The sequence below is a fragment of the Bradyrhizobium sp. CB3481 genome (assembly GCF_029714305.1).
Taxonomy (GTDB): domain Bacteria; phylum Pseudomonadota; class Alphaproteobacteria; order Rhizobiales; family Xanthobacteraceae; genus Bradyrhizobium.
Window position 1 is genome coordinate 1575505 of the sequence record NZ_CP121647.1, and the last position, 453861, is coordinate 2029365.

A 453861-nucleotide genomic window follows, 5' to 3' on the forward strand; every position below is an offset into this window, starting at 1 on the left:
TGATCGTGTGCTGGGTGTTCTACACCGTGATGACCAATGCCGGCGCCGAACGCCCGGTCAAGCAGGGAGGCGCCTGATGCATTCGATTCCCGGACGGCGCCTGATCATCTCAGCGTTCCTGATCTTCCTGCTGCTGCCGATCTACTGGCTCGTCAACATGAGCTTCAAGACCAACAACGAGATCGTCACCACGATGACGCTGTGGCCGCACCAGCCGACGCTGGAGAACTACATGCGCATCTTTACCGACGAGAGCTGGTATTCCGGCTACATCAACTCGCTGAAATACGTGATCATCAATACCGTGATCTCGATCGCTGTGGCGCTGCCTGCCGCTTACGGCTTCTCGCGCTATCGCTTCCTCGGCGACAAGCATCTGTTCTTCTGGCTGCTGTCGAACCGAATGGCGCCGGCCGCGGTGTTCGCGCTGCCGTTCTTCAATCTCTATTCGGCGATCAATCTGTTCGATACGCCCTGGGCGGTCGCGCTGGCGCACTGCATCTTCAACGTGCCGCTGGCGGTGTGGATCCTCGAAGGCTTCGTCTCCGGCGTGCCGCGCGAGATCGATGAGACCGCGTTTCTCGATGGCTATTCGTTCCCGCGCTTCTTCGTCAAAATCCTGGTGCCGCTGATCGCGAGTGGCATCGGCGTAGCTGCGTTCTTCTGCTTCATGTTCTCCTGGGTCGAGCTGTTGCTGGCGCGCACGCTGACCTCGGTTAACGCCAAGCCGATCTCGGCGATCATGACGCGCACGGTCTCCGCCGCCGGTATGGATTGGGGCCTGCTCGCGGCTGCCGGCGTGCTCACCATCATCCCCGGCGCGCTGGTGATCTGGTTCGTCCGTAACTACATCGCGCGCGGCTTTGCGCTGGGCAGAGTGTAGGGGGCTTCTCATGGAAAACATCGCATGGATGGCCTGGACGCTGCCGACCGCGATCTTCTTCGTGATGCTGGCGCTGACGCTCGGCGTGATGACGTGGCTCGCCGCCGCCTATCCCGAGGCCGAGCGCGTCGGCGTGCTGCGCATTCCGACCACGCGCGGCGACCGGCTGTTCATTTCGCTGGTGCTGTCAGCGGTCATCCATTTGCTGTGGATTGCCTTTGTCGGCACCGATCCGATTCTGACGCTGCCGATCGGGGAGGGCGTTGAAATATCGAGCCTGTGGCTCGCAACCCTGATTTCGCTTGTCTCAGCCGTTGCGATTTTCCGCACCGTCTAGGAAGCGAAAAAAGAGCAGATCCGGGATCAACCCGGGCCTGGATATGTGTTTGTCGCTGCAACCGGAGGATCCAACATGCGACGCTTGAGAGAGAGAAACGGTCCGTTGACCAAGGAGAGCTTTCTGACGATGACCAGCGCCGCCGCGCTGATCGCCGCTTCCGTGACCATTGCCGCGCCCGCACGTGCGGACGACGCCGTCAACCAGCGCTGGATCGACAGCGAATTCCAGCCCTCGACGCTGTCGAAGGCGGACCAGTTGAAGGAGCTGCAGTGGTTCGAAAAGGCCGCCGCCCCCTTCAAGGGCATGGAAATCAATGTCGTGTCGGAAACCATCACGACGCATGAATATGAATCGCGCACACTGGCAAAGGCCTTCACCGAGATCACCGGGATCAAGGTCAAGCATGACCTGATCCAGGAAGGCGACGTCGTCGAGAAGCTGCAGACCCAGATGCAGTCCGGCAAGAACGTCTATGACGGCTGGATCAACGATTCCGACCTGATCGGCACCCACTTCCGCTACGGCCAGACCGTGATCCTGTCGGACTACATGACCGGCGAGGGCAAGGACGTCACCAACCCGCAGCTCGACGTCGACGACTTCATCGGCAAGTCGTTCACAACCGGTCCGGACAAGAAGCTCTATCAGCTTCCCGACCAGCAGTTCGCGAACCTCTACTGGTTCCGCTACGACTGGTTCTCCAATCCGGAGTACAAGGCCAAGTTCAAGGCCAAGTACGGCTATGAGCTCGGCGTACCCGTGAACTGGTCGGCGTATGAAGACATCGCCGAATTCTTCACCAACGACATCAAGGAGATCAACGGCGTCAAGGTCTATGGCCACATGGACTATGGCAAGAAGGATCCCTCGCTCGGCTGGCGGTTCACCGACGCCTGGCTGTCGATGGCCGGCAACGGCGACAAGGGCATCCCGAACGGCCTGCCGGTCGACGAATGGGGCATCCGCATGGAAGGCTGCCGTCCGGTCGGCTCCTCGGTCGAGCGCGGCGGCGACACCAACGGCCCGGCCGCGGTCTACGCCATCACCAAATATCTCGACTGGTTGAAGAAATATGCCCCGCCGCAGGCCCAGGGCATGACCTTCTCCGAAGCAGGCCCGGTGCCGGCGCAGGGTAACATCGCCCAGCAGATCTTCTGGTACACCGCCTTCACCGCCGACATGGTGAAGCCCGGCATCGCGGTCGTGAACGCGGATGGCACGCCGAAGTGGCGCATGGCGCCGTCGCCGCACGGCTCGTACTGGAAAGAGGGCATGAAGCTCGGCTACCAGGACGCCGGCTCGGCGACGCTTCTGAAGTCGACCCCGGCCGATCGCCGCAAGGCGGCCTGGCTCTATCTGCAGTTCATCAACTCCAAGACGGTGTCTCTGAAGAAGAGCCATGTCGGCCTCACCTTCGTGCGTGAATCCGACATCTGGGACAAGTCCTTCACCGAGCGTGCGCCGAAGCTCGGCGGGCTGATCGAGTTCTACCGCTCGCCCGCGCGCGTGCAGTGGACCCCGACCGGCAATAACGTGCCTGACTATCCGAAGCTCGCGCAGCTGTGGTGGCAGAACATCGGCGATGCGTCGTCCGGTTCGAAGACGCCGCAACAGGCGATGGACGCGCTGGCCGCAGCCCAGGACTCCGTGCTCGAGCGTCTTGAGAAGTCCGGCGTGCAGAAAGAGTGCGGGCCGAAGCTGAACAAGAAAGAGACGGCCGAGTTCTGGTTTGCCAAGTCGGCAAAGGACGGCAACATCGCGCCGGCGCGCAAGCTGGCGAACGAGAAGCCGAAGGGCGAGACCGTCGACTACGACACGCTGGTGAAGTCGTGGCCCGCCACGCCGCCGAAGCGCGCCGAGGCGAAGTGAGCCTCGTAAACTGCGAGTGATGCAAACAACCGAAGGCCGGGAGTGATCCCGGCCTTTTCTTTTCCGCCGTCGAGCCATTACTCCCGTTGTCATCGTCCGCGAAAGCAGACGATCCAGTACGCCGCGCTCTCTCGCTCTTTTCACCAAAGCCGGTGTTTACTGGATGCCCCGCCTTCGCGGGGCATGACGATGGTGCGGAGGCGCGCCCTCACTCCGCCGCCTGCGCGGCTGCGAGCGTTGGGTAATCCGTATAGCCCTTGGCGCCGCCGCCGTAGAACGTGGTCTTGTCCCACTCGTTCAGCGGCGCGCCCTGCTTCAACCGTTCGACCAAGTCCGGATTGGAGATGAACGGCTTTCCGAACGCGATCAAATCCGCCGCGCCGGCCTCCAGCACTTTGGTCGCGAGATCGAAATCGTAGCCGTTATTGGCGACATAGGCACCGCCAAAGCGCTTGCGCAAGCTTGCATAGTCGAACGGCGCGTTGTCGCGCGGGCCGCCGGTGGCGCCCTCGACGACGTGGAGATAGGTCAGCTTCAGTGCGCTGAGGCCGTCGACGATATGGTCGAACAGCGGCTGTGGGTTCGAGTCGGACACATCATTGGACGGCGTCACCGGCGAGATGCGGATGCCGGTGCGCTCAGGGCCGGCGACACCTGCCACCGCCCTGGAAACTTCCAGCATCAGTTTGGCGCGGTTCTCGATGGAGCCACCGTAAGCATCGGTGCGCCTGTTGGTGCCGTCCTTGGCGAACTGGTCGAGCAGGTAGCCGTTGGCGCCGTGGATTTCGACGCCGTCGAAGCCGGCAGCCAGCGCATTCTCGGTGCCGCGTTTGTAATCGTCGATGATATCAGGGATCTCCGAAAGCTCCAGCGCACGCGGCTCGGAGATGTCGGTGAAGGTGCCGTTCACAAAAGTCTTGCCCTTGGCGCGGATTGCGCTTGGCGCCACCGGCTTGCCGCCGCCGGGCTGCAGGGAGGTGTGCGAGACGCGGCCGACATGCCAGATCTGGATGAAGATGCGCCCGCCTTTTTCATGCACGCGGTCGGTGATCTTGCGCCAGGCTTCGACCTGCTCCTTCGAATAGATGCCGGGCGTATCCTGATAGCCTTGGCCCTGCTGCGACACTTGGCTGGCCTCGGTGATCAAGAGGCCGGCCGAGGCGCGCTGGCCGTAATAATCGACCGCGAGCGGGCTCGGCACCATGCCGGGAGGCACCGCGCGATTACGGGTCAGCGGCGCCATCACGAGGCGGTTCGGCAGGGTGATCGGGCCGAGCTTGAAGGGCTCGAACAGTTTGGTCTGGCTCATGTCTGATGGGTCCGGGGTGAATGACTGATAGGGAAGAGTTGGGCATTGCAGCTATTTGCGCAATGGCCGAGCCATTCGGCTTGCGCAGACGAGCTGCGCAGGCGCCGGTCTTTGTGATGGTATCGCGGGTGCCGCCCGAACGCTGGCGCAGAATGACCCACTCGAAATCGGGAGCGGCGCAGCGAGGGCCTTCTCCCGTCGGCCGCCCTGGCGCTGCAATCGAACTTCCGGATGCCCGGCCGGCGGCGGGGCGCCCGACCGATCGGCCAACGAGCCGGCGCGATCACATCGCCGCGAACGCGCCTTTCTCACCCTTGTCTTGCGCCTGCGCCGCCGCTTCCATTCGCCGGTTGTCCAGCTCGGCAGCCAGCCCGACGACATCTACCTGCATCAGCTCGAACGTCAGGCATTCGCAGCCGATCGAGCGAAACACCTGGCTGGCGGCCTTCTGGACGTTGTTGCCGAAGGTCTGGTGGTCCATCTGGATATCGAGCCGCGACTTGCGGCTGCACATCGCCTTCACCACCGATTGCAGGCGCATGCAGACTTCGTTGCGGTAGTTCTGCGTGCTCTCGAACGAGGCGCGCGGATCGACGATCTGGGTGCGCACGACATAGACGAGGTTGAGCGCGAAGCGGTCGGCCGAGACGGTGCCCTGGGTGAACTTGAACACCTCGGGCCGCATGTCGATCCGCGCCAGCTGCCGGCTGCCGGCCGGGATGCGGTGGCGGCCGGGGCCAAGGGCCTTTTCGAAGCGGCCGCCGCGGTACAGCAGCACGTTCTCGAACTCGTGGACAGTGATGCGGTCGAACCCGACCAGCGCCATAAAACCTTTCCGCAGCAGGGTCGAAATCCAGGCCCACGCGCCGGCGATCACGGCAATGACGATCAAAGCAAAGGCTATCGACCCCAGAGTTTCACCCACGTTATTTCTTCCCCGCCACGGACTTTATCTTTGTTGCAGCGCCGCGATCTCAGCTCTCATTTCTTGGTGTTTCGTGCGTCGAAAATAAGTCAGCCCACGTTCAAGTAGAACGTGTGAACAAAAAATAGTTGGAGTGTGACTTGTCATTTGAATTCCGAATAGGCGCATCGTGACGTCGGATTGAGCGGGGAGGGGCATAGCCGGGGCCTATGATGGCTCATCGGAAGCGTGTTCCAGTTCTCCATTGTCGTCGCCCGGCTCGACCGGGCGATCCAGTACGCCGAGGCGTCTCGGTCGATCACGACCGTCTCTGGAATACTGGATCGTCCGCCTCCGCGGACGATGACAACGGGGTGCAAGTTGTACTCGCCGTTTAGTTGTGCGCGGGAATGTCGGTGCCATCCGTCCCGTACTGCCGGATCTTGTTGCGCATCGTGCGCACCGAAAGCCCGAGCAGCCGCGCGGCGTGGGTGCGATTGCCGTGGCAACTCGCCAGCGTCTGCAGCACGAGCTCGCGCTCGATCGCCTCGACGGTGGAGCCGATCAATAGCGGTACGATCTCGTGGGGTGAGCGGTGAGAATCCGACAGCGGAATCTCCGGCATGGGGACACAGTCCACGCCAAGGTAAAGGTCACTATACTCCCGGGGCATCTACACCTCCCGATCGACGCCTGCTCCGGAACGCGGAGCAGAAACATCAGGAATCACATCGCCTCCAGCCGAAGGGGAGCGTGGCCGCGAATGGTTAACAGAAGGTTAATAAGCACGGAAAAGTTTTGATAGCGATCCGACACATCCAAAGGTATATGTTGAACAGCAGGCAGATAACGGCGTAGGCGCTGCGTCCGCTGGCGCGCTCGGTCGCTGCTTGATCAGTTTTTCATCCGCATGGGCGTAGCGACATTCGGCTGCTTACCCGGATGTCGCTACGCTCATCCGCGTTATCGGCTATGCTAACGCACCGGCTGCTTGGCCCGCTCTTCAGCCGCCACCGCCCGCGCCGGCTTGCCCGAGCGCACCATCAAAAACGTCCCCGATCCCATCATCCCCGGCAGCTTCCATCGCCCATCAATCTCCGTCACGTCCGCATTCACCGTGCCCTCATAGGACACGGTGCCATACCCGTGGCCGGGCGGCTCGTAGCGCTTGATGAACGAGACGGCGCTGCCGGATCGGTGACCGGCAATCGAGGCGTTATGGGTGCTCACCGGACAGCCCGGCACCGTGCAGGGCTGGGTGATGTTTCCCGCGAGCGCGCCACCGGATTCGATGAGCGTCGCGAGAAACGTGACCATGCCGACATGCCGCTGAACGAAGGTGCCGTCCCAGACACCGGTGAGGCTGTCGGTCATCGGACCTGAACGCGTGCGCTTTCGTCACAACACCCGATTGCTCTCCTTCACCTTCTCCGCGTCGAGATACACGCTCGATCCCATCTCCTTGAATTTTTGCGACATCGCCGCCATGCCATCCTCGATGGTGCCGCTCACCGACATGCCAACGCTCGCCGGATCGTTCAGCGTCGCCGCGTAATCCCGTACGTCCTGCGTGATCTTCATCGAGCAGAACTTTGGGCCGCACATCGAGCAGAAATGCGCGACCTTGTGGGCTTCCTTCGGCAGCGTCTCGTCGTGGAAGAGACGCGCGGTGTCCGGATCGAGGCCGAGGTTGAACTGGTCGGTCCAGCGGAAGTCGAAGCGCGCGCGGGAGAGCGCGTCGTCGCGGAGCTGGGCGGCCGGGTGGCCCTTGGCGAGGTCCGACGCGTGGGCGGCGATCTTGTAGGTAATGACGCCGGTCTTCACGTCGTTGCGGTCGGGCAGGCCGAGATGCTCCTTCGGCGTGACGTAGCAGAGCATGGCGCAGCCGAACCAGCCGATCATCGCGGCGCCAATGCCTGACGTGATGTGGTCGTAGCCCGGCGCGATGTCGGTGGTCAGCGGCCCCAGCGTATAGAATGGGGCTTCGCCGCATTCCTTGAGCTGCTTGTCCATGTTGATCTTGATCTTGTGCATCGGCACGTGGCCGGGGCCCTCGATCATCACCTGGCAGCCCTTGTCCCACGCGATCTTGGTCAGCTCGCCGAGCGTCTCCAGTTCGGCAAACTGCGCGCGGTCGTTGGCGTCCGCGATCGAGCCGGGACGCAGGCCATCGCCGAGCGAGAACGAGACGTCATACTTGCGCATGAGGTCGCAGATCTCGTCGAAGTGGGTATAGAGGAAGCTCTCCTTGTGATGCGCCAGGCACCACTTCGCCATGATCGAGCCGCCGCGTGAGACGATGCCGGTGACGCGGTTGGCGGTCAGGTGGATGTAGGGCAGGCGGACGCCGGCGTGGATCGTAAAATAATCGACGCCCTGTTCGCACTGCTCGATCAGCGTGTCCTTGTAGAGCTCCCAGGTCAGCTTGACGGGATCGCCTTCGCACTTTTCCAGCGCTTGATAGATCGGCACGGTGCCGATCGGCACCGGCGAGTTGCGCAAGATCCATTCGCGCGTGGTGTGGATGTTGCGCCCCGTGGAGAGGTCCATCACGGTGTCGGCGCCCCAGCGGATCGCCCACACCATCTTGTCGACTTCCTCTTCCACAGAAGAAGTAACCGCGGAGTTGCCGATATTGGCGTTGATCTTCGTGAGGAAGTTGCGGCCGATGATCATCGGCTCGAGTTCGGCGTGGTTGATGTTGGATGGGATGATGGCGCGGCCGCGCGCGATCTCCGAGCGGACGAACTCCGGCGTGATGAAGGCGGGGACGGATGCGCCAAAACTTTCGCCGTCGGCGAGTGCGGCCTCAGCGCGCTCGAGCTGCTGCTTGCGGCCGAGGTTCTCGCGCTCGGCGACGTAGATCATCTCCTTGGTGATGATGCCGGCGCGGGCGAATTCGAGCTGGGTGATCTTGTGGCCATCGAGGCCGCGAATCGGCTTGTGATGGGCGGTAAAAGCCTTCGCGGCGTGCGAGGCGCCGACATTGCCGTTGTCCTCCGGCTTGATCTCGCGGCCTTCATATTCCTCAACGCCGCCGCGCTCCTTCACCCAGGCGAGGCGATTGCGCGGCAGGCCGGCGTTGACGTCGATGGTGACGGTCGGATCGGTGTAGGGACCGGAGGTGTCGTAGACCGGCAGGTTCGGCTCGCCCGCGGCTTCCGAGAGGATGACCTCGCGCAAGGGCACGCGCAGGTCGGGCGCGGCGTCGGGCGTGGCGAAGATCTTTCGCGACGAGGCGAGGGGGCCGGTGGTGACGGCAGGGAGCGTGGTGTCGGGATTGGAGCGAATGTTCATACTGTATCCTCCGTTTTTATGGGCGTCGTTCCGGACGGGCCGCGAAACGGACCGATCCGGAACCTCGAGGTTATTGAGCGAGATTCCGGGTTCGCGCTTGCGCGCGCCCCGGAATGACGCCGGTGGAAATTTCTATCGTCATTGCTTCTTCCGTCATTGCGAGCGCAGCGAAGCAATCCATTGCGCCGCAAGCGGAGAGATGGATTGCTTCGTCGCTTGCGCTCCTCGCAATGACGGGGAGAGAACTGTTCATCACGCCGCCTCCGCGCATCCGCCCAGCCACTGCCGCACCCGCGCGTCGGGGTCGGCGTTCTGGGTGACGTCGCTGACGACGGCGATGGAGTCGGCGCCGGCGGCGTAGATTTCGGCTGACTGTTCGAACTTGATACCGCCGATCGCAACCAGCGGGATGTCGCCGATGCGCTTCTTCCATTCTGATATTTTTGGGATGCCCTGCGGGGCGAAGCGCATCGCCTTCAGCGTGGTCGGGAAGATCGGGCCGAGCGCGATGTAATCGGGTTTGGCGGCAAGCGCGGTCGCGAGCTCCTCGTCATCATGGGTGGAAATGCCGAGGCTCAATCCGGCTTTGCGGATTTCAGCGAGGTCGGCGCCAACGAGGTCTTCCTGGCCGAGATGCAGGTGCTTGGCGCCGGCGACGATCGCCGCGCGCCAGTAATCATTGACCACGAGTTTGGCGTCGGTGCCTTTGATGGCGTCAAGCGCGTCGGTGACGATCTGCAGCGACTGCGCGTCATCGAGGTCCTTGGCGCGGAGCTGGATCGTGCCGGCGCCAAGCCGCGCCAGCCGCTTCACCCAGGCGACGCTGTCGACCACGGGATAAAATCTGTCAGGATACGGCATGCCAGAACGGGGTCCCGATCACAGGGGTTGAGGGCGAGGCGAAGTCGCGGGCGTCCATCAGGCCCGCCTCGTAGGCGGTGCGGCCGGCTTCGACGCCGAGGCGGAAGGCTTTGGCCATCGCAACGGGATCGGCGGCTTTGGCGACCGCCGTGTTGAGCAGCACGGCGTCGTAGCCGAGTTCGAGCGCCTGCGCCGCATGCGAGGGCGCACCGAGGCCGGCATCGACCACCAGCGTGATATCGGGCAGCCGCTCGCGCATCAGCTTTAGCGCGTCGCGGTTGGTGATGCCTTTGGCACTTCCAATCGGCGCGGCCCAGGGCATCACGACCTTGCAGCCGGCATCGACCAGCCGCATCGCGACCGACAGGTCCTCGGTGCAATAGGGGAACACCTCAAAGCCATCCTGGATCAAAATGCCGGCGGCTTCGACCAGGCCGACGACATCCGGCTGCAGCGTATCGTTGTCGGCGATCACCTCCAGCTTGATCCATGGCGTTCCGAACAGTTCGCGCGCCAGCTTGGCCGTCGTCACCGCCTCACGCACGCTGCGGCAGCCGGCGGTGTTCGGCAGCACGGTGACGCCGAGCTCGCGGATCAGCGACCAGAACGCGTCCCCGGTCTTGCCGCCGGCCGCCTCGCGCCGCAGCGACACGGTGACGATATTGGCCCCCGACGCCCGGATCGCATCCTGCATGATCGCCGGCGAGGGATAGAGCGCCGTGCCGATCAGCAGGCGGGAGGAGAAGGTCTTGCCGTAGAAGTTCAGCATTGCGTTTGTGTCCCGTTCTCGTCGCCCCACACACAAGCCGTCATCCCCGCGAAGGCGGGGATCCAGTACGCCGGGAAGCCAGAGTTCAAGCCGAGAAGCCGCGGCGTACTGGGTCGCCCGGTCAAGCCGGGCGATGACGGCGGAGTATGTAGCATGTGCACTGGCACAATCACCCTCCCTGCCGCGGCGTGATGATCTCGATTTCGTCGCCGGCCTTTAGCGGCGTCTCGGCCCAGCGGCTTTTCGGCACCACGTCGTAATTCAGCGCGATCGCGAAATGCGTGCCCTCGTAGTCGAGCTCGGTGAGCAGCGCATCGACGCGCTCGGCGGTGATATCCCGTGCTTCGCCGTTGACGGTCACACGCATCGCATCACCTCATTGTCGATCGCGCCGCGCTGCACGTAGGCGAGCGTCAACTCCGCGAGCGCCGGCGCCAGCAGGAAGCCGTGGCGGTAGAGCCCGTTGACGGTGATCTTGTTTTTCCCAATCGTGATCCGCGGCAAATTGTCAGGGAACGCAGGACGAAGGCCTGAGCCGAACTCGACGATGCGCGCCTCGGCGAACGCCGGGTGCACGGCATAGGCGGCGCCCAATAGCTCCAGCGCGGAGCGGACGCTGACGCCGGTATCCTCGGCCTCGATCGAGGTCGCACCCAGCATGAACCTGCCGTCGCCGCGCGGGATCACATAGAGCGGCCAGCGCGGATGGATCAGCCGCACCGGACGCGCCAGCTCGACCTCGGATGTCTCGATGATGATCATCTCGCCCTTGACGCCGCGCAGCTCCGGTTGCTCGTCGCGTGCGGAAAGCCCGCGGCAGTCGATCACGATGCCGTCGAGGTCTTCGGCATTCGTATCGCAGTCGAACTTGATGGTGCCGCCGGCGGCCTTGATGCGCGCGTGCAGCTCGGGCAGCACCTTGCGCGGCTCGACATGGGCCTCCTCGGCATAGAACAGCGCGTCACGGAAACGGCCTTCCAGCGAGGGTTCGAGATCGCTCAAGCCGCGCGCGTCGAGCCTGCTGTGGCCGGTGGTCAGCTTGGCAAAGCGCTCGAAATCAGCGCGGTCGCGGGCGTGGGCCACCACCAGCGAGCCGTTGAACGGGGTGTCGGGAAAAAGCTTGCGCCAGAGATCGAGCGAGTGCAGGCCAAGCCGGCCGATCACAGGCTCGGAGGTCTCGGCCTCGCAATAGGGCGCCAGCATGCCGCCGGCCCAATGGCTGGTGGAGAGCGTCATATCGGCGTCACTGCGCTCGTACAGGGTGACGGCGTGGCCGGCCTCGGCGAACAACAGCGCCTGCCAAGCGCCGGCAATGCCCGCGCCGATGATGGAAACGGGGGAATCCCCGCGTAGATCTGACTTCTGGTACATCCCTGTCCCTTCGCCGGCATGACCCGGATCAGGTTCAAAGGGTCACCGCGGTCCCGGCTTTCACCCTGTTGAGGCGATTGCCCAAGCGTGCGGTATCTCAGCTCCTCATCGGAGCACCCCTCGGAACAGGGCTAATGTAGGCAGATAGGCCGGCGTGTCAACGCGGGTCGGCGGGGAACTGCACTGCATTCGTGCCCCGGACTCAGCGCGCGGCGCGCAGCGATACGCTGCAGAGCCGGGCGTCCAGACCGGCCGGCAACCGGCAAATGGGTCCCGGTCCTGCGGAGCAGCGCGAAGGCGCGCAGCACCGCGTCCGGGACACGAGATTAGCTATTTCGCTGTCTGTAGCGCGTTCGCATCGACGGGCGTTCGAGCCGGCGCGGCGACAATTTTCGGCGACGCACCGCTCGCCAGCACCGGTGCGATCTGCAGCGGCCGGTCCTGCAGCTTGTCCTGCCGCTGGCGCTTTGCGGCGTAATAATACCCGCTCGCATAATAACGCATGGCGCGGCCGTGGTCGCCATTGGCGGCACGATAGGCGCCGGCGAGATATTTGATGCCCCAGGCGAGATTGGTGTTGGGATCACGCAGGCCGGCGGCGTCGCCGGTGTAGCCGAGGCCGCGCGCGGTCGGCAGTTTGATCTGCATCAAGCCGATGGTGCCGCCACGGCCGACGAGGCCAGCGTGATACTTGCTCTCGCGCACGATCACACGGTGCACCAGGGCTTCCGGCACGTTGTTGGCCTGCGCATGGGTTGCGACCATGCTTTCATATTGCGCGCGGCTCTGCGCGCTGGCGTCAGATGCGACGAACAGCGCGCCGCCAGCGGCGAGCCAGACGAACTTTGCAAAACTTTTCATAAAAACGATCTCGGCGGATGGACGCGTGGGAACGGTTGGTTCCTGCGGTTAGTTCCACCAGCGGGCCAAGATGTGGCAAAAAACGGACGACATCGCGGCGAAGGCCTGCCCTGCGCGAGCGCGTTAACGAATGCAATGGACGGCGCCGCTGAGATTGTGTGTGCGATGCATCGCGTCTGCGGACGAGAATCTGCGTCACGCGGAAGAATCTGCGTCACGCGGACGCGCAAGAATGTCGTGCAAAAGTCGCAGTCAAGGTGTAAAGAAGACGGCGCGACAAATTCCAGTTCTTTTCGACAGCCAATCTGTCTCATTCAACGAAATTTTAAAAAAGCGAGACGTCATTTACGACGTCCGAAGTCTAGGGAGATGCGTAATGGCTCGACTCGATTCCAGCTATCTGCCTCGCGGCAATCCCTGTGCACAGTGCGGCAAGCCGATCCCAAGGCCTGATTGGGTCGAGAGCAGCCAGGGCCGGACATCCTTCCTCTGGTTCTGCCGCGCCTGCGACTACCGCTTCGAAGCGATCGCGATCTACGAGGAAGCCGATCCCGACGCGCTCGCCGCCTGACGCGATGATCTAGGCTACGCGAGCGATCAGCGCGACCTGCACGGCATCTTCAAGAACGCCATCTTCAGGACTGCCTTCTTCAGGACCGCCTTGCAAATGGCGTGGCCGTTGCGCGACCTCAAGCAGCAGCACTCGGCGCTGTGATCGATATCGGAATAGATGTCTTCGCCTGACCGCTTTGCGGAGCTCCGGCTGCAGTCCTCCCTGAAAGGGAAGGGTAGCTGTCTTATTTCCGGCGGAACAGGTGACGCAGTGCAGCGTTGGTTCCCATTCACGTGTGGGAGGGACCGATGGCAGCAGAGGTCATGGCCAAGCCCCATCCGCTGATCGCGAGCGACCGTGTCGAAGGGACCGCGGTGCGCCGGCCGAACGGGGACATGATTGGCCACATCGAACGGCTGATGATCGACAAGGTCACCGGCAAAGTTTCCTATGCAATCCTGAGTTTTGGCGGCTTTCTCGGCATCGGCGCCAATCTGATTCCGTTGCCGTGGGGACGTCTGCGCTACAGCACGAAGTTCGAGGCCTATGAGCTCGATATCGGCGATGAAGAGCTGAAGCGCGCGCCGTCATTCCGCGCCGACAAGGATTTCGATTGGGGCGATCGCGCGAAGGAAGCCGAACTGCATCGCTATTACGGCATGCCGCCCTATTGGGGCGGCTTTTGACCGCAGCCGGGGCGGGTGTTCCGTACGGAACGCAGGGAACACTTGTTGAAGTGCCGGGTTTCCCTCATGGCGTTTCTGAACTGAGGAGAACCGATATGTTGACCAAATATGCCGTGGCCGGCCTCGCGGCTTCCGCGATGCTGGTGAGTGTCGCGTTCGCGCAAAGTCCTTCGGCAACGACCGACCGCGCCACCACCGCCGCGCCTGCAGCGGCGTCCGATACATCATCGTTCAAGGGTAACTGGCGGACCTCGAAGCTGGTCGGCCTCAACGTGTACAACGACAGCAATGAAAGCCTTGGATCGATCAACGACCTGTTGACCGACAAGAGCGGCAACATCAAAGCCGTGGTGATCGGCGTCGGCGGCTTCCTCGGCGTCGGCGAGCATCTGGTTGCCGTGCCGATGGATAAGGTGAAATTCATCGATGAGCCGGTGGCCTATACCAGCGCCTCGAGCCAGCCCGCGACCGGCGGCGCACGGCCTGCGACGGGCACGAGCACGACCACGACGGGTGCTGCAACCGCGCCGGCGGCGCCTGCCAAGAAGAACCCCTGGTATCCTGATCACGCCGTGTTCAGCGCGACCAAAGATCAGCTGAAGGCGATGCCGGAGTTCAAGTATTCGACCGAGTGAGGCTGACCGCCTTCAGGTCATGCGTATCCAAGAATGGCCGGACGGCATCACGCCGTCCGGCCATTTTCTTTGGCGGAGGCCGATCCTCGCAATGATGCAGCGCTCCCTATCGGTGCGCCCATCGCGATGTTAGGTTGCAGGCGGCAGGAGCACCTGCCTCCTGCCTTGAACCCTCAGCAAGCAACCCCTGTATCAACGGGAGGACGACATGGCTGACAGCGTCTACAAGGTCATCGAGGTGATCGGCACCAGCTCGGAATCCTGGGAGAAGGCCGCGGCCGGTGCGGTCAGCCGCGCGGGCGAGTCCTTGCGCGATTTGCGCGTCGCTGAAGTCGTCAAGCTCGATCTGCAACTGGACGGGAGCGGCAAGGTCGAAGCCTACCGCGCCAAGCTGAGCCTGTCGTTCAAGTTCGAAGGGTCATAGCGGCGGCAGCGCGGCATCCCGGGCCGTCATTGCGAGGAGCGAAGCGACGAAGCAATCCACTCTTTCCCCACTGGGATAGATGGATTGCTTCGCTTCGCTCGCAATGACGGGGAAAGAGCGTACCAGCGCTCCCTTAAAGCGCCGGCAGCGCAGTCACGGTGACATTGATCGCGCCTTCGGCTTCGGCGATCACGCGCAGCGTCTTTGAATCGAAAGCGATGCCGGCGAGCTGCAATTTCGTGATCTCGGCCGAGACACGCAGGCCGTCCTCGTTCTTCTGGAAGTCGGCGATCACTGCGGCGATCTTCTTTTGCGCATTGCCGGCGAATGGCTTGAGGTCGATCGTGGCCTTTTCCGCTAGCGTCTTCTGCAGATGCGGGATTGCCGCGCGCGCGGCGGCCCCGAGCAGCCCGAAAGCGGCTTCGGACTCGACCGCGAGCTCGATGTCGCCGAGCCGCAGCGTCTGCTCGGCCTGATCGAGCACCGGCTTGCCCCAGATGTGCACATTGGCCTCGCCGCCGAGGCCGAAGAAACTCGTCTTCTCCTTGGCGCTAACTAGCAGCGAGATCAGCAGGCGGTTGCCGGATGCGGCGACGCTGGCGCGCTTGACCGTGACGTCGACCGCGCCCGAGCCGTCTTCAGGAAAGGTCTTTCCGGCGAACTGGGCCTCCACGATCCTGGTGATCTCGGTAAAGGGCATGTCGATGGGCACGCCGATCGCGACCCGTCCTGGCATCGGCGGCACGATGGCGATGGTGGCGGGAAACGGGCAGGACGGTTTTGTCTCGGCAGGCGTGATCCGGGTTTCCGCCTCGATGCCGAGCGTCAGTATCAGGTTCGCGGCATCGACGCGCGGCTGGGCGGCGATCGCCCGCGTCGGGCGCAGTTCCAGCCACAGCGTCGGCATCGTCGAGCCTGATGTCGTGCCCTGCAGCGGGATCGAGCGGCAGGCTTTTGCCCATTGCGTCCGCGCGTTGCGCTCGAAGGTCGGATCGTTCTTCATGCGCGCCTGCACCAGCGCGATCTGCTCGGCGACGTTCTGATCGATCAGCGGCTTGACCTGCGCCGGCACGTTGACGCGCGCGCCCGCCATCGTGAGGCTGGTGTCGCCGAGATTGACCTGGCCGGCGAGGTTCGGCTCGATGCGCCAGTTCGTGGCGATCCGCGGCTTTGAGGTGATGACGACATTGCCCTTGATCTCGGCGCTGGCGTTCAGGTTCTTGATGTTCACGCTGCCGATCTGCTTGGCGACATTGCCGCCGAGCAGGCCGCCGATCGCATCACCGACCGCGCCGGTCGCCTTGGCCGACAGCGAGCCCGTGACGTTCAGCGTGCCGGTCAGCGGCGTCGCGAGCGACAGCGCATCCTGCGCACCGGTCGCGCTGATCGGCCCGCGCGCGGCGGTCCAGCCGATGTCGGCGTTCTGCAGGATCTGCGAGATCGGATTGTCGGCCTTGCCGGCGAAGTTGCGCGGCGCGCCGCGATCGGCGGCATCGCGGATCGCCGACAGCGCGACCGCGATCGGCGCCATCACCGTGGAGGCACGCGCCGCCGGCGGCAGCGGCGGCAGTTCAGCGAGCGGCGGCGGCCGGTTCGTAGCGCGCGGCGCCACGACGTCCATCACCTTCAGACTGACGGCAAACGAGACGACAAGGACCGCAAGCGCGATCGCCACCGTTTTGAGATGCACCCGCCGACGCATCGTCTCCCGGACCCCACTGTAACGCCCCGTCGCATTTTACAGGGAAGGCGAGAGTCGCGCCAGTGCCGCAGGTTCCGACCGGCGTGCCGGGATCGCAACCGCGACCCCCGTCGGACCGGCGGTGCCGCACGCTGTCTCTGCGCCGGCCTGGAGCCAAGTCCTGGATGGACCGCTCGCTGCCGAAGGCCGTCCGAAGAGAGGCACGCAACGAATGGCGCGGTCGGCTTCGCGGCTTCATTGCGGTAGCAGGCCGAAAGCCTCGCCCGCGATTGACTCCATAATCTGTACTGACTACTATAAAAAATGTAGTAAGAGGGAGTTTTCGATGTCAGCAGTCCCGTATGCTGCTCGTCCGGCCGACGCCCGCCGGTTTTGGCTCGGCTTTGCCGCCTATCTTCTTCCATCGTTTCCAATCGCCTTCGTCTGGCATCTCGTCCTGTTCGAGCAGAAATATCATGCGCTTCAGATCTATCGCGACGAGCCGGTAATCGTTTTCGGGCTAGGTTCAATGATCATACAGGGGGCGATCTTCTCGTGGTTGTTCCCGCGCGTCATGCGGGGCAGCGGATCGATCCTGAAGGACGGCCTCGTGTATGGTCTCGGCGCGGGCCTGTTGTCATGGTCGTTCACGACGCTCGCCGTCGCAGCCAAGAATGTGATGGTTTCCGTTCCGGACTACGTGCTGCTGGAAACCGCGTTCACGATCCTGCAGTTCGCTGTCGTCGGTCCGTTAATCGCACTCGCCTACCGAAGATGATGCGGAGGAGCCAATCCCAGAGGCATGACTAACCTTCACTATCCGCAATTCTGTGCGCTTGCCCGCGCGGCGGAGATCGTCGGCGAGCGTTGGACTCTTCTGATTATCCGGGAGCTGCTTCTCGGGCCGAAGCGATTTGGCGATCTGCTTGATCATCTCGATGGCATGAGTCCCACCTTGTTGACGGTGCGCCTTGCCACGCTGATCGACTGCAACGTGGTGCGTCGAACCGCCTTGCCGCCGCCGGCCAACGCGCAAGTGTACGAACTGACGGAGATCGGTCGGGAAGTGCAGCCCGCGATCCGGGAATTGATCCGCTGGGGCGGGCGCTTCCTGTTCCCGCCGGTGCCGGGCGACACGTTCGAATCAGATTGGGTGATGCTTGGCCTTGATGCCATCGCGAAGCGTTCGCCGGTGCCGGAAATCAACGTCGGCGTCGTGGTTACCCATGGCAAGAAATCGGCAGGCTTCACCGTCGCGGGAGGCGGCTCGGGCACGTCGATAAGGCGAGGCATCACAGATTGCAGGGGGACATTGGAAGCCCCGTTCGACGCGGTGCTGCAGATCGTTGCGACGAGCGTATCCGTTCAAGATGCGATCGAGGCGAAGCGCGCCAGGGTCAGCGGCTCCGTCGCGGCGGTTCGCAAGCTTCCGCTTCTGTTCGACCTTGCCGAACGTCGCCGCGCAGCGCCCGCGGCAAACCGAGAGGGGTGACCGGGGCTCGGACGAAATCACCGCAGCCGAAGTTCGATGAGTGCCTATCGCGAAAGGAGCCGCGCATGAAGAAGTTTGTCCTGCTGCACTATGGATTTGAAAAGCCCACCCCGGAAATCATGACCGCTTGGGGCAAATGGTTTGAGTCAAACAAGCCGAACATCGTGGACATGGGCGGCTTCGGCCACGGTCGAGAAATCTCGAAGCAAGGCACCAGGGAGCTTCCGCTCGGCCCGGACTCCATTACCGGTTTCATGACCGTCAACGCTGCAAGTTTCGACGACGCGGAGAAGATGGCGCAAGGCAATCCCTTCATCTCGAGCATTCGCATCTACGAAGTAAGGTCCGCCTGATGCAAGCGACCGCATCGCCTGACATCACACGGCCGGTTCACAATGCCACACCTGCAAAAGCGGCCTCGGCCGTGCCGAAGCCGCTTGCAATGTGTAAACCGGCTCGCGCTTAGCGGATGGTGCGGCCGAGGTCGGCGCGGCGATCGGTCATCGGCAGCACGATCACCTTGGTGCCGACGCTGACCCGCGAATAGAGGTCGATGACGTCTTCATTGGTGAGGCGCAGGCAGCCGGAGGAAACGCGGGTGCCGATGGTCTCCGGCGCGTTGGTGCCGTGGATGCGGTAGATGGTGCCGCCGAGATACATGGCGCGGGCGCCGAGCGGGTTGCCGGGGCCGCCGGTCATGTGGCGCGGCAGGTAGGGCTGGCGCGCGATCATTTCCGGGGGCGGCGTCCAGTCCGGCCATTCCGCCTTGCGGGTGATCGTCTGGGTGCCCGACCAGGTGAAGCCGTCGCGGCCGATGCCGATGCCGTAGCGCATCGCCTGGCCATTGCCGAGCACGAGATAGAGGTAGGTGTTCGGCGTATCGATGATGATCGTGCCGGGCGCCTCGCGGCCATAGTAGTTCACGACCTGGCGGCGCAAGCGGGCCGGCAATTCAAAATGCTCTTCCTCCTCCCGGGGCGCGACTGCGGCCGGCGGCGGGGCGGCTTCAAGTTGCGGCTGAGGCAGGAAGAACGGAAACAGCGGCAGCGGGGCCGCCGTCGCGGGTGCGGAATAGGCGGCAGCGCCCATCGCGAAAGCCCCGACGGCGGCGACGGCAAAGCGGATCTTCTGTCGAAATGAATTAAACATCGGTCGTCCCCTGTTCTACGCCCAGTCGCGCCGTTATTCGGCGCATCGTTGGGCAAAGCTCTACAGGTGAACCGTTTCAGGACATTTGCACGAAATCGCCAAAATGGTTTCGTCGCGTTAGGGGATTGTTTCGTTAAGGTTTCGTTGATCGGGCGGGTGTGACTGGCGCCTCCTCGCAAAAGGCGTACGGCCGGCCCGCCACTCGGTGGGGGCGTGCGGCGGCAATTTGCTTGCGACCTCAGGGGCTTCATGGGTTTGTAGGAACGGTCACAATCAATCGGCGTTGGACTGATAATCCAGCGATGAGCGAGGCTGCCATGACGAGACCAGCTATCTTACTTAGTGCCGTTCTTGGCACTTCTGCCTTGATATTCCTAATGGTGCCCGCCGGTCCGGCAGCGGCGCAGCACGTCATTACCAATCCGGGCTGGTGCGCCCAGTTCTATCCGAATGCGAATTGCCAAAACTACGGGCCCGGAAATCCCTATACGAGCTATGGTTGGCGGCGGGGATACCGCGCATATGGCTATGCAGGCGATCGTCACCATTGGAGTCATCGTTACCACCGCCGCCATTGGCGCTGACGCCAACTGCGCCGAGGACTCCGCAGGACTGTCTCGATTGGTCCGGCCTATCCGACATGGCTGACTTGCGGCGGTACCGCCGCTGGCCGCGCGCCAGCCTACAAAGAGGTGGGCGGCTGCTTTTAATGGTGCTCCTTCGACAAGTCGATCGCTTGTCTGTTTAGGCTTGCATTTTGGTTCACTGCGAGCCGGCGTTGTGGCCAAGGTCGTTGGAAGGCTACTCGCTCCAGCGTGGCTGTTCGCCTTGTGGAGACACGCCCGCTAGCGCCGGCGCGCCCGGACTCTGGGGCGTCGACTTCCAGGTTCTGTCGGCCAGGTGCAGGATCACAAATAGAACTCCGCCCGCAAGGCAGACGATCGCTACCCAAGCATGTCGCCTGCGAGCATGGCGGGCCTTAGCTGCATCCCAGAAGCGCATCACAGTTGCATCGCTTTGATTGCGACCTGAAGACCAAACTCCGTATCTTGTTGGCTGGTTCCCTGGCCGCTTGCGCTGCCGCTCGGGGCGGTGCGCGAGCCGAGGGCATTCGATCAAACCGTCCGCGCTATTGCTGAACTTTTTTGCGGTTAAGGGTCTCGATGCTCGTCGTTATGAACGGGAAAAAGCGGCAATAAATAGGAACTGCCTCAGCCCTCGATTGTTTGTCCGCGGCGTCCAGCGCGCGTCAGAGGGGGATCAAATGAAAAAACAATCAACCCCGGCCAACAAGGCAGGTTCGCGAGTAGACCTTTATCTGCTGATGAACGAGGTCTTTGCTCTACGCGACAAGGCGAGAGCAATCGAGGCGAGGGCCAAAGCCGAGAAGAACGGCCGACATAATCCAAACCGCGGGCGCAAGGAGCCGGCGCGCAGCCGTTCGACGGCCGTGGATACTCTTCGATGAGGGCGCTGTTCGGACTAGCTGCTCCAGCCTATCTTCGGTGGCGGGTTGCAGGCACGAAAACAGACGATCCATCCAACTTGTGCAAGACAGCCGACATCGATTTCGCGGCGCTGGTAAACGGTCGAACAGGCGTTGTCGTTGCCTCACCGGCAGGTCCGGCTCGCACCAAGCTTCGACACCCGATGAAGCGGTACATGGTCGTGCTTGCCTATGGGCTTGTCGCATGTGCGGGAATGGCAGCATGGGTCTATTTTCTTGCCCTGGCGGTGCTCAGAGCTGTCGGGTGGCTGCTTAGTTGAAAGATGGCCTCCGCCTGCGAATTTGCACGACTATGGCGTGATTTGATCGAGCTCCCCCGTGCCGCAACAATCGGGCTCCTGCTACGAGCCGGAAGGAATTCGACGTTCACCCATTCAGCGGTATGGACTGCAAGTTAGTCAACTAGACTACTTACTCAGATGGCGGCCATTGAGCAAAGTCCGAGCACGGCATTCGTACTCGTCAGCTAACTCTCTAAGTCTGCTGGCAGCGCGCTCGTGGTTCGTTTCATCGGCGAGTGCACGACAATAAGCAGCATGATGTCCACCCGAAAACAACAAGGTTCGTTCATCAGAGTCGCAGTGTTCAACTAAAGTATGCCGGGAAAATTCGGCAACAAAAGTAGGCGCAGACTGTTGAGGATAGCATCGGGGACTTGCGCAAGGGAGTTTGCTGCATGGATCGCTCTCTTTACTCCCTCGCGACAGACCAAGCGTGGGCCATCTACCTGGCTCGAAATAGTGCGGTAGCTCCGGCGGATGAGCGCGGCTGCACGTTGGAGCGCTTTATACGTGGGCGTTGGCAGGCCGGCGAAGCCGACCTCGATGAACTGACGTGCGCCGGATTGTCGTTTCTGTCGCGGCTTGACATTCTGCCGGAGCGCTGGTGAGCGTCCGGCGACTCTCCTGGCAATTGTTGCATGCGATCGTAACGCACAGCTCGCGGCCCGACCTTATCTTGGCTGCGTTGTCGTTCTGCGTCGCCGGCTGGATAATTTGCGGGCTGAGAGCGGCGCTGGCGTCCTAGAGTGAGCGGCTCAGATGCCTCTAGTCGCAAAAGCAGATGCAGGTCCTCGCGATGCCTAGCTTGCCTCTCGGCCCCTCGTGGCCCGCTCACCTCATCAGGTAGTTGGTCGAGATGCTGCGCCAGGCGGCCGAACATTTCACGCTTGGTCTTGTCGGTAGCTAGGTCCCGGACCAAGCGCACATTCGGCTGCGTCCTTCCGCAGCTTCTCGATATGTTTTGATGATCTTTCATTGGTGTGCGCTTCGTTGTCCAACAAGAACGTGCCACGGCGCACCAGACCAGCGGACTAACAAATGTTAGGCCGAGGATGGAATGCCTCTTGTTAACCTTTCGCTTTCATTGAAATGCCGCAAGCGGAGTACTGAGCACGGCCCCGCCCGGGGCTTGGGGGCGTGGTGAGGCGGGCGCCGTGCCGAGCCAACCGATACGCTCACTGAGTCGGCCCGGCCAAATGAAACCAGAATGTCCGAAACGTGGCGGGCCGTTAAGCCAGGCACGAAACTCAGGCGCAGCTCGGTCCAGAGGTGAAAGTGATCCTCTGCCTGATTAACAATTGTTAGGTTTGGACCGAAGCTCTAAGGGTGAATGATCTTGCTGCCGTGAGGACGAGAACCACATCGATCTCGAATACGGTTAGCTAACCGACGCGCACTCGCGGCGTCTCGGCCGCACCAGCACTGGCCAGCACTGTGCGGCGGTCGGCAACGGCGTGATGAAATTGCTCGAGCGCGAGGGCGATCACCGAGAGGTCGCTTTCCTCGACGGTGCCGTCGTCATAGCCTTCGAACGCTTCGCGCAGCATGTCATCGGCTGCGCCCTGCATTTGTGTGAGTTCGTCCGGCGTTGCGGCCGTCCTTGCCCTGGAAATCAACTCCAGCAGATTGTCGCGGTGGGCGACGTATTGCTCGCGCTCGTCCCTGTTCCAGTAATGTCTGAACCAGGCGCCGGCCGATCCAAGGCCCGAAACGATCAGCACCGCGAACCAGAGGTAGTCGGTGTATTTTTCGAGGAACGTGCGCTCGTTGCCGTCGATATAGGCGGCGGCGCCCGCATGCGCCGGCAGCGCCGCGTCCTTGTCGGTGTCGGGCTTTTCGATCTGCGATGCCGTCGGCATTTCCCGCGCCAGCTGCTGGCGGTTGGTGAAGAGCTGGCGGGCGAAGGCCGCGACCACCGTATCCGACAGGGATTTCTGCGCGATGATCAGATGGTTCACGGCCACCGTGTCGACCTTGTCTTCCGGCCGCTGCGGCGAGGAGCCGAAGATGCTGGCGGGAATTTCCTCGGATTCATAGATCGGGTTCTTCTTCGCGATCGCGTCGGCAACTTCGACCGGGAGGAACTTCGGCTCGCCGCGTGCGGTCGCCGTCGCGGCGATCGCATCCACCGTGATCTTGCTCTTGAGCGGACCGACCGCCATGAAGGCGTCGACCGACTGGTCCTTCGCCATGTCGCCGATCTGGTTGGTCGCGAACTGGCTGATCGTGACCTTGTCGGGATTGACGCCGGATTCTTTCAGGATCGCGCGGAGCAGCGTGGCATTGGCCTGCGTCCGTCCGATCACGCCGACGCGGTGGCCGGCGAGTTCGTCGAGGCTCTTGATCTTCGCCGTCGGCTGCTTCTTCGAGCCCTTGGCGGGACGTCCGGAGGGCGCCCACAGTACGACGACGTTCTTGCGCAGGATCGCGACCGACTCGGCATTGGTCGGCAGGTTCAGGTCGCCGCGCGCGACCGCAAGGTCGGCCTTGCCGGCGGTGAACGCGGCAATGCTCTCCGAAGTTCCTTCAGTTGTGACCAGCGACAGCCGCACCGCGCTGCCTTCGCGCGCAAAGGTCTGCGCCATGAGCTGAACCAGTTTCTGGTCCTCGCTGCCGGCCGGCCCCACCGCAATCCGCAGCGTGGTCGGCCGCAGAACGTAGTACAGCGTGCCGGCCGCGATGCCGAACGCGAGCATACCGGCTGCGAGGATCAGCAGCGCGTAGCTCTTCTGCTTTCGCCGCCGGCGGGTTCGCGCGGAATTGTCGTTCAGGTTTGACATCTTACTGTCACGTTACACGAAAAGCATGGAGATGGGTTTAAAAAACAACCTTACAGAACGATGACGTCATACGCCTGAAATATCCATGTCCCAACGTCCGATTTGAGAATCGTTAACTTCGGATTCGGGCCATGAAGATCTTGATTGCGACGGATGCGTGGCATCCGCAGGTGAACGGCGTCGTGCGTACGCTGACCTCGCTTTCGCGCAGTGCAGCGGCGCTCGGCGCCGACATCAGCTTCCTTAACCCGGAGGGATTCCCTTCGCTGCCATTGCCGACCTATCCAGGCCTGCGCATCGCGCTGCCGACGCCGGGCGAGATCGCGCGGCGGATCGAGGCGGCGGCGCCCGACGCCATTCACATTGCGACCGAGGGGCCGATCGGCTGGATGGTGCGTGCCTATTGCCGCCGCCGCAAGCTGGCGTTTACGACGTCCTATACGACACGCTTTCCGGAATATGTCGCCGTCCGCACCGGGCTTCCCTTGAGCATCGGCTATGCGGTGATGCGGCACTTTCACGCGGCGTCTTCCACGGTCATGGTCGCGACCGACTCGCTGCGGCAAGAGCTTGCCGCGCGCGGTTTCCGCAGGCTTGGCTTCTGGACGCGCGGCGTCGATACCGAGCTGTTCAACCCGCATAACCCCGCCGTGCTCGACCTGCCGCGGCCGATCTTCATGACCATGGGCCGCGTTGCGGTGGAGAAAAATATCGAGGCGTTTCTGTCGCTCGACCTGCCGGGATCGAAAGTGGTGGTCGGCGACGGGCCGCAGCGGGCGCAGCTCGAAGCGCAATATCCGGATGTGGTCTTCCTCGGCGAGAAGAAGGGCGCGGACCTCACCACGCATCTCGCCGCCGCCGATGTCTTCGTGTTCCCAAGCCTGACCGACACGTTCGGCGTGGTGCAGCTCGAGGCCCTGGCATGCGGAACGCCGGTTGCCGCGTTCCCGGTCACCGGCCCGAAGGACGTCATCGCTGACCATCCGATCGGCGCGCTGGATACCGACCTCGGCGCAGCGTGCTTGCGCGCGCTGCATATGTCGCGCGAGGCGTGCCGAAACTTTGCGCTGGCGCGCTCCTGGGAAAACAGCGCGCGGCAGTTCATCGGCAACCTGACGGCGCTGCAGCCGAGCCGCACGCTGCGGCCGGTGCTCGGGGCAACAGCGACAGGCACCGTGCAGGGCTGAGCGCAAAAAGGCTGCGCTCAGGAAAGTTCAATCGCAACAACCGTGATGTGCGTGAGACGAGAAGGCAGAACCAACCATGGCAGATATCATCAAGCTTGACGGCGCAAGGCCGCTCGATTTCGACCGCGAAACGGTTGAGCAGGCCTATGACCGCTGGGCGCCGGTCTACGACCTCGTGTTCGGAGGCGTGTTTTCGAAGGGCCGCAAGGCGGCGATTGCGGCGACCAACAAAATCGGCGGGCGGGTGCTCGAGGTCGGCGTCGGCACCGGCATCTCGCTGCCGCTCTATGCGCCGCATTTGCGCATCTTCGGCACGGACATTTCGGAAGCGATGCTGCAGAAGGCCAAGAAGCGCGTCGACGAATTCAGCCTGAAGAACGTCGAAGGGCTCGCGGTGATGGACGCCGAGAACCTCGAATTCCCGGACGATTCTTTCGACGTCGTGATGGCGCAGTATGTCGTCACCGCGGTGCCGAACCCGGAAAAGGCGCTCGACGAATTCGCCCGCGTGCTGCGGCCGGGCGGCGAACTGATCATCCTGACCCGCGTCAGCGCCGACGCCGGCATGCGCCGCTTCATCGAGCAGCGGCTGCAGCCGGTGGTTCGTCCGCTCGGTTTCCGCACCGCCGAGTTCGCCTGGTCGCGCTACGCAGCGTGGCTGGCCGGTGCGCGCGGCATGGAGCTGGCGGAGCGCCGCCTGATTCCGCCGCTCGGTCATTTCTCCCTGGTGCGTTTCCGCAAAGCCGACGTCGCCGCGGCAGCCTGACGCGTAGGTGTTGTCACTTGCGTCATCGCGTCACTGCGAACAGTCACATGTCAACTTCATGATGTCACATGCCGGACATCGAATCCCGATAAACCGTCAAACAGGAAAGAATGAGGGGGTAGAGAATGATTAAGGAATTCCTACAGGAACTGAAGACGCAGCGCTGGGACGACCATCGCTACTATCACCACAGCCGCATCAACCAGTCGCTGCACTTCGTCAGCGCGCTGAGCTTCCTGTTCGCCTATGTGATGCTGTTCTTCGATCCCGTCGTGTCGGCGCTGGTCGGCTGGCTGGTCTCGATGACGACGCGCCAGGCTGGCCACTTCTTCTTCGAGCCGAAGGGCTATGACCACGTCAACCAGGCGACCCACGAGCACAAGGAAGATATCAAGGTCGGCTATAATTTGCAGCGCAAGGTCGTGCTGATGACGATCTGGGCGCTGTCGCCGGTGGTGCTGTATTTCACCCCGACGCTGTTCGGGCTGGTCGAGCCCTGGGCGACCACCGCCGACTTCATGCGGCAGGTCGCCAAGGTGTGGCTGGCGGTCGGCATCGGCGGATTGCTGTTCCGCACCGTCCACCTGTTCTTCATCCGCGACGTCGAGACCGGCCTCGTCTGGATGACCAAGATCCTCACCGATCCCTTCAGCGACCTGAAGCTGTACTACAAGGCGCCGCTGTACCTGATGAAGGGCGAATTGATCGATCCGGGCCTCGAGAAGCACGTCAAGCCGGCGTGATGCCGGGTTTGATCAAACGACGCCGTCATGGCCGGGCTCGTCCCGGCCATCCACGTCTTATCTGCTGCCGGCTTCCCCACGTTGCCTCCTTCGTCATCGCGAGGAGCGAAGCGACGAAGCAATCCATCTATCCCCGTGCGGAGATGTGGATTGCCTCGCTTCGCTCGCAATGACGGTCTCACAACTGGTGCTTAAGACGTGGATGGCCGGGACAAGCCCGGCCATGACGAGTAGCCTCAGCGGCCCAACCGCTTCCGCAACATCTCTTTCAATATCCGCCGCTTGATATTCTTGTTGGTCAGCGCAGCATCATGCCACCACCAGCCATCGTGCTTCATCTTCTCGGCCGCTGCGACGAAGCGGTCGGCGACCTCGTTGAAGTCGGCGTCGGTGTAGTTGAGGCTGAAGATGAAACGTCCGGTGCCGACCCAGCTCAAGGCCAGCCCCTCGGCGCGCAAATAGTATTGAAGCATCCAGTTGTAGCGGGAGGGTTCGGTATACTGCACCATCCAGATCGAGGAGAGATTACTGACGCGGACGGGCAGGTCGCCGGTGGCCAGCCGCTCGTTCAACGCGGCGGCGCGACCGTTCCAGGTCTCGTCGAGCCCATTGTAAACCGCATTGAAGTTCGGGCTGGCGAGTCGGCTCAAAAATTCGTCCATCGCCGTCATCACGTAGGGATGCGAATTGAAGGTGCCGCGGGCGAAGCAGACGTCGGCGGGGCGATCGTCGCGGAAGCGCCGCATCAGGTCCCTGCGGCCGCAGACCACGCCGACGGGCAGGCCGCCGGCGAGGCTCTTGCCATAGGTCACCATGTCGGCGCGGACGCCGAAATATTCCTGCGCGCCGCGGGCGGCAAGCCGGAAGCCGACGAAGACTTCGTCGAAGATCAGGACGATGCCGCGCTCGGTACATACCTCGCGCAGCTTTTTCAGCCATTCCGTATAGGCCACACGATCGAACGCGCCCTTGCGCGAACTGTCGACCAGCGCGGAATCGCCGGGCGCGTTGGCGTTCGGATGCAGCGCCTGCAAGGGATTGACCAGCACGCAGGCAATGTCCTTGCGCGTGCGCAGCACATGCAGCGTGCGCTCGGACATATCGGCCAGCGTATAGGTCTCGTGCGGCGATACGGGATTGCCGACGCCGGGCTGCACGTCGCCCCACCAGCCGTGATAGGCACCGGCGAAACGAACCAGATGCGAACGCTTGGTGTGGTAGCGCGCCAGCCGCACCGCCTGCATCACGGCTTCGGTGCCGGACATGTGGAACGAGACTTCGTCGAGGCCGGAGATTTCGCAGAGTCGCCGCACATTCTCGTTGATGACGGGATGGTAGGGGCCGAGCACGGGGCCAAGCGCACGGGCGCGCTTTTCGGCTTCCGTGATGCACTCCTTGTAGAAGTCGTTGCCGAAGATGTTGACGCCGTAGGAGCCAGTCAGGTCGTAGAACACATTGCCGTCGACATCGGTGACGGTGACGCCGGCGGAAGACTCCATGAAGGTGCCGGTGCCGAGATTTTCGCGAACAAGCCGGCTGTACTGGAACGGCACCCGGTAGGATTCGGTGAACTGCAGATCGGAGATATGCTCGGCGGCCTCCGCCGTCATCTGCCGGCCCTTGGCGTAGCGCTCTTCGAACAGGCAGGCGAGGCGGAAGAAGGCGTCCTGCCGCTGCATGGCGATGTCAGGGGGCGCGCCGTCGGAGGCAAAGAAGCCGGCGATATCGAACTCATAATGCGGTACCAGCCGCGCCACCATTTTGGACATTTTGGAATGTCCAGTCAGCGAGCGGTGCTTGGCGCGCGACAGCGCGAGCCGCGCCTGCAATTTGGGGAAGACGGCCGCGGCGCTTGCGACTGCGGCGGCGGACAGCGAAAGAATCGGAAGGGACGAATCCATGTCTGAAGCGCTAGCCAATCCTGCTGACAGATTGATGACAATGCGGCGACTGATCGCCCGCTTGACGCAGCAGGAGAACCTCAATTTCCTGTTGACCAACCGCATTCCGCGGGCGGCGCTGACCCGCTTCATGGGCTGGTTCAGCAAGATCGAAAACCCGCTGGTGCGTCATTTCTCGATTTTGTGCTGGCGGCTGTTTTCCGATCTCGATCTGTCGGAGGCGAAGAAGACCGAATTCAAGAGCCTGCACGATTGCTTTACGCGCGAGCTGCGCCCCGGGCTGCGGCCGTTCGATCCGGATCCGAATGTCGTCAGCAGCCCGAGCGACGGCATCATCGGCGCGCACGGCCGCATCGCCGATACCGAGCTGTTTCAGATCAAGGGTGCGCCTTATTCGCTGCTCGACCTGCTCGGCGATCCCGCGATGGTGGACCAGCACCGCAACGGACGCTTCCTGACACTGCGGCTGACGTCGAGCATGTATCACCGCTTCCACGCGCCGTATGATGCCACGATCAAGAAGGTGACGTTCATCCATGGCGATGTCTGGAACGTCAATCCGATCGCGCTGAAGCGGGTGGAGCGTTTGTTCTGCAAGAACGAACGGGCCGTGCTGCAGGCGCGGCTGACGTCAGGCGAAGCGCTGACGCTGGTGCCGGTCGCCGCCATCCTGGTCGCCGGCATCCGCCTGCATTTTCTCGATGTTACGCTCAACGCGCAGAGCAGGGGACCAGTCGACTTCCCCTGCCTTGCGCGGGTCAAGAAAGGCGACGAGCTCGGCTGGTTCGAGCACGGCTCGACCATCATCGTGCTGGCGCCGGAGAGTTTCGAATTCGCCGACAATGTCGTGGAAGGCGGGCGCATCCGTGCGGGTGAGCCGCTGCTGCGAAGACCCTGATTCTTTTTCTCGATCTGAGAAGCGCTTGTCTCTATATGCTTGCAGGCTCGAAGCAATGCGGGAAGAGCGATGGCGCGAACGACCGTCCTGGCGGCAGGAGGTATTGTGCTGCGACGGGAGGAGCCGCCGCTGGTCGCGGTCGTGCGCCTGCGTAAACACAACGAATGGGCTCTGCCCAAGGGCAAGCTCGAACGCGGCGAGACGCCGCGCGCCGCTGCGATACGCGAGGTGATGGAAGAGACCGGGCACGACGTTGCCGTGCACGAATTTCTCGGCACGCTGGTCTATGATGTCAGGGACGGCTCCAAGGTCGTGCATTACTGGCGCATGGAAGCGGCGGAGGCACCGACGCGCGAATTGATGCGCGACGTCAAGGCGGTGGACTGGCTGCCACTCGACAAGGCCGTCGACCGGCTGTCGCGCGGCTATGAGCGCGCATTTCTGGAACAGGTCGGACCGATCGCACTGGCCGCGGCGAATGGTGGAGGAACGACGTTGCCAGACGCGGTGCAGCCTGTCGTCCATCAGCACAAAGCCGACCGAACGGGCTTTTGGCAAAACCTGCTTCGACTATTTCGCTAGTCTCGTGTCCCGGGCGCGATGCAGCGCCATAAGCGCGTTTACGCGCGTCTTCGACAGGCTATGGCGCTGCTTCGCAGAACCGGGACCCATATGCGCGCGGCGCGATGGGCCCCGGCTCTGCGGCGCATCACTTCGTGCTGCGCCGCGTCCGGGGCACGAGATAAGTCGCTACCGCTGATCTCTCGGCAAGGGCTTGCCGCGCTGTGGAGCAGGTACAACGCGCCGCGGCGCGGGCACCGCCGGACGTTGCACGGATGGCGCGCCCTGAACGGCGGGCGGGCGCTGCAATCCGGGCGCGCCGTAGCGGTTCGGCAATCCGGGCCGTGCCGGCGGTGCGCTCTGCTGTGCCGGCACGCTGGGCTGAGGCGGCAGATCGGTTCGCGGCGGCTGGCCTGCGCGCGGCGGCAATCCGTTCTGTGCCGGCACGCTTGGCCGCTGCGGCTGTCCGGCACGCGGCGGCAGGCCGGGTTGGCTGGGCGAGCCCGGCAGTTGCTGGCCCTGGCGGTTCGGCGCGGCCGGCGGTTGCGGCTGGCCGGGCCGGTTCAACTGGCCCGGCGCTTGCGGCTGGCCGGGACGATTGAGCTGACCCGGCTGCTGCTGTCCCGGATTCTGTCCCTGCCGGTTCGGCGCGGCCGGCAGTGGCGGCTGACCGGGTTGTCCCGGCAGGCCGTTCTGGCGCGGCTGGCCCGGACGGTTCGGCTGACCAGGCGGTTGTCCGGGCCTGTTCTGTCCGGGCAGCCCGTTCTGGCGCGGCTGTCCAGGCTGCAGCTGCCGGATCGGTCGGTTCGGATTGACGAAATTGGGATTGGCGCGGCGGAATTCCCGCTGCTGGAATACGACCTGCCGGCCGAGATTCTGCGTCGAGTGAAGCTGGCGCACAAAACCCTGGTCGCGCAGCACCACCGCTTGCGGGATCGCCAGCGGCACCGCCGCAAAGCGCGCGCCGCCCGCGCCAGGGCGGATGGTAAAGCCGCTCGCGCCCTGAGTCAGAAAGCCGAGCTGGGCGCCGGCGCGGTCGTTGACCTCGATGCGGCCGACCCTGCCGTCGGCGTCCGGATAGAGCTTGACCGCGACGTTTCTCGGATTGTTGGCGCTCGCGCCTTCGGGCACTTCGACGAGGCCGGTGGTGCCGCGGATGCCGAGCGTTGCCGTCGGGGTCGTGATCTTCATGTCGCCGGTCTTGGCGACGGAGGCGGCGACGAAAGCCGCGGTGCCCTTGGCGACATCGAAGATCGCGGCGTTGCTCTTGCCGCCGTCCTCATAGACGTAATTGTCGATGGCGATCTTGGTGTTGGCCTTGAGGTTGAAGGTGGTGTTGTCGATGAAGGTGATGCCGAGCGCCGCGTTGGCGCCGGTCTGCACCACGTCGTTGAGATAGATGTCGTCCTTCACCTTGAGCGGGGTCGTCGTGTCGTTGCGGATCACGCTGGCACTGCCGGTCACGGTCGCGACGTTGCCGATCGGCTCTTCCGGCGCCTGGGCGTCGGCGGCCGGCGCGTTTGCGTCGGGCGCCGGCGTGGCAGGCTGCGCAGGATCGGCCTGTGCCTGCGCCAGTTGCGTCTGCTCGAAGGGGCCTGCGAAAACTTGCCCCGCACCGATCGGCACGCCGCAGAAGAGCAGCACCAGCGCGAGGCAAAGTCGGCGCAACATCGAGCTATTTCCGTTTGCGGAGGGACGGCAGGAGGCGGGAATCCGATTTCAGCGCCGCCAGGCTGAATGCAGGATGAATGCGGCATTTGTTGTCATTGCCTGCAACAAACGATCAGGCGCCACGCCCGGGATGCGGGTATGGCGCTTTCACACCACGCGGCGGAGATTTGTTTCGTCGCCTTGCCGGGCATCGGCTATAATCTGATTCTGGCGCGGTCCACGCCTCCCCCCTCCGTCGGGTAAGCATCGTTCATGCGGGGCCATTCACCCATCGAACCAACTGTTCGGGCACCAAGCATAAGGAGGGGTTGCGACATCGCTCGCAAATAGGAGGTTCTTGTCATGAAGCTGTCTGCGCCCGTTTATCACCTGAAGCGCAAGGCCAAACTTCTCTCCCGTGCAGAAAATATCCCGCTGCACCAAGCGCTCGACCGCATTGCCAGGCAACACGGTTTTGCCGGCTGGAGCCTGCTCGCTGCCAAAATGAGTGCCGCCGTGCCCGCCGAAAAGTTGTTTGCGCGGCTGGCTCCCGGCGATCTGCTGCTGGTCGGCGCGCGCCCCGGGCAGGGTAAGACTCTGATGAGCCTCGAGCTCGCTGTGCAAGCCATGAAGGCCGGTAGCCGCGGCGTGTTCTTCACGCTGGAGTATACGGAGAAGGATATTCTGGATCGCTTCCGGGCGATCGGTGCGGAGCGGGCGGATTTCGCCGGTCTGTTCGAGTTCGATAGCTCTGATGCACTGAGCTCGGATTACATCGTCGAACGGCTCGCCACAGCGCCGCGCGGCACCCTGGTGGTTGTGGACTATCTGCAACTGCTCGATCAGAAGCGCGCGAATCCGGAATTGATGATTCAGGTGCAGGCGCTGCAGTCGTTTGCACGCGATCGAGGGCTGATCTTCGTCTTCATCTCCCAGATCGATCGCTCCTACGATCCGTCGAAGAAGCCGTGCCCCGATCTGGAGGACGTCAGATTGCCGAATCCTCTGGATCTGAGCCTGTTCAGCAAAACATGTTTCCTGAACAACGGCGCGATTCATTTCCGGGCGGCAAGCTAGTTGACGGGACACAAAAAAGAGGCCCCGTGGGTTCTCATCACGGGGCCAAGGCTCGGGAGAAAGAAGGCTCGGGAGGAAAGAGGTCTCGGGAGAAACCTCTCGGAGAAATCGTTAGCTCACGCGCTTCCAGGTCTGGCCGCCGCAGAACATGCCGCCGAAGGCGCAGCCCTGGACCTTGAGCGTGTTGGTGCTCTTCAGTGCGATCGTCGAGTCGTAGTTGCGGCCGCTGCTGGGATCATGAATCCGGCCGGTCCATTTGCTGCCCTGCGGCTTCATGTTGATCAGGATGCGTTCGCCGGTGTTGACGGAAAAGCCACACAGATTGGCGCCGCATTCCTCGATGCGAACATTGCCCTTGTTGTCTTCGGTCGACCAGACGCCGAGGGGCGAGTTCGGGTCGGACGCGGCGGCAACCGGGGCCGGCTGCGGCGCGGGCGCCGGCGTGGCGGCGACGGGAGCGGGCGGTGCCGGCGGAGCGGGTGCTGCGACTTCGCTCTGCGTCGGCGTTGCGGCCGCGACCGTCGAGGGCGCCGGGGCTGCTGCGGCGGGGGCGGGCGGCTGCGGCGCGGTCGCCTGGACGGGAGCCGGCGCGGGCGCCGCCGGCTTTGCCGGCGCGGCTGCGACCGCGTCATCGTCATCCTTGTTCTTCGAACCGATGCCCTTGAGGTCGACATTGCCGATCGTGCCGTTGTAGCCGGGCGCGGTGACCTTGACGCAGGACAGGGCGTTGCAATTGCGCGGCGCTTCAATGCGGATGCGCTCGCCATTGACCTGGAATGTGATTCCGCCGGCGTGCGCCGAAGTGGTGGCCATCAACAATGCGGCGAGGATGTAGAGCTTATTCATGAGAACCTCCCGAGCGGCTTTAGGCGTTGAAGTTGAGCGGACCCTACGCAGACGCGCCGTCGCCTTCCGTGATGTACGTCACGCGAGGACGTAAGCACCGGCGGCTGATCCGTTCGGTGATTCAAATCACATCCAGCCGTGGTTCCCCGCCGCTAGCCTGCCGCATCACCTGGGCGGGAGAGCTTCGATGAAACGACTTGGTTTTCTCGCCGTGATGATCGCGCTGACGACTTCGGCTGATGCCCGCTCGTTTTCGTTCCGCGTCGGCAGCCACCAGGTGCACATCGAACGCCAGAGACATTGCCCTCGGTGTCGTGCACCTCGATGTCGATCTCCAGAAGTCTGGACTGGCGCCGCAACCGCTTCGATGAAGATCGCACCGGGGGCACAGCATTGAGGCCCGTGCCGCCTGCGCCGCAAACGGTCTTGCCGGCCACGCCTCCAACGCCTCCCGCACCGCCGGCGACCACGGCGCCGGCCAAGACCATCGTCACCGCGCCACCGCCGCCCGCCGTCTACACGCCGGCTGCTTCGGCAAGCGAGATCGTTGCGCCGCCGCCGGCTCCGCGCGCGCAGCAGGTTGCCGTTCCCGCGCCGCTGCCATCGCCGGAAGCGAAGCCGGCCGAGGCCGCGCGGCCTGCGCCAGAGGTCGAGCAGGTCCTGCATCAAGCCGAGGAAGAGCCGCAGGATTCGCCGATCGGCGACTGGCTGACCGAAGGCAAGGGCACGGTGCGCATCGCCAAATGCGGCCCTTCGCTGTGCGGCTATGTGCTGACGTCATCGAACGAGAAGGGCGAGGCGATCTTGATCAACATGAAGCCGAAGAAAGAGCGGCAATGGAGCGGCAGCGTCTACAGCCAGGACAGCGGCGAGACGTATTACGGCACGATGGCGATGAAAGGGATCGACACGCTGCGCGTCGAAGCCTGTGTGCTCGGCCGTTTCTATTGCTCCGGCAACAACTGGAGCCGCATCACGCGCCGCGCCGACAATCTCGTGACGTCGTGGCGGCCGGCCGGCGAACAGCGGGCGTTAGCCGCCCACGAAAACGCCCGGTGGCCGGGCCACCGGGCGTCTTGACGTCCCTGTCCGGACGCTAGAACACGCCGAGCACAATCGCGCCGACGAAGGCGAATGCAACATACGCGGCTACAACGCCAAGCCTGCTGACGAGAGGACTTACGAAATCCATTAGGACAGCTCCCTAGGGTTCACGTCGTGCCCGCGACTAACTTCGAAGTTAACAAAGCGTTCCCGGCCCAAAAAGTCAGCGTTACTGTCCATCCGGCCGCTCTCCACAGCTGCCGGCTCAGAAAACATGGTAAAAAAATCGTAAAATCAACATGTTGAAGAGTCTTTAAATAAATTTAGTCGAACCTGCGCGCGATGACGCGCGGAGTTCGTTTGTATCTCGTCGGCTCCTTCGTCCTCGTCTCGCTAGCGGGTTGTGGCCGCGGATTTTTTCAGTCCGCCGAGCGCGAACCGTGGCGTGCCGAGGCCGAACTCGCTTGCCTGAAGTCCGGCGCGGTCAGGGAAAGCCCGGAAGTGGTCCGTATCGACCCGATCTCCGGTCCCGGCGTGTGCGGTGCGGAATATCCGCTGAAGGTCGCTGCGCTCGGCGAAAACACCACCAGTTTCGGCTTTGCCGACGAAAGCCTGCGGCCGCCCGGCAATATCGGCAATCAGCCGCGCTGGCCGATCAACCGTGCGCCGGCAGCAGCGCCGCCGCAGGGGAACTATCCGAGCACGTATTCAGGCAATTCTTCGGGAGCCTATCAGGCGCCAAGCCAGCCGAACTATGCCGCGCCGTCGAACGGTCCGATCTCGCTGTCGGCGCCGGGCATCGCCGCCCCGCAGGAAGACGACGTCGATCTGCCCCCCGAAAGCGCGCCGGCGTCGCGCAACGGCGGCTATATGGCGTCACCGCCGCGTGACCGGTATCCCGCGCCACCTTCCGCGCCGTATGCGCAGCCAGGCTATTCGCCTTCGCCGGCCGCGCCGCGGCTCGGGCCCGCCCAGGGCAACCCGGTCAGCGCCTTCGGGCAGGTCTCGATGAAGCCCGCGGCGACGCTGGCATGCCCGATCGTCTCCGCGCTCGACCGCTGGCTCACGGATTCCGTGCAGCCGGCGGCGATGCGCTGGTTCGGCATGCGTGTCGTCGAGATCAAGCAGATCTCCGCCTATTCCTGCCGCGGCATGAACGGCAATCCGCATGCGCATATTTCCGAGCACGCGTTCGGCAATGCGCTCGACATCGCCGCCTTCACGCTCGCCGACGGACGGCGCATCACGGTAAAGGGCGGCTGGCGCGGCATGCCGGAAGAGCAGGGTTTTCTGCGCGACGTTCAGGCCACCGCCTGCCAGCAGTTCAACACCGTGCTGGCACCGGGCTCCAATTCGCATCATGAGGACCACATTCACGTCGACCTGATGCGCCGTGCCTCCCGCCGCACCATCTGCCAGCCGGCCGCGGTATCGGGCGAGCAGGTCGCCGCGCGCGCCCAGCGTAACCCGTACGGGTCACGCGATCCCTATTCCACAGGATCGCTCAGCAACAAGAAATCGATCTCGCGCTGGTTCGGCGGCGGCCGCAGCAAGGTCAACGAGGAAGACGAGTTCGAGGATCATTGAAGCGGTTCAGGCGCACGCGACCGAACTGCGTCAGATGCGCCCTCAAAATGTTGATCGAATTTCCGATCGGTTGCTTTCGACCCGGTATTGTTGCAACCAGTTCATAGGCGACGCACATGCTTGCCGAAAAATTCTTTCTGCTCCTGGAAACGATCAAGAGCCACATCAATCCTGACAGAAGCCCTCGCGTGGTAAGTACCTCGCGCCACATCCCGGTCAAACTGCCCGAGGGCAAGTAGCAAGGGCGATTGACTTCGGCGGGAATAGCCGGAGGGGCGATCCGTCGTCCTGATCAATGCCCCGTCATTTTCATTGCCGAATTGACTGCGATGGAAAGTCCTGCCGCAGCCGGCAAGATTTTCCGGCGCGCATCATTGTTCGACAAGAAGGACGTCAGTCTTATCAATCATTTCCCTTTGGCATGACGCTTGCTTGCACCTTGGGTGCGAGGAAATGGTGCGTGCATGATTACCAGTATTGCCAATGCAGCCGGGAGCTACATCCGCTCCACGCCCACAAATCCATCGAGAACGACTTTTACACCAGCCGACGCCTTGCCTGCAGCCGGTGCGGATGCAGGCACGCCGGCGGAAAATGCAAAGTCGGGAATTCCTGTTTCAACCCTGAAGGCGCTCGACGCCTCCGGACTGAAGATCATCTCGGTCAAGGACAATCCCGAGCTTCGCGACCTGATGGCAACGAATTGGCTAAGGATGCAGGCCGACGAAGCGACCTTTGCGGCCAGCGTGCCCGACAACGCGCCGCAAAATACCTACGCAACGGTCAAGGTCAAAGGGAAGATCGTTGCGACCCTTTATAACGGCGGCTCTGTCGCGATGACGAATGAAGCCGCGGCAAAGACCGGTGATCTGCAGGACCCTTGCAGCCCGAACGGCGGTCCTGACTTGGCGCAGTGGCGCGCGGAACGTATCGCAAAGGCTGTCGGCGGCACGATCGAGAAAGCGCCCACCGCGATTGCGCAGTCTGAATGGACGCCGCGTCAGTCGACTTCGACCAACTATTCCCGCGCGCAATTGGATGCGGCCTTCGACGCGATGATGGCGGAACAGCAGAAAGCCGCCGCGCAGCAGTCTGCGGGCTATCCGGGTCGGCCCGGCCCTTCAGGTAGCCAAGCCGACTTCAGCGCTTGAGCCTGGCAAATCCGGGGCGGGGGCAGATCACTCTCTCTGGGGAATAGAAGGAGCAGCGCTGCGCCGTTCCCTCCATTTCTATATGTGGTGCGCAACGGGCTTGCTTCAAGACCCCCGTCTTCCCGTACAACCGCCAGCCCAAATCACAACCAGGGAGTCACGGGATGGATGTGTTGAGGTCGAGCGGGCATGCGGTGGTGATTGCCGGTGGAGGTCCGACGGGGCTGATGCTGGCGGGCGAATTGGCGCTTGCGGGCGTCGACGTCGCGATTGTCGAGCGGCGGGCGAGCCAGGAGCTGATCGGCGCGCGCTCGGGCGGGCTGCACGCGCGCACCATTGAGGTATTCGATCAGCGCGGGATTGCCGATCGATTCCTTGCGGCGGGACAGGTGGCGCAGGTCGCTGGGTTTGCGGGGATGCGGCTCGACATCAGCGACTTCCCGACGCGGCACCCTTACGGGCTCGCGCTCTGGCAGGCTCACATCGAGCGCATCCTCGCCGCTTGGGTCGGCGAGCTCGCCGTGACGATCCATCGCGGACGCGAGGTGACCGGCTTCACGCAGGACGAGGAGGGTGTTGACATCGCGCTGTCCGATGGCCAGTCGCTGCGCGCGCAATTTCTGGTCGGATGCGATGGCGGGCGCAGCCTGATCCGCAAATGTGCCGGCATCGAATTTCCGGGATCGGATCCGACGACGAGCAATTTGATCGCCGAGGTCCAACTGGCGGAGGAGCCTGCCGAATGGGGCATGCGCCGCGACGCGGTCGGCGTTCATGGCCTCAGCAAATTGGAGGATGGCGCGGGCGTGCGTGTCCTCGTGACCGAACGGCACGCCGGGCACACGAGCGAACCCACTTTGCGCGATCTCAGCGAGGCGCTGATCGCGGTATACGGAAGCGATTACGGGGTCCACAGTCCCGCGTCGCTGTCGCGATTCACCGATATGGTCAGGCAGGCCGCGGCGTACCGCAAGCGACGGGTGCTGCTCGCCGGCGATGCCGCGCATGTGCATCCGCCGGATGGCGGACAGGGCCTGCAGACCGGCGTGCAGGATGCGGTGAATCTCGGCTGGAAGCTGGCCCAGGTGATCAAGGGGGTATCGCCGGACGGCCTCCTGGACAGCTACCATGCCGAGCGCCATCCGGTCGGCGCCCGCGTGCTGCGCAATACGATGGCGCAAGTCGCGCTTCGCAGGATGGATGACCGAACGAAGGCGCTGCGCGAGACGATGTCGGAGCTGCTCGACATGGACGAGCCGCGCCGGCGCTTCGCCGCCATGATGTCCGGGCTGGATATTCGTTACGATCTTGGCGAAGGGCATCCGCTGCTCGGGCACCGCATGCCTGACCTTGATCTCGTCACCGCCAAGGGCGCGCTGCGGACATTTGCGCTGTTGCATGACGCAAGGCCTGTGCTGCTCAACTTCGGTGAGCGAGGCAGGCTCGGCATCACGCCATGGACGGATCGGGTTCAGCTTGTTGACGCCGAATATCATGGCGCATGGGAGCTTCCCGCGATCGGCGCCGTCACGGCGCCTGCTGCCGTCCTGATCCGGCCCGACGGCTACGTGGCGTGGGTGGGCGACAAAACCCGCCAAGGTCTCGCCGAGGCGCTAACCAAATGGTTCGGACCGCCGATGATGTAGCGAGCGTAGGGCGGATTAGCGAAGCGTCATCCGCCATCTCGGGGCGGCGGATTACGCCTTCGGCTAATCCGCCCTACGAACACTTGCCAGTCGCTCCAGTAGATCGTGCGCGACGCCCTTCAACAGATCGAGCTTGTAGCCGGTCATCGGCAGCGGGCTTGCGCCTGATACAGCTTGCTCCGCCGCATCGGCGATCGCAGCCGCCGTGGCTTTCCTGTCCTGCAATGCCGTCTCCACCACCGCAAGCCGCAGCGGCACCGGCGCGATGCCGCCGGCGGCGAGGCGGACGAACTGGAACGCGCCGTCCTTGATCACCGCACGGGCGCAGATCTCGACCAGCGGCCATTCCGCATAGGTGCGGCTGATCGCTCGCTTGTAGAGCGCGCGCTCGCCTTGCAGCGGTGCGGGCAGTTCGATGCTCTTGATCATCTCGCCAGGCTGCAGCGCGTTGTCGGCCGCGCCGTTGGAGCCGTCGCCGAAGAGGTCGGCGATCGCCAGCGAGGTCCGGCGGTCGGTGGTCACCCTCGCGTCATAGGCCAGCAGCGCAGCGGCCATCGTCGAGGGATGCGGCGCGACGCAGGGGCCGAGGTCGAAGACCACATGATAGAGATGATTGCCCGATCGCGCCGGACAGTCGGAGCCGCCTTTCTTCAGGCAGGCGATATGCGGATTGCGAAAATACCAGCAGCGCGAACGCTGCGCGAGATTGCCGCCGAGCGTGGCGAGGTGCCGGATCTGCGGCGTCGCCAGGCCCTGCGCAGATGCCGCAATGCCCGGATAGGCGGCGGCGACGAGCGGATCGGCGGCGATGGCGGCAATGGTGGTGAAGGCGCCAAGACGCAAGCTGCCATCGGTAGCCCAGTGCATCCCCATCATGTCGGGCGCGGCCGCTATGTCGATCAGCGGCCCGGTCGAGACGCCGCTGCGGCGGCGCTCGGAAAGATCGGTGCCGGCGGCGCGGAATTCGCTTGCGGTGGCGGTCATGGCTATCGGTGTCATGCGGCGGCCCTCCCTCTGAGCGCGGCGACGAGACGGTCGGGACGGATCGGCAGTTCCGTCAACCTGATGCCGATGGCGTTGTGAATCGCATTCGCAATGGCCGGCGAGGTCGGCACCGTCGCGACCTCGCCGATGCCGACGCTGCCGCCGAGCACGTGATCGAAGCCGTCCTGGTCGAAATGCACCGATATCTCCGGAGTGTCTGCAATTCCCGGAATCCGATAATCCTCCATGCCGCCGCTAAGCACGTCGCCGGTGCGGGAATCGACCTCGCGCGCTTCATAAAGGGCGTAGCCGATACCCTGGATGACCGCGCCGGCCGCCTGGCTGTGTGCCAGGGCGGGCGCCACGACCTTGCCCACCGCAATGCCGGTGTGCACGTTGACCACCCGGACATGGCCGAGCCAGGTATCGACTTCGACCTCGACGACCTGCACCGAGCTCGGCACGCCGGCGCCGATCGCGAGGTTGGAGAAGCGGCGCATCATCCAGCCGAAGATCATGCCCATGAAGCCGGCCTGCTTGAGCGGCGACACAATTCCCGGTGCGGTCTTTTTCGAATCTTCCGGCCGCACACTCGACACCGAGAGGTCGGGCGATGCCGCGAGCATGTCGCGCCATGGTGCGTTGGAGCCGGGGACCGGCTGGCGTTTTGCATTCTGCTGGATCGCGGTCTTGAGCTGCTCGATCGCAAGCAGCATCGGCGGGATGATCGATGCCGTGACGCGGCTGCCGCCCGAGCCGGGTCCCTCCGGCAATTTTGAATCGCCGATCCGAACGTCGATCTCGTGCGGCTCCAGGCCGAATTCGCGCGCGACCGTATTGGCGATCACGGTGCGGGTGCCGGTGCCGATGTCCTGCGTCGCGGTGCTGACGACGAGATGTCCGCCCTTGACTGCTACTTCGACCTTCGAGCCCGGCTGCCACAGATAAAGCCAATAGCCGGTGGCGACGCCGATGCCGCGGCGATAGCGGCCGCTCTGCGCGGCGATCGGCTTGCGGCCACGCCAGATGTCCAGGCTCAGCGCCCAATCGTAGAGCCGCTGGCGGTTGGGATCGGGATCCCAGCGCTTGCGCAGCGCGATCGGATCGAGGTTCATGCGAACCGCCGCCTCGTCGATCGCCTGCTCCAGCGCAAACGCCATCGGCGGGCCGCCGGGTCCGCGGAACGGCGCGCCCGCCGGCAGATTGCTGATGACGTCGAAATCGATGAGCTCCTTGGCTTCCGCCGGATAGATCAGGCGGGCCAGCGCGGCGATGGTGGAGTTGGTCGCAGCGCCCGTGTCGCCATAGGCGGTGAACGACAGCGCTTTCAGTTCGCCCTGCTCGGACGGCAGCAGCGCGATCTTGATCTCCGCCGCCGGACGATAGCCGGTGACGGAAAGCTCCTCGTGCCGGTCATAGGCCACCCGGACTGGCGCCCTGGCCTCGCGCGCGAGCTCGATCGCGGTGATGGTCTCCGCACCGAGCGAAGCCTTCGAGCCAAAACCGCCGCCGACATGGTCGGCAATCACGCGCACCTTGTCGTGGCCGAGCTTGTAGCGCTTGGCGATCAGCTCCATCAGATGAAACACCGCCTGCGTCGAGACATGCACGGTGAGCCGGTCGCCGTCGAAACGCGCGACCGCGGCGTGCGGCTCGAGGCAGGAATGCTGCTGCGTGGCGGTACGGAAGGTGCCTTCCACCAGCAGCGGATCGTTCGCCGCGCGGGCATCCGCGACCCAACTCCGCACCTTCCTGGGCTTTTTGGAAAAGGCCGCGGTCGGGCCGCGGAGGTTGCCCTTCCAAGGCGCCGGCGAGCCGCCGCCTTCGGAGACATTGCCGGCCTTCTTGCGCGCGGATTTTTCGAACACGACCGGCGCATCAGGTCTGCGGGCGTCATCGAGCCCGATCACTGCGGGCAGACGTTCGCCGGTCAGTTTGATGGCGGCGATCGCGGCGAGCGCGGTCTTGCGGTCCTTGGCAGCGACGGCGGCGATTGGTTCGCCGACGTAGCGGACGATGCGGTCGTCGCCGAGCAGCGAAATCGCGGCGCTGACGCCCGACATCGCGCGCGCCGGCGCGAGATCGAGCTCCGTGACGCGCGCATGCGCAAACGGCGAGCGCAAGATCACGCCTTCGAGCTGGCCGTCGTGGTGGATGTCGACGGTGTACTTCGCTGCTCCCGTCACCTTGTCGCGCGCTTCCATGCGCGGGGGCAGGATGTCGTTGCCGTCGAAGCGCCCGGCGCAGGCATCCGCCACGGCGCGGAAGATGCCGTCATAGGCGCCGCAGCGGCACAGATGGCCTGATAATGCCGCGCCGATTTCCTCGCGCGACGGCACCGCCGTTCCTTTTGCAGCGCGCCAGCGGTCGTGAAACGCTGCGGCCTCGACGATGAAGCCCGGCGTGCAGAAGCCGCATTGCAGCGCGTCGTGCGCCATGAAGGCCTTCTGCACCGGGTGCAGTTTCGCCGCCCCGATGCCTTCGACCGTGGTCACGTTCCTGTTCGCGGCCGACTGGGCCGGCATCAGGCAGCTCACAGCGGGCTCGCCGTCGACCAGCACGGTGCAGGCGCCGCAGACGCCGGCGCCGCAGACGAGCTTGGTGCCGGTCAGATCCAGTGCGTCGCGCACGACGTCGACCAGAAGCGCATCGGGATCGTCGGGGAGGGAAGCTGGCTTGCCGTTGATCGTCATGGTGCTCATCTGCGATCTCCAGGTTTGCGGGCGGATTTCTTGACCGGCTTTGGCTTGGCGGCGCGCGGTTTCGCAGGCGCAATGGCGCCGGCGATCAGCGTGCGCAGCATGATTTCGAGATCCCTCAGGAAGGCGCCGGGCGGCTGCAATGCGGGATAGGCGGACTTGGTGCCGTTGACCGCCATCTCGACGCATCGCGCGAGCTCGCGCGGCGTCATGCCGTCGCGCAAAGCAAGGCCCTGCTTGCGGCAGACCCGAACGATCGTTGCGGTGAGCTGATCCGCATAGAGCCCGGTATATTTCTGGTAGAGGTCGCGCGCCTGCACGAGATGCTCGGAAAACAGCTCCTCGACATGGGGCGAGCCGTCGAGCGACGCAGCCATCTGTCCGAGCTTGGCGGAGACCGAGGCGACCAGAATATCGGCAAGGCTGCCGCCGGCCTTTTCCGCGTCCAATGCGGCGGCGACTTCAGCGGCAAGCGCCTCCTCATGCAGCCGCTCGATGACCGCGCGGAACAGCGCCTCCTTGGATTTGAAGTGATGGTAGAGCGCCTGTCGCGTCAGCCCGGCGGCGTCAGCGGCCTGCTCGATCGAGGAGCGCCGGAAGCCGTGCCGGCGGAATACCAGCATGGCGGCATCGAGTATGCGGGTACGTGGGTCCATTTGACGAATTTTACAAAACAGGAAAAAATGTCAAGTCGACAGCGGGGCGCACCAGCGCCAGCTTCTTTTAACCAGCGACCTATAAGCTGCATCGCGAAATCGGCGGTGATCGAAGAAGTTAGCCATGAAAACCGAAAATCGCTTCGCCTTGCTCCTGCTGGTCGGTCTCGCGATCGTGATCGCGGGCATCATGGTCGAAACATACTGGGACTGTCGCCTGCACCGTCGGCTTTCGATGCGGGAATGTATTCCGCCGATCGGCGGCGGCTCGAGCGGCATCACAACCGGCCCAATACTTCGATAGGCCGAGCGAGCCAGTCACTAGCTTTCGCGGTGCGCCAGACAACCGTAGCGTCCGCTTCCGTCGGCGCCTTCGATGTGTGTCTTAAAGAACCATCCCATCGAAGGCGCGTTCAACAGCGCATCGCGCGCGTCCTGCGGCACATCGCAATACTGCTGATAGACCGCGTGGCGCTGCACCAGCATGCGGCGGCTTTCGCTGTCGTAGCAGACCCGGCTGATGACGCTGCTGCGGGTGACGTCCTGGCAGCTGAACGGCGCGAGGTCGATCGGGCCGCGGTCCTTCACCTCGACAATCTCGGCTGCTTCCCAAGGCGAGGTGAAGAGCAGGGCGAGGATGAAGGAGAAGCGGGTCATCTGGTGTCAGCGTCGCTCACTGCACTTGCCCCGGACGCGGCGCACCGCGAAGTGGTGCGCCGCAGAGCCGGGGCCCACGATCTGTCGCGCGATGGGTCCCGGTTCTGCGACGCAGCGCTTGCGCGCTGCATCGCGCCCGGGACAAGATTCCCCAAGATCAACCGACCTGTCCAATCCGTCGGCGTAGCAATTCGTACTGTGTCATAGACGTGTCGGCGAGCGCTTCCTGCCGGTTGCTCGGCAGGTCGTCATATCCGATCGGACTGTCGAACTGGCGCATGGTGAAATCGATGCGTCGGCCGTCGATCTGGTTGTAGAAATGCCAGGCGCCGGCGACGTCGGTCTTGAGGATATCGCCGCCGAGTTTGTCCTGCACGACCAGCGCCGTCACCGAGCATTGTCCCGCCGCGGGATTGTCGGGTCGCCACTTCCCACCTGTCTCCGCCGACCAGGCCTCGCGCAGCCTGTCATGGAGATCGATCAGCAATGGGCAGCCCGCCGTCATCTAACGCCTCCGCGCCTATGGCCTGCGCCGTGTGACGCGGTTCTAGCAGATTGCTTACATTCACTCCATGGCACGCGAAGGTGACACGCGCTGCACGAAGCAGCGGCCAACTAACCGGGATGCAGGTAGAGCGCAATCAGAAGGATGATCGGCAGGGGAACGCCGGCCAGCCAAAAAAGCACGCTCTTTAAATTAAAGGATGTCATCCCGGTCTCCCGCCGAAGCCAACCGATTGCCGTGATGTTTGTTCCCTGGGCGACCTCCTTCCTGTTGACGCCCTTGCGAAGCGCGAGGTGTTGAGCTTCGTGCCGGCGGACTTCTCTTCGTTGAGGTTCCACGCGTGACCGCAACCGTCGCTTGGTGTGTCTGGATTAATTCCAATTTTAAATTCGGCGCCGATGATCGCGACAGATCTGCTTGGAGAAATACTAATTCTAAACGCGCGGTTGATGCGCCGCTGTATCCCTCATGCACTTCATCGCTGTGGTCACGCTTGTTAGTGGTCCCGCGCGAAGCGATGAGGACTGTAAATGACTGCAAGTTTGAAGACCGCGCGATGGCTCGGCGTCGCGCTGCCGATGTTTGCCGCGATGATCGATATGACACCGGCACAAGCACAATCATCCGCGAGAGAATTGCCGGCCGTCGTCGTCGATCAGCCCTCACGCCCGCAGGCCGTGCGGTCGCGGCCTGCACCGAAGCGGCAGGCCGCGACGGCGGCAAGCCGCCGCGCCGCCCAGCGCGCACAGACGAACCCGGATGCCGCGGCCGCCGCAGGCGCGCGCGCCGAGACGGCCACCGGTCCGGTGCGCGGCTATCTCGCCGGTCAGAGCGGCACCGGCACCAAGACCGACACGCCGCTGCGCGAGACGCCGCAATCGATCACGGTGGTTACCGCCGATCGCGTCACCGACCAGGGCGCGCTCACCATGCAGGAATCGCTGCGCTATGTGCCCGGCGTGTTCGCGGATGCCTATGGCCCGGATTCGCGCGGCGACTATCCGCGCATCCGCGGCCAGGACCCGAATATCTATCTCGACGGCACGCGCGTGGTGAACACGTTCCAGTTCAACGAATGGCGGCCCGATCCCTATACGCTCGAGCGCATCGAGGTGCTGCGCGGTCCAGCGTCGGTGCTCTACGGCGACACCTCGACGGCCGGCCTGCTCAACCTGGTCTCGAAGCGTCCGCAGGCCGAGAGCTTTAACGAGATCGGTGTGCAGTTCGGCAGCTTCAACCGCAAGCAGGTGCAGCTCGATTCGACCGGCAAGCTGACCAAGGATGGTGAGTGGCTGTACCGCTTCATCGGCATCTTCCGCGACAGCGCCACCCAGACCGACTTCGTGCCTGACGATCGCATCGTGCTGGCGCCGTCACTGACCTGGCGGCCGACCAACAACACCAGTTGGACCGTGCTCGGCACCTATCAGAAGGACAACACCGGCTCGTCCACGGCCTTCCTGCCGCATGAAGGCACGCTGTATCCGGGACCCAACGGCTTGATCCCCGTCAACCGATTTGCCAGCGATCCGAATTTCGAGAAGTACCAGACCGAGACCGGCGCGTTCTCCAGCCTGTTCGAGCACAGTTTCAACAATGCCGTGAAGGTCCGGCAGAACCTTCGTTTCGCGCATGTCGAAGGCATTTACCGGTCGGCCTATCCGAACGTCTACTACGATCCGGCTACTTTAGATCCGTCTGTCACGCCAAATCCGAATTTTCCGTTTCTCGATCCGTCGCGGCGCACCGTGCAGCGCTTCATCTTCAGCCGCGAAACCAGCAAGGACAGTCTGACCTCCGACACCAACGTCGAACTGAAATTCGGCACCGGGCCGGTGCTCCACAAGGCGCTGGTCGGCCTCGACTACCGCGCCCTCAAGGAACGCGCGTTATCCGGCTCCGGCTATGACGACAGGCCGTTCGACCTCTACGCGCCGGTCTATACGTCGCTAACCCCGCCGGTGCTTTCGCCCGAGGCTGGCCTGCGGCAGAGCCAGCTCGGGCTCTATGCGCAGGACCAGATGCGGCTCGGGCCGTGGCTGGCCGTCCTCGGCGTCCGCGAGGATTTTGTCAGCAGCAATGTACAGGGATCGCCGAGCGAGAATAGCAAGGCGACCACCGGCCGCGCGGGATTGATGTACGAATTGCCGTTTGGGCTGACGCATTACGTCACCTATGCAACTTCGTTCACGCCGGTCTTCGGATCCACCTGCGTCGGCGGCCCCTGCAAGGCGCAAGAGGGCGAAATGGTGGAGCTGGGATTCAAGTATAATCCGTTTCCAGGCACGGCGATCAACGGTGCGATCTTCGACACCACCGAGAAGAATCGGCTGGCGAGCGATCCCGGCGGCTCCGTGTTTTCGGTGCAGACCGGCCAGGTGCGCATTCGTGGCGCCGAGCTCGAAGTGATCACCCGCGTCACGCCGGCTCTCGATCTGATCGGCGCCTATTCCTATCTCGATGCCAGGGTGCAAAACGGCGACAACGCGGGCAAGCACGTTGAAACCGTTCCCGATCATCAGGCCTCGTTATGGGCGAAGTACCGTCTCACCGTGGTCCGCCTGCCGGGTGTCACCGTCGGCGCCGGCGTGCGTTATATCGGCGAGTCCTGGGACGGCATCGATAAGCTCCGCACGCCTGACTACACGCTGTTCGATGCGATGGTCCGGTACGAAACCGGGCCGTGGCGATTTCAGGTCAACGCCAGCAACCTCGCCGACAAGCGCCACGTCACCACATGCCTGTCGCGCGGCGACTGCTTCTTCGGCATCGGCCGCACCGTGCTGGGGAGCGCGACGTATCGCTTCTAGTTCGAGTATGATGAAATTAGGTTGGACTGCGACCACGAAGAAGATGCGCTCCCTCTCCCGCTTGCGGGGGAGGGCTGGGGTGGGGGTGTCTCCACGGAGAGACTGCCCAAGAGGAGAGAGCCCCCACCCGGCGCTTCGCGCCGACCTCCCCCGCAAGCGGGAGAGGTGCAGCACCGTCTGCGGCCAAATCGACCTAACCAAAAATCATCATGCTTTTTGGTCAGATCGAGCGACAGGTGGGAACGGCGAGGCCGCTTCTATTGCGGCTTCGCCCGATACGTACCCAGAAATATCCGCGTCGCGCTGTCGACCACGCGCGCGATGCGCTCCGCCGACGGAGCGGGCTCGGCCTGGAACACGAACGGCAGAAACAGCGTCGCCTGACACATCTGCATGAACTGCGCGGCGGCAAGGGTGCAATCGTCGATATCAAGGTCGTCCGGCCCGATGCGGGCCTGCAGATAGTCGGCAAGCCGGTCGATGTTCTTCGCCAGCACGTTCTCGTAGAACCGCCGTCCGACCTCCGGCATCCGTTCGGCGATCGCCATCACCGTGCGGATCGAGGAGCCGCCGCCTGGCCGGCACATCGAGCCGATATAGGCCCGGCCGAATTCCCGCAGCGTGGTTTCGACGTCGCGCTTGGGATCGAGGTTGTAGGCGATCTTGCCCTTTTCGAGCGCCTCGTCCTCAACGATGGCCTCGAACAGGCGGCTCTTGTCGGCGAAGTAGACGTAGAGTGTGCCCTTGGAGACGCCGGCGGCGCGGGCGATCTCGTTCATGCTGGCCCCATCGAAGCCCAGATCCATGAACACCTCGCGCGCGCCGTCCAAAATCTGGCGGCGCTTCGAACTGTCCTCCTCGCCGAAGGGATGAAGCGTATTTGATGTCGATGCAACCATTGGTTTATCTTCTCGCGAAAGAATTCAACCCGAGGTGAAGGCTGGCTTTCCGTTTCGCTTTATGGTCGGTACCATGAAAAGGTAGGTTGACCGAACCGTTCGGTCAATGCTACATTTTGTCTCGATCGGGCCCTGTGGCAGGCTTTAGGCTGCGCGGACGCCGCGACATTGGATGGGGAGGCCGATAATGGCCGCAGCGAGAGACCAGGCCGCGCGCATCGTTCGCGCCGGACCCGACACAGCGGAGGATGCCGACATTTCGGCCCAGCCGCACGCTGGCGTTGCGGAAGAATTGAAGCGTCGACCTGCGGAAGCGCCAGGCGCGCCGGCCGAAGCACTCCCCGGCGCCACGCCCGCGCCGGCGGCCAAGCCGGGCAAGCGCAAATTCGTCATGATCGGCGTGCTCGGCCTGTTGGCGCTCGCGGCCATCGGCTACGGCGTCTACTTCGTTCTCGTCGGCCGCTTCTACGTCTCGACCGACGATGCCTATGTCCGCTCCAACAACACGATGCTCGGGGCGCGGGTGGCCGGCCATGTCGCGGCTATCCTGCCGCGCGACAATGCCGTGGTCCGCGCCGGCGATGTGATCTTCAGGATCGACGACGGCGACTACAAGATCGCGGTAGATGCCGCGCGCAGCAGGATCGCGACCCAGCAGGCGACTATCGATCGCATCGGCCGCCAGGTCACCGCGCTCGAAAGCGCCGTTGAACAAACGAGAGCACAGCTCACCTCTGCAGAAGCCGCGCTGAAGCGCGCCGATCTCGATTTCGAACGGCAGCAGGCGCTGAGCACCAAGGGCTTTGCCTCGCGCGCCACCTTTGAGGTTTCCGAAGCCAGCCGCGACCAGGGAGCTGCCGCGGTGCGGTCGGCACAGGCGGCCTACGATGCCGCACGCGACAATGTCGAAGTGACGAAGGCGCAGCAGACCGAGGCGCGCGCGCAGCTCGCGGAACTGCAGACCCAGCTCGCCAAGGCCGAGCGCGATCTCGCCTTCACCCAGGTGCGCGCGCCGATCGACGGCACCTTCTCCAATCGACTGGTCAATTCAGGCGATTTCATCCAGGCCGGGCAGCGGCTCGCTAATATCGTGCCGCTCGACGACGTCTTTATCGACGCCAATTACAAGGAAACCCAGCTCAAGCGCATCCGTCCCGGCCAGCCGGTGAAGATCTCGGTCGACGCCTACGGCCACCGCAAGTTCGCTGGAATCGTCGACAGCATTTCGCCGGCCGCGGGCTCGGTGTTCACGCTGTTGCCGCCGGATAACGCTACCGGCAATTTCACCAAGATCGTGCAGCGGCTGCCGGTGCGCATCCGCGTGCCGAAGGACGTCGCACGGCAGAACCTGCTGCGCGCCGGCATGTCGGTCTATACCACCGTCGACACCCGCGAGGGCGCCGCCGACGCCGACAGCGAGGCCGATCTCGATGCGCCGGGGACGGTTCAGCCGAAGTAATTTTTCCAAAGCCCCGGCGTCGGTCCGGAGCTTGTCCGCGAGTTGACCATGGCTGACGCCACCACCGCATCGCCTTCGATGAATGCAGCGGCCGCTGATCATGTCCCGCCGCGGCGGCTGTTCACGTTTCTCATCATGGTGTTCGGCATGTTCATGTCGATCCTGGACATCCAGGTCGTCTCGGCATCGCTGCAGCAGATCCAGGCCGGCCTTTCCGCCAGTTCCAGCGAAGTCTCGTGGGTGCAGACCTCCTATCTGATCGCCGAGGTGATCGCTATCCCGCTGTCCGGCTTCCTGTCGCGCGCGTTCGGCACGCGGCTGCTGTTTGCGATTTCCGCCTCCGGCTTCACCGTCGCGAGCTTCTTTTGCGGCTTTGCCTCGACCATCGAGCAGATGATTTTGTGGCGCGCGATCCAAGGATTTTTGGGTGCCGGCATGATCCCGACCGTGTTCGCATCCGCCTATACGGTGTTTCCGCGTTCCAAGTTTCATATCGTCGGTCCGATCATCGGCCTGGTCGCGACGCTGGCGCCGACCATCGGCCCGACGGTCGGCGGCTTAATCACCGACTTGATGTCGTGGCACTGGCTGTTCTTCATCAACATCGTGCCCGGCATCGGCATCACCATCGGCGTGCTGGCGCTGTGCGATTTCGACCGGCCCAATTTCGCGCTGCTCGAGCATTTCGACTGGTGGGGCCTCGCTTTCATGGCCGGCTTCCTCGGCACGCTCGAATATGTGCTGGAGGAGGGGCCGCAGTCGCAATGGCTGGAAGACACCTCGGTGGCGGTCTGCGCGGCGATCTGCGGGGTCTCGGGAATCGCGTTTTTCTGGCGCGTGCTCACCGCGCGCGAGCCGATCGTCGACATCAGGACCTTCACCGACCGCAATTTCGGCGTCGGCTGCCTGATCTCGTTCTGCGTCGGCATCGGGCTTTACGGTCTCACCTATATGTATCCGCGCTATCTTGCCGAAGTGCGCGGCTACAGCCCGCTGATGATCGGCGAGACCATGTTCGTCTCCGGGGTCGCCATGTTCCTGACCGCGCCGCTCGTCGGCCGGCTGATGGCGAAATACGACATGCGTTACCTGATCGCGATCGGGCTCGTGCTGTTCGCGCTCGGCTCCTACCAGATGACGTGGATCACCAAGGAATATGACTTCTACGAATTGCTTGTGCCGCAGATCCTGCGCGGCGCCGGCATGATGCTGGCGATGGTGCCGACCAACACGATCGCGCTCGGCACGCTGGCGCCGGAGCGGGTGAAGAATGCCTCCGGCCTATTCAACCTGACGCGCAATCTCGGCGGCGCGGTCGGCCTTGCCGTCATCAACCAGGTGCTGAACGAGCGCACCGACCTGCACATCTCGCGCCTGCACGACCGCGTTACCTGGGGCAACGCGACAGCGGTCGAAACGCTCAACATGTTCACCCAACGCCTGCAGGGCATGGGCGATTCCGCGTTGATGGCGATGAAGCAATTGTCGCAGATCGTGCACCGGCAAGCGGTGGTGATGGGCTATGGCGATGCCTTCTTCATGCTGACCGTGTTCTATATCGGCCTGAGCCTGCTCGTGCTGGTGCTGAAGAAGCCGTCCGCAGCGGTGCTGGGCGGCGACGCGCATTAGTTCAACGATCCCAACCGATCGCTTTCAAACCGATCTGCCCGGCTCAGTCAGGCCCATGCTCCTCGTCAAGAGGTCGTAGACATGGCGCGTCAGCGGTGCGATGGCGTCGCGACGAATCCAGAAAAAGTACGTGACGTCGGGGAGCGGAGGCAGCCTGTCAGCCTCGCCCAGCACCCTGAATTCCGGCCCAAGCAACTCCACGCCACGTGCCGTAATGCCCAACCCGGCGCGCAGCGCGGCCTTGATGCCCACCAGGTTCGGCGCAACGTAGTTGGTGTGCCACGGCACGCGCGATTGCTCCATCGCGGACAGCGCCAGACGACGGAAAATGCTTGGCTCATCGGCCAGCACCAGAGGAACCGGCTGGTCGGAGTTGTGCACATAGTCGGCTGCACAGAGCCAGACCGTGGGGGAACGGCGGATGACCATCCCTTCGAGCGTCTGGTCGAAACGGCTGGAGATCGTCAGATCGATCTCGCCGGCGTGGATGGCTTCCATCAGGAACGGGCTGCGGTCGACCCGAATCTCCATCTTGATGCGCGGCATCGAGCGGACGACATGGGTGAGGATGGTCGGCAGGATCGAATCGGCGACATCATGCGGCGAACCGATCCGGACGATGCCTTCGAATTGCGCGCCGGTCATCGTGCGTACCGCCTCGTCATTGATGACGAGCATTTGCCGCGCGTAGCGCATCAGCATTTCGCCCTGGTGAGTAAGCACCTTGTTGCGGCCGCGCTTTTCGAACAGGGGCAGGTTGAGGAGATATTCCAGCCGTTGCATCTGCTGGGTGATGGCCGACTGGGTCCGCAAGAGCGCTTCGGCGGCGCCTGCGAACGTGCCGTGCTGGTCGATAGCAACCAGCGTCCGCAGAAGGTCGAGATCAAGATTAATCATTAGCTGCTCTAATGTATCAAGATGCCGTTCTAATTTGTGTACGGGCAGGGCCCCTCATATTCTCTTGCAGAACATACGGCGAAATGAGGGGAAATCGAAATGGATATCACTCACCCCAATGGTGCTCAGATATCTAGTGCCATCGAAAACATTAAGAAAATCATGGGTGAAGCCCCGCTCAAGCGCGACCGGCTGGAGCAGGCCCTGAAGCTCGTCATGGAGCTTGCTGCTCACCGGGATTGGTGGAGCGCCGACCGTTTTGCACCGCCCACGGCAGAGGAACAGCAGGCGCGTTACCTTATCGCCCAAGACGACGACATGACCAACGCGCTCTATCTGAACGTCATGCGACCGGGGAAGAAGATCCCGCCCCACAATCACACGACATGGGCGTGCATTGCCGCGGTCGAGGGGACCGAGCACAACTATCTGTACGAGCGCCTGGACGACGGCACCGAGCAGGGCGTTGGCCGCCTCGGCGAGCCGAAGGAGGTCATTGTCGAGCCCGGCAACGGCGTCGCGCTCATGCCGGACGATATCCACTCCGTGGTGATCGAGGGCGACGCGATCATTCGTCATCTCCACATGTACGGGCGCGCGCTCGAGACCCTGGACCAGCGCCTGGTCTTCGACCGCGAATCGGGGACGTGCTCGGTCATGAAGATCGGGGTCCAGACCCGGACATAAATGGATGTCGGATCAGTCGCTCAAGCCCTCGACCCGCCTGCTGCGCGCCGGGCGTCCCCATCTTGGTTGGGTGAACACACCGGTCACGCGTGCCAGTACCTACGTGTTCGACAGCGTCGCCAACTGGCGCGAGACGCGGTTGAACCGCGAGTCGCGACGCATGGTCTCCTACGGCGCGCGTGGAACTGACAGCACCCATGCCCTCGAAGATGCGCTGGTGGAGCTGGAGGGTGGGCATCGCGCGCAGCTGTTTCCGACCGGTCATGCCGCGATCGCCACGCTGTTGCTGGGACTGCTGTCGCCGGGTGACCATGTGGTGGTGACCGACGCCGTCTACGAGCCGGTTCGGCGATTCTGTTCGCAGCATCTCGCCCGGTTCGGGGTCGTGGTTGAATACTTCCTGCCTGACGGCAGCGATCTCGCCGACAGGCTGCGGCCGGAAACCCGGCTGATCTATACCGAGTGCCCCGGTTCTCTCGCCTTCGAGATGATGGACCTGCCGGCCGCGGCAAGGCTTGCCCGGCGACATGGCTGCCTGCTGGCGGTCGACAATACCTGGGGATCGGGCCTGCTGTACCGCCCACTGGCTCTTGGCGCAGATATCTCGGTTCTTGCGGCGACGAAATATCTCAGCGGGCATGCCGACGTCATGATGGGCGCGATCGTCAGCACCGAGCGCGCATGGGAAGCGATCCAGCGCGCGTCGGTCGGTCTCGGTCAGACCGTGGGCGCGGACGACGCCTATCTCGTCCTTCGCGGTATGCGCTCACTGATTCCGCGCATCGAGATGCACGCGCGCCATGCGATGCAGGTCGCCGGCTGGCTGGAGGCGCAGCCAGGTGTCGCGCGCGTCCTGTGTCCGGCGCTGCCCGGAGATCCCGGGCATCGGCTCTGGCAGCGCGATTGCCATGGCACCAACGGACTGCTGTCGGTCGAGTTCGAGCCGGGAATTCCCGCGAAAGCAGTGGAGGCGGCGATCGACCGACTGCAGCTTTTCGGCATCGGCGCTTCGTGGGGCGGCTTCGAGAGTCTCGCTTTGCCCGTCGACATGGCCGCCGCGCGCTCGGTCGCCGACTGGTCGGGGCACGGCCCCATCATGCGGCTGCATGTGGGCCTCGAAGATCCCGGCGATCTTGTCGCCGACCTCCGTCAGGCCTTCTCGGCGTTGGCGCCGTAACCCGTTTCCGGCCTGCGCGCCGCCCGGCCGCCGTCGCCGTCCCGTTATCCCTCGCTGCTGAAGACCCATGCCAGACCAGTCCGACCAAACAATCCATCCTGTTGAAGCCCTTGTCCTCAAGGAATGGCTCGGCGACGGACGCGAGATCGCGCTGCTCGACGTGCGCGAGCATGGCCAATATGGCGAAGCGCACCTCTTCTTCGCCGTCAACGTTCCGTTCAGCCGGCTGGAAGACGAGATCGCCCGGCTGGTCCCGCGCCTGTCGGCGAGAATTGTCGTCTACGACGACGGGGACGGCATCGCCGAAGGGGCCGCCGTTGCCCTCAAGCAGATGCGATACAGCGATGTGTACCGGCTGGCGGGCGGCGCGCCAGCCTGGCGCGCAGCGGGTCTTTCCCTGTTCGCGGGTGTGAACGTGCCCAGCAAGACCTTTGGCGAGTTGGCCGAGCACTTCTTCGCGACGCCCCGCATTGGCGCGCGCGATCTTGCCGCCCGGCTCGCTGGGAAGGACGACATCATCGTGCTCGATGGGCGTCCGTTCACCGAATACCGCAAGATGAACATCCCCGGAGCGACCTGTTGCCCGAACGGCGAACTGGCATTGCGCGTGCGCGAATTGGTGCCGAGCGACGCGACGACGATCGTGGTGAATTGCGCCGGCCGGACCCGGAGCATCATCGGCGCGCAAACGCTGATCAATCTCGGCATCCCGAACCCCGTCCTTGCGCTCGAGAACGGCACGCAAGGCTGGTATCTCGATGATCTCGCGCTGGAGCACGGCGCAGACCGGCGGCATGCCATTGCGCCGGCCTCGGCGGAGATCGCGGCCTTGCGGGAGCGGGCGGAGACGCTCGCCGGAAGAACGGGCGTGCGCATGGTGGACGCCGCGACGGCGCAGCAATGGCTTGCTGATACCCAGCGCACCACCTTCCTGTGCGATGTTCGCACGCCGGAAGAATTTGCCGAGAGGTCCTTGCCCGGCGCGCAGCATACGCCCGGCGGCCAGTTGATACAGGCGACCGATCACTATGTCGGCGTGCAGGGCGCGCGGCTCATTCTGTTCGATGGGGAGGGCGTGCGCGCGCCGGTGGTCGCGAGCTGGCTCGTTCAAATGGGCTGGGAGGCCGTCGTTCTCAGGGAAGGCATCGAGGCGCGGGTGCGGGCAGGCTCTGCGGTCCCGCCGCCTCCGGCCGGACTGGCCACGCTTCCGGTTGCCGATCTCGCGCGGGCGTTGGCGCGAGGACGGGTGCAGCTGGTGGATATCCGTGCCAGCACGACATTCCGCGCAGGGCACCTCGAGAAGGCGCGCTGGTCGATCCGCCCGCGTCTCGATCGCCTGGGCCTTCGCGCCGATGAGCCGGTCATTCTCGTGGCGGACGAGCCCGGCGTTGCGGCGCTCGCGGCTGCGACCCTGCGCGAGCAGGGACTGCGCGAGGTGCGCATCCACATCGGCACACCGGAAGCGTGGCGCCAGGCCGGCCTGACGGTGGTTGCGACGCCGGACGCCCCTGCCGATTCCGAATGCATCGATTTTCTGTTCTTCGTGCACGACCGCCACGACGGCAACAAGGACGCGGCGCGACGGTACCTCGCCTGGGAAACCAATCTCATCAGTCAGGTCGATCGGCAGGAGCGCGCACGATTTGTCTTTCACGCCAATGCCCTGAAACCCGGAGAACAGGACCATGCCTAGCGTAAAGCCCCTGACCTGCGTTGCCATTGGAGTGCTGATGGCGATCGGCGCGCTGACCATCAGTCATTCGGCCCGTGCCGACAGGCTGGGAGATATCAAGGCCCGCGGAACGTTGATCTGCGGAACGCAGAGTTCCAGCGTGCCGTACGCCTACCAGGACCCCAACACGCGCGCCTTCGTCGGATACGACGTGGACATCTGCAAGGCGCTGGCGAAAGGGCTGGGCGTCGCGCTCGAGCATCGTCCCTTGTCCACGGAAGCGCGCATTCCCGAACTCAAGCTCGGCCGGGTGGACGTCGTCGCGGGATCCATGGCCTATCTTCCCGAGCGCGCGGCGCAGGTCGATTTCAGCCTCCAGTACCTGCAGGGCAAGATCAAGGTTCTCGTGCGCGAGAGTTCGGGCATCAACACATTCGCCGACCTTAAGGACAAGCGCGTGTGCGCTTCGAAGGGGTCCAGTTCGGCGGCGATCGCGGAGCGCGCCTTGAGCAGCAGCCGCGTGATGACCTTTCAGGATGTTGCCGCCTGCAACCTCGCGCTCCAGAGCGGCAAGGTTGAGGCCTTCACCGCCGGCGAACTGGTGCTCAAGCGCTTTTTCGTCGATTCCAGGAAGTCGAGTGATCCCTATCGTCTGCTGGAGGAAGCAACCGCCATTGAACGTATCGGCATCGTGGCCGACAAGGGCAACTCCGGTCTGTTGGCCGCTGTGAACGATGTCCTGCGCAAAATGGATGCCGATGGCGAGCTGGATACGATTTTCGATCAATGGATGGGGAAGAACTCCATCTACGGCCTGACTCGGAGTTTCAAGGTAGAGCCGGTCGACCAGGCGATGTAGGGCCGGCGGGGCATGGTGTTCGACTGGACCTTCCTGACCGGCGCTGGTGTAGCGACCAAGCTGTTCTCCGGGGTCGTCACGACCCTGCAGCTTTTTGCAGCGGCGTGGATCGGCGGCCTCGCCGTCGCGCTCGTGATCGTGGCGTTGCGAGCGATCTCTTTCGCGCCGCTCGGCTGGTTCATGCGGCTGTTCGTCGAATATCACCGCAACGTGCCGACCGTGGTGCAGATCATGGTCTGGTATTTCGGCGTTCCGGAAATTCTGCCCGCGCCGGTCCAATTGTGGGTGAACCGGAGCCAGTCGGAGTTCGTCTTCGCGGCGGTGGCGCTGTCGCTCAACGTCAGCGCCTACTATTCTGAGGACATCCGTTCCGGGCTGCGGGCCATCCCGCACACCCAGATCGAGGCTGCGAGGGCGATCGGGCTCTCCGCGTTCGCCGCCATGCGCTACGTGAGCATCCCGCAGGCGCTTCGCATCGCCGTGCCGCCGCTGCTCAATCGCACGCTGATCCTTTTCAAGGATACGAGTTTGGCGATGGTGATCGGGGTGGCGGACCTGACCTACCAGGTCAAGGCGATCGAGAACCTGACCTTCCGCTCGTTCGAGGTGTTCGCCGTCGCGACGTTCGTCTATCTCACATTCTCTCTGGCGATCATGGGAGCTGGTGCCTGGTTCGGCAAACGCTTCCCGCCCGGCTTCAAGAGTTGACCGTGATCGAGATCATCCGGCATCACGGCACGCTTCTGCTGGTCGGCTCATGGCCCAACGGGCCGCTGGGCGGGATTGCCGTGACGCTTTTGCTTGCCGCCCTCGGCATGATCCTATCCTTCCCCATCGCGATCCTGATCGGGCTGGCGCGCATCGGCGAGTGGCGCTGGTCCCGCTATGCGGCGACCGCCTGGGTTTACGCTTTTCGCGGCATTCCCCTCGTGATGATTATCTTCTGGGCCTATTTCGTGCTGCCGCGGGTCACGGGTGTGGCGGTGCCGGCCTTCGCGACCGCCCTGAGCGCAATCGTCGTCTACGAGTCGGCCTTCCTTGGCGAAATCGTGCGCGCGGGATTGCAGGGGCTGCCTCCCGGCCAACTCGAAGCGGCGCGGTCGATCGGGCTGAGCTACCGGCTCGCGATGTGGCACGTCATGCTGCCGCAGGCCCTGGCCAACATGCTGCCGTCGCTGGTCAACCAGTTTGTTTCGACGATCAAGGCGACGTCGATCGTGTACATCATAGGGGTTCAGGAAGTCACCTTCGCGGCCCAGCAGATCAACAGCTTCGAACCGGACAAGGCGCTGCAAACCTTCGTGGTTCTGGCCTGCTTCTACTTCACGGTCTGCTATCTGATCTCGGCGCTCGCGCAGTATCTGGAACGCCGCCTGCGGAGCAGGCGCCAGTGGCGGACCCCACCAACTCCGACCGGCCAGGAAGCAACGTGATGCGAGACACGATGATCGAACTTGACGGTGTGCAGAAATGGTACGGCAATTACCACGCGCTCCGCAGCGTGTCCGGTGCCGTCGCCAATGGCGAGGTTGTCGTCGTGTGCGGCCCCTCCGGGTCGGGAAAATCCACCATGATCCGCACCATCAACCGCCTTGAAGCCATCCAGGGCGGGACGATCAGTATCGGCGGACGCGATGTCTACACCGGATACAAGGACATCAACCGGCTTCGTGCGGGCATCGGGTTCGTGTTCCAGCAGTTCAACCTGTTTCCGCACATGTCGGTCCGCGAAAACGTCATGCTGTCGCCGATCAAGGTGGCCGGCATGGCGCATCGGGAAGCCGCCGAACTCGCGGATTCGCTGCTGGCCAAGGTCGGGCTCTCGCACAAGGCGGGTGCGATGCCGGGCAATCTGTCGGGCGGCCAGCAGCAGCGCGTCGCGATTGCGTGCGCGTTGGCGCAGCGTCCGCCGGTGATCCTGTTCGACGAACCGACCAGTGCGCTCGATCCGGAGATGGTCGGAGAAGTGCTTGCCACCATGAAGCAGCTCGCCCAGGAAGGCATGACGATGATGATCGTGACCCACGAGATGGGTTTTGCGCGAGAGGTGGCGGACCACATTTGGTTCATGGACGAGGGGCGCATCGTCGAGCAATCGACGCCGGGAAAATTCTTCACCCGGCCCGATCACCCGCGCGCGCAAAAGTTTCTGGCCGACATCCTGCCGCCGGGCGGGCGGCTGCCGGCCTGACCGGGCGGGACATTCCCAGCCGGTCCGCGCGCGCTGGAAAACGCGTTGGCGCAACGACAACACACGCTCACGCTGTTGTTGCAAACCATCTGCGACGCATTTATAAGCAACACATTGTCGCTCGAGCCGGGGAGATTTGCATGACTTCCATGTATTCGCAGATCGCGTCCTCGCGTTCGATGCTCGTGGTGGGTTTTCGATCGCGTCCTTGAGCGCGAGCTCCACCGGTTACGATCGGGCCTGATGCCCCGATCTCTAAGCTTCCCAACGACTTAACGTTATTTTTGACGACGCTTGCGTCTCGTATTCGAGGCCGCCCGCGCGTCACTTCAGATGGAGCCGGCGTGTGCGATAGGCGCTGCCGGATGACGCCATGACCGTTCATAAGGAAAAGGGTCCCGCGGCGATACGCGTGGTGATCCCGTTCGTGTTCCGCCACTGGCTGCAACAGCCTGGCCGCGCCGTGGTCGTCGCCGGCGGCCTGCTCGGCGCGACCGCCGCTGACCTGTTCATGCCGGTTTTCTCCGGCCATCTGGTCGATGCGTTGACGCGCGGCACCGCCGATCCCGCCGCCCGCCATGCTGCGTTCGTCGCCTTTGGCTCGATCGTCGCGCTCGGCCTCACCTCGATGATCCTGCGGCTGACCGGCCTGCAGGCGATCGTGCCGTTCACGCTGAAGACGATGTCGGACGTGTCGCGCGATGCGTTCGCACGCGTGCAGCGCTTCTCGACCGACTGGCACGCCAACTCGTTTGCCGGCTCGACGGTGCGCAAGATCACGCGCGGCATGTGGGCGCTCGACCTGCTCAACGACACCATCCTGATGGCGCTGCTTCCCGCCATATTGGTGCTGGTTGGCTCGATGATCCTGCTCGGCCTGCACTGGCCGGCATTGGGCGTGGTCATCGCGGTCGGCACCGTGATCTATGTCTCGATGACGATGGCGTTCTCGGTGAACTACATCGCGCCAGCCGCGCGCATCTCCAACGCCTGGGACACCAAGGTCGGCGGCACGCTGGCGGACGCGCTGACTTGCAACGCGGTGGTGAAATCCTTCGGCGCGGAAGCGCGCGAAGATGCGCGGCTGGCCGGCGTGATCGGCCGATGGCGCACGCGCGTGCGGCGGACGTGGTATCGCTACAACTACACCTCGACGGCGCAGCTCGCGGTGCTGCTGTGCTTCCGCACGTCGGTGATTGGTGGTGCGATCCTGCTCTGGATCGCCGGCCGCGCCACGCCGGGCGACGTCACCTATGTGTTGACCAGCTACTACATCATCCACGCCTACTTGCGTGACGTCGGCATGCACATCAATAACCTGCAGCGCTCGGTCAACGACATGGAGGAGCTGGTCGCGATCCACGGCGAGCCGATCGGCATTGCCGACGCGGTCGATGCGACGCCGATCGACATCCAGGGCGGCCGCATCGTGTTCGACGACGTGACGTTCCATTATGGCGGCCATCGCGAACCGCTGTATGACGGCCTGTCGGTGGAGATCCGCGCCGGCGAGCGGGTCGGCCTGGTCGGCCGTTCCGGCTCTGGCAAGACCACCTTCGTCAAGCTGGTGCAGCGGCTCTATGACATCAGTGGCGGAAAGATCCTGATCGACGGTCAGGATATCGCCGAGGCGACGCAGCACTCGCTGCGCACCCAGATCGCGATCGTGCAGCAGGAGCCGATCCTGTTTCACCGTACGCTGGCGGAGAACATCGCCTATGGCCGGCCCGGCGCCAGCATGGAGGCGATCGAGCAGGCGGCACGGCTCGCCAATGCGCACGATTTCATCCTGCGGCTGCCGAAGGGTTACGGCACGCTGGTCGGCGAACGCGGCGTCAAACTGTCGGGCGGCGAGCGGCAGCGCGTCGCGCTGGCGCGCGCCTTCCTGGCGGATGCGCCGGTCCTGATCCTGGACGAGGCAACCTCGAGCCTCGATTCGGAATCGGAAGGCCTGATCCAGCAGGCGATGGAGCGGCTGATGAAGGGCCGCACCTCGATCGTGATCGCGCACCGCCTGTCGACGGTGCGCAGCCTCGACCGCATCCTGGTGTTCGACCGCGGCGAGATCGTCGAGCAGGGCACGCATGCCGCACTGACCGCGCGCCCCGGCGGCATCTATCGCGGGTTGTTCGAGTTGCAGGCCACCGAGTTCATCTCGGCGGCGGAATGAATTGTGGCGCGTGGCTGACGGATGCTCCGGACAGCTACGCGGCAGAAATGGAATTTGACAATGAAAGACCTGACGCGCGGCTCCATTGCGGGCCACATCCTGAGCATGGCGCCGCCGATCGTCGCCGGCATGGTCACCATCATGATCTGCCAGCTGGTCGACCTGTATTTCGTTGCGGGCCTCGGCGACGCGGCCGTCGCGGGCGTGGCCGCGGCGGGCAATGCCGGATTCCTGATCAACGGATTGATGCAGGTGCTGGGCGTCGGCACGGTTGCGCTGATGGCGCACGCCGTCGGGCGCAAGGATCGCGCCGACGCCAACCTCGTCTTCAACCAATCGGTCGTGCTGTCGGTGTTGTGCGGCTTGCTAACCCTGGCCGCGGGATCCGTGCTGGCGCGGTTTTACATGCGCGCCGTCGCTGCCGATGCGGCCACGGTCGAAGCGGGCACGACATATCTGTTGTGGTTCATGCCGGCGCTGGCGCTGCAATTCACGACGCAGGTGATGGGGGCCGCGCTACGGGCCACCGGCATCGTGCGGCCGACCATGCTGGTGCAGGCGCTTGCCGTCATCCTCAACATCGCGCTGGCGCCGGTGCTTATCGCCGGCTGGGGCACGGGCCATGCGTTCGGCGTTGCCGGCGCGGGCCTGGCAAGCTCGATCGCTATCCTGGCCGCCGTGCTGATGCTGCTCGCGTATTTCCACAAGTTCGAGCGCTATGTCCGCTTCGATCCCGCGCAGTGGCGTCCGCAGTTCCGGCAATGGATGCGCATCCTCAATGTCGGCCTTCCGGCCGGCGGCGAGTTTGCGATCATCTTCGCGTGGATGGGCGTGGTCTACTATGTGCTCCGCGATTTCGGCGCGGCGGCCCAGGCCGGGTTCGGCATCGGGACGCGGGTGCTCGGCCTGATCCAGATGCCAGCGCTGGCGGTTGCACTGGCAGCCGGGCCGATCGCCGGCCAGAATTTCGGCGCCGGCGATGGCCGCCGGGTGCGCGAAACAGTTGTGAAGGCGGCGTTGATTGCCACCGCCATCATGATCGGATTCATGATCCTGGCGCAGTGCTGGCCGGGCGTGTTGCTCGCGGGCTTCTCGAAGGACCGGGATGCCATGGCGGTTGCCATGCAGTTCCTGCAGTTCGTGTCGCTCAATCTGGTGGCGCAGGGGCTGATCTTCACGTGCCACAGCATGTTTCAGGGCCTTGGCAACACCCGCCCGGTGCTGCTCAGCTCCGGCACCCGCCTGCTTACCTATGCGGTGCCGGTGATCTGGCTCTCGAGCCGGCCGGGCTTTGCGATCGAGCAGGTCTGGTATCTGTCGATCGCCACCACCACGCTGCAGGCGTGCCTCGCGCTGTTTCTGCTGCGCCGCGAACTCAGGAAGCGGCTGGCGACACAGGAGCGCGAGGTTGCTCCGCCGCGCGTTGGGGCCGGCCAGCAAGCGGCTTCGCGCGCGTCCATCGCGGCCGTATCTCGGCCGCAAGGGTGAGGTCGCGGCCATTGTTGCGGACCCGATCGATGTCGGAATATCCTTCCGCTATCGGGAGGGCCCGTAGCGATGCGCTGGTTTCACAGGGATCGGCCGCCGGACGTCTGGGAAACCGGCGTCGAGCCCGAGGGCGATATCGGGACGGCACAGCGCATCCGCGAGATCTGCGCCGCGGCCGCTGTTATCGTCGAGAAGATGGCGACGCTGCGCGGCCGCAACGCGGAAGCCGAGAAGGCCGCTGAAAGCGAGCGCTATCAGGCGGCGATCAAATGCGCGCTCGAGCTCGCCAAGAAGATTTCCGATGACGCCATGCGCGATGTCTCGGTCAGCCAGATCATCCGGCTCTGCGTGAAGGCGGGTCATTTGAAGACCGCGAGGGTGCTGCTTCGCGCCATCCAGTCGGACAGGATCAGGGACGAGCTGGTCGCGGAAAGCCCGTCTCTAATCGATCAGGATGCGGCAAGCTGAGGCGGCTCGCGATCGCGTTGCGGCACGGAGGGCGCGGGCCCACTGCGCGTGCGCGTCGAGACCGCGACCGTCACCACGACGGCGGCGGCGAACAGCAGGATCTGCAGCGTAATCGTCTCGCCGTTGAAGAAGGCGGCGAGGGCGAAAGTGACGAAGGGCTGCAGGAGCTGCACCTGCGAAACCCGCGCGATGCCGCCCATCGCCAGCCCCGCGTTCCAGGCGAAGAAGCCGATCCATTGCGAGAACAGCGCGACATAGAGCAGGCCGAGCCAGGATTTCAGCGCGATCTGGCCCGCATCGTGCGGCATGGTCAGCATGGCGGCGGGAATCGAGAGCGGCAGGCCGATGACGAGGATCCAGCTGATGACCTCCCAGCCCGGCAAGTGTGACGTCAGCCGGCCGGAGAACGCATAGCCGATCGCCGAGACGGCAACGGCGGCAAACAGCAGGAGGTCGCCGGCGGAAAATGCGCCGCCGCCTTCCCTTAACGAAAACGCGATCACCAGCGCCGCGCCGGCGAGCGAGGCGATCCAGAACAGCGGCCTCGGCCGCTCATGGGTGATGGCCACTGCAACGAGGGCGGTGGCGATCGGCAGCACCCCGAGCACGACGCCGCCATGCGAGGCATCCACCCGCTGCATGCCCATCGACATCAAGAGCGGAAACAGGACGGCGACGCAGAGCATCGCAATGACCAGTTGCGGCCACAGTGCGCGGGGCGGCAGCGGGCGGCGCAGCACGAGTAGCAGGACCAGCGAGCATACCCCGGCGATCGCGGTGCGCAGCGCGGTCAGTGCAATCGGATCAATTTCGGCGACCGCAATCCGCGTCGCCGGCAGCGTGCCGCCGAAGATCATCATGCCGACAAAGCCGAGCAGCAGCCCGAACCGTTCGCGCGACGAATGAGAGCTCATGATGCGACTTGGTTAGCCGCTTTGCGGATCAGCGTACAGCAATCTACTCGGAGCACATGGCGGCTATGCGCGCCTACCTCGGAGCAATGCTGCTCCACACCAATCCGACGCCCGACAGAAACAGCAGCGCCAGCACGACATCGTAGAAGTTGCGGTCGTTCAGCGCGTGATAGGTCCGCATGCCGAGGCGGGCGCCGATCAGGGTGCCGGGCAACGCCAGCATCGCCAGCCAGAGAACCTCCAGTCTAACGAAGCCGCTGGCGGATTGCAGGATGAGTGCGGCGCCGAGCACGCTGCCATTGAAGATCTGGAAGACGCCGCGGCGCTGGTCCTTGGTCCAGCCGCGTATGCTGGCCCACAGCGTCGGCAGCGGGCCCGACAGGCCGGCGAGACCGCCGAGAATGCCGCCGGCAAATCCGACGCAGGCGTCGGCGATGCGGCCGCCGAAGCGGAACGCCATCGGCTTCTGGATGAAATAGAGGGCGGTCGGAAACACCAGCAGCATGACGCCGACGCTGAGCTTGAAGACTTGCGGATCGGCGCGGGCCACCAGCAGCGCCCCGATCGGCATGCCGGCGAGGCCGCCGGCCACAAATGGGAGCGCCAGTTTGAAGTCCATCACCTTCCACATCGAGGGCAGCGTCGAGATCTGCGAGCTGACCGAACAGATCAGCACCAGCGGCACGGCAATAGGCGGCGGCAGGATGTAGAGCCAGATGCCCAGCGCCATCAGCGCGGTGCCAAAACCGGCAAGGCCTGAGACAAAACCGCCGGCGAGCGCGCCGGCCAGCAGGATGGCGTAGGTGGTTACGTCCACTCTTTTGTTTCTCCCCGTTGGTTCGGGGAATTTCTCCCCGTCATTCCGGGGCGATGCGCAGCATCGAACCCGGAATCTCGAGATTCCGGGTTCGCATCTTCGATGCGCCCCGGAATGACGACGTTAGATTTGCGCAAACGTTTACACGACCGAGCCGGTAGGTACTATCGCAATCAATGCCTTTAACAAGAACCTGGGGAAACGGCCCGATGAACATAACCTCTCCAAAAACCTTTCTCGTCTGTCACGGTGCGTGGTCCGCCGGCTGGGCCTGGAAGAAGATGCATCCGCTGATGCAGGCGGCCGGGCATCGCCTGATGACGCCGAGCTACACCGGCCTCGGCGAGCGGTCGCATCTGGCGCACCCGGCCATCAACCTCGATACGCATATCGAGGACATGCTGAACGTCATCAAGTACGAGGACCTGCGCGACATCGTGCTGATCGGGCACAGCTATGGCGGCATGGTTGCGACCGGCGTCGCCGACCGCGCCCGCGACAAGGTCAGGCAGCTGATCTATATCGACGCCTTCGTGCCTGAGGATGGCCAGTCGCTGCTCGATCTCAACGAGGCGGCGCAGGCGCGGATGCGGGAGCTTGCAAAGACCGGCGACGGCTGGCGCGTGCCGCCGAACCCGACGCCGCCCGATACCTCGCCGGCCGACGTCGAATGGCTCAGCGCACGGCGCGTCGACATGCCGATCAAATGCTTCGAGACCAAGCTAAAACTGCAGGGCGGACCGCTGACGCTGCCGCGCAGCTACATCTACGCCACGCGGATCACACCCGCTGATACCTTCGGCCGCTTCGCGAAAATGACGAAGGGCGATCCCGCCTGGGGCTATTACGAGATCGACGCCAGTCATTCGCCCAACGTCACGGCGCCGGAGGCGCTGATGGCGCTGTTGCAGAAGATAGCCGCGTAGCGGATTGACTCTCCGCCCTGCGCCCAACAAGCTGAAGAACCGGCGGCCGGCGAGGACCGCGGAGGGGACAGGGCATGGCGGCCAGAACGGCGGCAGTCATCGAGAAATGGTCGACCGGCCTGGTCGAGCCGGAACGGCGCCTGGACTATTGGATCGGCGCCGTCTGCGAATGCTTTCTCGAAATGGACATCACGACGCCGGTCCGCGCCGGCTTCGATTGCTCCATCGCGCGCGGGCAGCTCGACACCATCGGCATCAACCGCGTCCAAGGCTCCGCGCAGCACGTCTACCGCCGAAAGGCGAGCCTGTCGCGCAGCACGTCGAACTACTATTACCTTCTGTGCAAGACCGACCACGACTGGACGGTGATGCAGAACGGACATGCGTCGCGCCTGCAGCCGCGCGATCTCGTGCTGCTGGATTCCCGGCGCTGCTACGAGTTCAACTTTCCGCTGACCGCCAACACGCTGTCGGTAGAGCTGCCGATCGCCTGGGTCGAATCCTGGATCACCGATCCTGACCGGCGCCTTGGCCAGCGCATCGATGGACGCGCCGGCTGGGGGGCGGCGCTCAGTGCATTCGCGTGCCAACTGACGCCGCAACTGGCGATCGAGCGGCCGTTGCCGGCGCAGGTGCTGACCGACCAGCTCGGATCGCTGCTGGCGCTGGCATTCGGAAGCGAAATTCCGGCGACACCTTCTGAGTCGCGCGATGCGGTAGGACTCCTGGACCAGATCGGCCGCGTCATTCGCCTGCGTTACGCCGAGCCCGGGCTGACGGCGGTGATCGTTGCCGATCATCTGCGCATCTCGGAGCGCACCTTGCACCGCTGCCTCAACAAGGCCGGCCTGACGTTCAGCGGCCTGCTCAACGATTGCCGCATGGCGGCCGCGCGGCGGATGTTGAGCGAGCCGCGCTTTGATCGCATCGGGATCGGCGGGGTTGGATTGCGCGTCGGCTTTTCCGACCCGTCGCACTTCATCCGGCAATGCCGAAAGTATCTCGGCATGACGCCGGCCGCATTTCGCCGGCAGCGCTAAGGCCTTATTGCCCCTGGCGCAATTCGGCGATGGCCGTGGCCGGATCCGGCCATCGGCGACGAAATACCGTCTCTATCAAGGTCCGGTCATCAACATCGGAGGGGACGGAAATGGCAGATACTTACGTACTGGTGCATGGCGCGTGGCACACCGGCGCCGAGATGGAGGCGGTGGCCGGGCATCTGCGAAACAGCGGCCATGTCGTGCACTGCCCGACGGTTGCCGGCAACAATCGGGATGACGACCGCGCCGCGACAGGCCTCGCGCAGGCGGTCGCATCTGTTGTCAGCTACATCGAAAAGAGCGATCTGCGCGACATCAGGCTGGTCGGCCACTCCTATGGCGGCATGGTGATCTCCGGCGTCGCCGACCGTCTCACCGAGAGGATCAGGCGCCTCGTCTACGTCAACGCCTTCGTGCCGCTGGATGGGCAATGCCTCAACGACATGGTGCCGCCGCATTATGTCGGCCTGTTCGATGCGGTCGCCGCCGCCAACAACAACGCCGTGATGCTGCCGTTCGAAATCTGGCGCGATGCCTTCATCAACGACGCCGACCTCGAACTGGCAAAGTCCGCCTACGCCAAACTCAACCCGCATCCCTACAAGACCTTCACCGACAAGATCGCGCTGAAGCGTCCGCTGGCGGAGCTGCCGGTCGGCAAATCCTATGTCAATTGCCGGCAGGATATCGCGCTGCCGCACAGCCTGCCCTGGCATCCGCGGCTGTCGGAGCGGCTCGGCCTATTCCGCCTGGTCGAATGCGACGGCAGCCACGAAATGTTCTTCAGCAATCCGCCGCGGCTGGCGCAGGCGATTGCCGAGGCAGGGCGGGATTGAATCGCGCGGGTGCCACAAATGGTGAGGGGTCCGGCGTATTGGCGCCGAACCCCTCATTTCAGCGAGACGCGCCTTCTTCGAAAACGCGTTCGCATCCGATATCAGCCGGCCTGTAAGCCGGGTTCTGTAGGGCACCATCCTTGCGAATGGTACGTGACGGCCATTCCTCTGGGACCATGCTTGCGTATGGCCTCGAGCAACCTACCCGGACGGCGGGCCTGACATCGCCCTGCGGTGTTATCGCTTTTCGCGAACTAACCGCGTTGCCGTCCCTATTCGGTTTTGCTCCCGGTGGGGTTTGCCATGCCGTCTCCGTCGCCGGAAACGCGGTGCGCTCTTACCGCACCTTTTCACCCTTACCCTCCGAAGCCGAAGCGAAGGAGGGCGGTTCGTTCTCTGTGGCACTTTCCCTGGGGTTGCCCCCGCCGGACGTTATCCGGCACCGCATGTCGATGGAGCCCGGACTTTCCTCTCCCGCAGCCTTTCGACCGTAGCAGGAGCGGCCGTCCGGCCGACTGACGCCATACGAATGAGGGCTTCGATGGCGCGCGTCAAGCGAAAGCGTGGTTAATCGGGTTCCGCGAGCAACTTTGACAGGGCCGGGATCGCGGCGTTTGATGCTTGCCGATAACAGCGAGTTGATACGCCATGAACATTCCTGCCGCTCTCGGTGAAGCATTGCTGCGAAGCGCCTCCGACGCGATCGTCGCCACCGATCGCGAAGGATGCATCACGTTCTGGAATCCCGGCGCGGCGCGGATCTTCGGCTTCACGGCCGAAGAGGCGGCAGGCCAGCCGCTCGACATCATCATTCCCGAGAATTTGCGTGCCCGGCACTGGGAGGGATTTCGCCACACGATGGCGACGGGAACGAGCCGCTATGGCCACGGCGATTTGCTGTCGGTGCCTGCGCTGACCAAGGACGCACGCCGTATCTCGGTCGAGTTCACCATCGTGCTGCTGCACGACGACCGGCAGGAAGTTGCGGGCACAGTGGCCGTCATGCGCGATGTGACGAAGCGGTTCGAGGAGGTGCGGGAATTGCGGCGGCGGCTCGCCGAGGCGGGCGGAAAGCACTGATGGCGCCTGCGTCGGGCTTCCGGCATGCTTCGCCGCCAAAAAAATAATTCTTCCGGCAGTGTCGTTTTGCGGAAGGTCCGTTCGACCTGATGTCGGCGATCCAGCCGATCAAGAGGAGAGTTTGCGATGCAGTATCTGTTGCTGATCTACCGGAGTGATGCGGAATACGGCCGCATGACCGCGGACGACCGCAAGAAGCTGACGGCGGAATATGGCGCGTTCACCCAATCCATCATCCAGAGTGGCCATTTCAAGGCCGGTGACGGCTTGCAGCCAACAACGACGGCAACCACCGTGCGGGTCCGTGACGGCAAGATCCTGACGACCGACGGTCCGTTCGCGGAGACGCGAGAGCAACTCGGCGGCTATTATCTGATCGAGGCTAAGGATCTCGATACCGCACTGGGCATTGCGGCGAGGATTCCCACCGCCAAGATGGGGTCGATCGAGGTCAGGCCGATCATGATCTATGACTGAGGGCACGGACGTCATTCCGGGGCGTCCGAAGGACGAACCCGGAATCTCGAGATTCTCAGGGGCGCAAGCGCGCCCCGTAGTTCGATGCTTCGCATCGCCCCGGAATGACAGCGCTGAGATCGCATGACACCACGCGAGATCGAAAAGATATTCCGCGACGAGGCGGGGCGGGCGCTGTCCACGCTGATCCGCATCGTCGGCGATTTCGATCTGGCCGAGGATGCCTTACAGGATGCGGTGGCGGCGGCGCTGGAGCGTTGGCCCGCCGCCGGCCTGCCTGCCAATCCGCGGGCCTGGCTGGTCAATGTCGGTCGCAACAAGGCGATCGATCGCGTCAGGCGCAACATCTCTTTTCGTGGCAAACAGGAGGCATTGACGCATGAGCTGCTGCTCAATGCGTCAGTGCCGAGCGACGATGACGAGGGCGTGCTCGACGACGACGTGCTGCGATTGATCTTCACCTGCTGCCATCCCTCCTTTGCAACTGAGGTACAGGTGGCGCTGACGCTGCGTACCGTGTGCGGGCTGACGGCTGCCGAGGTCGCGCGCGCTTTTCTCACCAGCGAAGACGCGATGGCGCAGCGCCTGTTGCGGGCCAAGCAAAAGATCCGTCTGGCCGGCATTCCCTATGAGGTTCCGGAACGCGAGGCGCTGGAGCCGCGGCTCAGCGGCGTGCTTGCGGTGATCTATCTCGTGTTCACTGAGGGTTATGCGGCGACCTCGGGTGAAGACCTGATGCGGCCTGATCTGGCGCGCGAGGCAATCCGACTGGCGCGATTGCTTGATGGGCTGCTGCCTAGACGCAGCGAGATCAAGGGCCTGCTCGCCCTGATGCTGCTGCACGATTCGCGCCGCGCCGGCCGCGAGACCGCGGGCGGCGACATCGTGCTGCTGGAAGAGCAGGACCGGACGCTGTGGGACCATGCGCAGATTTCGGAAGGATTGCTTCTCGTGGAGGAGGCGCTGCGGATGCCGGGACGGCCGCAATCCTATGCGGTGCAGGCGGCGATAGCGGCGCTGCATGCGCGTGCCCCGAGTTATGAGGATACCGACTGGCGGCAGATCGCCGGCCTATACGAGGTGCTGCTGCGGATCAGCCCGTCACCGGTGATCGAGCTCAACCATGCGGCTGTTGTCTCGATGGTCGACGGGCCGGCGCGGGCGCTGGATCTCGTCAACGCGCTGGAAGCGCGCGGCGGGCTGAAGGGCTATGACTTGCTGCCGGCGGTGCGGGCCGACCTGCTACGCCGGCTCGGCCGTCACGATGCCGCGCGCGAGGCGTATATGAAGGCGACGGCGGCGACGCAGCTGGAGCCGCTAAGGCGGCTCTATGCGCGAAGAATGGCGGAGATGGATGCGTGACTGGCTCAGCCGTCATTGCGAGGAGCGAAGCGACGAAGCAATCCATTTCTCCGCTCGGGGAAAAAAGATGGATTGCTTCGCTTCGCTCGCAATGACAGTCGAGAGCGCTCGCGAACAACTACCTCGCCGCCACCGTCGTTTTCGCATCCGCCGGCAGGCTCGTCAGCAATGCGTGCAGCGTAGAGATGGTCGACATATCCGCGATGCCGTCGACACGCGCCGGGCGGAAATGGCGCTGGAACGCGGTGACCACTTCCATGGTCGGTCCGTCGTACTTGCCATGGGTCGGGATGCTGTAGCCGTATTTGGCGAGCGCCGCCTGCAGGCCGGCGACGTCGTCGCTGATGCTGCCGAGCTTGAGCGTTTCGCCGCGCACGATCGGCGCCGGCTGCACCCAATGGCCGACGCCGGAATTCGCAAGCAAGTGCCACGGGAACTTTTCACCGGGATCCTTCTTGCGCGCCGGCGCAACGTCGGAATGCGCGAGCACGCGATGCGCTGATATCTTGCGGCGGAGCATGATGCCGCGGCACAGCGCGGTCACGGCGGCGATCTGCCGCGACGGGAAATCCGGATAGCCCCAGTCGTGGCCGCGATTGATGATCTCGACGCCGATCGAGCAGGAATTGATGTCTTCCTCGCCGGCCCACGAGGATACGCCGGCGTGCCAGGCGCGCTTGGCTTCCGGCACGGACTGCACGATGCGGCCGTCCTCCAGCACGATGTAATGCGCCGAGACGTCGGTGCCGGGGGTGCAGAGCTGGGCGATCGCGCCTTCCACATCCGGCATGCCGGTGTAGTGCAGCAGGATCATGTCGGCGGCGCGTCCGTTATTCCGGTCGCCAAAGTTCGGCGACGGGATGACGTCGGACGCGATCGAGGAATCCGGGATAAAGGTCTTCATATCGGCGTTGGCCCTGGGCACGGGAAGGGCGCGTTGACGCCTCGAATCAATACCAGCAGAGGTGAACGAACCAGTAGTCATTTTTTAATCTCAAACGGGGCGGCAGCACGGCAATATCGTGTTCACAAGGACAGTTTCCCTTACTATTCATTTGCTTCGCGGCCGCGCAATGCGGCGGCCGGACTCCTCCTCCGGTTTTTTGATCAACTGTGGACGAGGCGCATCACCATTTTTGGGCGCCTCAAAAGCGCGCAAAAGCTGCGGCGGACCATCAACGCTTTCTTAACGCTAAATGCGGTTACTAAGTAATGAAGAGCCGAACCGGGTTTGGGGACGGCCGAGGCCCTCTTTCGCGCTCGAAATGCCATGGCAACCCAGCAAATTCCGTCTGGAAACGAGCGGGCGCGAGGCCGGGTCGGAAGCGGCAATCGTGCCGGGTCGTGGCCTCTCGGCCGGACACGCCCGGCGAAGCGCAGAGATTTGAGGCGCAATGGGCCGGTTCGCGTGCAGTTTAGTACCTATCAGCGACGCGAAAGCGCCGGGGGACGGCGCATGAGCCCGGTTGCGCCACGCCACATCTCGGTGCTTGGCCGCGAGGCGGTCGAGATGCTTAGCCCCAGGGACGGGGGCGTCTATGTCGACGCGACCTTCGGTGCCGGCGGATACAGCCGGGCGATCCTGGCCATCGCGGGAACCCGGGTGATCGGCATCGACCGCGACCGGTCGGCAATTGCGGGCGGGTTCGACCTGGTCGATCAGTCCGACGGGCGGCTGACCCTGGTCGAGGACCGGTTTTCCAACCTCGCGGAGGTCTGCGCGGCGCAGGGCGAAGCAGAGGTCGACGGTGTCGTGATGGACGTCGGCGTCTCCTCGATGCAGCTCGATCAGGCCGAACGCGGCTTCTCGTTCCGCCTGGGCGGCCCGCTCGACATGCGGATGGGCCATGATGGCCCGACCGCCGCGGATGTCGTGGCAAAGGCTTCCGAGGCCGATCTCGCCAACATCATCTATATCTTCGGCGAAGAGCGGCATTCCCGCGCCGTCGCGCGGGCCATCGTGGCGGCGCGGAAAGAGGCGCCGATCGCGACGACGCAGGCGCTCGCCGATCTCGTCGCCAGGGTGGTGCGTGCCAAGCCGAACGACATTCACCCCGCGACGCGCACGTTCCAGGCCTTGCGAATCTTCGTCAACGCCGAGCTCGACGAACTGCATCTGGCGCTCATCGCGGCCGAGCGCGTGCTGAAGCCCGGCGGGCGCCTGGTGGTCGTGTCTTTCCATTCGCTGGAAGACCGCATCGTCAAGGATTTCTTCAACGCGCGCGGCAAGACCGGCGGCGGCTCACGGCATCTTCCGGAAATTGCACAGGTCGCGCCGAGCTTTCAGATCCTGACCAAGCGTCCGGTCACTCCGGGTGAGGCGGAGGTGGCGGCCAATCCGCGCGCGCGTTCGGCCAAGCTGCGCGCGGCCGAGCGGACCGCCGCGCCGGCGCATGCGGCAGATCGACTGCCGGCCTGGCCGGTCCTCGCCGACGTGATGAGGGGAGGCTGATCATGCGGATCATCCACTTCCTCGTCATCGGCGTATTGGTGTTTGCGGCAGCCTACGTCTACCGGATCAAGATGGAATCGACCTCGCGTGTCGAACGCGTGCTGCGGCTCAACGCCGAGATCCGCGAGCAGCGCGACGCCATCGCGGCGCTGCGCGCAGAATGGGCCAAGCTCGACGCGCCGCTGCGGCTGCAGGGGCTCGCCGAGCGTCATCTCAAGCTGCAGCCGCTCACAGCTTCGCAGTACGACCAGCTGAAGAATCTGCCGGAGCGGCCGCCGGCCTTTGCGCGGCCCGGCGCGCCCGATCCGATCGGCGCCATGATCAACACCATCGAAGCCGCCGCCGAGGCGCCGCCCACCACCGGATCGGTGCCAGCGTCGGGAGATCAGCAATGACCGGCCGGGCACTTGCGAGGACCAGAAAGCACGCGGAACCGTGGCGGCAGAGGCTGATCCGCAGCCTGCTCTACGGGCGCAATGTCGACCGCGTCGCCAAGGCGCGGGCGCGCGTCGGGTTGGCGATCCTTTTGTTCGCGACGATCTATGTGGTGCTGGCCGGACGCCTTGTCATGTTCGCGGTCGGCGCCGACAGCCACGGCGCGCGCCGCACCGCTTCGCAGGACGCGATTGCGACCGCGCGGCCTGATATCGTCGACCGCAACGGCGAGGTGCTCGCCACCGATGTCAAGGCGCCGAGCCTGTTCGGCGAGCCGCGCCGCATCATCGACAAGGACGAGGCGATCGAACTTCTGACAGCCGCGCTGCCGGATCTCGACACGGCGGAAGCGCGCACGCGCCTGTCCTCACGCAAGGGCTTTGTCTGGCTGAAGCGCGAGATCACGCCGAAACAGCAGCACGACATTCACAAGCTCGGCATTCCCGGCATCGGCTTCCTGCGCGAGAACAAGCGGGTCTATCCGACCGGCGCTGCGGTCGCGCATCTGATCGGCCTCGTCAACATCGACAACCAGGGCATCGCCGGGATGGAAAAATGGCTGGACAGTAACGGTCTGGCCGATCTGCACCGCGCGGGCTTCGCGACGGACCGTCTGCAGAAGCCGGTGGAGCTGTCGATCGACCTGCGCGTCGAGCACGCGCTGCGCGACGAATTGCTGAAGGCGAAGGAAAAATACAAGGCCAAGGCGGCTTCCGGCCTCGTCTCCAACGTCCGCACCGGCGAGATCGTCGCGCTGGTCTCGCTGCCGGATTTCGATCCCAACAATCCGAAGGAAGCGCACGACCCCGACCGCATCAACCGCCTGACCACGGGCGTGTTCGAAATGGGCTCGACCTTCAAGGCGCTGACGCTGGCGATGGCGCTGGATTCCGGCAAGGCCAACCTCAACTCGCTCTATGACGGGCGCGGCGCGCTGAGGTTCGGCAAGTTCACCATTCACGATACCCATCCGGTCGGCCGCAACATCACGCTGTCCGAAGTGTTCACCTTCTCCTCGAACGTCGGCGCGGCCAAGATCGCGCTGTCGCAGGGCGTCGAGGCGCACAAGGCGTTCCTGAAGAAGCTCGGCCAGATGGACCGGCTGCGCACCGAGTTGCCGGAAAGCGCTTCCCCGATCGTGCCGAAGCGCTGGACCGAGCTCAACACCATCACGGCCTCGTTCGGCCACGGCATCGCGGTGGCGCCGCTGCAGGCGGTGATGGGCATCAACGCCTGCATCAATGGCGGCTACCTGATTCCGCCGACCTTCCTGAAGCGGTCGGAGGAGGAGGCGCGGGCGATCGCCAAGAAGGTGCTGCGCACCGAAACCTCGGACAAGATGCGCTATTTGATGCGGCTGAACGCCGAAGTCGGAACCGCCAAGAAGGCCGACGTGAAGGGCTACTATATCGGCGGCAAGACCGGCACCTCGGAAAAGGTGGTCAACGGCCGCTATTCCAAGAAGCAGGTGCTCAACTCCTTCACGGCGATCATTCCGGCCGACAATCCGCAATACCAGCTTCTGGTCATGCTGGACGAGCCGAAGTCGCTGCCGGAAACCCATGGCTTCATCACCTCGGGCTGGAACGCGGTGCCGACCGGCGGCAAGGTGATTGCCCGCATCGCCCCGCTGCTCGGCGTCGAGCCGCGCTTCGACCTGCCGACGTCGGACCGCCTTATTCTTGCGGCATCGAGGACAACCCAGTAAGGCGTATGACGAGCATGATCCGGAAAAGTGGAGACCGGTTTTCCGACAAGATCATGCTCCCAATATAGAGGCGCCGAGCTGCGCCGGGCCGGACTGGAGCAAGATGAAACTTCGCGATCTCTTCAGCGATGACGCTGCGGTCGAGCCGCAGGCGGCCGCGCTCGATGTGACAGGCCTTAGCTTCGACAGCCGCGCGGTGAAGCCGGGCGACCTGTTCTTCGCACTCGCCGGCTCCAAGACCGACGGTTCCCGCTTCATCGACGCCGCGATCAAATCAGGCGCGGTTGCGGTAGCGGGCGACCGCGCTCCGGCCGACTGCCGCGTGCCCTTCGTCGTCACGCCAAATCCGCGCCGCGCACTGGCGCTGGCGGCGGCGCGGTTCTATCCGCGGCAGCCCACGACCATTGCCGCTGTCACCGGGACCAGCGGCAAGACGTCGGTAGCGGCGTTTACGCGCCAGATTTGGGAGCGGCTCGGTCACATCTCCGCCAGCATCGGCACCATCGGTCTCGTTTCGCCAAAGCGCACCGTCTACGGCTCGCTCACCACACCGGACCCGATCGCGCTGCATAAGCAGCTCGACGAGATCACGGGCGACGGCGTCACGCATCTGGCGTTTGAGGCTTCCTCGCACGGGCTCGACCAGTTCCGCCTCGATGGCGTGCGCGTCGCCGCCGGCGGCTTCACCAACCTGTCGCGCGATCACATGGATTACCATCCGGATGAGGCGCATTACCTGGCCGCCAAGCTGCGGCTGTTCCGCGACCTCGTTCCGCCCGGCGGCGCGGCGGTGATCTCGGCCAATCACGCCTGCTCGGAGCAGGTGATCGAGGCGGCGCGATCGCGGGGCTTGCGGATCATTGCTGTTGGCCGCAATGCGGATGGCGACGGGGAGGGCATCCGCCTCGTCGGCGCCAGCGTCGAAGGGTTTGCGCAGAACCTCGCGCTGGAGACCCGTGGCCGCAACTACACGGTCAAGCTGCCGCTGGTCGGCGAGTTCCAGATCGAGAATTCGCTCGTCGCCGCGGGGCTGGCGATCGGCACCGGCAGCGAGCCTGACGCCGTCTTCGCGGCCCTCGAACATCTCGAAGGCGCCAAGGGGCGGCTGGAGCGCGTCGGCGAACATAACGGCGCGCCTGTTTTCGTCGACTACGCGCACAAGCCGGATGCGTTGGCCAAGGCGCTGCAGGCGCTGCGGCCTTATGCGAAGCGCAAGCTCGTCGTGATCTTCGGCGCAGGCGGCGACCGCGACGCCGGCAAACGGCCGATCATGGGCGCCATCGCCGCCGAGAATGCCGATCACGTCATCGTCACCGACGACAATCCGCGCAGCGAAGATCCGCAAGCGATCCGCGCCGCCATTCTGGCCGCGGCCAAGGGCGCGAGTGAGATCGGCGACCGCGCGGAAGCGATCAGGCGGGCAATCGCGGCGCTGCAGCCCGGCGATGCGCTGCTGATCGCCGGCAAGGGACACGAGACCGGGCAGATCGTCGGCGACAAGGTGCTCCCGTTCAGCGATCATGAGGCGGTGGCGGCCGCGCTGGCAGCGAGGACGAAATGAGCGCGACGGCATTATGGACGATTACCGAAGTCGCGCGTGCGCTCGGAATATCCGGCGACTTTCCGGACACGCCGATCGATTTCGTCACCCAGGACAGCCGGCTGGTGAAGCCGGGCAGCCTGTTCGTGGCGCTCCGCGGCACGCCGAGCGGCGGCTTCATTTCAAGCTTCGCCAGCGCGCGCGACGGCTGGGAATTCGCTGACAGGGCGGAGGCGGCCGGCGCGGTGGCGATGATCGTTCCGCATCGGATTGCCGGCGTGAATGTTCCGCAACTGGTGGTCAAGGATACGCTGATCGACGGCCTGTGGGGTCTGGCGCGCGCCGCGCGCGCGCGGTTCAAAGGCCCGGTGATCGGGCTCACCGGCAGCGCCGGCAAGACCAGCACCAAGGAATTCCTCGCCGCTTATCCGAACGCCTATGCCAGCCCAAGCAGCTTCAACAATTTCTGGGGCGTGCCGCTGACGCTGTGCAATGCCAGCCCGCGCGCAAGCGTGTGGGTCGTCGAGATGGGCATGAACCAGACCGGCGAGATCGCGCGGCTCAGCGAACTCACCAAGCCGACGGTGGCATTGGTCGTGAACGTGCAGCCGGTACATCTGGAAAAGCTCGGCAGCCTGGAAGCGATCCGCCGCGAGAAGGTGAGCATCGCGCAGGGCCTGCCAAAAGACGGCGTGCTGGTACTGCCTGAAGACGTCGCGGCGCCGGAATGGAACGGCAAGGTCGTTCGTTTCGGCGATAGCTCAAAGGTGCGGGCGCTCAGGCACACGGCCGAGGGCGAGAGCTGGAACGTCGCCGTCGAGGTGAACGGCAGCGGAATCAAATTCGGCCTGACGCCCGGCGCGCCGCATCGGCTGCAGAACGCGCTGGCCGCGCTGGCCTCGATCCATGCCGCCGGGCTCGATCCGGCAGCGCTGGCCAAAGAGCTGAGCCATGTCGGCATCATGACCGGCCGCGGCGTCGAGCAGGCGGCGGGCGGCGTCACGGTGATCGACGACAGTTTCAACGGCAACCCGGCCAGCATGGTGGCCGCGCTCGGCAGCCTGAAGGCGCGGCCGGTGAAATCCGGCCGGCGTATCGCCATTCTCGGCGACATGCTGGAATTGGGCGCTGACGCGCCCGCCTATCACGAGAAGCTCGCGAAAGACCTGCCTGATATCGACGGCATCTACTGCGTCGGCCCGCTGATGCGGCACCTATATAATCTTGTTCCCGCCGAGCGGGCGCTCGGCTGGCACGACGACCCGGCGACGCTCGACCCCCAACAAATCGCCGCATTGCTGCGCGAGGGGGACGTGGTGGTGGTCAAGGGCAGCAAAAAGATGTTCTGGGTGAACAAGTTTGTGCCCCGCCTGCTGGCCGCGCTGGAGCCAAAGGCGTAGACTGGCTGCATCAGGCGGCCGATGTCTCCGCGAGACGTGATTCGTCAATACCCCAGCCATGACCAAGATTCGCTTGGTTTGAGGATGAAAACGATTATCAAGTCGTTGCCAAAGCGCTTACCGCCAAAGACGGCGCAACCAAGCCGCGTGACAGGGCTTTTTGAATGTTTTACTGGCTGATCGAGCTTTCCAACACCGTTCCCGGTTTTGGCATCTTCCGCGGCGTCTTCAACGTGTTTCGCTACATCACCTTCCGCACCGGCGGGGCGATGGTGACGGGCGCGCTGTTCGTGTTCCTGTTCGGACCCTGGATCATCGACCATTTGCGCCTGCGGCAGGGCAAGGGCCAGCCGATCCGCACCGACGGCCCGGCATCGCATCTGATCTCCAAGAAGGGCACGCCGACGATGGGCGGGCTGATGATCCTCTCCGGCCTCGTCGTCTCGACGTTGCTGTGGGCCAATCCGCTCAACCCTTATGTCTGGATCGTGCTGGCGGTGACGCTCGGCTTCGGCTTTGTCGGCTTCTACGACGACTATCTGAAGGTGACGAAGCAGAGCCACAGCGGCTTCGCCGGCAAGCTGCGGCTTTTGATCGAAGGGATTATCGCGCTTGCCGCCTGCTACGCGCTGGTGCGGCTCGGCCGCGACGCGACATCCACCTCGCTGGCGGTTCCTTTCCTGAAGGACGTGGTGATCAATTTCGGCTGGTTCTTCGTGATCTTCGGCGCCTTCGTCATCGTCGGCGCCGGCAATGCGGTGAACCTGACCGACGGTCTCGACGGCCTTGCCATCGTGCCAGTCATGATCGCCGCCGCCAGCTTCGGCATGATCTCGTATCTGACCGGCAACGCGGTGTTCTCCGATTACCTGCAGATCCGCTATGTCGCCGGCACCGGCGAACTCGCGGTGCTCTGCGGCGCGGTGCTCGGCGCCGGCCTTGGCTTTCTCTGGTTCAACGCGCCGCCGGCCTCGATCTTCATGGGCGATACCGGATCGCTCGCGCTCGGCGGAATGCTGGGGGCGACGGCGGTGGCGGTCAAGCACGAGATCGTGCTCGCTGTGATCGGCGGCCTGTTCGTGCTCGAAGCCGTCTCCGTGATCGTGCAGGTGACGTCGTTCAAGCTGACGGGAAAACGCGTGTTCCGCATGGCGCCGCTGCACCATCATTTCGAGCAGAAGGGCTGGACCGAGCCGCAGATCGTGATCCGCTTCTGGATCATCTCGGTGATGCTGGCGCTCGCCGGCCTCTCCACGCTGAAGCTGCGGTGAGCCGCGCGCGATGATCCCCGTCACCTCATTCGCCGGCAAGACGGTCGCCGTGTTCGGCCTCGGCGGTTCCGGCCTTGCGAGCTGCCACGCGCTCAAGGCTGGCGGGGCGGAGGTCATCGCAGGCGACGACAGCGCCGACAACGTCGCCAAGGCGGCGCAGGCCGGCTTCACCACCGCCGATCTGCGCAACGTTTCGTGGACGAATTTCTCCGCGCTGATCCTCACCCCCGGCGCGCCGCTGACGCATCCGGCGCCGCATTGGTCGGCGCTGATGGCCCGCCAGGCCGGCTGCGAGGTGATCGGCGACATCGAGTTGTTCTGCCGCGAGCGCCGCCGCCACGCCCCTAGCGCGCCGTTCGTCGCCATCACCGGCACCAACGGCAAGTCGACCACCACGGCGCTGATCGCACACCTGATGAAGGTTGCCGGCTACGACGCCCAGATGGGCGGCAATATCGGCACCGCGATTTTGTCGCTGGAGCCGCCGAGAATGGGGCGCGTGCATGTGGTGGAAATGTCGTCCTACCAGATCGACCTTGCACCTTCGCTCGATCCGTCCGTTGGCATTCTCCTCAACGTCAGCGAGGACCATATCGATCGCCACGGCACGCTGGAAAACTATGCCGCCGTGAAGGCGCGGCTGGTCGCAGGCGTGCAGCCGCAGGGCACGTCGATTGTCGGCGTCGATGACGGTTGGTGCCGCAACATTGCCGACCGGCTCGACCAGGCCGGCAAACGCGTGGTGCGGATTTCCGTGAAGAATCCGCTGCCCGACGGTGTCTATGTCGAGCGCGAGACCATCGTGCAGGCCTCCGGCGGTGCGCGCCGCGAGATCGCAAGGCTTGGCGGCATCGGTTCGCTGCGCGGCCTGCATAACGCGCAGAACGCGGCCTGCGCCGCGGCCTGCGCGCTCGCGATGGGCATTTCGACAGACACTCTGCAAAATGGCCTGCGCAGCTTTCCCGGTCTCGCGCACCGCATGGAGCAGGTCGGCCGCCGCGGCAACGTGCTGTTCGTCAACGACTCCAAGGGCACCAATGCGGACGCCGCCGCGCACGCGCTGTCGTCCTTTGCCGATATCTTCTGGATTGCCGGCGGCAAGCCGAAGCAGGGGGGCATCACCAGCCTCAGTGAATATTTCCCGCGGATCCGGAAAGCCTATCTGATCGGCGAGGCCGCGCCGGAATTTGCCGGCACGCTGGGCGAGCGCGTGCCGCATGAAATTTCGCAGACGCTCGATGTGGCTGTCGCGAATGCCGCGCGCGATGCCGAAGCCTCGGGGCTGATCGATCCTGTCGTCCTGCTCTCGCCCGCCTGCGCCTCGTTCGACCAGTACCGCAACTTTGAGATTCGCGGGGCCGCGTTCCGCGATCTCGTGACGGCGATGCCCGGCGTGAAGCCGGTGGTGTGAGCTCGTCGTGTCCCGGACGCGTTTGCGGCATGTAATGCCGCTACGCAGAGCCGGGACCTATGGCGGCATGGGCCCCGGCCTGGCAGCGCATCGCTTCGCGCTGCGCTGCATCGGGGGCACGAGTTCGTAGGATGGGTAGAGCGCAGCGAAACCCATCGTTGCGGCAAAAAATGATGGGTTTCGCTTCGCTCTACCCATCCTACACCCTGCTTATTTTGAAGGCGTCGCAATGGCAATTCGTGCGTGCTCGCACCGCTGCATCAGCTTCGTGCTTTCCGTCCTTTCGGCAGCCTGCGCTCTTCCTGCTGCTATGCACGCCGCATCGCCCGACAAGGTGACGCTCACCGGCTCGACAATTACGTGGAGCACGGTCAAATATGCGACGGATGCGGAGAACGGCTTCGTCGACGGGTCGCTGGACAAGAGCACCATCGTCGATCGCACGTTCAAGACCCACGTGCTTGAGAACCGCTATCTGAAGGTGACGCTCGTCCCCGAATTCGGCGGCCGTATTCTTTCCATCATCTACAAGCCGACCGGGCACGAGCAGCTCTATCACACGGAAGTCGGCGTGCCCTACGGCATGAAGGCCGGCAATTTCTATTACGATTGGCTGATGGTCTATGGCGGCATCTTCCCGACCTTTCCAGATCCCGAGCACGGTAGGGCATGGCTGAAGCCGTGGGATTTCAAGGTACTGAAAGAGAGTGCCGAAGAAGTGACGGTGTCGATGTCGATCAAGGATGATTTCGCCTATCCCGCGGCACCCGCGCAGTTTCTCAAGGGGCCTACGGGCATCGAAGCGACTTACTATGTCACGCTGAAGGCCGATCGCGCTGCGCTCGATACCCGCGTGGTGCTGAGAAATCCGCAATCCAAATCGGTCGACTACGAATACTGGACGTGTACGACGCTCGCGCCGGGATCAGACCCGAACAATCCCAAAACGACCGGCGGCGCCGAAATCATTGCGCCGATTGAGGCCTACACCACGCCCGCCTGGTCGGCCAATCTTTCCGCAGGCGATGAGAGCCTAGGCTCAGGCAAGAGCCGCTTCGAGAAACTACGCTACTTCAAGAACTGGCCGACGATGGGCATCGCGTATGCCGCGCCCGATATGCAGGGCAGGAATTTCTGGGGCGTGATCAACCACGACAGCGAAGAGGGGATCATCCGCATCGCCGACAACGCGATCACTCGGGGGCTAAAGATGTGGACGTGGGGATTTCCGTCGTTCACGAACGAAACCGACGCGCGCAAGGACCCGACCGAGGCGCAGCCTTACGTCGAATTATGGGCGGGCGTATCGGACCAGTTCTTCCACCGCGCCACGCTTCCGGCGCAAGGCGAAGTATCCGTTACGGAGACCTACAGCCCGACCGTGGGCATGAGTAGCGTGACGCATGCGAATGAGAACATCCTTGTTAATCTCTCGGCCACGTCGTCCGATGTGAACCTCCAGTTCTTCAACATCGAGCCGGCCACGCCGTTGCGCGTAACGCTAAAACGCGGCGTTGCGATATTGTTCGATGACGCCGTGAAGGCGGATCCGAAAAACGGAAATCGCATTTCCACGGCGATGCCGGCCAGCACCAGTGGCGAACAGGTGCGGTTGACGATCACGACCACAGATGGACGAGAGCTGATCGCGGCCGATGCAAAGATGAAATAATGAGTATCGCTTCGCTCCAGCCATCCACAGACTGTCGTCACCCGACCCAGTATTCCAGAGACGGCAGCGATAGATCCAATAGGCCACGGCGTACTGGATACCCGCCTTCGCGGGTATGACGACCTGTTGTGAGACGCGACCGCACGCTATTTCGAAAGTTACCCATCCCATTAACCCCCCATAAACCATCCTGCGCCACCAATGGGTGCTACCTCTGCCATTTGGGAACGCCCATGCTCCACCGTGACCAACGCACGCCATTTTCGGATTGGTGGTGGACCGTGGACAAGCTGCTGCTTGGCGCGATCCTGGCGCTGATGCTGGGCGGCGTCATCCTGTCATTGGCGGCGAGCCCGCCGGTGGCGACGCGGATCGGGCTTGATCCGTTCCACTTCTTCAGCCGGCACATGCTGTTCCTGCTGCCGTCGATCCTCGTTTTGATCGGGGTATCGTTCCTGTCGCCGAAGCAGATCCGCCGTCTGGCGCTGCTGGCTTTCGTCGCGAGCGTCATCCTGATCGTGGCGACGCTTGTCTTCGGCGCGGAGGTGAAGGGCTCGCGGCGCTGGATCACGCTGCTTGGCGTCAACATCCAGGCCTCCGAATCCGCAAAGCCCGCCTTTGTCGTGATGGCGGCGTGGCTGTTTGCGGAATCGACCAGGCGGCCGGAAATGCCGGCGACCTCGATGGCGATGGCGCTGCTCCTGATGCTGGTGTCGCTGCTGGTGATGGAGCCGGATTTCGGCCAGACCATGCTGATCCTGACGGTGTGGGGGGCGTTGTTCTTCATCGCCGGCATGCGGATGGTCTGGGTGGCCGGCCTGGCCGGTGCGGCGGCTGCCGGTCTGTTCAGCGCCTATCTGTTCGTTCCGCACGTCGCCGGCCGCATCAAACGCTTCATGAATCCGGCCTCCGGCGACACCTTTCAGGTCGACATGGCGATGGAAGCGTTCTGGAACGGCGGCTGGTTTGGCCTTGGCCCCGGCGAAGGAATTGCAAAACGCAGCCTGCCGGACAGCCATACCGATTTCGTGTTTGCGGTCGCCGCGGAAGAGTTCGGCATCATCCTCTGCCTGGCCCTGGTTGTGCTGTTCGCCTTCATCGTGCTGCGCACGCTGACGCGCGCCTACGCCAGTGAGGACATGTTCGCGCGCTTTGCGGCGTCGGGGCTTGCCATTTTGTTCGGCGTGCAAGCCGCCATCAACATGGCGGTCAACCTGCAACTCATCCCCGCCAAAGGCATGACGCTGCCGTTCATCTCCTATGGCGGCTCGTCGATCATCTCGCTCGCCTATGGCGTCGGCATGATGCTGGCGCTGACGCGGCAGCGCCCGCGCACCGAAGTGGAATCGATGAACGAGGCGGTTGTCGCGCGCGGTTACGCTTGACGCAAAGCTATCTACTTCGTCATTGCGAGCCAACGGGTCGCGCGAATGCGCGCCCGATGACAGGCTCCGCGAAGCAATCCATGCCTCGACCCGGGGATAGATGGATTGCTTCGTCGCTGCGCTCCTCGCAATGACGGCGGATTGCCTGTAAAAGCCCCCCATGGACAACGTACCTCTCATTCTACTCGCCGCCGGCGGCACCGGCGGTCATCTGTTTCCCGCCGAAGCGCTCGGCGTCGAGCTGATCAAGCGCGGCCTGCGCGTGCGGCTGGCGACCGATGCCCGCGCGCTGCGCTACAGTGGTCTCTTCACCAGAGACAATATCGACGTGGTGCCGAGCGAAACCGTGCGCGGGCGCAATCCGTTATCGCTGGCGCGCACCGTCATCACACTCGGCTATGGAACGGGTATCGCGATCAATCTGGTGCGGCGGCTGAAGCCCGCGGCCGTGGTCGGCTTTGGCGGTTATCCGACCCTGCCGCCGCTGATGGCGGCAAGGCTGCTCGGCGTCCCCAGCATCATCCATGATGCCAACGCCGTGCTCGGCCGCGCCAACCGTTTTCTTGCCGGCCGCGTCAATGTGATCGCGACCTCGCTGCCCGGTGTGCTCGACCGCGATCCTGCGCTCGCGGGAAAGGCGACGACGGTCGGCACGCCGATGCGGCCCGCGATCCTCGCCGCTGCCGCGACACCCTTTGCCTCGCCCGAACCGAACGGGCCGCTGCGCCTGCTCGTGGTCGGCGGCAGCCAAGGCGCACGGGTGATGAGCGATATCGTGCCGCCGGCTATCGAACGGCTCGAGCCGGTGCTGTGGAGCCGCCTCGTCCTGACCCAGCAGGTGCGCGAGGAGGACATGGCGCGGGTTCGCGCGGTCTATGACCGGCTCAAGGTCAAGGCCGAACTCGCGCCGTTCTTTTCCGATCTGCCGGCGCGGCTGGCGTCCAGCCATCTCGTGGTTTCGCGCTCCGGCGCCGGCACGGTGGCGGAACTTGCCGCGATCGGCCGGCCCTCGATCCTGGTGCCGCTGCCCGGCGCCATCGACCAGGACCAGTTCGCCAATGCCGGCGTGCTGGCCAAGGTCAACGGCGCCTTGCGGATCCCGCAAGGCGAATTCACGCCGGACCGGCTGGCGGCGGAAATCTCCGCCTTTGCCGCCGAACCGGCGCGGCTGACTGCCATGGCGGAGGCCGCCCGCCAGGTCGGCCGGCTCGACGCCGCCGAGCGGCTGGCCGATCTGGTGCTGAAAACGGCCGGAATCTAGGCGGTTGCCCGCAAAATTGCCCCTTGTCATGCCCCGCGAAAGCGGGGCATCCAGTACTCAGCGCAGCTGATTTGAGCCTCGGCTTCGCGGAATACTGGATCGCTTCGCCCACAAGGCGGGCGACGACAAGGAACCATTCATGAGACTGCCGCGCGAGATCGGACCCATTCACTTCGTCGGGATCGGCGGTATCGGCATGAGTGGCATCGCCGAGGTGCTGGTCAATCTTGGCTACACCGTGCACGGCTCGGACGCCTCCGAAAGCGGCAATGTCGCGCGTCTCAGGGAGAGGGGCGTCAAGGTCTCGGTCGGCCACAAAGCCGAGAACGTCGACGGCGCCGACGTCGTCGTGGTCTCGACCGCAATCAAGCGCGACAATCCGGAACTGATGGCCGCCCGCGCCCAGCGCATCCCGGTGGTGCGCCGCGCCGAAATGCTGGCCGAACTGATGCGGCTGAAAAGCTGCGTCGCGATTGCCGGCACCCACGGCAAGACCACGACGACCACGATGGTCGCGACATTGCTCGACGCCGGCGGGCTCGACCCCACCGTGATCAATGGCGGCATCATCAACGCCTACGGCTCTAATGCGCGGCTCGGGGCCGGCGACTGGATGGTGGTGGAGGCCGACGAGAGCGACGGCACGTTCCTGAAGCTGCCGTCCGACGTCGTGATTGTCACCAATATCGACCCTGAACATCTCGACCACTTCAAGACGTTCGAGGCGATCCAGGAAGCCTTCCGCAATTTCGTCGAGAACGTTCCGTTCTACGGCTTTGCGGTGATGTGCACCGATCATCCCGTGGTGCAGACGCTGGTCGGCAAGATCGAGGATCGCCGCATCGTCACCTATGGCGAAAATCCGCAGGCCGATGTCCGACTCGTCGACCTGACGCCGATGGGTGGGGGCTCGAAGTTCAAAGTCGTGTTCCGCAACCGCAAGACCGACGCCACCCACGAGATATCAGATATCATGCTGCCGATGCCCGGCCGGCACAATGCGTTGAACGCGACGGCGGCGATTGCGGTGGCGCATGAGCTCGGCATGTCTGACGACGCGATCCGCAACGCGATCGCCGGTTTCGGCGGCGTCAAGCGGCGCTTCACCCGCACCGGCGAATGGAATGGCGTCACCGTGATCGACGATTACGGTCACCACCCGGTCGAGATCGCCGCTGTTCTTAAAGCGGCGCGTGAATCCACCAACGGCAAGGTCATCGCCGTGGTGCAGCCGCACCGCTTCACCCGCCTGCAATCGCTGTTCGAGGAATTCTGCACCTGCTTCAACGATGCCGATGCGGTCGTTGTTGCGGAAGTCTATCCGGCCGGCGAGGCGCCAATCGAAGGCATCGACCGCGACCATTTCGTCACCGGCCTGCGCGCCCATGGCCACCGCGAGGTGATCCCGCTTCCGGGCGCTGCGGACCTCGCCAGGATCGTCCACGGCATCGCCGGCTCCGGCGATCTCGTCGTCTGCCTAGGGGCCGGCAACATCACGCAATGGGCCTACGCGCTGCCCGGCGAATTGAAGGCGTTGGATTAGCAGTGGCATTCCCCGACATCACCCCCGACCTCAAAGCCGCGATGCCGGGGCTGCGCGGGCGTCTGCTGGCGAATCAGTCGCTCGCCGAGCTGACCTGGTTTCGCGTCGGCGGGCCGGCGCAGGTGCTGTTCACGCCGGCGGATGAGGACGATCTGGCCTATTTCCTAAAGCATCTTCCGAACGAGCTGCCGGTCTATGTCGTCGGCGTCGGCTCCAACCTGATCGTGCGCGACGGCGGCCTGCCCGGCGTGGTGATCCGCCTGGCGCCGCGGGCGTTCGGTGAGACCTCCGCTTCCGGCGATATCGTCAGCGCAGGCGCGGCCGCACTGGACAAGCGGGTGGCGGAGACCGCGGCCGCGGCCGGCATCGGTGGCATGGAATTCTTCTTCGGCATTCCCGGCACCATCGGCGGCGCGCTACGGATGAACGCCGGCGCCAACGGACGTGAGACCAAGGACGTGCTGGTCGAAGCAACGGGCATCGGCCGCGACGGTACGAAACATGTCTTTGGCAATGCCGACATGAAATTCGTGTACCGCAACAGCGGCGTCGACCCCTCTGTTATCTTCACTTCCGCGCGGTTTCGCGGTGCGGCGACCGATGCCGAAACCATCCGCGCGCGGATGAACGAGGTGCAAACTCACCGCGAAACCGCTCAACCGATTCGTGAAAAGACCGGCGGCTCGACCTTCAAGAATCCACCCGGCAACAGCGCCTGGAAGCTGATCGACGCCGCCGGTTGCCGTGGGCTTCAGGTCGGTGGGGCGCAGGTCTCGGAAATGCACTGCAATTTCCTCATCAATACCGGCAACGCCACGGGGCATGATATTGAAACGCTGGGCGAAACCGTGCGCGAGCGGGTTAAAGCGAATTCTGGCATAGAGCTGCATTGGGAAATCAAGCGGATCGGAATTCCGGTCTGATTGTCGTTCCGGGGCGATGCGAAGCATTGAACTATGATGTGCTATTGCACATCGGAGAACCTCGAGATTCCGGGTTCGCTTCGCGCCCCGGAATGACGGATAGGTAGAGGCTGATGCGAACGACCATTCTCTTCGGCGGCACCAATAAGGAGCGCCTGGTTTCGGTGGCAACCGCGCAGGCGCTGCATCGGGCCCTGCCGGAAGCCGATCTCTGGTTCTGGTCGGTCGCGGACATGGTCCACGAAGTCGGCTCGAAGCTGCTGCTCGAACACGCGCGTCCGTTCGAGGATGAATTCCAGCCGGGTAACCGCGGCATCGCGCTGGAGGCGGCGCTCGACAAGGCCAAGGCCGAGGATCGCGTGCTGGTACTGGGCCTGCATGGCGGCCGCGCTGAGAATGGCGAGTTGCAGGTAATGTGCGAACTGCGCGGGATTGCCTTTACCGGGTCCGGCTCGGCGTCGTCGAACCTCGCCTTCGACAAGATGGCGGCCAAGCGCTTTGCGGCGATTGCAGGTGTCGCAGCGCCCGCCGGCGTCGCCCTGGACGAACTCGATGCGGCATTTGCCGAATACGGCCGGCTGATCGCAAAGCCGGCGCGCGACGGTTCGAGCTATGGCCTGATCTTCGTCAATGCCAAGCAGGATCTCGTCGCGGTGCGCAACGCTGCGAAGACCGAGGAATATGTCATCGAGCCGTTCATCGCAGGCATCGAAGCCACCTGCGGCGTGCTGGAGCAATCGGACGGCACGTTGATGTCGCTGCCGCCGGTCGAGATCGTGCCCGGCGAGGGCACCTTCGATTACGCGGCGAAATATCTGCTCAAATCGACCCAGGAGATCTGCCCCGGGCGCTTTTCCCCTGAGATCACTGCGCAACTGAAGGATCAGGCGCTGCGGGCGCACCGGGCGCTGTCCTGCACCGGCTATTCCCGGACCGACTTCATCGTCTCGGCCAAGGGGCCGGTCTACCTGGAAACCAATACGCTGCCCGGCCTGACGGCGGCCTCGCTTTACCCCAAGGCGCTGAAGGCGCAGGGGATCGAGTTTCCGGACTTTCTGCGCGACCAGATCGCGCTCGCGGAACGGCGGGCCGGGAAGCGGGTCTGACCGGCTGCCCAGATCGTTAACCGGGGAAACCCGGCCCGGCCCCTAAAATTGTTTCAAAATCCTAACAGTTGGCCGGCAAATCCCTCAAAAGACGTATCAAATCTCACCGCTGGGGCGGCGGTTTTACACTTTGTTTACCAGTAAGTCCGAAGGTTAACGCTGGCGGCGCATGTGGCGCTTGGCTGGCGGGGTGTGCGTTTTCAGCACTTAGGTCCAGCCGAGCCGAGACGTCATCTGAGCCGGAACTCGCAAAAAATGCTTGCGGGAACAACACTTGGACAGGCTCGTGCGATGGATGGTGCAGGACGCTCCACGCGGTCGGTGAGATCGCAGGAGCCCCAGGCTGACCTGAAAGCCGCCGCTATTGGAGCGGCGGTGCTGCTGCGCGAGCGGATGGGCCGTCGGGCGCCCGTCCAGAAAAGACCCGTGATCGACCGCGAGCCGTCGAATCGGGTGGTCCGGCTGGTCGAACGCTATTTGCCGAATCGCCTCGGCGTCGCCCTGACCGTGCTGATGCTGCTTGGCAGCGCCGGGCTCGGCATCGTCAAGGGCGGTCATGTCGACGAATTCATGGTCGGGCTCGGCGATGCGCGCAACGCGCTGGCCAACTCCGCTGGCTTTCGCATCACCGAGGTCGCCATCAACGGCCGCAGGCAGCTGAGCCAGGACGAGGTGCTCGCGATCGGCGGCGTCAACGGCCGCTCCTCGCTGCTGTTTCTCGATGCCACCGTCCTGCGCGACAAGCTGAAGGCCAATTCCTGGATCGCGGACGCGACCATCCTGAAACTCTATCCGGGCCGGCTGCAGATCGACATCGTCGAGCGCACGGCGTTCGCGCTGTGGCAGCAGGACGGACGTCTTGCCGTGATCGCCGAGGATGGCGCCGTGCTGGAGCCCTTTGTGGCGCGCCGCTTCGTGTCGCTGCCGCTCGTGGTGGGGAAGGGCGCCGACGTCAAGGCGCGCGATTTCCTCGCGCTGCTCGACCGCTATCCGCAGGTTCGCGCCGTCACCAAGGCGGCGATCCTGGTCGGCGAACGGCGCTGGAATTTGCGCCTGAAGGACGGCCTCGATATCCGCCTGCCGGAGAATGACGTCGGCAACGCGCTGGCGGTGCTGAGCAAGCTCGACAAGGAGGACCGCCTGTTCTCGCGCGACATCACGGCCGTCGACATGCGCCTGCCGGACCGCCTGACGGTGCAGTTGTCGGAAGAAGCCGCCAAGGCGCGCGAGGAGCTGTTCAAGGACAAGAAGCCCAAGAAGAAGCCGGGTGATTCCGCATGACCGGCCTTGATCGCAACCAGACCCCGAAGACGCGGCCCGTCGACCACAAGCGCACGGCGATGGTGGCCTCGCTCGATATCGGCACCAGCAAGATCGCCTGCATGATCGCGCGGCTGAAACCGTCGCCGCCGAGCGAGGCGCTGCGCGGCCGCACCCATGCGGTGGAATTGATCGGCTACAGCCAGATCCAGTCGCGCGGCGTCAAGGCCGGCGCGGTGGTCGATCTCGCCGAATGCGAGCAGGCGGTGCGCCAGGCGGTCGCGCTGGCCGAGCGCATGGCCAAGGTCCGCGTCGAGTCGGTATTGCTGTCGGTTTCCGGCGGCCGGCTGCAGGGGCAGCTCGTCGAGGCCGCCGCCGATATCAGGGGCGGAGCTGTTACCGCCGACGATGTCACAAGGGTGACATCCACCGGCATGCGCCACGCCACCGGCGAGGGCCGCACGGTGCTGCATGCACTGCCGGTCGGCTACGCGCTCGACGGCGTCAAGGGCATTCGCGATCCCCGCGGCATGGTTGCGCGCCAGTTCGGTGTCGACATGCAGGTGGTGACGGCGGATGCGACCGTCGCCCGCAATCTGATGCTGGTGGTCGAACGTTGCCATCTCAACGTCGAGGCCATGGCGGCGAGTCCTTATGTCGCAGGCCTATCCGTATTGACCGACGACGAGGCCGATCTCGGCGCCGCCGTCGTCGAAATGGGGGCGGGGTCGACCACGATCGCGACCTATTCGGGTGGCCGCTTCGTGCATGCGAGCGGATTTGCGCTTGGCGGCCAGCACGTCACGATGGACCTTGCCCGTGGCGTCGGCGCGTGCATTGCTGATGCTGAGCGAATCAAGACGTTATATGGCACCGTGCTGACCGGCGGGTCCGACGCGCGCGAACTGATGTCTGTACCGGCCGCGGGCGAGGAACACGACGCCCCGCAGATCGTCTCGCGCGCTACGATTGCCAATATTGTCCGGCATCGCGCTGAGGAGATTTTTGAAATGGTCCGGGACCGGCTCGCGGATTCCCCCTTTGCGGCAGAGCCGAGGGCGCGGGTTGTGTTGAGCGGCGGGGCGTCCCAGCTCACCGGCACCGTGGAGCTCGCCACCCGTATTCTCAACCGGCCGGTCCGGATCGGCCGCCCGCTCGGCTTCGGCCGGCTGCCGAGCGAGGCCAAGAGCGCCTCGTTCGCAGTTCCCACCGGCCTCCTGGTCTATCCGCAATACGCTCATCTTGAACACGTCGAACCGCGGCATACGCGGCAACTCAAGACAGGGACAGACGGCTATTTTGGAAGGGTCGGACGATGGCTTCGCGAGGGCTTCTGATGACCATCCGTATCACCAAACGACATTCACCAAATCCCGCGGCCGCCGGCCCGGGCGAACCAACGCGCGCGTCGTAATCGAGAGGCAACCATGGCACTCAATCTGACACCCCCCGACATCAGCGAGCTGAAACCGCGGATTACCGTCTTCGGCGTCGGTGGCGCAGGCGGCAACGCCGTCAACAACATGATCACTGCCGGGTTGCAGGGCGTGGACTTCGTCGTCGCCAATACCGACGCGCAGGCGCTGACGATGTCGAAAGCGCAGCGCATCGTGCAGATGGGCACCCAGGTGACGCAGGGCCTCGGCGCGGGGTCCCAGCCTGATGTCGGCGCGGCGGCGGCGCAGGAAGTCCTCGACGAGCTTCGCGATCATCTCACCGGCGCCAACATGGTGTTCGTCACCGCCGGCATGGGCGGCGGCACCGGCACCGGCGCCGCGCCAGTGATCGCCAAGACCGCGCGCGACATGGGCATCCTCACCGTCGGCGTCGTCACCAAGCCGTTCCACTTCGAAGGCGCGCGCCGCATGCGCACCGCCGAGGCCGGCATCGCCGAGCTGCACAAGGTGGTCGACACGCTCTTGATCATCCCGAACCAGAACCTGTTCCGGGTCGCCAACGAAAAGACCACCTTCGCCGACGCCTTCGCGATGGCCGACCAGGTGCTCTATTCCGGCGTCGCCTGCATCACCGACCTGATGGTGAAGGAAGGCCTGATCAACCTCGACTTCGCCGACGTCCGCGCCGTGATGCGCGAGATGGGCAAGGCGATGATGGGCACCGGCGAGGCGACCGGCGAGAAGCGCGCGCTGACCGCGGCCGAAGCCGCCATCGCCAATCCGCTGATCGACGATTCGTCGATGAAGGGTGCGCGCGGCCTCCTGATCTCGATTACCGGCGGCAAGGACCTGACGCTGTTCGAGGTCGACGAAGCCGCCACGCGGATTCGCGAGGAAGTCGACCAGGACGCCAACATCATCGTCGGCGCCACCTTCGACGAATCGCTCGACGGCATCATCCGCGTCTCCGTCGTCGCCACCGGCATCGACCAGTCGCAGATCGCGCGCAACCAGGCTGCGCCGTCGGTTGCGACCCCGACCGCCACCACTGCTGCGCCCGCCGCAGCGCCGGATTCGCGCCTGGCCGAGCTGACCGCCCGCCTGCGCGCCGACAATGCGCGGCTGGCCGAACGCGTCCAGAAGCTCGATCCGGCACCGCAGGCCATCGCTCAGGCTCCCGCGCCCGCCGCTGCCGCCGCTCCGGCGCAGCGTTCGTCCCACAATGTCGAGCGTGCGGCGCTGGCCGCGATCGCCGCGGCCGTCGAGCCACCCGCGCCGGCGCCGATCCAGCCGGCGTCCTACGGCGACGTCACGGTGCGCCCGATCGCGCAGAAGCCGACCCTGTTCCCGGACAAGGACACGGCCCGCGTCGAGCCCGAGGCGCCACCGACCCCGGAAAACTTCATCCCGCAGGCGGCCGAACGTCCCCTCCGCGCACCGCGGATGCCGAAGTTCGAGGAACTCCCGATGCCGGCCCAGGCCGAGATCCGGCAGGCCCGCGGCGAGGCGGAAGAAGAGCACCCGCAAAAGTCCAAGCTGTCGCTGTTGCAGCGGCTGGCCAACGTCGGCCTCGGCCGCCGCGACGAAGAGCACGAGCCGCCGATCGCGGCCCGTGCCTCCGGTCCGGCGATGGCCCCGCTGCCGCCGCTACCTGAGCGCAAGCCGCAGCGGACCGTCGCGCAGCAGATGGCGAATCATGAGCCGGTATCGGAATACGCAAAACGTCCGGCGCCGCAGGGTCTGGACGTCCATGGGCGCCCGGCACCTGTTGCCCCAACGCCACAGGGCGACGACCATCTTGATATCCCGGCCTTCCTCCGGCGCCAGGCCAACTGAGGTTTTGTAACAATCAAGGCGAGCCAAGGGGCCTCGGCGGGATCCGCAGGGGCCCTTCTCTTTGGCGTCTTGGTCGGCTTCGGATCAGTGGTCAACCAACTGATTTTAAATGATTAATTATTCATTGCGTGATTGGGTGGCGGAGCGGAGAAGGCGCCCGGCCGCGGCCGAATTTGGTTAACGTCTGTCATCATTGCGGCAGAGATCGGGTAACAATCCGTAAACAAGCGTGAGTTGGCGCGCTTTGGGGCTGTGACTATGGTCTGCCGTGACTTGGGGATGCCTAGAACACGAATCGCCGCTTCCGCGCGGTTCCGGCCTCTAGGTGAAGTCGGGTAGTGGGCAGTTATCAATGAAATTCAGCCGGCAAACCACGCTTCGGTCGCACGCCACCGTAACAGGCGTCGGCGTTCATTCCGGTTTACCCGTCAGCCTGACCATCGGACCTGCACCTGTGAACGCAGGTCTTATTTTTGTCCGCACAGGGCTCGATGAGGCCGACCGCGAGGTTCCGGCCGTTGTAGCCTCCGTCACCGCCACCGATTTCCAAACCGTTCTCGGCGACCGCGAAGGCCCGCTGGTTTCCACTTCCGAGCACATCCTGGCCGCGCTGCGCGGCATGGGTGTTGATAACGCCATCATCGAAGTCGATGGTCCCGAAGTTCCGATCATGGACGGCAGCGCGGCAGCCTTCGTCGCCGCCATCGATCAGGCCGGCATCGTCACCCAGTCGGCTTCCCGCCGCTTCATTCAGATCCTCAAGCCGGTGCAGGTCGCGATGGGCGACAGCTTCGGCGAGCTGCGCCCGCATGCGGGCGGGTTCCGCGTCGAGGTCGAAATCGACTTCACCACGCCAGCGATTGGCCGCCAGAATTATTCGCTCGATCTCAACCCCGAAAGCTTCCGCCGTGAAGTTTCGCGCGCCCGCACCTTCGGCTTCATGAGCGATACCGCGCGTCTCTGGAGCGCGGGCTTCGCGCTCGGCGCCTCGTTCGAGAATTCGGTGGTCTTCGACGATGACCGCCTGCTGAACCCGGAAGGCCTGCGCTACAGCGACGAATGCGTCCGCCACAAGGTACTCGACGCCATCGGCGACCTCACACTGGCCGGCCTGCCGCTGCTTGGCGCCTACCGCTCGGTCCGCCCCGGCCACAAGCTGAACCACGCCGTGCTGACGGCACTGCTGGCTGATCGCAGCGCCTGGCGCGTGGTCGAGGCCGAACCGGCACGCCGCCCGCGCGGCTATGTCGAAGCTGGTGTTGGCATGGTGGGCAGCCTGATCGCCCCGGCTTTTGGCCCGGACGTCTCCTGACCTCCTTCTTTTGCAAAACAAATGAATTTTGAGCCGTTTTCGGCCGCTTGAACGCATTTTCCGTAATAACCACAATCGCTAACGCCGCCGTTCCGCCGCCTTAATCCGGGCGAATTGGCTGCGTATTCGGTTGGTTGAGGACCATTTTTCGGCTAGAGAAGCCTGCGGTTGCGCCACTCGGCACCACGGGCCTTGAAGAAGTGGGCACCAACGCATTGGGCACGGGGAATATGACGTCCATGACGACGGTTCACGGACGGGCGGGCTCAATCATCAGTCGCATCACGGGGCGTCAGGTCACAGATTCCATGTCGGCACAGCGTATGACGCTTGAACCACGCAATTCATTTCGGGCGTCCAGCTTCGTCCGCGCCGCCCGGTCGCTGCGGCTGGCTGCGGGCCTGATCGTGCTCGCGCTTCCCTTGAGCGGCTGCGGCACCGGCGCGCTCTGGGACAAGTTCACACAAAAGGACGACACCTTCGTCGAGGAACCCGCGGACAAGCTCTACAATGAGGGCTTGTACCTGATGAACCAGCGCAAGGATAACAAGGCGGCCTCGAAGAAGTTCGAGGAGGTCGACCGCCAGCATCCTTATTCGGACTGGGCGCGCAAATCGCTCCTGATGTCGGCCTATTCCTTCTACAACCAGGGCGACTATGACAGCTGCATCGGCGCGGCGACGCGTTACGTCACGCTGCATCCCGGCAGCCCGGACGCCGCCTACGCGCAGTACCTGATCGCCGCCTCGCACTACGACCAGATCCCGGACGTCTCCCGAGATCAGGGCCGCACCGAAAAGGCGATCGCGGCGCTGGAAGAGGTGATTCGCAAATACCCGACCTCGGAATACGCCAACTCCGCCAAGGCCAAGCTCGAGGGCGCGCGCGACCAGCTCGCCGGCAAGGAAATGGATGTCGGCCGCTACTACATGGAAAAGCGCGACTACACCGCCGCCATCAACCGCTTCAAGACCGTGGTGACGCGCTACCAGACCACGCGGCATGTCGAGGAAGCGCTGGCGCGGCTCACCGAGGCCTACATGTCGATCGGAATCGTCGGCGAGGCGCAGACGGCGGCCGCCGTTCTCGGCCACAACTTTCCTGACAGCCGTTGGTACAAGGACGCCTATAACCTCGTGAAGTCGGGCGGCCTTGAGCCTGCCGAGAACAAGGGGTCCTACATTTCCCGCGCCTTCAAGAAGCTGGGTCTCGGATAAGTCCTGCGGCGTCATTGCCGTCACCCCCTCATCCTGAGGAGCCCGCGGAGCGGGCGTCTCGAAGGATGCAGGCCACAGACTGGGCCTCATGGTTCGAGACGCGCGGAGCCTGTCATCGGGCGCGCATTCGCGCGACCCGTTGGCGCTCCTTACCATGAGGGTCTCATGACATAATCCGGGGCGGCGAATCTCTGCATTCGCCCAAGTGTTGCCGCGGTGCCCGTCAAGCGAATGTCACATCCGAAAGCTCCACGAACAGCTTGATATTTGCTAGTGATCCTCCGATTCTAACGTTTGCGAACGTGGCTCCCGGGTGGGGAGCGCTGTTAGAACCGGACCACTAGGAATTTACGTCGCATGCTGGCGCGTCTGTCGATCCGCGACATCGTCCTGATCGAGCGGCTCGATATCGAATTTTCCCGCGGCCTCGCGGTGCTGACCGGCGAAACCGGCGCGGGCAAATCCATCCTGCTGGATGCCTTCGCGCTGGCGCTTGGCGGCCGCGGCGACGCCGGCCTGGTTCGCCATGGCGCCGAGCAGGGCCAGGTGACGGCCACCTTCGACGTCCCCAAGGGCCACCCAGCGACCAAAATCCTTTCCGAGAACGGGCTCGACGATAGCGGCGAGATGATTCTCCGCCGCGTGCAGCTTGCCGACGGCCGCACCCGTGCCTTCATCAACGACCAGTCGGTCAGCGTGCAGACCTTGAAGGCCGTCGGTGCTGTCCTGGTCGAGATTCACGGCCAGCATGACGAGCGTGCGCTGGTCGATGCCTCGACGCACCGGCAACTGCTCGACGCCTTCGCCGGGCTGGAGAAGGAGGTAGCCGCGCTGGAGACGCTGTGGGACGCGCGGCGCACCGCCAACACCGCGCTCGAGGCGCATCGCGCCAGCATGGAGCGTGCCGCGCGCGAGGCGGATTATTTGCGCCATGCCGCCGATGAGCTGAAGACGCTGAAGCCGAAGGACGGCGAGGAGACGGCGCTGGCCGAGCGCCGCACCACCATGATGCAGGGCGAGAAAATCGCCAGCGACCTGCGCGAGGCGCAGGAGGCGGTCGGCGGCCCCCATTCGCCGGTGCCGGCGCTGGCCGCGGCCGTGCGCCGCCTGGAGCGCCGCGCGGCCAATTCGCCGGCGCTCGTCGAGCCCGCGGTCAAGGCGATCGATATCGCGATCAACGCGCTAGAAGAAGCCGACCAGCATCTCAGCGCCGCACTGGTGGCAGCCGATTTCGATCCGGCCGAGCTGGAGCGGATCGAGGAGCGGCTGTTCGCGCTGCGCGCCGCCTCACGCAAATATTCGACGCCGGTCGACGGTCTCGCGGCGCTTGCCGCCAAATTCGTTTCCGACGTCGCGCTGATCGATGCCGGCGCCGACCAGCTCAAGAAGCTGGAAGCCGCGGCGGCCGAGGCCGATCAGCGCTACGGCGCGGCCGCGGCGAAGCTCTCTGCGGCCCGCGGCAAATCCGCCGAAAAACTCAACAAGGCCGTCAATGCTGAGCTCGCGCCGCTCAAACTCGAGCGCGCCAAGTTCATGACGCAGATCGAGAGCGACGCTGCTGCGCCGGGCCCACAGGGCATCGACCGCATCGAGTTCTGGGTGCAGACCAACCCGGGCACCAAGCCCGGCCCCTTGATGAAGGTGGCCTCCGGCGGCGAGCTGTCGCGCTTCCTGCTGGCACTGAAGGTAGTGCTGGCCGACCGCGGCTCGGCGCCTACACTGGTGTTCGACGAAATCGATACCGGCGTCGGCGGCGCGGTGGCCGACGCAATCGGCTCGCGGCTTTCGCGGCTCGCCGGCCAGGTCCAGGTGATGGCGGTGACGCACGCGCCGCAGGTCGCCGCGCGCGCCGACCAGCATCTTTTGATTTCCAAGGACGCGCTCGACAAGGGCAAGCGCGTCGCCACCCGCGTCAACGCGCTCGCCGCCGACCACCGCCGCGAGGAAATCGCGAGGATGCTGGCGGGCGCCGAGATTACGGCCGAGGCGAGGGCGGCGGCGGAGCGATTATTGAAGGCGGCGACGGCTTAGAGGTTTCCGTCATTCCGGGGCGCGCGCAGCGCGAACCCGGAATCTCGAGATTCCGGGTTCGGTCCTACGGACCGCCCCGGAATGACGGAGTCAGTTACAGATCGAATCGTACAGGTCTTCCCATTTCGGATTGTCCTTCTCGATCAACTGAACCTTCCAACTCCGCTTCCACTTCTTCAGCTCTTTCTCACGGGTAATTGCAGAAATCGGATCGTCGTAGACTTCGAACCAAACAAGCTGTGTAATATTGTACTTGGAGGTGAAGCCGGGCACTGCTTTGGTTCGATGCTCGTAAACCCGGCGCACAATGTTATTGGTCACGCCCAGATAGATCGCTCCATCTCTCCTGCTAGCCAGTATGTAGACGTAGTAGCTCATGGTTATCGCCCTTCACCATTACAACCGGCGTCATTCCGGGGCGATGCGTAGCATCGAACCCGGAATCTCGAGATTCCGGGATCGCGCTTCGCGCGCCCCGGAATGACGGAATTAGTTCTAGCATGATAGCAAAATCGAAACCCAAAACCCCCACCGACGTCGCAAAACTCACCAAGGCGCAGGCCAAGGTCGAGCATAAGCGGCTGGCGCTGGAGTTGGAGTCGCACGACAAGCGCTATTACCAGGAAGACGCGCCAAGCGTCAGCGATGCCGAATACGACGCGCTGCGCCAGCGCTACAACGCGATCGAGGCGCGGTTTCCCGAATTCGTCACGTCGGACTCGCCGTCGCAGAAGGTGGGCGCCGCGCCGTCGGGGCGGTTCAAGAAAGTTCGCCACGCGCTGCCGATGCTGTCGCTCGACAATGCGTTCGCGGAACAGGACGTGCTCGATTTCGTCGGCCGCATCGAGCGCTTTCTCAAGCTCAGCGACGACAAGATCGATTTTTCCGCCGAGCCGAAGATCGACGGGCTCTCGATGTCGCTGCGCTACGAGGGCGGCGAGCTCGTTACCGCCGCGACCCGCGGCGATGGCGCGGAAGGCGAGGACGTCACCGCCAACATCCGCACGCTGGAGGACGTGCCGCAGAAACTGAAAGGCCGTAACGTGCCTGATATCTGCGAGGTGCGCGGCGAAGTCTATATGACCAAGCATGCATTCCTCGCGCTGAATGAACGCCAGAAGGCGGCGGGCGATACCATCTTTGCCAATCCGCGCAATTCGGCTGCAGGTTCGTTGCGTCAGAAGGACCCCACCATCACCGCCTCACGCCCGCTCGGCTTCTTCGCTTATTCGTGGGGGCAGATGAGTGCGATGCCGGAAGCGACGCAGACCGGCATGATCCACTGGTTCGAGCGCTGCGGCTTCAAGACCAATCCGCTGACAAAACTCTGTCACTCGGTCGAGCACTTGATCGCGTTCCATCACAAGATCGAGGAACAGCGCGGCGAGCTCGACTACGACATCGACGGCGTCGTCTACAAGATCGACCGGATCGACTGGCAGGAGCGGCTCGGCTTCGTCTCGCGCACGCCGCGCTGGGCGATCGCACACAAATTTCCGGCCGAGCGCGCCATGACCGTGCTGCGCGACATCGAGATCCAGGTCGGCCGCACCGGCTCGTTCACGCCGGTCGGCAAGCTGGAGCCGGTCGGCGTCGGCGGCGTCATCGTGCAGAACGTCACTCTGCACAATGAGGACTATATCAAGGGCATCGGCAACAAGGGCGAAGTGCTGCGCGAGGGCCGCGATATCAGGATCGGCGATACCGTCGTGATCCAGCGCGCCGGCGACGTGATCCCGCAGGTCGTCGATGTCGTGGCCGACAAGCGGCCGAAGGGCGCCAAGGAGTTTCACTTCCCGAAGAAGTGCCCGTGCCCGCTGCATAGCGACGTGGTGCGCGAGGAGACGGCGACCGGCGAGGAAGGCTCGCGCGCCCGCTGCACCGGCGAGTTCGCCTGTCCGTTCCAGAAGATCGAGCACTTAAAACTGTTCGTGTCGCGCCGCGCCTTCGATATTGACGGTCTCGGCGAGAAGCAGCTGCAGTATTTCTTCGACGAAGGCTGGGTGAAGGAGCCCGCCGACATTTTTACGCTGCAAAAGCGCAACGCCAGACTGAAGCTCGAAGAGATCGAAGGCTACGGTGAGACTTCGGTGCGCAATCTCTTCGCCTCGATCGAGAACCGCCGCAACATTGCGCTGGAGCGCTTCATCTATGCGCTCGGCATGCGCCATGTCGGCGAGACCACCGCGCTGGCGCTGGCGCGCGGCTATCACTCCTGGGACGCCTTCCACGATGCCTGCCTCAAGGTCGCCAAGGGTGACGAGGAGGCGATTGCCGAGATGGATGCGCTCGACCAGATCGGCGACACCGTGATCAAGAGCGTCGCTGCCTATTTCGGCGAAAGCCACAACCGCGGCATCGTCGAGCGGCTAACGGGGGAAGTCACGATCATCGATGCCGAAAAGCCCAAGAGCAATTCAGCCGTCGCCGGCAAGACCGTAGTGTTCACGGGATCGCTGGAGAAGATGACGCGCGATGAAGCCAAGGCCACCGCCGAACGGCTCGGGGCCAAGGCCGCCGGCTCGGTTTCGAAGAAGACCGACTATGTCGTCGCCGGTCCGGGCGCGGGATCCAAGCTGGCCGAGGCCAAGAAGCACAACGTGCCGGTGCTGACGGAGGACGAGTGGCTCAAGCTGATCGGGGAGTGAGTCGTGAGACGCACTCCCTTGTCGTCACCCGCCTTGTGCGCAATTGCGCACTGGGGCGGGTGACCCAGTATTCCAGAGACAGAAATGATAGACCGAGAAGCTGCGGCGTACTGGATCGCCCGCCTGCGCGGGCGATGACAGCGGAATATGGTGCTCTCTCCATCCTACAAGCTGAAAGATCGTGCTCAGACCAATGATCGACATTCCCGGACGACAGATTCGCGCCGTCTATAACGAGCACACAATCCGAGTGTATCAAGCCTACAGCGACGAGATCGCGGACGCAGCTCTCGCTCGCGGCACATTCACTTCGCCACCCTTCAAGATGGACCGGATGACTTGGATAAAGCCATCGTTCCTTTGGATGATGTATCGTGCCGGATGGGGCTACAAGGATGCCGGCCAGCGCCGGATTCTTGCGATCGACATCAGCTGTGAAGGGTTTCAATGGGCCCTTACACATAGCTGCCCCAGCCACCCCGATCCGTCGATGACTAAGGAAGAGTGGGACAAACTGAAGGCCGCCTCGCCGGTGCGGATCCAGTGGGACCCGGAGCGTGACCTGCATCTTCAGCCGCTGGCCCATCGCGCCATCCAGATCGGCATAAGCGGCGAGGCGGTCTCGCTCTATGTAAACCAGTGGATACGGAAGATCACCGACGTTACAGACGTAGCACACGCGATCTGCGATTTGGTGAAGCGCAATGAACTCGATCAGGCCCTGGCAAGCTTGCCGGTCGAACGTTCCTACGATTCAGTGGGAAGCCGTACTTCGCAGCCTTCGTAGCCCGGATGAGCGGAGCGATATCTTGGATTCACATGCGCACCTGCACACTCCCTTGTCGTCACCCGCGAAAGCGGGTGACCCAGTATTCCAGAGACAGAAATGATAGACCGAGAAGCCGCGGCGTACTGGATCGCCCGCCTGCGCGGGCGATGACAGCGGAGAGTGAGTAGGATGGGTAGAGCGCAGCGAAACCCATCAATTGCATTCCGTCCAATGAAGACGATGGGTTTCGCTGCGCTCTACCCATCCTACAATTCGCCAGCGCTCAGCCGTCAGTCGAATTCGAGCGGTTTGCCTTTCTCCTCGGCCGGAAGGGTGAGACGACGCGCCCTGTGCGGTCAATGCGTCCCCACTGTCCGCCCTCGTACCAGCCACGCTCGCCCTCAGTCGCCGTGCTGTCAGAGACATAGCTGCAAGCCGTGCAGACAACGGCAACGCCATCCTTGAATGGATAGGCTCCGTCATAGATCGCCGGGATCACGAGATTGAGCTTGCGGTCGATATATCCAATCTTGCCGCTGACCGGCGATCGCGCAAGACCGTCCTCAAAATAGTCCGGGCCGTTGTCCATTGTTTCAACCGGCACCGGGGCGACGCCACGTCGAACGTAATACCATTGGAATTTTCGTTTATCGGTCCCATTGAACAACATGACGGAAGCCAGGCCATCAGGGTCATATCGAAGCCGAGCCGAATAGGATCGCTTCAGGCGCGGACGCCCGTCGGGGCCGGTTGCCGCGCATTGCTTGAAAGTGCGTTCGGGCTCCCAGCAATCGAAGATCACTGGCGCTGGCGCGCTCTGATCTTTCGCCAAGACCGGCTTGGCCGATAGCACGAGCAGGATGCCGAGCGCGGCAATCTTGAGAAGATCAGGCATGATGCGCGCCTTCGTTGCAGCCGTCATTGCGAGCGCAGCGAAGCAATCCATTGCGGCGTAAGAAAGAAGTGGATTGATTTGCGTTGTGCGGCGAGGTGGATTGCTTCGCGGAGCCTGTCATCGGCCGCGCATTCGCGCGACCCGTTGGCTCGCAATGACGGGGCCGGCAATTTCGTGGTCCCTCACAACATCCCCGACTCTTCCTCCTCCGCCTTCTTCACCAGTTCCTCGCTGACCACGACGGTTCGCCGCGGCACGATGAAGAACATCACCGAGATGCAGGCGATCGACAGCGCGAAGATGGCCGCCGTCAGCGGCAGTGTGGTGGTGGAGTGGCCGCCGAGATAGGCGCCGAATTGCGAGACCAGCGCGCCGAGGCCCTGCTGCAAAAAGCCCATCGTGCCCGAGGCGGTACCAGCAGCCTCAGGGCGGGCGCTGATGGCGCCGGCGGCGGCGTTGTTCATGACAAAGGCGTTGGCGATCATCACGATCATCTGGGTACCGAACAGCCATGATGGTGCCTGGTTGGTGCCGGTGATGCTGAAGACAAGGTTGAGCAGGGCGCCGGCGAATTGCAGCGCCAGCCCGAACCAGATCAGCCGCTCCAGTGACAGGCGCGGCGCGAAGCGGACGCAGAACACATTGCCGATCAGATAGGCGAATCCGGTGGTCGCAAACCACGCGCCATATTCGGCCGTGGTCCGGCCCATCTGCGTCACCACGATGTAGGGGCCGCCGCCGGCGAACATGAAAATGATCTGCGATGCCAGCACTTGGCACAGCACATAGCCGATGAAGGCACGGTCGCGGATCAGGATGCCGACGTCGCCGCGGAAGCTGCTGCTCTGGCTGCGTTCGCGGCGCGTCTCTGGCAGCGCAAGCGCGATCAGCACGGCGACGCTGAGCGAACCCGCCGTGATGAAATAGAAGATCGCACGCCAGCCGAACGCGGTCTCCAAGAGGCCGCCGACCAGCGCGCTGAGCATCTGCGCGATCATCATGACCGCGATGACGAGGCTGATCATCGAGCTGATGCGGTCGCGGTGATAGAGGTCGCGGATGATGGCGCGGCTTACCACCATGCCAGTGGCGCCGCCCAGCGCCTGCAGGAAACGGGCGGCGATCAGCTGCGGCAGCGTCTGCGCCAGCGAGCAGCCGATGCTGGCCGCCACCATCAGCGCAAGGCCTCCGAGCAGCACCGGCCGCCGGCCGAACTTGTCCGACAGCGGGCCCATGATGAGCTGCGAGCAGGCGATGCCGACCATGTAGAGCGACACCGTCATCTGCGCGACCGAGATGTCGCCGCCGAACGTCGTCGCCAGCACGGGCAGCGCCGGCACCAGCATGTACAACGAGATCGGCGCGACGCCGGTCATCGCGACCAGCATCAGCAGCATGATTTTCGATGTCGCGACGCCATGATTATTCGTCGCGCCGGGCGGCTTGCCCACGACGCCGTGCATTCAGTTCCGACCCTGGTTTGCTTGGACCGGACTTTTAACCAGATGGCTCAGCGCGAACAGGGATGTTTTGGCATGCGGCCATGCCGATTTGGGTGGGCGGGTGCGAGGCTGGGCCGCCGGCTTCTACTGTGCATGGGGTTGTTTTCGCGATTTTGTGTCCGGCACCGCGCGTAGCCGGCGGGCCGGCGAATTTCGTCACGTGCAACAAATCCTCCTGTCATCATCCGCGAAGGCGGATGATCCAGTATTCCAGAGGCGTTAGTGATTGAACCGCTAGGCCGCGGCGTACTGGGTCCCCGCCTGCGCGGGGGACGACAGTCGCGAATGTGACTAAAGCGGCAGCAGTGCTGCCGTCGCTTCGTCCAGCCACAGTCTGGTGGCGTTGTCGTTGAGGTGCGGACGCACCGCGCGGTTGACGCGCTCGTGGTAGTCGTTGAGCCATTTCAGCTCGGTGGCACTCAGCATGTTGACGTCGATCAGGCGGCGGTCGATCGGCGCGAGCGTCAGCGTCTCGAACGCATTCACGGGTTTCTCGGCCCCCGGCACATCGGCGCCGATGACGAGCTCGAGATTCTCGATCCGGATGCCATAGGCGTCGGTCTTGTAGTAGCCGGGCTCGTTGGAGAGGATCATGCCGCGCTTCAGCGGCGTGGTGCCGAGTTTGGAAATCCGCGCCGGGCCTTCATGCACGGAGAGATAGCTGCCGACGCCGTGGCCGGTGCCGTGCTCGAAGTCGAGGCCGGCCTGCCACAGGAACTGGCGGGCGAAGGAGTCGAGCTGCGCGCCGGTGGTGCCGTCGGGAAACACCGCGCGGGCAATTGCGATGTGCCCGCGCAGCACGCGGGTGAAGCGGTCGCGCATCTCCTCGGTGGAGGTGCCGATCGCGATCGTGCGGGTGACGTCGGTGGTGCCGTCTTCGTACTGCGCGCCGGAATCGATCAGCAGGAGATCGCCGGGTACGATGCGCCGGTTGCTCTTGCGGGTGACGCGGTAATGCACGATGGCGCCGTTCGGGCCGGTGCCGGCGATGGTGGGAAACGAAACATCCTTCAGCGCGCAGGTCTGGCGGCGGAAGGTTTCGAGCGCCTCGACGGTGTCGATCTCGGTCAGCGCGCCGGACGGCGCCTCGCGGTCGATCCAGGCAAGAAAGCGCGTCAGCGCCACCGCGTCGCGCTGATGCGCGGTCCGCGTGCCCTCGATCTCGGTGATGTTCTTCACCGCCTTGAGCAGGCTCACCGGATCGTTGCCGCGCACCGGCTTGCCGCCGGCGCCGGCGATCAGGCGGCTCAGCGCGTCGGCGGCGGTGGCGCTGTCGAGCGCGATCGCGGCGCCGCTGCGCGAAAGCTCCGTCAGATCGGGTACCAGCGCGTCGGGATCGCACACATCGGCTGACTGTTCGAGATGGTCGCGCGTCAGGTTCGATAGCTTGCGGTGGTCGATGAAGATGGTCGGGCGGCCATCTTTCGGCACCAGCGCATAGGACAAAGGCAGCGGCGTGTGCGAGACGTCGGCGCCGCGGATGTTGAACGCCCAGGCCACCGCGTGGCTGTCCGAGAGCACCAGCGCGTCGACGCCGAGCTTGTGAATCTCCAGCCGGATGCGTTTGAGTTTTTCGGCTTCGAGCTCGCCGGAAAACTGCGCGCCATGAAGCGAGACCGGGCCGAGCGGCGGGGCCGGGCGCTCGTGCCACACCGAATCCAGCGGGTTGCTTTCTACAGCAATCAGCTCCGCCCCCGCTTTGGTGCAAGCCGCGGCCAGCCGCTCGGCTGCCGCTGATGTGTGCAGCCACGGGTCGAAACCGAGGCGGTCGCCGGCGACCAAGTGCTTGGCAAGCCAGTGTTCCGGGGGCGGATCGGCCAGCGGCTCGATGTGCCAGGCCTTGCGGTCGACCTGCTTGGCGGCCTGCAGCGTATAGCGGCCATCGACGAAAACGGCGGCCTCGCGCGTCAGCACGATCGCCAGGCCAGCGGAGCCGGTGAAGCCGGTGAGCCAGGCCAGCCGCTCTTCGGAGGCCGCGACATACTCGTTTTGCTGCTGATCGGCGCGGGGAATCACAAATCCCGTCAGCTTCCGCCGTGCCAGCTCCTCGCGGAAGGCGGCCAGCCGCGCCGCGAGCGCCACGCCGCCTTCGGGTTCTTCGAATGTTTGGAAGTGGGCTTCGAACATTGCCTGTTCACTCTAAAGTCGGGTGGGGCGCCCCGCAACGCGGGCGGAGATCGCCACAATTTGGCATAATCTGTGCTTGAATATATCCGTCCGCGTCAGTCGGACGAACGATTTTGCGTAACTGCGGGCCGTTCGGCTCAAGAGTATTCGGGAGGCCTGAGGAGTGTTCAACTCAACGAAGAGGGGATACACCATGCCTGCTTTCACGTTTGAGAAGATTTCCCCATCGGGCGAGCGCGCCCCGGTCACCCCGGTCGCCAACAAAAAGCAGCGCGGCGTCATCATTCAGATGCTGGATCGGTTCGCCGAGGCGCGCGTCAAGAAGTCGAAGGAAGAACAGCGCCCGTCAACCCGCAACTCACCCTCCGACTAGCTCAGTTCACCCTTCGCAGCAAAAGGCTGCTCCAGCCTTCGATACGAAGGTGGCGGAGCGGCACCAGCCCGCGGGCGCGATAGGCGGCGACCACCGCGGGCGCCTGATGGGTCAACAGGCCCGAGAGGATGACCATCGCCGACGGCGCCAGATGCCGCGCCATCGGCGCCGCGAGCTGGCGCAGCGGATTGGCCAGAATATTCGCCAGCACGAGATCGAACGGCGCGGCAGCGGCGAACTGCGGCGCGGCAAAGCCGGTGGCGCGGATTGCCTGCACCAGATGCCCCGCCACGTTCAGCCGGGCGTTGTCGCGGGCGACTTGCACCGACGGCGGATCTATGTCGCTCGCCAGCACCTTCTCGTGCAGCGCCTTGGCGGCGGCGATCGCCAGCACGCCCGTGCCGGTGCCGAGATCGAGCACGCGGCGCGGGCGCCAGGCCTTCAGGACATGATCGAGCAGCAGCAGGCAGCCGCGGGTGGTGCCGTGGTGACCGGTTCCGAACGCCAGCGCCGCCTCGATTTCGATACCGACCTTGTTGGGCGGGATCCGCGGGCGGTCGTGCTGGCCGTGAACCACGAAGCGGCCGGCCGGCACGGGGACGAGATCTTCGAGGCTGGCCTTGACCCAATCCTTGGCCTCGACGGTGTCGAAGACGATGCCTTCAGCGGCTTCCTGGCCTGCGGTATTGGCAACGATTTCGCGAACCAGCGGCTGATCGGGTGGGTCGGCGAAATGCACCGTCACGTCCCATCGGCCATCGGGCCGTTCGAACGCGGCAATCGCGGCCTGCCCTTCAAAAAAAATCTCGGTCAGGGCATCGACAACGCCCTTGGCTGTCTGTTCGTCACCGATCGCAAAACTGACACGGTATGTAGGGGCGGTGAAAGTCATTGAGGAACCTGAAGAAAAAAGGGGCAGGGACGACGACAGGCAGCGGCACTTCGTTCAACTTTGAGCAAATTTCACATCGCAATATCCGGAAAAGTTGGGTTCCGCCCGTTAGCACAACCTTAGATTCATATCCGTAGGTTCCCGGACAGGAACTGCAGGGGAACCTGGGTTCCGAAAACACAAACCTAGGTCGGAACCAGCCATGTCGATCATTAAGTCATTTTTCAAGGACGAGTCGGGAGCCACGGCCATTGAGTATGGCCTGATTGCAGCGGGCATCGCGATTGCGATCATCACCGCCGTGAACGGCCTCGGCAGCAAGCTCAGCACGAACTTCGATACCATCAGCACCTCGCTGAAGTAATTGCCCTTTTGGAGCCATTTTGGGGCCGGGCGCGAAGGCGTCCGGCCTCATTGTTTTTGACCGCGAACATCCCCATCGGCAGCCTTCCACAGGCTGTCAGCATATCGTCAACCAGCTATCCGCCGCGGCATACCGAAGTTTTCCACAGTCGCTCAGGCAAGTTTTGGACGGCTCATCCACAGGGTTATCCCGCCTCCCTCCACCGGCTCTACCCACGTTGTTCGCGGCCCATCACAAGGGATGAACCGGTACGACCGCGTAACGTGATTAATGTCCGGTTTATGCCACCCGCTTGTACACCCGCGATTCACCGCGCCCACAAATGGTTCCCGTCCGGCCGGCCAGAAGGAACCGGGCCTTTAGGCCGTCGCGCCTATGGAAATCGCGCGCTGCAAAGCCGCAGCGAAAACACAGGGGGAATTCACGTGAAGAAAATTACTGCAGTCATTGCCATGATGTGCGCGATCAGCGCGTACGCCAGCTATCCGTCGGCCACTACATCCATGTCCGCCGGTCTGTCGCCGCTGGCGATATCGATGCAGGAATCGCGTTCGCTTGCGATCGAAGCCTACGACGCCGTTTGATTTGACAATTTGATCGCAAGGCGCGGCGCCGATACCCGGCGTCGCGCCTTGGCCGTTTTCGCTGTCTTATCTGAACAGCGCGCGGTGATCGCTGAGGATCGTCCGCGCGGCGTTGTGACCGGGGGCGCCGGTGACGCCGCCGCCGGGATGGGCGCCCGAGCCGCAATGGTAGAGGCCCTTCAGCGGCCCGCGATAATCGGCGTGGCCCAGCATCGGCCGCGCCGAGAACAATTGGTTGAGCGTCAGCGCTCCGTGAAAAATGTCGCCACCGAGCAGGCCGAACTGCCGTTCGAGGTCGAGCGGCGACAGCACCTGGCGGCCGATCACGCTGGCCGCAAAGCCCGGCGCGAATTTGTCGACGGTCGCGACCATGAGATCGGCGACCTCCTCGCGGTGATCGTCCCATGACTTTCCGTCCGGCAATTCCGGCGCGACATGCTGGCAGAACAGGCTCGCGACATGGCGGCCTTCCGGCGCAAGGGAATTGTCCAGCGTCGAGGGAATCAGCACCTCCACCACGGGCTCGCGGCTCCAGCCGTGCTGACGCGCATCCTGCCAGGCGCGGTCCATGTAGGTAAGGCTCGGCGCCAGAATGACGCCGGCGGTGAGATGGTCGCCGTCACCAGGCAATGCGGTGAAGGAGGGCAGGGCGTCGAGCGCAACATTCATCCGGAAAGTGCCGGAGCCATTACGCCATCGCGTGATGCGTTCAAGGAACTCCGGTGCCAGCGCGCCCGAGGGTACCAGCCGTGTATAGAGCAGTTTCGGATTGACGCCGGAGACGACATATTTCGCGCGAATGGAGCTGCCGTTGTCGAGGATGACGCCTGCGGCGCGCCCGCCCTCGACGATCACCTCGCGCACGCCGGCTTCGGTTTCGATCTCGGCCCCAGCCCCTCGCGCCGCGCGCGCCATCGCCTGCGTGATCGCGCCCATGCCGCCGATCGCGTGGCCCCAAACGCCTTTCTTGCCGTTCACCTCGCCGAAGGCATGGTGCAGCATCACGTAAGCCGAGCCTGCGGCGTAGGGGCTGGCGTAATTGCCGACGATGGCATCGAAGCCGAACAGCGCCTTCACCAAATCGTTCTCGAACCGCTCGTCCAGCATCTCGCCGGCCGAACGCGTAAACAGGTCGAGCAGGCTGCGCTGCTGCTCCAGCGAAAGTTTTCGCAGGATGCTTGCACTGCCAAGCGCATTGAAGGCTTCGCGGATCGCGCCAACCCCGAACCCTTCGACGATGTTCGGCGGTGCGCGCAGCACGAACTGCCGCAACACGTCGGCAATGCCTTCCAGTTCGCGCGAGAACGCATCGATCGTGACGGCATCGCACGGGCTAAGCTTCTCGACGGATGCCCTGGTGCGGCCCTCGCCGGTGAGGAGATAACTGCCGTCGGGCGCCGGCAGAAAATTCTGCGCGCGGCGCTCGACGATGCGCAGGCCGTGCTCGGCGAGCTTGAGATCGGCAATGATCTGCGGGTTGAGCAGGCTGACCGTATAGGCAGCCACCGAATTGCGGAAACCGGGATGGAATTCCTCCGTCACCGCGGCGCCGCCGACCGCTTTGCGGCGCTCGACAACTTTCACGCGCAGGCCGGCCATCGCGAGATAGGCCGCGCAGGTGAGGCCGTTATGCCCCGCACCGATGATGACGATTTCGGTTTCGCTCATGTCCGCTTCAAGAAGGTTTGATTAGAGGGGCCGTCGTTCCGGTTCGACGCCTCGCGTCGTCCCGGAACGGCCTTCCTTATCCCGCATTGCCCGTCATGTCGCCATATGTTCCAATCCGTCTCTCCGGCATAAATCTGCCGGAATCCTGCCGGCTCCCTGCCGGGTCCAAGCCGGAGCTTTCATGACTTCTGAGCCGTCTGCCTCGCGAAACCGGCTGGTGCTGGTCGTTTACACCGCCGCGATTTTCGTCAGCGCGCTGCTGTTGTTCTCGGTGCAGCCTCTGTTCACCAAGATGGTGCTGCCGCGGCTCGGCGGCTCGCCGGCGGTGTGGTCGGTGGCGATGGTGTTCTTCCAGTCGCTGCTGCTCGGCGGCTATGCCTATGCGCATTTCCTGATGCAGGCGCGCAACCGCACAATTCCCGTGGCGGTCCATCTGATACTGCTGGTCTGTGCGATGCTGACGTTGCCGCTCTCAATCTCGAGCGGGTGGGGCGATCCGCCGACTTCGGGCTATGCGTTCTGGCTACTTGGCCTGTTTTCGGTGTCGATCGGGCTGCCGTTCTTCGCGCTCGCCGCCAACAATCCGCTGCTGCAGGCCTGGTTCGTCCGCACCGGCCATCCCAATGGACCCGACCCGTACTTTCTTTATGCTTCCTCGAATATCGGCAGTTTCCTGGCGCTGTTGTCCTATCCGGTGCTGCTGGAACCGATGTTCACGCTACGCACGCAGAACCTGATCTGGACCGGCGGCTATGGCCTGCTGATTGTCCTGATCGCTTGCTGCGGCGTGCTGCTGCTGCGCTCGCCGGCGAAGGCGGCGGAGTTGAACATGCCGGCCGACGATAGCAGCGCGCCGGCGCCGTCATGGCTTCTGCGCGCCCGCTGGATCTTCCTTGCCGCGGTGCCGTCGGGACTGTTGATCGCGGTCACCGCGCATATTTCGACCGACGTCGCTGCCGCGCCCTTGCTGTGGGTGCTGCCGCTGTCGCTGTATCTGTTGACCTGGGTGCTGGTGTTCCAGTCGCGGCCGCTATTGCCGCACAAATGGATGCTGCTGGCGCAGCCGCTGGCGATCGCCGGCGTCGTGGTGCTGCTCGCGGTCGGCGGTGAGCAGAATTTGCTGCTGACGCTCGGCGGCCATCAGCTCTGTTTCTTCGTCATCGCGATGGCCTGCCATGGCGAATTGGCGCGAACCCGTCCGGCGGCGAAATATCTTACCGGCTTCTATGTCGCGCTGTCGTTCGGCGGCATGGTCGGTGGTCTCTTCGCCGGACTGATTGCGCCGTTCACCTTCTCCTGGGTCGCCGAATATCCGATCCTGCTGACGCTCGCGGCACTCTGCCGCCCCGCCGGCAACGAGCGGCTGCCGCGTTGGAGCCGATGGTACTGGCCGTTCCTTGCCGCGCTGGCGGTGGCGTTGATCGTGCCGACCTATACCACCGGCAAAGTGTTCATCTGGCTCGATACCAACCGGGTCTGGGTGATCGGCGCGGTCGGCGTGCTCTCGGCGCTGCTGGCGCTGGCGCTCAACGCCAGCCGCTGGAAGATCTTTGCGACCGTCGCCGTCGCGCTGGTGCTGCTGCGCGCTTACCCTGCCGATGAAGGGCGGGTCGAGACGGTGCGCAGCTTCTTCGGCGTCCACAAGATCGTCGTGACGCCGAACGGTCAGTATCACGTGCTGATGCATGGCACCACGATCCACGGCGCCGAGAAATTCAAGAACGACGACGGCACGCCGGTCAAGGGCCAGCCCGAGCCGATCACGTACTACCACAAGGACGGCGGCATCGGTCAGGCGATCACGGCCGTTCGCGAGCGCAAGGGCGCGCCCTTACGGGTGGCCGTGATCGGCCTCGGCGCCGGCACGCTGACCTGCGCTGCCGAGCCCGGCGAGGACTGGAAGTTCTTCGAGATCGACCAGACCATGGTCGATACCGCGCGCGATCCGAAATTCTTCACCTATGTCCAGGTCTGCGAGCCGAACCTTGAACCCGTCATCGGCGATGCGCGGTTGACCTTCGCGCGCGAGCCCGACGGGGTCTACGATCTGATCATCGTCGACGCCTACTCGTCGGACGCGATCCCGATTCATCTCGCGACCGAAGAGGCGATGGAGATCTACAAGTCCAAGCTGGCGCCGCAGGGCGCTGTCGTGATGCACGTCTCAAACCGGCATCTCGAATTATCGAGCGTCGTCGTCGGCATCGCCGACGCTAACGACATGAAAAGCTGGGTCTACAGCGAGGATTCCAACCGCGACAGCGAATACATCTTCTCGACCTCGGTGGTGGTCTCAGCACGGGAAGAGACCGATGTCGGCAAGCTGGCGTCGTCGGACCAGTGGGCGCTGACCGAGGCCGAAGACAACCAGCGGGTCTGGACCGATGATTATTCCAACGTGCTCGGCGCGGTATGGCGGCGGCTCAGGCGCGGCGAGGAATAGATGGGCTGCGGGTCCGGGTTCTGACCTCCGGGCGTGACCTTGTCACTCGAGACGGATCTCTTCCTCTTCGCGAACGGTACTTAGTTTGCCCAACGGTTTCGTCGTAGCGGCCTCGAATTGGGCGAACGCTTCGAGCGCGTGGCTCGCGTACATCACCGACGGGCCTGCGCCCATGTAGATCGCCATTCCCAGCGTTTCGCTGACCTCTTCCTTTGTGGCGCCCTGTTCCACGCAAGCCTTGACGTGAAAGGCGACGCAATCGTCGCATCGCACCGCAACCGCGATGCCGAGCGCGATTAGTTCCTTGGTCTTGGCATCCAGCGCCTTCGAAACCGTCGCCGCCTTTGCAATGCCCGCGAACGCCTTCATGACGTCGGGAGCTGATCCGCGAAGACTACGCAGGAGAGCGCTTAAATCGGTGGTTTGTTGCGGCCAATTGGTCATCGATTTTGCCTTGTGGTTGCCTTGCACGATATGTCCACCAGCTTGCCTGGCCCGCATTGCGATGGATCAAGGCGGTTCTGCGGATGTTGCCATCATGCAAGGTGCGCCTATGATTGGCGCGTGCCCATCGAACCCACGGAAATCTCATGGCCAATTTCACCCCCGTATCGGCCGCGATCGGCGGCGTTCTGATCGGGCTTTCCGCCGTTCTCCTGATGCTGTCGACCGGCCGGATCGCCGGCGTCAGCGGCATCTTCAGCGGCCTGCTCAATCTGCGCGGCGAGGACAAGGGTTGGCGCACCGCGTTCATCGCCGGGCTCATTCTCGCACCCGTGATCGCCGGCCTCATTGGCTACGGCATGTCGCCGCCGAAGCTGCCGGCAAGCTGGGCAGTCATCATCGTGGCGGGCCTCCTGGTCGGCTTCGGCACACGGCTCGGCGGCGGCTGCACTTCCGGTCACGGCATCTGCGGCATCGCACGGCTGTCGCCGCGCTCCATTGCCGCCACGATCGTGTTCATGGTGACGGCGGTTATCACCGTCGCGATCACGCATCACGTGCTGGGAGGCTGACCATGGCGATCATCGCTCCCTTGCTGTGCGGCCTGATCTTCGGCGCGGGCCTGTTGATTTCAGGGATGGTGCAGCCGACAAAGGTTTTAGGCTTTCTGGATATCTTCGGCGCGTGGGACCCGAGCCTTGCGGTGGTGATGGCGGGGGCGCTTGCGGTGTCGGTGCCGGGCTTCAGGCTGGCGGGTAGTAACTCGCGGCCGTGGCTGGCCGGGCAATATTTCCTGCCTGGCAAATCGGGCATCGACCTGCCGCTGGTCGCCGGCGCGGCGCTGTTCGGGGCAGGCTGGGGCCTCGTTGGATTATGCCCGGGGCCGGCATTGGAGAGCCTGGCGACGCTCTCGCCCGGAGCCATAGTCTTCGTGGTCGCAATGGCCGCTGGAATGATCGCGCACGACATTTGGCAGCAGGCGCTGCTCACCGCGCAGGGCGACCGCCTGGCGAGTGCGACGGACGGCTGACGTCGCGGGCTAATACAGCCCGCGCTGCTGATAGTATTGCTGGCGCGGCTGGTAGTAGTAGCCCTGCGGCGCCGGCGCATAGCCGCGGTTGTCGTAATATTGCGGTTGTTGCTGCTGGTAGGCCTGGGTGTCGTAGACGCGGCGGCTCGGCGGCGCCGGATAGCGCGCCTCGGTGGAAGAACCATCGGCCGGATAGATGTAGCCGTCATCGGCGCGCGCCTGCGGCGCCAGCCGCTGCTGCGGTGTAATCACGACGGGATCGCCGGCCGCGGAGTCGTATTGCTGTCCAGATTGTTGCTGTTCATATTGCGGCAGCGGCGCGCGTCGGGCGACGGCCGTATTGCCGCGCTGCCGCGGGTTGCGCGCCAGCGCCACCTGCGACGAGCCGGTCAAGGTCACCGTGGTGTTGAGCACGCCTTGCTCCTTGACCAGCGCATATAGCGTCGCGGCGTTGGCGCGCGAGAGCCGCACGCAGCCATGCGAGGCCGGCGAGCCCAAGCGGTTGACGGAATCCGTGCCATGAATGGCGTGGCCGATCTTCGTGAAGAAGATCGAATGCGGCATCGGCGCCTCGTCGAATTCCTTGGAGTAGTGATCCTCTTCCATACGGAAGGTGCGGAAGCTGCCGTTCGGCGTCTCGTAGGAGGGAATACCCGACGACACCGGCCAGCGGTAACGCTCGACGCCGTCGACGGCGACGGTCATCAGCTGGTTGTCCTTATCGACGGATATGGCGACCTTGGCTTGAGCTACGCCCGAGGCAAACAGCGTCAGGGCGGTGACGGCAACGAGGAAGGAACGCATTTTACCTTTGGCCTCCGGGCCCCTGTACTAAAAAATGCCGGCTCTCCGTCCCCGACATCCAATATGCCCGGAAACCGACACTGGTTCCAGTGGCCTGCACCTGCAATCGTTAACGCCTCCCGCGGCGCAAACAAGGCGTGAGGACGGCGCAACCAGCGGCAAAGTGCTGACATTTTCGCGAGCGGGCTTTGGGGCGTTACTGTAGGTCCGTCATTCCGGGATGGTCCGTAGGACCAGACCCGGAATCTCGAGATTCCGGGTTCGCTGCGCGCCCCGGAATGACGTGCCGCATCAATTCTTCAGCCGATACCCGGTCCTGAAGATCCACCACACCAAGACCGTGCAGATGGCGAGGAAGCCAAGCGTCATGCCCAGGCTCAAGCCCACGCTGACGTCGGAGATCTCATAAAAGCTCCAGCGGAAGCCCGAGATCAGGTAGACCACCGGATTGAGCAGTGTGATGGTGCGCCAGCCCGAGGGCAGCATGTTCACCGAGTAGAAGCTGCCGCCGAGGAAGGTCAGCGGCGTCACCACCAGCATCGGGATCATCTGCAGCTTCTCGAAACCGTCGGCCCAGATGCCGATGATGAAGCCGAACAGGCTGAACGTCACCGCCGTCAGCACCAGGAAGGTCAGCATCCACAGCGGATGCTGGATATGCAGCGGCACGAACAGCGCTGCGGTCGCCATGATGATCACGCCGAGGATGATGGATTTGGTCGCGGCGGCGCCGACATAGCCGATCACGATCTCGACATAGGAAACCGGCGCCGACAATATTTCGTAGATGGTTCCGACAAATTTCGGAAAATAGATGCCAAACGAGGCGTTGGCGATGCTCTGGGTCAGCACCGACAGCATCACGAGCCCCGGCACGATAAAGGTGCCGTAGCTGACGCCCTCGACCTCGGTGATGCGCGAGCCGATCGCGGCGCCGAACACGACGAAATAGAGCGAGGTCGAAACCACCGGCGAGACGATGCTCTGCAGCAGCGTGCGCCAGGTGCGGGCCATTTCGAACAGGTAGATGGCGCGGATCGCACGGTAATTCATGGCGCTTTCACCAGGCTGACAAAGATATCCTCGAGCGAAGACTGGTTGGTGTCGAGGTCCGAGATGTGGATGCCGGCGTTGCGGAGGTCGCTGAGCAGACTGGTGATCCCGGTACGCTCGCCCTTAGTGTCGTAATCATAGATCACGGCGCGGCCGTCATCCGACAGTTCGAGATTGTAGGCGGCAAGCGAGGCGGGGAGCGCGTCGACCTTGCCCTGCAGGTAGAGCTTCAAATGTTTCTTGCCGAGCTTCTGCATCAGCCCCGCCTTGTCCTCGACCAGGATGATCTCGCCCTTGTTGATGACGCCGATGCGGTCGGCCATTTCCTCGGCTTCCTGGATGTAATGCGTCGTGAGGATGATGGTGACGCCGGAAGCCTGCAATTTGCGCACCACGTCCCACATGCCCTTGCGCAGTTCGACGTCGACGCCCGCGGTCGGCTCGTCCAGGAACAGGATCTGCGGCTCGTGCGACAGCGCCTTTGCGATCATCACGCGGCGTTTCATGCCGCCGGACAGCGTGATGATCTTTGAATCCTTTTTGTCCCACAGCGACAGGTCCCTCAGCACTTTCTCGATGTGCGCCGGGTTCTTCGGCTTGCCGAACAAGCCGCGGCTGAAGCTGACGGTCGCCCATACCGTCTCAAAGGAGTCGGTGTGCAGCTCCTGCGGCACCAGGCCGATCAGCGAGCGCGCCGCGCGGTAGTCACGGTTGATGTCATGCCCGCCCACCGCGACGCTGCCTTCGCTCAAATTGGCGATGCCGCAGATGATGCTGATCAGCGTGGTCTTGCCGGCGCCGTTTGGCCCGAGCAGCGCAAAAATCTCGCCGCGCCTGATGTCCAGATTGACGTCCTTCAGCGCCTTGAAACCGGAGCCGTAGGTTTTTGACAGATGCGAGACGGATATGATGGGTGGTGAAGCGAGCATGGCAATCTGAAACGGAATTTGCCCACGTCGAAGCGGCGCTTCGGCCGGGTCGAGGCGGGGAGGGGTGGGAACCGGGAGATAGGAACGTTCTGTCGCTTATGCAATCGCGCGGGGGAAAATTATCGCTGTTAAGCCCGCTCCACAAAACTATCGACCACCTTCTTCTCGCCGGCCTTTTCGAACGCGATGGTCAGCTTGTTGCCGTCGATCTTCACCACATGGCCGTAGCCGAATTTCTGGTGAAACACGCGGTCGTCGAGCGAGAATTCCGATACCGTGCCGGTGGATTTTGCGACCAGCTCGCCTTCGATCACCATCGGGCCGCGCTTGTTGCGCGAAAAGCCGCCTCCGAAGGTATCGCCGCGCGCGTCAGAAAATGATGATTGGCTTTCCTCGAAGCCGCCGCGCGCCTGGCCTCCGCCGCGACCGCCTTGGCCACGATTGCGGTTGGCCTGCGCGCGCTGCCAGCCGGGCGTGGAGTAGCTGGAGCCGAAGGATTCGATGTTGTCGAAGCGCGACGGGCCGTAGCCGCCGGCGCCGCCCCAGCCGGAGCCGCCCTTGGATTCCGTGATCTCGACATTGGCTGACGGCAGCTCGTCGAGGAATCGCGAGGGGATTGTGGTCGACCACGTGCCGTGGATGCGCCGGTTGGTGGCGAAGAACAGCTTTGCGCGGCGGCGGGCGCGCGTCAGGCCGACATGGGCGAGGCGCCGTTCTTCCTCGAGGCCGGCGCGGCCCTGTTCGTCGAGCGTGCGCTGGCTCGGAAACAGGCCTTCCTCCCAACCGGGCAGGAAGACGTTGTCGAACTCCAGCCCCTTGGCCGAATGCAGCGTCATCAGCGATACCGCTTCGTCGCCGGCTTCGCCGTCGCGGTCCATCACCAGCGAGATGTGTTCGAGAAAGCCTTGCAGGTTCTCGAACTCTTCCATCGAGCGGATCAGTTCCTTGAGGTTGTCGAGCCGGCCCGCGGCGTCGGCCGAGCGGTCCTTCTGCCACATCTCGGTATAGCCGCTCTCGTCGAGCACGATTTCGGCGAGCTCGGTGTGAGCCGTCACATCGCGCTGGGCGCGCCAGCGGTCGAATTGCATGATGAGATCGCGCAAGCTGCCGCGCGCCTTCGGCTTTAGTTCGTCGGTCTCGACCACGGCGCGCGCCGCTTCGAACAGCGGCATGCGCCGCTTGCGGGCGTGGTCGTGCAGCAATTGCACGGTGGCATCGCCAAGCCCGCGCTTGGGCACATTGACGATGCGCTCGAAGGCGAGGTCGTCGGCGGGCGAATTGATCACGCGCAGATAAGCCAGCGCGTCGCGGATTTCGGCGCGCTCATAGAAGCGTGGGCCGCCGATCACGCGGTAGGGCAGGCCGAGCGTGACAAAACGATCTTCGAACTCGCGCATCTGGAACGAGGCGCGGACCAGGATCGCGACCTCGTTGAGGTTTTCACTCGCGCGCTGCAGCTCCTCGATCTCCTCGCCGATGGCGCGGGCTTCCTCTTCCGAATCCCACGCGCCGGTTACCGTGACCTTTTCGCCATCGACATCCTCGGTGCGCAGCGTCTTGCCGAGCCGGCCTTCATTGTGCGCGATCAGATGCGAGGCGGCGGCAAGGATATGGCCGGTGGAGCGGTAATTACGCTCCAGGCGGATCACCTTGGCGCCGGGAAAATCGTGCTCGAAGCGCAGGATGTTGTCGACCTCCGCGCCGCGCCAGCCGTAGATCGACTGGTCGTCGTCGCCGACGCAGCAGATGTTTTTGGGCGGTGTCTGCGATTGTGGCGTCGTCATTCCGGGATGCGCCGAGGGCGCAGACCCGGAATCCAGAGATGAGTCCTCACCATATCGAGATTCCGGGTTCACGCCTGCGGCGTGCCCCGGAATGATGGGAGCATCAGTGGCGCCAGGAATGATCGCCGAGAGCGGCAAGCCGGGCCGCGACGGCGCCTGCGACAGCAGCCGCAGCCACAGATATTGCGCGACGTTGGTGTCCTGATATTCGTCGACCAGAATGAACTTGAAGCGACTCTGGTATTGCCGGAGCACATCGGGGTTTTCGCGGAACAGCCGGATATTCTCCAGCAAGAGATCGCCGAAATCGGCGGCGTTGAGGATCTTCAGCCGCTCCTGATAGCTGGCGTAGAGCTTGCCGCCCTTGCCGTTGGCGAACATCGCGGCTTCGCCCGCCGGCACCTGGCCGGGCGCGAGCCCGCGGTTCTTCCAGCCATCGATCAGGCCAGCCAGCATGCGCGCCGGCCAGCGCTTGTCGTCGATATTCTCGGCCTGCAACAGCTGCTTGAGCAGGCGGACCTGATCGTCGACGTCGAGCACGGTGAAGTTGGATTTCAGCTGCACCAGTTCGGCGTGGAAGCGGAGGATGCGCCCGCCGATCGAGTGGAAGGTGCCGAGCCAGGGCATGCCCTCCACGGCTTGGCCGAGCATCTGGCCGAGCCGCAGCTTCATCTCGCGCGCGGCCTTGTTGGTGAAGGTCACCGAGAGAATTTCCTGCGGCCGGGCGCGGCCCTGGCTCAGGATGTGGGCGATGCGGGTCGTCAGCACCCGCGTCTTGCCGGTGCCGGCGCCGGCCAGCACCAGAACCGGCCCATCCAGCGTCTCGACCGCCTCGCGCTGCTCGGGGTTGAGCCCATTGAGATATTGCGGGCCCGCCGCGGCGCGCGCCCGCGCGGCAATGCCGCCAGCGGCGGGCTGGTGCTCGGGGACGCCGTGATGGGGCAGTTTGTTCGGCTCGGTCATTCTCGAATCGTCTCGGCCCCACGATGGCACCGTGAGGCGGTAAAGGGGAGCCTTCATAGCAGGGATTATGGGCCATATAGGGTCTATCGGGCCGTTTTGACAGGTTTATCCCGGTGCATTTGCCGGCCTGATTTCGCGCGCGACGGGCGATTTTGTTCCTCAAAAATCGTCAAATTTCGCGATTCCAGTGCCCGGAACCAACATTACCGGCCCGTATTGATCCTGCGGTCGATGCGCGGCATCGCCGTCGCTGGCATCGAGAAAGCAACAGCCAATCGAGGTCGTATCATGCTGAGCTGGGTCGTTACATTTCTGATCATCGCGTTGATCGCGGGTGTTCTGGGCTTCGGCGGCATCGCCGGCGCCTCCGTCGAAATCGCCAAGGCGATCTTCTTCATCGCCGTCATCCTGTTCCTGATCTCGGCGGTCGTCGGCTTGGTCCGCGGACGCAGCAATGTCTAGCGGGCGTAGCTAACGCCCATGCAAAATCGGCGGCGACGGCTAATCGCCGTCACCGCCGCATCTCGCCGGATTTTCGTCAGCGTTTGACGATGACGATTTCCAGATATTCGCTTCCCAGCACCATGGTGCCGTCCTCGGCGCGGTTCATCGACGCGATCAGCTTCAGGATGTCGTCGGCGAGACGGCGCTGATTGGTTTCATCAAGCGCGGCAAAGGCTTTCAGCGTGGGGCCGTAGTAATTCCTGAATACGTCGAGGAAATGCAGCGGGGACTTGTAGCGGAACATGAAGTGACGCTTCTCCGCCTTGACCGAAGCCGCCGACGTTCCGAACATCTCCGTGATCCGCGCCTGCGTCCCCCATAGCGCGGGCGATTTTGCGCCGGCCGGCGGCGGCAGGTATTTGCCGAGCGTCTTGAACAGCTGCCCGATGAATCCGTCCGGCGTCCAGTTGGCGAGGCCGATCTTGCCGCCGCTCTTGCATACCCGCAAAAGCTCCGAGGCGGCGCGATCATGGTCCGGCGTGAACATCACGCCGAAGGTCGAAAGCACGGCGTCGAACGTCGCATCGCCAAAGTCGAGCGCCTCGGCATCCGCTTCCCTGAACTGGACCGACAGGCCTTCCGCCGCGGCGCGGGCGCGGCCGCGCTCGAGCAGGCTCGGCACATAGTCGGTCGAGACGACGTCGCACCAGCGCCGCGCCGCGGCCAGCGTGGCGTTGCCGTTGCCGGCGGCGACGTCGAGCACCTTCTGGCCGGCGCGCAGGTCGAGCGTCTCGCATAGTTCCTCGCCGACGATCTGCAGCGTGGTGCCGACCACAGCGTAGTCGCCGGACGACCAGGCGCCGTGCTGGCGGGTTTTCAGGGCGGAAAGATCGACCTGGCCGGGTTGCTGGGCCTGGGCAGTCGCGGTGGTAGCCATGTCACTTCTCCTTTGAAGCAGGTGAATTTGTTTGAAGCAGGTGAATTTGCCGATTTCAGCGTGATGCCGGCTTAGGCCAGGGGCTCGCCGGGGGGCTATCCGTTTTGCGACAGGGCTATCCGGATCGTGAACCTTTCGGCCGGTCCGGGGACTCACCACGAGGGTGGCCTCGGAGTTACGGATGATTGCCAGTCAGGGGATCTCGGCGGCGGCCTCGCCGCTGCCGCGCGGTGTCAAGCGTGCGTTCGATGCGATGCGGGCCAATGTCGGCCACAATTGGCGCCTGGCCGAGCTTGCCGGCATCGCCGGCGTTTCCGCCAGAACCCTGCAACGCCAGTTCCTCACCTTTGTCGGCAAGAGCCCACGCGCTGTGTTGCGCGAGATCGGGCTCGACTGCGCCCGCCGCGAGCTGCTGCAGGGCAGCCCCGGCGTCAAGATCATGGACGTGGCGCTGCGCTGCGGCTTCACGCATTTTGGACGATTCTCGATCGCCTATCGCCGCCGCTACAGTGAAACCCCGTCGCAGACCCTGAAGCGGCAGACCGTGCTTACGGACGCGCTCGGCGCCATGCCTTCGCTGCTCGTGCCGGCGCGAGACCGGGTGGTGATCGCGTTCGGGCCGATCGAGGCTGCGGCTGAGCACCTGGCGCTGGCGGCCGATATCGCCGACGATCTCGCTACCGCGCTCGTCCGCGCCGGGCTAGCGGTCGCCACGCGGTCGGTGGCGGCGCGCTACCATCTGGGCGGGGCGATCCGCGGAGCGGGCACGCAAGCGCACCTGACTATCCGCCTGGTCGACACCGAAACCGGCGGCCAGCTCTGGGCGCATCGCATCGACGGCATTCTGCATGACGACGTCGCAACGACCGAGCATCTCGCGGCCAGGATCGCCGCGGCGCTGCAGTCCTGCCTGCGTCTGGCGGAGATCGACCGCGCGCTGCGCAAGCCGGCGGCCGGTCTCGGCGCGCAGGATCTGGCGCTGCGCGCGATGCCGGGCGTGCTTTCGCTCGATGCGTGCGGCAACGCCCGCGCGCTCGAAATGCTCGATCGCGCCATGGAAGAGGATCCGAACCAGCCGCTCGCCATCGCACTGGCGGCGTGGGCCCATGTCCAGCGCGCAGTCTATCACTTCACCCACGCGCCGCAGCAGGAACGCGCCCGCAGCCTGGAGCTGACACACCGGGCGAGGGCGCTCGGCGGCGATGCCACCGTGCTCGCCATCCTCGGCAACGCGCTATCGCTGCTTAGGGAGTTCGATGCCGCTGATCTCGTCACGCGCAAGGCGCTTGCGATCGACGGCGGATCGGCCTGGGCATGGAGCCGCAGCGGATGGATCGATGTCTACAAGGGCGTTCCGCAGTCCGCCATTGAGCGCTTCAAGATTGCGCTGGACCTCGCCCCCCATGACCCGCTGGCGTTCAACAGCATGGTCGGAATCGGCTGCGCACTCTTCACCGCCGGTCAATATGCCGAGGGTGCGCGCTGGCAGGAGCGCGCGCTGGCCGAACATCCGTCGGCAAGCTGGGTGCACCGGACGCTGTGTCCGGCCCATGTGCTTGCCGGACAGGCGCGAGAGGCCCGCCGCAGCCTCGATGGGCTACGGCAGCATTATCCCGATCTGACGGTATCGGAAGTGCAGCGCGGCATGCCGCCGCTGCCGCCAAGCCAGTGCAATCTGGTGGTCGGCGCGCTGCAGGAGGCCGGGCTGCCGGCCTGAACCGCTATTTCCGGGGCATCGCGACCGTGCGGCCGATGCCCTCCGGCCGCGGCACCGCGGCGTGTGAAGCTACCACCTGCGCGATGCGCGCGCGGATATCCGGCGGGAACGGCGCAACCTTGCGTGCCTTCATGTCCATATGCAGCGTCATGTTCTCCGAGGTGGCGGACAGCCAGCCCTCGCTGGCATGGCGCAGATCCTCGAACGTATGCAGCCGCTTCTCGTCATTTTCGAGCAGATAGACCGTCACCTGCACGGGATCGCCGAGATGAATCTCGCGCACATAGCGCACATGGGCTTCGGCGGTGAAGGTCGAGCACTGACGCTCCTTCATGTAGGCCGGCCCGATGCCGAGCTGCAGCCACATTTCGTCGATCGCCCGGTCCATCATCACGTTGTAATAGGCCATGTTGAGGTGGCCGTTATAGTCGATCCATTGCGGCTCGATCTGCATGATCGAGGACACAAACGGAGCCGGCGGCAGCGGCATATCCTTCAGGCTATCTTCTTGGTTTTCCCTGGCCGTGGCACCGCTCGTCATCATCCATCCCTTGTTCGTTTCGCGCTCTTGACCCTCCTTATATCCTTTGCCACGGTCCGCTCAAATTCGGGAGGAATTTGAACGTGGCGACGACGATATCGGGTAGTGTGAAGCGGCCGGAACCGCAGGCTGTGGCAAGTGCGGTGGAGGCGCTGGCGGCGCGTTTCGGCAACCGGCTGATTACGTCGCAGGCGGTGCGCGAGCAGCATGCCCATACCACCACCTGGCTGCCGACCCAGCCGCCGGACGCGGTGGTGATGGCGCAGGAAACCGCCGATATCCAGGACGTGGTGCGGATCTGCGCCAGACATGGCGTGCCCGTGATTGCGTTCGGCACCGGCACCTCGCTGGAGGGCCAGGTCAATGCGCCGGCCGGCGGTGTCTGTATCGACCTGCGCGACATGAACCGGATTCTGGAAGTCCATGCCGAAGATCTCGACTGCGTGATCCAGCCCGGCGTGACCCGCAAGGCACTCAACGAGCATCTGCGCGACCAGGGCCTGTTCTTCCCGATCGATCCCGGCGCCGACGCCTCGCTCGGCGGCATGACATCGACGCGGGCGTCCGGCACCAATGCGGTGCGTTACGGCACCATGCGCGAGAACGTGCTGGCGCTGAAGGTGGTGCGCGGCGACGGCGAGATCATCACGACAGGGACGCGGGCCAAGAAATCCGCGGCCGGCTACGACCTGACGCATCTGTTCGTCGGCGCCGAGGGCACGCTCGGCATCATCTCCGAACTCACCATCAAGCTGCGCGGCATTCCCGAGACGATTGCGGCCGCGGCCTGCTCGTTCGAGACCGTGCGCGGCGCCTGCCAGGCCACGATCCTGGCGATCCAGACCGGCATTCCGCTCGCCCGCATCGAACTGCTCAACGCGGAGCAGGTGCGCGCCTGCAACGCCTATTCCAAGCTGACCCTGCCGGAGACGCCGCTGCTGCTGCTTGAATTCCACGGCAGCGAGGTCGAGGTGGCCGAGCAATCGAAGAATTTCGGCGAGATCGCCAAGGAATGCGGCGGCGGCGATTTCACCTGGACCACCCGGCCGGAGGATCGCACCAAGCTGTGGCAGGCGCGGCACGACGCCTATTGGTCGGTCAAGGCGCTACGCCCCGGCGCGGGTGTAGTGGCGACCGACGTCTGCGTGCCGATCTCCCGGCTCGCTGATTGCGTCACCGAGACCGAGGAAGACCTGAAGCGGCTCAATCTGCTGTCGCCGATCGTCGGCCATGTCGGCGACGGCAATTTCCATTGCTCGCTGGTCTGCGACGTCGACAACAAGGACGAAATGGCGCGCGGCGAGGAATTCATGCATCGTCTCGTCGAGCGCGCGCAGGCGATGGGCGGCACCTGCACCGGTGAGCACGGCATCGGGCAGGGCAAGCAGAAATACCTCAAGGCCGAGCTCGGCGTCGAAGCGATCGACGCCATGCGCGCGCTCAAGCAGGCGCTCGATCCGCAGAACATTTTCAACCCGGGGAAGATCGTGCCGGTGGGGTAGGGCGCGTATTGATTAATCCGGTTCCGCGAACGCGGCCTGCTCAAATGTCCGCTTCGCTCCGATGGTGGCCCAACTGCCGCGCCGCAACGAAACGACGCTGTGGGCCATAAGCCTTCGTCAAGACTAGCAGCAATCGACAAAGGGACGGTGCCCTCATCGTTCAAATTGTTCGATCAATATCTCTAGCAAGGCAAACGAGCTTACGACCATCATCGCGTCGATCAATACCCATGCAATGAGCACGCCGTAGAATGCTTCGGGATGCTCCACTCTGTCATACACCCGCGTTGCTCCCGCTTCGACGGTCCCTGTTCGGACCGCTGAACGAAACATACGGGCAGTGAGATAGAGCGAACATGCTCCACCGAGGAGTGCGAGACAAAGATAGAGTGCTGGTACGAACATCGGATGAAAACCCAAGGCCAAGAGCGGCCGTCTACCATCAAGAACTGCGGTCGATAGCGTCTCGGTTCTCTGAGGTGATCGATAACCATCGGCGAAGCTCAGGCGTGGGCTGCCGAATGCCCTGCCTTGCGCGGCGGCCAATCAATTTGGAATGCCGGAAGAACCCGTAAGCGGTGAGCAGGAGCGTAAAGATCGCGGTGACGACGTAACCAGCTGCGAGAAGCACAAAACAAGCTATCGCCACAGCGCAGAACACCGCGTTCCACAATAAGACGAAGACAAGATAAGTTCTGCCGGTCGGGATGCCGCTGCTCATGCTGATCACTTATGCTTCCTTGTGATCCGCCGCACCTCCAGTTTGGCCCAACCGGCGTGCTGACGCAGCCATGGTAAAGATTGCATTAGCGCCCTAATATGAGTTCGGCTCGAAGTTTGCTTGCTCAGTTCCGCTTCGGGTCATTTCGACCCGGACGAAGCCAGTAGCAGGTCCCGCTATATCGGCCATGCCCCCGAATGCGGCTCGCTGCTCTCTACGACAAACTCGCCGCCACCGCCTTGCCTTCATCCAGCTTGCATCGATTAGCTATGGCTGCGCGCAATGAGTCCACGCCCCAGAGGCGCCCGTGGTCCGCCACCTTCGCGTTGAAACCGCAAGTGGTGAGAAAACGCCTGCAACGAGCTTATTCTCTCACAGGTTGCACATTGTGGCGGCGATCCCAATTTCGTTCCAAACATAGCCTCGTTTCAACACGGCGCCGCCCGACTTAAACATCGTCGCGCCCGAACTGCCCTCTTCAGCTTGGTTCCGCAACATGTGTTGCGTGTGCGTGCGTGATGAGGTGCGTTAAAATGCGTTTTCTTTCCTGGGGGATTGTTGCCGCTTGCGGCTTCTTGTTGGCAGGTCCGGCGGCCAAGGCGGCCGACATGCGTGTTCCGGACCTGCCATCGCCCTCCTACAACTGGACCGGCTTTTATGCGGGTATCTACGGCGGCGGCGGGTATGCGGCCTGGGCTGCCGACTACTGCCGAAACGGCGGGTGCCGTCATTCGGAAGGGCAGGCGAGCGGCTTCGCGGCCGGTGTCTATGGCGGCTACAATCACCAGTTCGCCAACCGCTTTGTGATCGGCGGCGAGTTCGAGTGGGGCAAGTCCTCCTCGTCGCGCGATGAACTGATTTTTGGCGACAGCGCCCTGCTGTCGAGTTTCGGCGCGTTCGGTGCGGCCCGTTTGCGCGCCGGCTACGCGTTCGACCGTCTGCTGGCGTATGGCGCCGTCGGTGTCGGCGTGGCCACTATCGGCAACGGCTACCGCCATACGGTGCAGAAGGGATGCGACACCGTGCAGGAGATGATCTGGGACGAGCAGGTCAAGGCCGGGCTGGTCGTGGGCGGCGGCTTCGAATACGCCTTCACAAAACATTTCGTCGGACGCGGCGAATATCTCTACGCCGATTATGGCAGTGTCACGCTATCCGGCAAGGACCGCACCCGAACCGAATTCCGCAACGAGATGCACCGCGTGCGCGTCGGCGCCAGCTACAAGTTCTGATATCTGGGCGCAGAGGATCCGGCAGCGGCAGGCTGCCGGATCGTCGCGCTTGCCTTTCCGAGCGTCCTATTATCCGTGTGGCGCGGTAATCGCCTTGCGGATCGCGGCAAGCGGCGCGGCGTCGTCGAACTCGATGTCTTCGCCGATCCGCTTCAATCCGAGCTCGCGCCATAGTGCTGCAAGGTCCGGCGTCACCGATCTTGGTCCCATCTCGCCGTGAAGGCGGGTCAGCACATCGACGCCGACGGCCTTATCGGCGGTTGAGAGAATGCGCTCGATCGACCAGTCCTGCTCGTGATTGCCGCCGGCGGCGAGCACGCCGCGCATCGCGTCCTGCAGGCCGAGGCGATTATTCGTAGCCTTGCGGATTTCGATATCGGCGAGCAGGCAGAACATGGCGCCACCCCAATATTTCCGTCCCCAGGTGGGGGTGTTGTCGAGGCCCTCGTCGCCGGCTTGCGGCAGTCCCTTCGGCATGTCGCGCATCATGGCCTGCCAGATTTCCCGCGCCGGCAGGTCGCCGGCCTGCACCCGCGCGACCGGCTCGATATAGACGGCCAGCCCTTCCGACAGCCAGGCGTAGCGATCGGGCATGTCGGGCAGGGCGGTATGCACCATCTCGTGCACCATCACCCAGTCGCGGTGCAAAACCTCTTCCGTCGAATCGCGGCCGAGCGGAATGCGGATGGCGGCGCCGCCATAGCCCCACGTCGTGCCGCCGCGAATGCGCGCGCCATCGACGGGCACCAGCAGCAGCCGCAGCGAGTTGACCGGAAAGCGCCCGTAATAGGTCGTGACCGCGCGGGCCGACATCCTGATCCAGTCGAGCAGTTTTTCCCGTGGCAACGCCGTCTCGCCCGGCGCAAAGGCGACGTGGATGGTGCCGCCGCCGATTTCGAGATCGGTCTTGGGCAGCCGGTCGAACGCGTCATAGGGCATGCGGCCGCCGCGCATATATTCCGACTGCGCGTCGGCGCGGAACGAGATCGTGCCTGCCAGCATCGCGGCAATGACCGCGCTGGCCATCGTCCAGCGAATGGCGCCGGCGGTTTTCATCGGGGCAAATTGTGCATTGTGGTCGCCCGGTGCGCATCGGGCTCCTGTCCAACGAACGCTGCAGCCTGTTCATGCAGATCGTCGAGCATGGCGGCGAGCAGGGCTTCGCCCTTGGCAGCCGTCGCCCGCGTCGGATCGCCAAAGCTGCCGGAGCGGCTGTAGTTCGGCGAATCCGGATCTGATGGCGTCAACTGCCCCGGGGTCTCCTCGTCGAGCGTGGGGCTGGCTTCGGCGCGCGTCATATCGACCAGATGCGGCGCTATTGCCAGCATCAGCGAGGTTTCCATCTCGTCGGCATGGCTGCCATGGCTCTGCTCGGCGAGCTGCCGGGCGACGCGCGGATAGCGCGGGCCCTCGTGGATCCACAAATGCCTGATCCGCGCGGCGTCGAGCCGCGCCAGCGCGCGATCGACCGGTGCCAGGGTGCTGATCCCGGTATTGAGCACGACCAGCTTGCGGCATCCGCCATCGAGAATCTGTCCCGCAACCTCGCGCACCAGCGCCTCGAAGGTCGCAATCGACAGGCTGCTGCTGCCGGCATATTCGACGAAGGCAGGGTAGTGGCCGTAGGTCAGCGTCGGCCAGACCAGCGCGTCGATCTTTTCCGCGATCTTGCCCGCGAGCCATTCCGCCTGGATGCGGTCGGTATTGAGTGGCAGGTGAAAGCCGTGCTCCTTGGCGGCGGCGCCGATCGGCAATATCCCCGCTGCGCCGTCCTTGATGCGGCGGGCGACCTCGTCCCAATGCATGCGCTCGATGAAATGGCGATCGGTGTCTATTCCCATTCGCCGAGCGCTCCCCTTCATGAGCTGACGGAAACATCCGTCAATAGTCCCGCCGTGATCCAGCCGTGCAGATAGCCGGCGCCGCGGCCGGCCGCACCGTCAGGATCGTCATAGGTCGCAAGCATCTCGCAGAGCACGCCGAACGGAATGCCGTTTGCGGCCTCGTCCCACATCATCGCCTCTTCGGCAGACAGCTCGCGGAACATCGGCGTTGTGTCCTGGCGCCAGATCAGGAGATACGCAGGGTGCTCCAGCCCGGCGGCATCCGGCGGCGTTTCCTCGTTCTTCAACGCAAGCCAGATCGCCGCCGCATTGGTCGCGACGTCGAGCCTGGCGGTGCTGGGATGCGGCTTAAATCGGAGAACCGACCAGACCTCTGGCGCGAAGCCCGCCATGTCTGTCAGTTCGACCACCTTGCCTTCCGCGGCGTCGAACGCATCGTTGAGCGCCTTCTCCAGCGCCGCGAGATCGGACAATTCAGGGTGTTGAGCATAAGGTGCGGTCGATTTCAGAAATTCCGGCAGGCCCTGCGAGAACCAGCGCAGGTTCGGATGCGCGGATGGACGCGCCTTGACATAGGCATGTCCCATCTCGTCGAACATCTCGTCGCCGAGATAAAGATGCAGCAGTTCGTGGTCGTTGCGCATGGCCTCGACCAGCCGCGAGCCATAGGCGTAGCGGTAGACGCCGAACAGCACGTCGCGCTTTTCGCGGGGGCTGTCGAGAATCTCGGCCAGCGCCGTGTCGTCGCCGTCAAGGATGCCGCGCTGAAACTCGGCCTGCTGTCGCGCGAAGTCGCTCATTCGGGCGGCGTGCCTGCGGGGAGGATTTTCTCGGCCATTTCGCGCGTCCTGGCTACCTCGAGCAGGAGCTCTTCGAGCGGCGGGATGTTGTCGTCGCGCTCGATCATGGTCGAGACGCGGCCGAAGCGCCTTAGCGCCGCGGCATAGAGCTCCCAGACATCCTCGCACACCGGGTGATCATGGGTGTCGATGATGTGGGTGCCCATGTGGCTGTGGCCGGCCATGTGAAACTGCACCACGCGATCCGCCGGAATGCCGTTGAGAAAGGTCAGGGGATCGTAGCCGTGGTTGAAGGCGCTGACATAGACGTTATTGACGTCGAACAGCAGCCAGCATCCGGAGCGTTGCGACAGCTCGGACAGAAACTCCCATTCCGTCATTTCGGAATTGTTGAACTGGACATAAGTCGAGACGTTTTCGAGCACGATGGCGCGGCCGAGAAAATCCTGCACCAGTTGCACCCGGCTGACGACGTGACCCAGTGCTTCCCTGGTGTAGGGAATCGGCAGCAGGTCATGCAGGTTCTTGCCGTGCACGCCGGTCCAGCACAAATGGTCGGAGACCCATTTCGGCTCGACGCGACGGGCGAGATCCTTCAGGGCCTGCAGATATTCGAAATTCGGCGGTGCGGTGGAGGCGATCGACATCGACACGCCGTGCATCACGACCGGATAGCGCTCGCGAATGCGATCGAGCGTGCGCAGCGGTTGGCCGCCGGGCAGCATGTAGTTCTCGCTGATGACCTCGAACCAGTCGATCGGCGGATGGCCGCTGAGGATTTCATCGTAGTGCTGGTGACGCAGGCCGAGACCGAAGCCGAGGAAGGCCGGCTTCTCCGACGTCACCGGGCGATCTGCAAGCGGGGCCGCCGAGCTATCAGGCAATCTGCTTGCGACGTTCATCTCGTCTCCGTCGAACGGCGCCGTCAAAAACCGGGCGGCGTCTCCAAATTATCACGGCAACCTACCATGGAAGCGAGGCCCGGCCTACGCCGGGCCCCGATCGAGCCGCGGCTCAGGACGGCTGGAACTTGCCCTTGGCGGCGTCGCACTTTTCCTTGGTCATGGCCGAGAAGCCCTGACCTTTGCAGGCGTTCTGGCCCTTACAGGCATTCGCGCCGCCCTTGCACGCGCTCTGGCCCTTGCAGGCATTGGCGCCGATGCATTTGCCTTCACCGGCAGCAAAGGTGACGGTCGACACGGTGGTGCCGGCCAGGAACAAGGTGGCAGCGGCGGCTGCCAGCGCGGCGCCGGACTTGGATGTCATCTTCATTTGTATCCTCCAAGAGAAGTTAAGAGGGTGCACCGCCCGTAAGCAGCGACAGATCCAGCCGACAAACGGCACCCGGAGAAAGCTACGCGGCGGGTTCGGATTAAGTTACAGGCGCGGCCAACTTTATTTTAGCTGCCGGTGCCAAACAATGAAGGCCCGGCGGAGCCGGGCCCCCACGCCTTGGATCCGCCGATCAGCCTTTGACGAACTTGGCGCCCATGGCGGCGCAAGCCTTTTCGGAAGTCGCCGAGAAACCCTGGCCCTTGCAGGCGTTCTGGCCCTTGCAGGCGTTCGCGGCGCCCTTGCAGGCGCTCTGGCCCTTGCAGGCGTTGCCGGCCATGCACTTGCCCTGGGCGGCGTTCGCCGGCGTCGACACCGTCGATACCACCGAGCCGGCGAGGAACAGGGTGGCGGCGGCAGCGGCAAGCGTCGCACCGGATTTGGAATTCAGCTTCATGACGATCTCCTCGATCATTGTTAAGGACAGGACGTCGCGAGCATCTGCTGATCGTTCGATCGCGGACCCCCACAACGCGAGCGATGTGACGGATGACAATTCGGTCACGGCGACCTGCCGGAGACGTCGGGCCTTCGTGATCGAGTGCTCATCCAGAGCCAGCTACGGGGCATCAGGCGATTTGGTTACAGAGTTTCAAAAGAAAATTTTCTTTTTTTGCGGTTGGGCATCCCGTCCATGTCTAACCCCGGGGCCCTTGAGAGTATTTCGTTGCGCGGTGCCGTGACCTTCGGCGCGCGTCGCGCGCAAAGAAACCGCGACGCTTCAACGGATTAGCCCGGATACCTACGACAGTTGCGTTGCAGAACGGATCAGCTTGAATTACCCGCGCGCCGGCTTCAGCTTTGCCATCTGCGCGACGGTGGCCCGAAGCTCCTCGGCGTTGAACGACGGAAACGAGCAGATGCGGTTGCTGCAGGCGAAGGCTGCGGGCTCGCCGAGATCGGGATATTCGACGTCGGGGTTGGGCAGCTTGCCTTCACGCAGATCGAGCCATTCCAGGCGCTTGTAGCGGGCTGGAAGTGCGCGGCCGAGTGCGTGCAGGCTCTGGGCGCGGGCGTCGTCCTTGTGGCCGACGATGGTGATGTGGGTCGGCTCGACCGCGAGTTCTTCGTCGGCGAGCAGCACGCCGGGGAGGGGACGCATCATCCCGGCCGCGGCGCCCGCGAGGTAGCGCATCGCATGCGCCGCCTGTTCGCGATAGGTCTCGTTGCCAAAGTAACGGTTGAGCAGGTTCATGTAACGGCTCACCTGCACCTGGTCGTCGAGCAGCTTGGCGGGCTTGGCGAGCACGCCGGTCTTGCCTTCCGCCGTCTTCGAGGTGAAGAAGCCGCCGGCCTCATCGCGGAACGTCGCGACGAAATCGCCGGCCTTTGCGGCCCTCGCGAGCCAGTCGCGGTTTCCGGTCGCGGCATAGAGATCGATGAAGGCTTGGCCCATGGCGAGCGTGTCGCCGAGGAACGGGCCGCCGCGATCCTTCTCGCTATGACGGAAGCCGCCATCCGCCAGCGCGCGGTTGTCGACCACCCATTTTGCGGCGCGTTCGGCGATTGCCAGCGCCATGGCGTCGTTGGTGACGTTATAGTAGGCCGCAAGTCCCGATATTGCCCAGCCATTCTCCCGCGCATAGAGGTTCTTGTCGATGCGGGGCATGCCGAGCTTGCGCCGCTCGCTATCTGCGAGCGCGTAATATTTGTGCCCGTCGGTGTCGTGGTCGAGATCGGCGTCCTGGCTGACATAGAACGCGCCTTCGGGGCTAGTGAGGAATTCCGCGAGATAGCGCTCGATGTCGCGCGCGGCGGCGAGATATTTCGGGTCCTTCCACAGCGCATAGGCCTGGCTGTACTGCCGGAGGTATTGCGCCTGGAACGACATGATCTTTTCGAAATGCGCCCGCGTCCAGGCGCCGCCTTCGGAATATTGATAGACGCCGCCCCAGACCGGATCGATCAGCGCGATGGCGGCGTCTAACGTCTGCCGGGCGCGCTTGATGGCGATGGCGTCGCCGGCCTCAGCGCGGGAGATCGCAAGGTCCATACTGTCGGCGTCGATATATTTCTGGTTCTCGCCCCAGCCGCCGAGCTTCTCCTCGTAGGATTCGTCAACGTTCTTCATGAGCGTCGCGCGCTGCTGCTTGTCGAGGAAAGCCGACGTCGACGGCTTGACCTCAAAGGCTTCGCCGACCGACGGTCCCGGGGAGGGATCATCGATGACGGCTTTGAGCAGCGCCTGCATCCGTTCCGGCTCGATATACCCCCTGATCTTGGCGATCTCGTTGCCATCAGGAGCGAACACGATGGTCGCCGGCCAGCCCCAGTCGCCATAGCGGCTCGACAGATCAGGGTTGGCGTCCTGGTCGACGCGAACCGGCAGATATTTTTTCGCCAGCAATTCCTTCACCTTCGGATCGGCGTAGGTCGTCTTCTCCATGACGTGGCACCAGTGGCACCACACCGCTTCGAGATCGAGGATCACGAAACGTTTCTCGGCCTGCGCACGGGCAAACAGATCGTCGTCCCAGCCGCTCCATTTCGGTCCGTCCGCCGCGAACGACGGCGAAGCCGCGAGCGCGGCGAGGGCAAGGGCGGCGATGCGGACGAGTTTCATGGCGACTTCCCAGAAGGTGGCGTTGTCGCCAGCTACGCAAGCCGTGCGATCCGGGCTCAGGCTTTCGCCGATGTCACGGGATTGTGAGTGTCAGTCGCGGCTTTGGGCCGACCGCTGGCATTCAGCAGCAGCCGATCCAGCGAGGCGGCGCCAGGACCTGCGATGGCGAGCCACATGAAGCCGGCGAAGTAGGTCGCCTCCTCGAAGCCGAGCAGGGTCTCCAGCGAATCGACGTCGCCCCATTTCGCCGACCTGATGGCGACGACCATCACCACCGCCAGCATCGCGGCCGGAATGCGGGTGAACAGGCCGAGGATTAGCATGATGCCGCCGAAGAATTCGACGGATGACACGAAGGGGGTAAGGATATTGGGAAACGGGATGCCCCAACCGATAAAGTTTTCCGTCACTTGCGCCAGATTGTTGAGCTTGCCCCAGCCCGCCAGCATGAAGGTGTAGCCGACGATGAGACGCATGATCAGGGGACCGGCCCAGGAAAAATGCGAGGCGATCCGCGCGGGCAGCGAAATAAGAAGATTGATGATGAAATGCATGCGAACTCCCCTCCAACTATTTGAACTGACGGAGGCCGCGTCCTGCGGTCAGTTCTGTCAGGTGCACGCGAAAATGCCGCGCGCCCGCCTTGCGGCAACCTGGCTCTGATTGCAGTTTCGCAGGCGCCTGGCCGCTTGTTACGCGGACCTCAGCCGAAATTTTGCAGGGCCGGGAACGTCTCAAGCAGCCAGATACTGACGTTGGAGACGGCACCGGTCAGGAAGCCAATACCGGTGATCACCATCAGCACGCCCATGGCATGCTCGACCTTGCCGAGGTGCCGTTTCATTCGCGCAAACAGCGAGGAGAACTGCTCGATCATGAAGGCCGCCAGCAGGAAGGGGATTCCGAGCCCGGCGGAATAGACCGCGAGCAGGCCGGCGCCCTTGGCGACGGTGGCCTCGGCCGCCGCAATCGACAGGATCGCGGCCAGAATCGGACCGATGCAGGGCGTCCAGCCGAAGGCGAAAGCCAGCCCCATGGCATAGGCGCCCCACAGCCCGACCGGCTTGGGCATCGGCATCCGGCCTTCGCGCATCAACAGGCTGATCCGGGTCAGGCCGAGAAAGTGCAGGCCCATGATGATGATCACGATGCCGGCCAGGATCGAGAGCTGCGCCGACCAGGCCCGGATCAGGCCGCCGATCAGGGAAGCACTGGCGCCGAGCGCCACGAACACCGTGGAAAAGCCGAGCACGAACATCAGCGCCGAGGTCATGACGGCGCGCTTGGAGGCCTCTGAGGTCTCGTCATTGGCGACATGCTCGATGGTCGCGCCCGTGAGGTAGATCAGATAGGGCGGCACCAGCGGCAGAACACAGGGGGACAGGAAGCTGACAAGACCGGCAATCAGGGCCGCCGGGATGGAAACATCGTGCATTGCATGACCTTCAAGAACCGTCGCAAGGCATAGCGCCCTCTTGGCTAGTACGGAACAGCCAATCGATAAGTTTCGCCGGCATTGCGGCTCAAGTTCGGTCACAGAGCCGTGTCCGGGCGGCGGAATTTGGCCTCGCCGGCGAAACAGACGCTGCTATGGTCGCGTATTACGGTCACCAACCCGCGATTTTGGACCCCGCATGCGCCTCGGCATCCGCACCGCCATTTCCGCCCTCGTGCTGACGTCCATCGTCGTCAGCGCCGTCGGCGTGCATTTGCTGTGGTGGCGCACCGCCCAACAGGTCAGCCAGACGCTGGCCAACACCATCAACGACCAGATCGTGTCAGCCGTTGGCGACGAATTGCAGTCGGTCACGTCGGAGGCGCGCTCGTCGATGCTGGCAGTGCGGACGCTGCTGGCCGAAAAAGTGTTCGACCCGCGCGATGCCGGAAAGCGCGAAGTGGTGTTCCGCTCGCAATTGCTGTCGCAGCCGACCATCTCCTGGGTGGCGTTCGGATGGCCCGACGGCTCATTCTTCGCCGGCCACAAGCTCGGCAACAACGTGATCGAAATGCTCGAGATCTCGCCCGACCGCAATTTGCGCATCAATCGCTACGAATTCGTCGGCAACGATCTGAAACTCAAGGCCAGCTGGTTCGAAGAGACGGACTATGCCGTAACGGAGCAGGAATGGTTTCGGGTCGCCCACCAGACCAATGATGAATACTGGTCGACGCTGACGACGCATCCGCGCGGCGAACGGCTGGCGGCGGCGTTTTCGGCCCCGGTCGCGATCGACGGCAAGCCGGCCGGCGTCGTCGCCATCATCATCGAACTGACGCGCGTTTCGAATTTCCTGTCGCAGCTCACGGTTGGAAAGTCGGCCGGCGCCTTCATTCTGGAGCGGGACGGCAAGGTGGTGGCCTCGCCCGATCCCGATGCCAGCGAGCAGATGGAATTGAAAACCGATCATCCGCTGTTTCCGGTCGCGGTCGATGCGATCACGAACGCCGGCAGCGCTTACGAGCCCGGCGAAGGCCAGCCGTTCAACACCACCGTGACGCGGGACGGCAAGGCCTACCAGGCCGTCATCACGCCGATCTCCTTTCCGGGCTGGTCGTTGGTGACGGTGGTGCCAGAATCGGAATTTCTCGGGCCGGTGCGGATGACGATCAAAAATCTCCTGATCGGCCTTGCGGTTCTCATCGTCTTTGCCGGACTGCTGTCGGCCTGGCTGGCCCAGCGCCTGATCGCCGCGCCGCTGATCAAGGTGGTGAACGAGATCAGGCATGTCGAGCGCTTCGACCTCGACAAGGTGCAGCGGCATCCGTCGCGGCTGACCGAGATCGGCAATCTTTCCGGCGCGATCGGCGACATGGCGCAGGGGCTTGCCGCCTTCCGCAAATACATTCCCGCCGATCTCGTCAAGCGGCTGATCAGCGACGGCAACGGCGCGCGGCTCGGCGGCGCGGTGCGGCCGATGAGCGTGATGTTCATCGATCTCGCCGGCTTCACCGGCATGTCGGAGCGGCTCGGCGACCGCATCATTCCGCTGCTGTCGCGCTATTTCGACTGCGTCTCGGCCCAGATCCAGAGCAACAACGGCACCATCGACAAGTTCATCGGCGATGCCGTCATGGCGTTCTGGGGCGCGCCATCCGCCAATCCCGACCATGCGGTGGATTGCTGCCGCGCCGCGCTGGCGTGCCGGCGCGCGGTGGACGACGCCGGTCTCATCGACGATCACGGCCAGCCGGTTCGAATTCGTATCGGCATCAATTCCGGCGAGATGCTGGTCGGCAATATCGGCTCGGAGGTGCGGCTGAACTACACCGTGATCGGCGACGCCGTGAACATTGCGAGCCGGTTGGAGAGTACCAACAAGGCCTATGGTTCCACCATCATCATCGGTCCCGAAACCCGCCATCTTGCCGGCGAGCGCATCGCCGTTCGCGAACTCGACCGCCTCGCGGTCTATGGCCGCGCGGGCGGACTGCAGATCTATGAATTGCTCGGCATGGCCGGCGAGGCCGACGGCACGCCCGACTGGGTGGCTGCCTATGAGGCCGGGCTTGCTGCGTGGCGCGCGCGCGATTTCACGACCGCGATTGGCGCGTTCGAGAGTGTTCTGAAAGCCCGCGGGCACGATGCGGCGTCATCGGTCATGATCGAGCGCTGCCGCGAGCAGCTCGAAAATCCCGCCGGCGAAGATTGGGACGGCACGACGATCGCGCGGACCAAGTAAGATCAGGAGGCTGGCTGGCTTGCATGCAGCAGCGGCCTCGCCGTAGATGGGCCGCCGCCACGCCGTACATGTCGGACTAACAGGGAGGCCTCCAGCGTTGAAAGTTCTGCTGACCCACACGCCGCATTCCCGCGCGCGATATTACGGCGCGCGCGCCCTGAGCGGCCTGCAGGCCATCGCAGAGGTGAAGCTGCATGAAGCTGGCGATGCGCTTGACGCCGCCGGCCTCATCGCCGCTGCGCGCGATGTCGATATCATCGTCGCCGACCGCCTCACCGCCGGGCCGGGCAAGATATTTGCGGCGCTGCCGAACTTGCGCGCCTTCGTCCGCTGCGCGGTCGATATCCGCAACATCGATGTCGACGCCGCATCCGCCGCCGGCATCCTGGTGACGCGGGCAGGTCCTGGCTTCGTTCAGTCGGTCGCCGAGCTCGCGCTCGGCTTCATGGTCGACCTGTCGCGCGGCGTCTCGCGCGCCACCGCCGATTATCATGCCGCGCGCAAGCCGGACGTGATCATGGGCCGGCAACTGGCCGGCAGCCGCCTCGGCATCATCGGTTATGGCAGCATCGGCCGTTATCTCGTCGAGATCGCCAAGGTGCTGGGCATGGAGGTGCTGGTCGCCGATCCCTATGCGACCGTGAGCGACACGGAGATTGCGCATGTCACGCTCGACGATCTCCTGACGCGCGCCGATTACGTCGTCTGCCTCGCAGTCGCCAATGAGGAAACCGAGAACCTGATCGGGCAGGCGGCGCTGGCACGCATGCAGCCGCATGCCTTCTTTATCAACCTGTCGCGCGGCAACCTCGTCGACGAGGCCGCGCTGGCGGCCGCCTTGCGCGAGAACCGCATCGCCGGCGCCGCGATGGATGTCGGCCGCGCGCTCGACCAGATGCCGACGCCCGAGCTGGCACAACTGCCGAACGTCATCGCCACGCCCCATATCGGCGGCCTGACGCCGCCGGCAATCGAGAGCCAGGCGCTGGAGACCGTCCGGCAGGTGGAGGAGATCGTCGCGAACAGGGTGCCGGTGGGAGCGGTGAATGCCGGGCGGTGGAGGCGGAGGTAATTGTCGCGCGACGCCCAGCGCGCGCCCTATGGTGGGTCTACATTGCCGCGCCCCCGTTTTTGTTTCTCTCTTATCGTGCTCGGGGGGTGCTGCGCCGCTGGGATCGGCGGATCCGCCACGTGCCGCGCCAGTTGCGGGGCGGCGGCGCTGGTGCCTTTGAGCCGGAATACGGCACCGCTTCGGTTGCCGCCGGCGCGTATGCCTCCAAGCGCATAGGATTCATCGCAAGGCAACACGACATCGGGACCAACGCGGAGCGGCGAGGCAGGAGCATCGCGCGCAGGGCCAGCCGATGAGTAGGCCGACTTGCGCTGGTTTGCGATAACGAAGCCACCGGCGACGTGAATTCTCGCGCGTTTGGCGCTAGCAATTCCATTGAGCGTGCCGAAGCGCTTGATCAGCGAACTGGCTTTGTCGAATTCCCCGCCGGAATATTTGCAACTGGCGCTGGCCGAATGCCGCTGTTCCCAGTTCGGATCGACGAAATATGAACGCTTGGCGCGCGTGCGCACGCCCATGTTGGGATCACTGCGCGCGACATAGGCATGGACGTGCGCGTTGACGCCAATCTCGGTGATTTTGATTTTCCAGTCGCCATGCTCGGCGATCTCGATGTTGGTCGTGGGGTTCGGTGGGACAATGGTGGGTTCGACCTGAAGCCGCCACATCGTGTTTTCACCCCGGACCACCGGTTCGTCCACGCCCGCCGGCGGAAGAATGGGCGGCGGCTGTGGCGGCGGAGGCGTCGGTTCATAAACAGGAAGTCCGCTGGGCGGCGTAAGGGTGATCTTTGCATCCAGAGCGGCTGCAGTCTCCATCCATATCTCTGCAAAGCAGAGCACCGAGTTGTCAGGAGGGAGGCGCCAGACCCATTCCACGGAGTCGGGGTCTGCAGCAGTGCGTCTAGTGAAGCTAACGTGTCCCTCGCTGAAATAGGCGTTTCCCGCCGCCAGAACGATTTCAAGCTTGGGTTTTCCCTGAGTGCCGTCGAACTGCGCGATCAGCGCGTTCAATTGTTCTTCCAGTAGCGCTGTGCCGTCGTGCGGTCCTGTGGTTGGCCCATAGCTGAGGTTGACAATCACTCTCTTGGTCACGTTCGGCTTGGCAAATGACAGGATGTACTGGATACCTTCGACGACATAGTCCTTGAGCCAAACTCCGGTTGCATCACGGATGCACTCGTCCGAGAACTGCACGAACACAACGTCCGCATTGGCGGCAAGATCGACGCCCGGTTTCCAACTCGGCGGATCGCGCCGCTTACGCGCGGGACCGACACGTGAAGAGGTCGGGATCCGTCCCGCGAACACGTCGATCACGTGTCCGCCATGAGACGCCCGGCGCGCAAGAGTGGTAAAACCGGCGTCCGCGTAACAGCCATCCTCGTCGATGACGTGCGATGGGCTCGAATGCATTTCGATCCATTCATTGAGTCCGATCTGAGTGGACCCTGAAGGGAGATCGCGCCGGTATTCGACACCGAAGCCGAAATCGGACGGCTCCTGCCCGAATTTCTGATTCGCGCTGATCGTGACCGGTTGCTTGTCTCTGTTCTGATCCCAGATGCCCCGCACTCGTGTAGTATGACTGCCGTTTGCCCCGGTTGCGAGAAATTGCGCGGCGGCGAACGGGCAGCCATCGTCAAGAACACCGATCAGAAGTTCTTTGGCTCCTTCGAAGCGTGGGGTGATGGCTCTTAACTTCGTGAAATCCTCTAATGATGAAGTTTTCAGCGGAAGCGACAGTTCGACCCTGCTGACTAAGTCGTTCCAGATTGTGATGGCGTCATTGTCGAGTACGGCCCGCTTGCTGGCGCGCATCGTGACATACCGAGTAGCATCGACGTGGGGGAAATGGTCGCGGAACTGAGGGCCGAGCGCCGCGTCGAACCTGGCCATTTTTCTTGCAAATTCTGCAACTTTCTCGGCTTGAAAGAGCTCTACAAGGAGGAGCAGCGCAAACTGCTCCTCGTCGAAGGCTTCGAAATTCCTGAAGTCGGTCGAGATCGCATAGCGCAAGTATGGTTCATAGCAATCTGGGTATTGTTCGAGCATGGAACGATCTCCGCTGCGCGTATATCGGCAGGCTTCCTTTAAACCGGGACAGGAACTCCAAATTTTCCGTACCACTCCGCCTCCGCTTTCCCCCATACGTAATTCATCAAAGAGGACTGAGTTACGTTTACTCCCATGGATTCAGAGTAGAATGGAGCTTGGTCGAGGTCCTGGCTCAGGAATGTGGACGTGGTCGGGCCGGTGTTGAACGGATTGAAATCCGTGGTGGCATGGCCATCAATTCCCCCAGCAAGGAACTTTCGGCTCATGAATTTTTGCTGACCAGTGCAACGCCCGACAAAGTACTCGCCCAGTGCTACGCCCAACATGCGTCCCGCCATGCTGTCGACAGGGAAATGGACGCCCGCTACAACACGGTTGGTTGCGATGCGTGCCGCCTGGCGGTTCAACTGTTCGGTCACCGTTGGGTATCCCGAGCTTGGCGGAGTGGTTTGCGGATTGAGTCTCAGAAGCGATTTTAGCACATGCGCGACTGCATGGACCTGCGTGGCGTGTCCGCTCGGGAATGATCCATGCCCTGGGGTGGTGATCATCGGCTGAATCTCGGCGTTGTATTCGACCGGTCGCCAGCATGCCAAGGCATGCTTGAATCGCATCTCGACATACACGCAGAATTGCAACACCATGTTGATGAGTTCGAACGTGCGCTTGGTTCGGTCGGGATGCATGTAGACGATCGACGACCAGAAGGCATAGGTAGGATCGATCTGAGCCAAGATTTCGGTAGCCCGTTCGTTACGCAGTTCGGCCCAGCTGAGTACCATCGGGATTTGAGCCTCGAACGTCGATTTGTGCGGACGTTCGATTTCTGCGATCAACGTTGGGGAGCCGGAGGGCGATGCGGAAGAGAAGACCTGGAATCCAGTGTCCGTCGCGGGGGTTGTCGCCGTGTTTGTCGTTTTCTGAAAGCTGATGCCCTGCAGCATCTCGCCGATCGCAGTATAAGCGCGAACCCAAGGCTCCCAGCGTTCAATTTCTTTTGGGTCGTCAACGACTGTCGGCAGCTCCGGCGAATAGTAGGCGGTGTCCGGAACGACGATCGTCCCTTCGCGTCCAAGGATCAGCGCGTCCACCATGATCGAATTGGCGTAGGCATCGGCCATCGTGCCGAGGAATGATCCACCTGCGCCACCAGCTCCGCCCGCGCCACCGGCTCCGCCCGCTCCACCGGCACCGCCCGCTCCACCGGCGCCGCCAGCGCCACCGGCTCCGCCCGCACCACCTGCACCGCCCAGTTGAGCCATTCCTGCCTCCTCTGTGAGTAAGTCAGATTTCCGCCAGTAAGCGCCTCACTGTAATTTGTCGGGTCGAGATCATGCCGAGTGTGTGCTGCTTCACATGAGCGGGATATTTTTCTCCAGGATCAATGCCGGTTCGAATTGCCGTTTCCGGAAGGTAGGCCGGCCATCGCCAGGCAGCACGCCCAGCGCCGACCGATTTCAAGCGCCGCATTCGGAATACGCGCAAGATATCGCTCCACGGTCAATTGTGGCTCGAGCTGTCGCAGCTTTGCGAGCGCCTCGCGCGCCTCATCCATCCGGTCCTGCGCGACGAGCGAGATCGTCAGCGCCCGCCATGTCGAAGAATGCATGCGGTGGAGCACAAGCGACGAGCGGGCGAGCCGTTCGGCGTTCTCATATTGCTCCGCGGCAAGCTCTGCTGTCGCGCCGAGCGATTCGAAATAGTAACGTTGGGGATCGAGCGGAGAGAGCTCCATCGCACGGCGTGTCGCGTCCACAGCTGCTTTGCCTTCGCCTATGAACGCGTTGACTGTGCCGAGATAGAGCCAGCCGAGCGCGTGGCTGGGGTTAGCGTTCACAGCCTCGTTGCAGCGCTTGCGCGCGGTCTCCAGGTCTTTCAATAAATGACAGTAGACAAATCCTTCGGTCGCCAGCGCCAGCGCATCCGACGGATCCCGGTCAAGCGCGGCGTGAGTTGTGCTCAAGGCCTCGGCCGCCTCACGATTGCGGTCCTGGGACCAGCCACGAGTCACCTGTAGAATGTACCAGTTGCCGAGCCAAGCGCGCGGCGCGGCGATCCGGCTATGCCGGTTAATCAATTCGTCAAGGATCTTGCGCGTCTGGAGAAACTCCTCCTTGCTGGAGCGATGCATCAGCTTGATGCTGCCAAGCAGCAGCGAATAGCTTTCGAGGGTCGGGAGCGGTTGGGTCAGAATGTGTTCGACTTCGGCGTCGAGTACGGACAAATGCACTGTTTGGGCGATACGATTCGCCAGTTCGCTTTCAGGCCTCAACAGATCGCCAACCTCGCCGTTCAGGCGGTCGGTCCATACCACCTGCTTGTTGCGCGCTTCGGAGAGCTCGGCGGTCACCAGGAGCTTGCCTTCATCCGCAACATACGCGCCGCTGAGAACATAAGTGGCGCCGAGGTGCGCCGACACTTCTCCGACATCGTCGACACGTCCGCGGAACACGGCGGTCGAGAGGCGTGAAATCACCTTCAAGTCCGCAGCCTTCGACAATCGCCAGATCACGCTGTCGGCGATCAGGTTGCCGACATCGAAAAGTGCCGGGCTGTCGCTTCGTGCAGAGAAGGGGATCACGGCAATGGTCGGCTGCATGGCCGTGCCATAGTCGCGACGCCGGGTCAGGCTTGAAACTTGACTGGGCGGGCCAACGCGGTAGGCCCGGACCGGCTTGTCAAAATGCTTGAGAATGCATTCACCAAGATCTTCACACGACGCATCGACCCCGTGCGTAAGCTCATCTCGCGCTGTGGCACTGCCGATGGTCTCGCCGGGCTCTGCTAGGCTTGCCAGGGCGGCTGCGAGTTGCTCGTGCGCTGACGCGCTGGCAATCGTCTCGCCCGGACCTGCCAGCGTCGCCAGCCGTGCCGCTAGATTTACGCCGGTTCCGTAGATGTCGATCCCGTCGCTCCACGCCATTGCGGCGTTGATTCCGGCGCGCAGGTTGAAATGCTGATCTTCGGGCAGACCGATGTTCTGAGCCGCAAGTGCCCGATGCATGGCCGCTGCGGCGTCGGCAGCCTCGGGCACGGTCTCGAAACGTGCCAAAAGGCCATCGCCCAAGCTTTTCACCAAGACCCCGCGATAGCGCGGCAGTATCTCAGTACTGACGATTCCGACAAAATCGGCCCATCGGCGAACGGTGAACGCTTCGTGCTCTCGCATGAGCCGCACCGATTCCACGAGATCGACCAGCAGCACGACGGTCTCTTGACGCACGAGTGCAACGCCAGCGCCAGGTACAACAAATCGCCCGGTCGGAACGGCTTGTTCCTCACCTTCGCCCACCGTTTCGTCGTTCATGCCAAATTCTCGATTTCGGGCGATACATCTTAGATGGTATGCAACATCACGCAAGTGCGGCTAAAAAAACAGCGGACCAAGAAGTGCCGGTCATGACGGGGCTACTCCACACGCAAGGCGATCGAGAGCGCTTCGCAATTTAAAAGCGATCAAATGCCGAAATGCGGGATCGGGTTGTGCATCGAAGCCGCTTCCAAATACGGTCGGAAGGAATGTACGTATCATTCTGCGCCACGGATGCGAAAGTGACGACCGATCAGACTGTTGCCGAGAAATCGAAACCACCGACACATCGAAGCAAATTGCAAACAACCTTCCCCATGCGTCTTCCCTTCTTCTACGGCTGGCTGATCGTTGCGGTGACGTTCGTCACCATGGCGATCGGCGTCAATGCGCGCACCGCGTTCTCGCTGTTCTATCCGCCGATCATCGGGGAATTCGGCTGGGACCGCGGCGTCACTGCGGGCGCGTTTTCGTTCGGTTTCGTGGCTTCCGGCGTTGCCTCTCCGCTGATCGGCCGCATGATGGATCGCCTGGGCCCGCGTGCGGTGATGGAGCTTGGCGTGGCGCTGATGGGTGGCGGCCTGTTGCTTGCGCCGCTGACGACGCAGCCCTGGCATCTTTATCTCAGTATCGGCGTGCTGGTCGGCGCGGGCAGCGTGTGCCTCGGCTATTCCGGCCAATCGTTCTTCCTGCCGAACTGGTTCGTTCGCCGCCGCGGGCTCGCGATGGGGCTGGCCTTTGCCGGCGTCGGCATCGGTTCGGTGACGTTGCTGCCGTGGGTGCAGCACATGATCGAAGGGGCCGGCTGGCGCACCGCCTGCACCGCGATGGGCATTGTCGTGTTCGCCGTCCTCGCGCCGATCAACCTTCTCTTGCGCAAGCGCCCCGAGGACATCGATCTGTTGCCGGATGGCGACGCGGCGCCCTCGGCGACGTCGGCCGCGCCTCGCTCGAACGTCGTCGATCCCGTCTGGGCCGCTACCGACTGGACGCTGGCCCTCGCGCTGCGCACCGCGCGCTTCTGGTGGATCTCGCTCGGCTATTTCTGCGGCCTCTATGTCTGGTACGCGGTGCAGGTGCACCAGACCAAGTTTCTGCTCGACGTCGGCTTCAGCGCCAATGTCGCGGTCTGGGCGCTCGGCGTCGTCAGCCTGCTCGGCATTCCCGGCCAGATCTGGCTCGGCCATCTCTCCGACCGGATCGGGCGCGAATGGATCTGGGCGATCAGCTGCGCCGGTTTTGCGATCTGCTTTGCGGCGCTGATCGCGCTGAAATTCGCGCCGGTGCTACCGCTGGTCTATCTCATGATCTTCACGCAGGGCGCGCTCGGCTACGGCCTGACATCGATCATGGGCGCGGTGGTGCTGGAGATATTTCAGGGCAAGCACTATGGCAGCATCTTTGGCACGATCATGCTGGCGGCGCTGGCCGGCGGCGCGGCAGGGCCGTGGGCGACCGGTTGGCTGTACGACCTTTCGGGCAGCTATACGATCGCCTTTGCGATCGGCGTTGCCGTCAGCTTCCTGTCGGCGATCGCGATCTGGCGGGCTTCGCCCGGAAAGGTGAGGGCGGTGGCCGGGCAGATGCACAGGGTGCAGGCTGCGCGCGCCGAGGGCTAACCGTTCAGCGCGGGCGCGCTTCGACGTCGAACGTCTTTCGCAGCACTTCCGAGCCGTCTCTCGTCACGCGGTACATCGCGATATATCGGCCCACCGGCCATGCCGCCTCGGTCCGCTTCTTTCCGGCGATGACGAGAAACTGCGCCTTGTCGCGATCGAGCGCGGGAAGGTTGTTGGTGACGAAAGCGCCGGCAGGGCCTTGCACCGCAAGCGACTGCTGGTCGCCGGCCTGCAGGCCGATGACCCTGACATAGGCGACAAAGGCATCCGAGCCCGGTGTCACGGGATGCTTGTCGACCTCGCCGGATTCGACCTGCTCCATCGTGGGTGCGAGTGCGGCAAAGCCGAAGTCAATGACCTCGCGCGGCCTGTACTGCATCTGCTCGGCAAGGGAAGTGGCCCACAGCGATCGGCCGCCGCCGCAGGAGTTCTCCGCCGCGCCATAGGCAAACGGGTCCACGGCCTTGCCGCGATAGCGCACGGCGAAATGCAGGTGAAAGAATTCGGTATCGCCGGACAGGCCGACGAGGCCGATCGGCTGCCCCGTCGTCGCGGCATCGCCGACCTTGAGGCGGACGCTGCCCTTGGCCAGGTGGCAATATTGCGTAGCCCAATCGTCGTCATGCTTGATGAGCGCGCCGTTGCCGCATTCCTTGCCGGCGATGCTGGCCTTGCCCGCCGTCCGGATCGAGACGTCGTCCATGTCGTTGCGCATACCGATGACGCGGCCAGGCGCCGCGGCGAGCACCGCCACGCCCTGCTTCTGGATTTCCTGATTCCGGATCCGGATGTCGGTGCCGTCATGGCCGTCATAGCTGCGCCGGCCGCAAGCGTAATCGCGGACCCTGTCTGATACATCGTGGTCGACATAGTTCTGCACGAAGCAGCTCACGCCCAGCTGGCATTTGATCGGCAGCGCGAGCGAGATCGTCTCACTGGCCCAGGCGCCGATCGCTCCGGATAGCAACAGCAATATCGGAAACAGGTATTTCAGGCGCGACCATCCGAACGCAGCAAGGCGATACTCAAGCTTGGCACGTAGAATGTGTCGAATATCCGGTGCCGGCATTTGCCCGCCATCGCGATGCTTGTATCAGGCCGCTGAAATCCCCATAGCCCGCTGCAAATCGCCGATGGCCCGGAAAAAGCTGTCGGGCGAGGTGGTCTCCGGATCGATCAGGCGGTGCAGGCGAAAACCATCCTCCAGCGCCAGCACCAGCGCGCCCGCCCAGGTCGGATTGAGAATGGTGGTGCGGCCGCTGTTCCTCGCCGTGGTCTCGATGATGTCGGTGACCAGCTTGCGCCGCGCGCGCAGCCGCTTGGCAAGTTCCGGGCGGCGCTTCTCGGCGCGCGCGACGAACAGGATCATTTCCATGTGCAGGAGAGGCGAGCGCCCGAGCGGGTCCTGCTGCCCGAGGTTCATGCTTTTCAACGCGTCGAGGAAGTCGGGAAGGTTCTTGTGCCTGTCGAGCAGATCGCGGATGCGCCCGATCGATTGCTCGACATGATCCTCGAGCATGGCGATGATCAGCTCGTCCTTGCTCCTGAAATTCGAATAGAACGCCCCTCGGGTGAAGCCGGCTGCCGCCGCAATCGCTTCGATACTGGCGCTGCCGATCCCCTGTTCCTCGAACACACGCGCCGCCGCCTCGAACAGCTTGTCGCGAGTATCGTCCCTGGTGGGTCTGGTTCGCAGCCTTGACATTCGGGCAGTTTAGGCGAGAATGCAACTCAATACAACAATGTATCGAATTTCGATCGACGACCGGCCCCCGGGGGAAACGCGCTGCACGGCGCACAGCAACCAATTGAGGTCACCATGAACGAGTATGTTCAGGCAGCCGGCAGCGCGCCGCTCTTCAACCCGCTGGACCCGGAATTCATCCGCAATCCCTATCCGCATTACGAGCGGATGCGCGCCGTCGATCCGGTGCACCTGACGCCGCTCGGCATGTATGTCTGCAGCCGCCACGCCGAGGCGAGCCTGGTGCTGCGCGACAAGCGGTTCGGCAAGGACTACGTCGAGCGCACCATCCGCCGCTACGGCCCGAAGATCATGGACGAGCCGGTGTTCCGCAGCATGAGCCACTGGATGCTGCAGCAGGACCCGCCGGACCATACCCGCCTGCGCGGGCTGGTGGTAAAGGCCTTCACTGCACGCCGGGTCGAGGACATGCGCCCGCGCATCCAGCAGGTCGTCGACGAGACGCTCGACCGCATCATCCCGCAAGGCAGGATGGACCTGATCGAGGATTTCGCCTTCCGCCTGCCGGTCACCATCATCTGCGATATGCTCGGCATTCCCGAAGAGCATCGCGAAGCATTTTATGCCGGCTCGCGCGACGGCGGGCGGCTGCTCGATCCCGTGCCGCTGTCGGCGGAGGAGATCAAGCAGGGCAACGCCGGCAATGCGATGGTGGCGATGTATTTCCAGCAGCTGTTCGAGCTCAGGCGCAAGTACCCCGGCGATGACCTGACCACGCAGCTGGTGCAGGCCGAAGAGGACGGCTCCAAGCTCACCAATGAAGAGTTGACCGCCAACATCATCCTGTTGTTCGGGGCGGGCCACGAGACGACCGTCAATCTGATCGGCAACGGCCTCTTGGCGCTCTATCGCAATCCGGACCAGCTTGCGCTGCTCAAGGCGAAGCCGGAGTTGATCACCAACGCCATCGAGGAATTTTTGCGCTACGATTCCTCGGTGCAGCTCACCGGCCGGGTGGCGCTGGAAGATATCGACGATCTCGGCGGCAGGCGGATTCCGAAGGGCGAGAGCGTGCTGTGCCTGCTCGGCTCGGCCAACCATGACCCGGCGGTTTACCCTGACCACCCGGAGCGGCTCGACATCGTCAGGCCCAATGTGAAGCCGCTGTCCTTTGGCGGCGGCATCCATTTCTGCCTCGGGGCCCAGCTGGCCCGGCTCGAGGCCGAGGTCGCGATCTCGACCCTGCTGCGTCGGATCCCCGACCTGCGGCTGGATGACGCTGTCAATGCGGAATGGCGTCCGACTTTCGTGTTACGTGGCCTCAAGCGCCTGCCGGCAAGCTGGTAATGGCTTGAAACGCCGACGCGGCGCTTTTGAGTCGCCAGCGCCCGTGGCTGGAGCAGGGCGGAGGTCCTGTCAGGATGCCGCTGTGACTTCGCCACACTTCTCTCTATATTCCGGGCTGCTCCGGGGATATTCCGGGCTGCTCCGGGGCCGGGTTCGGCGTGGCGCGGCCGGCGCCGGGGGCGGTTCAAGAGGAGACACCGTGCAGACGACGCTGCTCGGCCTGGCAATCGCCTTCATCATTGCGCTGATTGCCGCGCTCGTCGGGCCATATTTCATCGACTGGAACCAGTTCCGGCCGCAGTTCGAGGCCGAGGCGACGCGCGTCCTCGGGGCGCCGGTGCGTGTCGGCGGCAAACTCGATGCGCGCCTGCTGCCGGCGCCGTCGCTGCAACTGCATTCGGTCGTGGTAGGTGGCGCCAACGACCTCGGCAAGGTTCGCGCCGACAAGCTCGACGTCGAGTTCAGCCTCGGCTCGCTGATGCGTGGCGAGGTGCGCGCTACCGAGCTGACGATCAACCGCATGTCGCTCGATCTCGGCCTCGACGCCAGGGGCCGGATCGACTGGCCGGCATCGGCCGGGACGTTCAACCTGGGTTCGCTGGCCATCGACCGGCTCAATCTCACCGGCCGCATCGCGCTGCACGATGCGGCGAGCCGCTCCACGCTCGAGCTGAACGACATCGCGTTTTCCGGCGACGTGCGCTCGCTCGCCGGTTCGATCCGCGGCGACGGCAATTTCATGTTTTCAGGGATGCGCTACCCGTTTCGCGTCTCCTCAGGCCAGGGGCCCGACGGCAACGGCACCCGCGTCCACCTCAACATCGATCCGGGCCAGCGCGCCATTGCGATCGATCTCGACGGCCTCCTGAGTTTCGATGCCCGCGCGCCGCGCTTCGAAGGTGCGATGACGCTGGCCACGCCTGCGCCTCAGAAGGGCAAGGCCGACGAGCAGCCGTGGCGGATGGCCGCGAAGATCAAGGCCGATTATTCGGCCGCGCGGCTCGACCAGCTCGAGGTGAGCTATGGCGCCGAGGAACGGGCGCTGAAACTTTCCGGCAGCGGCGACGTCCGCTTCGGCGCATCCCCACTGCTCCGCGCAGCGCTGGCGGCGCGTCAGCTCGATGCCGACAGGTTCGTCGCCAGGGAAAATGCCCAGGACAATGCCGCTGAGCCGGTCCGGGCGCTGCCGGCGTTCCAGGCGCTGAACGCCGCCATTCCGCATCTGCCGATGCCAGCACAGATCGAGCTCGCATCCGAGCAGGTCATGCTGGGTGGACGCCCGCTGCAGGACATTGCGGTCGAGCTGCAAGGCGATGCCAGATCCTGGCGCGTCCACCGGCTGGAATTCCGCGCGCCCGGCGCGACTCGGGTTTCGCTCAGCGAAGCAGCAGCGAAGAGCGACGCACCCGATAGCTTCAAGGCGGCGCTGAGCGTCGATTCCTCCGATCCCGACGCGCTCCTGACCTGGCTACAGGGCCGTAGCGACAGCGCCTATCGCAGCCAGAAGCCGCTTCGCCTGCGCGGCGATATCACCGTGGCGCCGGAAGGCTTTGCGATCGAGACCATGAAGGCCGACATCGACGGCGGCACGGTCGAGGGGCAGGTGACGATGGCGCGCCGACAAGCCGATCGCGGCTTCCGCGTCGATGCCGACCTGAAATCGGAACGCCTCGATCTCGATGCGGCCACCGCGTTCGTCCGCACGCTGGCCGGACCGCAAGGCGAGTGGCCGGACGAGGGCAAGCTCTCGCTCGATGTCGGCCGCGCCATTTCCTCCGGCCAGGAGCTCAGCCCGCTGCTCGCCAAACTTGCCTATTCGCCGGCGAAGATATCGCTCGAGCAATTCAAGATTGGCCAGCTCGAAAACGTGACGCTGGATGCCGCCGGCAATTTCGACCGCGTTGAGGCAACCGGCTGGCTCGCCCTCAATTCGAGCGCCGCCTCGCTCAGCCGGTTGACCAGCCTGATCGTTCCCGTTTCGCCGGCGCTTGCCGCGCGGCTCAATGCCATGGGGACCAGCCCGGGCCCGGCGCGCTTGAAGCTGGCGCTCGACCTCACCAAAAATGCCGCGCAGTCCGACCGCGTCTTGGCCCGCGCCGTCGCCGATCTCGATGCGCCGCTGCTCAAGGGCGGCATCACGATCACCGGCCGACCGGCCGTCGCGGCGATCCAGGGCCTCGACCTTGCGGCGCTCGGACGCGGCGAAGTCTGGATCGATGCGAAACTGTCGTCCGAGCAGGGGCGCGCCTTGCTTACCTTGCTCGGCGTCGACCGCGTCGTCTCGGCCGGCGATGGTCCCGCGCAGTTCGATGGTACCGCGACGGGCGCATGGGGCGCGCCGCTGCGGCTCAAGGCTAAGGTCTCGGCATCCGGTCTCGATGCCGAGGCGGAAGGCTCCGCCGAGCCGTGGGCAGCGGAGGCGAAGGCCAATCTCGGCCTGAAGGTGCGTAGCGCCAATTTCGGCCCGCTGCTCGATCTCAAGCCGCAGGACACGCTGGCGCAGAACATTGGGCTGTCCGCGCGCGTGCAGCTTGCCGGCAACAAGCTGACCTTCGACGATCTCGACAGCAACCTCAGCGGTTCGCGGCTGCGCGGCCGCATGGCGGTGACGCTCGGCGAGGAAAAGGAGATCGAAGGCGAAATCGGCGCCGAACAGCTCGCGCTGGCGCCGGCCTTCGCGCTGGCGCTCGGCGCCGCCGGACATGATGCCGCCGAGCCGCTCGGCACCGGGCTCGTAAAGGGCTGGCGCGGCAAGGTCGCGTTTCAGGCGTTGCGTGGCCTGCTTCCCGGCGGCAGCGAGTTGCAGCCGTTCAGCGGCACGGTCAGGAGCGACGGCCAGTCGCTGACCTTCGACGCCATCACCGGCAAGATCGGTGGCGGCGAGGTCAGCGCCAGCATCGATGCAAGGCCGGGCGCGAACGGCATCGGCCTGAATGCGAGCGTGCAGTTTACCGGCGTGGATGGAGCGGCGCTACGCTATCGCAACCTTGCGATGCCCGCCGGAAAGGCATCGCTGCAGATGACGCTGACGAGCCAGGGCCGCAGCGCGCAAGCGCTCGCCGGCGCACTGTCCGGCAGCGGGACGTTGACGCTGGAGGCGGCCAGGATCGCAGGGCTCGATCCGCGCGCCTTCGAAGTGGCGGTCCGCGCCAATGACACCGGGCAGGCCAAGGACGATGTTCGCTTGAAGCAGATCGTCGAATCCACTTTGCCGGCCGGCGCGCTTGCGATTCCTTCCGCGCAAATTCCCTTCACCATCCGCGACGGCCGGCTTCGCGTCGGGGCGACGGCGCTCGATGGCAATGGCGTGCGCGCCACCGTCTCCGGCGGTTATGATATTGCCGCCGATCAGGCCGATATCCGCGCCGCGCTCTCTCTGACGATGACGACGGGGCGTCCGGAGATTCAACTGCTCGCGGTCGGCACGCCGGACGCGCTCACCCGCAGCGTCGACGTGGCGCCATTGTCCTCGTGGCTGGCGGTGCGCGCGATCGATCACGAAACCAAGCGGCTCGATGCGATCGAGCGCGGCGAGCCGCCGCCGGCCGCGCCGCCGCCGATCGTGCTGCCCGCGGACGGCCAATTGCCGATCCCGGAGGTGGCGCCCGCGCCGGCGGCCCAGAAGGGCGGCCGCGATCGGCGGCCTCCGGCGAAGAAGGCGGCCACGCCGCGTCCGCCCACCGTGAACGCACCAGCCGCGCCGGTTGCCGGCGCGCCACAGGTGGCGCCGCTGCCGCCGCCGATCACCGTCCGGCCCGCACCAGGCGCTGCGAAACCTCGTCCGCCGCTGGCGCTGACCCCGCAGGTCGGCAATCCGCCGCAGCGCTCGAATTAGAGCGTGCAATCAGAATCGGTTGCCCGAGCGCTAGAGACCACCACGTCCTTCCCAGTACGTGGGTATCCCGTAGTGTCGGTGAGTACGCATTTCCCAATCTCGATCCTGCCATGAGTCATCGCTGAACTCAGGCGCATCCCTCAGCTGTTGCTCGGTGATAGTGGTGCGAAAACCACCAAGCGACGTGTCATAGGTCAGAGCGCTCCACGGAATGGGGTAATGGCTGTGGCCCAACCCGACAAAACCGCCAAAGCTCATGACGGCATAGGCGACGCGACCCGACACCTTGTCGATGATGAGGTGATCAATCTCGCCGATATTCTTTCCGCCTGCTCCATAAACTTCGGTTCCATGAATGTCTTCGCTTGAGATGCATTGATGATCTGGGTGAGCTGTTGCGCGGGCCATGGCTGACTCCCTTCACAAATGGATTTGGTCGAATTAACTCGGCCGCTACGCCGGTCGTTCCTGCAGCCGAGAACATTTCACGGCCTGGCCAAAGGCTCTGATTGCGGCGCCGCGGTTGATGCCTGTTCTTCACGTCGCGGGGCTTATGCGTGCTGGCCTAGCCAAGCATGATCTCCCTCTCGATCCCGATCGCCCGCAGAAACGTCTCGTCGTGGCTGACCACGATCAGCGCGCCGTCGAATCCTTTCAGCGCGCCTTCCAGCTCCTCGATCGAGGCGAGGTCGAGATGGTTGGTCGGCTCGTCGAGCAGCAACAGAAACGGCGGTTGCGGTCGGGCGAAGACGCAGGCGAGGCCGGCGCGCAGCCGCTCGCCACCGCTGAGGGTCCCGGCGATCTGCAGCGCTGCGCGGTTGCGGAACGCAAACCGCGCCAGCGCCGCATGGGCCTCGTTGGCCATAAGTTCCGGATTCAGGTAGCGCAGGTTGTCGAGAATGCTTCGCGCGGGATCGAGCAGGCCGACATGCTGGTCGAGCACGGCAATGCGGTCGGTGAAGCGGCTGATCTCGCCGCTCGCCGGTTTCTCCTCGCCGGTGATCAGGCTGAACAATGTCGTTTTGCCGGAGCCGTTGGCGCCGCGGATGGCGATCCGCTCGGGTCCGCGCACCTCGAATGACAGCGGCCCGAACAGATGCCGCTCCCCGAAATTCATCACGACGTCGTTGAATGCGATCAGTTCGCGGCCGCCGGGCAGATCGGTGCGCGGCAGATCGATCGAGAGCGGCGTCAGGATCTCGACCTGCGCCCTGGCGGTTTCCACCGCCTCGATGCGATCGCCGAGCAGGCGGGCGGCGAGGTGGCTGTCGCGCGCGGCGCTGTTCTCGGCGCGCTCCTTCTCGCGGTCCATGAACATCTTGTCCTCGACGCCCTTGGCGCGCCAGGCGCGGCCGGCCTTGTCGCGACGGGCTTTCTTCTCGCGCCCCTTCTGCAGTGCGCGTTCGGTGTTGCGCAGGGCATCGGAGGCGCGGTCGAGCTCACCGGCGGCGCGGGCGCGGGCTGCCGCGCGCGCTTCCGCGAACGCCGGCCACGCACCGCCGAAGATGGTGACGCCGACCGGCGTCAGCTCGACGATGCGGTCGACGTGCTCGAGAAGCGCGCGGTCGTGGCTGGCGAGGAGGACGCCGCCGCGCCAGCGCGCCAGCAATTCGGCCACGGCCTGCCGCCCGTCGGTATCGAGATTGTTGGTCGGCTCATCCAGCAGCAGCACGTCCGGCGCCTCGATCAGCAGGCGGGCCAGCGCGACGCGGGTTCGCTCGCCGCCGCTGAGCGAAGCGATCGGTCGCTGTAGCGGCAAGGATGGCAGCCCCACTTCGGCCAGCGCCACCTGTATCCGCGTTGCCAGCGTCCAGTCCGCCTCGGCCGCATCATCGAGCGAACCTTCGCCGCGTTCGAGCCGGTGCAGCCGGGCGAGGCCGCTGGCAACGCCGAGCGCCTCGCCAACCGTCAATCGTTCGTCGGCCAGTTGCGCCAGCACACCGATCGAACCTATGCGCTGCACCGATCCGCCAGCGGGTTCGATCTCACCGGCGATCAGGCGCAGCAATGTGGATTTGCCGCTGCCGTTGCGGCCGACGAGGCCCGTGCGCTCGCCGCCGACGGCGAGCGTCAATCCATCGAACAGCTTGCGTCCGTCAGGCGTGGCGAGGGAGATGGAATCCAGGACGAGAAGAGCGGGCATGGAGAGCGTTTTCCGAAAATGAACCGAAATCGCGGGGCATGGTCAGCTTTGCGAGGTCCATTTCTCTCTCCAGGGGCTCGGCGACGAAGTTCTTCGGCCGGTTCCGCCGGTTGGGACCGGCGGCGGCTGCAACTTAAATAGGCGTTGGCCTCATTCGCGTCCAGCGTATCGTGCGGTGCTTCCGGCGGCGGGAATAGTTTGGGCAGGGCGGGGTCTCTACCTGCGGCTGGACCGTGGAATTAACTCACGCAGGAAAACCGGAGGTTCGCATGATGAAATCGGCAATCAAGCTCGCGACGCTCGCACTGTTTTCGATGGCCCTGGTCGTTCCGCTACCCGTTCCGGCTTTCGCCGCGGGTGGCGGCGGTGATCCGCCATCGGCCGCCCCGCCGCCGCCCTCGTCGGGAGCCAAGTCGACGACCAAAGCCAAGAAGAAGCCGGCCAAACAGTCGAGTGCCGACGATGATGCATTCCGGCAGGGATACCGTGCCGCGCATGCGACGATCTATGAGCGCGGCGATTATGCCGCCGCCATCGATCAGCTCAAGGCGCTGGGCCATGACGACAACGCCGGCGTCGCCAACCTGATCGGTTATTCCTATCGCAAGCTCGGCGACTACAAACTGTCGCAGACCTGGTACGAGCGCGCGCTGAAGGCGGACCCGAACCATGTGCTGACCTGGCAGTATTACGGGCTGTGGCAGATCGAGCAGGGCAATCGCGACCAGGCGGCGTATCATCTCACGCGGATCGCGGCGATTTGCGGCACCAGCTGTGAGGAGTATCGCTCGCTCGCCGCGGCGCTGGAAAAGCCGCCCGGCACGGGGCTCGTCTACTAAAGCGCGATGGGATTTGGATGAACCGTCATCGCGCTTTAGGTCTTTGTTTGAGCATGATCTTTTCGGAAAACCGCTTCACAATTTTCCGGATCATGCTCTAGCGATTAGCGAAGAAACAGGCGGGCGCGCAGGCGGCGCGCTCGCCTCGATCGAACCTTGAGCCTCGCGAACCCTAAGCCTGCGGCCGCGCGGCGTCGGATGCCACAGCCGCCGGCATGGCGCGGGTGCGGAAGTAATCGAGCACGAACAGGCGGATCGCCGAGGACAGGTTGCCCTGCTGGCGGTTGCTGTCGATCTCGCCGACCAGCTCGGACAGCGTCATGTTCCGCAGGCCCGAGATTTCCTTCATGCCGTTCCAGAATGCCTCCTCGAGGCTGACGCTGGTCTTGTGGCCGGCGACCACGATCGAACGTTTGACGACGGGCGACTTCATGACGCGTCTCCGTCATTGAGCTTGTGCTGATCCAGAACATCGGCAGCGCGATCCTTGCGCCGTTCATCGAGAGCACGCTCGGCCTTGGTCCGGCCGAACCGCGCGCGGTTGGCATCGGCCTGCTTTGCCAATTGTTCCCGCTCGTTGCGCTTCTTGAATCGCTTCAGGTTAATCACGTCTCCCATGCCCGTCTCCATCATCCGGCGACTCGAAGGCATGATGAATCATCAGTGGGAAAAATGTCGAGTGGTGCGCACGCAAATTGGTTGGTCATTCGGAATCCCCGTGTACCGCCCCTTGATAGCATCAAAAAATAAATTTCGCTCTGCGAAAACTGAAGATTCCTGCTCCTACCACGTGTCCACGCAGTGCCGATAGATGATCAACCTCATTCTCTACATACGATCCATAATTTAAACGCGTCATCCGTAGTTTCCCGGGGGAGGGACCGCGGACATCAGCCCGGGTGTGTCATTTTGTCCGGCTGTACCAGACGTTCGAATTCGGCGGCATTCACAAAGCCGAGACGTACCGCTTCTTCCTTCAAAGTAGTTCCGCGCGCGTGCGCCTCTTTGGCGACTTTTGCCGCGTTGTCGTATCCGATCTTGGGAGCCAGCGCGGTGACCAGCATCAGCGACCGCTCCATCAATTCGCGAATTCGCTTTTCGTCGGCGCGTATGCCCACCACGCAATGTTCGGTGAACGAGCGCGCCGCGTCCGACAGCAGTTGAATGGAATGCATCATACAATATGCCAAGACGGGTTTGTAAACATTCAATTCGAAATGCCCTTGGCTTCCCGCCACGGTGACGGCGGTCTGGTTGCCGAACACCTGACAGCAGACCATGGTCATTGCTTCGCACTGCGTCGGATTGACCTTGCCGGGCATGATCGACGAGCCCGGTTCGTTTTCTGGTAAGACCAATTCACCAAGACCGGAGCGCGGGCCCGAGCCCAGCAAACGAATGTCATTGGCGATCTTGAACAGGCCGGTCGCCACCGAATTGATCGCGCCATGCGCCGAGACGTAGGCGTCGTTGGAGGCCAGCGCCTCGAACTTGTTGGGCGCGCTGGTGAAGGGCAGCTTGGTAATGCCGGCAACCTGCTTGGCGAACAGCCCCGCGAATTTCGGTTTCGAGTTGAGGCCCGTTCCGACCGCGGTGCCGCCTTGCGCCAGCGGAAGCAATTCCTTCACCGCCGTTCGCAGCCGAGCGATGCCGCTCTCGACCTGCGCGGCGTAACCGGAAAATTCCTGGCCCAGCGTCAACGGCGTCGCATCCTGGGTGTGGGTTCGCCCGATCTTGACGATTTTGGCGAACGCCTTCTCTTTCTTGCGCAACTCGCGATGCAACTCGCTCAACGCCGGTATCAGGTCGGACGTGATGCGTCCGGCGGCGGCGATGTGCATCGCGGTCGGAAATGCATCGTTCGACGACTGGCTCATGTTGACGTGATCGTTGGGATGAACCGGCTTCTTGGCGCCAAGTTCAAAGCCCAGCATCTCGTTGGCGCGGTTGGCGATCACCTCGTTGAGGTTCATGTTGGTCTGGGTGCCGGAGCCGGTCTGCCAGACCACCAGCGGAAAATGATCGTCGAGCTTGCCGTCGATCACCTCGCGCGCGGCGCGGATGATGGCGCCGGCCTTGCGCGCGTCGAGCAGTCCGAGTTCCCGGTTGGTCTGTGCGGCGGCGAGCTTGACGATGCCGAGCGCATGGACGACCGCCAGCGGCATCCTGTCCTGGCCAATCTTGAAGTTCTGGCGCGAGCGTTCGGTCTGCGCGCCCCAATAGCGGTCGGCGGCGACGTCGATCGGGCCGAAGCTGTCGGTCTCGCTGCGGGTGGATTTGTTTCCGGATGTTTCTGATCGAGCCATACGTAATGTCCGTCTGCCGTGAAATGGCGGAACGGATACATTACAGGGTCGCGGTTTTTCCCGCGCCTAGATTATTTCTTCCGGAAGCGGTCCAGCCGCACCACTTCGGCGCCTTCGCTCGTCTTCGCCGGCTCGTCGTTGTTTTCGGCGGCGGCCTCCGGCGCGGCGACGGGCAGGGCGGACGGCGTGGGGACAGCGGGCAGCTTTGCTGACTCGGCCTCCACGGTTGCTTCGGACGGCTCGAACTGCAGGCCGAACTGCACCGAAGGATCGAGGAAGCTCTTGATCGCCGCGAACGGCACCACCAGCCGCTCGGGAATGCCGCCAAAGGACAGCCCGACCTCGAAACGATCCTCCGTTACCACGAGGTCCCAGAACTGGTGCTGCAGGATGATGGTCATCTCTTCCGGATATTGCGCCAAAAGCCGTGGCGACAGCTTCACGCCGTCGGCGGTCGACAGGAAGGTGATGAAGAAGTGATGCTCGCCGGGCAGGCCGTGTTCGGCGGCGTCGGCCAGCACGCGGCGCAGCACCCCGCGCAGCGCGTCGCGCGCCAGCACATCATAGCGGATATGATCGGTTGCCATGGTCGTCCTGTTACGTCTGCGGCCGCCGGTCCCCCGACTCGCCCCTTGCTCTCATGCTACCCCGGCAGAAGCCGCAGGTCAGCAGGCGCGACAGACCGAATTGCGGCAGAACGGCCCGCTGGGCCGGAAGTGAAAAGAATAAAGTGGAGGCTTCTGTTGCCAGGTGCCTCCGAACCCCGCCTAGCGGAGCTTAACCCGCTAGGACTTTAGAGTGGTCTTTCAAACTGCGTTACGCAGCCTGAGCAACCGGAGCATAGTTGTCGTTTGCAACTATTGCATAGCCCGATAACGGCGGAACAATACCGGGAAAAAACTCGTCCTTTACGCCCTCGTCGATCCTGGTTCGCCCCCGCCGAAGCCCATCCCCGCAGGGTGGGCTTGGGTGGAGGCGCCGGGTACTGCCCCCGGGTCCGAATGGTTTATTGCGACGGTCATTTATTTCCATAGCCGGCGAACCGGCGCTCTCAATATAAGGCGCAAGGCCGCAGAAAAACAGGGCCCGAAAGCCTGAACGGGAGGGGAACACGGCCTGAACTTTCGCTTTGGTGTCGTCGAGTTGCGGTTTCGCCACGGACTCGACCATTGGCGCGTGCGGCTGGCTTGGAACGGGCTCTGAGCTGCATGAATTTTCGGCGCTCTGAAGCAGGACAGTATGCCGGAGGGGGCGGCCACGCGGGAGATATTGCGGCGCTGCAATCGCAAGGTTGCGAGCACCCGGCCCCGGGGCGGTTTCGATTACGGTCTTAAGGCGTCATTTGCCGTTCGGCCCAAAAGCATTTTTGGTTTTGCTGGCGTTGTCCGACGAAAGTCGCTAGCAAGTTTCCGGGACAAGCTTCCAAGTCATCCAAACAAGCGGGCGGAGCCGCCTTTGGGGGAGGAGTATCTATGAACGCTACGCCGGGCCAAGCGCCGGTCAAATCTATCATGCCTAAATGGGTTCGGAATCCGCAGGATTTCGTCGGCGGAATAGCCATGATGGCGATCGCCGCGTTCGCGCTGTGGGCGTCGAGCGATCTGCAGGGCATGCGCGGCTTCTCGTTCGGTGCTGGCACGGCGCCGCGGATGTTCGCAATCTTGCTGCTCGGGCTCGGTGCAGCGATCACTGCCGTCGGCGTTTTTACCGAAGGCCAGCATCTTGCCAAATATCATTGGCGGGGTCCGCTGTTCGTGACGCTCGCGATTCTGTCGTTTTCCCAGACGATCCGCCCGATGGGCATGATCTTCTCCGCAATGACGAGCTTCCTGATCGCGGCATGCGGATCGCCGGAGACGCGATGGCTGGAAGCGGTCATCGTTGGTGCCTGCCTGACGGCATTTTGCGCCCTGCTGTTTCCCTATGCGCTCGGCCTGCCTCTGCAGCTCCTGCCGACTTTCATGATCCGGTGAGGGCGAGATGGGCGATCTTTTTTCAAACCTTGGCCTAGGCTTCGGCGTCGTCTTCCAGTTCGTGCAATGGACCCCGGCCTTCCTCGGCGGGACTTCCATTCCGATTCCGGTCAATATTCTGCTCTGCCTGATCGGCGCGCTGGTCGGCACGTTGGTCGGTGTGCTGCCGGGCATTGGCACCATCGCCACCGTGGCCATGCTGCTTCCGATCACCTTCGGCCTGCCGCCGGTGGGTGCGCTGATCATGCTGGCCGGCATCTATTACGGTGCGCAGTATGGCGGCTCGACCACGTCGATCCTGGTCAACATCCCCGGCGAGGCCGGCTCCGTCGTCACCGCGCTCGACGGTTTCCAGATGGCCAAGCAGGGCCGCGCCGGTCCGGCGCTGGCGATCGCGGCGATCGGCTCGTTCTTCGCCGGCTGTGTCGCGACCGTGCTGATTGCCATTCTGGGCGCGCCGCTCACCAAGCTCGCGCTGGCGTTCGGGCCTGCCGAGTATTTCTCGCTGATGGTGCTCGGCCTGATCTTCGCGGTCGTGCTCGCCAAGGGCTCGGTGCTGAAGGCGATCGCGATGATCGTTCTCGGCCTGCTGCTTTCCATGGTCGGCTCCGACATCGAGACCGGCGCCTCGCGCATGGCCTTCAACATTCCCGAACTGGCTGACGGCCTCGGCTTCGCTACGCTCGCAATGGGCCTGTTCGGTTTTGCGGAGATCATCCGTAATCTCGATGCCGGCGGCGAAAGCGACCGCGAGCTGGTTCAGCAAAAGGTCTCCGGCCTGATGCCGACAGGAAAGGATCTCAAGGACTCTACCCCGGCGATCCTGCGCGGCACCGTGCTCGGATCGATCCTCGGCATCCTGCCGGGCGGCGGCGCCGTCATCGCCTCGTTCGCGGCCTATACGCTCGAGAAGAAAATCTCGAAAACGCCTCAGAAGTTCGGCCGCGGCGCGATCCAGGGCGTGGCGGCGCCGGAAAGCGCCAACAACGCCGCGGCGCAAACCTCGTTCATCCCGCTTCTGACGCTCGGCATTCCGCCGAACGCGGTGATGGCGCTGATGGTCGGTGCGATGACCATTCACGGCATCGTGCCCGGTCCGCAGGTGATGCAGAAGCAGCCCGATCTGGTTTGGGGCATGATCGCCTCGATGTGGGTCGGCAATCTGATGCTGCTTATCATCAACCTGCCGCTGGTCGGCATCTGGGTGCGGCTGCTGCGCGTGCCGTATCGCCTGATGTTCCCGTCGATCGTGATCTTCTGCTCGATCGGCATCTACTCGGTGAACAACGCACCGACCGATGTCATCATTGCCGGCGTATTCGGACTGATCGGCTACTGGCTGATCAAGCACGATTTCGAGCCCGCGCCGCTGTTGCTCGGCATGGTGCTCGGACCGCTGATGGAGGAGAATCTGCGCCGGGCGCTGTTGATCTCGCGCGGCGACTGGTCGGTGTTCCTGACGCGTCCGTTGTCCGCGGTGCTGATGGCGATTGCGGCGGCCCTGCTGGTGCTGACGGTCCTGCCAACGCTCCGCAAGAAACGCGACGAGGTGTTCGTCGAATCTGAAAACTGACCTGCGGCTGTCCGCCGCAGGTTGAAGTCTGGTCGACTTCGCGTGAACTGATATTAGAGGCAAATGCCGGCTTGGGAGAGCCGGCATTTGTTTAAGGGCTGAAGGAACTTGACATGAATTGCTATGGACGCTCGCTGGCGAGCGGCTGTCTGGCTATGCTCGCCGGGCTCGCATTGCTTTCTGCGCCAGCCCAGGCTCAGACTTATCCGACGCGCAACATCACCATGATTGTGCCGTTCGCGGCCGGCGGACCGACCGACGTCATCGCGCGCATCGTCACCGGCCACATGGCGCAGACGCTCGGACAGACCATCATCATCGAAAACGTGGTCGGCGCCGGCGGCACCACCGCCACCACGCGCGCGGCGCGCGCTGCCAATGACGGCTATACGCTGATCACGGGGCATATGGGCACGCACGCAGCTTCCGTGCCGCTTTATCCCAAGCTCGCCTATCACCCGGAAAAGGATTTCGAGCCGGTCGGCCTGCTCGCCGGCACGCCGATCCTGATCCTGGCGCGCAAGGATCTGCCGCCGAAGGACCTCAAGGAGTTCATCGCCTACGTCAAGGCGAACGAGAGCAAGGTCAACGCGGCGCATGCCGGCGTCGGCTCGGTCTCCAACGTGTCCTGCGAATTGCTCAACTCGGTGCTGGGCATCAAGCCGATCGGCGTTCCCTTCAACGGCACCGGTCCGGCGATGAACGCGCTGGTGGCGGGGCAGGTCGACTACATGTGCGACCAGATCGTCAACGCCGTACCGCAGATCAACGGCGGCACCATCAAGGCCTACGCCGTGGCGACGCCGGAGCGTAACCCTTCGCTGCCCGATGTCCCGACCACCACCGAAGCCGGCCTGCCGGCCTTCCAGGCCCAGGCCTGGAACGCGGTCTTCGCACCGAAGGGAACCCCGGCGGATGTGGTCGCCAAGCTGAACGATGCGGTCGTCAAGGCGCTCAACGATGATGGCGTGAAGAAGCGCCTGCTCGATCTCGGCAGCGTTATCCCGGCGCCAGCCGAGCGCACGCCGGCGGCGCTTGGAACCCTGGTGAAAAGCGAGATCGCGAAGTGGACGCCGGTGCTCAAGCCGGTGAATTGATCCCTGTAATCAACTGGATAAGGTAAGGGGCGGAACGCAGGTTCCGCCTCTTGTCGTTTGTGCCAGGGAACATCATTTTTCCGGGTATAATCGGGCGCGAATGCCGAATCGGCGTGTCGATCGGAGATCCGGCCGTTAAATTCGCGTCTCCGATCAAGGGTCCGAAGCGCCAGCCATGAACCAGTATCACGACCTGCTCGAACGTATCCTTGCCGACGGCGCGGAGAAGCACGACCGCACCGGCACTGGCACGCTGTCGATCTTCGGCCACCAGATGCGGTTCAACCTGTCGGCCGGCTTTCCGATGCTGACCACCAAGCGGCTGCCGCTGAGGGCGATCGTGCACGAACTGCTCTGGTTCCTGGCCGGCGACACCAACATCAAATATCTCAGAGATAACGGCGTTTCGATCTGGGATGAATGGGCCGACGCCAATGGCGATCTCGGCCCGGTCTACGGCTCGCAATGGCGCTCCTGGCCGGCGCCCGACGGGCGCAGCATCGACCAGATCTCGAACGTCATCGACATGATCAGGCGCAATCCGGATTCGCGCCGCCTGATCGTGAGCGCCTGGAATCCGGCCGACGTCGACAAGATGGCGCTGCCGCCCTGTCACTGCCTGTTCCAGTTCTACGTCGCGAACGGCAAGCTTTCCTGCCAGCTCTATCAGCGCTCCGCCGACGTGTTCCTCGGCGTGCCCTTCAACATCGCGTCCTATTCGCTTCTAACCATGATGGTCGCGCAGGTCACCGGATTGAAGCCGGGCGATTTCGTGCATTCGCTGGGCGATGCGCATCTCTACTCCAACCACCTCGAACAAGCGCGGCTGCAGCTGACGCGGCCGACACGGCAATTGCCTGTCATGAAGATCAATCCCGACGTGAAGGATATCTTCGCGTTCCGCTTTGAGGATTTCGCGCTCGAAGGTTACGATCCGCACCCGCACATCAAGGCGGAAGTTGCGGTGTGAGGGATTGATGTCTCTCAACATCCGCCGCGCGCGCCCCGGCGAGGCAGGCCTTGTCCTCTCCTTCATCCGCGAGCTCGCCGAATATGAAAAGCTGTTGCATGAAGTCGAGGCGACCGAGGCCGGTATCGACGCCGCGCTGTTCGGCGCCAATCCACGCCTGTTCTGCGAGATCGCCGAATGGGAGGGCGAACCGGTCGGCTTCGCGGTCTGGTTCGTCAATTTCTCGACCTTCAGCGGCCGCTATGGAATCTATCTGGAGGATCTGTTCGTCCGTCCAGCGCAGCGCGGCAAGGGCATCGGCAAGGCGCTGCTGGTGCATCTCGCCAGGGAGTGCGTGGCCAACGGCTGGTCGCGCTTGCAGTGGGCGGTGCTCGACTGGAACGCGCCGTCGATCGCGTTCTACAAATCGCTCGGCGGCGAGATGATGGACGAGTGGACGATCTGCCGCGTCGGCGGCCCGGCGCTGACGGCGCTCGCACGAGGGACGCGCTGATGGAAATCGTTCTCGTCGCCGCGGTCGCGGAGAATGGCGTGATCGGAGCCCGCGGCGGCATGCCGTGGCGGCTGAAATCCGACTTGGCGCGCCTCAAGGCGCTGACGATAGGCAAGCCCGTGGTGATGGGACGCAAGACCTTCGTCTCGATCGGCCGGCCGCTTCCCGGGCGGACCAACATCGTCGTGACCCGCGATGCGACCTTTCGCGCCGATGGCGTCGTGGTTACCCGTTCCTTCACCGATGCGAAGGCGGTCGCCATGGGCGACGCGCTGCGGCGTTTCGCCACTGAGATCGCGGTGATCGGCGGCGCGGAAATCTACGCGCAATGGATGGATAGCGCCGACCGGCTTGAGATTACCGAGGTGCACGCTCGGCCCGACGGCGACACACATTTCCCGGCCATCGATGAAACCGCCTGGGAAGAGGTGGGGCGGGTGCGGAATCCGGCCGGCCCGAACGAGAGTGCCGATTTTTCCTATGTGACATATCGTCGGCGCAAATAGCCCCAATCGTCGCATTAACCTCGCTAACCAATGTTTGCATTGACAATTATGGCCTCAGGCATAGCTGCTTTGAGCGGTAAGCTTGCGTTGTAAGGGGCCTAGCGGTCCCCTATAAAGCCGACCGGATATGCGAGGCCTAAGTCGGCTGCCGGACAGGCGGACCCGGGGCTGCCGCAGAGGAGAGTTTATATGCCGTGGAAGAATCAAGGCGGAGGCCCCTGGGGCCAGGGTCCCAAGGGCCCATGGGGCGGCGGTCCGCAGTCGGGCGGGCCGAGGCCACCCGACCTCGAGGACCTTCTGCGGCGCGGCCAGGACAGGCTGCAGCAGCTCCTGCCGGGCGGCCATTTCAGCGGCATGGGCATCGCGCTGGTACTGGTCGGCGCGCTGGCGATATGGGGATTGTCCGGCTTCTTCCGCGTGCAGTCGGAAGAACTCGGCGTCGTGCTGCGCTTCGGCAAGCATGTGCGCACCGTCGACCCCGGCCTGAATTATCACCTGCCGTATCCGATCGAAACCGTGCTGCTGCCGAAGGCGCTGCGCGTGTCCACGATCTCGATCGGCATGACGCTGATCGACGATCCGGCAAGGCGCGGCCGCACCATGCGCGACGTGCCGGAGGAGAGCCTGATGCTGACCGGCGACGAAAACATCGTCGACGTCGACTTCACGGTGCTGTGGCGGATCAAGCCGAACGGCGTCGGCAATTTCCTGTTCAACATCCAGAACCCCGAAGGCACCGTGAAGGCGGTGGCCGAAAGCGCGATGCGCGAGGTGATCGGGCGTTCGCAGATCCAGCCGATCCTGACCGGCGCCCGCAACACGACCGAGCAGGCCGTTCATGAACTGATGCAGAAGACGCTGGATAATTACGGCTCCGGTGTCCAGATCACGCAGGTGCAGATGCAGAAGGTCGACCCGCCCGCGCAGGTGATCGACGCGTTCCGCGACGTCCAGGCCGCGCGCGCCAACTTCGAGCAGTTGCAGAACGAGGCGCAGACCTATGCCAACCGCGTCATTCCCGACGCGCGCGGCCGCGCCGCACAGATCCTGCAGGTCGCCGAAGGCTACAAGGAACAGGCAATCGCCGAGGCCAAGGGCCAGAGCGCGCGCTTTACCAAGGTCTACGACGAATACAAGAAGGCGCCCGACGTGACGCGGCAGCGAATTTATCTGGAGACGATGGAGCGGATTCTCGGCGGGTCCGAGAAGCTGGTCTATGACGGCGGCAATTCGGCACAGAGCCAGAGCATCGTGCCGTATCTGCCGCTCAGCGAGTTGACGCCGCGGCGTCCGCCACAGGCGGCGGGTCAGCAGCAGCAGAGCGGAGGCTCGCGATGAGGTCTCCGGTTGCAGGTATTGTCACCCTGATCCTTTTGTTCATCGTGGTGATCGTCGGCTACAGCTCGATCTTCACGGTATCGCAGACCGAACAGGCGCTCGTGGTCCGGCTCGGCCGGCCGGTCGACGTCGTGTCCGAGCCGGGCCTGAACTTCAAGGCGCCGTTCATCGACACCGTCATCAGCATCGACAAGCGCATTCTCGATCTGGAAAATCCGTCGCAGGAAGTCATCGCTTCCGACCAGAAGCGGCTCGTCGTCGACGCCTTCGCGCGCTACCGGATCAAGAACCCGCTGCGCTTCTATCAGAGCATCGGTTCGATCCAGGCCGCCAACATCCAGCTCACCACGCTGCTCAACGCGGCGCTGCGCCGCGTGCTCGGCGAGGTCACCTTCATCAACGTGGTGCGCGACGAACGCGAGAACCTGATGACGCGCATCCGCGACCAGCTCGACCGGGAGTCCGACCAGTATGGCATCCAGGTGGTTGACGTGCGTATCCGCCGCGCCGATCTGCCGGAGCAGAACAGCCAGGCGGTCTACAAGCGCATGCAGACCGAACGTGAGCGAGAGGCCCAGGAGTTCCGCGCCCAAGGCGGCCAGAAGGCGCAGGAGATCCGCTCCAAGGCCGACCGCGAGGCGACCGTCATCGTCGCGGAGGCCAACTCGACCGCCGAGCAGGTGCGCGGCGCCGGCGATGCCGAGCGCAACCGCCTGTTCGCCGAAGCCTATGGCCGCGATCCGGATTTCTTCGCCTTCTACCGCTCGATGACGGCCTATGAGACCGGGCTGCGTTCCAACGACACCCGGTTCCTGCTGCGGCCGGATTCGGAGTTCTTCCGCTTCTTCGCCAATCCGTCCGGCCATCCGCCGGCGGCGCCTTCGGCGTCCGCGGCGCCGAAGCCGTAGGGCAATCAGCCGGAAATACATTGACGGCGGCGAAGCGGGGCTGCTTCGCCGGTAAAAGCAAAAAGGCGTTTGACTAGCTGGGGGATGCCAATCGATGAGGTCCATTGGGTTCAACGACTTCCTCGTCGGTTTGGGCATCCTCTTTGTTCTTGAAGGCCTGATGTTTGCCGCGAGCCCCGCCTGGATGCGCCGGGCGATGAAGAGCGCGCTGGCAACGCCGGACAACATCCTGCGGACCGTCGGCATCGTCTCGGCGGTCATCGGTCTGGTTCTGATCTGGTTCGTGCGGCGGTAGTTCAGCTGTCATTCCGGGGCGATGCGGAAGCATCGAACCCAGAGTCTCGAGGTTCCACAATGTGCAAGCGCACATTGGGGTTCGCTTCGTGCCCCGGAACGACGGTATCAAAAGCCGCACGACAGGCTGTGGTGCCAACGTAATCGTGAGCCATTGCGGGCCGGTTTTTAGCCGGAATACCAGTTGCAGATGCTTGCGCCTTGAACCCGTTCGGGCGCACTGTGGACCCAAATCCGAGCCTTTGGAGACGAGTCGATATGTCCGGTGCCAGAACTGCCTTGACGAGCCGCCTGCGCGTGATGGGGATTGCGATCTCGCTCGGTGCCGCCAGCTTGCTGGCCGCAGTGCCGGCCAGCGCGCGCGGGCCGGACGGCATCGCTGATATCGCCGAGAAGGTGATCGATTCCGTGGTCAATATCTCGACCTCGCAGAGCGTCGAGGCCAAGGGCGGCCGCAGTGAGATGCCGCAACTGCCGCCGGGCTCGCCGTTCGAGGAGTTCTTCGACGACTTCTTCAAGAACCGCCGCGGCGGCAGCCCGAAGGGCGGCGACAAGAGCGGCGAAATGCAGCCGCCGCGCAAGACCAATTCGCTCGGCTCCGGCTTCATCATCGATGCCTCCGGCGTTGTCGTCACCAATAATCACGTCATCGCCGATGCCGACGAGATCAACGTGATCATGAACGACGGCACCAAGATCAAGGCCGAGCTGGTCGGCGTCGACAAGAAGACCGACATCGCGGTGCTCAAGTTCAAGCCGGTGAAGCCGGTCAACGCGGTGAAGTTCGGCGATTCCGACAAGCTGCGGCTCGGCGAATGGGTGATCGCGATCGGCAATCCGTTCAGCCTCGGCGGCTCGGTGACCGCCGGCATCGTGTCGGCGCGCAACCGCGACATCAGCCAGGGGCCGTACGACAACTACATCCAGACCGACGCCTCCATCAACCGCGGCAATTCCGGCGGCCCGTTGTTCAACCTCGAGGGCGAAGTGGTCGGCGTAAACACGCTGATCATCTCGCCGACCGGCGGCTCGATCGGTCTCGGCTTCGCGGTGCCGTCGAAGACGGTGGCCGGCGTCGTCGATCAGCTCCGGCAGTTCGGCGAACTGCGCCGCGGCTGGCTCGGCGTGCGCATCCAGCAGGTCACCGACGAGATCGCCGAAAGCCTCAGCATCAAGCCCGCCCGCGGCGCGCTGGTAGCCGGCGTCGACGACAAGGGCCCGGCGAAACCGGCCGGCATAGAGCCCGGCGACGTCGTCGTCAAGTTCGACGGCAAGGACGTCAAGGACCCGAAGGATCTCTCCCGCGTCGTCGCCGACACCACGGTCGGCAAGGAGGTCGACGTCGTCATCATCCGCAAGGGCAAGGAAGAAACCCGCAAGGTCACGCTCGGCCGCCTGGAAGATACCGAAAAGGTGCAGCAGGTGGCTGCCAAGACCAAGGAAGAGCCCGCCGAGAAGCCGGTAACGCAGAAGGCGCTCGGCCTCGACCTTGCCGCGCTGAGCAAGGATTTGCGCACCAAGTACAAGATCAAGGAAAGCGTCAAGGGCGTCATCGTCACTGGCGTCGACGGCAACTCCGACGCCGCCGAGAAGCGGCTCTCCGCCGGCGACGTCATCGTCGAGGTGGCGCAGGAAGCCGTCACCAGCGCCGCCGACATCAAGAAGCGCGTCGACCAGCTCAAGAAGGACGGCAAGAAGTCGGTGCTGCTACTGGTGTCGAATGGCGAAGGCGAACTGCGGTTTGTTGCGCTGAGCGTGCAGTAGACAAGTTCGACGTGCTGGCGCTGGTTGCTCCGAATGACGATGTCGTCCCTGCGAACGCAGGGACCCATAACCACCGGCCCTGATTGCAGCAAAGGCAATTCGCTCCAGCGCGCCGCCGATAGGCCGCGGCGTATGGGTCCCTGCGTTCGCAGGGACGACGTAGAGATTATCCCCCCACAAACTCCTCGCGCCGATAGCCCTGCGCATAGAGCAATGCCGTGAGGTCGCCGTAGTCGATCCGCGCGGCAGCGGCGGCGGCAACCGCCGGTTTGGCGTGATAGGCGACGCCGAGCCCCGCCGCCTGGATCATGCCGAGGTCGTTGGCGCCGTCGCCGGTCACCAGCGTATCGATTTCGTCGAGGTCGAAGGATTCGCGCAGCTCGATCAGCGTCGCGAGCTTTGCGGCGCGGCCGAGGATCGGCTCAGCCACTTCGCCGGTGAACTTGCCGTCCTGAACCTTCAACTCATTGGCGCGGTTTTCCTGAAAGCCGATCTTCGCTGCGACCGCGTTGGTGAACAGCGTGAAGCCGCCCGAGATCAGGCAGGTGTAGGCGCCATTGGCGCGCATCGTCATGACCAACTCGCGGCCGCCCGGCGTCGGCGTGATGTGCTTGGCCAGCACCTCGTCGACCACGCTGACCGGGAGGTCCTTCAAGAGCGCCACGCGCTCGCGCAGTGCCGGCTCAAATTCGATCTCGCCGCGCATGGCGCGTTCGGTAATGGCCGCGACATGCGCCTTCAGACCAGCGAAGTCGGCCAGCTCGTCGATGCATTCCTGGCCGATCATGGTGGAATCCATGTCGGCCAGAAAAAGCTTCTTGCGCCTGACAGCCGCAGGCTGCACGACAATGTCGATCGGCAGATCGCCGCGCGCCGCTTGCAGGCGGGTTTCAATCGCCTTGATTTCGTCCGGGCTATTGACCTGATAGTCGAAGGGAATGTCGACCGCGACCTCGTTGAACAGCCATTGCGCCTTGCCGGGCGAGGGGAGTACGGCCAATGCGCCGTCGACAATGGTACTGTCGAGCGCGGGATTGGCCGGGTTGCAGATCAGGGTGGCGACGAGGGACATGCAGGCGCATCAGCTGGATATGAGCAAGGCCGTGCTTATCGCAGGGCCGACCGCCAGCGGCAAGTCGGCCCTGGCGCTCGAACTGGCGCAAAAAACCGGCGGATTGGTCATCAATACCGATTCCATGCAGGTTTACCGGGATCTGCGCATCATCACGGCGCGGCCAACGCCGGACGAAGAGGCCCGCGTGCCGCACCGGCTCTATGGCCATGTCGACGCCTCCATCAATTTCTCGGCCGGCGCCTGGGTGGCGGATGCCGAAAAGGTGCTGGCCGAAGCACGCGCGACAAAGCATCTGCCGATCTTCATCGGCGGCTCCGGCCTCTACTTCAAGGCGCTGACGCGCGGCCTGTCCGCGGTGCCGCCGATCCCACCCGAAGTGCGCGAAGCCATTCGTACCCGCCTGGAACGCGACGGCGTCGAGGCGCTGCACGCCGAACTGGCGCGGCGCGATCCGGTGTCGGCCGAACGGCTGAAGCCGCGCGACCGTATCAGGATTGCCCGCGCGCTGGAGGTGATCGAGGCGACCGGCCGCGCGCTGCCGGACTGGCACCGCGAGGGCTTGCCGCCGCTGCTGCCGCCGGGAGCGTTCACCGCGTTGTTTCTCGCGCCCGAGCGCGAGCAACTTTACGCGCGGATCGATGCGCGCTTCGGGATGATGCTCGAGGGAGGCGCGCTGGAGGAGGTCGCAGCGCTATCAGCTCGAAAGCTCGATCCGCTGTTGCCAGCGATGAAGGCGCACGGCGTGCCGGCGCTGATCCGCTACCTCAGCGGCGAGATCACGCGTGAGGCCGCGGCCGACATCGGCCGCGCCGACACCCGCCATTACGCCAAGCGGCAGTTCACCTGGTTCCGCCACCAGCTGCCGGAATTCGAGTGGATGACGCCGGAAGCGGCGAGGGGGTGGGTCCGACGCGTTCACGGCGCGCCGGACTAGGCCCGTCATGCCCGGGCTTGTCCCGGGCATCCACGACCTATGTTTCAACCGTAGCCAAGACGTGGATGGCCGGGACAGACCCGGCCATGATGAGAAGTGAACACCGGGCGTCCTCACGCATAAAATTCCCTCTCGCCGAACGCCCGGAACGCAGTTACACTCTCAAAATCGCGCTGAATGCGTCCTTCCCTTGACTTCCGGGGGCTGGACGGTATAACCCGCGCAACCTTTGGGAAGTCCGAGCCGCACAATGCGTAATATTATTACCAAACTCGCCCTTATCGTAGTCGTACCCAGGCGCACCGCCGGGGGTGGCTGACGGCCACTCAAATTCAGGCGGTGTGCATGGGCCTCTCGGGCCCTTTTTTATTTCCCGAAACAGATCAAGCCGTTGGCGACAGCGTATCCGGAGAGAACCATGACCGAGCAGAGCAACGACCCCAATCAGATGACCGGCGCCGCGATGATCGTGCGCGCGCTCATCGATCATGGCGTCCAGCATCTCTTCGGCTATCCCGGCGGCGCCGTGCTTCCGATCTATGACGAGATTTTCCAGCAGAGCGAGGTCGAGCACATCCTGGTGCGGCACGAGCAGGGTGCCGGCCATGCGGCCGAAGGCTATGCGCGCTCGACCGGCAAGCCCGGCGTGGTGTTGGTGACGTCCGGCCCTGGCGCCACCAACATGGTGACGCCGCTGACCGACGCGCTGATGGATTCCATTCCGCTGGTCTGCATCACCGGACAAGTTCCTACTCACTTGATCGGCAACGACGCCTTCCAGGAATGCGACACCGTCGGCATCACCCGTCCCTGCACCAAGCACAACTGGCTGGTGCGCGACGTCAACGATCTGGCGAAAGTGCTGCATGAGGCCTTCTACGTCGCGACCTCGGGCCGTCCTGGCCCCGTGCTGGTCGACGTGCCCAAGGACGTGCAGTTTGCGACCGGCACCTACCATCCGCCGCGCAAGGATGACGTGCACGTCTCCTATACGCCGCGGGTGAAGGGCGATGAGGCGCAGATCCGTAAAGCCGTGGCGCTGCTGGCGGCCGCCAAGCGGCCGGTGATCTACTCCGGCGGCGGCGTCATCAATTCCGGACCGGCCGCATCAAACCTGTTGCGCGAGCTCGTTGAGGTCACCGGCTTTCCGATCACCTCGACCCTGATGGGGCTCGGGGCCTATCCGGCATCGGGCAAGAACTGGCTGGGCATGCTCGGCATGCACGGCACCTACGAGGCCAATATGGCGATGCATGGCTGCGACGTCATGCTGTGCGTCGGTGCGCGCTTCGACGACCGCATCACCGGCCGTGTCGATGCGTTCTCGCCGGGCTCGAAGAAGATCCACATCGATATCGATCCGTCTTCGATCAATAAGAACATCCGCGTCGATGTCCCGATCATCGGCGATGCCGGCAACGTGCTCGGCGACCTCCTGCAGGTCTTCAAGGCGGAAGCCAAGAAGCCCGACATCAAGGCCTGGTGGCAGGAGATCGCCAAGTGGCGGGCGCGCAATTCGCTGTCCTACAAGAAGAGCAGCGAGGTCATCCTGCCGCAGCATGCCATCCAGAAGCTGTTCGAGGCGACGCGGGGGCACGACACCTACATCACCACCGAGGTCGGCCAGCACCAGATGTGGGCGGCGCAGTTCTTCGGTTTCGAGGAGCCGCACCGCTGGATGACTTCGGGCGGCCTCGGCACCATGGGCTACGGCCTGCCGGCCGCGCTCGGCGTGCAGGTCGCGCATCCGGACAGCCTCGTGATCGATATCGCGGGCGATGCCTCGGTGCAGATGACGATGCAGGAGATGTCGACGGCGGTTCAGTATGAGCTGCCGATCAAGATCTTCATCCTGAACAACCAGTATATGGGCATGGTGCGGCAGTGGCAGCAGCTCCTGCATGGCAACCGCCTGTCGCATTCCTACTCGGAGGCGCTGCCTGATTTCGTCAAGCTGGCGGACGCGTTCGGCTGCGTCGGCCTGCAGGCGATCAAGCCCGGCGATCTCGACGGCGCGCTCAAGGAGATGATCAAGATCAAGCGCCCCGTGCTGTTCGACTGCCGCGTCGCCGCGCTGGAGAACTGCTTCCCGATGATTCCGTCCGGCAAGGCGCACAACGAAATGCTGTTGCCGGTGGAAGCCACGGATGAGGCCACCGCCGCGGCGTTCGCCGGCGGCAAGGCGCTGGTGTGAGTGTGAGGACGCGAGACCAAAACTCAGCTGTCATCGCCCGGCTTGACCGGGCGATCCAGTACGCCGTGGCGTCTCGGCTGTGCTCGGGCGTCTCTGGAATACTGGATCCCCGCCTGCGCGGGGATGACGAGCACGCGAGAGGATCGAGAAACCAAAATGTTTGACCTCGCCGAACTCGAACGCGCGCATGAGATCGTGGGGCAGGCGGTGCCGGCAACGCCGGCGCATGCCTGGCCGCTGCTGGCCGAGCGGCTCGGCACGCAGGTCGTCGTCAAGCACGAGAACCACACGCCGATCGGCGCATTCAAGGTGCGCGGCGGGCTGATCTATCTCGACCGCCTCAAGCGCGAGCGGACGAATATTCCGGGCATCATTTCGGCGACGCGTGGCAATCACGGCCAGAGCCTCGCCTTCGCCGCCGGCCGTCTCGGCGTTCGCGCGGTCATCTATGTGCCGAGGGGAAATTCGGTGGAGAAGAACCGCGCCATGCGCGCGTTCGGCGCCGAGCTGGTCGAGCATGGCGCGGATTTTCAGGCGGCCGCCGAGGAAGCCCAGCGCCGCGCCCAGTTCGACGGTCTGCACATGGTGCCGTCGTTCCACCCTGACCTCGTGCTTGGCGTTGCGACCTACGCGCTCGAATTGTTGCGCACAGCGCCCGATCTCGACGTGCTCTACGTGCCGATCGGGCAGGGCTCGGGAATCTGCGGCTGCATCATGGCGCGCGACCTGCTTGGCCGCAAAACCGAGATCGTCGGCGTGCAGTCGACCGAGGCGCCGTCCTACGCGCTGTCGTTTGCCGCCGGCACCGTCGTGACGACCGAGACCAGCAACACCCTGGCCGACGGCATGGCGACCCGCGTTCCCGTAGCCGAGGCGCTCAGCATCATCCGCAAGGGCGCCTCCCGCATCGTGCAGGTCACGGACGACGAGGTCGCCGCGGCGGTGCGCGCCTACTGGACCGACACGCACAATCTTGCGGAAGGCGCCGGCGCGGCCGCGCTGGCGGCCGCCCTGCAGGAAAAGAACAGGCTTCAAGGCAAGCGCGTCGGTCTGATCCTGTCCGGCGGCAATATCGATTTCGATCTGTTCCGCAGATGGGTGATGCCGGCCGCGGCTGTCGAAAGGATCGCGGTATGAGCATGGCCCGCTGTACGCCACAAATGTTGCTGTCATCGTCCGGCTTGACCGGACGATCCAGTACGCCGCGGTCTCGCGATCGATCGCAGGCGCCGGCGGTTACTGGATGCCCGCCTTCGCGGGCATGACAATGGAGAATGATAAGGGGACGACAATGAACCAGCCCGCATCCGCCTACTTCCTGGAAGATCGCCACGATCCCAACGAGACGCACACGCTCTCGGTGCTGGTGCAGAACGAGCCCGGCGTGCTCGCCCGCGTGATCGGCCTGTTCTCGGGACGCGGCTACAACATCGACAGCCTTACCGTCTCCGAGACCGAGAGCCAGAAACATCTCTCCCGCATTACCATCGTCACCACGGGTACGCCGATGGTGATCGAGCAGATCAAGCACCAGCTCGACCGCATGATCCCGGTCTATCGCGTCGTCGACATGACGATTACCGGCCGCTCCATCGAGCGGGAACTCGCCATGGTGAAAGTGCGCGGCCGTGGCGACAGCCGGGTCGAGGCGCTGCGGCTGGCGGATGCGTTCCGTGCCCGCGTGATCGATGCCACCACCGAGAGCTTTGTGTTCGAGATCACAGGCAATTCTTCGAAAATCAGTCAATTCATCGACCTGATGCGCCCGCTCGGCCTTGTCGAGGTGTCGCGCACCGGGGTTGCGGCGATCGGGCGCGGGCCTGAGGGGATGTGAACCATGCTGGCGAGGGACTGGTACTATACGCAACGGCGGCGGCTTGGCCTCGATTCCGCTGTCGCCTCAATCTACGACCGGCATGACAACAATGACGAGCGGGCGCGCGCCGCGCTCTCCATGCTCGGCGTCAAGCCCGGCTGGCGCGTGGCCGATATCGGCTGCGGCAACGGCGTGCTGGCCTGCGAGGCGGCGCTGATGGGCGCCGAGGTCGACGCGATAGACATTTCGCCGGCGATGCTCGGGCTCGCCAATATCTATGCCCGCGACCGCAAGGCGGCGATCCGGACGCAGTCCGCCGGGATGCTCAGCTTCGCCTACCAGCCGAATTCCTATGATTTGATCGTCAGCGAGTTCACGCTGCATCATCTGCCCGACTTCTGGAAGGCGGTGGCGCTGGCGCGGATCTTTGCCGCGCTGAAGCCCGGCGCCAACTTCTACCTGCGCGACATCGTGTTCGTCAGCATGCCCGACGGCGTCGAGCGTGATATCGAGCAATGGGCCGAGTTCACCATCAAGAACCATGATTTCGAGCGTGAGGGCGTCGTCACCCACATGCGCGACGAATACTCGACCTTCGGCTGGGTGATCGAGCGCATGTTGACCGATATCGGATTTGTGCTGGAATCGGTCGACTATCACGCGCCGCTCCACGGTACCTATCTCCTGCGCAAGCCGAAGCCGGACCAACAGAGCTAAAAACAACCAGCAGAGCCAACAACCAACAGAGCCAGCAATGAAACCGGCCGATGTCTGCATCGCCGTCCTGGTGGCGGTGATCTGGGGGCTTGCCTTTGTCGCGAGCCGGATCGCGCTCAACGAATTTTCGCCGGAACTGATGACGACGCTGCGCTTTTCCATCGCCGCCCTGCCGTGCCTGTTCGTGGCGCGGCCCAAGGTTTCATGGATGGTGCTGGTCTCGATCAGCTTCACGCTGTTTCTCGGCCAGTTTCTCGCCCAGGCTTTTGCCATTGCGCATGGCGTTCCCGTCGGTCTTTCCAGCGTGATCGTGCAGAGCCAGGCGCTGTTCACCATCGGCCTTGCCGCGCTGTTGTTCCGCGAGCGGCCGGGCATGTGGCAGACCGTCGGCATCGCAATCGCGACATCGGGCCTTCTGATGATCTGCGGTACCGTCGGCTATGATTTCAGCGTCAGCGCGTTTGCCATCCTGATGATCTCGCCGCTCAGCTTCGCGGCCGGCAATCTTCTGTTGCGCCGCGCGCAGGGCGCGCCGATGTTCGACCTGTTCGCTTGGCTCTGCCTCGTCGCCGCGGTTCCGCTGTTCGCACTCACGCTGATCACGAACGGCCCGCAGCCGACCTGGCATGCGCTGACCCATATGTCGCTGACCGGCCTGTTGTGCATGATCGGGCTCGGCGGCATCTCCACCAGCATCGCCTATTGGCTGTGGGGCAGGCTGCTGCGCGATTATCCGGCGGCGCAGGTGGTGCCGTTCGCGCTGCTGGTGCCGTTCGTCGGCTCTGCTGCGTCGAGCGTCGTGTTCGGCGAGACGTTCGGGCCGCTGCGGCTCGCCGGCATGGTGACGGTTGTCGGTGGCATCGCCGTGATGTTGCTGTCGAAGCGCCCCAAATCCCTGGAAGATTCCAAGGCTTCAGAAGAACAAGTTCTGCCAAAGATCGCATGAGGCCCCCATGTCGCAATCGCTGTTGATCGCCTTCGTGATGTTCGCCACCGTGATGTTCTTCACGCCCGGGCCGAACAACATCATGCTGCTGTCCTCTGGGCTCACCTATGGCTTCCGGCCGACGATTCCGCACATCATGGGGATCACGGTTGGATTCGCGTTCATGATCGGCGCGGTCGGGCTCGGGCTCGGCACCATCTTCATCGCCTATCCGGTGCTACAGACCATCCTGAAATATGCCGGCGCGGCCTACCTGATCTATCTGGCCTGGGCGATTGCGATGTCCGAGCCGCCGTCGGCGGAAGAGGACAAGAGCCGCGGCCGTCCGATGACGTTCTGGGGCGCCGCCATGTTCCAGTGGGTCAACGCCAAGGGTTGGGTCATGGTGATCGGCACCATCACCGCCTATGCCGCCATCGCTGCCTATCCCTGGAACATCGTGATCCAGGTCGGCCTCAGCCTGGTCCTGGGCATCCTGTCCTGTACCGCCTGGGCGCTGTTCGGCACCTCCCTGCGGCCGGTCCTGACCTCGCCCCGGGCTATCCGGGTCTTCAACGTCGTGATGGCGGTATTGCTGCTGGCCTCGCTCTATCCGGTCTTCATGGACGCATGATGCCGCACCGGGCCATGCAGAAACGGGTTTCCTTTGAGGCGGAAAATGCTCTAGACAACGCCGGAAATTCGCGGGCGACCGGCGGTCCTACCCATCCAAATGCCTGATTAACCGGCCGATTTTGGCCATCGATTAAGGAAACGACCCATGCGTGTTTATTACGATCGCGATGCCGACCTGAACCTGATCAAGGGCAAGAAGGTCGCCATCGTCGGCTACGGCAGCCAGGGCCACGCCCATGCGCTGAACCTGAAGGATTCCGGCGTCAAGGAAGTGGCGATCGCGCTGCGCAAGGGCTCGGCCTCGGCCAAGAAGGCGGAAGCCGCCGGCTTCAAGGTGCTGGAAGTTGCCGAAGCCGCCAAATGGGCCGACCTCGTGATGATGCTGACGCCGGATGAACTGCAGGGCGATATCTATCGCGAGCACCTGCACGACAACATGAAGAAGGGCGCGGCGCTGGTGTTCGCCCACGGCCTCAACGTCCACTTCAACCTGCTCGACCCGCGCGCCGACCTCGACGTCTTGATGATCGCCCCGAAGGGCCCCGGCCACACCGTCCGCTCCGAATACCAGCGCGGCGGCGGCGTGCCCTGCCTGATCGCGATCGCCAAGGACGTCTCCGGCAACGCCCACGACCTCGGCCTGTCCTATGCCTCGGCGATCGGCGGAGGCCGCGCCGGCATCATCGAGACCACCTTCAAGGAAGAGTGCGAGACCGACCTGTTCGGCGAGCAGGTCGTGCTCTGCGGCGGCCTGGTCGAACTGATCAAGGGCGGCTACGAGACGCTGGTCGAAGCCGGCTACGCCCCCGAGATGGCCTATTTCGAGTGCCTGCATGAGGTGAAGCTGATCGTCGACCTGATCTATGAAGGCGGCATCGCCAACATGAACTACTCGATCTCGAACACCGCCGAATACGGCGAATACGTCACCGGCCCGCGCATCGTCACCGACGAGACCAAGAAGGAGATGCGCAAGGTGCTGAACGACATCCAGTCCGGCAAGTTCGCCCGCGACTGGATGCTCGAGAACAAGGTCAACCAGACCTCGTTCAAGGCCACCCGCGCCAAGCTCGCCCAGCACCCGATCGAGGAAGTCGGCGCCAAGCTGCGTGACATGATGCCGTGGATCAAGAAGGGCGCACTGGTCGACAAGAGCAAGAACTGAGTCTGTCAGCCCCTCATGGTGAGGAGCGCGTCTTCGCGCGTCTCGAACCATGACGCCACACACGGGCCTTCATCCTTCGAGACGCGGCGAAGACGCCCGCTCCTCAGGATAAGGGTTGGTACTGGTACTCTAGCACCAAATCTTAAGTCTTGGTCGTCACTATCCGGCGAGATCGCAACAGCGGTCTCGCCGTTTCCTTGAAGGATGGATGCTTCAAGCACATTCTTCAGGCCGTAGCGCCAAGCGCGCCGGCCGAGCCGAAACGAAGAACTGACGCACAGCGCGTATTCTTCGCACAAGCCAATTCATTAATCACATTAGCGATCGAAAGCTCAGCATTTACCGAGTCAAAGCTCGGTTGCTTCATGTGCATTCTCGCTTGTCAAACGAGAGCTGTGCTCAATAGTTGGCGCGACTTTTATTTGGCGGGGAAGTCGACGCCGCGAAGCGTCACGATCGCCACCGCGCATGGCGTTTCCACCCCGTCGGTAACCGACGCCACCTCGACGTGCGCCACGCCGATCGTGCTGCCGACCTGGATCGCGCGGGCACGGGCAATTAGCCTGTCGCCCTTGGCCGGTGCGAGGAAGCTGACGTTGAGATTCACGGTTACCGCGAACCGGCCGGACGGCATCGCCGTCGTCACCGCGCCGCCGCCGGCATGGTCCGCCAGAGCGGCGATGACCCCGCCATGAAAGAAGCCGTTGATCTGCAGGAGATTGTCGTTCCTCGCGAGCGACATCACGACATGGCCCGCTTCCGCGCTCTCGACCCGGGTGCCGACGCTGCTGGTATAGCCGGGCGCATGAGTCACCCGTTCGACCAGGGCGCGGATCGCATCTGGAGTCATCGGCTGTTTCGGCTGGTCCATAGCTTCCTCCCGGCTGTTTGCGCGGGCGCATGCTCCGGCCTGGGCCAGGCTTAGGCAATCCCGATTGCTCCGATATCGAACCATAGATATCCTCTATAGATGGACTTCAGGCAGATCAGGTATTTCGTCGCCGTCGCCGAAGCAGGCAGTTTTTCCGAAGGCGCGCGCCGGGCGTTCGTCACCCAGCCGACGCTGTCGGCGGCAATCGCTTCCTTCGAGACCGAGCTTGGCTTTGCCTTGCTGGAGCGCCATGCGCGCGGGGCGCGGCTCACCTCAAAAGGCGAAGAGGTGCTGGAGACCTCGCGGTCGATCCTGCGCGAAGCGGAGCGGCTCAAGGCGGCGTCCCGCGGCAAGCCGCCGGGGCGGCCGCTGCGGCTTGGCATCCTGCCGACGATCGCACCGGCCTTTGTTGCCCAATGCATCGGGCGGCTGCGTGCGCTGGAGCCCGGACGTTCCTGGCGCACCGAGGATGCGCCGATCGCCAAGCTGCGGGAGCGGCTCACGAGCGGCCGCTACGACGTCATCCTGACCGCGCTCGCACCGGCGGCGCGCGGCCATCGGCAGCTGGAACTGGCGGCCGACCGGCAGGCGCTCGCAGTTTCGGCGCGCGCCTTTCCCCGCGGGCCGGTGTCGCCGGAGATATTGGCGGGCCAGCCCTTGATCGTGCGGGTGCATTGCGAGCAATTGCAGTCGGCCTCGCGCATTCTCGATGCGTGGAAGGTGCGGCCGCGCGTGGTCGCGCAGACCGACAGCGATGCACGTGCGCTTGCGATGGTGGCCGCCGGCCTCGGCTTTTGCCTGATGCCAGACAGTTTTGAGCATCCCGACGTCCGGATGCTCCGTCCCGAGGGCGTCGAGCTGACGCGGCGGCTCGGCCTTGAATGGGTCAGAGGCGGCGGAGACGGCTGGCTCGATCGCGCGTCGGATGCTTGGTGATCGACTGGCGCCCGTCGTGAGAGTTCGTGCAAAAAGCGCATGGCCGGGACGAGCCCGGCCATGACTGGAGGCGGTGACCGCCGGACGCTAGTGCGTCCGGATGATCGGTTCCTTCTCGATCTTGTTGTGTAGCTGCCAGAAGCGAACGGTGCGCTGTGCGGTTTCCATCGACAGTTTGCGGTAATCGCGCTCCGCGATCTCCAGCGTCTGCGCGTTGACCGGATGCTTCGGCCGGTTGCGCAGGATCGACTCGACCGTCGGCCAGTTGAGGCGTGCCGAGCGGCACGGAATAAGGAGAAGGTCGGCGCGCGGGCCGTCCATCAGCTTGGCGGTCATTTCCACCGGCATCTCGTTGAGAACGGCGAGTGCGACGGTGACTTCGTCGAACTTGTTGGTTTCCGCGAACTTGTAGACGGCAGCATCGTCCAGCTCGTTAAGCCCCTTCATCAGCTTCACCAGTTCTTCAGCGACGCCGAAGCTGCGTGTCGGCTGCGGTGTCTCGCGGGCAATCTCGTTGAGGACCCGCTTGATCTCTTCCTGGACCGCGGGCGGTGCGATGGCCAGAAGCCGCTCGCGAACCGCGTCCTTGGCGCGGCGCAGCAGGTCGATCATGAACTTTTGCGGGAAATCGGCGCGCAGGCCGAGAATTTCTACCAGTTCGTCATCCGTGCCGGCGCGGGCGACGATGCTGGAATAGCCCTGGTCGGAAAATTTGGCGCCGGCATTGTTGGCGAGCTTTCGGATCACCGCGCCTTCGCCGCGATCGACGATGACGTCGGTTACGGCGGCGGGCAGGCTGGCCCGGCCGGAAATCGCGAGCAGATGATCCTGTCCCTTGCTGCTGGCGATCTCGACCAGCACCTCGGTCCCGAGCCGGCTGGAATGGGCCAGCACATTGCCGGCGACCTCGATCTCGTCGTCCCAGGCCAGATGCTGGATCACCTCGAACGGGGCGTAGTCGAGCGGCGCCAGCCGCTTGGAGAGCTCGGCCTTCGCCCGCGTCTCGACGCGCGCGATCAGAAGACAGAGCACGTCGTCGAAGACCTTGACCTGGTCGTCGCTCAGACGGTCTCCGTCATGGAGGAAGAGATCGGTAACCTGCCGCAGGGTTTCCACCCGCTTGGCGGATGAACCGCCTCTGACAGCATCTTCGAGCTCGGCAATAATCGAGTGCGCCGGCTGTTGCACCATTGTGGGCAGCCTTGTTGGTTGTTGAAGGGTTCGCGCACACAATGACGAGCCGAGCCTTACACCGCGTTAAGAGCCGGAACCCGGTAAAGCTACAGGCTGGTCAAATCCGAAGCGCGCGACCGCTTCGCGGCGCATGCTGACAGGCGGCGGTGTGAACCTTGCCGCGCATTGCATTCAGTACGTTCCGAATTGTTTTACCAAAGCTGTCGGCCGCATATTCGGCGATTCCGCGTGATAAATCGCCAAGTCGCAGCTGATCGGCCATCTGCGGCCGCTTCCGGTATTCCTATGCGGCTGCTATCCTCACCAAATCGTTGCCGGAAAAAATCGATTGGCAACGTGCCGAACAAGGCGCCGTCAACGCTGGCCGCGCCCGCGAAGGAGGCCAGGGACGCCGAGGGAAAGCCAAGGGAATCCAACGCTTAAGCATTCCTTCACGACGAACTTCATTAAACCTCTGACAGGGCATTTTGAGCATGAGATCAGTCGTCATCACCGGCGCGTCCACCGGCATCGGCTGGGCCTGCGCGAAGCTGCTGCTGGACCGCGGCTTCCGCGTGTTCGGCAGCGTGCGCAAGCAGGCTGACGCCAACCGCCTCAAGCGCGAGTTCGGGACGAACTTCACGCCGCTGATCTTCGACGTGACCGACGAGGCGGCGGTGCTGGCGGCCGCACGCGAGGTTCGTACCGCCCTCAACGGCGAAACGCTGGCCGGCCTCGTCAATAATGCCGGCATTGCGGTCTCGGGCCCGGTGCTTGAGCTCGCCGCCGACGAATTCCGCCGCCAGATGGAAGTGAATTTCATTGGGCCGATCATTGCCACCCAGGCCTTCGGGCCGCTGCTCGGCGCCGATCCCAGCCTGAAGGGGCCAAAGGGGCGGATCGTGATGATGTCGTCGGTCGCCGGCAAGAACGGCAATCCGATCACCGCGCCCTATTCGGCTTCCAAGCACGCGCTCGAGGGATTGTCCGAGAGCCTGCGCCGCGAGCTGATGCTGTTCGGGATCGACGTCATCATCATCGCGCCGGGCGCGGTCAAGACGCCGATCTGGGACAAGGCCGAGGAAGTCGACATCTCGCCCTACAAGAACTCGGCCTACTTGCCGATGCTGGAGAAAATCCGCGCCGTCATGCTGAACCTCGGCGCCAACGGATTGCCGCCCGAGGCGATTGCCGAGAAGGTGTTTGGAGCCCTGACGCTGCCGAAGCCCAAGGTGCGCTACGTGGTAGCGCCTGATCCGGTGCAGGTGTTCATGGCCGGCATGCTGCCCAAGCGCATGCTCGACAAGATCATTGCCAAACGCCTCGGGCTGACGCCGCAGGGATGAGCATGGTGGGTGAGGGCGCCATCGCCGGGCTCGATGCCGGCGAATGCCTGCGCAGCATGACCGAGGCGCGCGCGAAAGAACCGGAAGGCATCAGCCAGCAGTGACGGCGGGAAAGACCAGGGCGGAATTGACCGAACTTGCCGAGACGGCACTGCGCAGCCAGCCGGGCTGCGAAACCGCCTCCGTCCCCGCTGTGCGCGAACTTCCCAACATCCGCGCGGGGCGGAACTGGGAAATTCCGAGCGTCGTGCTCGGCGACAGCCTGATCAGCGACGTCGACCGCGCCGTCATGTCGGTGCACCGCCGGCTCGGGCGGAAGTATCACCTGGTCGCGGGCGATTAGCTCTATCCCGTCTGCGCTGGCGCCCGAGCGCGCGGCGCCATCGCGATCATCCGCAATGCAAACACCGCGACGAGCGGCACGAGGAACAGCACGTATAGCGGCATGTCGGGAATGCGCTTGCCGAACGACACCATGAACTGGAACAGCAGGTAATAGCCGCCGATCAGATGCAGCCGCCGCCAGGCGCGGGCGCCGATTGCTGCCGCGGTGCGGTCGAAGGACGTGGCGGTCAGCGCGAGGATGAAGGCGTAGCCGATGCCGCCGAAGATGTAGGAGGCGAGCGAGGTCGCCGCGGCATAGGCTTCGGGATCCATGATGGCGAAGGCCAGGATGGCGGCGGCGTGAATGGCGTGCGAGGCCGCAAAACTGACGCCGAGATAGCGGCGGTTGCGGCGCAGCCAGCGCGTTCCGGTATTGGGCCATAGCAGGGCGATCGCGGCGGCAGCAAAGGCGAGGCAGAACAGGACTAGCGAAGTGCGCGCGGTGAAACGGATCACCATGCGCACGCCCTCGACCTCGAAGCCGCGCATGCCGGCGATCCAGAGGCTCAGGGCCAGCAGCGTCAGCGCGAGCAAGGCGAACAGCCGCCAGCCTTCGAACCAGCTTTGATGTGTCGGCACGTGTTTTGTTCCCCTGATTGCTCCGTCATTGCGAGCGCAGCGAAGCAATCCATTCTTTCTTCACGTGGCGAGATGGATTGCTTCGCTGCGCTCGCAATGACGCGGATGCTACGGCGCTCAATGTAATCATCAGTTACATAGCCGGCACGGCCCCGGTCAATCCGTGTAATCAGTGCTTACATTCACAAGCCGGTGATGCTACGACAAGCCATGCGCCGCCCCACCAAATCGCCCGCCGCCAAATCCGTAGCGCGCCCGCGCCGCCGCGTGTCCCGTCCTGCTGTGCCAAAGCCCTACCACCACGGCGACCTCCGGCGTGTCCTGATCGACGCTGCGCTGCAGCTGGTCGCCGAGGGCGGGATGGATGCGGTCAGCGTCCGCGAGGCCGCCCGCCGCGCCGGGGTCTCGCCAGGGGCGCCATTCCGGCATTTTCCGAGCCGCGATGCCCTGATCCAGGCGGTGGCCGAGGAGGCGCAGCGCCGGTTTCGCGCTGAGATCGAGACGGCGCTGGCTGCTGCGCCCCCCGGTGACCCCCTCGGTCGCTTTCGCTGCCTGGGGCTGGCTTATCTGCGCTGGGCGATGCGCAACCCGACCCATTTCGAGGTCATTTCCAGCCGCCGCCTGTTCGATCACGATCACGCGGCCGCCATCTCAAGCGACAATGCCGAACTGATCGCGCTGGCCGAGCGGACACTGGCGGACGCCTTTGCGGCCGGGCAGCTCCGTTCCGCCGACCTCAAGCAGGTCCAGATTGCCGGACGGGCGCTGGTCTATGGCTTTGCCCGGATGAACATCGACGGCCATTTTCCGCGCTGGGGGGTTGGGGCCGGCGAGGCCGAGCGAACCGCCGAGGCGGTGCTCGATCTGTTCATCGCGGGGATTGCAAGGAGGGGCTGACGCGCCCGTCATTCCGGGATGGTCCGAAGGACCAGACCCGGAATCTCGAGATTCCGAATTCGGTGCTGCGCATCGCTCCGGAATGACGGGCAAACAGTTGGCCACCCCGTATTCACCACGGCGCAGTCCTTGGGAGGCAAATTCATTGCGCGTTCATGACGATTCCACTACGTTTTTGTGACGCGGCACAGGTTCCGGCTGGGTCGTGCGTCTCCTGGTAGGTCGCCAGCCAAGGCTTTGCATTGCGCCGGGTCATGTTGCGTTGTCCCCCATGGCGCCCGCGCCAAATCCTGGGCCGTCCGCTACCACCCTCGTCGCCGGGCTTGCCGCGATTGGCTTCTGGCGGCTTTCGGCCGTTGCTGCACCGCACATGGCGGCGCTGGCGATCCTGCTGCAAACCGAGACCGATTTCGGCGGCCGCATGGGTTTTGCCCTGGCCTGGAGCGTCCTGAACTTCTTCTTTATCGCGCTGCTGCGCCGCCCGGCGCTGTCGGGCGCGCTGTCGCTGACGCTGGTCGTGGTCCTGGTGCTGCTATCGCGCCTCAAGCACGACGTCGTGCAGATGACCGCCAACTTCGTCGACCTGATGGTGATCGACCGCGATACCGCGGCCTATCTGTTCACGATCTTTCCTAACCTGCGCTGGAACGTGGTCGGCGCCGCGCTCGTCATCCTGCCGCTGATGTATGCGCTGTGGTGGCTCGATCCGTTCCGGATCCGCCGGCTGCCGGCGGTCACGGGCCTGCTCGCCTGTCTCGCCGGGCTCGCCGGTTATTCCATCGCCTGGCCCGATGAGGCCTGGCGCGGCTATTACGACGACGGCTATCTGTCGAAATTCGCCCGTTCGGGGGTTACAGCGGTTTCCGACTTCGTCAATTACGGTTTCATGGAATCGGAAGCGGTCACCGCCGAACGGCTCAAGGTGCCGCTGGAGGATTCCTGCCACGTCGCCGGCCGCCGTCCGCACATCATCATGATCCATGACGAGTCGAGCTTCGACATCCGTCAGGCCGGCGGCGTCAAGGTGCCGGCTGGCTACGGCAGCCACTTCAAGTCGTTCGACGGCCGGGAGCGGAAGTTCATGGCCGAGAGCTCAGGCGGCGCGAGCTGGATGGCCGAGTACAACGTGCTGGCCGGCCTGTCGTCGCGTTCGTTCGGCCGCTTCTCCTATTTCGTCACCCGCATCGCCTCGGGCAGGGTGGAGCGCGGGCTGCCGCTGGCGCTGCGCCGCTGCGGCTACAGCACCATCTCGCTCTATCCGGCCTATGGCGCCTTCATGAGCGCGCGCAGCTTCCAGGCCTCGACCGGCATCCAGCACTTCTATGATGCGCGCGCGCTCGGCGCCAAGGGCATCGAGCCGGACAGCTTCTTCTACGACAAGGCGGTCAACCTGATCGCCGAGCAGCCGGCCAATACGCCGTTGTTCACCTTCGTCTATCTTGCCGCCAACCATTTCCCCTGGGAAACCAGATTCCGTCCGGACCTGCTGCCGTCCTGGCGCATGCCCGGCAATGAGCCGGTGGTCGACGAATATCTGCGCCGCCAGACGATGAGCGCCGGCGACTATGCGGCGTTCGTCGCCAGCCTGAAGAAGAAGTTCCCGGCGCAGCCGTTCCTGATCGTCCGCTACGGCGACCACCAGCCGGAATTCTCATCCAACCTGCTGGATCCCGGCCTCGACGAAGCCAGGCTCGCCCGCAAGTTCAACACCTATGATCCGCGCTACTTCACCACTTACTACGCGATCGACGCGATCAATTTTCAGCCGGTGAAGAGTTCCGCCGTGATGGACACGATCGACGCACCCTATCTGCCGCTGGTGGTGCAGGAAGCGGCCGGTATTCCGCTCGATCCGTCGTTTGAGGAGCAAAAGAACATCATGCTCCGCTGCAAAGGTGTATTCTACGCCTGCAAGGATGGCGCGGAGGCGCGGAGGTTCAACCGCTTATTGATCGAGGCAGGTTTCATCAAGGGACTCTGACGAGCGATGTCGGCCGCTGCAGGACCCGGAATGAGCGAAAGCGTCCACGCCAAATCGCGCGGCATCCGGTTCTTTGTCCCCGCCGGCCTCGTCGTTGCCGTTCATCTCGCGGGGCTCGCGGTCCTGCTCACCACCGAATACGGGCCGTTCGCAATCACGCTGGCGCTGCTGGCGTGGGCGTTCGTGAACTGCTTCCTGCTCGTCGTGCTGCGGCGGCCCGGCGTCTGCGCGGCGCTGGCGCTTGGTTTGATCGTGATCCTGATCGAGCTCTCGCGCTTCAAGTTCGGTATTCTCCAACTCACCCTGACGTTCCTCGATTTCCTGATCATCGACCGCGATACGTTTTCGTTCCTGCTGTCAGTATTCCCGCGCCTGCAGACGCAATTGATGATCGTGGGGCTGGCTGCGGTGCCACTGCTCTGGGCGCTCTGGCACTTCGATCCGTTTCGCGTGCGGCGCTCGCTCGCGCTATCGGGCCTCGCCGGCGCAACGGCGTTGATATCGGTGATGGCGATCGCGGTGCCCGAGCAGCCCTGGGAGCCATTCCAGGGCGTCAACCACATTTCCAGCCTGGCGCGCTCCGGCGTGGTCGCGGTGTCGCGGCTGGCTTCGACGGGGTGGATCGAGGCCGATCCGCCGTCGGAGCGTCCGCTGCGCCTGGCATCGGAAGCGCACGCTGCCCGTTCACCGGCGCTGGCATCGGCTGATACCTGCGACACCACCGCCAAGCGCCCACACATCATCCTGCTGCTCGATGAATCGAGCTTCGACGTCACCGCGGCGCCCGGCATCAAGGTGCCGGCGGGCTACACCGATTTCTTCAAGTCGGCCGACGGCAAGCGGCGGACCATGATCGCGGAATCGACGGGCGGTCCGACCTGGTACACCGAGTTCAACGTGCTGACCGGCCTGTCGGCGCGCTCGTTCGGCGATCTGAAGTTCTACGTCACGCGCATCGCCGCGGGCCGCGTCACGCGCGGGCTGCCGCAGGCGCTGCAACGCTGCGGCTACAAGACCGTCTCGCTCTATCCGACCTATGGCGATTTCCTTAGCGCCCGCGCCTTCCAGAAGGGCACCGGCGTCGAGCGCTTCATCGACATGGCCGAGATGGGCGTGAACGAGGACATGCAGCCCGACAGCTTCTATTACGATCAGGCCTTGAAGACGTTCGCGCGTGAGCAGGCGTCACAGTCGCCGGTCTTCATGTTCGTCTATCTCACCGCCAACCATTTTCCCTGGACGGATGTTTACCGGCCCGATCTGACGCCCCAAGGGTGGACGCCGCCCGGCAACACCGCCGAGGTCGACGAGTACATTCGCCGCCAGACCATGACGGCGAACGACTACCGCGCATTCACCGAACGGCTGAAGCACGACTATCCGGATGAATCCTTCCTTGTGCTGCGCTTCGGCGATCACCAGCCGGCCATCTCGCAAAAGCTGCTCGAGCCCGGCATCGAGCGCGCGAAGCTGGCCAAGCGCCTGATGACAGCGGACCCGCGCTATTATTCGACCTACTACGCGATCGACGGCATCAACTATTCGCCCACGAACCTGTCGTCGGCGCTCGAAACCCTCGATGCCGCCTACTTCCCGCTGGTGCTGCAGGAAGCCGCCGGCCTCCCGCTCGATCCGTCCTTCAAGGAGCAGAAGAGCATCCTGCTCCGCTGCAAGGGCGCGTTCTATTCCTGCAAGAAAGGCGCGGAGGCGCGGAGGTTCAACCGCATGCTGATCGACGCGGGAACGATCAACGGGCTTTGATTCCGCTCTATCCCCGTCATTGCGAGGAGCGAAGCGACGAAGCAATCCATACTTCCGCTTGTGGCGCGATGGATTGCTTCGCGGAGCCTGTCATCGGGCGCGCATTCGCGCGACCCGTTGGCTCGCAATGACGGGAGGGGCTGGGAGTGCGCGCCCCTCACTTCCTCCCCACCTTATCCCACAGCCACTGCGCCACCGCATCCGGCGAACTCGCGGCATCGTTGCCGGCCGCGCGTAAGTTCGCCTCGCGCATCGTGGCGATGTCGATCTTCCCCGTTAGCGGCGCCAGCGCGTTGCGCAGGGCCTCGTCGTCCGCGCGCCTTGGCGCCAGCAGCATGATCGCGTCATAGGGCGGGATCGCGCGCCTGGGGTCGCCGAGCGCAACCAGATCGTACTTCGCGATCAGCCCGTCGCTGGTGTAGCCGGCGATGACGTCGACCTCGCCGGAGGCGACCGCGGCATACATGAAGTCCGGCTGCATCTGCCGCTGCCCGCGGAACGACAGGCCGTAGGCGCGGCGGAGCGCGGTCCACTCCGGACGCGAGAAGAATTCATAATCGCCGGCGATCGTCAGGGTGGCGGCGCGCGCGGCGAGGTCGGCGACGGTGCGGATGCCGAGCTGCTCGGCGCGCTTCCTCGGCATCACCAGCGCATAGGCGTTCTCGAAGCCGAGTTCGCCCAAGAGCGTGATGTTCTGCTTCGCCAGCATCGTCTTCAGCTCGGCCAGGATCTCCTGGCGCGGCCGGATCTCGCTGCGGTGAAACTGGTTGGCCCATAGCGTGCCGGAATAATCGATGTAGACGTCGATATCGTTTGATGCCAAGGCCTCGAAAATAACGTTGGAGCCGAGGCCCTCGCGCGTCGTGGCGGAAAGGCCTGCCGCTTTCAGCCGCTGCGCCATCAGGGCGGAGAGCACATATTGCTCGGCAAAGGTCTTGGCGCCGATGATGTAGCTCGTCTGCGGCCGCACCATGTTGGGCGCCAGCGTGGCCACGACCAGCGCCGCGATGCCGGCGCCACCGAGCGCCGCGCGAACGCGGCTGCGGCTCTGCAGGCCGCTCTCGATCAGCGCCAGCAGTTGATCGACCGCCAGCGCCAGCACCGCGGCGGCAAGGCAGCCGAACAGCACGAACACCCAGTTCTGGGTCTGCAGGCCGGCAAAAATGTAATTGCCGAGGCTGGTCTGGCCGATCGGCGTCGACAGCGTCGCGGTGCCGATCACCCAGACCGCCGCGGTGCGGATGCCTGCCATCATCACCGGCAGCGCCAGCGGCAGCTCCACCGTGAACAGCGATTGCCGCGGCGTCATGCCGACGCCCTGTGCGGCTTCCAGGATCGAAGCATCGACACCCTGCAGGCTCGTAATCGTGTTGCGCAGCACCGGCAGCATCGAATAGAGCGCCAGCGCCAGCACGGCCGGCAAGAAGCCGAACGCGGAAAAACTGAACCCGAACCACGACAGCGACAGCGCCGCGAGCGCCAGCAGCAGCGGATAGAACAGCGCAAGCAGTGCCAGTCCCGGCACCGTCTGCACGATGCTGGCAAGCCCGAGCAGCGCGCCGCGCAACACCGGCCGATGGCGCGAAAGGATTGCGAGCGGCAGGCTGACCAGAAGCCCCAGCGCCAGCGCGGCCACGCTGACGCGGACATGGCTGCCGAGATAATCGGGCAGGTGGCCCCATGCTTCCGCCCAGCGCGGATCAGTGAAGATGCTCATGCCGCACCGTCCCGCGGCAGCAGCGTGCTGAGCCGCTCGGCCTGCCGGCGCGGCGTGCGCAAGAGCTCGCCGACATAGGCATCGTCGCTCTCGGAGAGCGTCGACGGCGTGCCCTGCGCCAACAGCTTTCCGCCTTGCATCACCGCGATGCGGTCGGCCAACAGGATCGCTTCCGTCATGTCATGGGTGATCATGACCGTGGTCAGGCCGAGCTTCCTGTGCAGCTCGCGGAAATCCTCACCCAGGGCATCGCGGGTCAAGGGATCGAGCGCGCCGAACGGCTCGTCCATCAGCACGATGCGCGGCTTTGCGGCGAGCGCGCGCGCCACGCCGACGCGCTGGCGCTGGCCGCCGGAAAGTTCGTGCGGCAGCCGGTCGCGATATTGCGCGCGGTCGAGCCTGACCAGGTCGAGCAGTTCGTCCACCCGCGCGGCAATCTCGGTGGGCGGCGTGCCCAGAAGCTTCGGCGTAATGCCGATATTGCCGGCGACCGTCAGATGCGGAAACAGCCCGCCGCTCTGAAAGACATAGCCGATCCGCCGACGCAGCAGGATCGGATCGACATTGCGCACGTCCTCGCCTTCGACGGTGATCGAGCCGGAATCCATCTCGATCAGCCGATTGGCCAGCCGCAGCAGCGTGGTCTTGCCCGAGCCGGAGCCGCCGACAATGGCGAGGAATTCACCCTCGGTGACGTCGAGCGAAATATCGTCGACGGCCACGACGCGGCCATCGTCAAACGTCTTGCTGACACCAGCGTAGGCGATCAAGGGAGGGTTCATGCGTTCTCGACTCTTCACCCTCCCCTGGAGGGGGAGGGTCGGCTCACATGAGCGAAACGAAATGTGAGACGGGGTGGGGTGATCTCTCCACTCGGGCACTATTGGACGTGGAGACACCGTCACCCCGCCCCGCCGCTCATTTCATGAGCGTCGACCCTCCCCTCCAGGGGAGGGTGGACACACCACCTAGCACGTCATGACGCCGCGTTGAACTTCTCCTTCCGACCCGCTAAGGCATCCCTCCAAAGATTTGGGGAGAAACATGGCAGATATCGCACAGCCGATGGCGGTCGCGCTTGGCGACGCGACGGTGGCGTTCCGCGTGGCCGGCGACCGCGTCTATACGGCCGTGGAAAAGGCCAATCTGTCCGTGGCCGATGGCGAGTTCGTCGCCATCGTCGGGCCGACGGGCTGCGGGAAATCGACGCTGCTCAACGTCGCGGCCGGGCTTTTGAAGCCCGCGGCGGGATCGGTGAAGATTTTCGGTCAGCCGCTCGCCGGACTGAACCGCGAGGCTGGCTATCTGTTCCAGGCCGACGCGCTGTTTCCCTGGAAGACCGCGATCGACAATGTCGCGATCGGGCTCGAGATCAAGGGCGCGCCGCGCGAGCAGGCGCTGCAGCGGGCGCAGGGCTGGCTCACGTCGGTCGGCCTCGGCGCTTTTGCGGGCCGCTACCCGCACATGCTCTCCGGCGGCCAGCGCAAGCGCGTCGGCCTCGCGCAGGTCCTGATCCGCGATCCAAAGATCCTGCTGATGGACGAACCGTTCGGCCCGCTCGATGCCCAGACCCGGCAGATCATGGGCAATCTGCTGCTCGAATTGTGGAACGCCGACCGCAAGGCGGTGCTGTTCGTCACCCACGATCTCGAGGAGGCGATCGCGCTGGCCGACCGCGTGGTGATCATGTCGGCCGGCCCCTCGGCGCGCATCATCGGCGACTGGCGGGTGACACTGCCGCGGCCGCGCGACATTTCGGAAGTCCGCATGGAAAAACAGTTTCACGAGCTGCACCGGGAAATCTGGGGCGTGCTGAAGGATGAAGTGATGAAGGGCTACGTGCAATCGACGCAAGCTGTGGGAGTCGGTTGATGCTCCATCGCTTACGTCGTCCCGGCGAAGGCCGGGACCCATACGCCGTGTCCTGTCGTTGGAGCGATAAGGTAGCGACCTTCTGCAACAAAGAACATCGGTGGTTATGGGTCCCGGCCTTCGCCGGGACGACCAGGAGATACCCATGTCTCGATTAATGCTTCTCACATGTCAGCTTTTGGTCGCCGTCGTCGCGCTGGGGCTGTGGCAGTTCTTCGCGACCGTAGAGGTGTTCGGAAAAATCCTGCTGCCGCCGTTCTTCTTCTCCACGCCGGTCGATGTCGGCAGCCAGATCGTCAAATGGTTTTCGAGCGGCGTGATCTGGCAACACCTGATCATCACGCTCTGGGAATCCATCCTCGCCTTTGTGATCGGCTCGATTGGCGGCGTCCTCGTCGGCTTCTGGTTCGCGCGCCAACCCATCGTCGCCGCCGTGTTCGATCCCTATGTGAAGATGATCAACGCGCTGCCGCGCGTGGTGCTGGCGCCGATCTTCGCGCTGTGGCTCGGGCTCGGAATCTGGTCCAAGGTCGCCCTCGGCGTGACGCTGGTATTCTTCATCGTGTTCTTCAACGTCTATCAGGGCGTCAAGGAGGTCTCGAATACCGTGCTCGACAATGGCCGCATGCTCGGCATGAACGAGCGGCAATTGATGCGCCACGTCTACTGGCCCTCGGCGCTGTCCTGGATGTTCTCCTCGCTGCACACCTCGGTCGGCTTTGCCGTGGTCGGTGCCGTCGTCGGCGAGTATCTCGGCTCGGCCCGCGGTCTCGGTTATCTGATCCAGCAGGCCGAAGGCGTGTTCGACGTCGCCGGCGTGTTCGCCGGCATGTTCGTGCTGTCGGCGTTCGTTATCTTGATCGATATGGGCGTGACGGTGGTGGAAAAGCGGCTGCTGGTGTGGCGGCCGGCCGCGGCAGAGGGCAGGGGGTAAGATCTCTGTCATGGTTCCCGGCATTGCGAGCCAACGGGTCGCGCATGCGCGCCCTCGCAATGGCGGCGGAGAGGTTCGTCAAACGGTTCTGACCAAGACCGCGTTAGCTTGAAGAGCTGCAATGGAACTGAAGCCCGATTTACAAGTATCCGTAGCGACTGCGCAGTCCATTGTGGATCAGGTCGTCTCCGACGGCACCGTCACGACGGTCTCCAGGCTTTATGGGGGCGAGATCGCGGCCATCCACGAGGTCGTTTTCGCCAGCCCAGCGCATCGGCCGCTCGTGCTGAAGGTCTATCCCGACGAGCTGCGCTGGAAGATGCAGAAGGAAGTCACCGTCACCGGCCTAATCCAGGACCGTCTCAACGTGCCCGAACCGGACATTCTGTTGGCGGATGACTCAAAGAGATTGCTACCGCTCAACTTCATTCTGATGACCAAGCTCGACGGTTCGAGGCTGGGCCAGTTGGAGAAAGATCTGACTTCGGACCAGCTCGCTTCGGCCTATGCTCAAATCGGCCAACTGCTTCGCGAGTTTCATCGCATCCCGATGGAAGCCTTCGGCTATATCGGCCCGAAGGGCATCTGGACCGTGCATCAGACCAATCACGACTACCTGACACATCAGTTTCAACGAAAGCTCAAGGAATTCGCAGAGCGCGGTGGCAATGCGGAACTTGCGCAACGGGTCTCCGAACACGTTTCAGAGCGCGCGCAACTGTTCAGCGGCTGCTCGCAAGCCGTGCTTTGCCATAACGACCTGCACGCCGGCAATCTGCTCGCGACGATCGAAAACGGAAAGCCGCGGCTCACGGGCGTCGTGGACTTTGAGGGCGCGCTGGCCGGCGATCCGCTGATGGACGTCGCCAAGGCGCTTTATTACCTCGACGAGCCGTGCACACGCGCTCTGCTTGATGGATATGGCCCTTTAGGTCGAGAGCATGGACCCGAGACGCTCGATCTGTATCACCTGTATTTCGTGCTCGAGCTTTGGTGCTGGATGGCCCAGATTGGCAAGCAGGAGCGGCTCGATAGGTTGAGCTTGGAATTGGATGCCTGCAGCGCAGGATCGCGGCCCATCCGCTGAGGTTGAGCGGTCGAGCAGTAGGGATCGTCTCTCCGCCGTCATTGCGAGCCAACGGGTCGCGCGCATGCACGCCCGATGACAGGCTCCGCGAAGCAATCCATCGCGCCGCAGGTGGAGACATGGATTGCTTCGTCGCTTCAGCGCAAAATTGCTTGCAATTTTGTCGCGAGCTCCTCGCAATGACGTGGATGGTGCTTGCCCCAGACGTCAATTCAGCATCTTCGTATCATCAGGCGCCTGCGGCGGCGTCTTGATGGCGATCGCCTTCAGCGTCCGGCCGTCCGGCTTGGTGCCGCCATGCGCGGTGCCCTTCGGGATCACGACGAGGTCGCCGGGCTTGACCCGCACTTCCTTGTCGCCGAGCCAGATCGTGCCGGTGCCATCGAGGATGTACTGGATCTCGTTGGTGTTGGGGTGCATGTGCTTGCCGACATTGCCGTCCTGAATCGAGATGGTCATGCCGTCGGCGGACACGAACATCCTTGAGCGCATCCCGGTGCCCGAGGGCATGCCGAGCGCGTCGCCTTCGAGTTCGCCGGTATGGATGACCTGCGCGGTGATGTTCTCGGCGGCAAGGGCTGGGCGCAGCAGGTGGGTGATGCTGCAACCGGCGGCAAAGGCGGCGACCAGCGAAAGCATGGTAGCTGTGCGATTCATGGGCAGTCCTCCCCTGTGTTGTTTGTTGTGCACCCATGCTATGCCGCCGGCTACGGCGTGACCAGCGGCCACCGTCATTCCGAGGCTCGCGAAGCGAGAACTATGATGTGCAATTGCACATCTGAGAATCTATCGACCCGCAGGCTCTGTCGATAGATGGATTCCGGGTTCGTGCTGCGCACGCCCCGGAATGACGGCAGGGGCAGCTTCTCAACGCCAGTACGCTGTTCTATCTTGTCGCCCAACAAATGGAGGAACCCCATGAAGAAACTGTTCGGCCGCCTGGCGGCATCTCTGCTGGCGCTGGCGTTGACCACGGGATTCGCCGCGGCGCAAAGCAAGGTCACCATCGCGGTCGGGGGCGGGTCCTGTCTGTGTTATCTGCCGACGGTGCTCGCCAAACAGCTTGGCGAATATGACAAGGCGGGCGTGACCGTCGAACTGGTCGACCTCAAGGGCGGCTCGGACGCGCTCAAGGCCGTGCTCGGCGGCAGCGCCGACGTTGTCTCCGGCTATTTCGATCACTGCGTCAACCTGGCCGCCAAGAAGCAGGAACTGCAGTCCTTCGTGATCTATGACCGTTATCCCGGCCTTGTGCTGGTGGTCTCGCCCTCGAAGACATCAGAGATCAAGTCGGTCAAGGACCTCGCCGGGAAGAAGGTCGGCGTCAGCGCGCCCGGCTCCTCGACCGACTTCTTCCTGAAATACCTGCTCAAGAAAAACGGCCTCGATCCGACCAGCGCCGCGGTGATCGGCGTCGGCCTTGGCGCGACCGCTGTCGCGGCGATGCAGCAGGGGCAGATCGATGCCGCCGTGATGCTCGATCCGGCCGTCACGGTGTTGCAGGGCGGCCATCCGGATCTGAAGATCCTGGCCGACACCCGAAGCCAGAAGGACACGCTGGCCCTGTTCGGCGGCGAATATCCGGGCGGCGCGCTCTATACCACCACGGCCTGGATCAAGTCGCACGAGAAGGAAGTGCAGGCGCTGACCAACGCGATCGTCAATACGCTCGCCTGGATCCATTCGCACTCGCCGGAAGACATCATGGCGAAGATGCCCGATGAAATCGTCGGTAAGAACAAGGAGCAATATCTCGCCGCGCTGAAGAACACGATCCCGATGTATTCGGAGACCGGCAAGATGGACCCCAAGGGCGCGGAAGCCGTGCTCGCCGTGTTCAGCGAGGGCTCGCCCGAGGTCGCCAAGGCCAATATCGACATGACCAAGACCTGGACCAACAAATATGTCGAGCAGGCTCCGAAGACCGCCGGCACTGGTTCGAAGTGACGTCCGGCTGGTGTTCAGGCGATAGCGAACGGCGTGTGCGATGAGTGGTACGAAGCCTTTGGTGATTCATCGCATCAGTGCGCTCGATCTCCGCGTCGAGACGTGGCCTTGGCCGTTCGCCGAGGAGAGGCGGTCGGAGATCGATGCGCATTTCGCGGAGAAGCAGCGCGAAAAGCCGGCGACGTGGAACGGGCGCGTGCTGCTCGGTCGCAACCCGGTATTTTCGGACGGTCGTCTCAGCGCGAGCTATTTCGAGACCGACTTCGCCAGCTTTCTGGCCTGGCGCGACTGGAGCTTTCCCGATCCCGGCGTGTTCAACGGCTTCGGCATGGGCGCGCTCCGCTGCGCCGACGGCGCCTTCGTGCTCGGCGAGATGGGCCAGCACACCTCCAATGCCGGCCGGATCTATTTTGCGTCCGGCACGCCGGACCTCAACGACATCAGGGACGGCGCGGTCGATATTCCTGGCAGCGTCACGCGCGAACTGGAGGAGGAGACTGGGCTTCTGCCTGGCGAATATGAAACCGATCCGCATTGGCACTGCATCTATACCGGGACAGCGCTTGCGATGATCCGGCTGCTGCGCATCGGCCTGCCGGGCGAGGTCGTGCGCGAGCGGATCGAACGTAATCTTGCCGCCCAGCATCAGCCTGAACTGTCCGCCATCCATCTCGTTCGCGGCCCGCGCGATCTCACATCCGCCATGCCGCATTTTGTCACGGCCTTTCTCGAAGCGCAGTTTGCTGCCTGAGACGGGCCATGCCATCGATGATGGCGGACACGTATTAGTCCACCCAACTGAAATCTGCTACTTTGGGTGATGCGGCGGCGCGACAGTGTGGTCCCGGCGATACGGCTTGACATCCCGCGGCGCTGCCCGTGTGATGAGAAGATCAACGATAAGAAATAAAACGACAAAAACATAAGGTGCATTGCACCATCAGAGGGAGGATTGGATGCCGGGGCATAACGCTGCACGCCTTCTCGTTGGACTCTCCGTCGCGATCGCGGCGCTGGGGATGGCGGTCACCGCCGAGGCTCAGGAAAAGAAAATCAAGATCGGTGTGATCTACGACCTGACCGGTCCGCTCGCAGGCGGCGGCTCCGAGCTGCAATATATCGGCGCCAAGATCATGCTCGACCAATACGCCAAGACCGGTGTCGAGGGTTACAAGGTCGAGGCCGTCTATGCCGACGCCCAGAGCAAGCCTGACGTGGCGATCAACGAGGCGGTGCGGCTGATCGAGCAGGAAAAGGTCAACATGCTGCTCGGCTTCTTCTCCTCGGCGCAATGCGTGCCGGTGGCCGCGCGCGTCGAGCAGCTCAAGAACTTCATGTGGATCACCACCTGCATCTCGTCCGCGGTGCTCGCCGACAAGAACTTCAAATACGTGTTCCGCCCGCAGGCCTCAGGCGACCAGTTCGGCCTGATGACAATGGATTTCATCGCGCAGAATTCCAAGGTGAAGCTTGGCAAGGAGCCGAAGGATCTGCGCGTTGCCATCATCCACGAGGACGGCGCCTATGGCGTCGACGTCTCCAAGGGCAACGAGGCTGGCGCCAAGAAGGCTGGTTTCCAGATCGTGCTGAAGGAAGGCTATTCCGCCACCGCGCCCGATCTTTCCGCGCTGGTGACAAAACTGAAGCGGGCGCGGCCCGACGTCATTTTCCACACTGGCTATAACCCTGACATCACTTTGTTCGGCCGCCAGGCGCGCGAGCAGGGCCTGAAGTTTGCCGCGCTCGTCGGTCACGGCGCCGGCTATGGCGTCTATGAGAAGCTGAAAGAGGGTCTGGGCGCCGACGTCAACTACGTCTTCAACACCGATCCGATTTCGATCTGGCTCGCCAACCAGAAGAACATGGATCCGAAGCTGCCGCCGGTGATCAAGATGGTCGGCGAGGAGTTCGACAAGGCCAAGCCCGGGGTCGCGATCCGCTCCGCGCATGTCGGCATGGCGGCATCGAATACCTATGTGTTCCTCACCGAGGTGCTGCCGCGCGCCATCAAGAAGTATGGCGGCGTCGATCCCGACGCGCTGCGCAAGGCAGCGCTCGAGGTCGACATTCCCGAAGGCGGCACCATGCTCGGCTTCGGCGTCAAGTTCCACGGCGAGGGCAGTCAGATGGCCGGCCAGAACGAGCGCTCGTTCCCGGTGGTCATCCAGTATGTCGACGACAAGTCCTACGTGGTGTGGCCGAAGAGCCAGGCGCAGCGCGAGGCCGTGCTGCCGCTGCCGAAGGGGACGACGTTCAGCAACCAGTAACCCGGAGATCCTGGCGTGCTGACTGTAGAAGGGTTGGTGAAGCGTTTCGGCGGCTTCACCGCTGTGAACAACGTGTCGTTCCGGGTCGAGCAGGGCGAGATCCTCGGCCTGATCGGCCCGAACGGCTCGGGCAAGAGCACCATCTTCAACATGCTGTCGGGCACGCTGATGCCGACGGCCGGATCGATCCTGTTCGACGGCGCGGAGATCGCAGGCACAGCTCCGCACCGCATCATCAATGGTGGCATCGGCCGCACCTTCCAGATCCCGCGGCCGTTTCACCGGCTCAGCATGTTCGAGAACGTCGCACTCGCTGGCTATTACGGCCAGGGCCGCCACAGCCGCGCCAAAGCCGATGAGGCGGCCGAGCGCGCGCTGCGCATGGTGGGCCTGCCGACCGACCGCCACGCCAGCGTCGATGGCCTGGGCGCCGCCGGCCTGAAGAAGCTGGAGCTGGCCAAGGCGCTCGCGACGGGGCCGAAACTCCTGCTCGCCGATGAGAGCCTCGGCGGGCTCGATGAGCATGAGATGGACCAGGCCGCCGACATGCTGCGTAAAATCCGCGACGAGCTCGGCATCACCATCATCTGGGTCGAGCACATCATGGGCGTCTTGATGCGGGTGGTCGATCGCGTGATGGTGCTCGATCACGGCGAGAAGATCTCGGAAGGGCTGCCGAGCGCGGTGGCGAGCGATCCCCGCGTCATCGAGGTCTATCTCGGCACCGATGCGGATTCGAGCCAGGCCGCGGCCGCCGAAGCGCGCCGGCGGGCAGGGGTGTAGCGCATGCTCGAACTCAGATCGCTCGACGCGGGCTATGGCACCTTCCAGGCCCTGTTCGGTGTCAATCTCGACGTCAGGGCCGGCGAGGCGGTCGGCGTGATCGGCCCCAACGGCGCCGGCAAGACCACGCTGATGCGCGTCATCTCCGGTCTGATCCGTCCGGTCAAGGGTTCGATCACCATGGAAGGCCACGACGTCGTGGCAACGGCGGCGCATCGCATCGTCGATCTCGGCATCGCCCATGTGCCGGAGAACCGCCGGCTGTTTCCGCGGCTCACCGTCGACGATAATCTGAAGATGGGCGCCTACATGCCCGGCGCCCGCGCCAAATATGCGCAGCGTCTGGAATTCGTGTTCGACCTGTTCCCGCGGATGAGGGAGCGGCGCAGCCAGATGGCCGGCACCATGTCGGGCGGCGAGCAGCAGATGTGCGCGATCGGCCGCGCGCTGATGTCGGACCCGAAATTGCTGCTGCTCGACGAGCCCTCGGCGGGGCTTGCGCCGGTCGTGGTGCAGCAGGTGTTCGAGCTGGTCAAGCGGATCCGCGCCTCAGGGCTGACGGTGCTGATCGTCGAACAGAACGTGCAGCAGGTGCTCAAAGTGGTCGACCGCGCCTATCTGCTGGAGGCCGGCACCATCCGCGCATCGGGCACCTCGGAGGAGATGATGAAAACCGACACCATCAAGCAGGCTTATCTCGGGGTTTAGAGCATGACGAAGTCGGGCCGCGTGGCAGTCTCTTCACCTCTCCCGCTTGCGGGGGAGGTCGCATCGCATCGGATGATGCGATGCGGGTGGGGGCTCTCTCCACACGGGCAGTACAACTCGTGGCGGCACCCCCACCCCAGCCCTCCCCCGCAAGCGGGAGAGGGAGGGCAGGCGGCGAGAAAGTCGGTTCAACGAAACATCAGGTCACTCTGAGGCAAAGCAACGATGCAAGCCTTCCTCGACATCTTCGACATCTATCTCCTGGAAGCCGTGGTCAACGGCATCCTGCTCGGCGGCGTTCTTGCGCTGCTCGCGCTCGGACTCAATTTGATCTTCGGCGTCATCGACGTCACCTGGATCTGCTACGCCGAGCTGGTCATGATCGGCATGTATGGCATGTACTACATGGTCCAGGTGTTCGGCCTGCCGTACTGGGTCGCCGCGCCGATCGCGATCCTGCTGGTGGCGGGCCTCGGCGCGCTCTTGCATTACCTCGTCATCGAGCCGCTGCTGACAGCGCCGCCGATCAACCAGCTGCTCGCGACCGGCGGCGTGCTGTTCATCCTGCAGAGCTTTGCGACCGTCGCGTTCGGCATCGATTTCCGCAATCTCGGCATCCGCCTGCCGGTGCTGGCGATCGGCGAGATGCATTTCAGCTATTCGCGGTTGCTCGCCTTTATCGCCGCATTGCTCGGCATGCTCGCGGTCTATTTCTTCATGAAGCGCACCTATACCGGCACCGCGATCCGCGCCATCTCGCAGGACCGTCAGATCATGCCGCTGATGGGGGTCGACGCCAGGCGGATCTATCTGATCACCTCGGCGCTCGGCGGCGCGCTCGCCGGTCTCGCGGCGTGCCTTTTGGTGCTGCAATATGACGTGCATCCGTTCGTCGGGCTGTCGTTCGGGCCGATCACCTTCCTGATCTGCGTGCTCGGCGGGCTCGGCAATTTCGTCGGCGGCTTCATCGCGGCGTTCGTCTTTGCCGAGATCATTTCGCTGGGCGGCCTGTTCTCCGACCTCGAATGGGGTTACGTGCTGGCGTTCGCCTTCTTCATCGTCATGATGTTCATCCGGCCCGCGGGCCTTTTGGCGAGGCGCTCGTGAATTCCCGTCATGTAGCCTGGGCGGTCGGCCTGGCCGCGCTGATCGCGCTGCCCTTCCTCTATCGCGATCCCTATCATCTGCACATTCTCGTGCTGATCCTGATCTGGTCGTTCGCCTATACCGCGTGGTCGATCATGGGCCGCTTCGGCCTGGTGTCGCTCGGCCATGGCGGCTTCATGGGCGTCGGCGCCTATGTCACCGCGCTGCTCTGGAATCACATGGGTTTGTCGCCATGGATCGGCATTCCGATCAGCATGGTGGCGGCGGGCGTGCTGGCGCTGATCGTCGCCTATCCCTGCTTTCGCTTCCGCATCACCGGGCATTATTTCGTACTGGTGACGCTGGCCCTATCTGGCATCGTGCTGCAGGTCATCACCGCGACCCGCGACTACACCGGCGGCTCGCTCGGCTATACGCCGAACCGCGCGCCGAGCGGCAAGGGATTGATGGCGTTGCAATTCGACGACAAGACGACGTGGTATCTGATTGCGCTGGGGGTCTGGGTGGTCGGCCTTCTGGTCTGGCGCTGGGTCGATCGCAGCATGAGCCGCTACGCCATGGAGGCGATCTCGGAGGACGAGGACGCCGCGGCCGCGGCGGGCGTCAACGTCACGGCAGAAAAGCTCAAGATCACGCTGATCTCGGCGCTGATGACCGCGCTCGCCGGCGCGCTGTATTGCCAGTACCAGATGTTCATCTCGCCGGATACGGTCAGCGGCATCGCAGTGTCGCTGCAGATGGTGTTCGCGGTGATCGTCGGCGGGCTCTATGTCTCGCTCGGCCCCACCGTCGGTGCCATCATCACCATCCTGCTCGCCGAAATCCTGCGCATCTCTTTCGGCACCAAAGCGGTCGGCTGGGACAACCTCGTCTATGGCCTGCTGCTGGTGCTTTTCATCATATTCCTTCCCAAGGGCATTCTTGGTAGCGTCCTCGACCGATTGAAGCCGCAACCGAAGAAGGCGTAAAATTAGACGAAGAATGTCGCTGTTTCGTCATGGCCGGGCATAGCCGTCCGAAGGACGGCGTCGCTTCCGCTCGCTATGCCCGGCCATCCACGTCTTTCTTGCGGATGCAGAGCCAAGACGTGGATGCCCGGGACCCGTCTCCGCGAAGGCTACGCCGGCCCACTAGGACGCTCGGCCGACGAAGCTTTAGCGAAGGCGGCAAGCCCGGGCATGACGACGGAGTAACGAATGAACAAGAAGTCGCAACCGCTTGCCGATGAGCTGAAACCTTACCTTGCCCCGTTCCGCTACGACGGCACGGGCGAGTTTCACTTAAAATCGCACAAGACGGACGCGAAGGGCGGTCTCGACAAGGAGAAGGCGACGAGGATCATCGAGGCTAACCGCAAGCGTCTCGCCGAATTCCAGGAAAAACTCTACGCGCAGGACCGCTGGTCGCTGCTGCTGATCTTCCAGGGCATGGACGCCGCCGGCAAGGACTCCGCGATCAAGAGCGTGTTCGAGGGCGTCAACCCGCAGGGCTGCGAGGTCACGGCGTTCAAGGTGCCGTCGACCAAGGAACTCGACCACGATTTCCTGTGGCGCAGCATGATTGCGCTGCCCGAGCGCGGACGCATCGGCATCTTCAACCGCTCCTATTACGAGGAGTGCCTGGTGGTGCGCGTGCATTCGGAAATTCTCGCCAGGCAGAAGATCCCGCAGAAGCTTGTCACCAAGGACATCTGGAAGGAGCGTTTTGAGGACATCTCCGCGGTGGAGCGCTATCTTTCGCGCAACGGCACCGTGATCCTGAAGTTCTTTTTGAACGTCTCGAAGAAGGAGCAGCGCGAGCGCTTCCTCGAACGGCTGGAGGATCCCGCCAAGAACTGGAAGTTCTCGCTCGCCGACATCGGCGAGCGCGCGCTGTGGGCCAAGTATCAGGCCGCCTATCAGGACATGATCCACTACACCGCCTCGCGCGCCGCGCCCTGGATCGTCGTTCCCGCCGACCACAAATGGTTCGCCCGCGTGGTGATCGGCTCGACCATCGTCGCCGCGCTTGAACAGCTCGATCTGCACTTCCCCAAGGTCGACAAGGCCGACCGCAGCGAGTTCAAGCAGGTCCGCGAAGCGCTGCTGGCGGAGGAGGATGGTGCTAAGAAGAAGGATGGGTAGAGCTGCGAAGCCCATTGCTCGCCGTTCACCGGAATACATGATGGATTTCGCTGCTCGCGTGAGGTGAGCACACTGGCCGGGCTCCCTCCCCCCTTGCGGGGGAGGGCTGGGGAGAGGGGTACGCCCAGGCGAGATGATCGATGAGAGCCCCGGCTTCCCAATCGCGCTCATTATGGGAGCCACACCGAGAGAGCACGTCGTGTGGCACCCCTCTCCCTAACCCTCCCCCGCAAGGGGGGAGGGAACCCTTCCGCCAGTGCGTCCATCACAGCAGCAGCCGCAACCTCCGCCCAAGTCGCATCCCGGAGCTCGCTTCTTCCCCGCGAAAGCAAGGCTAGCCCAACGCGCAGGCGCGCAGCGCACGTACTTCTTTCGAGGCAGCTTTCATCAGCGGCTTGGTCTGTTCGGCCTCGTGGCCGACGATAAAGCCTGACGCAAACGCGCGGGCGCGCCGGTTTTGCGGAGGTGCGTGGAGCGCGGCATCTGCCGCCATCTTGCTGTCGGCGATGAAATCGTTGAGCGAGCCGAGCGCGCCCTGGATCTTCTTCAGATGCCGCGAAAGCCGGACAAGCTGCTTGCGCTCGCGCTTGCCGGGAAAAAGACTTTCGAAGAACTCCATCGCATACCTGATCTTCTTCACCCTGATGCGGAGCTTGTGCCGGTCCATGGGTGACATGTCCTGCAGAATTCTTCCGTCCTTCCTTACCTTCTTGACGCGGCGATTCAGCAGATCCGTAGCAAATTTGCTGATTTCCAGCTTCGCTTCGTCTCCGCCATCGTCCTGCGCCTCGATCCATTCGAGCAGCTCGACGAGCATCGCCCGGCATCGTCCCGAGTTGACTGCGCTCGTTGCCCGCTCAAGCGCTTGGTGACGTCTGTCGGCGAATTCTCGTTCGATGGCTTTGGCTCCTCGTCGGGGATTGATCTTGGGAGCCACCGGCTCGACTTTCTCATGCAGGAAAACGTCGATTTCGCGCGCGGGCGCCAATTGATTGGTGAGCCACTTGAGCTCTGCCTTGATCTGCCCGGTCTTCGTGCCGGTCAGCACCTTCGAGAACAGCGAGATAGCGGCGCGCAGCCGGCGCAGTCCCACTCTCATCTGGTGCACGCCTTCAGGGTCGAAGTTGCGGACTGCGTCGATATTTCCTGAAAAGTGGCGGAGGGCGGCGTGGGCGATGGCCTTGAAGCCTTCGATCGCGGACATCTGCTCGTTGAGTTCGATCGGCCCGGCAAAGACCGGGCCCTGGTCTGTGCTGTCGACGAGATCGTAGCCTCGTTCAGCTTTGCCTCTCAAATAGAGCTCGGCGTCCAGTTTTCGTTCGACCGCTCTGGCAAGCTGGAAAAGGTCGCGTGGGCGTCCGCGCTTCAATTCAAGCTCAATCTCTTCAATGCGGCTTGACCGTCCCCTGACGGTGATCTCGCCACGATCGACCGCAAGTTCTATTTCGCTTCCTTTGCTGCGAATTGGCAGGGTGATGCGACGGACCGATGTTTTGAAAACCGGCCTCAGCTTGCGGCGAAGCTTTTTTGAGGCGATTTCCTCAAGCGGCGTCCCGTCGGCCTCGCCGAGGTCGGGGCTGCCGTCCTTTATTTCGGTTTCCCATTCCCCGCGGTCCAAACCGGCAGAGACCTTCTTGATGGTCTGGATGTATTTGCCGCCCGTTTGCCGCACCCGAAGCACCAACCCATGTCGCTTCAACTTCCGCTTCCGCGTGTCGAAGTAGGTCGATGTCAGATCGCTCTCGCTGCGTTCGGCCATTCGGCTGCCCGGAATTTTCAGATGGGCCAATGCCGCGATATTGCGCCTCGGCACCCGGAACTTGACCTCGGTCTCCACGCCCATCTGGTTCTTCTCGTCGGTGGATGGGCGGATAACGCAAAACTGGCTGTTCTGGATGCGCTCGTGGGAAGGAGTTGCCATCCAATCCCACCGGCTGTCATTCCCCGCGAAGGCGGGGAATCCAGTACGCCGCGGCTTTCCGGCCCGAACTCCGGCCTCTGGAATACTGGGTCACCCGCCGGAGCCTGTCATCGGGCGCGCATTCGCGCGACCCGGTGGCGGGTGATGACCGCCGAAATGGAAGGAGGCCATTTAGGTCACCTATCCTGACCGTCTTTTTGGCATTGCGGCTGGCCATATTTCTCGTCTAGAACAACCCCGGAACGTCGTCCCGGCAACGAACCGTCAATGGTTTTGGCTGAGGATTTGGCGTCCTAAAGGGTCTGGCAATGCTGATTCGCAGCGAAAAGCACGGGATTGTGGGTGGAGCGGCCAAGGCTGCCCCTGCTGGCCCGGCTGCGTCCGCGCCCACCCTCCTTCTTGGCGGGATTCTGCTTCTTATCGGCCCCTGAGGGCCGTCTGGGCATTTGCGCCTGGGCACTCAGGGGTTTTGAGCGAGATCACCAGACCCTCAGCGCCCATTGAACCGGCGCTACCACCCAAAGGAATTTTTGACATGACCACCGCCAACAAGTCCGAGAAGGACCGCGTCATCATTTTCGACACCACGCTGCGCGACGGCGAACAGTGCCCCGGCGCCACCATGACCTTCGAGGAAAAGCTCGAGGTCGCCGAGCTCTTGGACGACATGGGTGTCGACGTCATCGAGGCCGGCTTCCCGATCACCTCGGAAGGCGATTTTCAGGCGGTCAGCGAGATCGCCCGCCGCTCCAAGAACGCTGTCATCGCCGGCCTGTCGCGTGCCCACCCGAAGGACATCGACCGCTGCGCCGAGGCCGTGAAATTCGCCAAGCGCGGCCGCGTTCACACCGTGATCGCGACCTCGCCGCTGCACATGCGCGTCAAGCTGAACATGACGCCGGAGCAGGTCATCGATCTGTCGATCGCCAACGTCAGCCGCGCCCGCAACCAGATCGACGACGTCGAGTGGTCGGCCGAGGACGGCACCCGCAGCGAGATGGATTTCCTCTGCCGCATCGTCGAGGCCGTCATCAAGGCCGGCGCCACCACGGTGAACATTCCCGACACGGTCGGTTACACCGTGCCGGAGGAATACACCCACTTCATGAAGACGCTGATCGAGCGCGTGCCGAACTCCGACAAGGCGATCTTCTCGGTGCACTGCCATAACGATCTCGGCATGGCGGTGGCGAACTCGCTGGCCGGCGTCGTTGGCGGTGCGCGCCAGGTCGAGTGCACGGTCAACGGCATCGGCGAGCGCGCCGGCAACGCCGCGCTGGAAGAGATCGTGATGGCGATCAACGTGCGCAACGACAAGTTTCCGTACTGGAACAAGATCGACACCACGCAATTGACGCGCGCCTCGAAGCTGGTATCGGCGGCGACCTCGTTTCCCGTCCAGTACAACAAGGCGATCGTCGGCCGTAACGCCTTCGCGCATGAGAGCGGCATCCATCAGGATGGCGTGCTGAAGGACGCTTCGACCTACGAGATCATGCGGCCCGAGATGGTCGGCCTGAAGCAGTCCTCGCTGGTGCTGGGCAAGCATTCGGGACGCCATGCTTTCGTGCATAAGCTTGAAGAGATGGGCTACAAGCTCGGCGCCAACCAGCTGGAAGACGCCTTCAACCGCATGAAGGCGCTGGCCGACCGCAAGAAGGACATCTACGACGAGGACATCGAGGCGCTGGTCGATGAGGAAATGGCGGCTTCCCACGACCGCATCAAGCTGACCTCGCTGACTGTCATCGCCGGCACCCACGGGCCGCAGCGCGCCACCATGAAGCTCGACGTCGAGGGCCAGACCAGGATCGAGGAAGCCGAGGGCAACGGCCCGGTCGACGCCGTCTTCAACTGCATCAAGCGCCTGGTGCCGCATGAAGCGAAGCTCGAACTGTACCAGGTCCACGCCGTGACCGAGGGTACCGACGCGCAAGCCGAAGTCTCGGTGCGACTCTCCCATGAAGGCCGCTCGATGACGGCGCGCGCGGCCGACCCGGATACGCTGGTCGCCTCGGCAAAGGCCTATCTCGGCGCGCTGAACAAGATCGTCATGAAGCGCCAGCGCGACGTGCCGGCGCAGGCGGCGGGCTGATACATCGCTAGCGCGAGTGAATTGGAGAACGCGGCGTCTCTGGCGCCGCGTTTTTATTTGGATTCCTTTTCCACCGCAGTGCTGCCGTAGGTGGGCAAAGGAGCGCAAGCGACGTGCCCACCATCTCTCATCGAGTACGCGGCGCGATGGTGGGCACGCTTCCGCCTTCGCTCTTCGAGCTACGGCGGACAAGGTCGCTCTGCCCACCCTACAACACCGTTGATGTGATTACCCGACGGGCAAATCAATTCTGGTTTTCAGAAGTGGCGTCAAGCCAGAAATTTCTGAAAACCAGAAATATTCCGCTTCCGTTTTCACCCAAATCAGCGGCATAAGAGCGGCCGTCTCACCGCGAGATGAGGGGCGTTGGCCATCGTCACTGACGCGCGGCGAGATGCGATGGACGCCAAGGCCGTAACTGACGAGTCTGGCTGAGGCGTACGGTCAAGTCGTGTGGTTCTGGCGCCGTGGTGCTGGCGTTAAGTCCGCTGGGAAGCGAAAGCATCCCAGGGACGACGGAGGCAAAAGAGCCGTTCTCCGGGAAGAGCACGAAGTAAGCCGTAGAGCCATTGCGCAGGGAAGGCCGGGATGCTCCCGCCGAACCTGTATGCTCGTGTGCATCTCTTGCCTATGCGCAAACCGCACACGGGACCGCGGGTGCGGCGCGCACCCGGTCTTCCCTGCGCCCTCATGATTGGTGAGGGCGGAAGTTATCTGGCAAACCTCGGGCAAATCATGTCGCGAGAATGCTGCCTCACATTCACCTATCATCGCCCGGCTTGACCGGGCGACCCAGTACCCAGAGACGCCAGTGATTGAACCGATAAGCCGCGGCGTACTGGATCCCCGCCTTCGCGGGGATGACAGTTGAGTGTGTGGCGCTGTCTCCCCGTCATTGCGACCCGGTGGCGGGGATGACAGTCGGGGCGCTATCGCGCCTGCCTTTCGTTACCAAGAAAGCAGCCATAGCGAAGGTTTAATGGACGCCCTCTGCATCTATCGGCACGATCCGTCGTCAAAACGACGCATGCTGCATTTTGCAGCGCAGCAAAGCCAGGAAATAGGGCACCCTGCTAACGGGCAATGGCAATTCGGCCGGCTTGTCTATATTGGTGCATCTGGCATGCAAGCTTCGGAATCCGCGTCCGCACGCGCCGAAGAATAAACGGAGGAAATATGCGCAAGCTGATTCTGGCCGCGGCATCGATCGCGGCACTCGCCCTGGTCGGACCCGCGACGGCGCAATCGCCGATCGTGATCAAGTTCAGCCACGTCGTGGCAACCAACACGCCGAAGGGGCTGGCGGCCGAGAAGTTCAAGGAACTGGCCGAGAAATACACCGACGGCAAGGTCAAGGTCGAAGTCTACCCCAACTCGCAGCTCTACAAGGACAAGGAAGAGCTGGAGGCGCTGCAGCTCGGCGCGGTGCAGATGCTGGCGCCCTCGAACTCGAAATTCGGCCCGATCGGGGTCAAGGAATTCGAAGTGTTCGATCTGCCCTACATCCTTCCCGACCTGAAGACGCTGCGCAAGGTGACCGACGGCCCGCTCGGCGCCAAGCTGCTGAAGCTGCTCGATGCCAAGGGCATGACCGGTCTTGCCTACTGGGATAACGGCTTCAAGCAGATGAGCGCCAACAAGAAGCTCGTCGCGCCGGCCGACTATCGCGGCCTCAAGTTCCGCATCCAGTCCTCGAAGGTGCTGGAAGCGCAGTTCCGCTCGCTCGGCGTGGTGCCGCAGGTGATGGCGTTCTCGGAAGTCTATCAGGCGCTGCAGACCGGCGTCGTCGACGGGCAGGAGAACACCTGGTCGAACATCTATACCCAGAAGATGCACGAGGTGCAGAAGTACATCACCGAGACCAACCATGGCTACATCGGCTATGTCGTCGTCACCAACAAGAAGTTCTGGGACGGCCTGCCGGCGGATGTCCGCGCCAATTGCGAAAAGGCGATGAAGGAAGCCACCGCCTACGGCAACGCGCAGTCGCAGAAGGAAAACGACGACGCGCTTGCCGAGATCAAGAAGACCGGCAAGAGCGAGATCGTCAAGCTCACCCCCGAACAGGACGCCGCGATGCGCAAGGCGATGGAGCCGGTCTACAAGGACGTCGCCAGCCGCGTCGGCCAGCCGCTGATCGACGAGTTTTTGAAGGAAACCAGAGGCGCGACGAACTGAGGAGAGGGGATTGCCGGTTAGCGCGATCACGCTAACCGGCTAGGACGCTGGTAGTTTTCGCGTCATGCCCGGGCTTGTCCCGGGCATCCACGTCTTAGCCGCGGGGCAAGAAAGACGTGGATGGCCGGGACAAGCCCGGCCACGACGGCTGGGATAGAATGGGGGACATATTGATACTGCTTCGCATCCTCGACCGGCTTGAGGAGATATTGATCGCGACGCTGATGGCGCTCGCGACGCTGCTGATCTTCCTCGCCGTGTGCCATCGCTATCTGCTCGGCGTCCCCTTCCTGTTTCCGATCCTATTCCCGATCAACCTGGCCTGGGCGCAGGAGCTTTGCATCTACATGTTCGTGTGGGTGGCGAAGTTCGGCGCCGCCTATGGCGTGCGCACGGGCATCCATGTCGGCGTCGACGTCGTGGTCAACCAGCTCAGATCACCCTGGCGCAACTATGTGGTGCTGTTCGGGCTGTTCTGCGGCGCCTTCTTCACCGCCGTGATCGGCACCATGGGCGCGAAATTCGTCTACGGGCTTTACTTTACCGACCAGGTATCGCCCGATCTGGAGATACCAAGCTGGTTCGTCTACCTCTGCATTCCGCTTGGCTCCTATCTGATGTGCTTCCGCTTCCTGCAGGTCGCCTGGCACTATTTCTTCACCGGTGACCTGCCGCATCACGACCACGCCCATGTCGAGGGCGTGGATGTCGACGCGCCCGGCGCCGGCGTGGCGGAGGTGACGCGATGACTTCGCTCATCATCTTCGGCCTCCTGATCGCTCTGATGCTCACGGGCATGCCGATTTCGATCGCGCTCGGCCTCACCGTGCTCACCTTCATCTATACGATGACCAACGTGCCGACCGAGTCGGTGGCGCTGAAGCTGTTTACCGGCATCGATAATTTCGAGATCATGGCGATCCCGTTCTTCATCCTCGCCGGCAACTTCCTGACCCATGGCGGCGTCGCCAGACGCATGATCGATTTCGCGCGGTCGATGATCGGCCACTGGTATGGTGGCCTCGGCCTCGCCGGCGTGTTGGCCTGCGCGCTGTTCGCCGCCGTGTCGGGCTCTTCGCCCGCCACCGTGATCGCGATCGGCTCGATCATGCTGCCGGCGATGGTGAAACAGGGCTTTCCGAAACGCTTCGGCGCCGGCGTCATCACCACCTCGGGCGCGCTCGGCATCCTGATTCCGCCGTCGATCGTGATGGTGATCTATTGCGTCGCGACCGGCGGCAGCATCGCGCTGGATCCGGCCGGCCAGCGCGTCTCCTCCGCATCCGTCGGGCAAATGTTCATCGCCGGCGTGATTCCCGGCCTGATGCTGGCGACACTGCTCGGCGCCACCACCTTCTACCGCGCCTGGCGCAACGATTATCCGCGGCTGCCCAAGGCCAGCTGGGCCGAGCGCATTGCCGCGTTCCGCAAATGCGTCTGGGGCTTGCTGCTGATCCTGATCGTGCTCGGCGGCATCTATGCCGGCGTCTTCACGCCGACCGAGGCGGCGGCGATCAGCGCCGTCTATGCCTTCGTCATCGCCGTGTTCGTCTATCGCGACATGACGCTGTGGGATGTGCCGAAGGTGCTGCTCGGCTCGGCCAACATGAGCGCGATGATCCTCTACATCATCACCAACGCGGTGCTGTTCTCCTTCCTGATGGCGAATGAGAACATTCCGCAGCAGATCGCCAACTGGATCACCTCGATCGGCGTCGGCTGGATCATCTTCCTGCTCGTCGTCAACGTGCTGCTGCTGCTCGCCGGTAACTTCATGGAGCCGTCCTCGATCGTGCTGATCATGGCGCCGATCCTGTTTCCGGTGGCGGTCAAGCTCGGCATCCATCCGGTGCATCTCGGCATCCTGATGGTGGTCAACATGGAGGTCGGCATGTGCCATCCGCCTGTTGGCCTCAACCTCTATGTCGCCTCCGGCATCGCCAAGATGGGCATCACCGAGCTGACGATCGCGGTATGGCCGTGGCTGCTGACGATGCTGATTTTCCTCGGCATCGTCACCTATGTGCCGGAGATCTCGCTGTGGCTGCCGCGGGTGCTCGGCATATTGTAGCTGCCATTGCATTGCACTGGATCAAACGGCGCCACATTACATCTTGGTAAGGGAGGTACCCCTTGCCAAACGTTAAGTTGAAGGGCGGAGGAACCAAGCCCATCTTCATGCAACCTTTCAGCAGGAGGTTCGCATGAGGAAGTTCGCCATCGCCGCCGTCGCGGTCCTTGCCATCGCCGGCTCGACCGCGGTCTATGCCCAGCACCGCCATTGGGGCTTCGGCTTTTCGCGGATGAGCCCGGAGGACCGGACGGCCTATGCCGACGCGCGGATTGCGGCCGTGCATGCCGGCCTCAAACTGACGGCCGATCAGGAAAAGCTCTGGCCGCCGGTCGAGGCCGCGGTCAGGGAGTTCGCCAAGCTCAGGATCGACCGGGCCAATGCGCGGATGAATTCAACGGACGATTCGAGCCAGCAGAAGCCGGACGATCCGGTGTCGCGCCTGCGCGAACGCGCCGACACTATGGCGGCATCGGCGGCGGCGATGAAGAAGATCGCCGATGCGGCCGATCCGCTCTACAAGACGCTGGATGACGGCCAGAAGCGGCGGCTCGCCGTCCTGACCCGGATGGACCGGTTCGGCGGCCGGGACGGCTGGCACCACCGCCGTTTCGAGCGCGAAATGGGCGGGGATCGCGACTTTAACCACCACCGCGGCTATGGCCGCGACCGCTATGACTGGGACGGCGGCCCGGACCGCGGCGGCCCCGAACGGCTCTGACGCCGCCCGATAGGGGTTGGATCCGAAGATCGGCAGAAGCCGCTGATATCCAGCGGCTTTTTGCTGATCGGGCGATCCACAAAAGGGCTGGGAAAACTTCGCCTCGATTGCTGGACATCGCGGGATCGCTTTGCTAAACGACGCCCCTCGCAAGGGTTTTCCGGATCCCAGCATCCGGGCGCATAGCTCAGTTGGTAGAGCAGCTGACTCTTAATCAGCGGGTCCCAGGTTCGAGCCCTGGTGCGCCCACCATCGCGAAAGCATTCATCTCCAATAGGTTACGGGAAGAGTTGCCGAGAAGCAAAATGGGTCTCGTGCGACGTTTTTCGATCCAGTGCCTCGCGGCCAGATTGCTGTGCGACTTCGCCGCAGAAGCCGAATTGTGGGAGGCGCGTCCTCCCCAGCCGCCATGCGCCGAGCTATGACTGTCTACGATTTTGTACGCCAGACGGTAGCGCATTAGTCGGCTGCAGCCTTGCCTCGCTGACTAACTAACCGAGGCTTCGAGGGTCGGACACACGATATAGGCAGCCTTTTTGCGCAAACCGAACGTTTAGCTTCCGCCTCAATAAATGTTCGACTACGACGCCAAATCGTGTGGCCTTCGTTTCTTTGGCCGACCGGAACGATGTAGACCCCGCACTTCCTGCTGTTGAAAAAGCTCCACGCAACCATTGGCTTGCTGGGTCGTGATGGAAACGGGCGTGCCAATATTGCTTCACTGTAACCCGGCGATCGCCAGCGGGCAGTCGAGCACGCGCAGTCCGTAGTAGTGAGCCAACGTTTCGCCAATGTGCCTTGGAAGGGTGGCGATCAGGTCAGTCGTTCCGACGATTGCGGGTAACCCCAAAAAGCCGGGGAGCTCAAGCGCAATGTCAAGGACTATCCGCTGCTCCTGTAGCGCGGCCGCGAGCAACTGATGTCCGGTGCCGGAGCGAATGAGGACGTGCGCCTCACGCCTGAAATCCTTTGCGGTGATGCGGTCGCGGATCCGCCGCACCGCACGGCACATCCGAGGCAATCATAGACTGCGCGGTCGAGCATAGTTCAGCGTCGGCCGACATGACGACATCCCTGATCTCGTGATCGCTGATAATGTTGCAGGAACAGACGATCATGCTCAAACAATCCTCTCGCTTGTACGCGGTTGCAGGGCCATCCTCTGCCGAACAGCACGCGTCGCGCTAGGCTGTCGGCGATGATTTCCGAAGGCTCAGCTCGCAGCAATCGTGCCGGTCCAGTGCATTTGCTGCCGCGTCGCGACGTTCCTTGAGCGGCATTCAGCACTTCATCACGGATGCAGAATGCGCCACCATTCGATCAAAGCGGCGTTGCGATGTACTTGGCCTCGAGGAATTCCAGAACGCCCTGCGTGCCGCCCTCCCGTCCGAGCCCGCTCTGCTTGGTGCCGCCAAACGGCGCGGCGGGGTCGGAGACCAGCCCGCGGTTGAGCCCGACCATGCCGGTCTCGATGCGGCGGCAGACCCTTAGGCCGCGCGCCAGATCGCGCGTGAAGACATAGGCGGCCAGTCCGTACTCGGTTGCATTGGCGAGGGCGATCGCCTCGTCTTCTGTCTCGAAGCGGCTGAGTGCAACGACGGGGCCGAAGATCTCCTCGCAGGCCATGGCGGCATCAGCCGGGACCCCGTCCAGCACGGTCGGGGGATAAAAAAATCCAGGCAGGTTCGGCCGCGCGCCGCCACAGAGCAACCGGGCGCCGCGCGACAGCGCGTCGTCCACTAACCTCTCGAGCTTGCGGACTGCAGCCAGGGTGATCATCGGGCCGCACTCGGTGCCAGGGTCGGTGCCGCGGCCGACCTTCAGCGCTGCCATGCGCGCCGTGATCTCAGCAGCGAACCGCTCGTAGAGGCCGGACTGGACATAGAGGCGGTTTGCGGCCGTGCAGGCCTCGCCGCCATTGCGCATCTTGGCCAGCATGGCGCCTTCGATCGCCAATTCCAGGTCGGCATCATCGAAAACGATGAGCGGAGCATTGCCGCCGAGTTCCATCGAACAGCTGACGACGTGCTTCGCCGCCTCAGCAAGGAGCACGCGCCCGACCTGAGTGGAGCCCGTGAAGGACAGCTTGCGCACCCGGGCATCCGCCAGCATTGCCGCGGTCACAGGACCGGGAGCAGAGGTGGTCAACACGTTGACGACACCCGGCGGCACGCCAGCCTCGGCGCACACGGCAGCGAGCGCATAGGCGGTCAGCGGAGTTTCGCTCGCCGGCTTGAGGACCACTGTGCAACCGGCAGCGAGCGCCGGCGCGATCTTTCGGGTGGCCATCGCGGCAGGGAAGTTCCAGGGCGTGATCAGCACGCAGACGCCGATCGGCTCGTAATCGACGATGATGTGGTTTGCGCCGGTTGGGGAGGGCATGAAGTCGCCGCAGATGCGCACCGCTTCTTCGGCGTTCCAGCGGAAGAAGTCTGCGGCGTAGGCAACCTCGCCGCGCGCGTCGCGCAGGGCCTTGCCGTTCTCCAGCGCGATCAATTGCGCGAGATCATCCGCTCGCGCCATCATCAGCTCGAAGCAGCGACGCAGTATTTCCGACCGCCGGCGCGGCGGTGTCGAGCGCCAGGCCGCGGCCGCCTGCGCCGCCGCCTCGACTGCCGCCGTCGCATCCTCAACCGATGCGTCCGGTACCTCAGCCAGCAGCTGTTCAGTCGCCGGATCGATGACAGGAATCGAAGCGCGTCCCGCCGGCCATAGCCATTCGCCGCCGATGTAGAGGCCGCGGGCGCAACTCGCTGGATCGATGCCTGATGCGGCAGGGAGGAGCGCGGCTGCAAGCGGCGTCGCCAAGGTCATGATCGTAATCCTTCATGAGGGAGCAGAAGTGGGTGCCGCAGCGTCCAGATCACCACGGTAAGCTGCATCGATGAGGCGGCGCATGTCAGCGAGTATGATCGGGCGCGGATTGTTCTTGATCAGGCGCTCGATGCCGACCGCTTGCTCGGCGGCCCAGTCCAGATTTTCGGCAGGCAGGCCGAGGTCAGCGAGCGTTGGTGTGATGCCGATGGCGCGCAGCAATCGGCTTACCTCATTGATGGCGGCGTCGGCCAGCGCTGCGGGCGAGGTACGCCCGCCATCGACGCCGAGCGCGAGAGCGATCTGCGCCATCTCGTCCAGCGCGGCATCGCGATTGAAGCGCATCACATAAGGCAAAACAGTCGCGACACCGAGCCCGTGAGCCGTGTGGGTCAAGGCGCCGACAGGATACTGTATGGCATGCGCCGCCGCCGTGCCGGCCGTGCCGAAGGCGCAGCCTGCGGCCAGCGCGGCCATCATGACGTCAGCCCTCGCATCCTCGTCCGTCCCGTCGCGCCAAGCGCGCTCGAGGCTGCGTCCGAGGAGGCGAATGGCGAGAAGCGCGAAGTGATCGGTCAGCGCGGTCTTGCCGATGAAGACGTGCTGTTGCGCGAGCTCCACCGAAGGCACGCGCCGACGAGCGGTGAACGCCTCGACCGCGTGGGTCAACGCATCGGCGCCGGTGACCGCGGTCAGGCTCGGCGGGCAGGAGAGGGTCAGGTCGGGATCGCAGATGGCCGCGGCGGGAATCAGATACGGGCTCGAGATGCCGACCTTCAGCATGCGGCCAGGATCGGAGATCACCGCCACGGGCGTCACTTCGGAGCCGGTTCCTGCTGTAGTGGGAATGGCCACCACCGGCAGCACTGGCGCAGGCACCTTGAACTCGCCGTAGTAATCCGCGAGCTCGCCACCATGCGTGAGCAGCAGGGCGGTGCATTTTGCCATATCGAGGCAACTGCCGCCGCCGATGCCGATAACAAGATCAGGCGCAAAGCCGCGCGCCTCATTGGCACAGTCCGCAGCATTGTCACCCGGCAAGTCCGGCTGCACACGGCTATAGGCCATGACGACGAGGCCGGCCGCGCGCAGACTGTCCAGCATCCGCTCGAAATCGGATGACGTGGCGAGTCGCTCGTCGGTGCACACCAGCGCCCGCCGACCGAGGCGGCTGGCGACGGCGGGCAAGGCATCGCGCTGCCCTTTGCCGAACAGGATTTCCCTGGGCAGCCGGATCGCCGAGAAGGACGTCATATCAGCTCCGATCATTGATAAACCTACGAAAATCGGCGGCATGCCATATCCTATATCAGATCGTATAGGATATCATATTGAATACGGCGATGGTTTGTGCTAGCCCCTTCACATTGTCAAGGGGACAACGAAGTGCGCAGCCGCAAACCACTCACTGCATCCCAACCGGTCACAGGCGCCGGCGAAGTCGCGCCGGTGATCGCTCGGGCCGTCGGCCTCGGCGAAGAGGTCTATCAAGCGATATTCGCCCGGCTGATGGCGCTGAAGGTTCCTCCCGGCGCTCGCATCACCGTCGACGCCCTGGCCCGCGAATTCAACGTTTCGCAGACGCCCGTCCGCGAGGCGCTTGGCCGGCTCGAAAGTGAGGGCTTGGTGATCAAGACACATCTAGTCGGTTACAGCGCGGCGCCGCAGATTTCGCGGCGGCGCTTCACCGAGCTTTACGAACTCCGCCTGCTGCTTGAGCCCGATGCGGCGCGCAAGGTCGCCGCGACAATGACGGATGCGGCGCTGCAGGAGCTGACCGAAGCGGCAGGACTGATGTCGCGCGCGGGTGGCCCGGACGAACGAGTTCGATATTCGCAGTTCGCGCGCGAGGACGCAGCGTTCCACGACAAGATTCTTGAGATTGCAGGCAACGAACTGATCCGCGAGACGCTGGCGCACCAGCATACCCACTTTCACATCTTCCGCTTGATGTTCCATTCGAGGGTCACGGAGGAAGCGCTCGACGAGCATGCAGACATCCTTGCTGCATTTTCCCGACGCGACCCGGATGGGGCCGCGCGGGCGATGCGCATCCACATCGAGCGGTCGCGCGACCGCCTGCTGCCGGCGTTCGACTGATGTCGGCCGTGCTCTCGCCCGATACGCCGTCGATTGCGCTGAGCCTGAGGAACGTCAGCAAGTCCTACGGCCGCGTCCGGGCCCTTGACAATCTGTCGTTCAGCGTCGCGGAGGGCTGCTTCTTTGTGTTGTTCGGGCCCAGCTCCGTCGGCAAAACGACGACGCTGCGCATGATCGCTGGCCTCGTCGCGCCGGATCGCGGCCGCGTCGAGATCTTCGGCCATGATTGGACGCAAGCGCCCATCACGGGGCGCGGCGTGTCGATGGTCTTCCAGTCCTTCGCGCTCTACCCGCATCTCACTGTCTACAAGAACCTCGCTTATCCGCTACGCGAAGCCGGTGTGGGCCGGGGGGAGATCGATTGCCGGGTCCGGGAAACGGCGGCAATGCTCCGGCTCGAAGCGAAGCTTGATCGCAAGCCCGGCACACTCTCGGGCGGCGAGCAGCAGCGGGTCGCGCTCGGTCGTTCCCTGATCCAGCGTCCCCGGATCTTGTTGCTGGACGAACCTCTGACCAACCTCGACGCCAAGCTCCGGCATGACATGCGCGCCGAACTGAAGCGGCTGCATCGTCAGTTCGGACTCACGATCGTCTATGCGACGCCGGACGAGCTCGAAGCGCTGTCGATGGGGGAGGAGATTGCCGTGCTGCGTGATGGCGTCGTCGTGCAGACTGGGACGCCCGACGAGCTCTACGAAACGCCGCGCGATCTCTACGTCGCCGGCAAGATTGGCTCGCCCCCCATGAATATGGTCAAGGGCATGCTGGCCCGCGACGGCACGATGGTCGACTCCGTGATCGGACTTCTTCCCGTTGCGCGCAGGCTGAACACCGCGGAAGTAGGGGAAGGGGCCGTGGTGGGCATCCGGCCAAGCGACATCCGCCTTGCGGCAGGCGGCGAAAGCGGCGTGACGGCGAGCATCGCTATGGTGGAGCCATTGGGAGATATCACGGTGGTCTCGATGCAGACCTCCGGAGAGATGCTTCGGCTGGTGCTGCCCGAAGCTGCGGCCTCGCGCCTGCAGCGTGGTCAGCAGGTCTCGATCGTTCTTGATCCAGGAAAACTGCACATCTTTCGGGCGTCGAACGGACAGGCGATCACCTGATCCGAAAGCCGGAGGACAAAGAAAATCAAGCAGTCAAAAACATATGGGAGGAGACTTGAAGATGATGAAGACGACGAAGCTCAAGGGCGTAGTGGCAGCGGCCTGCCTGACCGCTTCCCTTATGGTGGGCGGAGCAGCAGCTTCCCTGGCCGCCGAGGTGTCGTTGACGATAGCCGTGCCCGATTGGCCGCCGACACGGATCATGAAAAGGTTCTTCGATGAGCAGTACAAGCCGAAGTCCGGCAATGTCGTTAAGCTCGAGGTCGACTTCATTCCGTGGCCTGACTTCTTCACGCGGGTGAACGCTTCGCTCACCTCTGGCGAACGGAAGTACAACTTCATCGTGTCCGACTCGCAGTGGCTGGGGAGCTTCGTCGAGGGCGGCTACTTCCGGAAGGTCAACGAACTGCTCGATGCCGATCCCGAGTTCAAGAAGACATTCATGGATATCCATCCCGGTCTGCGGGATGCCTACTCGACCTATCCGCACAAGTCTGAGAACTACTATGGTTTTCCGCAATTTCCCGACGTGCTGGTGACCTTCGCCCGCAAGGACATCATCTGCGACGAGACCGAACAGAAGAACTTCCTTGCGAAGTACAAGAAGAAGCTGCCTTGCACCGGCGAAGAGATCGACGCCATGACCTGGGACGATTTCAGGAATGTCGGCGAGTTCTTCCGACGCAGGAAGGGCGAGATGCTGGCGGGCAAACCTGCCGAAGATGATTTCTACGGCATCGCCTTCCAGGCCGGTAAGGCCTACGACTTCTCATCCATGCAGATCAATGGATTGATCTGGCAGATGGGCGGCGACATCTGGGATGAGACCAAGGCGCCCAAAGGCCGGGCGCAGGGCGTAGTGAACTCGCCAGCAGCCGTGAAGGCGCTCGAGACGTATCTTGGCCTGCTTGAGTACATGCCTCCGGTGGCCAAGACCGGCACCATGGACATCTTCAAAACGGATGAGTTGTTCCGCGAAGGCAAGGTGGCCATGAACGTCAACTGGATCGGTCTGGGCGAAGCCGCGCTCGACCCGAAGACCTCGAGGGTATCGGACAAGCTGGTGTTCGGCATGATGCCAGGAACCGTCGGCCCCGACGGCAAGATGGTACGCTGGTCCAACATCGGCGGACAACCTTTTGTGCTGACCACCTGGACAACCGACGCCCAGATCAAGGAGGCCGCGGAATTCGTGAAATGGTGGCTATCGCCCGCCATTCAGCATCAGTTCGCGGCGGCCGGCGGCCAATCGGCGATCAAGTCTGTATATTCGGACCCCAAGTATGTGACTTATCGGCCTTGGAACAGGACGTGGGCTACGTCGCTGGACTGGCAGAAGGACGTTTGGCACGTGCCTCAGTTCTTCGAACTGCTGACCCAGCAGCAGGACCAGTTCGATCGCGCGATCACCGGAAAGCAGAACGCCAAGACGACTTTGGACAACATCGCGAAGTTTCAGCAGAACCTGCTGGGCGAAGCGGGATTCATCCAATGACGTGATGCCGGCCTCGGCCGGGTGCGAGCGTGCCGTTCCGGCCCAGCGCATCCGGTCGACCCACGCCCAACTCAGCCAGCGGATCGCCGTCGAGAGTCCTATGTCAGTAGTACAGCCCATGTCAGTTCCGAGCCTCCGGGCGCCGCCGGCGTTGTTCGAGATCTCTGCCGATAACTGGCGACTGGCCATCGTTGTAGGCATCGTGGTCTCCAGTGCCGCCATGGCGGCGCTGCCGTCAGCCGTTGCATTCTGGGTTGTTGGCGCCATGGCGGCACTGGTGGCCGTTGCCTGCGTGGTCAACGCCTATCGTCGGCGGTACTACGGCGGGCTGCTGGTGGCGCCTGCCATTGCAGTGCTGTTCGCGATGAACATCTTTCCGCTGCTGTGGTCGTTGGGGCTTTCGTTCTTTGCCTACCAGTCGAACCGGCAGTCGATCGTGTTCGTCGGGCTCAACAACTACATCAAGGTGCTCACCAATGATATCGCCGCGGCGGATAACTGGCACGCCCTCGTCAACACCGCGATGTTCGTCGTGCTCACGGTGTCGGCCCAGATGATTGTCGGTTTCCTGCTGGCGATGCTTTTTGCCAAGCAGTTTCCGCTGCGCAAGTATCTTCTGATCCTCGTGCTGACGCCCATGATGCTGTCGGTCGTCGCGTCGGGCGTGTTCTTCACCTACTACTATGATCCGACCTTCGGCATCCTCAGCTATGTGATCAACCGCCTCGCGGACGGCCAGTTCATCCTGATGGACAGCAAGGCGGGCGCAGTGGCAGGCATCGTCTTTGCCGATGCCTGGATGTGGTCGCCGTTTGTCATGCTTCTGGTCCTGGCGGGGCTCGTGTCTGTGCCGAAATATTTGTACGAGGCGGCCGCGATCGATCGTGTCTCCGCCTGGCGCCGCTTTTGGACAATCACCTTTCCCTATATCCGCGGGCTGCTGATGCTGGCCCTCCTCTTCCGCACGATCGAGGCGTTCAAGCTGGCCGACCTGGTGATCCTGCTCACCAAAGGCGGCAACGACACGATGACGATCTCCTATCACCTGATCCGTATCGCCAACGAGCAGAACAAGACCAGCGAGGGCGCAGCAATCTCCTACATCATGCTCTTCATGGTGATCGTTCTCACCAACCTTTATCTCTATTTGGCCAATCGCAGGAATCGGGAGGCCTGACCATGGCAGCGGACACATCCATCTGGCTGCGTATCGGTTTTCGCCGGAGCTGCGGTGTCGCGGAGGCCGGCTGGGGACGCACCCTGGTCGCGGCGGGTATCAGCCTCATCTACTTCCTCCCGGTGCTGTTCATCATCTTCACCGCCATCAAGCCGCAGGAGCTGGCGCTGTCGGTGCCGCCGACGCTGTCGCCGACCTCGCTGTTCGGTCTCATCCCGGACCAGTTCGTCTTCACGCCGACGTTGGAGAATTTCAATTCGGTCTTCTCGCGCGTGATGACGGCGGGCGGGCAGCCGGAAGCGACTGGCTTCGACCGCTTTTTCTTCAACTCGATCGTGATTGCGTCGACCTCGGTGCTGCTTGCCCTCATCCTGGGTACGCTGGCCGCCTACGGCTTCTCACGCTACCCGCTCAAAGGCAACGACACCTACCTGTTCATCATCCTGACGACCCGGATGCTGCCAGCGATCGTCGTGATCATTCCAGTGATCCTGATGTTCCGCGCCACGGGTCTTTCGGGGTCTCATCTCGGCATCATCCTGCTCTACACCGCGTTCAATTTGGCCTTCACGATCTGGATGATGAAGAGCTTCTTCGACGAACTTTCGACCGACGTCGAGGACGCCGCTCGCATAGACGGCTCGTCCGAGGTCAAGGTCTTCTGGAAGATCTGCCTGCCGCAGACCGTCGCCGGACTTGCCGCGACGTTCGTGTTTGGCCTGATCCTGACCTGGAACGAGTTCCTGTTCGCTCTTCTATTGACCGGTCCCGATACGCGCACGGTCCCCGTGGCGATGAACCAGGCTGTCTCTTCCGGCGGCCGCGGCACCGACTGGACGCTGCTGGCCGCGATCGAGACGCTGTTCCTGATCCCCGTCTTCCTCGTCACGTTCTTCCTGCAGGAGCATCTGTTGCGGGGGGTCACCTTTGGTACGGTTCGGAAATAGCCATGTCGACCATCGAAATCCGCAGGATCACCAAGACATTCGACTCATTCGTCGCGGTCCAGGACGCCGATCTGTCGGTGGCGGCGGGCGAAGTCGTCTGCCTCCTCGGCCCGTCGGGCTGCGGCAAGACGACGACCCTGCGCATGATCGCCGGACTCGAGCGGGCGACGGCGGGCGACATTGTGGTCGCTGGGCGGCGCATGAACGATCTGCCGCCGGAGAAGCGCAACATCGCCATGGTCTTCCAGTTCTATGCGCTATATCCGGCGCTGACCGTCGGCGCGAACATCGCAATGCCGCTGCACCGCGAAGGCATGGGCGCGGCGGAACTCGCCGCCCGCGTCGCCAAGGTGGCCGACATTCTGCATCTGGGCGAAGTTCTGGACCGGATGCCGGGACAGATCTCCGAGGGCGAGAAGCAACGTGTTGCCGTGGCGCGCGCTATCGTGCGCGATCCCAACTGCTTCCTGTTCGACGAGCCGCTTTCGCGGCTGGACGTGGAACTGCGCCACACCATGCGCGGCCAAATCAAGGCTGTGCTGGCCGACCTGTCCAAGGCTACGGTCATCGTCACGCACGACCAGCTCGAGGCCTTGTCCATGGCGGATCGCATCGCGATCATGCGCGAGGGCCGGATCGAGCAGGTGGGAAGCCCTCACGAGGTGTTCGCCAGGCCTGCCAACGTCTTCGTCGCGAGCTTCATCGGCACGCCGCAGATGAACCTGATCGAGGCAGAATTCAAGGGCTACAGCGGCGGCAAGGCGACCGTCAGCTTCGACCGCCAGGACGTCAATCTCCCAGCGGATCCGGCGGTCGCGGCTCTGGCGCCGGGGAGGCTCACCGTCGGCGTGCGCCCGCGCGCCTTCACCTTGGCGCCCGAGGACACCGCCGACACGATCGACGCTGTGACCGAGCTCATCGAGCCGATGGGCGCCGAGACGCTGATCCATGCACGGACCAAGGTCGGCGGCGACATCCGGGTGGTCGTCCCGCGCGACAAGAAGGTGAAGCTCGGCGAACTGCTTCACCTGGTTCCGGACCCCATGCAGACCCACATCTTCGCCGCGGACGGCAAGGCGGTGCGCGCATGAGCAGACACCACCAGGGCAACGGCGGGCTGTCACACGCGTCCGCGCGCAGGTTGGAATACGCGGTCATCGGGCTCGGCGTAGCGGCACTCCTGCTGATCTTCCAGCCATTTGATATCTCGCTGTTCACGGCGGGCGGCGTGATGGTCGTCGTGGCGGCGCTCGCGAACAACCTGCTGCCGCTCGCGCAGCCTGGCATGCCGAAGCGGTCCGTGGTGAAAGCCGCGATGATCATCGCGATGACGTTTTGTGCCGTCCTGCTGGTCTCCATCCTCGCGGCGTATTTGTACGGTCTGCTTTTCCTGAACCCGCCGGATCCCACTACGCTCGCCGGCAGAGCCCAACTGAACGCCAAGCCATGGTACCTGCACGGCTTCACCTGGACTGTGGCGACCATCGCCTGTGCCCTGGCGGCTGCGCTGGCGCTGCATAGCCGCTGGAGTGCAAGAAGCAGTGACCGATCCGGCGAGTACCGTCGAACAACTTCTTTAGGGGAGTGAAAACATGAGCCATCCTGTCCAAACCGTTGCCGTCCACCGGATGCAGCAGCTGATGTCTGCATCTCCGGTCCCTTCGATCTCCACCGAGCTGTTGGTCACGGCCGACGGCGAGCTGAACCGGGAGCTCAACAGCTTCCTGTTCGATCCGCCGTCCGACCCGAACCTGCTCGCGGGTAAGCGGATCGCCATCTGCTGCACGAACGGCGTGGAGGAGGTGGAAATCCTCGGCGCGCATCGCTGGCTGACGGAACATGGCGCCACGGTCCATGTCGTCTCGCCGCGCATCGGCGAATTCCATCCGACGCTCGGGCTGCGCTTTCCGCCACAATGCGCAACCCATGTCCTTGCCATTCGCCTGATGGAAAATGCCGGTTGGCTCAAGATCGACCGCTACACCGACGAAGCGACCGTGGCGGACTACGACGCCGTCCTGCTGCCCGGGGGCTGCTGGAATCCCGACGCGCTGCGCATGGACCAGCATGCCCTGGCGTTCGTGCGGGCGATGTACGAGTCTGGCAAGCCGACGACTGCCATCTGTCATGGTCAATGGGTGATGGTCAGCGCCAGGATACTGAAGGGCAAGCGCGCCACCGCGGTGTGGAACATCCAGATCGACCTCGAGAATGCAGGCGCCGTCGTTCTCGACGAACCCTGCGTGGTCGATGGCAATCTGATCACGGCTCGCTTCCCCTATGACCTGCCTCGACTGGTTCAGGCCATGGTGCAGCAGCTGCTGGCCAGAACGGAAAGGGCGTCCGCCGCGGAGTGAGCGCTGCGGCGGATCTCAACCTGAAGCATCCGGGCCGGCGGTTCGTCGGCCCGCGGAGGGAACATGGAGTCGTCATGAAGACCATCAAAGGCCCAGCCATTTTTCTCGCCCAGTTCGTCGGCGATTCGGCGCCGTTTAACAGCTTGCGCGCGATGGCCGGATGGGCGGGCGAGCTTGGTTACAAAGGCGTGCAGATCCCCACCTGGGACGACCGCCTGTTCGATCTCGAGCGCGCGGCGGCGAGCAAGACCTACTGCGACGAGGTGAGGGGCACGCTCGCCGAATTCGGCCTCGTGCCGAGCGAGCTCTCGACGCATCTGCAGGGACAGCTCGTCGCGGTGCATCCCGCCTACGACATTGGCTTCGACGGCTTCGCTCCCGAGCGTGTGCGCGGCAATCCGGCCGCGCGCCAGGCCTGGGCCGTCGACCAGGTGAAGAAAGCGGCACGCGCCTCGAGGAATCTGGGACTCGCCGCCCACGTTACCTTCTCAGGCGCCCTCGCTTGGCCCTACATCTACCCCTGGCCGCCACGCGCGCCCGGCTTGATCGAGACGGCGTTCGACGAGCTGGCCCAGCGCTGGACGCCGATCCTCAACGCTTTCGACGAGGCTGGCATTGACCTGTGCTACGAGATCCACCCGGGCGAGGATCTTCACGATGGTGTGACGTTCGAGATGTTCCTCGATCGTGTCGGCGGGCATCAGCGTTGCAATATCCTCTACGATCCCAGCCATCTCCTGCTGCAGCAGCTCGACTATCTCGGCTTCATCGACGCCTATCATCCGCGCATCCGCATGTTTCACGTCAAGGACGCGGAGTTCAATCCGACGGCCAAACAGGGAGTCTATGGCGGATATCAATCCTGGGCGCAGCGCGCCGGCCGCTTCCGCTCGCCCGGCGATGGGCAGGTTGATTTCAAGGCAGTCTTCTCGAAACTCACGCAATACAACTTTCCGGGCTGGGCCGTGCTCGAATGGGAGTGCTGCCTCAAGAGTCCCGATCAGGGCGCCCGCGAAGGCGCCGAGTTCATCAAGCGTCACATTATCGAGGTCACCGACAAGGCATTCGACGACTTCGCCGGCGGCGGCGGCGACGATCTCGGCAACCGCCGCATGCTCGGGCTCGTCCGATGACCATCGAGGCAGCCAATGCGGTCGGAGCGCGCGAGCCGCGCCTCAAGCTCGGCATGGTCGGCGGCGGCCGCGGTGCCTTCATCGGCGCCGTGCACCGCATCGCCGCGCGCCTCGATGATCAATATGAGCTGGTGGCCGGCGCGCTCGCCTCGGAGGCGGAGCGCGCCATCGCCAGCGCCGCCGATCTTGGCCTGTCACCGCGACGCGCGTATACGGATTTCCGCACCATGGCGCGCGCCGAAGCCGAGCGCCAGGACGGCATCGAGGTGGTGGCGATCGTCACGCCCAATCACCTCCATCATCCGATCGCCCGCGCGTTCCTGGAGGCTGGCATCCATGTGATCTGCGACAAGCCGATCAGCCGCACCGTCGAGGAGGCCGAGGATCTCGTCCGCGCGGTGGCCGAGAGCGGCAAGGTTTTTGTGCTGACGCACAACTACACCGGCTATCCCATGATCCGCCATGCGCGCGAGATGATCGCCGCCGGCGAACTCGGCCGCATCCGCGTGGTGCAGGCCGAGTATCCGCAGGAATGGCTGACCACGCCTCTCGAACGCATGGGCCAGAAGCAGGCGGAATGGCGCACGGATCCCGGGCGCAGCGGCGCCGGCGGCTGCCTTGGCGATATCGGCACGCACGCCTTCAATCTCGCGGAGTTCGTCGTGGGCTTGCGCGTCGAACAGGTTGCGGCCGAGCTCACCACGTTCGTCGAGGGTCGCCGCCTCGACGACAACGTGCAGATGATGCTGCGCTTCGACAACGGTGCCCGCGGCGCCCTGTGGTCAAGTCAGGTGGCGCCCGGCCATGAGAACGGGCTGCAGCTGCGCATCTATGGTGAGAAGGGCGGACTGTATTGGCATCAGGAACGTCCCGGCGATCTACGCTTCACACCTTATGGCAAGCCGCCGCAAACCCTCACCCGTGGTGGTCCGGCGGCGGGGTTCGCCGCGGCGCACGCCACGCGCATTCCCGCCGGCCACCCCGAAGGCTATCTCGAGGGCTTCGCGCAGCTTTACGCCGATACGGCGGCGCTGATCCGCGCCCGCGAGGCCGGCCGCGCGCCGGATGCCTCGGCAGCGCTGCTGCCGACCGCCGAGGATGGGCTGCGCGCCATGCGCTTCATTTCCGCGGTGATCGAGTCGAGCCGTAATGATAGCGCCTGGACAGCCCTTCCAGCTCGCTGATCGGGGGTAGTACGACCCGGGACTTGGACCTGCTCTGTGCCGTTTCGGCGCGCAGTAGAATTCCGCCCAAGAGGCGGCGTTTGGCGGGTTAGCAATGCGCTGCTGGGCCGGTTAGCTGCCCGTCGATACGAAAACAGCGCTTCCGAGATAGTGGGATTCGCGATGTAGCGACCCCCGCTACCACGGACCACGATTTCAAACGCCGAGCTACGATCGTCCACGATTTAGCACTCCAGATGGTAGCCCACTGAACATTCTCTGAATTAGTCGGCTGCAAAGGTGGTGGGAGCTGCCTTGCCCTCTGCGAGGAACCCCGGCGCTAACGACCCGGACACATGACATCGGTAGCTTTTTCGCGCAAAGCGGACGTTTGGCTTCGGTCGTATGGCAAGGAGGGTCGAAAGCCGACCTCAGCAAGCGCTCCATTACGACGGCAAATCGCGTGGCCTTCGTTTCTTTGGCCGACCGGAACGATGTAGACCCCGCACTTCCTGCTGTTGAAAAAGCTCCCCGCAGATGTCACGCAACCATTGGCTTGCTGGGTCGTGATGGAAACGGGCGTGCCAATATTGCTTCACTGTAAACCCGGCGATCGCCAGCGGGCAGTCGAGCACGCGCAGTCCGTAATAGTGAGCCAACGTTTCGCCAATGTGCCTTGGAAGGGTGGCGATCAGGTCAGTCGTTCCAACGATTGCGGGTAATCCCAAAAAGCCGGGGAGCTCAAGCGCAATGTCAAGAACTATCCGCTGCTCCTGTAGCGCGGCCGCGAGCAACTGATGTCCGGTGCCGGAGCGAATGAGGACGTGCGCCTCACGCCTGAAATCCTTTGCGGTGATGCGGTCGCGGATTCGAGCATGTTTCGCGTTCGCCAAGCAGACCCAATCCTGCGGAAACAGTGCCTGTTGGAAGTGTCCAGCATCGAGATCCGAGATGTAGCCGAGCGCTAGATCGGCCTCGCCAGACTGCAGCATTCGTGGGGTATCGACGCCTATCTGCGCCGCCTCAATGCGGATGCCCGGCGCAACACGGCGGACGTGGGCGAGGATGGCCGGAAGGAGCGTGATGTGGCTCGCATCCGTCATGCAGATGATGAAGCGGCGTTTTGCAGCCGTCGGATCAAAGTCAGTGCGAAGCTCCGCTAGACGACGCAGCATCTCCAACGCCTGCCTAGCCGTGCCGATGAGAGCCTCGGCGCGCGGAGTCGGTAGCATTCCCTCCGCTGACCGGATGAAGAGCGGATCGTCCAGTTCCTTTCGCAGGCGCGCCAGCCAGATCGAAATAGTCGGCTGACTTTGACCGAGCTTCTCGGCTGCCTTGGTGACGCTGCCCGTGGCGAACAATGCGTCAAAGAGGCGGAGCAGGCGCGGCTCCAGCAGGTTCGTGTCGGAGAGGTCCCGGTGATTCATTGCGATCCGCAATAATGGATATAAGGATCATAGCATATCCAAATACGGAGCCGACTGCTACCACGCTTCCGACCCCAAAAAAGGCGCGGGAGAAACGTTCGGATGAGGATCTGCTTTATCGGAGCGGGTGCCCTGGGCTCGACCATTGGCGGCACGCTGGCGCGCGGTGGTGCTGAGGTTTGGTTGATCGATCCGTTTCAGGCTCACGTCGACGCGATCAATGCCAGTGGTCTACGGATGCTCGAAGGTGGTGCCGAGACCGTTGTGAAGGTCTCTGCCTGCACCTCCACGACACAGGTCGGCATAGTGGCGGACCTCGTCATCGTCCTCGTCAAATCCTACCACACGCGGGATGCGATCCGGGCGGCAGCGCCGATCATCGGGCCGCAGACGGTCGTGATGTCGCTTCAAAACGGTCTTGGTCACGAGGACATCCTTGCGGAGGAAGTTGGTCGTGACCGGGTCATGGCGGGCAAGACCTACGTTGGTGGCGTGCTGCTTGGCCCAGGTCACGTTCGCTCCGGGGTCATCGGCAAGGAAACCATCATCGGCGAACTTGATGGACGCTTGACGGAGCGCGCACAGCGAATTTCCGAGACTTTCAATCGTGCCGGCGTTCTCACGCTGCTCAGCGACAACATCTTGGGCACGATGTGGGACAAGTTGTTCATCAACGTCGCTGGAGGAGGAATTACCGCCGTTACCGGGCTGACTTATGGCGGCCTCTATTCGCTACCGATCCTGGAAGATTGTGCGCTGGCCGCAATCTCGGAGAGCATCGCCGTCGCGCAAGCTGCCGGCGTCAAGATCTCGATTACCGACCCGCGGCGCGCTTGGACGATGGCATCCGCGGGTCTACCGCCCGAGTTCGAGACGTCGATGTTGCAGAGCTTGCAGTCCGGCAATCTGACCGAGGTTGATTACATTCACGGCTCGGTCGTGCGTTGGGGCGGTAAGCTCAACGTGCCGACCCCGGTCAACTCCACCCTCGTCGCGCTGGTCAAGGGCATCGAATACGCCCGCAGCGACTATCCAGGAAAGACCTGAGACGATGTCGTTGCCTCGCGCTTATGTCGAGCACGTCGCGATCCGTGTGCCGGACGTTGATCATCACGTCGACTTCTTTCGTGAGGTGCTTGGTCTCACCATTCGCGACGAGCAACCCGCCGATGGTGCGCGCCCGCGTCAGGTGTGGGTGCTCGGGAGCGTGCAACTCATCGAAGATCCGAATTTTGTCGGACCAGAGGGGCGTCTCGCGCATCTCGGCATCATGGTCGACGATTACGAAGGTGTGCTCGCCCGTGCCGCCGCGTGGGGCGCCAAGGCGTTGCCTGCCGGGCCGAACTGGCTCGAGCTGCCGGGCGGGCTCAACGTCGAAATCTTGCAAGCCAGCGCAGGTGCCGTGGAAGCCGCCCTGGCGATCAATCCCCGTGCCTAGAGGAAGACGCGATATGAGCGATGAGCGCTACTGGGACGATGCCAAGGTCGGTGACGAATGCGTCACCCCTTCGGTGACGGTCACCGAAGCGATGGTGAATGCCTATGCCGAACTGACGGGTGATTTCACGCCGGTCCATGTCGACGAGGAGTACGCGAGGAGCACACCATTCGGCACACGCGTCGCGCATGGGCTGTTTGGTCTGTCGCTGGCCGACGGTTTGAAGACCCGTGCCGACTACCGCTTCCTCCCGGGAATGTCGCTGGGCTGGACGTGGGATTTCAAACTGCCGATCAAGCTCGGCGATGCCGTGCACGTGAAGTTCCGCGTCGGCTCGATGCGCACTACGAAGCGGGAAGGGTGGGGCATCGTGGTGCTGCCCTCAGAGCTCATCAATCAGCGCGGCGAAGTGGTGCAACTCGGTGAGCATCGGCTGATGATTCCGATGCGTCCGAAGACCAGCGCCGCAGGAGAGCAGGCATGACCGCACAGGATCTGCCGCTCAAAGGCATTCGCGTTATCGACTACAGCCATTTCCTGGCAGGCCCGTTCATGGGCCGTTGCCTCGCCGCGATGGGCGCGGAAGTCATCAAGGTGGAGCGTCCAAAGGCAGGCGATGCGGGCCGCGCCCATGGATATTTCAAGGACGGACAATCCGGCTACTTCCTGCAACAGAACATGGGGAAGCAGGGGCTCTGCATCGATCTGCGCGACACGCGTGGCCTCGACATGATGATGAAGCTGGTCGACACGGCCGATGTCCTCATCGAGAACTACCGCCCCGGCGCCCTTGAGCGCCTCGGGCTCGGTTACAAGGCACTCTCGGCACGGAATCCCGGACTGATCTACTGCTCGGTCTCCGCCTATGGCCACACCGGTCCCTATGCCGACCGCCCGGGCTTCGGCCTGATCGCAGAAGCGATGTCGGGCGCTCTGGCGCAGCTGGGCAATCCCGGCGAAGCGCCGCCGCTGCTGCGGATGCCACTGGCCGACATGTATGCCGGCATTCACGGAGTGGCTGCCGTCAATGCGGCGCTGGTTGGCCGCGCGTCGTCCGGGCGCGGCCGACACATCGATCTGGCACTGTACGACTGCATGGTCTCGATGCACGACTATGCGGTTCAGCGTTACTTCCTCTCCGGCGGTACCGACCTGCCAAGGCAGACCGGCAGCGGACAGCCGGACTCGACTGTCTACGGTGTCTTTCCGGCCAAGGACGGCAATCTTGTCATCGCCGCGCAAGTCGATGATGCGTGGCGACGATTGGCGAGCCTGATTGGAGGGGACACGTTGGCATCCGACGAGCGCTTCGCCAAGCCTGCCGCGCGGAACGCCCATTATACCGAAGCCATGGAGATTGTGCGCAACTGGACGCTGTCGCAGCCGTCTCGGGATGCTTGTCTTGCGGCACTCGATGAAGCAGGTGTGCCGTCAGCTCCTGTGCAGACCATCGAAGAGGTCGTGAGGGATCCGCAGATCCACGCGCGCGGGATGCTGGTCGAGCAGAAGCATCCAGTGCTCGGCATGGTGACGCTGCCGAACCTACCCTTCCGTTTCTCCGACTGCGACACCACGGTGCGTACTCCGGCGCCACTGCTTGGCCAGGACAATCGCCGCATTGCAGAGTCGCTGGGACTCTCGGCCGAGCTCGTTGAGGCGATGGTGCGCGACGGTGTCCTCTACAACGAAGTTGCAGTGCAGGAGTGAGCCATGAGCGATCGTTATGCGGTGATTGGCAATCCGATCGGCTTCAGCAAATCACCCCTCATCCATGGCACTTTCGCCAAAATGACGGGACAGGACCTTGTCTATGAGACGATCGAGGGACCCCTCGATGGCTTCAGCGAACGGGTTGATCAATTCCGGACGGAGGGCGCCAAGGGGCTAAACATCACCGCCCCGTTCAAGCTCGATGCCTTCGCCTACGCAAACGAGCTCTCAGAGAGCGCCAGACGGGCAGGTGCCGCGAACTGCCTTAAATTCGACGGCGACCGGATCATTGCCGAGAATTTCGATGGGATCGGCCTGGTGCGTGACATCACCGTCAATCTCGGCGTCAAAGTGGCCGGCCGACGCATCCTGATGCTCGGGGCTGGAGGAGCAGCGCGTGGCGCGCTGCTGCCGTTCCTGCGGCAGGAGCCGTCCGAATTGGTTCTCGTCAACCGAACGCTGTCGAAAGCGGTGGCATTGGCCGAAGAGTTTGCCGGCTGTGGTCCCCTGATTGTCAGCGGTTATGCCGAACTGGCCGATCTTGCCGAGGGCTATGACGTCGTGGTCAACGCGACATCGGCCAGCCTGCGAGGTGAAATGCCGCCACTTCCAAGCAATGTCTTCCGCGGTGCGGAGCTGGCATACGAACTCGCCTACGGCAAAGGATTGACTCGCTTTCTGCAAGCGGCCCGCGCCGAAGGCGTAGCCAAGCTGGCCGACGGTGTCGGCATGCTGGTCGAGCAGGCGGCGGAAGCCTTTGTCTGGTGGCGCGGCGTTCGACCGAGCACGACTCAGGTCATCGCCGAACTGACCGTCCCATTGAGCTGACGGGCGACGCCGAGCATGCATCCGAACTCCAGCTTTCTCGTCGGTCTGAGCGGCAGAGGGTGACCCCCCGGGGCCGACGGGCGAGCGGCACGCACAACGCCCGAGAGGAAACGCAAGATGGGCTACACGCTCGATTTCTCGGTGCTTTGGCATGCAATGCCCGCACTGCTGTGGGGATGCGTGGGTACGTTGGGCCTGGCGCTTGCCGGAATGACGCTCGCAATGATTATCGGTGTTGCCGGCGTCGCGGCACGCGATGCGAAGGCGGCCTGGTTGCGTGCCATCGTGATCGGCTTCGTCGAGATCGTGCGCAATACGCCTTTCCTGGTGCAGATTTTCTTTCTGTTCTTCGCCCTGCCGCTCATCGGGTTGAAGCTCAATCCAACCGCTACCGCCATTATCGCACTCGGTGTCAATGGCGGCGCCTACGCCATCGAGATCATTCGCGGCGGCGTTCAGTCAATTCATAAAGGACAGGTAGAGGCCGGCTACGCGCTCGGCCTGCACAAGGGGCAGGTATTCCGCTTCATCGTGCTCAAGCCCGCACTCCGCGCGATCTACCCCTCGCTCACGGGTCAGTTCATCATGCTGACGCTGACCTCGTCGATCTGTTCGGCGGTATCGGCTTACGAATTGACGTCGGTTGCGCAGCGCATCGAAAGCGACACATTCCGCAGCTTCGAAGTCTATTTCTCCGTCACCTTCCTCTATCTCGCGATCTCCTGGCTGTTGATGCTGGGCTTCGCGGTCATCTCTCACCGCTTCTTCTCATATCCGACACGCTGAGGGGGAGATCATGGCACCGCATTTTGGTCTTCCCGAGTTCGGTTTCCTGCTGCGTGGGCTGCAATGGACGATGCTGCTTACGCTGGTCGCGTTTGCGGGCGGCTGCACGGCGGGGCTAGCCGTAGCATTGCTGCGCACCTGTGGTCATAAGGGGGTGGAACGGATTATCCGCATTTACATCGGGATATTCCAGGGCACTCCGCTGCTGCTGCAGCTTTTCGTCGTGTATTACGGATTGGCGCTTACCGGGCTGAAGCTCGACGCGTTCGTCGCGGTGGCGATCGGTTTCACTGTAAATGCCTCCGCCTTCCTTGGCGAGATCTGGCGCGGTGCAATACAGGCCGTGCCGCGCGGCCAGACCGAGGCGGCGATGGCGCTTGGACTGCACTATTCGTCTCGCATGCGCGACATCGTGCTGCCGCAGGCGATCCGCATCTCGCTGCCGGCGACCATCGGCTATCTCGTGCAGCTCATCAAGGGCACTTCGCTCGCCGCCATCGTCGGCTTCATCGAACTCGCCCGCGCCGGTCAAATCGTATCGAACCAGACCTTCCAGCCGTTGCTCGTCTTCGGCGTGGTTGGCGCAATGTATTTCATCCTCTGCTGGCCACTCTCATGGTGGGGCAGTCGCATGGAGGCCAGGCTGGCCCTGGCCAATCAAAGGTAGGAACGGCGCACCTGCCCAATCACATACAGCCATCATCAGGAGGAGATACTAATGTTGTTTGCACTCAATCGTCGCCAGTTCGGCATTGCGTTGCTGACGTTGGGGGCCATCGCTGTCGCAGGCGAGTCGCAGGCGGGCACTCTGGAAGACGTTAAGAAGAAGGGTGTCGTCGTCATCGGAATTCAGGGCGACAATCCTCCCTGGGGCTTTGTCGATAGCTCAGGAAAGCAGGATGGCATCGATGCCGACATGGGGCGCGCCTTCGCTGAATATCTCGGCGTGAAGGCCGAGTTCGTCCCGCTGGCGGTGGCGAATCGTATTCCGGCGCTGACCACGGGCCGCGTAGACATTCTGTTCGCAACCATGGCCATGCTGCCCGAGCGCGCAAAGGCGGTGCAGTATTCCAAGCCGTATGTTGCCAACGAGATTACACTTGTTGCTGCCAAGGCGACCCCGATCAACAGCAATGCCGATATGGGCAAGTACGTTATCGGCGTTCCGAGGTCCTCCACGCAGGACACCCAGGTCACCAATAGTGCTCCAGCAGGCACCGAGATCCGCAGATTTGATGATGACGCGGCCACGATCCAGGCGCTGCTCTCCGGCCAGGTCCAGGCCGTCGGTGCGAATTTGTTTTACCCGCAGCGTCTGAATGCGGCGAAGCCGGAACTCGGGTTCGAACCCAAGCTTCACTTCACCGCTCTGTACAACGGGGCCTGCACGCGCCTGGGAGACAAGGAGTGGAACGAGACGGCCAACAAATTCATCGACCAGATCAAGTCGAACGGCAAGTTGGCCGCCTTCTACGCTAAATGGATGAAGGTGCCCGTGCCGACCTTCCCCGACTCGGTCCCCGGCGTTCCATTCACCATCCAGTAGCCACTGCGAGCGGCCGACGCGCGATCCGCGTTGGCTGCCGCCCGACAGCGGAGACCAGCATGCAGGACCCGATCCTGATCGAAATGAAAGCCGTGCAGAAATGGTACGGCGGGTACCAGGCACTTCGCGATGTCGATCTCACCGTGCGCAAGGGCGAGAAGATCGTGCTCTGCGGTCCGTCCGGCTCAGGCAAGTCGACTCTGATCCGCTGTATCAACCGCCTCGAGCCGATCCAGCAGGGTAGTATCGTGGTGAACGGTCACCGGCTGGACGATAGCATCAAGGCTATCGATGTCGTACGTCAGGACGTCGGTATGGTCTTTCAGAGCTTCAACCTTTTTCCGCATATGACGGTCTTGCAAAACTGTACACTCGCGCCTATTCGCGCGCGTCGCATCAGCAAGACCGAAGCGGAGGCGACCGCGCGAAAATACCTCGAGCGCGTGCGCATCGGTGATCAGGCCGAGAAGTATCCGGCTCAACTTTCGGGCGGTCAGCAACAGCGCGTCGCGATTGCGCGTGCGCTCTGCATGCAGCCCAAGGTGATGCTGTTTGATGAACCGACCTCGGCTCTCGATCCGGAAATGGTCAAGGAGGTGCTCGATACGATGATAGGCCTCGCCAACGACGGCATGACCATGATTTGCGTCACCCACGAGATGGGCTTTGCCCGCCAGGTTGCCGATCGTGTCATCTTCATGGCTGAAGGGAAGATCATCGAAGAAGGCGCGCCCGACGCTTTCTTCCGCAATCCACAGCACGCCCGCACCAAGCAGTTCCTTGGCGAGATCCTTGCCCATCACTGAACGGAGTTCTTCTATGAGTCGTCTTGTCTACGTCCTCAACGGGCCAAATCTCAATTTGCTCGGCAAGCGCCAGCCCCACATCTACGGTCACGAGACGCTTGCGGACGTGGAGCGCGATTGCCGGGCGCTGGCCGGGGAGCTCGCATTGGAGATGCGCTTTCACCAGTCGAACAGGGAATACGAGCTGATCGACTGGATCCACGAGGCGCGCGAGACGGCTGCCGGTATCGTGATGAATCCCGCGGCTTTCACCCATACGTCGGTTGCCATCCTGGATGCTTTAAACACGTTCGAGGGAACAGTAATCGAGGTGCACATTTCCAACGTGCACAAGCGCGAGGAATTCCGCCACCACTCGTTTGTCTCCAAACGAGCTGATGGGGTCATCGCAGGCTTCGGCACTCAGGGTTATCTGCTCGGCTTGCGTCGTGTGGCCAAGCTGCTTGATGAGAAGACGGGGTAGCATCGTATGAGTGCGCCCGTCCGCCTGTCGGTGATGGGAGCGGGTCTCATCGGCAAGCGACACATCGAACACATTCTCGCGCGGCCGGAGGCGGCACTGTCGTCGATCGTCGATCCGACGCCGGCGGCGCAAGAGTTGGCGGTTTCGCTGAAGGTGGACTGGTTTCCGTCCTTTCAGGACTTGCTCTCCGAAGATCGGCCAGAGGGAGTGGTTGTCGCCACCCCCAACCAGATGCACGTGGCCAACGGCATGGATTGTATCGCTGCGGGCGTCCCAGCGCTCATCGAGAAGCCGTTAGCGGATGATGTCGTCGCTGCACAAGCCCTGGTCGAAGCCGCCGAGCGGGCGGGCGTGCCGCTGCTCACCGGCCATCATCGCCGCCACAACCCGTTGATTCAGCGCGCCAAGACGGAGATCGACAGCGGCCGGCTCGGCCAGATCGTATCGGTGCATGGCATGTTCTGGCTGATCAAGCCGGACGATTATTTCGATGTGGCTTGGCGCCGCGAAAAAGGGGCGGGCCCTGTTTTCCTAAATCTCATCCACGATGTCGACCTATTGCGATATCTGTGTGGGGATATCGTGGCGGTACAGGCTGCCCAATCCAATCGACTGCGTGGAAATGCCGTTGAAGAGACCGCGGTGGTCATCCTGCATTTCGCCTCCGGCGCGCTGGGAACGGTCAATGTCTCCGATACGATCCAGTCGCCTTGGAGCTGGGAATTCACGGCTGGTGAGAACCCGGCGTACAGTCATACGCAGGAGACTTGTTACCAGATCGGCGGCACGAGGGCATCGCTGTCTATTCCGCAACTCGATCTTTGGCATCATCCAAGCAAGACCAGCTGGTGGACGCCGATAGAGCGCGAGCGGCTGAGGTACGAGAAGGAAGACCCGCTTGGCCTGCAGATTGCCAATTTCTGTGCGGTTATCCGCGGTACGGCTGCGCCTGTGGTGAGCGCGCGCGAAGGTCTCAAAACCCTCGAAGTGATTGACGCGATCAAGCGCGCAGCGGAAACCCAAAATCTCGTGTCGTTTTGAAGCGGGAAAGCACAGACGTCAACGCCGGAGTATCGAGGTTATCGCGCACTCGACGTTTGGCGGACGATCAAGGCCCCGCTAATAGGAAGCGCAACGAAGCACTATGATCGTGCGACGAATGCCCATTTTCGGTCAGATAAGCCCGGTGGTACGACGAATAAGTCATTGATTGTTCTTTAGCGGGTCCCAGGTTCGAGCCCTGGTGCGCCCACCAATCCTTTCAAAAACTTGCGGCGGTGCCTGTCAGAAGGGGCCTGAGGAGCAAGATGTCAGCCCGATTGGATGAACCTCGCCCAAGGGCCAAAATCGTCGGCATTGGCGAGCCGTCCGATCTTGCCGTGGCGCAGACACGGAAATTCCGGCCTCATTCGAGGCAGGGGGCCAGTGCATATGTGACGAAGGAAGAATCGATCGAAGACCTGGTACGCGTCAGTCTTGCTGCCGCTGATGGCCAATTCCTGTGCCTACCGCGCATTTCGCGGCTCATGCAGGAACGGCTGAGCGAACTCGCCGCCAGCCGCGAACGTAGCGCCGGACTCGAACGCCTGTCACGTCGCGAACACATCAATCTTCGCCTGCTAGGGCACAATCTTTCGAACAAGCAGATCGCCCGCGAACTCGGACTTGAGGTTTCGACGATCAAGGATCATGTGCACAACATCATCGTGAAGCTGAGCGTCAAGAACAGGATGCAAGCTGCAACCTTCTCTCGCCCGATCTAGCGCCGACTGATCGATATATAATGGCAACGTAGGGAGGTTTCCCTATGGAATTGGGGTTGCAGAATTTCGCCAAACATCTCGATGCGCTGAAGTGCAGGGCGCGGCGTCCGCCTTCAACACCGAGTACTCCGCGCATGAGCACGACCCGGAGGGCGTCGCTGCCGCTCTCCGGGATTGGGTAAGCGAGACTAATGGTGCGCGTGAGGTGGGGCGCGTCGGCGCATGCTAGTCACCACCTTTCGACCCATGGCCGAAGCACGACTTCGAACGCCCACGTCGACCGATGCTGGCGATGCAGTTGCAAATATGTTTCGGCGATATGGTCAGGGTTGGCCATGTTGTCGTCGACGGTCGTTCCCGCCAGTCGGTGTGCGCGGGTCCCATCCTCCTGAGTCCAGCCGATTGCAGCGTCGATCGGCACATTCGCTACGTGGATACCCTGCGGCATCAGTTCTCTTGCCATACTCTGCGCGAGTCCCGACTTGGCATGACATGCCATCGCAAAGGCGCCGCTCGATGGGAAGCCTTTGAGCGCCGCGCTGGCGTTCGTGAAGATGATCGTTCCCTTCGCGCCGTTGGCGTCGGGTCTGTTTCCAAGCATGAGCCGTGCAGCCTGCTGTCCGACCAGGAAGGCGCTGAAGGCCGAGTTTCGAAGTGTTTCGAGTGCCATGATCGGGTCGGCTTCGATAACACTCTTGCGGAAAATGCCGGGGACTCGGCCGTCGATGTTATGCACCACAAGCCTCGGCGTCCCAATATCCTGCACGACATCCTTGAACAATTGGTCCACAGCCGCCGGTTCGCTCGCATCGCAAGCGAATCGACGCACCCCATGCATCTCTTCGAGTTTCTCAAGAACCGCTTTTTCGGGATTCCTGGCTGCTATAGCGACACGCATACCGTTCTTTGCGAACAGCCTCGCGCAACTTGAGCTGATGCCCGGACCGCCACCGACAATGAGTGCAACATCCTGGACGGGGGGGTGGGCGTCCTGCTTGGACTGAGTCATTTCGCTTGCTCGCGTGTTAGAACTGGTAGTTACTGGCAACGACGTGTCGACGATGTCTAGTATGCGGCCTCACTCCCAACGTCGAAAGATGACACTGGCGTTGACACCTCCGAAGCCGAAGCCGTTCGAGATCGCATGCTCCATTGTCATGGGCCGAGCCTTCCGGGCCACGAGGTCGACGCCATCAGCGGCCGCGTCGCCATTTTCGAGATTGAGGGTAGGCGGCGCGATCTGGTCGCGTAACGCGAGGATCGTGAAGATCGCTTCCGCTCCCCCGGCTGCGCCGAGCAGATGACCGGTCGCCGATTTGGTGGCGCTCACGGCAATGTTTCCGTCGCGGCCGAACACGGCTTTGATCGCCTCCAGTTCGGAAACATCGCCAACCGGCGTCGAAGTAGAATGGGCGTTGAGATGCTGGATATCACCGGGCTTGAGGCCGGCCTGCCGCAAGGCGCCTTCCATGGCGCGTCGCGCGCCGTCGCCGTCCTCGGGTCCTGACGTGATATGGTAGGCATCAGCTGTCGTGCCATAGCCGGCGATTTCGGCGATCGGTCGGGCGCCCCGCCGGAACGCGTGTTCCAATTCTTCAATCACGAGAATGCCGGCTCCTTCGCCCATCACGAAGCCGTCGCGGTCGCGGTCGAAGGGGCGGGACGCGCGCGCTGCCGTGTCATTGAAGCCGGTCGAAAGGGCCCGGGCAGCGGCGAAGCCGCCGAGGCTCACAAGATCAATGCAGGCCTCCGAGCCCCCGCAGATTGCAACGTCGGCTTCTGCGCTTCGGATCAGACGCGCTGCATCTCCGATTGCCTGCACACTCGCGGCGCAGGCGGTGACCGGCGTACCGATGGGGCCCTTGAAGCCATAGCGGATGGAGATATGCCCGGCCGCGAGATTGGCGAGAAAAGACGGCACAGTGAACGGCGAGAGGCGCCTGACGCCGCGCTGATCGGTGGTGCGAACCGACTCGACAATTGCCGGAAAGCCTCCGATGCCGGATGCGATCACGGTCGCCGTGCGCTCCAGCGAGTGTGCGTCGGAAGGAGTCCATGCCGCTTGCGCAATAGCCTCGGCCGCGGCAGCCAACGCGAACAGGATGAAACGATCCATCCTGCGCTGATCCTTGGGAGGAACAACCAGATCCGGATCGAAGCCTCCATCCGGATCGTCGGCCTTTGTCGGCACTACTCCAGCGACCCGCGCGGGAAGGGCAGCCGCCCATTCGGGAAGGGCAGCCAGCCCGGACCGGGCCGCAAGCAGGCGGGACCATGCCAACTCACTGCCGCAACCCAACGGTGATACCAATCCTAGTCCCGTAACGACGACGCGACGCATGATGACATTACCTTTCTGAGCTATCCTTGGCCGAGCTTGTCCGATTCCTGCTGAAGCCCCGCTCACATCGCCACTTTGCCATCTTGCCGCATGGAAAGCCTTCGTCGATGCTATTGTGATCCAATTGGATGATGATATAAATATCATATTAAGAGCATAATACAATAGGTCGTACTCCGGTGGAGATTCCCCACATGCGATATACCAAGGGCCACAAGGACACTTCGCATGAACGGATCCTGAAGGTCGCAGCTAAGAAGTTCAGGCGGCAGGGTATTGCCGCCACGGGAATGACCGGGATTATGGCCGAGGCAGGACTGACGAATGGCGGATTCTACTCTCACTTCCGCTCGAAGAACGATCTGGTCCGGGAGGGAATCGAGTGTGCACTCGATGAGCAACCGCATCACCTGGCTGAAGCTGACGCCTCCCCTGGAGAACTCCGTGAGCTGATCCGTTGCTACCTCTCCGCCGAGCATCGCGACCACCCGGACTCTGGCTGTGCCTCCGCTGCGCTGCTTCCCGAGATTGGCCGTCAGCCGCGCTCCGTCCGCAAGGCCTACACGGCTCGGATGAACGAGTTCTTCGAGCAACTGGCTCGACGACTGCCGCAGAACAGTCTCGGCCACTCACCGCATGATACTGCGATCGGAATTTTCGCCGTGCTTGTTGGGACGCTTCAGCTCGCGCGCGCGGTCGAAGACCGCTCGATGTCCGATGCCATACTTGCGGCGGGCATTCGTGCAGCAAACACGCTCGCAGATACGGCAGGAAAGAAACTATAGTCAGCTATTCGAGAACGAGATGTTCAGCTATACGAAGTTGTTGATTGTTATTTTGTTTGGATTCGCTGCTGCGATGATTGCTTGCGGTTTGACCTATCCAGTAAAGGCACCTGCCCATACCGTCGATCAGATGATTGAGTCGCCAATTCAAAACGACACTGTTGGCGCGATCAAGTCATTGAAGGACATGGGGCGTCTGTAATGGGATTTAATGATGGGTGAGGGTATTGGCCCGAGGGGCCGAAAGGGGGAGTTCCAATTCGGATTATATTGACTATATATCTGCAAGTCAGTGCGCCGCGGGTCGCGGCAAGCTAGGTTGGGCCCGGAATGGCAAAGAAGAAAAGTCTTGATGCGTCTTGTCCTGTAGCACGAACGCTCGACATTGTAGGCACGCGCTGGACGTTGCTGATTATCCGCGATCTTCTCCCGGGCACCATGCGATTTCAGGACCTTCAAGAGCGTCTGCCCGGCATGGCGCCTAATGTGCTCTCAGACCGTCTAAAAACACTTGAGGCACACGGCCTTGTACGTCGCGAATTCTACAGCGACCATCCCCCGCGAGCCGCCTATACCCTTACGGACCGAGGCCGTGAGCTCGGTGTTATCGTTCTGGCTCTTGGCCGATGGGGCATGCGGCACCTCGGCGGTAAGTTGAATCCTGGTCTCCAGCACGACGAGGCTTTCCGGCGCCTGCAACAAGCGGCCGACGCCATAGCCCGTCGGCCGGTTCAGCGGGCAAAAACCGGTGGCAAAGCCGTTTCCCTGAAGAGCTAAGGGGATTGAGCCAAGCAAGGGCGGTTTGCCCCCGCTGTCCGTCGCGGCCAGCCGGTTTGGCGAGACACTCAGCCGATCGATCTGTCGAGCCTCAGGGCGGTGCTGGTACACTACGCTCGTCTTGGCCGTGACCTCATTCTCGCCGCGCCTAAGCGCCCAAGCTGCAAGGGGGAGAGCTGACTTTGCCGTCGGTGAACTGAAGCATGATCATGTGGCCTCCAGAGCTTTGCGAACGCGGGGATTTCGTCCGAGGGCCCATCGGACGCCCCTGGGAGCGCGCCCAAGCAACCCTTCAAGCTTGTCGTTGATAACATCATAACGTCCACCTGCGACCAGGCGGGTGATTGTTCCTAGGTGGTCTGCGATATGCGGACTGCGAGGCGCGATGGGACTATTGATGTATGTCTCGATCCAGGCATCCAAGTCCTGCGGTACATACGAGATACGTCGTCCCAGCGCGGCGCCGTAATCCTCTGCAAACCCATGCATGTCCTTCAACTCCGGTCCTGTGAGCTCATACGACATCGACATGTGCGCCGAAGGATCGATCAAGACCTTCGTGCAAACCTCCGCAACATCGTAAGCGGCGATTGGTGCGATCTTCTGCGTGCCAAAAGGCAGGTGCAGTTCGCCCGCACCAAGCAACTGCCTTAGCGGAAACCAGGAAAGGATAGGATTCTCAACGAACATGGTCGCCCGGATATTGACGACCGGCAGGCCGGACCACTTCAGCGCCTGCTCCGATGCCCAATGGCCTCTCTGCTGCGGTGACCATTCAGCGACAAGTCCCCCGAGCCATTCGAGGCGCGCCTCGTAGGCGTCGGTCATTTTATCGAACGTCATGTAGGACTGCTCGAACTCCGAAATGTTCACGAAGACCTCAATGTCCCCTTGCGCACGCGCAGCGGCGGCTATCAAGATGCTGGCGTCGGTATAGTACGGGTTCAAACTCATGCTGAAGTAGATCCGGCGGCAACCCTTCAGGGCGGCGGCGACATCGGCGACGTTGAGCAGATCCCCGACGAACACTTCGGCTCCGATCTGTCGAAGCGCCGCCGCCCGCTCATCGTCCCGCCTCACGAAGGCACGTACCGGATGTTGCTGCTCCAGTAGCATGTTGATCATCGTCTTGCTTACGGAGCCGACTTCGCCGCCGGCTCCAGTGATCAAAATGGGATTCCGTTTCGACATCGAAATGTCCTTTTCGGCTAGGCAACTGGTTGTTCGTTGAAGCGAAGCCGGTTCGCGCCATCGAGGTACAGCCGACCGTTCGCTCTCAGAGGCCGCTCAGCGTTTCAGGAAGCGCAAGACGTGGCTCAACACTGCGTCGGGTTGTTCAAGATGCAGGAAATGACCGACGCCACGTATCACGATGCGCTCGAATCCATTTGTGAACGCCGTCTCCATGCTGTCGCTAAGCTGCGCAGACATGCAGCCGTCGTCCTCCCCGTGCAGATAGAGCGAGGGGACAGCAATTGGGCCGCTCGCGCGGGCTTCAAGGGCCAGGGCGGCCGGATCAGACGGCGGCGTGAACAACTGCCGGTAATAGGCCAGGGTCTGGGTCAGGACTCCCGGTTGGCCAAACGTCTCGTTGAGCGCGGAACGGTCCGCAGGCGGCAGCACATACCCCGGCGACCATTCTCGCCAGAGCCGGTCGAGGAATGCAAAGTCGTTGAGCTGAACCGCCGTCTCCGCCAGGCGAGTCTGGAAGAAGAACATATACCAGCTTCGCCGCTGTTGATCGCCATCGGCGATGAATGCTGTCGTCAGTCCCTTTCCATAGGGGACTGCCAATCCAACAAGCTTGCGGACGCGGGCGGCATCGAGGCTTGCTGCGGCATAGACTGCGCGCGCTCCGAAGTCATGGCCGATCAGATCAGCCTGCTCGGCCCCCAGCGCTTCAATAAGCGCTAACACGTCCTGCCCGGTCGCCAAGGCGCGGTAGGATCCGTCGGGTGCGGCGCCATCGACCCAATATCCTCGCAGAGCCGGCGCGACGGCCCAATATCCTTCCTGCGCGAGACGACCCAGGAAGTGAACCCAGCTCTGTGCATGATCGGGAAAGCCGTGCAAGCATAGCACAAGGGGACCGTTCCCCGCTTCGAGGATCGGAAAATCGAGCCCGTTGGCGCGGACCGTGCGCTTGCGGATGCGGTCCAGGGCAGGGGACGCGGGGCTGTCCGGCATGGTTACACGATCCTCGTATCTCACTTGGATGATGACTGTTATTAAACAGGGGAGAAAGACGGTAACGCCTGACGTGCTATTCAATCCGGCGCCATCGATGCTGCGATGGACCGGCTGCGGAAACCCCGCGCGCCCGACCCGTACGCCCATCGTATGCGAGGCTGACTATTCGTCATTTCGTTATTGCGCTGAGCCTATCTCGGCTAAGCGGCCATTCGCAGCAGATCGACGATATCGGCTTCGCTTTTGAAAGGCCGCGGATTGGCCTGGATGAAGCGATGATTGATTGCAATCTTGCTGATCTTGCCAAACTTGTCTTCGCCGATGCCGACATCCGCAAGACGGCCTGGTAATCCAAGGCTCTTGGTGAATTCTGCAAAAGCGTCTGCCGCCGCCATGTCCGGCCGGCCAAGAGCCGCTGCTAGACGTTTCTGAGCATCCTCGGTGAATGGCTTGTTGTATCGAAGCAGGCTCGGCATGATAACGGGTGTGCAATAGTAGTGAGGAACGTCGAAAGTCCCTCCGAGCACATGGCCAATGCCGTGACTTGCTCCCATCGGGACGCGTGCCTGGAGGCCGAACGACGCGAGCCATGAGCCCTGCTGGGATAGTCGCCGCGCCTCCAGATCGTCACCTTGCTGCAAGGTCCGGAGCATTCCCTCACGCAGGGTGCGGATGCCGGCCAGGACGACCTCATCGGCCAGCGGGGTGCCGGCGGGCGAGCACAACGCTTCGATGCCGTGATCCATCGAGCGCGTTCCCGATCCCATCCATAGGCTGGGCGGCGTATGCAGGGTAAGGGCAGGGTCGAGAATAATCGCCACGGGCGACATTTGGGGGTGGAAGAAAATCTGCTTCAGCTTATGGCGCTCATCGGTGACCAGCGCTGCTGCATTGTATTCGCCACCATTCAACGTCGATGGGACCGCGATCTGGCGGACCGTGGGCGGACGGAACGGAGAGACGTTTACGCCCGGGCCCATGGGGAATGGATCGAACCCCGCTTCATCGCGGATGTCATGTTCCATCGCCATGATGACTATTTTTGCCAGATCGACGGCGGACCCACCACCTACAGCCACGATCAGATCAGCTCTTGCATCTTTGGCTTGACGGGCAACATCGGCGGCTTGCTTGCGGGTCGTGTGCTGAGCAATTCCGTCGAAGGTCGCGACATGTTTGTCGCCCAGCGCACGCCGTATCTTCTCGATCTCATCGGTCTTGGTGTTCAACGTTCGACTGGCGAGAAGGAAGACGCGCTTTGCATTCAGCCGCTCTGCCTCTTCGTTCAGAGCTTCGGAAGCAGCTGTGCCATAGATGACACGATCAATTGCTGGAAAGTTGTGCACGCCGGCCTTGCGCATTTTGTTTCTCCCTAAATCCAAGTGACTATATTATCAATAGTGACTGGAGCGCAACCGGGGACTTGGGGCGATGCAATCTCTCGCCATGCGCTGCCGATCTGCTCGGGCAATCTGCCGGATAGGAACTACCGCAAAGTAGGGCGGTGGTCTTGACTAAGATGGGAGGAAATCGTCGCGACGATAGGTATGGGCGACAACGCCCGTAGGGCTCGCCGGTGCGTCATTTCGCTTCTCGCTGACTGGATCGGCTGGCGGGAAGATGCTGTCATAAATCGCACGCGCCTCTCGAATGAGACGGTCTCGCTCGCGCTCGGACTTTGACACAAACCGAATAACTTCGCCCATATTTGCTCCAAAGCCTAAGTGCCGGAATTTGCAGTTAGTGGACCGCTTCAACCACGATATGATAACGATCATTCAATATCGAAATAGGATCTCCGCATGAACTGTGAAGCTCTGCAGGCGGTAACGAAGAGATAAATAACTCGTGACAGCGGTCTTCGGAATTTGCGGCGTTCACTGTTGAGGATAACTTTGCTGGTGTTGAACGCGGTCATTCGCCGAGCCGGCGGACGTCGTTCGGGATTGGATCCGAAGATATTCGAGTTCGCGCTCAAGCTTTGAGACACAATCTTCCAGCCTGAACATGTAGTCGCCGCGCGGATCGTCCATGCCGAGCGCTTCAGCCCAGCAATTCAGACGTTCCCAGAAGCGCTTGAGCATCGTTGCGCACTCGTGTCGTCGATCACTGCGCTCAATCTGTCGCCAAGATCGCGCGAGCCAGCTCCGACGGATTCTCGACAGCCGAGAAGTGGCCGGTATTCTTGAGCATCACCAATTGTGCGACAGGAATGAGTGACCGTGTACGTTCGCGTTCATTTGGCCGGGACCAATCGCTATCGCCATAGATGAGCGTCACAGGCGCCGAGATTTGCCGATAATAATCGCGGGCCTTGCTCCAGGATCGCCAGCCTGCCAGCACCTTTCGTGCGACCCGCCTGTATCCCGGGCGGTGGGCCACTTCATTGAACTCAGCGAGCAGATCGGCCGGCAGTTTGCCGGGGTCGTGATATCCGCCGCCCATAATCTTGCCGAGGACCATCTTGTTTTCGAGCGATGCATTGATCGCGCCGAGCAGCGGGATCTGCAAACTTCCGATGATAAGATTCGCAAACCAGTTGCCGCGTCGAATGCCGTCGCCGTAGCGGGTCTCGTAGTCGTAGGGGTTGATCGCATAGACCCGCTTCACCCGCTGTGGAAGCGACGCCGCCACCGTGAGGGCCAATGCACCGCCGATCGACTCGCCAACAAGCGTCACGTTGGAGAGATCCAGTTCCTCGATGAAGCGAATGACGGCCCGCCTGAAATAGGGTTCGTCGAAGCTTGCGGTTGGATCGATTGGTGAGTGGCCGTGGCCAGGCAGATCAATGGCGTAGACCGTGTGCGAACTGGCGAGGAGGGGAGCCAGACTGCGAAAATATTCGAGCTGCGTCCGGATGGTATGTATCAGAAGCAGCGGAGGCCCGCTGCCGATCTTTTGAAAACGGACGCTTAACGTATCCGATAGTTTGAGCAGACTTGGTTTGACTTCAGTCGCGCTACGCATTTGACTCTCTCCGCTTTGAAGGCGATCTCTCAAGCGGCAGCGGCTTCGCGAACCTGTTCAACTGCCGCATCCAGAAGTGCCTGAGCCAGATCAGGGTCATTGACGACGCGCGATAGTGTCACCGCGCCGACCATCGTCGCGAGAATGGCCATGGCCTTGCTACTGGACGCCTCGCCACCGGCCTCGGCAATGAAGCGGCCGAGCACTTCAAGATGTGCCTTTATTCCCGCTTCGAATGCCGCCTTCACGTCGGCTCCCTGTCTGGCGGCATCGGCGCCGAGCGCTACGATCGGGCAGCCGTCCATCTTTTCTTCGCGATGGTCGCCGCTGAGGTAAAACGCGATCACCGCGCCGAGCGGATCATCAGGATTTTTCGTTGCCGTGTCCGACCATCGGAGGGAAGCGCCCTCCAACGCGCGCCTGGAGGCCTCTATCGCCAAATCCTCTTTTGACGCGAACTGCTTGTAGAAGGCGCCTTGTGTTAGCCCGGCCGCCTTCATCAGATCCTTCAGCCCGATGCCGTCGAAGCCGCGCTCCCTGAAGAGGCGACTTGCCACGTCAATCACGGTTTGGCGGTTCTCCGCGGCTTGAACGCGACTCACACGCATGGTGCACCTCCATATAGATTTCGATCGAACTCTATAGCCAAGATAGAGTTCGAACGAAATCTATCAATAGCCAAGGCTGAATTTGGCTGCCGGAAAGGGCCGAAAGGCCGGCTTTTGGTGATCACGTTTCCGTCAGAGTCCAAATTTAGATTGCGATCGACATCTAAATGAACTATAGAGTTCGAACGAAATCTAAAGCGCACGGAGACATGCGATGAGAAAGAGCAGACTTTTGGTCGTGGCTGGCGTCCTGATCGTGGCCTCCGGAGCCGCCGTTTTCGCTACTCTCGCTATGTCCCCCAGAGCCTCCGCTGCGCGTGACCCGAGGCAGGAACCGCCGATGGTCAGATTGGTGACGGCCGCACGGGTGACCGGATCCGAACGCGGTTTCACGGGCACCATAGGCGCCAAGGTGGAGAGCAATCTCGGTTTTCGCGTTGCCGGCAAGATCGTTGAGCGGCTCGTAAACGTCGGTGAGCAGGTCAAATCCGGGCAGCCGCTGATGCGGATCGATGAAACCGACCTCCGCCTGGCTGTCGCAGCGAAGCGCAACGCGGTTGCCGCCGCGCGTGCAGCTGTCGTTCAGACCGACGCCGATGAGCGGCGCTACGCCAACCTGGTGAACGACGGATGGACTTCCAAACAGCGCTACGAGCAGGCGAAGGCCGCATCGGACACCGCCAAAGCGCAGCTTGCCGCGGCGGAAGCCGAAGCGGGGGTCGCCGAGAACCAGGCGACCTATTCCGTCCTGGTGGCAGATGCGGACGGAACGATCACCCAAACGCTTGGCGAACCCGGACAAGTCGTCTCCGCCGGCCAAGCGGTCGTTCGGCTGGCGCAGTCCGGCCCTCGCGAAGCTGTGGTGGCGCTTCCCGAAACGGTTCGGCCGGCGATTGGTTCGCTCGCCGATGCAAGCCTGTATGGCAGTGATGGTCGCCGCTATACCGCACATCTCCGGCAGTTGTCGGATTCCGCCGATCCCCAGACCCGCACCTACGAGGGCCGCTACGTGCTCGATGGTGAGGCCGCGGCAGCACCGCTTGGCGCGACCGTCACCATTCGGCTTGCAAGCCAGGATAGTCAGCCGGAAGTCCAGGTGCCGCTGGGAGCGGTGCTCGATGACGGCCGGACGACAGGCGTTTGGGTGTTCGACAACACCACTTCGTCGGTCCGCTTTCAACCTATCAAGCTTCTGCGTGTGACCAGCGAAACGGCCGTTATTTCCGGATCGAACTCCGGTGACCAGATTGTTTCCCTCGGCGCTCACCTCCTGCACGAGGGCGCGCGCGTCAGGACTGCCTCTGAAAGCAGGAGCAACTGATGAACCTCAATCTTTCCGCGGTCGCCGTTCGCGAGCGTGCTGTCACCCTGTTCTTCATCATCCTGTTGGCTGCCGCTGGCGCCTATGCCTTCTTCATGCTCGGGCGGGCTGAGGACCCGTCCTTCACCATCAAGACCTTGACGGTCACCACCGTCTGGCCGGGCGCGACGGCACGCGAGATGCAGGACCAGGTCGCCGAGCCGCTGGAGAAGCGGATTCAGGAGCTGACCTGGTACGACCGGGTGGAGACGACGACGCGGCCAGGCTATGCGTACATGACGGTTACGCTGAAGGACAGTACACCGCCATCCAGCGTGCAGGAGGAGTTCTACCAGGCCCGCAAGAAGCTTGGAGATGAAGCGCGCAAGCTGCCATCTGGCGTGCTCGGCCCCTTCGTCAACGACGAATATTCCGACGTGAGCTTCGCGCTCTATGCCCTCAAGGCCAAGGGCATGCCGATGCGCGAACTCGCCAGGCAAGCCGAGGTCATCCGTCAGGACCTCCTGCATGTGCCCGGCGTCAAGAAGATCAATATCCTCGGCGAGCGCCCCGAACAGATTTTCGTCGAGTTTTCCTATGCCAAACTGACGACCCTTGGCGTATCGGCACAGGATATCGTTGCCGCCTTGCAGCGGCAGAACACGGTGACGCCGGCAGGCTCGATCGACACCAAGGGGCCGCAGGTCTTTATCCGGATCGATGGCGCTTATGACAGCGTCCAGGCGATCGCGGACACGCCGATCGTCGCTGCCGGGCGAACGCTGAAGCTTTCCGACATTGCCGAGGTCCGCCGCGGCTACGAGGATCCTCCCACCTACATCATCCGACACCAGGGTGAGCCCACCATCATGCTCGCTGCGGTTATGCAGGAGGGATGGAATGGTCTCGCGCTCGGCAAGGCGCTGGAAGAAAGGTCCGCAGCCATCGCACGGACGCTGCCACTCGGGATGACGCTGGCCAAGGTCAGCGACCAGGCCGTCAACATCACCTCGGCGGTCGACGAATTCATGATGAAGTTTGCGATGGCGCTGGGCGTGGTGCTGCTGGTGAGCCTGCTCAGCCTCGGCTGGCGCGTCGGCATCGTCGTGGCGGCCGCCGTCCCTCTGACACTTGCCGTCGTGTTCCTCATCATGCTGGAAACCGGCCGGTTCTTCGACCGCATCACGCTCGGCGCCCTCATCCTGGCGCTCGGTCTCCTCGTCGACGACGCCATCATCGCCATCGAGGTGATGGTGGTGAAAATGGAAGAGGGCATGGACCGCATCAAGGCGGCGGCCTACGCGTGGAGCCACACGGCGGCACCAATGTTGTCGGGCACGCTCGTGACCGTCGCCGGGTTCCTGCCGGTCGGCTTCGCGCGCTCGACGGCTGGCGAATACGCCGGCAACATCTTCTGGGTCGTAGGGTTCGCCCTTATCGTCTCCTGGATCGTCGCAGTGATCTTCACGCCATATCTTGGCGTCAAGATGCTGCCCGCGATCAAGCCGGTCGAAGGCGGTCACCACGCGATTTACGGCACGCCCAATTATCAGCGCCTGCGCGGGCTCATCACCTTCGCCGTGCGCCACAAGTTCGCAACAAGCGGCATCGTCGCTGTCGCCTTCGCGCTTTCCGTCGTCGGCATGGGCGGCGTCAAGCAGCAGTTCTTCCCGACCTCCGACCGCCCGGAAGTGCTGGTGGAGGTTCGTCTGCCGGAGGGCACTAGCATCGAGACGACGACTTCTACCGTCGAGAAGCTCGAAGGTTGGCTGCACCATCAATCCGAGGCCAAGATCATCACAAGCTATGTCGGTCAGGGTGCGCCGCGCTTCTTCTTCGCGATGGCGCCGGAGCTGCCCGATCCGGCCTTCGCCAAGATCGTCGTGCTGACACCGGACGCGGAGGCGCGCGAAGCTTTGAAGCACCGGCTCCGACAGGCAGTGTCAGAGGGGCTTGCGCCTGAGGCCAATGTGCGCGTCACTCAGCTTGTGTTCGGACCGTACACGCCTTTCCCCGTCGAGTTTCGGGTCATGGGACCTGATCCTGCGCAGTTGTACGCCATCTCTGAAAAAGCGCTCGATATCATGCGTGGCGTTTCCGATGCGCGGCAAGCGAGCCGCGATTGGGGCAACCGCACACCCGTGCTCCGCTTCGTGCCGGATCAGGATCGACTGAACCTCATCGGCCTCTCGCCGTCGGAGGTGGGCCGACAGTTGCAGTTCCTCCTTACGGGTATCGCGGTGACGCAAGTTCGCGAGGACATTCGCAATGTCCCCATCGTGGCACGCAGCGCCGGCGGCGAGCGGCTGGATCCGGCGCGGCTGGCGGATTTCTCGCTGATGAGCCGGGACGGCCGCTCGATTCCGCTCGACCAGGTCGGCCATTCGGAAATAGGGCTTGAAGAGCCGATCCTGAAGCGCCGCGATCGCACACCCGTAGTCACGATTCGCTCTGACATCAACGAGGCGACCCAACCTCCGGAGGTCTCCAAGGAAATTAATACGGCCCTGCAGCCGCTGATCGCATCTCTTCCGGCCGGCTACCGTATCGAATTGGGCGGATCGATCGAGGAGGCAACCAAGGCCAATGATGCGTTGGCGACGATCTTTCCCGCCATGATCGCCGCCATGTTGATCGTCATCATGCTGCAGGTGCGATCCTTCTCGACGATGGCCATGGTCGTACTGACGGGACCGCTCGGCCTGGTCGGTGTCGTGCCAGCATTGCTCATCTTCAACCAGCCCTTCGGGTTCAACGCGATTCTGGGCCTGATCGGACTGGCGGGCATCCTGATGCGCAACACCCTAATCTTGACCGAACAAATCAAGGAGAACCTTGCCGCCGGTCTTGATGACTATCACGCCGTCATCGAGGCTACGGTGCAACGCACGCGGCCCGTGATCCTGACCGCACTTGCCGCCGTGCTGGCCTTCATCCCCCTCACGCATTCCGTGTTCTGGGGATCGATGGCCTATACGCTGATCGGCGGCACGGCGGTCGGCACGGTGCTGATCCTGCTGTTCCTTCCAACGCTTTATGCCGCGTGGTTTCGGATCAAGCCGACGGCAGATGAGATCCATGGGGATTCGAAAGAGCAGTCGGAACCGCGAACGGCAATGGCTGCCGAGTAGGGCCTTGTTTTATCCATGAATCGTCCAGTCCGAACGGGAATTGATCCCGATGAGGCGCGATCGCGCATCCTGGAGGTGGCGGAGGGGCACTTTCGCCACGTCGGTTATCACAAGACGTCAATGGCCGACATTGCCTCTGAACTCGGTATGAGTCCGGCGAATGTCTACCGCTTTTTCCCCTCCAGGGATGCAATCAATGAGTCGATTTGCGGGCGGGCCTTGAACGAGGTTGCTGATATCGCCTCTGCGATCGCATGCGTGAACGTGCCGGCCATGGAAAAACTCGACCGGCTCCTGACCGCCGTTCACCGCCACAACAAGATGACGCTGGTCGAGGAAAGGCACATGCACGACCTGATTGTCGTCGCCATGCATGAGAACTGGACGATCATCAAGGCGCACGTCGAACGGATGGTGGCGATCCTTGAGGCGGTCATACGCGAGGGCATCGAAGAGGGCGAGTTCGAGGTGGAAGATGCCGCGCAAGCCGCGCGAGCTGTCAAAATGGCCTTCACGCCATTCTTCCATCCGACTCTGATCGAGCACTGCATTCGACATGGCGAGGACACCGAAGCGGACCTGCACAACCAGATCCGCTTCATACTGAAAGCGCTCGGCAGGTCCGGCTAAGCCAGCACGCATTCGGGTCTGCGGTTCCGAACCACCCACTTAGCAAGGCACATCGCAACGACCCGGCATCGGGCTGCGCCGTTGCTTGAATAGTCGTTCTCCAACGCCGGCGTTCCCGGCAAAGTTCTATACCAGAATCGACAGTGCCTTGCGAAATGGAGGAAGCGTGCCACCGCATCCTGACGCCCCACGTCTAATTGTCCGAACTAGGTCAACTCCACTTAGAGCCAAAAATGCCCGCCGTTTCGCAAATTCCAGCCCAGCGCGACACCATTTCGCAGCATAGCAATGTCCCGTCCCGAAGGCTTGCGGGGAGAATTAGATCCTCGAATTGGCTTGACGAGTTCAAAAAAAGAACTGTACGTTGCGGGAAAGACGGTCGAACAATGGCCGCGGTTTGCAGGATCGCGACCCCCGCCGGGGATGCGCCTCAGCTATTCAGAAGGGAGGATGCAATGCTCAGATGTTTCAATTTCAGACCTGCTTTCGCGCTGATGCTATTGACGCTGGGATCGTCCGCGTTTGCCGCAGATGCGCCGGGGGTAACAGCGGCCGAAATCAAGATCGGCGGCGTGTTTCCCTTCAGCGGACCGGCCTCATCGATCGGTCTCGTGGGTAAGGGACTTATGGCCTATATCCAGTCGGTCAATGACCGCGGCGGCATCAATGGACGCAAGATCAACTACATCGCATATGACGATGCGTACAGCCCGCCAAAAACGGTGGAGCACGCCCGCAAACTCGTCGAGAGCGACGAAGTATCGTTCATGTTCGGCCAGCTCGGCACTCCCGGCATCTCGGCGACGGCAAAATACCTGCGGTCGAAAGGGGTGCCCAGCATCGCGATCATTTCCGGATCGTCCAAGTTCACGGATGTCACCAATTATCCGCTGACGACGACAGGCCTCGTCAGTTACGACACTGAAGGAAAGATCTACGCCAAATACCTGACGAAGGCGCTGCCAAACGCCAAGTATGCCATCCTTTATCAGAACGACGACCTCGGCAAAGACTACCTGAGTGCCTTCAAGGCCTTTCTCGGCAAGGATTTCGACCGCAAGGTCGTGAGCGCTTCCTATGAGGTCACCGAACCGACAGTTGATTCACAGGTCGTCAATCTCAAGAGCTCCGGTGCGGAGGCTCTTGTGATCGCCGGCACACCGAAGTTCGCGGCGCAGGCCATCCGGCAAGCCTCGGTGATCGGCTGGAAAGCGACCGTGATCCTTAACTTCCCATCTGGCTCCGTCGGAGGGACGCTCGCGCCCGCCGGTCTCGACAAATCTGTCGGCGTAATCGTGGGCACGACCTACAAGGATATTCTGGATCCGGCATGGAAAGATGATCCTGGCATGCAGGCCTACAGGGTGTTCTTTGAAAAATATTTGCCGGGCGCCGATATCACCAACGGCAGCTATCTCACCGGCTATCAGCAAGGCATCTTGCTCGAGCAGATTCTGAAGCAATGCGGGAATGATCTATCCCGCAAGAATATTCTTGCGCAAGCCAAGAACCTGAAGGACTTCGTCCTTGAAACGTCGCTGCCCGGCATCAAGGTCAACACCAGCGACAGCGAGAACATGATCTGGACGCAGATGCGCCTGCAGCGATGGACCGGCACGAGCTGGCAAGGCTTCGGGGAAGTGCTGGACGCGAGGTCCGAGTGATCTGACCAGCCAAGCCACGGGTGTGGCAGTTCGATGCGAGCTGCCCACCGTTCTGGCCGACAGCCCGATTGCCCCAGGCGGTGGGACCAGAGCCAACGGCCATTAGCGGGCGAAGCGCGTTCAGCAGGCGATCGGCTCCGCGCGTAAACGAAGGAGATCAATCCCGATGTCGACGAAGGCACTGACGTTTGCGCCAAAAGATGTTTGGATAGCGCGTCGAACCGACGGCACGCTCATATTGAGCTCGCCAATTCAGTTGGGCGAATGCGATTGGCGCATCACGGACTTCCTTCCGATCTGGGCAAATTCCGTTCCGGATAGAATCTTTCTTGCGCAGCGTAACGCGAAGGGAGGATGGGACGAAATTACCTATGGCGAGGCCTGGTTGCAGGTTCAGGCGGTCGGTCAAAGCCTGATCGATATGGGTGCCAAGCCGGGTGACAAGCTGGTAGTGCTTTCGGGCAACTCCATCGAGAACGCGGTAATCTCGTTCGCAGCGATGTCAATCGGGGTAATCCTGGCGCCAATATCGCCAAACTACACGCTGATGCCCGGCGGCCTGGCCCGCCTCAAGGACGTTGCGGAAGCACTGCGTCCGAATTTCGTTTTTGTTCAGAGCTGTCGCGACTATTCCGCCGGCCGCTCCATTGCCGAATTGGCAGCCGCGACCTGGATCAGCGTCGATGGCGCGCCGGACACGGTCCCCTTCCAGGCAATGACCGCCATGAACGGGAGTGACGGATTCCAGCGCGCATCAAGTGCGGTGTCTTGCGACGCCGTCGCAAAGATATTGTTCACGTCCGGTTCGACCGGTTTTCCGAAGGGCGTGCTCAACACCCACCGCATGATGGCGAGCTCCCTTCAGATGGGTGGCCTGCTGGTGTCGCCTCCGGATACGCCGATCCAGGTCGAGTGGCTGCCATGGCACCACACAATGGGCAGCAACGTGATCCTTCACAGCATTCTCAAGAATGGCGGAACGCTCTACATCGACGACGGTCGGCCGCTGCCCCAGCTCTTCCACAAGACGGTCGCCAACCTCAGGGAGATTTCCCCGACCGCCATGTTCAACGTGCCTGCCGGCTATAACCTCTTGTGTGATGCGATCGAGAAGGACCCCGAGCTAGGCGCCAGCGTGTTCAAGCGAATGGACAGAATGAGCTATGCCGGCGCTGCAATTTCGCAAGGCACGCTCGAAAAGCTCTATCGATTGACGTCCTCAATTACCGGCCGGCGAATCCCCGTCATGTCGGGCTATGGCACCACCGAAACGGCGCCAACGATCAGTACGACGCATTGGGCAACCGACCAGCCGGGAGAGATCGGTCTTCCCGCGCCGGGCCTGCAACTGAAGCTGATCCCGGTTTCAGATACTTACGAGGCAAGGGTCAAGGGACCCAACGTTACCCCAGGCTATCTTGGAAGGCCGGATTTGACGGAAAAGGCCTTCGACGAGGAAGGCTTTTATCGCATCGGCGACACTGTTTCGTTTCTGGATCCCGAGAAGCCGGAGCTTGGGCTGCGTTTCACGGGCAGGATTTCCGAAAACTTCAAACTCGCGAACGGTACGTGGGTCTCGATCGGGAATATGCGCGCAGCGATCCTGGCGGCCACGCGCGGCATGTTGCTGGATGTTGTAATTGCCGGGGAAAATCGTGAATCGTGTGCGCTGCTCTGCTGGTTGAATCCGACCGAGGCTGCGCGGATTTCGAAGAGTCCAGGCTCAGATCTGACCTGCGACGCCGATGTGGTCGAATTTTTGAAGGAACGTTTTCGGGAATACAATGAAGCCGTTGGAAGCAGCGAAAGAATCTGCTCGTTCTCCTTGTTGAGGGAGCCGGCGTCAATGGCAGCAGGGGAAATCACCGACAAGGCCTACGTCAATCAACGTGCTGTGCTGAAGCATCGTGCCGAACAGGTCGAGCGCCTCTACTGCAACGAAGCAAGTCAAGATGTGATACGCGTCTAAAGGCGAGTTCAGCCGTTCGCGACCTTCCCGCATGTCGGGCCCGCCAGATGGCGCGTGCGGATAATCCCCAGCTGCAAATTGCCAGAGCGAGGCTTGCGACGTCATATCCCGGCTGCGCGCGACCTCAAGCGGCTGCTTTGCGGCGCGCCTTGGCCTTCGGACTAGCGGGCACCTTTGCCGCTGGCGTGCTTCGGGCACCGGGGCCGGGATGCGTATGAACCTCCTTGGCCGAAAGCGGCTCGCCGCATTCGGAACACACCATCACCGGATCGAAGTTCTTTCCGCATTTGCGGTGCTGGTGCAGCAAGGGTCGCCCGCGTTCGTCGACCATGTGCGTGTCGCCCCAATGCACAATCGCCATCATGATCGGATAGAGATCGAGTCCCTTCTGAGTGAGGATGTATTCATGCCGCTTGGGCGACTCCTGATAGGGAATGCGGCGCAGGACACCGAGCCGGACCAGTTTCTTCAGTCGCTCCGCGAGCAAATGCCGCGTGATCCCAAGTGCGGACTGAAATCCTTCGAAGCGGCGGGTTCGCAGGAAGCACTCCCGCAGGATCAAAAGGGTCCAGCGGTCGCCGATCACGCCGATGGTGCGGGCCATCGAACATGGTTCTTCTTCCAGTTGATCCCATCTCATTCCTGCTCTCCGGTCTTCCGCGCTCGTTCTGCTCGAATCGTCAAGGGGGCTTTTTGGTTCCGCTACCATTCTAGTTAGGTACTAAACTCCAAACAATCCCCTTGCGTTCGCGTCAAATCAGGAAAATCCAGCATGATTTGACAGTTCGATTTTAGAACTGTAAAAGAAGGTGGCAAACTTGGGTTCACCCTGCTGATCGTCGAACCTGACCAACAACGCGCTCTCCGGGAGGAGTCGACATGCCCCTGAAGGTAGAATTCCAGTTCGATTTCGGCAGTCCTAACGCTTATTTGGCGGAACTTGCCATTCCGGGAATGGAGCGGCGCACCGGCGTGAAATTCGAGTATGTCCCGGTTCTGCTCGGCGGCATCTATAAGGCGACGGGCAACATGTCGCCGTTCGATTCACTTCGCGGCATCAAGAACAAGCCGGAATACCAGGCGCTGGAGACCCAGCGCTTCATTCGCCGCCATAACGCAACGAAATTCCGGCAAAATCCGTTCTTTCCGGTCAACACGCTGGTGCTGATGCGGGGCGCTGTCGCCGCCCAGTTCGAAGGCGTATTCGAGCCCTATTTCCGTGCCGCCTACCATCATATGTGGGAGGAGCCGAAGAAAATGGATGATCCCGAAATCTTCCGGAACGCGTTTATTTCGTCAGGCGTCGATATCGACAGGTTGATTGCCCGCGCCCAACAGGATGACGTCAAGAAGAGGCTGATCGATCTGACCAACGACGCGGTCAGCCGGGGAGCATTCGGCTCACCGACCTTCTTCGTCGGAAAGGAAATGTTCTTCGGCAAGGACCAGCTCCGCGACGTCGAGGAGTCGATCGTCGAGCAGACGCGTCAGGCTGTTCCCAAGACGGCGTAGAATTGAGCGCTTGACCGATAATCGAAGTTCGGCTCGGGTTCAGAATAACAAAATACAGGGGAGTGCCATGCCTGGTCCGCTCAATGGTGTTCGTGTCCTCGATTTGACCGGCGTTGTCTCGGGCCCGTTCGCGACGATGTTTCTGGCGGATCAGGGCGCCGACGTGCTGAAGATCGAACCGATCGGCGGCGATATTACCCGCCGCAGCCGTGCCACCATCGACAAGGATGGCGAGTTCTCGGCGCTATTCATTTCGTCGAATCGCGGCAAGCGTTCGCTGTCGATCGACGTCAAGAGCGCGGCCGGACGCGAGGTTCTCGGCAAGCTGGTCGCGCAGTCCGACGTGCTGGTACAGAACTTCCGGCCCGGTACCATGGAGCGCCTCGGTCTTGGCGTGGAGGAGTTGCGCCGCCGTAATCCGCGTCTGATCTATGTCTCGATCAGCGGCGTCGGCGATACCGGCCCATACGTGAAGAAGCGCGTCTACGACCCGATCATTCAGGGCTTGTCAGGCTTCGCCGATGTCCAGTCGCAGCCGGTCACCAACCGTCCGCAGATGATCCGGACGATCGTATGCGACAAGACCACCGCGGTGTTCACCGCCCAAGCGGTGGCGGCGGCGCTCTATGCCCGCGAGAAGACCGGGCAGGGCGATCATATCCAGGTTGCGATGCTGGATGCGATGATCTCCTATTTGTGGCCGGAAGGCATGATGCAGTACACGGTGGTGGGAGCCGAGGCGGCCGCCACCGATCCCAACGACCGGCCGGATCTCGTGTTCAAGACCAGCGATGGCTACATCACCGCTGGCACCATCTCGGATTCCGAATGGCAGGGGTTTTGCCGGGCCACCGGCGATCCCGAACTTGCGAAGGATCCGCGGTTTGCGACCCCCTCGGTGCGCTCGGTCAATGCCACCGCGCGCATCAACAAGATGGCGGAGTATATCGGGCAGCACACCACGGCCGAATGGCTGGAGCGCCTCGACGCCGCCGACGTGCCTTGCGCGCCGATCCTGCGCCGCAGCGAAATCATTCACAACGAGCAGGTGGTCGCACGCGAGATCATCGTGGAATTCGATCAGCCGAAAGTTGGGCGGGTGCGGCAGCCAAAGCCGGCGGCTCGCTTCGAAGTCAATGAGGCCGCAATCGGTGGACCGGCTCCCCGGGTCGGCGAGCACTCGCGTGATGTCTTACGCGAACTGGGGTACGACGACAGCGCGATCGACAGGATGGTTGCCGAGCGCAGCGTGCGCGTGGCCGTCTGAGCCCCAAGCATCTCGGAGCGGCGAGTGGCTCTCAGACTCCGGCCGTCGTCTGCGTGATCGGTGCAAGCGGAACGTTCGCTGCGACGGCTCGCCGATAGGCCTCGCGGCTTTGGATGCGTTCAAGGTAGGGGCGCGCGTTGTCGCAAATTCCAACTCCGTACGCGATGGCCCAATCCAGGCACGTCGTAAGCAGGATGTCGGCACTGGTGAAGCGGTCACCCATCAGGAACTGCCGGCCGTCTGCCAGCGCGACCTCGACGTGTCGGAGTTGCTGCCGGAAGTATTCGCCCGCCTGGGCGACGACTTCGGGTGCTACTCCATAGATATGTCCTAAGGCGTCTGCACGATGGCGGCGCATGACGTAAAGGCTCGTAGAATCGAGTTCGGCCACGATAAAGAAGCACCATTCCAGCCACGCGGCGAATTCGCGCTGCGTCTCGGGGATCAGCGAGCGATCTGGCGTTGAGTAGGTCCGCGACAGATAGGCGACAATCGCGGCGCTTTCACCGATGCAGAAGTCGCCGTCCTGCAATAGGGGAATCTTCTGGCGGGGATTGAGCTTGGTGTATTCGGCCGTCTTGGTCTCGCCTGTTCGCGGCCCGATCGGCCTGATCTTGTAGGTCAGGCCGAGTTCATGCATCGCCCAGTGCGCACGAATGGTCCGGCTTGTTCCAACGCCCCAGAGGGTAAGATCGGGTGCTCCGCTCATCACCATTTCTCCACGGACGGACGAAGATCGAGTTCATGAGTCCAGCCGTCTCGGCTCTGCTGATGGGCGAACCAGTACGCCTCGGCGATGGAGGACGTCTTCGTCAAGCTGTCCGGTGGGATCTCGCTTGCCTCGATTCCCTTTGCCGCCTTCATGCGCTGATGGATGGCTTCGCTATCCACGCCGGCGTCGATGATGAGATGGACCACGTGAATGTTCTTCGGCCCCAGTTCGCGCGCCATGGCTTGGGCGACTGCGCGAAGTCCGAATTTCGCCGAAGAAAATGCCGCAAAGCCTTGGCCGCCCCGGACGCTGGCAGTTGCGCCCGTAAAGAGAATGGTGCCGCGTCCGCGCGGAACCATGACGCGCGCGGCCTCGCGCCCGACGAGGAATCCGGCGTAACAGGCCAGTTCCCACGCCTTGAAGAATAGCTTCTCCGTGGTGTCCACCAAGGGCTTGCTGACATTCGATCCCGCGTTGAAAAGGCAGACCTCGATCGGGCCAATGTTGCGTTCGATGTCGGAGAAAAGCTTTTGAATCTCGGCTTCCTGACGCGCGTCAACGCTGAAAGCGTGAACAGCATGGCCCGCGGCGCTGAGCTCATCGACCAGCCTTTGGGATTTGGCCGCGTCACGCCGGCAGATACAAACCGTGTATCCGCCCTTGGCAAAACGCCGCGCGACCGCCGCGCCGATCGCGTCCCCTGCGCCCACCAGTATCGCTACACCGCGAGTGCCCACCATTTTCGTTTCCTTTAAGTTCTAATTTGGTACTTATAGCTACCGCCGATTGGCTGAATTGTAAACGAACTTTCTACAGTCCTAGGGAAAGTGGCAACATTACTGCCTCTTCTGTCATTGTCCGTGGATGCGCGAAATAGCAATTGACGAGTTCTAAAAAAGAACGTTAACTTTGGCTCGAGTTCGCGACGGCAAAGGCGACGTTTTTTGATCGGGAGGTTGGTGGTGGCGGGTCCGTCAAGGGCGGTCGATATCGGCGAGATTGCTGCAGGGCTGCCCCGCCGCATCCACGACGTCGTGGCTCACCGTGCCGCCCATGCCCCAGGCCGAGTCGCCTTGATCGAAGAGGGCGCCGCCTGGAGCTATGGCGAGCTGGATAGGCGAGCTACCGATATTGCCACCGCTCTCTCCTCGCTCGGGCTGCGAGCGGGTGATCGCATGATTATTGTCAGCGAAAACTGCATTCCGCTGGTGGCCTTGCTGCTGGCAGCGAGCCGACTTGACGCCTGGGCGATCGTCGCCAACCCAGGATTATCGGCACGCGAACTGGACCGGATTCGCGATCATAGCGGCGCTCGTCGAATGTTCTTTACGTCGAGTGTCTCGAAAGAGGCTGCTGCCCATGCCTCGCGCCTGGGAGCAAAGAACCGGCAGTTGGGGCCTCTGCCAGGGATCGGCGTTGGGCCGCTCGACGAACATGCGACCGTCGAACCGGTGGAAATTGGTGCGTCAAAGCAAGTCGCGGCTTTGATCTACACTGCGGGAACGACGGGAACGTCCAAGGGCGTGATGCTCTCGCACGATAACCTGTTGATCAGCGCCAAGGCGGCCGCGCATTTCCGCAACATGGATCATGATGATAAGGTCTACCTGGTGTTGCCGATCTCGCATATCGTCGGCCTCTCGCTCCTGATCATGACCCTGATGGTCGGCGGCACCGTGCGCCTGGCCAGCCGATCCGATCCTGCCATGCTTGCCAAGGCGCTGGTCGATGAAGGCATTACGATGCTCGATGGCGCGTCGGCGACTTACCAAGGTCTGCTCGAATACAAGAATATCGCAGGTCTGAAGCAGGTTGCCCGCGGCGCATTGCGTTTGATCGCCGTTTCTGGTTCCTCCCTCGATCTCAATCTGAAAAGGGGCGTAGAGCGGGAGTTTGGTTTACCTCTGCTGAACGGCTATGGGACCACCGAATGCTCATCAGGGATATCTGCCGTGCGCTTCGACGCGCCGCGGTTCGATGATGCGGTGGGTGCGCTGCTGCCGGGAGTTGCAGCACGGGTCAGAACGCTCGATGGCATACCGCTGTCAAGAGGAGAGGTCGGCGAGCTTCACGTGCGCGGACGCAGCGTGATGCGCGGCTACTATCGTGCGCCAGACCTGACGGCGAGGGTGATGGATACCGAGCGCTGGTTCAACACGGGCGATCTCGCGCGCTTCGAGGGCGATTGCCTCCACATCGTCGGCCGTAGCAAGGAGATGATAGGCGCGATCTCTGCCGGCATTGAGGCGATCCTCAATGCGCACAAACATGTGCATTCGTCCGTCGTCGGCCAGGCTCTCACCGGCAACGGAGAACTTGTCGCTTTCGTGCGGCCGTTGCCAGGATCGCGCATCAAGCCGATCGATCTGATGGAAGCCATCAAACCTCGGCTTACCTCCTATATTCGGCCGCCGAAGATCATTGTTGTCGACGTCTTGCCGGGAAGCTCAACCGGCAAGATCCGCGAGCACGAGCTTGCCGGCTGTCTGCGAGCCGATCGAACTGCCGCCAAGCAGGCGGCGAAACTCCACCGACGAACTCACTTGACGTGACCGGGAGAAGACCTTTGCAAAAGAGAAACGCAACCGTGGCCGTGATCGGCGCCGGTGACTATATCGGCGGCGAGATCGCGAAGAAGTTCGCCTCAGAGGGGTTTACAGTATTTGCCGGGCGCCGCAACGGCGCCAAGCTCGAACCGCTCGTCAAGGAGATCGAAGAGGCCGGCGGCGAAATTCATGCGCGCTCGCTCGACGCACGCAAGGAGGAGGAGATCATCTCGTTCCTTGGCGATGCAGATAAGCATGCGCCGCTCGAGGTGTGCATCTTCAACATCGGCGCCAATGTCAACTTTCCCATTCTGGAAACCACCGAGCGCGTGTTTCGCAAGGTCTGGGAAATGGCTTGCTACTCGGGCTTTCTTGCCGGCCGGGAGGCGGCGCGATTGATGTTGCCCCGGGGCAAAGGCAATATCTTCTTCACCGGGGCAACGGCAAGCTTGCGGGGCGGAAGCGGCTATGCGGCCTTTGCCAGTGCAAAGTTCGGTCTGCGAGCTGTCGCACAGGCGACCGCCCGCGAGTTGGGGCCCAAGAACATCCACGTGGCGCATCTCATCATCGATTCCGGCGTCGACACCGAATGGGTGCGTCAGCGGCGGATCGAAGCGCTCGGCCCGACCGCGCTTGATAATCCCGATGCATTGATGCCGCCGTCCTCGGTCGCCGAATCCTATTGGCTGCTCTATCAGCAGCCCAAAAGCGCCTGGACCTTCGAGCTGGAGATCCGTCCGTTCGGCGAGAAATGGTAGCGGAGCCTCGCACGATGGAGCTCAATCTTTCCAGCGAGGACGCTGCATTTCGTGACGAGGTGCGCGCTTTTATTGCGGAGAATTATCCGCAGGAAATGCGCGTGCCAAATCCCGAAACTGATCTGACAAAGGAGCAGTCGCTGCTCTGGCACCGGATCCTCTACAAGAAGGGGTGGATTGCTCCGCTCTGGCCCAAGGAGTATGGCGGCCCGGGCTGGTCTGTCACGCAGCGCTTCATTTTCGAACAGGAGACGTCGCGCGCCGGGACGCTGCCGCCGCTGGCATTCAGCGTCACCATGGTAGGCCCGGTCATCTACACGTTCGGCAACGAGGCGCAGAAGAAGAAGTTTCTGCCCCGGATTCTCTCGGGAGAGGATTGGTGGTGCCAGGGTTATTCTGAGCCGGGCTCCGGCTCAGACCTTGCTTCGGTTCGCACCAAGGCGGTGCGCGACGGCGACCACTACATCGTGAACGGCCACAAGACCTGGACAACACTGGCTCAGCATGCTGACTGGATATTTTGCCTAGTGCGGACAGACCCAGCAGCAAAGCCCCAGGCCGGCATCTCTTTCCTCTTGATTGATATGAAGTCGCCCGGCGTTACGGTGCGACCGATCATCACCATCGACGGCTCGCACGAGGTCAACGACGTCTTTCTTGAGGACGTCCGCGTCCCCGTGGATAATTTGATCGGTGAGGAGAACAAGGGCTGGACATACGCCAAATTTCTGCTTGGCAACGAGCGCACCAGCATGGCCGGCATCGGCCGGTCGACGCGCTATTTGGAGCGTCTCAAGCATATCGTGAAGTCCGAGGTCGGCGAGGACGATCCGGCGTTCGGGGAGTTCATCAGGGAAATCGCGCGCGTCGAGCTCGATGTGCTCGCGCTGGAGGCGACCGAACTGCGCATCGTCGCGCAGATGTCACGCGGCATCGACCCGGGACCGGCCGCATCGTTGTTCAAGATCAGGGGCACGGAGATATTCCAGCGTATCACCGATCTGACGCACCAGGCGATCGGAAATTATGGTCTGGCCATCCGTGAGCACCCGGTAAGCGCCAATCGCTTCATGCCGGGACCCGACTATGGGCATACGGTGAGCGAAAAATATCTGAACTCCCGAAAGCTCAGCATTTACGGGGGATCGAATGAGATTCAGCGCAACATCATCGCGAAAGCGGTTTTGGGCCTCTGACCGCATCGCACGAGGTATCCGATGGATATTCAGTTGACGGAAGAACAGGAATTGCTCCGGTCCAGCATTCAACGCTTCCTGCGCGAGCAATATGATTTCGACGAGCGCCGCAAGATCGTTGCCACCGATGAAGGCTGGAGCCGCAGGCATTGGAAATCGTTCGCCGAACTCGGGCTCTGTGCCGCACCTTTCCAGGAGAGCTCCGGCGGGCTTGGCGGCGGCTCGCTCGTAACAATGATCGTGATGCAGGAGTTCGGTCGCAAGCTTGTCGTCGAGCCGTATTTTGAGACGGTTGTCCTTGCCGGTGGCCTGATCGAGGACGTCGGCTCGCTCGGGCAGCGCCAGGCGTTCCTGCCGAAGATCATGGAGGGCGAGGCGATATGGGCGCTGGCCTGGGCGGAAGGACGGTCACGTTATGACTTCAACAACGTCACCACCACTGCACGCCGCCAAGGAGACCATTTTATTCTCAGTGGAACCAAAGCTGCGGTGGTGGGAGCGCCATGGGCCGACAAGCTGATCGTTTCGGCGCGCACTTCGGGCAGCCCACGCGATCGGGACGGCGTAAGTCTGTTTGTCGTAGATCGCCATGCAACCAATCTGCACCTGCAGAGCTTCAAGACCATGGACGGCCGGCGCGCCGCTGAACTCACGCTGATGAACGTCGAGGTGCCTGCCGCCCAGATGCTGGGCAATGAAGGCGAGGGCGTCGCGACCCTGGAGGCGGTCCGCGATCGCGCCATCGCAGCCCTTTGCGCCGAAGCGGTCGGCGCCATGACGGAGCTAAACTCTGCGACCCTTGAATACAGCAAGACGCGGAAGCAGTTCGGCGTTGCACTGGGGACGTTTCAGGTGCTGCAGCACCGCATGGTCGACATGTTCATCGCGCTCGAGGAATCCATTTCGCTCACGCAGCATCTCAATCTAAGCCTGGCATCGAAGGAACCTAACGGATCGAAACTTGCGTCCGGCGCCAAGACGAAGGTGGGCTATGCCGCCCGTTTCGTCGCGGAGCAGGCCGTGCAGTTGCACGGCGGCATGGGCATGAGCGACGAGTTGAACGTCGGCCACTACTTCAAGCGAATAAGCTCCATCAACGTCCAGTTCGGCGATCCCGCCTATCATCTGATGCGGTACGCGCAGCAGAACTGAATTCCCTTCCATCGCAGCAAATATCGACTCCTGCACCCGCTCAGAGGTAGACAATGACTGAAGCCGTGATCGTCTCGACCGCCCGTACTCCCATTGGCAAGGCTTACAAGGGCGCCCTCAACAATACCGAGGGCGCGACACTGCTGGGTCATGCCATTTCCGCTGCACTGTCGCGCGCTAACGTGGACGGCTCCGAGGTCGAAGATGTCGTGATGGGTTGCGCCATGCAACAGGGTACCACCGGCACGAACATCGCGCGAAAGGCGCTGCTGCGTGCCGGACTTCCGGTGAGCGTGGCCGGAACCACCATCGACCGCCAATGCGCGTCCGGCCTCCAGGCGATTGCGCTGGCCGCACGTTCGGTGATTTTCGATGGCGTGGAAGTCGCCATCGGCGGCGGCGGCGAATCCATCAGCCTGGTTCAGAATAACCAGTTCAACAGCTTTCATGCCGTCGATCCCGAACTGCTTGCGATGAAAGGGGACGCCTATATTGCCATGCTGGATACCGCCGAGGTCGTGGCGAAACGCTACGGCATCTCGCGCGAACGCCAGGATGAGTACAGCCTGGAGAGCCAGCGCCGGACGGCGGCTGCGCAGCAGGCCGGACGGTTCAACGACGAACTCGCACCGATCAAGACCACGATGGCGGTCACAGACAAGGCGACTGGCGCCGTCTCGTACCAGCAAGTGACGCTCTCGTCGGATGAAGGGCCGCGTCCGGACACCACGGCAGAAGGGCTCGCGGGAGTGAAGCCTGCCAAGGGGCCAGGGTTCACGGTTACCGGGGGCAATGCCAGTCAGCTTTCGGATGGCGCCAGCGCCGCTGTCATCATGAGCGATAAGCTCGCGGCGCAAAAGGGGCTGAAGCCACTTGGTATCTTCCGCGGCTTTGTCTCGGCTGGTTGTGAACCTGACGAGATGGGCGTTGGTCCGGTCTATGCCGTGCCCCGATTACTCAAGCGACATGGACTAAAGATCGACGACATCGACCTGTGGGAATTGAACGAGGCATTCGCGGTGCAAGTCATCCATTGCCGCGACAAGCTGGGGATCGATCCCGAAAAGCTCAATGTCAACGGGGGCTCGATTGCGGTCGGCCATCCCTACGGCATGACCGGGGCGCGGCTGACCGGCCATGCCCTGATCGAGGGACGCCGGCGCAAAGCGAAGTATGCTGTTGTAACCATGTGTGTTGGCGGCGGCATGGGCGCCGCGGGCCTTCTCGAAATCATCCACTGACGAAGACCGGGGCCATTGGGCCGTACATTTTGTACTCTTGGAGGTACGTGTGAAGACAGCAATAACCGAGATGTTTGGCATCGAACATCCGATCATCCAGGGCGGAATGCACTACGTGGGATTCGCCGAACTCGCGGCCGCGGTGTCGAATGCCGGGGGGCTCGGCGTGATTACGGGCCTGACGCAGCGGACGCCGGAGCTATTGGCCAAGGAGATCGCGCGCTGCCGCGATATGACGGACAAGCCGTTCGGCGTGAACCTGACTTTTCTGCCGACCTTCACGGCGCCCCCGTATCCTGAATATATCGCCGCCATCAGGGAGGGCGGCGTCAAGATCGTCGAAACCGCCGGGCGCAGCCCCGAACAGTATATGCCGGCCCTCAAGGCAGCCGGTATCAAGGTGATCCACAAATGCACGTCCGTCCGGCATTCGCTGAAGGCTGAGCAAATCGGCTGCGATGCCGTCAGCGTCGACGGGTTTGAGTGCGGCGGTCATCCCGGCGAGGATGATATGCCCAACATGATCCTGTTGCCGCGTGCAGCCGAAGAACTCAAAATACCGTTCGTTGCTTCCGGCGGCATGGCGGACGCCCGCAGCCTGGTTGCGGCACTGGCAATGGGGGCTTCTGGCATGAACATGGGCACCCGCTTCATCGCCACCAAGGAAGCGCCGGTGCACGAGAACGTCAAGAATTCGCTGGTCAAGGCGTCGGAACTCGACACGCGCCTGGTCATGCGGGCGCTCAGGAATACCGAGCGGGTCTTGAACAACAAGGGCGTCGAGCACCTGCTCGAGATTGAACGCGAGAAAGGCAAGGGCCTGAAGATCGACGACATCCACGACCAGGTGGCAGGCGTCTATCCCAAGGTGATGATCGACGGCGATATGGATGCGGGCGCCTGGAGCTGCGGCATGGTCGTTGGACTCATTCACGACATTCCGACGGTGAAGGAGCTGATCGACCGCATCATGACGGATGCCGAGCGGCTGATCAGGGAAAGGCTTACGGGATTCCTGGACGCCGACAGCAAGCAAGCCCTGAAGGTTGCGTGAAGGCACGACGGGAACATGCACGTGGCAGAAGATCGGATCGAGGTCGACACCGGCACAGGGGAGTTGCTCTGTGAAATCCGGGATCGCGTCGCGCTCATCACGCTGAACCGGCCTGAGGCGCGCAACGCCTTGTCCGATCGACTGACTCCTGCGCTCCGACGCATGATCCGGCAGTGCGGCGACGAGGCCAACGTCGGCGCACTGCTTATCACCGGTGCCGGCAAGGCCTTTTGCGCCGGCGGCGATGTCAAGGGAATGGGGAGCAATTCTGCGAACGCTGAAACACCGATCGATGAGCGGATCGCCGACTTACGCATCAAACAGCGTACTCTCACGGGTGCGTTGGCGGCATTGCGAAAGCCGACGATCGCGGCGCTTCCCGGGCCCGCGGCGGGCGCCGGGCTTGCGCTCGCGCTCGCCTGCGACATGCGAATCGCCGCTGAATCGGCGGTGATGACCACGGGATATGCCCGCATCGCCTTGACGGGGGATTACGGCATCGCCTGGCTGCTGACGCGGCTGGTGGGAACGTCCCGTGCACGCGAGTTGATGTTCCTGTCGGAGCGGATCGACGCACGCCGCTGCGAAGCCCTGGGACTTGTCAACCGCGTGGTGGCCGACGCCGAGCTTCGCGAAGTTGCATTTGCACTTGCAAGGTCCTTGGCCGCAGGCCCCTTGCAGGCTTTCGCGGGCATCAAGGACAACCTTGACCATGCCTTGACCACGGACCTTCTGGATTCGATGGACCAGGAAGCGGCTTACATGGTCCGCTCCGCGCGGACGACGGATCACAAGGAAGCGGTGCGCGCCTTCGTCGACAAGCGCAAACCGGTATTCGTCGGGCACTAGCGTGCGTTAATCTGGAGGCCCGTTTGATCCCGAAGAGATCGTCAATGGATGCGCGGCAGGCCGCTGCCGGCGCAATTGCAACCATGGTCGGTTCGATCGTGCTCGCGCGCGCGGCCGGCGACAAGCGGCTGTCTGACGCTCTTCTGGAGGCGGGTCGGCAGGCCGTGCGCGATCAGGCCACGAGCGCAGGCGCGGAGTGCGGCTAGGCGAATGTTCAACACGAACATCACTGTTGGTTGAGGATCAAGTCATCTGGGAGGCGTTTCAGCGTGGATACCGAAAACATACACTTCTACGAGCCATCCAAGGGGCATGGACTTCATAACCCGTTCAACGCGATCATTGCGCCGCGTCCCATCGGCTGGATTTCCTCCCGAAACGCGAAGGGGCAACTCAACCTTGCGCCTTACAGCTTCTTCAATGCGTTCAATTATGACCCGCCGATCCTGGGATTTGCATCCATTTCCTGGAAAGACAGCGTCCAGAACGTGTTGGAAACGCGTGAGTTCGTCTGGAACCTCGTGACCAGGGAATTGGGCGAACAGATGAACAAGACGGCGGCCCCGCTGGCACACGGTGTAAGTGAATTCGAGAGCGCAGGATTGACGGCCGCGCCTAGCCGCCATGTCAGCGTCCCGCGCGTGCGCGAATGCCGGGCGGCGATGGAATGCAAAGTGACCGAGGTCGTCCAGTTCAAGAACTGGAAGGGCGAGACGGTCCAGGGATGGCTTGTTCTCGGCGAGGTCGTCGCGGTTTACATCGACAAAACCCTCATCAAAGACGGCGTTTATCAGACCGCGCTTGCCAATCCGATCCTTCGTGCTGGACGGGGCGGGGACTACGTCGAGGTAACCGAGGACCGAATGTTCGAAATGGATCGACCGCCCGGCAGCAGTCATCCTGCTTTCCATGGCTCCTAGGGAGATCGCAGGGCACGAGCGCAGGCATGCTGTTTTCGTTCGGCATTTGATGCAGGACAAAATTATAGCTTGCAAAATGCAAGTCATGATGTAGCGTTGCGATTACGGTTAGAATAATCGCGGTCGCGAGAGCCGCCGGCAATAGGAGGCAGCTTTGTCCGAGGATGCATTGGTAACGCGCGAGCAGCGCGGCAATATCTCCGTTTTGACGATGGTTTACCGGCCGTACAACCTGCTCGGCCCCAAGCTCCTCAACGCGATCGTGGAGCACGTGGAGGCAGCGCAAAGGGCAGGCAGCCGCGCCATCGTCATCCGTAGCGGACTGCGGCATTTCTCCGCCGGTGCAGATCTGGATATCTTCGAGAAGCGGGTCGAGGCAGGCAGCGGAGATCAGGTCGGTGAAAATCGGCGGCTGAACGGCGTCGAATTCCTGCGCTTCATGGAACTGCTACCAATTCCGTTAATCGCCAGCGTTCACGGCGTTTGCCTGGGCGGCGGTCTGGAGCTTGCGCTGTCGTGCGATTACATCATCGCGGCATCTTCGGCGAAGATCGGCTCTGTCGAAGCGACGCTTGGGCTACATCCTTTGCTGGGCGGAATCCAGCGCCAGGTGCAGCGGATCGGCGCGCAGCGCGCAAAGGAGATGTCGATGCTGGCGCGGCGCTACGATGCGCCGACGCTGGAGAAGTGGGGATTGATCAATCTCACGGTTCCGGAAGAGTCGTTGGAGACGGCGACCATGGCCATCGCGGAGGAGTTTGCGCAAGGCCCCACGGTGGCGCATGCCGCGACCAAGGAGCTCGCGCATATCGCCGTCAATCAAGGCGTGGTAGCTGCGGACGAGGCGATGGCAAGAGTACAGGCGCCGATCTGGGCATCGGAAGATCTCAAGACCGGCCTTGCGTCGTTCCGCAAGAACGGACCCGGCCTCGCCAAGTTCGCGGGGCGCTGACATGAGTGGCCCCTTGAATGGAATCCGTGTCGTCGACTTCTCCCGCGTGCTGGCTGGTCCGCTGTGCGCTCGAACGTTGCAGGACCTCGGAGCCGAGGTCATCAAGATCGAACCGCCAAGTCCCGATGTCTCGCGCTTCGCGTTTCCTTCGACCGACGGGATGTCGGGCTATTACGCCCAGCAGAACGCCGGCAAGCGCAATGTCAGTATCAATCTCAATATCCCGGGCGCCTATGAGCTGGCGCTGAGACTCTGCGACACCGCCGATATCGTGGTCGAAAACTTCCGTGCCGGCACGCTGGGTTTCTTCGGCCTCGATTACGAGACTCTGTCCAAACGCAATCCGCGCCTGATCTACGCCTCGATTACCGGCTACGGCCAGGGTGGTCCGTGGCGGAGCCGGATGGCCTATGCGCCAACCGTGCAGGCCGAGGCCGGCTTCACCGAAAACAGCGTTCGTCACTACGGCAGCGCGCTGACCGAGCCGCGTACCGACAGCCTGTCACATGCCGACGTCTATGCTGGACTCCAGGCGGTGATCGCGATTCTTGCGGCGCTCAACAGCCGGCAGAAGACCGGACAGGGCCAGTATATCGATGTCGCGATGGCGGCAACGCTGCTCGCGGTTAACGAACGCGCGCATGTCGACCTGTCGGATGACGACATCGGGGCAGAGCCCGCAGTGCTCGGGGCCACAGACTGCTCGTTCTTCACAGGGCCGCAAGGCGAGCACTTCACCGTCGCGACCAGCATCGTCGGAAGCCGGACCTTTCCGTCGTGGCTGCGCGCCATGCGCCGCGTCGATCTGATAGACGATCCGCGGTTCTCCACTGCCGCCGCGCGCCGGCTGAATTTCGGCGTGCTGCACCAGATCATCCAGTCCTGGATCCTGACGTTTCCGGATATGGCGACCCTCGATGCCCAGTTCGACGAGGCCAAGATCGCCATGGGTGAGATCCGGTCGATCAAGGAGCTAACGGCGTCGGAGTGGAGCGATTACTGGGGTGCCGTGCAACACGTTTCCGACCGCAGCGGCGGCGAGTATCGACTGCCGGGCCGGCCGTGGCGATTCTCGGCCGAAGAGTTGACGCCAATTGGCACGCCTGCTTTTCAGGGCGAGCATAATTTCGCGGTCTTCAGCGAGCTCGGCGTCAGCGAGGCGGAGCTGAAGCGCCTGAGCGAAGCAGGCGTACTCGTCACGCATCGCCGCGCGCTGGAGCCTGAGATCGCAGCCAAAGCGCAGGCCGAGCCGGGTCAGGCCGCCTGATAATGAAGCGCGGAAGGGCTCTGGACATACGCGAATTCCGCTCAATATGGTATGAGCTGAGTTCGGGGTTGAAAGAGCTATGTCTAGTGTCAAGCAAAGCCGTCTTGCCAACAAGGAATGTTCCATGGCGCGCGCCATGGAAATTGTCGGCGACCGCTGGTCCATCCTGATCCTGCGCGAGGCCTATTACGGCGTAAAACGCTTCGACGAGTTTGAATATTATGTCGGGATCGCTCCCAATATCCTGAGCACCCGGCTGAAGAAGTTCGTCGAGGCGGGCGTGATGACGCGGGTGCCGCTGCCCGAACACGCCGGTCGATATGAGTACGTTCTGACCGAGAAGGGTCGTGATTTCTTTCCGGCCTATCTCGCGCTCAAGAAATGGGGTGACGACTGGCTGGCGGAGCCAGCCGGGCCGCAGGTCGTGTTCCGCGACCGTATTGCCGGGCGCCCGATCGAATATCCGGAATTGCGGACGGCAGGCGGCAAGCCGCTGCGGCTCGAGGACGTCGAGATCGTCGCCGGGGCAGGTGCTGTTCCGTTCAACCGCAGGCGATTTGGCGGCGATGCCGCTGATCGAACGACGGCCGGCGCGAAGGCTCCCGTCTCACGACGAAAGCGCAAGTAGCGCCCGCGTGGTCTCGATGCGGATGAGATTGGCGCGGTATTCCGCTGAGGCGTAGCGGTCCGAGAGACACTCGGTGGTCTCGCTCAGCAATTTTGCTGCCTGATCGATGTTTTCCCGCGAAAGCATCTTGCCCGTCAGGAAATCGGCGGCTCTGTGACCGACGAACGCGTGGTTCGCTGCACCGGTGACGCCAACGGAAATCTCGGCAACCACGCCCTGCTGCAATCGAACGCCGACCGCGATTCCCACGACGGCAAAGCCGCTCGCGGGGTGCCGGATCTTTCGGTAGAGGAAGCGCGTGCCTGCCTTCGGCCGCGGGATATGGATGCTGGCGAGAATTTCGTTCGGTTCCAGAACCGTCGAAAAGATATCGACGAAGAAGTCCCGTGCCGCCACCCTTCTCAGGCCATTCGGGCCTGCGATCTCGATCTCTGCCTGCAGCGCCACCACGACCCCCGGCCAGTCAGCCGCGGGATCGGCGTTCGCGAGCGAGCCACCGATCGTGCCGCGGTTACGTACCTGGGGATCGGCAATGAGGCTGGCCGCCTGGCGAAAGACCGGCAACTCCTTGTTCAGCGGCTCGGAAGCAAAGAGTTCGGCATGCGTCGTCAGTGCGCCGATCCTGACGCCGGTCTTGCTAATCGCGATTCCCTTGAGTTCGGCGAGGCCTCCAATATCGATCAGGAGCGCGGGCGACGCCAGCCGCAGCTTCAGCGCCGGCAGCAAGGTATGGCCACCGGCCAAAAGCTTCGTTTCGTCGGGATCGTCACGCAACAGATCGATCGCTTGGTTGAGCGTTGACGCGCGGACATAATAGAAGGCTGCGGGGATCATTGCGAGGCTCCCGTGCGTGCCTCTTGTACCGCCGCCCAGATTCGGGGAGGCGTCAGCGGCATGTCGAGATGGGTGATACCGAACGGTGACAAGGCATCGAGCACGGCGTGAACCATGCATGGTGGGGCGGCGATCGAGCCGCTCTCGCCGATACCCTTGACGCCGATCGGATTGGTCGGCGACGGCGTTTCCTGGAACAGCGATCGGATATTCGGGACATGCTCGGCGCGCGGAACGGCATAGTCGAGCAGCGAGCCGGTCAGCAACTGCCCATTGTCGGGATCGTAGCTGACCTCTTCATAGAGTGCCTGCGCAATGCCCTGCACGACGCCGCCATGGATCTGGCCGGCCGCGAGGCGAGGATTGATCAGTGTGCCGACGTCGTCGACGGCGACATAGTCGAGAATGTCGACGATCCCGGTCTCCGGATCGACTTCGACATAGGAGAGATGGATGCCGGACGGCGACCCCATGCCGGTCGGGTCGTAAAACACCGTTTCATCAAGGCCCGGCGCAACACCGTCCGGAAGCTTGTGGCCGACATAGGCCATGCGGGCCACCGTCGAGAACGTTACCGGCGCAATATCCGTGCCGGGCACGCTGAACGCGCCCGCCGAATAGGAAACATCCTTTTCGTCAACTTCCAGCATGCCCGCCGCAATCTTCCTGGCCTTGGCGACGATGCGCTGCGAGGACACGTGCACGCTGGATCCGCCGACCGCCATGGAACGGGAATTGAACGTGCCGTGGCCGGCTTGGACCTGGCGCGTGTCGCCTTGCACGATGTCGATGTTTTCAATCGGAATCTGCAGCACGTCTGCCGCGATCTGCGATAGCGACGTGATGTGGCCTTGTCCCTGGCTCATCGAGCCCGAATAGATCGTGGCTCGCCCGCTGGAATCGATGCTGACACGCGCGCTTTCCCAGCCGCCACGGTCAAATCCGCTCATGGCCAACCGGCGTGACGGTGCCATCCCGCACATATGTGTGTAGGCGGCGACGCCAATGCCGCGATAGATGCCGCTTGCGCGCAGGGCTTCGCATTCGCTGCGGCGTCCGTCATAGTCGAAAGCCACGAGCGCCTTGTCGAGAAGTCCCTGATAGTTGCCGCTGTCATACATCACCCCCATGCTGCCGTAGGGCCGATAGGGAAATTCCGCCGGTTGAACGAAATTCTTCCGCCGGACCTCGACCTGGTCGAGCTTGAGATGGCGCGCCACCGCATCGATTGCACGCTCGGCAATATAGGCGCCTTCGGGCCGGCCATAGCCGCGATAGGCATCAACCGGCACCGTATTGGTGACGACGACGCGGGAAATGGCTTCGTAATTGTCGATCTTGTAGGTGCCGGTGCCGAAATTGATGGTGTTTACCGTTGGACCGCCGCTCGCCATGTTGGAGAGGTAGGCGCCGACATTGCCGAGCGTTCCCACCTTGAGGCCGAGGATGGTGCCGTCGTTCTTGAAAGCGATTTCGATATTCTCGGTATGAGCACGACCGTGGCTGGTCGATTGATGGCTCTCGGACCGGCTTTCCCACCATTTGACCGGCGCGCCGAGTTCGCGAGCGAGATAGGGGCAGAGCAGGTCCTCCGGATACAAATGCATCTTGGCGCCGAAGCCGCCCCCGATATCAGGTGCGACCACCCGCAATTGATGTTCGGGAATGCCGACCGTCTCGGCGATCCAACGCCGGTGCATGTGGGGGACCTGACTGCCGATATAGACCGTCAGCGTGCCGTCCGGTTCTGGCGAGGCAATGATCGCGCGCGTTTCCATGCAGGTCGGGATCAGGCGGTTATTGACGACGCGCAGTGCGATGACCTGATCGGCCTCGCGAGTAGCTTTCTGGTAGTCGCCCCCGCGCACCTTGTAGATCGTCGTAATGTTGCCGGGAACGTTGTCATGGAGTTGCGGCGCGTCTTCTCGGATCGCGGCCTCTTCGTCGGTCACCGCGGGGAGCACCTCGTAATCGACGTCGATCAGACCGATCGCGTCATAGGCTTCTGCCAGCGTTTCCGCCACCACCAGCGCCACGCACTCGCCGACAAATCGAACGCGATCGGTTGCGACCACGGGACGGAACGGCACCTTGCTGCCGGGGATGATCCAGTTCGGCACGATCGGGCCCATTTTGCCGTCGAGCGCCTTGCCAGACAGGACGAGGCGAACACCCGGTGCAGCTTTGGCTGCGGACAGATCGACGCTTGTGATCGCGGCGTGGGCGTGCGGCGACCGCAGGACCGCCATATGCAGCATGCCCGGCAACCTGACGTCATCGACGTATCGGCCCTTGCCGGCGAGGAACTTGAAATCTTCCCGTCGCCTGAGCGGCTGACCGATATGGCGGATCGCAGTCGTATCGTTCATGGCTGATCGCCTTTCGATGCCAGGCTTTCGACGGCGCGGACGATGTTGTGATAGCCGGTGCAGCGACAGATGTTCCCGGCCAGACCATGTCGGATGTCGTGCTCGCTCGGATCCGGCTGATCCTTCAAAAGCTGGCGCACGCTCATGACCATACCCGGCGTGCAGAAGCCACATTGCAGCGCGTGATGCTCGTGGAATGCCGCCTGGATCGGATTAAGCTCGGCGCCCGCGGCGGTCAGGCCCTCGATCGTCGTGATCGACGCGCCATCGGCCATCACGGCCAGCACGGTGCAGGACTTGACCGCCTTTCCGTCGATCTCCACAGTGCAGGCGCCACACTGCGAGGTATCGCAGCCGACATGCGTACCGGTGAGGCCAAGGTCGTCCCTGATCAGGTGGACCAGCAACCTTCGTGCCTCGACGGCGACGGTCTTGCGCGTGCCGTTGATCTCCAGGGTCACGACGTGACGGTTGTCGGGCTCGGGCATCGATCCTCCTGATAGCGGCGCGCTGGCCTTCGCATTTCTCTATGAGAGCCGGATGTGGGCGATGTCGATGGCAACCACAACGCCGTCTGTTATCGCGGTGCCGTCCGTCTTTCTGCGATAAGCGCGCCGCTTGGTTGCAATCCGGATTCCATCGAAATCCCGGTAATCCGAGAGGTAATGCGCTGTTGGGATCCCGCCGGTCACGTCCGCGCTGTAATCGAGCCGCGCGATCAGGCCTGCATCGGTGATGTGAAAGACCTGTTCTAGACAATGCGTCGCGACTGAATCCGGAAACGTCACCTTCAGCCGGCGTCGCCTTTCACCGTGCTCGTCCCACGGCTCGATCTCTTCGGTCCTGACGCCCGGCAACTGAAAGAGAAACGGGGTATTGAGATAATTCCAGATCGCATAGCCGCTGAAATAGGCGAGATGCAGATCATCCCAGGCCGCCTCGACCGTGTGGCCTTGGAAGGCAGCACGGGGATTTACTCGGCTCTTGATGGACTTTCCGTCCTGCGTCTCGATGGCCACCGCCTCGGGTTGATAGACGCTGCGCCAATCCGGCTTCGTGAATGGCTGGTAACTGGCCCGCTGGCCGTCGGTATCGGCCGTCACATGAACCTGCTTGAGCGCATCGGGCCAGCCTTTTCGGGCCCATAGCAGACCGGTGATCGACATATCGCCCTCGATCGTCCTGGCCGTTTTCCAACGTGCGACGCCATGGGCGTCGAGGACAATGTCGCGCAGTTCGTTCATGTCTATTGTCCTCCCGTAGCCATCGCGCAGTAACTCTAATAATAAGAGTTACTTCAACGCAAGTTAATTTTTGCACGGGATTCCGGCCGGGGCCCTTGGATGGCATGCTCGGCGCAGCTACTCTGGTAATGAGAGTTATTCGGAGGTTGACGCGAATGCGCTCGAAGAGCTTTGCGGGAATGGCGTGCTCGATCGCCGGCGTGCTCGACGCCGTCGGTGACCGTTGGGCCATGCTAATTCTGCGCGATTTGTCGCTGGGCTTGAGCAAATACGAGGAACTGAGGAAATCTACCGGCGTCACCCACGCCACCCTATCGGACCGGCTGAGGCATCTTGAGGAAAACGAATTGATCGAGCGGCGGCAGTATCAGTCGGCTCCTGATCGCTACGAGTATCTTCTGACCCGGAAGGGTAGGGACGTCATTCTGGTCATTCAGGCGCTTGCCCAGGTGGGAGACAAGTGGGCGATCACCGGGAATGCGGGGCCGCCGCTCAAATTTATCAACAAGAATAGCGGCCGTCCGGTGAAGCTCGCGCTCGTCGATGACAAGTCGGGCGAAACGGTGCGCTTAAGGGACGTCCAACCGCAGGCCGGTCCGGGCGCCGACGACCTGGTCAGGTGGCGATTGGCCAAGTTCGACCAACGATGATTTAGGTTTGTCGCTAACCGGCGCCCGGCTTCAGCGCGTACAGGCCAAGCGCAGCCAGCGAAAAGATCGTCAGTACGACGCCGAGCGCGAACATGGCTTCATGCGACACGGTGGCGGCCAGCCATACACCGACCGCGGCGTTCAACATTTGCCAGAAACCGAGCAGTGCTGAGGCCGCACCGGCTTTCTCCCCAAACGGAGAGAGCGCCTGCGCAGTGCCCAGCGGGCTGACGATACCCATGCCAAGGAGGAACATGCTCATCGCGCAGAGGTAGGGCAGGAAGGTCGGGCTGAACAGCGAGACGAGCAGGATCCCCAGGCTGCCTGCGGCCGTTGCCCACAAACCGGCATGGATCGAGCGTTTGAGCCCGTGGCGTGCTGCCAATTTCGTCGCCAGCATGCCGGCCGCGAATACGATCAGGACAGTGCCGGCGAAAAAGAGACCTAGCTGGATCGGGGTGAATTGAAGTGCTTCGATGACGATGCGGGGAGAGGCCGAAAACATCGAGAACAATCCGCCTATGGTCAGGCTGACCGTCGCGGCGGGGACAGCGAAGCGGCGATCTCCTATCAGGCTGATATAGGCTCGAATGATGGCGAACGGATCGAGCGGAGTTCGGACCGAATGGTGGGTTTCGCCAAGCACGATGCCATGGGCAATGGCACCAATCACCGCAAAAACGGCGACGAGGGCGAACTCGGAGCGCCAACCAAAGGTGTGATCGAGCGCGCCGCCAAGCAGCGGCGAGAAGCCAGGGGCGGCCGACATCGCAATCATGATAAGCGCCATCGCACGTCCCAGCGCCGCGCCATTGAACAAGTCGCGGGCGATGGCACGCGATAGCACCGATGTCGCGCAAGCACCCAAAGCTTGCAAGACACGGCCGATCAGAAGATTCGGCAGGTCGCTTGCCAGGCCGCACCAGACGCTGCCTGCGAAAAACACCGCAAAGCCGACCAAAATCGGCCAGCGCCTTCCGTAGCGATCTGAAAGCGGTCCGACCAGGAGCTGACCAAATGCGAACGCCGCAAGATAAATTGTGATGGCGGACGTGACCGCCGCGCTTGTGACGTTCAATGATATCGCCATCTGCGGCAGCGACGGCAGCATGATATTGGTTGCGAGCGTTCCCGTTGACGCCAGCGCGGCAAGGACTGCGATCTGCAAGGCGCCGGAGGCTGGCGCGCGCGGTGGTGCAGTCGCGACCGCTTCGCTCTGGTCGGCCATGAGAACTTTCGTCACGTTGAGCTACCAGCTTCTGGGTGCGCTACAAGATGTCGCGCGACACCGTTCGTGCCGTTCATCGCGTATGTTTCGCCTGGACACCCTGTCAGCGGACGAGACGCTCGACCGCGATGGCGGTGGCCTCACCGCCGCCGATGCAGAGCGCCGCCACCCCGCGCTTCAGATTTTGCGCTTCGAGTGCGTGCAGCAGCGTTACGATGAGGCGCGCGCCGGTGGCGCCGATCGGGTGGCCGAGCGCGCAGGCGCCGCCGTTCACGTTCAGCTTTTCGCGGGGAATGCCGAGATCCTTCTGTGCGGCCATTGCCACCACCGCAAAAGCTTCATTGATCTCGAACAGATCGACGTCGGCGACGCTCCAGCCGATTTTATCAAGCAGCTTGCGAATGGCCGGAATCGGCGCCGTCGTAAACCATTGCGGCTCCTGGCTATGGGTGGCGTGGCCCTTGATTTCGGCGAGGGCAGGCAAGCCGTCGCGATCGGCGAGCGAGCGTTTTGCCAGGATGAGCGCCGCTGCGCCATCGGCATTGGCCGAGGAGGCGGCCGGCGTGATGGTGCCGCTGGCGCGGAAGGCGGGCTTCAGGCCAGGTATTTTCGCGGGATCGACTTTCAGCGGGTGCTCGTCATTGGCGATGGTCAGGGGGCCGGCCTTGTCGGCGAGTGTGACCGGCGCGATCTCGGCCCTGAAGGCGCCGCCTTCCACCGCCTTGCGGGCACGGGTCAGCGTCTCCATCGCGTAGGCGTCCTGGTCGGCGCGGGTGAACTGGTAGGCTTCCGCGGTCGCTTCGCCGAAATCGCCCATCGAGCGGCCGGTCTCGTAGGCATCTTCCAGCCCGTCCATCAGCATGTGATCGATGATCCGATCGTGGCCGACGCGATAGCCGCCGCGCGCCTTGGCAAGCAGATAGGGTGCGTTGCTCATGCTCTCCATGCCGCCGGATACCACGATGCTGGCGGAACCGGCGTGGATGATGTCGTGCGCCAGCATGGTCGCCTTCATGCCGGAGCCGCATACCTTGTTGACCGTGGTGGCACCGGTGGCATCCGGCAGTTTGGCGCCGCGCGCAGCCTGTCGCGCCGGGGCTTGGCCTTGGCCAGCCGGGAGCACGTTGCCCATGAAGACCTCGTCGATCCGCTCCGGCGAGAGCTTCGCGCGTTCCAGCGCCGCGCCGATGACATGCGAGCCGAGCCTGTGGGCGGCAAGCGGCGACAGCTCTCCCATGAAGCGGCCCAGCGGAGTGCGGGCGGCGGAAAGGACGACGACGGGGTCGTGGGCAGCGGCCATGACTGGTTCTCCTGCTTGTCGCGAACTATTATATGACGATAATCATCTATGAAGCGGAATGCAATGCAGTATTGGCGGCTCTATGCCCCGAGATCGCCGGCATCGCAAAAAAGTGCTCTAGTTAATTCTATTTTGGAATTGATTTTCCGCGAAATCGATCGTTTGGTGCGCATTCCGAGTGCTCTCCCAAGGCAAGCGGCACGGCGTCCGCTGGCTTGGACTTTGGGCCGGCTGCTTTTGCGGCCGGCCTCCTTTTACTAGACAGGGCAGAGCCGCGGACCAACAGGGAGACCGTGCCGCTTCTCCCGACCAATCGAGCCGGAGGCAAGCTAAAAGTTCTAAAATAGAATGTCAGGCTTGGCTGATAAATGGAAGCTAGGCTCTGGTCGATTCAGATGGAGGGAAAGATCATGAGTGTTGCAGATTTCATCCGCAGCGAGGTGAACTCCAACGAAATCGTTCTGTTTATGAAAGGCACGCAAGCCGCACCGGCTTGCGGATTCTCTGCGCAGGTGGTCCGAATACTCGACCATCTCGGCGTAGCCTTCAAATCGCACAACATCTACGAGTCCGAGGAGCTGCGGCAGGGCATCAAGGATTACTCGGATTGGCCGACGATCCCGCAGCTGTACGTGCAAGGTGAGTTCATTGGCGGTTGCGACATCGTAACTGAGATGTTCCATTCCGGAGAATTGCAGGCCCTTTTCAAGAAGGTGCCAGCGCAGTCCTGAGCGTCCTGTGGCTACATCGAAAGCCCGTCGATGCATTGCACGGTTGCGCAGGCGACCTTGGGTATTACAAGGGTTCGCATCACCACATCGACTTGTATTGTGAATACCCAGTCGAAAATGAAGGCGCACACCGGCCAGTAGAATTCAGAGTATTGTGGAATGGTCTGTAGCCCGATGGTTGCTATCGAGCTTCATCCTGAACTGAAGCGTCGATGAAATCAAACAGGGACACCTCGTTGCGTTGACGTTGGGACTGCTTTGGGCGGCGCAACTTGCTCTTTGGCTTGCGCCGTGACGCGCAATTGCGCGGCACTTTTGTCACGAATCCCTACAAATTTCGAATTCGCGGTTGGAGATCAATAACGTAGAAGCTGCGCACTGTCGTCGGAACGCAGGAGTCAAATCGTAACTTGGACTGAATCTCAGCGATCAATTGGACGCGGACGGCAGGTCTTGCAGACGGTTGGATTTTTCGCTGTAAGCCATTGATCTGCAATATTCGGATGCCGGCTTGGTCGGGAAAATTCTCTTGAAAAATCAAAGCGAACAGCATTTCGCTTAATCAGCGGTCCGAGGTTCGAACCCTGGTGCGCCCACCGAAGCACTCTCACATAAATTCAAAGCTTCACGATCAAAACGAAACGTGATCGTGCGATCAGTGGCGGTCTGTGATGTCTCTGCAGGTTACCTCCACCCGCGCCTTTCCGGCCGCCGCAACTCATCGCATCGTGATGGTGTTCTCCGTCCGGGGTCGAGCTACCGTTCGACAAATGCGCGACCCATTTGCTCGGTGATCGGCTTTAGCAAATAGCTCATCATGGTCCGGCTGCCGGTCTGCATGAAGACTTCGGCCGGCATGCCTGGGACGAGTTGCAGGCCGCCGAGCCGGCGACGTTCATCATCGGGCAGCACGACCCTTACCGTGAAATAGGGGGCATTGGTCTGCTGATCACGGCTAGTATCGGCCGACACCAGGGACACCGTGCCGGAGAGTTGCGGTGTCACCCGCTGGTTGAAGGCCGAGAAGCGGACGAACGCCTTCTGGCCGGCACGAACCTGGTCGATATCCTGCGGCTGCAACCTTGCTTCGACCAATAGGTCATCCGTATCGGGCACGATTTCCATTATGACGTCGCCGGGACGGATGACGCCGCCGATGGTATGCGCGGCAAGTTTGTGGATCACGCCCGATGTCGGCGCACGCATTTCGATCCGATCGAGCAGATCCCGCGCGGCGACGCCGCGCTCGACGAGTTCGGCTTCCTTGCCCTGCGTTTCGCCAAGTTCCTTGACAACTTCGGTACGAAAATCCTGATCGAGGCGCGCGATCTGAAGCTGTGTCTCGCCGACCTTTGATTTCGTCTCGGCGATCGAGGATATCAATTGCCCGCGCTCGCCTTCAATCCGAGCGGTTTCACGCTGCAACGTCGTGAGACGCGTCAGCGGCACCAGTCGCTTGTCGTAGAGGTCCTTGACCCCAACAAGTTCGCCCGCAATCAACTCAAGCTGCTTGGCTTTGGAGTCCACTTGGGCCTCTTGTCCTGAAACCTCCTGACCGAGCTGCCCGATCTTGCTCTGCAAAACTTCCTTCTGACTCTTGCGCCCTTCGGATCGCGCCCTGAACAGCAAAGTCTCCGATGCCAGCAGGCTTCGGATGTTGTCCTCACCGACACGCGACATCAATGCCGGAGGAAATTCCAGCTGGTTCAGTCCGTCCCGTTCGGCGGTTAATCGCGCGATCCGCGCGCGCACCTCGTCGAGCTGCTTGCTCACAATCTGAAGACCGGTCTGGGCCTGGGTGGCGTCAAGCCGCAACAGCAAATCGCCGGCGGCGACGTGCGCACCGTTGGCGACCGTGATCTCGGCGACGACCCCGCCGGTGGGATGCTGGATGGTCTTGACATTGGATTGCACAACAAGATTTCCGGGCACCACCACGGCACCTGCAAGCGGCACGAGGGCAAACCAGCCGCCGCCCAGCACGGTGGACAGGAGCAGTATTCGAAGGCCGGCCCGCAACTGATTTTCAAACGACCAGCCGGCATCCGCCATCAGGCCGGCATCGGTCGCGGCGTTCGCCGGGGTGTGCGCGTTGCCATTGAGCAGGAATGAACCCGCAGCGACCAGGTTAGCGCCCCCAGTTCGAAGCAAGCGCGCAACGACTGTTGCCGGCATTGGCTGCCCGGAAAGCTTCGATTGCGCATTCGGGAGGGCCATCGACCGATGTGCAGCTTCCGGCGCGGGGATGGCCGGCCCCGGTTTTGTCAATTCCATCGATAGCGGATGGCCCGGTGCGAGACTCGGACTCGGATATCGCGGCGGCGCGACGGGAGCCGCGTCCGTCGGCTCTCTCTTGGGCTGCACTGGCACGACCGACCTGAGCCCGACCTGTTCAAGACAGTAGTCAATAACACGTCCCACCTTGCCCTTTTTCCGGCGTTTGAGCCGGCTGGTCTTGGTACGACCGCGTCCCGGTGAAACGTCAGGCGTTGGGCGACGGGCTCGCGATGCGTGCTGATTGTCCTCTGTCTCTCTGTCGAAGTCGCGGCTCAAGCGTTCCAATTCGAGAATCAGGGCCGCGCCTGGCGAACCATGCGCATCGCGCGCGACGCACTGCGCGGTCTCATTTGGGTGCAATGTGTTCTGCCGGGGCCGCATGTTCAAACTTCCTCTAGGGCGGCTACGCGAGGCGTCGCAGGCGCGGTCCGTGCAGCCGGCGGCTTTGCTCCAGGCGCGCCGGGCCCTCTTCCAACCCGTGCAAAGACCTCCTCACTTGGACCAAACGCAATCGCCCGGCCCTCATAGAGCACCATCGCCATATTCAGTACGGCAAGGGCGCTAGGGCGGTGCGATATGACGATGACGATGCTGCCGCTGCTGCGCAGAGTCTCGATAGCTCGGCTCAGGGAATTCTCGCCATCGGTGTCGAGGTTCGCGTTGGGCTCATCAAGCACAATCAGAAACGGGTCGCCGAAGGCGGCTCGCGCCAGACCGATCCGCTGGCGCTGACCGGCCGAGAGGGTCATACCGCCCTGGCCGATGCGCGTCGCATATCCCTGCGGCAGGCGCAGAATGAGATCGTGCACGCCGGCAATCCGCGCAGCCTTTAATATCGCTTCCGACGTCGCCCGCTCATCGAACCGGCAGATATTTTCAGCCACCGTACCCTCGAGCAGCGCCACATCCTGAGGCAAGTAGCCGATATGCCGGCCCAGATCTTCGTTGCGCCATTGATCGATAGCCGCTCCGTCGAGCCGCACGACACCTTCTCTGGCCGGCCAGATTCCGACGAGCGCCCTCGACAGTGAGGTCTTGCCGGAGGCACTGGCGCCGAGCAGCGCGAGCCCCATACCCGCTTTAAGCGAGAATGAAACGCCTGATACGATGGGCTTATCCATACCCGGAGCCGCGACCGCAAGATGTTCTACCGAGAGCTCTCGGCAGGGGCGCGGCAACGCAACTGGCGGCACAGGCGGCGGCGCCGTCGCCTCGCAGATGTCGCGCAGGCGGGCGAGCCCCTGGCGCGCGGTGACAAGCTGCTTCCAATTGCCGAGCACGACTTCAACCGGCGCCAGCGCGCGGCCCATCATGATCGATGAGGCGATCATGATGCCGCCCGAGGCCTGGTCGACCACGACGAGATAGGCGCCAATCCCCAGCATGCCGGACTGCAGTACGTAGCGCAGCAGCTTCGCTACCGATCCGAGATTGGCATATATGTCGTTGGCTCGGATGTTTTCGCGCAGATAGCGCTCATTGGCCTGCGACCAACGCACCGTGAAGCGGTCAATCATACCGAACGCGCGGATTACTTCGGCATTGCGCTGGGTCGTGTCCGCCAGTACCTGCCGGCGTGCACTTGAGTCCATCGCGGCCCTGGCCGCGCCGCGCGACAGCCGCTCTGTGAGCAAAGTCATCGCGATGATTGCAATAGTTCCAAGTAGCGCGGCAGCACCGATCGCTGGATGAAACAGAAACAGCGTGACCAGAAAAATCGGAATCCAGGGCATGTCCAGAAACGCCGTCGGTCCCATTCCCGACATGAAGGTGCGCACCTGGTCAAGATCGCGCAGCGGCTGCTGGAGCAGCATCGGGTTCGCGCCACGAAGCGGCAGCGTAGCGAGCGCATTATGGATCGGTTCCTGCATGCCGACATCGAACATGGTTGCTACCCGGCACAGCATCCGGGCGCGCAACGCCTCGAAATATGCTTGTATCAAGTAAGCGAGCAGCACCATCAATGAGAGGCCGAGCAGGGTCGCGATGTTGCGGCTCGGGATCACACGGTCATAGACCTGCAACATATAAAGAGAGCCGGACAGCATCAGGATGTTCACGACTCCGCTGAACCCGGCGACGCCGATCATACGTCGCGCGCTTTCGCGCAACCCAACAGCTACCGGGTTGTCGCCGGCCATCGCGGACAGTGGATTCGGTAAACCGAAGGACGGCATTCGCACGCGACTTTGAGCAACACTCATTTGGTTGCGTCCCCTACCAACATGTGAACAAAAGTAGCTTGACCGCCGACACGGACCATTTTCGGCAAAAAAGGGATCACTGAGGTTTTATGCGGGCAATTCCGTGACCATCAAACCCCCTGGGGAGCCGACGGCCGTCCAAATCTCAACTTGCGCGCGAGAATGTGCACGGTCTCGAAGGCGGCCGTCACATCTCGGCCGCCCTTCTTGGGACTTCGTTCAATCCTAAATTCCGAAGGGCTGTCTTCCGGCAGGTCGCGCCGGAAGACAGTTCGCCGAGTCCTAGTGGTGCCAGAAGTTCGCGTGCTGTTGCCAATCCTGGCCGCCCGTCGGGCTCGTCATCGAACCGGCAGACAATTGCTGCCAGTGGTGGCCCCATCCGTCTGATAACGAGTCCGCTGAGACGATCGTCGATGCAACCTCGGCCATCGAATGAGTGGACACTTGTTGCCACCAAGCGCGGCCGCCTCCTACCGCGTCCGGCGAGACGGATGTTGATGTATCGTCCGCTGAAAGATTATCAAATGCCTGCTGCAGCCAATGGTGACCACCTCGTACAAGTTCCTGCGAGACAGTCGCGGATGTATCCTGCTGCCACCATTGGTGGCCACCTCGCGCCGGATGCGGCGCCGTTGCTACGGGTGTATCTTCCGTGGTCGTGGAAGTACCATCGGTGGTCGATGTACCTCCCGTGGCCGTGGACGTGCTGCCGGTAGTCGTGGAGGTATCGTCCGTGGGCGTGGAAGTGCCGCCCGTGGTCGATGTACCTTCCATGCCTGTGGATGTCCCGCCAGCCGTCGTGGAAGTACCGTCCGTGGTCGAACCTGTGGCCGTCGACGTATTGTCGGTCGTTGTGGAGGTACCATCAGTGGCCATGGAGGTACCATCGGTTGAAGGAGCGCTGCCGGTCGTAGTGCCCGGATCCGAACCCGAGGCGGTCGGCGTCTCCTCCACCGGTGGTTGCTCGGTGACGGGGGGCGGCACAGTCGTCCCGGTGTTGCCTTCGTGATTCTCGATCCAATTCGCTTTGGCCTGCGCCCAGTAATCGCGGGCCGCCTGTCCCTGGAGAACTGTCCACCCCGCCGGCGGCATCGGGTAGTCGCTGGGGAGAGGCTCGTCGGACAAATTGAGGAGATAGTTGTTCGAGGACTCGATGGTGTGGTCCCACGCATCGAACATGCTGCGGTAGCTGTGATGGTGGACGTCCTCGATCGCGAAGACATTGTTCTTGAACACCAGGTTCGGCGTGACCTCGCCATCGGTCGCAGAGTCGGTCTTGATCATCGCCGAGTGCGTCATCTCGCCCTCGTAGAGGTACGACTTCATGCGCATGAGCACGCCATCGAGCGTCACGGTCTGGCCGCTGCCGTCAACCGGGCTCGCCGAGGACGGATCGATGCTGATGCCGCCGAAGACGCCGTCGAACAGACTGTCGCGGATGGTACCGGTCTGCAGCCTGTCGTTCTCGACAGCATCATCGCGGGCGTTCTCCACCCAGACGTCCTCGATGAGGAAATTTGGGCTGTTCCAGGAGACGCGGACCGCGTCCCAGGTGTTGGTGATGTGCCAGTCACGGATGACGACGTTCGGCGTGTCCTCTGTTCTGACGGCGGCCGAGTTGCCGTCACTGTACACGGTGCGCCAGTCGCTCGTCTGGTCGATCTGCCCGTTGATCGTACCGCCATCGAGGACGGCGCCGGGCGAGCTGTATACTTGGAAGGGGTAGTCGTTGCTCCCGCTTCCGGAGTTCGACTGGATCCACGATGCTGTCTCGGCATCGATGACTGTCCCGGACGCGAGACCGGATACCTTGTATGGCTGAGTGCCATAGCTGCCGGCCAGGGTAATCGTCGTCATGTACTGTTTCTCCATCCATCCTTTCGCTGTGCATTCCCGTAGTCTGGCTCAGCGACAAACGAGGCTGAATGAAGGTCGCTTCGAGATAAGATGAGGGCTGGGACACGGCGACGCCTTGAAGCGACATTGATATCGTTGGAGAATCAATCAGTGCTTGCGAGGGACCGCCATAGTTGTCTGCGGTGCAGACAGTCATCGTCACGTTCGTCGAATCAAACGCCTTAGGCTGAGGACAAGATCGATATCGCCAAGTTCAAGTGCGTGGTCTCGGTTTCGTGTGAAAGGTAATCTGATAAACTGGTGAAAGGTAGTTTGATAAGGAAGTCACGCGGCGCTGTGGTGAGCTCTCCTGCTGCTGGCCCCCTTGAAGAGGGCATCACGCCAGGGATGTTGAACAAGGTGCTGCTGCATTCCGATCCGGGCGTTGGAGCTTGCGAGCTGCCTCGACCTCATCGATTGCGAGTAACCAGCATTCCCGGGAGAGCGCTTGAGGGAATGGCCGAGCGGCTGGCCCATCATCCACAATGGGTACCTCTTTTTGACTGCCGGTAGCTCCGTTTGTCCGAAGGAATCGCTGCAACGCGCATGCTATTCTGTTTTCAGATAGAGGACGGAGTGTTGCCATGACGACTGAAAATCCAAAGGGCGCCGAGAGCGTCTCCAAACCGATCGCCTCGGAAGATCAAGCGCGCCGCGACTTTCTCAAGAAGGCGGGCCGCTTCGCGGTCGTGACACCCCCGGCGATAACGCTTCTCCTTGGCACGAGCCTGAATTCGCGAGCGATAGCCGGCTCGGCCGGCTCGGGCGGCAAGGGCGGTTCGCGTCCGGGCTGGGGTTTCGGAGATTCAAATCACACCCATATCGGCCCGCCAGGCAAGAGGTAGCGGTACTCGGGATGTCCGGCAGAACTCGTGTGTGATCGGCGGCCTGCCTGGCTGATGGGGGCCGCCGGCCAGTTGTCAAGCTTCCCATGTTTAGCGCGGTGACTTGCCCCGGCTATCGGACGAGTGCCGTCCGAGCCTGGGTGACGATGAACATAAGCCTGGTCAGGCGTCAGAAGGCATGTCACCGTGAACGCTCGAAACGCGCGGTCGATTGATCAAGCAGCGGTGCGAAGCCCTGGTCTTCATGCTGCGGCAGGATTCGTGATGCGAGGCCAGCTTGTGCGCATCCGAAACCAAAACATCCTATTTAGTCCGTCGCGGCAGGCGCTTTTCGCACTCAACGATATGGGCGGCGATATCTGGCGTTCTCTTGAAGACGGATTGTTGCCCGAAGCCATCTCATCCGAAATCGCGAGCAGGGGCGTCGATCGGCAGCAGGCGGTCGAGCATGTCGGCGCTGCGGTCAGGCAGTGGGAACGCCAGGGCCTGATCGACTTTCCCTCGAATTGGCTCTCTACATCGTCGGACGATCAGGTGAGCCAGGTCGTCGCGGTTGCGGGCTGCTGTGTCCAAATCGTCTATCCGATAGCGTACGCATTCCCAGCGGCGACGGTGTTTGGGCACCTTGAGGTCCATGAGGCCGTTGCCAACGTTGTGCTCAAATTGGTTGACTGCGGCGAGCGTCTCCACCTGTTCCGAGATCAGCAATGGATTCAATCATGCCGGCCCGACGAACTTGCCGTCGTGCTGAAGGGGCAACTCCTTACCGAAGTTCTTCAGCGTGCTACCTATGAACTTGCCCTCCATGCGGCCGCGCTCACGCGAGACGACCGCATCCTGCTCCTTTGCGGCAGCCCAGGTGCGGGTAAGACCACGCTAGCCTTGGGACTCCTGCAATCCGGGTTCGGCTTCGCGGGAGATGACGTGACGCTCCTTGATTCGACTGGATGTGGCGTGGGCATTCCTTTTGCTCCTGCCGTGAAAGCGGGAGCATTGCCCATCCTGGCAAAATATCTGCCGGACCTTGATCGCGCTGCAGTTTGGCGCCGCCCCGACCGCAGGCGCGTCCGCTTTCCTGTGCCTAAGGAACTCGCTTCATCCTCTCCCCGCAAGGTGGGCTGGGTCGTCTTGCTGCGCCGGCGGGCCAACTCAAGTGCCACGTTGACGCCGGTCGATGCGGTCGACGCCCTGCGCGGCCTGCTCAATGGTTCATTTGCCCCCTGCGGAGAATTGAGCTGCACTGCGTTTGACGCTCTGACCAAGATTATCGAATCGGCAAACATCTACTGCCTGACCTATTCGCATCTGGAGGATGCGATGGCGCTGATGCAGAAGGCCTGCCGATGATGCAGTCGGGTGCCGCGCTTGAGGTGTTGATCGCCGGACTTCGTGGACACGCGCTGCGCACGGCCGATTGGCGGCCGGTCATCGCCCTCGCAAATCGGACTTTGCTTACTCCGGCCTTGTTCTCAGCCCTCGTGCACAGCGGCGAGATCAATCGGCTGCCCGACGATGTACGCGAGTACTTGGGCTTTATTCACGACCGCAACGGGGAACGCAATGCGCGCCTGCGTGCGCAACTCGCTGAAGCCATCACTGCCCTGAACCGTCGGAGGATCGCTCCGCTCCTGCTCAAGGGGGCCGTTCCCCTGTTTTTTTCTAACGGCAATCAGATTACGCCTCGAATAACTAGCGACCTCGATCTGAGCGTGGACCCGGCGGAGGAGGAAAGCGCGCTGGAGTGCCTTGGCGGACTTGGTTATCTGCCATTGACGGACGGACGAGGCCTGGTGCGGCCGCTGGATGTCGGAGTCTTGGAGCTCCGGCGGACTCAAGAAAGCGAGCTGCGGCCATCGACGCCCGTCGAACTGGGCGGTCTCTTGGCGAAAATTCCGTCGCCGCAGTCTCGCGCCCTGCACTGGATCGTTCATGATCTCTTCAAAGAGGGCGACTATTGGCGCGGCAGAATTGACCTCAGGCATCTGCACGATCTCGCGCAACTGGCGGAAAGCGCCAGTTTGGACTGGACGTTGCTGCGAGCAGCAATGCCGGACCGAAGAAGTCGCAACGCGCTTGATACTCAACTCCTTGCCTTGCGCGAACTCTTTGGGGTGACAATTCCCTTTGAGCCCACGCGACGTCCGATGGTTCGCTACCAGCACTGGAGACGCATTTTCACCGCGAGACATCCCATAATAGGTGCGCCGGTGCGACTGGTCGGCAATCTGGCATGGGGCGCGTGGCGGCTGTCACAGGCCGGCGATTTGGTGCAACGTGGTCCCGTTGACCTTGGGCGTCGCATGGTCCGCACACTGCTGGAAAGTGATCACCGGGCGAAGATCTAGTATTTCGCGCGCCTAAACATGTCGGCAGCCAAAGGCTGCACTCAGGTACGGGCGTTTACCTACGGTGTGGGCGTTCTCCTACAAGTGTCAAATCTGGCGATACCACTCAAGAGCCGTAGATCGCTTCCAAAGGATACTTGGCCCCTCCCAAGAATTGTGGCTCGGTCTCATCTGTGCATGGGGCGCCGCCTTTCTCGAGGAGCCAGTGATGGCTCGCTACTTTTTTCATGTTAGCGACGGCACTTTGGTGTTGGATGACGTCGGCGTGGAGCTGCCGGACATCACCTCCGCGCAAGCGACAGCTCTTCAGTTGATTGCTGAAATTCTCAAGGATGGGATGATCGGGCCGTCGTGCAATGAGCTTTGCTGGCGTGTCGAAGTGACCGACAGCCCCGAGTTAGGCGGCGAAAGGTTCTTCGTGGTCAATTTTTCCATCACCCCATTAACGAGCCCATGAACCAGCGCCAAGTCGGCCTACAAGGTCCTGTGTGGCTAACGAAGACTAACGCGGCGGCAGTGTAGCCACGCCCGTGGAGAACTGGCGCAGGAATTCGCCGCAGCAAATAGGTTGTTCATGCCGCCCCCTCGGGCGATCGCATTAGTCGCGTGCGGACTTGATTTCATCGGCGATAGTGGAGTGCGTTCCGGGTGAAGCTTCGAATGACCCCTCACCATCTTCCTGGGAGGCGTCCAGCTTGTGAACTTGTGAGATGGCGAGGGTCGCGAGCACCGTCCGATTGCTTACATCGAGCTTCTGGAAGATACGATGAAGATGAACCTTTATTGTGCCATCGGTTAGATTCAGTCGGCGAGCAATTTCCTTGTTCGACAATCCCTCAGACACTAGACGCATAATCTGACGCTCCCGGTCAGTGAGGGCATGCGTTGCTTTGGCCTTGTTCGGGGTTTCCTGAGCTGATTCCAACTCATATGAAGTGGGTGGCGATGATATGTGATGGTTCGCAACTTGCCGCAGAATCTGCAGCAAAAGGTTGGGCTCTGTATCCTTGGAGATAACACTGTGGGCACCTCCCGAAGCCAGGATCGCTATATCGCTCTCATAGATATCGCCTGTGAAAAGAACGACGCGCGTGCGAAGTGTCTCCGCCCTGATCACGGCGAGAATTTTTCTCCCGCCGATATTGGGCAATGTCGGATCGACAAGGGCGATCTCCGGCGCGAATAGCCTGATCGCTTCGATGCAGCTCGGTCCATCACCGCAGCAGGCGACTAACCTGAAATCACGTTCTGTCCCGAGTACGTTAGCCAGGCCTTGCCGAACTATGGGATGGCGATCCGCAATAACCACACGGATACAATGCACACGCGAACTCCAATAAACGCGTATTCAAGAACGTCATTAAACTATCACAAAAATGTCGCGTCATTTAGGCTTTGTTGTGCCGGGCAGCGTTAGGTTCCCACCCAACGGCAATGCATTCGTTCATGGGAACTCTACTTGTGTGACTGCGACATTCCGCAGCAAATGTCGTTTTCGGAGACGCCGTTATAACGAGAGATATATGGTGATATCGGGTATTTAACTCTAACATGACACACATATGACGAAAGTCCAGCGGGAGGGTGACCTCAGATTGGCAGACTGAGGCTTAAATAGGGGGGTAAGTGCCCAGCACATATTGACGATCGCTTAGAAGGGCGGATCCAACCGCAGCCGACGCCTTGTCTTTTGTCCGGAGTTCATCATGAAGCGGCGACGCGATTTTTCAATCATACTTGTCGGAGAACGAGGTCTACTTAGAGAGGGAATCGAGCGAATCTTACGCTCAGCCAATTTCCGCATCAGGGCTTCGGTAGCGCCGGGCGATGATCTGATCTCTAGTCAGGTTGGAGCCGACCAGTTGCTTTTTGTGATGGTTCAAGCCGGCGATGACTTTGATGTCACCATCGAGCAAATCGAATTTCTAAGAAATCACCATCCCGGTGCGCGCGTCGCTATTGTCGATACCCACTATCGGCTGGACGATGTGGTGGCAGCTTTCCGCGCAGGGGCTAATGGCTATTTTGCTGACGTCACGAGTTGCGAGGTCTTCGCCAAGTCGGTGGAATTGGTGATGCTGGGTGAACTCGTCTTTCCTCCGGCATTCCTGTCGTTTCCTCTTGTTGACGATCATCACGTCAGTAACCGTGCACCGACTGTCGGCAGCAGTCGAACGGTGCTCGCAACCGGCACCATCGACCCACGGCTCTCTCCGCGTGAGCGGTCTATTTTGCGCTGTCTGATTGAGGGCGATTCGAACAAATGCATCGCCCGAAAGATCGAAATTGCTGAAGCTACCGTAAAGGTCCATATCAAGGCGATTCTTCGCAAAATCCAGGTTCAGAACCGGACACAGGCCGCGATCTGGGGCGTCAACCATCCGTTCCTGGCAGAGGCGCCCGAGACTGCCTTGGTGCCATCGAATGCAGTCGCCAACGGCGAACTTCCTGTTCCTTGCAATGGCGGAGAACGGCAGTTCAGAGTTGAAGGCAAGTAGCCGTCGCGAGCATTGGCTTCTCACGAATAGGTGCGACAACAGCCGCACTGCACTGCATGGAGCGGTCTCCAGAGCCGCTTGCCGCGGAGCGAGGTGGCACAGCTTCAGCACAAGCTCCGATTCGTGAACAGGGTTGAAAACCGACGTGGTAGCCGCGATTGCTCGCTTCTCGCGCCGCTGCTTCTTGGCTGCTCTGTTACGGCCTGCCGGCCCTCAGCTGGAGGGATGCTTGTTCGCACCATGCGAGAATGAAGTGACGCGCAGGATTCCCGCGCTCTTAGTTCGCCAGCCGGCCAAGCGAGGTGTGTTTTTCAGCGGGTGCGGCGGCTTCCGCAACTTGATCGTGTGATATACCGTTCTTTGCCGAAATAAGCGGAGCTGAACTTATCGCCCAAATAGCGGCCTGCGTGCGATTGTGGACCCGGATCTTTCGAAGGATCGATTTGACATGGACCTTCGCAGTCGCCTCGGAAATGGCCAGCTTACGCGCGATACTTTTGTTGGAATCACCCTGGATAAGGCAACGCAGGATCGATTGTTGCCGCGTTGACAGTGGCGTTAGGCTGGCCATGTCGTGCGGCACAAGTTCATTCGTTCCCTCCTTGATCCCGACCATCTCGGCAGCATCTCCATGCTTATCTTCAGAAGCAGTCATGGGGTGAGCTGCGTCGCCGCAATGGCTGGCCGCTTGGCCGCGGTTTTGCTCTTGCTGGTAACAGATGAAACTCAGTATTTCAGGAGGCAAAAACGTCACGCCGAGCATGACCAACTCTAGGGTCTTGATAAACGTATCGCTCGCTACGGACTTGGCCAAATAAGCGTTGGCGCCCAGCCGAAATGCCGAGATCATTGTACTTAGCTGGCGCTGATGAGCCAGCAATGCAACGCGTCCTGCCGGACATCGCTGCTTAAACGACTTCAGTTGTGCGAATGCCACATCGACGTCATCGCCGACATCGATGACGAGCAGGATCGGCGGCTGTTGAGGGAACGAGTTCGGGATCAGCTCGTCAACGCTGCATCCCGATGCGAAAATACGAAAGCCAGCCGAACTCAAAATCCGAGCGAGGCCTTCCCTTAGCAGCGCATTTTGGCCGACAAGAAGGGTATCCGTAGTTGCACGGGTCATGGTGGCCTCGCTGATCTGGGGCGGCCTATTGGCCAACCCCGTGGCTGTTGCGCCCCCTTGATTTCAATCAGCGAAACGCCACCCGCGTTTCGATTTAACCGTGCCGCCCCATGTCAAGTTGGTGATGGTGGCCTGTCAGGCGCCGCCATGCGCCATCGAAGAAGGTTAAATGAAAATTTAGCACAATCAAACAATCAAAGTGATTACCCCTTTATGCAGGGGAGCCGTGTCGTCGCTACGCCTAGCGGACTATTCAATGATTGGCGCGATATCGACGCGCCAATCGGGTAGTTCCCGCGCAATTTTTTACCATCGCAGCAATGGGAAACGGCCATTCAATTGGCCGTCTCGTTGCGCGGGCACCGTTCGGAGGAGGCGCCCATTATTGCGGCTGGCGATGCGCATGGCTCCTCATCGCGTGTCGGCCTCTCGGCCGCTATACGAACAGCAACGCGCTCTGAAGGTCGATCTCGATCATGCGACCATCGCTGACGTGGGAATTTCCGTAGTCGGCGACATAGAGATTGAGCTTGCCGGGATCGTCGTTCGGGTCGCTGCTTGGCGCCAGTTCGAGGTCCTTGACCTTGGCTGACGTGTCGGTGTTTCGGAACCCCTCGAGCACGTCAAGCTTTTGTAGGATGTTGCCGCTGCGGTCGACGACCCAGATGTCCGGGCTGAAGCCGCCGCCGACAAAGAAGACGTTGTGAGCGGCGTCGTATGCCAGCGCCTCGGGATCCTTGATTTCTGCGGGCAGCGTGATGGTCGAGAAGACCTGAGTACCGGTGTTGTTGATCTCGACGATCGAGCGGCCTCCAACACTCCCGTTCGCGATGAACAGGTGGCCGTTGCTCGGATTGACAGCCACGTCCTCCGGATCATTGCAGCCAAGGGGCTTCAGATCGAATTGTCCCTGCCTGACGGTGGGATTGGCCGGATCAACCCAGTATAGTTTGAATGCGTCGTCATCGGAGATGTACAGGCGCTGCGTGCTGGAGTCGAAGGCCAGGCCGGTCGGCTCATCCGTGAAATTCAACAGGCTAAACGACTTGACGAGAGTGCCGTCGGTTTGCAGCTTCCACAGATTTGTCGCGCGGGAGAATGGGGATTCTTCAACTTCGGAATCGCAGACGAACAGTCCCATTCCGGGCACGTAGGCGATCCCAGACGGGTCGGTGCTACCGAGCGCCGCCATGTTGGTGCTCGCGACGACTGTCGGTGTTCCGCTACTGTCGTCATTGGTGATGGTGCCGAGGCCCTGGCCGTCGGTGATGGTGCCCCCGTTGGTGGGGTGGGTGAGGTTGAGGAAGAACGTCTCGTTAGGTTCGACCGCGGTGTCGCCGTTGACCGTCACCGAGACGGTCCCCGTCGCCTGTCCGGCAGCGAAGTTCAAGGTCCCTCCCGCAGCCAAGTAATCAGAGCCAGCGGTCGCCGTGCCGTTGGCGGTGGCGAAGTCAACGGCGAATGCTGCGCTGCCGGTGTGGCTCACAGTGAAAGTCGCCGTCTTAGTCCCGCTGTTGCCCTCGGTGATCGTTGCGTCGCTGATCGAGATATTGCCGACGACAGCCGGGACGTCATCATTGGTGATGGTGCCGAGGCCCTGGCCATCGACGATGGTGCCGCCGTTGGTGGCGTTGGCCAGATTGAGCAAGAACGTTTCGTTGGGTTCGATGACGGTGTCGCCATTGATTGTCACCGAGACCGTCCGACTGGCCTGTCCCGCCGCGAAGTTCAACGTGCCCCCGGCTGCCAGGTAGTCGGAACCAGCCGTCGCCGAGCCGTCGGCAGTGGCGAAGTCGACGGCAAAGGCCGCGGTCCCGGTGCGGCTTACCGTGAAGGTTGCCGTCCTGGTCCCGCTGTTGCCTTCTGCAATCATGACATCGCTGATCGAGATATCGCCAACGTCGGGGGTGGCGGTAGCTCCGGAGATCGCGAAACTACTGGCGCTAACGGCAGCGCCCGTCTGCAATGTCGCCAGCGCTATGCCGGCGCTGGCACCGGATCCGTCGGGATCCCACATCACTGAGCGGGTAGTGCCATTGTAGAGGAATTGGCCATGGCCAGCGGCCGTGCCTTGGTTCCCGGTCACAGTGGCAAACCAAGCTGGATCGAGGACCAAGTCACCGGAGCCATTGTCGATGAGGCCGCTGCCCCCGCTCAGTCCGTAGTCGCTGGCAGTGATGCCGAACTTGTCCTCGGCCGCGAAATCCGTGATGGTGACGGTGTTGGCTGCATCGGCCGGGCCGAACTTGAACGTATCACCTCCCAAGCCGCCGGTGAGTGTATCCTTGCCGCCACCCCCGCTGATGATGTTGGCGTTCGAGTTGCCGACGATCGTGTTGACTTGGGCGTTGCCAGTGGCGCTGATGGCGACGGCGGACTCCAGTAGCACCAACCTCTCGAGGAATGGACTTAGGGTGTAGCTCACGGTGCTGTAGACCCTATCAGTGCCGCCGTCGTCCACGCCGGAACTAGTCGTTTCGCTGACGATGTCGTTCACATCGTCGACGTAGTAGTCGTCGCTGCCGGTCCCGCCGAACATGGTGTCCGCGCCGGCATCGCCGTGCATGGCGTCGTTACCGGCCCCGCCAAATAGCGTATCGTCGCCGGCACCCCCGTTAAGGTGATCACGCCCGCCCAGACCCGAGATGGTATCGGATTCGGCTGTGCCAGTGAGATCGGGGTCGTCGAGTTCAGTGCCGATAATGTTTGCCATGGTACTGGCTCCGGGGCGCAATTGGGGTTTTGCTTGGATTTTGCTGCGACACCCGCAGACGAACTATCAGGAGGAATGACAGGGGTCGCTGCTGATTCAACCTATACGATTGACGCCGCTGCGGGTAACGCCGCTGTTGGGCTACCTCATATTTTCCGTTTGATATTGAAATCGGCGCCCTTGTTGGATGCTCTCTGACGTGGCGTAACGCGCCATCGAGTCATTCCTGCTCGCTGAGAGCAGTGTCTGACGGTGCGCGGTGGCGGCGAGCATTTGAAGGAACCGACTGCATTCACGCGTACCGACGGATTAACTCGGTGTGGCGTAGTGTCTTAGCCGAAAATCGCTTTATTCTTCTCGCGCAACGCGGGCCTGAAGGATCGTCAATCGGGCGGCATTTCCCCAGACATTGCCCCCGCCACTGAGCAGCACGACTGAATGGCCAACCGATCAAAATGAACCTCATGAATGGGGTAGTCGCATGCGGATCGCCATGATTGGCACGGGCTATGTGGGACTGGTGTCCGGCGCCTGTTTCGCCGATTTCGGTCACCACGTCACCTGCGTGGACAGGGATGCCGACAAGATCGAAGCTCTGCGCCGAGGCAAGATTCCAATTTTCGAACCCGGCTTAGACGAGCTCGTGGCCTCCAACGTCAAGGCCAGGCGCCTGGATTTCACCGCCGACCTTAACAAGCCGGTCGCGGAAGCGGATGCCGTGTTCATCGCCGTCGGAACGCCGTCGCGGCGAGGCGACGGCCACGCCGACCTCACTTACGTCTATAGCGCGGCGCGCGAGATCGCGGCCGCGCTGTCCGGCTTCACCGTTGTGGTGACGAAATCGACCGTGCCGGTCGGCACCGGCGACGAGGTCGAGCGGCTGATTCGTGAAGCCAATCCATCAGCCGAGGTGGTGGTGGCCTCCAATCCCGAATTTTTGCGCGAGGGCGCCGCGATCCGCGATTTCAAATTCCCCGACCGTATCGTGGTCGGCACTGATGATGAGCGTGGGCGCAGGGTGCTGGAGGACGTCTACCGGCCGCTGTCGCTCAACCAGGCGCCGCTGATGTACACCGGGCGCCGCACGGCCGAACTGATCAAATACGCAGCGAACGCCTTCCTCGCTACCAAGATCACCTTCATAAATGAGATCGCCGATCTCTCGGAAAAGGTCGGCGCAGACGTGCAGGAAGTAGCTCGCGGCATCGGGCTCGACAATCGCATTGGTACCAAGTTCCTTCACGCTGGCCCGGGCTTTGGCGGCTCCTGCTTTCCCAAGGACACCCGCGCCTTGATTCAGATCGCGCAGGATCACGACGTGCAACTGCGCATCGTCGAAGCCGTGCTCGGCGTCAACGACAACCGCAAACGCGCGATGGCGCGCAAGGTCGTCAACCTTGCCGGCGGCTCGCTGCGTGGCAAGACCGTCGCCGTGCTCGGCCTCACCTTCAAGCCGGATACCGACGACATGCGCGAGGCGCCGTCGATTCCACTGGTGACGGGCCTACTCGACATGGGCGCCAAGGTGCGCGCGCATGATCCGGCCGGTATGGAGCAGGCGAAGAGGGAGTTGCCCGACATCGACTATTGCGACGATCCCTACGTCTGCGTTCGCGGCGCCGACGCGCTCGTGATTGTGACGGAATGGGCGCAGTTTCGCGCGCTCGATCTGGAACGGCTCAAGCGTGAAATGGCGAAGCCCGTCATGGTCGATCTGCGCAACATCTATCGCGCTGAAGACATGGCAGCCCTCGGCTTCATTTACGAGGGCATTGGGCGGCAACGAAGGATTCGGTTCGATGTTGTGGAGGGTGGCCGAGCCAGGGTAGCATCATCCAGGCGACGCTAGCCTTGGTCAGGATGCTACGATTGCTCTCGGATGTGCTTACGGCGTTGAAGCAAGCCAAAATAGCTTTTTCTTTAGTGGAATCCCCCTGACAACGCCGCGCTGAGTAATGGGGCACCTCAATACGGCAAGTAGAAAGGGCGGTCGACGAAGCGGGGTCGAAGTGCCTTCCAAGGACGCCATGTCGGATCAGGCAATATTGGTCACGGGAGCGGCGGGTTTCATCGGCTTTCATGTCGCTCGCCGGCTGTTGGCCGAAGGCCGCGCCGTTATCGGGCTCGACAGTCTCAACTCCTATTACGATCCGGCGCTGAAACGCGCGCGGCTGGATATTTTGTGCGGGAAGCAGGGTTTCGCGTTTGAGCAGATCGATCTCGCCGATCGCCCGTCCGTGGAGCGCCTGTTCGCCCAGCACCGTTTTGCGCGGGTGGTGCATCTGGCGGCGCAGGCCGGCGTGCGCTACTCGATCGATCATCCGCATGCCTATGTCGACGCCAATCTCGCCGGCTTCGTCAACCTGCTGGAGGGATGCCGGCACCATGGATGCGGCCATCTGGTCTATGCCTCGTCCTCGTCGGTCTATGGCGCCAATACCAAGCAGCCATTCTCGGTGGACGATAGGACCGATCATCCGATCAGCCTCTATGCCGCGACCAAGAAGGCCAATGAGCTAATCGCGCATTCCTACAGCCACCTCTACCGGCTGCCGCTGACGGGCCTGCGGTTCTTTACCATCTACGGCCCCTGGGGCCGGCCCGATATGGCGTATTTCATCTTTACCAAGGCGATCGTGGAGGGCACGCCGATCAGGCTGTTTAACCATGGCCGGATGCGGCGCGATTTTACCTATATCGGAGATGCGGCCCAGGCGGTCGTGCAACTGGTTGACCTGCCCCCACGCGACGGCGGCGAGCGCGCCGGACCGCCAGCGAAAGTTTACAATATCGGCAATAATCATCCGGAAGAGCTGATCCATGTGGTAGCGGTTCTGGAGCGGGAGCTCGGCCGCACGGCGGTCACGGAAATGTTGCCGATGCAGCCCGGAGACGTGACTGAGACCTTCGCCGATGTAACCGAACTGATGCGCGACACCGGCTTTAGGCCGCAGACCTCGATCGAGGACGGGCTGCGCGAGTTTGTCGCCTGGTATCGCGACTACCACCGGATTTCAGGATCCATCCCTTCACAGGTCAGCATAGTTGAAGGATGAAAGAACTAACCTGAACGCAATCAGGCCGGTATGGTCACGTGATGAAGTCCCGCTGTCGCCTGACCTTGCTAGCCGAGAGGCGGCCCCGCCACCAGTCAACGGTTCGTTCCAGTCCACGCCGCATGGGCACCTGCGGTGACCACCCTGTTATCTTTGTGAAGCTGCTACAATCTGCAAGTAGCGCCCGCACTTCCGAATTTGCCGGCCGTAGACGTTTCTCATCCTGCAGCACCGGCTTTCCGCTCGACGAAAGATCGACAATGAGATCGATCAGATCGGCGATCACGATCGCCCGCCCGCTGCCGGCGTTGTATGCCTGACCAAATTCGATGCCATCGGCCAAGCCGGCGGCCATGAATGCAGCAGCGGTGTCTGTAACAAATGTGAGATCGCGCACCGTTGTCGCATCTCCAACCATTATAGCAGGACAGGAGGGATCAAGCGCCTGACGTATAATACTGGCGATGATCGCTCTTTCGCTTTGTCTCGGTCCAAAGGTGTTAAATGGCCGGAGGATCACGACCGGGACTCCGAAGGACCTCGCATAGGCCTCTGCCATCATGTCCGCGCCTATTTTGGAGGCAGAGTAGGGCGACTGTCCCTGTAGCGGATGGGATTCATCGATCGGCATCTTCAGCGCAGTGCCGTAGACTTCGCTGGTCGAAGTGTGAACAATGCGCTCAATTCCGTGTTCGCGCGCCGCCTCAAGCATATGCAAAGTACCTAGCACATTCGTCTCAACGTAGGACTGCGGCGCGGCATAGGAATGAGGAATAGCGATCAGCGCTGCCAGATGGAAGACGATCTCGTGGCCGCGTACCAGGCGGTCAACAAAAGCAGCATCGCGAACATCCCCGCGCACGACACGGATTTGCCACCGCACCGCCTCCGGCAGATCGTCGAGCCAACCATGGCTATCGAATGAATTATATTGCGCAAGAGCGGTAACTTCGGCTCCCTCCGAAACCAGCGCTTCAGCCAGATGAGAGCCGATGAATCCATCGGCTCCGGTCACAAGAACCTTTGCACCAAGATACTTCTTTGTAGCAGGTGTCCATGTCATGTTGCCGACTCGCTTCATCGATCCTTTCGAGCCATGGACTGCGCAACGATTGCGCAACCGGCACGAACAACCCAACCGATATCGGAAGCCGCGGTTCGCCGAGGATAGTAGGCCAGGTCAATTTTCGCTTTGGCTGGAAAGACGACTTCTCGATAGAAGTCCTGCACGCTGCTGCCCGCTGGAAAAAGCTTGCTTTCGTGTCGGAAGATGACTTGACAGGGTCCAAACAGGCCGGGCTTGTGTTCGAGTATCTTTTCGAAGCCGTTGGCGAAACAATCGGCAAATGCAAGCGACTCCGGCCGCGGTCCAACAATGGACATGTCCCCGCGCAGGACGTTCCAGAATTGCGGCAACTCGTCCAACTTGAAAGCAGCGAGGACGCGGCCAATCCTTGTTAATCGATCGTCATGTTCCATCGTGAGTGGACTGCCGCGGTCGTCACAGTCGGCTCTGAACTTTCGGAACTTATAGATGCGAAATACCGTTCCATTCTGTCCGAGGCGAAGCTGCGAATACAGAATGGGGCGGCCGCTTTCGAGCCAGATTGCTGCCGCGAGAATAAGGAATACGGGCGCTAAAACGATTCCGGCGACACCGGCACTTAGGATATCAATCGAGCGCCGCAAACTCATGTCTCCGGCTGAAGATCGCGGGCTAAGCTGGTCAATTGTGGTGCTCATGCCTATGCCACCGCGCTAGTGAGAAGCGGCGCACCAAGCGCGACCGCCAGGGAGTGAACCACATGCTCGACGTCGGCTGGGGTCATCCCAGGATGAAGCGGCAATGTAAGCTCCCGTTGAGCGAAATCTTCGGTGTTCGGCAGCGGCGTACTTGGATAAAGATCGCTATAAAACGTGAGGCGATGCACCGGCGGATAATGCACAGTGGTCTGAACACCAGCTTCACGGAGTTGGTCGATGAGTGATTGCCGGTCGGCTGCTTTCGGCACAACGATTGGAAAAATATGGTGCGCGGACAGCCACGAGGCGTCGAAGGGCACCATCACGGACGGACAAAATTCGAGAATCAGCCGACGATAGTAGTGCGACAGATGTCGTCTTGTATCATTCCACCCCGGCAATTTTCTCAGCTGTACGAGACCAACTGCGGCGCGCAGCTCGTCCATGCGGTAGTTAAAACCGAGCATTGTCACGTCATAATCCGGACTGCGAGAAGCCAGACGCTGCCGAGTGTTGCTCGTCATTCCATGCGATCTGGCCCGCCTGATCATATCGCTCAAGGCTCGGCTTCGCGTAATGATCGCTCCGCCTTCAGCCGTAGTCATGTTCTTGTTGCCGTAGAAACTGAATGCGGCCGCTTCACCGAACGTTCCGACCGCTGGCAAGCCTGGCGCATGAGCGGCGTCTTCGACCAGGTGCAAGTCTTTGCTGCGAGCGAAAGCTTGCCAGTCTTCACGGTCCGCCAGGTAGCCGGCAAAATGCACCAGGATGACGGCTTTCGTTCGCGAAGTGCACTTGGCCTTGGCGTCATCCAGCGACATCAACGGGACGGCGGTTGAATCCACATCAACGAACACAGGTCGCGCGCCTACGTAGAGAACGGCGTTTGCCGTTGCGACGAATGTCAGAGACGGAACGAGAACTTCGTCGCCCGGCCCAATACCGAGCGCGTGCAGGATCAGATGCAGCGCCGCCGTGCAGGAGCCGACGGCGATTGATTCGTCGGCGCCATGCATGCGGGCGAACACCTGCTCGAATTCGTGCACGCGATCTCCCATGGTCACCCAGCCGCTATCGATGACAGCGGCGAGGGCAGCCCTCTCGTCTGCTCCGAGTACCGGTTCTGATACCAACAGCATATGCACGCCTTCCCGTTCGAGCCAGGTGAAAGTGGCAAAACATTTTGCCGCGCGGCACTACCTCACGCGGCAATGGAGACCGCGGACGCGGGAGACTGCTCATCCCACGCGACATCCTGGGCTTTGAGGAAGTCGTCGACACGGCCAATATCGAGCCATAGGCCGTTGTGCTTGAAAACGTTCACAGGCGCTTCGTCCTCGAGCATCTGGAACATCAAATCATCGAAGCCAAACGGGACGCCCGACGGGATGCGTTCAAGTATGATGGGATCCATGCAATAGATGCCCATGCTAACGAGATGCGCCAACTCCGGCTTTTCGCGGAATCCGGTGACACTTCCATCTGTCTCGTCGATCACGCCAAAGTCCATCTTGGTGATACGAGTTGCGGTGGCGATCGTGACGCCGGCATTGTGCTGCCGATGGCTGTGGATGAACTGGTTGAGATTGAGGTCCGTCAACACATCGCCGTTAAGGACCAGGAACGGTTCGTCAAGCTCTTCGCGCAGCAGCGATAGCGGACCTATCGTTCCAAGCGGTTCAACTTCCTGGGTGTAGGAGATCCGCATATTCCACTGATTGCCGTCGCCAACGACGCTGCGGATCAGATGCCCCAAATATCCAGTCGTAATGAAAACGTCCCTGATCCCGTTCCGCCTCAACCATTTGAGCACGAGTTCGAGAACAGGCCGCGCACCAATCGGCATCAGAGGTTTTGGCAAGATCGATGTGTGCGGACGCAATCGAGTGCCTTTTCCACCGCACTGAACCACTGCCTTCATCTTGGTCCTCCGGGTTGCTGAGCGCGAAATGATCACGCGTGAGGTTCATCGCTTCGATGCGAAGTCACGCGAGGATACTCTCACCCGCGTCCTTTACGCATGACTACCCCGAGTTATAACCAGCAAGTGTTACTGCTTCGAAGCGCACAGTTGCTCACCAATGGATGCTAAGCGCGACGAGATCACATTTGACGAACGCCCGGCAACGCAGGCTATCCGTCATGCTTCGCAATGCTCCGCGAACCGCCCCTCACAAAACAGACCAGACGGCTCGCATTGTGGTCCGCAGGGTTTCATCCAACGGCCGGCTCGTATCGATCTTGATCGCGGTAGTTTGGGAAGCCTCGGTCCGGCTTTCTAGTTCCCAACGTCGCCGTACAGCCGCGGCATCGGGGCCACCCTGCTTCACGCGGCGGGCGTCCCTTTCGATTGTCGTCTCGATCGGAGCCTCCAGGCAAAGCAGGAGGTCCGGCTTCGGCAAGCCCTTGTAGAGAGCGCCTTCCCGATTCATCAACCAACGCTTCAGCGCAGAGTTGCAGTTTGCCAACGCAACTTCATCAAAGCAGCAGCTATCGATGGCTCCCACGCTTTCCGAGGGATACCGGTCTGCGATGACGACGGAGCCGCTGCTCGCAGCCCGCAGAGCGCGGCTAAGTAGCTTGCGGCGATCGTAGGCAAGGAGGGTCATTCGCAGAACGTATAGCAGCGAATACTGCTTCTCGCGGCGACGTTCAGGTTTCTGGTATTCTCCAGCGCGTTCCTTTGAGAACAGATGGCGCGCCGCCGGAACGAGAAGGCGAGGTAACAGCGTAAGCACCGTCGCGGGCGGCTTGCCGGCGTGAATCGGCAGTACGTTGAGATGCTCGCCTAGGCGAGTAGACAGCGCGTGCGCGATAGTGGACTTGCCGGTTGCTTTCGGTCCGACGAGTGCAATGATCATTCCGCCCGTCTGCGGCACAAGGTCGCCACGCCGCCTTAATCGTTTAACAAGCAACGAGAGCACTCGCCAGAGCCGGGAAATAGCTCCGCGCATCATGCTCAGCCTGCGCAATTCCCGCAGCCGCCGGGCGACGCGCCAGCCAAGGACGACGCGTCGAAACAAAGCGTGCTCGGCCTCGATGGCGTCCAACAGCTGTCGAAACAAAGGCGGATCGATGCTCGGGAACCAAGCCGCGCAAAGCGCCTCAGCGCGCTCTGTATTCGCTGCCTCGCGCAGCCAGTCCAACTCCTTCGAAACAGTTCGGTAGTGGCGATTTGCCATCAAGATCTCGATTGGGCTTGTGTGCTTGAGTGCGACGCGAAGCACGAAAAGCACCAGCTCCGCTTCGGGTGTTGGGACCCTCACGCCATGCAGGTAACGGGTTTGCTCCAGGAGAAGCCTTTCGATTGGCAGCCGGTAATTCTTGACCAGGCTATCTCCGCTCACGATCTGGAAATAAGCGTGCACGTGCACAACGTCGGCGCTTGCCTGGTCGAGTCCCAACGCGTGGAAGACGCCTGGGTGCCCGATGCCGGATCGCGATTGCGTCAGCTTGAAGCCATGTTCGAGCAAGACGGCGTGGAATAGCCGGGCATCACGTTGGTCGATGAGGAGATCAATGTCTTCCGCAGCCGCAAGGGTCTCTTCTAGGCGGATATTGCTTTTCCAGTGGCAGTGGCGGATTCCCTTCTGTTCAAGCGAGTTGAAGAGCCTCCGGACGGCCGCTTTGCTCGATATTTCTGATCCAGCTTCGTCCGATTTTACCGATACGGCTTCTCTTCCCCAGTGCGAGGCGTCCAAACTTTCGACCTTTGCAGATACCGTCTCCTGACGCATCGCACGATCCTCGTAAATTCAGAATCCTCGTCACGCTGCAACCGATGGAAGGTTAGGCCATGAGCAACCCGCCATGGAGGTCGATCTCGAGCATGCGGCCGTCGCTGACATGAGATGCTCCGTAATCGGCGACATAGAGGTTTAATATGCCGGGATCATCGTTGGGGTCACTGCTGGGCGCGAGCACCAGGTCCTTGACGCCCGCCGCCGTATTGTTCGTCTCATGACGGTATCCCTCCAGAACGTCTATTTTCTGGAGGATGTTGCCACTGTGGTCGACGGCCCAAATATCAGGGCTGAAGCCGCCGCCTACATAGAAGACGTCGTGAGTTGCGTCGTACGTCAAAGCCTCGGAGTCCATGATCTCTGCCGGCAGATGGATGACCGAAAAGACTTGCGTGCCGGTGTTATCGATCTCTACGATTGTATTCGCTGTCGGACCCGGGACCTGATCACCATTGACGATGAACAGGTGGCCGTTTTGCGGATTGACCGCCACGTCCTCGGGATCATTGCAGCCCAGCTGCTTGATATCAAATTCCCCAAGCTTGACGGTGGGATTGGCTGGATCAACCCAGTAGATCTTGAATTTATCGTCATCCGAGATGTACAGGCGGTTCGTTCCGGAATCGTAGGCCAGGCCTGTGGGCTCACGCGTGAAATCCAAGAGGCTGAACGATTGGACGAGGGTTCCGTCCGGTTGCAGCTTCCACATATTGGTGGAACGGAAGAACGGGCTCTCCTCAACTTCCGAATCGGTGACGAAGAGTCCCATTCCGGGCACATAGGCTATTCCGGCTGGATCGGTGCTGCCGAGCGCCGCCATGTCGGTGCTCCCGACAACTTGGGGGCCTAGCGGCTCGATGGAGCCATTGGCCGTGGCGCCTATAATGGAAAGTGCCGTGCCACTCGCCACGCCTGTGGCGGACTCAAGCTGGAGCGTGAAGGACTCGACGGCCTCCGCAACATTGTCGCCGAGCACATCGATCAAGACCGTGGCGCTTGTGCTGCCGGCAGGTATCACGACCTGGCTGTGGGAGACCCCGACGAAGTCGCTGCCGGCGACGGCGGTGCCGTTCATCGTGGAGTAAGTCAGAACGACATCTTCGTTCCACGGAGCGGACAGATCAATCCTGAAGGCCGCGTGGGCGTCGTCGCGTTCGGGCGCCGGGTCCGACGAAGTGCTTATGGTGACAGACGGGGGAGAAGTCGTCACCGCGAAATCGGCGGCGCTCAACGTGACGCCCGAGTTGAAGGTAGCGAGCGCAACGCCGTGCGAGAGGCCGGCGCCATCGGCGTCCCACATGAGTGTCCAGGTCGAGGCGGTGGATGAGAATACGAACTGCCCGTGACCAGAGGCCGTGCCCTGTATTGTGCTTGCCGAACCTGCAACAGCAGCGAAGTACGCGGGATCGAGGACCAGCTTGCCGGTTCCGTCGGCAACTAGGCCGTGACCTAGGCTCAGGCCATAATCCGCTGCATAAATCCCGATCTGATCAACACCAGTCGAATAGTCTCTGACCTTGTCAGTACTCGTTGCGTCGGGAAAGCGGAAGACGAACGTGTCCGATCCTGCGCCTCCCCAGAGCTCGTCCTTCCCGGTGCCGCCGATCAGGATGTCGTCACCCCCGTTTCCGTAGATCAGGTCGTCACCACCCTGTCCGCTCATCACGTTGGCCGCATCGTTCCCGGTCAGCCTGTTGGCGAGGCCATTTCCTGTCCCGTTGATTGCCTCCGTCCCTTTCAGCGTTAACTTCTCGATGAATGCACCGAGCGAGTAGGTGATCGTGCTTTCGACTGCATCTACGCCGCCGTCATCGATCCCGGGGCTCGTCGTTTCGCTCACGACGTCCGCAAGATTATCGACCCGGTACAGATCGTCGCCCGCCCCGCCATACATGACATCAGCGCCGGCGCCGCCATCCAACAGATCGTTTCCGGCGCCGCCATAGAGCTGATCGTCGCCGTCCTTGCCATAAAGCCGGTCCTTGCCGCCAAAGCCATAGAGCTGTTCACGCCCGCTGCTGCCGATGAGATCCTCATCCGAATCGGTTCCGAGAATTTGTCTGAATTCCGGGACTCTCATGGCACACCTTTCTGGATGACGGACTCTCCATCCGAGATGAGGGACTTACATCCGGGCCCGACGCGAGGCCAGTTGCTATTCCGGGGATTAGACGATCTCCTTCAGGATTACCTATTCAGACCTCGGCAAGAGCGCGAGCGCTGGGTTGTGGCAGCAGAGCCGACTTATGTCGCGTTTCGCAGCACCAACGAAGAACGATGGGCGTCGCACCGCGATCAGCATAAGACGGAAGGACACCACCGCGGGGTAACCCACATTGATAACTCCCCGGACTCCTGCCAGGGACCAACTATGGACAGATGGACAAGACGATGGGGTGAAATCGGCGGCCGCGTACGAAACTGCGTTGTTCGCATGGTTCATTCGATCGCCTACTTCGATCATCTGTCCGCAACTCGAAGACGTCTCATGCAAATGAACGAAGACGCGCGAAAAATTCCTCTCTAGCCTCTTCAACTCACCGCCCTTTACCGAACTGGTATGACCGAAATGTTGATTGTTCTTGCGTTTCAGTAGCCTGCAAGATCGAGATGGGCGTCGCGCGGGATGAGCAGTCTCCCGTATCAGCGGTATCCATCGCCGCGTGAAGCAATGCCGCGACGAAATGCGTTGCCACTTTCGCGTGGCTCGAACGGGAATGCGTGCACATGCTGTTGCTATCAGAACCGGTACTCGGAGCAGGCGAGAAGGGTGCTCTGGGCTCAATTATCGATAGGGGGTGGTAATCACATGACGCTCCGGTTCGGTCGCGAAATCGTTCTATGGTGCAGCGTCTTCATGGCACTCGCCATTTCAAGGACCGTCGCAACGGAAACAATCGAGGCGGCGCAACCCGTCCTTGCACCTCGCATGGACCTGCCGGGCTATCTCGTACCGACCGTCGATACGTCCATAGGCACCACCTTCGTCCGTGTGACTTCACCCGAAAGCCCCTTGGGGAACGGACTGGCCTGCAGACGCTCCTACTGTACGCATCGCTATTCCAGCGCGCAGGCCTGGAATGCCGACCAGACCCTGCTCCTTATTGTCAACGGTTGTAACGGCTTGTGCTTCCTCGACGGGAAAACATACGCTCCGCTTTTTCAGCGACGTCGCTCTGACGGTGAATGCGAGTGGCATCCGCAGGATCCTGAACTCATGATTTGCGTCGGTGGGCAGCGGATTTCGCATTGGGCTCCGCGGAACAATAGAGAAAAGGTGGTCTTTGATTTGGATGGATATCGTGGAATCCGGTTTGGCCCTTCCAAGGGCAATCCGTCATGGGATGGGAACCGTATCGCGGTGCGCGCCACAACCCGGCAGGGAGCCCTTGTCGCGTTTGCGGTCGACCTTTCGGCCCGCGAGAAATTTCCAGATATCGATCTGGCAAAGCTTCCCGGGAAAAACAGCTATTGCGGCATCTCCCCGCTCGGCCGCTACATATTCTGCCAACAGGTTGGGGCCACGGATCAGGGATTTGTCTTCGACATCGATGGCACTTTGGTTCAGAGCTGGACCGAGCATCATCGGCCCGGCCATGGCGATATGACAGTCGACGAGGACGGTAGTGAAGTCTATGTCGGCATCAGCAAGTCAGATCCCGACAAGTACCAGGTGATCAAGCGGAGACTCAATGATGGACTGGTCACCGCGCTGGCTCCATATGGCGAGGCTCAGCATGCTTCGACGCGCGCGATACGCCGCCCAGGCTGGGTTATCGTGAGCTATGCCGGTAATACGCCGGCGTCAGCTCAACGTCCGCGTCAGCCTCCATTTGCTCAGGAAGTAATCGCGCTGAAAATTGACGGGAGCGGAAAGTTTCGACGGATCGCACACACGGTGAACGCGCCGTACGACTACCGGAGCGAAACACATGGTTCTCCATCCCCCGACGCATCGCAGATCATCTGGTCGAGCAATTGGGGCCGGGCAGGGGGGCCGGTTTTCGATTTCGTCTCCCGCCTCAGCTGGGAGGACCGCGATGTTCGGCAAGGAGTGGCACAGGGAGATCGTCCATGAAGAGAAGAAGGCGCGGCAATATCTTCAGCTTTGTCTCGGCGGTCTTTTTGGCGGGAACTGTTGTATCCATCAGCAGCGGCAGCTGCTTCGGAGCTCAATATAAACTCGCGCCAGGTGACACGGTCGAGGTATCGATCGGCGGTTTGCCCGATCAGCGTAGTCGAGGGCAGATACAGATCGACGGCACCATTGCTCTTTCCGGCGTAGGTACGGTGGAGGTTGCAGGGTTGACTCCATCGGAGATGCAGAGCCGCATCGAAACACTGCTGCAGTCAAAGATACTGCGTCATCGCTCAGCTGACGGCCGCGATCAGACGTTCGTCATCAAGCCGGGCGACGTTACCGCGAGCGTTGTGGAATATCGACCGATCTACGTTTCCGGCGACGTGCTAACCCCCGGTCAGCAGGCATATCGGGCTTCGATGACGGTGCGGCAGGCGGTCGCGGTCGCGGGAGGCTTCAGCTTGTTGCGCTCGCGCGGTCACCTCGGCGCCGTCGATCCGGCGGATCTTGTTCGCGATTATGAATCGTTGGCCACGGAGTACGTCAAAGAGTACTTCCACATCGTCCGCATCAACGCAGAACTTGACGGCCGCGACACCTTCGATCAGTCCGTGCCAAACGATGTTTCTCTGCCCGCGGTGGTGGTTACCTCTGTTGTGCGGGCGGAGGCGGAATCCTTGAAGACCTCGCAAAATGACTTCCGTACTGAAAAGCGCTTTCTACAGGATGCAGTAACACAAACCGATACCCAGATAGCAACCCTAAAGAAGCAGTATGAGAGCGAAGAAAAAGGCGTACAAGCCGATGAGGAGGAGCTTCAACGGGTGCAGAAGCTGCTCGGTTCGGGCCTCCTGACGAGTCCGCGCGTCACCGAAAATCGTCGCGCTCTTCTGATGTCGTCGACGCGTAGTCTGCAGACCAATGTCGAGATGATGAGACTTCAGCGTCAGCGCCACGATCTGGCGAGGCAGATCGAACGGGTTGCGAGCCAGCGAAGCATCAATCTACTCAAGGAGCAGAAGGACTCCAACGTTCGCCTGGCGGACCTTCGGGTCAAAATGCTGGCCCTGAGTCAGAAAATACAACCGATAGGTGGGACAGGCGCGTTGCCTGTCGGCACAGGAACTCTGTATCCGGAGGTGACCGTCGTACGAAAGCTTGGCCAGCGATGGGATAGGATTTCAGCGTCCGTCGATTTCGATGTAGAGCCAGGTGACGTAATCGAAGTCTCATTGCGTCCGTCCGCGACCGCGGCCGCTGCCAAGCTGTCGAATTAACAAGGAGGGAGTACCCACTTCGGATAGCCCCCTGTGCTGCCGAAGCCGAGGTCCGATTGTGCTGCCGAAGCCGAGGTCCGATCAAGTTGCGCTTTAAGCATGAGCGCACGCCAGGTGAGGCGTCAAATCACCAGACGCCTCCCGCGTTCAGCCACCTCGTTGCGTGGGCGCAGCGGGGTTACCTCCCATTGAACATTTACAGGGCCCAGCGAAATTGGAATGGTCCTTGGTCGTAAAATCTTGTTCGACGAGCGGACTAGGAAAGTAAAAATGTTAAATCTCAGCCAGGGTGCAACGCTGCCTGGGATCGGTTTGCATCATAGGTCAACTGAATCGATCTTAGATATCCCGTATCGTGCTGCCTCCATCATTCCGGATAACGATGACAAGCGTAGCGACCTGTGTGCTCTGCTGGCGCGCAGTGGCTGTGGTCAGGTTTGGATCAGGGGCGGCCGCATTGTTGAAATTAGCGCAACCGGCCGCGCAATGTTGGAGCACGAATGCAGTCACGCTGCGGGACGGGAAACCATTTATGGGGCTGTGAAGCAGCTGATAAATCGCGCGGGCGCACAAATTCCCGACGGCTCCACATCATGGCTGGTTACTTCTTCCAAGAAGGGGATCACCGCGCTCATAAAACAGATGGCGAATGAGTGGGCCGACGGAATGAGCGCACTCATCCTGCTCGATCTCGACGCCCACCCGGAGCCGTCCCCCCGGACGCTGCAATGCGTGTTTGGACTCACAGCTGCGGAAACTCAGCTCGCGCTCGAATTGGCCCGTGGTCGTAATTTGCTTGATATCGCGCGCGCTCGACGGCTGAGCCGAACGACAATACGCTCACAGTTGGGCGCCTTATTCGTTAAGACGCAGACGCGGCGGCAGGCTGACTTGGTCGCGCTGCTAGGACGTGTTGCCATCTTGCCGTAGCGCCGGGCGGGTTACCTCGATCTGCTTGTTTAGCGACCTCAGAGGCTCTCTATCCAGAGCGCACACGGCAGCAACGGTAGGTCGGTTTCGAGATTGCTGAACCTTTGTTTTCGCCGACGTCGTCGATGGATCATTCGAACACATGAAGACAATTCCTGGTCGCCTCCTAAGCTCAGCCGGTCCGCACACTCTGCCGGAAAGCTGCCGCCGTTCCTACCATCTCCGGTTTTGGCGTAGTTGCATCCGAAACTGAAAGGGAACCAGCATGACGCTGCATTTGCTCTGCGTGGGGGGCGAGGATCACGCGCTGCGAATCCCGTTCCTCAGTGCTCTGCAAAGTCGCGGCCTGCGAGTGAGTGCCGCCGGCACCGGTGCAGTGTTTCCATTTTCGAAGAATGGCATTCCGTACTATCGTTACCAGTTTGATAGATTCCATGCCCGCTTTGCCGACCGGATCGCGGTGGGTCAGCTCTCCCAACTGGTGCATCGCGTTCGGCCGGATATCGTTCAGACATTCGACACGAAGCCGAATCTTCTTGCCCCTCTGGCGCTTCGGGGCGCCATTCCCGTGGTGCGCACCATCAATGGAATGGGGTGGGTATTTTCTTCGACAGATCTGAAAGCCCTGGCATTTCGGCCCGCCTACCTGGCGTTGCAGCGGTTGACCGCCTACTGGACCGCGGCGACGGTGTTCCAAAACAAGTCCGATAGCGACTTCTTCCGCCGTTATCATCTGCTAGGAAATGGTTCCTCCGTTGTCATCGGAAGCTCAGGAATAGATGTCAAGGCTTTCGAGACAGCACGGGCGGAGACAGGTAGCGGCTCGCAACTTCGCGCCGAACTCGGGTTAGAAGACGCAGAAATCGTCCTTACCGTAAGCCGGCTAACCGTACAGAAGGGCATCCCGACCCTTCTGGATGCAGCGAGAATTGTCCACAAAGCGCGACCGAGTGTTCGCTTTGTGCTCGTCGGCCCTCGCGAGAGTGAGGGTCCGTTCGCCGTAGATCAGGCATTGATCGCGCGACATGCACCCTACGTGATCGCGCTCGGCGCAAGATCGGATGTTCCGGCCCTTCTCGGCATTGCCGATGTCTTTGCCTTTCCGACCGAGTACCGCGAAGGAATCCCGCGTGTCCTGCTGGAAGCCGGCTTGGCCGGCGTGCCGATCGTGGCCACGCGCATGCCCGGCTGCGATGATGTCGTGGCGGAGAGCTGGAACGGCCACCTGGTCCCACCGCGCGACCCGCGTGCGCTCGCTGCGGCCATCCTCGATCTTCTCCGAGATCCCGCTCGTGCCAGAACTATGGGGCAACGCTCCGTTGAGATCGTGCGTCGCGAATTCGACTTAAACGTCGTGGCTGACCGTTACGCGGATCTTTACATGCGACTGCTCTCAGTCGGCAACCCTGGCGACGACCGAGCGGCGCGAAAGAACAGCAGTGAACTACAATGACAGGTAGTGCGCTTCTTGCCCTTGGTCTCGTGCTCTCGACAGCGTCACAGCTGCGGGTTCCCGGTATCCCGCTTGGGCTTGGCGAGGTCTTTCTCGGCCTGTGGGCCGGCTTCGCATTGATGCGCGTTCTGACTGGCGACAGAGTCTCAAATCCCGGTGCCTTGCTCCGTTTAGGTGCATTCTGGATGTGCTTTGCGTTCAGCCTTAGCATTGGGACATGTCAGGCATTGCTGCTCCAGAAGCTGGACGCAGGCTCAATGCTGCATGACGTCTTTTCCTACTTTGTGGTTGCAGCTATCAGCTGTCTGATAGTCGCAACGATGAAGTCCGAGAGCGACCTGCGCCGATCGCAATGGTTGCTGATTGCATTCTGGAACGTCGCATTGATCATACAAATTGCCCTTGGCTGGCGGTTAATCCGCCTGTCATCGGTCGATCCCTGGTTCTGGGAGCGGTTTCGCGGCTGGTCGGAGAACCCCAATCAGCTTGCGCTCTATTGCGCTCTTTTAGCGGCACTATCGCTTTACCTCGCCCTTTCATCCAAGGGAGTTGGCCGGATCGCGGCGTTACTCAGCTGCTTGTTATCCTTGGTCGTAGGCCGGCTCACCAAAAGCGATACATTCCTGGGCGCGATGGTGCTTTGCACGGCGGCGTTTCTCGCGTTGCGCTTGTGGAACTGGTTGAACTCCCCGGCGCACAGATACAGCCTGCGATCTGCAGCAGCGGTGCTGATGGTCGTCGCTTTCGTTCCACTGTCGCTCTCGTTGGTACCCTATGCATTAGCGACCTCCGATCGCCTTGGGAGCCTGGCGGCCGGCATGACCAAGGATCATGGCGGCGAGGGAACGATGCGTACCGCGTCGCTGCGGCTATTCCTTTGGCAAAATGCGTTGAAACTCGGGCTGGAGTCTGCATCGCTTGGACTTGGACCGGGACCGCACCTTTGGAGACCGAAGATAGCCGACGACGACGACCGGCCCATTACCCGTCCTTTCGAAGCTCACAACACGCCGCTCGACATATTTACGCAAGGTGGCCTGCTTGGCGTAATCGCTGTCTATGGGCTCTTCGCCGGAATTTTCATACTCCTGCTACGCGCAAAGCTTGACGCGCTGGCCGTGTTGATGGTCGCGCTCGTCTTTTTCAGTATGGCTCATTTTATCCCGCGCCATCCAATCGTTTGGTTCGCGGTTGCCGTCAGCCTGATGCTTGGCTTGGACCGTGCTCCGTCGCCGCGCGCACGGACTGGAAATTGAACCATGGGTGAAATCGCCACGATCGTTCACGCTCCGTTTTCGATCCGTCGAGTTGCCCACAAACAGGTCAATGACGGTTCGTCTGCGCCAGCACGAGGGAGATGTGATGCGGTTTCGAAACTTTCTAACGCAACTGCTTTAGGCGGCCTGATGACGCAATCATGCCGAGAAACCACGGCTGGCAACGGGGTGTCCCGAAGGGCGAATATTCTGTAGCGAGCTCAGTACAGGGAAGCGCATCATGGACGCGTTGACAAGCAAACGAACTCGATCCCTGACGGATGTTCCAGAAGATTGGCCAGGAGCCGAACCAACCGCGGCTCGACGGCCCTCGACCTCAGATGATGCCATCCAAACCGCGAAGCAGGTGCTGAACAGCATCAGAAAATACAAGCCGTTTGTTATCAAGATGATTGTCGCGGGGCTGATGCTCGCCGTGGCTGCCGGCATTCTGCTGTCGCCTTCCTACACGGCGACGACGCAGCTCTCGGTGAGCGTTCGAAACCCGAGTACACCCGACGCCGCCGGCTCCAGCGGGGAAGCGCCCAGTGCCGGGGTCGAGGATACTGCCATCGATACTCACATCACCGTCTTGCTGTCCGACCCGTATCTATTGCGACTTCTGCCTCCGTTGAGGGCGCTCGATGATGCACGGTACGACAACACGGGACCCCCGCCGTGGACAAAGCGCGTGAGAGCATTTTTCCGCCCCGCATGGGTAAAGATTCGGGAGTGGTTAAATATCACCGAGCATCCCGATGGGCAGGCGCTGGCTGCATTAAAGGGCCGTCTGCTGATCGTACGGGAGCGTCGATCCAAAATTATCAGCATTTCCTTTACGGACCCGGATCCAAAACGGGCGGCCGAAGTCGCCAATTTGATAGCCCAATCGTATGTCGATGAACTTGCCCGTCAAAGGCAGACCAATGAGGCGAACACCTTGAACGCAGTCGCGTTTGTTCAACGCGAGCTGTCCAAGATAAAGACGGAATTGGATGCCAGCCGTGCTGGTGGTGAGAGTTCGCCGTCCAAGATCGCCGCCCTCGAGTGGCAAATGACGACGTTGGCGCAGCAGTTTGAAATATTGCTGCGACGCCGGCAGGAAGTGATTGCGAAGGGCTTGGCCATCGAATCGGAGGTGACCGTGGTCGCAGCGGCCTCGCCGCCGGAGCTTCCCAGCTCGTTGAATCCCTTGTTTCTCATTCCCCCCGCAACCATTGTCTTCGCAATGTTTGGCTGCTTCATCGCAGTCGTCCGCGATCGGTTTGATCGGACTCTGCACGCTGAGGCAGAAGCCGTAGAGGCGCTGCGCGTTCCGTGCGCCGGACTGATAACTCCGATCCCTCGCGGACTGAGCAGACAGCCTCTGCAGATTTTGAAGCAATCCGCGAGCGAATACATCAGATCAATTCGCTCAATGGCCGTGTCTCTACTTGCTTCTGATCCGACAACCTCGCGGTCGCAACAAATTGTCCTTGTGACGTCCAGTGTTCGCGGAGAAGGCAAGACGGCCGTTTCGTGGAGTCTTGGCTTTTGCGCTGCCCAGCTCGGACGGCGCGTTCTACTCCTGGATTTGGGCCATGTGTTCCGCCGATCAGGTGACGATGCCTCGGATCTCTTCAGGGTGTTGACGCACGACCAGCCGCCTACGCATGCAATCCAGCGGATCCAGGAACTGGGCCTTGACTATTTGCCAGCGGGGTTCTCTGACGGAAATCGACTTTGGATGCTGGCAAGTCCGAAGGTTTCCTTGCTATTGGAGCAGTTGAGAGACGCCTATGATTTCGTGGTGATTGACGCTGCCGCGCTGCACGAAGCACCCGAAGTAGGACTTCTGGTGCGTTGGATCGACCATGTCTTAGTTGCTGTTCGTGCCGGACGTACCGATCGAGAGGCGGTGAGGACCACTCTGAACCTGCTCGCTCGAGCCGAGCATCCCAACATCGAGACCAAATTCTGGTCAGTCCTCGTGCGTCGACATCCATCGGAGCACGACTACATCGACGTGAAACAGCACCGTGGGGCAGCCTTGATCATTCGCTGCCAGCACTTCAAGGCAGCCATCCAACGATGGACAAAGCGATGGATGAGGAGCGGACCCGCAGCCAACTTCGCCAAGTCTGCAAAATCTCATCTCGCGCCCCAAGATCGGGTCAGCAAGCAATCGAGAAACGTATGATCATCGAGGCATTCGGTCCGCCAGGAGCCGGGAAAACAACGTTTAGTCGAGCACTAGCCGAGCGCCTGCGGCAGCGCGGATATTCGGTCGATCTGATCCTCTTCCCGCGGCTAGAGAGTGAGTTCCTGAGCCGCGCCGGATTTGTTCCAGCGTTGTTGCGCGCCACCTCCGCCATCTTCGTTGCCATCGTGATCTTGTGCCGGCCGACCTCCAACGCTCCTGGATTGCGTTTGGCCCGTGATCTGCTTCGGCTGATGCCGCCGGCAAGTCCAGCTTGGTGGATCAGAATCAGTCAATACGTCGTAAGGTTCTCCTGCGCATGGAATGACCCACACAAACCTGATCGCATCGTATTGTTTGATCAGGGATTTGTTCAAGCTGTTTGTAGCTTGGCGCTGCACAGCCGAGCAGACCAAAGGACGATCGCGCAGGCAATGTGCATGAGGAGGCAACCGGACCTGCTGATTCGATTCGATGCTCCAAAAGAGCTGTTGGAACAGCGGCTCCGTCAGAGATCAGGACGAAAGTCATTCGTGGAGAAATGGCTAGATCGCGATGTGCGAACGTTTCTCAAAATGAAGCCCATTACCGATTACGTTGGTTCGCTGCTGGCGACCCAAGATAAGCGGATGATTTCTGTCAATTCACTTGATCCAAAGCTCTTGCGCGATGCTCTCGATCTCGTCGAGCAGGAGATCTCGGCCAGATTCGGGAAGCCTCCAGCGATCGGATTGCAGTCCGCCCCGGAACCGGGGCAGGTGGATCGCGCCATCGATCGACCCGCGCGGGCTTGCAGCGGCACCGGGATTTCGATTGCGGCCGGATCCGAAACGGACCTGACCGATCGCTTGGCGAGGGCGAGTCTGTGGTCGTTTGCAGTTTATGTTGGCGGTGCAGGGCTGACCGGTCTGGCACAGCTTGTGATAGCTCGAACAGTTGGACCCGCGAGCTATGGCATTTACTCGTACGTCTTGGCATGGACGACCCTTCTCTCCTACGTCGCAACGCTTGGATTTAGCATGGTGCTGCTGCGGTTTGTGCCAGCCTATAGCGTGAAAGGCCAATGGTCGCTGGCGCGCGGCGTCATCCGATTTGCATTCAAGCGCTCGTTCCTGGTCGCCGTGGCGATTGCGATATCCGGTGTCGTCATCGTACTGCCGCTTGAGAGGAGCTTCGGGCGCGAAATGACCGTCAGTCTGGCAATAGGCCTGGCAATCGTGCCTCTCGTTGCGCTCTATGTGCTAGGGGGGGCGACGGTGCGTGCATTCGGGGGCGTGATTTCGGCAACTGCCCCCGAGCGCCTGGTCCGCGACGGTCTTATGCTTGCAATTGTCCTCCTGGCAGCGGCGTTTAGCGTCACATCGCCGGACGCCACGACGGTTCTGAGCGCATTGCTGATTAGCTCTGTGGCCACTGCCGGCCTTCTTCTGTGGAGCGCGCTCAAACTCTGGCCGCCGCAACTTCGGTCCGCGGAGCTTGCCTATGCCCCACGGGACTGGTGGCACCTTGCGTTTCCTGTCATGATAATGACGGGAGTCGACGTCATCCTGAACCGCGCCGGCCTGATCGTTTTGGTCTGGTCCGGCGACACCCATGCGGCAGGCATCTTCGCGCTCGGGCTGAATTTGGCTCTCTTGCTGATTCTTCCCCGCATGGCGGTGGGGACATTCTTCGCGCCAAATGTCTCGAGGCTTCATGCGAGCCTGGATGGCGGCGCGCTGCAAAGCCTGTTTGCCCGCGCAACCGTTCTAACGGTCGCCGGAACGATAACGCTGGCGCTGCCGCTGTTGTTGTTGACTGAGCCACTGTTGCAATTCTTTGGAGAAGATTTCGTCGCAGCAGTTCCTATTACCCAGGTTCTTGTCGTAGGGCAGATCGTCGCCGCTGCTATGGGCCCGCAGCAGAGTCTCTTGACGATGACGGGGCGCGAACGCGTAGCTGCCACGCTTATGGTGATCGGAGCCATCATTAACGTCCTCGGTTGCGCGCTCGGTATTGCCATATATGGAGCAATGGGAGCCGCTGTTGCCACAGCCGTGACCAACATCGTTTGGAACGGGGCAATGACGATCTACATATCTAGGCGCGTCAACATGTCCGCCGGGCTGCCCTTTGCAATTGCGGAGTTTTGGTCGAACCGCACCAGGTAGTTCGTCGAGATTCACAGACCAAGCGCGAATATCGGCAATGACTATCGGTAAACTAACTCTGCCGCAGCCCTGTTGTCTGGGGCAGCGGCGGTGCAGCTGTTCCTGTCGGAAGCAATTTCTAGGGATTTATCCATTGATTATCGAGCGCGACGACGCCGCGCGCCGTCAGATTGCCTCGGTTCGGACGTTTGCCGTCGGACACAAAAAGGCCATCGTAGCATCTGGCCCGGCGTCAAGCGAAATGCCGGCGTCGCTCCGGAGCATTGCAGTCGCGCCCGATGCGTGCACGACAACATCGGGCAGATCGTCCCTCAGCTGAGCGGACCGACTTCTACTCGGGAGGCACTGCGGAATGCCGACCGCCGGTGCATCGGACAAAATCGCATCAAGAACTCAGGGCCGCAGATAAGTCCAACCTTGCTCTTGCAATTCCATGAGCCGCACCACTCCCGATTCCGTGACCTTCGCCTGTGAGACGAGAGGAACTTCTTTATCCTCGACCCTCGTCATATTCTCACGGGTATTCCCGCATGCCGAAAAGGTGAGGCCTGGCATGCTTTCGCTCATGGATTTGATGCGCGCCTTCACCGGGGAAGTGTCGTCTCGCAGCATGTGCAGGCCAGGTCCAAAGGCCACCACCTCGATCTCAACCTTCTGTCCGAGTCCGCTGTAGTGGCGCGCTGCATTGCTTACGTTGTTGAGAGCAAGATTCATTACTGCGGGATCATTGACGTTGACCTGTACGGCCAGCTTGTGGAGCTGCGATTGAACGGCCGTGTTGGCGATCGTGGTCTTGCCATTGGTTTTGGCAGCGCTGACCTTGGCAGCATTGTAAGTTGAAGAAGTGTTGCTCTGTGCAGAGTGAACGCTTTGGGTGCTCACCACGAAAATGAACCCGGCGGCGGCGGTGAAGGCGGCGAATGGTCTAGTCATGTTGTTATCCTCGAGTGCACGAGGGGCTCGGATCAAATGTCGTCACAGCGTAGTCAGACGGGAATAGCCGGGTCAAGAATCGTTCACCGCGGAGCGCACGCGATCAACTTAATTGCCGCGAGCGTGTACAGCTACCTCGTTATGACTACCTCCACTGCAACATCGACAAACCACCGAATCAGGCTGTGTGATGACAAAAACGCAATAAAGCCAACCGGGTCGGCACGATGGCTTCTCAGGCAATCGCGACAGTATCGCAGCAATCAGAGTTCGCCGCCACGATTCGAGCGGGGCGGCGAAGCCTTGTTCTTCAGAGCGAGCGCGATCCCATCGTTCTCGTGCAGCCAAAGACTGTTAAGCATTCACATGCAGCGGGCAGAGCTTTGTTGCGCGTCTATGCGGCTGTTGGAGCCTCGATTCTATGTCTCTTCATCGGAGCTATCGAGGATGGTTGGTGCGATGAAGGCCAACAGCCGGCGTTCGTGGTCGGCGGAATAGAAGGCAGGATCCCCCAACTCTACGCAATTCGAGAACGTTCCGATCTCGTCGCGCAAGTTGCGGCCGAGGTGACGCAAAGTGAGACGAAGCGGAAGTTCGAGCAAACCCAGAAAGCAATCATCCACCGCCTGGCTCAGTTTGCTCCCGGTCCACAGATGGACGCGGGGGATGCCAAGGCGGCAGGACCGTCCCGATCTGTCCCCGATCGGGAGCAACAACTGGCGCTTGACCGGGCGCAGGAATGGGGCAGGGCGGAAGCGTTTGCACTAACGGTTCTTTCGAAAGTCCGAGCGCAGTTCGATGCAGCGCGGAAGGGCGCTGAAGCGTCACCGCTCACGCAGCCGCGGGCGCCGACGGCCGAGACGCTTACGCGTGAACTTGCCATCCTTCAATCAGAACTGGACGCAGCACGGGCCATAAGCCGAGAGGCGATCCAGGCGAGTGAGGCGGGGATAGAGCAGACCCAGGCGCTCGAGCAGGAGCGGCAAAGGGCGGATGGTCTCGCACGAGAGCTTGCATTGGTGCGAACCGAACTCGAGGCAGCCCGGGCTCAAGCTGTGGCAGTGCCAGAAACCGCGCCAGCTGCCGCTGCAGTGGCCGAGCAAGAGCTGAAGCCGCATCGGGACAAAACGGAGGCTCTTGCGCGCGACCTTGCTGCAGCTCAGGCGGAACTCGAGGTGGCACGGACGGCGGGTTCAGAAGCCAAACAAGCCATCGAGGATGTTTCCGCGCAGAAACAGATTGTTGAACGCGAGCTCGAAACGCAGCGCAACACGACGGAACGGCTTGAGCGCGAACTTGCTTCAGCTCGAGCGGAAATCGACGCGGCACGGATCGCGGAGACAGGCGCCAAACAAGCTGTCGCGGACGCGTCCGCGCAAAAGGAGTTCATCGAACGCAAGCTGGAATTGCAGCAAGACACGGCGGAACGGCTTGCGCGCGACCTCGCCTCAGCTCGGGCGGAGAGCGATGAAGCACGGGTCGCGGCTTGGGGAGCCAAGCAAGCTATCGCGGAAGCGGTCGAGCAGAAGCACGTGATCGAACGGGAGCTCGAGCAGCAGAGAGGCACGGCGGAGCGCCTTGTGCAGGATCTTGCGGCCGTTCGTGCGGAACTCGAAACGACACGGCTTGCGGATGCAGAGATAGCGCAAGCGGCCACTGCCGGGGCGGAGCAAAACCAGGCGCTCGAACGGGAGCTCAAGCTGCAGCGAGATCGGGCGGACGCCGTCGCGGGTGAATTGACGGCACTTCGGACGGAACTCGACGAAGCGCGTGAGAAGCTCGGCCGGGAGCTTGCCGCGGCGCGAATGCAGGCCGACGAGAGATCCACACGTCTTGCCGCCGCATACGCCGAAATGCAGCAACTGACCGAAACCGGCAGGACCAGCGCGTCGGAACATAAAATTGCCCTGGAGGCCGAACGTGATCGTGCCGACGCCCTTACGCGCGAGCTTGCATCCGTTAGGGATCAGCTCGATTCTTACGCCCGAGCGGATGTCGCCAAGGTCCCCGCAGTGCAAATCGAGCAAAGGCAGGCGCTCGAGAAGGAACTCAGGCAGCAGCGGGACGAAGCAGGCGCGCTCGCAGGTGAACTGAACCGTCTTCGGACAGAGCTCGAAAACGCGCACGGGGTTGCCCGGTCAGTTGCACAGAGTCTTGACGCAGCCAAGATCGAGCATGAGCAGGCGCTAAACGCGGAACGCGACCGAGCTGTCACGCTAGACCGGGAGCTTGCCTCGGTGCGGATGAAGGCCGACGAGCGTTCCGCGCGTCTTGCCGCCGCATACGCCGAGGTACTGCAAATAACCGAGACGAGCAGGATCAGCGCGTCGGAGCAGAAAATCGCTCTCGCCGCCGAACGTGACAGGGCCGACGCCTTTGCGCGCGAACTTGTCTCCGTCAGAGATCAACTGGATGCCGGGCATCGACACCTCGCGGCCTTGATAGCCTTTCCGGCCCCCGCGGCGATCGATGGCCTGCCCGAGTGGGTCGCCACGTCCCGCTCCTTGATAGCTGAGGGTAGGTTCCAGAACCCCGAACAGGGATCTATCGAACGCGTTGGCTTTGATCAGGAGCTTCCACCGACGTCGGCAGAGCGGTCCACCGCTCACGAGGGCGGGCCTGTCCTGGAGACAAACTCTGCTGTGGCTTCGACACCGTCCGTGCCGGCACGTACCTCACCGCGGCCCGTTGTCAATGAACAGAGGCTACTCGCCCGGGCAATCGCATTGCTCCGAGAGGCCGATATCGGCGGTGCGCGACCGGTGCTTGAACACGCTGCTCGGCGTGGCAGCGCTCGAGCCGCGTTCATGTTGGCCGAGACATATGACGATCGCGTGCTGCTATCGTGGCGCGTACGTGGAATTACCGGGGATATTGCGAAGGCACGCGAATTCTACGAATTAGCACAATCGGCCGGAATTGAAGATGCGAAGGAACGAATTGGAAGACTGCAGCAGCTATCGGTGCGTAGTTCGCCAACTCAAGGCCGCTAGCGAAGCGGAGATCCGGATGTTGCTCATAAAGGTCTCGTCCGCAATTATATTGACGTTACTTGGACTTCAATTGTCTGCCTATGCTCAATCACGGCGCGAGACGGCGGCGATTGCTACGGGCGTGAAGCCGGAAGCCATGAAGGAGCGTATCAATGCATGGACCGTCGGTCTCGCCGGCGGGCTCATTGAAGGCGCCCCGCTTCGGCTCGCTGCGGAAATCGCGCGTGTCGTGAACGAGGAAGCCAAGCTTCACGTGCTGCCGATCGTGACGCGGGGCGCTACGGAGAACGTGAATGCGCTGCTTTATCTCAAGGGAGTTGATGCCGCTATCATCAATACTGATGCGCTTGACGAGTACAAAGCGCAAATGCCGCTCATCGAGCGACGCATCGTTTATCTGCTGAACCTGTTTCCATCCGAATTGCATATTTTCGTCCGTCCCGAGATCCGATCACTCGAAGATCTCCAGGGCAAGAAGGTCAATTTCAACACGCAAGGTACGGCTGCAGCATACTCTGGGCCGCTGATCTTCAGCCGCCTAGGGCTAAGCGTGGAAAAGATGTTCATTCCTCATCAGCTGGCGCTGGAGCAGATGAAGCGTGGAGAACTCTCGGCCGTTGTATTTGTGACGTCAAAGCCGGTCGACGCCTTTGTGAAAGGACGCTGGGAGCCCGGTTTCAAATTCCTGGCCGTCGAATACGACGCAAAATTCGAGGACTACTATCTTCCCTCATCGATCGAGGCGACAGACTATCCCAGTCTGATGCAAAAAGACGAAAGGGTCGCGACGATCGCCGTTCCTACCATCTTAGCCGCCTTTAACTGGTCGCAGCGGTCCGACCGATACCGACGTGTGGAGCGGCTCGTCAACCATCTGTTTAGTCGCCTCGATCAATTGCAGGCTCCCGGTTTTGACCCGAAATGGAAACAAGTGAATTTGCGTGCGAGCGTGCCGGGGCTCGGCCGGTTTCGCCCTGCGCAGGAGTGGCTAGATCGACCGCTCGGCGGCACTGCGGGGGTGTCGCGATGAGGGGAAGCGCTGTCGTTGCGGGCACCATGCTTTTGGGTCTCAGCGAAGCGATATGTGCTCAGATCGGCGCCGACGATGCTATCGATCGCTTGAAGGCATGCTCCCAATTTGACAGCATGGAACGGCTAAAGTGCATCGATGAACTGTTGAAGAGGACGACTGAAGCACCTGATTCCGAAGTTTCTCCCGAGCCAAACTGGATCATCAGTGAGACCACCTCGCCGGTGGACTACAGTCCACAGATCGTTGCGGTAACGAAGGCGGATCCGTCATCATCGCAAGATGCTCCCGCATCGCTTGCCATCCGCTGTCGTGCCCGCCGCACAGAGCTGACGATTTCGACGTCCGGTTTCTGGAGACAAGATGGTGAGGTCACGGTGGCGTATCGAATCAACGAAGCGCCTCCTGTTGAAGCGCGCTGGAAGCCCGCGGACAACGGCAGATCACTTGCATTCACCGGCGATGTCGTCCGTCTTCTGCGCTCGATGCCGGCCAGCGGCCACATGCTTGTGAAGATATATGCTGGAAAGTCGGCGCCCAACGAAGGCACGTTCAGATTGGCGGGCCTGGAGGCGGTCCGGCGTAAGATCGCAAGCATGTGCAATTGGCCTCATCCCGAATGAATGGCCGCGATGGGTGCCGCGCAAGGAGATCGTCTAATGGATCTGGTATTCCAGTTGGATCGTGGCCCACAAGAGGACGGTAAGATGCTATTGCGGCCTACTCCACCATCGCAATTAAGTAGGCCCGAGATTTCCGATAGACATATTCTCGATTGACGCTGCATCGCTCCACATTGTTTTCAAGCAGTCAGGGTCTCTAAAGGGCTTTGGGATGGGCAACAATAGACGGCGCACGGTGATGGATCGCGGTCGATGTAGGCGCAGTTGCGCCGCCGGTGGTGTTGAAATCGGAGAGAGAAGGTGTGTGGAATAGTTGGTTTCGTTGGTCAGGCGCCAGCCATGGCGCCACTGCTGGATGCGCTTAAACGGCTTGAGTATCGAGGCTACGATTCCGCTGGTATCGCCACGCTTGAGCGCGGCCGCCTTGCGCGGCGGCGGGCAGTTGGAAAACTCAAGAATCTCGAAAGCAAGCTCGCTTATGAGCCGCTTGTTGGCTGCATAGGAATTGGCCACACCCGCTGGGCGACTCATGGTCGTCCGAACGAAAAGAATGCGCATCCTCATGCGGTTGATGGCGTTGCGGTCGTCCACAATGGTATCATCGAAAATCATCGCGAACTGCGTAAGGAGCTCAAGTCGAATGGCGCGCGATTTACGACGGACACAGATACCGAGGTAATTGCTCACCTCGTCAGCCAGCAACTCAATAAAGGGTATGAACCGATCGAGGCGGTGCGGGCCATGCTGCCGCGGCTTCAAGGAACATTTGCTCTCGCGTTTCTGTTTGAGGGCTACGAAGATCTGCTAATTGGGGCTCGCAAGGGATCGCCGCTAGCAGTGGGGTATGGCACGGGCGAAATGTATCTTGGGTCCGATGCAATCGCTCTTGCGCCACTTACCAGATCAATCAACTATCTCGAAGACGGTGACATCACGGTCATCACGCGGCAGAGAATTGAGTTTTTAAATGCCGAGGGCGGGCGTGTGCAGCGTTCGCCAGCCAAAATCGCCAACACTGATGTCTCGGTTCAGAAAGGCGGCTATCGGCACTTCATGGCCAAGGAGATACATGAGCAGCCGAGAGTGGTCGGTCAGACGATCGCCCAATACGTTGATGTGGGGAGCGCAGCCATCAAAATGGCGGAGGACTTGAGTGCGGGTTTTCGCGACGTCAATCGGGTCTCTATTACGGCCTGCGGTACTGCATTTTATGCCGGCCTAATCGCCAGATACTGGTTCGAGCGCTATGCGGGGCTGGCGGTGGAAATAGATGTTGCGTCCGAGTTTCGCTATCGTAACGTTACATTCGCGCCCGGCAGTCTGGCAATCTTCATATCTCAATCCGGAGAGACCGCCGACACGCTGGCCTCCTTGGAATTTGCCAGGGCGCAGGGTCAACGCGTCGTTTCGGTTCTCAACGTAGCAAGCTCGACCATGGCGCGCGCGAGCCAGATCGTGCTGCCGACACTCGCGGGTCCGGAAATTGGGGTGGCGTCAACCAAGGCATTCACCTGTCAGCTGGCAACGCTGGCTTGCCTTGCTATCGCGGCCGGACGTGGTCGGGGCGTGCTTTCGGCTGACGACGAGATCTCTCTGGTACGGGCGCTTGGCGATGTTCCGCGCTACATGACGTCGGCACTCGAACTGGAGCCAAAGATCCACCAGCTTGCTAGCAGGATAGCAGCGTCCCGCAACGCGCTGTTTATCGGCCGTGGGACGAACTATCCGCTTGCGCTGGAGGGCGCGCTCAAATTGAAGGAAATCACCTATATTCATGCCGAAGGCTATGCTGCTGGAGAACTCAAGCATGGGCCTATTGCACTGATCGATAGAGATCTTCCGGTTATCGTGATTGCGCCTAGTGACGTGATGTTCGAAAAGACCATGTCGAATATGCAAGAGGTGATTGCGCGCGAGGGCCGCACGATACTCATTACCGATCGTAACGGAGCATCGCTTGCGCCACCAGGATCATGGGCGACGCTTGTCCTTCCGGACATGCCGACCTTAGCGGCGCCGCTCGTCTTCGCCTTGCCATTGCAGCTTCTCGCGTACCATACAGCGCTTCTCCTGGGGACTGACCTCGACCAACCGCGTAATCTGGCCAAGTCGGTCACTGTTGAATAATTTGTTTGGCATCGGAGCACAGCTGGCCAGCGGACAGCAGGTCTGTCCGGCAAAGATCTCCGCGTCCGGAGGAGGCATGGGCTGAATTCCTGCTCTCGTTGTCGCTTTTTCGCTCTGCTTCGCCTGCCCGAGACGGGCAGCAATACTCGCTCGACGGCTTAGCGGAGCACGGCTGATCCGGCGATCACCCAGCGTTGCCGTATGTCAACCGTGGTAACTCTTCATAGCCCGCTCTCCCGCCGCTGCTTGATCTACATTAAAGGCCCGGCACACCACTCGTCTGAAAAGAAGAGATTGCGGAGAGACGCATGACCGCACACCTAAACGGAGATTTCGGTTCTCGACTGAGACAGTTGAGACAGGATCGTCTAATGACGGCTGTCGACTTGGCTAAGCGGGTCAACGTCACACCGCCGGCCGTTTCGCATTGGGAACATCAAGCGAAGGTACCCAAGACCAGGAGACTTCAAGCCGTTGCGGATGCCCTGGGTGTCAGTCTGGACACGTTAAAGGGCAGTGCAACATCTATGCAACCCGAATGCACCTGGCAGCCGGCAATGGAATTAGATCTTGAACAGCTCATTCGAGCGATCGAGGCCAAGGGCTTCAGCGTCGAAGTGAGATCTCGATAGAAGCCTGCATAGAACGTTGGGATCGGATGGTGCCCCTGTCAGATATGAACCTATCCATCAGTCGCGGCGACGGATCGGGCACGGGGGACAGGTGCAGGCGGTTGGACTTTTGTCTGTAAGCCATTGATTTGTCATCATCGGATTCTGATTCGGTTGGAAAAATTCTCTCGATAAATCGATGGGCGCAGCATGTCTCTTAATCGGCGGGTCCCAGGTTCAAGGTGCGCCCACCAAATCAATGCTTGGCGAGGGGAACTGTTTGAACAGCTGATTTTTCAAACGGTGCGTTTTTTGGAAAGACAAACCAGCGCGCGATGGTCGAGGGCTGCGCTTTGCACAACTCAGGGCTTGGGGATCGGCGCATACACCCCCAATATGTCCGCATTCTCAGCGTCCCGTTCGTCCGCGAATAGAGAAACACGCTTCGCGCGGTTTGTGCACGGTCTCACCGGGTACGGCCGCTTCTGCAGCGCAATCCCGTCGAGCTCGTCCATGGGAAGATCGAGGTGCGCCAGCGCCGTCGGAGCAATGTCGATGATGCGGCTCGCCTCCGTGATCGACGCCCGCGCCAGCTCGAAACTCGACGATGGGATCAGCTGCAGCTCGGCTCGCCTGGGCTCTGGTCAACACGCGCTGTTTCGCTATCATGGTGATGGAAGGATATTCGGCGACATAGGGGGCAGACACGCGAATGAGCATCCATCGCTGCGTAGTGGCACTGCTTGTCCTTGATGTGCTCACGCCGGATGGCGTGATGGCGCAGGCGCTGACGCCGTTCCGCTATGAAGCACAAGCGCAACGTCACTGTCCCGGCGACACGGTCGTCTGGCTCGATTTCGGGCGGGAGCGCTACTACACGAAGGGTCAGAGGCGCTATGGCTCTGGCCTGACCGGGAGCTTCGTTTGTAGAAGCGAAGCTCGGAACAATGGCTTCCGGCGCTCACCGTTGGGGCTGAGATAAGCCCGAACCGGTCGGTTAACCCAGCTTGAGTACCAGATGTATCGTCTGGGGATCGCGGTGAGAGCGAGGACGAAACCCGAACTTGCCGAACACTTTCAGCATCGCGGCGTTCTCCGGCAGCACTTCCGCCGTCAATTCTTCCAGACCTGCGGTGCTCGCGATCTTGATGAGATGACGCATCAGAAGCGAGCCAATGCCGCGGCCCTGCCATGTATCGATGACGACAAAGGCCATCTCGGCCCGCCCCGGCTCGAAGACGATATATCGACCGCCGCCGACAATGATCTTTCGGCCGGCCTCCTCCGTGACAGCGACAATCGCGACGTGGGTTTTGAAATCAACGTCCATGAAGAAAGCGCGCTCCTTGTCCGAGAAATGGCGTTTCATGACGAAGAAGCGACGCTGTAGCGATTGAGGGCTTGTCTTTGCCACGGCCGCGAGCATGTCGGCCTCGTCCTCGGGCTGGAGCGCCCGGACTTCGATCTTGCTGCCGTCGCTGAGAAGCTCAGACGTTGCGTAGTTGACAGCTCCCGACATCGGACCTCCGCGCGAAGGCGACTGCTGCCTTGATCTGCGCAGGGCCGATCAAGGCAGGACCCGTCCGCGGTCCCTTGATCTGGATCAAGGCTGTCGCGCGTGCGCGCGCACGGAGGCGACACGGCCCGGCTAAACCTCGAACGTTGACCTAAATCAACATTTCGACGTGGCGAGGTCGCTTGACTGGTCTCGCGACAAATCGAGGTCGAACATGCCAACGAACAATGCAATTCTGCCGGGCGGGCCGATGTCAGGACTCGTCGCTTCGGCCGTTGAGTACATGGTGGATGCCGGGCAACGCAGTGTGCTGCTCCTCGACATCATGCGCCAGCGCGGCGATCAGTATCGCGAGCATGTGGCGCAGGCCGCGCCACATGTCTTGAGCTATGCGGCGGAACTCGTCATCGACGGCCGCAAACTCGATCAACCGGTCAACTATGCGCTGGTGCGGATCATTCCGCCCAAGGGCGTGGAGATCGATTTGAAACGGCGGCCGTTCATCGTCGTCGATCCCCGTGCCGGGCATGGACCGGGCATTGGCGGTTTCAAAGCCGACAGTGAAATCGGGGTCGCGATGAAGGCGGGCCATCCCTGCTATTTCATCGGGTTCCTGCCCGAACCGATGCCGGGTCAGACCATCGAACGTATCGCGCGCGCCGAGGCGATCTTCATCGAAAAGGTGATCGAGCGGCATCCGGAGGCCAATGACAAGCCCTGTGTGATCGGCAACTGCCAGGCGGGCTGGGCGGTCATGATTCTGGCGTCGCTGCGGCCGGAACTGTTCGGCCCGCTGATTATCGCCGGCGCGCCGCTTGCCTACTGGGCCGGTGTGCACGGCAAATATCCGATGCGCTATTCGGGCGGCCTGCTCGGCGGAAGCTGGCTGACCGCGCTATCGAGCGATCTCGGGGGCGGCAAGTTCGACGGCGCCTGGCTGGTGCAGAACTTCGAAAATCAAAATCCGTCCAATACGCTGTGGGCCAAGCAATACAACGTGTATTCCAAGGTCGACACCGAGGCCGACCGTTATCTCGAGTTCGAGCGCTGGTGGGGCGGACATGTCAATCTGAACGCCGAGGAGATTCAATTCATCGTCGACGAACTCTTCATCGGCAACAATCTCGCAGCCGGCCGCGTCAAGATGTCGGATGGTACGGCGGTCGATCTCCGCAACGTCCGTTCGCCGATCGTGGTGTTCTGCTCGAAGGGCGATAACATCACCCCACCGCAGCAGGCGCTGCACTGGATCCTTGAGCTCTACGCCGACGTCGACGAGATCAGGGCATACGGACAGACCATCGTCTATACGGTGCACGAGACGATCGGTCATCTCGGAATTTTCGTCTCCGGCGGCGTAGCCAAGAAGGAGCACGCCGAGTTCTCCAGCAACATCGACCTGATTGATGTGCTGCCGCCCGGCCTCTACGAGGCGACGTTTGAGGCGAGGGGCGCCGATACGATCAATGACGAGCTTGCCGTCGGCCAGTGGGTGATGCGCTGCGAGGCGCGGACTCTGGACGACATCCGCGCCATGGGCGGCAATTCTCCCGAGGATGAGCGCCGCTTCGAGACCGCCAAGCGCGTTTCGGAAATCAATCTTGCGGCGTATCAGAAGTATCTTCAGCCCTGGATCAAGTCGATGGTGACGCCTCGAATGGCGGAGCTGATGCGCAACTGGCATCCGCTGCGGGTGCAATATGAGGCGTTCAGCAGCCAGAATCCGTGGATGAAGACGGTGGAGGACGCGGCCGAGAAGGTACGCGAGAAGCGTAAGCCCGTTGCCGAGGACAACCCCTTCCTGGCCTTCCAGGAACGGCTGTCGAGGCAAATCGTCAGCTCGCTCGACCGGTGGCGCGACGCGCAGGAGACGCTCAGCGAAGCGATGTTCCTGTCCATCTATGGGTCGCCTGCCTTGCAGGCTGCGGTCGGGGTCGATCCGCAATCGACGCCTTCGGCGCCGCGGAAGATGGATGAGAAGCACCGGGCGCTCCTGCAGGCACGTATCGCCGAGCTGAAGTCGAAGATCGAAGCAGGCGGTTTGAGAGAGGCCGGCCTCCGGGCGCTGCTCTATGTCGGTTCGGCCCGCGGCATGGTGGACGAACGCAGCCTCGAGGCCTTGCGGCGGCTGCGCCAGACGAACGAGTCCGCACGGATCAAGTTGGCGGAGTTCAAGATGCTGGTGCGGGAACAATTCTTCATGCTGCTGCTCGACCGGGAGGCCGCGCTTGCCGCCATTCCAAAACTCCTGCCGGAGAATATGGACGAACGCCGGCGGGTGTTCTCGTCGATACAGGAAGTCCTCTCGGCCAGCGCGGAGATTTCAGGTGAGGTGGCGGCTCGCCTGAAGCAGGTCGCGAACCTGTTCGGACTGGATGCGGCGGTCGATCGTTCCGGAAAGCTGGGAAGGAGGGCGTCCTAGTCGGGCGGCCCATCCCGAGCTTTTCGTATTATCGCATGCGTCCGCGCGGGTGATCGCGCAACTAAATTCTTTAGTTCTTCTGAAGAACGTGAGGCGAGGAATGGTGATGTGCGATGCACCACTCATTTCCTTGCTTAGTGACGAGCATGGTGAAGCGCGACGGACCTGGTACTGATTTGCCATCCACTATACGAGTGAACGTGTAGAAGCCGGTGACTACGGCGGCGCTATCGTTGATCGTTATCGTGCGCCGCTCTTCGACCGCATTTGTGTTGCCGCTCCCTTTTATGGGTGTGAAGTATTTTATTATCGCTTGCGTCCCTTCGGAGATGACCGGGCTAACAGTTCCGAGAAGGACTGCAGTCGGGCAATAGGTCTTAGCAATGGTTTCTGGATCATTGGTGCCATACGCAACTGACCAACGGTCCACTGCAGCATTTGCATCTTCCGACGGGCCAGCCAAGGCCAGAGTGGGGGCCATCAGTATCATTGCAATGAATGCGAGCGTGACAGTTCGTGTCATTACTTCCCCCCATTTGCTACAAGCACAACCCTTTGTAAGGGCAGGCAGTATAGCAAACGCAATTGCGTTTAGCCATTGCGCTGCAGTGACCGCTTTGGATCACAAGCGGCGGTCTGGCCACTCATCTCGTCAGGTCCGGTTCTCCTGTGGGAGCGGCCTTTCCGACCGCTCAAAGGCAGTTCAGCTGAGGGCCAAAACCGGACTCGGGTGACCATGCACATGCGTCGCGCGTAGCCTATTGCGGCGATCTGCTTTCAAGTAGCCGGTCGCGGACCTCCTCCGATACAAAGCGCTCCGCCCGCTGCCATGCCTCGTCATTGTCGCCGCGGAACTGGAAGTACTTCCGGAACACGACACGCTGGGATGCTGTATCGATGGCAACAGTCTGCGCAAACTGCACTAGGGTGCTCATCTTATGAAAGCCGCCGATGATCAGGATCTGCGCGCCGGCCTGTGAGGCCGCGCGCAGCCGATCGCGCAATGCCGGTCCGTCGGTCGGACAATTTGGTCCGCAGCTGGACGGCACGAGCTCAAAACGGCGGTCTGCCGTGACATCGTCCCGCAGCGCAGTCATGAAAGCCCGCAATCGCTTCTCATGCACGGCCGTCTGATCGGTGGGCTCGTTCGACGTGTCTCTATAATAGAAATCGTCGACCGAGACGGCCAAGGCGTCGTCGGCGTTCGCGGCGTATGCAACTGAGATGAGGCCGGATCCCAAGAACAGACCGGTGAACAGGCCGACTTTGGCAAGAGCGTGCAAGAGGGCGGCGTGGCGCATAGCGATGACTGATCTTCCGCTACTGAGGCCATCTTAGAAGATCAATTCTTTCTACCTCCTGTCGAAAAAATTAATCCTTGGTAACGCTGCGCGGCCGCCCATGGGAGCGCAGCGCTAATGTCTGCAGTGGGATCACAAGCGGCGATGCGACCGCTCAGTTCGTCAGGTTCGCTTCTTCTCCGAAAGCGGCCTTTGCGGCCACTCGTAGGCAGTTCGGCTAAGGGCCTTGGTTGTGTGCAAACGGATAGGCCGGCACGCGGCGGTGGTCGCCAATTATTACAGGCGGCCGATGTTCTCGCGTCGGATCGTCCAATGACCGGCCAAAGTGGGTGTGGCGACGCGGTATTGCGCTTTTGGGCGTACTTTCCGGCCTTCAGGCGGCGCGGATGGCTGCAATCAGGCTCGGTTTGCCGACGATGTTCATCACCCGTGTGAGGTTATAGGCGAGAACATGCAGCGCCATCTCAGCGGCGACATTCCGTAGGCGCTTCATCAAGAAGTGGGTCGCACCCATACGGGCTTTGATCGTGCCGAAGGGATGCTCGACCGTCTCGCGCCGCGTCCGCATGGCGTCGGGATCGGAATCGAGTCGTCTCTGGACCTCCTCGACCACATGCTCATGCTCCCAGCGCTTGATGCGGCGCTCCTTGGACAGCGTACATTGGCTCTTGATCGCGCAGCCTTGGCACGCCGTTGCGACCAGTAACGGCGCAGCGTCATTCCATGCTCGACGTTGGTGTAGTGATAGGGCAGCAGCTGGCCGGATGGGCAGCGGTAGACGTCCTCATCAGGCAGGTAGGCGAAGTCCTGTTTGCCGAACCGGCCCTCCGCCTTGGCGTTCGACGTCATGGGCTTGGGCAAGGTGACTGCAACGCCAGCCTCTTCGCAGGCTAATATCTCCTCTCCGTCGAAGTAGCCACGGTCGGCGACCGCCTCGAGTTTGTCCACTTCGAGCACTTCTTTGGCTTGCTTCGACATCCGAGCAAGCTGCCCACGGTCGTTGCCTACGTTTATGACCTCGTGCGTAACGATCAGATGGTGTTCGGTGTCCACGGCGATCTGCACATTGTAGCCGACGACGCCCGATCCGCGTCCGCTGGTGGCCATCGAACGGGCATCCGGATCGGTGAGCGATATCTGCTGATCCGCCGTGTTGCGCATCTGCGCGTCAAGCACTTCCAGGCGGCTCATCTCCTGCTTCAGTCGAGCGATCTTTTCCTTGTCCTCGTCGTCTTGATGATGATCGCTTCCGAAGGCTCCTGCCGATCGGCGCTATCGAGTTGACGCAGATATCGACCGACGCTTTCCTCGATCTGCGCCATCCGCCTCGCCATCTTGGCATGTGTGAAGTTGCGATCGCGGCTGTTCACCGCCTTGAACTTGCTGCCGTCAATCGCGACGCTCGGGGTCTGCAACAGGCCCATTTGCCGGCATAGCGCAACGAACTTTGCGCAAACCTTCCGGATCGCCCCACCATTGTCCTTCCGGAAATCGGCGATCGTCTTGTGATCGGGAGCCAGGCGGCCGATCAGCCACATCACCTCGATATTGCGGCATGCCTCACGTTCCAGGCGGCGACTTACCCGATTGAGATAACCGTAGATGTAAAGCTTCAGAAGGACTGCCGGATGATAGGACGGCCGGCGCGTCTCCTTGGCGATCACACGCTCAAACCCCATTCCATGCAGGTCGAGCGCCTCGACGAACACATCGATCACATGGACCGCGTTGTCCTCGCCTACCCAATCCTCCAGACATTCCGGTAAGAGCGTTAGCTGGGATCTGTCCGCGCCTTCAACGAAGCGTCCCATCCGTATCCCCCATCAGGAAACGGAGGAATCGTACCCGACTCGCGACTTTTCACACATGGGGTAATTCCGGGCTCGGAGCCATACTCAGGCTCTGGGAATCAGCTCTCCAGGACTCGATGAGGCCTACCTCAGGGCCTTGCAATGACGGAGAGAGGCAATGGAGCACTATGTCGGATTAGACGTGTCGCTGAAACTGACTTCTATCTGCATCGTCGATCGAACGGGAAAGGTCGAGCGCGAAGGAGTAGTTACGTCCGACCCGGAGGCGATCGGGACGTTCATCAAATTGCATGCGCCACACGTCGTTCGGATTGGACTCGAGACCGGAGCAACGTCGACATGGTTGTGGACCGAGCTGAATAAGATCGGATTACCCGTTATCTGTATTGACGCCAGGCATGCAAAGGCGGTTCTGAAGATGCAGATCAACAAGAGCGACCGGAATGACGCTGCTGGCATAGCGCGTATCATGCAATGTGGTTGGTACAAGGAGATTTGCGTCAAAGATCTCGATAGTCATGCGACCAAAGCCCTTCTTGTCAGCCGAGCTCTGCTCGTCAAGATCAAGCGGGATATCGAAAATCAAATCCGGGGGCTCCTCAAGAATCTCGGGCTCGTCATCGGACGAGCAAAGATGAATATGTTTGCTGCGCGCGCCGCGCAGTTAGCCGAGGATCGATCAGAGCTTCTTGCCGCGGTAGATCCATTGCTGAAGGCACGCGAGGCCGTCGAGCAACAGATTGCGGACCTTGACCGCAAGGTGCTGCGGCTGGCTCGCAATAATGCTCAGGCGCGACGGTTCATGACGGCTCCTGGCATCGGCCCGGTCACGGTCCTTTGCTTCCTTGCGACGATCGATGACCCCGCTCGCTTCAAGAGATCACGAAGCGTCGGAGCCTACGCAGGGCTGACGACCCGCCGATACGCATCGGCGAGATTGACTGGACGGGCCGAATCTCGAAATGCGGCGATAAGATGCTGCGTAGTTACCTCTACGAGGCGGCTAATGTGCTGCTCACACGCGTAGCAAAATGGTCAGCACTCAAAGCCTGGGGCATTCGGCTTGCGAAACGAAGCGGGCTACGCAAAGCCAGGGTTGCGGTTGCCCGAAAACTTGCTGTCATTCTGCATCGGATGTGGATCGATGGTACCGAATTTAGATGGTCAAAGGACGCTGCTGATCAGCCTGCATAAAGGATAACGAGTTCCCGCCGAACAGCGGGAGTGAACGTCCCTGCCGGGACGCTGGCGTTGGTGAGATCGCCCCGGGCTTTGCGGTGCTCGAGAGGGCAAAGCGCGCTTCACACATTGATCCGCTAACGTCATCTTACGCCATCATGCGGAGGGCACGTCCCTACCGCGGAGAGAACCATGGACCCGGCAAGGATGTTCAAGGAGAGCTTGACCTCACACCCGGAATTAGAGAACAGCCAGGGTCAAAAGACGACATGCCCGATGACCGACTCAGGTCGGCTTTGCAGTCTAATTGCAAGCCCGGACGCGAAGAGGGGAAGAGAAAAAGCCCCCGGAGATGATCCCTCCGGGGCCTCTTGGGTCGCCCGGATTGGGTACATCCGCCAATCTACGCCATACTCTGCTCGACATCTCGCCCCGCAATAGTGATCACTATGTGGTGGCGATCCTCGCTAAGGTGATCTTGTTATCACGTGAGGAGCCCAAACCTCTGCCGATTACAACCTTCTTCTTGCGCATGGTCCAACTGCAGCACTAACATCAGCTCACTTAACGGGATCCACTCCGGTGCGTGGTCCCGCCGCGGGCCACCCCGCGCAAATGCACTCGGCAACCAAGTGCGGCAAGTCATGCGCACATGCGCTCTGGCGGAAAGAAAGAGGGAAAAAACCTCAGCCGGGAGTTGAGGGAACGATCCAATACATCCGGCCGATTAGCGGACCCACCAGGCTACTACGGCGCAGGCTAAGCCCGTCACTAAGAGGCCAGCAGCAGTTACGGCAACCAAATCAATCGACCAAGGGTGGCCGCCTTCGCCGATTATATCGAAGTGAAGAGAGCGATTTTCGTCGCGATATGTCTGAAGGCGCATGGCAGCAGCGCGCTCCTCGCGCGCGTTCAATCGGCTGCTGCCACAACAGTTCCTCGCCGCCAGAATTTTCCGGGACTCTGGGGATACGCCCCTCCCGCGAAATGGAGATGGCCCCTGGGTGAGTGGAGCCGACTCCCGCTCACCGCGGACAGGCCGACAGCGAGCGCTCCGCCGCTAACCGGGAGATCTCCAACGCCCGCGAACGCAGCATCACGCGGTCGGCAGCGGAGAATGACTCTGAAGCCGGCTACCTAAAAGTGAGCCGCTCTGACCTAGCACGAAACGTTTGACCCGAAGGGCGGTGATGTCTCTGCACCAAGAGCCCCAGCTCCGGTGGGGGGCTGAGGGAGCCAAGGCGCCTGGAGGCAAGCCTTGCGTGTGACCAGCACAAAGGACCGCGCCGAAAATCACAGCACCGGCCAGCCTTCGCTCGCTACAACAAAAGTAAGCGCGTACATCTCTAGCGGAACCCGGCGACTGCACCGACATTGGTTTCGGACGCATTGAATTGCGGCACCGCCCCAAGTGCGACAAGATCCGGTAGTTTGTGAGAACCACCTAGACCGGCCACTCGTTAGGAAAGGGCCTGCGGTTGAGAGGCGGTGGCGCACCTTGCGCGGCCTGTACAGCATCAATGCGACAGACCCGGACGATTGAAGGTGCCCCGCAAGGCCTACGGGTTCACCAGCTAGACTCGCCTCACGCTCTGGAGCCGGAGTGCAAGCCGTACACAGCGCGGTTACGAGAACCTCTTCCATCTACTTACGTTCCGGTTACGGGAACAACGAGGAGGTTGGGATGGCCGTCAACATACCCACTGGCGACAATGCTAGGAAAGGCGCTGGGAAGAAGCGCTCGCAGACCAAAACGAAGATCGGCGGTGCGACCGGCTGGACCAAGCGCAGCAAGACGTCCGGCGAGTTCATGGCGGTCAAAAATTCAGCCACGAAAAAGAAGGCTTCCAAAAAATTCAAGGGCTTCCGCGTCGAGAAGAAAGCCAAAGAAGCGCGTTCTCGGTAACGCGCGCTATGGAGAGGGACGCCTTATCCTGATCGCGTTGATGGTCGGGTCGCTGGCGGTCGCGGCCCTTGCTGCATTCATTGTCCTCGACGAGCGGCTCATTCCCCGCGTACCGCAGAGGGTCCCAAGCGTAGTGAGCCCGCCCCGCGCTGATCCGCGGCGTCAACCCACGTGCTACCACCAGAAACGAAGACCCATTGAATAGGAACGATCCAGACCAGGGTCCATTCAGCGGCTTCCTGCGGTCGCTCCAGGTTAATCCGCCGAGCGTCCACCGTCTCCTTGATCTGCATCAAGCCCTCCGCGGTGTCTCGTGAAAGCGTTGGGCGGGTGGAGGATTAAAAGGAGAACAGTTCATGTCTCTCGACTTCTTGGAGACCAAACCTCGCGCCTTCAATCCTATCGCCGCCTCTGGGCTAACCAAAGAGGCCCTCGACGGGGCAAACGCAGCCTTGAAATCATTGGCCACCTGGCAATTGCTGACACAAACCAGAAAAATGGCGAGCGGCGCGTCCTCGACCAGATGGCTGTGGCCGCGAAGACACTCGGGTGGCCAGCGCAGGTCGTCGATGCCGCCCGCTCACAGCTAAAAAATGTTGCCGAGATGCAAGTTGAAACGATGGATCTAATGATGGACGCCTGGGAAGAGCAGCTCAAATTGCCGAACCCGACAGCGTCGCCAGCGGGGATGCTGTCAAAGTTAACTTCGTCGCCGAGCCTCACATCAACCGCAGCCGGAACACCGAACCCAATCGAAGTGTGGATGAAACTAGCGGAGCAGTGGCAACGAACGTGGACCGACACGTTCAGCGCGACTGGCAAGCGCCAATAAGCAGGAACTATGCGGTAACCATGCGTCAGCGACGCCCCGCAATCTGTGCCGGTTTGCCTGCCGCGCGCGGGCCGGCGGATCTCGCTTGTTGACGAGAACGTCAGCGAGAGCGTTTACGGCGGAAAGGTCACAAGATTGCTGGCCCTTCATGCGAGGTCCGAACAAGCGCATGCTCGACGTTCAGGACCCCGCGCTATCGGGCACCAAGGTCGGGGTTCTCGGGCATGTGCTGTATGATGAGGCGAAGAAAGATCGGACAGTGATCGTCAGGAAGAACGACTGGAAGAAGAGTCTCTCGTTCGAGTACAGGAGCAAAGCAGATGAGTGATCTTGTCGTAATTGCATTTCCGACCGAGACGAAGGCTGAGGAGGTTCGCCAGAAATTGCTCGCCATGCAGACGGAGTATTTGATCGAACTCGGCGATGCCGTGATAGCGGTGAAAGACAGCAATGGAAACATCAAGCTAAATCAATTGATCAACACCACGGCTGCGGGTGCGGCTACTGGCGCCTTTTGGGGCACTTTGATTGGTCTGATCTTTTTGATGCCGCTAGCCGGTGCTGCCCTTGGCGCGGCCTCCGGCACACTCGGCGGATATTTGACGGATGTCGGCATCAACGACAAATGGATGAAAGAGACCGCTGCCGCCGTTCAACCCGGAACCGCAGCGCTCTTCGTACTGGTTCGCAAAGTCACAGCGGACAAGGTTCTTGAGAGGCTCAAAGGCGAAGGCGGCACGGTGCTAAAGACTTCTCTCGACCACACTAAGGAAGCCGCCTTGCAAGCGGCTCTAGCAGAGGTCAAAGCGGCGGTACCGCCTGATTTGCCACGCGTTTAGCGACCGATTCCGGCCTCGTCGACGCTGCCAGCCACATCAAGGGCATCATTCCTGATCAATGGCGAGGCGGTGATCGCCCGCGGTTCGTCACCAGTGCGTAGCATAAGGGTGACGAGGGGAGCATCTTTCTATACGACACGATAGGGGTGATTGTCCCAATGCCGACGCGCAGACTGCAATGCACTATTTGATCTGGCGCTAGAGTTCAGCGAAAAAACTAGCAACTCGAAGGCTGCCAGCGCGCTCGCGGCGGAAATCACTCACTCGGGTGAGAAGATTAGCAACCCTGCAACTTGGTCAACCGCCTAATGATCATGTGGCTAAACCCCGCCAGCAGGGCCGATACATCCCTCTAACTGCTTGCCTCGAAGAAACACAGTTCGAGGAGTAAACCCGCCGCGACCATCGAGCCATCTCTGAATTGGTGACGGATACATCGAGTACAGCATCCGAGTAGTTCCAGGGTTTGTAACGGTACGCCTCTTCCCAAAATCCCGTGCAGCATGACGGTGGCCAGATCGGCTATCGCTGGCAGGCGGGCACCTGGGTGTTCGGCCTGGAAGCTCAGGGCGATTGGGCGGATCTCAGCCACACTCGCGTCAGCCTACTCGATCCTACGCTCTCCACTCGCATCAAAACCAATGGCATCGGCCTCTTTGCCGGCCAGATCGGCTGCTACGCCTGGAACGCAGCGCTCCTCTACGTAAAGGGCGGCGCGGCGGTGACAAGCAAGCGCTTTGGCATCCTCGATAACCTAACCGGCTTTGAGCTGGCCGCGGCAAGCTCGACCCGTTGGGTCGGAGTCGTGGGTGTTGGATTTGAGTATGGCTTCGCATCGAATTGGTCGGTCGCTCTCGAGTACGACCAATGTTCATGGGCGATGCCAATAACTCATTCACGATTGTCGATCCGCGTATTGCCGGCTTTGCCAACCGGATCAGCCAAGACGTCGATATGGTCACGCTGCGCCTCAATTACGCTTTGGTGGCTATGGCGGACCAGTGGTGGCCCGCTATTGAGCTACGCCTTGTCTCAAACGAACGTGAAAGCCCTTGGGAGTGCCCAAGGGCTTTTGTTTGGGCGCGGCGGAAGGCTGCGCGATGCGGCCCTTTTGGCAGCTGAATTGTAACTGCAAGGAGAGCAGTTGCTTGCGTTCCCAGCGGTGCGGCAGGGCCTGCCCCACAGTTCTAAGAATGGTGCGCCTTCCGTCGACGACCACCACCAATCTAGCCCTGCTCGAACTCCGATAGGAGAGAGGAAAAGCTGTCGATGACGCCAGCAGCTCTACCAGCTCGTTCTTCGCAAATGGAGCGGAGGCTGTCGTAGGTCTCGGCACTGTAACTGGATCGAACAGCGGGTGCTAAATAACCGGCAGCCGACGCGCGTCTTGCGCGCCCAGATAATGCCACGAACCTAGCGGTTCTGTTGTTTCTGGATCTGTCAGAAGCAACGTCTGCAGTGCGCATTACGAATGATCGAGGCGGCTTGATTGCGGCTTACATCCTCAAGTACGAGCGCCTCGTTTCATCGGGCGAATCCGTCATCATCGATGGTCTCTGTGCCTCGGCGTGCACCATGGTTCTCAGCGCGCTCCCTTCCGACAGGATTTTGCGTAACATCACGCGCGAGGCTTGGATCCATGCGGCTTGGAATTACGGCGCCAACGGGCGTGCCTTCACCTCCGAAGCAACTTGATGCTATACTCGAGGTATCCGTCGCCGGTGCGACGCTGGATTACTCGCAGAGGTGGATTGAGTCCTCGCACGATTTTTCTAAGCGGCAGGCCCTTGCAAGAGATGTATCGACCATGCTGGGCAACAATGAATTGGCAATCCCAGTCTCCGCTCGCTCTAAAGCCACGAGAACGCGTCAGCGCACATGCGCGATCCACCAGACGGGTTCTCCTCTTCAACCTCAGAGGAGGTGTGGCGGGCTAAAAAAGAGGCCGACACAAGGTCTGTCGGCACGGGGATGAGCCCGCCAATATCAGCCCTCAATAGTACGTATAGCCGTACGATTCATAGCAGACGTTCACGTACTGATAGCCGTCCCATACCACGCAGCCATTGTAGCCCGAATAGCCATACGGATAACCCCAAGCGCCGGCAGCGACGATGCCGGCAGCAATCGGCCAGCCCCATCCGCCCCAACCATAGCGGCCCCAACCCGGACGGTAGCCGGCCCACCCGCCACCCCAGCCAGGACGACCCCAACCGGGACGGCCTGCGACACCCAACCCGGGACGACCTGCGATCGGGCCAGCGGCTCCCCAGCCGGGTCGTCCTACAATGCCGACGTTCCTAAACCCGCCACCGGCTAAGCCTCCACGGTATCCGCCGCCTGCAAATCCTGCGCCCCGGAAGCCTCCGCCCCCCACCATTCCACCTCGGAAGCCACCGCCGCCAAATCCACCACTCCGGAAGCCTCCACCCCCCGCAAAGCCGCCACCAGCAAAGCCACCACCTCGGCCGCCGCCGAACCTTGCGGACGCCTCATATGAAGTCAACGTCAACACCGCGCCGGTGAGGGCGATACAGCCCAGAGCGGCCAAGAGCTTCTTACGCATAGCACTCTCCTGTCAGGTTGAGTTTTATAGGCGCTCTGCGTTGATGCCGAGCGATTCGTAAATTGCGTGAGCGGCTGGCGGTTCCCTAAGCCGCCACCGACTTTGCGAAGGCGCAAGTAGAATCCATGCACCGCGATGCAAGGCACAAGTACAGTCCGCACACTTGTGCTGACGATGCGTCCTTCACCGTCGAGCACCCGTGCCGCCGATTTGCGCCACTCAGTATCCGTAGTACCCGCCCGGGCAAACCCAGCTGCCGTAGGCGTCGTAGCCGCAGCCGCGGCGGTAGTAGGCCCCCGCAGCAGCGGCACCGACCGCAGCCGCGCCCACCGCCGCTGCACCGGCACCGTAGCGGTAGCCGCGATAGGCGTAGGCGCCTCGATAGCCGTAACGGCCGCCGCGTACAGCGACAGCGCCACCGCGGTATCCACGAGCGGCGACCGCGCCGCCGCGATAGCCACCCGCTCGCACGGCACCGCCGCCGTGGAAGCCTCCAGCGCGCATGCCACCGGCACGGCGGGCGAACGCGTCGTCGGGAGTGAACGTAACAATCAGCATGGCTGCGGCTGCCGCAGCGATGAAAAGTCGGCTCAACATCAGCGTACTCCTTCTCGAGAGAGAAAGCCGCGGACATCTGCACATCACTTTACCGCGGCTGTCACCGAAGCCTCGCGCACCGGAGCCTCGCGCCCTTGACCTGGATCAAACGTCACATTCATCTGCGTGAACGACTGCTCACTCACCGCTCCCCCTGCGCGGTTTAGATTGTTCAATATTGGACAGACCGCCTTAGTTTCTCGGAACGAGCCGGCGTTCTCACGTCGAATGAACCGCAGATAACCGGAACCGCATATCGTAGGAACGATACTGCACGCGATTTGACTTGAGCGGGGGGCTGTGGTCAATGCCGGATAGCCTGCTTGAGACATCGGAACCGAGTTGTAGTCGTTGATGATGACCATGGAGTGCTCAAGGGAATCGAGAGACTGCTTCGTCATCATGCGTACGAACCCATCCTGTTTTCGTCTGGAGAGGCCTTCAAGACTCACGCTGATCTTGACACCGCGCTCTGCCTGATTTCGACATCAACCTGAACGACGGGTCTGGTATTGAGCTCAGGCATCGTCTCCTGGCCGATGGAGTTTCCTTTGCCGGTAATTTACATGACGGGGGGCGGCAGCCCCGCTGTTCGCAGGGCCGCCTTGAACTCAGGGTGAGTCGCGCTTTTGACAAAGCCCTTCTCCGCGCCGAAGCTCATAGAGCCGCTTAGGTTGCCGCCGAACATCACGACACGAGTGACGAGCTCTAGGGCATCACAACGTTGCTGGGAAGTGTCGAAGTAGCCAAGGCCTCGCGAGGCGGAAGGCTCTTTCGAAGGTATTTCACTCTCGGAACGCATCCAAGGTGTGGGCAACAAAAATGCCAACGCTAAGAGCCATAAGAAGTGCTTCAAACATCATACGATGGGCCTTCATTGCAATAGCCCAGGTAAGATACTAGCTCGTCGCACAGTCAAAATGATTCGAGGACAGCGCGGCGGTTCTGTCGTCGTTGGTGATTTCCAGCAACGGATTTCTCATAGAATGACTTCCACGCTAGCGCTGGGCAGAAGGTCATGACCATTTGGCCCATCATCATACCTACAACGTTAGCAGCTGCTACTTTGGCCGCATGTTTTATTTATCCCGTAGCGCCGCCGTTCGCTTTGAGCGAGGCCACTCATGGCGGGCGTCTCACCGCGCTAATGACACCTGGCCACGGTACCACGGATCTGAGGAGCGTTGATCTTGCCACAGATGAGAAAGCCGCCGTGGCCTATTGGGATACAGCCCAAGAAATTCTAAGGCGCGCACCGGATGCACGCGCTTCAGCTGACAAGCCATCAGCAAATCAGATTATCCCCTTGCCCAAAAGGGCGCCCCATCCCGCGCCCGTGATCTGGCTACGTCAATGGCCATCGAGCAATCGACATGCGCGATAGACCGCCTGCAATTGCTTCCAACTTAAGGAAGATTAAGCGCGAGGTTAGACCGCCGCGACCATCGATCTATAGTTGCACCGACGCCGGATACCAAGAGTACAGGATCCGTTCACAACAGGCTGGCCAAGGCAGCCAAAGTCCCACGCAGCGTTGAAAGCGAGCTTTGCCTGCGAAGTCACGCAGATCCTGTTCGCTGATATCTCCGAGAGGACAATGGTGCAGGCCGACGCATAGAGACCATCGATCATCACGGTTTGGGGCGAGGCGCGTAGTCGCTCGTACATCTGAACGTACTTGCCGATACGCCGTCAGGATCATCTGCAATCCGAACCGCCGCGTCGGTCGCGCGGGCACTGGCCAAGTATCAACACCAGGGCGACCAGGCTCGTACAATACTGCCTGTCATCGCCCCGACTGGATAGATGCTGCGTCGTGTATGTCGCCACACGATTTGTCTAGCTTGATCTATATCAAGAACGCCGTCTGCTGATTTGCAGCACCTTGGGCGGACTCCGGATGAGCGGAGGGCGGCTCCACACAGGACCATAAATGGAAAGGCGAGTGGCGGCTAACCATCGGCTTTTCAGGACCGAACATGTCTTCTCAGCACGAAGCGGCAGCGGCTCCTGACATGTCGGCCACACGTTCCGCATGGGCGCCGTTCGCAAGTCGCGAATTTTGCTGGCTCTGGTTGGCTAATACGGTCGCTGCCCTGGGAACTTGGATCCAGAACGCCGCCAGCGCATGGATCATGACGGACCTAGCGCCAAGCCCGATGATGGTCAGCCTCGTCCAAGCGGCAGCGCAACTGCCGGTACTTGTTCTTGCCCTGCCGGCCGGAGCCTTGGCAGACCTGATGGACCGCAAGCGCCACCTGATCCTCACCAACATGCTGATGCTGGCTACGTCCGCAATCCTAGCAATTCTAGCATCGCTGGGCCGCGTTGATGCGGCGATGCTGCTGTCCTTGACAGTTCTGCTCGCGATGGGCGCCGCATTGAATGGGCCGGCATGGTCGGCTTCCGTGCCTTTAACAGTGCCGCGGCAATCGCTGACCCAGGCCCTGGTCCTCAATTCGGTCGGATTCAATATCGCCCGAGCTATCGGGCCTGCGGTGGGCGGAGTGATCCTGGCTGTTTTCGGTGCGACAGTGGCCTTCGCAGCCAACGCAGCCTCCTTCGCTTTTGTCGGCTTTGTCGTCGCGTTCTTGCTGGTTTTGCCCCGTGCGCAGACGACGAACAACGTTCCGCCCGAGCGATTTAGGTCAGCGATGCGCATTGGTCTCGCCTACGCGGTGGCCGAGCCAGTCGTGCGCAGCGCGCTCATGCGGTCGGCCGCATTTTTCGGTTGTGCGAGTGCGATCTGGGCACTGCTGCCATTGTACGTGCGCCAGGTCCTCGGACTTACATCGGCGTCCTTTGGTGTGATGATGGGCCTGATCGGCGCTGGGGCAGTATTAGGCGGCTTGGTAATGCCTCTAATGAGCCGATTGTTTTCACGCAACAACCTGATCATGCTGGCTGGGGCGACCTGTGGCCTTGCATTGGTGCCTCTTGCCGTCGTTCCAAGCGCCATCACGGCATATGCAGCCCTGCTGTTTTTCGGCGTGGGCTGGATCGTCAGCACCTCTAATCTGCAGGCAACCGTCCAGTTGGCTGCGGCTCCGTGGGTGCGCGCTCGCGTGCTGGCGCTCTTTCAAGCGGTGTTCAATGGCGGCATGGGCCTCGGCGCAATCTTTTGGGGCTGGCTCGGCGAGCATGCGGGTCTTACGGAAACCATCCTCATCGCGGGCGTTGCGGGCTGCGTGACTGCACTTCTGACGCGCGCTATCCAGCTTCCAGCGGAGATCGGTGATCCGTCGGCCCCGGCCAAGGCAGTTCCGCGTGCCCTCTGCATCGCGGAAGAGATGGCGCCGCTTCTCCACAAAGCCAGGCATCAACTACTGGTGGCGATCAGCTATCGGGTCAATCCGGCTGACGCCGAGGCATTTCGCATCGCCATGGCGGACGTCCGATTGTCCCGATATCGCGATGGCGCGATCAGCTGGGCGTTGTCGCGCGACGTAGGCGATCCCGCGCACTGGGTGGAGACATTTCGTACACGCGATTGGCATGAACTGCAGCGAGGGATCGAGCGCCTTAACTTGGCAGACAGCGAAGCGGTCATTCGAGCGCGCGCCTACCATATCGGGGCGGAGCCGCCCCGTGTGACCCTCCTGCTACAGGAAGGGCGCACATGACTTCGTATGCTGCACCCTTGCCGAAGACCGTCCAATCGATGCTCCGCTGCCAATCGGGAATGAACCAGGCCACATGGTCCACGTTGCGAATGTTCCGCGCGCAGCAAAGGAGTAGCCTCTTAGGCGTGGCTTAACCGAGTGGTCGCGTTTGCCTGAAGTGAAAGCCGTCCGGTGTGAATCTTTTAGCCCTGCGCGCGCCTCGTTTTCGCATGCTTCTAGTGCGACCTTCTGAGCGAGCATAACGTCACCGATCGGCAGAGCGCCGATTGGTTGAAACACAATCCCTGCTGCCGGCGACCTCTTTCGTCAACCTCGCACGTTCACCGAGGCGCCGGCATAGATTCTGTATCGCTTTCTGGTGTCGCTACCGATGACCTCGAAGTAACCTTTCCTGACAAACTGCTCGCGCTGTGCTGGCGACAGCCATTTTAGCAGGAGCAGTAGTGATCGACCCTCAGGGGTTCTTTCAGCCCCGTACCGAATGAACAGCGCTCGCGTAGCTTTCAAGCGTGAGCGGCCTTCCTTGGGAATCCACTGAGCGCCGAATAATGTCGTGAGCCATTCAGCCGCCGACTAGCCGGGGGAAGAAAAGAGTTTCCTCCGCATTGGGGTCGAACGAACGGATCTGCGTCGCCTGACCGGAAGCAGTCCGGACGGCGGCGGTGAAGCCGGCGTTCGTCAACTCATGGAACCGCTGCTCCGCCTTGATCAGTTCTTCTGTGTTTTGATAGTCGAAAACGTGCCGACTGTCGCCGGTGCGGTCCATCACGATCTGTATTGCCATGATCGCTCTCCTTAGATTGCTTTGAAAACTGCGCGTTAATCACAGGGTTCCGTTGCGCCGAGAACGAGCATTTGCGGACAGCGCGGTCATCGTTTGATCTAGGTCAACGCCGGAGTGGGTAGGCGGCCGATTTCTTCCGCCGGGTGTCGATAGCGTGCGATCCAACAACAATGCAAGGCACCGCAATCACCGAAGCCATGAATTATTCTCGCGCCCGTGGCAGCGCTGGTGGTTCTAACCGCTACCCTCGTCCCAATGATGCATACGCCCGCCGGGGCGGTGGCGGTGTCCGAGGCGGCGGAGGATTTCATGGCGGTGGGCATGCGCGCTGGCGGGTTCCACGGCGGAGGCATGCGGGCTGCCCATGTGAGAGCGGCGGCTATCGGGTCGCCGGAGGTCGCTACGGCGTCGCTGGCCGAGGATATGGGTATCACCCGACACTTGGCCTTCCCGTTGCACGTGCGGCAGTGCGCGGAGGCGTCTACCGGAATGCGTACTATGGTGGCGCTTGGCGTGGCGCAAAATATGGGTTGGCCGCCGGAGCCGCCGCTGCGGGAGCATACGGCTACTACAATAGCGGCGATTCCTGTGGCAGCTACGCTTGGCCCGGTCAGTACCCCTACCACGGATATTGAATCAGCGCAGCAGCGGCGGTGGAGACTGCTTGATGTTCCTTGTGCTCCTCACCGGCCAAGGAGCCAGCCGCAGGGCCACCGCCGCAAGCTGCCGTTCCGACTTGATCTGCAACCTTCGCAACAGCCTCTCGCGTTGCAATCGGACCTGGTCTTGCCTTCCTCCGATTTCGACCGCGATCTGATGGTCTGTCTTTCCTTGGGCCAGCCGCCTCAACATTAGCTTCTCGCGCGGGCTTAACGCCACCAAGCCGCCGCTTTCCAATTGAACGACAACTACCCTCAGCATCTGTGCGGCCCGTTCAAGCAGACCAGAAAACCATGCAATCGTGAGCATCTGCGGATTTCTTGACCTAGGTCAATATCGGCACAGCTGATTACCCGTCAATGGACTCGAGTCGGGGTCATTGATGGGAGCGGCAGGTGAAGTTTAAGGCAGCCTTGATCGCTGGGCTTCTTACGCTCGCTGCAATCGAGGACAGCCATGCGGTTTTTCGCATAGCAAACGATCGAGGTGGAGAGATCGGGCGTTATGTGTACAGGTACGACAAACTGCGCGTTTCACGTCAGCCGATTATGATTGACGGTCTTTGCGCCTCCGCCTGCACAATCGTGCTTTCGGCTGTTTCCCATCGCAATATCTGCGTGACGCCCCGCGCCATACTCGCGTTCCATGCTGCATGGGATTTCGGCAGAAACGGGCGCGCGGTTACAAACCCTGGCGCTACTCGGATGTTGTATTCAATGTATCCTTCGCCAATTCAGAGATGGTTGGATAGTCGGGGCGGCCTCACTCCTCGAACCGTTTTTCTTCAGGGCAAGCAGTTAGAAGGAATGTATCGGCCTTGCCAGCGGTGAGTTTAGCCGGATCGTCGACGATTGGCTCGCTTGCTCGGATCTCATCCGTTTGGGTGAAAGTAATCAGGTTGGATATGTCGTTCGTCTGCGCCAGGATGGAAAACCTATTGGCTGGGCGTCGATTGATCGATGAGGAAGCTGGACGAGCAAGGTCATGCCGATCTCGCCGGCGAGATGTCTCCGCACCAAGAGCCCCAGCTCCGGTGGGGGCTGAGGAGCGTGGAGCCAAGGCCCCTGGAGGCAAGCCCTTGCGTGTGACCAGCACAAAGGGCCGCGCCGAAATCACAACACCGGAGAGCAGTCGCTCGCCACAACAAAGGTTAACGGCCCTTCGCTTCGCGGGCGTGTTGGCATGATGTGGAACAAGTCATAAGGGCGCGTACAAATCCGCGATGTCCGCTTATCTCCCAATGCGGCGCAGAAGCCGATATCGCACGAGGTCCGAGAAGGGCCAACTCCGGACATCCTGGGGAGCTATAATCATCGCCTCCGGACGCGACGCCAGTCGGGTCGTGGCCGCGTACTTACCGCCGACCGAGCCGCGGGACCGGTCAGTCACGCTGACTTGCTGTATGCGTTGGCCGGAGTGAAGCTGCCGACGCCGGGTCCGGTCTTCAGTCTCAGGCTCTAACTAGTTTGAGACATTGTGCATTTTGGATGCTGTTTCTCAGGCGCGTCAGGTCGCGTATAATCTAGTTGCCCTTGAAACGGGACAGCCGAAATCGCCGTCCGGGGCGAACGAGCACTACTGATGCCATCGGCAGGCACGCTCTCTTAAGAGACCGATGTTTTTTTCGGTTCGCACGACCATTCACATTCCACGAAATAGCGCGCCGCTTCTGCGGCGGCTCGTTGCTGTAACCTCAGGAGAAAAGCGATGAATAAGATCGATCGAAGGTCAGCATTGGGAATCGGGTTGGCAGCGGCTTCGGCGGCCATGATAAAGCCAGCCGCCGCTCAAACCACGGGCTACAAGGATACAACGCCGTGGCCAGGTGTCGTGGTGCGCGCTTACGATGGCGAGACACCATCAATCATCCCCGGTTTTAAGACCGTCTCAATGCGCGATGTCATCATGCAGCCGGGATCGAAGACTATGGGTCCCCCGATGATGAATGCTATGATCTGCCATATCCCCGAGGGCGAGCTTCGGCTCGAGCAGGAGGGAAAGACCTTTACGGCCAAGAAGAACTTTGTCTGGACCTGCAACAAGGACACAAAAGAGCAGGCGTTCAATGATGGGAACGTGGTCGCAATTATGAGGATCACGGACCTGAAGGCTTAAGGCTCGTTTCTTCGTAAGAGACCGATTGCAGGTGCGGATGGCGTACTCGACGAGGCGCCAGCCGCGCGGCAACCAGCGGCGCTCGACATTCCGCGGAGCACACGGGCTGCTCTGAAGGATGCGAGAAGGCGGCGCCGAGAGTCTTGTTTGGGTCATTTTCGGAAGCGGTAGCTTTCCGCGCCAAAGTCCGCTTTCCCCTCGGGAGCAGGCACCATCCGGCTTACGCTATGCCCGAACCCACTATCATGTTTTGGCGCTCTTAGTTATGGCAAAGCCAATGCAGATTGCTCGCATCGTGGGCCCCACCAGCATTGGCGGCCAACTTGTGGTCGAGGTGGAAGCCTGCCTTCCATGGCCTAGCGCAGCTCGTGCATGCCGTGCGCGGGCGAGAGGCGATGCGTGAATGCTTCATTTGATTCCAATTTGATTGTGCGCGCGCACGCTTAGTCATGCGATTGCCATTGTCATGACTCACAACACTCGCCTTACAAAAACCGGAGCAAAAATGGCTAAGGCAAAGAAGATCGCTCGTCGCGAGTGGACCAAGGCGGATGTGAAGCAGTTGAAGACGATGGCGAAGGCGAGAGCCGGAGTTACTAAGATATCCAAATCGCTGAAAAGGACACCGGGCGCTACCTCCGTGATGGCAGCCAAGCTTGGCGTGTCGTTGTCGATGCGCGGCTAATAATCAGGGCGTGTACTTATAAATCTGCAATGTCCGCTTATCCCAACAGCGGCGCCAAAGCGGACATTGCACGAGGTCCGAAAAGGGCCCACAAGCAGTCATGTTCATCCCGTTAAGAGGCCGGACGCGAAAAACTTTCGGAAAGCGCTTGGCTTGGGACGAGAGGACAATTCTCTGGCGCACGATCATCCGGCGGGCGCGTGTCGAAGGCGGGATAATTCACGTTAAATCGAATGTCCCCGACGACTGTGGGAACTGGCCCCCGATAGAACTCTCCCGGCTCGGTCAAGTTTGAAGAGATATACGTCGTCCGCCAGAAAACTAATAAGAGATTGAGAAGCCCAACGCCAAGTCGACGTGTATCCAAGTAGTACCGGAAATCTACAAGCCCGCCCTTTCTTGCAACCGTCTCGTACGGGTCCGGGCGCATACCGTTGGTGTTTCGATACTGGGCTCCAAACGACCGCAGCAGTGCGTGTGACGCTGCCACCCTTTGGTAGACAGAGCGATCTCCGTCGATCAGCCTTTCAAATAACTCGTTGAACCGAGCCGTTGCTTCCATGTGATTCGACGAAAAGCTACTCGGCATCTCTGATGATAGCTCCTGCGCCCGGCCCAAATAGTCGCGATATTGGACGTTCGACACCGGACCAAAGGAGCACTCATCCTGTTCACTATTCGTAATATAGGTAAGCAACAGCGGCCCGCCGTAGGCAGCGGCAAGAACCAGCATGATCGCCAAAGGTAGCCATTTCCGCACTCTCAATGTTTGTCGGCTGATCCAAACCCCGAGAAGTGCTGCCACCAAAAATGGCGGAAGATATAGGTAAGAGCCAGGCAACCCCTTCTGAATCGCGAAAATCGTCGCGCCGATGGAGATCACGGCTGAAACTACAATGCCTCGCCTGTAGCCCAGCATCGCACTAGCTACCCAGCCAATGATGACCCCCGGAATAGCGGCGAATAGGAAAACGACGCCCCATACCAAAGCGATAAAGATGACGGCCCCCGTCATGATGACCTTCCGCGTGTTTTCGCTGCCACTCGTAGGTCAGAACCATCACTCATACGTCCATTGAATCAGTAAAACTTGAACCAAACGACTGCTTTGGGTCAAATTGAGAAGAAGTCAGCGCTAGTATAACTTGTCCGCGTTCCCCTCAAACTCGGACATGACCCCAGACGGTTGGCATGTCGCAGAAGGGCCAAAACCCGACCTCACCCGACTTTGAAGGCGTGCGGGGCAGGTAAAGTTGTACTTGCCGAACCGAAAATGCATAGTGGACGGCCTGTATTATGACCAGGGTTAGTTCAGAACAATGATCTGATTTCCAGTTCTTCATAACATTAGGAGTGCTCGAATGTTTACCAAACGCGTTTTAGCTCAACTAAGCAGAGCGTTATTCATTTCAGGCCTCTCATTGACCGTCATTTCGGGCACCGCATACTGCCAAGAAATACGCGTAACTTTGCTTGGCACAGGAAATCCTCCTCCTGTGATGAACCGGTTCGGCCCGAGCATATTGGTCGAGGCAGCCGACAAGAAATTTCTGTTCGATGCTGGCCGTGGCGCGATACAGCGTCTCGCGCAAATCAAAGTCAGATGGCAGGACGTCGATGGGGTCTTTTTTACCCATCTGCACTCCGACCATGTCGTTGGATTTCCCGACGTCTGGCTAACTGGTTGGCTAGTCGGGGCTGGCCGAAACCGGCCGCTGGAGGTGTGGGGACCACCAGGAACCGGGAATATGATGTCTCACCTTGTACAAGCGTTTGAGTTTGATATTCGTTTCAGAATTTCGGACGATAAGGCGCGTCCCGAGGGTGCGGTGATCAACGCCCACGAAATCAACCCTGGCGTTGCCTTCGAACAGAATGGCCTGAAAATAACGGCGATCAAAGTCGACCACGCACCGGTCGAGCCGGCCTATGGCTATCGTATCGACTATGAAGGCCGCTCGGTTGTTTTGTCTGGCGATACCAGGATCTCGGAAAACCTCGTACGCGCGGCCCAAGGCGTAGACTTACTGGTGCATGAGGTCGCGTCTCCAGAGACCTTTCAACGTGCGGGGGTCAATCCGGAGCGCGCAAAATCAGTCGTCGCACACCATGTTACTCCTGAACAGGCCGGGGAAGTCTTTGAGAGAACAAAACCGCGGCTGGCCCTTTACTCCCACATAGTTTTACCCACCGCCACCGCCGATGATCTGGTGCCACCAACGCGCAAAACTTACGGTGGTCCATTAGAAGTCGGGGAAGATCTGATGGTGATCGAAGTAGGTAAGGACGTTATCGTGCGGCGACCCTCCCTTCCTAAACAATAAAGGCGGTGGGGTTTTCAACTCTTCACAGCGTTCGCCGAAACACGCCCGCTTTGGGTCAACAGGCGACCTCGCCGATCCATCAGGTGCTAGTCCGCTCCACCCCGTAAATCGGACATCTGCGCGCTCGTCACGCAGGTCGGCAACAAGGCCACAACCAGACAACCCTATGCGGGAGACGAGAAGAGATCGTCGTCGCCAGAACTTCGCCAACACGCCTCAGTAGATCCCAGTAAGGTAGAATACCGCGATGGCCACAAACACCGCGGCCGTCTTGGTCAAGGTGATAACGAACACGTCCTTATAAGCCTGCCGGTGAGTGAGGCCCGTGACGGCGAGAAGGGTGATGACTGCGCCGTTGTGCGGCAGCGTGTCCATGCCGCCGCTCGCCATCGCGGCAACGCGGTGGAACACCTCAAGTGGAATATTCGCCTCTTTCGCGGCGGCAATGAAGGTATCGGACATGGCAGCAAGCGCAATGCTCATGCCGCCGGAGGCGGAGCCGGTTATGCCGGCAAGCACGGTCACCGTGACGGCTTCGTTGACCAGCGGATTGGGGATGGAGCTGAGCAGGGCGGATACCGATTTGAAGCCGGGCAATAGCGCGATGACGCCGCCAAATCCGTACTCGGATGCTGTGTTGAGCGAAGCGAGCAGGGCGCCAGCGACGGCTGCCTTGCTCCCGTCAGCGAACCGCGCAAGGACGGGACGCCAAGCGAACACAAAGACGGTGAGGATGCCAAGTAGCAAAGCGCCCTCGACGGCCCAGATCGCGGCAACCGAGCCGACTTGCGTCACGATCGGATGGGCTCCGAGCGTGATTTCATGCTTGGCGCCATAGGCGCGCGGTATCACGAACGTCAGCACAAAGTTGGCGACGCCGACAACCACGAGCGGCAGCATGGCGATCCAGGGGTTCGGCAAATCCTTGTCTTCAAAAGGCTCCGGCTCGTTGAGGAGCTCGGTGCCATAACCTTCTCCCCGGCGCTGTGCGGCCTTGCGGCGGCTCTCAATATAGGTAAGGCCCACGATGAGTACAAAGACGCTGCCGATGATACCGAGCACCGGGGCTGCCCATGTCGTCGTATTGAAGAACGTCGTCGGAATGATGTTCTGGATTTGCGGCGTGCCCGGCAGCGCATCCATTGTGAAGCTGAAGGCGCCGAGCGCGATGGTGGCAGGGATCAGGCGTTTCGGAATGTCGCCCGCACGAAACATCTCTGCCGCAAACGGGTAAACGGCGAACACCACGACGAACAGTGACACGCCGCCATAGGTCAGGATCGCGCAGACGACCACGATGGACAGAACCGCGCGTTCCCTGCCCAGGACGCCGATGACGGCCGCCACGATCGATTTCGAGAAGCCGGAGAGCTCGATGACCTTGCCAAACACCGCGCCGAGCATGAAAACCGGAAAATAGCTTTTTATGAAACCGACCATCTTCTCCATGAAGACGCTGGAGAACATCGGCGGCACCAGCGATGGGTCGGTCAGCAGCACGGCGCCGAGCGCGGCGATCGGAGCAAACAGGATCACGCTGACCGCGATAGGCGACCAGCATGAGGAACACCAATGCACCCAATACGATCAACAGATCCACGACGAACCTCCCCGGATGACTTGGCGTACCTGATCTGATCAGACCGTAGACGTGAGCATGGTCATTCGTTCGCGCTCCAGCTCGCCAATGATCTTGGCGTGGTGCGAAACGGCTTCACTCAACAGCTCACGAACCGAAATGATTCCGATCAGCACACCATTTTCGGTGACTGGCAGATGACGAATGCCGTGGTCGTGCATGAGCTTGATGCAGTCGGCAAAGGTCTTGCCAATATCGACCGTCACGACGTCCCGAACCATGATATCTGCCACGGCTGTCGTTTTCGCAGGCTTGCCTGCAAGCACGAGACGCCGCACGCAGTCGCGCTCGGAAACAACGCCGACGATTGTTTGACTATCCAGGACCACGACGAGGCCGATATGCTTGTCGGCCATGAGCTGCATCGCCGCGAGCGCGCTATCGTTGGGGCCGACGGTCCACACCCCCTTCGGCTTGGCCGCAAGGATCTGCCGCAGCGGCCGATAGGCGAGAATTTGCTCGGGGCGTCTGAGTGGATTATCCATGAGCGTCACCTGCGCTGTCTTTCAACGATCCGGATTGGGCCTGCTCACCGGGACTCGCCGAACGCCGCCCGATAGATGGTCCAGTAAACGGCCCCGACAAATCCGGCGCCGCCCACGATGTTGCCGAGCGTTACCGGAATGAGATTGTGAATGATTCCGGGAATCGTGATGAGCGATGCATCGAAATTCGCAGGAGCGTGTCCCGTCTGGATAAGTAGCCAGGCCAGCGGCAGGAAATACATGTTGGCCACGCAATGCTCGAAACCGGCGGCGATGAAGGCAGAGATCGGCAGTACTACGGCGACCATCTTGTCGGTCACCGACCGGCCTGCAGAGGCAAGCCAGACCGCCGCGCAGACGAGCACGTTGCACAGGATGCCCTTGAAGAACAGCGTAACCCAATCGGGACGGATCTTTCCGGCTGCCGTGTTCAATACCGACAAGCCGACGCGGCCGTCATTCATGTCGAGATGATGGGAATAGTAGACCAGGACGATAAGCCCGAGCGCTCCAACAAAGTTTCCTAGATAGACGATGGCCCAGTTGCGCAGCATCGTGCGCGTCGAAACCTTTCCGCTCGCCCAGCCCATGACGATCAAATTGTTACCCGTAAACAGCTCGGCGCCGCCGATCAGGACGAGCGTCAATCCGAGGGAAAAAACCAGTCCCCCAACGACGCGCGCCGTTGCGAAGCTGAGCGTCGGATCGCTGGCCACGATGGTATAGTACAGCGCGCCGAAACCGATGCCGCCGCCTGCCACGACCGCCAACATGAGGGACACCAGAAACGGCAGGTTGGCCTTCTTCACGCCGACCTTCTCGACGGCTTCCTTGATCTCTGCCGGACTATAGGCCTGCAAATTGAAGATCGGCGGCTGTGGTGCGGGCATCGGTTCAGCCATTTGGATTTCCCCGCTCGCTCCGCTCCAGCCGCTATCCGCCCGCGCTGCCCAGCGCCAGAAGTCCGACGATCTGAACCGCGATCACTTTCACCAGAGTCATCGATGGAAAGATCATGGCGTACCCGATATCAGGCCTTTCCGTCGGCGCCATTTTGGTCGAGTAGACGAGAATGGCGGGATTACCCGTTGCCCCCGATGCGATGCCGACGAGGTCGTCATACGGAATGCGCATGACGTAGTGGCCGACGAGCAGCACGATCGCGACCGTCGTGAGCAGGACGGCAACACCAATGAACAGCATGGTGAAGCCGGACTCTGCGACGGTACGGACAAAGGGTTGGCCCGCATTGACGCCGACGGTGGCAAGAAACATCGCAAGACCGAAGTTGCGCAGCACGATGTTTGCCGGCAGCGGCATGGTCCAGAGCATGGGTCCCGTGCGGCGCAGTTTGCCGAGGATGAGGGCGACGATCAGCGGCCCGCCGCCGATTCCCAGGGTCACGATACCGACGCCGGGGATCGGGATCGGGATCAGACCGAGGAGGACGCCCATCACCATACCGAGTCCAAGGGATACATAGCTGAACTCGGCAGTGGCCTTGACCGTGTCGCCGAAGTGCTTGCGGATTTCCTCCTTGCGGTCGGGCGGCAAGAGCACGCCGACGCGGTCGCCGAATTCCAGCATCAGGTCCGGCGTCGGCACGAGGTCGGCATCATAGCGCCGAACATGCAGAAGGTGCGACGGAAAGCCTGAAGGCATCGGGAGGCTGGAAAGCGGAACGCCCACCATATTGGCCTTGCCGACGAAGACCCGGATGTAGTCCAGATCTGCCCGATCACTGGCCAGTCGGCCTGGCTCCAGTTTCCCGAGCCTGGCCGCAGCGTTAGCAATCGCGTCCTGGTTCTCGGCCACGACCAGGACCGCGTCACCGGCGGACAGAATGGTACTGCCGACCGGAACGACGTTCTGTCCCGCCTTGCGGACCATCGTAACCTGGACGTCACGCAAAAACTCCTTGGTCAATTCATCCAAGGTACGACCGGCAAAGCCGGCTCCGATCGCAATCTCGCCCATGTGGAAGCGCTGGGCCTTGGCAGGGAACTTCGGCTGCACGAGCCGGGTCATGAAATAGATGCAAAGGATCGGACCGATCACCCCGAACGGATAGGCAATCGAGTAGCCGATAGAAGGATCCTTGGTCTTGGTGACATCAAGCGCCGCCTGCAGGGTTGCCGTGCTGGTCATCGATCCCGCGTAGAGGCCAAGGGTATGGCCGATCTTGATACCAAAGACCTGTCCGAGACCCAACGCCACGCCGAGGCCCGCCAGACAGGCGATGAGCGCCAGAAGATTGTATTTCTGTCCCGCGCCGACCATGCCCTCGAAGAACTGCCGGCCATAGAGGATGCCGATGCCGTAAAGAAACATGATAAGGCCGGTGAGGCCGATCGGCCCAATGATCTGGGCCTTTGGCGCGAACGCACCGATGGCAAGACCCACAAAGAGCACGGCACCTACACCGAGCGAGAAGCCGCCGATGCTGATTTGGCCCACCAAATAGCCTACGCCGATAGCAAGAAACGCCGTCAGGATCGGCTGGCTTCCGATGATGTCGCGGGCAAGGTCCAACATGTGTCTCTCCAGACATTCCAGTTCTGTTACCGTGCGTTACAGCCCGCATCGCGAAACTGACCAATCACTCTGTTCACCAGCTCGCGGGAAGGGGGTTGGGTGTCGTAGTGCTTGTAGTCGAGGCCCATCGCCTTCCACTTGAATTCACCCATCTGGTGAAAGGGCTGGACCTCGACCCATTCGACATTTTTCATGGGCGCTACGAACTTGGCGATGCCCTCGACATTGGCTGGATCATCGGTGGAGCCGGGCACCAGCGTGAATCGCACCCAGGTTGGCTTGCCGATCTTCGCCAGCCGCTCGGCGAAGCGCAGGGTCGGCGCGATATCGCGGCCGGTCACCTTGCGATAGGTGTCGGGATCGGAGCTCTTGATATCGAGCAGCACGAGATCGACGACCGAAAGAAAGCTGTCGTCGGCGCGGTCGCCGAGGAAGCCGGATGTTTGGATCGCCGTGTGCAAGCCCATCTGCTTGGCGCCGGCGAAAATTCGCTTGGTGAAGGCAAGCTGCACCATGGCTTCGCCGCCCGATATCGTCAGGCCGCCGCCGAGACTGCGCAGCGATGGAGCGAAGTCAGCGAGCCGGCGCAACACCTGTTCGGCGGAAACATAGGTGCCGTCCTTGAGGTGCCAGGTATCCGGATTGTGGCAGTAAGTGCAGCGCAGAAGGCAGCCCGATACGAACAGCACGATCCGCAGGCCCGGTCCGTCGTAACGCGACGAGGATTCGTAGGAATGGCAATATCCAAACGCGCCTTGCTCGTCCTTGAACTTGTCCTCATCGGGCGCATCCGGAGATGCGCCCGTTCGAAGGTCGTGCCGGCTGCCGGATTCGAGTGGCTGCACCGTCGACATGGCTAGCTCTTCAGATCTGGCCGTGGAAGGTGCGGCTGATCACGTCTCGCTGTTGTTCCGGCGTCAGGCGAACGAAGTTGACGGCATAGCCCGACACGCGGATCGTGAGTTGCGGATATTTGTCCGGATTCTTGATGGCGTCTTCCAGCGTCTCCCGGTCGATTACATTCAGGTTCATGTGGAAGCCGCCGCGCCCGAAATAGACGTCGAAGGCCTTGGTAGCCTCGTCGACCAGCTGGGCTTCGGAAAGATGGGCTTTCTGCGGCGCAACCGACACCGTATAGCTGATGCCATCGAGAGAATCCTTGTAGGGAAGCTTTGCCACCGACAGGCATGACGCGAGCCAGCCATGGCTGTCCCGGCCATGCATCGGGTTGGCACCCGGGCCAAACGGCTCGCCCTTGCGGCGGCCGTCCGGCGTATTCCCGGTCGCCTTGCCGTAGACGACGTTGGAGGTGATGGTCAGAACGCTCTGTGTATGCGTCGCATTCCGGTAGGTCGGGTGCTTGCGGATCTTCTCCATGAACCGCGTGACCAGCTCCGATGCGATCTGGTCGACCCGATCGTCGTTGTTGCCGAATTGCGGCGTCGCGGTGTTGCCCTCGTTCTGATAATCGACGACGAGGCCGGATGCGTCACGCACGACACGGATCTTGCCGTACTTCATGGCACTCAAGCTGTCGGCTACAACAGACAGGCCCGCTATACCGAACGCCATGGTGCGCAGGATGTCGCGATCGTGCAGCGCCATCTCCAGTCGTTCGTAGAAATACTTGTCGTGCATGTAGTGGATGCAGTTCATGGCATGCACGTAGGTCTTTGCAAGCCACTCCATGATGGTGTCGAACTTTGCCATGACGTCGTCATAATCGAGGAAGTCGCCGGCAACCGGCATGGCTTTCGGTGCAATCTGGTCGCCGGAAACCTCATCGCGCCCGCCATTGATGGCGTAGAGCAGGGCCTTTGCGAAGTTGACCCGGGCCCCGAAGAACTGCATCTGCTTGCCGAGCCGCATGGCCGAGACGCAGCAGGCGATCGCATAGTCATCGCCCCAGTACGGGCGCATCAGGTCGTCGTTCTCGTATTGCAACGACGAAGTATCCTTGCTGACCTTGACGCAGTAGCGCTTGAACGTCGCGGGCATGTGGGTGGACCACAGCACCGTAATGTTCGGCTCCGGCGCGGGGCCGAGATTGTAGAGGGTGTGGAGCATGCGGTAGCTGCTCTTGGTCACCAATGCGCGACCGTCGAGGTCCATGCCGCCGACGCATTCGGTCGCCCAGTAGGGGTCGCCGCTGAATAGCGCGTCGTAATCGGGCGTGCGGAGGAAGCGCACGATGCGCAGCTTCTGTACGAGCTGGTCCCAGAGTTCCTGCGCGCCCGCTTCGTCGAGTGCGCCTTCCTTCAGGTCACGCTCGATATAGATGTCGAGGAAGCTCGAGATGCGGCCGATCGACATGGCCGCACCATTGGCCTCCTTGATCGCGCCGAGATAGGCGAAGTAGGTCCATTGGAATGCTTCCTGCGCATTCGTCGCCGGCTGCGTGATGTCGCTGCCATAGCGCTTTGCCATCTCCGCGAGATCCTCGAGCGCACGCATCTGCTCGGCGAGTTCCTCGCGCATCCGGATGATTTCATCCGTCGGCCACATGTCATCGATCTGGGCACGCTCCTGGCGCTTGACCTCGAGCAGGCGGTCGGTGCCGTAGAGGGCGACGCGGCGATAGTCACCGATGATCCGGCCGCGGCCATAGGCGTCGGGAAGGCCGGTAATGATGCCGGACCGCCGGCAGCTCATGATCTCGGGGGTGTAGGCGTCGAACACGCCGTCATTGTGCGACTTGCGGTACTTGGTAAAGGCCTCGTGCACCTTGGCATCCGGCTCAAAGCCCGCAGCCTTCAGGCCGGTCTCGACCATGCGCAGCCCGCCGAACGGGAAGATTGCCCGTTTGAACGGCTCGTCCGTCTGCAGGCCGACAATGACTTCGTTGTCGCGGTCGATATAGCCGGCTGGGTGCGCCAGCAACGTCGAGGGATTTTGTGCGTCGACGGCGAGGACGCCCTTCTTTCTTTCATCGGCGAAGTAGGGTTGCAGCTTGGCCCATACCGCCTTGGTCCGCTGCGAGGGGCCTGCCAGGAACTTCTCGTCTCCGGAATAGGAAGCCACGTTGCGGACGATGAAGTCGCGTACGCTGATCGAGGTGGACCAGTCACCCGGTTGGAAGCCTCTCCAGCCGTCCGCTACCGTATCCTTCTTGAGCGCTGCGCTGCCCTTCATGACGAATCTCCCCTGGCCGACGATATCGTTGACCTGACAATTCATCCGATGGGCAATGGCGCATCGGTCGTTCGCCAGGCGGTTGGCCAATGCTAGTAGGCGCTAACCGACGCCAATATTGATCTATGTCAAGCTTCGGGAGGCCGTGGCGGCGCGTCAGCGAAGGAATTTGCCCGCCTGTGCGAACGTGTCGCGCCACGCTCGGGCGCATGCTTCCGTTGACTTAGATCAACGTCGGCGGCAGTGCGCGCCTCAATGAATCGACATTGCGGTATCGAGCCGTGCGTGCAGCACGTTTCTTTCCGGCCCACCAAGTCCCCCCGCCCAGGATTGGAGCGAGCCAATGAGTGCCATGTCAGCCGAAGCAAGCGCGAAGCAACCCGGCGCGAAATACGACCGCCTGATCGCGGCCGCCAAGGGCGCCCCGTCGGTGACAACGGTCGTTGTCCATCCCTGCGATGAGAGTTCGTTGCGCGGCGCACTTGAGTCGGCGGAGGCAGGAATCATCAAGGCGATCCTTGTGGGGCCTGCAGCCAGGATCAAGGAAGTTGCCGCCAAGCACAACCTCAACGTCTCCGGCTGTGAAATCGTCGACACACCGCCTACCGAGGCTGCTGCCGCTGCCCGGGGTGTTCAACTGATTCACGAAGGCAAGGGCGAAGTCTTGATGAAGGGCAGCCTGCACACCGACGAAATCATGCGCGCCGTGACCGCAAAGGAGGGTGGGCTGCGCACAGCGCGGCGCATCAGCCACGTCTTTGTCATGGACGTCCCGGCCTACGATCACACCGTGTTCGTTACCGACGCCGCGATCAACATCGCTCCAGATCTCGACGTCAAGCGTGACATCATCCAGAACGCGATCGATCTCTACAACGAGGCCGGCTTTGGTACGACGCCGCGGGTCGCCATCCTGTCGGCGGTGGAGACGGTCACATCGAAAATACCTTCCACCATCGAAGCCGCCGCGCTGTGCAAGATGGCCGACCGCAAGCAGATCACCGGAGCGCTGCTCGACGGACCGCTTGCTTTCGACAATGCGATCGACATGGAGGCGGCCCGGATCAAGGGTATCAAGTCCGAGGTCGCGGGCCGCGCGCAAATCCTGGTCGTGCCCGACCTTGAGTCCGGCAACATGCTGGCCAAGAACTTGGCCTATTTCGCCAAGGCGGATGGCGCCGGCATCGTGCTCGGTGCGCGCGTGCCTGTCGTTCTGACGTCACGGGCGGATTCCGCCCGCTCGCGCATGGCGTCGGCCGCAGTGGCGGCCCTGCATGCCGACGCTCGCCGCCGCAAATCACCCATCGCTGCTGCGTGATCGCCATGGATACGATCCTTGTCGTCAATGCCGGTTCCTCCAGCGTCAAATTCCAGGTTTTCTCGGTGGAGGGCGAAGGTCGCTTGCTTCGCCAGATCAAGGGCCAGATGGATGGCATTGGCAGCCGGCCACGATTGCGGGCGAGTGGCCCGAGCGGCGGTCCGATGGCCGACCGGGCCTATCCGATTGAGGCGGTTGCGGATGTTCCCGCGGCCTTGGCCGTCGCCGGCGCCTGGCTGCGCGAGGAGAACAGCATCACGCCGATCGCGGTCGGTCATCGCGTCGTTCACGGCGGGCCGGACTTTGCGCGCCCGGTGCTGATCGATCATGCCGTGGTGAGCAAGCTCGAGCGATATGTCTCGCTGGCGCCGCTGCACCAGCCGCATAATCTGGCGCCGATCAGGACGTTGCTGGCAAACTTCCCGATCCTGCCGCAGATCGCCTGCTTCGACACCGCGTTCCACCGCGACCATGATGCGCTCGCCGATCATTATGCGATCCCGCACCACCTTCATGCCGAAGGCGTCAGGCGCTACGGCTTCCATGGCCTGTCCTACGAGTACATTGCAAAGCGCCTACCCGAGGTCGCGCCCGAGATCGCCGGCGGGCGGGTGATCGTCGCCCATCTCGGCAGTGGCGCTTCGATGTGCGCAATCAAGGACGGGCGAAGCGTCGAAAGCACGATGGGCTTCACGGCGCTCGACGGGCTTGCGATGGGCACGCGGCCCGGCCAGCTCGATCCCGGCGTCGTGCTCTATCTGATCGCGGAAAAGGGCATGTCGGCGTCGAACGTGCAGAATTTTCTGTACCGCGACTGCGGCCTGAAGGGCCTGTCGGGCGTCAGCAACGATATGCGGGAGCTGGAGACCAGCTCCGATCCGCGCGCAGCATTTGCGATCGATTACTTCGTTTACCGGATCGGTCTCAACGCCGGCATGTTGGCCGCCGCGCTGCAGGGCATTGACGGCTTCGTATTCACGGCCGGGATCGGTGAGAACTCGGCGTCGCTCCGCGCGCGTATTGCGGAGAAGCTGGCCTGGCTCGGAATCACGCTCGATCCCGGAGAGAATGCCCGCCACGCTACCCGGATATCGCGATCCGACAGCCGCATTCCGCTTTATGTCATTCCCACCGACGAAGAGCTGATGATTGCGCAGCACACGCTGGCGCTGCTGATGAACCAGCAATCGCCAAACCAGAAACGCGAGAGAGTGTCATGAACATTCCGGTTTTTCCCGAGACCAAGGTCGCGCTGAAAGGCAAGAAGGGACTGATCGTCGGCATCGCCAACGACCAGTCTATCGCGTGGGGGTGCGCCAAGGCGTTTCGTGCGCTTGGCGCCGATCTTGCGGTTACCTACCTGAATGAAAAGGCGAAAAAGCACGTCGAACCTCTGGCCAAGGCATTGGAGGCGCCGATCTTCATGCCGCTCGACGTCATGGTCGAAGGCGAGACCGAAAAGGTCTTTGAACGGATCGAGAAGGAGTGGGGGCAGCTCGACTTCCTGCTTCATTCAATTGCGTTCTCGCCCAAGGGTGCCTTGCACGGCAGGGTCGTGGACGTCGATCGCGAGGGCTTCCAGAAAACCATGGACGTCTCGTGCTGGTCGTTCATGCGGATGGCGCACCTGGCGGAACCGCTGATGAAGGACGGCGGCACCATGTTCACGATGACCTATTACGGCAGCCAGATGGTGGTGAAGAACTACAATGTCATGGGTGTCGCCAAGGCCGCGCTTGAGGCCGCTGTGCGCTACATCGCGGCCGAACTCGGCCCCCAGGGCATCCGCGTTCACGCCATTTCGCCGGGACCGCTCGCGACCCGTGCGGCGTCGGGCATCCCGGAGTTCGACGAACTGATGGACAAGGCACAGTCGCAGGCGCCGACGCGCAGCCTGGTCAGCATCGATGACGTCGGAAGGGCGACCGCTTTCCTCGCGCTCGACGGCGCCAAGCTGATCACGGGCAGCGTGCTCTATATCGACGGTGGTTACCACATCATCGATTGAGGCATGGCCTAGCGATAATGCAGCCCGATCACCTCGGCGACGCAGGCGGGGCGCTGGCCGCCGTCGATCTCGATCACGACGCGATAGTGCACCCGCAAGCCGCTCGGCGGCACATCTTCAGCTTCGGCAACACCGATGCGTCCGCGCAGTCTTGAACCTGCGGGCACCGGCGAGAGATAGCGGATGCGATCGGCGCCGTAGTTCAGCGTGTTCTTCAGTCCTTTCAGACCCATCACCGACCGGATGAACATCGGTGTCAGGCTGAGCGAGAGCAATCCGTGCGCAATCGTCTTGCCGCCGGGCATCTCGGTTTCGGCACGCTCCTGGTCGACATGGATCCATTGTTCGTCACAGGTCGCTTCCGCGAATTTGTTGATGCGGTCCTGCGTCACCTCGATCCAGTCGCTGACGCCGACTTCCGTGCCAACGGCAGCCTTCAGTTCTTCAAATCCGTTGAATATCCGCATGGCCTCGACCCGTTTTGGCGCTTCACAGCTTCATTTCCGGCACGGTATCCGGAATGGCGAGCTCGGCTTCCGTCACCGCCAGCACCTCCGCAATCGCGATGCCGGGCGCCGTCTCCATCAGCGTGGCCCTGCCATCAGGGAACGCGATAACGGCCATATCGGTGACAACCATGTCGACGGGACGTGCCGACGTCAGGGGCAGGCTGCATTTGGCAACGATCTTCGACTTGCCCTTGGCGGCGTGCTGCATGGCGACGATGACGCGTTTGGCGCCGCTGACGAGATCCATCGCGCCGCCCATCCCCGGCACCATCTTGCCAGGGATCATCCAGTTGGCCAGATGGCCGGCGGCATCGACCTGCAAGCCGCCCAATACGGTGATGTCGACGTGCCCGCCACGGATCAGGCCGAACGACATCGCGCTGTCGAACGTCGCCGCGCCGGGCAGGGCGCTGATCGGCCTGCCGCCGGCGTCGGTCAGAAGCGGATGCGCCATGCCCTGCTCGGGGATCGGCCCGGTGCCGATCAATCCGTTCTCGGACTGGAAGAAGACCTTCAGTCCTTCGGGCACGTAGTTGGCAACCAGCGTCGGAATGCCGATACCGAGATTGACGAGATTGCCGGAGCGAAGCTCCTGGGCCACGCGCCTGGCGATGATTGTCTGTGCATCCATGGATCACCCGTTCGCAACGAGGTAATCGACCAAAGGGCCGGGCGTGACGACATGATCGGGCGCGATAACGCCAACCGGCACGATATGCTCGGCCGTGACGATGACGGTGTCGGCAGCCATCGCCATCACGGGATTGAAGTTGCGTGACGTCAGTGCATAGGAGAGGTTACCGACGTAGTCGGATAGAAAGGCGTGCACCAAGGCGAAGTCGGCGCGCAGCGCGGTCTCGAGCAGGAATGTCCTGCCGTTGACCTCAATCTTCTGCTTGCCTTGCTCAACAAGGGTGCCGACGCCGGTCGGCGTCAGCACGCCGCCGAGACCGCAGCCGCCCGCCCGGATGCGCTCGACGAAGGTGCCTTGCGGGATCAGGTCCACCTTGATCTCGTTGGCCAACATCTGTTGCTGGGCTTTCGGGTTCAGCCCGATATGGGTGCCGATCATCCTCGACACCTGTCCGCCCTCGAACAGCTTGCCGACGCCCTTGCCGGGAACGGCGGCGTCATTGCTGATCAGGGAAAGGCCATTCTTCTGCTGCCGCACCAGTTCGTCGAGCAGGCGTTCGGGCGTTCCGACGCCCATGAAGCCGCCAACCATGATGCTCGCGCCGTTGGGGATCATCGCTACGGCTTCTTCGGCGGAAACGGACTTCATGTTCGAGCTCCGGCCAGCGACTAGAGGGAGGTTCGCCGAAAATGTCACCGTGTCGCCGGCCCGGGACCTTGATCTGCATCAAGGCTTCCGGCGTTCGGCTTAACCCGGTCAATCGTTCGATAGGGCGGGTCAAGCATCCAGCCGATGATTGCGCCAATGCCGTCGGGCGTGCTGCCGGATTCGCCGCGAGCGCGGGCTTGATTTGAATCAAGCCGATCTAGCACCGGCCGCAGAATTCTTGGTTCAGGCAGACATGTGGGGGAGGCCGCGTGCGACCCATCCGACAGCTCCTCGTGCGGGAGGATGAAATCCAGCTTGCGGTCCGGCTCGCGCTTCTGGCGCTCCTGATCTACTGGTCATTCGTCGTGATCCGACCCTTCATTCCGATCCTCGCCTGGAGCGTGGTTCTGGCGGTGGCGCTTTATCCGGTCTTCAATTGGCTGTCGGGCCTGCTCGGGGACCGTCCCAATCTCGCTGCGACGATCCTGACGCTGATCAATCTCAGCATCGTCATCGGGCCTGCGACGTGGCTTGGCCTCGGCGCCGTGGACGGGCTTCGCGGATTTGCGGCGCAGCTTGGCGGCGGGACGCTATCAGTTCCGTCGCCGCCCGCCGGCGTGAGGGACTGGCCGATCATCGGCGCGCAGTTCTATGCCCTCTGGGATCAGGCCTCCACGAACCTGCGCTCGGCGCTGCGCGAGTTTGCCCCGCATCTGAAGCCGGTGGCCGGCACGATGCTGGGCCTCGCCGGCGGCGCCGGCGTCGGAGCGATCAAGTTTCTCGTCGCGGTCGCACTCACCGGTCTCCTGCTTCCGGCCGGGCCGCGGCTGGTCGCGGCCAGCCAGCGTTTCCTGTCCAGGGTTATGGCCGAACGGAGCGAGAATTTTCTGGTGCTGGCTGGCGCCACCATCCGGTCGGTGGCGCAGGGCGTGATCGGCATCGCGGTGGCACAGGGGCTGGTGATCGGGATCATTCTGAAACTGGCCGACGTCCCGCGCGCCGGGCTGCTGGCCTTTGCGGTGATGATGCTCGGTATCCTGCAAATCGGATCGGCCGTCATCGTGATTCCAGTTCTTATCTGGGTCTGGGCGACCAAGTCCTTTGCGGCGTCGCTGCTTATCACGGCGTGCCTGCTGCCGGCCTCGCTCGCCGACAATATATTGAAGCCGATCGTGATGGGGCGCGGCCTGACCACACCATCGCTCGTCATCTTTCTCGGGGTCATCGGCGGCACGTTGGCGCACGGCATTGTCGGCCTCTTCATCGGGCCGATCATCCTGGCAGTTGCCTGGGAACTGCTGACGGCGTGGGTGCGCGACGACGAGGCAAGGCAGGTGCCCGAAATCGAGACGGCCGCGAAGCCGCGCACGACGCCGAATATCGGGACCGCCTGATGGCGGGTCAATTTCTGATCGTGAGCATGATCGGCATCATGCTGACGAAGACGCCCGCGCATCTCGGCTCTATTGCCGCTCCCGGAACGCCGTTCAGTTCTGCAGATCGAAGCTGGCGAGCTTCGCGCGGTCGAGCAGCACGATCTGGCGCTGCGTATTGCCGATGAAGCCGAGTATATCGAGATCGTGCAGGCGCGACAACGCGCGCGACACCGTTTCCAGCGTCAGTCCGAGATAGTCTGCGATATCCCGCCGGCACATCGGCAAGGCGAGGACGCCGGCGGCGGTCGATCGCCGATCCATTTCGATCAGGAACGCAGCAACGCGTTCCAGCGATGTCTTGCGTCCGAGCAGCAGCATGTGGTCTTCGGCGTGTCGCAGATTGCTTGTGGTCATGCTGAGCAGATTGCGAGCAATCCCGACGTCGCTCTCGGCTACCAGCTCAAGACTGCGCCGCTTTATCAGGCGGACCGTCGTGTCAATGATGGCTTCGGCGGTGAAGCGATGATCTGAGCCGATCTCCAGGCCGAAAATGTCGCCGGCAAGGTGGAAGGCGCCGATCTGGCGGCGGCCGTCGGAGAGCAGCTTGTAGCTTCGCACCGCGCCGGTCACGACCTGATAGACATAATCCGCCGGTTCCTTCTCGCCAAAAATCTCCGTACCCTTTTTGTAGCTAAATTCATTCAAACTGACTCGCCAGGATAAATCATTCTGGGTTGAGCTTTGACCGAAAATGCCGGGAAACTCAGTAGAGGTGTCGCTGATGCGGGCAAACATGGACCATCTCCTTGCTCGAAGGATGACGCTTCGGCGGTGGCCTCGATTTCGTATTCCTGAATGCGACGCCGCTGTCGCATCCGCTCGGAAATCCACTGACAACGCGGGCATTCTCCCGATTAGCGCCGGGCGGTCCATTGTCCCAAAGGACAGGTTGAGGCAGTTCTACCAGGAGATGCGTCAATATGACTGCCGGGTTACGGCTTGACAGCAATTGCCTGTTTTCCCCGAGATGGGCCGGTGCTAGAATTTTATTGCTAAGCGTTGGTTTGACCTGCAGCTCGATGCGGTCTCGGGTGTATGATCAGGTTTATTGGGGCTAGAGCGCTTATCGCTGTTCTGCTGGTTCTGCTGGCGCCCGCGTATCTGTGGCCCCAGGATGGCCGGCCGCATTCCGTGCTCGTGCTCGACCAGTCGAATCTGCGTGGGCCGTTTTACTATCAGCTCTCCTCGGGATTGCGGGAGGTGTTTGACGCCGATGGTCACGTTACGACCTATAGCGAGAATCTGGATCTGACGCGTTTTGGCGGCGCCGCCTATGAGGCGACGTTGAAGCGGTATCTTAAGGAAAAATACCGGGACAGGTCGATCGGCGTCATCGTAGCGAATGGTGCTGGTACGCTCGACCACATGTTGCGCTGGCGTGAGGAATTATGGCCGGGCGTGCCGATCGTTTTCGCCATGCTGGAGGCAAGCCAGCTGGCAAGGTTCGGGCGGCTGACAAACGTCACCGGCGTAGCCGTAAGAAATTCTCTGGCAGGTGCGGTCGAGATCGCTCGTGTTGTGGTCCCTGATCTAGACACGATCGCCCTGGTCGGCGACAGCTGGGATCGGCAGGCACTCTTTCGGCACTGGGGTGAGGAAATTCCCGCCGCGACATCCGGCCTGGAGGTGATTGACCTGGTCGGGCAGAAGATGCCGGATATCCTGAAACGGGTCGCGGAATTGCCGGAGCGCAGCGCCATCGTCTATTCGGGCGTGTTTTCCGACGGGGCAGGCACGTACTATCCCGCGGCGACCGCAATGCGATTGATCTCCGAAAAAGCCAATCGTCCAATCGTGGTTGGCGCCGAGCCGCTCTTGGCCGCGGGAGCCATCGGCGGATACGGCCTGATTGCGCGCGAGATCGGCGTCGAGACGGGAAAACTTGCGTTGCGCATTCTCAATGGCGAGCAGGCAGGAGATATTTCGCCGGTCACACGAGAGTCGAAGCCGCTCTTCAACTGGAAGCAGATGCAACGCTGGAATGTCAGCGAATCGAGCTTGCCCGAAGGCAGTGAGATTCGTTTCCGCGATCCAACTTTCCTTGAACGATATCGGTGGCAGAGCATGGCCATTGCATCGGCGATATTGATACAGGCTGCGCTGATCATATTCCTGTTGCACGAGCGCCATCTGCGGCACGATGCCGAAATGGAGTCTCACAAGCGGATGACGGAGCTTGCGCATGTCAACAGGCAGGCGACGACGGGTGAATTGTCCTCGTCGATTGCCCATGAACTCAATCAGCCGCTGGGATCAATTCTTGCCAATGCCGAAACAGCCGAGCTGATTCTCAAGTCGGACAATCCCGACCTCGAGGAGATCAAGGAAATCCTCGCAGACATCCGACGCGACGACCAGCGCGCCGGCGAGGTGATCCGCCGCTTGCGAGGGTTCTTGAAGCGGACGCCGTTCGAGACCCGGGATATCGATGTCAACGAAATCATGGGGGAGGCGTTCAAGTTCCTCTCGGTACAGGCTTCGGCGCGCAACGTTTCGCTTTATCTGCAAACCGCGCCGGGTGCGCTCCGCATCAAGGGCGACCCGATCCAGCTGCAACAGGTCGTGCTTAATCTGGTCGTCAACGCCATGGATGCAATGGCGACGATTCCATACGGCCGCACCGTGATTGGCCGTACCGAACTGAATGGTGGATCGTCGGCCGTGATCTCGATTTCCGATTCCGGTCCGGGAATACCGGCCGACAGGCTTGCGCAGGTGTTCGATCCATTTTTCACGACCAAGGACCAGGGGATGGGGATCGGGCTTTCGATCGCGCGCACGATCATCCTTGCTCACAAGGGGCAGATCTGGGCCGAGAACCAAAGCGGCGGCGGTGCGGCATTTCACTTCAGCTTGCCGCTGGCCGCATAGGAGAGGGGATGGCGGGCCGGGTTCACGTTGTCGACGATGATGCATCGTTCCGCACGGCGATCGAGCGGCGGTTGACGCTCGCCGGCTACGAGGTTGCGACCTATCCGTCGGCGCAGCAGTTGCTCGATTCTCGCCCTGATGAGAACGTACCTAGCTGCATCCTGCTCGATGTGCGGATACCGGGTCTGAGTGGACCGGAGTTGCAGGGGCGCCTCAATGCGCTCGGCTCCACGGTGCCGATCGTCTTCTTGACCGGCCATGCCGACACGCCGACGACCGTGCGGGCCATCAAGGCGGGCGCTGAGGATTTTCTGACCAAACCGGTCGAGTCGGAAACGCTGCTCGGTGCCATTGAGCGTGCGATAGTACGGCATGCGGTCACGCGCGGCGAGCAGCGACGGCTGGAGGAGATGCTGGCCTTGTTGGCCGCGCTGACGGCGAGGGAGAGGCAGGTATTCGGCCTTGTCGTGCGCGGCAGACTCAACAAGCAGATCGCGCATGAACTTGGAACAACGGAGCGCACCATCAAGGCGCATCGGCATCAGGTCATGGAAAAGATGAAGGTGCGGTCTCTGGCGGAGCTGGTCAGGATAGCGGAGCAACTCGGCTTACTTGGCTAGCGCTGGCGCAATCAATCGTTGCGGCGTGGAACCCTTTCATCAATAGTGCGTGTGTCCGAAAGGACAATATGAAAGCCCGTGGTGAAGCGTAGCGTCGAACTGGGCTGATACGGCTGGCGGGCTTTTTTTGGGAACCTCCGTCCATCTTGAAGGTTGGCGAGCCGTCTCCGCGATTAGCATCGGCGACCTTGGAATGAACTGAGGGCCAGGCATCTTGAACCAGCGCAAAGTCGTTTTTGTCGTTGATGACGACCCATCGATGCTTAAGGGCATGCGACGGTTGCTCAAGCAACATGGTTTTGACACGGTGCCGTTCGAAACGGCCAAGGCCTTGCAGGATCACGATGATTTCGCGCAGGCCTTCTGTCTCATCCTCGACATCAATCTCGGCGACGGATCGGGTATCGAACTGCGCCATCGGTTGGCGGAAGCGGGCGTGTCCCTGCCTGTGATCTACATCACGGGCAACGACAGCGACGCGACGCGGATGGCCGCCATGGCCTCTGGCTGTGTCGCCTACCTGACAAAGCCGTTCACGGCGCAGTCGCTGATCGAGCCGATCAGTCGTGCGGCCGCTTGCGTTGAATAGGGCTGCGGGAAGCTGTTCCGCTCATTCCTCAATGTTCTGCTCGAAGACCTTTATCGGTGCGCCGTTGCGGGCCGCTGCGAACCGATTGAGCGGCAGTGTTGTCGTGACTGCGAGCATATTGGTATCGACGACCTCGATTGTGAGATCGCTGCCATTCTCCATGTTGCGAAGCCATTCCGGTTTGACGAGATCACCGGCGATACAGGTGTTCGTCAGACACCAGGTGAAGGGGAGCTTGTACGCCATGCCCTTATCGACGATGAGCTTGACGCCGGCGGGCATGTAGAGTCCCACGGGCAAAAACACTTGCAGTCTTGCGACGCTGTCTCCTTCGCGCTCGACAACATACACGCGCACCGCGCTCTGGCCGGTTTCGAAATCGCCGCCGATCGTCGTGCGGCAGATCGTCTTGCTGCCGCCCGGCTTGAAGCAGACCTTCTCCCAGTCACCGTATTTGATGGCACGGGCCTCGCGTTGGCCGCGAAGGGCGAATTCGTCCACTCCGGGTTTGGCAGCCTGCTGCGCGTTCACCCTGCCGGACGCTGCCAATGCGAGGATTGCTCCGAGTAGGGCGCCGGGCAGTGCTGAGTGCCGCATCGTCCTCACTTGTGCTTGTCCAGGAAGGCGCTGACGAGCGGCGACCAGATTGGCACGGCATCCGCTGCGCCGATGAAGAAATGACCCTCGGTGCCGTGCGGCGGAAACAGGTGATATTCGGCATTGCCGCCCGCACCCGTGAACGCCGCATACATCCGCTTGGAGAGTTCGGGTCCGAAGAAGCTGTCGTTCTCGATGTAAATCCAGAGCATCGGAATGCGGGAGGTGCGCCCGAATGCGCCAGTCGCTTCGACCAGCTTGTCGGGCGCGCAATTGTTGTTCGGCCTGTCGCCGACGCGGCCGCCACGCCCGGCCGCAAAAGCGATGATCGCCTTCACCGGCGGCGGGTTGACGCTTGACAGTGCAATCGAACCCCAGCCGCCCGCGGATTGGCCGATCACGATGACATGGTCGGGCACGATCCGCCTCAGCCTTGTCATATACTCGATGATCCAGAGATTGAGCTGGGCCGCCGCAAGCCCTGCGTCGCGGAAATTGGGATTGCTGCATTTGCCGATCTTGGAGAAGAACACGGTGAATAGCCCGGCCTCAGGCACGTCGAGAGCCGCCGCGCCGTAGCCGGGACCCGCAGGCGCTACCACCATGTAGCCGCGCCGCGCAAACCACATCGCGGCGTCGCGGAATTCGACCGGTGGAAACAAGCTGCGCTGCACCGGATCGAGCGCTACGCCGTGATTCATGATCGCCAGTGGGAAGGGGCCATTGCCGATCGGGCGCACGACATAGGCGATGGTGGGTGCGGGAAGTGGCAGCGCCCACATCTCCTCCTGCAGCCGAGGCGGATCATCGGATGCCGCCGCGAGCGAGGCACTCGCGACAGCCATCGCGATGAGGAAACATCTCCATGCGCGGCGATGCATGCTGTGTTCCGGTTTGAGACGTGAGCAAAAGTCTTTGCTGCGAGCGGAAAAGGCTTGATCTAAATCAACGGACTCATGGCCGTCAGCAGGACCTTGCCGCAGGAGGAGATTTCCGAAACCGGGGCCGGGCATGAAATCGAAGCGGCCAAAATTCATTCCGCCCGCCGAATGGCTCGCCGCTTACAAGATTTCCTGGTTGGGCGCTGACATCATCGCAGGCGTTACGCTCGCAGCCTACGCGATTCCGGTCTCGCTGGCCTATGCGGCGCTTGCGGGTCTGCCGCCTCAAGTCGGGATTTACGGCTACATGCTCGGCGGCATTGGCTATGCGCTGCTCGGCTCCTCCAGGCAACTGGCGGTCGGCCCGACTTCGGCAATCTCACTGATGATTGCGGCCACGGTCGGACCGCTCGCCGCCGGCGATGGCGTCCGCTACGCGCAGATCGCAAGTCTTACGGCGGCTGCGGTCGCACTGCTCTGCCTGGTCGCATGGCTGTTCAGGCTCAGCATGCTGGTGCGTCTCATTAGCGACAGCATCCTCGTAGGCTTCAAGGCGGGGGCAGGCCTCACCATCATCATGACTCAGTTGCCGGGCCTGTTCGGGGTGGCCGGCGGCGGGCGCAATTTCTTCGACCGCGCCGTCAAGCTTGTCGGTCAGCTCGGTGATATCAACCTGATTGTGCTCGCAATTGGTCTTGCAGCGATCGTGCTGTTGCTGCTTGGCGCTCGGTTCTTGCCGGGAAGACCCGTCGGGCTCGCTGTCGTGATCCTGTCCATCCTCATCGCGACAATCCTTGGGTTGCCTGCGCAGGGCGTCGCGGTTACCGGAGAGATACCGAAGGGGCTGCCAAGTCTGGCCATGCCGACCTTCGGCCTGCTGGAGCCTGACGAATTGTTTCCGCTTGCTGCCGGCATTTTGCTGCTGGCCTATGTTGAAGGTGTCTCAGCCGCGCGAAGCTTCGCAGCCAAACATGATTACCCCCTCGATGTGCGGCAGGAGTTCTTGGGGTTGGGCGCCGCAAACCTCGCGGTATCGCTGGGTCACGGTTATCCCGTCGCGGGCGGACTATCGCAGTCGGCGGTCAACGATCAGGCCGGAGCCCGCACGCCGCTTGCGCTGATCCTCTGTTCGGCCACGCTAGCGATCTGCCTGCTCTTTCTTACCGGATTACTGACGAACCTTCCAAAGGCGGTGCTCGCAGCGATCGTTTTCACCGCGGTCTACAAGCTTGTCGACGTCGCAGCACTCGTCCGCATGTGGCGGATCAGCCGGATCGATTTTTACGCTGCGGCGATTGCACTGGCCTCGGTGCTGCTGCTCGGTATCCTGCAAGGTATATTGCTCGCCGCGCTCGCTTCGATCTTCCTTCTCCTGGCGCGCGCCTCGCAGCCCAACGTGGCATTCCTCGGCCGCCTGCCTGGAACGGGCCGTTATGCCGACAGCGCACGTAACCCGGATGTCGAGCCGCTCGTTGGCATCATCGCATTCCGTCCCGAAGCGTCACTGCTTTACATCAATGCCGAGACTGTCCTGGAGACGGTGCTGGCGAGAGTCCACGCGACGCCAGATACGAAGTTGGTAATCTGCGGCCTCTCGTCCTCGCCGTTCATCGATCTCGCTGGCGCCAAAATGCTGCACGATCTTCATGGCGAGCTTTCCGCACGCGGCATCGCGTTCCAGATCGTCGGCGCCCGCGGACAGGTTCGCGACGTTCTGCAAGCAGACGGGCTGGCAAACAAGACCGACAGCGCCAATTGGACCCGGCGGATGGATAGTGTGCTCGGTGATCTCAAGGGCGATTGATCCCGCGCCATCGCGACATACCGAACCTGCGGCACCGCGCTCAAGACCAGCATTCGTTGACTTGGATCAAAGTCCATCATGAGGGCCAGCCCGAGCATCGGCAACGCGCCTGCGCAGACTTGGAAAGCAAGACGATCCTTGCGCAATGGGCGGCCTGCATTTCCGAGCCCGGGGTCATGGTGGCATGGGCTCAAGCCTGAAAAGGAAGCGTGATGACGAAATATCGAAGGATTGTGCTGGCCGTGACGCTGGCATTTCTGGCTTCAGCCGGCTTGGTGACATCCAGTCTGGCCGAGGTCGGCCAGGTCGCCGTCGTCTTCACCAAGGGCGGTTTCATCGTCGGCGTAGGCGGTGGGCAGGGCGTGCTGACCTTTCGCGGCAGAAAATATCCTTTCACCGTATCGGGCATGAGCGTCGGTTTCACGATCGGCGCCTCGACCAGCAAGTTCGTCGGCAGGGCCTTGAATCTGCGCAGCCCCGGAGACCTGGCCGGCAGCTATGCTGTGGGCGGCGCGGGTGGCGCGCTCGCGGCCGGGGCAGGCGGTGTGCAATTGCAGAACGCCAATGGCGTGATCCTCCAGCTCAGTGGCCCGCGGGTCGGCGTTGAGGCCTCGGCGGCGGTGGGAGGCGTCACCATCACGATGCAATGATCGACGCGGCGGGAGCCTGCCTTGAAAACCGGTCTTGGGCGACTCCCGCTGTTCGGTCAGTAGCGTTCCTCGACGAAGGTCATTCTGCGCAGACTTGCTTGATCGTCATAGTGGCCCTTATTGGAGCGCTTCGGCAGCCTGACCTTGTCGCGCGCGATCTTCTTGTACGGGATTGTCTTGAGGATGTGCGAGATGACATTGAGGCGCGCCCGCCGCTTGTCGTCCGAGCGGATCAGCCGCCACGGCGCGTGCTTGGTGTCGGTCGCCTCCAGCATCATGTCGCGGGCGCGTGAGTAGTCATACCAGCGGCCGAACGATTCAGTATCCATGGGGCTGAGCTTCCACTGCCGCAGCGGATCCTCGATGCGCGCATTGAAGCGGATTTCCTGCTCCTGCATCCCGACCTCGAGCCATAGCTTGATCAGGATGATGCCGCTCTCAACGGCAAATCTCTCGACCTGGGGACATAGTTCCAGGAAGCGCTCGTGCTCCTCCGGACTGCAAAAGCCCATGACATATTCCACGCCGGCGCGGTTGTACCAGCTTCGGTCGAAGATCACGATCTCGCCGCCGGCCGGAAATTGCTCGATGTAGCGCTGCATGAACAACTGGCTCTTCTGCCGGTCCGAAGGCGCGGGCAGGGCGCAGACGCGGAATACCCGCGGGCTCACCTTTTCGGTGAGCGCCTTGATGGTGCCGCCCTTGCCAGCGGCGTCCCGGCCCTCGAACAGGATGATCACCCGTAGCTTGCTGGCCTTCACCCACTCCTGCAAATGGCAGAGCTGAACCTGCAGCTTGCGCAGTTCCTTCTCATATTCCTTACGCTTCATCTTCGGCGCAACGTCATCCTTGGCCATACGCAATGATCCAAATGACCCGAATTTCAAACGGCTAGCCGTCCCAACTGATCGTGATGCTGATGTCGCCCGGCACGCCACCGGGGAAGTCGATGATCTGGTAGCGGATGCGATACCCGCGCGGCTGCAGATAATCGCTCCACAGCTGATAGATTTCCTTGGGGATGCCGGTGAGCGTCTTCTCCCAGCCGCTCTCCATCTGGTTGATGGCGCGGCCCTTGTCGGTGCATAGCGAGTTCGGGAAGCGGTAGACCTGCACCTCGGAAAGGCCATTGCGCACCGCGCGCTGAATCACGGTGGAGGCCAGCTTGACCTTCTCATCTTCGGACAGGCCCGACGGTTTGCTGAGCTTGTCGATCAACGCGCGCTTTTCGGCTTCCGCGGCCGCAAAACGCTTGGCGTGCTCTTCGGCTTTCTGAGCTTCCTTCAACGCCGCCTGCTGCTGAATGTCCTTCGCGCTGGGGATCAGATCATCGATCTTGGGCATGGCTAATCTCTCCGGGGTAACCGCTGGCGCTCGGCCGGCTTCAAGCTAGAGCCGCCGGCGCGGGGCACCCTTTGATTCAGATCAAGCGTTTGCTAGCCTGACCCAGCACTGTCCGGGATCAGGATTGCGCTGCGCCCAGACATCTGAAGGGGGAGAAGCGATTTGACCGACCAGATGCATCCGGCGGCCCCGCATCATCTGCCGTTTTTCGTTCCCGGCCCGGACGGGTCGGACACCCTGATGCTGGTGATGGGGATATTCCTCGTCGCGACCGTTCTTTGGGTCGGCACCCTGTACTGGAAGCTGCACAGCCTGCCCGAGCGCATGGCGCACAGGACGCATAAGATGCAATTCGAGATCGTCGCCGTTCTCGGCCTGATCTCGCTCTTTACCCACATGCATATTTTCTGGATCGCGGGCCTGCTGCTCGCGATGATCGATCTGCCGGATTTCTCCACCCCGCTGCGCAGCATTGCCGGATCGGTCGAGCGCATTGCGGATGCCGCGCCGGACGGGCCCGGCATCGAGCCTTCCGAGGTCGAGACCAAGCCGGCTGCGCACCCCATCGGCAGGGCGGTTGCGAAGGAGGAGGCGGGCGGCCATGCTTGAGTTGATGATCTGCTCGCTGGTGACGATCGTGCCGGATTATCTCTACCGCCGCTATGCTCAGGGCAAACGGTTCGGCAAGGAGATCACCTTCTTCTCCGTCTGGTATGAGCTGCGCTGGGGCATCACCGGTTGCCTGATGCTGACGATCGCGCTGATCACGATGATTTTCTATTACCACCCGTCCACCTCGACTGCGGCGATCTATTTCCGCACCGTACCGATCCTGCCCGAAGGCTCCGGCCGCGTGGCCGAAGTCAATGTCGGATTCAGCGAGGATGTAAAGAAGGGTGACGTCCTCTTCCGGCTCGACAGCTCGAAGCAGACAGCGGCGCTGGAAACTGCAAAGCGCAAGGTTGCCGAGGTCGAGGCGTCCTTCATTAGCGCGCGCGCCGATGTGGTGAAGGCGGAGGCCCAGGTCGGCGAAGCCAAGGCCAACCTGCAGCAGGCCAAGGACGAACTTGACGTGAAAACCGAGCTGCAGCGCCGCAATCCCGGCATCGTGCCGCAGCGTGATATCGAGAAGCTGCAGGTGTTGGTCGATCAGCGGCAGTCCGGCCTCGATGCGGCGAATGCTGTGAGGGAATCGGCCGCATTGCGCGTTTCGACTCTACTGCCAGCGGAGAAGGCGAGCGCCGAGGCCGCGCAGGCGCAGGCGCAGGTCGATCTCGACAAGACCTTTGTGCGTGCCGGCGTCGACGGCCGGGTCGAACAATTCCTGGTTCGTACCGGCGACATCGTGAATCAGTTGATGCGGCCGGCGGGCGTATTGATCCCAGAAGGTGCGGGGCGAAGCGTGCTGCAAGCCGGTTTCGGGCAAATCGAGGCGCAGGTCATGAAGCCGGGCATGATCGCGGAAGCGACCTGCGTCTCGAGGCCCTGGGTCATCATTCCGCTCGTGGTCACGAATGTTCAAGACTACATTGCCGCGGGTCAGTTCCGCGCCGGTGAGCAACTGGTCGATCCGCAAAGCCTGCGCCAGCCGGGCACGATCCTCGCCTTCCTCGAGCCGCTCTATAAGGGCGGGCTCGAAGGGGTGACGCCGGGCTCAAGCTGCATCGTCAACGCCTATACCAGCAATCACGATGTGATCACTGACCCCAAGACCGGTGCGCTGAAGGGCTTTGCCTTGCATGCCGTCGATGCGACCGGGCTCGTGCATGCGCTGCTGCTGCGCATCCAGGCGCTGCTGCTGCCGATCAAGACGCTGGTGCTTAGCGGTCACTGAAGGAAAGGCGATGAAATCGATGTACCGAAATGCTGTGCTTTCCGCCTTGCTTGTAAGTGCGTCCTTCGTCATGCCGGATGCCGCCATTGCCTTCGATCTCAATGGCGCGTGGGTCAGCGATGCCGAGAACTGCGCCAAGGTTTTCGTTCGCAAGGGCGCGCAGGTGACTTTCACAGATATGTCCGACGTTTATGGCGGCGGTTTCATCATCGACGGCGACCAGATCACGGGCAAGTACGCCCGCTGCCGGATCAGAGCGAAAAAGAACGAAGGTGCCGACATCAACCTGCTCGCGGCCTGTGCATCCGACATCATGCTGCAGAATGTGCAATTCAACCTCAAGGAAGTCGACGCCAACACCGTGATCCGGATGTTCCCGGGAATCGCAGGCATGGAAATCAAGTATGCGCGCTGCCCCGCGCCTTAGCGGATAGGCCAGCTTGATTCATGTCAAGCGTGGTCCCCGCGGATGCGCGCTCAAATGGGTACGCATTCCATGGAGGAACTAATGACCCAAGGATCACATCTCAGGACCATGATCCGGTTTTCCACGGCAACCGCCGTCATTGCCGTCCTGTCGGTCGCGGCAGGCAATGGCGCCCGCGCCGACGATCCCGCGAAATTGCTGAAAGCGATGTCTGATTATCTGGCGAACGAGAAATCGCTCTCGGCCAAGTTCGACAGCGATATCGAAGTCGTTACGCCTGAATTGCAGAAGATCCAGTTCACGAGCTCGGGCGAGATGAAGATGAACAGGCCCGACAAACTGCGGATCCGCCGCACCGGCGGCTACGCCGATGTCGAACTGGTCTATGACGGCAAGACGGTTTCGCTCTACGGCAACAATGCGAAATCCTATGTCCAGGCCGACGTTGCCGGAGGTACCGACAAGATGATCGACGCGCTGTACGGCCATTCGAGCGCCGGACTGCCGGGCGCGGATCTCTTGCTGTCCAACTCCTATGACGAGTTGATGGCCAACGTGACCCAAGGCAGCCATATCGGCCAAGGCGTCGTGGATGGTGTGGAGTGCGAGCACCTTGCCTTCCGCGGTCCCGACACCGATTGGCAGATCTGGATCGAGACCGGCGCGAAGCCGGTGCCGCGCAAATATGTGATCACCAGCAAGACCGTTACCGGCGCCCCGCAATACACGTTGAGGATCAGAGACTGGAAGACGGACGCCAACGCCGATGCGGACTTCACGTTCAAGCCGCCGGCCGACGCGACCAAGGTGGCGCTCGACTCCACGGCCATGATCGAATTCGATGAGATTCCCCCCGGCACAGTTGCAGGAGCGAAGAAATGACCATGTTGCCACGCAAACTTATTGTACCCGCAGCCGCCGCCATAGCGCTCGCCGGCGGCCTGTTCTGGAACGGCGAAACGGCGGTCGACAAGGGCGTGATCAGCTCTGCCGAGGCGCGCGTTGGCCGTCCGTTGACGCCGATGAGCTACGCTGGGGTCGCACGCCGCACCACGCGGCGGGCTGTCGCGGTTGGCGCGGGTGCGGCCGCCGCCGGTGCAGCCGCTGGCGCCTACTACGGATCGGGCTGCGTCCAGGCGGTCGATGCCTACGGCCGGGTCGTTACACGCTGCTGACGGAACTCGGCGAAAGATCTTTCTGCGGCAGTTTCCCCGGCCCCGAATTCATGCTGCTATGGCGACTGGTTGTAACTAACAACAGGTGCCGGAGAGCGGTGAAACGCCGCGGGACGATTGAGATAGGGAAAGCGCGCCTAACCCTAGCGGTTTGGCGCGTTTTGTTGTTGCTGTCGCTGATGGGTCCTTCCGATCCAGCCGGCGCAGCCGAACCAGAGCACAAGCGGATTCTTATCCTGCACTCGGTCGGCCGCGAATTCCGCCCCTGGAACGAGTGGGCCAAGGCGATCCGCGCTGAACTGGACCGGCAGTCGCCTTGGACGGTCGACGTCCAGGAGCATTCGCTGATCGCCGCGCGTTCCGCAGATGCGGACGCCGAAACTCTTTTTCTCGATTACCTGCAAGCGCTCTACGCCGGCCATCCGCCTGATTTGGTCATCGGCGTTGGCGCACCCGCCGCCTCATTCATTCAGCGTAACCGGCAGCGATTTTTCCCAGCAACACCGACGCTGTTTACGACAATCGAGGCACGTCGCGTCCAATACTCCAAGATGACAAACAACGACACCGTTGTCGCGGTCACGCACAGGTTTCTCGTTCTGTTCGAAAGCTTCCTGAAGATATCGCCAGAGACAAAAGTGATCGCCATCGTCAATGGTGCATCGCCCAACGAACTATTCTGGCGGGGCGAGATGGAGCGAGAGCTGAAGCCGCTCGAAGGCGAGGTCGAGATCAGGTGGTACGACAAGCTCTCCTACGAGGACACACTGAAGCAGCTCGCCGCTCTGCCGCCGCATTCCGCAATCTTTTGGTACCAGATGGTTGCTGATGCAGCCGGCGTGGCGCATGAGGGTGACCGGGCGCTGACCAGGCTCTTCAAAGTCGCGAACGCGCCAATCTTCTCTCATGACGATGCTTTCTTCGGAGAAATCGTCGGTGGCCCGATGCACTCGCCCCTCGAGGGCAGCCGCAGGGCGGTCGGCGTCGCGATCCGGATCCTCAACGGCGAGAAGCCCGCCGAGATCAGGACGCAGCCCAGCGAATTTGCGCCGGCCAAGTATGACTGGCGGGAGCTGCAACGCTGGGGCATTAGCGAAAGCCTCTTGCCGCCCGGAAGCACCGTGTATTTTCGAGAGCCTTCGGCCTGGGAGAAATATCGCTGGCAGATCGCCTTTGTGTGTGCGGTGATGCTCGTGCAGGCCGGCTTGATCTCGATCCTGCTCTATGAGCGCCGTCGCCGCCGCGTTGCCGAGGTCGAGGCGCGCCGGCGCATGGCGGAGCTTGCGCATGTCAATCGCTATTCGATGGCGGGAGAGCTCACCACCTCAATTGCACATGAACTCAACCAGCCTCTCGGGTCTATCCTTGTCAACACGGAATCGGCGGAACTGCTGCTCAACGCGCCGTCGCTCAACGTGGCCGAGCTGAAGGAAATCATCTCCGACATCAGGCGCGATGACCAGCGCGCCGGCGAGGTGATCCGGCGACTGCGCAGCCTTCTGAAACGTGCGCCGTTCGAGGCTCAGCAAATCGATCTCAACGACGTGGTCGACGAAAGTCTCGACCTGGTTTCAGGGTTGGCCCACGCCCGGGCGGTGACGGTCGAAAGCGTGCTCAGCACTGAGGCCCTGCCGGTGCAAGGCGACCGGATCCAGTTGCAGCAGGTTCTGCTCAATCTGATTCTGAACGCGACCGACGCGATGGCCACCCTCGATAAGTCGCGGCGCAAGGTCACGGTGCGAACCGCTCGCGACAGCGATATTGCTCAAGTCGAGGTCGTCGACAATGGTCCGGGTCTCCTTGCCGGCAGCGACGAGATTTTCGAGCCCTTCTATACGACAAAGCCGAGCGGCATGGGCATGGGCCTTTCCATCGCGCGGACCATCGTCGAGGCCCATGAGGGGGAGATTTCCGCGGAGAATCGTGCCGGGCGGGGCACGGTATTTCGTATCCGTCTTCCGCTCGCGTCTAGCGCCCTCGCGGTCTCTTGATCTGGATCAATCCTTTCGACATCCTCGATTGATCCCATCCCTCGGGATCGCAGTCTCATCGCACCAGGCGTGCTGCTGCTGATTCCATATTGATCGAGTGAACACGCATGGACCCGGCCAAATTGCCCACCTGGATGCGGGTCACGCTGGTCGCCGGAATCTTCATTCTGGTCGCAGGAGCCAGTCTGTTTGCATGGCGCTGGTACTCCCGGCCAACGACGCTGACCATCGCCGTAGGGTCGCTCGACGGGGAGGCGAGCCGGGTGGTGTCGGCACTGGCAAGCAAGCTCGCGCAACAGAAGGCGCCGGTGCGGCTCTCCATGGTGGAGGCGGGCAGCGCACTCGACGCGGCTAACGCGTTTTCCTCCGGCAAGGTGGACCTTGCCGTGGTCAGGGGCGATGTCGGCGATCTCTCGAAGGCGCAGGCCGTTGCCGTCGTCGCGCGTGCGGTGGTGCTGCTGGTCGCGCCGCCAGGCTCCGCCATCACTGACATGGCGAGTCTGAAACGCGCGACCGTCGACGTGATCGGCGTCGATGGCAACAAACGGCTGATAAAGGTTCTCACCGACGAGTACGATCTTGCGCGGTCGGGCGTGACGTTCAAGAATCTGGCGCCGCCGGACGTCCGCCGCGCGCTCGATGCAAAGGAGGTGCGCGCGATCCTGATCATGATGCCGCTCGCCGAGAAATACCTCGCGCTGCTGCGCGGGCTGTTTCCGCAGAGCGCAAAATCGGGTCCGGTGCTGATTCCGATCGAATCCGCCGGGGCTATTGCCGAAAAGGATCGCGCTTACGAAAGTTTCGACGTGCCGAAGGGCACGTTGCGTGGCTCGCCACCCAACCCGGCCGATGACGTCACGACGTTGCGAACGTCGTTCTATCTGGTCGCGCAGAAGAAGCTCGACAGCGACCTCATTGCGGACCTGACGGAATCGCTGATGAATGCGCGGCGGGACCTGCTGCCGGAATATCCGCTGCTCGGCCAGATCTCCACGCCGGATACCGATGCGTCCGCCTACATCCCGCTGCATCCAGGCGCGGCCGCCTTCTACAACGGCACGCAGGAAAGCTTCCTCGATAAATGGGGCAACGTCATCTTCCTCGCGCCGATGATCCTGGGTGGGCTCGCCTCCGTGCTCGCCGCCGGCTGGAAGTTCCTGCGCGCGGACCGTCCGCAGACACGCGAGGAGGCACTGGACGCGCTCTATGCGCTCGGCCGGCGCATCCGTATCTGTAGCAGCCTCGCCGAACTCGATGAGATTGAAGGGGAGATAGACCGTGTGCTGCAGGGCCAGCGCGGCAAGGAGGCCGCGGGCGAGAAGGAACCGCGAGATGCGGTCGCGCTGAACGTGGCGGCGCACCGGCTGGAAAACCTGATTCATGATCGCCGGATCGCCCTTGCAGCGCAGCAGAAGGAAGTGCCGCGCGCGGGCTGAGCGGGCGAATTCCTTTGATCTTTGTCAAACCTCCGGCCTGCCTGCGGCCCGAAGTTCCGCAGGAAGACAGGAATGGAGGCGACGATGTTTCGTTGCAACAAGATGCTGTTTGCGCTGGCGCTGCTGCTTGTCCCCGTCACCGCACCAGCACAAACACCCGCCAATCCGCCTGCGCCGAGCCAGACGCCAGCCCAGCCGTCGGCCGAACAAGCCCTGCTGAAGCCGGAACAGCTCGAGGCCCTGGTCGCGCCGATCGCGCTCTATCCGGATGAGCTGCTCGCCAATGTGCTGGCGGCCTCTACGTATCCGCTCGAAGTGGTGCAGGCCGACCGCTGGGTGAAGGGCAACAAGAGCCTGAAAGGCGATGCGCTGAAGGCGGCCGTCGACAAGCAGGCCTGGGATGAGAGCGTCAAGGCGCTGGTCTCCACGCCCGATGTGATCGCGATGATGAGCGACAAGATCGACTGGACCAAGAATCTCGGGGACGCCGTGCTCGCGCAACAGCCCGATGTGATGGACGCCATTCAGCGGCTGCGCGCAAAAGCGCAGGCGCGCGACAAGCTCGTCACCAACAAGCAGCAGAAGGTGAGCGTTCAGAAGCAGGACAACAGGGATGTGATCGTGATCGAGCAGGCGCAGCCCGGCACCATGTACGCGCCCTATTACGATCCCGCCACCGTCTACGGCGAGTGGCCCTATGCGGCCTATCCGCCCTACTATTTCGGCTATCCGTCCTATATCGGCGCCGGCGTGATCGCGGCCGGTCTCGCATTCGGCGCAGGCTGGGCGATCGGGCGCTGGGGTAATTACTGGGGCGGTGGCTTCAACTGGGGCAATCGCAACGTCTACGTCAATCACGTCAACAAGATAAACAATGTCGGCAACGGCTGGCAGCACAACCCGGCGCACCGCCAGGGCGTGAAATATGCCAGCCAGAACGTCGCCAACCGGTTCGGCAACACCAATGCGCGGGCGGGCGTCAGCGACCGCATGGATTTCCGCGGCCGCGACGGCCAGCAGGCGCTCAAGCCCGGCGGCGATCGTCCCGGTGCGGGCGACCGCGCGGGTGATCGCGCCGGTGACCGCATGGCGGATCGTGCCGGCGATCGCGCAGGCGACAGGGCCGGTGATCGTGCCGGCAACCGCGGCGGGGACCGTGCCGGTGCCGCAGATCGAGCCAAGGGAGGCGATCGGGCAGGGGCAAGTAATCGCGCCAAGGGCGGCGGCAACCGCGCGGCGACGGCCGACCGAGCCCGTGGCGGCGGGGGACGCGGCGGCGGCAGCGCCTTCTCCGGCATGTCGTCCGCGCGCGCTGCCAGCGTTGCTTCGGCGCGTGGCCAGATGAGCATGGGCGGCCGAGGCGGCGGCGCAGCTTTCGCTGGCCGTGGCGGAGGTGGCGGATTTGCAGCGGCGGGCGGCGGTGGCTTCCGTGGCGGTGGCGGCGGAGGTTTCCGTGGCGGCGGGGGTGGCCGACGATCTGATATCGCGCTGAAGCACGATGTCGCTCTGCTCGGCCACCTCGCCAACGGCCTCGGCTACTATCGCTTCAGCTATCTCGGAAGCCAAAAGGCCTATGTCGGTGTCATCGCACAGGAAGTGCAGAACCTTATGCCCGAGGCTGTCACCCGCGGTCCGGACGGCTATCTCCGCGTGCGCTACGGGCAACTGGGACTGAAGTTCCGGTCTTACGCCGACTGGCTCGCCGGTGGCGCAAAAATACCCGCATCATCGGAGGTCTTGCCATGAGAAGGCCTGGATCACTCCGCCGCCTCGCTTGGCTGTGTGCGGTCACGATCGCGGCAACGGGATTGCCGACCTCATCCTCCCTGGGTCAGCAAGCCTATCCATCGCCGGAAGACGCTGCAGCGGGACTCGCGGCCGCCGTCAAGACCGGAACAAGAAGTGCGCTTCTCAAGGTCCTCGGCAAGGACGGCGGAGACATTGTCGAGTCCGGCGACGATGTCGCTGACGCGGAGGCGCGCCAGCGCTTCCTCTCCGCCTATGATGCAAAGCATTCCATCAAGGCCGAGGGAAACAAGAAGGCGACGCTGATCCTCGGCACCAACGACTTTCCGTTTCCGATTCCGCTGGTGAATTACAACACCGGCTGGGAGTTCGACCCGGCGGCCGGGCGCCGCGAGATCCTGTATCGCCGTATCGGCCGCAACGAACTGGACGCCATTCAGACCTGCCTTGCCTTCGTCGATGCCCAGAACGAGTACGCCGAGAAGGATCGCACCGGCAACGGCGTTGGCGTTTACGCACAACGCATCGTCAGCACCCCCGGCAAGAAGGATGGGCTGTTCTGGCGGGACGATGGTGACCCCAGTCCGCTCGGCGAACTGGCCGCGAAGGCGTCAGCCGAAGGGTACAAGACCAGGGGCGATCAATCCGCGCCGTACCATGGATATTATTTCCGGATCTTGACCGGGCAGGGATCCGACGCGCCCGGCGGAGCGCTCAACTATGTCGTCAAGGGAAAGATGATTGGCGGCTTCGGATTGATCGCCTATCCCGCTGAATACGGAAATTCCGGCGTCATGACCTTTGTGGTCAATCACGCCGGCACCGTCTACCAGAAGGATCTTGGAAAACGCACGGAGGCCATCGCCAAACGCATCTACCTGTTCGATCCGGATCAGACCTGGAAGAAGGTCGATGCGGCAAATCCTTGAAGGTAAAGCGCCGGCAATGCTGCGGATGGTTCGCCGCGCCGTGATGGCGCTTTTCATCGTATTGCCGGCGACACCGTCGCTCGCGCAGGCGCCCGGCTATGTCCGGGTCAAGCTGGTGAAGGCTGGCCTGATGCTGGGTACCGGCGGCGGCAATGGTGTGCTGACCTATCGGGGCCGCGACTATCCGTTCAGGGTATCGGGCCTCAGCTTCGGTGTTACGGCCGGTGCATCGGTCAACCGCCTGGAAGGATGGGCGTCAGGCATAAGGCAGGTCGGCGACTTCGCTGGCACCTACAGCTCGGTAGGTGGCGGCGGCGCCTTTGTCGGCGGCTTTGGAGGCATTCATCTCGGCAATGAAAAGGGCGTGACGATCGCACTTCAAGGCCCGCGTGCCGGCATGGAGTTCGCAGCGAACCTCACCCGTGTGACGATTTCCCTAAGGTAAACTGTCTCGTATTTAGTACGCCGCAAGCGGCCAATTGCCGATCACACGAAATCGCTGGTCGGGTTCGTCCTGACGGAACAGCGCAATTCGATCGACCGCCAGGTCGCGCACACCGCTGTCCCGAAAGCGATCCCGCAGCATCGCGAGAATAGGGGCGTGCCGGCTGAGGTCCAGCCGGCCGGTAAGCGTCATGTGGAAGCGAAATTCCTCGAAGACGTAAGGATAGCCCCAGCGCTCGAGGTAGTCGCGCTGTTGCGGCGTCAGTTTGGACGGGTTGCGCCGGGCGCGATCCTCCTCCGTCAGCGGCGCACGGAACGGGTCGAACTCGCGGACGCAGTCGGCGGCGAGGCGTTCGAGATCGGCCGGCACCTCCGCAGGCACCAGCGCGATGAAGCCGCTGATGGCGCCGACGACGGGTTTGATCGCCGGAATGGCGCGGGGCGCGCCGGCAAAGGCGGCGCAGGCGGCCATCAGCTCGCTTTCGCTCTTGCCCGGTGCCAGCGCCATCGGCGGCTTCAGCGTGGCATGGAAGCCGTATTTGCGCGGATCCTGCGTCATCTCGCGCCACTCGGGCGGCAATCCCGTGTCACGCGGGAAGGGCACATCGGCGCCCTGATAAGCGTCATAGCCGAGCAGTTCTGCGCCAAAACGGTCGAGCGCGTTGCCAGGTTCGGGCGCAAAGTAAATCGCGTAGCGGGGATAGTTCACCATTGGCCGGACTTTAGTGACGCCTCACGCCGCCGCAACCGCCTTGCGCGATGCCGGGGCATGCACCAGGCGGCCGGCATCCGTCAGATGAGCCAGCCTGCCGCCGGCGATGACCGCGACAATACGCGGGCGCAGCGGCACTTCGTCATCCACCAGAATAAGATCGGCGCGGTGTCCCGTGGCGAGCCTGCCGCGATCGGCAAGGCCCGCAGCCTGTGCTGGCGCTGCCGAGATCAACTGCCACGCCTGCGCCAGCGGCAGGATGCCGTCAACCGCCAGGCGGAAAGCCGCGAGCACGGGCGCCGGATAGTAATAGTCTGATGCCAGCACGCTGCAGAGGCCCTTTTCGATCATGTCGGCGGCCTTGGTCCACCCGGTGTGGCTGCCGCCGCGCACCACGTTGGGGGCGCCGAATACGATGAAGTCGCCCCCCGCGGCCGCCTCGCGGGCGGTTGCCTCGTTGACGGGAAACTCAGCGATCGTAACGCCCTGCGCGCGAAAGGCCTTTCGCATCTCGGGGCTGTCGTCGTCATGGGAGAGCATTTTGGCGCCGGCGGCCCGCGCCATCCCGGCAAGCCGCGAAATCGAGGCGGGCACCTCATCTGCGCGTGCAACGACGCGCTGCACCAGGTCGTCAAATGCCTCGCCGGACAGCCCGGTGCGCTCGACCATGCGGTTGCGCTTCTCCGGCTTGCTCAGGCTCGCCACCGTCGAATTCATGTGGTCGTTGAACGCGAACAGGTCGATGCGGCCCTCCGAGAGCCATTGTCCGATCTCGCCTTCGGCATCGAGATTGTAGGTCTCGTGGCGCAAATGGAAGCGGGTATCCGCCGCAAGCTTCGGCCTCAAGCTCTCCATCGCTTCAAGCAGCAGCCGCGCATTGTTGCGGCTGCGTAGCCCCGGCTCCCACGACCAGGTCGTGGCATGAAAAACGGTGGTGATGCCGTTGGCGATGGCCTGCCGGTCGCTGTCGGCAAGCGCGACATCAACCGGGAAATCAACGCCCGGGCGGGGCATCATCTGCCGTTCAAAGGCATCGCCATGCAGATCGACGATGCCGGGCAGCACCAGGAGCCCGCGTGCATCGATGCCGATGGCGCCACGTCCGGGATCGCTTCCGATGGCACTGATGTCGCGGCTCGCAACATGAACCGAGGTTTCGACGAATTCTTCGCCTAGCAGGGCCTGGCCACCTTCAACAATGATGTCGGTCACGATGTCGCACTTTTTCGGTTGCTGCAAATAGGTCGGGCCGAAGCCGTCTCGGTCGGTTGGATCGATAGCTGCTTGCCGGCCATCCTCAATTTCCATGTGCGAGCGCTAAGGTCCGGACCACGTCTTCAGCGGGATTGATGACAAAGCTATGACGCATCGATGACGGAGGAGCGGGCTGTGGACGGATCGTCGCATCGCAGCGGGCCGTCACACAACTGTAAACTCGCTGCTTTAGCGGTCGAGCCAGAAGGACGCTAGTGGAGCATTGCATGCTGGTCGTGGAAGGTCTGACGTGTCGTTTCGGCAAAAAAGCCGCTGTCGACAACGCGTCATTTTCGATTGCACCCGGCAGCTTTGTCGGCGTGATCGGCCGCTCCGGCGCCGGCAAGTCGACGCTTCTACGCATGATCAACCGCCTCGCGGATCCCTCTGAGGGCCGCATCCTGTTCGATGGCGTAGATGTCACGGCGCTGCGCGGCCGCGAGCTGCGGCAATGGCGCGCGCGCTCGGCCATGATCTTTCAGCAATTCAATCTGGTCGGCCGGCTCGATGTGCTCACCAATGTGTTGATGGGGCGGCTCGCCGAAATGCCGACGTGGCGCTCGCTCGCTCAACTCTGGCCCGAAGCCGACCGCGCGCTGGCGATGTCGGCACTGGAGCAGTTCGACATGGCACAGCTCGCCGCGCAGCGCGCCGACCAGCTTTCCGGCGGCCAGCAGCAGCGCGTGGCGATTGCGCGCGCGCTGGTGCAAGAGCCGGACATCATCCTGGCCGATGAGCCGATCGCCTCGCTCGATCCGCGCAATACCCGCATCGTCATGGATGCGCTGCTGCGCATCAACAAGCATTTCGGCATCACCGTCCTCTGCAACCTGCATTCGCTCGATCTGGCGCGCAGCTATTGCGACAGGCTGATCGGCATGGCGGCAGGCCGGGTGGTGTTCGACGGCGCGCCCGCTGCATTGACGGACCATATCGCCCGCGAACTCTACGATCTCGAAGCCAATGACGTGATGGGTAGCTCGCCTGCGGGGGTGCCAGACGTTGCGGCCATTCCGGCGCTGGATACCGCCGCCGCGGCCTGAGACCGATACATCAAGACAAGTAGCCGCTGCGTACTGCAGTCGGTCAAGGCGTAATCACAAACGAGAGGCAAACCATGTTCAATCGTCGTATCGTGCTTGCCGGCGCAGCCGCGCTGGCCTTCAGCGCCACAACCGCTATTGCGCAGGACTGGAAAGGCAAATATCCGGAGCTGACCTTTGCGGTGGTCCCAGCCGAGAACGCCTCGGGTGTGACCGAGCGCTGGACACCGTTCGTGAACTATCTCTCCAAGGAACTCGGCGTAAAGGTGACGCTGCGCATCGCCAATGACTACGCTGCGGTCATCGAGGGGCAGCGCGCCGGCAATATCCACATCGCCAGCTACGGCTCGGCCTCGTTCGCGCGTGCCCGGCTGACCGCCGTCAAGAGCGACGCCTTTGCCAACGACATCAATGCCGATGGTTCGACCGGCTATTACTCGGTGTTCTTCGTCAAGGCGTCGAGCCCGTACAAGACGATTGACGACGTCAAGGCCAAGAACCTCGGCCTTGTTGATCCGAACTCGACCTCCGGCAACAACGTGCCGCGCTTCGAGCTCAACAAGCTGGGCGTTCCCGATGCCGAACAGTATTTCGGCAAGGTCGTCTTCACCGGCAGCCACGAGAACGCGATGCTGGCGCTGGCGCAGGGTACGGTCGACGTCGCCGCCAATCAGTGGACCTCCGATGACGACTCGACGCTTGCCCAGATGCTGCACAAGGGCATGCTGAAGAACGCCGACGGCTCGCCGATGAAAAAGGACGATTTCCGTATCGTCCACAAATCGGCGCCGATCATCAACGGCCCCTATGCCTACAATTCGGACCTGCCGGAAGACCTGAAGGCGGCGATCGCGAAAGCATTCTTCGATGCACCGGCCAAGGACAAGGCCGCGTTCGATCGCCTCTCCGATGGCCAGAAGAAAGGCTTCCATCCCGCCACGACCAAGGATTGGGACGGCACGATCGAGCTGATCAAGTTCGTGGACGCCCTGCGCAAGAAGAAGGCGTCGTGATCGAAGGGTGATAAGGACTCGGCCGGGCGGCAACGACCCGGCCATTTCCTTGGCTCCGACCCGACATGACCAGCGCCGTTTCCATTCTCCCCGAGCAGCAGCTTGCGAGCCTCAATGAGGCCTATCGCATGGCGGTGCGGCGCAAGCGCCTGCGCGGGGTGTTTTCGGCCACCCTGTTTCTGGCTGCCCTTACGCTCGCCGCCATTGGTTCCGAAGTGAACCTGCGGACGCTCTTCACTTACTTCGGTAATTTTGTCAGCTATTTCGATCGCATCCTGACACTGGATGATCACACCAGGGTCTGGACCAATTTCGGCGAGTGGTTCTGGGGATGGCAGAAGTGGCTGAAGCTGCTCGGGGAAACTATCCTGATCAGCTATGTCGGGACGCTCGCCGGCGCGGTGCTGGCGTTCGGACTGAATTTCCTGGCCGCCGAAAATACCTCGCCTGCGCCGTGGCTGCGCTTCGTGGTCCGCCGCGCGCTGGAATTCGCCCGCACCGTGCCGGGCATCGTGTTTGCGCTGATCTTCGTCATCGCCTTCGGCCTTGGACCGATGGCCGGCGTGCTCGCGATTGCGATCCATTCGACCGGCGCGCTTGGAAAGCTGTTTTCCGAGATCGTGGAAAATGTCGACATGAAGCCGGTCGAGGGCGTGCGTTCCACCGGCGCAAGCTGGCTCTCCTGCATGCGCTTTGCCGTGCTGCCGCAGGTCACCGCGGGCTATGCGAGCTACGCGCTGTTGCGCTTTGAGATCAATGTCCGCGAGGCGTCGGTGATGGGTTTTGTCGGTGCTGGCGGCATCGGTCAGGAACTCGTCGTCGCCATCAGGAAGTTCTATTATTCCGACGTCAGCGCAATCCTCATCACCATCATCGTCACGGTATTCCTGATCGACATCGCGACCGGCTGGATGCGCGCGAAATTGTTCGGCGGGGAGGCACGGACATGACACGGCTGCCGTCTGAAGATCACGCCAAGTTGCGACAGCGATACCCCGAGGTGTTCGATCGGCCTGCGTCATCGCGGCTGGCGACACCGCTTATGATAGCGCTGGCGCTGGCGATCTTCATTTTCGGCTTGGTGGATCTCGATTTCTCGCCGTCACGGCTGATCGCCGGGATCAGCCAACTTGGCTGGATCATCCTGATGATGCTGCCGCCTGATCCCGGATCTTCGCTGCCGGCCTATCTCGCCGCCCTTGGCGAGACGATCTCCATCGCGCTGCTCGGCACCACTATCGCAGCGGTCGCCGCGCTGCCGGTCGGCCTGCTCGCGGCAAGGAACGTCGTGCCGTCCATCATCTTCCGTTTCCCGGTGCGACGCTTTCTGGATTCGATCCGCGGCGTCGATACGCTGATCTGGGCGCTGGTCTGGATCAACGTCGTCGGGCTTGGACCATTTGCCGGCGTGCTCGCAATTGCGATCGCGGACTTCGGCGCCTTCGGAAAACTGTTTTCGGAGGCGATCGAGGCCGCGGACCGCAAGGAAGTGGAGGGCATCCGTGCTGCCGGGGGCGGCAAGCTGCACGAAATCCGCTTCGGGCTGATGCCGCAGGTGCTGCCCGTCATTGCGGGGCAGGTGCTGTACTTCATCGAATCCAATACGCGTTCGGCGACTATTATCGGTATCGTCGGCGCAGGTGGCATCGGCCTGCAACTCGCCGAGCAAATCCGCGTGCTGGAATGGCAGAAGGTCTCATTCCTGATCCTGATGATCCTGGTGGCGGTCGCCGCCATCGACTGGATCTCGAACCGCTTGCGCTTTGCCATTATCGGCCGGCGCGCCGTCGCCTGAACGTCAGCTCTCCACCAGGAACTGCACCCGTTCGGCGGCAAAGCGCACATGCTTTGTGACCAGCGGCCGTCCCTCGATATCGACGTCGGTCGAATCGACGATGAGGATCGGACGGCCGAGGGCGAGGTCCAGGCGCGCGGCGTCGGTGGCGTCGACAATGCCGGCGGTGATCCGGGTTGAATCGCGGCGATAATCGCGAATCCCGTAATGGGCCAGCAGTTTTGTCATGGAGCGCGCGGCAGCGTAGACGCGCCCCGCCTCGGGGAATCGCTCGGCTGACAGCCAATGCGTGCCGACGCAGATCGGCGCACGGTCGGCCAGGCGCAACGCTTCGATCCGGACCAGCGGCGCGCCGGTCTTGAGGCTAAGCTCGCGCGCTAACTCGCGGCCGGCGATTTCTTCCGAAGCCTCGATCATTTGCCCGCGCGGCTCGTGTCCGCTGGCGCCGACAATCTCGGAAAATCGCGTGCGCGAGCGCAGGGGATAGGCGAGGCGCGGCGCCTCGACATAGGTGCCGCTGCCGCGTTCGGCGCGTACCAACCCGCGCTCGGCGAGCGCCGCCAGCGCCCGCCGCACGGTGTGGCGGTTGACGCGGTAAATGTCGGCGATCTCCATCTCGCCCGGCAGCTTCTCGCCCGCGGCGAAGCGGCCGTCGGCGATGCCGCGCTCAATACCGTCGGCAACCTGGCGCCACAGCGCCACGCCGGATGCGCCATCCTGGATGCTCATGTCGTGCCGGGGCCTGAAGCGGACATTGGAAATATCATCGCGGTGTCACGAAACGGTCATTTGCCTTGACTATCAAGTTGTCTATTATCATAGACAACTTGAATCGGGAAGACCGGGAATGGGGATGACGGCGGAAGGCGGAATGGAAGCACGGCGCAAGGGAGCGATGACGGTGCTGGTGCATTCGGATGCCGCTGACATCGCCGAGCGGCTCGGCGCCATCGATGTTCCCGCGCATCAATTGTTGCGCGAGCCGGAGAGCGGCCTCGTGATGGTGCGTGGCCGCATCGGCGGCGATGGCGCGCCGTTCAATCTCGGGGAAGCCACGGTATCGCGCGCCGCGGTTCGGCTTGCGAGCGGGGAAGTGGGATTCGGCTACACGCTCGGACGCGATCTCGAAAAGGCGCGGATGATTGCGCTGTGCGACGCCCTGGTGCAGTCGCCAGAATTCGCTGATGCGGTCGAGGCGAGTGTGTTGGCGCCGCTGCGGACGGCCATGCACGCCCGGCGCGGCCGGCGGTCCGCAGAAGCGGCGGCGACGCGCGTTGACTTTTACACAATGGTGCGCGGTGAGGGATAATCGATGGTGACGGTCGCCGAGCTCCCGGCAGGATTTGCGGACAAGGTGTTGTCGGCGCAATCCACATTCCGTTCCGTGATGGACGCGATGGCGCGCCCGGGCACCGTGCAACATATTCGCGCCGTCGCGGGTACGCCGGCGCCACTGATGCGCGGCACGGCTGCAATTGCGCTCGCGCTATTCGACCACGATACGCCGATCTGGCTTGACCGAACGATGTCGGCGATGCCGGAAGTCGGCAAATGGCTGAAATTCCATACCGGTACGCCCGTGATAGCGGACTCTTCCGCGAGCAGTTTTGCCCTGATTGGCAACGCAAGGGATGTTCCGCCGCTGGATCGCTTCGCGCTCGGCAGCAACGAATATCCGGACCGTTCCACCACGCTGATCGTGCAAATCGACAGTCTGACCTCGGGACCGGCCTATGAATTGGCCGGCCCGGGCATCGACGGCACGGCCGTGCTGCAGGCGACGGTTTCCGGAAACCTGTTCGAGCAACGCGCCATCAACGCCGCGCTGTTTCCGCGGGGCATCGACGTCGTGCTGGTGCATGACGAGGCCGTTGTCGCCATTCCCCGAACCACGCGGCTCGCCGCGCACGGAGGCTGACCTATGTATGTAGCCGTCAAAGGCGGGGAACGGGCTATCGAGAATGCCCATCGCCTGCTGGCGCATGAGCGGCGCGGCGATCGCGATGTTCCCGAGATATCGCTGTCGCAGATCTCCGAGCAGCTCAGCCTCGGCGTCGATCGCGTCATGACCGAGGGATCGCTTTATGACCGGGAGCTGGCGGCGCTTGCGATCAAACAGGCGCGCGGCGACCTGATCGAGGCGATCTTTCTGGTGCGCGCCTTCCGCGCCACCTTGCCGCGCTTCGGAGCGACCGAGCCCGTCGACACCGGCACCATGCAGGTCCGCCGCCGCATTTCCTCGACCTTCAAGGATATTCCGGGTGGTCAGGTGCTCGGGCCGACATTCGACTACACCCACCGCCTGCTGGATCCGCAGCTTGCCGAAGGCAGCATGCCCGAAGCGCCGGTTACGGCCGAGCCGCTGGCAGCGATGCCGCGCGTCACCGACATTTTGGGACGTGACGGCCTGATCGAATCCTCGCCGAAAGCCGATGGCGATGCGCCGGTCGGCGACCTGACCCGCGAGCCGCTGAGTTTTCCCGCCGACCGCGATCTCCGCCTCCAGAATCTCGCACGCGCCGACGAAGGTTTTCTGCTCGCGCTCGGCTATTCGACCCAGCGCGGTTATGGCCGCAGCCATCCCTTCGCCGGCGAGATCCGCTTCGGCGAGGTCGAGGTCGAGTTCTTTGCCGAGGACGCCGGCTTTGCCGTGCCGCTGGGTTCGATTCCGATGACGGAATGCCAGATGGTCAACCAGTTCAAGGGCTCGGCGACGGAAGCGCCGTGCTTCACCCGCGGCTACGGGCTCGCCTTCGGGCAGAGCGAGCGCAAGACCATGTCGATGGCGCTGGTCGACCGCTCCTTGCGCGCACGCGAGCTTTCGGAGGAGGTCAAGGCCCCGGCGCAAGACGAGGAGTTCGTCATGTCGCATTCCGACAATGTGCAGTCGACCGGCTTCGTCGAGCATCTCAAGCTGCCGCATTACGTCGACTTCCAGTCCGAGCTTGGCCTACTGCGCAAGCTGCGGGCGGAGTTTTTCGAAGCCGCCGCGCGCGCCGAACCCTTGCAGGAGGCCGCGGAGTGAACGCCACCGCCTATAATTTTGCTTATCTCGACGAGCAGACCAAGCGGATGATCCGGCGCGCGATCCTGAAGGCGATCGCCATCCCCGGCTACCAGGTGCCGTTCGCCAGCCGCGAGATGCCAATGCCCTATGGCTGGGGTACCGGCGGCGTGCAGGTGACCGCGGCGATCCTGGGTCCCGACGATGTGCTGAAGGTGATCGACCAGGGTTCGGACGATACCACCAATGCGATTTCGATCCGGAAGTTCTTCGCGAGGACCGCAGGTGTTGCGACGACGACGTCCACCGTGGAAGCCAGCGTGATCCAGACCCGGCACCGCATTCCCGAGGCGCCGCTGCATGCGGGGCAGGTGCTGGTCTATCAGGTGCCGATCCCCGAGCCGCTGCGTTTCCTGGAGCCGCGCGAGACCGAGACGCGCCGCATGCACGCGCTCGCCGAATATGGGCTCATGCACGTCAAACTCTATGAGGATATCGCGCGCTTCGGCCACATCGCGACCTCCTACGCTTATCCGGTGAAGGTGAATGCGCGTTACGTGATGGATCCATCACCGACGCCGAAATTCGACAATCCTAAGATGGACGATTGCCCGGCACTGCAATTGTTCGGTGCCGGCCGCGAGAAACGCATCTATGCCATCCCGCCGCATACCAAGGTGGTGTCGCTGGACTTCGAGGACCATCCGTTCTCGCGGTACCGCTTCGACGCGCCCTGTGCGCTGTGCGGCGCCGACGATTCCTATCTCGACGAGATCGTCACCGACGACAAGGGCAGCCGGATGTATGTCTGCTCGGACACCGACTATTGCGAAGGCCGGCAGGCCGCGGGCCATCGCGGCACCGAGAGCGCCGCGCCTCACAAGGAGACGGTGCATGGTTGAGCCGTTGACTGAGAATGACGAGCCGCTGCTGGTCGCCGAAAACCTGGGCAAGAATTATGGCCGGCTGACCGCGTGCCGCAACGTCTCGTTTGAGCTTTATCCTGGCGAGGTGTTGGCGGTCGTCGGCGAATCCGGCTCCGGCAAGTCGACGCTGCTGCAGCTGCTTTCGGCGCAACTCGCGCCAAGCGCCGGCCGCGTCTCCTATCGCATGCGCGATGGCGTGCGGCGCGATCTCGCATCCCTCGGCGAAGCTGAGCGGCGCTTTCTGTTTCGCACCGACTGGGGTTTTGTGCATCAGGATCCGGCGCAGGGCCTGCGCATGGCGGTCTCCGCCGGCGCCAATGTCGGCGAACGGTTGATGGCGGTCGGCTGGAACCACTATGGTCGGATCCGCGAGGCCGCCTCCAACTGGCTCGAACGGGTGGAGATCGAGACATCCCGCATCGACGATGCGCCGCGCACTTATTCCGGCGGCATGCGTCAGCGCCTGCAGATCGCGCGCAACCTCGTCACCGAGCCACGGCTGGTCTTCATGGATGAACCGACCGGCGGGCTCGATGTCTCGGTGCAGGCGCGTTTGCTTGATCTCCTGCGTACCCTCGTCAGCGAACTCGGCCTTGCAGCCATCATCGTCACCCACGACCTCGCGGTGGCGCGCCTGTTGTCGCACCGCGTCATGGTCATGAAAGGCGGCCAGGTGATCGAGACCGGCCTGACCGACCAGGTGCTGGACGATCCGCGCGAGCCGTATACGCAACTGCTCGTCTCCTCGATTCTGCCGCCATGAGTATTCCGATGACCGCGATGATCGAACTCAGCGACGCCCAAAAGACCTTCACCATGCATCTGCAGGGCGGCGTCGAGCTGCCCGTGGTGCGCGGCGTGTCCTTTCATGTCGATGCCGGCGAATGCGTCGTCCTGGCCGGGCCATCCGGTGCGGGGAAGTCGTCGATCCTGAAGATGATCTACGGCAATTATCGCTGCGACGCCGGCCGCATCGGCATCCATCACCAGGGCGCCGTGATCGACCTTGCAAGGGCCGAGCCGCGACAGGTGCTCGGCATCAGACGCTCCACCATCGGCTATGTCAGTCAGTTCCTGCGCGCGGTGCCGCGGGTGGCGGCGCTCGACGTCGTCGCCGAACCGCTGGTCGCGAAGGGCGTGACCCGCGAAGAAGCCCGTGAGCGCGCCGGCTGCCTGCTGCGCCGTCTCAACATCCCGGAGCGGCTGTGGCGGCTGCCGCCCTCGACCTTCTCCGGCGGCGAGCAGCAACGCGTCAACATCGCCCACGGCTTTGTCTCGGAATATCCGATCTTGCTGCTGGACGAACCGACCGCTTCGCTCGATGCGGCCAACCGTGCGGTCGTCGTCGAGCTGATCGCAGAAAAGAAGCGCAAGGGCGTCGCCATGGTCGCGATCGTCCATGATGATGAAATCCGGGAGACGATCGCCGACCGCATCGTCGATGTGACGGCTTTTGCCGCGGCGGCATGAGGGAAGACTGAGATGACTTCGACGAAGTCCGAAACCGTTCTTGGCAATGCCCGCCTCGTGCTCGCCGACCGCGTTATCGAGCACGGCTGGATCGCTTTCGCCGGCGGCCGCATCGCTGAATTCGGCGAAGGCAAGGCGCCCGCCGGCAGCGAAGACGCCAAGGGCGATCTTGTCATGCCCGGCTTGATCGAGCTGCACACCGATCATCTCGAAGCGCATTACGTGCCTCGGCCAAAGGTGTTCTGGGACGCAACTGCTGCCGTCGTCTCCTATGACGGCCAACTCGCCACCTGCGGCATCACCACGGTGCTGGATTCGCTGCGCGTCTGGCGCGAGGATGGCGCCGAGGATGTCGACGGGCGCGCCGGCATTCTGGCTGCGGCGATTACCTCCGCCCGCGAGGCCGACCTCCTGCGTGCCGATCACTTCCTGCATCTGCGCTGCGAAGTCCCGATGCCCGATGTGGTCGAAGAGGCCAAGGAACTGATCGATCGGCCCGACGTGCGGCTGATGTCGCTGATGGACCATACGCCGGGCCAGCGCCAGTTTCGCGACGAAGTGAAGTTGCGCGACTATTATCGCGGCAAGGGTGGCGGCATGACGGACGCCGAACTCGACGTGTTGTTCGCGCGGCGTTTTGCTTATCAGAAGGCCTATGCCGAAATCAACATGCACGCGATCGTCGCGCTGGCGCATGAGTACAAGATACCGCTCGCCAGCCATGACGACACTACGCAGGAGAATGTCGCCGATGCGGTCCGCGATCGCGTCGCGGTCGCGGAATTTCCGACCACCAAGGAAGCCGCGCGCGGCCTGCACGAGGCCGGCATCGGGATTTTGATGGGCGCGCCGAACGTGGTGCGCGGCGGCTCCCATTCCGGCAACATCGCGGCGATCGACCTCGCCCGCGAAGGTCTCCTGGACATCCTGTCGTCGGATTATATTCCCTCAAGCCTGCTGATGGCGGCGCTGCAATTGCCGCGCGATGTGCCGGCGATTGATCTCGCCTCCGCCGTGCGCACGGTAACCAAGACGCCGGCCGAGGCCGTGGGTCTTGCGGACCGTGGCGAGATTGCCGTGGGCCGGCGCGCGGATATTATCCGCGTCCATGTCGGGCGCGGCATTCCGGTCGTCCGGAGTGTCTGGCGGGAAGGGCAGCGGGTGGCATGAGCGAGGCGCTGACGATACCGCAGACGAATACGGGCGCGATAGGGCCGGGAAAGCTCGTGCTGGTGGTGGGACCGAGCGGCGCCGGCAAGGATACCTTGCTGGGCCTTGCGCAGGCGGCCTCGGCCGACGATCCGAAAATCGTATTCGTTCGGCGCGTGGTGACGCGGGAAGCCTCGATCGCGGAAGATAACGAGCAGATCAGTCTGGAAGATTTTCGCAACGCGCAGGCGCGGGGCGACTTTGCGGTTCATTGGGAGGCGCACGGCCACGCCTATGGGCTGCCGCGCAGCATTGAGGATGACATCCGCGCCGGCCGCACCGTGGTCGCCAACGTTTCGCGCACGGTAATACGGGCGCTGCGCCACGCCTATGCCAACGTCGTGGTGATTTCGATCACGGCGCCGGCGGAGGTGCTTGCCGAGCGGCTTGCCATGCGCAAGCGCGGCAGCGACGGCAACATCGCGCAGCGGCTCGCGCGAACGGTCGAGGACGCCGAACCTGACGCCACCATCGTCAACGTGTCGAGCGCGGAATATCACGCCCGCCAGTTGCTGCGCATCATCGGCGGCGCTGCGTGAAATGGGAAGGACAGGAGCAGAACAATGACGGTGATCTCGACGATCGATCAGCTCGAAGCAATCTATGGCTTTCCGAATGACGCTTCGACGCTGAAGGTCGCCGACCGCGTTACGCCGCCCTACCGCGTGCTGATCGAGAAATCACCGTTTGCGGCCTTGGCGACCTGCGGGCCGGAAGGATTGGATTGCTCGCCGCGCGGCGACCTTGCGGGTTTCGTGCGTATCCATGACGAAACGACGTTGATGATGCCGGACCGCCGCGGCAACAACCGCGTCGATTCCTTGCGCAACATCGTGCGCGATCCCCGCGTGGCGCTGTTGTTCCTGATTCCAGGCTCCGGCACCACGCTGCGCGTCAATGGCCGCGCTCATCTCTCTGCCGATCCCGACCTGCTCGCCTCCTTCATGATGGAAGGCAAGGCGCCGCGCACGGTCATCGTGATGAAGATTGAGGAATTGTACTTCCAGTGCGCCCGCGCCATTGTGCGGTCCGATCTTTGGAATCCCGACAAGCGGGTCGATCCCAGGAAGCTGCCGACGCCGGGCGAGATTCTCGCAGGCATGAGCGACAACAAGGTCGGCGGCGAGAAATACGACAAGGAATGGCCGAAGCGGGCGGCGCAGACGCTTTGGTGATGATGCGCGCTGTCAGTTCATTCCCGCCACATCTCCTGTAAGGCCGCACGTTGCGGCGTTACAGGAGGCATGGCAATCGTGCGCTGCCTGCTGGAGCAACGACATCAGGCGGAGGTCAGGCGTATTCTTCTTCCTCGGCTTCGAGGTTGGCTACCGAAGTCGCAAGCTCGGTCAGGGTATGGTCGGTTGCTTCCTCCTCATCCAGTGTCTGCTGGAGCAGATTTGCAGCGTCTGACAATCCCATTTGCTCGGCCCAGGTGCGAAGGGTGCCGTAGCGCGAGATTTCATAGTGCTCGACCGCCTGCGCGGCGGCGACAAGGCCGGCGTCCAGCGCGGGCATCCCGCGAAACTCCTTCATGATTTCTGCGCCCTCGTCGGCAATGCCGTTGATCGCGTCACACGTCTTTCCACGCGCGGGCTTTCCGATCATGCGGAAAACCTGATCAAGCCGTTTGACCTGCCCCTGAGTCTCCTTGAGGTGCTTGTTGAAGGCCGCAGCGAGCTCTTTCGATTGCGCGGCTTTCGCCATCTTCGGCAAAGTCTTGATGATCTTGTTTTCGGCAAAGTAGATGTCCTTCAGCGTCTCGTGAAAGAGGTCGCTTAGCCTCTTCTGTTGTCGGCTGCTGCGACGCGCCGTTGATTGCTTTTTCTTCGCTCGTTTTGCCATGAGTTCTCCTGTGAGCCCCGTTTGGAAGGTGTATGCCCGGGGTTCAATGTTGCCTGCTGCTGAAGGTTCCAATCTGGCGCATCGCGGCGGACGAGCCGAGGTGTCGGCGTTCGGCGCAGCCGCCCGAGCCTGAGGAACCTCCGGCCGGGTCTGAGGTTGGCTGCCCATGGCCGATGCGGATGTACCATCGGCACCTTAGCGCCGCTGCCCAGGCTTCTCCTGGCCTTGGAGCGGCGCTTTCTTGCGTCTGGGAGGAGGAGGAACCCCTGGCGAAGGCTTCGCCGGGCGCCAGAGCTTTTCACCGCTGGACCGCGCTCTCCACCGGTTGCCATCCCGGCTCCGGCGTGGTGTACGGTAATTTCAGGCCGTTCGGGTCCGAGCTTTCACACCGCCTGCATGGAGAAAAATCCCGCCGTGGCATTCGAATTGTTCAACCTCGCCGGCAAACGGGCGCTCGTCACAGGATCGTCTCAGGGGATCGGCCTTGCCATTGCGCGAGGGCTTGCCGAGCACGGTGCCGCCGTGGTCTTGAATGGACGCGAGCAGAGCAAGCTTGACGCTGCCGCTGCGAGCCTGGCTGCAGCTGGGCACACGGTTGCGGTCGCCGGTTTCGACGTCACAGCGGCGGAGGACGTTCGCCAAGGCGTCGCCGCGATCGAGCGCACGGTCGGCGCGATCGATATTCTCGTCAACAACGCCGGCATGCAGTTTCGCAGCCCGCTGGAGGATTTTCCTGCCGAGAAGTGGGAGCAGTTGCTCCGGACCAATGTGTCGAGCGCCTTCTATGTCGGCCAGGCCGTCGCGAGGCACATGATCCCGCGCGGCAAGGGCAAGATCATCAACATCGCCTCGGTGCAGAGTGAACTGGCCCGGCCCGGCATCGCGCCATACACCGCGACCAAGGGAGCGATCAGGAATCTGACCCGCGGCATGTGCACCGACTGGGCCAAGCATGGCCTGCAGGTCAACGCGATCGCCCCCGGCTATTTCAAGACGCCCCTGAACCAGGCGCTGGTTGACGATGCGACGTTCTCGGCGTGGCTGGAAAAGCGAACGCCTGCCGGCCGCTGGGGCAATGTGGACGAGCTGATTGGCGCCGCCGTCTTTCTGTCGGGCAACGCTTCATCCTTTGTCAACGGACATACGCTGTATGTCGACGGCGGCATCACGACCAGCCTGTAGTTGCGCGCGATGCCTCACTGTGGCTGGGGCATTCGCCGAACATTTCCTCGTCACCCTTGATGTCCGGAAATATTCAAACCACCGCTAACGTGCGCTGTCGTACGTGAGCGCCATCGGACGTTCGCATTGACGATCCTCGCCGCACAATCAACTCTTGTTCCTGTTGAGCTTTGTGCGAATAGAGAGCACGTGAGATACGTTCGACGAGAGAAAACTAGCGGACAACAAGCCAATCTATCCGCTCCGAAAGCCGCAGAACCGAGCACGATGCCATTCGCCGAGCGGCTCACCTGCACGATTGACGACGCATGCGAAGTGACCGGCTTGGGACGCACGAAGCTTTACGAGTTGATAGGAACTGGGCGTATCGTCACGACAACGATCGGACGTCGGCGATTGGTAGTGGTGCGCTCACTTCTGGCGCTCCTTGATAAGCGGCTCGGAATTAGCGCGGCAGGTCTGTAGGTCAAGTAGTCATGGCTAAGGCAAAAGCGTCCATCGGCGCGCCGACACAGGCGCATGCGATAGCGGAAGCCGTAAGAAATCTTCAGCTTGCAGGAACGCAAGCCTGGGACGAGCTCGATGCGCTGTCCTTCAACACGCATGTCGAAGCGGTCGAAGTGTTCGAAGATGAGATACGGGTCAATGGGACTCGGTTCGAAGGCCCCATCAACGTGCACGTGACCTTGCGGTACCCCGAGAACGTCACTTTGTCTGAGACGTTTCCCGGGTGTTTCGAGGCCAGATGGCAAGACAATGCTCCCTCGATTGATCGGGTATTCGTCGACACGAGTTCGTTCACTCGCTAGGAGCTCTGGAACGGGAATCCGTCGCCGTTGTCTGGCGTGGACAAGCGGGCACATCGCCGAGGGCTTCGCGTCGGATCCTGCGTGTGTTTCACTAGCCAGAGCGGTTGCTACATCGGAACGCGGAAATCACGGCCGCTCGGCCGGTGAGGGCAAAGTGGCACAATTTCCGGTTGGTGAGAGCCTTGCTCTGAACTACGATGCAGGTGGGGGAGGATTTTACGCGGAGATTGACCGGCTGGCGGGCATCGGTGCCCTTCCGCGCGCTCCCGGCCCTTCGGAGGCGAGCACGCGCTATGGCGAAGAAGCCGGCGAAAGGGCGGTGCGTTCACTGCCTTAAAAAAGGGGTCGAGCGCAATTGGGATCACGTGTTCCCGAAGTCTTGGTATCCCGACACGACCGCCGCGGACTTCGAGAAGTGGCAGATTCCATCCTGCATTGCCTGCAACGACCGTTACGGAAAGCTGGAACGGGATTTGATAGGCCGGTTGGGGCTGGCGCTAGACGCAAGCAACAGCGCGTCAGCCGGGCTGGCCGATAAGGCATTGCGGGCTATCAACCCGGACGCTGCCAAGAGCGAGGGTGACGCCGCGGCGCGCGACGCGCGGCAAAAAAGATCCTGCGCGAGATGTAGAAGCGCCTCCAAGGAATGCTGCGCCAGCTAGGGCAGCGAGACCCGATAAAATGGCAATCGTCCCCCACATTCCAAATATGTACGCAGCTGAACGTCCAGCGGCGCGCATGCCAATCGCGCTTGAAAGCCCTTCGGGAAAGTTAGAGAGGAAGATGGCCCCGAGCATCGCTATACTAACACCGCCTCGCCCCAACAGCCCCAAGCCCAGCACGATGCTCTCCGGAATCCCATCAAGCAACGAACCGATTGCGATCGCCAGGCCGCCTCCTTCCGTCGCGCCGGCCTGCTGGCCACCCGAACGCTTGCGACTGTGGCGACCCCGATGCGAAACAATCCAATCGGCCAAGCTGTAGGTTGCCGAGCCTCCAATCGCGCCACCCACGATCGGCCAAATGCCGCCCTCTTGGAAGCCATCCTCGAGCAAGTCATAGGCTACCGCGGAAATAAGCACGCCGCAGCCGAATGACATGACGCCTGCCGTGATCCACCGAGGCATCTTGACGAGAAAGGCAACTGCCGCGCCTAGCACAAGGGAGGAAGCTCCGGTCAGCCCCCACAGGCCGGCAGAAGCCCAGATAGGAAGCAACACGGCCGAACAATTTCCTTTTTAGTTGGACCAAGCCCTGACGAGGCCACGGCGGTAGGAACGCTACGAGCCTTGCTCGTGTTCCTTAGGATGACTGCCTTGGCGGAGAGACCCGCAATTCGTCTGCAAGGCGTGAGGCAATCGCGGCCCTGATGTCCGGCCGGACCACCAGGCGAAAATCAAAACGTAGAGGAACAGCGAAAAGGCTCTCAGAATTGACTTACGTCATCGGAGACTCCGCCATGAAACGATCTATTTGGAAACGCTATGGCTATGCTTGGGTAACGGGCGCGCTATTTTTCATTACTCTATCAGGCCATTGGATCTTTGGTTGGTTTGCCTACGTGAACGAGCAGCAGGCACTGCAACAGCCTGTCGAAGTCGGCGCATATACAGTTCAAATGATGCGAGACACCTTGGAGAACTGGCAGTCAGAATTCCTTCAGCTGATCTGGCAGGTCGCAGGCCTTGCCATCCTACTGCATGTCGGCTCACCGCAATCCAAAGAGGGCGATGACAGGATGGAAGCAAAGATTGATGCGATCTTGATGGCAGTCGATCCGAAAAAAGCAGACGATCTCCTCCAGAAGATCGATGAAGAATACGAAGGCCGCCACACGGACACGCGCTTTGTAAGACTGTTGCAAAATGAGCGTTAAGTGTCCAGCTACCGCGGATTGCCGACGTGAGGGCGTACGATATTCATACTCCCGTTTTCAGGGCGCGCCCAGCCCGCTATACAGAGCTTGCATTAGCCAAGGTGGTAAGCCTGACATCTGTTCAGATGATGTGAACTCCCGCCCATAGGCTATTCTCTCCATGAAGACTCGGCATCTCGTCTCGCGTTACGATAAGCTTTTCACCAAACCGGAGTCTGTTTGGGGCTGATGGGGAAACTAAGATTACATTACTGAACCTATCGGCGCTGTGCGTCCCGCCGGTTCTAGCGCGTGCACCCATGGATCCGGTGGCGTGACCTGCCGACATTGATGCTGCGGGCAGTGAGACGCGATGGGCCAATATCGGAAATGCACGCGTGACGGAGCAACGCCGTCAAGCTCACGCGGCCGTTTAATGGAGTTAGATCACCGGCTAAGGCGGTTGACCGTGCCGTAGTGCATCTTGCGGGTGACACGCCTGAAAAAACTGAGCCCGCGTTATTGAGCGGGCGGTGGCAACTGCTCGGCGATCGGCTATTATTGCCGGAACGTTCTATGCGACGTAGGCGGAAAATACAGAAATGGGGGGTACTAGATGGCTAACCGCCTCCGGTTCGCAGCGGCCCTGGTTGGATCTATAACCATTGGCATCACCGCCGCTTCTGCGCATCATCCCGGAATCGGCGGTATCGGTGGTGCAGGCGGTATCTTGACGATAGGCGCTGGCACCCTCGACGAGGGGCAGTTCGCGTTTTCCGCTTTCATCGATTACCTTCGGCTCAAGCAACTGAGCGAACCGACGCTGCTCGCGAACGTCGGCAACGACGTCCATGGTCTGCAAACAGTCGAGAGCTACGCTGTTGCGCTTGCCTACGGTATCACCAATGATTTCACGGTGTCGGTGCGGCTGCCATGGGTGCGCCGCACCGGCATCCTCGAAGGCGTGCAGGAAGATCCAACCGCTCCCGCCATGGTACGTGATCGCGGCAATACATCTGGCTTTGGCGATGTGACCGTGCTTGGCCAATACCGCTTCTTGAATAATCAGGTAAGCGGAACGCAGGCGGCAGTGCTGTTCGGCGTCAAGGCACCGACCGGCGCCACCCACCTGGTTGACCCGTTCGGCGAGCTATTCGAGGCCGAATTTCAACCTGGATCGGGTTCTTGGGATGGGTTGTTTGGCGCCGCCTTCAGTCAGCGATTGAGTCCGGCCTTGAGCTTTCACGCTAACGTACTCGCGATTGCTAACGGCACCGGAACGCAAAATACCAATCTCGGCAACCGCTTCCTTTATAATGCCGCGCTTTCCTACCGGGTCTTCGGCGAGACCACGAGCGAACCGCACGCGCACGGTCCACGGGACGCTTATGCGTATGCTGGCCATAACCATTCGATGATGGCGACCAAGGCTCCAACCGTTGCCGCGCCGCACGTTGCGCTCGACGCGTTACTCGAGGTCAACGGCGAATGGCATGACAAGCAGCGAATTTCTGGCGTCAGTGATCCGAATTCGGGCGGCAACACAATATTCGTTTCGCCGGGTCTTCGACTGACGTTCGACAATTGGTCCAGCTACGTGCTTGTCGGTATCCCCGTCGTCAACAACTACAACGGCGTGCAAGCTACCCCCGCATGGCGTACTTTGGTGGGAATCTCCGCCGTCTTTGGCCCCTGATCCACATATTGAGTGTTGGGGCTGAGAAGGAAGCTGGAAAGCATCCTCAGTCAAAGTTTGGTCAAACGGTGATGATGTCGGTTGTGGGGCGACATTGTTGAAAAAAGCCTTCGCGGCGGGAGGTCGAACTGGAGCGCCGTTTTGCCGCCTAACGCTGCGCCAGGCCTGTCATTTGACTTTAAACGACCCGCGGGGAAGAGCCGTCGCTCTCGGCACAGCTTGATCGGTTTCGGATGCGGCCTATCTACTTCGAAGGCGGTGGAGTGGCCTTTGAAAAGCATCAACATGACGCTCCGTCCGAGCGACCTGCATCGGTGGGGGCTCGACGCGGTCGAGGTCCTCCGCAGGATGATCCCTTACGCGCGTTTTGCCGTCGGCACCACGTTTCCATAACTCCGCGGCACCAGGGACACGACCGCCGCCCTTGCGAGGTCTTCCAAGGCGGTCGCAATGTATTTCGCGTAGTGCCGCTCGATCATTTTGACCGAAGGGGTTGTGCAGTTTGGCGACCTGTTGGATGGGCAAGCCCTTTCGGAGACCGCGCACGATGCTCGAGTGCCGCAAAGCATAGGGTATCACCTCCGGCATACCGGCGCGCTCGCGAATGGCCTTCCACGGACGTGGCAAGTTCGCCTCTTTTCCACGGACCGCGCTCAGACTTCTTCCAGGCGATACCTCCCGGCTCCTGTTCATGGATCCACCGCTCGAAAAGCGGTGCATCGTTTGGCCGTCCGGCGATTGCGGGCAAAAGCACCTCAATCACATCGTCGCCCACCTCTTGTAGAACGTTGCACGAGGCAGGAAATCTAGGGATAGTGGCGGTTGAGACTCGGTGACGCGTTCGATGCGGGTCGCAAAAAGAAAGCGCTCGCTCGTGTCCAAGCCCCAGAGAATACCAGTTAGCCGCGCTACGTCTGGCGTCCAAATCTCATCACGGTCTGCGAACTCGGCAATGCGCGTGTTCCACACGAGCGAGCCGCTCAAGCCATGCGGATCTAGCGGAACAGAGCTGGTCTTGGGCATCAACGGCGGCCGTCGCTTCTGGACGTCAATGCATAGCGAATTGGCAGGCCCGGATCAAAATCGGGATGCCTGACCGGCCGCCTCGCCACCGCCAGTTGCTCGTCGAGCGTCGGCTGCTGCTTTATCGTCATTTGGCTGCCCTCTTCCACGATCCCTTCCGCACTAGCGCAGGTGCTGCTCGTTCGGCCCGGCCTTCGGGATGATCTTGTGAAGCGTCCATAGTCGGTCGAAGAAGTGTTCAATCAATGCGGCGGCGCCGGGGCCGACCGGTTCGTTTGCCCCAAAGCGATAGATCTCGTATCCGGCCAGGCGCCGATCACGGTCCGCCGAAACCATTTCCGAGTAGGAGACCAACGAGGGCTCTCCGTCGCGGCTGAAGTGCTGAGGGCCGTGGTGCGCGACGAGGTCCAGGAAGGCCCCATCGGCGGAGGAGGCGCGAAGCGATTACGGAGCCGTGCTTCCCGGCGATGGGGAGGTTGATCCGGCCGAAACCGCTCAGCTGCGGAACCCCCGTGCCCGGCTAGCGCGTCGGCGAGAACGACGCCGGGAGATAGATGTCCGACTGCATCGTTGCGATGTGATCAGGCCCGCCCGGCGGCGGCCACACGCCGTCAGCAATGGCCTTTGCGCGCAGACTTGTACGCTCTTCGAACGATTTGTACGGCCAGATATGCATGAAGCGGATGACCTCCCCGGTCAGGGAGCTCATCGCTGCGAGAAGCGGCGACAGGGCAGCGCGGCCCGGCACGCTCTTGCGCCAGAGCTCGGCCGTCGGTGTCAGACCCTGATGCTTGAGCGTATAGATCCGGACTTCGAAGATCGGGCCAATGGCGCCGGGCGTGATCGGCGGCACGAACTCGAACGCCGAATACGTATCCATCTCCAGCTTTCCCAGTAGAGCGCCAAGGTTGAAAGGGTCGCTGGAGGCGAGAACGCTTTGTCGCCGCTCCAACGTCGCGGCCGCATCGGCCGCCTCGCGGATAATGAGAATGCGGTTGAGCGCGCCGATCTCGGAATACCAGCACGCCAGCAGCGCGCGATCGTCAGCGAGCTGACGCTCAAGAGCCGACAGCGCCTTGCCGTGCTGGCCGGCCGCGACGGTGATGGTAGTGACGTCATAGTGGAGCGGCACGCGGATCCTCCGACATGCGGGCCGCTGCATGAATCGTTCAAAGGCGGCCTCTAATTGACAACCGGCCAGGTCGCACTTACCGTTGCCTCTTTGCACGTTAGGGGAGGACGACCGAGCATTCAATGCCGGATCGAACGATCCGGCCGCTCCCATAAGAAACGCCAAACGATCAATTCGGGACGGGAGGAATATGTGACAAAATCTTACGCGCTGCTCGCGGTCGTTGTGGCGGCCGCGCTCTCCGTTGCCGCGCCGGCGCTCGCCGCCGATGCCGTGAAGATCGGCATCCTGTGGCCGCTCACAGGGAACGCTGGCGCCGCCGGTCTTGCTTCGAAAGCGGCCGTCGAGGTCGCGGCCGACATTATCAACAATACGCATCCCGAGATGGGAGACCTGCCCCTGGCCAAGAGTGCCGGCCTGCCGAACATGGGCGGCGCCAAGCTCGAGCTCACCTTCGTCGATCACCAAGGCAATCCGTCGCTGGCGCAGCAATTGGCGACCCGGCTGATCACTCAGGACAAGGTCAACGTGCTGATGGGGGCTTATCAGTCCTCATGCAGCTTCACGGCGACTGCCATCGCCGAGCGTTACGGTGTCCCGATGATGGTCGGGGACTCCGCGGCCGGCAACATCACCGGGCGCGGCTTCAAATGGGTGTTCCGCGCGACGCCGATCGCAACCGACTATGCGCGCGCTTACATGCGCTTCATCGGCGACATGAAGAAGCAGGGCAAGAAGATCGACTCGATCGCCGTCGTCAACGAGAACACCGATTACGGCACATCGGTCGCCGCCGAGGTCGTGGCGGAGGCGAAGAAGGCGAACGTTTCGGTCGCGATCCAAATCCCGTACAGCGCGTCTTCGACCGACGTCAGCGCACAGGTGCTGCAGTTGAAGGAGAAGAATCCCGACGTCGTTATCTTCATCAGCTACACTGCGGACTCGATCCTTTACATGAAGACGATGAAGAACCTGAACTACAAGCCGCCGATGGTCATCGGCGACGATAGCGGGTTCTCCGATCCTTCCTTCATACCGGCAGTCAAGGATGTCGCGCAAGGCGTGATGAACCGCAGCGCCTGGGTCATCGGCAAACCTGGCTCAGTCACCTACAAGATCAACGAGATGTACAAAGCCAAGACCGGGCGCGATCTCGACGACACCAGCGCGCGCAACATGCAGGGCTTCTTCGCGCTGGCCGACGCGCTCAATCGCGCAGGCTCGACCGACCCGGAGAAGATCCGCGTGGCACTGACGCAGACCGACCTCAAGCCCAATGTGCTGATGATGGGCTACAACGGCGTGAAATTCGACAACACCGGACAGAACAGCCTCGCCGCCACCTATCTCATCCAGTTGCACGGGGACAATTATGTTCTGGTCTGGCCGGAAGACCACGCCGAAGCCAAGCTACAGTGGCCTATGACCGGCACCAAGTAGCGTCGATTTAACCGATGCTGCTCCTCCAAGTCGTCATAGGCGGCCTCCTGGTGGGCGCCATCTACGCCCTGTTCTCCTCAGGTCTGACGCTGATCTGGGGCATGATGAACTTCATTAATTTCGCGCATGGCGAGTTCGTCATGCTCGGCATGTACGTTGCGCTCCTCGTCGTCGTCTGGCTCGGCGGCGGGCCTGCGGTGTTCGGCTTCGCCGCCGCCTTTGCGCTGTTCGTGCTCGGCGTCGTCATCTATATGTCGCTGATCCGCGAGGTGCTGCGCGGGCCGATGCTGTCGCAGATTCTCTCGACATTCGGCCTCGCGCTGCTGCTCCGCTACACCGCCTTCTGGATCTTCTCGGCCAATTTCGTGTCGCTGCCTCAGACATCGTTGTCAGGGACCGTTGACATCGGCGGCGTGCTGATGCCGGTCGCCCAGTTGGTCGCGGGTGTCGTTGCCATCGCGCTGACCATCGGCCTGCATTTGCTGCTCACGCGGACGACCGTGGGCAGCAAGCTGCTGGCCGTCGCCGAGGACCGCCAGGCGGCGATGCTGGTCGGCATCCGCCCCGACCGCATGCAGGCGCTGGCCTGGGGACTGTCGGCCGCCGCGGCGGGCATTGCCGGCGCGCTGATGGCGACGGCTTATCCTTGGTCGCCGTCGGTCGGCGAGACGTTCGGGCTAACCGCCTTCGTTGTCGTCGCGCTGGGCGGCTTCGGCAGCGTGCCTGGCGCGCTCATCGCCGGACTTCTGATCGGCCTGATCCAGTCGCTGTCGGCATTCTGGCTCGGCGCGATCTACAAGGACATCGTGGTCTACGCGCTCTTCGTGGCGCTGCTCTGGCTGCGGCCGCAGGGCCTGATGGGGAAAGCGTGAAGGCCGCGCTCGCCCGCAATCCGATCCTGCTGCTCACCGCCGCGGCGCTTCTCTTCTATCCGGTGGTATTCACAGACGCATTCTATCGCGACATCGGCGTCACTTTCCTGCTGGCCGCGATCTCCGCGTCCGCCTGGAATATCGTTGGCGGCTATGCCGGGCAGGTGTCCGTCGGACACGCGATGTTCTTCGGGATCGGTGCATATGCGCCGCTGCTCGTCTATACCGTGACCGGTTGGCCGCCCATGGCGGGCATTCCGGTGGGCGTCATCTTGGGCTGCGCGCTCGCGCTCGCGATCGGCAAGCCATCGTTCCGGTTGACCGGCCACTACTTCAGCATGGCGACGATCGCGGTCGCCGAATTGATCCGCATCTTCTTCGGCACCTGGGCTTTCGTGGGTGCGGCGATCGGCTTGCAGGGACCGGCGGTCGGACGGGGTTGGTGGGACCTGACGTTCCGCAGCGAAGTCCCCTACTACTATATCTTCCTCGCCGTTCTGGTCGTTCTGCTGGCGCTGACCTGGACGCTCGAACGCCGCCGCTTCGGCTATTACCTGCGCGCGACCAAGGCCGGCGAGCGCGCCGCGCGCAGCCTCGGCGTGCCTGTGCGGTCGACCAAAATGCAGGCCCTAGTGCTGAGCGCGACGTTCACTTCGATCGCCGGCTCGCTTTATTCAATCAAGACTGGCTTCATCGACCCGGAAAGCGGCTTCGGCATTCTCGTCTCCGTGCAGATGGTGATCATCGCCGCGCTGGGCGGCGCCGGCACCCTGTTCGGTCCGTTCATCGGCGCGCTGGTGCTCATTCCGCTTCAGACCGCGACCAATACGTGGTTCGGGGGCGGCGGCACCGGGCTCACCTACATCCTCTACGGCGGCATCATCGTGCTTATCGCGCGCTACGAGCCCGGCGGCGTTCTTGATCTGTGGACGCGGCTGACCTCGCGGGGAGGGCGCGACCATGCTTCTTGAAGCTCAGGGCGTGAGCAAGGCGTTCGGCAGCTTCCTGGCCGTGCGCGATGCCGATCTCACCGTCCAGGAAGGCGAGATCGTCGGCCTCATCGGCCCGAACGGTGCCGGCAAGTCGACCTTCTTCAATTGTCTCGCTGGCGACATGGTGCCGACCGCCGGCCGCATCGCCTTTTGCGGCGAAGAGGTCACCGACGCTCCGCCCGAGCGCCACGTGACGCTCGGCATTGGCCGCACCTTCCAGGTGCCGGCGACTTTCACGGATATGAGCGTGCTGGACAACGTGATGGTCGGGGCATTCCTGCGTCACCGCCATCGGCGCGAGGCGCGCGAGCATGCACGTCGCATCGTCGAGCTGACCGGATTGGCGCCATTCTCCGCACAGGCGGCGCGGTCGCTCGGCACACCAGGGCGCAAGCGCCTCGAGATCGCGCGTGTGCTCGCGACGAATCCGCGGCTCATGCTTCTCGACGAGGCGCTTGCCGGGCTGACGCCGACCGAATTGCAGGAAGCGATCGCACTCGTGCGTAAGATCTACGAGACGGGTGTCACGCTCATCATCGTCGAGCACATCATGGAAGTGATCCTGAGTCTGACGCGCCGTGTCCTCGTGTTCAACCAGGGCCATGTGATCGCTAGTGGCCGGCCCGAGGAAGTGGTGAAGGACCGAGGCGTGATTGAGGCCTATCTCGGCCGCGGGCATCATGGCAAAGGGGGCCGTGCGCCGTGAGCGAGCTCATCGTCGAGCATCTGGAAGTGCGTTACGGTGATCTAGTAGGTGTTTCGGACATTTCGCTGCGTGTCCACGCCGGCTCGGTCGTGGCGCTGCTTGGGTCGAACGGCGCCGGCAAGACGACGACATTGAATGCAGTCGCAGGGCTGGTGCGGCCTTCATCCGGCAGGATCGTGTGGCAAGGCGAAGCCATTTCGCGTCTGCCGGCCTATCGGATTGTCGGTAAGGGGCTCGCGCTGTCGCCAGAAGGCTGGCGATTGTTCGTGACGCAGACGGTCGAGCAGAACCTCAGGCTCGGCGCGTCTTCGCTCGCGGACCGCGGCCGCACTGCGGCGCTGTTTGACCGTGTCTACGCGCTGTTTCCGCGCCTCGCCGAGCGGCGGCGGCAGCTCGCCGGCACGCTGTCCGGCGGCGAGCGGCAGATGCTTGCGGTCGGACGCGCATTGATGAGTGAACCGACGCTCCTGATGCTCGACGAGCCAAGTCTTGGCCTGGCTCCCGCCATTGTCGAACAGCTTTACGAGACTTTGCATCGTCTGCACGGCGAAGGCCTGACACTGTTGCTGGCCGAGCAGTCCGTCCCGTTGGCGCTCGATATCGCCGACTATGCGTTCGTTCTGCAAACGGGGCGCGTGGCCCTCGACGGCGCGGCCGCGGATCTCCGTGAAAACGAACGAGTGCAGCAGATCTATTTGGGGCTCGGCGAAAGCAAGGCGGTGATCTAAGGGTTTTGCCCATTCCGGGTGTGCGTCTCGTACCAATCGGCGTTCTGTCCTGCGCTGAAGAAAGTCTCATCGGCGGCACCAGTGACGCACCGACCTTCCAGTGCTCTGCGGAGATCGCTCAACGGGCTGCTGCAGAGGTGGATTCAACTGATAAGGGTTGGTCGCAAATGGAGTCAGTTGGCTAACTGACAAGGAAAAATGTCGAAATCTTATCAGTTGCCGGCGGGTGCCGCAGGGTGAGGAAAAACAATCCGGCCGGGGGTCGAGTCGCTCCCCCTCTACCATTCGTACGATTGCACGTCAGCCTGCGATCTCCTGCGACCATTAGCGATCGAGTTCGCCGGCGGGAATTACCATTGGCCGAGGAGAGAGATGGAAGGTGTGGCGCCACGTCGCATCGCTGCAATCAGAGCGAGTCGTCGGCTTTGAGAGGGATTGTCACCGTGATATCCACGGCCGGGACGCATTCTCATGATCCGCGTTGGTTACCCGTTGCCCCGTATGAGGTGACATCGCCGATGGTGGAGTCCCAAGTCGTCTCATTGGCCAGCACACGTCAACTGGCAAGTTCACTTCGCAGGCGACGGTGAGCGCTGGGTCCCGATGTCAGGTACGATGGCCGCTCGATAGCGAAGCCACCAATCCTTAGCGCCCGCGTCGAAGGTCCTCGGCCGCGCGTCGGAGGATCTCATGAAGCCAGTCATGCGATGGTTCGCCCTCGGCGCGTTCATGCCACAGCAGGCGGACTTCGACAGGGGTTGTGGTGTAGGGCAGCTCGTAGGTCGCAATCGAATGATTTTGCTCGAGCGCCCTTGCCAGCGGACGCGGGACAATGGCTGCCAGTTCGGAATCCTGGAGCAGCGCGGGGAGCGCAAGAAAATGCGGCAATGAGACCGCGATCCGCGGCGGGCGGTCGCTTGCCGAGAGCGCCCGCTCGAGCGCCGCGCGGTCATACATCTCCGAGCGCCGGGCGAGACCTCGCTCCGAGATGAATCCGCCGATGGCGCCCTCCTGCTCGAAGGAGACGACGACCAGCGACAGGCGCGCAAGCTTTGCTTTGTCAAGCCGGCCGAGTTTACGCTTTCCGCCGACAATCAGCACGTCGTCATATTCGAATAACAGCGACGTGCGGAAGCGGCTCGGAGGGACCGAGAAGACGCCGATAGCCACGTCGATGCGACCGAGATCGATCTGCTCGGCAAGGTCGATTCGGGTCACGGGCTTGATGGTCAAGTCAATGGACGGCGCCTCTCGGCCGAGTAGTTTCAGGAGCGGAGATGCCAGGACCATCGTCGCGAAGTCGTTGGCGGCGAGCGTAAACTGCTTGGTGGACGTTGCTGGGACGAAGGTCGGCAGCTCGACCGCGGCCTCAAGGGTTCGCAGAGCCTCACGAACCTGCGGCGCCATCGTCAGCGCGCGCGCCGTGGGTTGCATGCCCGTGGCCGTGCGCACGAACAGTTCGTCCTCCAGCATCTCGCGAAGTCGGGCTAGCGAATGACTCACGGCGGACTGGCTCAGCGCAACCTTCTGGCTGGCGCGCAGCACGCTGCGTTCCTCCATCACGGCATCGAACACCTTGAGCAGGTTCAAGTCCAATGTCTTGAAGGAAACGGACACGGCGAGGATCCTTGGCAGCCAGCCGCGTGCGCACATGCCGCGGTGGAATCCAGGTTAAAGCCAGGCACACGCTGGACGCAACCGGGGAGCTAACGGAGACATGCTGCCCCCGGTGCGACCAATCTGAAGGCGGTTCACGACAGATCTGCGAAGGTTTCACTTCCGTCGCTGTCCGATCCCGTCATTATCCTCGTCGCCTGTCTGGAGGAGGGTCGCAATGAGATCCAGCGAGACGTCGGGTGTCAAACGCAAGATGGTCGTTGCGATGGTGGCGTCGGCGCTACTTGGGACATCGGCGGTTGCGCAGGATGCTCCTGTCAAGCTCGGTGTCCTGACCGACATGTCCTCCCTTTACGCCGACAACGGGGGCCAGGGGTCGGTGGTCGCGGCGCAGATGGCTGTTGACGATTTTGGGGGCAAGGTGCTCGGGCGATCGATCCAGGTCGTCGCCAGCGACCACCAGAACAAGGCGGACGTCGGTGCGGCGATCGCACGGCGCTGGCTCGACAACGAGGGCGTCGAGGCGATCTTTGACGTGCCGAATTCCGCTGTTGCGCTCGCCGTCCAAGGCATTGCCCGTGACAAGAAGAAGCTGTTTCTCGCCACAGGCGCGGCAACATCGCGCCTGACCGGTGATGAGTGCTCGCTGACCGGTATTCACTGGACCTACGATACCTATGCCCTGTCGCAGGGCACCGCCAAGGCGATCTCACGACTTGGCGCAAAGAGCTGGTTCTTTCTTTCGGCCGACTATTCCCTCGGCGCGCAGCTCGAGGCCGACAGCCGCAAGGTGATCGAGGTGACCGGCGGCAAAGTGACGGGCGCAGTCAAACATCCGATCAACACGCCCGATTTCTCTTCCTTCCTGCTGCAGGCGCAGTCTTCAAATGCGGACGTGATCGCACTCGCCGATGCTGGGGGAGATTTCATCAACGCGGTCAAGCAAGCCAGGGAGTTCGGCATCACGCGCCGGCAAAAGCTTGCCGGCCTGATCGTCTTCATTGCCGACATCCATAGTCTTGGATTGCAGAACGCCAAGGGACTGATGCTCAGTTCGGCATTCTATTGGGATCTCAATGATGAGACGCGTGCATGGTCGAAGCGCTTCATCGAGACGACGCAGAAGGTCCCGACCATGATCCATGCCGGCACCTATGGTGCGGTGATCCACTATCTGCGGGCAATCGAAGCGGCGGGCACGCTGGATGGCCCGGCGGTGGCCGCCAAGATGCGCGAAATGCCGGTGAACGATTTCATGACGAGGAACGGCCGCATTCGCGAGGACGGACGGCTGATCCGCAATATGTATCTTTTCCGCGTCAAGTCGCCGGAACAGTCGAAATACAGGTTCGATTACTACGAGTTACTCGCGACCATTCCTGGGGAAGAAGCGTTCAGGCCGATGGAGGAGGGACGATGTCCGCTCCTGAAGAAGCCGTGACCGGCGAAACCGTGCCCCTTGCCCATAGAGGCATCGACGAGATCATGATGGGCCGAACCGCGTGCCGCGAATTCTGCGATGCTCCGGTCCCGCGGCGGACCGTCGAGCAGATTCTCTGCGCAGCCCGGTTCGCACCAAGTGGAGCGAACATCCAGCCCTGGCACGTCTATGTGCTCACGGGCGCGGTCAAGGACAGGGTGTCGGCGGCGCTGCTGGAGGCGCACCAGACGTCGCGCGACGAGCACGCGTCGGAATACAAATATTACGCCAGCGACTTGCCCGAGCCGTACCTCAGGCGGCGACAGCAGTTCGGTCAATTGTTCTACGGCGCGCTCGGGATCGCGCAGGCCGATTCCGAGGCCCGGGCACAGCAGACCGCGAAAAACTATACGTTCTTTGGCGCGCCGGTGGGTCTGATCGTAACCATCGACCGCCGTCTGGAAGTCGGAAGCTGGCTCGACCTCGGAATGTTCGTGCAGAACGTGATGTTGGCAGCGGCAGGGCGCGGACTTCAGTCCTGTCCGCAGGAGACGTTCGCGAAATATCACCGGATCCTCCGTCCGCTGCTGTCGATCCCGGCGGAGCAAATGGTGGTGTGCGGCGTTTCGATCGGCCGTGCGATGGTTGTGGGGGCGGAAAGATTGATGCCGCGGGCGGACGTCGATGAGTTCGCCACGTTTGCGGGCTTTGAAGCGTGAGATCCAATCGAGAAGGAGGACAGGACCATGGGAAGCCGGGAAGAGCTAATTCAGCGCAGTATTCCGTTCTTGCGGGAGGTCAAGGATATGACGCCCGGCGCCGAGATGGAGCGTTGGCTCAACGAGAAATATGGCGAGCAAAGCTCGCTCTACCAGGATCTGAGCCGCCTCATCAAAATCGGAGTTGAGGGAGGTTGGGCGGCAAACCAGGAGGTCGAGGGCCCGAATTACCGGCGCAGCCGTATCCTGGAGCCAACTCCCGAGACGTTCCAGTTCAGCATCACCGCCGTGTACATGAATAGCGCCGATCCGCGTCGCTTCAAGGACGAGGATGATAGCGACGTGCTCCGCGGCCAGTATCACGGCCACCCCTATGGCGAGCTCAACCTCGTCGTGCCCCTGAACAAAGGCGCGGAGTTGAAGGGACTGCAGGGTTGGCAAGGGCCAGGCTGGACGGCGCCCGACCCTGGCAGCCGGCACTATCCGGAGGTGAGAGGTGGCGCTGTCATCGCTCTGTTCTATCTGCCAGCCGGACGCATCTCGTACGATTTCAAGGCTCCGGCCTGACGGCCGAGCCATCGTTCGCTGCCAGCGTACGACAAGGATGGCCGCGGTGCCGAACACGCTCGTCTGGATCTGCCAACCGAAAGTCCATGGACGCTACGTGGATGTTTGGGACCAGTATCCGATTCCGTTCGATCCGAATTCTAGCCAGCCAGCCGTCCGAAAGCGGCCGGGGGCTATCGGTCAGAGCCGGGCCCATCGACCGGCGTTGTCAGGAAACGACGTACGCCTGTCCTGATCCAAAGGATGCTGTTTGTTGTCCCAAGCAGGATCGATTGCGACATATGGGGCAGAGCTATCCGCCAATCCGATTGGCGATAGGCTCCGCCCATTGCACTCTTCAGGACGAGCGCGGGCGGTAGTCATGGCGAGCGGGGAGCGAGTGAGATGACACCCGGCAGCGTCAATCCTCAGGCTAGTCACGAGCGAGCTCGTTCAACAATGATGGCTTGGCGTGTCCACGAGTTTGGGCCACCTGAGGTCATGAAATTGGAGCGCATCCCGCGGCCCGAACCCGGCCCTGGCGAGGTCCTGGTCAAGCTCGAAGCCGCAGGGGTCGGGCCGTGGGATGGATGGATCCGGGCCGGAAAGAGCGCTTTGCCGCAACCGCTCCCTCTCACGTTGGGCTCTGACCTTTCGGGTGAAGTCGTCGGCGTGGGCCCAGGCGTTTCCGACCTGCGCGTGGGAGATCAGGTTTATGGCGTTACGAATTCGAGATTTGTCGGGGCCTACGCCGAATACGCTTTGGCTTCTGCCGGAATGGTCTCCAACAAGCCCGCTTCGCTGACCCACGTTGAAGCCGCTTCTGTTCCTGTCATTGCCGTCACCGCATGGCAGGCGCTGTTTGATCAGGCCCAGCTTAAGAAAGGCCAAAAGGTGGTCATCCACGGAGCGGCAGGGAACGTCGGGTCCTATGCGGTTCAATTGGCGCGGCGCGCTGGTCTCCAGACCATCGCGACCGCCGCAGCTCATAATATTCCGTTGGTGCGCGAGCTGGGCGCAGATGCCGTGATCGACTATCGCGCTCAACGATTTGAGGAGCAGGTTCGCGAGGCGGACGCCGTCATCGATCTGGTCGGCGGCGAAACACAAAGCCGTTCCTTCGAGGTCCTCCGCCGCGGCGGCAAGCTGATCTCCGCGGTTTCCCACCCGGATCAGGATCTTGCAAAACGCCACGGCGTTGAAGCCAGCTTCTTTCTCGTCAACATCACGAGCCGATACCTCATGCAGATCGCTCGTCTTGTCGATGATGGAAAATTGCGAACAAAGGTAGGGGCTGTCTTGCCTCTAACGGATGCGCGTGAAGCTCATTTAATGATGGAGCGCGTGCGGCCCCAGCCGAAAGGAAAAATCGTGCTCGCGGTTACTTCGAGTTGATCACCAGGCGTTGGGCTCGCGAGCCATTATTGCCGTCGGCCCCTCGGCCGCTCTCGAAAGGAAACATCAAATGACCACGCGAAATCTCGTCCGTGCCCCCCTCATTCCCGATTCCTTGCTCGCGAAAGAGGCGACAGACGTCCTGCGCGCGCATTCAACCGATCTGCTCTTCAATCATTCGATCCGCGTCTACCTGTTCGCGGCTGAGCAGGGGCATCAGCGAAAGCTGCGCTTCGACTCTGAGCTCCTTTACGTCGCCGCAGCATTTCACGATCTCGGCCTGATCAAGAAGTTCTCGAGCCCGGACGAGCGCTTCGAAGTTGATGGCGCAAATGCCGCCCGTCAGTTCCTCAGTACCCACAATATCCCGGAAGATCAGGTGCAGACGGTCTGGGAGGCAATCGGGCTGCACACCACGCCCGGCATCCCGAAGTATATGCGCCCCGAAGTCGCGCTCCTCAATTCAGGCGTCCTTCTCGATGTGATCGGGGTCGGATTCGATCAGTTTCCCACGGAAGTCCTTCAGGACATCATCGCCAGATACCCGCGAACGAATTTCAAAAAAGGCTTTATTCAGGAGTACTTCGCGGGCTTTGCGCATAAGCCCGCGACCACGTACGGCACGGTAAACGCCGCCGTCTGCGAGCGGTTTCTCCCGGACTTCAAGAGCCCCAACGCGTGCGATCTGATTGCTGCATCTCCCTTGCCGGATTCTCCATGACGACGTTCAACATCATAGAGGGTAGTGCCATGCTCCTAGAACTGATATCCGCGTACGGGCGAATTGCCAGCGTCGAGGCGCTTGCTTTTCTTCGCTGGCTAGCGCCGAGCGCGTCTTCTATCAACACAAAGGGTTACAAGATCACCGGCAGAAGAGCACTGCGAGCGGCCGCCGTCCTGCTGCTAGCATCAGAGATCGCTCTGGGAGCCTCTCCCGCGATCGCCCAGGACCGGGAGCAAGTAAAGGTCGTCTTCGAGCACGCACTCCCGAATGTCGAAGGAAAGAGATTGGTTTCTGTCCTTGTGAGTTATCCGCCCGCAGCTAAATCGCTGCCTCATCACCACGCAGCGTCGGCATTTATCTACGCTTATGTGCTATCGGGGGCCATCCGCAGCCAGGTCGATAATGACCCGCCGAAGGTCTACCATCAAGGCGAAGCGTTTTACGAGATGCCGGGCTCACATCATACGATTAGTGAGAACGCGAGCGAAACGGAGCCCGCCAGTTTACTCGCGGTCTTCGTCGTCGATGCCAGGGACAATGCCTTGACGACGCCAGACAAGGCGCCAGGGTCGCGATAAGGCGCGACAATTCGGTTGGTCCAGATCGCACCAGACCCTTTGCAGTGTGTGGACGACATGCATAATGAGGCGCCACACTGGAGAGGCAGTAAGGGGTGCCGGTACAAGCTGTCGCGATCGTCGTCTACGAGGGGGTCCAGGCCTTGGACGTGGCCGGGCCCCTCGATGTGTTCAGCGAGGCGAACACGTTCCTTGACAATGCTGACCGCTATGAAACGGCGTTGATCGCGGCTCACCGCAATCCATTGCGGGCGTCGAACGGTCTACGGCTGATGGCCGACCTGACCTTCGAGGAGGCGACAGGCGGCTTCGACATCATACTGGTGGCCGGTGCGCCGACGCCACCGGAGGCGGAACCCGAGCGCTCCCTGATCGAGTGGGTCAAGCAGCTGCCGTGGCGCTCCAGTGTGTATGGATCGATCTGCACCGGGGCTTTCGTGCTCGGCTACGCCGGTCTCCTCGACGATCGGCGTGTCACAACCCATTGGCAGGATGCGCAGGCGCTGGCAGCGCGATTCCCGAAGACAAGAGTCGAACCTGATTTGATCTATGTGCGGGATGGACGGTTGATCACCGCCGCCGGTGTAACTGCAGGGATAGATTTTGGGTTGGCGCTCGTGTTGCAGCGGCACGGCGCGGAAACGGCGCTCAAGGTTGCCAAGCGGCTGGTTGTGGTGGCCCAGCGCCAGGGCGGACAATCGCAGTTCAGTCCCTATCTGACAGCGCCTGCCGATCCGGAATCGCCGATCGCGCGCATCCAGGACCACGTCATGGCCCGAATCGGCGAGCGCCACACGCTGGAGTCGCTTGCCGCTGTGGTCGGCATGAGCCCCCGGAATCTGGCCCGGCATTTCGTGCAGGTGACCGGTATAACGCCGCACGAGTTCATCGAGCGCGCCCGCGTCGATACAGCTCGCATGATGCTGGAAGGAAGCGACCGGCCGCTGAAGGCGGTCGCTTTCGATTGCGGCTTCGGATCGGCGGATCGGATGAGGATCGTCTTGCACCCGCCTTGGCGTCACCCCGGTGCAATACCGCGCCAGCTTCCGGCGAACAGAGCCGGAATAGAGTGTGACCTCTCCGAGCAAGCCGCTGCCGTTGCAAATGGTCGACCACTTGTTGGCAGCAAACGACGTACGGCTGTCCTGATCCATAGGATCGTGTGCGTTGTCGGCCGCGAGGCTCCTCCGCAAAATACGTACCAGATCAGGTCTCGCCATCGAGGCCAGCAGCAGTTCCATCCCGTCGTGAGAACAGGAGGCAGATCATGACAGATTCCCGTCCACCCATGACGCACGCAACCGGGGCGCCGATGGCCGATAATCTCAACATCATGACGGCAGGGCCGCGCGGCCCCGCGCTCCTCCAGGACATTGGCTCATCGAGAAGATGGCGCATTTCGATCGCGAGGTGATCCCGGAGCGGCGCATGCACGCGAAAGGGTGGGGCGCCTACGGCACCTTCACCGTCACGCGCGACATCAGCCGCCATACCACGGCGAAGATCTTCGCGCAGATCGGCAAGACGACGCCGATGTTCGCGCGCTTCTCCACGGTTGCCGGCGAGCGGGGCGCGGCCGATGCGGAGCGCGACATCCGCGGCTTTGCGTTGAAGTTCTACACGGAGGAAGGCAACTGGGACATTGTCGGCAACAACACGCCCGTCTTCTTCTTCCGCGACCCGCTGCGCTTTCCCGATCTCAATCACGCCATCAAGCGCGATCCGCGCACCGGCCTGCGTTCGGCCGATAACAACTGGGATTTCTGGTCGCTGCTGCCCGAAGCACTGCACCAGGTGACGATCGTCATGTCCGACCGCGGCATCCCCAGGAGCTTCCGGCACATGCACGGGTTCGGGAGTCACACCTTCTCAATGGTCAACGCCGCCAACGAACGTGTCTGGGTCAAGTTCCACTTCCGCACGCAGCAGGGCATCCAGGAGGCGGCATCGCTCGTCGCCAAGGATCGCGAGAGCCATGGGCGCGATCTGCTCAACGCCATCGACAGCGGTGACTTTCCACGCTGGACGATGTTCATCCAAGTCATGACCGACGAGCAGGCGAAGGCGCACAATCACAATCCATTCGACCTCACGAAAGTCTGGCCGAAGGTGGATTATCCGCTGATCGAGGTCGGCGTGATTGAGCTCAATCGATGGCCCGACAATTATTTTGCCGAGGTCGAGCAGGCCGCCTTCTCGCCGGCCAATGTCGTGCCAGGAATTGGTTTCTCGCCCGACAGGATGCTGCAGGCGCGCCTGTTCTCTTATGGTGATACTCAGCGCTACCGGCTGGGCGTCAACTTCAACCATATCCCGGTGAATGCGCCGAAGTGCCCGTTCCACAGCTATCACCGCGACGGCGCGATGCGCACCGACGGCAACCTGGGTGCGACACCGACCTATTGGCCAAACAGCAAGGGCGCGTGGATCGACCACGATCCGAGTCTCGCCGAACCGCCGCTCGAATGGTCCGGCGCGGCCGCGCACTGGGACCATCGCGTCGACGAGGATCACTACGAGCAGCCCGGCAATCTATTTCGCAAAATGACATTGGTGCAGCGCCAGGCGCTGTTCGAGAACACGGCGCGAGCGATGGGCGATGCACGGCTCGAGGCCAAGCAGCGCCACATTGCCAATTGCCTGAAGGCAGACCCAGCCTATGGGGCCGGTGTGGCGCAAGCGCTGGGACTTACACCGATGGAGGTCGCCGCCGAATAGCGACAGCCATCCGTCCACGATCCCGTAACTATCCCGTGGCGATTTGTGCCACCCGATTCCGATCCAACGAAGGAGACCGTTCATGCCCGAAATCATTGCCGGCATCCGCGTACCCGACAGCGCCATTGCTCGTGCTGCCACGCAGCTCGTTCGCGACACCGAGGACGACCTGCTCTACAACCACAGCCGCCGCGTCTTCTTCTGGGGCGCGCTCACGGGTGGACGGCGAGGGTTGAAATACGATCCGGAACTGCTCTACCTCGGCGCCATGTTCCACGATATGGGGTTGACGGAGAAGTATTCGAGCCCGGACCTGCGCTTCGAAGTAGATGGCGCCAACGCCGCACGCGACTTTATGAAGACTTACGGCGTGCCGGAACGCGACGTCGAGGATGTCTGGACCGCGATCGCGCTCCACACGACGCCCGGCATTCCCAAGCACATGCGTCCCACCATCGCGCTGGTGACCGCCGGCGTGGAAATGGACGTGCTTGGTATCGCCTACCGCGACTTCACGCACGAGCAGCGGGACCACGTCTGTGCCCATCATCCGCGGGAGGCCAACTTCAAGGAGAACATCATCGATCACTTCGCCAACGGCATCATCAAGAAGCCTCTTACAACGTTCGGAAACGTGAAGGCCGATGTCCTGGCGCTGAAGGACATGAACTATGTACGCGGAAACTTCTGCTCGATCATCCTCGGCTCGGCCTGGCCGAAGTGAAAGTCGTTGCGGCGAGCGCAGCAAGATTGCAGATCGGCAGCTGCCGCCCGGCTGACCGCTGCCCGACCCAGCTTCGCGCGCGCGAGAATCCGAGACGCGGGTCTCGGTCCGAAGACGGCGGCCTCTCCCGCAACCGGTATTCGGGTTGAGCGTCATTTCCAATGCGCCAAGTGCAGGAGTCGAGGCAGCTCTTGGCGCAAAACCGGACCATCGATACTCAGGTCGACTGGCTACCGATGGTGTCTGGCGGAAGGGAGGGGAAGTTGCTGCCGTTGGGAAGGAACCCGGTCGTCATGCAGCGCGCCACCGCACCTCCCGCGTGGTGCTGAGCATCTACACTGAAAGTCGGTATTGATGCTGACGGAGCTCACCGCCGAGATGGAGACAATGAGCAAGCGGCCGCCCTGGCCTTCAGCGCCGCAATCAATGAGGACGGAACGTCAAGCCTTTCGCCGAACGCGCCGCTAAATTGATATCCTGCGTCGGCGATTCACGTTCTCGAGGTCTCATGTCTCAAGTCGACTGGTTGAGTCATCTCCTGCAAATCATAACCGTTACCGGCCAACTCGAGGTGCGCTGCGCGTACGGCGCACCCTGGCGTGTTATCTGGCCCAGGGCAGGGGCGAACGAGATCCCGTACCATGTCATAGTCAAGGGTCGGGCCATTTTCGAGGACCCTGATTCGAGAACGGTGCAGGAACTTGGAAGCGGAGATATCGTGCTGCTCCCTCACGGTTCGGCGCATGTGCTGCACGACGGTAGCGGCAAAAAGCCAATCGCCACGCACCAAAGCAGGGGCTCCGCAGGATGGATGTTGAGCGAGAACGATGGACCGGGTGAGCGACTGGATCTCCTGTGCGGGCGGTTTTTCGTCGTGCCGCCGCATGACCGGCTGGTCCGCAACTACCTGCCGGCGAATCTGGTGGTGCGGGCTATGAAAAACGATGGAGGAGAGGACACCGCGTCGGCATCGAGTCAGCTTTCCGGACTGGTGGGCCTGATGCGAATGGAGTCCGCCGCTGACAGAGCGGGAGGGCGCGCCATTCTCAACGCGCTCTCGACGGTCTTGTTCACGCTAGTGCTGCGCGCTGCGAGTGAAGCCGGAAAATCCTCCGACGGCTTGTTGGCCCTTGCTGGCCATCCGAGATTGGCATCGGCCATGGCGGCGATGTTCGCGGATCCGGCCCGACAGTGGAAGCTTCACGAGCTGGCCGAGTTATGCGGCATGTCACGCGCGACATTCATGCGCCACTTTCAGGACAAGTTAGGTCGCTCCGCCCTCGACCTGTTGACCGATCTTCGCATGAGTATGGCCGCCAACGAGCTCAAGAAGCCAGGGACCAGCACGGAAGCTGTGGCCGAGGCGGTTGGATATCAATCGATATCAGCTTTTAGACGCGTCTTTGCTGAGAGGATGGGGATGACCCCAGGGGAATGGCGCCGTCTGGCGCACGCCGCGGAGTAGGAGTAATGCCGTAGCGCCCGAATGATCCTTTCGAGCATCTTTTTGAGCTGTTTGAGGCTCGAAAATACCGGCGCTGCCCGTAATTTCTGGCTCCGTAATCACTTGATGAGGGAGCCACCCATGAACTGCACCGCTACAACAGCTACCGCTTCCGGCGCCGCAACTTCCCGTCTGCTTGCGCGGCCGCTGCCGACAAACGCCGTGATCGAAACCATCCTGGCCCGCAGTGCTGCGAAGTATTACGACACGACGGCCGTCCTCGGCGACGATCAGATCCGTGACCTCGTGCGGATCGGTACATCGGCGCCGACGTCCTTCCATCTGCAGAACTGGCGCTTTATCGCCGTGCGTTCACCCGAAGCAAAGGCGCGGCTGCGTCCGATCGCCTGGAATCAGCCCGCAATCACCGAAGCGGCCGTCACCTTCATCATTGTCGGCCAGTTGGCCGATGCCAGCACCGTCCCCGAGCGCCTCGCGCCGGTCGTGGAAGCCGGAATCATGCCGGCACATCTGGTGCCAGACTGGGAGGGGCCTGCGCGCGGCCTGTACGACAATCAACCGCAGCGCCAGCGCGACGAGGCCGTGCGCTCCGCCACCTTTGGCGCCGCGGCCATCGTCTATGCAGCCCGCTCGCTGGGCCTCGGTTCGACACCGATGATCGGTTTCGATGCGGAGGCCGTGCACAGAGAGTTCGCTCTCGCCAAAGACGAAATCCCGGTCATGCTGCTGACCGTTGGACCGGAGCGGCCTGGCAACTGGCCGCAGAAGCCGCGCCTGCCCGTGGCCGATGTGCTGCACTTCGCATAACCAACCCTGAATAATCATCTAGGAGAAATATCATGGCGAGAGCCGCTGTGAAGCCGGAACCACGTGCCGGCCGATTCAAAACCGACCCTCGATACGTTCACCAGGAACATCGGGTTCACTCCGAACATGATGGCGACCTTCGCGCAAAGCCCGATCGCGTTCAACGCATGGGCCACTCTGCTCGGCTCGTTGAGCAAGGCGCTCGACGTCAAGACGCGCGACAGCATCGGCCTCGCGGTCTCCGAAGTGAACGGCTGCAATTACTGCCTGACCGTGCACAGCTTCACGGCGGAGCGTATGGCCAAGCTGCCGGTCGAGGACATCATTCTCGCCCGAAAGGGTCATGCGAGGGACCCGAAGCGGGATGCCGCCGTCCGGTTTGCACGCAAGGTCATCGAGAGCCGCGGGCATGTCACGGACGCCGATGTGCAAGCCGTGCGCGAGGCGGGCTACACTGATGCGAACATCATGGAGATCGTCGCGCTTGTGGCCATGTACTCGCTGACGAACTTCTTCAACAACGTCTTCCATCCCGATCAGGACTTTCCCGCGGTGGCACCCGCCGGCTCGATCTGAGCAGACGGACACGCTGATTCAGAAAAACTAAGCACATGAAGGAGAATTCAACATGAAAGCGATCATCGTGACGGACCAGGTTGCCGGACTTGCCGGCATGAAGTTAGCGGAACGGCCCGAACCTCGCGCGGCGATAAACGACGTCGTCGTGGAGGTGTACGCATCGGGCTTCGTTCCGACCGAATTGGAGTGGCCATCGACGTGGACCGATCGTCGCGAACAGAGCCGAGCTCCGTCGATCCTCGGGCACGAATTTGCCGGCGTCGTCACGGCTGCGGGCTATGGTACTACCGGACTCTCGGTGGGACAGCGCGTGTTCGGCCTTGCAGACTGGTATCGGGACGGCTCTCTCGCTGAGTACATAGCTATCGAGGCGCGCAATCTCGCGCCCTTGCCGGGTGACGTCGACTTCAAGATCGGCGCGAGCCTGCCGATCTCCGGCTTGACCGCGTGGCAGGGGCTTTTTTTGCACGGCCGCCTTCAGACGGGCCAAAGCGTGCTTGCGCATGGCGCGGCGGGCGCGGTCGGCTCCATGGTGGTCCAGCTCGCGCGAGAGGCTGGAGCCTACGTCATCGGAACGGGACGCGCGGCCGACCGGCAGAAAGCGCTCGATTTCGGCGCGAATGAATTCGTTGACCTGGAGAACGATGCGCTCAAAGATATCGGGGGCGTCGATCTCGCGTTCGACGTCATCGGCGGCGACATCCAAAAGCAGTCTGCAGCCCTCGTCAGGGCCGGAGGGACGCTGGTGAGCGTCGTCGGACCGGCGGAGGCTCGGCCGCTCAACGGTTTCGCCATCGACTTCGTGGTGGAGGCCGATCGCGGTCAATTGATCGAGATAGTCGAGAGGGTGCGGGACGGCAGGCTGCGGACGAACATCGGAAAGGTCTCCTCCCTCGACGATGCAGTCGCCACCCTCAACTCGACCCAGCGACGCAAAGGCAAGACGATCATTCAGGTCCGATCGTGAGCGCTTGATAGGCCGAGGGGCAGCTTTCCCGGCGTATTATCGCTTCGCTTCTGGATCGTGGCGAGTGTCTTGGCACGATCCAGGCGAACTATGCGGTGCGATAGTCAGTCCGCTCCGGGTAAAACTACGACCTGCCGTAGAGGCAAGGATCTAGCGCAAATAGGACCATTCTGACACGCGCACAGGCAAGAAAAAGGGGAAGTACCAGCGTGCTGCTGATCTCTGACGGTATTAAAGGGACATCGCACCGGAGCCGGTGTAGCGGTCTTCTCTACGCAGGCAACGGAGATGAGTCGATTGACTGCGATAGTTAGCGCAATCGCCAACATTGCCGGCTTCTGAAATTTTCCTGTGAATTCAACACCCAAAAATTGCGGCGGGTATACCGTCGGCATTTGTCCGTCAGATTTGCAAGTTTGTGCTTGCAAATCAACGACGAAGCGTCATTCGAAATGATAGAGTGGGAGTAGTGCGGCCGGCTGGCATCGCGTCGTTTGGCGTAGCCTTGGCTATGTCTCTCGTCTCTAGGAGTCTGCGGCCGAAGGACCGTTAGCCGGCTTAGCTTGCTTGGAGCCGGTAATCCACACCACCCCGAATAAGGAGTGGAGCAGCGCATTTGAGCGTACGAAAGGATTGCGTTTTCACCGCGGTGCTCAACACATGCTTGTTACGTTAGCGAATCAATCGGCCGGGAAAACAGCTGGAGCGCGCCGCGCACGTGACGTGTGCGGTTCGAACTCCGAGTCTCTCGGCTCCCTGGTCTCTAGGCGATCGTCTTCAGATACAGGCTAGGATCGAAGTATTTGCTCGCGGGCGTGAAGTCCTTGATGCCGGCGTTGGCCATGAAGAAGTCTGTCGACTGCTGCAGCCAGTTGGTGACGGTCCCGTCCGAGTACATGCGCTTCCAGTCCTTGGACGTGAACATCTTCTGGGCCTTGAAGGACTCGTTGATGTCGGACAGCGGCGTCTGGCTGTAATGACCCTTCTGCAGCTTCTCCATCGCCTCGTTGCTGTTGGCGACGATGTAGTCGTTGGCATCCGCCCAGCCGCGGATCAGTTTGGCCAAAGTCTCTTTGTTGGGTTCATAATAGTCATTGGCGGCGGCCCAGCCGCCGATGATGGCCGCCTTCGGATAGTAGGCTGACGCATCGGCGAGCATGGTCGCGCCCGGCACCTTGTCGCGGACCGTGACGTTGAACGGCACCCAGAGCGCCACGGCCGGCACGGCGCCGGAGATGAAGGCGGTCACAGCCGCCGGCATGGTCTGGTTGACGAGCTCGACCTCCTTTGGATCGACCTTGTTGGCCCGGAGCGCGGTGTCGAGGAACACGTGCGCCGTCGTGCCGGTCGCGGTTGCGATGCGCTTGCCCTTCAGATCCGCGAACGACTTGATGCCTTGATCGCCGCGGACCCAGAGCTGCGCCGTCGCGACCTCGATATCGTTGATCAGAAACACCTTGCCTTGGCCGCGCGCCGGGAAGTTCGAGAGGACAGCGCCGGTCGCCAGCACGTCGAGGCTGCCGCCGATCAAGGCCTGGAAGATTTCCAGGCCGGTGTTGAACTGCCGCAGTTCGAGATCGAGGCCCTGCTTTTCGAAGGAGCCGCGGTCCATGCCGGTCCAGATCTGGCCGTCGACGGCGACGGTGTGAAGATAGCCGACGCGGACCTTCGTTTTCGCTTGCGCGATCGCCGGTGCCGAGGCTGTGAAGGTGCCGAGCGCAAGGCCCGCCGTCGTGGTCAGAAATTGCCGCCGATCCATGATGTATCCTCCGTCTTGCCTGTTATTCCGAGAATGAGACTGGACGCATCTGCGCCTGCTGGGCGCGATATTCATCCATCACGAGTTGCCTGATATGGCTTCGCAGCTCGGCGAATTCCGGCAGCTCCTGAATCGACTCGTCGCGCGGGTAGTCAAAGGGAACGTCGATGATTTTCTTGATCCGCGCCGGCCGCGCCGTCACCACCACGATGCGGGATGCGAGGTAGATCGCCTCCTCTACGGAATGAGTGATCAGCATGACAGTCTTGCCCTCGGTCTCCAGCACCTTAAGTAGCAGGTTCTGCATGTTTGAGCGGGTCTGGGCGTCGAGCGCCCCGAACGGCTCGTCCATCAGGAGAAACTGCGGCTTCACCGCATAGGCTCGCGCGATCGCGAGCCGTTGCCGCATGCCGCCGGAAAGATGCTTCGGGTGGGAATTGGCGAAGTCGGACAGGCCCATCAGGCCAAGATAGTGATCGCAAATCGCGTCGCGCTCGGCGGTCGGGACATGGTTGGCGTTGAGCGTCAGGCCGAAGGCGATATTCTGCTTCACCGTCAACCAGGGGAATACGCCGTATTCCTGAAAGATGACGCCGCGCTCGGGGCCGGGACCGGAGACAGGACGGCCGTCGAACAGGACGTTGCCGGTTGTCGGCTTCTGGAAGCCGGCGAGCATGCTCATCATCGTGGTCTTGCCGCAGCCGGACGGCCCGATCACCGCGATAAAGTCGCCGTCGTTGATGTCATAGCTGACATCCTCGACGACGTTGAGGCGGCCCTTCGGCGTCTCGAAGGACAGCGAAACCTTGTCGAACTGCGCGCGCTTGTTCATGCGATGGCCCGATCCTGCCAGACCAATAGCCGCGCCGTAATCTTGCGCAGGATCAAATCCATGATAAGCGCGATCAAACCAATGCAGATGATGCCGACATAGATGACGTCGAGCAGGAAGTAGGTCGAGGCATTCTGGATCATGGCGCCGAGCCCGCGCTGCGCCGCGATCAGTTCGGATGCGACCAGCGTCGCCCAGGCCACGCCCAACGCCACGCGCAACGCTGTGAGGATGTGCGGGACGGTGAGGGGAATGATGACCTTGCGAAAGATTTCGGCCTGGTTGGCGCCGAGCGTCTGCGCCACGCGGATGTAGAGCGGCGTGATCTGCGACACGCCCTCATACATCACGATCACGCCGGAGAAGAACGAGGCGTAGAACAGGATGACGAGCTTGGCGAGCTCGTCGACGCCGAAATAGACGATCACCAGCGGGATCAATGCGATCGGCGGCAGCGCGCGGAAGAAGTTGATCATGGGGTCGGCGAATGTGCGGGCGGGGCGATACCAACCCAGCAGAAATCCGACTGGCACTGCCACGAGGATGCCGAGCGCGACGCCGAGAAAGACGCGCCGGCTCGAGGCGAAGATGTCGATCAGCAGCCCTTCCCTGGTGAGGAGCTCGAAGAATTTTGCGGCGACCTGTTGCGGCGCAGGGATCAGCGAAAGGTTGACGAACCCGCTCCAGCGCACGGCGTACCAGAGCAGGATCGCACCGATCCACGGTATCAATCCGAGACCAAAGCGTCTCAGGCCAGCTCCGTTCATTCGACGCGTCCACCCAGATCGCGGTTGATGTTTTCAGAGGTCATATTATAAATAGGATGACCATACAAGTGGCGCCTTTGGTCGTAGGCGTCGCAGGCTTTCCCGCATGACATCGCCACCTTTCACCATCCGAAGCGTCCAGGCCTTTGGCTATCGTTACCCGCTGACTACGCCGGTCATCACGTCCTTTGGGCGGATGAAGGATCGGCCCGCTGTGTTCGTCCGCGTCGAGGATACCGACGGAAATATCGGCTGGGGCGAAGCATGGTGCAATTTTCCGGCACCCGGAGCCGAACATCGTGTTCGGCTCGTCAACGACGTGCTTGCACCGGCTCTGGCCGGCTTCAACGCCCCTGAGCCGTCCGCTGCCTTCGAGCATCTGACCCAGGGAACCTCGGTGCTTGCGCTGCAGTCCGGAGAGGCCGGGCCCTTTGCGCAGGCGATCGCCGGCATTGATCTCGCCGTCTGGGATCTCCACGCGCGCCGCCAGAACGTTGCGCTCTGGAAGCTGCTCGGCGGGGCGAGTCGCACGATCAAGGTCTACGCCAGCGGCATCAATCCGGTCGGGTCCGAGCGAATGGCTGAAGCGGCGCTCAGCCGCGGCTACCGCGCGTTGAAGCTGAAGATCGGCTTCGATCCGGCCGCTGACCGCGCCAATCTCGCCGCGCTCCGTCGACTCGTGGGCGAAGGCCTGCTTGCCGCCGACGTCAACCAGGGCTGGGCGATTGCGCAGGCGCTGGAACTTGCACCGCAGCTCGAGCGCTTCGGTCTCGCTTGGCTCGAGGAGCCGATCCGCGCCGATCGCCCCCGGCAGGAATGGATGCAATTGCGCGAAGCCATCCGCATTCCGCTCGCAGCCGGCGAGAACATCGCGAGCCACGCCGGCTTTGCCGAGGTGCTGCGTGAGCCGGCTCTCGGTGTCGTCCAGCCCGATATCGCCAAATGGGGCGGGCTGTCGGCTTGCGCGAGCATTGCCCGCGACATCCTGACGTCGCGAAAGATGTTCTGCCCGCACTATCTCGGTGCCGGCATCGGGCTTCTGGCGTCCGCGCATCTTCTTGCTGGCGTCGGCGGTGACGGACTGCTCGAAGTCGACTGCAACGAAAACCTGCTGCGCGACCGCTTCTGCGGTCCCCTCGATATCCGGGACGGCATGATCACGCTCGGCGACGAGGCTGGCCTCGGCATCACGCCCGATCTTGCCTCCATCGAACAATACCGGACGATCTGATGCCAGCACGCGGCTACGACTACATCATTGTCGGCGCGGGCTCGGCCGGTTGCGTCGTTGCGAACCGGTTGTCGGCCGATCCGTCCTGCCGCGTGCTGCTGCTGGAGGCCGGCGGATCGGATCGGAATTTCTGGCTGAAGCTTCCGGTCGGCTACTACCGGACCATCTACAACGAGCGGTTCTCGCGCCTGTTCAGGACTGAGCCCTCAGAAGGGAGCGGCGGTCGTGCCATCGTCTGGCCGCGGGGCCGCGTGCTTGGCGGTTCCTCGTCAATCAACGGCCTGATCTTCATCCGGGGCCAGCACGAGGATTTTGACGATTGGGAACGCCTCGGCGCCGATGGCTGGAGCTATCGCGAACTCCTGCCGTATTTTCGGCGCTACGAACGCTACCGCGGCGGCGAGAGCCAGTTTCACGGCGGGCTCGGGGAGTTCGAGGTCTCCGACCTTCGCAATGACAATCCGGCCTCGAAGGCCTGGGTCGAGGCGGGTGTGCAGTTCGGCCTGTCGCGCAATCCCGACTTCAACGGCGCCACGACGCTGGGCGTCGGCACCTACCAGCTCGGCATCGGGCGACACTGGCGGACCAGTTCGGCCTCTGCGTTTCTGCGCCCCGTCGCCGGCCGTCCCAACCTCACCATCATCACCCATGCGCAAGTCAGCAGGGTCGTTTTCAAGGGTCGCGTCGCGACCGGTGTGGAGTGGATCAGCAAGGGGCAGGTCCACAGCGCAGCGGCTGATCGAGAGATCATCCTGTCCGGCGGCGCGCTGCAGTCGCCGCAGATCCTCCAGCTCTCCGGCGTCGGTCCGGCGGACCTGCTGCGCAAGCTCGGCATTCCTGTCGTTGCCGATTGTCCGGATGTTGGCGCCAATCTCCAGGACCATTATCAGGCCCGGCTGATCGTCCGTCTGAAGGAACGAATTTCGCTCAATGACCAGGTCCGCAATCCCGTCGAGCTTGCGAAGATGGGCTTGCAGTGGATGCTGGCTGGCAGCGGTCCGCTGACCGTCGGGGCGGGGCAGGTGGGCGGCGCAGCCTGCACGGAATACGCCGTCGGTGGCCGGCCGGACGTGCAGTTCAACGTGATGCCGCTCTCGGTCGACAAGCCCGGCGAGCCCCTTCACAGCTACTCCGGCTTCACTGCCTCGGTCTGGCAATGCCATGGAAAGTCGCGTGGACGGCTTGCGATCAGCTCGACCGATCCGTTCGAGCAGCCGCGTATCGAGCCGAACTATTTTGCCGAAGAGATCGACCGCAAGACCATTGTTGCGGGTCTGAAGATTCTGCGCGAGATTTATCAGCAGAGGGCGTTTCGCCCGCTCTGGGACGTCGAGATGGTGCCGGGCGAGGCGGCAAGGAATGATGCCGGGCTGTGGGACTTTGCGCGTAATACCGGTGGCACGGTGTTTCACTGCGTCGGGACCTGTCGCATGGGCACGGACGCGCAGGCCGTGCTCGATCCGCAGCTGCGCGTGCGCGGCGTCGAACGGCTGCGCGTGATCGATGCCTCGGTGATGCCGCAGATCACCTCAGCCAATACGAATGCGACCAGCCTAATGATCGGCGAACGCGGTGCTGCGCTGGTCATGGCTTGATTGCGCGACCTGAATCGTGGAGGGCGAGATGGAATTGAGTTCCGATAGTCACGTCCCCAAATACGCGCAGATCGCCGACATCTTCCGGCAGCGCATCGCGCGCGGCGTCTGGACCCAAGGCTTTCGCCTGCCCGCCAATGAGGAACTGGCGGCCGAGTTCGGCGTGTCGCGCGTCACGATCAGGCAGGCGGTGGAGCTGCTCGCCCGCGACGGTGTGATTGAGGCGCAGCAGGGCCGCGGCACCTTCGTCACGGGGACCGTGCGGCAGGATCGCTGGCTCAAGGTCGAGACGACGCTCTCCGATCTCGCCGACATGTACCGCGACACTTCGCCCGAGATCATCAATATCTCGGAGAGCCGCAGCGATGCGCCGCTACTTCCCGGCGACGGCAAGCCAGCCGAAAAATACGTCTTCATGCGTCGGCTGCATTCGCGGGAGAAACAGCCGTACTGCGTCATTTCCATCTATCTCGACGAGAAGATCTTCCGCAGGTCGCCGAAGCGTTTTCGCAACGAGACCGTGATCCCGATTTTGAGCGATCTCAGGGATCCCGCGATCGCCAGCGCGCGCCAGACGCTGACGATCGGCGCCGCCGACATCGAGGCGGCGCGGTTGCTGCGCGTGCCGCTGAATTCGCCGGTGGCCGAAGTGCGCCGCATCTTCACGACCGCGGACCGCACCGTGATCTATCTCGGCGAGGTCACCTATCGCGGCGACTTCGTGCGGATCGACATGGATCTGCGGCCCTAGTGGCCGTCAAGGTGAGAACAGCTCCTGGTTCCGAGGCTTGAGTTCTTCCCCATAGGTGCGCAGGACTTGGGCTTCGCTCAAGGTGCCGAGCGGGGCGCGATGGTCGGCGCGCTCGACAAGCGCGAGCACGTCGGCTTCCCTGCGTTCAAAGGCTTTCAGGATCTTGCGAACCGGAGTGGTCGGGAGCAGGTATTCATTCTGTTGCTGCACCAGCGACCTGAGCAGCTCGTTATCCTGATTGGCCACGGAATGCGGCGTGGCGGCAGGGACAACACTCGCATAGATGCCGTTGCGATCGTGTAACTCAACCGCGACAAAATGGACAGTCACCCGGCCCTTCCGCGCGGAGCGTGAATCGATCTCGGACCTTGCCCCGGGGAGGCGCGATCGGGCTGAGGATGATTGCAGTTGTCGACTAGGTGTTGCCGAGGCGCTCGAAATCTGCGCGAGCGTCGCCGGCCGTATGGATTTGGCCGCTATACCGCTGCGCGATCAGCTCAAACGTTGCCGGCAATCGATTGTCGAGGACGAGATGGTGGCACTCGTCGAGGTGGCCGCCACGAACCGTGGCATTGCGTCCGAATTTGGTGATGTCGGCCACGAGCACGGACGTTCGTGAATTGGCGGCGATGGATTGACGTGCCTTGACTTCATCGACATGGAAGTCGAGCAGCGTGCCGTCAGGGTCGACGCCGCCGACGCCGAATATCCCGAAGTCGGCGCGGAATCCCGAGAAGAAACGCACGGCGGCCTCACCAATGATGTCGCGGTCGAGCGGCCGCAGCGTGCCGCCAGCGATGGTGATCTCCACCTCGGGATTGTGCGCGAACGCTGCGGCGACGTTTAGGCTGTTGGTGATGACCCGCAGATCCCGTCGGCGGGAGAGTGCCTGCGCGACATATTCAGGCGTCGTGCCGAGTCCGATCATCAGCGACGTCCCGTCGGGGATGAGTTTGGCCGTCGCGTGCGCGATCCGCCGCTTGGCGTCGGCGTTCAACCTGTGTCTGCTGCCATAGGCGAGGTTCTGGTTCTGGACGGGGAGACTGACCCCGCCATGCACCCGCCGGAGCAGTCCCTGGTCGCAGAGCGCATTCACAACGCGACGGATGGTCTGCTGCGTCACGTCGAAACGCGCCGCAAGCTGCTCGATGGAGGCGAAGCCTTGCTCGCGCACGATCTCCAGTATGTGCGACTGACGTGTCGTGGCGGTCCTGAGCATGGGATCTCCGTTCCCAACGAAAGTATCATTTGAACGCCGAAGGTGCAATTTTCTGTTTCATATGTTGTCGCGCTATGTTCATATGAACAAATTAATCGCTACGCCGATGAATGCGCGTGGCTCAAAGGGAGGGGCGTATGGACCGGTCTGTCTGGGTGGCCGGCCTTGCGTTGCTCTGTTGGAGCGAGCCGCCGCCAGCGTGCGTAGCTGCATCGTGCTGAGAGCGAAATCGGCCATGTCGGCAATTGCGCTGAGTCAGGTCTCCAAGTCGTGGGGCGCGATGCGCGCCGTGGATGACATCAGTCTGACGGCGGACGAGGGCTCGCTGCTGGTGCTGCTGGGGCCGTCCGGCTGTGGCAAGTCGACCACGCTGCGGCTGATTGCCGGTCTGGAGGAAGCCGATGCCGGCACGATCGCCATCGGCGGAGTTGACGTGACCCGCCTGTCACCGGCGGACCGGAAGATCTCCATGGTCTTCCAGTCTTATGCGCTATTCCCGCATTTGAGCGTGGCCGAGAACATCATCTTCGGCCTGCGCGTGCGGCGCGTCTCGCGCGCCGAGCGCGACGCCCGCCTTCGTCGCGTCGCCGACATCGTTGGTCTCGGGCATCTGCTCGAACGCAAGCCGGCGCAATTGTCGGGAGGGCAGCGCCAGCGCGTCGCGCTGGGGCGCGCTATCATCGCGGAGGCGCGGGTCTGTCTCATGGACGAGCCGCTGTCCAACCTGGACGCCAAGCTGCGACACGAGATGCGGACGGAAATCCGCGCGTTGCAGCAGCGTCTCGGCATGACGATGGTCTACGTTACCCACGATCAGACCGAAGCCATGACCATGGCGGACCGCGTCGTTCTGATGCGCGACGGCCGCATCGAGCAGAACGGCTCGCCGGAAGAGCTTTACAATCGGCCGGCAACGGCGTTCACGGCGCGATTCATCGGGACCCCGCCGATGAATCTGCTGCGTCGCGATGATTGTCTCATCGGCATCCGGCCGGAGCACATCAATATCGTGTCCGGCGGAAATCACGACGCGCGGGTCAAGGCCGTCGAACATCTCGGGGCCGACAGCATCGTGCTGTGCGAAATCGACGGTCAGCCGATCTCGGTTCGACTAGATGGGTTCAGCAAAGTTCAGCCCGGCGAGGATGTCCTCCTAGCCTGGGAGGCCGATCGCGAGCATCGATTTGATCCGGCTACGGAATGCCGATTGGAAACTTCGGCCAGGGAGGGCCGGCTGGCGACCTTCGCTGGATAGCGGCGGTGGTTACAGGCGCTCGGCGGATCACAGAGGGAGAGAGAGATGTTTGCGCGACGAACGATGTTGATGGTAGCCGCACTTGCCGTGCTCTCGATGGGGGCACGTCCAGCTGCCGCGGTGGATCTGACCATGTATTATCCGGTCGCGGTCGGCGGTCCCGTCACCAAGATCATCGACGACATGGTCTCGCGCTTCGAGAAGGACAATCCGGACGTCAAGGTGACGGCAGTCTATGCCGGCAACTACACGGACACTATGACCAAGGCGATGACCGCCATGAAGGGCGGGCAGCCGCCGCAACTGTCGGTATTGCTGTCGACCGACGTGTTCACGCTGATGGACGAGAATGCCATCGTGCCATTTGACGACCTCGTCAGCGACAAGGCCTGGTTCAAGGAATTCTACGCGGCGTTCATGGCAAACGGGCAAGTCGACGGCAAGACCTGGAGCATTCCGTTCCAGCGCTCGACTATCGTGCTGTACTGGAACAAGGACGCCTTCAAGGAAGCGGGCCTCGATCCCGAGAAGGCGCCGGCGTCCTGGGACGAAATGGTCGAGATGTCGAAGAAGCTGGTCAAGAAGGATGGCGCCAACACCACGCGCTGGGGCGTTGAGATCCCGACGACCGGCTACGGCTATTGGATGTTGCAGGCGCTCGCCATCGAGAACGGCCAGAAGATGATGAACGAGGCCGGCACCGAAGTGTACTTAACCGCGCCGAAGACGGTCGGCGCGCTCGACTACTGGGTCGACCTGTCGCGCAAGCACAACGTCATGCCGACCGGCAGCATCGACTGGGCCACGCTCCGCACCGACTTCCTCGAAGGCAAGACGGCGATGATGTGGCACACGACGGGTAACCTCACGGCCGTCAAGGACGCCGCAAAATTCCAGTTCGGCGTGGCCATGCTGCCGGCCAAGGAGCGGCGGGGATCGCCGACCGGCGGCGGCAGCTTCTACATCTTCAAGAGCGCTTCGCCCGAGCAGCAGAAGGCCGCCGTCAAGTTCATCCAATGGATGGCGGCGCCCGAGCGTGCGGCGGAATGGAGTATGAAGACCGGCTACGTCGCGGTGTCGCCGGCCGCCTACAAAACCAAGGCGATGGAAGACTACGCCAAGGGCTTTCCGCAGGCGACTGTCGCGCGCGATCAACTCGAACATGCCGTGCCGGAGCTCTCCGTCCATGAAAACGGCCGTATCTACAAGTTCGTGAACGATGCCGTGCAGGCCGCGGTCACGGGCTCGCAGAAGCCCCAGGAAGCGCTGGCCGCCGCGCAGGCGCAGTCCGACCGCGTGCTGCGCGCCGCCAAGTAGGGGACATGGCGGGGTGGCAATTCGCCGCCATCCCGCCAGCTCTAGAATGACCAATCTCGCCACCCCATCGCTAATCCCCGAACGCCGCGCTCGGTCGCAGGCGTGGTGGAATGCCGTGAATGCGTGGCTGCTGTTGTTGCCGGCGGCGGTGCTGCTGGTTGCGTTCACGCATTGGCCGATCCTGGCGACGATCCGACATTCGCTGTTCATCACCAAGCGAAACGGCAACGAGGTCTTCGTCGGGGCGGACAGCTACCAGGCGATGGGGGGCGATCCGATCTTCTGGAAGGCGCTGGTCAACAATTTCTGGTTTGCGCTCGGCACGATCCCGACTTCGATCGCGCTGGCGCTGATCATGGCGGTCTGGGTCAATCGCAACATGCGCGGCCGCGGCTTTCTGCGGCTGGCCTATTTCACGCCGACCGTGCTGCCGATGATCGCCGTCGCAAACATCTGGCTGTTCTTCTATACGCCGGATTACGGCGCGCTCGATCAACTGCGCGGGCTGTTCGGCCTCGGCGGCTGGAACTGGCTCGGCGATCCCTCGACGGTGATGGGTTGCCTGATCGTGATGGTGATCTGGAAGGAAGCCGGATTCTTCATGATCTTCTACCTGGCGGCGCTGCAGCAGCTCTCGCCGGATCTCGATGAAGCCGCCTCGATCGAAGGCGCGAGCCGGTGGTACACGTTCCGCCGCATCACGTTCCCGCTGCTGATGCCGACCACGCTGTTCGTGGCCATCAATGCGGTCATCAACTCGTTCAAGCTGGTGGACCATCTGGTCATCATGACCAAGGGCGGTCCGAACAACGCCAGTACGCTGCTGCTCTATTACATCTATGAGGTCGCCTTCACGTTCCAGGATTCCTCCTACGCGGCAACGCTGACGGTCGTGCTTCTCATGCTCCTGAGCGCGATTGCGCTGATCAAGTTCGGCTATCTCGATCGCAGGATCCACTACCAATGAGAGGCCGGACATACGCCGCCGAAGCCATCGCAGCATGGCTCCTGGCTTTGATCTGGCTCGCGCCGTTGGCCTACGCCTTCTGGAGCGCCCTGCATCCGGCTGCCTATGCCACGTCGTTCAGCCTGTCCGCACCGTGGACGCTGGAAAATTTTGCCCGGGCTTGGAAACAGGCGCCATTCGCCCGGTACTATCTCAACACGGTCGTGCTGGTGACGCTGATCCTATTCGGCCAGCTCGTCCTGTCGACGTTGGCCGCCTATGCCTTTGCGCGCTTCAAATTCAAGGGCAGCGGCATTGCCTTCGCCCTCGTGCTGCTTCAGCTGATGATCATGCCCGACGTTCTCATCGTCGAGAACTATCGCGCAATCGCCATGCTCGGATTGCTCGATACGATCCCTGCCATCGCGCTGCCTTATATGGCGAGCGCCTTCGGCATCTTCCTGCTGCGCCAGACGTTCAAGAGCGTGCCTCAGGAGCTGGTCGAGGCAGCCCGGGTCGAGGGAGCAGGCCCGCTCGTTATACTTTGGCGGGTCTATGTGCCGTTGGCACGCCCCACCTACGTCGCGTTCGGCCTCGTCTCCGTCAGCTATCACTGGAACAACTTCCTGTGGCCGCTGATCGTCACGAATTCCGTGGAAGCGCGTCCGCTCACGGTGGGTCTTGCCGTGTTCGGCGCGCCTGAAACTGGTGTGGACTGGTCGGTGATCACGGCGGCGACCGTGATGACGATGGCGCCGCTGCTGATCGCATTCCTGTTGTTTCAGCGCCAGTTCGTTCAGTCATTCATGCGCGCGGGTATCCGTTAATGCGACTTCTCACCTGGAACATACAGTGCGGAAAGGGGTGCGACGGCCTGACCGACCTGCCGAGAATCGTGGCCGTCGCAAGGCAGACGCTCGACGCGGACGTGTTTTGTTTCCAGGAAGTGAGCGCCAATTTTTCGAGATTCGGCGATGGCGCCGACCAGAGCGCGCAGCTCGCAGCCCTGCTGCCCGGTTACTCCGCAATATTCCGGCCGGCGATCGAAACGATAGATCGAGAGGGCAGCCTCCACCGCTTCGGCAACATGACGCTGTCGCGGTTGCCGGTGCTCCAGATCGCCAATCACCTGCTGCCGTTTCCTGGCGCGGGAACTGTGCGCAGCATGCGCCGGCACGCCCTGGAAGTGACGGTGCAGGCCTCGTTCGGCCCGATCCGTATCGTCAACACGCATCTCGAGTTTCATTCGGCCGATCAGCGCGCGGCGCAGATCGCGCGGCTGCTGGATTTGCAACAGGACGCGTCGGAGAGCCCGAGGCAAGCCGGCTCCCGGCATGACGAGCCGTATGGAGGCCAGACCATTGCGGCCTCGAGCCTGATGTGCGGCGATTTCAATTTCGACATGGCCGATCCCCAGCACGCCTTGATCGACCGCTCCGGGCGACGCGGTCTGAATTATCGCGATGCGTGGACCGCCAATCGTCCCGGACGCCCGCGGGCGCCAACATGCGGAATCTACGACCGCGCGCAATGGGCCGACGGGCCGGACTGTCGCGACTTTATTTTCGTGACCGAAGATCTGATCAGTCAGGTTCGCAACATCGACGTGAACGAAGCCACCGATGCTTCCGATCATCAACCTGTTGTGATTGAACTTGCGGAATAGAGAATGGCTAAGTCATCAAAGCTTGTTGTGGCGAGGAAGGGCAGGGTGCTCCTGGTCAGACGGCGGCGCGACAAGCGCTGGATGTTTCCGGGCGGCCGCAAGCGGGCCGGCGAGAGTGAGAGAAAGTGTCTCCAGCGCGAGATCACGGAGGAGCTGCCCAAGCTCAGACTCGGTGACTTGAGGCTGTGGAAGGAGGTCAACGGCAAGAACCGTCGGTCCGGCCGAAGGATGAGCGACGCGATCTTCCTGACCAAGAAAGTTTCAGGTCCATTGAAGATCGGCGACAAGAGGGAGATCGACAGAGCGGCTTGGCGAAAACCGCGCGGGCTCAAGCTGACGCCAACCTCGCGATACATTCGGGACAAGCTGTTTCCAGAATGAGCTTGGTAGTTGGCTAGGCGGAGGATGACCACCCTGACAGGTCAGTAAACCTGCCAAGCTGCCCTGGGTCGGGCCGAAGGCCGCAAAGGCGAACCCATCCCGCAAGCTCAGTAGCAGGCAGACATCAATCCAAGTTGCGGATACTGCCGGTCGATCGCGGCCACCTCTTTTCGCATCTGTGCGATGATCCAATCTCGGATTTCGGCGGCGATGGGCCGCATGGGCCGGTGGCGGGGCGGCAGAAACTCGCAGAGGCGGCGCGTCGTGGCCAGTGTATCGGAGGCCGGCACCAGTGCGCCGGTCAGCAGCCAATGCGAGGTCACCGTCAGCCAGCCGAGAGCGATGCCCTGACCTAGGAGGGCGGCCTGCACCACCACGGCATAATCGGTGAAGCTCAGCCCCTTGGCTACCCCGCGGTGCCCGGTCAGAAGCGAGGCGTAATCCGCGGCCCAGTCGGCCGGCGTCTCGGCCAGACGGATGATGGTGTTGCCCTCGGTAGGATCGCTCTCCCCCATATAGCCCGGACTGCACATCGGCAGCATGACTTCCTTCATGATCAGAGTGCCTCCGGAGGATGGTTCGTCGCGATCGCGGAAGCGCATGCCGAGATCGACATTCTCCACCGGTCCGCGCAACGCGCCAGAGATGAGTTGAAAGCGCAGGTCGACTTGCGGAAACTGCTTCTGCAGCTTGTCGATACGCGGCATCAGCCAATGCGTGGTGAAGGCAGAGGACACCGACAGCGTCACCGTCTCGGTGCCCTTGCGGCGCCGCTCGATCTCGACGAGCCCGCTCTCGATGCTGCGGAAGCCTTCGAGCACGCGGCGATACAGGAGTTCGCCTTCCTCGGTGAGCACGGCGCGGCCCGCCTTGCGGTCGAACAGGCGGACGCCGAGATCCTCCTCGAACTGGCCGAGCATCCGGCTCACGGCAGGCTGTGTCACGTTCAATTCGGCGGCCGCCGCGGTGAAGCTGCCATTGCGCGGATTAAGACGCTGGTGAACAGCGGCGAACGCTCGCGGAATTTACTGCTGACATTAGCAGCCTCAGCGTCCGACGCGATGTCCTCTGCGGGTCGTTCTGAACTGCGGTCTGCGTTCCCATGATGCAGGCGGCGGCCTCTTCTTCGTTGTGAGGAGAGTCCAGCTATGCCGGGTATCGGTCGAGCGGCGCCTTGCTCGATCGGATAATTTATACACACCGGCAGATATCCATCGCTGCAAGGCGTGGAGCCGGCGTTGATCGCCTCACTCGCTCTGGAACGGGCTGATAAATCCGGCGACGAGTCGGACCAGCTCGGCCTGTCGCCTGGTGCCTGTCTTCTCGAACAGACGGCCGACATGGGTCCGCACCGTGCTCGGCGCGATCCCAAGCGTGGCCGCCACCTGCGGCGTGCCTCCGACATCGACGATAGCGAGCAGAACGCGTAGTTCAGTTGGTGTGAGGTTATAGGACCTGGCGATGATATCGGGCGGGCGAGGGCATTCCATCCCGGCCTTGTAAACCAGCACCGCCGCAACGGCCTCCTGAGAACGGCCATCGTAAGCCCGCGCGGCCGTCTTCAGAGGGCGTACGTAACCGACGCGACGTATGCCGTTAGCTGCAATCAACGCCAAGGGAGCGGGCATCACATCCGCGGGGCTATCGGCTGTTACGGCCAGGCGCAGGCTTCGGTTGGCCTGCGGATCGCAGGCGACCAAACGGCCGCCACGCGAACACAGCACTTCCTCCGCGGCGAGAAGCCGGCGTGCGGCGGCGTTGAGGTGCAGGATCCGGGTCGCGGCGTCCACGATGAAGAGCCCAGCGCCGAGGCCATCGACGGTCTCGGCGAGCGCTGCAGCCTCTGCCCGGCTGCGTGTGATATCTTCTGTGATGTGCAGTGCCCGGCGCACGTGCCGCAGCACCATCGCGAGGCGCAGCCGCGCGTGCTCCGCGGCGCCGGCCCGACGACCCATGGACCTGCCAGATGTCAGGTCGTCGGCCGGTTCCTCCAACATGGCATTCGCCGCATCGAACCATTCGCGGGGATGCAATCCACTAGGGAAGAATCGGTCCGGGCCGGGGTTGATGAAACCATTGAGAGCGTCGAGAACGCCCGCCCACTGTTCCGGATCGAGTGCCGCTTCGTAGATGCCGCCAATCAGGTCAATGAGATTTTCGCTCTCGCGAGCAGCGCCTGCGCGGCCAGCGCGGGCCTCGCTGCTTTCGAAGGCCGTCATCATCTGGCTCACATCGCCCGGATCAAGCGCGCGCATTGCCGATCACCCGATTATGAGGCCGCGGTTGTCCGCGATGATCGCAGTTTGTGATCGCAATCACAGAGTGTGTCGCGGAGCGAGTGCTATGGGGACCGCCACGGCCGAACGGATTCCCGCTTTGGCCGGGGGCGTTTGCGATCACTCCAACATGTCGAAGATTTGCCGTAAATTGACCTGGCTTCACGTCGATGCCCGGCATCCTGTGCGCAGCCTCACGCTCGGCTCTGAAAACGAAGGGCACTGGGCAACTCCATCAATTTGGCGCGGTTCAAACTTGAAATGGTTTGAGCTTGACGCCCCCGGCGCAAGAACAAGCGCGGGAGCCAGGCGCGCCGAATCCATTGTCGGCGCGGTGGCACGAAACTTGATCCGTGCATCGGCAGGTCACAAGGGGCGTTCGGCCCTATTGGCTATTGGGAGCAATGAATGAGGCAGCTGCGGCAGCGCGACCTTCACTCGATCCTGGAAGTCGTCGAGCAATTGTATACATTTCAGACGCCGGAGTCTTGCGAGACGGGCATCATCGAACCGCTCATGCGCTTGATGGACTGCGACAGCCTGCATCTAGCCGAGGTCAATCCGAAGCAGCGGAGCGTTCGATGGACCTCGAACCTGGATCCCGGCCAGAAGATGGCGATCCCCAACATGCGCGAAATCATCGCGCAGCACATGCACGAGCATCCGTTTCTGCTGCATTGGAATCCAGGCCGAGGGCTTCTCAAGCCAACCAGGTTGAGCGATCTGATCAGCCGGTCGAAATGGCATGACACCGGCCTCTACAAGGAGCTCTATCGTCCCTTTCGCATGGAGCATCTGATCGGTGTCGCGCTCCCTGCAATCGGTCCACGCGAAGTGCATATTGTCGGGCTGCGCGAGACGCTCGACTTCGATCAACGCGCGTGCCGCATATTCGAGCTGCTGGTGCCGCATCTTGCTGCCGTCTATCGCAATGCGCAGGCGATCGGCGATCTCGACGGTCAGCTCGCTTCGCTGCGCGAGGGCATTGAGATGGATGGCCGCACGGCGGTTCTGCTTGGGCCGCGCAGGAGCGTCCGCCAGATGAGCGCGCGCGCACATCAGTTGCTGGCGGCGTATTTTCCCATGCGCTGGACCGACCAGAATATCTTGCCAACGCCGGTCGATGATTGGTTACGGCGCCACGAGCGCGAGATTTCCATCTCGCCGCCGCGGCCGTTCACTGCCGAGCACGACGGCCGGCGTCTCACGATTCAGCTCCTGCGCGAACGGGGCGGGCATTTGCTGTTGTTGAGCGAACGGAAGCTTCGCATCGCGCCCGAAGACATCACCTCGCTCGGATTAAGTCCGCGCGAGACCGAGGTCCTGGCCTGGCTTGCCCACGGCAAGAGCAATGCGGAGATCGCCGGCATTCTCGGCCTGGCGCCCGCAACGGTCAAACATTGTCTGGAACGCGTCTACGGAAAGCTCGACGTCGGCTCGCGTGCGGCTGCAACGGCTGTGGCCGTCGCCGCGGCCGGCACGCACGGCTGACAGCCGGCTTTTGCCGCCGGGATGGCGGCCAAGAAACGCGATTCAAACACTTGAAAGATACGGGGCGCTCGGTCGCGCCATATGGAGCATTAGATGAAGCAATTGCGGCAGCGTGACCTTCACGCAATCCTGGAAATTGTCGAGGAGCTGTACTCATATCGCACGCCCGAGGAGTGCGAGGTCGGCATGGTGCGATCGCTTCAATGCGTGATCGGTTGCGACAGCTTTCATATGAGCGGCATAGACCCCGCGTTGCGGCGTGCCCGCTGGTCGTCGACCCGGAACCCAGGGCCAACCAGGTTCGTGTCCAATGTCAGGGAAGTTTTTGAGCGGCACATGCACGAGCATCCCTTCCTTGAACATTGGGACCACGGCCGAGCCCTTAAGCCGGCGACGCTGAGTGACCTGGTCAGTCAGCGATCGTGGCACAGCACCACGCTCTACAACGAGGTCTATCGGCCGTTTCACATCGAGCACATGCTGGGCGTCGCCGTTCGCGTATCGGGGCCGTGCAAGATGCATGTCGTCGCGATGCGCGAGAAAGTCGATTTCGATGACCGCGATCGTCACACGCTCGATCTGCTGACACCGCATCTCGAGGCAGCCTATCGCTATGCAGAGACCGCCGGCGATCTCAGGGCGCAGCTTGCCACGCTGCTTCAGGGCCTGGAGATCGACGGCAGTGCCGCGATTCACGTCGGGCGGGATCGGCGCATTCGCCACATGAGCCCGCACGCGCAAGGCTTGTTGATCGCCTATTTCCATTGGACTGATCGAAGCCGGCTGCCTGCACCGGTCGATGACTGGCTGCGGCGCCAGGTGCCTGCGACAGAGGCTTCCTTTGCGCCGCCGAGGCCGCTTGTCGTCGAACGCGATGGCCGGCGCCTCACGGTTCAGATCCTGCATAGCCATGGCGGGCCTTTCCTGCTGCTAAGCGAGCGCAAGCTGCGTATTTCGCCCGCGGACATTGCCTCGCTCGGGCTCAGTCCGCGCGAGACCGAGGTCCTGGCCTGGCTGGCGCACGGCAAGAGCAATGCGGAGATCGCCGGTATTCTCGGCCTGGCACCCGCCACCATCAAGCACTGCCTCGAGCGCATCTATGGCAAGCTCGACGTCGGCACGCGGGCGGCCGCTACCGCATTGGCAGTGGCTGCTGCCGGATCGCGGGGGCAACGAAGGGCCTGACCGCTGCCGATGCGTCAGGCGAGCAAGCCGAGCCCGGCGACCAGAAGAATGATGAGAATCACGCGCCGAAAAGCCAGCTCGTTCACCCGTCCGAACATGACGATGCCGGCGGCTGTTCCCGCCAATAGCGGCGGCAGGCTGATCATGAAGTCGGTCACCATGTCCGCCGGGATGACGCCGCGGAACATCATGAACAGCAGCGCCGACAACTGCATCATCGCGATGAACGGCTGAACCAGGCCTCGCTGCTGGTTCTTCGGCAATCCGCGCAGGTCGCACCAGATCGTGGGCAGTGCGCCGGGCATCGCCGTCAAACCTCCGATGAAGCCGCCGGCAAACCCGACCATCGCGTCCCGGCGCCGGCTCTGCGCCTGCTGCAGCAGCGCGACGGCCGGACGGAAGAGCATGTAAGCGGCATAGGCTGCCAGGAAGATGCCGAAGCCAATTCGGAAGATGCCGGTTTCCACGCGCTGCAGCAGGTAGAGCGCTGGTGGAATGCCCAACACTCCGCCAACGACGAAGGCAAAGCTGTCTTGCCATATCATGCGATTGCGCAGAATGCCGAGACTGACCCCCTGAACCACGATGCTGCATGCCATCATCAGGGGCACTGCCTCGGTGGGCGTCCGCACATGGAGAACGAAGACGCCCGCTACGGCCGAGAAGGCAAAGCCGGCGAGGCCAGAGACGAAGGCGCCGACGAAGACACCGAAGCAAAGCAGACCATAGGAGATCAGGTCAACCATGGTCTCAACTCCTCATCGTGCAGAGCGACGGCGCATGCATCAGCTGCCGATCGCATCCGAAGCGAGGCGAACCTAGCGCCCGCGTTCACCGAGCAAATCAGGCAGTTGGGGGAGATTGAAAAGAAAATCGCCGGGCCGATCTTCAATAGATCGCTGCAGCAAATGTCGTTCGATTACATGACGCGTGCGCGGCACGTCCTCGCTATACGGCGTGACGGATTGCGCCGGTGAAAACGCGAGCGTCTAGCGCGGCACGCTTCGATCGCGGCATGACGAACCTCCAGGCGATTGGGCTTGATTCCAAAAGACGCGAGTCGACGATGTCTTCGAATTCGATTGTCATGCGCTCCCATCCACCGAAGCGCCTGCGCTGCAAGCTCCTTGCGCGCTACCTGGTCAGCAAACTGTTCGACGGGGCTGGACGCAGATTGGCCGGCCGCGTCCCGCCTCGATCGCGCCGGCCGGTCTTTTCCGCCGGTCCGTCGTTGGTGGCGATGACTGCGGGGTTTTTGGCGGTTGGTTCGATCATGGTGTGGAGGATGGCGTTAGGGGAAACGCTTTATATCAAGCGCATCGACGCGGCCGATGCGCCGGTGCTCGATGGCGATGCGCCGGATCCAGCCTGGCGATCCGCCAAGCCGGTCACCGTGCTCACGGGGTTCGGCGGGAATCTCGGCGGCAAGGGCAATTCGGCGGTCGAGATTCGGGCGGTGCATGACGGCAAATGGGTCTACTTCCGTTTCACCTGGGAAGACCCCACCCGTTCGCTCAAACATCTGCCGCTCGTCAAGCGCGAGGACGGTTGGCACGTCCTGCATGACCGATACGATCGCGCCGACGAACGCGCGTTCTTTGAAGACAAATTCGCCGTGCTGATCACGAACGAGCCGATCGTCATTCCGGGTGATCATACATACCGTGGCGGGCCGACGCCGGTCGCCGACAGGCCGAGCACGTTGTCGCAGCGCGGACTGCACCTCGCATCAGTGTCGGGCCAGGCCATGGAAGTCTGGCAATGGAAGGCATCGAGCGGTGGATTGCTGGGATGGATCGACAGGCATCATTTCGATCTGCCCGTTGATCCCACGCGCGCGCAGGCGGCAGGCGAGTTCCCATATCGCGGCGGCTATATTCAGGATGCGCGGGCGATGTCGCTATACGCGGATAATTGCGAGGCGCAGCCGCTCGGCGGATATGAACGTCCGGTTCAGCCGAGGCGGCTGCCGAGGGACTGGAATGCAACCCATGCCGCACTCGGCAAGGTCGATCTGGAGCCCGATCAGGGCGACACCGAAGGCTCCCGCTGGTGGATGACGATGCCGGAGTCCGAGCCGTACTCGGCCGATCTCGACGTGCGGATTCCGGTCGGCACGGTCATTCCGGGATCATTGATCCTCGCCGATGATCTGGCACAGCGCGCGCTGGTAAGGGGTGCGGCGCGCTGGGGCGTCGGCAAGTGGACCCTCGAGGTGGCACGGCGGCTCGATGCCGCGTACCCGGATGTCCCGATCGGCAGCAATACGCGCATGTGGGTCGCGGTGTTCGATCATGCGCAAACCTATCATACGCGTCATATCCGCCCGGTCCGTTTGGAGTTGCAGCGATAGTTCGGATGTCGGGCGGCGCCTCGCCGTGACGCGCGGCAGAGCCACACGCATTCGTGAACGGCTTCCCGTCATCGCGTCCGCTGAACGCCGGACGCACGCACTCACGAGGTCATGTCAATGTCGAGCGACGCCACGCGCAGCATGGAGAAGCGATGTCGCTGCGAACACGATTGTTGCTGACCGTCATTCTGCTCGTCTTTCTCGGCGCTCACGCTTACGTGGCATTCATCGTGCTGCCGCCTGCGCACAGCGATTGGCAGAACTCGCCTCCAACGCAGATGGGAACCCAGGATTGACGCATGAATGATTTTTGCCGCCTCGCATGTGATCGCACCGCCGGCGCGGGCTGATCACCGATCAATCTCCGTATCCTTGCTCCGTATCCTTGGGCGTGTCCGCGCGCACAAGGATGGCGGTCCCGGCGCATCCCGATGGCAGGCCACCGCCATCGCCTGCTGCGTCTTGACTGCCAGGAGATGGGCGGCCGGTGCGTGTTGGCCGTGGGCGCGTAGGCAACACCCCAGCCCCGCTTGCCGGACCACGTCGAGCATGTGTCGGCCGCCCACACATTGATTTCATAGGTTGAGGAATTGGGGAGGCTGCGTCCCGCCGGGCAAGCCTGCGACGACAAAGAAAAAGGTTATTCGGCAACCGCTCCTTACGGAAATTTGCTTCCCTTCTATGATCTGAAAAAGCAAATCGCTTCCATTGCACCAGCCGCCCGAACGGACAACATTTGCCGTTGACATCAACGGACTGGCTGCAAAATGGAACGCTTGCGATATGAGCCGTTTGGCGAGCGCCTGGCGCCCGAAAGGGAGGCAGGATCGGCTTCGCGCGCGTCCAAATATCTGTTGTGGGCCGGTACCGGTTTGTTCTGGTCGCTGGTTGTCGGCATCGTGCTCGCCCGCGCAGTGTTCTTCGAGCCGGGAGTCTTCGACAGCTTCAACCGCTTCGCCGCCTACGCCAAGGCCCTGGCTTTCTAGGCTACCTCGGCGATCGGCTTGTCCTGCCAGATGATCCGCTCGAAGGCGGTCGCAGCCGGAATTTCTATGCGCCCAGGCACCTTCAGCTGCCACAGCGTACGCTCGATCTGCAGGTCGCGCATCTGCACCACTTTGAGTTTCCCAAGCGTCACCTGATCGGAAATCGTGGCGCCGGAGACGATGGCGACGCCGAGCCCGGCGGCTACCGCCTGCTTGATCGCCTCGGTGCTGCCGATTTCCAATGTGCGCTTCGGCTCAATCCCCGCAGCAGCCAGCGCCTGTGCCACCACCTCGCGCGTGCCGGAGCCGGGCTCCCGCACGATCAGGGTTTCGTCGCGGAGCGCGGCGGCCTCGATCCCGCGGCCTGTGCCGGCGAAGCGGTGCCGCGCATCGGTGATCAGGCTCATCACATCGGTGCGCCACGCATGGCTTTCGAGTTCGGCATCCTCGACCGGACCTTCGACCAGCGCGATGTCGATATCGTGCGCCAGCATGAGATCGGCGACATCCCGGGTGTTGGCGCTGACGAGATTGAGGTCAATGCCGGGGTGCTTGCGGTGAAAGGCGCCGAGATAGTCCGCTATCATGTAGGTCGCGATCGTGGTGGAGGCGCCGATGCGCAGCGAACCGCTATCGAGGTTGCGCAGCGACAATAACTCATCCTCGGCCGCGCGTTCGGCCGCAAACAGCGCCTCTGCGTGCCGCACCAGCGCTTTTCCCTCGCGCGTCGGCCGCACGCCCTTCGGCGTCCGGTCGAGCAGGCGACAGCCCACCTGAAGCTCGAAGTCCCGAACGCCCTTCGAGATCGCCGGCTGGCTGATGTGAAGCACATCGGCTGCGCGCGAGAAGCTTCCGGTCTTCACCACCGTGGTGAACAGGCGGAGCAGGTGCAGGTTCAAGGACATAACTTCTCTCTATTGGGTCAGACAGAAAATATATTACCCAATTATCGCATTATTACGCATAGATTTTTCTTCCTGAGGAGCAATTCGTGCCGCAAGACGAGGAATCTTCCGCCTGCCGAAATGGACCGGCGACCAGCGTGACCCGTCTTGCAGCGCTCATTCCGGGCGTCGTTCTCTGCATCGCCGTCGCCGGTGTTTCGGCCGCGCTGGAAGCCGCCGAGCGGCGCTGGTTCGCTCACCCCTATGTGGAGGCGCTGGTCCTGGCGATCTTGCTCGGCATGGCCTTGCGCAGCTTCTGGAAGCCGCCCGAGCGCTGGCAGGTCGGCATTGCTTTCAGCGCCAAGCAGCTGCTGGAGGTGGCCGTGATGCTGCTCGGCGCCTCCGTCAGCTTTGCCGCGATCGCGGCGTCCGGTGTGGCCTTGCTCGGCGCGATTGCCGCGGTCGTCGTTGCGACCTTAGGCCTCAGTTTCGGTCTCAGCCGCATGCTTGGCCTGCCGACGCGGCTGTCGATCCTGATCGCCTGCGGCAATTCCATCTGCGGCAATTCGGCCATTGCCGCGGTTGCACCGGTGATCGGCGCCGATGCCGACGAGATCGCGTCGTCGATCTCATTTACTGCGATACTCGGCGTGATGATGGTGCTGGGGCTCCCGCTTCTGATTCCGCTCCTGCAACTGTCGGCGACGCAATACGGCATTCTGGCCGGCCTCACGGTCTATGCCGTCCCGCAGGTGCTGGCCGCGACCCTGCCTGCGGGGCTCGTGAGCACGCAGATCGGCACGCTGGTCAAGCTCATGCGGGTCCTGATGCTGGGGCCGATCGTGGTCGGACTTTCGCTGCTCGCACCGCGTTTGCAAGGCGGCGCGCGCAGCAGCAAGGGGATAGGCTTCTTCCGGCTGGTGCCCTGGTTCATCCTCGGCTTTCTGGCGCTAGCGGCCCTGCGTTCGATCGACATCGTGCCGGTGGCGGTGATCGGCCCGCTGACCGCCATCACCGGCTTCCTGACGGTTGTCTCGATGGCGGCGCTCGGCCTCGGCGTTGACGTTCGGGTTCTCGCTACCGTCGGAGGCAGGGTAACGGCAGCCGTGACGCTATCGCTGCTGCTGCTGCTCGCGATCAGCCTCGGCCTGATTCACATGTTCAACTAAAGCGGTCCTGAAGGTGTCCTTCGATTCGATCAATCCAGCTTGAAGCCGATGCGCCTTGCATAGGCGCCGAAGTCCGCGCGTTCGGGGCGGGCATACTGCCGGGCCTTGTCCTCCGACCAGCCATAATTGTCGGCCAGACCAAACTCCCTGACATAGCGTTGCGACGCGTAAGGCTGGGCTGCTGCGCGGCGCCGGTCATAGGTCTCGATGGCAGCATCGATACCATCTTCCAGGAACGTGTCGCGATGGACGGTTACGGATAGCGGAAGCCGCATGCTGAGCGGCGGCGTTTCCGCAGGATATCCGACCGCGAGGCCGGCCACCGGGAAAACATGATCGGGCAATTTCAGCAGGCGCGACAGCGTCTCCGAATGATTGCGGATTGCGCTGACCGGACAGACGCCGAGCCCCTCGGCCTCGGCGGCAATGACGAACGCGGACAGCGCGATCCCCGCATCGACGGCGGCATTAAAGAAGGCGTCGAGATGATCGTTGGCGAACGGCCTGTCGCGCAACGCGTGGATTCGGCGCTGCCGCCGGTTGTTGCCGCAGAAGATGAGAAGGTTCGGGACGTCTGCAAGCCATTTCTGACCGAGTGGCCCGCCGGTCAGGAGCGCTGCGATCTCGGACTTCAGGGACGGCGCGTCGATAATGATGATATCGCGCTGTTGAAGGTCACTTTTGGTCGGAGCGCACAGCGCCAGCGCACACAATCGCCGCAGGGTCGAGTAGGGAACGGTGTCGGAACGGAATTTCCGCACCGAGCCGCGTGCCGCCAACTGACGATGAACGGGCGGGGCATCGGCGCCAAATTCGATCTCGGCAGCATCGGGACCGAAGCGATCGGACAGCGGTGTTCTCGAACTGGACATCTCGACGGCCTCCAATGACGCTTCAGGTTGGCGTAGGACAAGCGAGCCGAGATCATAAATTATTCGGTTGCCTTTTGTCTTGCCTGGGAGCCGAATGATCCAAAACACCGTTGTCGTGCCTGGGAGGAAAACCTGGATGGATATGAAACTGTCGCCCGAGCAATTGAAGCTGCGCAGCGCCGCGCGCGAGCTGGCCGAAGCCGAGTTCGCGCCGAAGGCGGCGGAGATCGATCGAACCGAATCCTATCCGTTTGACAACGTGGCCGCCCTGAAGGCCGCGGGGTTCATGGGCTATACGATTCCGAAATCCCATGGCGGCCGGGGCGGCAGCTATTTCGAAGCCGCGCTGATTATCGAGGAGATGGCGCGGGTCTGCGGCGCGACAGGACGCATCACCGTCGAAGCCAACATGGGCGCCATTTCGGCGGTCATGCAATACGGCACCGAGCAGCAGAAGCGGCTCGCGGCCGATCTCGTCCTTTCGGGCGACAAGCCCGCGATCTGCATCACCGAGCCGGAAGCTGGTTCGGCGGCGACCGAGATGACGACGCGCGCCGACAAGCACGGCAACACCTATGTCGTCAGAGGCAAGAAGCACTGGATCACGGGCGGCGGGGTCTCCAGGCTGCATCTGATCTTCGCGCGGGTATTCGACGAGCGCGGCGAAGAGCAGGGGATCGGCGGCTTTCTTGCGCTCAAGGGGACGCCCGGCCTCATCATCGGCAAGCGCGAACCGGCGATGGGTCTGCGCGGCATTCCCGAAACCGAGATCATCTTCGAAGATCTGGAGATCCGGGAGGACATGCTGGTGCTGCCGCCGCGCGGCCTTCGGCGCGGCTTTGCCGATCTGATCGACGCCTATAACAGCCAGCGGGTGGGCGCCGGAACGGTCGCGCTCGGGCTGGCGCAGGGGGCGTTTGAGAAGGCGATGGCGTTCGTGAAGGAGCGGAAGCAGTTCGGGCGGCCGATCGCGGAATTCCAGGGGCTGCAATGGATACTGGCCGACATGGCGATCGCGCTCAATGCCGCGAGGCTGTCGCTGCATCAGGCCGCGCTCAGCGCCGATCCGTTTCCCGATCCGCTTCTCGCCGCGCAGGCGAAAATCATTGCCTCGGAGACGGCCAATATGGTCACCAACCAGGCGCTGCAACTGTTCGGCGCCCGCGGCTATTCGCGCGACTATCCGCTGGAGCGCATGGTGCGGGACGCCCGCATGTTCACGATCGCCGGCGGCACGGCACAGGTGCTGAGGACGCTGGTGGCGTCCCGGATTCTCGACACGAAAATCCCGCAAACCCGCGACGGATATTTGGACAAGGCTCGGCCTCCGTCCCTCGCGGCGAAATGAAGATGGTTACACCGCGCGGCTATGCGTTGCCGCAGAATGGGCCAGGTGGGCATCGAAGGCCGATGCGACGCTTCGAACCAGGAACGCTGCGCCATCGCTGATGGAAAGCCGGTCGTCGACCATCGTCACGGCGCCGTCCGCGATCAGGCTCTCGATCCGTGGCCGATCGACAATCGCCGACCGGTGGTCGCGGCCGTGGAGTTTCGATATGAGCGGAAGATCGACGGCAAGATCGCACATGATTCGTTCGATGATGTCGGCGCGGAAGCGATCTTCTGCCGTGAACCTGTATCCCTTGGCGGTGGCGAGCCTGCCCTCGGCGACGCGCGCGAGATAGTCGCGCGTCGGAACGACGTTTTGAATGAAGCCCTGGGGCATGCGGCCGATGGCGCTGGCGCCGAGGCCGATCAGCGTGTCGGCGGAATCGTCGGTGTAGCCCTGGAAGTTGCGCCTCAGCCGGCCCTCCTGCCGGGCGATGGCCAGGTTGTCGTCCGGAAGCGCAAAATGATCGAGGCCGATGCGGACATAGCCCGCGTCCATCAGGGCCTCCGCAATCGTCTCAGATTGCAGATGACGCTCGATGCTGTCGGGAAGGGCGTCTTCATTGATCTTGCGCTGATGTTTCTTGAAGGACGGAATGTGGGCGTAACCGAACACCGAAAACCGATCGGGGCGAAGCTCGATGCATTTGGCGACGGTGTCGAGACACGAATCCACCGTCTGTAGCGGCAGCCCGTAGAGCAGGTCGAAGTTGATCCGCGTAACGCCGACCCGGCGCAGGCGCTCGACCGAAGCCGCGGTCTGCTCGAAGCTCTGTATGCGGTTGATGGCACGCTGCACGGCGGGATCGAAGCTCTGGACGCCGAGGCTGGCGCGATTGACGCCGCAATAGCCGAGCGCGTCGGTCATCTCCTCGGTCAGCGTGCGCGGATCGATCTCGACGGCGAGTTCGGCATCCGGCAGGACGAAGAACTGATATCGCAGCGCGCCGACGAGATCGGCAAACAATTCGGGCGACATGATCGTCGGCGTGCCGCCGCCGAAGTGAACGTGCGAGATCGGCAGTCTCTGGCCGATCGCCTCGGCGACAGACTGCGCCTCGGTGCGCAGGCCGGCTGCATAGGTCGCGATCGGCTCGTCACGCTTGGTAACCGAGGTATGGCAGCCGCAGTACCAGCACATGGACCGGCAGAACGGCACATGCAGATAGATCGAGGCCGGCTGCTGGACTGATATCGACTTCAGCCAGCCCCTATAGTCCTGCTCGCCGATGGCCGGCGAGAAATGCGGGGCCGTGGGGTAGCTGGTGTAGCGTGGCAGCCTGTCCTGCCCATAGGATTGCGCCAGGTCCGATCGCATCTGCTGTTCTCCTTCCGCCTTTGGATCATCTACAGGATTGGCGGCGGAGGGACTTTGCTCTAGCTCAACCCGGCGGCCTTTCCGGAAAATCAGGTTCGGCGCAGCAGCCTGGCGATGCTGCGGGCCGCTACGGTCGCGGCTGGCTCGGATGTCTCCACGACGAGCCTGAAGCCAAGATTGGCCGGCGGAACACCCGCGGCGCAGCCGCCGGACCGGGGATCGCGGATGAAGTCGGTCATGTAGGAGCGATGGGCTCCCTGCACGACACGGACGCCGCAATTGGTGTTGGTGATCCGCTCCTGGCCGCCGCCGAGCGAAACACGAAGGAAGCAGGTATTCGTCCACTCCCAGACGTTACCGGCCAGGTCATCCAGCCCCTTACTGTTGGTGCCGAACGTGCCGCCGGGCTGCGCGGCGATGGTGGCGGGCCTGTCGCGGCCGGATTCGGCCTCATAGCGGGCAATCCAGGCCTGCGCAGGATCGGCGGGGTCGACCAGCGGCAACGCTTCGTCACGCGCCTTCTCGGCCGCGGCGAAGATCCACTCTTCGTCCGTCGGTAAGCGGTGGGTGATACCGGTCTTGCGTGTCAGCCAGGCGGCGTAAGCTGTGGCATCGTGCCAGCTGACGCCGACGACGGGGAGGTCCGGCGAGTGTGCGGCAACGCCAAGGCGCAGACAGACGCCGTCGTCGACACAGCGCTGATATTCGCCGACCGTGACCTGCCGTTTCATGACGACGAGATCGGCGGGAAGGCGGAGTTCACGCAGCGGTCCTTCGACCGGTCGGCCATTTCGGGAAAAATCGCCGGCGGCGCGGTAGCTGAAAGAGGTTGGAGCGAGGCGCAGGGCGCCATCCGGCTCGGATTGAGAGGTCGGCGTGCACATGGTTGCCAGAACCGGTGCGGCCAGCGCACCAGCAAGCATTGCCGCTTTCACTTTCATCACGATCAGCATGACATCGCCTCCTCTTCGTGCGACGGCCCGCGGCGATAACCGCGGGCCGTCGTTTCGGCGCCACCTAGCGGCTGACGGCCACCGGGTCAGCAGCACCGACCTTATCGAGCGGAATCGGGCCGGGAGGGGTGACCTGTTTCATCAGGTCGTCGTTCCACTTGCCTTCTACCTTGATGTGGGCCGTGGCGCCCAGTTCGACAGCCTCGATCAGGTTGTGGTTGACGTAGGCGTAGACACCGGGTTCGCGGAAAGTATAGAGCGCCGCGCCCGCGGAGCCGCCGCGGATGAACCAGGTCTCGAGATCCTTCTGCGGCGGGTTGTTGAACTTGCCGGCTTCCCAGACATAGTCGCCATGCCCGCCGATCAGGTGCGGACGGGTATCGCGGTTGGCCTGCGAATGCACGAGCATCACGGTCTCGCCGACCTTCGCGGTCAGTGCGTTCTTGCCGGTGAGCGATCCGACGCGTCCGTTGAACACCACGTGGGTCGGGATCAGCTTGCGCATGACCTCGGTCGTGTCGGCATAGGATTCGCCGATGGTTTCATAGGTCTTGTACTTGCCCTTCTCGTCCTTCGGCACATAGAGCTCGTTCTCGCCGATATAGAAGATCTTGTCGTAGCGCAGCGCCTTGCCTTCAGCATCCTTCAGGCCGTCGCGCGGCAGCACCATCACCGTGCCGTGCATGCCGGAGACGACGTGCCAGGGGATCATGCCTTCCGGCGCGCAGTGATAGACGAAGACGCCGGGGCGCGTTGCCTTCCAGCGCAGCACGACCTGTTCGCCGGGATTGACCTTGGTCAGTGCACCTCCGCCGAGCGCACCGGTCGCCGAATGCAGGTCGATATTGTGCGGCATGGCGTTGGTTGCGGGGTTGAGCAGCGTGAGCTCCATGTAGTCGCCCTCGTGGAGCACCATCATCGGACCCGGCATCGATCCATCGAACGTCATGGCATGGAATTTGGTGCCGGCATCATCGATGACGACTTCTTTCTCGCGGATCGTCATCTTGAACTCAACGATCTTCGGTCCCGCTTTGGTCGCCTGCTCGTGCGCATGGACGTTGGGCGGAGCGACCAGATCGACCTTCTGGCGCGGCAGCTTCAGATCGTCTGCCGGTCCGGCCATCGCCGGTACGGTCATCATCAGTGCCGCGACAGCGGCACCCATTAAAGCAGTCCTTCTCGTCAGCATGATGCTCTCCATCGCGTTGTGCGTCCCAAATTCGACGGCGGCATCATGAGCGCACTGCAGCAAGGCTCTTTGCGCTGGAACAAGGAGACGCTTTTTTATTTTCGAGATGGATCGTTGGGCAATTTGCGCGAGATCAAAGACGTCGCGAGGTTAACGATTGGTGCATGAGAAAGCCTGTCGAGACTCAGGGCTGACAAGGTCGCGGCTGCGGGCCTGGGTTCTACGCGAGTTGTCTATTCGCCATCGGCGAGATTATGCAATCTCTTCTCATCGCACAGCACGATGCGCTGCCTGCCGCCCTCGACCAGTCCCTGCTGCTCCCAAGCACTGAGAATCCGGCTGACGGTGTGCAGCGTGGTCCCCGTCATCTCGGCGACGTCCTGGCGGCTGATCGGAAAGTCGATCTCGATGCCGGCGTCGACTTTTCTTCCGGCCTGCTTGGCGAGGCGGAGCAGCACATG

At 62.3% G+C, this 453861-nt stretch carries 415 protein-coding genes, 1 tRNA gene, 2 other RNA genes, 8 pseudogenes and 1 riboswitch (2 of these 427 cut by a window edge); of the genes and pseudogenes, 273 read left to right on the plus strand and 153 right to left on the minus strand.

The window, feature by feature from the left end; genetic code table 11:
- From QA643_RS07615 to QA643_RS07630, 4 genes are all read left to right on the plus strand, one after another.
- Positions 1-77, plus strand: partial view of a sugar ABC transporter permease gene (locus QA643_RS07615; RefSeq protein ID WP_283032575.1) — the end only. It extends 826 nt beyond the left edge of the window; the window shows 77 of its 903 coding nt (coding positions 827-903); its start codon lies off the left edge, out of view; its stop codon occupies positions 75-77.
- Positions 77-883, plus strand: coding sequence for a carbohydrate ABC transporter permease (locus QA643_RS07620; protein ID WP_283032576.1), 807 nt, complete (start codon positions 77-79; stop codon positions 881-883). The genes QA643_RS07615 and QA643_RS07620 overlap by 1 nt, the downstream gene beginning before the upstream one ends.
- 10 nt (positions 884-893) lie before the next feature.
- A complete protein-coding gene (locus QA643_RS07625; RefSeq protein WP_283032577.1) occupies positions 894-1220 on the plus strand; it encodes a DUF2160 domain-containing protein in 327 nt (108 codons plus the stop codon).
- A 129-nt stretch (positions 1221-1349) separates the two neighbouring features.
- The gene (locus QA643_RS07630; protein WP_283034739.1) at positions 1350-3092 is read left to right on the plus strand and encodes an ABC transporter substrate-binding protein; all 1743 of its coding nucleotides are present in this window, start codon (positions 1350-1352) and stop codon (positions 3090-3092) included.
- Between the two features lie 208 nt (positions 3093-3300).
- Here the strand turns inward: QA643_RS07630 and QA643_RS07635 are convergent, their stop codons facing one another.
- The 10 genes from QA643_RS07635 to QA643_RS07680 form a co-directional block, all read right to left on the minus strand.
- Positions 3301-4401 carry an alkene reductase gene (locus QA643_RS07635; RefSeq protein ID WP_283032578.1) on the minus strand — a complete coding sequence of 367 codons (1101 nt, stop codon included), beginning with the start codon at positions 4399-4401 and terminating at the stop codon, positions 3301-3303.
- Between the two features lie 283 nt (positions 4402-4684).
- Complete coding sequence (locus tag QA643_RS07640; protein ID WP_283032579.1) at positions 4685-5326, minus strand: SPFH domain-containing protein; 642 nt, start codon at positions 5324-5326, stop codon at positions 4685-4687.
- A 373-nt stretch (positions 5327-5699) separates the two neighbouring features.
- Positions 5700-5930, minus strand: a complete 231-nt coding sequence (locus QA643_RS07645; RefSeq protein ID WP_283032580.1) for a helix-turn-helix domain-containing protein — start codon at positions 5928-5930, stop codon at positions 5700-5702.
- A 350-nt stretch (positions 5931-6280) separates the two neighbouring features.
- Positions 6281-6679, minus strand: a complete 399-nt coding sequence (locus QA643_RS07650) for a hypothetical protein (RefSeq protein WP_283032581.1) — start codon at positions 6677-6679, stop codon at positions 6281-6283.
- Positions 6680-6703: 24 nt separating this feature from the next.
- Positions 6704-8602: a phosphomethylpyrimidine synthase ThiC gene (gene thiC, locus QA643_RS07655; protein WP_283032582.1), complete on the minus strand. Its 1899-nt coding sequence runs from the start codon at positions 8600-8602 to the stop codon at positions 6704-6706.
- 252 nt (positions 8603-8854) lie between these two features.
- A complete protein-coding gene (locus QA643_RS07660) occupies positions 8855-9463 on the minus strand; it encodes a thiamine phosphate synthase (protein ID WP_283032583.1) in 609 nt (202 codons plus the stop codon).
- Entirely contained in the window at positions 9450-10232 is a 783-nt protein-coding gene (locus QA643_RS07665; RefSeq protein WP_283032584.1) for a thiazole synthase, read from the minus strand. The genes QA643_RS07660 and QA643_RS07665 overlap by 14 nt, the downstream gene beginning before the upstream one ends.
- A gap of 169 nt (positions 10233-10401) precedes the next feature.
- A complete protein-coding gene (gene thiS / locus QA643_RS07670) occupies positions 10402-10599 on the minus strand; it encodes a sulfur carrier protein ThiS (protein ID WP_283032585.1) in 198 nt (65 codons plus the stop codon).
- Positions 10590-11603 carry an FAD-dependent oxidoreductase gene (locus QA643_RS07675; protein ID WP_283032586.1) on the minus strand — a complete coding sequence of 338 codons (1014 nt, stop codon included), beginning with the start codon at positions 11601-11603 and terminating at the stop codon, positions 10590-10592. The genes thiS and QA643_RS07675 overlap by 10 nt, the downstream gene beginning before the upstream one ends.
- A riboswitch (TPP riboswitch) is annotated at positions 11591-11734 on the minus strand. Its footprint overlaps the gene before it by 13 nt.
- A 199-nt stretch (positions 11735-11933) precedes the next feature.
- Entirely contained in the window at positions 11934-12464 is a 531-nt protein-coding gene (locus QA643_RS07680) for a transglycosylase SLT domain-containing protein (RefSeq protein ID WP_283032587.1), read from the minus strand.
- 376 nt (positions 12465-12840) lie between these two features.
- Here QA643_RS07680 and QA643_RS07685 point away from each other — a divergent pair, with 376 nt between their 5' ends.
- The 4 genes from QA643_RS07685 to QA643_RS07700 all read left to right on the plus strand — a co-directional run bounded on the left by QA643_RS07685 (position 12841) and on the right by QA643_RS07700 (position 14762).
- Positions 12841-13035 (plus strand): hypothetical protein, encoded by a 195-nt coding sequence (locus QA643_RS07685; protein ID WP_065756740.1) that lies wholly within the window; start codon positions 12841-12843, stop codon positions 13033-13035.
- Positions 13036-13325: 290 nt separating this feature from the next.
- Positions 13326-13703, plus strand: a complete 378-nt coding sequence (locus tag QA643_RS07690) for a PRC-barrel domain-containing protein (protein WP_283032588.1) — start codon at positions 13326-13328, stop codon at positions 13701-13703.
- A gap of 95 nt (positions 13704-13798) precedes the next feature.
- Positions 13799-14338 (plus strand): PRC-barrel domain-containing protein, encoded by a 540-nt coding sequence (locus QA643_RS07695; RefSeq protein ID WP_283032589.1) that lies wholly within the window; start codon positions 13799-13801, stop codon positions 14336-14338.
- A gap of 208 nt (positions 14339-14546) precedes the next feature.
- Complete coding sequence (locus QA643_RS07700; protein ID WP_283032590.1) at positions 14547-14762, plus strand: dodecin family protein; 216 nt, start codon at positions 14547-14549, stop codon at positions 14760-14762.
- Positions 14763-14895: 133 nt separating this feature from the next.
- Here QA643_RS07700 and QA643_RS07705 read toward each other — a convergent pair whose 3' ends face one another.
- Positions 14896-16464 carry a DUF4403 family protein gene (locus QA643_RS07705; RefSeq protein WP_283032591.1) on the minus strand — a complete coding sequence of 523 codons (1569 nt, stop codon included), beginning with the start codon at positions 16462-16464 and terminating at the stop codon, positions 14896-14898.
- 325 nt (positions 16465-16789) lie between these two features.
- On the opposite strand from QA643_RS07705, the gene QA643_RS07710 reads away from it, so the two are divergent.
- From QA643_RS07710 to QA643_RS07720, 3 genes are all read left to right on the plus strand, one after another.
- Complete coding sequence (locus QA643_RS07710; RefSeq protein ID WP_283032592.1) at positions 16790-17221, plus strand: hypothetical protein; 432 nt, start codon at positions 16790-16792, stop codon at positions 17219-17221.
- A 24-nt stretch (positions 17222-17245) separates the two neighbouring features.
- Positions 17246-17935 (plus strand): helix-turn-helix domain-containing protein, encoded by a 690-nt coding sequence (locus tag QA643_RS07715; RefSeq protein ID WP_283032593.1) that lies wholly within the window; start codon positions 17246-17248, stop codon positions 17933-17935.
- A 65-nt stretch (positions 17936-18000) separates the two neighbouring features.
- A complete protein-coding gene (locus QA643_RS07720; RefSeq protein ID WP_283032594.1) occupies positions 18001-18288 on the plus strand; it encodes a hypothetical protein in 288 nt (95 codons plus the stop codon).
- Between the two features lie 109 nt (positions 18289-18397).
- Here QA643_RS07720 and QA643_RS07725 read toward each other — a convergent pair whose 3' ends face one another.
- Positions 18398-19084 (minus strand): L,D-transpeptidase, encoded by a 687-nt coding sequence (locus tag QA643_RS07725; RefSeq protein WP_283032595.1) that lies wholly within the window; start codon positions 19082-19084, stop codon positions 18398-18400.
- 1264 nt (positions 19085-20348) lie between these two features.
- Here QA643_RS07725 and QA643_RS07730 point away from each other — a divergent pair.
- Positions 20349-20552 (plus strand): hypothetical protein, encoded by a 204-nt coding sequence (locus tag QA643_RS07730; RefSeq protein ID WP_283032596.1) that lies wholly within the window; start codon positions 20349-20351, stop codon positions 20550-20552.
- Between the two features lie 715 nt (positions 20553-21267).
- The gene (locus QA643_RS07735) at positions 21268-21480 is read left to right on the plus strand and encodes a hypothetical protein (RefSeq protein ID WP_283032597.1); all 213 of its coding nucleotides are present in this window, start codon (positions 21268-21270) and stop codon (positions 21478-21480) included.
- A gap of 774 nt (positions 21481-22254) precedes the next feature.
- On the opposite strand, the gene QA643_RS07740 is transcribed toward QA643_RS07735, so the two are convergent.
- On the minus strand, positions 22255-23652 hold the full coding sequence (locus tag QA643_RS07740) for a TAXI family TRAP transporter solute-binding subunit (RefSeq protein WP_283032598.1): 1398 nt from the start codon (positions 23650-23652) through the stop codon (positions 22255-22257).
- Positions 23653-23783: 131 nt separating this feature from the next.
- On the opposite strand from QA643_RS07740, the gene QA643_RS07745 reads away from it, so the two are divergent.
- The 3 genes from QA643_RS07745 to QA643_RS07755 all read left to right on the plus strand — a co-directional run bounded on the left by QA643_RS07745 (position 23784) and on the right by QA643_RS07755 (position 26348).
- Positions 23784-24839 (plus strand): glycosyltransferase family 1 protein, encoded by a 1056-nt coding sequence (locus tag QA643_RS07745; RefSeq protein ID WP_283032599.1) that lies wholly within the window; start codon positions 23784-23786, stop codon positions 24837-24839.
- A 76-nt stretch (positions 24840-24915) separates the two neighbouring features.
- Positions 24916-25605: a methyltransferase domain-containing protein gene (locus QA643_RS07750; RefSeq protein ID WP_283032600.1), complete on the plus strand. Its 690-nt coding sequence runs from the start codon at positions 24916-24918 to the stop codon at positions 25603-25605.
- Positions 25606-25730: 125 nt separating this feature from the next.
- Entirely contained in the window at positions 25731-26348 is a 618-nt protein-coding gene (locus QA643_RS07755; protein WP_283032601.1) for a hypothetical protein, read from the plus strand.
- Positions 26349-26584: 236 nt separating this feature from the next.
- Here QA643_RS07755 and QA643_RS07760 read toward each other — a convergent pair whose 3' ends face one another.
- Complete coding sequence (locus QA643_RS07760) at positions 26585-28249, minus strand: aminotransferase class III-fold pyridoxal phosphate-dependent enzyme (RefSeq protein ID WP_283032602.1); 1665 nt, start codon at positions 28247-28249, stop codon at positions 26585-26587.
- 34 nt (positions 28250-28283) lie between these two features.
- Between QA643_RS07760 and asd the strand changes: the two genes are divergently transcribed.
- Positions 28284-29147, plus strand: coding sequence for an archaetidylserine decarboxylase (gene asd, locus QA643_RS07765; RefSeq protein ID WP_283034740.1), 864 nt, complete (start codon positions 28284-28286; stop codon positions 29145-29147).
- Positions 29148-29216: 69 nt separating this feature from the next.
- Complete coding sequence (locus tag QA643_RS07770) at positions 29217-29729, plus strand: NUDIX hydrolase (protein ID WP_283032603.1); 513 nt, start codon at positions 29217-29219, stop codon at positions 29727-29729.
- Positions 29730-29897: 168 nt separating this feature from the next.
- Here QA643_RS07770 and QA643_RS07775 read toward each other — a convergent pair whose 3' ends face one another.
- Entirely contained in the window at positions 29898-31379 is a 1482-nt protein-coding gene (locus QA643_RS07775) for a FecR domain-containing protein (protein WP_283032604.1), read from the minus strand.
- 342 nt (positions 31380-31721) lie between these two features.
- Between QA643_RS07775 and QA643_RS07780 the strand changes: the two genes are divergently transcribed.
- Complete coding sequence (locus QA643_RS07780; protein WP_283032605.1) at positions 31722-32435, plus strand: DNA helicase; 714 nt, start codon at positions 31722-31724, stop codon at positions 32433-32435.
- A gap of 111 nt (positions 32436-32546) precedes the next feature.
- On the opposite strand, the gene QA643_RS07785 is transcribed toward QA643_RS07780, so the two are convergent.
- Positions 32547-33281 carry a DUF2147 domain-containing protein gene (locus QA643_RS07785; protein ID WP_283032606.1) on the minus strand — a complete coding sequence of 245 codons (735 nt, stop codon included), beginning with the start codon at positions 33279-33281 and terminating at the stop codon, positions 32547-32549.
- Between the two features lie 426 nt (positions 33282-33707).
- Here QA643_RS07785 and QA643_RS07790 point away from each other — a divergent pair, with 426 nt between their 5' ends.
- The 5 genes from QA643_RS07790 to QA643_RS07810 all read left to right on the plus strand — a co-directional run bounded on the left by QA643_RS07790 (position 33708) and on the right by QA643_RS07810 (position 38709).
- Positions 33708-34361: a DUF2147 domain-containing protein gene (locus QA643_RS07790; protein WP_283032607.1), complete on the plus strand. Its 654-nt coding sequence runs from the start codon at positions 33708-33710 to the stop codon at positions 34359-34361.
- A 306-nt stretch (positions 34362-34667) separates the two neighbouring features.
- The gene (locus QA643_RS07795) at positions 34668-35912 is read left to right on the plus strand and encodes an extensin family protein (RefSeq protein WP_283032608.1); all 1245 of its coding nucleotides are present in this window, start codon (positions 34668-34670) and stop codon (positions 35910-35912) included.
- 248 nt (positions 35913-36160) lie between these two features.
- On the plus strand, positions 36161-36337 hold the full coding sequence (locus QA643_RS07800; RefSeq protein WP_283032609.1) for a hypothetical protein: 177 nt from the start codon (positions 36161-36163) through the stop codon (positions 36335-36337).
- 39 nt (positions 36338-36376) lie between these two features.
- Positions 36377-37063: a hypothetical protein gene (locus QA643_RS07805; RefSeq protein ID WP_283032610.1), complete on the plus strand. Its 687-nt coding sequence runs from the start codon at positions 36377-36379 to the stop codon at positions 37061-37063.
- A gap of 164 nt (positions 37064-37227) precedes the next feature.
- Complete coding sequence (locus QA643_RS07810; protein ID WP_283032611.1) at positions 37228-38709, plus strand: FAD-dependent monooxygenase; 1482 nt, start codon at positions 37228-37230, stop codon at positions 38707-38709.
- A gap of 63 nt (positions 38710-38772) precedes the next feature.
- Here QA643_RS07810 and QA643_RS07815 read toward each other — a convergent pair whose 3' ends face one another.
- Genes QA643_RS07815 through QA643_RS07825 form a run of 3 tightly spaced genes read right to left on the minus strand, consistent with a single transcriptional unit; the run spans position 38773 to position 43048 of the window.
- Positions 38773-39708, minus strand: coding sequence for an FAD binding domain-containing protein (locus tag QA643_RS07815; RefSeq protein ID WP_283032612.1), 936 nt, complete (start codon positions 39706-39708; stop codon positions 38773-38775).
- Entirely contained in the window at positions 39705-42395 is a 2691-nt protein-coding gene (locus tag QA643_RS07820) for a molybdopterin-dependent oxidoreductase (protein ID WP_283032613.1), read from the minus strand. The genes QA643_RS07815 and QA643_RS07820 overlap by 4 nt, the downstream gene beginning before the upstream one ends.
- Complete coding sequence (locus QA643_RS07825; RefSeq protein WP_283032614.1) at positions 42392-43048, minus strand: helix-turn-helix domain-containing protein; 657 nt, start codon at positions 43046-43048, stop codon at positions 42392-42394. The genes QA643_RS07820 and QA643_RS07825 overlap by 4 nt, the downstream gene beginning before the upstream one ends.
- A gap of 124 nt (positions 43049-43172) precedes the next feature.
- Between QA643_RS07825 and QA643_RS07830 the strand changes: the two genes are divergently transcribed.
- Positions 43173-43352 (plus strand): hypothetical protein, encoded by a 180-nt coding sequence (locus tag QA643_RS07830; RefSeq protein WP_283032615.1) that lies wholly within the window; start codon positions 43173-43175, stop codon positions 43350-43352.
- A gap of 17 nt (positions 43353-43369) precedes the next feature.
- Here QA643_RS07830 and QA643_RS07835 read toward each other — a convergent pair whose 3' ends face one another.
- Positions 43370-43705 (minus strand): KTSC domain-containing protein, encoded by a 336-nt coding sequence (locus QA643_RS07835; protein WP_283032616.1) that lies wholly within the window; start codon positions 43703-43705, stop codon positions 43370-43372.
- A gap of 157 nt (positions 43706-43862) precedes the next feature.
- On the minus strand, positions 43863-44210 hold the full coding sequence (locus tag QA643_RS07840) for a hypothetical protein (RefSeq protein WP_283032617.1): 348 nt from the start codon (positions 44208-44210) through the stop codon (positions 43863-43865).
- Positions 44211-44740: 530 nt separating this feature from the next.
- Here QA643_RS07840 and QA643_RS07845 point away from each other — a divergent pair.
- Entirely contained in the window at positions 44741-47020 is a 2280-nt protein-coding gene (locus tag QA643_RS07845; RefSeq protein ID WP_283032618.1) for a TonB-dependent siderophore receptor, read from the plus strand.
- 257 nt (positions 47021-47277) lie between these two features.
- Here the strand turns inward: QA643_RS07845 and QA643_RS07850 are convergent, their stop codons facing one another.
- Positions 47278-47919: a TetR/AcrR family transcriptional regulator gene (locus QA643_RS07850; protein WP_283032619.1), complete on the minus strand. Its 642-nt coding sequence runs from the start codon at positions 47917-47919 to the stop codon at positions 47278-47280.
- 187 nt (positions 47920-48106) lie between these two features.
- Between QA643_RS07850 and QA643_RS07855 the strand changes: the two genes are divergently transcribed.
- Positions 48107-49378, plus strand: coding sequence for an HlyD family secretion protein (locus tag QA643_RS07855; RefSeq protein WP_283032620.1), 1272 nt, complete (start codon positions 48107-48109; stop codon positions 49376-49378).
- Positions 49379-49426: 48 nt separating this feature from the next.
- Entirely contained in the window at positions 49427-51007 is a 1581-nt protein-coding gene (locus QA643_RS07860; RefSeq protein ID WP_283032621.1) for a DHA2 family efflux MFS transporter permease subunit, read from the plus strand.
- 24 nt (positions 51008-51031) lie between these two features.
- Here the strand turns inward: QA643_RS07860 and QA643_RS07865 are convergent, their stop codons facing one another.
- Positions 51032-51904, minus strand: coding sequence for a LysR substrate-binding domain-containing protein (locus QA643_RS07865; protein ID WP_283032622.1), 873 nt, complete (start codon positions 51902-51904; stop codon positions 51032-51034).
- Between the two features lie 99 nt (positions 51905-52003).
- On the opposite strand from QA643_RS07865, the gene QA643_RS07870 reads away from it, so the two are divergent.
- The 10 genes from QA643_RS07870 (at position 52004) to QA643_RS07915 (ending at position 62616) form a co-directional block, all read left to right on the plus strand.
- The gene (locus tag QA643_RS07870; RefSeq protein WP_283032623.1) at positions 52004-52591 is read left to right on the plus strand and encodes a cysteine dioxygenase family protein; all 588 of its coding nucleotides are present in this window, start codon (positions 52004-52006) and stop codon (positions 52589-52591) included.
- A 4-nt stretch (positions 52592-52595) separates the two neighbouring features.
- Entirely contained in the window at positions 52596-53768 is a 1173-nt protein-coding gene (metC, locus tag QA643_RS07875) for a cystathionine beta-lyase (RefSeq protein ID WP_283032624.1), read from the plus strand.
- A 160-nt stretch (positions 53769-53928) separates the two neighbouring features.
- Complete coding sequence (locus QA643_RS07880; RefSeq protein WP_283032625.1) at positions 53929-55461, plus strand: rhodanese-like domain-containing protein; 1533 nt, start codon at positions 53929-53931, stop codon at positions 55459-55461.
- A gap of 37 nt (positions 55462-55498) precedes the next feature.
- Complete coding sequence (locus tag QA643_RS07885) at positions 55499-56299, plus strand: transporter substrate-binding domain-containing protein (RefSeq protein WP_283032626.1); 801 nt, start codon at positions 55499-55501, stop codon at positions 56297-56299.
- 12 nt (positions 56300-56311) lie between these two features.
- Positions 56312-57007, plus strand: coding sequence for an amino acid ABC transporter permease (locus tag QA643_RS07890; RefSeq protein WP_283032627.1), 696 nt, complete (start codon positions 56312-56314; stop codon positions 57005-57007).
- A 2-nt stretch (positions 57008-57009) separates the two neighbouring features.
- Entirely contained in the window at positions 57010-57732 is a 723-nt protein-coding gene (locus tag QA643_RS07895; protein ID WP_283032628.1) for an amino acid ABC transporter permease, read from the plus strand.
- 11 nt (positions 57733-57743) lie between these two features.
- Positions 57744-58490 carry an amino acid ABC transporter ATP-binding protein gene (locus QA643_RS07900; RefSeq protein WP_283032629.1) on the plus strand — a complete coding sequence of 249 codons (747 nt, stop codon included), beginning with the start codon at positions 57744-57746 and terminating at the stop codon, positions 58488-58490.
- Between the two features lie 373 nt (positions 58491-58863).
- On the plus strand, positions 58864-60660 hold the full coding sequence (locus tag QA643_RS07905) for an ABC transporter ATP-binding protein (RefSeq protein ID WP_283032630.1): 1797 nt from the start codon (positions 58864-58866) through the stop codon (positions 60658-60660).
- A 60-nt stretch (positions 60661-60720) separates the two neighbouring features.
- A complete protein-coding gene (locus tag QA643_RS07910; RefSeq protein WP_283032631.1) occupies positions 60721-62148 on the plus strand; it encodes an MATE family efflux transporter in 1428 nt (475 codons plus the stop codon).
- 69 nt (positions 62149-62217) lie between these two features.
- Positions 62218-62616, plus strand: coding sequence for a hypothetical protein (locus tag QA643_RS07915; RefSeq protein WP_283032632.1), 399 nt, complete (start codon positions 62218-62220; stop codon positions 62614-62616).
- On the opposite strand, the gene QA643_RS07920 is transcribed toward QA643_RS07915, so the two are convergent.
- Positions 62598-63530: a DMT family transporter gene (locus QA643_RS07920; RefSeq protein WP_283032633.1), complete on the minus strand. Its 933-nt coding sequence runs from the start codon at positions 63528-63530 to the stop codon at positions 62598-62600. The two genes, QA643_RS07915 and QA643_RS07920, sit on opposite strands and share 19 nt — an antisense overlap.
- Positions 63531-63603: 73 nt before the next feature.
- Entirely contained in the window at positions 63604-64347 is a 744-nt protein-coding gene (locus tag QA643_RS07925) for a sulfite exporter TauE/SafE family protein (protein WP_283032634.1), read from the minus strand.
- Positions 64348-64556: 209 nt separating this feature from the next.
- On the opposite strand from QA643_RS07925, the gene QA643_RS07930 reads away from it, so the two are divergent.
- The 3 genes from QA643_RS07930 to QA643_RS07940 all read left to right on the plus strand — a co-directional run bounded on the left by QA643_RS07930 (position 64557) and on the right by QA643_RS07940 (position 67152).
- Positions 64557-65273, plus strand: coding sequence for an alpha/beta hydrolase (locus QA643_RS07930; protein WP_283032635.1), 717 nt, complete (start codon positions 64557-64559; stop codon positions 65271-65273).
- Between the two features lie 74 nt (positions 65274-65347).
- A complete protein-coding gene (locus QA643_RS07935) occupies positions 65348-66313 on the plus strand; it encodes an AraC family transcriptional regulator (RefSeq protein ID WP_283032636.1) in 966 nt (321 codons plus the stop codon).
- Between the two features lie 110 nt (positions 66314-66423).
- Complete coding sequence (locus tag QA643_RS07940) at positions 66424-67152, plus strand: alpha/beta hydrolase (protein ID WP_283032637.1); 729 nt, start codon at positions 66424-66426, stop codon at positions 67150-67152.
- Positions 67153-67249: 97 nt separating this feature from the next.
- Here the strand turns inward: QA643_RS07940 and rnpB are convergent.
- Positions 67250-67671: RNase P RNA component class A (gene rnpB / locus QA643_RS07945), an RNA gene on the minus strand.
- A gap of 129 nt (positions 67672-67800) precedes the next feature.
- Here rnpB and QA643_RS07950 point away from each other — a divergent pair.
- The 3 genes from QA643_RS07950 to QA643_RS07960 all read left to right on the plus strand — a co-directional run bounded on the left by QA643_RS07950 (position 67801) and on the right by QA643_RS07960 (position 70071).
- Positions 67801-68232 carry a PAS domain S-box protein gene (locus tag QA643_RS07950; RefSeq protein ID WP_283032638.1) on the plus strand — a complete coding sequence of 144 codons (432 nt, stop codon included), beginning with the start codon at positions 67801-67803 and terminating at the stop codon, positions 68230-68232.
- A 126-nt stretch (positions 68233-68358) separates the two neighbouring features.
- Entirely contained in the window at positions 68359-68709 is a 351-nt protein-coding gene (locus tag QA643_RS07955) for a YciI family protein (protein ID WP_283032639.1), read from the plus strand.
- Between the two features lie 123 nt (positions 68710-68832).
- Entirely contained in the window at positions 68833-70071 is a 1239-nt protein-coding gene (locus QA643_RS07960; protein WP_283032640.1) for an RNA polymerase sigma factor, read from the plus strand.
- A gap of 118 nt (positions 70072-70189) precedes the next feature.
- Here QA643_RS07960 and QA643_RS07965 read toward each other — a convergent pair whose 3' ends face one another.
- Positions 70190-71056: an N-acetylmuramoyl-L-alanine amidase gene (locus QA643_RS07965; protein WP_283032641.1), complete on the minus strand. Its 867-nt coding sequence runs from the start codon at positions 71054-71056 to the stop codon at positions 70190-70192.
- Between the two features lie 471 nt (positions 71057-71527).
- On the opposite strand from QA643_RS07965, the gene rsmH reads away from it, so the two are divergent.
- The 19 genes from rsmH to recN all read left to right on the plus strand — a co-directional run bounded on the left by rsmH (position 71528) and on the right by recN (position 97231).
- On the plus strand, positions 71528-72523 hold the full coding sequence (gene rsmH, locus QA643_RS07970) for a 16S rRNA (cytosine(1402)-N(4))-methyltransferase RsmH (protein WP_283032642.1): 996 nt from the start codon (positions 71528-71530) through the stop codon (positions 72521-72523).
- A 2-nt stretch (positions 72524-72525) separates the two neighbouring features.
- Positions 72526-72918, plus strand: a complete 393-nt coding sequence (locus QA643_RS07975) for a hypothetical protein (protein ID WP_283032643.1) — start codon at positions 72526-72528, stop codon at positions 72916-72918.
- Positions 72915-74666, plus strand: a complete 1752-nt coding sequence (locus tag QA643_RS07980) for a penicillin-binding protein 2 (RefSeq protein ID WP_283032644.1) — start codon at positions 72915-72917, stop codon at positions 74664-74666. Before QA643_RS07975 ends, QA643_RS07980 begins: the two co-directional genes overlap by 4 nt.
- Positions 74667-74769: 103 nt before the next feature.
- Positions 74770-76227 carry a UDP-N-acetylmuramoyl-L-alanyl-D-glutamate--2,6-diaminopimelate ligase gene (locus QA643_RS07985; RefSeq protein ID WP_283032645.1) on the plus strand — a complete coding sequence of 486 codons (1458 nt, stop codon included), beginning with the start codon at positions 74770-74772 and terminating at the stop codon, positions 76225-76227.
- Positions 76224-77606, plus strand: coding sequence for a UDP-N-acetylmuramoyl-tripeptide--D-alanyl-D-alanine ligase (gene murF / locus QA643_RS07990; protein WP_283032646.1), 1383 nt, complete (start codon positions 76224-76226; stop codon positions 77604-77606). Before QA643_RS07985 ends, murF begins: the two co-directional genes overlap by 4 nt.
- 164 nt (positions 77607-77770) lie before the next feature.
- A complete protein-coding gene (mraY, locus tag QA643_RS07995; RefSeq protein WP_283032647.1) occupies positions 77771-78877 on the plus strand; it encodes a phospho-N-acetylmuramoyl-pentapeptide-transferase in 1107 nt (368 codons plus the stop codon).
- Positions 78878-78887: 10 nt separating this feature from the next.
- Complete coding sequence (gene murD, locus QA643_RS08000) at positions 78888-80288, plus strand: UDP-N-acetylmuramoyl-L-alanine--D-glutamate ligase (protein ID WP_283032648.1); 1401 nt, start codon at positions 78888-78890, stop codon at positions 80286-80288.
- Positions 80289-80517: 229 nt separating this feature from the next.
- Positions 80518-81960: a DUF5107 domain-containing protein gene (locus QA643_RS08005; protein WP_283032649.1), complete on the plus strand. Its 1443-nt coding sequence runs from the start codon at positions 80518-80520 to the stop codon at positions 81958-81960.
- 233 nt (positions 81961-82193) lie between these two features.
- The gene (gene ftsW / locus QA643_RS08010; RefSeq protein ID WP_283032650.1) at positions 82194-83345 is read left to right on the plus strand and encodes a putative lipid II flippase FtsW; all 1152 of its coding nucleotides are present in this window, start codon (positions 82194-82196) and stop codon (positions 83343-83345) included.
- A gap of 160 nt (positions 83346-83505) precedes the next feature.
- Positions 83506-84606: an undecaprenyldiphospho-muramoylpentapeptide beta-N-acetylglucosaminyltransferase gene (gene murG, locus QA643_RS08015; RefSeq protein WP_283032651.1), complete on the plus strand. Its 1101-nt coding sequence runs from the start codon at positions 83506-83508 to the stop codon at positions 84604-84606.
- A 139-nt stretch (positions 84607-84745) separates the two neighbouring features.
- Positions 84746-86149 carry a UDP-N-acetylmuramate--L-alanine ligase gene (gene murC / locus QA643_RS08020; protein WP_283032652.1) on the plus strand — a complete coding sequence of 468 codons (1404 nt, stop codon included), beginning with the start codon at positions 84746-84748 and terminating at the stop codon, positions 86147-86149.
- Between the two features lie 2 nt (positions 86150-86151).
- A complete protein-coding gene (murB, locus tag QA643_RS08025) occupies positions 86152-87072 on the plus strand; it encodes a UDP-N-acetylmuramate dehydrogenase (protein ID WP_283032653.1) in 921 nt (306 codons plus the stop codon).
- A 113-nt stretch (positions 87073-87185) separates the two neighbouring features.
- Positions 87186-88178 (plus strand): D-alanine--D-alanine ligase, encoded by a 993-nt coding sequence (locus tag QA643_RS08030; protein WP_283032654.1) that lies wholly within the window; start codon positions 87186-87188, stop codon positions 88176-88178.
- A gap of 291 nt (positions 88179-88469) precedes the next feature.
- Positions 88470-89459 carry a cell division protein FtsQ/DivIB gene (locus QA643_RS08035; RefSeq protein ID WP_283032655.1) on the plus strand — a complete coding sequence of 330 codons (990 nt, stop codon included), beginning with the start codon at positions 88470-88472 and terminating at the stop codon, positions 89457-89459.
- Entirely contained in the window at positions 89456-90775 is a 1320-nt protein-coding gene (gene ftsA / locus QA643_RS08040; protein WP_283032656.1) for a cell division protein FtsA, read from the plus strand. Before QA643_RS08035 ends, ftsA begins: the two co-directional genes overlap by 4 nt.
- Positions 90776-90865: 90 nt before the next feature.
- On the plus strand, positions 90866-92671 hold the full coding sequence (ftsZ, locus tag QA643_RS08045) for a cell division protein FtsZ (RefSeq protein ID WP_283032657.1): 1806 nt from the start codon (positions 90866-90868) through the stop codon (positions 92669-92671).
- 352 nt (positions 92672-93023) lie between these two features.
- A complete protein-coding gene (gene lpxC, locus QA643_RS08050) occupies positions 93024-93983 on the plus strand; it encodes a UDP-3-O-acyl-N-acetylglucosamine deacetylase (RefSeq protein ID WP_283032658.1) in 960 nt (319 codons plus the stop codon).
- A gap of 308 nt (positions 93984-94291) precedes the next feature.
- Complete coding sequence (locus tag QA643_RS08055) at positions 94292-95200, plus strand: outer membrane protein assembly factor BamD (RefSeq protein ID WP_283032659.1); 909 nt, start codon at positions 94292-94294, stop codon at positions 95198-95200.
- A gap of 357 nt (positions 95201-95557) precedes the next feature.
- Positions 95558-97231, plus strand: a complete 1674-nt coding sequence (gene recN, locus QA643_RS08060; RefSeq protein WP_283032660.1) for a DNA repair protein RecN — start codon at positions 95558-95560, stop codon at positions 97229-97231.
- A 90-nt stretch (positions 97232-97321) separates the two neighbouring features.
- Here recN and QA643_RS08065 read toward each other — a convergent pair whose 3' ends face one another.
- Complete coding sequence (locus QA643_RS08065) at positions 97322-97609, minus strand: GIY-YIG nuclease family protein (RefSeq protein WP_283032661.1); 288 nt, start codon at positions 97607-97609, stop codon at positions 97322-97324.
- Between the two features lie 122 nt (positions 97610-97731).
- Between QA643_RS08065 and ligA the strand changes: the two genes are divergently transcribed.
- Positions 97732-99879 (plus strand): NAD-dependent DNA ligase LigA, encoded by a 2148-nt coding sequence (gene ligA / locus QA643_RS08070; protein WP_283032662.1) that lies wholly within the window; start codon positions 97732-97734, stop codon positions 99877-99879.
- A 193-nt stretch (positions 99880-100072) separates the two neighbouring features.
- Positions 100073-100666 carry a DUF4291 domain-containing protein gene (locus QA643_RS08075; RefSeq protein ID WP_283032663.1) on the plus strand — a complete coding sequence of 198 codons (594 nt, stop codon included), beginning with the start codon at positions 100073-100075 and terminating at the stop codon, positions 100664-100666.
- A gap of 265 nt (positions 100667-100931) precedes the next feature.
- Here the strand turns inward: QA643_RS08075 and QA643_RS08080 are convergent, their stop codons facing one another.
- The 3 genes from QA643_RS08080 to QA643_RS08090 form a co-directional block, all read right to left on the minus strand.
- Positions 100932-101543, minus strand: coding sequence for a WG repeat-containing protein (locus QA643_RS08080; RefSeq protein ID WP_283032664.1), 612 nt, complete (start codon positions 101541-101543; stop codon positions 100932-100934).
- 182 nt (positions 101544-101725) lie between these two features.
- Complete coding sequence (locus tag QA643_RS08085) at positions 101726-103006, minus strand: multidrug effflux MFS transporter (protein ID WP_283032665.1); 1281 nt, start codon at positions 103004-103006, stop codon at positions 101726-101728.
- A 330-nt stretch (positions 103007-103336) separates the two neighbouring features.
- Positions 103337-105172, minus strand: a complete 1836-nt coding sequence (locus QA643_RS08090) for an aminopeptidase P family protein (RefSeq protein ID WP_283032666.1) — start codon at positions 105170-105172, stop codon at positions 103337-103339.
- 193 nt (positions 105173-105365) lie between these two features.
- Here QA643_RS08090 and QA643_RS08095 point away from each other — a divergent pair, with 193 nt between their 5' ends.
- Positions 105366-105545, plus strand: a complete 180-nt coding sequence (locus QA643_RS08095) for a hypothetical protein (RefSeq protein WP_283032667.1) — start codon at positions 105366-105368, stop codon at positions 105543-105545.
- A 1-nt stretch (position 105546) separates the two neighbouring features.
- Here QA643_RS08095 and QA643_RS08100 read toward each other — a convergent pair whose 3' ends face one another.
- Positions 105547-106437: a 50S ribosomal protein L11 methyltransferase gene (locus QA643_RS08100; protein WP_283032668.1), complete on the minus strand. Its 891-nt coding sequence runs from the start codon at positions 106435-106437 to the stop codon at positions 105547-105549.
- Between the two features lie 202 nt (positions 106438-106639).
- Here QA643_RS08100 and QA643_RS08105 point away from each other — a divergent pair, with 202 nt between their 5' ends.
- Together QA643_RS08105 and QA643_RS08110 are read left to right on the plus strand one after the other, a co-directional pair.
- A complete protein-coding gene (locus QA643_RS08105; RefSeq protein WP_283032669.1) occupies positions 106640-106801 on the plus strand; it encodes a Flp family type IVb pilin in 162 nt (53 codons plus the stop codon).
- A 425-nt stretch (positions 106802-107226) separates the two neighbouring features.
- A complete protein-coding gene (locus QA643_RS08110; RefSeq protein WP_283032670.1) occupies positions 107227-107385 on the plus strand; it encodes a hypothetical protein in 159 nt (52 codons plus the stop codon).
- 66 nt (positions 107386-107451) lie between these two features.
- Here QA643_RS08110 and QA643_RS08115 read toward each other — a convergent pair whose 3' ends face one another.
- Positions 107452-109053, minus strand: coding sequence for an NAD(P)/FAD-dependent oxidoreductase (locus tag QA643_RS08115; RefSeq protein WP_283032671.1), 1602 nt, complete (start codon positions 109051-109053; stop codon positions 107452-107454).
- A 181-nt stretch (positions 109054-109234) separates the two neighbouring features.
- Here QA643_RS08115 and QA643_RS08120 point away from each other — a divergent pair, with 181 nt between their 5' ends.
- Positions 109235-111496 carry a fused MFS/spermidine synthase gene (locus tag QA643_RS08120; protein ID WP_283032672.1) on the plus strand — a complete coding sequence of 754 codons (2262 nt, stop codon included), beginning with the start codon at positions 109235-109237 and terminating at the stop codon, positions 111494-111496.
- 42 nt (positions 111497-111538) lie between these two features.
- On the opposite strand, the gene QA643_RS08125 is transcribed toward QA643_RS08120, so the two are convergent.
- Complete coding sequence (locus QA643_RS08125; protein ID WP_283032673.1) at positions 111539-111940, minus strand: carboxymuconolactone decarboxylase family protein; 402 nt, start codon at positions 111938-111940, stop codon at positions 111539-111541.
- A gap of 146 nt (positions 111941-112086) precedes the next feature.
- On the opposite strand from QA643_RS08125, the gene QA643_RS08130 reads away from it, so the two are divergent.
- Together QA643_RS08130 and QA643_RS08135 are read left to right on the plus strand one after the other, a co-directional pair.
- The gene (locus QA643_RS08130; protein WP_283032674.1) at positions 112087-112512 is read left to right on the plus strand and encodes a YeeE/YedE family protein; all 426 of its coding nucleotides are present in this window, start codon (positions 112087-112089) and stop codon (positions 112510-112512) included.
- A 2-nt stretch (positions 112513-112514) separates the two neighbouring features.
- Complete coding sequence (locus QA643_RS08135; protein ID WP_283032675.1) at positions 112515-112970, plus strand: DUF6691 family protein; 456 nt, start codon at positions 112515-112517, stop codon at positions 112968-112970.
- A gap of 9 nt (positions 112971-112979) precedes the next feature.
- Here QA643_RS08135 and QA643_RS08140 read toward each other — a convergent pair whose 3' ends face one another.
- The 4 genes from QA643_RS08140 to QA643_RS08155 all read right to left on the minus strand — a co-directional run bounded on the left by QA643_RS08140 (position 112980) and on the right by QA643_RS08155 (position 118503).
- On the minus strand, positions 112980-113774 hold the full coding sequence (locus tag QA643_RS08140; protein WP_283032676.1) for a L,D-transpeptidase: 795 nt from the start codon (positions 113772-113774) through the stop codon (positions 112980-112982).
- Positions 113775-114065: 291 nt separating this feature from the next.
- Positions 114066-114827, minus strand: a complete 762-nt coding sequence (locus tag QA643_RS08145; protein WP_283032677.1) for an ABC transporter permease — start codon at positions 114825-114827, stop codon at positions 114066-114068.
- Positions 114824-115756 carry an ABC transporter ATP-binding protein gene (locus QA643_RS08150; RefSeq protein WP_283032678.1) on the minus strand — a complete coding sequence of 311 codons (933 nt, stop codon included), beginning with the start codon at positions 115754-115756 and terminating at the stop codon, positions 114824-114826. The genes QA643_RS08145 and QA643_RS08150 overlap by 4 nt, the downstream gene beginning before the upstream one ends.
- Before the next feature lie 128 nt (positions 115757-115884).
- Positions 115885-118503 carry a UvrD-helicase domain-containing protein gene (locus QA643_RS08155; RefSeq protein WP_283032679.1) on the minus strand — a complete coding sequence of 873 codons (2619 nt, stop codon included), beginning with the start codon at positions 118501-118503 and terminating at the stop codon, positions 115885-115887.
- A 288-nt stretch (positions 118504-118791) separates the two neighbouring features.
- Between QA643_RS08155 and QA643_RS08160 the strand changes: the two genes are divergently transcribed.
- Entirely contained in the window at positions 118792-118965 is a 174-nt protein-coding gene (locus QA643_RS08160; RefSeq protein ID WP_028350352.1) for a DUF1328 domain-containing protein, read from the plus strand.
- Between the two features lie 76 nt (positions 118966-119041).
- Here the strand turns inward: QA643_RS08160 and QA643_RS08165 are convergent, their stop codons facing one another.
- Positions 119042-119884, minus strand: coding sequence for a class I SAM-dependent methyltransferase (locus QA643_RS08165; RefSeq protein ID WP_283032680.1), 843 nt, complete (start codon positions 119882-119884; stop codon positions 119042-119044).
- Positions 119885-120065: 181 nt separating this feature from the next.
- Between QA643_RS08165 and QA643_RS08170 the strand changes: the two genes are divergently transcribed.
- Positions 120066-121601, plus strand: a complete 1536-nt coding sequence (locus QA643_RS08170) for a helix-turn-helix domain-containing protein (RefSeq protein ID WP_283032681.1) — start codon at positions 120066-120068, stop codon at positions 121599-121601.
- A gap of 4 nt (positions 121602-121605) precedes the next feature.
- Here QA643_RS08170 and QA643_RS08175 read toward each other — a convergent pair whose 3' ends face one another.
- Positions 121606-122091, minus strand: coding sequence for a thioesterase family protein (locus QA643_RS08175; RefSeq protein ID WP_283034741.1), 486 nt, complete (start codon positions 122089-122091; stop codon positions 121606-121608).
- Positions 122092-122225: 134 nt separating this feature from the next.
- On the opposite strand from QA643_RS08175, the gene QA643_RS08180 reads away from it, so the two are divergent.
- A complete protein-coding gene (locus QA643_RS08180; protein WP_283032682.1) occupies positions 122226-123644 on the plus strand; it encodes an FAD-linked oxidase C-terminal domain-containing protein in 1419 nt (472 codons plus the stop codon).
- Positions 123645-124086: 442 nt separating this feature from the next.
- Here QA643_RS08180 and QA643_RS08185 read toward each other — a convergent pair whose 3' ends face one another.
- Positions 124087-124374: a hypothetical protein gene (locus QA643_RS08185; RefSeq protein ID WP_283032683.1), complete on the minus strand. Its 288-nt coding sequence runs from the start codon at positions 124372-124374 to the stop codon at positions 124087-124089.
- 524 nt (positions 124375-124898) lie between these two features.
- Between QA643_RS08185 and QA643_RS08190 the strand changes: the two genes are divergently transcribed.
- Positions 124899-125597 carry an outer membrane beta-barrel protein gene (locus tag QA643_RS08190; protein ID WP_283032684.1) on the plus strand — a complete coding sequence of 233 codons (699 nt, stop codon included), beginning with the start codon at positions 124899-124901 and terminating at the stop codon, positions 125595-125597.
- 69 nt (positions 125598-125666) lie between these two features.
- On the opposite strand, the gene QA643_RS08195 is transcribed toward QA643_RS08190, so the two are convergent.
- The 9 genes from QA643_RS08195 to QA643_RS08235 all read right to left on the minus strand — a co-directional run bounded on the left by QA643_RS08195 (position 125667) and on the right by QA643_RS08235 (position 133571).
- On the minus strand, positions 125667-126653 hold the full coding sequence (locus QA643_RS08195) for a hypothetical protein (RefSeq protein WP_283032685.1): 987 nt from the start codon (positions 126651-126653) through the stop codon (positions 125667-125669).
- Positions 126650-127438: a creatininase family protein gene (locus QA643_RS08200; protein ID WP_283032686.1), complete on the minus strand. Its 789-nt coding sequence runs from the start codon at positions 127436-127438 to the stop codon at positions 126650-126652. The genes QA643_RS08195 and QA643_RS08200 overlap by 4 nt, the downstream gene beginning before the upstream one ends.
- Positions 127439-127455: 17 nt before the next feature.
- The gene (locus tag QA643_RS08205; protein WP_283032687.1) at positions 127456-128241 is read right to left on the minus strand and encodes a DNA-binding domain-containing protein; all 786 of its coding nucleotides are present in this window, start codon (positions 128239-128241) and stop codon (positions 127456-127458) included.
- Positions 128238-129143 (minus strand): DUF692 domain-containing protein, encoded by a 906-nt coding sequence (locus QA643_RS08210; protein WP_283032688.1) that lies wholly within the window; start codon positions 129141-129143, stop codon positions 128238-128240. The genes QA643_RS08205 and QA643_RS08210 overlap by 4 nt, the downstream gene beginning before the upstream one ends.
- 112 nt (positions 129144-129255) lie before the next feature.
- Positions 129256-129513 carry a hypothetical protein gene (locus QA643_RS08215; RefSeq protein WP_283032689.1) on the minus strand — a complete coding sequence of 86 codons (258 nt, stop codon included), beginning with the start codon at positions 129511-129513 and terminating at the stop codon, positions 129256-129258.
- 193 nt (positions 129514-129706) lie between these two features.
- Positions 129707-129970, minus strand: coding sequence for a hypothetical protein (locus QA643_RS08220; RefSeq protein ID WP_197520947.1), 264 nt, complete (start codon positions 129968-129970; stop codon positions 129707-129709).
- A 381-nt stretch (positions 129971-130351) separates the two neighbouring features.
- Positions 130352-132136 (minus strand): DUF255 domain-containing protein, encoded by a 1785-nt coding sequence (locus QA643_RS08225; RefSeq protein WP_283032690.1) that lies wholly within the window; start codon positions 132134-132136, stop codon positions 130352-130354.
- Positions 132137-132192: 56 nt separating this feature from the next.
- The gene (locus QA643_RS08230) at positions 132193-132690 is read right to left on the minus strand and encodes a DoxX family protein (RefSeq protein WP_283032691.1); all 498 of its coding nucleotides are present in this window, start codon (positions 132688-132690) and stop codon (positions 132193-132195) included.
- A 149-nt stretch (positions 132691-132839) separates the two neighbouring features.
- Positions 132840-133571: a cytochrome c biogenesis protein CcdA gene (locus tag QA643_RS08235; protein ID WP_283032692.1), complete on the minus strand. Its 732-nt coding sequence runs from the start codon at positions 133569-133571 to the stop codon at positions 132840-132842.
- Positions 133572-133770: 199 nt separating this feature from the next.
- On the opposite strand from QA643_RS08235, the gene QA643_RS08240 reads away from it, so the two are divergent.
- Entirely contained in the window at positions 133771-135816 is a 2046-nt protein-coding gene (locus QA643_RS08240; protein WP_283032693.1) for an adenylate/guanylate cyclase domain-containing protein, read from the plus strand.
- Positions 135817-135913: 97 nt separating this feature from the next.
- Positions 135914-136888, plus strand: coding sequence for an NAD(P)-dependent oxidoreductase (locus QA643_RS08245; protein ID WP_283032694.1), 975 nt, complete (start codon positions 135914-135916; stop codon positions 136886-136888).
- Between the two features lie 26 nt (positions 136889-136914).
- Here QA643_RS08245 and QA643_RS08250 read toward each other — a convergent pair whose 3' ends face one another.
- The 3 genes from QA643_RS08250 to QA643_RS08260 all read right to left on the minus strand — a co-directional run bounded on the left by QA643_RS08250 (position 136915) and on the right by QA643_RS08260 (position 142252).
- Entirely contained in the window at positions 136915-138942 is a 2028-nt protein-coding gene (locus tag QA643_RS08250; protein WP_283032695.1) for a hypothetical protein, read from the minus strand.
- 38 nt (positions 138943-138980) lie between these two features.
- Positions 138981-140207 (minus strand): phosphatase PAP2 family protein, encoded by a 1227-nt coding sequence (locus QA643_RS08255; RefSeq protein ID WP_283032696.1) that lies wholly within the window; start codon positions 140205-140207, stop codon positions 138981-138983.
- A 119-nt stretch (positions 140208-140326) separates the two neighbouring features.
- A complete protein-coding gene (locus QA643_RS08260; protein ID WP_283032697.1) occupies positions 140327-142252 on the minus strand; it encodes an adenylate/guanylate cyclase domain-containing protein in 1926 nt (641 codons plus the stop codon).
- Between the two features lie 320 nt (positions 142253-142572).
- Here QA643_RS08260 and QA643_RS08265 point away from each other — a divergent pair, with 320 nt between their 5' ends.
- Positions 142573-143874 (plus strand): MFS transporter, encoded by a 1302-nt coding sequence (locus QA643_RS08265; RefSeq protein WP_283032698.1) that lies wholly within the window; start codon positions 142573-142575, stop codon positions 143872-143874.
- A gap of 4 nt (positions 143875-143878) precedes the next feature.
- Here QA643_RS08265 and QA643_RS08270 read toward each other — a convergent pair whose 3' ends face one another.
- Together QA643_RS08270 and QA643_RS08275 are read right to left on the minus strand one after the other, a co-directional pair.
- Positions 143879-144943, minus strand: coding sequence for a M23 family metallopeptidase (locus tag QA643_RS08270; RefSeq protein WP_283032699.1), 1065 nt, complete (start codon positions 144941-144943; stop codon positions 143879-143881).
- 24 nt (positions 144944-144967) lie between these two features.
- Positions 144968-145579 (minus strand): TetR/AcrR family transcriptional regulator, encoded by a 612-nt coding sequence (locus QA643_RS08275; RefSeq protein WP_283032700.1) that lies wholly within the window; start codon positions 145577-145579, stop codon positions 144968-144970.
- Positions 145580-145693: 114 nt separating this feature from the next.
- Here QA643_RS08275 and QA643_RS08280 point away from each other — a divergent pair, with 114 nt between their 5' ends.
- Positions 145694-146926 (plus strand): cytochrome P450, encoded by a 1233-nt coding sequence (locus QA643_RS08280; protein ID WP_283032701.1) that lies wholly within the window; start codon positions 145694-145696, stop codon positions 146924-146926.
- Between the two features lie 199 nt (positions 146927-147125).
- Positions 147126-150761 carry an AsmA-like C-terminal region-containing protein gene (locus tag QA643_RS08285; RefSeq protein ID WP_283032702.1) on the plus strand — a complete coding sequence of 1212 codons (3636 nt, stop codon included), beginning with the start codon at positions 147126-147128 and terminating at the stop codon, positions 150759-150761.
- A gap of 30 nt (positions 150762-150791) precedes the next feature.
- On the opposite strand, the gene QA643_RS08290 is transcribed toward QA643_RS08285, so the two are convergent.
- Together QA643_RS08290 and QA643_RS08295 are read right to left on the minus strand one after the other, a co-directional pair.
- Positions 150792-151169: a PRC-barrel domain-containing protein gene (locus QA643_RS08290; protein WP_283032703.1), complete on the minus strand. Its 378-nt coding sequence runs from the start codon at positions 151167-151169 to the stop codon at positions 150792-150794.
- A gap of 157 nt (positions 151170-151326) precedes the next feature.
- Entirely contained in the window at positions 151327-152904 is a 1578-nt protein-coding gene (locus QA643_RS08295) for an ABC-F family ATP-binding cassette domain-containing protein (RefSeq protein WP_283032704.1), read from the minus strand.
- A 269-nt stretch (positions 152905-153173) separates the two neighbouring features.
- Here QA643_RS08295 and QA643_RS08300 point away from each other — a divergent pair, with 269 nt between their 5' ends.
- Complete coding sequence (locus QA643_RS08300; RefSeq protein WP_283032705.1) at positions 153174-153743, plus strand: tetratricopeptide repeat protein; 570 nt, start codon at positions 153174-153176, stop codon at positions 153741-153743.
- Between the two features lie 172 nt (positions 153744-153915).
- Here the strand turns inward: QA643_RS08300 and QA643_RS08305 are convergent, their stop codons facing one another.
- The 5 genes from QA643_RS08305 to ssrA all read right to left on the minus strand — a co-directional run bounded on the left by QA643_RS08305 (position 153916) and on the right by ssrA (position 157135).
- Complete coding sequence (locus QA643_RS08305; protein WP_283032706.1) at positions 153916-154176, minus strand: ribbon-helix-helix domain-containing protein; 261 nt, start codon at positions 154174-154176, stop codon at positions 153916-153918.
- Complete coding sequence (locus QA643_RS08310) at positions 154173-154361, minus strand: DUF4169 family protein (RefSeq protein ID WP_283034742.1); 189 nt, start codon at positions 154359-154361, stop codon at positions 154173-154175. Before QA643_RS08310 ends, QA643_RS08305 begins: the two co-directional genes overlap by 4 nt.
- Before the next feature lie 272 nt (positions 154362-154633).
- Positions 154634-156049, minus strand: coding sequence for a class II fumarate hydratase (gene fumC / locus QA643_RS08315; RefSeq protein ID WP_283032707.1), 1416 nt, complete (start codon positions 156047-156049; stop codon positions 154634-154636).
- A 71-nt stretch (positions 156050-156120) separates the two neighbouring features.
- Entirely contained in the window at positions 156121-156636 is a 516-nt protein-coding gene (locus QA643_RS08320) for a ClpXP protease specificity-enhancing factor SspB (protein WP_283032708.1), read from the minus strand.
- 142 nt (positions 156637-156778) lie between these two features.
- Positions 156779-157135, minus strand: a transfer-messenger RNA (tmRNA) gene (gene ssrA / locus QA643_RS08325).
- Between the two features lie 425 nt (positions 157136-157560).
- Between ssrA and QA643_RS08330 the strand changes: the two genes are divergently transcribed.
- From QA643_RS08330 to QA643_RS08375, 10 genes are all read left to right on the plus strand, one after another.
- Positions 157561-158022 carry a tripartite tricarboxylate transporter TctB family protein gene (locus tag QA643_RS08330; protein WP_283032709.1) on the plus strand — a complete coding sequence of 154 codons (462 nt, stop codon included), beginning with the start codon at positions 157561-157563 and terminating at the stop codon, positions 158020-158022.
- Between the two features lie 7 nt (positions 158023-158029).
- Positions 158030-159595: a tripartite tricarboxylate transporter permease gene (locus QA643_RS08335; protein ID WP_283032710.1), complete on the plus strand. Its 1566-nt coding sequence runs from the start codon at positions 158030-158032 to the stop codon at positions 159593-159595.
- Between the two features lie 113 nt (positions 159596-159708).
- On the plus strand, positions 159709-160692 hold the full coding sequence (locus QA643_RS08340) for a tripartite tricarboxylate transporter substrate binding protein BugD (protein WP_283032711.1): 984 nt from the start codon (positions 159709-159711) through the stop codon (positions 160690-160692).
- 175 nt (positions 160693-160867) lie between these two features.
- Positions 160868-161662, plus strand: a complete 795-nt coding sequence (locus tag QA643_RS08345; RefSeq protein WP_283032712.1) for a thymidylate synthase — start codon at positions 160868-160870, stop codon at positions 161660-161662.
- A 7-nt stretch (positions 161663-161669) separates the two neighbouring features.
- Positions 161670-162155, plus strand: coding sequence for a GNAT family N-acetyltransferase (locus QA643_RS08350; RefSeq protein WP_283032713.1), 486 nt, complete (start codon positions 161670-161672; stop codon positions 162153-162155).
- Positions 162155-162661: a dihydrofolate reductase gene (locus QA643_RS08355; RefSeq protein ID WP_283032714.1), complete on the plus strand. Its 507-nt coding sequence runs from the start codon at positions 162155-162157 to the stop codon at positions 162659-162661. The genes QA643_RS08350 and QA643_RS08355 overlap by 1 nt, the downstream gene beginning before the upstream one ends.
- 189 nt (positions 162662-162850) lie before the next feature.
- Positions 162851-163999 (plus strand): FtsH protease activity modulator HflK, encoded by a 1149-nt coding sequence (hflK, locus tag QA643_RS08360; RefSeq protein ID WP_283032715.1) that lies wholly within the window; start codon positions 162851-162853, stop codon positions 163997-163999.
- Entirely contained in the window at positions 163996-164907 is a 912-nt protein-coding gene (gene hflC / locus QA643_RS08365; RefSeq protein ID WP_283032716.1) for a protease modulator HflC, read from the plus strand. Before hflK ends, hflC begins: the two co-directional genes overlap by 4 nt.
- A gap of 94 nt (positions 164908-165001) precedes the next feature.
- Positions 165002-165202 carry a DUF2065 domain-containing protein gene (locus tag QA643_RS08370; protein WP_283032717.1) on the plus strand — a complete coding sequence of 67 codons (201 nt, stop codon included), beginning with the start codon at positions 165002-165004 and terminating at the stop codon, positions 165200-165202.
- 257 nt (positions 165203-165459) lie between these two features.
- Positions 165460-166965: a Do family serine endopeptidase gene (locus tag QA643_RS08375; protein WP_283032718.1), complete on the plus strand. Its 1506-nt coding sequence runs from the start codon at positions 165460-165462 to the stop codon at positions 166963-166965.
- A 166-nt stretch (positions 166966-167131) separates the two neighbouring features.
- Here QA643_RS08375 and serB read toward each other — a convergent pair whose 3' ends face one another.
- Positions 167132-168037 (minus strand): phosphoserine phosphatase SerB, encoded by a 906-nt coding sequence (gene serB / locus QA643_RS08380; RefSeq protein ID WP_283032719.1) that lies wholly within the window; start codon positions 168035-168037, stop codon positions 167132-167134.
- On the opposite strand from serB, the gene miaA reads away from it, so the two are divergent.
- The 8 genes from miaA to ilvC all read left to right on the plus strand — a co-directional run bounded on the left by miaA (position 168036) and on the right by ilvC (position 176427).
- Positions 168036-168974, plus strand: a complete 939-nt coding sequence (gene miaA / locus QA643_RS08385) for a tRNA (adenosine(37)-N6)-dimethylallyltransferase MiaA (RefSeq protein WP_283032720.1) — start codon at positions 168036-168038, stop codon at positions 168972-168974. The two genes, serB and miaA, sit on opposite strands and share 2 nt — an antisense overlap.
- 418 nt (positions 168975-169392) lie before the next feature.
- Positions 169393-171168, plus strand: a complete 1776-nt coding sequence (locus QA643_RS08390) for an acetolactate synthase 3 large subunit (protein WP_283032721.1) — start codon at positions 169393-169395, stop codon at positions 171166-171168.
- A gap of 156 nt (positions 171169-171324) precedes the next feature.
- Entirely contained in the window at positions 171325-172305 is a 981-nt protein-coding gene (locus QA643_RS08395; protein ID WP_283032722.1) for a threonine dehydratase, read from the plus strand.
- A 154-nt stretch (positions 172306-172459) separates the two neighbouring features.
- Positions 172460-173002: an acetolactate synthase small subunit gene (gene ilvN / locus QA643_RS08400; RefSeq protein ID WP_065731106.1), complete on the plus strand. Its 543-nt coding sequence runs from the start codon at positions 172460-172462 to the stop codon at positions 173000-173002.
- 3 nt (positions 173003-173005) lie between these two features.
- A complete protein-coding gene (locus tag QA643_RS08405) occupies positions 173006-173701 on the plus strand; it encodes a class I SAM-dependent methyltransferase (RefSeq protein ID WP_283032723.1) in 696 nt (231 codons plus the stop codon).
- A gap of 37 nt (positions 173702-173738) precedes the next feature.
- Entirely contained in the window at positions 173739-174647 is a 909-nt protein-coding gene (locus QA643_RS08410) for an EamA family transporter (protein WP_283032724.1), read from the plus strand.
- A gap of 7 nt (positions 174648-174654) precedes the next feature.
- On the plus strand, positions 174655-175260 hold the full coding sequence (locus QA643_RS08415) for a LysE family translocator (protein WP_283032725.1): 606 nt from the start codon (positions 174655-174657) through the stop codon (positions 175258-175260).
- 147 nt (positions 175261-175407) lie between these two features.
- The gene (ilvC, locus tag QA643_RS08420) at positions 175408-176427 is read left to right on the plus strand and encodes a ketol-acid reductoisomerase (RefSeq protein WP_283032726.1); all 1020 of its coding nucleotides are present in this window, start codon (positions 175408-175410) and stop codon (positions 176425-176427) included.
- A 226-nt stretch (positions 176428-176653) separates the two neighbouring features.
- Here the strand turns inward: ilvC and QA643_RS08425 are convergent, their stop codons facing one another.
- Both QA643_RS08425 and QA643_RS08430 read right to left on the minus strand, forming a co-directional pair.
- The gene (locus QA643_RS08425; RefSeq protein ID WP_283032727.1) at positions 176654-176794 is read right to left on the minus strand and encodes a hypothetical protein; all 141 of its coding nucleotides are present in this window, start codon (positions 176792-176794) and stop codon (positions 176654-176656) included.
- Positions 176795-176845: 51 nt separating this feature from the next.
- Positions 176846-177298, minus strand: a complete 453-nt coding sequence (locus tag QA643_RS08430; protein ID WP_283032728.1) for a PaaI family thioesterase — start codon at positions 177296-177298, stop codon at positions 176846-176848.
- Positions 177299-177397: 99 nt separating this feature from the next.
- Here QA643_RS08430 and QA643_RS08435 point away from each other — a divergent pair, with 99 nt between their 5' ends.
- Complete coding sequence (locus QA643_RS08435) at positions 177398-178234, plus strand: LysR family transcriptional regulator (protein WP_283032729.1); 837 nt, start codon at positions 177398-177400, stop codon at positions 178232-178234.
- Between the two features lie 87 nt (positions 178235-178321).
- Here the strand turns inward: QA643_RS08435 and QA643_RS08440 are convergent, their stop codons facing one another.
- Complete coding sequence (locus QA643_RS08440) at positions 178322-179425, minus strand: DUF2336 domain-containing protein (RefSeq protein ID WP_283032730.1); 1104 nt, start codon at positions 179423-179425, stop codon at positions 178322-178324.
- Between the two features lie 100 nt (positions 179426-179525).
- Positions 179526-179690, minus strand: coding sequence for a hypothetical protein (locus QA643_RS08445; protein ID WP_283032731.1), 165 nt, complete (start codon positions 179688-179690; stop codon positions 179526-179528).
- 211 nt (positions 179691-179901) lie between these two features.
- Here QA643_RS08445 and QA643_RS08450 point away from each other — a divergent pair, with 211 nt between their 5' ends.
- A complete protein-coding gene (locus QA643_RS08450; RefSeq protein WP_283032732.1) occupies positions 179902-180753 on the plus strand; it encodes an SDR family oxidoreductase in 852 nt (283 codons plus the stop codon).
- A gap of 127 nt (positions 180754-180880) precedes the next feature.
- Positions 180881-181096 carry a hypothetical protein gene (locus QA643_RS08455; protein WP_349253259.1) on the plus strand — a complete coding sequence of 72 codons (216 nt, stop codon included), beginning with the start codon at positions 180881-180883 and terminating at the stop codon, positions 181094-181096.
- Positions 181097-181098: 2 nt separating this feature from the next.
- Here the strand turns inward: QA643_RS08455 and QA643_RS08460 are convergent, their stop codons facing one another.
- The gene (locus tag QA643_RS08460) at positions 181099-181716 is read right to left on the minus strand and encodes a hypothetical protein (protein WP_283032734.1); all 618 of its coding nucleotides are present in this window, start codon (positions 181714-181716) and stop codon (positions 181099-181101) included.
- A gap of 210 nt (positions 181717-181926) precedes the next feature.
- Here QA643_RS08460 and QA643_RS08465 point away from each other — a divergent pair, with 210 nt between their 5' ends.
- The 3 genes from QA643_RS08465 (at position 181927) to QA643_RS08475 (ending at position 186355) form a co-directional block, all read left to right on the plus strand.
- A complete protein-coding gene (locus tag QA643_RS08465; protein WP_283032735.1) occupies positions 181927-182613 on the plus strand; it encodes a TetR/AcrR family transcriptional regulator in 687 nt (228 codons plus the stop codon).
- A 271-nt stretch (positions 182614-182884) separates the two neighbouring features.
- Positions 182885-184594 (plus strand): sulfatase-like hydrolase/transferase, encoded by a 1710-nt coding sequence (locus QA643_RS08470; protein ID WP_283032736.1) that lies wholly within the window; start codon positions 182885-182887, stop codon positions 184592-184594.
- Between the two features lie 30 nt (positions 184595-184624).
- Entirely contained in the window at positions 184625-186355 is a 1731-nt protein-coding gene (locus QA643_RS08475; RefSeq protein WP_283032737.1) for a sulfatase-like hydrolase/transferase, read from the plus strand.
- Positions 186356-186512: 157 nt separating this feature from the next.
- Here QA643_RS08475 and QA643_RS08480 read toward each other — a convergent pair whose 3' ends face one another.
- Together QA643_RS08480 and QA643_RS08485 are read right to left on the minus strand one after the other, a co-directional pair.
- Complete coding sequence (locus QA643_RS08480) at positions 186513-188072, minus strand: ABC transporter permease/substrate-binding protein (protein WP_283032738.1); 1560 nt, start codon at positions 188070-188072, stop codon at positions 186513-186515.
- Entirely contained in the window at positions 188069-188854 is a 786-nt protein-coding gene (locus QA643_RS08485; protein WP_283032739.1) for an ATP-binding cassette domain-containing protein, read from the minus strand. The genes QA643_RS08480 and QA643_RS08485 overlap by 4 nt, the downstream gene beginning before the upstream one ends.
- Positions 188855-189125: 271 nt before the next feature.
- Between QA643_RS08485 and QA643_RS08490 the strand changes: the two genes are divergently transcribed.
- The 3 genes from QA643_RS08490 (at position 189126) to QA643_RS08500 (ending at position 191965) form a co-directional block, all read left to right on the plus strand.
- Positions 189126-189944 carry an ABC transporter ATP-binding protein gene (locus QA643_RS08490; protein ID WP_283034743.1) on the plus strand — a complete coding sequence of 273 codons (819 nt, stop codon included), beginning with the start codon at positions 189126-189128 and terminating at the stop codon, positions 189942-189944.
- A 145-nt stretch (positions 189945-190089) separates the two neighbouring features.
- Positions 190090-190878, plus strand: a complete 789-nt coding sequence (locus QA643_RS08495; protein WP_283032740.1) for an ABC transporter permease — start codon at positions 190090-190092, stop codon at positions 190876-190878.
- 121 nt (positions 190879-190999) lie between these two features.
- On the plus strand, positions 191000-191965 hold the full coding sequence (locus QA643_RS08500) for an aminoglycoside phosphotransferase family protein (protein WP_283032741.1): 966 nt from the start codon (positions 191000-191002) through the stop codon (positions 191963-191965).
- Between the two features lie 207 nt (positions 191966-192172).
- On the opposite strand, the gene QA643_RS08505 is transcribed toward QA643_RS08500, so the two are convergent.
- The gene (locus QA643_RS08505) at positions 192173-192622 is read right to left on the minus strand and encodes a cupin domain-containing protein (RefSeq protein WP_283032742.1); all 450 of its coding nucleotides are present in this window, start codon (positions 192620-192622) and stop codon (positions 192173-192175) included.
- A gap of 261 nt (positions 192623-192883) precedes the next feature.
- On the opposite strand from QA643_RS08505, the gene QA643_RS08510 reads away from it, so the two are divergent.
- The 8 genes from QA643_RS08510 to QA643_RS08545 all read left to right on the plus strand — a co-directional run bounded on the left by QA643_RS08510 (position 192884) and on the right by QA643_RS08545 (position 200900).
- Positions 192884-193912 (plus strand): ABC transporter substrate-binding protein, encoded by a 1029-nt coding sequence (locus QA643_RS08510; protein WP_283032743.1) that lies wholly within the window; start codon positions 192884-192886, stop codon positions 193910-193912.
- Positions 193913-193952: 40 nt separating this feature from the next.
- Positions 193953-194663: an NUDIX hydrolase gene (locus QA643_RS08515; protein WP_283032744.1), complete on the plus strand. Its 711-nt coding sequence runs from the start codon at positions 193953-193955 to the stop codon at positions 194661-194663.
- Positions 194664-194868: 205 nt separating this feature from the next.
- On the plus strand, positions 194869-196179 hold the full coding sequence (locus QA643_RS08520) for an ABC transporter substrate-binding protein (protein WP_283032745.1): 1311 nt from the start codon (positions 194869-194871) through the stop codon (positions 196177-196179).
- A 15-nt stretch (positions 196180-196194) separates the two neighbouring features.
- Positions 196195-196962 carry an ABC transporter ATP-binding protein gene (locus tag QA643_RS08525; RefSeq protein ID WP_283032746.1) on the plus strand — a complete coding sequence of 256 codons (768 nt, stop codon included), beginning with the start codon at positions 196195-196197 and terminating at the stop codon, positions 196960-196962.
- A gap of 3 nt (positions 196963-196965) precedes the next feature.
- A complete protein-coding gene (locus QA643_RS08530) occupies positions 196966-197670 on the plus strand; it encodes an ABC transporter ATP-binding protein (RefSeq protein WP_283032747.1) in 705 nt (234 codons plus the stop codon).
- A 225-nt stretch (positions 197671-197895) separates the two neighbouring features.
- Positions 197896-198777, plus strand: coding sequence for a branched-chain amino acid ABC transporter permease (locus QA643_RS08535; protein WP_283032748.1), 882 nt, complete (start codon positions 197896-197898; stop codon positions 198775-198777).
- Complete coding sequence (locus QA643_RS08540; protein WP_283032749.1) at positions 198774-199745, plus strand: branched-chain amino acid ABC transporter permease; 972 nt, start codon at positions 198774-198776, stop codon at positions 199743-199745. Before QA643_RS08535 ends, QA643_RS08540 begins: the two co-directional genes overlap by 4 nt.
- A 228-nt stretch (positions 199746-199973) precedes the next feature.
- Positions 199974-200900 (plus strand): polyphosphate kinase 2 family protein, encoded by a 927-nt coding sequence (locus QA643_RS08545; RefSeq protein WP_283032750.1) that lies wholly within the window; start codon positions 199974-199976, stop codon positions 200898-200900.
- 334 nt (positions 200901-201234) lie between these two features.
- On the opposite strand, the gene QA643_RS08550 is transcribed toward QA643_RS08545, so the two are convergent.
- Entirely contained in the window at positions 201235-202821 is a 1587-nt protein-coding gene (locus QA643_RS08550; RefSeq protein ID WP_283032751.1) for a CYTH and CHAD domain-containing protein, read from the minus strand.
- Between the two features lie 535 nt (positions 202822-203356).
- Here QA643_RS08550 and QA643_RS08555 point away from each other — a divergent pair.
- From QA643_RS08555 to QA643_RS08580, 6 genes are all read left to right on the plus strand, one after another.
- Positions 203357-204916, plus strand: a complete 1560-nt coding sequence (locus QA643_RS08555) for a 2-isopropylmalate synthase (RefSeq protein ID WP_283032752.1) — start codon at positions 203357-203359, stop codon at positions 204914-204916.
- A gap of 1176 nt (positions 204917-206092) precedes the next feature.
- Positions 206093-207094 (plus strand): TRAP transporter substrate-binding protein, encoded by a 1002-nt coding sequence (locus tag QA643_RS08560; RefSeq protein ID WP_283032753.1) that lies wholly within the window; start codon positions 206093-206095, stop codon positions 207092-207094.
- A gap of 158 nt (positions 207095-207252) precedes the next feature.
- Positions 207253-207843, plus strand: coding sequence for a TRAP transporter small permease (locus tag QA643_RS08565; RefSeq protein WP_283032754.1), 591 nt, complete (start codon positions 207253-207255; stop codon positions 207841-207843).
- Positions 207840-209165 (plus strand): TRAP transporter large permease subunit, encoded by a 1326-nt coding sequence (locus tag QA643_RS08570; protein ID WP_283032755.1) that lies wholly within the window; start codon positions 207840-207842, stop codon positions 209163-209165. Before QA643_RS08565 ends, QA643_RS08570 begins: the two co-directional genes overlap by 4 nt.
- Before the next feature lie 133 nt (positions 209166-209298).
- Positions 209299-209886 carry a Spy/CpxP family protein refolding chaperone gene (locus QA643_RS08575; RefSeq protein ID WP_283032756.1) on the plus strand — a complete coding sequence of 196 codons (588 nt, stop codon included), beginning with the start codon at positions 209299-209301 and terminating at the stop codon, positions 209884-209886.
- Between the two features lie 176 nt (positions 209887-210062).
- Positions 210063-210138, plus strand: a tRNA-Lys gene (locus QA643_RS08580).
- Between the two features lie 328 nt (positions 210139-210466).
- On the opposite strand, the pseudogene QA643_RS08585 reads toward QA643_RS08580, so the two are convergent.
- The 3 genes and pseudogenes from QA643_RS08585 to QA643_RS08595 form a co-directional block, all read right to left on the minus strand.
- A pseudogene (locus QA643_RS08585) lies at positions 210467-210880 on the minus strand (LysR substrate-binding domain-containing protein); the annotation flags it as partial.
- 326 nt (positions 210881-211206) lie between these two features.
- A complete protein-coding gene (locus QA643_RS08590) occupies positions 211207-212700 on the minus strand; it encodes an NAD-dependent succinate-semialdehyde dehydrogenase (RefSeq protein WP_283032757.1) in 1494 nt (497 codons plus the stop codon).
- A 12-nt stretch (positions 212701-212712) separates the two neighbouring features.
- Entirely contained in the window at positions 212713-213954 is a 1242-nt protein-coding gene (locus QA643_RS08595) for an iron-containing alcohol dehydrogenase (protein WP_283034744.1), read from the minus strand.
- Between the two features lie 255 nt (positions 213955-214209).
- Here QA643_RS08595 and QA643_RS08600 point away from each other — a divergent pair, with 255 nt between their 5' ends.
- The 10 genes from QA643_RS08600 (at position 214210) to QA643_RS08645 (ending at position 224199) form a co-directional block, all read left to right on the plus strand.
- Positions 214210-214800, plus strand: a complete 591-nt coding sequence (locus QA643_RS08600; protein WP_283034745.1) for a GntR family transcriptional regulator — start codon at positions 214210-214212, stop codon at positions 214798-214800.
- Positions 214800-215906 carry an ABC transporter ATP-binding protein gene (locus QA643_RS08605; protein ID WP_283032758.1) on the plus strand — a complete coding sequence of 369 codons (1107 nt, stop codon included), beginning with the start codon at positions 214800-214802 and terminating at the stop codon, positions 215904-215906. The genes QA643_RS08600 and QA643_RS08605 overlap by 1 nt, the downstream gene beginning before the upstream one ends.
- Positions 215851-217401: an ABC transporter substrate-binding protein gene (locus QA643_RS08610; RefSeq protein WP_283032759.1), complete on the plus strand. Its 1551-nt coding sequence runs from the start codon at positions 215851-215853 to the stop codon at positions 217399-217401. The genes QA643_RS08605 and QA643_RS08610 overlap by 56 nt, the downstream gene beginning before the upstream one ends.
- Positions 217402-217405: 4 nt before the next feature.
- Positions 217406-218578, plus strand: a complete 1173-nt coding sequence (locus QA643_RS08615) for a sugar ABC transporter permease (RefSeq protein ID WP_283032760.1) — start codon at positions 217406-217408, stop codon at positions 218576-218578.
- Between the two features lie 2 nt (positions 218579-218580).
- Complete coding sequence (locus QA643_RS08620; protein ID WP_283032761.1) at positions 218581-219525, plus strand: carbohydrate ABC transporter permease; 945 nt, start codon at positions 218581-218583, stop codon at positions 219523-219525.
- Positions 219526-219527: 2 nt separating this feature from the next.
- The gene (locus QA643_RS08625; RefSeq protein ID WP_283032762.1) at positions 219528-220616 is read left to right on the plus strand and encodes an ABC transporter ATP-binding protein; all 1089 of its coding nucleotides are present in this window, start codon (positions 219528-219530) and stop codon (positions 220614-220616) included.
- The gene (locus tag QA643_RS08630; RefSeq protein WP_283032763.1) at positions 220613-221113 is read left to right on the plus strand and encodes a hypothetical protein; all 501 of its coding nucleotides are present in this window, start codon (positions 220613-220615) and stop codon (positions 221111-221113) included. The genes QA643_RS08625 and QA643_RS08630 overlap by 4 nt, the downstream gene beginning before the upstream one ends.
- A gap of 4 nt (positions 221114-221117) precedes the next feature.
- Positions 221118-221882 (plus strand): type 1 glutamine amidotransferase domain-containing protein, encoded by a 765-nt coding sequence (locus QA643_RS08635; protein WP_283032764.1) that lies wholly within the window; start codon positions 221118-221120, stop codon positions 221880-221882.
- A gap of 74 nt (positions 221883-221956) precedes the next feature.
- Positions 221957-223015: a sugar phosphate isomerase/epimerase gene (locus QA643_RS08640; protein WP_283032765.1), complete on the plus strand. Its 1059-nt coding sequence runs from the start codon at positions 221957-221959 to the stop codon at positions 223013-223015.
- On the plus strand, positions 223012-224199 hold the full coding sequence (locus QA643_RS08645) for a Gfo/Idh/MocA family oxidoreductase (protein ID WP_283032766.1): 1188 nt from the start codon (positions 223012-223014) through the stop codon (positions 224197-224199). Before QA643_RS08640 ends, QA643_RS08645 begins: the two co-directional genes overlap by 4 nt.
- Before the next feature lie 425 nt (positions 224200-224624).
- On the opposite strand, the gene QA643_RS08650 is transcribed toward QA643_RS08645, so the two are convergent.
- Complete coding sequence (locus tag QA643_RS08650) at positions 224625-225605, minus strand: LysR family transcriptional regulator (protein WP_283032767.1); 981 nt, start codon at positions 225603-225605, stop codon at positions 224625-224627.
- 102 nt (positions 225606-225707) lie between these two features.
- On the opposite strand from QA643_RS08650, the gene QA643_RS08655 reads away from it, so the two are divergent.
- The 12 genes from QA643_RS08655 (at position 225708) to QA643_RS08710 (ending at position 234945) form a co-directional block, all read left to right on the plus strand.
- Positions 225708-226652, plus strand: a complete 945-nt coding sequence (locus QA643_RS08655; RefSeq protein WP_283032768.1) for a ketopantoate reductase family protein — start codon at positions 225708-225710, stop codon at positions 226650-226652.
- A 4-nt stretch (positions 226653-226656) separates the two neighbouring features.
- Positions 226657-227043, plus strand: coding sequence for a VOC family protein (locus tag QA643_RS08660; RefSeq protein ID WP_283032769.1), 387 nt, complete (start codon positions 226657-226659; stop codon positions 227041-227043).
- A gap of 13 nt (positions 227044-227056) precedes the next feature.
- Positions 227057-227527, plus strand: coding sequence for a MaoC/PaaZ C-terminal domain-containing protein (locus tag QA643_RS08665; RefSeq protein ID WP_283032770.1), 471 nt, complete (start codon positions 227057-227059; stop codon positions 227525-227527).
- On the plus strand, positions 227524-228750 hold the full coding sequence (locus QA643_RS08670) for a CoA transferase (RefSeq protein WP_283032771.1): 1227 nt from the start codon (positions 227524-227526) through the stop codon (positions 228748-228750). Before QA643_RS08665 ends, QA643_RS08670 begins: the two co-directional genes overlap by 4 nt.
- A gap of 3 nt (positions 228751-228753) precedes the next feature.
- Positions 228754-229581, plus strand: a complete 828-nt coding sequence (gene aroE, locus QA643_RS08675) for a shikimate dehydrogenase (RefSeq protein WP_283032772.1) — start codon at positions 228754-228756, stop codon at positions 229579-229581.
- A 117-nt stretch (positions 229582-229698) separates the two neighbouring features.
- On the plus strand, positions 229699-230367 hold the full coding sequence (locus tag QA643_RS08680) for an amino acid ABC transporter permease (RefSeq protein WP_283032773.1): 669 nt from the start codon (positions 229699-229701) through the stop codon (positions 230365-230367).
- A gap of 10 nt (positions 230368-230377) precedes the next feature.
- Positions 230378-231034 (plus strand): amino acid ABC transporter permease, encoded by a 657-nt coding sequence (locus QA643_RS08685; protein ID WP_283032774.1) that lies wholly within the window; start codon positions 230378-230380, stop codon positions 231032-231034.
- Between the two features lie 51 nt (positions 231035-231085).
- Positions 231086-231913, plus strand: coding sequence for a transporter substrate-binding domain-containing protein (locus QA643_RS08690; RefSeq protein WP_283032775.1), 828 nt, complete (start codon positions 231086-231088; stop codon positions 231911-231913).
- 59 nt (positions 231914-231972) lie between these two features.
- Complete coding sequence (locus QA643_RS08695) at positions 231973-232719, plus strand: amino acid ABC transporter ATP-binding protein (protein ID WP_283032776.1); 747 nt, start codon at positions 231973-231975, stop codon at positions 232717-232719.
- A gap of 13 nt (positions 232720-232732) precedes the next feature.
- Complete coding sequence (aroQ, locus tag QA643_RS08700) at positions 232733-233182, plus strand: type II 3-dehydroquinate dehydratase (RefSeq protein WP_283032777.1); 450 nt, start codon at positions 232733-232735, stop codon at positions 233180-233182.
- 6 nt (positions 233183-233188) lie between these two features.
- Entirely contained in the window at positions 233189-234223 is a 1035-nt protein-coding gene (locus QA643_RS08705; protein ID WP_283032778.1) for a Gfo/Idh/MocA family oxidoreductase, read from the plus strand.
- 266 nt (positions 234224-234489) lie between these two features.
- The gene (locus QA643_RS08710) at positions 234490-234945 is read left to right on the plus strand and encodes a response regulator transcription factor (protein ID WP_283032779.1); all 456 of its coding nucleotides are present in this window, start codon (positions 234490-234492) and stop codon (positions 234943-234945) included.
- Positions 234946-235174: 229 nt separating this feature from the next.
- Here the strand turns inward: QA643_RS08710 and QA643_RS08715 are convergent, their stop codons facing one another.
- Both QA643_RS08715 and fabF read right to left on the minus strand, forming a co-directional pair.
- The gene (locus tag QA643_RS08715) at positions 235175-235954 is read right to left on the minus strand and encodes an SDR family oxidoreductase (protein ID WP_283032780.1); all 780 of its coding nucleotides are present in this window, start codon (positions 235952-235954) and stop codon (positions 235175-235177) included.
- Between the two features lie 69 nt (positions 235955-236023).
- Entirely contained in the window at positions 236024-237286 is a 1263-nt protein-coding gene (gene fabF, locus QA643_RS08720; RefSeq protein WP_283034746.1) for a beta-ketoacyl-ACP synthase II, read from the minus strand.
- A 194-nt stretch (positions 237287-237480) separates the two neighbouring features.
- Between fabF and QA643_RS08725 the strand changes: the two genes are divergently transcribed.
- From QA643_RS08725 to QA643_RS08735, 3 genes are all read left to right on the plus strand, one after another.
- A complete protein-coding gene (locus QA643_RS08725; RefSeq protein ID WP_283032781.1) occupies positions 237481-238071 on the plus strand; it encodes a TetR/AcrR family transcriptional regulator in 591 nt (196 codons plus the stop codon).
- Positions 238072-238090: 19 nt separating this feature from the next.
- Positions 238091-238273 carry a hypothetical protein gene (locus QA643_RS08730; RefSeq protein ID WP_283032782.1) on the plus strand — a complete coding sequence of 61 codons (183 nt, stop codon included), beginning with the start codon at positions 238091-238093 and terminating at the stop codon, positions 238271-238273.
- Positions 238274-238401: 128 nt separating this feature from the next.
- Positions 238402-238848 carry a helix-turn-helix domain-containing protein gene (locus QA643_RS08735; protein ID WP_283032783.1) on the plus strand — a complete coding sequence of 149 codons (447 nt, stop codon included), beginning with the start codon at positions 238402-238404 and terminating at the stop codon, positions 238846-238848.
- A 207-nt stretch (positions 238849-239055) separates the two neighbouring features.
- Here the strand turns inward: QA643_RS08735 and QA643_RS08740 are convergent, their stop codons facing one another.
- The 7 genes from QA643_RS08740 to QA643_RS08770 form a co-directional block, all read right to left on the minus strand.
- Positions 239056-240039, minus strand: coding sequence for an NAD(P)H-binding protein (locus QA643_RS08740; RefSeq protein WP_283032784.1), 984 nt, complete (start codon positions 240037-240039; stop codon positions 239056-239058).
- 96 nt (positions 240040-240135) lie between these two features.
- On the minus strand, positions 240136-241035 hold the full coding sequence (locus QA643_RS08745) for an alpha/beta hydrolase (protein WP_283032785.1): 900 nt from the start codon (positions 241033-241035) through the stop codon (positions 240136-240138).
- A 203-nt stretch (positions 241036-241238) separates the two neighbouring features.
- On the minus strand, positions 241239-242399 hold the full coding sequence (locus QA643_RS08750) for an iron-containing alcohol dehydrogenase (protein WP_283032786.1): 1161 nt from the start codon (positions 242397-242399) through the stop codon (positions 241239-241241).
- A 153-nt stretch (positions 242400-242552) separates the two neighbouring features.
- Entirely contained in the window at positions 242553-242744 is a 192-nt protein-coding gene (locus QA643_RS08755) for a hypothetical protein (RefSeq protein ID WP_283032787.1), read from the minus strand.
- A gap of 171 nt (positions 242745-242915) precedes the next feature.
- Entirely contained in the window at positions 242916-243122 is a 207-nt protein-coding gene (locus QA643_RS08760) for a hypothetical protein (RefSeq protein ID WP_283032788.1), read from the minus strand.
- 31 nt (positions 243123-243153) lie between these two features.
- On the minus strand, positions 243154-244005 hold the full coding sequence (locus tag QA643_RS08765) for an alpha/beta hydrolase (protein ID WP_283032789.1): 852 nt from the start codon (positions 244003-244005) through the stop codon (positions 243154-243156).
- A gap of 29 nt (positions 244006-244034) precedes the next feature.
- On the minus strand, positions 244035-244613 hold the full coding sequence (locus QA643_RS08770; RefSeq protein ID WP_283032790.1) for a TetR family transcriptional regulator: 579 nt from the start codon (positions 244611-244613) through the stop codon (positions 244035-244037).
- Positions 244614-244827: 214 nt separating this feature from the next.
- Here QA643_RS08770 and QA643_RS08775 point away from each other — a divergent pair, with 214 nt between their 5' ends.
- The 5 genes from QA643_RS08775 to QA643_RS08795 all read left to right on the plus strand — a co-directional run bounded on the left by QA643_RS08775 (position 244828) and on the right by QA643_RS08795 (position 253307).
- Positions 244828-245934 carry an efflux RND transporter periplasmic adaptor subunit gene (locus QA643_RS08775; protein ID WP_283032791.1) on the plus strand — a complete coding sequence of 369 codons (1107 nt, stop codon included), beginning with the start codon at positions 244828-244830 and terminating at the stop codon, positions 245932-245934.
- Positions 245934-249044, plus strand: coding sequence for an efflux RND transporter permease subunit (locus QA643_RS08780; protein WP_283032792.1), 3111 nt, complete (start codon positions 245934-245936; stop codon positions 249042-249044). Before QA643_RS08775 ends, QA643_RS08780 begins: the two co-directional genes overlap by 1 nt.
- A 120-nt stretch (positions 249045-249164) precedes the next feature.
- Entirely contained in the window at positions 249165-249674 is a 510-nt protein-coding gene (locus tag QA643_RS08785) for a TetR family transcriptional regulator (RefSeq protein ID WP_283032793.1), read from the plus strand.
- 494 nt (positions 249675-250168) lie between these two features.
- Positions 250169-251338: an ABC transporter substrate-binding protein gene (locus QA643_RS08790; RefSeq protein WP_283034747.1), complete on the plus strand. Its 1170-nt coding sequence runs from the start codon at positions 250169-250171 to the stop codon at positions 251336-251338.
- A gap of 166 nt (positions 251339-251504) precedes the next feature.
- Entirely contained in the window at positions 251505-253307 is a 1803-nt protein-coding gene (locus QA643_RS08795; RefSeq protein WP_283032794.1) for an AMP-binding protein, read from the plus strand.
- 124 nt (positions 253308-253431) lie between these two features.
- On the opposite strand, the gene QA643_RS08800 is transcribed toward QA643_RS08795, so the two are convergent.
- Complete coding sequence (locus QA643_RS08800; RefSeq protein ID WP_283032795.1) at positions 253432-253947, minus strand: helix-turn-helix domain-containing protein; 516 nt, start codon at positions 253945-253947, stop codon at positions 253432-253434.
- A 239-nt stretch (positions 253948-254186) separates the two neighbouring features.
- Here QA643_RS08800 and QA643_RS08805 point away from each other — a divergent pair, with 239 nt between their 5' ends.
- Complete coding sequence (locus QA643_RS08805) at positions 254187-254819, plus strand: 2-hydroxychromene-2-carboxylate isomerase (protein ID WP_283032796.1); 633 nt, start codon at positions 254187-254189, stop codon at positions 254817-254819.
- 67 nt (positions 254820-254886) lie between these two features.
- Complete coding sequence (locus QA643_RS08810; protein WP_283032797.1) at positions 254887-256086, plus strand: CaiB/BaiF CoA-transferase family protein; 1200 nt, start codon at positions 254887-254889, stop codon at positions 256084-256086.
- A 31-nt stretch (positions 256087-256117) separates the two neighbouring features.
- Here the strand turns inward: QA643_RS08810 and QA643_RS08815 are convergent, their stop codons facing one another.
- Entirely contained in the window at positions 256118-256795 is a 678-nt protein-coding gene (locus QA643_RS08815; RefSeq protein WP_283032798.1) for a glutathione S-transferase family protein, read from the minus strand.
- Positions 256795-257538 (minus strand): SDR family NAD(P)-dependent oxidoreductase, encoded by a 744-nt coding sequence (locus QA643_RS08820; RefSeq protein WP_283032799.1) that lies wholly within the window; start codon positions 257536-257538, stop codon positions 256795-256797. Before QA643_RS08820 ends, QA643_RS08815 begins: the two co-directional genes overlap by 1 nt.
- Before the next feature lie 222 nt (positions 257539-257760).
- On the opposite strand from QA643_RS08820, the gene QA643_RS08825 reads away from it, so the two are divergent.
- The 12 genes from QA643_RS08825 to QA643_RS08880 all read left to right on the plus strand — a co-directional run bounded on the left by QA643_RS08825 (position 257761) and on the right by QA643_RS08880 (position 269361).
- A complete protein-coding gene (locus QA643_RS08825) occupies positions 257761-259350 on the plus strand; it encodes a class I adenylate-forming enzyme family protein (protein WP_283032800.1) in 1590 nt (529 codons plus the stop codon).
- Positions 259351-259364: 14 nt separating this feature from the next.
- Positions 259365-260102, plus strand: coding sequence for an SDR family oxidoreductase (locus QA643_RS08830; protein WP_283032801.1), 738 nt, complete (start codon positions 259365-259367; stop codon positions 260100-260102).
- A 14-nt stretch (positions 260103-260116) separates the two neighbouring features.
- A complete protein-coding gene (locus QA643_RS08835) occupies positions 260117-261298 on the plus strand; it encodes an acyl-CoA dehydrogenase family protein (protein ID WP_283032802.1) in 1182 nt (393 codons plus the stop codon).
- Positions 261299-261319: 21 nt separating this feature from the next.
- Positions 261320-262450, plus strand: coding sequence for an acyl-CoA dehydrogenase family protein (locus QA643_RS08840; protein ID WP_283032803.1), 1131 nt, complete (start codon positions 261320-261322; stop codon positions 262448-262450).
- Between the two features lie 53 nt (positions 262451-262503).
- Positions 262504-263691, plus strand: a complete 1188-nt coding sequence (locus QA643_RS08845; protein ID WP_283032804.1) for an acetyl-CoA C-acyltransferase — start codon at positions 262504-262506, stop codon at positions 263689-263691.
- 49 nt (positions 263692-263740) lie between these two features.
- Positions 263741-264745: a nitronate monooxygenase family protein gene (locus QA643_RS08850; RefSeq protein ID WP_283032805.1), complete on the plus strand. Its 1005-nt coding sequence runs from the start codon at positions 263741-263743 to the stop codon at positions 264743-264745.
- 15 nt (positions 264746-264760) lie between these two features.
- Positions 264761-265594, plus strand: coding sequence for an enoyl-CoA hydratase-related protein (locus QA643_RS08855; RefSeq protein ID WP_283032806.1), 834 nt, complete (start codon positions 264761-264763; stop codon positions 265592-265594).
- Between the two features lie 44 nt (positions 265595-265638).
- Positions 265639-265800 carry a hypothetical protein gene (locus QA643_RS08860; protein ID WP_283032807.1) on the plus strand — a complete coding sequence of 54 codons (162 nt, stop codon included), beginning with the start codon at positions 265639-265641 and terminating at the stop codon, positions 265798-265800.
- Positions 265801-265863: 63 nt separating this feature from the next.
- Positions 265864-266514: a flavin reductase family protein gene (locus tag QA643_RS08865; RefSeq protein WP_283032808.1), complete on the plus strand. Its 651-nt coding sequence runs from the start codon at positions 265864-265866 to the stop codon at positions 266512-266514.
- Positions 266515-266668: 154 nt separating this feature from the next.
- Positions 266669-267466 carry an enoyl-CoA hydratase/isomerase family protein gene (locus QA643_RS08870; RefSeq protein ID WP_283032809.1) on the plus strand — a complete coding sequence of 266 codons (798 nt, stop codon included), beginning with the start codon at positions 266669-266671 and terminating at the stop codon, positions 267464-267466.
- Position 267467: 1 nt separating this feature from the next.
- Entirely contained in the window at positions 267468-268733 is a 1266-nt protein-coding gene (locus QA643_RS08875) for a CoA transferase (protein WP_283032810.1), read from the plus strand.
- A 124-nt stretch (positions 268734-268857) separates the two neighbouring features.
- A complete protein-coding gene (locus tag QA643_RS08880) occupies positions 268858-269361 on the plus strand; it encodes a helix-turn-helix domain-containing protein (RefSeq protein ID WP_283032811.1) in 504 nt (167 codons plus the stop codon).
- On the opposite strand, the gene QA643_RS08885 is transcribed toward QA643_RS08880, so the two are convergent.
- From QA643_RS08885 to QA643_RS08900, 4 genes are read right to left on the minus strand one after another with little or no spacing between them, the layout of a single operon-like run.
- Positions 269341-270195 carry a xanthine dehydrogenase family protein subunit M gene (locus tag QA643_RS08885; RefSeq protein WP_283032812.1) on the minus strand — a complete coding sequence of 285 codons (855 nt, stop codon included), beginning with the start codon at positions 270193-270195 and terminating at the stop codon, positions 269341-269343. The two genes, QA643_RS08880 and QA643_RS08885, sit on opposite strands and share 21 nt — an antisense overlap.
- Positions 270192-272564 carry a xanthine dehydrogenase family protein molybdopterin-binding subunit gene (locus tag QA643_RS08890; protein WP_283032813.1) on the minus strand — a complete coding sequence of 791 codons (2373 nt, stop codon included), beginning with the start codon at positions 272562-272564 and terminating at the stop codon, positions 270192-270194. The genes QA643_RS08885 and QA643_RS08890 overlap by 4 nt, the downstream gene beginning before the upstream one ends.
- Positions 272561-273052: a (2Fe-2S)-binding protein gene (locus tag QA643_RS08895; protein ID WP_283032814.1), complete on the minus strand. Its 492-nt coding sequence runs from the start codon at positions 273050-273052 to the stop codon at positions 272561-272563. Before QA643_RS08895 ends, QA643_RS08890 begins: the two co-directional genes overlap by 4 nt.
- 39 nt (positions 273053-273091) lie before the next feature.
- Positions 273092-273808 carry a hypothetical protein gene (locus tag QA643_RS08900; RefSeq protein ID WP_283032815.1) on the minus strand — a complete coding sequence of 239 codons (717 nt, stop codon included), beginning with the start codon at positions 273806-273808 and terminating at the stop codon, positions 273092-273094.
- A gap of 155 nt (positions 273809-273963) precedes the next feature.
- Between QA643_RS08900 and QA643_RS08905 the strand changes: the two genes are divergently transcribed.
- Complete coding sequence (locus tag QA643_RS08905) at positions 273964-274458, plus strand: helix-turn-helix domain-containing protein (RefSeq protein ID WP_283032816.1); 495 nt, start codon at positions 273964-273966, stop codon at positions 274456-274458.
- A gap of 13 nt (positions 274459-274471) precedes the next feature.
- On the opposite strand, the gene QA643_RS08910 is transcribed toward QA643_RS08905, so the two are convergent.
- The gene (locus tag QA643_RS08910; RefSeq protein ID WP_283032817.1) at positions 274472-275686 is read right to left on the minus strand and encodes a multidrug effflux MFS transporter; all 1215 of its coding nucleotides are present in this window, start codon (positions 275684-275686) and stop codon (positions 274472-274474) included.
- Positions 275687-275789: 103 nt separating this feature from the next.
- Entirely contained in the window at positions 275790-276986 is a 1197-nt protein-coding gene (locus QA643_RS08915; protein ID WP_283032818.1) for an acetyl-CoA C-acyltransferase, read from the minus strand.
- 410 nt (positions 276987-277396) lie between these two features.
- Between QA643_RS08915 and grxD the strand changes: the two genes are divergently transcribed.
- Complete coding sequence (gene grxD, locus QA643_RS08920) at positions 277397-277717, plus strand: Grx4 family monothiol glutaredoxin (protein WP_283032819.1); 321 nt, start codon at positions 277397-277399, stop codon at positions 277715-277717.
- A 756-nt stretch (positions 277718-278473) separates the two neighbouring features.
- On the opposite strand, the gene QA643_RS08925 is transcribed toward grxD, so the two are convergent.
- The 3 genes from QA643_RS08925 to QA643_RS08935 form a co-directional block, all read right to left on the minus strand.
- On the minus strand, positions 278474-280375 hold the full coding sequence (locus QA643_RS08925; protein WP_283032820.1) for an HlyD family type I secretion periplasmic adaptor subunit: 1902 nt from the start codon (positions 280373-280375) through the stop codon (positions 278474-278476).
- A gap of 2 nt (positions 280376-280377) precedes the next feature.
- Positions 280378-282084 carry a type I secretion system permease/ATPase gene (locus tag QA643_RS08930; protein WP_283034748.1) on the minus strand — a complete coding sequence of 569 codons (1707 nt, stop codon included), beginning with the start codon at positions 282082-282084 and terminating at the stop codon, positions 280378-280380.
- Positions 282085-282480: 396 nt separating this feature from the next.
- Positions 282481-284055: a right-handed parallel beta-helix repeat-containing protein gene (locus tag QA643_RS08935; RefSeq protein WP_283032821.1), complete on the minus strand. Its 1575-nt coding sequence runs from the start codon at positions 284053-284055 to the stop codon at positions 282481-282483.
- A gap of 623 nt (positions 284056-284678) precedes the next feature.
- Here QA643_RS08935 and QA643_RS08940 point away from each other — a divergent pair.
- The 4 genes from QA643_RS08940 to QA643_RS08955 all read left to right on the plus strand — a co-directional run bounded on the left by QA643_RS08940 (position 284679) and on the right by QA643_RS08955 (position 287741).
- Positions 284679-284939 (plus strand): hypothetical protein, encoded by a 261-nt coding sequence (locus QA643_RS08940; protein ID WP_283032822.1) that lies wholly within the window; start codon positions 284679-284681, stop codon positions 284937-284939.
- A 264-nt stretch (positions 284940-285203) separates the two neighbouring features.
- Positions 285204-286286: a PqqD family peptide modification chaperone gene (locus QA643_RS08945; RefSeq protein ID WP_283032823.1), complete on the plus strand. Its 1083-nt coding sequence runs from the start codon at positions 285204-285206 to the stop codon at positions 286284-286286.
- Positions 286283-287284, plus strand: coding sequence for a nucleotidyltransferase family protein (locus tag QA643_RS08950; RefSeq protein ID WP_283032824.1), 1002 nt, complete (start codon positions 286283-286285; stop codon positions 287282-287284). Before QA643_RS08945 ends, QA643_RS08950 begins: the two co-directional genes overlap by 4 nt.
- A 208-nt stretch (positions 287285-287492) precedes the next feature.
- A complete protein-coding gene (locus tag QA643_RS08955; RefSeq protein ID WP_283032825.1) occupies positions 287493-287741 on the plus strand; it encodes a hypothetical protein in 249 nt (82 codons plus the stop codon).
- A gap of 141 nt (positions 287742-287882) precedes the next feature.
- On the opposite strand, the gene QA643_RS08960 is transcribed toward QA643_RS08955, so the two are convergent.
- Positions 287883-288608, minus strand: a complete 726-nt coding sequence (locus tag QA643_RS08960) for a response regulator transcription factor (protein ID WP_283032826.1) — start codon at positions 288606-288608, stop codon at positions 287883-287885.
- 382 nt (positions 288609-288990) lie between these two features.
- Between QA643_RS08960 and QA643_RS08965 the strand changes: the two genes are divergently transcribed.
- Positions 288991-289782, plus strand: a complete 792-nt coding sequence (locus tag QA643_RS08965; protein WP_283032827.1) for a response regulator transcription factor — start codon at positions 288991-288993, stop codon at positions 289780-289782.
- A gap of 277 nt (positions 289783-290059) precedes the next feature.
- Here the strand turns inward: QA643_RS08965 and QA643_RS08970 are convergent, their stop codons facing one another.
- Both QA643_RS08970 and QA643_RS08975 read right to left on the minus strand, forming a co-directional pair.
- Complete coding sequence (locus tag QA643_RS08970; protein ID WP_283032828.1) at positions 290060-290911, minus strand: response regulator transcription factor; 852 nt, start codon at positions 290909-290911, stop codon at positions 290060-290062.
- Positions 290912-291347: 436 nt separating this feature from the next.
- Positions 291348-293624, minus strand: a complete 2277-nt coding sequence (locus QA643_RS08975; RefSeq protein WP_283032829.1) for a Calx-beta domain-containing protein — start codon at positions 293622-293624, stop codon at positions 291348-291350.
- Between the two features lie 481 nt (positions 293625-294105).
- Between QA643_RS08975 and QA643_RS08980 the strand changes: the two genes are divergently transcribed.
- Together QA643_RS08980 and QA643_RS08985 are read left to right on the plus strand one after the other, a co-directional pair.
- Positions 294106-295473: a UDP-glucose/GDP-mannose dehydrogenase family protein gene (locus QA643_RS08980; protein ID WP_283032830.1), complete on the plus strand. Its 1368-nt coding sequence runs from the start codon at positions 294106-294108 to the stop codon at positions 295471-295473.
- Between the two features lie 178 nt (positions 295474-295651).
- Positions 295652-296680, plus strand: coding sequence for an NAD-dependent epimerase (locus tag QA643_RS08985; RefSeq protein ID WP_283032831.1), 1029 nt, complete (start codon positions 295652-295654; stop codon positions 296678-296680).
- Positions 296681-296714: 34 nt separating this feature from the next.
- Here QA643_RS08985 and QA643_RS08990 read toward each other — a convergent pair whose 3' ends face one another.
- The 6 genes from QA643_RS08990 to QA643_RS09015 form a co-directional block, all read right to left on the minus strand.
- The gene (locus tag QA643_RS08990) at positions 296715-297761 is read right to left on the minus strand and encodes an SDR family NAD(P)-dependent oxidoreductase (RefSeq protein ID WP_283032832.1); all 1047 of its coding nucleotides are present in this window, start codon (positions 297759-297761) and stop codon (positions 296715-296717) included.
- Positions 297758-298423, minus strand: a complete 666-nt coding sequence (locus QA643_RS08995) for a sugar transferase (RefSeq protein WP_283032833.1) — start codon at positions 298421-298423, stop codon at positions 297758-297760. The genes QA643_RS08990 and QA643_RS08995 overlap by 4 nt, the downstream gene beginning before the upstream one ends.
- Positions 298424-298425: 2 nt before the next feature.
- On the minus strand, positions 298426-299562 hold the full coding sequence (locus QA643_RS09000) for a DegT/DnrJ/EryC1/StrS aminotransferase family protein (RefSeq protein WP_283032834.1): 1137 nt from the start codon (positions 299560-299562) through the stop codon (positions 298426-298428).
- A gap of 62 nt (positions 299563-299624) precedes the next feature.
- The gene (locus QA643_RS09005; RefSeq protein WP_283032835.1) at positions 299625-300344 is read right to left on the minus strand and encodes a sugar phosphate nucleotidyltransferase; all 720 of its coding nucleotides are present in this window, start codon (positions 300342-300344) and stop codon (positions 299625-299627) included.
- 250 nt (positions 300345-300594) lie between these two features.
- Positions 300595-302160 carry a hypothetical protein gene (locus QA643_RS09010; protein WP_283032836.1) on the minus strand — a complete coding sequence of 522 codons (1566 nt, stop codon included), beginning with the start codon at positions 302158-302160 and terminating at the stop codon, positions 300595-300597.
- A 52-nt stretch (positions 302161-302212) separates the two neighbouring features.
- The gene (locus QA643_RS09015; protein ID WP_283032837.1) at positions 302213-304246 is read right to left on the minus strand and encodes a Calx-beta domain-containing protein; all 2034 of its coding nucleotides are present in this window, start codon (positions 304244-304246) and stop codon (positions 302213-302215) included.
- A 729-nt stretch (positions 304247-304975) separates the two neighbouring features.
- Between QA643_RS09015 and QA643_RS09020 the strand changes: the two genes are divergently transcribed.
- The 7 genes from QA643_RS09020 to QA643_RS09050 all read left to right on the plus strand — a co-directional run bounded on the left by QA643_RS09020 (position 304976) and on the right by QA643_RS09050 (position 315492).
- Positions 304976-306244: a hypothetical protein gene (locus QA643_RS09020; protein ID WP_283032838.1), complete on the plus strand. Its 1269-nt coding sequence runs from the start codon at positions 304976-304978 to the stop codon at positions 306242-306244.
- Entirely contained in the window at positions 306241-307524 is a 1284-nt protein-coding gene (locus QA643_RS09025) for a polysaccharide biosynthesis/export family protein (protein WP_283032839.1), read from the plus strand. The genes QA643_RS09020 and QA643_RS09025 overlap by 4 nt, the downstream gene beginning before the upstream one ends.
- Before the next feature lie 270 nt (positions 307525-307794).
- On the plus strand, positions 307795-308454 hold the full coding sequence (locus QA643_RS09030) for a helix-turn-helix transcriptional regulator (protein WP_283032840.1): 660 nt from the start codon (positions 307795-307797) through the stop codon (positions 308452-308454).
- Between the two features lie 265 nt (positions 308455-308719).
- Positions 308720-309907 carry a glycosyltransferase gene (locus tag QA643_RS09035; protein WP_283032841.1) on the plus strand — a complete coding sequence of 396 codons (1188 nt, stop codon included), beginning with the start codon at positions 308720-308722 and terminating at the stop codon, positions 309905-309907.
- The gene (locus tag QA643_RS09040; protein ID WP_283032842.1) at positions 309904-311163 is read left to right on the plus strand and encodes an O-antigen ligase family protein; all 1260 of its coding nucleotides are present in this window, start codon (positions 309904-309906) and stop codon (positions 311161-311163) included. The genes QA643_RS09035 and QA643_RS09040 overlap by 4 nt, the downstream gene beginning before the upstream one ends.
- 241 nt (positions 311164-311404) lie before the next feature.
- Entirely contained in the window at positions 311405-313342 is a 1938-nt protein-coding gene (locus QA643_RS09045) for a hypothetical protein (RefSeq protein WP_283032843.1), read from the plus strand.
- A complete protein-coding gene (locus QA643_RS09050) occupies positions 313339-315492 on the plus strand; it encodes a polysaccharide biosynthesis C-terminal domain-containing protein (protein ID WP_283032844.1) in 2154 nt (717 codons plus the stop codon). The genes QA643_RS09045 and QA643_RS09050 overlap by 4 nt, the downstream gene beginning before the upstream one ends.
- A 393-nt stretch (positions 315493-315885) precedes the next feature.
- On the opposite strand, the gene QA643_RS09055 is transcribed toward QA643_RS09050, so the two are convergent.
- Complete coding sequence (locus QA643_RS09055; protein WP_283032845.1) at positions 315886-316425, minus strand: DsrE family protein; 540 nt, start codon at positions 316423-316425, stop codon at positions 315886-315888.
- Positions 316426-316652: 227 nt separating this feature from the next.
- Here QA643_RS09055 and QA643_RS09060 point away from each other — a divergent pair, with 227 nt between their 5' ends.
- The 6 genes from QA643_RS09060 (at position 316653) to QA643_RS09085 (ending at position 324791) form a co-directional block, all read left to right on the plus strand.
- Positions 316653-319418, plus strand: a complete 2766-nt coding sequence (locus QA643_RS09060; protein WP_283032846.1) for a hypothetical protein — start codon at positions 316653-316655, stop codon at positions 319416-319418.
- Positions 319419-319434: 16 nt separating this feature from the next.
- Positions 319435-320448 (plus strand): TAXI family TRAP transporter solute-binding subunit, encoded by a 1014-nt coding sequence (locus QA643_RS09065; protein WP_283032847.1) that lies wholly within the window; start codon positions 319435-319437, stop codon positions 320446-320448.
- Positions 320449-320474: 26 nt separating this feature from the next.
- Positions 320475-321071, plus strand: coding sequence for a type VI secretion system-associated protein TagO (locus QA643_RS09070; protein ID WP_283032848.1), 597 nt, complete (start codon positions 320475-320477; stop codon positions 321069-321071).
- A 300-nt stretch (positions 321072-321371) separates the two neighbouring features.
- Entirely contained in the window at positions 321372-323198 is a 1827-nt protein-coding gene (gene glmS / locus QA643_RS09075) for a glutamine--fructose-6-phosphate transaminase (isomerizing) (RefSeq protein ID WP_283032849.1), read from the plus strand.
- Positions 323199-323569: 371 nt separating this feature from the next.
- Entirely contained in the window at positions 323570-323830 is a 261-nt protein-coding gene (locus QA643_RS09080; RefSeq protein ID WP_283032850.1) for a helix-turn-helix transcriptional regulator, read from the plus strand.
- A 691-nt stretch (positions 323831-324521) separates the two neighbouring features.
- Positions 324522-324791: a hypothetical protein gene (locus tag QA643_RS09085; protein WP_283032851.1), complete on the plus strand. Its 270-nt coding sequence runs from the start codon at positions 324522-324524 to the stop codon at positions 324789-324791.
- A 15-nt stretch (positions 324792-324806) separates the two neighbouring features.
- Here the strand turns inward: QA643_RS09085 and QA643_RS09090 are convergent, their stop codons facing one another.
- Positions 324807-325328, minus strand: coding sequence for a GNAT family N-acetyltransferase (locus QA643_RS09090; protein ID WP_283032852.1), 522 nt, complete (start codon positions 325326-325328; stop codon positions 324807-324809).
- A 211-nt stretch (positions 325329-325539) separates the two neighbouring features.
- Here QA643_RS09090 and QA643_RS09095 point away from each other — a divergent pair, with 211 nt between their 5' ends.
- Positions 325540-327747: a DUF3141 domain-containing protein gene (locus tag QA643_RS09095; RefSeq protein WP_283032853.1), complete on the plus strand. Its 2208-nt coding sequence runs from the start codon at positions 325540-325542 to the stop codon at positions 327745-327747.
- A 70-nt stretch (positions 327748-327817) separates the two neighbouring features.
- Here QA643_RS09095 and QA643_RS09100 read toward each other — a convergent pair whose 3' ends face one another.
- The 3 genes and pseudogenes from QA643_RS09100 to QA643_RS09110 all read right to left on the minus strand — a co-directional run bounded on the left by QA643_RS09100 (position 327818) and on the right by QA643_RS09110 (position 330859).
- Positions 327818-328270: an SgcJ/EcaC family oxidoreductase gene (locus QA643_RS09100; RefSeq protein ID WP_283032854.1), complete on the minus strand. Its 453-nt coding sequence runs from the start codon at positions 328268-328270 to the stop codon at positions 327818-327820.
- A gap of 235 nt (positions 328271-328505) precedes the next feature.
- Positions 328506-329048 (minus strand): DUF2380 domain-containing protein, encoded by a 543-nt coding sequence (locus tag QA643_RS09105; protein ID WP_283032855.1) that lies wholly within the window; start codon positions 329046-329048, stop codon positions 328506-328508.
- A 373-nt stretch (positions 329049-329421) separates the two neighbouring features.
- Positions 329422-330859: pseudogene (locus QA643_RS09110) on the minus strand (IS1182 family transposase).
- Between the two features lie 157 nt (positions 330860-331016).
- Here QA643_RS09110 and QA643_RS09115 point away from each other — a divergent pair.
- From QA643_RS09115 to QA643_RS09150, 7 genes and pseudogenes are all read left to right on the plus strand, one after another.
- Positions 331017-332053 (plus strand): annotated as a pseudogene (locus QA643_RS09115) (IS110 family transposase).
- 1669 nt (positions 332054-333722) lie between these two features.
- Positions 333723-333944 carry a hypothetical protein gene (locus tag QA643_RS09120; protein ID WP_283032857.1) on the plus strand — a complete coding sequence of 74 codons (222 nt, stop codon included), beginning with the start codon at positions 333723-333725 and terminating at the stop codon, positions 333942-333944.
- 313 nt (positions 333945-334257) lie between these two features.
- Complete coding sequence (locus QA643_RS09125) at positions 334258-334776, plus strand: hypothetical protein (protein WP_283032858.1); 519 nt, start codon at positions 334258-334260, stop codon at positions 334774-334776.
- 169 nt (positions 334777-334945) lie between these two features.
- Entirely contained in the window at positions 334946-335104 is a 159-nt protein-coding gene (locus QA643_RS09130) for a hypothetical protein (protein WP_283032859.1), read from the plus strand.
- On the plus strand, positions 335097-335615 hold the full coding sequence (locus QA643_RS09135; RefSeq protein WP_283032860.1) for a DUF1269 domain-containing protein: 519 nt from the start codon (positions 335097-335099) through the stop codon (positions 335613-335615). The genes QA643_RS09130 and QA643_RS09135 overlap by 8 nt, the downstream gene beginning before the upstream one ends.
- Positions 335616-336123: 508 nt before the next feature.
- A pseudogene (locus QA643_RS09145) lies at positions 336124-336634 on the plus strand (outer membrane beta-barrel protein); the annotation flags it as partial.
- A 403-nt stretch (positions 336635-337037) separates the two neighbouring features.
- Positions 337038-337552: pseudogene (locus tag QA643_RS09150) on the plus strand (hypothetical protein).
- 56 nt (positions 337553-337608) lie between these two features.
- Here the strand turns inward: QA643_RS09150 and QA643_RS09155 are convergent.
- The 3 genes from QA643_RS09155 to QA643_RS09165 form a co-directional block, all read right to left on the minus strand.
- Positions 337609-337851 (minus strand): hypothetical protein, encoded by a 243-nt coding sequence (locus QA643_RS09155; protein WP_283032861.1) that lies wholly within the window; start codon positions 337849-337851, stop codon positions 337609-337611.
- 549 nt (positions 337852-338400) lie between these two features.
- Complete coding sequence (locus tag QA643_RS09160) at positions 338401-338778, minus strand: hypothetical protein (protein WP_283032862.1); 378 nt, start codon at positions 338776-338778, stop codon at positions 338401-338403.
- 44 nt (positions 338779-338822) lie between these two features.
- Entirely contained in the window at positions 338823-339182 is a 360-nt protein-coding gene (locus tag QA643_RS09165) for a hypothetical protein (protein ID WP_283032863.1), read from the minus strand.
- 1575 nt (positions 339183-340757) lie between these two features.
- Between QA643_RS09165 and QA643_RS09170 the strand changes: the two genes are divergently transcribed.
- Positions 340758-342401, plus strand: a complete 1644-nt coding sequence (locus QA643_RS09170; protein WP_283032864.1) for an MFS transporter — start codon at positions 340758-340760, stop codon at positions 342399-342401.
- A 562-nt stretch (positions 342402-342963) separates the two neighbouring features.
- On the opposite strand, the gene QA643_RS09180 is transcribed toward QA643_RS09170, so the two are convergent.
- Positions 342964-343185 (minus strand): hypothetical protein, encoded by a 222-nt coding sequence (locus tag QA643_RS09180; protein ID WP_283032865.1) that lies wholly within the window; start codon positions 343183-343185, stop codon positions 342964-342966.
- Positions 343186-343821: 636 nt separating this feature from the next.
- A complete protein-coding gene (locus QA643_RS09185) occupies positions 343822-344154 on the minus strand; it encodes a LuxR C-terminal-related transcriptional regulator (protein WP_283032866.1) in 333 nt (110 codons plus the stop codon).
- 86 nt (positions 344155-344240) lie between these two features.
- Between QA643_RS09185 and QA643_RS09190 the strand changes: the two genes are divergently transcribed.
- From QA643_RS09190 to QA643_RS09200, 3 genes are all read left to right on the plus strand, one after another.
- Positions 344241-344675 carry a hypothetical protein gene (locus tag QA643_RS09190; protein WP_283032867.1) on the plus strand — a complete coding sequence of 145 codons (435 nt, stop codon included), beginning with the start codon at positions 344241-344243 and terminating at the stop codon, positions 344673-344675.
- Between the two features lie 877 nt (positions 344676-345552).
- Positions 345553-345960, plus strand: coding sequence for a hypothetical protein (locus QA643_RS09195; RefSeq protein WP_283032868.1), 408 nt, complete (start codon positions 345553-345555; stop codon positions 345958-345960).
- A gap of 505 nt (positions 345961-346465) precedes the next feature.
- On the plus strand, positions 346466-346645 hold the full coding sequence (locus QA643_RS09200; protein WP_283032869.1) for a hypothetical protein: 180 nt from the start codon (positions 346466-346468) through the stop codon (positions 346643-346645).
- A gap of 112 nt (positions 346646-346757) precedes the next feature.
- Here the strand turns inward: QA643_RS09200 and QA643_RS09205 are convergent, their stop codons facing one another.
- Entirely contained in the window at positions 346758-347660 is a 903-nt protein-coding gene (locus QA643_RS09205; protein WP_283032870.1) for a hypothetical protein, read from the minus strand.
- A gap of 346 nt (positions 347661-348006) precedes the next feature.
- Here QA643_RS09205 and QA643_RS09210 point away from each other — a divergent pair, with 346 nt between their 5' ends.
- Positions 348007-348969, plus strand: a complete 963-nt coding sequence (locus QA643_RS09210) for an MBL fold metallo-hydrolase (protein ID WP_283032871.1) — start codon at positions 348007-348009, stop codon at positions 348967-348969.
- A 216-nt stretch (positions 348970-349185) separates the two neighbouring features.
- Here the strand turns inward: QA643_RS09210 and QA643_RS09215 are convergent.
- The 6 genes and pseudogenes from QA643_RS09215 to pflB form a co-directional block, all read right to left on the minus strand.
- A pseudogene (locus QA643_RS09215) lies at positions 349186-350569 on the minus strand (GntP family permease).
- Between the two features lie 38 nt (positions 350570-350607).
- A complete protein-coding gene (locus tag QA643_RS09220; protein WP_283032872.1) occupies positions 350608-351093 on the minus strand; it encodes a CBS domain-containing protein in 486 nt (161 codons plus the stop codon).
- 44 nt (positions 351094-351137) lie between these two features.
- Positions 351138-351902: a formate/nitrite transporter family protein gene (locus tag QA643_RS09225; RefSeq protein ID WP_283032873.1), complete on the minus strand. Its 765-nt coding sequence runs from the start codon at positions 351900-351902 to the stop codon at positions 351138-351140.
- A gap of 124 nt (positions 351903-352026) precedes the next feature.
- On the minus strand, positions 352027-353628 hold the full coding sequence (locus QA643_RS09230; RefSeq protein WP_283032874.1) for a TrkA C-terminal domain-containing protein: 1602 nt from the start codon (positions 353626-353628) through the stop codon (positions 352027-352029).
- Positions 353629-353654: 26 nt separating this feature from the next.
- Positions 353655-354482 (minus strand): pyruvate formate-lyase-activating protein, encoded by an 828-nt coding sequence (pflA, locus tag QA643_RS09235; RefSeq protein WP_283032875.1) that lies wholly within the window; start codon positions 354480-354482, stop codon positions 353655-353657.
- A gap of 10 nt (positions 354483-354492) precedes the next feature.
- Complete coding sequence (gene pflB / locus QA643_RS09240) at positions 354493-356760, minus strand: formate C-acetyltransferase (RefSeq protein ID WP_283032876.1); 2268 nt, start codon at positions 356758-356760, stop codon at positions 354493-354495.
- A 352-nt stretch (positions 356761-357112) separates the two neighbouring features.
- Here pflB and QA643_RS09245 point away from each other — a divergent pair, with 352 nt between their 5' ends.
- Genes QA643_RS09245 through fabI form a run of 3 tightly spaced genes read left to right on the plus strand, consistent with a single transcriptional unit; the run spans position 357113 to position 360086 of the window.
- On the plus strand, positions 357113-358078 hold the full coding sequence (locus tag QA643_RS09245; protein ID WP_283034749.1) for a phosphate acetyltransferase: 966 nt from the start codon (positions 357113-357115) through the stop codon (positions 358076-358078).
- 5 nt (positions 358079-358083) lie between these two features.
- A complete protein-coding gene (locus QA643_RS09250) occupies positions 358084-359298 on the plus strand; it encodes an acetate/propionate family kinase (RefSeq protein WP_283032877.1) in 1215 nt (404 codons plus the stop codon).
- Positions 359295-360086, plus strand: a complete 792-nt coding sequence (gene fabI / locus QA643_RS09255) for an enoyl-ACP reductase FabI (protein WP_283032878.1) — start codon at positions 359295-359297, stop codon at positions 360084-360086. Before QA643_RS09250 ends, fabI begins: the two co-directional genes overlap by 4 nt.
- Positions 360087-360094: 8 nt before the next feature.
- Here the strand turns inward: fabI and QA643_RS09260 are convergent, their stop codons facing one another.
- From QA643_RS09260 to QA643_RS09270, 3 genes are read right to left on the minus strand one after another with little or no spacing between them, the layout of a single operon-like run.
- Positions 360095-360553 (minus strand): MaoC family dehydratase, encoded by a 459-nt coding sequence (locus QA643_RS09260; protein WP_283032879.1) that lies wholly within the window; start codon positions 360551-360553, stop codon positions 360095-360097.
- Positions 360554-360575: 22 nt separating this feature from the next.
- Positions 360576-361226, minus strand: a complete 651-nt coding sequence (locus QA643_RS09265) for a 3-oxoacid CoA-transferase subunit B (protein ID WP_283032880.1) — start codon at positions 361224-361226, stop codon at positions 360576-360578.
- A 3-nt stretch (positions 361227-361229) separates the two neighbouring features.
- Positions 361230-361877, minus strand: a complete 648-nt coding sequence (locus tag QA643_RS09270; protein ID WP_283032881.1) for a CoA transferase subunit A — start codon at positions 361875-361877, stop codon at positions 361230-361232.
- Positions 361878-362146: 269 nt separating this feature from the next.
- On the opposite strand from QA643_RS09270, the gene QA643_RS09275 reads away from it, so the two are divergent.
- Positions 362147-363271 (plus strand): AI-2E family transporter, encoded by a 1125-nt coding sequence (locus QA643_RS09275; protein ID WP_283032882.1) that lies wholly within the window; start codon positions 362147-362149, stop codon positions 363269-363271.
- Between the two features lie 93 nt (positions 363272-363364).
- Here QA643_RS09275 and QA643_RS09280 read toward each other — a convergent pair whose 3' ends face one another.
- The gene (locus tag QA643_RS09280) at positions 363365-364048 is read right to left on the minus strand and encodes a helix-turn-helix domain-containing protein (protein WP_283034750.1); all 684 of its coding nucleotides are present in this window, start codon (positions 364046-364048) and stop codon (positions 363365-363367) included.
- Between the two features lie 396 nt (positions 364049-364444).
- Here QA643_RS09280 and QA643_RS09285 point away from each other — a divergent pair, with 396 nt between their 5' ends.
- The 3 genes from QA643_RS09285 (at position 364445) to QA643_RS09295 (ending at position 367393) form a co-directional block, all read left to right on the plus strand.
- Complete coding sequence (locus QA643_RS09285; protein WP_283032883.1) at positions 364445-366184, plus strand: ABC transporter substrate binding protein; 1740 nt, start codon at positions 364445-364447, stop codon at positions 366182-366184.
- An 8-nt stretch (positions 366185-366192) separates the two neighbouring features.
- Positions 366193-366804 (plus strand): response regulator, encoded by a 612-nt coding sequence (locus QA643_RS09290; protein WP_283032884.1) that lies wholly within the window; start codon positions 366193-366195, stop codon positions 366802-366804.
- Positions 366805-367018: 214 nt separating this feature from the next.
- The gene (locus QA643_RS09295; RefSeq protein ID WP_283032885.1) at positions 367019-367393 is read left to right on the plus strand and encodes a response regulator; all 375 of its coding nucleotides are present in this window, start codon (positions 367019-367021) and stop codon (positions 367391-367393) included.
- 21 nt (positions 367394-367414) lie between these two features.
- On the opposite strand, the gene QA643_RS09300 is transcribed toward QA643_RS09295, so the two are convergent.
- Together QA643_RS09300 and QA643_RS09305 are read right to left on the minus strand one after the other, a co-directional pair.
- Positions 367415-367990 (minus strand): invasion associated locus B family protein, encoded by a 576-nt coding sequence (locus QA643_RS09300; protein WP_283032886.1) that lies wholly within the window; start codon positions 367988-367990, stop codon positions 367415-367417.
- 5 nt (positions 367991-367995) lie between these two features.
- On the minus strand, positions 367996-368871 hold the full coding sequence (locus tag QA643_RS09305) for a dienelactone hydrolase (RefSeq protein WP_283032887.1): 876 nt from the start codon (positions 368869-368871) through the stop codon (positions 367996-367998).
- A gap of 130 nt (positions 368872-369001) precedes the next feature.
- On the opposite strand from QA643_RS09305, the gene QA643_RS09310 reads away from it, so the two are divergent.
- Together QA643_RS09310 and QA643_RS09315 are read left to right on the plus strand one after the other, a co-directional pair.
- Positions 369002-370675, plus strand: coding sequence for a SulP family inorganic anion transporter (locus QA643_RS09310; protein WP_283032888.1), 1674 nt, complete (start codon positions 369002-369004; stop codon positions 370673-370675).
- 212 nt (positions 370676-370887) lie between these two features.
- Positions 370888-371325 carry a hypothetical protein gene (locus QA643_RS09315; protein WP_283032889.1) on the plus strand — a complete coding sequence of 146 codons (438 nt, stop codon included), beginning with the start codon at positions 370888-370890 and terminating at the stop codon, positions 371323-371325.
- Positions 371326-371381: 56 nt separating this feature from the next.
- Here the strand turns inward: QA643_RS09315 and ppk2 are convergent, their stop codons facing one another.
- Together ppk2 and QA643_RS09325 are read right to left on the minus strand one after the other, a co-directional pair.
- Positions 371382-372182 carry a polyphosphate kinase 2 gene (gene ppk2, locus QA643_RS09320; RefSeq protein ID WP_283032890.1) on the minus strand — a complete coding sequence of 267 codons (801 nt, stop codon included), beginning with the start codon at positions 372180-372182 and terminating at the stop codon, positions 371382-371384.
- A gap of 34 nt (positions 372183-372216) precedes the next feature.
- Positions 372217-372669, minus strand: a complete 453-nt coding sequence (locus QA643_RS09325; RefSeq protein ID WP_283032891.1) for a hypothetical protein — start codon at positions 372667-372669, stop codon at positions 372217-372219.
- 162 nt (positions 372670-372831) lie between these two features.
- On the opposite strand from QA643_RS09325, the gene QA643_RS09330 reads away from it, so the two are divergent.
- The 10 genes from QA643_RS09330 (at position 372832) to QA643_RS09375 (ending at position 382652) form a co-directional block, all read left to right on the plus strand.
- A complete protein-coding gene (locus tag QA643_RS09330; protein WP_283032892.1) occupies positions 372832-373278 on the plus strand; it encodes a hypothetical protein in 447 nt (148 codons plus the stop codon).
- Positions 373271-374503, plus strand: a complete 1233-nt coding sequence (locus tag QA643_RS09335; RefSeq protein WP_283032893.1) for a biotin/lipoyl-binding protein — start codon at positions 373271-373273, stop codon at positions 374501-374503. The genes QA643_RS09330 and QA643_RS09335 overlap by 8 nt, the downstream gene beginning before the upstream one ends.
- Before the next feature lie 19 nt (positions 374504-374522).
- Complete coding sequence (locus tag QA643_RS09340) at positions 374523-374930, plus strand: hypothetical protein (protein ID WP_283032894.1); 408 nt, start codon at positions 374523-374525, stop codon at positions 374928-374930.
- An 81-nt stretch (positions 374931-375011) separates the two neighbouring features.
- A complete protein-coding gene (locus tag QA643_RS09345) occupies positions 375012-375812 on the plus strand; it encodes a DUF2092 domain-containing protein (protein ID WP_283032895.1) in 801 nt (266 codons plus the stop codon).
- Positions 375809-376105, plus strand: coding sequence for a hypothetical protein (locus tag QA643_RS09350; RefSeq protein WP_283032896.1), 297 nt, complete (start codon positions 375809-375811; stop codon positions 376103-376105). The genes QA643_RS09345 and QA643_RS09350 overlap by 4 nt, the downstream gene beginning before the upstream one ends.
- Positions 376106-376269: 164 nt before the next feature.
- Complete coding sequence (locus QA643_RS09355) at positions 376270-378096, plus strand: ATP-binding protein (RefSeq protein ID WP_283032897.1); 1827 nt, start codon at positions 376270-376272, stop codon at positions 378094-378096.
- Between the two features lie 107 nt (positions 378097-378203).
- Positions 378204-379532 carry a TAXI family TRAP transporter solute-binding subunit gene (locus QA643_RS09360; protein ID WP_283032898.1) on the plus strand — a complete coding sequence of 443 codons (1329 nt, stop codon included), beginning with the start codon at positions 378204-378206 and terminating at the stop codon, positions 379530-379532.
- 84 nt (positions 379533-379616) lie between these two features.
- Positions 379617-381278 (plus strand): DUF3300 domain-containing protein, encoded by a 1662-nt coding sequence (locus tag QA643_RS09365; RefSeq protein WP_283032899.1) that lies wholly within the window; start codon positions 379617-379619, stop codon positions 381276-381278.
- Entirely contained in the window at positions 381275-382207 is a 933-nt protein-coding gene (locus QA643_RS09370) for a DUF2950 domain-containing protein (RefSeq protein WP_283032900.1), read from the plus strand. Before QA643_RS09365 ends, QA643_RS09370 begins: the two co-directional genes overlap by 4 nt.
- Entirely contained in the window at positions 382191-382652 is a 462-nt protein-coding gene (locus QA643_RS09375) for a hypothetical protein (RefSeq protein WP_283032901.1), read from the plus strand. The genes QA643_RS09370 and QA643_RS09375 overlap by 17 nt, the downstream gene beginning before the upstream one ends.
- Positions 382653-382664: 12 nt before the next feature.
- Here QA643_RS09375 and QA643_RS09380 read toward each other — a convergent pair whose 3' ends face one another.
- Together QA643_RS09380 and QA643_RS09385 are read right to left on the minus strand one after the other, a co-directional pair.
- Positions 382665-383363 (minus strand): DUF1045 domain-containing protein, encoded by a 699-nt coding sequence (locus tag QA643_RS09380; RefSeq protein WP_283032902.1) that lies wholly within the window; start codon positions 383361-383363, stop codon positions 382665-382667.
- Positions 383364-383384: 21 nt separating this feature from the next.
- The gene (locus QA643_RS09385) at positions 383385-384575 is read right to left on the minus strand and encodes an alpha-D-ribose 1-methylphosphonate 5-triphosphate diphosphatase (protein ID WP_283034751.1); all 1191 of its coding nucleotides are present in this window, start codon (positions 384573-384575) and stop codon (positions 383385-383387) included.
- Positions 384576-384844: 269 nt separating this feature from the next.
- Here QA643_RS09385 and phnC point away from each other — a divergent pair, with 269 nt between their 5' ends.
- The 4 genes from phnC (at position 384845) to phnE (QA643_RS09405) (ending at position 388468) form a co-directional block, all read left to right on the plus strand.
- Complete coding sequence (gene phnC, locus QA643_RS09390) at positions 384845-385660, plus strand: phosphonate ABC transporter ATP-binding protein (protein ID WP_283032903.1); 816 nt, start codon at positions 384845-384847, stop codon at positions 385658-385660.
- A gap of 74 nt (positions 385661-385734) precedes the next feature.
- Complete coding sequence (phnD, locus tag QA643_RS09395; protein ID WP_283032904.1) at positions 385735-386673, plus strand: phosphonate ABC transporter substrate-binding protein; 939 nt, start codon at positions 385735-385737, stop codon at positions 386671-386673.
- 65 nt (positions 386674-386738) lie between these two features.
- Positions 386739-387623 (plus strand): phosphonate ABC transporter, permease protein PhnE, encoded by an 885-nt coding sequence (phnE, locus tag QA643_RS09400; protein WP_283032905.1) that lies wholly within the window; start codon positions 386739-386741, stop codon positions 387621-387623.
- Entirely contained in the window at positions 387620-388468 is an 849-nt protein-coding gene (gene phnE, locus QA643_RS09405; RefSeq protein WP_283032906.1) for a phosphonate ABC transporter, permease protein PhnE, read from the plus strand. The genes phnE (QA643_RS09400) and phnE (QA643_RS09405) overlap by 4 nt, the downstream gene beginning before the upstream one ends.
- Positions 388469-388471: 3 nt before the next feature.
- Here phnE (QA643_RS09405) and phnF read toward each other — a convergent pair whose 3' ends face one another.
- On the minus strand, positions 388472-389197 hold the full coding sequence (phnF, locus tag QA643_RS09410) for a phosphonate metabolism transcriptional regulator PhnF (RefSeq protein WP_283032907.1): 726 nt from the start codon (positions 389195-389197) through the stop codon (positions 388472-388474).
- Between the two features lie 124 nt (positions 389198-389321).
- Between phnF and phnG the strand changes: the two genes are divergently transcribed.
- The 9 genes from phnG to QA643_RS09455 are packed head-to-tail and all read left to right on the plus strand — an operon-like array spanning position 389322 to position 396252.
- Complete coding sequence (gene phnG / locus QA643_RS09415) at positions 389322-389777, plus strand: phosphonate C-P lyase system protein PhnG (protein WP_283034752.1); 456 nt, start codon at positions 389322-389324, stop codon at positions 389775-389777.
- A 3-nt stretch (positions 389778-389780) separates the two neighbouring features.
- Positions 389781-390386, plus strand: coding sequence for a phosphonate C-P lyase system protein PhnH (gene phnH, locus QA643_RS09420; RefSeq protein WP_283032908.1), 606 nt, complete (start codon positions 389781-389783; stop codon positions 390384-390386).
- 3 nt (positions 390387-390389) lie between these two features.
- On the plus strand, positions 390390-391493 hold the full coding sequence (locus QA643_RS09425; RefSeq protein ID WP_283032909.1) for a carbon-phosphorus lyase complex subunit PhnI: 1104 nt from the start codon (positions 390390-390392) through the stop codon (positions 391491-391493).
- Entirely contained in the window at positions 391490-392374 is an 885-nt protein-coding gene (locus tag QA643_RS09430) for an alpha-D-ribose 1-methylphosphonate 5-phosphate C-P-lyase PhnJ (protein ID WP_283032910.1), read from the plus strand. The genes QA643_RS09425 and QA643_RS09430 overlap by 4 nt, the downstream gene beginning before the upstream one ends.
- Positions 392367-393161 (plus strand): phosphonate C-P lyase system protein PhnK, encoded by a 795-nt coding sequence (gene phnK, locus QA643_RS09435; RefSeq protein ID WP_283032911.1) that lies wholly within the window; start codon positions 392367-392369, stop codon positions 393159-393161. Before QA643_RS09430 ends, phnK begins: the two co-directional genes overlap by 8 nt.
- A gap of 8 nt (positions 393162-393169) precedes the next feature.
- Positions 393170-393868, plus strand: coding sequence for a phosphonate C-P lyase system protein PhnL (phnL, locus tag QA643_RS09440; RefSeq protein WP_283034753.1), 699 nt, complete (start codon positions 393170-393172; stop codon positions 393866-393868).
- Between the two features lie 12 nt (positions 393869-393880).
- Positions 393881-395038 (plus strand): alpha-D-ribose 1-methylphosphonate 5-triphosphate diphosphatase, encoded by a 1158-nt coding sequence (locus QA643_RS09445; protein ID WP_283032912.1) that lies wholly within the window; start codon positions 393881-393883, stop codon positions 395036-395038.
- Positions 395035-395616 carry a phosphonate metabolism protein/1,5-bisphosphokinase (PRPP-forming) PhnN gene (phnN, locus tag QA643_RS09450; protein ID WP_283032913.1) on the plus strand — a complete coding sequence of 194 codons (582 nt, stop codon included), beginning with the start codon at positions 395035-395037 and terminating at the stop codon, positions 395614-395616. The genes QA643_RS09445 and phnN overlap by 4 nt, the downstream gene beginning before the upstream one ends.
- Before the next feature lie 24 nt (positions 395617-395640).
- Positions 395641-396252, plus strand: a complete 612-nt coding sequence (locus QA643_RS09455) for a pyridoxamine 5'-phosphate oxidase family protein (RefSeq protein WP_283032914.1) — start codon at positions 395641-395643, stop codon at positions 396250-396252.
- Between the two features lie 115 nt (positions 396253-396367).
- On the opposite strand, the gene QA643_RS09460 is transcribed toward QA643_RS09455, so the two are convergent.
- Complete coding sequence (locus QA643_RS09460) at positions 396368-396919, minus strand: ferritin-like domain-containing protein (protein WP_283034754.1); 552 nt, start codon at positions 396917-396919, stop codon at positions 396368-396370.
- 414 nt (positions 396920-397333) lie between these two features.
- On the opposite strand from QA643_RS09460, the gene QA643_RS09465 reads away from it, so the two are divergent.
- From QA643_RS09465 to QA643_RS09485, 5 genes are all read left to right on the plus strand, one after another.
- Positions 397334-398101, plus strand: coding sequence for an SDR family oxidoreductase (locus QA643_RS09465; protein ID WP_283032915.1), 768 nt, complete (start codon positions 397334-397336; stop codon positions 398099-398101).
- 476 nt (positions 398102-398577) lie between these two features.
- Positions 398578-398910 (plus strand): hypothetical protein, encoded by a 333-nt coding sequence (locus tag QA643_RS09470; protein ID WP_283032916.1) that lies wholly within the window; start codon positions 398578-398580, stop codon positions 398908-398910.
- 293 nt (positions 398911-399203) lie between these two features.
- Positions 399204-399572 carry a hypothetical protein gene (locus QA643_RS09475; protein ID WP_283032917.1) on the plus strand — a complete coding sequence of 123 codons (369 nt, stop codon included), beginning with the start codon at positions 399204-399206 and terminating at the stop codon, positions 399570-399572.
- 797 nt (positions 399573-400369) lie between these two features.
- Complete coding sequence (locus QA643_RS09480; RefSeq protein WP_283032918.1) at positions 400370-400786, plus strand: DUF6766 family protein; 417 nt, start codon at positions 400370-400372, stop codon at positions 400784-400786.
- 595 nt (positions 400787-401381) lie between these two features.
- Complete coding sequence (locus QA643_RS09485; protein ID WP_283032919.1) at positions 401382-402461, plus strand: transporter; 1080 nt, start codon at positions 401382-401384, stop codon at positions 402459-402461.
- 1022 nt (positions 402462-403483) lie between these two features.
- Here the strand turns inward: QA643_RS09485 and QA643_RS09490 are convergent.
- The 3 genes from QA643_RS09490 to QA643_RS09500 form a co-directional block, all read right to left on the minus strand.
- The gene (locus QA643_RS09490; protein WP_283032920.1) at positions 403484-403633 is read right to left on the minus strand and encodes a hypothetical protein; all 150 of its coding nucleotides are present in this window, start codon (positions 403631-403633) and stop codon (positions 403484-403486) included.
- Positions 403634-403646: 13 nt separating this feature from the next.
- The gene (locus QA643_RS09495; RefSeq protein ID WP_283032921.1) at positions 403647-403838 is read right to left on the minus strand and encodes a hypothetical protein; all 192 of its coding nucleotides are present in this window, start codon (positions 403836-403838) and stop codon (positions 403647-403649) included.
- Positions 403839-404004: 166 nt separating this feature from the next.
- Positions 404005-404616 (minus strand): NIPSNAP family protein, encoded by a 612-nt coding sequence (locus QA643_RS09500; RefSeq protein ID WP_283032922.1) that lies wholly within the window; start codon positions 404614-404616, stop codon positions 404005-404007.
- Positions 404617-404808: 192 nt separating this feature from the next.
- Here QA643_RS09500 and QA643_RS09505 point away from each other — a divergent pair, with 192 nt between their 5' ends.
- The 5 genes from QA643_RS09505 to QA643_RS09525 are packed head-to-tail and all read left to right on the plus strand — an operon-like array spanning position 404809 to position 409354.
- A complete protein-coding gene (locus QA643_RS09505) occupies positions 404809-406056 on the plus strand; it encodes an ABC transporter substrate-binding protein (RefSeq protein ID WP_283032923.1) in 1248 nt (415 codons plus the stop codon).
- A gap of 14 nt (positions 406057-406070) precedes the next feature.
- Positions 406071-406928 carry a branched-chain amino acid ABC transporter permease gene (locus tag QA643_RS09510; protein ID WP_283032924.1) on the plus strand — a complete coding sequence of 286 codons (858 nt, stop codon included), beginning with the start codon at positions 406071-406073 and terminating at the stop codon, positions 406926-406928.
- Complete coding sequence (locus QA643_RS09515; protein ID WP_283032925.1) at positions 406925-407899, plus strand: branched-chain amino acid ABC transporter permease; 975 nt, start codon at positions 406925-406927, stop codon at positions 407897-407899. Before QA643_RS09510 ends, QA643_RS09515 begins: the two co-directional genes overlap by 4 nt.
- On the plus strand, positions 407889-408626 hold the full coding sequence (locus QA643_RS09520) for an ABC transporter ATP-binding protein (RefSeq protein ID WP_283032926.1): 738 nt from the start codon (positions 407889-407891) through the stop codon (positions 408624-408626). The genes QA643_RS09515 and QA643_RS09520 overlap by 11 nt, the downstream gene beginning before the upstream one ends.
- The gene (locus tag QA643_RS09525; RefSeq protein WP_283032927.1) at positions 408623-409354 is read left to right on the plus strand and encodes an ABC transporter ATP-binding protein; all 732 of its coding nucleotides are present in this window, start codon (positions 408623-408625) and stop codon (positions 409352-409354) included. Before QA643_RS09520 ends, QA643_RS09525 begins: the two co-directional genes overlap by 4 nt.
- 645 nt (positions 409355-409999) lie before the next feature.
- Here the strand turns inward: QA643_RS09525 and QA643_RS09530 are convergent.
- Positions 410000-410944 carry a LysR family transcriptional regulator gene (locus QA643_RS09530; RefSeq protein WP_283032928.1) on the minus strand — a complete coding sequence of 315 codons (945 nt, stop codon included), beginning with the start codon at positions 410942-410944 and terminating at the stop codon, positions 410000-410002.
- 244 nt (positions 410945-411188) lie between these two features.
- Here QA643_RS09530 and QA643_RS09535 point away from each other — a divergent pair, with 244 nt between their 5' ends.
- The 13 genes and pseudogenes from QA643_RS09535 to QA643_RS09595 all read left to right on the plus strand — a co-directional run bounded on the left by QA643_RS09535 (position 411189) and on the right by QA643_RS09595 (position 423613).
- Positions 411189-412412, plus strand: a complete 1224-nt coding sequence (locus QA643_RS09535; RefSeq protein WP_283032929.1) for an ABC transporter substrate-binding protein — start codon at positions 411189-411191, stop codon at positions 412410-412412.
- Positions 412388-413110 carry a nitroreductase gene (locus QA643_RS09540; protein WP_283032930.1) on the plus strand — a complete coding sequence of 241 codons (723 nt, stop codon included), beginning with the start codon at positions 412388-412390 and terminating at the stop codon, positions 413108-413110. Before QA643_RS09535 ends, QA643_RS09540 begins: the two co-directional genes overlap by 25 nt.
- Positions 413111-413137: 27 nt before the next feature.
- A complete protein-coding gene (locus tag QA643_RS09545; protein ID WP_283032931.1) occupies positions 413138-413677 on the plus strand; it encodes a DUF4863 family protein in 540 nt (179 codons plus the stop codon).
- Positions 413678-414115: 438 nt separating this feature from the next.
- Positions 414116-415051, plus strand: coding sequence for an NADP-dependent oxidoreductase (locus QA643_RS09550; RefSeq protein ID WP_283034755.1), 936 nt, complete (start codon positions 414116-414118; stop codon positions 415049-415051).
- A 70-nt stretch (positions 415052-415121) separates the two neighbouring features.
- On the plus strand, positions 415122-415772 hold the full coding sequence (locus QA643_RS09555) for an HD domain-containing protein (protein WP_283032932.1): 651 nt from the start codon (positions 415122-415124) through the stop codon (positions 415770-415772).
- On the plus strand, positions 415769-416353 hold the full coding sequence (locus tag QA643_RS09560; protein ID WP_349253260.1) for a cupin domain-containing protein: 585 nt from the start codon (positions 415769-415771) through the stop codon (positions 416351-416353). Before QA643_RS09555 ends, QA643_RS09560 begins: the two co-directional genes overlap by 4 nt.
- 95 nt (positions 416354-416448) lie before the next feature.
- A pseudogene (locus QA643_RS09565) lies at positions 416449-417421 on the plus strand (GlxA family transcriptional regulator).
- Between the two features lie 199 nt (positions 417422-417620).
- A pseudogene (locus tag QA643_RS09570) lies at positions 417621-419071 on the plus strand (catalase).
- A gap of 82 nt (positions 419072-419153) precedes the next feature.
- Complete coding sequence (locus QA643_RS09575) at positions 419154-419795, plus strand: HD domain-containing protein (RefSeq protein ID WP_283032933.1); 642 nt, start codon at positions 419154-419156, stop codon at positions 419793-419795.
- Positions 419796-420303: 508 nt separating this feature from the next.
- Positions 420304-421260, plus strand: a complete 957-nt coding sequence (locus tag QA643_RS09580; RefSeq protein ID WP_283032934.1) for an AraC family transcriptional regulator — start codon at positions 420304-420306, stop codon at positions 421258-421260.
- A 120-nt stretch (positions 421261-421380) separates the two neighbouring features.
- Positions 421381-422067 (plus strand): nitroreductase family protein, encoded by a 687-nt coding sequence (locus tag QA643_RS09585; protein ID WP_283034757.1) that lies wholly within the window; start codon positions 421381-421383, stop codon positions 422065-422067.
- A 63-nt stretch (positions 422068-422130) separates the two neighbouring features.
- On the plus strand, positions 422131-422643 hold the full coding sequence (locus QA643_RS09590; RefSeq protein WP_283032935.1) for a carboxymuconolactone decarboxylase family protein: 513 nt from the start codon (positions 422131-422133) through the stop codon (positions 422641-422643).
- Between the two features lie 52 nt (positions 422644-422695).
- Entirely contained in the window at positions 422696-423613 is a 918-nt protein-coding gene (locus QA643_RS09595) for an NADP-dependent oxidoreductase (RefSeq protein ID WP_283032936.1), read from the plus strand.
- A 763-nt stretch (positions 423614-424376) separates the two neighbouring features.
- Here the strand turns inward: QA643_RS09595 and QA643_RS09600 are convergent.
- Genes QA643_RS09600 through QA643_RS09610 form a run of 3 tightly spaced genes read right to left on the minus strand, consistent with a single transcriptional unit; the run spans position 424377 to position 426971 of the window.
- On the minus strand, positions 424377-425372 hold the full coding sequence (locus tag QA643_RS09600; RefSeq protein ID WP_091954632.1) for an ABC transporter substrate-binding protein: 996 nt from the start codon (positions 425370-425372) through the stop codon (positions 424377-424379).
- Between the two features lie 22 nt (positions 425373-425394).
- Complete coding sequence (locus QA643_RS09605) at positions 425395-426204, minus strand: ABC transporter ATP-binding protein (protein ID WP_283032937.1); 810 nt, start codon at positions 426202-426204, stop codon at positions 425395-425397.
- Entirely contained in the window at positions 426201-426971 is a 771-nt protein-coding gene (locus QA643_RS09610) for an ABC transporter permease (protein WP_283032938.1), read from the minus strand. Before QA643_RS09610 ends, QA643_RS09605 begins: the two co-directional genes overlap by 4 nt.
- A 106-nt stretch (positions 426972-427077) precedes the next feature.
- Between QA643_RS09610 and QA643_RS09615 the strand changes: the two genes are divergently transcribed.
- The 3 genes from QA643_RS09615 to QA643_RS09625 are packed head-to-tail and all read left to right on the plus strand — an operon-like array spanning position 427078 to position 430548.
- Positions 427078-428202, plus strand: coding sequence for a mandelate racemase/muconate lactonizing enzyme family protein (locus QA643_RS09615; RefSeq protein ID WP_283032939.1), 1125 nt, complete (start codon positions 427078-427080; stop codon positions 428200-428202).
- Positions 428202-429797: a GMC family oxidoreductase N-terminal domain-containing protein gene (locus QA643_RS09620; protein ID WP_283032940.1), complete on the plus strand. Its 1596-nt coding sequence runs from the start codon at positions 428202-428204 to the stop codon at positions 429795-429797. Before QA643_RS09615 ends, QA643_RS09620 begins: the two co-directional genes overlap by 1 nt.
- 28 nt (positions 429798-429825) lie before the next feature.
- Positions 429826-430548 (plus strand): GntR family transcriptional regulator, encoded by a 723-nt coding sequence (locus tag QA643_RS09625; protein ID WP_283032941.1) that lies wholly within the window; start codon positions 429826-429828, stop codon positions 430546-430548.
- 6 nt (positions 430549-430554) lie between these two features.
- Here the strand turns inward: QA643_RS09625 and QA643_RS09630 are convergent, their stop codons facing one another.
- Positions 430555-430878 (minus strand): hypothetical protein, encoded by a 324-nt coding sequence (locus QA643_RS09630; protein ID WP_283032942.1) that lies wholly within the window; start codon positions 430876-430878, stop codon positions 430555-430557.
- Positions 430879-430963: 85 nt separating this feature from the next.
- Positions 430964-431767 carry a DeoR/GlpR family DNA-binding transcription regulator gene (locus QA643_RS09635; RefSeq protein ID WP_283032943.1) on the minus strand — a complete coding sequence of 268 codons (804 nt, stop codon included), beginning with the start codon at positions 431765-431767 and terminating at the stop codon, positions 430964-430966.
- Positions 431768-432002: 235 nt separating this feature from the next.
- Between QA643_RS09635 and QA643_RS09640 the strand changes: the two genes are divergently transcribed.
- From QA643_RS09640 to QA643_RS09665, 6 genes are all read left to right on the plus strand, one after another.
- The gene (locus tag QA643_RS09640) at positions 432003-433022 is read left to right on the plus strand and encodes an ABC transporter ATP-binding protein (RefSeq protein WP_283032944.1); all 1020 of its coding nucleotides are present in this window, start codon (positions 432003-432005) and stop codon (positions 433020-433022) included.
- Positions 433023-433085: 63 nt separating this feature from the next.
- Positions 433086-434339: an ABC transporter substrate-binding protein gene (locus QA643_RS09645; protein ID WP_283034758.1), complete on the plus strand. Its 1254-nt coding sequence runs from the start codon at positions 433086-433088 to the stop codon at positions 434337-434339.
- 46 nt (positions 434340-434385) lie between these two features.
- Positions 434386-435306: a sugar ABC transporter permease gene (locus tag QA643_RS09650; RefSeq protein ID WP_283032945.1), complete on the plus strand. Its 921-nt coding sequence runs from the start codon at positions 434386-434388 to the stop codon at positions 435304-435306.
- Entirely contained in the window at positions 435303-436112 is an 810-nt protein-coding gene (locus tag QA643_RS09655) for a carbohydrate ABC transporter permease (RefSeq protein ID WP_283032946.1), read from the plus strand. The genes QA643_RS09650 and QA643_RS09655 overlap by 4 nt, the downstream gene beginning before the upstream one ends.
- A complete protein-coding gene (locus tag QA643_RS09660) occupies positions 436112-436951 on the plus strand; it encodes an endonuclease/exonuclease/phosphatase family protein (RefSeq protein ID WP_283032947.1) in 840 nt (279 codons plus the stop codon). Before QA643_RS09655 ends, QA643_RS09660 begins: the two co-directional genes overlap by 1 nt.
- 3 nt (positions 436952-436954) lie before the next feature.
- Entirely contained in the window at positions 436955-437332 is a 378-nt protein-coding gene (locus tag QA643_RS09665; protein ID WP_283032948.1) for an NUDIX hydrolase, read from the plus strand.
- A gap of 107 nt (positions 437333-437439) precedes the next feature.
- Here the strand turns inward: QA643_RS09665 and QA643_RS09670 are convergent, their stop codons facing one another.
- Both QA643_RS09670 and QA643_RS09675 read right to left on the minus strand, forming a co-directional pair.
- A complete protein-coding gene (locus QA643_RS09670; RefSeq protein ID WP_283032949.1) occupies positions 437440-438276 on the minus strand; it encodes a LysR substrate-binding domain-containing protein in 837 nt (278 codons plus the stop codon).
- A gap of 303 nt (positions 438277-438579) precedes the next feature.
- Entirely contained in the window at positions 438580-439587 is a 1008-nt protein-coding gene (locus QA643_RS09675; protein ID WP_283032950.1) for a helix-turn-helix transcriptional regulator, read from the minus strand.
- A gap of 88 nt (positions 439588-439675) precedes the next feature.
- On the opposite strand from QA643_RS09675, the gene QA643_RS09680 reads away from it, so the two are divergent.
- The 3 genes from QA643_RS09680 (at position 439676) to QA643_RS09690 (ending at position 442284) form a co-directional block, all read left to right on the plus strand.
- Complete coding sequence (locus QA643_RS09680; RefSeq protein ID WP_283032951.1) at positions 439676-440020, plus strand: hypothetical protein; 345 nt, start codon at positions 439676-439678, stop codon at positions 440018-440020.
- Positions 440017-441099 carry a LuxR family transcriptional regulator gene (locus QA643_RS09685; RefSeq protein WP_283032952.1) on the plus strand — a complete coding sequence of 361 codons (1083 nt, stop codon included), beginning with the start codon at positions 440017-440019 and terminating at the stop codon, positions 441097-441099. The genes QA643_RS09680 and QA643_RS09685 overlap by 4 nt, the downstream gene beginning before the upstream one ends.
- Positions 441100-441435: 336 nt before the next feature.
- Positions 441436-442284, plus strand: a complete 849-nt coding sequence (locus tag QA643_RS09690; protein ID WP_283032953.1) for a helix-turn-helix transcriptional regulator — start codon at positions 441436-441438, stop codon at positions 442282-442284.
- Positions 442285-442298: 14 nt separating this feature from the next.
- Here the strand turns inward: QA643_RS09690 and QA643_RS09695 are convergent, their stop codons facing one another.
- Entirely contained in the window at positions 442299-443030 is a 732-nt protein-coding gene (locus QA643_RS09695; protein ID WP_283032954.1) for a sulfite exporter TauE/SafE family protein, read from the minus strand.
- Positions 443031-443569: 539 nt separating this feature from the next.
- Here QA643_RS09695 and QA643_RS09700 point away from each other — a divergent pair.
- The 3 genes from QA643_RS09700 to QA643_RS09710 all read left to right on the plus strand — a co-directional run bounded on the left by QA643_RS09700 (position 443570) and on the right by QA643_RS09710 (position 445623).
- The gene (locus tag QA643_RS09700) at positions 443570-444637 is read left to right on the plus strand and encodes an ethylbenzene dehydrogenase-related protein (RefSeq protein WP_283032955.1); all 1068 of its coding nucleotides are present in this window, start codon (positions 443570-443572) and stop codon (positions 444635-444637) included.
- A 152-nt stretch (positions 444638-444789) separates the two neighbouring features.
- Positions 444790-444933, plus strand: a complete 144-nt coding sequence (locus tag QA643_RS09705; protein ID WP_283032956.1) for a hypothetical protein — start codon at positions 444790-444792, stop codon at positions 444931-444933.
- Between the two features lie 471 nt (positions 444934-445404).
- A complete protein-coding gene (locus QA643_RS09710) occupies positions 445405-445623 on the plus strand; it encodes a hypothetical protein (RefSeq protein ID WP_283032957.1) in 219 nt (72 codons plus the stop codon).
- On the opposite strand, the gene QA643_RS09715 is transcribed toward QA643_RS09710, so the two are convergent.
- On the minus strand, positions 445620-446528 hold the full coding sequence (locus tag QA643_RS09715; protein WP_283032958.1) for a LysR family transcriptional regulator: 909 nt from the start codon (positions 446526-446528) through the stop codon (positions 445620-445622). The genes QA643_RS09710 and QA643_RS09715 overlap by 4 nt on opposite strands.
- A gap of 86 nt (positions 446529-446614) precedes the next feature.
- Between QA643_RS09715 and QA643_RS09720 the strand changes: the two genes are divergently transcribed.
- Positions 446615-447676 carry a putative sulfate exporter family transporter gene (locus QA643_RS09720; protein ID WP_283032959.1) on the plus strand — a complete coding sequence of 354 codons (1062 nt, stop codon included), beginning with the start codon at positions 446615-446617 and terminating at the stop codon, positions 447674-447676.
- Between the two features lie 29 nt (positions 447677-447705).
- On the opposite strand, the gene QA643_RS09725 is transcribed toward QA643_RS09720, so the two are convergent.
- Positions 447706-448548, minus strand: coding sequence for a nitroreductase family protein (locus tag QA643_RS09725; protein WP_283032960.1), 843 nt, complete (start codon positions 448546-448548; stop codon positions 447706-447708).
- A gap of 136 nt (positions 448549-448684) precedes the next feature.
- Between QA643_RS09725 and acdA the strand changes: the two genes are divergently transcribed.
- Entirely contained in the window at positions 448685-449896 is a 1212-nt protein-coding gene (gene acdA / locus QA643_RS09730) for a 3-sulfinopropanoyl-CoA desulfinase (RefSeq protein ID WP_283032961.1), read from the plus strand.
- Between the two features lie 6 nt (positions 449897-449902).
- Here acdA and hemN read toward each other — a convergent pair whose 3' ends face one another.
- From hemN to QA643_RS09750, 4 genes are all read right to left on the minus strand, one after another.
- On the minus strand, positions 449903-451255 hold the full coding sequence (gene hemN / locus QA643_RS09735) for an oxygen-independent coproporphyrinogen III oxidase (protein WP_283032962.1): 1353 nt from the start codon (positions 451253-451255) through the stop codon (positions 449903-449905).
- A gap of 89 nt (positions 451256-451344) precedes the next feature.
- Positions 451345-452208, minus strand: coding sequence for an SUMF1/EgtB/PvdO family nonheme iron enzyme (locus QA643_RS09740; RefSeq protein WP_283032963.1), 864 nt, complete (start codon positions 452206-452208; stop codon positions 451345-451347).
- A gap of 64 nt (positions 452209-452272) precedes the next feature.
- Positions 452273-453400, minus strand: coding sequence for a copper-containing nitrite reductase (gene nirK, locus QA643_RS09745; protein WP_283032964.1), 1128 nt, complete (start codon positions 453398-453400; stop codon positions 452273-452275).
- Between the two features lie 233 nt (positions 453401-453633).
- Positions 453634-453861: the end of a Crp/Fnr family transcriptional regulator gene (locus tag QA643_RS09750; protein WP_283032965.1), read on the minus strand. The gene runs 465 nt beyond the window's last position; 228 of the gene's 693 nt are visible here — the last part of the coding sequence; the start codon falls outside the window, past its right edge; it ends in the stop codon at positions 453634-453636.

Excerpts from the sequence above, each read along its gene's own strand:
- QA643_RS09605 (WP_283032937.1), bottom strand. The coding sequence starts at position 426,204 with ATGAACAAGCGCGCGCAGTTCGACAAGGTTTCGCTGTCCTTCGAGACG.
- QA643_RS08740 (WP_283032784.1), bottom strand. The coding sequence starts at position 240,039 with ATGTCGAAACGGAATCCCATTTTGATCACTGGAGCCGGCGGCGAAGTC.
- QA643_RS09375 (WP_283032901.1), top strand. The coding sequence starts at position 382,191 with ATGCGGCAAATCCTTGAAGGTAAAGCGCCGGCAATGCTGCGGATGGTT.
- QA643_RS08155 (WP_283032679.1), bottom strand. The coding sequence starts at position 118,503 with ATGACCGAGCCGAACAAACTGCCCCATCACGGCGTCCCCGAGCACCAG.
- fabF (WP_283034746.1), bottom strand. The coding sequence starts at position 237,286 with ATGCGTCGCGTCGTCGTTACGGGACTAGGATTGGTATCACCGTTGGGT.
- QA643_RS08685 (WP_283032774.1), top strand. The coding sequence starts at position 230,378 with ATGGCACCGCATTTTGGTCTTCCCGAGTTCGGTTTCCTGCTGCGTGGG.
- QA643_RS08860 (WP_283032807.1), top strand. The coding sequence starts at position 265,639 with ATGGATGCGCGGCAGGCCGCTGCCGGCGCAATTGCAACCATGGTCGGT.
- QA643_RS08335 (WP_283032710.1), top strand. The coding sequence starts at position 158,030 with ATGGGCGATCTTTTTTCAAACCTTGGCCTAGGCTTCGGCGTCGTCTTC.
- phnC (WP_283032903.1), top strand. The coding sequence starts at position 384,845 with ATGCTGGTCGTGGAAGGTCTGACGTGTCGTTTCGGCAAAAAAGCCGCT.
- QA643_RS08445 (WP_283032731.1), bottom strand. The coding sequence starts at position 179,690 with ATGGCCGATCAGCTGCGACTTGGCGATTTATCACGCGGAATCGCCGAA.
- QA643_RS07755 (WP_283032601.1), top strand. The coding sequence starts at position 25,731 with ATGATTAAGGAATTCCTACAGGAACTGAAGACGCAGCGCTGGGACGAC.
- QA643_RS09040 (WP_283032842.1), top strand. The coding sequence starts at position 309,904 with ATGACAGGTAGTGCGCTTCTTGCCCTTGGTCTCGTGCTCTCGACAGCG.
- QA643_RS07865 (WP_283032622.1), bottom strand. The coding sequence starts at position 51,904 with ATGATTAATCTTGATCTCGACCTTCTGCGGACGCTGGTTGCTATCGAC.
- QA643_RS07700 (WP_283032590.1), top strand. The coding sequence starts at position 14,547 with ATGGCTGACAGCGTCTACAAGGTCATCGAGGTGATCGGCACCAGCTCG.
- QA643_RS09685 (WP_283032952.1), top strand. The coding sequence starts at position 440,017 with ATGAGGCAGCTGCGGCAGCGCGACCTTCACTCGATCCTGGAAGTCGTC.
- QA643_RS08340 (WP_283032711.1), top strand. The coding sequence starts at position 159,709 with ATGAATTGCTATGGACGCTCGCTGGCGAGCGGCTGTCTGGCTATGCTC.
- QA643_RS09595 (WP_283032936.1), top strand. The coding sequence starts at position 422,696 with ATGAAAGCGATCATCGTGACGGACCAGGTTGCCGGACTTGCCGGCATG.
- QA643_RS09310 (WP_283032888.1), top strand. The coding sequence starts at position 369,002 with ATGAAATCGAAGCGGCCAAAATTCATTCCGCCCGCCGAATGGCTCGCC.
- QA643_RS09325 (WP_283032891.1), bottom strand. The coding sequence starts at position 372,669 with ATGCCCAAGATCGATGATCTGATCCCCAGCGCGAAGGACATTCAGCAG.
- QA643_RS09715 (WP_283032958.1), bottom strand. The coding sequence starts at position 446,528 with ATGTCCTTGAACCTGCACCTGCTCCGCCTGTTCACCACGGTGGTGAAG.
- QA643_RS08995 (WP_283032833.1), bottom strand. The coding sequence starts at position 298,423 with ATGAGCACCACAATTGACCAGCTTAGCCCGCGATCTTCAGCCGGAGAC.
- QA643_RS07920 (WP_283032633.1), bottom strand. The coding sequence starts at position 63,530 with ATGAGCTCTCATTCGTCGCGCGAACGGTTCGGGCTGCTGCTCGGCTTT.
- QA643_RS08415 (WP_283032725.1), top strand. The coding sequence starts at position 174,655 with ATGTCGCAATCGCTGTTGATCGCCTTCGTGATGTTCGCCACCGTGATG.
- QA643_RS07985 (WP_283032645.1), top strand. The coding sequence starts at position 74,770 with ATGAAACTTCGCGATCTCTTCAGCGATGACGCTGCGGTCGAGCCGCAG.
- QA643_RS08275 (WP_283032700.1), bottom strand. The coding sequence starts at position 145,579 with ATGTCAAGGCTGCGAACCAGACCCACCAGGGACGATACTCGCGACAAG.
- QA643_RS09230 (WP_283032874.1), bottom strand. The coding sequence starts at position 353,628 with ATGTTGGACCTTGCCCGCGACATCATCGGAAGCCAGCCGATCCTGACG.
- QA643_RS07695 (WP_283032589.1), top strand. The coding sequence starts at position 13,799 with ATGTTGACCAAATATGCCGTGGCCGGCCTCGCGGCTTCCGCGATGCTG.
- QA643_RS09580 (WP_283032934.1), top strand. The coding sequence starts at position 420,304 with ATGTCTCAAGTCGACTGGTTGAGTCATCTCCTGCAAATCATAACCGTT.
- QA643_RS08235 (WP_283032692.1), bottom strand. The coding sequence starts at position 133,571 with ATGCACGATGTTTCCATCCCGGCGGCCCTGATTGCCGGTCTTGTCAGC.
- QA643_RS08900 (WP_283032815.1), bottom strand. The coding sequence starts at position 273,808 with ATGAACGAACTGCGCGACATTGTCCTCGACGCCCATGGCGTCGCACGT.
- QA643_RS08175 (WP_283034741.1), bottom strand. The coding sequence starts at position 122,091 with ATGCCGCTGCCGCCGGCTCCGTTTGTGTCCTCGATCATGCAGATCGAG.
- QA643_RS09675 (WP_283032950.1), bottom strand. The coding sequence starts at position 439,587 with ATGCGCGCGCTTGATCCGGGCGATGTGAGCCAGATGATGACGGCCTTC.
- QA643_RS08115 (WP_283032671.1), bottom strand. The coding sequence starts at position 109,053 with ATGAGCGAAACCGAAATCGTCATCATCGGTGCGGGGCATAACGGCCTC.
- QA643_RS08085 (WP_283032665.1), bottom strand. The coding sequence starts at position 103,006 with ATGCACGGCGTCGTGGGCAAGCCGCCCGGCGCGACGAATAATCATGGC.
- QA643_RS08855 (WP_283032806.1), top strand. The coding sequence starts at position 264,761 with ATGCACGTGGCAGAAGATCGGATCGAGGTCGACACCGGCACAGGGGAG.
- QA643_RS09270 (WP_283032881.1), bottom strand. The coding sequence starts at position 361,877 with ATGAAGTCCGTTTCCGCCGAAGAAGCCGTAGCGATGATCCCCAACGGC.
- aroE (WP_283032772.1), top strand. The coding sequence starts at position 228,754 with ATGAGCGATCGTTATGCGGTGATTGGCAATCCGATCGGCTTCAGCAAA.
- QA643_RS07710 (WP_283032592.1), top strand. The coding sequence starts at position 16,790 with ATGTCAGCAGTCCCGTATGCTGCTCGTCCGGCCGACGCCCGCCGGTTT.
- QA643_RS09620 (WP_283032940.1), top strand. The coding sequence starts at position 428,202 with ATGCCAGCACGCGGCTACGACTACATCATTGTCGGCGCGGGCTCGGCC.
- QA643_RS07795 (WP_283032608.1), top strand. The coding sequence starts at position 34,668 with ATGACGCGCGGAGTTCGTTTGTATCTCGTCGGCTCCTTCGTCCTCGTC.
- QA643_RS08815 (WP_283032798.1), bottom strand. The coding sequence starts at position 256,795 with ATGAGCGGAGCACCCGATCTTACCCTCTGGGGCGTTGGAACAAGCCGG.
- QA643_RS09160 (WP_283032862.1), bottom strand. The coding sequence starts at position 338,778 with ATGTTGAGCCGACTTTTCATCGCTGCGGCAGCCGCAGCCATGCTGATT.
- QA643_RS07910 (WP_283032631.1), top strand. The coding sequence starts at position 60,721 with ATGAAAGACCTGACGCGCGGCTCCATTGCGGGCCACATCCTGAGCATG.
- QA643_RS09060 (WP_283032846.1), top strand. The coding sequence starts at position 316,653 with ATGGCTTCTCAGGCAATCGCGACAGTATCGCAGCAATCAGAGTTCGCC.
- QA643_RS09550 (WP_283034755.1), top strand. The coding sequence starts at position 414,116 with ATGATGGCTTGGCGTGTCCACGAGTTTGGGCCACCTGAGGTCATGAAA.
- QA643_RS08480 (WP_283032738.1), bottom strand. The coding sequence starts at position 188,072 with ATGAGCATCTTCACTGATCCGCGCTGGGCGGAAGCATGGGGCCACCTG.
- QA643_RS07630 (WP_283034739.1), top strand. The coding sequence starts at position 1,350 with ATGACCAGCGCCGCCGCGCTGATCGCCGCTTCCGTGACCATTGCCGCG.
- QA643_RS07830 (WP_283032615.1), top strand. The coding sequence starts at position 43,173 with ATGAAAACCGAAAATCGCTTCGCCTTGCTCCTGCTGGTCGGTCTCGCG.
- QA643_RS08370 (WP_283032717.1), top strand. The coding sequence starts at position 165,002 with ATGAGGTCCATTGGGTTCAACGACTTCCTCGTCGGTTTGGGCATCCTC.
- QA643_RS09370 (WP_283032900.1), top strand. The coding sequence starts at position 381,275 with ATGAGAAGGCCTGGATCACTCCGCCGCCTCGCTTGGCTGTGTGCGGTC.
- QA643_RS09265 (WP_283032880.1), bottom strand. The coding sequence starts at position 361,226 with ATGGATGCACAGACAATCATCGCCAGGCGCGTGGCCCAGGAGCTTCGC.
- QA643_RS09055 (WP_283032845.1), bottom strand. The coding sequence starts at position 316,425 with ATGACTAGACCATTCGCCGCCTTCACCGCCGCCGCCGGGTTCATTTTC.
- QA643_RS08475 (WP_283032737.1), top strand. The coding sequence starts at position 184,625 with ATGAGCGAAAGCGTCCACGCCAAATCGCGCGGCATCCGGTTCTTTGTC.
- QA643_RS08450 (WP_283032732.1), top strand. The coding sequence starts at position 179,902 with ATGAGATCAGTCGTCATCACCGGCGCGTCCACCGGCATCGGCTGGGCC.
- QA643_RS09260 (WP_283032879.1), bottom strand. The coding sequence starts at position 360,553 with ATGCGGATATTCAACGGATTTGAAGAACTGAAGGCTGCCGTTGGCACG.
- QA643_RS09560 (WP_349253260.1), top strand. The coding sequence starts at position 415,769 with ATGACGACGTTCAACATCATAGAGGGTAGTGCCATGCTCCTAGAACTG.
- QA643_RS07780 (WP_283032605.1), top strand. The coding sequence starts at position 31,722 with ATGAAGCTGTCTGCGCCCGTTTATCACCTGAAGCGCAAGGCCAAACTT.
- QA643_RS08735 (WP_283032783.1), top strand. The coding sequence starts at position 238,402 with ATGGCAAAGAAGAAAAGTCTTGATGCGTCTTGTCCTGTAGCACGAACG.
- QA643_RS09220 (WP_283032872.1), bottom strand. The coding sequence starts at position 351,093 with ATGGATAATCCACTCAGACGCCCCGAGCAAATTCTCGCCTATCGGCCG.
- QA643_RS08510 (WP_283032743.1), top strand. The coding sequence starts at position 192,884 with ATGAAGAAACTGTTCGGCCGCCTGGCGGCATCTCTGCTGGCGCTGGCG.
- QA643_RS08545 (WP_283032750.1), top strand. The coding sequence starts at position 199,974 with ATGAACAAGAAGTCGCAACCGCTTGCCGATGAGCTGAAACCTTACCTT.
- QA643_RS08210 (WP_283032688.1), bottom strand. The coding sequence starts at position 129,143 with ATGAACGTCGCAAGCAGATTGCCTGATAGCTCGGCGGCCCCGCTTGCA.
- QA643_RS07690 (WP_283032588.1), top strand. The coding sequence starts at position 13,326 with ATGGCAGCAGAGGTCATGGCCAAGCCCCATCCGCTGATCGCGAGCGAC.
- QA643_RS08530 (WP_283032747.1), top strand. The coding sequence starts at position 196,966 with ATGCTCGAACTCAGATCGCTCGACGCGGGCTATGGCACCTTCCAGGCC.
- QA643_RS08230 (WP_283032691.1), bottom strand. The coding sequence starts at position 132,690 with ATGCATTTCATCATCAATCTTCTTATTTCGCTGCCCGCGCGGATCGCC.
- QA643_RS07965 (WP_283032641.1), bottom strand. The coding sequence starts at position 71,056 with ATGACTACTGGTTCGTTCACCTCTGCTGGTATTGATTCGAGGCGTCAA.
- QA643_RS08470 (WP_283032736.1), top strand. The coding sequence starts at position 182,885 with ATGGCGCCCGCGCCAAATCCTGGGCCGTCCGCTACCACCCTCGTCGCC.
- QA643_RS08090 (WP_283032666.1), bottom strand. The coding sequence starts at position 105,172 with ATGTTCGAAGCCCACTTCCAAACATTCGAAGAACCCGAAGGCGGCGTG.
- QA643_RS07810 (WP_283032611.1), top strand. The coding sequence starts at position 37,228 with ATGGATGTGTTGAGGTCGAGCGGGCATGCGGTGGTGATTGCCGGTGGA.
- QA643_RS08670 (WP_283032771.1), top strand. The coding sequence starts at position 227,524 with ATGACCGCACAGGATCTGCCGCTCAAAGGCATTCGCGTTATCGACTAC.
- QA643_RS07860 (WP_283032621.1), top strand. The coding sequence starts at position 49,427 with ATGGCTGACGCCACCACCGCATCGCCTTCGATGAATGCAGCGGCCGCT.
- QA643_RS09120 (WP_283032857.1), top strand. The coding sequence starts at position 333,723 with ATGGCCGTCAACATACCCACTGGCGACAATGCTAGGAAAGGCGCTGGG.
- QA643_RS07940 (WP_283032637.1), top strand. The coding sequence starts at position 66,424 with ATGGCAGATACTTACGTACTGGTGCATGGCGCGTGGCACACCGGCGCC.
- QA643_RS07915 (WP_283032632.1), top strand. The coding sequence starts at position 62,218 with ATGCGCTGGTTTCACAGGGATCGGCCGCCGGACGTCTGGGAAACCGGC.
- hflK (WP_283032715.1), top strand. The coding sequence starts at position 162,851 with ATGCCGTGGAAGAATCAAGGCGGAGGCCCCTGGGGCCAGGGTCCCAAG.
- QA643_RS09030 (WP_283032840.1), top strand. The coding sequence starts at position 307,795 with ATGTTAAATCTCAGCCAGGGTGCAACGCTGCCTGGGATCGGTTTGCAT.
- QA643_RS07735 (WP_283032597.1), top strand. The coding sequence starts at position 21,268 with ATGGATCGCTCTCTTTACTCCCTCGCGACAGACCAAGCGTGGGCCATC.
- QA643_RS08840 (WP_283032803.1), top strand. The coding sequence starts at position 261,320 with ATGGATATTCAGTTGACGGAAGAACAGGAATTGCTCCGGTCCAGCATT.
- QA643_RS09470 (WP_283032916.1), top strand. The coding sequence starts at position 398,578 with ATGGCTAAGGCAAAAGCGTCCATCGGCGCGCCGACACAGGCGCATGCG.
- QA643_RS08305 (WP_283032706.1), bottom strand. The coding sequence starts at position 154,176 with ATGAAGTCGCCCGTCGTCAAACGTTCGATCGTGGTCGCCGGCCACAAG.
- pflA (WP_283032875.1), bottom strand. The coding sequence starts at position 354,482 with ATGTCGACGGTGCAGCCACTCGAATCCGGCAGCCGGCACGACCTTCGA.
- QA643_RS08150 (WP_283032678.1), bottom strand. The coding sequence starts at position 115,756 with ATGCTCGCTTCACCACCCATCATATCCGTCTCGCATCTGTCAAAAACC.
- QA643_RS09680 (WP_283032951.1), top strand. The coding sequence starts at position 439,676 with ATGGGGACCGCCACGGCCGAACGGATTCCCGCTTTGGCCGGGGGCGTT.
- fumC (WP_283032707.1), bottom strand. The coding sequence starts at position 156,049 with ATGGCTCGATCAGAAACATCCGGAAACAAATCCACCCGCAGCGAGACC.
- QA643_RS09360 (WP_283032898.1), top strand. The coding sequence starts at position 378,204 with ATGGACCCGGCCAAATTGCCCACCTGGATGCGGGTCACGCTGGTCGCC.
- QA643_RS07805 (WP_283032610.1), top strand. The coding sequence starts at position 36,377 with ATGATTACCAGTATTGCCAATGCAGCCGGGAGCTACATCCGCTCCACG.
- ftsW (WP_283032650.1), top strand. The coding sequence starts at position 82,194 with ATGCTCCACCGTGACCAACGCACGCCATTTTCGGATTGGTGGTGGACC.
- QA643_RS09545 (WP_283032931.1), top strand. The coding sequence starts at position 413,138 with ATGGGAAGCCGGGAAGAGCTAATTCAGCGCAGTATTCCGTTCTTGCGG.
- QA643_RS07825 (WP_283032614.1), bottom strand. The coding sequence starts at position 43,048 with ATGGACCCACGTACCCGCATACTCGATGCCGCCATGCTGGTATTCCGC.
- QA643_RS08440 (WP_283032730.1), bottom strand. The coding sequence starts at position 179,425 with ATGGTGCAACAGCCGGCGCACTCGATTATTGCCGAGCTCGAAGATGCT.
- QA643_RS08710 (WP_283032779.1), top strand. The coding sequence starts at position 234,490 with ATGTCAGCCCGATTGGATGAACCTCGCCCAAGGGCCAAAATCGTCGGC.
- QA643_RS08965 (WP_283032827.1), top strand. The coding sequence starts at position 288,991 with ATGAAGCGGCGACGCGATTTTTCAATCATACTTGTCGGAGAACGAGGT.
- QA643_RS09740 (WP_283032963.1), bottom strand. The coding sequence starts at position 452,208 with ATGCTGATCGTGATGAAAGTGAAAGCGGCAATGCTTGCTGGTGCGCTG.
- QA643_RS08170 (WP_283032681.1), top strand. The coding sequence starts at position 120,066 with ATGATTGCCAGTCAGGGGATCTCGGCGGCGGCCTCGCCGCTGCCGCGC.
- QA643_RS08550 (WP_283032751.1), bottom strand. The coding sequence starts at position 202,821 with ATGGCAACTCCTTCCCACGAGCGCATCCAGAACAGCCAGTTTTGCGTT.
- QA643_RS09340 (WP_283032894.1), top strand. The coding sequence starts at position 374,523 with ATGTACCGAAATGCTGTGCTTTCCGCCTTGCTTGTAAGTGCGTCCTTC.
- murC (WP_283032652.1), top strand. The coding sequence starts at position 84,746 with ATGAGACTGCCGCGCGAGATCGGACCCATTCACTTCGTCGGGATCGGC.
- QA643_RS09210 (WP_283032871.1), top strand. The coding sequence starts at position 348,007 with ATGTTTACCAAACGCGTTTTAGCTCAACTAAGCAGAGCGTTATTCATT.
- pflB (WP_283032876.1), bottom strand. The coding sequence starts at position 356,760 with ATGAAGGGCAGCGCAGCGCTCAAGAAGGATACGGTAGCGGACGGCTGG.
- QA643_RS09165 (WP_283032863.1), bottom strand. The coding sequence starts at position 339,182 with ATGATGACGAAGCAGTCTCTCGATTCCCTTGAGCACTCCATGGTCATC.
- QA643_RS08005 (WP_283032649.1), top strand. The coding sequence starts at position 80,518 with ATGGCAATTCGTGCGTGCTCGCACCGCTGCATCAGCTTCGTGCTTTCC.
- phnD (WP_283032904.1), top strand. The coding sequence starts at position 385,735 with ATGTTCAATCGTCGTATCGTGCTTGCCGGCGCAGCCGCGCTGGCCTTC.
- QA643_RS09045 (WP_283032843.1), top strand. The coding sequence starts at position 311,405 with ATGGACGCGTTGACAAGCAAACGAACTCGATCCCTGACGGATGTTCCA.
- QA643_RS08270 (WP_283032699.1), bottom strand. The coding sequence starts at position 144,943 with ATGCCGGCACCGGATATTCGACACATTCTACGTGCCAAGCTTGAGTAT.
- QA643_RS09660 (WP_283032947.1), top strand. The coding sequence starts at position 436,112 with ATGCGACTTCTCACCTGGAACATACAGTGCGGAAAGGGGTGCGACGGC.
- phnL (WP_283034753.1), top strand. The coding sequence starts at position 393,170 with ATGACCGCGATGATCGAACTCAGCGACGCCCAAAAGACCTTCACCATG.
- QA643_RS08625 (WP_283032762.1), top strand. The coding sequence starts at position 219,528 with ATGTCGACCATCGAAATCCGCAGGATCACCAAGACATTCGACTCATTC.
- QA643_RS08770 (WP_283032790.1), bottom strand. The coding sequence starts at position 244,613 with ATGCGTGTGAGTCGCGTTCAAGCCGCGGAGAACCGCCAAACCGTGATT.
- QA643_RS08990 (WP_283032832.1), bottom strand. The coding sequence starts at position 297,761 with ATGAAGCGAGTCGGCAACATGACATGGACACCTGCTACAAAGAAGTAT.
- QA643_RS09095 (WP_283032853.1), top strand. The coding sequence starts at position 325,540 with ATGCCAACGAACAATGCAATTCTGCCGGGCGGGCCGATGTCAGGACTC.
- QA643_RS09135 (WP_283032860.1), top strand. The coding sequence starts at position 335,097 with ATGAGTGATCTTGTCGTAATTGCATTTCCGACCGAGACGAAGGCTGAG.
- QA643_RS08495 (WP_283032740.1), top strand. The coding sequence starts at position 190,090 with ATGTCTCGATTAATGCTTCTCACATGTCAGCTTTTGGTCGCCGTCGTC.
- QA643_RS08645 (WP_283032766.1), top strand. The coding sequence starts at position 223,012 with ATGACCATCGAGGCAGCCAATGCGGTCGGAGCGCGCGAGCCGCGCCTC.
- QA643_RS08505 (WP_283032742.1), bottom strand. The coding sequence starts at position 192,622 with ATGAATCGCACAGCTACCATGCTTTCGCTGGTCGCCGCCTTTGCCGCC.
- QA643_RS09610 (WP_283032938.1), bottom strand. The coding sequence starts at position 426,971 with ATGAACGGAGCTGGCCTGAGACGCTTTGGTCTCGGATTGATACCGTGG.
- QA643_RS08745 (WP_283032785.1), bottom strand. The coding sequence starts at position 241,035 with ATGCCGGACAGCCCCGCGTCCCCTGCCCTGGACCGCATCCGCAAGCGC.
- QA643_RS08220 (WP_197520947.1), bottom strand. The coding sequence starts at position 129,970 with ATGAAGCTGAATTCCAAATCCGGTGCGACGCTTGCCGCTGCCGCCGCC.
- QA643_RS08600 (WP_283034745.1), top strand. The coding sequence starts at position 214,210 with ATGGCGCTGAAGGTTCCTCCCGGCGCTCGCATCACCGTCGACGCCCTG.
- QA643_RS08810 (WP_283032797.1), top strand. The coding sequence starts at position 254,887 with ATGCCTGGTCCGCTCAATGGTGTTCGTGTCCTCGATTTGACCGGCGTT.
- phnK (WP_283032911.1), top strand. The coding sequence starts at position 392,367 with ATGGTTGAGCCGTTGACTGAGAATGACGAGCCGCTGCTGGTCGCCGAA.
- QA643_RS07905 (WP_283032630.1), top strand. The coding sequence starts at position 58,864 with ATGACCGTTCATAAGGAAAAGGGTCCCGCGGCGATACGCGTGGTGATC.
- QA643_RS08980 (WP_283032830.1), top strand. The coding sequence starts at position 294,106 with ATGCGGATCGCCATGATTGGCACGGGCTATGTGGGACTGGTGTCCGGC.
- QA643_RS08320 (WP_283032708.1), bottom strand. The coding sequence starts at position 156,636 with ATGGCAACCGATCATATCCGCTATGATGTGCTGGCGCGCGACGCGCTG.
- QA643_RS08660 (WP_283032769.1), top strand. The coding sequence starts at position 226,657 with ATGTCGTTGCCTCGCGCTTATGTCGAGCACGTCGCGATCCGTGTGCCG.
- QA643_RS08405 (WP_283032723.1), top strand. The coding sequence starts at position 173,006 with ATGCTGGCGAGGGACTGGTACTATACGCAACGGCGGCGGCTTGGCCTC.
- QA643_RS07785 (WP_283032606.1), bottom strand. The coding sequence starts at position 33,281 with ATGAATAAGCTCTACATCCTCGCCGCATTGTTGATGGCCACCACTTCG.
- QA643_RS07980 (WP_283032644.1), top strand. The coding sequence starts at position 72,915 with ATGACCGGCCGGGCACTTGCGAGGACCAGAAAGCACGCGGAACCGTGG.
- QA643_RS08620 (WP_283032761.1), top strand. The coding sequence starts at position 218,581 with ATGGCAGCGGACACATCCATCTGGCTGCGTATCGGTTTTCGCCGGAGC.
- QA643_RS09065 (WP_283032847.1), top strand. The coding sequence starts at position 319,435 with ATGTTGCTCATAAAGGTCTCGTCCGCAATTATATTGACGTTACTTGGA.
- QA643_RS09445 (WP_283032912.1), top strand. The coding sequence starts at position 393,881 with ATGACTTCGACGAAGTCCGAAACCGTTCTTGGCAATGCCCGCCTCGTG.
- QA643_RS07885 (WP_283032626.1), top strand. The coding sequence starts at position 55,499 with ATGGCGATCGGCGCGCTGACCATCAGTCATTCGGCCCGTGCCGACAGG.
- ilvN (WP_065731106.1), top strand. The coding sequence starts at position 172,460 with ATGAACCAGCCCGCATCCGCCTACTTCCTGGAAGATCGCCACGATCCC.
- QA643_RS08430 (WP_283032728.1), bottom strand. The coding sequence starts at position 177,298 with ATGGACCAGCCGAAACAGCCGATGACTCCAGATGCGATCCGCGCCCTG.
- hflC (WP_283032716.1), top strand. The coding sequence starts at position 163,996 with ATGAGGTCTCCGGTTGCAGGTATTGTCACCCTGATCCTTTTGTTCATC.
- QA643_RS08795 (WP_283032794.1), top strand. The coding sequence starts at position 251,505 with ATGTCGACGAAGGCACTGACGTTTGCGCCAAAAGATGTTTGGATAGCG.
- QA643_RS08255 (WP_283032696.1), bottom strand. The coding sequence starts at position 140,207 with ATGGCTCAACTGGGCGGTGCAGGTGGTGCGGGCGGAGCCGGTGGCGCT.
- QA643_RS08590 (WP_283032757.1), bottom strand. The coding sequence starts at position 212,700 with ATGACCTTGGCGACGCCGCTTGCAGCCGCGCTCCTCCCTGCCGCATCA.
- QA643_RS07775 (WP_283032604.1), bottom strand. The coding sequence starts at position 31,379 with ATGTTGCGCCGACTTTGCCTCGCGCTGGTGCTGCTCTTCTGCGGCGTG.
- QA643_RS08240 (WP_283032693.1), top strand. The coding sequence starts at position 133,771 with ATGCGCCTCGGCATCCGCACCGCCATTTCCGCCCTCGTGCTGACGTCC.
- QA643_RS08280 (WP_283032701.1), top strand. The coding sequence starts at position 145,694 with ATGAACGAGTATGTTCAGGCAGCCGGCAGCGCGCCGCTCTTCAACCCG.
- QA643_RS07760 (WP_283032602.1), bottom strand. The coding sequence starts at position 28,249 with ATGGATTCGTCCCTTCCGATTCTTTCGCTGTCCGCCGCCGCAGTCGCA.
- QA643_RS07960 (WP_283032640.1), top strand. The coding sequence starts at position 68,833 with ATGACACCACGCGAGATCGAAAAGATATTCCGCGACGAGGCGGGGCGG.
- QA643_RS09535 (WP_283032929.1), top strand. The coding sequence starts at position 411,189 with ATGAGATCCAGCGAGACGTCGGGTGTCAAACGCAAGATGGTCGTTGCG.
- QA643_RS08375 (WP_283032718.1), top strand. The coding sequence starts at position 165,460 with ATGTCCGGTGCCAGAACTGCCTTGACGAGCCGCCTGCGCGTGATGGGG.
- QA643_RS08615 (WP_283032760.1), top strand. The coding sequence starts at position 217,406 with ATGCCGGCCTCGGCCGGGTGCGAGCGTGCCGTTCCGGCCCAGCGCATC.
- QA643_RS08950 (WP_283032824.1), top strand. The coding sequence starts at position 286,283 with ATGATGCAGTCGGGTGCCGCGCTTGAGGTGTTGATCGCCGGACTTCGT.
- QA643_RS08800 (WP_283032795.1), bottom strand. The coding sequence starts at position 253,947 with ATGAGATGGGATCAACTGGAAGAAGAACCATGTTCGATGGCCCGCACC.
- phnF (WP_283032907.1), bottom strand. The coding sequence starts at position 389,197 with ATGAGCATCCAGGATGGCGCATCCGGCGTGGCGCTGTGGCGCCAGGTT.
- QA643_RS09695 (WP_283032954.1), bottom strand. The coding sequence starts at position 443,030 with ATGGTTGACCTGATCTCCTATGGTCTGCTTTGCTTCGGTGTCTTCGTC.
- QA643_RS08515 (WP_283032744.1), top strand. The coding sequence starts at position 193,953 with ATGAGTGGTACGAAGCCTTTGGTGATTCATCGCATCAGTGCGCTCGAT.
- QA643_RS07935 (WP_283032636.1), top strand. The coding sequence starts at position 65,348 with ATGGCGGCCAGAACGGCGGCAGTCATCGAGAAATGGTCGACCGGCCTG.
- QA643_RS08215 (WP_283032689.1), bottom strand. The coding sequence starts at position 129,513 with ATGAAGATGACATCCAAGTCCGGCGCCGCGCTGGCAGCCGCCGCTGCC.
- QA643_RS09080 (WP_283032850.1), top strand. The coding sequence starts at position 323,570 with ATGACGGCTGTCGACTTGGCTAAGCGGGTCAACGTCACACCGCCGGCC.
- QA643_RS09655 (WP_283032946.1), top strand. The coding sequence starts at position 435,303 with ATGAGAGGCCGGACATACGCCGCCGAAGCCATCGCAGCATGGCTCCTG.
- QA643_RS07705 (WP_283032591.1), bottom strand. The coding sequence starts at position 16,464 with ATGCGTCGGCGGGTGCATCTCAAAACGGTGGCGATCGCGCTTGCGGTC.
- ilvC (WP_283032726.1), top strand. The coding sequence starts at position 175,408 with ATGCGTGTTTATTACGATCGCGATGCCGACCTGAACCTGATCAAGGGC.
- QA643_RS09245 (WP_283034749.1), top strand. The coding sequence starts at position 357,113 with ATGTCAGCCGAAGCAAGCGCGAAGCAACCCGGCGCGAAATACGACCGC.
- QA643_RS09510 (WP_283032924.1), top strand. The coding sequence starts at position 406,071 with ATGCTGCTCCTCCAAGTCGTCATAGGCGGCCTCCTGGTGGGCGCCATC.
- QA643_RS08895 (WP_283032814.1), bottom strand. The coding sequence starts at position 273,052 with ATGCCCGAGCCCGACAACCGTCACGTCGTGACCCTGGAGATCAACGGC.
- QA643_RS07745 (WP_283032599.1), top strand. The coding sequence starts at position 23,784 with ATGAAGATCTTGATTGCGACGGATGCGTGGCATCCGCAGGTGAACGGC.
- QA643_RS09105 (WP_283032855.1), bottom strand. The coding sequence starts at position 329,048 with ATGCGCCACGCCGCCCTCTTGCACGCTCTTGCCAAAGTCGGCCTGTTC.
- asd (WP_283034740.1), top strand. The coding sequence starts at position 28,284 with ATGACAATGCGGCGACTGATCGCCCGCTTGACGCAGCAGGAGAACCTC.
- QA643_RS08265 (WP_283032698.1), top strand. The coding sequence starts at position 142,573 with ATGCGTCTTCCCTTCTTCTACGGCTGGCTGATCGTTGCGGTGACGTTC.
- QA643_RS09000 (WP_283032834.1), bottom strand. The coding sequence starts at position 299,562 with ATGCTGTTGGTATCAGAACCGGTACTCGGAGCAGACGAGAGGGCTGCC.
- miaA (WP_283032720.1), top strand. The coding sequence starts at position 168,036 with ATGCAGGCGCATCAGCTGGATATGAGCAAGGCCGTGCTTATCGCAGGG.
- QA643_RS08535 (WP_283032748.1), top strand. The coding sequence starts at position 197,896 with ATGCAAGCCTTCCTCGACATCTTCGACATCTATCTCCTGGAAGCCGTG.
- QA643_RS09130 (WP_283032859.1), top strand. The coding sequence starts at position 334,946 with ATGCTCGACGTTCAGGACCCCGCGCTATCGGGCACCAAGGTCGGGGTT.
- QA643_RS09195 (WP_283032868.1), top strand. The coding sequence starts at position 345,553 with ATGAATAAGATCGATCGAAGGTCAGCATTGGGAATCGGGTTGGCAGCG.
- QA643_RS09170 (WP_283032864.1), top strand. The coding sequence starts at position 340,758 with ATGTCTTCTCAGCACGAAGCGGCAGCGGCTCCTGACATGTCGGCCACA.
- QA643_RS08135 (WP_283032675.1), top strand. The coding sequence starts at position 112,515 with ATGGCGATCATCGCTCCCTTGCTGTGCGGCCTGATCTTCGGCGCGGGC.
- QA643_RS08935 (WP_283032821.1), bottom strand. The coding sequence starts at position 284,055 with ATGACGACGATTACCCTGGCCGGCAGCTATGGCACTCAGCCATACAAG.
- QA643_RS08595 (WP_283034744.1), bottom strand. The coding sequence starts at position 213,954 with ATGACGTCCTTCTCGGCGATCCGGCTGCCCAGGGAAATCCTGTTCGGC.
- QA643_RS08100 (WP_283032668.1), bottom strand. The coding sequence starts at position 106,437 with ATGACTTTCACCGCCCCTACATACCGTGTCAGTTTTGCGATCGGTGAC.
- QA643_RS08310 (WP_283034742.1), bottom strand. The coding sequence starts at position 154,361 with ATGGGAGACGTGATTAACCTGAAGCGATTCAAGAAGCGCAACGAGCGG.
- QA643_RS08120 (WP_283032672.1), top strand. The coding sequence starts at position 109,235 with ATGACTTCTGAGCCGTCTGCCTCGCGAAACCGGCTGGTGCTGGTCGTT.
- QA643_RS09250 (WP_283032877.1), top strand. The coding sequence starts at position 358,084 with ATGGATACGATCCTTGTCGTCAATGCCGGTTCCTCCAGCGTCAAATTC.
- QA643_RS07680 (WP_283032587.1), bottom strand. The coding sequence starts at position 12,464 with ATGAAAAGTTTTGCAAAGTTCGTCTGGCTCGCCGCTGGCGGCGCGCTG.
- QA643_RS08205 (WP_283032687.1), bottom strand. The coding sequence starts at position 128,241 with ATGAGCGACTTCGCGCGACAGCAGGCCGAGTTTCAGCGCGGCATCCTT.
- QA643_RS08575 (WP_283032756.1), top strand. The coding sequence starts at position 209,299 with ATGAGGAAGTTCGCCATCGCCGCCGTCGCGGTCCTTGCCATCGCCGGC.
- QA643_RS08765 (WP_283032789.1), bottom strand. The coding sequence starts at position 244,005 with ATGCGTAGCGCGACTGAAGTCAAACCAAGTCTGCTCAAACTATCGGAT.
- QA643_RS08880 (WP_283032811.1), top strand. The coding sequence starts at position 268,858 with ATGGCGCGCGCCATGGAAATTGTCGGCGACCGCTGGTCCATCCTGATC.
- QA643_RS07835 (WP_283032616.1), bottom strand. The coding sequence starts at position 43,705 with ATGACCCGCTTCTCCTTCATCCTCGCCCTGCTCTTCACCTCGCCTTGG.
- QA643_RS07845 (WP_283032618.1), top strand. The coding sequence starts at position 44,741 with ATGACTGCAAGTTTGAAGACCGCGCGATGGCTCGGCGTCGCGCTGCCG.
- QA643_RS08330 (WP_283032709.1), top strand. The coding sequence starts at position 157,561 with ATGCCTAAATGGGTTCGGAATCCGCAGGATTTCGTCGGCGGAATAGCC.
- murG (WP_283032651.1), top strand. The coding sequence starts at position 83,506 with ATGGACAACGTACCTCTCATTCTACTCGCCGCCGGCGGCACCGGCGGT.
- QA643_RS08890 (WP_283032813.1), bottom strand. The coding sequence starts at position 272,564 with ATGAACGATACGACTGCGATCCGCCATATCGGTCAGCCGCTCAGGCGA.
- QA643_RS09615 (WP_283032939.1), top strand. The coding sequence starts at position 427,078 with ATGACATCGCCACCTTTCACCATCCGAAGCGTCCAGGCCTTTGGCTAT.
- QA643_RS08195 (WP_283032685.1), bottom strand. The coding sequence starts at position 126,653 with ATGAAAACCGCCGGCGCCATTCGCTGGACGATGGCCAGCGCGGTCATT.
- QA643_RS09035 (WP_283032841.1), top strand. The coding sequence starts at position 308,720 with ATGACGCTGCATTTGCTCTGCGTGGGGGGCGAGGATCACGCGCTGCGA.
- QA643_RS09090 (WP_283032852.1), bottom strand. The coding sequence starts at position 325,328 with ATGTCGGGAGCTGTCAACTACGCAACGTCTGAGCTTCTCAGCGACGGC.
- QA643_RS09365 (WP_283032899.1), top strand. The coding sequence starts at position 379,617 with ATGTTTCGTTGCAACAAGATGCTGTTTGCGCTGGCGCTGCTGCTTGTC.
- QA643_RS08035 (WP_283032655.1), top strand. The coding sequence starts at position 88,470 with ATGGATGGTGCAGGACGCTCCACGCGGTCGGTGAGATCGCAGGAGCCC.
- QA643_RS08885 (WP_283032812.1), bottom strand. The coding sequence starts at position 270,195 with ATGATCCCCGCAGCCTTCTATTATGTCCGCGCGTCAACGCTCAACCAA.
- QA643_RS08650 (WP_283032767.1), bottom strand. The coding sequence starts at position 225,605 with ATGAATCACCGGGACCTCTCCGACACGAACCTGCTGGAGCCGCGCCTG.
- QA643_RS09185 (WP_283032866.1), bottom strand. The coding sequence starts at position 344,154 with ATGCTCACGATTGCATGGTTTTCTGGTCTGCTTGAACGGGCCGCACAG.
- QA643_RS07855 (WP_283032620.1), top strand. The coding sequence starts at position 48,107 with ATGGCCGCAGCGAGAGACCAGGCCGCGCGCATCGTTCGCGCCGGACCC.
- QA643_RS08760 (WP_283032788.1), bottom strand. The coding sequence starts at position 243,122 with ATGCTCAAGCGCTTCTGGGAACGTCTGAATTGCTGGGCTGAAGCGCTC.
- QA643_RS07725 (WP_283032595.1), bottom strand. The coding sequence starts at position 19,084 with ATGTTTAATTCATTTCGACAGAAGATCCGCTTTGCCGTCGCCGCCGTC.
- metC (WP_283032624.1), top strand. The coding sequence starts at position 52,596 with ATGTCGGATCAGTCGCTCAAGCCCTCGACCCGCCTGCTGCGCGCCGGG.
- QA643_RS09625 (WP_283032941.1), top strand. The coding sequence starts at position 429,826 with ATGGAATTGAGTTCCGATAGTCACGTCCCCAAATACGCGCAGATCGCC.
- phnN (WP_283032913.1), top strand. The coding sequence starts at position 395,035 with ATGAGCGAGGCGCTGACGATACCGCAGACGAATACGGGCGCGATAGGG.
- QA643_RS08835 (WP_283032802.1), top strand. The coding sequence starts at position 260,117 with ATGGAGCTCAATCTTTCCAGCGAGGACGCTGCATTTCGTGACGAGGTG.
- QA643_RS07900 (WP_283032629.1), top strand. The coding sequence starts at position 57,744 with ATGATCGAACTTGACGGTGTGCAGAAATGGTACGGCAATTACCACGCG.
- QA643_RS07635 (WP_283032578.1), bottom strand. The coding sequence starts at position 4,401 with ATGAGCCAGACCAAACTGTTCGAGCCCTTCAAGCTCGGCCCGATCACC.
- QA643_RS09100 (WP_283032854.1), bottom strand. The coding sequence starts at position 328,270 with ATGACACGAACTGTCACGCTCGCATTCATTGCAATGATACTGATGGCC.
- QA643_RS08165 (WP_283032680.1), bottom strand. The coding sequence starts at position 119,884 with ATGGCTACCACCGCGACTGCCCAGGCCCAGCAACCCGGCCAGGTCGAT.
- QA643_RS09710 (WP_283032957.1), top strand. The coding sequence starts at position 445,405 with ATGGAACGCTTGCGATATGAGCCGTTTGGCGAGCGCCTGGCGCCCGAA.
- QA643_RS08030 (WP_283032654.1), top strand. The coding sequence starts at position 87,186 with ATGCGAACGACCATTCTCTTCGGCGGCACCAATAAGGAGCGCCTGGTT.
- QA643_RS07930 (WP_283032635.1), top strand. The coding sequence starts at position 64,557 with ATGAACATAACCTCTCCAAAAACCTTTCTCGTCTGTCACGGTGCGTGG.
- QA643_RS08750 (WP_283032786.1), bottom strand. The coding sequence starts at position 242,399 with ATGCGCAAGGCCGGCGTGCACAACTTTCCAGCAATTGATCGTGTCATC.
- QA643_RS08755 (WP_283032787.1), bottom strand. The coding sequence starts at position 242,744 with ATGGGCGAAGTTATTCGGTTTGTGTCAAAGTCCGAGCGCGAGCGAGAC.
- QA643_RS08565 (WP_283032754.1), top strand. The coding sequence starts at position 207,253 with ATGGGGGACATATTGATACTGCTTCGCATCCTCGACCGGCTTGAGGAG.
- QA643_RS07620 (WP_283032576.1), top strand. The coding sequence starts at position 77 with ATGCATTCGATTCCCGGACGGCGCCTGATCATCTCAGCGTTCCTGATC.
- QA643_RS08775 (WP_283032791.1), top strand. The coding sequence starts at position 244,828 with ATGAGAAAGAGCAGACTTTTGGTCGTGGCTGGCGTCCTGATCGTGGCC.
- QA643_RS08295 (WP_283032704.1), bottom strand. The coding sequence starts at position 152,904 with ATGCCCGCTCTTCTCGTCCTGGATTCCATCTCCCTCGCCACGCCTGAC.
- aroQ (WP_283032777.1), top strand. The coding sequence starts at position 232,733 with ATGAGTCGTCTTGTCTACGTCCTCAACGGGCCAAATCTCAATTTGCTC.
- QA643_RS08910 (WP_283032817.1), bottom strand. The coding sequence starts at position 275,686 with ATGGCCGACCAGAGCGAAGCGGTCGCGACTGCACCACCGCGCGCGCCA.
- QA643_RS08160 (WP_028350352.1), top strand. The coding sequence starts at position 118,792 with ATGCTGAGCTGGGTCGTTACATTTCTGATCATCGCGTTGATCGCGGGT.
- QA643_RS08940 (WP_283032822.1), top strand. The coding sequence starts at position 284,679 with ATGACGACTGAAAATCCAAAGGGCGCCGAGAGCGTCTCCAAACCGATC.
- QA643_RS08350 (WP_283032713.1), top strand. The coding sequence starts at position 161,670 with ATGTCTCTCAACATCCGCCGCGCGCGCCCCGGCGAGGCAGGCCTTGTC.
- QA643_RS08790 (WP_283034747.1), top strand. The coding sequence starts at position 250,169 with ATGCTATTGACGCTGGGATCGTCCGCGTTTGCCGCAGATGCGCCGGGG.
- phnG (WP_283034752.1), top strand. The coding sequence starts at position 389,322 with ATGACGGCGGAAGGCGGAATGGAAGCACGGCGCAAGGGAGCGATGACG.
- QA643_RS08080 (WP_283032664.1), bottom strand. The coding sequence starts at position 101,543 with ATGCCTGATCTTCTCAAGATTGCCGCGCTCGGCATCCTGCTCGTGCTA.
- QA643_RS08690 (WP_283032775.1), top strand. The coding sequence starts at position 231,086 with ATGTTGTTTGCACTCAATCGTCGCCAGTTCGGCATTGCGTTGCTGACG.
- QA643_RS09475 (WP_283032917.1), top strand. The coding sequence starts at position 399,204 with ATGGCGAAGAAGCCGGCGAAAGGGCGGTGCGTTCACTGCCTTAAAAAA.
- QA643_RS07645 (WP_283032580.1), bottom strand. The coding sequence starts at position 5,930 with ATGCCGGAGATTCCGCTGTCGGATTCTCACCGCTCACCCCACGAGATC.
- QA643_RS08705 (WP_283032778.1), top strand. The coding sequence starts at position 233,189 with ATGAGTGCGCCCGTCCGCCTGTCGGTGATGGGAGCGGGTCTCATCGGC.
- QA643_RS09315 (WP_283032889.1), top strand. The coding sequence starts at position 370,888 with ATGACGAAATATCGAAGGATTGTGCTGGCCGTGACGCTGGCATTTCTG.
- QA643_RS08200 (WP_283032686.1), bottom strand. The coding sequence starts at position 127,438 with ATGGGAATAGACACCGATCGCCATTTCATCGAGCGCATGCATTGGGAC.
- acdA (WP_283032961.1), top strand. The coding sequence starts at position 448,685 with ATGGATATGAAACTGTCGCCCGAGCAATTGAAGCTGCGCAGCGCCGCG.
- QA643_RS08945 (WP_283032823.1), top strand. The coding sequence starts at position 285,204 with ATGCGAGGCCAGCTTGTGCGCATCCGAAACCAAAACATCCTATTTAGT.
- QA643_RS09485 (WP_283032919.1), top strand. The coding sequence starts at position 401,382 with ATGGCTAACCGCCTCCGGTTCGCAGCGGCCCTGGTTGGATCTATAACC.
- QA643_RS08065 (WP_283032661.1), bottom strand. The coding sequence starts at position 97,609 with ATGAGCTACTACGTCTACATACTGGCTAGCAGGAGAGATGGAGCGATC.
- QA643_RS08975 (WP_283032829.1), bottom strand. The coding sequence starts at position 293,624 with ATGGCAAACATTATCGGCACTGAACTCGACGACCCCGATCTCACTGGC.
- QA643_RS09650 (WP_283032945.1), top strand. The coding sequence starts at position 434,386 with ATGACCAATCTCGCCACCCCATCGCTAATCCCCGAACGCCGCGCTCGG.
- QA643_RS09425 (WP_283032909.1), top strand. The coding sequence starts at position 390,390 with ATGTATGTAGCCGTCAAAGGCGGGGAACGGGCTATCGAGAATGCCCAT.
- phnE (WP_283032905.1), top strand. The coding sequence starts at position 386,739 with ATGACCAGCGCCGTTTCCATTCTCCCCGAGCAGCAGCTTGCGAGCCTC.
- QA643_RS07740 (WP_283032598.1), bottom strand. The coding sequence starts at position 23,652 with ATGTCAAACCTGAACGACAATTCCGCGCGAACCCGCCGGCGGCGAAAG.
- QA643_RS07870 (WP_283032623.1), top strand. The coding sequence starts at position 52,004 with ATGGATATCACTCACCCCAATGGTGCTCAGATATCTAGTGCCATCGAA.
- QA643_RS09690 (WP_283032953.1), top strand. The coding sequence starts at position 441,436 with ATGCACGAGCATCCCTTCCTTGAACATTGGGACCACGGCCGAGCCCTT.
- QA643_RS08560 (WP_283032753.1), top strand. The coding sequence starts at position 206,093 with ATGCGCAAGCTGATTCTGGCCGCGGCATCGATCGCGGCACTCGCCCTG.
- QA643_RS08730 (WP_283032782.1), top strand. The coding sequence starts at position 238,091 with ATGTTCAGCTATACGAAGTTGTTGATTGTTATTTTGTTTGGATTCGCT.
- QA643_RS09335 (WP_283032893.1), top strand. The coding sequence starts at position 373,271 with ATGCTTGAGTTGATGATCTGCTCGCTGGTGACGATCGTGCCGGATTAT.
- thiS (WP_283032585.1), bottom strand. The coding sequence starts at position 10,599 with ATGCGTGTGACCGTCAACGGCGAAGCACGGGATATCACCGCCGAGCGC.
- QA643_RS09010 (WP_283032836.1), bottom strand. The coding sequence starts at position 302,160 with ATGCGTCAGGAGACGGTATCTGCAAAGGTCGAAAGTTTGGACGCCTCG.
- QA643_RS08225 (WP_283032690.1), bottom strand. The coding sequence starts at position 132,136 with ATGAAACTCGTCCGCATCGCCGCCCTTGCCCTCGCCGCGCTCGCGGCT.
- QA643_RS07840 (WP_283032617.1), bottom strand. The coding sequence starts at position 44,210 with ATGACGGCGGGCTGCCCATTGCTGATCGATCTCCATGACAGGCTGCGC.
- QA643_RS07685 (WP_065756740.1), top strand. The coding sequence starts at position 12,841 with ATGGCTCGACTCGATTCCAGCTATCTGCCTCGCGGCAATCCCTGTGCA.
- QA643_RS08125 (WP_283032673.1), bottom strand. The coding sequence starts at position 111,940 with ATGACCAATTGGCCGCAACAAACCACCGATTTAAGCGCTCTCCTGCGT.
- QA643_RS07850 (WP_283032619.1), bottom strand. The coding sequence starts at position 47,919 with ATGGTTGCATCGACATCAAATACGCTTCATCCCTTCGGCGAGGAGGAC.
- QA643_RS08725 (WP_283032781.1), top strand. The coding sequence starts at position 237,481 with ATGCGATATACCAAGGGCCACAAGGACACTTCGCATGAACGGATCCTG.
- QA643_RS08845 (WP_283032804.1), top strand. The coding sequence starts at position 262,504 with ATGACTGAAGCCGTGATCGTCTCGACCGCCCGTACTCCCATTGGCAAG.
- QA643_RS09280 (WP_283034750.1), bottom strand. The coding sequence starts at position 364,048 with ATGTTTGCCCGCATCAGCGACACCTCTACTGAGTTTCCCGGCATTTTC.
- QA643_RS08465 (WP_283032735.1), top strand. The coding sequence starts at position 181,927 with ATGCGCCGCCCCACCAAATCGCCCGCCGCCAAATCCGTAGCGCGCCCG.
- QA643_RS07750 (WP_283032600.1), top strand. The coding sequence starts at position 24,916 with ATGGCAGATATCATCAAGCTTGACGGCGCAAGGCCGCTCGATTTCGAC.
- QA643_RS07660 (WP_283032583.1), bottom strand. The coding sequence starts at position 9,463 with ATGCCGTATCCTGACAGATTTTATCCCGTGGTCGACAGCGTCGCCTGG.
- QA643_RS08290 (WP_283032703.1), bottom strand. The coding sequence starts at position 151,169 with ATGGCCCGCGCAACAGCTCACCCAGATCATCAATGCATCTCAAGCGAA.
- QA643_RS09180 (WP_283032865.1), bottom strand. The coding sequence starts at position 343,185 with ATGGCAATACAGATCGTGATGGACCGCACCGGCGACAGTCGGCACGTT.
- QA643_RS08930 (WP_283034748.1), bottom strand. The coding sequence starts at position 282,084 with ATGATCGGCGTCGCCGGGTTCAGCGGAGTCGTGAACATCCTGATGCTG.
- QA643_RS07950 (WP_283032638.1), top strand. The coding sequence starts at position 67,801 with ATGAACATTCCTGCCGCTCTCGGTGAAGCATTGCTGCGAAGCGCCTCC.
- QA643_RS08985 (WP_283032831.1), top strand. The coding sequence starts at position 295,652 with ATGTCGGATCAGGCAATATTGGTCACGGGAGCGGCGGGTTTCATCGGC.
- QA643_RS08140 (WP_283032676.1), bottom strand. The coding sequence starts at position 113,774 with ATGCGTTCCTTCCTCGTTGCCGTCACCGCCCTGACGCTGTTTGCCTCG.
- thiC (WP_283032582.1), bottom strand. The coding sequence starts at position 8,602 with ATGAACATTCGCTCCAATCCCGACACCACGCTCCCTGCCGTCACCACC.
- QA643_RS09640 (WP_283032944.1), top strand. The coding sequence starts at position 432,003 with ATGTCGGCAATTGCGCTGAGTCAGGTCTCCAAGTCGTGGGGCGCGATG.
- QA643_RS07890 (WP_283032627.1), top strand. The coding sequence starts at position 56,312 with ATGGTGTTCGACTGGACCTTCCTGACCGGCGCTGGTGTAGCGACCAAG.
- QA643_RS08390 (WP_283032721.1), top strand. The coding sequence starts at position 169,393 with ATGACCGAGCAGAGCAACGACCCCAATCAGATGACCGGCGCCGCGATG.
- QA643_RS08905 (WP_283032816.1), top strand. The coding sequence starts at position 273,964 with ATGCGCTCGAAGAGCTTTGCGGGAATGGCGTGCTCGATCGCCGGCGTG.
- QA643_RS08435 (WP_283032729.1), top strand. The coding sequence starts at position 177,398 with ATGGACTTCAGGCAGATCAGGTATTTCGTCGCCGTCGCCGAAGCAGGC.
- hemN (WP_283032962.1), bottom strand. The coding sequence starts at position 451,255 with ATGCGATCGGACCTGGCGCAATCCTATGGGCAGGACAGGCTGCCACGC.
- rsmH (WP_283032642.1), top strand. The coding sequence starts at position 71,528 with ATGAGCCCGGTTGCGCCACGCCACATCTCGGTGCTTGGCCGCGAGGCG.
- QA643_RS09455 (WP_283032914.1), top strand. The coding sequence starts at position 395,641 with ATGACGGTGATCTCGACGATCGATCAGCTCGAAGCAATCTATGGCTTT.
- QA643_RS08695 (WP_283032776.1), top strand. The coding sequence starts at position 231,973 with ATGCAGGACCCGATCCTGATCGAAATGAAAGCCGTGCAGAAATGGTAC.
- QA643_RS07770 (WP_283032603.1), top strand. The coding sequence starts at position 29,217 with ATGGCGCGAACGACCGTCCTGGCGGCAGGAGGTATTGTGCTGCGACGG.
- QA643_RS07815 (WP_283032612.1), bottom strand. The coding sequence starts at position 39,708 with ATGACACCGATAGCCATGACCGCCACCGCAAGCGAATTCCGCGCCGCC.
- QA643_RS09020 (WP_283032838.1), top strand. The coding sequence starts at position 304,976 with ATGACGCTCCGGTTCGGTCGCGAAATCGTTCTATGGTGCAGCGTCTTC.
- phnH (WP_283032908.1), top strand. The coding sequence starts at position 389,781 with ATGGTGACGGTCGCCGAGCTCCCGGCAGGATTTGCGGACAAGGTGTTG.
- QA643_RS09050 (WP_283032844.1), top strand. The coding sequence starts at position 313,339 with ATGATCATCGAGGCATTCGGTCCGCCAGGAGCCGGGAAAACAACGTTT.
- QA643_RS08665 (WP_283032770.1), top strand. The coding sequence starts at position 227,057 with ATGAGCGATGAGCGCTACTGGGACGATGCCAAGGTCGGTGACGAATGC.
- QA643_RS09015 (WP_283032837.1), bottom strand. The coding sequence starts at position 304,246 with ATGAGAGTCCCGGAATTCAGACAAATTCTCGGAACCGATTCGGATGAG.
- QA643_RS09085 (WP_283032851.1), top strand. The coding sequence starts at position 324,522 with ATGAGCATCCATCGCTGCGTAGTGGCACTGCTTGTCCTTGATGTGCTC.
- nirK (WP_283032964.1), bottom strand. The coding sequence starts at position 453,400 with ATGCTGACGAGAAGGACTGCTTTAATGGGTGCCGCTGTCGCGGCACTG.
- ppk2 (WP_283032890.1), bottom strand. The coding sequence starts at position 372,182 with ATGGCCAAGGATGACGTTGCGCCGAAGATGAAGCGTAAGGAATATGAG.
- QA643_RS08410 (WP_283032724.1), top strand. The coding sequence starts at position 173,739 with ATGAAACCGGCCGATGTCTGCATCGCCGTCCTGGTGGCGGTGATCTGG.
- QA643_RS08640 (WP_283032765.1), top strand. The coding sequence starts at position 221,957 with ATGAAGACCATCAAAGGCCCAGCCATTTTTCTCGCCCAGTTCGTCGGC.
- recN (WP_283032660.1), top strand. The coding sequence starts at position 95,558 with ATGCTGGCGCGTCTGTCGATCCGCGACATCGTCCTGATCGAGCGGCTC.
- QA643_RS09575 (WP_283032933.1), top strand. The coding sequence starts at position 419,154 with ATGCCCGAAATCATTGCCGGCATCCGCGTACCCGACAGCGCCATTGCT.
- QA643_RS08780 (WP_283032792.1), top strand. The coding sequence starts at position 245,934 with ATGAACCTCAATCTTTCCGCGGTCGCCGTTCGCGAGCGTGCTGTCACC.
- QA643_RS09540 (WP_283032930.1), top strand. The coding sequence starts at position 412,388 with ATGTCCGCTCCTGAAGAAGCCGTGACCGGCGAAACCGTGCCCCTTGCC.
- QA643_RS09025 (WP_283032839.1), top strand. The coding sequence starts at position 306,241 with ATGAAGAGAAGAAGGCGCGGCAATATCTTCAGCTTTGTCTCGGCGGTC.
- QA643_RS08785 (WP_283032793.1), top strand. The coding sequence starts at position 249,165 with ATGGCCGACATTGCCTCTGAACTCGGTATGAGTCCGGCGAATGTCTAC.
- QA643_RS08260 (WP_283032697.1), bottom strand. The coding sequence starts at position 142,252 with ATGAACGACGAAACGGTGGGCGAAGGTGAGGAACAAGCCGTTCCGACC.
- QA643_RS08655 (WP_283032768.1), top strand. The coding sequence starts at position 225,708 with ATGAGGATCTGCTTTATCGGAGCGGGTGCCCTGGGCTCGACCATTGGC.
- QA643_RS09305 (WP_283032887.1), bottom strand. The coding sequence starts at position 368,871 with ATGCATCGCCGCGCATGGAGATGTTTCCTCATCGCGATGGCTGTCGCG.
- QA643_RS08425 (WP_283032727.1), bottom strand. The coding sequence starts at position 176,794 with ATGAAGCAACCGAGCTTTGACTCGGTAAATGCTGAGCTTTCGATCGCT.
- QA643_RS09645 (WP_283034758.1), top strand. The coding sequence starts at position 433,086 with ATGTTGATGGTAGCCGCACTTGCCGTGCTCTCGATGGGGGCACGTCCA.
- QA643_RS07675 (WP_283032586.1), bottom strand. The coding sequence starts at position 11,603 with ATGTACCAGAAGTCAGATCTACGCGGGGATTCCCCCGTTTCCATCATC.
- mraY (WP_283032647.1), top strand. The coding sequence starts at position 77,771 with ATGTTTTACTGGCTGATCGAGCTTTCCAACACCGTTCCCGGTTTTGGC.
- QA643_RS09005 (WP_283032835.1), bottom strand. The coding sequence starts at position 300,344 with ATGAAGGCAGTGGTTCAGTGCGGTGGAAAAGGCACTCGATTGCGTCCG.
- QA643_RS07650 (WP_283032581.1), bottom strand. The coding sequence starts at position 6,679 with ATGACCGACAGCCTCACCGGTGTCTGGGACGGCACCTTCGTTCAGCGG.
- QA643_RS09665 (WP_283032948.1), top strand. The coding sequence starts at position 436,955 with ATGGCTAAGTCATCAAAGCTTGTTGTGGCGAGGAAGGGCAGGGTGCTC.
- QA643_RS08300 (WP_283032705.1), top strand. The coding sequence starts at position 153,174 with ATGATGAAATCGGCAATCAAGCTCGCGACGCTCGCACTGTTTTCGATG.
- serB (WP_283032719.1), bottom strand. The coding sequence starts at position 168,037 with ATGTCCCTCGTCGCCACCCTGATCTGCAACCCGGCCAATCCCGCGCTC.
- QA643_RS08520 (WP_283032745.1), top strand. The coding sequence starts at position 194,869 with ATGCCGGGGCATAACGCTGCACGCCTTCTCGTTGGACTCTCCGTCGCG.
- QA643_RS08105 (WP_283032669.1), top strand. The coding sequence starts at position 106,640 with ATGTCGATCATTAAGTCATTTTTCAAGGACGAGTCGGGAGCCACGGCC.
- QA643_RS09070 (WP_283032848.1), top strand. The coding sequence starts at position 320,475 with ATGCTTTTGGGTCTCAGCGAAGCGATATGTGCTCAGATCGGCGCCGAC.
- QA643_RS08570 (WP_283032755.1), top strand. The coding sequence starts at position 207,840 with ATGACTTCGCTCATCATCTTCGGCCTCCTGATCGCTCTGATGCTCACG.
- murF (WP_283032646.1), top strand. The coding sequence starts at position 76,224 with ATGAGCGCGACGGCATTATGGACGATTACCGAAGTCGCGCGTGCGCTC.
- QA643_RS09460 (WP_283034754.1), bottom strand. The coding sequence starts at position 396,919 with ATGGCAAAACGAGCGAAGAAAAAGCAATCAACGGCGCGTCGCAGCAGC.
- QA643_RS08915 (WP_283032818.1), bottom strand. The coding sequence starts at position 276,986 with ATGGCCGCTGCCCACGACCCCGTCGTCGTCCTTTCCGCCGCCCGCACT.
- QA643_RS09200 (WP_283032869.1), top strand. The coding sequence starts at position 346,466 with ATGGCTAAGGCAAAGAAGATCGCTCGTCGCGAGTGGACCAAGGCGGAT.
- QA643_RS08970 (WP_283032828.1), bottom strand. The coding sequence starts at position 290,911 with ATGACCCGTGCAACTACGGATACCCTTCTTGTCGGCCAAAATGCGCTG.
- QA643_RS07820 (WP_283032613.1), bottom strand. The coding sequence starts at position 42,395 with ATGAGCACCATGACGATCAACGGCAAGCCAGCTTCCCTCCCCGACGAT.
- QA643_RS09705 (WP_283032956.1), top strand. The coding sequence starts at position 444,790 with ATGTCGCTGCGAACACGATTGTTGCTGACCGTCATTCTGCTCGTCTTT.
- QA643_RS07715 (WP_283032593.1), top strand. The coding sequence starts at position 17,246 with ATGACTAACCTTCACTATCCGCAATTCTGTGCGCTTGCCCGCGCGGCG.
- QA643_RS08485 (WP_283032739.1), bottom strand. The coding sequence starts at position 188,854 with ATGAACCCTCCCTTGATCGCCTACGCTGGTGTCAGCAAGACGTTTGAC.
- QA643_RS07625 (WP_283032577.1), top strand. The coding sequence starts at position 894 with ATGGAAAACATCGCATGGATGGCCTGGACGCTGCCGACCGCGATCTTC.
- QA643_RS08875 (WP_283032810.1), top strand. The coding sequence starts at position 267,468 with ATGAGTGGCCCCTTGAATGGAATCCGTGTCGTCGACTTCTCCCGCGTG.
- ftsA (WP_283032656.1), top strand. The coding sequence starts at position 89,456 with ATGACCGGCCTTGATCGCAACCAGACCCCGAAGACGCGGCCCGTCGAC.
- QA643_RS09380 (WP_283032902.1), bottom strand. The coding sequence starts at position 383,363 with ATGGTGAACTATCCCCGCTACGCGATTTACTTTGCGCCCGAACCTGGC.
- QA643_RS09700 (WP_283032955.1), top strand. The coding sequence starts at position 443,570 with ATGGCGTTAGGGGAAACGCTTTATATCAAGCGCATCGACGCGGCCGAT.
- QA643_RS08925 (WP_283032820.1), bottom strand. The coding sequence starts at position 280,375 with ATGCGGCCCCGGCAGAACACATTGCACCCAAATGAGACCGCGCAGTGC.
- QA643_RS09480 (WP_283032918.1), top strand. The coding sequence starts at position 400,370 with ATGAAACGATCTATTTGGAAACGCTATGGCTATGCTTGGGTAACGGGC.
- lpxC (WP_283032658.1), top strand. The coding sequence starts at position 93,024 with ATGAAATTCAGCCGGCAAACCACGCTTCGGTCGCACGCCACCGTAACA.
- QA643_RS07720 (WP_283032594.1), top strand. The coding sequence starts at position 18,001 with ATGAAGAAGTTTGTCCTGCTGCACTATGGATTTGAAAAGCCCACCCCG.
- grxD (WP_283032819.1), top strand. The coding sequence starts at position 277,397 with ATGAGTGTTGCAGATTTCATCCGCAGCGAGGTGAACTCCAACGAAATC.
- QA643_RS08715 (WP_283032780.1), bottom strand. The coding sequence starts at position 235,954 with ATGACTCAGTCCAAGCAGGACGCCCACCCCCCCGTCCAGGATGTTGCA.
- QA643_RS08635 (WP_283032764.1), top strand. The coding sequence starts at position 221,118 with ATGAGCCATCCTGTCCAAACCGTTGCCGTCCACCGGATGCAGCAGCTG.
- QA643_RS08805 (WP_283032796.1), top strand. The coding sequence starts at position 254,187 with ATGCCCCTGAAGGTAGAATTCCAGTTCGATTTCGGCAGTCCTAACGCT.
- QA643_RS09350 (WP_283032896.1), top strand. The coding sequence starts at position 375,809 with ATGACCATGTTGCCACGCAAACTTATTGTACCCGCAGCCGCCGCCATA.
- QA643_RS09635 (WP_283032943.1), bottom strand. The coding sequence starts at position 431,767 with ATGCTCAGGACCGCCACGACACGTCAGTCGCACATACTGGAGATCGTG.
- QA643_RS07955 (WP_283032639.1), top strand. The coding sequence starts at position 68,359 with ATGCAGTATCTGTTGCTGATCTACCGGAGTGATGCGGAATACGGCCGC.
- QA643_RS08345 (WP_283032712.1), top strand. The coding sequence starts at position 160,868 with ATGAACCAGTATCACGACCTGCTCGAACGTATCCTTGCCGACGGCGCG.
- QA643_RS08955 (WP_283032825.1), top strand. The coding sequence starts at position 287,493 with ATGGCTCGCTACTTTTTTCATGTTAGCGACGGCACTTTGGTGTTGGAT.
- ligA (WP_283032662.1), top strand. The coding sequence starts at position 97,732 with ATGATAGCAAAATCGAAACCCAAAACCCCCACCGACGTCGCAAAACTC.
- QA643_RS07665 (WP_283032584.1), bottom strand. The coding sequence starts at position 10,232 with ATGCTGAACTTCTACGGCAAGACCTTCTCCTCCCGCCTGCTGATCGGC.
- QA643_RS09345 (WP_283032895.1), top strand. The coding sequence starts at position 375,012 with ATGACCCAAGGATCACATCTCAGGACCATGATCCGGTTTTCCACGGCA.
- murD (WP_283032648.1), top strand. The coding sequence starts at position 78,888 with ATGATCCCCGTCACCTCATTCGCCGGCAAGACGGTCGCCGTGTTCGGC.
- QA643_RS08680 (WP_283032773.1), top strand. The coding sequence starts at position 229,699 with ATGGGCTACACGCTCGATTTCTCGGTGCTTTGGCATGCAATGCCCGCA.
- QA643_RS09205 (WP_283032870.1), bottom strand. The coding sequence starts at position 347,660 with ATGACGGGGGCCGTCATCTTTATCGCTTTGGTATGGGGCGTCGTTTTC.
- QA643_RS08395 (WP_283032722.1), top strand. The coding sequence starts at position 171,325 with ATGTTTGACCTCGCCGAACTCGAACGCGCGCATGAGATCGTGGGGCAG.
- QA643_RS08250 (WP_283032695.1), bottom strand. The coding sequence starts at position 138,942 with ATGCTCGAACAATACCCAGATTGCTATGAACCATACTTGCGCTATGCG.
- QA643_RS07730 (WP_283032596.1), top strand. The coding sequence starts at position 20,349 with ATGAAAAAACAATCAACCCCGGCCAACAAGGCAGGTTCGCGAGTAGAC.
- fabI (WP_283032878.1), top strand. The coding sequence starts at position 359,295 with ATGAACATTCCGGTTTTTCCCGAGACCAAGGTCGCGCTGAAAGGCAAG.
- QA643_RS09290 (WP_283032884.1), top strand. The coding sequence starts at position 366,193 with ATGGCGGGCCGGGTTCACGTTGTCGACGATGATGCATCGTTCCGCACG.
- QA643_RS08075 (WP_283032663.1), top strand. The coding sequence starts at position 100,073 with ATGATCGACATTCCCGGACGACAGATTCGCGCCGTCTATAACGAGCAC.
- QA643_RS08355 (WP_283032714.1), top strand. The coding sequence starts at position 162,155 with ATGGAAATCGTTCTCGTCGCCGCGGTCGCGGAGAATGGCGTGATCGGA.
- QA643_RS08130 (WP_283032674.1), top strand. The coding sequence starts at position 112,087 with ATGGCCAATTTCACCCCCGTATCGGCCGCGATCGGCGGCGTTCTGATC.
- QA643_RS08095 (WP_283032667.1), top strand. The coding sequence starts at position 105,366 with ATGCCTGCTTTCACGTTTGAGAAGATTTCCCCATCGGGCGAGCGCGCC.
- QA643_RS09520 (WP_283032926.1), top strand. The coding sequence starts at position 407,889 with ATGCTTCTTGAAGCTCAGGGCGTGAGCAAGGCGTTCGGCAGCTTCCTG.
- QA643_RS08500 (WP_283032741.1), top strand. The coding sequence starts at position 191,000 with ATGGAACTGAAGCCCGATTTACAAGTATCCGTAGCGACTGCGCAGTCC.
- QA643_RS09300 (WP_283032886.1), bottom strand. The coding sequence starts at position 367,990 with ATGCGGCACTCAGCACTGCCCGGCGCCCTACTCGGAGCAATCCTCGCA.
- QA643_RS08055 (WP_283032659.1), top strand. The coding sequence starts at position 94,292 with ATGTCGGCACAGCGTATGACGCTTGAACCACGCAATTCATTTCGGGCG.
- QA643_RS09555 (WP_283032932.1), top strand. The coding sequence starts at position 415,122 with ATGACCACGCGAAATCTCGTCCGTGCCCCCCTCATTCCCGATTCCTTG.
- QA643_RS08145 (WP_283032677.1), bottom strand. The coding sequence starts at position 114,827 with ATGAATTACCGTGCGATCCGCGCCATCTACCTGTTCGAAATGGCCCGC.
- QA643_RS08630 (WP_283032763.1), top strand. The coding sequence starts at position 220,613 with ATGAGCAGACACCACCAGGGCAACGGCGGGCTGTCACACGCGTCCGCG.
- QA643_RS09725 (WP_283032960.1), bottom strand. The coding sequence starts at position 448,548 with ATGTCCAGTTCGAGAACACCGCTGTCCGATCGCTTCGGTCCCGATGCT.
- QA643_RS08605 (WP_283032758.1), top strand. The coding sequence starts at position 214,800 with ATGTCGGCCGTGCTCTCGCCCGATACGCCGTCGATTGCGCTGAGCCTG.
- ftsZ (WP_283032657.1), top strand. The coding sequence starts at position 90,866 with ATGGCACTCAATCTGACACCCCCCGACATCAGCGAGCTGAAACCGCGG.
- QA643_RS09585 (WP_283034757.1), top strand. The coding sequence starts at position 421,381 with ATGAACTGCACCGCTACAACAGCTACCGCTTCCGGCGCCGCAACTTCC.
- QA643_RS08190 (WP_283032684.1), top strand. The coding sequence starts at position 124,899 with ATGCGTTTTCTTTCCTGGGGGATTGTTGCCGCTTGCGGCTTCTTGTTG.
- QA643_RS08820 (WP_283032799.1), bottom strand. The coding sequence starts at position 257,538 with ATGGTGGGCACTCGCGGTGTAGCGATACTGGTGGGCGCAGGGGACGCG.
- QA643_RS08555 (WP_283032752.1), top strand. The coding sequence starts at position 203,357 with ATGACCACCGCCAACAAGTCCGAGAAGGACCGCGTCATCATTTTCGAC.
- QA643_RS07975 (WP_283032643.1), top strand. The coding sequence starts at position 72,526 with ATGCGGATCATCCACTTCCTCGTCATCGGCGTATTGGTGTTTGCGGCA.
- QA643_RS09600 (WP_091954632.1), bottom strand. The coding sequence starts at position 425,372 with ATGGATCGGCGGCAATTTCTGACCACGACGGCGGGCCTTGCGCTCGGC.
- phnE (WP_283032906.1), top strand. The coding sequence starts at position 387,620 with ATGACACGGCTGCCGTCTGAAGATCACGCCAAGTTGCGACAGCGATAC.